At 65.1% G+C, this 456,153-nt stretch carries 450 protein-coding genes, 3 tRNA genes, 2 pseudogenes and 1 riboswitch (2 of these 456 only partly in view); of the genes and pseudogenes, 175 read left to right on the top strand and 280 right to left on the bottom strand.

Annotated elements, in window-relative coordinates; translation table 11 throughout:
• Positions 1-1,200, top strand: the 3' portion of a protein-coding gene (locus tag G6N42_RS03340; RefSeq protein ID WP_163726046.1) for an HNH endonuclease signature motif containing protein. Its footprint begins 207 nt before the window's first position; 1,200 of the gene's 1,407 nt are visible here — the last part of the coding sequence; its start codon lies beyond the left edge, outside the window; the stop codon is at positions 1,198-1,200.
• 14 nt (positions 1,201-1,214) lie between these two features.
• Here G6N42_RS03340 and G6N42_RS03335 read toward each other — a convergent pair whose 3' ends face one another.
• The 7 genes from G6N42_RS03335 to G6N42_RS31675 all read right to left on the bottom strand — a co-directional run bounded on the left by G6N42_RS03335 (position 1,215) and on the right by G6N42_RS31675 (position 7,965).
• Entirely contained in the window at positions 1,215-2,018 is an 804-nt protein-coding gene (locus G6N42_RS03335) for an acyl-CoA thioesterase (RefSeq protein ID WP_163726044.1), read from the bottom strand.
• Positions 2,015-3,214 carry a CoA transferase gene (locus tag G6N42_RS03330; protein ID WP_163726040.1) on the bottom strand — a complete coding sequence of 400 codons (1,200 nt, stop codon included), beginning with the start codon at positions 3,212-3,214 and terminating at the stop codon, positions 2,015-2,017. The genes G6N42_RS03335 and G6N42_RS03330 overlap by 4 nt, the downstream gene beginning before the upstream one ends.
• Positions 3,215-3,246: 32 nt before the next feature.
• Positions 3,247-5,424, bottom strand: a complete 2,178-nt coding sequence (locus G6N42_RS03325; RefSeq protein WP_174262003.1) for a thiamine pyrophosphate-dependent enzyme — start codon at positions 5,422-5,424, stop codon at positions 3,247-3,249.
• A 12-nt stretch (positions 5,425-5,436) separates the two neighbouring features.
• A complete protein-coding gene (locus G6N42_RS03320) occupies positions 5,437-6,354 on the bottom strand; it encodes an arginase family protein (RefSeq protein WP_163726037.1) in 918 nt (305 codons plus the stop codon).
• 107 nt (positions 6,355-6,461) lie between these two features.
• Entirely contained in the window at positions 6,462-7,235 is a 774-nt protein-coding gene (locus G6N42_RS03315; RefSeq protein WP_163726035.1) for an HAD-IIA family hydrolase, read from the bottom strand.
• A gap of 44 nt (positions 7,236-7,279) precedes the next feature.
• The gene (locus G6N42_RS03310; RefSeq protein ID WP_163686147.1) at positions 7,280-7,624 is read right to left on the bottom strand and encodes a heme-binding protein; all 345 of its coding nucleotides are present in this window, start codon (positions 7,622-7,624) and stop codon (positions 7,280-7,282) included.
• 47 nt (positions 7,625-7,671) lie between these two features.
• Positions 7,672-7,965 carry a hypothetical protein gene (locus tag G6N42_RS31675; protein WP_232076462.1) on the bottom strand — a complete coding sequence of 98 codons (294 nt, stop codon included), beginning with the start codon at positions 7,963-7,965 and terminating at the stop codon, positions 7,672-7,674.
• A gap of 327 nt (positions 7,966-8,292) precedes the next feature.
• Between G6N42_RS31675 and G6N42_RS03305 the strand changes: the two genes are divergently transcribed.
• From G6N42_RS03305 to G6N42_RS03295, 3 genes are read left to right on the top strand one after another with little or no spacing between them, the layout of a single operon-like run.
• Complete coding sequence (locus G6N42_RS03305) at positions 8,293-8,850, top strand: hypothetical protein (protein ID WP_163726033.1); 558 nt, start codon at positions 8,293-8,295, stop codon at positions 8,848-8,850.
• A 1-nt stretch (position 8,851) separates the two neighbouring features.
• Complete coding sequence (locus tag G6N42_RS03300) at positions 8,852-10,171, top strand: Dyp-type peroxidase (RefSeq protein WP_163726030.1); 1,320 nt, start codon at positions 8,852-8,854, stop codon at positions 10,169-10,171.
• 10 nt (positions 10,172-10,181) lie between these two features.
• Entirely contained in the window at positions 10,182-11,183 is a 1,002-nt protein-coding gene (locus G6N42_RS03295; RefSeq protein WP_163726026.1) for a hypothetical protein, read from the top strand.
• 27 nt (positions 11,184-11,210) lie between these two features.
• Here G6N42_RS03295 and G6N42_RS03290 read toward each other — a convergent pair whose 3' ends face one another.
• From G6N42_RS03290 to G6N42_RS03265, 6 genes are read right to left on the bottom strand one after another with little or no spacing between them, the layout of a single operon-like run.
• On the bottom strand, positions 11,211-12,104 hold the full coding sequence (locus G6N42_RS03290) for an HpcH/HpaI aldolase/citrate lyase family protein (protein ID WP_163726023.1): 894 nt from the start codon (positions 12,102-12,104) through the stop codon (positions 11,211-11,213).
• On the bottom strand, positions 12,104-13,312 hold the full coding sequence (locus tag G6N42_RS03285) for a CaiB/BaiF CoA transferase family protein (protein WP_163726020.1): 1,209 nt from the start codon (positions 13,310-13,312) through the stop codon (positions 12,104-12,106). Before G6N42_RS03285 ends, G6N42_RS03290 begins: the two co-directional genes overlap by 1 nt.
• The gene (locus tag G6N42_RS03280; RefSeq protein ID WP_163726017.1) at positions 13,309-13,644 is read right to left on the bottom strand and encodes a hypothetical protein; all 336 of its coding nucleotides are present in this window, start codon (positions 13,642-13,644) and stop codon (positions 13,309-13,311) included. Before G6N42_RS03280 ends, G6N42_RS03285 begins: the two co-directional genes overlap by 4 nt.
• Entirely contained in the window at positions 13,641-14,942 is a 1,302-nt protein-coding gene (locus tag G6N42_RS03275; RefSeq protein WP_163726014.1) for an aromatic ring-hydroxylating oxygenase subunit alpha, read from the bottom strand. The genes G6N42_RS03280 and G6N42_RS03275 overlap by 4 nt, the downstream gene beginning before the upstream one ends.
• Positions 14,939-15,826, bottom strand: coding sequence for an enoyl-CoA hydratase/isomerase family protein (locus G6N42_RS03270; RefSeq protein WP_163726011.1), 888 nt, complete (start codon positions 15,824-15,826; stop codon positions 14,939-14,941). Before G6N42_RS03270 ends, G6N42_RS03275 begins: the two co-directional genes overlap by 4 nt.
• 10 nt (positions 15,827-15,836) lie before the next feature.
• On the bottom strand, positions 15,837-16,850 hold the full coding sequence (locus G6N42_RS03265) for a TIGR03621 family F420-dependent LLM class oxidoreductase (protein WP_163726007.1): 1,014 nt from the start codon (positions 16,848-16,850) through the stop codon (positions 15,837-15,839).
• A gap of 36 nt (positions 16,851-16,886) precedes the next feature.
• On the opposite strand from G6N42_RS03265, the gene G6N42_RS03260 reads away from it, so the two are divergent.
• Positions 16,887-17,591, top strand: coding sequence for an SDR family NAD(P)-dependent oxidoreductase (locus tag G6N42_RS03260; RefSeq protein WP_163726004.1), 705 nt, complete (start codon positions 16,887-16,889; stop codon positions 17,589-17,591).
• 17 nt (positions 17,592-17,608) lie between these two features.
• Here the strand turns inward: G6N42_RS03260 and G6N42_RS03255 are convergent, their stop codons facing one another.
• From G6N42_RS03255 to G6N42_RS30895, 3 genes are read right to left on the bottom strand one after another with little or no spacing between them, the layout of a single operon-like run.
• Positions 17,609-18,232, bottom strand: a complete 624-nt coding sequence (locus G6N42_RS03255) for a TetR/AcrR family transcriptional regulator (RefSeq protein ID WP_163726001.1) — start codon at positions 18,230-18,232, stop codon at positions 17,609-17,611.
• A gap of 27 nt (positions 18,233-18,259) precedes the next feature.
• Positions 18,260-19,045 (bottom strand): spirocyclase AveC family protein, encoded by a 786-nt coding sequence (locus tag G6N42_RS03250; RefSeq protein WP_163725998.1) that lies wholly within the window; start codon positions 19,043-19,045, stop codon positions 18,260-18,262.
• Positions 19,042-19,203 (bottom strand): hypothetical protein, encoded by a 162-nt coding sequence (locus tag G6N42_RS30895; protein ID WP_174262002.1) that lies wholly within the window; start codon positions 19,201-19,203, stop codon positions 19,042-19,044. The genes G6N42_RS03250 and G6N42_RS30895 overlap by 4 nt, the downstream gene beginning before the upstream one ends.
• A 119-nt stretch (positions 19,204-19,322) precedes the next feature.
• Here G6N42_RS30895 and G6N42_RS03245 point away from each other — a divergent pair, with 119 nt between their 5' ends.
• On the top strand, positions 19,323-19,970 hold the full coding sequence (locus G6N42_RS03245; protein ID WP_163725995.1) for a TetR/AcrR family transcriptional regulator: 648 nt from the start codon (positions 19,323-19,325) through the stop codon (positions 19,968-19,970).
• A gap of 7 nt (positions 19,971-19,977) precedes the next feature.
• Here the strand turns inward: G6N42_RS03245 and G6N42_RS03240 are convergent, their stop codons facing one another.
• The 9 genes from G6N42_RS03240 to G6N42_RS03200 form a co-directional block, all read right to left on the bottom strand.
• Entirely contained in the window at positions 19,978-20,859 is an 882-nt protein-coding gene (locus G6N42_RS03240; protein ID WP_163725992.1) for a mycofactocin-coupled SDR family oxidoreductase, read from the bottom strand.
• 26 nt (positions 20,860-20,885) lie between these two features.
• Positions 20,886-22,157 carry a cytochrome P450 gene (locus tag G6N42_RS03235; protein WP_163725989.1) on the bottom strand — a complete coding sequence of 424 codons (1,272 nt, stop codon included), beginning with the start codon at positions 22,155-22,157 and terminating at the stop codon, positions 20,886-20,888.
• On the bottom strand, positions 22,154-23,395 hold the full coding sequence (locus tag G6N42_RS03230; protein WP_163725985.1) for a cytochrome P450: 1,242 nt from the start codon (positions 23,393-23,395) through the stop codon (positions 22,154-22,156). Before G6N42_RS03230 ends, G6N42_RS03235 begins: the two co-directional genes overlap by 4 nt.
• A 12-nt stretch (positions 23,396-23,407) precedes the next feature.
• Positions 23,408-24,892 (bottom strand): aldehyde dehydrogenase family protein, encoded by a 1,485-nt coding sequence (locus G6N42_RS03225; protein WP_163725983.1) that lies wholly within the window; start codon positions 24,890-24,892, stop codon positions 23,408-23,410.
• The gene (locus G6N42_RS03220) at positions 24,885-25,895 is read right to left on the bottom strand and encodes an SDR family oxidoreductase (RefSeq protein WP_163725980.1); all 1,011 of its coding nucleotides are present in this window, start codon (positions 25,893-25,895) and stop codon (positions 24,885-24,887) included. The genes G6N42_RS03225 and G6N42_RS03220 overlap by 8 nt, the downstream gene beginning before the upstream one ends.
• Positions 25,896-25,919: 24 nt before the next feature.
• Positions 25,920-27,053, bottom strand: coding sequence for a spirocyclase AveC family protein (locus G6N42_RS03215; RefSeq protein WP_163725977.1), 1,134 nt, complete (start codon positions 27,051-27,053; stop codon positions 25,920-25,922).
• A 1-nt stretch (position 27,054) separates the two neighbouring features.
• A complete protein-coding gene (locus tag G6N42_RS03210; RefSeq protein ID WP_163725974.1) occupies positions 27,055-28,170 on the bottom strand; it encodes an ABC transporter substrate-binding protein in 1,116 nt (371 codons plus the stop codon).
• A 61-nt stretch (positions 28,171-28,231) separates the two neighbouring features.
• The gene (locus tag G6N42_RS03205) at positions 28,232-29,077 is read right to left on the bottom strand and encodes a CbbQ/NirQ/NorQ/GpvN family protein (protein WP_163725972.1); all 846 of its coding nucleotides are present in this window, start codon (positions 29,075-29,077) and stop codon (positions 28,232-28,234) included.
• Between the two features lie 68 nt (positions 29,078-29,145).
• Positions 29,146-30,786 carry a nitric oxide reductase activation protein NorD gene (locus tag G6N42_RS03200; RefSeq protein ID WP_174262208.1) on the bottom strand — a complete coding sequence of 547 codons (1,641 nt, stop codon included), beginning with the start codon at positions 30,784-30,786 and terminating at the stop codon, positions 29,146-29,148.
• Positions 30,787-30,914: 128 nt separating this feature from the next.
• Here G6N42_RS03200 and G6N42_RS03195 point away from each other — a divergent pair, with 128 nt between their 5' ends.
• From G6N42_RS03195 to G6N42_RS03185, 3 genes are all read left to right on the top strand, one after another.
• Positions 30,915-31,889: an SDR family NAD(P)-dependent oxidoreductase gene (locus G6N42_RS03195; protein ID WP_163725966.1), complete on the top strand. Its 975-nt coding sequence runs from the start codon at positions 30,915-30,917 to the stop codon at positions 31,887-31,889.
• Between the two features lie 181 nt (positions 31,890-32,070).
• On the top strand, positions 32,071-32,625 hold the full coding sequence (locus G6N42_RS03190) for a nuclear transport factor 2 family protein (RefSeq protein WP_163725962.1): 555 nt from the start codon (positions 32,071-32,073) through the stop codon (positions 32,623-32,625).
• Between the two features lie 103 nt (positions 32,626-32,728).
• The gene (locus G6N42_RS03185; protein ID WP_163686171.1) at positions 32,729-34,072 is read left to right on the top strand and encodes a TetR/AcrR family transcriptional regulator; all 1,344 of its coding nucleotides are present in this window, start codon (positions 32,729-32,731) and stop codon (positions 34,070-34,072) included.
• Between the two features lie 13 nt (positions 34,073-34,085).
• Here G6N42_RS03185 and G6N42_RS03180 read toward each other — a convergent pair whose 3' ends face one another.
• From G6N42_RS03180 to G6N42_RS03165, 4 genes are read right to left on the bottom strand one after another with little or no spacing between them, the layout of a single operon-like run.
• The gene (locus G6N42_RS03180) at positions 34,086-34,991 is read right to left on the bottom strand and encodes an SDR family oxidoreductase (protein ID WP_163725960.1); all 906 of its coding nucleotides are present in this window, start codon (positions 34,989-34,991) and stop codon (positions 34,086-34,088) included.
• A 3-nt stretch (positions 34,992-34,994) separates the two neighbouring features.
• On the bottom strand, positions 34,995-36,107 hold the full coding sequence (locus G6N42_RS03175; protein ID WP_163725957.1) for an ABC transporter substrate-binding protein: 1,113 nt from the start codon (positions 36,105-36,107) through the stop codon (positions 34,995-34,997).
• A gap of 26 nt (positions 36,108-36,133) precedes the next feature.
• Positions 36,134-37,330, bottom strand: coding sequence for a cytochrome P450 (locus G6N42_RS03170; RefSeq protein ID WP_163725954.1), 1,197 nt, complete (start codon positions 37,328-37,330; stop codon positions 36,134-36,136).
• Between the two features lie 42 nt (positions 37,331-37,372).
• A complete protein-coding gene (locus tag G6N42_RS03165; protein ID WP_163725950.1) occupies positions 37,373-38,440 on the bottom strand; it encodes an NAD(P)H-dependent amine dehydrogenase family protein in 1,068 nt (355 codons plus the stop codon).
• A 289-nt stretch (positions 38,441-38,729) separates the two neighbouring features.
• On the opposite strand from G6N42_RS03165, the gene G6N42_RS03160 reads away from it, so the two are divergent.
• Entirely contained in the window at positions 38,730-39,836 is a 1,107-nt protein-coding gene (locus G6N42_RS03160) for an NAD(P)H-dependent amine dehydrogenase family protein (RefSeq protein ID WP_163725947.1), read from the top strand.
• Between the two features lie 6 nt (positions 39,837-39,842).
• On the opposite strand, the gene G6N42_RS03155 is transcribed toward G6N42_RS03160, so the two are convergent.
• The 4 genes from G6N42_RS03155 to rplS form a co-directional block, all read right to left on the bottom strand.
• Positions 39,843-40,148 (bottom strand): DUF2469 domain-containing protein, encoded by a 306-nt coding sequence (locus G6N42_RS03155; RefSeq protein ID WP_083125914.1) that lies wholly within the window; start codon positions 40,146-40,148, stop codon positions 39,843-39,845.
• 47 nt (positions 40,149-40,195) lie between these two features.
• Complete coding sequence (locus tag G6N42_RS03150) at positions 40,196-40,939, bottom strand: ribonuclease HII (RefSeq protein WP_163725943.1); 744 nt, start codon at positions 40,937-40,939, stop codon at positions 40,196-40,198.
• Positions 40,940-40,948: 9 nt separating this feature from the next.
• On the bottom strand, positions 40,949-41,800 hold the full coding sequence (gene lepB / locus G6N42_RS03145) for a signal peptidase I (RefSeq protein ID WP_163725941.1): 852 nt from the start codon (positions 41,798-41,800) through the stop codon (positions 40,949-40,951).
• Positions 41,801-41,886: 86 nt separating this feature from the next.
• Positions 41,887-42,228: a 50S ribosomal protein L19 gene (gene rplS, locus G6N42_RS03140; protein ID WP_006242158.1), complete on the bottom strand. Its 342-nt coding sequence runs from the start codon at positions 42,226-42,228 to the stop codon at positions 41,887-41,889.
• Between the two features lie 308 nt (positions 42,229-42,536).
• Here rplS and G6N42_RS03135 point away from each other — a divergent pair, with 308 nt between their 5' ends.
• On the top strand, positions 42,537-43,454 hold the full coding sequence (locus G6N42_RS03135; RefSeq protein ID WP_163725938.1) for a serine hydrolase: 918 nt from the start codon (positions 42,537-42,539) through the stop codon (positions 43,452-43,454).
• 29 nt (positions 43,455-43,483) lie between these two features.
• Here the strand turns inward: G6N42_RS03135 and trmD are convergent, their stop codons facing one another.
• Genes trmD through rpsP form a run of 4 tightly spaced genes read right to left on the bottom strand, consistent with a single transcriptional unit; the run spans position 43,484 to position 45,512 of the window.
• Positions 43,484-44,161, bottom strand: coding sequence for a tRNA (guanosine(37)-N1)-methyltransferase TrmD (gene trmD, locus G6N42_RS03130; protein ID WP_163736899.1), 678 nt, complete (start codon positions 44,159-44,161; stop codon positions 43,484-43,486).
• Between the two features lie 14 nt (positions 44,162-44,175).
• Complete coding sequence (gene rimM, locus G6N42_RS03125; RefSeq protein ID WP_163725935.1) at positions 44,176-44,691, bottom strand: ribosome maturation factor RimM; 516 nt, start codon at positions 44,689-44,691, stop codon at positions 44,176-44,178.
• Between the two features lie 43 nt (positions 44,692-44,734).
• A complete protein-coding gene (locus G6N42_RS03120; protein WP_003881089.1) occupies positions 44,735-44,977 on the bottom strand; it encodes an RNA-binding protein in 243 nt (80 codons plus the stop codon).
• A gap of 10 nt (positions 44,978-44,987) precedes the next feature.
• Positions 44,988-45,512: a 30S ribosomal protein S16 gene (rpsP, locus tag G6N42_RS03115; RefSeq protein ID WP_163725931.1), complete on the bottom strand. Its 525-nt coding sequence runs from the start codon at positions 45,510-45,512 to the stop codon at positions 44,988-44,990.
• A 211-nt stretch (positions 45,513-45,723) separates the two neighbouring features.
• Here rpsP and G6N42_RS03110 point away from each other — a divergent pair, with 211 nt between their 5' ends.
• Positions 45,724-46,206: a nuclear transport factor 2 family protein gene (locus G6N42_RS03110; protein ID WP_163725921.1), complete on the top strand. Its 483-nt coding sequence runs from the start codon at positions 45,724-45,726 to the stop codon at positions 46,204-46,206.
• A 3-nt stretch (positions 46,207-46,209) separates the two neighbouring features.
• Here the strand turns inward: G6N42_RS03110 and G6N42_RS03105 are convergent, their stop codons facing one another.
• Positions 46,210-46,629, bottom strand: a complete 420-nt coding sequence (locus tag G6N42_RS03105) for a nuclear transport factor 2 family protein (RefSeq protein ID WP_163725918.1) — start codon at positions 46,627-46,629, stop codon at positions 46,210-46,212.
• 45 nt (positions 46,630-46,674) lie between these two features.
• On the opposite strand from G6N42_RS03105, the gene G6N42_RS03100 reads away from it, so the two are divergent.
• The gene (locus G6N42_RS03100; protein ID WP_163725916.1) at positions 46,675-47,553 is read left to right on the top strand and encodes a D-alanyl-D-alanine carboxypeptidase family protein; all 879 of its coding nucleotides are present in this window, start codon (positions 46,675-46,677) and stop codon (positions 47,551-47,553) included.
• 105 nt (positions 47,554-47,658) lie between these two features.
• The gene (locus G6N42_RS03095) at positions 47,659-48,459 is read left to right on the top strand and encodes a D-alanyl-D-alanine carboxypeptidase family protein (RefSeq protein WP_163736896.1); all 801 of its coding nucleotides are present in this window, start codon (positions 47,659-47,661) and stop codon (positions 48,457-48,459) included.
• 120 nt (positions 48,460-48,579) lie between these two features.
• Here G6N42_RS03095 and G6N42_RS03090 read toward each other — a convergent pair whose 3' ends face one another.
• The 7 genes from G6N42_RS03090 to ftsY all read right to left on the bottom strand — a co-directional run bounded on the left by G6N42_RS03090 (position 48,580) and on the right by ftsY (position 57,469).
• Positions 48,580-49,674, bottom strand: a complete 1,095-nt coding sequence (locus tag G6N42_RS03090; protein WP_163725913.1) for a metal-dependent hydrolase family protein — start codon at positions 49,672-49,674, stop codon at positions 48,580-48,582.
• 2 nt (positions 49,675-49,676) lie between these two features.
• Complete coding sequence (gene ffh, locus G6N42_RS03085; RefSeq protein ID WP_163725910.1) at positions 49,677-51,227, bottom strand: signal recognition particle protein; 1,551 nt, start codon at positions 51,225-51,227, stop codon at positions 49,677-49,679.
• Positions 51,228-51,263: 36 nt separating this feature from the next.
• Positions 51,264-51,461 (bottom strand): DUF4190 domain-containing protein, encoded by a 198-nt coding sequence (locus G6N42_RS03080; protein WP_286201661.1) that lies wholly within the window; start codon positions 51,459-51,461, stop codon positions 51,264-51,266.
• Between the two features lie 203 nt (positions 51,462-51,664).
• The gene (locus G6N42_RS03075; RefSeq protein WP_163725908.1) at positions 51,665-54,142 is read right to left on the bottom strand and encodes a [protein-PII] uridylyltransferase; all 2,478 of its coding nucleotides are present in this window, start codon (positions 54,140-54,142) and stop codon (positions 51,665-51,667) included.
• An 80-nt stretch (positions 54,143-54,222) separates the two neighbouring features.
• Positions 54,223-54,561 carry a P-II family nitrogen regulator gene (locus tag G6N42_RS03070; protein ID WP_006242172.1) on the bottom strand — a complete coding sequence of 113 codons (339 nt, stop codon included), beginning with the start codon at positions 54,559-54,561 and terminating at the stop codon, positions 54,223-54,225.
• Between the two features lie 6 nt (positions 54,562-54,567).
• Positions 54,568-55,959 carry an ammonium transporter gene (locus tag G6N42_RS03065; protein WP_163725905.1) on the bottom strand — a complete coding sequence of 464 codons (1,392 nt, stop codon included), beginning with the start codon at positions 55,957-55,959 and terminating at the stop codon, positions 54,568-54,570.
• A gap of 172 nt (positions 55,960-56,131) precedes the next feature.
• Complete coding sequence (ftsY, locus tag G6N42_RS03060) at positions 56,132-57,469, bottom strand: signal recognition particle-docking protein FtsY (RefSeq protein WP_163725902.1); 1,338 nt, start codon at positions 57,467-57,469, stop codon at positions 56,132-56,134.
• 49 nt (positions 57,470-57,518) lie between these two features.
• Here ftsY and fni point away from each other — a divergent pair, with 49 nt between their 5' ends.
• Positions 57,519-58,556, top strand: coding sequence for a type 2 isopentenyl-diphosphate Delta-isomerase (fni, locus tag G6N42_RS03055; protein WP_163736890.1), 1,038 nt, complete (start codon positions 57,519-57,521; stop codon positions 58,554-58,556).
• Positions 58,557-58,570: 14 nt separating this feature from the next.
• Here the strand turns inward: fni and smc are convergent, their stop codons facing one another.
• The 14 genes from smc to G6N42_RS02985 all read right to left on the bottom strand — a co-directional run bounded on the left by smc (position 58,571) and on the right by G6N42_RS02985 (position 73,810).
• Positions 58,571-62,158, bottom strand: a complete 3,588-nt coding sequence (smc, locus tag G6N42_RS03050) for a chromosome segregation protein SMC (RefSeq protein WP_163725899.1) — start codon at positions 62,156-62,158, stop codon at positions 58,571-58,573.
• Positions 62,159-62,184: 26 nt separating this feature from the next.
• The gene (locus G6N42_RS03045) at positions 62,185-62,469 is read right to left on the bottom strand and encodes an acylphosphatase (protein WP_163725896.1); all 285 of its coding nucleotides are present in this window, start codon (positions 62,467-62,469) and stop codon (positions 62,185-62,187) included.
• Positions 62,453-62,869, bottom strand: coding sequence for an OsmC family protein (locus tag G6N42_RS03040; protein ID WP_163725893.1), 417 nt, complete (start codon positions 62,867-62,869; stop codon positions 62,453-62,455). Before G6N42_RS03040 ends, G6N42_RS03045 begins: the two co-directional genes overlap by 17 nt.
• An 82-nt stretch (positions 62,870-62,951) precedes the next feature.
• Positions 62,952-63,842, bottom strand: a complete 891-nt coding sequence (mutM, locus tag G6N42_RS03035) for a bifunctional DNA-formamidopyrimidine glycosylase/DNA-(apurinic or apyrimidinic site) lyase (protein ID WP_163725890.1) — start codon at positions 63,840-63,842, stop codon at positions 62,952-62,954.
• Positions 63,835-64,539, bottom strand: a complete 705-nt coding sequence (rnc, locus tag G6N42_RS03030) for a ribonuclease III (RefSeq protein ID WP_163725887.1) — start codon at positions 64,537-64,539, stop codon at positions 63,835-63,837. The genes mutM and rnc overlap by 8 nt, the downstream gene beginning before the upstream one ends.
• Complete coding sequence (locus G6N42_RS03025; protein WP_163725884.1) at positions 64,532-65,161, bottom strand: YceD family protein; 630 nt, start codon at positions 65,159-65,161, stop codon at positions 64,532-64,534. Before G6N42_RS03025 ends, rnc begins: the two co-directional genes overlap by 8 nt.
• Positions 65,162-65,193: 32 nt before the next feature.
• The gene (sepIVA, locus tag G6N42_RS03020) at positions 65,194-65,931 is read right to left on the bottom strand and encodes a cell division protein SepIVA (RefSeq protein WP_083125932.1); all 738 of its coding nucleotides are present in this window, start codon (positions 65,929-65,931) and stop codon (positions 65,194-65,196) included.
• Between the two features lie 206 nt (positions 65,932-66,137).
• Positions 66,138-66,704 carry a hemerythrin domain-containing protein gene (locus G6N42_RS03015; protein ID WP_163725881.1) on the bottom strand — a complete coding sequence of 189 codons (567 nt, stop codon included), beginning with the start codon at positions 66,702-66,704 and terminating at the stop codon, positions 66,138-66,140.
• An 82-nt stretch (positions 66,705-66,786) separates the two neighbouring features.
• Entirely contained in the window at positions 66,787-67,263 is a 477-nt protein-coding gene (coaD, locus tag G6N42_RS03010; protein WP_163725878.1) for a pantetheine-phosphate adenylyltransferase, read from the bottom strand.
• Positions 67,264-67,285: 22 nt separating this feature from the next.
• Positions 67,286-67,840: a 16S rRNA (guanine(966)-N(2))-methyltransferase RsmD gene (gene rsmD / locus G6N42_RS03005; protein ID WP_163736887.1), complete on the bottom strand. Its 555-nt coding sequence runs from the start codon at positions 67,838-67,840 to the stop codon at positions 67,286-67,288.
• The gene (locus tag G6N42_RS03000) at positions 67,837-71,232 is read right to left on the bottom strand and encodes a pyruvate carboxylase (protein WP_163725875.1); all 3,396 of its coding nucleotides are present in this window, start codon (positions 71,230-71,232) and stop codon (positions 67,837-67,839) included. The genes rsmD and G6N42_RS03000 overlap by 4 nt, the downstream gene beginning before the upstream one ends.
• 22 nt (positions 71,233-71,254) lie before the next feature.
• Complete coding sequence (locus G6N42_RS02995) at positions 71,255-71,887, bottom strand: vitamin K epoxide reductase family protein (RefSeq protein ID WP_163725872.1); 633 nt, start codon at positions 71,885-71,887, stop codon at positions 71,255-71,257.
• Positions 71,884-72,678 (bottom strand): thioredoxin domain-containing protein, encoded by a 795-nt coding sequence (locus G6N42_RS02990; protein WP_163725869.1) that lies wholly within the window; start codon positions 72,676-72,678, stop codon positions 71,884-71,886. The genes G6N42_RS02995 and G6N42_RS02990 overlap by 4 nt, the downstream gene beginning before the upstream one ends.
• Before the next feature lie 34 nt (positions 72,679-72,712).
• Positions 72,713-73,810 carry an alpha/beta hydrolase gene (locus tag G6N42_RS02985; RefSeq protein ID WP_163725867.1) on the bottom strand — a complete coding sequence of 366 codons (1,098 nt, stop codon included), beginning with the start codon at positions 73,808-73,810 and terminating at the stop codon, positions 72,713-72,715.
• Here G6N42_RS02985 and G6N42_RS02980 point away from each other — a divergent pair.
• Both G6N42_RS02980 and G6N42_RS02975 read left to right on the top strand, forming a co-directional pair.
• Positions 73,809-74,651, top strand: coding sequence for an aldo/keto reductase (locus G6N42_RS02980; RefSeq protein ID WP_197905518.1), 843 nt, complete (start codon positions 73,809-73,811; stop codon positions 74,649-74,651). The genes G6N42_RS02985 and G6N42_RS02980 overlap by 2 nt on opposite strands.
• A gap of 5 nt (positions 74,652-74,656) precedes the next feature.
• On the top strand, positions 74,657-75,499 hold the full coding sequence (locus G6N42_RS02975) for an aldo/keto reductase (protein ID WP_163725864.1): 843 nt from the start codon (positions 74,657-74,659) through the stop codon (positions 75,497-75,499).
• Here the strand turns inward: G6N42_RS02975 and G6N42_RS02970 are convergent.
• The 3 genes from G6N42_RS02970 to G6N42_RS02960 are packed head-to-tail and all read right to left on the bottom strand — an operon-like array spanning position 75,496 to position 80,077.
• Complete coding sequence (locus G6N42_RS02970) at positions 75,496-76,203, bottom strand: HNH endonuclease family protein (protein ID WP_163725862.1); 708 nt, start codon at positions 76,201-76,203, stop codon at positions 75,496-75,498. The genes G6N42_RS02975 and G6N42_RS02970 overlap by 4 nt on opposite strands.
• Positions 76,200-78,440 (bottom strand): ATP-dependent DNA helicase RecG, encoded by a 2,241-nt coding sequence (gene recG / locus G6N42_RS02965; RefSeq protein WP_163725857.1) that lies wholly within the window; start codon positions 78,438-78,440, stop codon positions 76,200-76,202. The genes G6N42_RS02970 and recG overlap by 4 nt, the downstream gene beginning before the upstream one ends.
• 2 nt (positions 78,441-78,442) lie before the next feature.
• Positions 78,443-80,077 (bottom strand): DAK2 domain-containing protein, encoded by a 1,635-nt coding sequence (locus tag G6N42_RS02960; protein ID WP_163725854.1) that lies wholly within the window; start codon positions 80,075-80,077, stop codon positions 78,443-78,445.
• 224 nt (positions 80,078-80,301) lie between these two features.
• Between G6N42_RS02960 and rpmB the strand changes: the two genes are divergently transcribed.
• The gene (gene rpmB / locus G6N42_RS02955; RefSeq protein WP_083125945.1) at positions 80,302-80,496 is read left to right on the top strand and encodes a 50S ribosomal protein L28; all 195 of its coding nucleotides are present in this window, start codon (positions 80,302-80,304) and stop codon (positions 80,494-80,496) included.
• Positions 80,497-80,561: 65 nt separating this feature from the next.
• Here rpmB and G6N42_RS02950 read toward each other — a convergent pair whose 3' ends face one another.
• Together G6N42_RS02950 and G6N42_RS02945 are read right to left on the bottom strand one after the other, a co-directional pair.
• Complete coding sequence (locus G6N42_RS02950) at positions 80,562-81,242, bottom strand: uracil-DNA glycosylase (protein ID WP_163725852.1); 681 nt, start codon at positions 81,240-81,242, stop codon at positions 80,562-80,564.
• 38 nt (positions 81,243-81,280) lie between these two features.
• Positions 81,281-82,234, bottom strand: a complete 954-nt coding sequence (locus tag G6N42_RS02945) for a thiamine-phosphate kinase (protein ID WP_174262207.1) — start codon at positions 82,232-82,234, stop codon at positions 81,281-81,283.
• A 77-nt stretch (positions 82,235-82,311) separates the two neighbouring features.
• Between G6N42_RS02945 and G6N42_RS02940 the strand changes: the two genes are divergently transcribed.
• Positions 82,312-82,554 carry an Lrp/AsnC family transcriptional regulator gene (locus G6N42_RS02940; protein ID WP_163725846.1) on the top strand — a complete coding sequence of 81 codons (243 nt, stop codon included), beginning with the start codon at positions 82,312-82,314 and terminating at the stop codon, positions 82,552-82,554.
• A 52-nt stretch (positions 82,555-82,606) separates the two neighbouring features.
• Positions 82,607-83,137 (top strand): DUF3515 domain-containing protein, encoded by a 531-nt coding sequence (locus tag G6N42_RS02935; RefSeq protein ID WP_163736881.1) that lies wholly within the window; start codon positions 82,607-82,609, stop codon positions 83,135-83,137.
• On the opposite strand, the gene G6N42_RS02930 is transcribed toward G6N42_RS02935, so the two are convergent.
• From G6N42_RS02930 to G6N42_RS02920, 3 genes are all read right to left on the bottom strand, one after another.
• Entirely contained in the window at positions 83,134-84,291 is a 1,158-nt protein-coding gene (locus G6N42_RS02930; protein WP_163725843.1) for a D-alanine--D-alanine ligase family protein, read from the bottom strand. The two genes, G6N42_RS02935 and G6N42_RS02930, sit on opposite strands and share 4 nt — an antisense overlap.
• Positions 84,292-84,352: 61 nt before the next feature.
• Complete coding sequence (locus G6N42_RS02925; protein WP_163725841.1) at positions 84,353-85,456, bottom strand: cystathionine gamma-lyase; 1,104 nt, start codon at positions 85,454-85,456, stop codon at positions 84,353-84,355.
• A gap of 3 nt (positions 85,457-85,459) precedes the next feature.
• Positions 85,460-86,458, bottom strand: a complete 999-nt coding sequence (locus G6N42_RS02920; RefSeq protein WP_163725838.1) for an NAD(P)H-dependent glycerol-3-phosphate dehydrogenase — start codon at positions 86,456-86,458, stop codon at positions 85,460-85,462.
• Positions 86,459-86,502: 44 nt separating this feature from the next.
• On the opposite strand from G6N42_RS02920, the gene cofC reads away from it, so the two are divergent.
• Genes cofC through mutT1 form a run of 3 tightly spaced genes read left to right on the top strand, consistent with a single transcriptional unit; the run spans position 86,503 to position 90,383 of the window.
• Positions 86,503-87,147, top strand: coding sequence for a 2-phospho-L-lactate guanylyltransferase (gene cofC, locus G6N42_RS02915; protein ID WP_163725836.1), 645 nt, complete (start codon positions 86,503-86,505; stop codon positions 87,145-87,147).
• Positions 87,148-87,200: 53 nt separating this feature from the next.
• A complete protein-coding gene (locus tag G6N42_RS02910) occupies positions 87,201-89,408 on the top strand; it encodes an RNA degradosome polyphosphate kinase (RefSeq protein ID WP_163725833.1) in 2,208 nt (735 codons plus the stop codon).
• A gap of 51 nt (positions 89,409-89,459) precedes the next feature.
• On the top strand, positions 89,460-90,383 hold the full coding sequence (mutT1, locus tag G6N42_RS02905; protein ID WP_163725830.1) for an 8-oxo-(d)GTP phosphatase MutT1: 924 nt from the start codon (positions 89,460-89,462) through the stop codon (positions 90,381-90,383).
• A gap of 105 nt (positions 90,384-90,488) precedes the next feature.
• On the opposite strand, the gene G6N42_RS02900 is transcribed toward mutT1, so the two are convergent.
• From G6N42_RS02900 to leuC, 3 genes are all read right to left on the bottom strand, one after another.
• Positions 90,489-91,121 (bottom strand): HU family DNA-binding protein, encoded by a 633-nt coding sequence (locus G6N42_RS02900; RefSeq protein ID WP_163725827.1) that lies wholly within the window; start codon positions 91,119-91,121, stop codon positions 90,489-90,491.
• Positions 91,122-91,314: 193 nt separating this feature from the next.
• Entirely contained in the window at positions 91,315-91,908 is a 594-nt protein-coding gene (gene leuD, locus G6N42_RS02895) for a 3-isopropylmalate dehydratase small subunit (protein ID WP_163725824.1), read from the bottom strand.
• A gap of 10 nt (positions 91,909-91,918) precedes the next feature.
• A complete protein-coding gene (gene leuC, locus G6N42_RS02890) occupies positions 91,919-93,355 on the bottom strand; it encodes a 3-isopropylmalate dehydratase large subunit (protein ID WP_163725821.1) in 1,437 nt (478 codons plus the stop codon).
• 38 nt (positions 93,356-93,393) lie between these two features.
• Between leuC and G6N42_RS02885 the strand changes: the two genes are divergently transcribed.
• The gene (locus G6N42_RS02885) at positions 93,394-94,095 is read left to right on the top strand and encodes an IclR family transcriptional regulator (protein WP_163725818.1); all 702 of its coding nucleotides are present in this window, start codon (positions 93,394-93,396) and stop codon (positions 94,093-94,095) included.
• A 14-nt stretch (positions 94,096-94,109) separates the two neighbouring features.
• Here G6N42_RS02885 and G6N42_RS02880 read toward each other — a convergent pair.
• The 4 genes from G6N42_RS02880 to G6N42_RS02865 all read right to left on the bottom strand — a co-directional run bounded on the left by G6N42_RS02880 (position 94,110) and on the right by G6N42_RS02865 (position 96,732).
• Positions 94,110-94,182: transfer RNA gene (locus tag G6N42_RS02880), tRNA-Glu, on the bottom strand.
• A gap of 94 nt (positions 94,183-94,276) precedes the next feature.
• Positions 94,277-94,351, bottom strand: a tRNA-Gln gene (locus tag G6N42_RS02875).
• 117 nt (positions 94,352-94,468) lie between these two features.
• Positions 94,469-95,947, bottom strand: a complete 1,479-nt coding sequence (gene gltX, locus G6N42_RS02870; RefSeq protein ID WP_163725814.1) for a glutamate--tRNA ligase — start codon at positions 95,945-95,947, stop codon at positions 94,469-94,471.
• The gene (locus tag G6N42_RS02865; protein ID WP_163725784.1) at positions 95,944-96,732 is read right to left on the bottom strand and encodes a fumarylacetoacetate hydrolase family protein; all 789 of its coding nucleotides are present in this window, start codon (positions 96,730-96,732) and stop codon (positions 95,944-95,946) included. Before G6N42_RS02865 ends, gltX begins: the two co-directional genes overlap by 4 nt.
• 114 nt (positions 96,733-96,846) lie before the next feature.
• Between G6N42_RS02865 and G6N42_RS02860 the strand changes: the two genes are divergently transcribed.
• Positions 96,847-98,031 carry an MFS transporter gene (locus G6N42_RS02860; RefSeq protein ID WP_163725781.1) on the top strand — a complete coding sequence of 395 codons (1,185 nt, stop codon included), beginning with the start codon at positions 96,847-96,849 and terminating at the stop codon, positions 98,029-98,031.
• A gap of 2 nt (positions 98,032-98,033) precedes the next feature.
• Here G6N42_RS02860 and G6N42_RS02855 read toward each other — a convergent pair whose 3' ends face one another.
• The 3 genes from G6N42_RS02855 to serA are packed head-to-tail and all read right to left on the bottom strand — an operon-like array spanning position 98,034 to position 101,216.
• Positions 98,034-98,618, bottom strand: a complete 585-nt coding sequence (locus G6N42_RS02855; protein ID WP_163725778.1) for a hypothetical protein — start codon at positions 98,616-98,618, stop codon at positions 98,034-98,036.
• 4 nt (positions 98,619-98,622) lie between these two features.
• Positions 98,623-99,633 carry a 3-isopropylmalate dehydrogenase gene (locus tag G6N42_RS02850; protein ID WP_163725775.1) on the bottom strand — a complete coding sequence of 337 codons (1,011 nt, stop codon included), beginning with the start codon at positions 99,631-99,633 and terminating at the stop codon, positions 98,623-98,625.
• The gene (serA, locus tag G6N42_RS02845) at positions 99,630-101,216 is read right to left on the bottom strand and encodes a phosphoglycerate dehydrogenase (RefSeq protein WP_163725771.1); all 1,587 of its coding nucleotides are present in this window, start codon (positions 101,214-101,216) and stop codon (positions 99,630-99,632) included. Before serA ends, G6N42_RS02850 begins: the two co-directional genes overlap by 4 nt.
• A gap of 65 nt (positions 101,217-101,281) precedes the next feature.
• Between serA and G6N42_RS02840 the strand changes: the two genes are divergently transcribed.
• Both G6N42_RS02840 and G6N42_RS02835 read left to right on the top strand, forming a co-directional pair.
• The gene (locus tag G6N42_RS02840; protein ID WP_163725767.1) at positions 101,282-102,712 is read left to right on the top strand and encodes a phytoene desaturase family protein; all 1,431 of its coding nucleotides are present in this window, start codon (positions 101,282-101,284) and stop codon (positions 102,710-102,712) included.
• Positions 102,713-102,749: 37 nt separating this feature from the next.
• On the top strand, positions 102,750-102,962 hold the full coding sequence (locus G6N42_RS02835; protein WP_163725764.1) for a hypervirulence associated TUDOR domain-containing protein: 213 nt from the start codon (positions 102,750-102,752) through the stop codon (positions 102,960-102,962).
• Positions 102,963-103,026: 64 nt separating this feature from the next.
• On the opposite strand, the gene G6N42_RS02830 is transcribed toward G6N42_RS02835, so the two are convergent.
• Positions 103,027-103,887, bottom strand: a complete 861-nt coding sequence (locus G6N42_RS02830) for a MerR family transcriptional regulator (protein WP_163725761.1) — start codon at positions 103,885-103,887, stop codon at positions 103,027-103,029.
• Positions 103,888-103,998: 111 nt separating this feature from the next.
• Between G6N42_RS02830 and G6N42_RS02825 the strand changes: the two genes are divergently transcribed.
• Both G6N42_RS02825 and G6N42_RS02820 read left to right on the top strand, forming a co-directional pair.
• Entirely contained in the window at positions 103,999-104,421 is a 423-nt protein-coding gene (locus tag G6N42_RS02825) for a hypothetical protein (RefSeq protein WP_174261999.1), read from the top strand.
• A gap of 43 nt (positions 104,422-104,464) precedes the next feature.
• Complete coding sequence (locus tag G6N42_RS02820; RefSeq protein ID WP_163725758.1) at positions 104,465-104,935, top strand: phosphoribosyltransferase; 471 nt, start codon at positions 104,465-104,467, stop codon at positions 104,933-104,935.
• 63 nt (positions 104,936-104,998) lie between these two features.
• On the opposite strand, the gene ilvC is transcribed toward G6N42_RS02820, so the two are convergent.
• The 3 genes from ilvC to G6N42_RS02805 are packed head-to-tail and all read right to left on the bottom strand — an operon-like array spanning position 104,999 to position 108,411.
• Positions 104,999-106,000, bottom strand: a complete 1,002-nt coding sequence (ilvC, locus tag G6N42_RS02815) for a ketol-acid reductoisomerase (protein WP_174262205.1) — start codon at positions 105,998-106,000, stop codon at positions 104,999-105,001.
• A gap of 51 nt (positions 106,001-106,051) precedes the next feature.
• Positions 106,052-106,558 carry an acetolactate synthase small subunit gene (gene ilvN / locus G6N42_RS02810; RefSeq protein WP_163725751.1) on the bottom strand — a complete coding sequence of 169 codons (507 nt, stop codon included), beginning with the start codon at positions 106,556-106,558 and terminating at the stop codon, positions 106,052-106,054.
• Positions 106,558-108,411: an acetolactate synthase large subunit gene (locus G6N42_RS02805; RefSeq protein ID WP_163725749.1), complete on the bottom strand. Its 1,854-nt coding sequence runs from the start codon at positions 108,409-108,411 to the stop codon at positions 106,558-106,560. The genes ilvN and G6N42_RS02805 overlap by 1 nt, the downstream gene beginning before the upstream one ends.
• Before the next feature lie 333 nt (positions 108,412-108,744).
• On the opposite strand from G6N42_RS02805, the gene G6N42_RS02800 reads away from it, so the two are divergent.
• Positions 108,745-109,086 carry a PH domain-containing protein gene (locus tag G6N42_RS02800; RefSeq protein ID WP_163690562.1) on the top strand — a complete coding sequence of 114 codons (342 nt, stop codon included), beginning with the start codon at positions 108,745-108,747 and terminating at the stop codon, positions 109,084-109,086.
• 4 nt (positions 109,087-109,090) lie between these two features.
• On the opposite strand, the gene G6N42_RS02795 is transcribed toward G6N42_RS02800, so the two are convergent.
• A complete protein-coding gene (locus tag G6N42_RS02795; RefSeq protein ID WP_163725746.1) occupies positions 109,091-109,924 on the bottom strand; it encodes a DoxX family protein in 834 nt (277 codons plus the stop codon).
• 140 nt (positions 109,925-110,064) lie between these two features.
• Between G6N42_RS02795 and G6N42_RS02790 the strand changes: the two genes are divergently transcribed.
• Positions 110,065-111,186, top strand: a complete 1,122-nt coding sequence (locus G6N42_RS02790) for a PQQ-dependent sugar dehydrogenase (RefSeq protein ID WP_163725744.1) — start codon at positions 110,065-110,067, stop codon at positions 111,184-111,186.
• A 56-nt stretch (positions 111,187-111,242) separates the two neighbouring features.
• Here the strand turns inward: G6N42_RS02790 and G6N42_RS02785 are convergent, their stop codons facing one another.
• Both G6N42_RS02785 and G6N42_RS02780 read right to left on the bottom strand, forming a co-directional pair.
• The gene (locus G6N42_RS02785) at positions 111,243-111,560 is read right to left on the bottom strand and encodes a DMT family transporter (protein ID WP_163725742.1); all 318 of its coding nucleotides are present in this window, start codon (positions 111,558-111,560) and stop codon (positions 111,243-111,245) included.
• A 2-nt stretch (positions 111,561-111,562) separates the two neighbouring features.
• Complete coding sequence (locus tag G6N42_RS02780; protein WP_163725740.1) at positions 111,563-112,297, bottom strand: 3-oxoacyl-ACP reductase family protein; 735 nt, start codon at positions 112,295-112,297, stop codon at positions 111,563-111,565.
• Positions 112,298-112,395: 98 nt separating this feature from the next.
• On the opposite strand from G6N42_RS02780, the gene G6N42_RS02775 reads away from it, so the two are divergent.
• A complete protein-coding gene (locus tag G6N42_RS02775) occupies positions 112,396-113,007 on the top strand; it encodes a TetR/AcrR family transcriptional regulator (protein WP_163725737.1) in 612 nt (203 codons plus the stop codon).
• On the opposite strand, the gene gatB is transcribed toward G6N42_RS02775, so the two are convergent.
• Genes gatB through G6N42_RS02750 form a run of 5 tightly spaced genes read right to left on the bottom strand, consistent with a single transcriptional unit; the run spans position 113,004 to position 117,754 of the window.
• Positions 113,004-114,506, bottom strand: coding sequence for an Asp-tRNA(Asn)/Glu-tRNA(Gln) amidotransferase subunit GatB (gene gatB / locus G6N42_RS02770; RefSeq protein WP_163725734.1), 1,503 nt, complete (start codon positions 114,504-114,506; stop codon positions 113,004-113,006). The two genes, G6N42_RS02775 and gatB, sit on opposite strands and share 4 nt — an antisense overlap.
• 23 nt (positions 114,507-114,529) lie before the next feature.
• The gene (locus tag G6N42_RS02765; RefSeq protein WP_163686237.1) at positions 114,530-115,561 is read right to left on the bottom strand and encodes an ATP-dependent 6-phosphofructokinase; all 1,032 of its coding nucleotides are present in this window, start codon (positions 115,559-115,561) and stop codon (positions 114,530-114,532) included.
• A 17-nt stretch (positions 115,562-115,578) separates the two neighbouring features.
• Positions 115,579-117,063, bottom strand: coding sequence for an Asp-tRNA(Asn)/Glu-tRNA(Gln) amidotransferase subunit GatA (gene gatA / locus G6N42_RS02760; RefSeq protein ID WP_163736875.1), 1,485 nt, complete (start codon positions 117,061-117,063; stop codon positions 115,579-115,581).
• A gap of 5 nt (positions 117,064-117,068) precedes the next feature.
• The gene (gatC, locus tag G6N42_RS02755) at positions 117,069-117,368 is read right to left on the bottom strand and encodes an Asp-tRNA(Asn)/Glu-tRNA(Gln) amidotransferase subunit GatC (protein WP_163725731.1); all 300 of its coding nucleotides are present in this window, start codon (positions 117,366-117,368) and stop codon (positions 117,069-117,071) included.
• Positions 117,369-117,379: 11 nt separating this feature from the next.
• Positions 117,380-117,754 carry a MerR family transcriptional regulator gene (locus G6N42_RS02750; RefSeq protein ID WP_163725728.1) on the bottom strand — a complete coding sequence of 125 codons (375 nt, stop codon included), beginning with the start codon at positions 117,752-117,754 and terminating at the stop codon, positions 117,380-117,382.
• Positions 117,755-117,824: 70 nt separating this feature from the next.
• Between G6N42_RS02750 and G6N42_RS02745 the strand changes: the two genes are divergently transcribed.
• Together G6N42_RS02745 and G6N42_RS02740 are read left to right on the top strand one after the other, a co-directional pair.
• Positions 117,825-118,295, top strand: coding sequence for an SRPBCC family protein (locus G6N42_RS02745; RefSeq protein ID WP_163725726.1), 471 nt, complete (start codon positions 117,825-117,827; stop codon positions 118,293-118,295).
• Positions 118,296-118,385: 90 nt separating this feature from the next.
• On the top strand, positions 118,386-119,042 hold the full coding sequence (locus G6N42_RS02740; RefSeq protein ID WP_163725724.1) for an ACT domain-containing protein: 657 nt from the start codon (positions 118,386-118,388) through the stop codon (positions 119,040-119,042).
• 1 nt (position 119,043) lies between these two features.
• Here the strand turns inward: G6N42_RS02740 and G6N42_RS02735 are convergent, their stop codons facing one another.
• Both G6N42_RS02735 and ligA read right to left on the bottom strand, forming a co-directional pair.
• On the bottom strand, positions 119,044-119,298 hold the full coding sequence (locus G6N42_RS02735; protein ID WP_163725721.1) for a hypothetical protein: 255 nt from the start codon (positions 119,296-119,298) through the stop codon (positions 119,044-119,046).
• A 63-nt stretch (positions 119,299-119,361) separates the two neighbouring features.
• On the bottom strand, positions 119,362-121,434 hold the full coding sequence (gene ligA / locus G6N42_RS02730) for an NAD-dependent DNA ligase LigA (RefSeq protein ID WP_163736873.1): 2,073 nt from the start codon (positions 121,432-121,434) through the stop codon (positions 119,362-119,364).
• A 104-nt stretch (positions 121,435-121,538) separates the two neighbouring features.
• Here ligA and G6N42_RS02725 point away from each other — a divergent pair, with 104 nt between their 5' ends.
• Both G6N42_RS02725 and G6N42_RS02720 read left to right on the top strand, forming a co-directional pair.
• Positions 121,539-121,946 carry an MmcQ/YjbR family DNA-binding protein gene (locus G6N42_RS02725; RefSeq protein WP_163725718.1) on the top strand — a complete coding sequence of 136 codons (408 nt, stop codon included), beginning with the start codon at positions 121,539-121,541 and terminating at the stop codon, positions 121,944-121,946.
• Positions 121,947-121,980: 34 nt separating this feature from the next.
• Positions 121,981-123,588, top strand: a complete 1,608-nt coding sequence (locus tag G6N42_RS02720) for a 4-coumarate--CoA ligase family protein (protein WP_163725715.1) — start codon at positions 121,981-121,983, stop codon at positions 123,586-123,588.
• Here G6N42_RS02720 and G6N42_RS02715 read toward each other — a convergent pair.
• The 4 genes from G6N42_RS02715 to G6N42_RS02700 all read right to left on the bottom strand — a co-directional run bounded on the left by G6N42_RS02715 (position 123,574) and on the right by G6N42_RS02700 (position 126,369).
• A complete protein-coding gene (locus G6N42_RS02715; RefSeq protein ID WP_163725712.1) occupies positions 123,574-124,344 on the bottom strand; it encodes a hypothetical protein in 771 nt (256 codons plus the stop codon). The two genes, G6N42_RS02720 and G6N42_RS02715, sit on opposite strands and share 15 nt — an antisense overlap.
• 127 nt (positions 124,345-124,471) lie before the next feature.
• On the bottom strand, positions 124,472-124,798 hold the full coding sequence (locus G6N42_RS02710) for an ArsR/SmtB family transcription factor (protein ID WP_163725710.1): 327 nt from the start codon (positions 124,796-124,798) through the stop codon (positions 124,472-124,474).
• A complete protein-coding gene (locus G6N42_RS02705) occupies positions 124,795-125,289 on the bottom strand; it encodes an SRPBCC family protein (protein WP_163725706.1) in 495 nt (164 codons plus the stop codon). The genes G6N42_RS02710 and G6N42_RS02705 overlap by 4 nt, the downstream gene beginning before the upstream one ends.
• Positions 125,290-125,358: 69 nt before the next feature.
• Positions 125,359-126,369: a uroporphyrinogen decarboxylase/cobalamine-independent methonine synthase family protein gene (locus tag G6N42_RS02700; protein WP_163725703.1), complete on the bottom strand. Its 1,011-nt coding sequence runs from the start codon at positions 126,367-126,369 to the stop codon at positions 125,359-125,361.
• A 53-nt stretch (positions 126,370-126,422) separates the two neighbouring features.
• Here G6N42_RS02700 and G6N42_RS02695 point away from each other — a divergent pair, with 53 nt between their 5' ends.
• The gene (locus tag G6N42_RS02695) at positions 126,423-127,064 is read left to right on the top strand and encodes a sensor domain-containing protein (RefSeq protein ID WP_163725700.1); all 642 of its coding nucleotides are present in this window, start codon (positions 126,423-126,425) and stop codon (positions 127,062-127,064) included.
• Positions 127,065-127,070: 6 nt separating this feature from the next.
• Here the strand turns inward: G6N42_RS02695 and mnmA are convergent, their stop codons facing one another.
• The 7 genes from mnmA to G6N42_RS02660 all read right to left on the bottom strand — a co-directional run bounded on the left by mnmA (position 127,071) and on the right by G6N42_RS02660 (position 133,819).
• The gene (mnmA, locus tag G6N42_RS02690) at positions 127,071-128,138 is read right to left on the bottom strand and encodes a tRNA 2-thiouridine(34) synthase MnmA (RefSeq protein ID WP_163725698.1); all 1,068 of its coding nucleotides are present in this window, start codon (positions 128,136-128,138) and stop codon (positions 127,071-127,073) included.
• Positions 128,138-129,358, bottom strand: coding sequence for a cysteine desulfurase family protein (locus G6N42_RS02685; protein WP_163725695.1), 1,221 nt, complete (start codon positions 129,356-129,358; stop codon positions 128,138-128,140). Before G6N42_RS02685 ends, mnmA begins: the two co-directional genes overlap by 1 nt.
• 47 nt (positions 129,359-129,405) lie before the next feature.
• Positions 129,406-130,245: a lysophospholipid acyltransferase family protein gene (locus G6N42_RS02680; protein ID WP_163725692.1), complete on the bottom strand. Its 840-nt coding sequence runs from the start codon at positions 130,243-130,245 to the stop codon at positions 129,406-129,408.
• A complete protein-coding gene (locus tag G6N42_RS02675; RefSeq protein ID WP_163725690.1) occupies positions 130,242-131,102 on the bottom strand; it encodes a GNAT family N-acetyltransferase in 861 nt (286 codons plus the stop codon). Before G6N42_RS02675 ends, G6N42_RS02680 begins: the two co-directional genes overlap by 4 nt.
• A gap of 126 nt (positions 131,103-131,228) precedes the next feature.
• Entirely contained in the window at positions 131,229-131,894 is a 666-nt protein-coding gene (locus tag G6N42_RS02670; RefSeq protein WP_286201634.1) for a nitroreductase, read from the bottom strand.
• Positions 131,895-132,012: 118 nt separating this feature from the next.
• The gene (locus tag G6N42_RS02665) at positions 132,013-132,969 is read right to left on the bottom strand and encodes an electron transfer flavoprotein subunit alpha/FixB family protein (protein ID WP_163725687.1); all 957 of its coding nucleotides are present in this window, start codon (positions 132,967-132,969) and stop codon (positions 132,013-132,015) included.
• A 55-nt stretch (positions 132,970-133,024) separates the two neighbouring features.
• Positions 133,025-133,819, bottom strand: coding sequence for an electron transfer flavoprotein subunit beta/FixA family protein (locus G6N42_RS02660; RefSeq protein WP_163725684.1), 795 nt, complete (start codon positions 133,817-133,819; stop codon positions 133,025-133,027).
• 195 nt (positions 133,820-134,014) lie between these two features.
• Here G6N42_RS02660 and G6N42_RS02655 point away from each other — a divergent pair, with 195 nt between their 5' ends.
• The 3 genes from G6N42_RS02655 (at position 134,015) to G6N42_RS02645 (ending at position 137,647) form a co-directional block, all read left to right on the top strand.
• Positions 134,015-134,791, top strand: a complete 777-nt coding sequence (locus tag G6N42_RS02655) for a class I SAM-dependent methyltransferase (RefSeq protein ID WP_163725681.1) — start codon at positions 134,015-134,017, stop codon at positions 134,789-134,791.
• Positions 134,788-136,311, top strand: coding sequence for a 1,4-alpha-glucan branching protein domain-containing protein (locus G6N42_RS02650; RefSeq protein ID WP_163725678.1), 1,524 nt, complete (start codon positions 134,788-134,790; stop codon positions 136,309-136,311). The genes G6N42_RS02655 and G6N42_RS02650 overlap by 4 nt, the downstream gene beginning before the upstream one ends.
• A 94-nt stretch (positions 136,312-136,405) precedes the next feature.
• Positions 136,406-137,647, top strand: coding sequence for a glycosyltransferase family 4 protein (locus G6N42_RS02645; protein ID WP_163725675.1), 1,242 nt, complete (start codon positions 136,406-136,408; stop codon positions 137,645-137,647).
• Positions 137,648-137,660: 13 nt separating this feature from the next.
• Here the strand turns inward: G6N42_RS02645 and G6N42_RS02640 are convergent, their stop codons facing one another.
• Both G6N42_RS02640 and G6N42_RS02635 read right to left on the bottom strand, forming a co-directional pair.
• Positions 137,661-138,896: a carboxylesterase family protein gene (locus tag G6N42_RS02640; protein WP_232076064.1), complete on the bottom strand. Its 1,236-nt coding sequence runs from the start codon at positions 138,894-138,896 to the stop codon at positions 137,661-137,663.
• Between the two features lie 89 nt (positions 138,897-138,985).
• The gene (locus G6N42_RS02635; RefSeq protein WP_163725668.1) at positions 138,986-139,723 is read right to left on the bottom strand and encodes an acyltransferase; all 738 of its coding nucleotides are present in this window, start codon (positions 139,721-139,723) and stop codon (positions 138,986-138,988) included.
• Between the two features lie 90 nt (positions 139,724-139,813).
• Here G6N42_RS02635 and G6N42_RS02630 point away from each other — a divergent pair, with 90 nt between their 5' ends.
• Positions 139,814-141,112, top strand: a complete 1,299-nt coding sequence (locus tag G6N42_RS02630; protein WP_197905517.1) for an outer membrane protein assembly factor BamB family protein — start codon at positions 139,814-139,816, stop codon at positions 141,110-141,112.
• Here G6N42_RS02630 and G6N42_RS02625 read toward each other — a convergent pair.
• The 8 genes from G6N42_RS02625 to G6N42_RS02590 form a co-directional block, all read right to left on the bottom strand.
• On the bottom strand, positions 141,109-141,807 hold the full coding sequence (locus G6N42_RS02625; protein ID WP_163725665.1) for an esterase: 699 nt from the start codon (positions 141,805-141,807) through the stop codon (positions 141,109-141,111). The two genes, G6N42_RS02630 and G6N42_RS02625, sit on opposite strands and share 4 nt — an antisense overlap.
• Before the next feature lie 93 nt (positions 141,808-141,900).
• Positions 141,901-143,103 (bottom strand): THUMP-like domain-containing protein, encoded by a 1,203-nt coding sequence (locus G6N42_RS02620; RefSeq protein WP_434059606.1) that lies wholly within the window; start codon positions 143,101-143,103, stop codon positions 141,901-141,903.
• Positions 143,061-144,035 carry a class I SAM-dependent methyltransferase gene (locus G6N42_RS02615; protein WP_163725659.1) on the bottom strand — a complete coding sequence of 325 codons (975 nt, stop codon included), beginning with the start codon at positions 144,033-144,035 and terminating at the stop codon, positions 143,061-143,063. The genes G6N42_RS02620 and G6N42_RS02615 overlap by 43 nt, the downstream gene beginning before the upstream one ends.
• Positions 144,036-144,046: 11 nt before the next feature.
• Positions 144,047-144,694, bottom strand: coding sequence for an enoyl-CoA hydratase (locus G6N42_RS02610; RefSeq protein WP_163725656.1), 648 nt, complete (start codon positions 144,692-144,694; stop codon positions 144,047-144,049).
• A complete protein-coding gene (locus tag G6N42_RS02605; protein ID WP_174262204.1) occupies positions 144,691-145,482 on the bottom strand; it encodes an NUDIX hydrolase in 792 nt (263 codons plus the stop codon). Before G6N42_RS02605 ends, G6N42_RS02610 begins: the two co-directional genes overlap by 4 nt.
• A gap of 76 nt (positions 145,483-145,558) precedes the next feature.
• Entirely contained in the window at positions 145,559-146,401 is an 843-nt protein-coding gene (locus G6N42_RS02600) for an ABC transporter ATP-binding protein (RefSeq protein ID WP_163725650.1), read from the bottom strand.
• Positions 146,359-147,090, bottom strand: coding sequence for a membrane protein YczE (yczE, locus tag G6N42_RS02595; RefSeq protein ID WP_410506616.1), 732 nt, complete (start codon positions 147,088-147,090; stop codon positions 146,359-146,361). The genes G6N42_RS02600 and yczE overlap by 43 nt, the downstream gene beginning before the upstream one ends.
• Before the next feature lie 8 nt (positions 147,091-147,098).
• A complete protein-coding gene (locus G6N42_RS02590) occupies positions 147,099-147,254 on the bottom strand; it encodes a hypothetical protein (protein WP_232076063.1) in 156 nt (51 codons plus the stop codon).
• A gap of 63 nt (positions 147,255-147,317) precedes the next feature.
• On the opposite strand from G6N42_RS02590, the gene yczR reads away from it, so the two are divergent.
• Positions 147,318-148,760 (top strand): MocR-like transcription factor YczR, encoded by a 1,443-nt coding sequence (gene yczR / locus G6N42_RS02585; RefSeq protein ID WP_163725643.1) that lies wholly within the window; start codon positions 147,318-147,320, stop codon positions 148,758-148,760.
• Positions 148,761-148,785: 25 nt separating this feature from the next.
• On the opposite strand, the gene serB is transcribed toward yczR, so the two are convergent.
• Positions 148,786-150,012, bottom strand: coding sequence for a phosphoserine phosphatase SerB (gene serB / locus G6N42_RS02580; RefSeq protein WP_163725640.1), 1,227 nt, complete (start codon positions 150,010-150,012; stop codon positions 148,786-148,788).
• 28 nt (positions 150,013-150,040) lie between these two features.
• Entirely contained in the window at positions 150,041-151,786 is a 1,746-nt protein-coding gene (gene ctaD, locus G6N42_RS02575) for an aa3-type cytochrome oxidase subunit I (RefSeq protein WP_163736864.1), read from the bottom strand.
• A gap of 160 nt (positions 151,787-151,946) precedes the next feature.
• Between ctaD and G6N42_RS02570 the strand changes: the two genes are divergently transcribed.
• The 3 genes from G6N42_RS02570 (at position 151,947) to G6N42_RS02560 (ending at position 154,516) form a co-directional block, all read left to right on the top strand.
• Positions 151,947-153,062, top strand: a complete 1,116-nt coding sequence (locus G6N42_RS02570) for an iron-siderophore ABC transporter substrate-binding protein (protein WP_163725637.1) — start codon at positions 151,947-151,949, stop codon at positions 153,060-153,062.
• Positions 153,063-153,072: 10 nt separating this feature from the next.
• Positions 153,073-153,348, top strand: coding sequence for a YciI family protein (locus G6N42_RS02565; RefSeq protein WP_163725635.1), 276 nt, complete (start codon positions 153,073-153,075; stop codon positions 153,346-153,348).
• Positions 153,349-153,466: 118 nt separating this feature from the next.
• Positions 153,467-154,516, top strand: a complete 1,050-nt coding sequence (locus G6N42_RS02560) for an NAD(P)-dependent alcohol dehydrogenase (RefSeq protein WP_163725632.1) — start codon at positions 153,467-153,469, stop codon at positions 154,514-154,516.
• A gap of 10 nt (positions 154,517-154,526) precedes the next feature.
• Here G6N42_RS02560 and G6N42_RS02555 read toward each other — a convergent pair whose 3' ends face one another.
• Positions 154,527-157,370 carry a helix-turn-helix transcriptional regulator gene (locus G6N42_RS02555; protein WP_163725630.1) on the bottom strand — a complete coding sequence of 948 codons (2,844 nt, stop codon included), beginning with the start codon at positions 157,368-157,370 and terminating at the stop codon, positions 154,527-154,529.
• Between the two features lie 129 nt (positions 157,371-157,499).
• Here G6N42_RS02555 and G6N42_RS02550 point away from each other — a divergent pair, with 129 nt between their 5' ends.
• A complete protein-coding gene (locus tag G6N42_RS02550; protein WP_163725627.1) occupies positions 157,500-158,141 on the top strand; it encodes a cutinase family protein in 642 nt (213 codons plus the stop codon).
• On the opposite strand, the gene nrdF is transcribed toward G6N42_RS02550, so the two are convergent.
• The 4 genes from nrdF to G6N42_RS02530 all read right to left on the bottom strand — a co-directional run bounded on the left by nrdF (position 158,138) and on the right by G6N42_RS02530 (position 162,443).
• Complete coding sequence (nrdF, locus tag G6N42_RS02545; protein ID WP_083126169.1) at positions 158,138-159,100, bottom strand: class 1b ribonucleoside-diphosphate reductase subunit beta; 963 nt, start codon at positions 159,098-159,100, stop codon at positions 158,138-158,140. The two genes, G6N42_RS02550 and nrdF, sit on opposite strands and share 4 nt — an antisense overlap.
• A 135-nt stretch (positions 159,101-159,235) precedes the next feature.
• The gene (locus G6N42_RS02540; protein ID WP_163725622.1) at positions 159,236-160,756 is read right to left on the bottom strand and encodes a flavin-containing monooxygenase; all 1,521 of its coding nucleotides are present in this window, start codon (positions 160,754-160,756) and stop codon (positions 159,236-159,238) included.
• 146 nt (positions 160,757-160,902) lie between these two features.
• A complete protein-coding gene (locus G6N42_RS02535) occupies positions 160,903-161,649 on the bottom strand; it encodes a hypothetical protein (RefSeq protein WP_163725619.1) in 747 nt (248 codons plus the stop codon).
• A gap of 53 nt (positions 161,650-161,702) precedes the next feature.
• Positions 161,703-162,443, bottom strand: a complete 741-nt coding sequence (locus tag G6N42_RS02530; RefSeq protein WP_163725616.1) for a TetR/AcrR family transcriptional regulator — start codon at positions 162,441-162,443, stop codon at positions 161,703-161,705.
• Between the two features lie 151 nt (positions 162,444-162,594).
• On the opposite strand from G6N42_RS02530, the gene G6N42_RS02525 reads away from it, so the two are divergent.
• Positions 162,595-163,782 (top strand): NAD(P)/FAD-dependent oxidoreductase, encoded by a 1,188-nt coding sequence (locus tag G6N42_RS02525; RefSeq protein ID WP_163725613.1) that lies wholly within the window; start codon positions 162,595-162,597, stop codon positions 163,780-163,782.
• A 66-nt stretch (positions 163,783-163,848) separates the two neighbouring features.
• Here the strand turns inward: G6N42_RS02525 and G6N42_RS02520 are convergent, their stop codons facing one another.
• Complete coding sequence (locus tag G6N42_RS02520) at positions 163,849-164,571, bottom strand: LysR family substrate-binding domain-containing protein (RefSeq protein WP_163725609.1); 723 nt, start codon at positions 164,569-164,571, stop codon at positions 163,849-163,851.
• Positions 164,572-164,599: 28 nt separating this feature from the next.
• Here G6N42_RS02520 and G6N42_RS02515 point away from each other — a divergent pair, with 28 nt between their 5' ends.
• A complete protein-coding gene (locus G6N42_RS02515) occupies positions 164,600-164,986 on the top strand; it encodes a DUF5997 family protein (RefSeq protein ID WP_163725606.1) in 387 nt (128 codons plus the stop codon).
• Positions 164,987-165,550: 564 nt separating this feature from the next.
• Here G6N42_RS02515 and G6N42_RS02510 read toward each other — a convergent pair.
• The 6 genes from G6N42_RS02510 to G6N42_RS02485 all read right to left on the bottom strand — a co-directional run bounded on the left by G6N42_RS02510 (position 165,551) and on the right by G6N42_RS02485 (position 173,066).
• Positions 165,551-167,779 (bottom strand): hypothetical protein, encoded by a 2,229-nt coding sequence (locus G6N42_RS02510; protein ID WP_163725603.1) that lies wholly within the window; start codon positions 167,777-167,779, stop codon positions 165,551-165,553.
• Positions 167,780-167,840: 61 nt separating this feature from the next.
• On the bottom strand, positions 167,841-170,015 hold the full coding sequence (gene nrdE / locus G6N42_RS02505) for a class 1b ribonucleoside-diphosphate reductase subunit alpha (RefSeq protein ID WP_163725600.1): 2,175 nt from the start codon (positions 170,013-170,015) through the stop codon (positions 167,841-167,843).
• Positions 169,982-170,425 carry a class Ib ribonucleoside-diphosphate reductase assembly flavoprotein NrdI gene (nrdI, locus tag G6N42_RS02500; RefSeq protein ID WP_163725597.1) on the bottom strand — a complete coding sequence of 148 codons (444 nt, stop codon included), beginning with the start codon at positions 170,423-170,425 and terminating at the stop codon, positions 169,982-169,984. Before nrdI ends, nrdE begins: the two co-directional genes overlap by 34 nt.
• A 31-nt stretch (positions 170,426-170,456) precedes the next feature.
• On the bottom strand, positions 170,457-170,705 hold the full coding sequence (locus G6N42_RS02495) for a redoxin NrdH (RefSeq protein WP_163725595.1): 249 nt from the start codon (positions 170,703-170,705) through the stop codon (positions 170,457-170,459).
• Positions 170,706-171,135: 430 nt separating this feature from the next.
• Entirely contained in the window at positions 171,136-172,860 is a 1,725-nt protein-coding gene (locus tag G6N42_RS02490) for a GMC oxidoreductase (RefSeq protein WP_163725592.1), read from the bottom strand.
• Entirely contained in the window at positions 172,860-173,066 is a 207-nt protein-coding gene (locus G6N42_RS02485; RefSeq protein ID WP_163725589.1) for a rubredoxin, read from the bottom strand. The genes G6N42_RS02490 and G6N42_RS02485 overlap by 1 nt, the downstream gene beginning before the upstream one ends.
• Before the next feature lie 128 nt (positions 173,067-173,194).
• On the opposite strand from G6N42_RS02485, the gene G6N42_RS02480 reads away from it, so the two are divergent.
• Positions 173,195-174,418: an alkane 1-monooxygenase gene (locus G6N42_RS02480; protein ID WP_163725586.1), complete on the top strand. Its 1,224-nt coding sequence runs from the start codon at positions 173,195-173,197 to the stop codon at positions 174,416-174,418.
• Positions 174,419-174,420: 2 nt separating this feature from the next.
• On the opposite strand, the gene G6N42_RS02475 is transcribed toward G6N42_RS02480, so the two are convergent.
• Complete coding sequence (locus tag G6N42_RS02475; RefSeq protein WP_163725583.1) at positions 174,421-174,963, bottom strand: NADPH-dependent FMN reductase; 543 nt, start codon at positions 174,961-174,963, stop codon at positions 174,421-174,423.
• A gap of 88 nt (positions 174,964-175,051) precedes the next feature.
• Here G6N42_RS02475 and G6N42_RS02470 point away from each other — a divergent pair, with 88 nt between their 5' ends.
• Genes G6N42_RS02470 through G6N42_RS02460 form a run of 3 tightly spaced genes read left to right on the top strand, consistent with a single transcriptional unit; the run spans position 175,052 to position 177,912 of the window.
• On the top strand, positions 175,052-175,648 hold the full coding sequence (locus tag G6N42_RS02470; RefSeq protein ID WP_163725580.1) for a TetR/AcrR family transcriptional regulator: 597 nt from the start codon (positions 175,052-175,054) through the stop codon (positions 175,646-175,648).
• 5 nt (positions 175,649-175,653) lie between these two features.
• Positions 175,654-176,700, top strand: a complete 1,047-nt coding sequence (locus tag G6N42_RS02465) for a DNA polymerase IV (RefSeq protein WP_163725577.1) — start codon at positions 175,654-175,656, stop codon at positions 176,698-176,700.
• Positions 176,701-176,730: 30 nt separating this feature from the next.
• Positions 176,731-177,912, top strand: coding sequence for an AAA family ATPase (locus tag G6N42_RS02460; protein ID WP_163725574.1), 1,182 nt, complete (start codon positions 176,731-176,733; stop codon positions 177,910-177,912).
• On the opposite strand, the gene G6N42_RS02455 is transcribed toward G6N42_RS02460, so the two are convergent.
• The gene (locus tag G6N42_RS02455; protein WP_163725571.1) at positions 177,909-178,778 is read right to left on the bottom strand and encodes an SDR family oxidoreductase; all 870 of its coding nucleotides are present in this window, start codon (positions 178,776-178,778) and stop codon (positions 177,909-177,911) included. The genes G6N42_RS02460 and G6N42_RS02455 overlap by 4 nt on opposite strands.
• A gap of 20 nt (positions 178,779-178,798) precedes the next feature.
• On the bottom strand, positions 178,799-179,428 hold the full coding sequence (locus G6N42_RS02450; RefSeq protein WP_163725568.1) for a TetR/AcrR family transcriptional regulator: 630 nt from the start codon (positions 179,426-179,428) through the stop codon (positions 178,799-178,801).
• 118 nt (positions 179,429-179,546) lie between these two features.
• Between G6N42_RS02450 and G6N42_RS02445 the strand changes: the two genes are divergently transcribed.
• Complete coding sequence (locus G6N42_RS02445) at positions 179,547-181,028, top strand: cytochrome P450 (RefSeq protein ID WP_163725565.1); 1,482 nt, start codon at positions 179,547-179,549, stop codon at positions 181,026-181,028.
• A 2-nt stretch (positions 181,029-181,030) separates the two neighbouring features.
• The gene (locus tag G6N42_RS02440) at positions 181,031-181,411 is read left to right on the top strand and encodes a hypothetical protein (protein ID WP_163725561.1); all 381 of its coding nucleotides are present in this window, start codon (positions 181,031-181,033) and stop codon (positions 181,409-181,411) included.
• 21 nt (positions 181,412-181,432) lie between these two features.
• On the opposite strand, the gene G6N42_RS02435 is transcribed toward G6N42_RS02440, so the two are convergent.
• Positions 181,433-181,936: a 2-isopropylmalate synthase gene (locus tag G6N42_RS02435; protein ID WP_174261998.1), complete on the bottom strand. Its 504-nt coding sequence runs from the start codon at positions 181,934-181,936 to the stop codon at positions 181,433-181,435.
• A gap of 238 nt (positions 181,937-182,174) precedes the next feature.
• Here G6N42_RS02435 and G6N42_RS02430 point away from each other — a divergent pair, with 238 nt between their 5' ends.
• Positions 182,175-182,939 carry a sulfite exporter TauE/SafE family protein gene (locus tag G6N42_RS02430; protein WP_163725559.1) on the top strand — a complete coding sequence of 255 codons (765 nt, stop codon included), beginning with the start codon at positions 182,175-182,177 and terminating at the stop codon, positions 182,937-182,939.
• Here the strand turns inward: G6N42_RS02430 and G6N42_RS02425 are convergent.
• From G6N42_RS02425 to G6N42_RS02405, 5 genes are all read right to left on the bottom strand, one after another.
• Positions 182,936-184,003 (bottom strand): phosphotransferase family protein, encoded by a 1,068-nt coding sequence (locus G6N42_RS02425; RefSeq protein WP_163725557.1) that lies wholly within the window; start codon positions 184,001-184,003, stop codon positions 182,936-182,938. The genes G6N42_RS02430 and G6N42_RS02425 overlap by 4 nt on opposite strands.
• 12 nt (positions 184,004-184,015) lie before the next feature.
• Positions 184,016-184,843 (bottom strand): class I SAM-dependent methyltransferase, encoded by an 828-nt coding sequence (locus tag G6N42_RS02420; RefSeq protein ID WP_163725554.1) that lies wholly within the window; start codon positions 184,841-184,843, stop codon positions 184,016-184,018.
• Positions 184,844-185,030: 187 nt separating this feature from the next.
• On the bottom strand, positions 185,031-186,392 hold the full coding sequence (locus tag G6N42_RS02415) for a neutral zinc metallopeptidase (protein ID WP_163725551.1): 1,362 nt from the start codon (positions 186,390-186,392) through the stop codon (positions 185,031-185,033).
• Between the two features lie 48 nt (positions 186,393-186,440).
• On the bottom strand, positions 186,441-188,177 hold the full coding sequence (gene poxB / locus G6N42_RS02410) for a ubiquinone-dependent pyruvate dehydrogenase (RefSeq protein WP_163725547.1): 1,737 nt from the start codon (positions 188,175-188,177) through the stop codon (positions 186,441-186,443).
• Between the two features lie 71 nt (positions 188,178-188,248).
• Positions 188,249-189,016: an SDR family NAD(P)-dependent oxidoreductase gene (locus G6N42_RS02405; protein ID WP_163725544.1), complete on the bottom strand. Its 768-nt coding sequence runs from the start codon at positions 189,014-189,016 to the stop codon at positions 188,249-188,251.
• Between the two features lie 98 nt (positions 189,017-189,114).
• On the opposite strand from G6N42_RS02405, the gene G6N42_RS02400 reads away from it, so the two are divergent.
• From G6N42_RS02400 to G6N42_RS02390, 3 genes are read left to right on the top strand one after another with little or no spacing between them, the layout of a single operon-like run.
• Positions 189,115-190,647, top strand: a complete 1,533-nt coding sequence (locus G6N42_RS02400; RefSeq protein ID WP_163725540.1) for a molybdopterin-dependent oxidoreductase — start codon at positions 189,115-189,117, stop codon at positions 190,645-190,647.
• 41 nt (positions 190,648-190,688) lie between these two features.
• A complete protein-coding gene (locus G6N42_RS02395; protein WP_232076061.1) occupies positions 190,689-191,057 on the top strand; it encodes a GatB/YqeY domain-containing protein in 369 nt (122 codons plus the stop codon).
• Between the two features lie 21 nt (positions 191,058-191,078).
• Positions 191,079-192,626: an ATP-dependent DNA ligase gene (locus G6N42_RS02390; protein WP_163725534.1), complete on the top strand. Its 1,548-nt coding sequence runs from the start codon at positions 191,079-191,081 to the stop codon at positions 192,624-192,626.
• A 45-nt stretch (positions 192,627-192,671) separates the two neighbouring features.
• Here G6N42_RS02390 and G6N42_RS02385 read toward each other — a convergent pair whose 3' ends face one another.
• From G6N42_RS02385 to G6N42_RS02365, 5 genes are all read right to left on the bottom strand, one after another.
• The gene (locus G6N42_RS02385; protein WP_163725531.1) at positions 192,672-193,112 is read right to left on the bottom strand and encodes a pyridoxamine 5'-phosphate oxidase family protein; all 441 of its coding nucleotides are present in this window, start codon (positions 193,110-193,112) and stop codon (positions 192,672-192,674) included.
• 5 nt (positions 193,113-193,117) lie between these two features.
• Complete coding sequence (locus G6N42_RS02380) at positions 193,118-194,527, bottom strand: WS/DGAT/MGAT family O-acyltransferase (protein WP_163725528.1); 1,410 nt, start codon at positions 194,525-194,527, stop codon at positions 193,118-193,120.
• 64 nt (positions 194,528-194,591) lie between these two features.
• Positions 194,592-195,011 (bottom strand): pyridoxamine 5'-phosphate oxidase family protein, encoded by a 420-nt coding sequence (locus tag G6N42_RS02375; RefSeq protein ID WP_174261997.1) that lies wholly within the window; start codon positions 195,009-195,011, stop codon positions 194,592-194,594.
• A 22-nt stretch (positions 195,012-195,033) separates the two neighbouring features.
• A complete protein-coding gene (locus G6N42_RS02370; RefSeq protein ID WP_163725525.1) occupies positions 195,034-195,459 on the bottom strand; it encodes a hypothetical protein in 426 nt (141 codons plus the stop codon).
• Complete coding sequence (locus G6N42_RS02365) at positions 195,456-196,130, bottom strand: helix-turn-helix transcriptional regulator (protein WP_163725521.1); 675 nt, start codon at positions 196,128-196,130, stop codon at positions 195,456-195,458. The genes G6N42_RS02370 and G6N42_RS02365 overlap by 4 nt, the downstream gene beginning before the upstream one ends.
• Before the next feature lie 46 nt (positions 196,131-196,176).
• Between G6N42_RS02365 and G6N42_RS02360 the strand changes: the two genes are divergently transcribed.
• Positions 196,177-196,590 (top strand): group III truncated hemoglobin, encoded by a 414-nt coding sequence (locus G6N42_RS02360; RefSeq protein WP_163725517.1) that lies wholly within the window; start codon positions 196,177-196,179, stop codon positions 196,588-196,590.
• 17 nt (positions 196,591-196,607) lie between these two features.
• On the opposite strand, the gene narI is transcribed toward G6N42_RS02360, so the two are convergent.
• The 7 genes from narI to G6N42_RS02325 form a co-directional block, all read right to left on the bottom strand.
• The gene (gene narI / locus G6N42_RS02355) at positions 196,608-197,336 is read right to left on the bottom strand and encodes a respiratory nitrate reductase subunit gamma (protein WP_163736856.1); all 729 of its coding nucleotides are present in this window, start codon (positions 197,334-197,336) and stop codon (positions 196,608-196,610) included.
• Positions 197,337-197,338: 2 nt separating this feature from the next.
• Positions 197,339-197,974, bottom strand: coding sequence for a nitrate reductase molybdenum cofactor assembly chaperone (gene narJ, locus G6N42_RS02350; RefSeq protein WP_197905516.1), 636 nt, complete (start codon positions 197,972-197,974; stop codon positions 197,339-197,341).
• The gene (gene narH / locus G6N42_RS02345; RefSeq protein ID WP_163725514.1) at positions 197,971-199,617 is read right to left on the bottom strand and encodes a nitrate reductase subunit beta; all 1,647 of its coding nucleotides are present in this window, start codon (positions 199,615-199,617) and stop codon (positions 197,971-197,973) included. Before narH ends, narJ begins: the two co-directional genes overlap by 4 nt.
• A complete protein-coding gene (locus G6N42_RS02340; RefSeq protein ID WP_163725511.1) occupies positions 199,614-203,309 on the bottom strand; it encodes a nitrate reductase subunit alpha in 3,696 nt (1,231 codons plus the stop codon). The genes narH and G6N42_RS02340 overlap by 4 nt, the downstream gene beginning before the upstream one ends.
• Positions 203,306-204,532, bottom strand: coding sequence for a nitrate/nitrite transporter (locus G6N42_RS02335; protein WP_163725509.1), 1,227 nt, complete (start codon positions 204,530-204,532; stop codon positions 203,306-203,308). The genes G6N42_RS02340 and G6N42_RS02335 overlap by 4 nt, the downstream gene beginning before the upstream one ends.
• Before the next feature lie 164 nt (positions 204,533-204,696).
• Positions 204,697-206,085, bottom strand: coding sequence for an MFS transporter (locus tag G6N42_RS02330; RefSeq protein WP_163725507.1), 1,389 nt, complete (start codon positions 206,083-206,085; stop codon positions 204,697-204,699).
• A gap of 101 nt (positions 206,086-206,186) precedes the next feature.
• Positions 206,187-206,777: a carboxymuconolactone decarboxylase family protein gene (locus G6N42_RS02325; protein WP_163725505.1), complete on the bottom strand. Its 591-nt coding sequence runs from the start codon at positions 206,775-206,777 to the stop codon at positions 206,187-206,189.
• Positions 206,778-206,888: 111 nt separating this feature from the next.
• Between G6N42_RS02325 and G6N42_RS02320 the strand changes: the two genes are divergently transcribed.
• Positions 206,889-208,184, top strand: a complete 1,296-nt coding sequence (locus G6N42_RS02320) for an amidohydrolase family protein (protein WP_163725503.1) — start codon at positions 206,889-206,891, stop codon at positions 208,182-208,184.
• 9 nt (positions 208,185-208,193) lie between these two features.
• Here G6N42_RS02320 and G6N42_RS02315 read toward each other — a convergent pair whose 3' ends face one another.
• Together G6N42_RS02315 and G6N42_RS02310 are read right to left on the bottom strand one after the other, a co-directional pair.
• Positions 208,194-209,414, bottom strand: coding sequence for a cytochrome P450 (locus G6N42_RS02315; RefSeq protein WP_163736851.1), 1,221 nt, complete (start codon positions 209,412-209,414; stop codon positions 208,194-208,196).
• A 25-nt stretch (positions 209,415-209,439) separates the two neighbouring features.
• Positions 209,440-210,477: an LLM class F420-dependent oxidoreductase gene (locus G6N42_RS02310; RefSeq protein WP_163725501.1), complete on the bottom strand. Its 1,038-nt coding sequence runs from the start codon at positions 210,475-210,477 to the stop codon at positions 209,440-209,442.
• 86 nt (positions 210,478-210,563) lie between these two features.
• On the opposite strand from G6N42_RS02310, the gene G6N42_RS02305 reads away from it, so the two are divergent.
• Positions 210,564-212,060, top strand: coding sequence for an acyl-CoA carboxylase subunit beta (locus G6N42_RS02305; RefSeq protein ID WP_163725499.1), 1,497 nt, complete (start codon positions 210,564-210,566; stop codon positions 212,058-212,060).
• Between the two features lie 55 nt (positions 212,061-212,115).
• Here the strand turns inward: G6N42_RS02305 and G6N42_RS02300 are convergent, their stop codons facing one another.
• Genes G6N42_RS02300 through G6N42_RS02290 form a run of 3 tightly spaced genes read right to left on the bottom strand, consistent with a single transcriptional unit; the run spans position 212,116 to position 214,582 of the window.
• Positions 212,116-213,159 carry a TIGR03857 family LLM class F420-dependent oxidoreductase gene (locus G6N42_RS02300; protein WP_163725497.1) on the bottom strand — a complete coding sequence of 348 codons (1,044 nt, stop codon included), beginning with the start codon at positions 213,157-213,159 and terminating at the stop codon, positions 212,116-212,118.
• Complete coding sequence (locus G6N42_RS02295; protein ID WP_163725495.1) at positions 213,156-213,530, bottom strand: nuclear transport factor 2 family protein; 375 nt, start codon at positions 213,528-213,530, stop codon at positions 213,156-213,158. The genes G6N42_RS02300 and G6N42_RS02295 overlap by 4 nt, the downstream gene beginning before the upstream one ends.
• On the bottom strand, positions 213,527-214,582 hold the full coding sequence (locus G6N42_RS02290) for a phosphotransferase (protein ID WP_163725492.1): 1,056 nt from the start codon (positions 214,580-214,582) through the stop codon (positions 213,527-213,529). The genes G6N42_RS02295 and G6N42_RS02290 overlap by 4 nt, the downstream gene beginning before the upstream one ends.
• Before the next feature lie 59 nt (positions 214,583-214,641).
• On the opposite strand from G6N42_RS02290, the gene G6N42_RS02285 reads away from it, so the two are divergent.
• Complete coding sequence (locus G6N42_RS02285; protein ID WP_163725489.1) at positions 214,642-215,268, top strand: TetR/AcrR family transcriptional regulator; 627 nt, start codon at positions 214,642-214,644, stop codon at positions 215,266-215,268.
• Here the strand turns inward: G6N42_RS02285 and G6N42_RS02280 are convergent.
• The 3 genes from G6N42_RS02280 to G6N42_RS02270 form a co-directional block, all read right to left on the bottom strand.
• Positions 215,240-216,361 carry an alpha/beta fold hydrolase gene (locus tag G6N42_RS02280; protein WP_163725487.1) on the bottom strand — a complete coding sequence of 374 codons (1,122 nt, stop codon included), beginning with the start codon at positions 216,359-216,361 and terminating at the stop codon, positions 215,240-215,242. The two genes, G6N42_RS02285 and G6N42_RS02280, sit on opposite strands and share 29 nt — an antisense overlap.
• A complete protein-coding gene (locus G6N42_RS02275; protein WP_163725485.1) occupies positions 216,358-217,983 on the bottom strand; it encodes a flavin-containing monooxygenase in 1,626 nt (541 codons plus the stop codon). The genes G6N42_RS02280 and G6N42_RS02275 overlap by 4 nt, the downstream gene beginning before the upstream one ends.
• A 104-nt stretch (positions 217,984-218,087) precedes the next feature.
• Positions 218,088-219,020 (bottom strand): acyl-ACP desaturase, encoded by a 933-nt coding sequence (locus G6N42_RS02270; protein WP_163725483.1) that lies wholly within the window; start codon positions 219,018-219,020, stop codon positions 218,088-218,090.
• A gap of 292 nt (positions 219,021-219,312) precedes the next feature.
• On the opposite strand from G6N42_RS02270, the gene G6N42_RS02265 reads away from it, so the two are divergent.
• The 7 genes and pseudogenes from G6N42_RS02265 to G6N42_RS02235 all read left to right on the top strand — a co-directional run bounded on the left by G6N42_RS02265 (position 219,313) and on the right by G6N42_RS02235 (position 226,540).
• Complete coding sequence (locus tag G6N42_RS02265; RefSeq protein WP_163725480.1) at positions 219,313-220,311, top strand: aromatic ring-hydroxylating oxygenase subunit alpha; 999 nt, start codon at positions 219,313-219,315, stop codon at positions 220,309-220,311.
• Entirely contained in the window at positions 220,272-220,772 is a 501-nt protein-coding gene (locus G6N42_RS02260) for an isochorismatase family protein (RefSeq protein ID WP_434059558.1), read from the top strand. Before G6N42_RS02265 ends, G6N42_RS02260 begins: the two co-directional genes overlap by 40 nt.
• The gene (locus G6N42_RS02255; protein WP_232076060.1) at positions 220,769-221,383 is read left to right on the top strand and encodes a PaaI family thioesterase; all 615 of its coding nucleotides are present in this window, start codon (positions 220,769-220,771) and stop codon (positions 221,381-221,383) included. The genes G6N42_RS02260 and G6N42_RS02255 overlap by 4 nt, the downstream gene beginning before the upstream one ends.
• Before the next feature lie 8 nt (positions 221,384-221,391).
• Positions 221,392-223,047: an acyl-CoA synthetase gene (locus tag G6N42_RS02250; RefSeq protein WP_163725473.1), complete on the top strand. Its 1,656-nt coding sequence runs from the start codon at positions 221,392-221,394 to the stop codon at positions 223,045-223,047.
• Positions 223,048-223,304: 257 nt separating this feature from the next.
• The gene (locus tag G6N42_RS02245; RefSeq protein ID WP_163725471.1) at positions 223,305-224,513 is read left to right on the top strand and encodes a cytochrome P450; all 1,209 of its coding nucleotides are present in this window, start codon (positions 223,305-223,307) and stop codon (positions 224,511-224,513) included.
• A gap of 3 nt (positions 224,514-224,516) precedes the next feature.
• Positions 224,517-225,157 (top strand): annotated as a pseudogene (locus G6N42_RS02240) (TetR/AcrR family transcriptional regulator).
• A 171-nt stretch (positions 225,158-225,328) separates the two neighbouring features.
• Positions 225,329-226,540, top strand: a complete 1,212-nt coding sequence (locus G6N42_RS02235; protein WP_163736848.1) for a CaiB/BaiF CoA transferase family protein — start codon at positions 225,329-225,331, stop codon at positions 226,538-226,540.
• A gap of 18 nt (positions 226,541-226,558) precedes the next feature.
• On the opposite strand, the gene G6N42_RS31040 is transcribed toward G6N42_RS02235, so the two are convergent.
• Together G6N42_RS31040 and G6N42_RS02225 are read right to left on the bottom strand one after the other, a co-directional pair.
• Positions 226,559-227,194, bottom strand: a complete 636-nt coding sequence (locus G6N42_RS31040) for a DUF2510 domain-containing protein (RefSeq protein WP_197905515.1) — start codon at positions 227,192-227,194, stop codon at positions 226,559-226,561.
• 119 nt (positions 227,195-227,313) lie between these two features.
• Positions 227,314-229,626: a molybdopterin-containing oxidoreductase family protein gene (locus tag G6N42_RS02225; RefSeq protein ID WP_174261996.1), complete on the bottom strand. Its 2,313-nt coding sequence runs from the start codon at positions 229,624-229,626 to the stop codon at positions 227,314-227,316.
• Between the two features lie 30 nt (positions 229,627-229,656).
• Here G6N42_RS02225 and G6N42_RS02220 point away from each other — a divergent pair, with 30 nt between their 5' ends.
• Genes G6N42_RS02220 through G6N42_RS02210 form a run of 3 tightly spaced genes read left to right on the top strand, consistent with a single transcriptional unit; the run spans position 229,657 to position 232,819 of the window.
• Positions 229,657-230,805, top strand: coding sequence for a thiolase family protein (locus tag G6N42_RS02220; RefSeq protein WP_163725467.1), 1,149 nt, complete (start codon positions 229,657-229,659; stop codon positions 230,803-230,805).
• A gap of 8 nt (positions 230,806-230,813) precedes the next feature.
• Complete coding sequence (locus tag G6N42_RS02215) at positions 230,814-231,581, top strand: SDR family oxidoreductase (RefSeq protein ID WP_163725464.1); 768 nt, start codon at positions 230,814-230,816, stop codon at positions 231,579-231,581.
• An 8-nt stretch (positions 231,582-231,589) separates the two neighbouring features.
• Positions 231,590-232,819 carry an amidohydrolase family protein gene (locus tag G6N42_RS02210; protein WP_163736842.1) on the top strand — a complete coding sequence of 410 codons (1,230 nt, stop codon included), beginning with the start codon at positions 231,590-231,592 and terminating at the stop codon, positions 232,817-232,819.
• A gap of 36 nt (positions 232,820-232,855) precedes the next feature.
• On the opposite strand, the gene G6N42_RS02205 is transcribed toward G6N42_RS02210, so the two are convergent.
• The 10 genes from G6N42_RS02205 to G6N42_RS02160 form a co-directional block, all read right to left on the bottom strand.
• On the bottom strand, positions 232,856-233,866 hold the full coding sequence (locus tag G6N42_RS02205; RefSeq protein ID WP_163725461.1) for an NAD-dependent epimerase/dehydratase family protein: 1,011 nt from the start codon (positions 233,864-233,866) through the stop codon (positions 232,856-232,858).
• A 1-nt stretch (position 233,867) separates the two neighbouring features.
• A complete protein-coding gene (locus G6N42_RS02200) occupies positions 233,868-235,061 on the bottom strand; it encodes an acyl-CoA dehydrogenase family protein (RefSeq protein ID WP_163725457.1) in 1,194 nt (397 codons plus the stop codon).
• An 8-nt stretch (positions 235,062-235,069) separates the two neighbouring features.
• Positions 235,070-236,107, bottom strand: coding sequence for an acyl-CoA dehydrogenase family protein (locus G6N42_RS02195; RefSeq protein ID WP_163725454.1), 1,038 nt, complete (start codon positions 236,105-236,107; stop codon positions 235,070-235,072).
• Between the two features lie 2 nt (positions 236,108-236,109).
• Complete coding sequence (locus G6N42_RS02190) at positions 236,110-236,946, bottom strand: amidohydrolase family protein (RefSeq protein ID WP_163725451.1); 837 nt, start codon at positions 236,944-236,946, stop codon at positions 236,110-236,112.
• On the bottom strand, positions 236,943-238,559 hold the full coding sequence (locus tag G6N42_RS02185; RefSeq protein ID WP_163725448.1) for an acyl-CoA synthetase: 1,617 nt from the start codon (positions 238,557-238,559) through the stop codon (positions 236,943-236,945). The genes G6N42_RS02190 and G6N42_RS02185 overlap by 4 nt, the downstream gene beginning before the upstream one ends.
• 2 nt (positions 238,560-238,561) lie before the next feature.
• Complete coding sequence (locus tag G6N42_RS02180; protein ID WP_083126179.1) at positions 238,562-239,755, bottom strand: amidohydrolase family protein; 1,194 nt, start codon at positions 239,753-239,755, stop codon at positions 238,562-238,564.
• Between the two features lie 14 nt (positions 239,756-239,769).
• Positions 239,770-240,627, bottom strand: coding sequence for an enoyl-CoA hydratase (locus tag G6N42_RS02175; protein WP_163725444.1), 858 nt, complete (start codon positions 240,625-240,627; stop codon positions 239,770-239,772).
• A gap of 89 nt (positions 240,628-240,716) precedes the next feature.
• Positions 240,717-241,721: a dihydrodipicolinate synthase family protein gene (locus G6N42_RS02170; RefSeq protein WP_163725440.1), complete on the bottom strand. Its 1,005-nt coding sequence runs from the start codon at positions 241,719-241,721 to the stop codon at positions 240,717-240,719.
• Between the two features lie 10 nt (positions 241,722-241,731).
• Positions 241,732-241,926 carry a hypothetical protein gene (locus tag G6N42_RS02165; RefSeq protein WP_163724375.1) on the bottom strand — a complete coding sequence of 65 codons (195 nt, stop codon included), beginning with the start codon at positions 241,924-241,926 and terminating at the stop codon, positions 241,732-241,734.
• Between the two features lie 13 nt (positions 241,927-241,939).
• Positions 241,940-242,701: a crotonase/enoyl-CoA hydratase family protein gene (locus G6N42_RS02160; protein WP_163725438.1), complete on the bottom strand. Its 762-nt coding sequence runs from the start codon at positions 242,699-242,701 to the stop codon at positions 241,940-241,942.
• Positions 242,702-242,878: 177 nt separating this feature from the next.
• On the opposite strand from G6N42_RS02160, the gene G6N42_RS02155 reads away from it, so the two are divergent.
• A complete protein-coding gene (locus tag G6N42_RS02155; protein ID WP_163725435.1) occupies positions 242,879-243,601 on the top strand; it encodes a TetR/AcrR family transcriptional regulator C-terminal domain-containing protein in 723 nt (240 codons plus the stop codon).
• A gap of 57 nt (positions 243,602-243,658) precedes the next feature.
• Here G6N42_RS02155 and G6N42_RS02150 read toward each other — a convergent pair whose 3' ends face one another.
• The 4 genes from G6N42_RS02150 to G6N42_RS02135 form a co-directional block, all read right to left on the bottom strand.
• Positions 243,659-244,834: a thiolase family protein gene (locus tag G6N42_RS02150; protein ID WP_163725433.1), complete on the bottom strand. Its 1,176-nt coding sequence runs from the start codon at positions 244,832-244,834 to the stop codon at positions 243,659-243,661.
• Positions 244,835-244,912: 78 nt separating this feature from the next.
• Complete coding sequence (locus tag G6N42_RS02145) at positions 244,913-245,779, bottom strand: enoyl-CoA hydratase/isomerase family protein (protein WP_232076059.1); 867 nt, start codon at positions 245,777-245,779, stop codon at positions 244,913-244,915.
• 10 nt (positions 245,780-245,789) lie between these two features.
• On the bottom strand, positions 245,790-246,557 hold the full coding sequence (locus G6N42_RS02140; protein WP_163725427.1) for a FadR/GntR family transcriptional regulator: 768 nt from the start codon (positions 246,555-246,557) through the stop codon (positions 245,790-245,792).
• The gene (locus G6N42_RS02135; RefSeq protein ID WP_163736838.1) at positions 246,557-247,210 is read right to left on the bottom strand and encodes a hotdog family protein; all 654 of its coding nucleotides are present in this window, start codon (positions 247,208-247,210) and stop codon (positions 246,557-246,559) included. The genes G6N42_RS02140 and G6N42_RS02135 overlap by 1 nt, the downstream gene beginning before the upstream one ends.
• Before the next feature lie 111 nt (positions 247,211-247,321).
• On the opposite strand from G6N42_RS02135, the gene G6N42_RS02130 reads away from it, so the two are divergent.
• The 6 genes from G6N42_RS02130 to G6N42_RS02105 are packed head-to-tail and all read left to right on the top strand — an operon-like array spanning position 247,322 to position 254,216.
• Complete coding sequence (locus G6N42_RS02130) at positions 247,322-248,116, top strand: enoyl-CoA hydratase/isomerase family protein (RefSeq protein ID WP_163725424.1); 795 nt, start codon at positions 247,322-247,324, stop codon at positions 248,114-248,116.
• Positions 248,117-248,150: 34 nt separating this feature from the next.
• Positions 248,151-248,963: an enoyl-CoA hydratase/isomerase family protein gene (locus G6N42_RS02125; protein ID WP_163725422.1), complete on the top strand. Its 813-nt coding sequence runs from the start codon at positions 248,151-248,153 to the stop codon at positions 248,961-248,963.
• Positions 248,954-249,751 (top strand): enoyl-CoA hydratase/isomerase family protein, encoded by a 798-nt coding sequence (locus tag G6N42_RS02120; protein WP_174261995.1) that lies wholly within the window; start codon positions 248,954-248,956, stop codon positions 249,749-249,751. Before G6N42_RS02125 ends, G6N42_RS02120 begins: the two co-directional genes overlap by 10 nt.
• Complete coding sequence (locus tag G6N42_RS02115; RefSeq protein ID WP_163725415.1) at positions 249,751-251,211, top strand: class I adenylate-forming enzyme family protein; 1,461 nt, start codon at positions 249,751-249,753, stop codon at positions 251,209-251,211. The genes G6N42_RS02120 and G6N42_RS02115 overlap by 1 nt, the downstream gene beginning before the upstream one ends.
• Positions 251,204-252,715: a class I adenylate-forming enzyme family protein gene (locus G6N42_RS02110; RefSeq protein WP_163725412.1), complete on the top strand. Its 1,512-nt coding sequence runs from the start codon at positions 251,204-251,206 to the stop codon at positions 252,713-252,715. Before G6N42_RS02115 ends, G6N42_RS02110 begins: the two co-directional genes overlap by 8 nt.
• Complete coding sequence (locus G6N42_RS02105; protein WP_163725410.1) at positions 252,708-254,216, top strand: class I adenylate-forming enzyme family protein; 1,509 nt, start codon at positions 252,708-252,710, stop codon at positions 254,214-254,216. The genes G6N42_RS02110 and G6N42_RS02105 overlap by 8 nt, the downstream gene beginning before the upstream one ends.
• Here the strand turns inward: G6N42_RS02105 and G6N42_RS02100 are convergent.
• The 4 genes from G6N42_RS02100 to fabG are packed head-to-tail and all read right to left on the bottom strand — an operon-like array spanning position 254,191 to position 258,016.
• The gene (locus G6N42_RS02100; RefSeq protein WP_163725407.1) at positions 254,191-254,868 is read right to left on the bottom strand and encodes a GntR family transcriptional regulator; all 678 of its coding nucleotides are present in this window, start codon (positions 254,866-254,868) and stop codon (positions 254,191-254,193) included. The two genes, G6N42_RS02105 and G6N42_RS02100, sit on opposite strands and share 26 nt — an antisense overlap.
• A gap of 3 nt (positions 254,869-254,871) precedes the next feature.
• On the bottom strand, positions 254,872-256,065 hold the full coding sequence (locus G6N42_RS02095; RefSeq protein ID WP_163725404.1) for an acyl-CoA dehydrogenase family protein: 1,194 nt from the start codon (positions 256,063-256,065) through the stop codon (positions 254,872-254,874).
• Positions 256,062-257,279: an acetyl-CoA C-acetyltransferase gene (locus G6N42_RS02090; RefSeq protein ID WP_163725402.1), complete on the bottom strand. Its 1,218-nt coding sequence runs from the start codon at positions 257,277-257,279 to the stop codon at positions 256,062-256,064. Before G6N42_RS02090 ends, G6N42_RS02095 begins: the two co-directional genes overlap by 4 nt.
• Complete coding sequence (gene fabG / locus G6N42_RS02085) at positions 257,276-258,016, bottom strand: 3-oxoacyl-ACP reductase FabG (RefSeq protein ID WP_163725399.1); 741 nt, start codon at positions 258,014-258,016, stop codon at positions 257,276-257,278. Before fabG ends, G6N42_RS02090 begins: the two co-directional genes overlap by 4 nt.
• Before the next feature lie 113 nt (positions 258,017-258,129).
• On the opposite strand from fabG, the gene G6N42_RS02080 reads away from it, so the two are divergent.
• A complete protein-coding gene (locus G6N42_RS02080; protein WP_163725396.1) occupies positions 258,130-259,314 on the top strand; it encodes an acyl-CoA dehydrogenase family protein in 1,185 nt (394 codons plus the stop codon).
• Positions 259,311-260,138 (top strand): mycofactocin-coupled SDR family oxidoreductase, encoded by an 828-nt coding sequence (locus G6N42_RS02075; protein ID WP_163725393.1) that lies wholly within the window; start codon positions 259,311-259,313, stop codon positions 260,136-260,138. Before G6N42_RS02080 ends, G6N42_RS02075 begins: the two co-directional genes overlap by 4 nt.
• Before the next feature lie 35 nt (positions 260,139-260,173).
• Here G6N42_RS02075 and G6N42_RS02070 read toward each other — a convergent pair whose 3' ends face one another.
• The 4 genes from G6N42_RS02070 to G6N42_RS02055 form a co-directional block, all read right to left on the bottom strand.
• Positions 260,174-260,626 carry a MaoC family dehydratase gene (locus G6N42_RS02070; protein WP_163725390.1) on the bottom strand — a complete coding sequence of 151 codons (453 nt, stop codon included), beginning with the start codon at positions 260,624-260,626 and terminating at the stop codon, positions 260,174-260,176.
• 145 nt (positions 260,627-260,771) lie between these two features.
• Positions 260,772-261,905 (bottom strand): GGDEF domain-containing protein, encoded by a 1,134-nt coding sequence (locus G6N42_RS02065; protein ID WP_163725387.1) that lies wholly within the window; start codon positions 261,903-261,905, stop codon positions 260,772-260,774.
• Between the two features lie 222 nt (positions 261,906-262,127).
• Entirely contained in the window at positions 262,128-263,633 is a 1,506-nt protein-coding gene (locus tag G6N42_RS02060; protein WP_163725384.1) for an MFS transporter, read from the bottom strand.
• A 151-nt stretch (positions 263,634-263,784) separates the two neighbouring features.
• Entirely contained in the window at positions 263,785-264,945 is a 1,161-nt protein-coding gene (locus tag G6N42_RS02055; protein WP_163725381.1) for a beta-ketoacyl synthase N-terminal-like domain-containing protein, read from the bottom strand.
• Positions 264,946-265,115: 170 nt separating this feature from the next.
• Between G6N42_RS02055 and G6N42_RS02050 the strand changes: the two genes are divergently transcribed.
• The 4 genes from G6N42_RS02050 (at position 265,116) to G6N42_RS02035 (ending at position 270,223) form a co-directional block, all read left to right on the top strand.
• Complete coding sequence (locus G6N42_RS02050) at positions 265,116-266,747, top strand: sensor domain-containing protein (protein ID WP_163725378.1); 1,632 nt, start codon at positions 265,116-265,118, stop codon at positions 266,745-266,747.
• Positions 266,748-266,823: 76 nt separating this feature from the next.
• Complete coding sequence (locus G6N42_RS02045) at positions 266,824-268,065, top strand: acyl-CoA dehydrogenase family protein (RefSeq protein ID WP_163725375.1); 1,242 nt, start codon at positions 266,824-266,826, stop codon at positions 268,063-268,065.
• 13 nt (positions 268,066-268,078) lie between these two features.
• Positions 268,079-269,203, top strand: a complete 1,125-nt coding sequence (locus G6N42_RS02040) for an acyl-CoA dehydrogenase family protein (RefSeq protein ID WP_163725372.1) — start codon at positions 268,079-268,081, stop codon at positions 269,201-269,203.
• A 123-nt stretch (positions 269,204-269,326) separates the two neighbouring features.
• Complete coding sequence (locus G6N42_RS02035) at positions 269,327-270,223, top strand: DMT family transporter (protein ID WP_163725371.1); 897 nt, start codon at positions 269,327-269,329, stop codon at positions 270,221-270,223.
• Here G6N42_RS02035 and G6N42_RS02030 read toward each other — a convergent pair.
• Positions 270,220-270,846 carry a TetR/AcrR family transcriptional regulator gene (locus G6N42_RS02030; RefSeq protein ID WP_163725368.1) on the bottom strand — a complete coding sequence of 209 codons (627 nt, stop codon included), beginning with the start codon at positions 270,844-270,846 and terminating at the stop codon, positions 270,220-270,222. The two genes, G6N42_RS02035 and G6N42_RS02030, sit on opposite strands and share 4 nt — an antisense overlap.
• 13 nt (positions 270,847-270,859) lie before the next feature.
• Positions 270,860-271,420, bottom strand: a complete 561-nt coding sequence (locus G6N42_RS02025) for a TetR/AcrR family transcriptional regulator (protein WP_163725363.1) — start codon at positions 271,418-271,420, stop codon at positions 270,860-270,862.
• Positions 271,421-271,584: 164 nt separating this feature from the next.
• Between G6N42_RS02025 and G6N42_RS02020 the strand changes: the two genes are divergently transcribed.
• A complete protein-coding gene (locus G6N42_RS02020; protein WP_163725361.1) occupies positions 271,585-272,808 on the top strand; it encodes a cytochrome P450 in 1,224 nt (407 codons plus the stop codon).
• On the opposite strand, the gene G6N42_RS02015 is transcribed toward G6N42_RS02020, so the two are convergent.
• Positions 272,798-273,886 (bottom strand): NAD(P)H-dependent amine dehydrogenase family protein, encoded by a 1,089-nt coding sequence (locus G6N42_RS02015; protein ID WP_163725356.1) that lies wholly within the window; start codon positions 273,884-273,886, stop codon positions 272,798-272,800. The two genes, G6N42_RS02020 and G6N42_RS02015, sit on opposite strands and share 11 nt — an antisense overlap.
• Positions 273,883-274,917, bottom strand: a complete 1,035-nt coding sequence (locus tag G6N42_RS02010; RefSeq protein WP_163725353.1) for a Rieske 2Fe-2S domain-containing protein — start codon at positions 274,915-274,917, stop codon at positions 273,883-273,885. Before G6N42_RS02010 ends, G6N42_RS02015 begins: the two co-directional genes overlap by 4 nt.
• A 75-nt stretch (positions 274,918-274,992) precedes the next feature.
• Between G6N42_RS02010 and G6N42_RS02005 the strand changes: the two genes are divergently transcribed.
• Positions 274,993-275,943, top strand: coding sequence for an NAD(P)H-dependent flavin oxidoreductase (locus G6N42_RS02005; RefSeq protein ID WP_163725350.1), 951 nt, complete (start codon positions 274,993-274,995; stop codon positions 275,941-275,943).
• Here the strand turns inward: G6N42_RS02005 and G6N42_RS02000 are convergent.
• Positions 275,908-277,296 carry a hypothetical protein gene (locus G6N42_RS02000; protein WP_163725347.1) on the bottom strand — a complete coding sequence of 463 codons (1,389 nt, stop codon included), beginning with the start codon at positions 277,294-277,296 and terminating at the stop codon, positions 275,908-275,910. The two genes, G6N42_RS02005 and G6N42_RS02000, sit on opposite strands and share 36 nt — an antisense overlap.
• A 488-nt stretch (positions 277,297-277,784) precedes the next feature.
• Between G6N42_RS02000 and G6N42_RS01995 the strand changes: the two genes are divergently transcribed.
• Positions 277,785-279,002 carry an NAD(P)/FAD-dependent oxidoreductase gene (locus G6N42_RS01995; protein WP_163725344.1) on the top strand — a complete coding sequence of 406 codons (1,218 nt, stop codon included), beginning with the start codon at positions 277,785-277,787 and terminating at the stop codon, positions 279,000-279,002.
• A gap of 6 nt (positions 279,003-279,008) precedes the next feature.
• Here G6N42_RS01995 and G6N42_RS01990 read toward each other — a convergent pair whose 3' ends face one another.
• Positions 279,009-279,275 (bottom strand): YdeI/OmpD-associated family protein, encoded by a 267-nt coding sequence (locus G6N42_RS01990; protein ID WP_163725341.1) that lies wholly within the window; start codon positions 279,273-279,275, stop codon positions 279,009-279,011.
• A 132-nt stretch (positions 279,276-279,407) separates the two neighbouring features.
• Here G6N42_RS01990 and G6N42_RS01985 point away from each other — a divergent pair, with 132 nt between their 5' ends.
• Genes G6N42_RS01985 through G6N42_RS01970 form a run of 4 tightly spaced genes read left to right on the top strand, consistent with a single transcriptional unit; the run spans position 279,408 to position 282,045 of the window.
• Positions 279,408-280,322, top strand: a complete 915-nt coding sequence (locus tag G6N42_RS01985) for an SPFH domain-containing protein (RefSeq protein ID WP_232076058.1) — start codon at positions 279,408-279,410, stop codon at positions 280,320-280,322.
• A 51-nt stretch (positions 280,323-280,373) separates the two neighbouring features.
• On the top strand, positions 280,374-280,562 hold the full coding sequence (locus G6N42_RS01980; RefSeq protein WP_163725337.1) for a helix-hairpin-helix domain-containing protein: 189 nt from the start codon (positions 280,374-280,376) through the stop codon (positions 280,560-280,562).
• 1 nt (position 280,563) lies between these two features.
• Positions 280,564-281,043 (top strand): ribonuclease HI, encoded by a 480-nt coding sequence (gene rnhA, locus G6N42_RS01975; RefSeq protein ID WP_410506772.1) that lies wholly within the window; start codon positions 280,564-280,566, stop codon positions 281,041-281,043.
• A 9-nt stretch (positions 281,044-281,052) separates the two neighbouring features.
• A complete protein-coding gene (locus G6N42_RS01970) occupies positions 281,053-282,045 on the top strand; it encodes a glycoside hydrolase family 6 protein (RefSeq protein ID WP_163725334.1) in 993 nt (330 codons plus the stop codon).
• 7 nt (positions 282,046-282,052) lie between these two features.
• Here G6N42_RS01970 and G6N42_RS01965 read toward each other — a convergent pair whose 3' ends face one another.
• The 3 genes from G6N42_RS01965 to G6N42_RS01955 form a co-directional block, all read right to left on the bottom strand.
• Complete coding sequence (locus G6N42_RS01965) at positions 282,053-282,232, bottom strand: hypothetical protein (RefSeq protein ID WP_163725331.1); 180 nt, start codon at positions 282,230-282,232, stop codon at positions 282,053-282,055.
• A gap of 89 nt (positions 282,233-282,321) precedes the next feature.
• The gene (locus G6N42_RS01960; protein WP_163725327.1) at positions 282,322-283,284 is read right to left on the bottom strand and encodes a hypothetical protein; all 963 of its coding nucleotides are present in this window, start codon (positions 283,282-283,284) and stop codon (positions 282,322-282,324) included.
• Positions 283,277-284,203: a hypothetical protein gene (locus G6N42_RS01955; protein WP_163736828.1), complete on the bottom strand. Its 927-nt coding sequence runs from the start codon at positions 284,201-284,203 to the stop codon at positions 283,277-283,279. The genes G6N42_RS01960 and G6N42_RS01955 overlap by 8 nt, the downstream gene beginning before the upstream one ends.
• A 233-nt stretch (positions 284,204-284,436) precedes the next feature.
• Between G6N42_RS01955 and G6N42_RS31670 the strand changes: the two are divergent.
• Positions 284,437-284,969, top strand: a pseudogene (locus G6N42_RS31670) (adenylate/guanylate cyclase domain-containing protein); the annotation flags it as partial.
• Between the two features lie 438 nt (positions 284,970-285,407).
• Positions 285,408-285,677 carry a hypothetical protein gene (locus tag G6N42_RS01945; protein WP_163725323.1) on the top strand — a complete coding sequence of 90 codons (270 nt, stop codon included), beginning with the start codon at positions 285,408-285,410 and terminating at the stop codon, positions 285,675-285,677.
• A 6-nt stretch (positions 285,678-285,683) separates the two neighbouring features.
• On the opposite strand, the gene G6N42_RS01940 is transcribed toward G6N42_RS01945, so the two are convergent.
• The 3 genes from G6N42_RS01940 to G6N42_RS01925 all read right to left on the bottom strand — a co-directional run bounded on the left by G6N42_RS01940 (position 285,684) and on the right by G6N42_RS01925 (position 288,668).
• Entirely contained in the window at positions 285,684-286,484 is an 801-nt protein-coding gene (locus tag G6N42_RS01940; RefSeq protein ID WP_163725319.1) for a mycofactocin-coupled SDR family oxidoreductase, read from the bottom strand.
• Positions 286,485-286,689: 205 nt separating this feature from the next.
• Positions 286,690-288,063 carry a hypothetical protein gene (locus G6N42_RS01930; protein ID WP_163725317.1) on the bottom strand — a complete coding sequence of 458 codons (1,374 nt, stop codon included), beginning with the start codon at positions 288,061-288,063 and terminating at the stop codon, positions 286,690-286,692.
• Entirely contained in the window at positions 288,060-288,668 is a 609-nt protein-coding gene (locus G6N42_RS01925; protein WP_163725315.1) for a hypothetical protein, read from the bottom strand. The genes G6N42_RS01930 and G6N42_RS01925 overlap by 4 nt, the downstream gene beginning before the upstream one ends.
• A gap of 414 nt (positions 288,669-289,082) precedes the next feature.
• On the opposite strand from G6N42_RS01925, the gene G6N42_RS31100 reads away from it, so the two are divergent.
• Both G6N42_RS31100 and G6N42_RS01915 read left to right on the top strand, forming a co-directional pair.
• A complete protein-coding gene (locus G6N42_RS31100; protein WP_232076057.1) occupies positions 289,083-289,409 on the top strand; it encodes a hypothetical protein in 327 nt (108 codons plus the stop codon).
• A gap of 253 nt (positions 289,410-289,662) precedes the next feature.
• Positions 289,663-289,866 (top strand): hypothetical protein, encoded by a 204-nt coding sequence (locus tag G6N42_RS01915; protein ID WP_158019746.1) that lies wholly within the window; start codon positions 289,663-289,665, stop codon positions 289,864-289,866.
• Between the two features lie 21 nt (positions 289,867-289,887).
• On the opposite strand, the gene G6N42_RS01910 is transcribed toward G6N42_RS01915, so the two are convergent.
• From G6N42_RS01910 to G6N42_RS01890, 5 genes are all read right to left on the bottom strand, one after another.
• Positions 289,888-290,169, bottom strand: coding sequence for a DUF732 domain-containing protein (locus G6N42_RS01910; RefSeq protein ID WP_014214328.1), 282 nt, complete (start codon positions 290,167-290,169; stop codon positions 289,888-289,890).
• Positions 290,166-293,252 (bottom strand): MMPL/RND family transporter, encoded by a 3,087-nt coding sequence (locus tag G6N42_RS01905; protein ID WP_173390239.1) that lies wholly within the window; start codon positions 293,250-293,252, stop codon positions 290,166-290,168. Before G6N42_RS01905 ends, G6N42_RS01910 begins: the two co-directional genes overlap by 4 nt.
• Before the next feature lie 113 nt (positions 293,253-293,365).
• A complete protein-coding gene (locus tag G6N42_RS01900) occupies positions 293,366-293,794 on the bottom strand; it encodes a DUF6188 family protein (protein ID WP_014214330.1) in 429 nt (142 codons plus the stop codon).
• A 78-nt stretch (positions 293,795-293,872) separates the two neighbouring features.
• A complete protein-coding gene (locus G6N42_RS01895; protein ID WP_014214331.1) occupies positions 293,873-294,544 on the bottom strand; it encodes a TetR/AcrR family transcriptional regulator in 672 nt (223 codons plus the stop codon).
• Complete coding sequence (locus G6N42_RS01890) at positions 294,541-295,002, bottom strand: PaaI family thioesterase (RefSeq protein ID WP_434059605.1); 462 nt, start codon at positions 295,000-295,002, stop codon at positions 294,541-294,543. The genes G6N42_RS01895 and G6N42_RS01890 overlap by 4 nt, the downstream gene beginning before the upstream one ends.
• Before the next feature lie 160 nt (positions 295,003-295,162).
• On the opposite strand from G6N42_RS01890, the gene G6N42_RS01885 reads away from it, so the two are divergent.
• Entirely contained in the window at positions 295,163-295,879 is a 717-nt protein-coding gene (locus tag G6N42_RS01885) for a TetR/AcrR family transcriptional regulator (RefSeq protein ID WP_014214333.1), read from the top strand.
• Here G6N42_RS01885 and G6N42_RS01880 read toward each other — a convergent pair.
• On the bottom strand, positions 295,860-297,059 hold the full coding sequence (locus G6N42_RS01880) for a cytochrome P450 (RefSeq protein WP_163725311.1): 1,200 nt from the start codon (positions 297,057-297,059) through the stop codon (positions 295,860-295,862). The two genes, G6N42_RS01885 and G6N42_RS01880, sit on opposite strands and share 20 nt — an antisense overlap.
• A 63-nt stretch (positions 297,060-297,122) precedes the next feature.
• Between G6N42_RS01880 and G6N42_RS01875 the strand changes: the two genes are divergently transcribed.
• A complete protein-coding gene (locus G6N42_RS01875; protein ID WP_014214335.1) occupies positions 297,123-297,704 on the top strand; it encodes a TetR/AcrR family transcriptional regulator in 582 nt (193 codons plus the stop codon).
• A gap of 71 nt (positions 297,705-297,775) precedes the next feature.
• Here G6N42_RS01875 and G6N42_RS31480 read toward each other — a convergent pair whose 3' ends face one another.
• The 6 genes from G6N42_RS31480 to G6N42_RS01845 all read right to left on the bottom strand — a co-directional run bounded on the left by G6N42_RS31480 (position 297,776) and on the right by G6N42_RS01845 (position 301,871).
• Positions 297,776-297,919: a helix-turn-helix domain-containing protein gene (locus tag G6N42_RS31480; protein WP_286201660.1), complete on the bottom strand. Its 144-nt coding sequence runs from the start codon at positions 297,917-297,919 to the stop codon at positions 297,776-297,778.
• 196 nt (positions 297,920-298,115) lie between these two features.
• On the bottom strand, positions 298,116-298,883 hold the full coding sequence (locus G6N42_RS01865) for a hypothetical protein (protein ID WP_163725309.1): 768 nt from the start codon (positions 298,881-298,883) through the stop codon (positions 298,116-298,118).
• 53 nt (positions 298,884-298,936) lie between these two features.
• Positions 298,937-299,206 (bottom strand): hypothetical protein, encoded by a 270-nt coding sequence (locus G6N42_RS01860; RefSeq protein WP_014214337.1) that lies wholly within the window; start codon positions 299,204-299,206, stop codon positions 298,937-298,939.
• A 435-nt stretch (positions 299,207-299,641) separates the two neighbouring features.
• A complete protein-coding gene (locus G6N42_RS01855) occupies positions 299,642-301,210 on the bottom strand; it encodes a hypothetical protein (protein ID WP_014214338.1) in 1,569 nt (522 codons plus the stop codon).
• Between the two features lie 114 nt (positions 301,211-301,324).
• On the bottom strand, positions 301,325-301,603 hold the full coding sequence (locus G6N42_RS01850) for a hypothetical protein (RefSeq protein ID WP_014214339.1): 279 nt from the start codon (positions 301,601-301,603) through the stop codon (positions 301,325-301,327).
• Positions 301,604-301,649: 46 nt separating this feature from the next.
• Positions 301,650-301,871: a helix-turn-helix domain-containing protein gene (locus tag G6N42_RS01845; protein ID WP_014214340.1), complete on the bottom strand. Its 222-nt coding sequence runs from the start codon at positions 301,869-301,871 to the stop codon at positions 301,650-301,652.
• 50 nt (positions 301,872-301,921) lie between these two features.
• Between G6N42_RS01845 and G6N42_RS01840 the strand changes: the two genes are divergently transcribed.
• Complete coding sequence (locus tag G6N42_RS01840) at positions 301,922-302,599, top strand: hypothetical protein (protein ID WP_014214341.1); 678 nt, start codon at positions 301,922-301,924, stop codon at positions 302,597-302,599.
• Positions 302,596-303,777, top strand: coding sequence for a tyrosine-type recombinase/integrase (locus tag G6N42_RS01835; protein WP_163725306.1), 1,182 nt, complete (start codon positions 302,596-302,598; stop codon positions 303,775-303,777). Before G6N42_RS01840 ends, G6N42_RS01835 begins: the two co-directional genes overlap by 4 nt.
• 78 nt (positions 303,778-303,855) lie before the next feature.
• Here the strand turns inward: G6N42_RS01835 and G6N42_RS01830 are convergent.
• From G6N42_RS01830 to crcB (G6N42_RS01805), 6 genes are all read right to left on the bottom strand, one after another.
• Positions 303,856-303,928, bottom strand: a tRNA-Ala gene (locus G6N42_RS01830).
• A gap of 53 nt (positions 303,929-303,981) precedes the next feature.
• On the bottom strand, positions 303,982-305,262 hold the full coding sequence (locus tag G6N42_RS01825; protein WP_163725303.1) for an MFS transporter: 1,281 nt from the start codon (positions 305,260-305,262) through the stop codon (positions 303,982-303,984).
• Entirely contained in the window at positions 305,259-306,893 is a 1,635-nt protein-coding gene (pgm, locus tag G6N42_RS01820; RefSeq protein WP_163725300.1) for a phosphoglucomutase (alpha-D-glucose-1,6-bisphosphate-dependent), read from the bottom strand. The genes G6N42_RS01825 and pgm overlap by 4 nt, the downstream gene beginning before the upstream one ends.
• Before the next feature lie 82 nt (positions 306,894-306,975).
• The gene (locus G6N42_RS01815; protein WP_163725297.1) at positions 306,976-307,464 is read right to left on the bottom strand and encodes a universal stress protein; all 489 of its coding nucleotides are present in this window, start codon (positions 307,462-307,464) and stop codon (positions 306,976-306,978) included.
• Positions 307,465-307,500: 36 nt separating this feature from the next.
• On the bottom strand, positions 307,501-307,869 hold the full coding sequence (gene crcB / locus G6N42_RS01810) for a fluoride efflux transporter CrcB (RefSeq protein ID WP_163725295.1): 369 nt from the start codon (positions 307,867-307,869) through the stop codon (positions 307,501-307,503).
• Positions 307,866-308,417 (bottom strand): fluoride efflux transporter CrcB, encoded by a 552-nt coding sequence (crcB, locus tag G6N42_RS01805; protein WP_163725292.1) that lies wholly within the window; start codon positions 308,415-308,417, stop codon positions 307,866-307,868. Before crcB (G6N42_RS01805) ends, crcB (G6N42_RS01810) begins: the two co-directional genes overlap by 4 nt.
• 24 nt (positions 308,418-308,441) lie before the next feature.
• Positions 308,442-308,514, bottom strand: a riboswitch (Fluoride riboswitch).
• 32 nt (positions 308,515-308,546) lie between these two features.
• Here crcB (G6N42_RS01805) and G6N42_RS01800 point away from each other — a divergent pair.
• The 3 genes from G6N42_RS01800 to mbtN are packed head-to-tail and all read left to right on the top strand — an operon-like array spanning position 308,547 to position 311,625.
• A complete protein-coding gene (locus G6N42_RS01800; protein ID WP_286201633.1) occupies positions 308,547-308,891 on the top strand; it encodes an acyl carrier protein in 345 nt (114 codons plus the stop codon).
• Positions 308,892-308,896: 5 nt separating this feature from the next.
• Positions 308,897-310,468 (top strand): long-chain-fatty acid--ACP ligase MbtM, encoded by a 1,572-nt coding sequence (gene mbtM / locus G6N42_RS01795; RefSeq protein ID WP_174262202.1) that lies wholly within the window; start codon positions 308,897-308,899, stop codon positions 310,466-310,468.
• Positions 310,465-311,625 carry a mycobactin biosynthesis acyl-ACP dehydrogenase MbtN gene (gene mbtN, locus G6N42_RS01790; RefSeq protein WP_163725281.1) on the top strand — a complete coding sequence of 387 codons (1,161 nt, stop codon included), beginning with the start codon at positions 310,465-310,467 and terminating at the stop codon, positions 311,623-311,625. Before mbtM ends, mbtN begins: the two co-directional genes overlap by 4 nt.
• 11 nt (positions 311,626-311,636) lie before the next feature.
• On the opposite strand, the gene G6N42_RS01785 is transcribed toward mbtN, so the two are convergent.
• From G6N42_RS01785 to G6N42_RS01775, 3 genes are all read right to left on the bottom strand, one after another.
• A complete protein-coding gene (locus tag G6N42_RS01785) occupies positions 311,637-312,335 on the bottom strand; it encodes a YceI family protein (protein ID WP_163725279.1) in 699 nt (232 codons plus the stop codon).
• Positions 312,336-312,346: 11 nt separating this feature from the next.
• Positions 312,347-312,979 (bottom strand): GNAT family N-acetyltransferase, encoded by a 633-nt coding sequence (locus G6N42_RS01780; RefSeq protein WP_163725276.1) that lies wholly within the window; start codon positions 312,977-312,979, stop codon positions 312,347-312,349.
• Positions 312,980-313,134: 155 nt separating this feature from the next.
• Complete coding sequence (locus tag G6N42_RS01775) at positions 313,135-313,830, bottom strand: Ntn hydrolase family protein (RefSeq protein WP_163725273.1); 696 nt, start codon at positions 313,828-313,830, stop codon at positions 313,135-313,137.
• A 58-nt stretch (positions 313,831-313,888) separates the two neighbouring features.
• Here G6N42_RS01775 and G6N42_RS01770 point away from each other — a divergent pair, with 58 nt between their 5' ends.
• Positions 313,889-314,086 (top strand): hypothetical protein, encoded by a 198-nt coding sequence (locus G6N42_RS01770; protein WP_163725269.1) that lies wholly within the window; start codon positions 313,889-313,891, stop codon positions 314,084-314,086.
• Positions 314,087-314,137: 51 nt separating this feature from the next.
• Here G6N42_RS01770 and G6N42_RS01765 read toward each other — a convergent pair whose 3' ends face one another.
• The 3 genes from G6N42_RS01765 to G6N42_RS01755 form a co-directional block, all read right to left on the bottom strand.
• Positions 314,138-314,476, bottom strand: a complete 339-nt coding sequence (locus G6N42_RS01765) for a hypothetical protein (RefSeq protein ID WP_163725266.1) — start codon at positions 314,474-314,476, stop codon at positions 314,138-314,140.
• Between the two features lie 96 nt (positions 314,477-314,572).
• On the bottom strand, positions 314,573-315,112 hold the full coding sequence (locus tag G6N42_RS01760) for a TetR/AcrR family transcriptional regulator (protein WP_163725263.1): 540 nt from the start codon (positions 315,110-315,112) through the stop codon (positions 314,573-314,575).
• Positions 315,096-315,542, bottom strand: a complete 447-nt coding sequence (locus G6N42_RS01755) for an SRPBCC family protein (protein ID WP_163725260.1) — start codon at positions 315,540-315,542, stop codon at positions 315,096-315,098. The genes G6N42_RS01760 and G6N42_RS01755 overlap by 17 nt, the downstream gene beginning before the upstream one ends.
• A 144-nt stretch (positions 315,543-315,686) precedes the next feature.
• Between G6N42_RS01755 and G6N42_RS01750 the strand changes: the two genes are divergently transcribed.
• The 3 genes from G6N42_RS01750 to G6N42_RS01740 are packed head-to-tail and all read left to right on the top strand — an operon-like array spanning position 315,687 to position 321,168.
• Positions 315,687-317,975 (top strand): DUF1214 domain-containing protein, encoded by a 2,289-nt coding sequence (locus G6N42_RS01750; protein WP_163725257.1) that lies wholly within the window; start codon positions 315,687-315,689, stop codon positions 317,973-317,975.
• A gap of 9 nt (positions 317,976-317,984) precedes the next feature.
• The gene (locus G6N42_RS01745; protein ID WP_163725254.1) at positions 317,985-319,670 is read left to right on the top strand and encodes a patatin-like phospholipase family protein; all 1,686 of its coding nucleotides are present in this window, start codon (positions 317,985-317,987) and stop codon (positions 319,668-319,670) included.
• Between the two features lie 16 nt (positions 319,671-319,686).
• A complete protein-coding gene (locus tag G6N42_RS01740) occupies positions 319,687-321,168 on the top strand; it encodes a flavin-containing monooxygenase (protein WP_163725251.1) in 1,482 nt (493 codons plus the stop codon).
• A 4-nt stretch (positions 321,169-321,172) separates the two neighbouring features.
• On the opposite strand, the gene G6N42_RS01735 is transcribed toward G6N42_RS01740, so the two are convergent.
• The 4 genes from G6N42_RS01735 to G6N42_RS01720 are packed head-to-tail and all read right to left on the bottom strand — an operon-like array spanning position 321,173 to position 325,049.
• Positions 321,173-322,639, bottom strand: coding sequence for an aldehyde dehydrogenase family protein (locus G6N42_RS01735; RefSeq protein WP_163725248.1), 1,467 nt, complete (start codon positions 322,637-322,639; stop codon positions 321,173-321,175).
• A gap of 1 nt (position 322,640) precedes the next feature.
• Entirely contained in the window at positions 322,641-323,792 is a 1,152-nt protein-coding gene (nagA, locus tag G6N42_RS01730) for an N-acetylglucosamine-6-phosphate deacetylase (RefSeq protein WP_163725246.1), read from the bottom strand.
• Complete coding sequence (gene nagB, locus G6N42_RS01725; protein WP_163725244.1) at positions 323,793-324,578, bottom strand: glucosamine-6-phosphate deaminase; 786 nt, start codon at positions 324,576-324,578, stop codon at positions 323,793-323,795.
• A complete protein-coding gene (locus G6N42_RS01720; RefSeq protein WP_163725241.1) occupies positions 324,579-325,049 on the bottom strand; it encodes a PTS sugar transporter subunit IIA in 471 nt (156 codons plus the stop codon).
• Positions 325,050-325,183: 134 nt separating this feature from the next.
• Between G6N42_RS01720 and G6N42_RS01715 the strand changes: the two genes are divergently transcribed.
• The gene (locus G6N42_RS01715; protein WP_163725238.1) at positions 325,184-326,758 is read left to right on the top strand and encodes a PTS transporter subunit EIIC; all 1,575 of its coding nucleotides are present in this window, start codon (positions 325,184-325,186) and stop codon (positions 326,756-326,758) included.
• On the opposite strand, the gene fadD4 is transcribed toward G6N42_RS01715, so the two are convergent.
• Genes fadD4 through G6N42_RS01695 form a run of 4 tightly spaced genes read right to left on the bottom strand, consistent with a single transcriptional unit; the run spans position 326,742 to position 330,945 of the window.
• Positions 326,742-328,250 carry a fatty-acid--CoA ligase FadD4 gene (gene fadD4, locus G6N42_RS01710; protein ID WP_163725236.1) on the bottom strand — a complete coding sequence of 503 codons (1,509 nt, stop codon included), beginning with the start codon at positions 328,248-328,250 and terminating at the stop codon, positions 326,742-326,744. The genes G6N42_RS01715 and fadD4 overlap by 17 nt on opposite strands.
• A gap of 17 nt (positions 328,251-328,267) precedes the next feature.
• The gene (locus tag G6N42_RS01705) at positions 328,268-329,200 is read right to left on the bottom strand and encodes a TIGR03619 family F420-dependent LLM class oxidoreductase (protein ID WP_163725233.1); all 933 of its coding nucleotides are present in this window, start codon (positions 329,198-329,200) and stop codon (positions 328,268-328,270) included.
• Positions 329,201-329,209: 9 nt separating this feature from the next.
• Positions 329,210-329,863 (bottom strand): nitroreductase family protein, encoded by a 654-nt coding sequence (locus G6N42_RS01700; protein WP_174261994.1) that lies wholly within the window; start codon positions 329,861-329,863, stop codon positions 329,210-329,212.
• Entirely contained in the window at positions 329,860-330,945 is a 1,086-nt protein-coding gene (locus G6N42_RS01695) for an NAD(P)H-dependent amine dehydrogenase family protein (protein ID WP_163736821.1), read from the bottom strand. Before G6N42_RS01695 ends, G6N42_RS01700 begins: the two co-directional genes overlap by 4 nt.
• Positions 330,946-331,068: 123 nt before the next feature.
• Between G6N42_RS01695 and G6N42_RS01690 the strand changes: the two genes are divergently transcribed.
• On the top strand, positions 331,069-331,977 hold the full coding sequence (locus G6N42_RS01690) for an enoyl-CoA hydratase (protein ID WP_163725229.1): 909 nt from the start codon (positions 331,069-331,071) through the stop codon (positions 331,975-331,977).
• A gap of 11 nt (positions 331,978-331,988) precedes the next feature.
• Positions 331,989-332,378 carry a PaaI family thioesterase gene (locus G6N42_RS01685; RefSeq protein ID WP_163736816.1) on the top strand — a complete coding sequence of 130 codons (390 nt, stop codon included), beginning with the start codon at positions 331,989-331,991 and terminating at the stop codon, positions 332,376-332,378.
• 4 nt (positions 332,379-332,382) lie between these two features.
• Here the strand turns inward: G6N42_RS01685 and G6N42_RS01680 are convergent, their stop codons facing one another.
• A complete protein-coding gene (locus G6N42_RS01680) occupies positions 332,383-333,393 on the bottom strand; it encodes an acyl-CoA dehydrogenase family protein (protein WP_163736818.1) in 1,011 nt (336 codons plus the stop codon).
• A gap of 104 nt (positions 333,394-333,497) precedes the next feature.
• On the opposite strand from G6N42_RS01680, the gene G6N42_RS01675 reads away from it, so the two are divergent.
• Positions 333,498-334,658 (top strand): acyl-CoA dehydrogenase family protein, encoded by a 1,161-nt coding sequence (locus tag G6N42_RS01675; RefSeq protein WP_163725226.1) that lies wholly within the window; start codon positions 333,498-333,500, stop codon positions 334,656-334,658.
• On the opposite strand, the gene G6N42_RS01670 is transcribed toward G6N42_RS01675, so the two are convergent.
• Complete coding sequence (locus G6N42_RS01670) at positions 334,647-335,435, bottom strand: TetR/AcrR family transcriptional regulator (protein WP_163725223.1); 789 nt, start codon at positions 335,433-335,435, stop codon at positions 334,647-334,649. The two genes, G6N42_RS01675 and G6N42_RS01670, sit on opposite strands and share 12 nt — an antisense overlap.
• 174 nt (positions 335,436-335,609) lie before the next feature.
• Between G6N42_RS01670 and G6N42_RS01665 the strand changes: the two genes are divergently transcribed.
• A complete protein-coding gene (locus G6N42_RS01665) occupies positions 335,610-336,797 on the top strand; it encodes an amidohydrolase family protein (protein ID WP_163725220.1) in 1,188 nt (395 codons plus the stop codon).
• A 69-nt stretch (positions 336,798-336,866) separates the two neighbouring features.
• Here G6N42_RS01665 and G6N42_RS01660 read toward each other — a convergent pair whose 3' ends face one another.
• Genes G6N42_RS01660 through G6N42_RS01645 form a run of 4 tightly spaced genes read right to left on the bottom strand, consistent with a single transcriptional unit; the run spans position 336,867 to position 340,740 of the window.
• Positions 336,867-337,691: an enoyl-CoA hydratase/isomerase family protein gene (locus tag G6N42_RS01660; protein WP_163725217.1), complete on the bottom strand. Its 825-nt coding sequence runs from the start codon at positions 337,689-337,691 to the stop codon at positions 336,867-336,869.
• Between the two features lie 4 nt (positions 337,692-337,695).
• The gene (locus G6N42_RS01655; RefSeq protein ID WP_163725213.1) at positions 337,696-338,772 is read right to left on the bottom strand and encodes a hydroxyacid dehydrogenase; all 1,077 of its coding nucleotides are present in this window, start codon (positions 338,770-338,772) and stop codon (positions 337,696-337,698) included.
• Between the two features lie 28 nt (positions 338,773-338,800).
• Positions 338,801-339,916: a TauD/TfdA family dioxygenase gene (locus G6N42_RS01650; protein WP_163725209.1), complete on the bottom strand. Its 1,116-nt coding sequence runs from the start codon at positions 339,914-339,916 to the stop codon at positions 338,801-338,803.
• 8 nt (positions 339,917-339,924) lie between these two features.
• Positions 339,925-340,740: an HpcH/HpaI aldolase family protein gene (locus tag G6N42_RS01645; protein WP_163725205.1), complete on the bottom strand. Its 816-nt coding sequence runs from the start codon at positions 340,738-340,740 to the stop codon at positions 339,925-339,927.
• Positions 340,741-340,780: 40 nt separating this feature from the next.
• On the opposite strand from G6N42_RS01645, the gene G6N42_RS01640 reads away from it, so the two are divergent.
• Genes G6N42_RS01640 through G6N42_RS01630 form a run of 3 tightly spaced genes read left to right on the top strand, consistent with a single transcriptional unit; the run spans position 340,781 to position 343,656 of the window.
• Entirely contained in the window at positions 340,781-341,926 is a 1,146-nt protein-coding gene (locus G6N42_RS01640) for an acetyl-CoA acetyltransferase (protein ID WP_163725202.1), read from the top strand.
• Positions 341,926-342,348, top strand: a complete 423-nt coding sequence (locus G6N42_RS01635) for a Zn-ribbon domain-containing OB-fold protein (RefSeq protein WP_163725199.1) — start codon at positions 341,926-341,928, stop codon at positions 342,346-342,348. The genes G6N42_RS01640 and G6N42_RS01635 overlap by 1 nt, the downstream gene beginning before the upstream one ends.
• Before the next feature lie 3 nt (positions 342,349-342,351).
• Positions 342,352-343,656: an amidohydrolase family protein gene (locus tag G6N42_RS01630; protein WP_163725196.1), complete on the top strand. Its 1,305-nt coding sequence runs from the start codon at positions 342,352-342,354 to the stop codon at positions 343,654-343,656.
• On the opposite strand, the gene G6N42_RS01625 is transcribed toward G6N42_RS01630, so the two are convergent.
• Positions 343,657-345,174 (bottom strand): class I adenylate-forming enzyme family protein, encoded by a 1,518-nt coding sequence (locus G6N42_RS01625; protein ID WP_174262201.1) that lies wholly within the window; start codon positions 345,172-345,174, stop codon positions 343,657-343,659.
• Between the two features lie 106 nt (positions 345,175-345,280).
• On the opposite strand from G6N42_RS01625, the gene G6N42_RS01620 reads away from it, so the two are divergent.
• Positions 345,281-346,168: an SDR family NAD(P)-dependent oxidoreductase gene (locus G6N42_RS01620; protein ID WP_163725189.1), complete on the top strand. Its 888-nt coding sequence runs from the start codon at positions 345,281-345,283 to the stop codon at positions 346,166-346,168.
• On the opposite strand, the gene G6N42_RS01615 is transcribed toward G6N42_RS01620, so the two are convergent.
• The gene (locus G6N42_RS01615; protein WP_163725187.1) at positions 346,165-346,995 is read right to left on the bottom strand and encodes an enoyl-CoA hydratase/isomerase family protein; all 831 of its coding nucleotides are present in this window, start codon (positions 346,993-346,995) and stop codon (positions 346,165-346,167) included. The genes G6N42_RS01620 and G6N42_RS01615 overlap by 4 nt on opposite strands.
• An 88-nt stretch (positions 346,996-347,083) precedes the next feature.
• Between G6N42_RS01615 and G6N42_RS01610 the strand changes: the two genes are divergently transcribed.
• Genes G6N42_RS01610 through G6N42_RS01570 form a run of 9 tightly spaced genes read left to right on the top strand, consistent with a single transcriptional unit; the run spans position 347,084 to position 355,929 of the window.
• A complete protein-coding gene (locus G6N42_RS01610) occupies positions 347,084-348,355 on the top strand; it encodes a hotdog family protein (protein ID WP_163725184.1) in 1,272 nt (423 codons plus the stop codon).
• Positions 348,356-348,359: 4 nt separating this feature from the next.
• Positions 348,360-349,166, top strand: coding sequence for an enoyl-CoA hydratase/isomerase family protein (locus tag G6N42_RS01605; RefSeq protein WP_163725182.1), 807 nt, complete (start codon positions 348,360-348,362; stop codon positions 349,164-349,166).
• Entirely contained in the window at positions 349,163-350,410 is a 1,248-nt protein-coding gene (locus tag G6N42_RS01600) for an acyl-CoA dehydrogenase family protein (RefSeq protein ID WP_163725178.1), read from the top strand. The genes G6N42_RS01605 and G6N42_RS01600 overlap by 4 nt, the downstream gene beginning before the upstream one ends.
• Complete coding sequence (locus G6N42_RS01595; RefSeq protein WP_163725175.1) at positions 350,407-351,210, top strand: enoyl-CoA hydratase/isomerase family protein; 804 nt, start codon at positions 350,407-350,409, stop codon at positions 351,208-351,210. The genes G6N42_RS01600 and G6N42_RS01595 overlap by 4 nt, the downstream gene beginning before the upstream one ends.
• The gene (locus tag G6N42_RS01590) at positions 351,207-352,007 is read left to right on the top strand and encodes an enoyl-CoA hydratase/isomerase family protein (RefSeq protein ID WP_163725172.1); all 801 of its coding nucleotides are present in this window, start codon (positions 351,207-351,209) and stop codon (positions 352,005-352,007) included. Before G6N42_RS01595 ends, G6N42_RS01590 begins: the two co-directional genes overlap by 4 nt.
• A complete protein-coding gene (locus G6N42_RS01585) occupies positions 352,004-353,455 on the top strand; it encodes a class I adenylate-forming enzyme family protein (protein ID WP_163725169.1) in 1,452 nt (483 codons plus the stop codon). Before G6N42_RS01590 ends, G6N42_RS01585 begins: the two co-directional genes overlap by 4 nt.
• The gene (locus G6N42_RS01580; protein WP_163725166.1) at positions 353,452-353,931 is read left to right on the top strand and encodes an SDR family oxidoreductase; all 480 of its coding nucleotides are present in this window, start codon (positions 353,452-353,454) and stop codon (positions 353,929-353,931) included. Before G6N42_RS01585 ends, G6N42_RS01580 begins: the two co-directional genes overlap by 4 nt.
• The gene (locus G6N42_RS01575) at positions 353,928-354,680 is read left to right on the top strand and encodes an SDR family NAD(P)-dependent oxidoreductase (RefSeq protein WP_163725163.1); all 753 of its coding nucleotides are present in this window, start codon (positions 353,928-353,930) and stop codon (positions 354,678-354,680) included. Before G6N42_RS01580 ends, G6N42_RS01575 begins: the two co-directional genes overlap by 4 nt.
• A gap of 55 nt (positions 354,681-354,735) precedes the next feature.
• Positions 354,736-355,929, top strand: coding sequence for an amidohydrolase family protein (locus G6N42_RS01570; protein WP_163725160.1), 1,194 nt, complete (start codon positions 354,736-354,738; stop codon positions 355,927-355,929).
• Between the two features lie 84 nt (positions 355,930-356,013).
• Here the strand turns inward: G6N42_RS01570 and G6N42_RS01565 are convergent, their stop codons facing one another.
• The 7 genes from G6N42_RS01565 to G6N42_RS01535 form a co-directional block, all read right to left on the bottom strand.
• Entirely contained in the window at positions 356,014-357,072 is a 1,059-nt protein-coding gene (locus G6N42_RS01565) for a hypothetical protein (protein WP_163725157.1), read from the bottom strand.
• Positions 357,073-357,295: 223 nt separating this feature from the next.
• A complete protein-coding gene (locus G6N42_RS01560; protein ID WP_163736812.1) occupies positions 357,296-358,222 on the bottom strand; it encodes a dihydrodipicolinate reductase in 927 nt (308 codons plus the stop codon).
• Between the two features lie 240 nt (positions 358,223-358,462).
• Positions 358,463-359,014 carry a hypothetical protein gene (locus G6N42_RS01555; protein WP_163725154.1) on the bottom strand — a complete coding sequence of 184 codons (552 nt, stop codon included), beginning with the start codon at positions 359,012-359,014 and terminating at the stop codon, positions 358,463-358,465.
• A gap of 15 nt (positions 359,015-359,029) precedes the next feature.
• Positions 359,030-359,986 (bottom strand): LLM class flavin-dependent oxidoreductase, encoded by a 957-nt coding sequence (locus G6N42_RS01550; protein WP_163736809.1) that lies wholly within the window; start codon positions 359,984-359,986, stop codon positions 359,030-359,032.
• Between the two features lie 5 nt (positions 359,987-359,991).
• Complete coding sequence (locus G6N42_RS01545) at positions 359,992-360,819, bottom strand: SDR family NAD(P)-dependent oxidoreductase (protein ID WP_163725150.1); 828 nt, start codon at positions 360,817-360,819, stop codon at positions 359,992-359,994.
• On the bottom strand, positions 360,816-361,220 hold the full coding sequence (locus G6N42_RS01540) for a nuclear transport factor 2 family protein (protein ID WP_163725147.1): 405 nt from the start codon (positions 361,218-361,220) through the stop codon (positions 360,816-360,818). The genes G6N42_RS01545 and G6N42_RS01540 overlap by 4 nt, the downstream gene beginning before the upstream one ends.
• Positions 361,217-362,260: a zinc-binding dehydrogenase gene (locus G6N42_RS01535; protein WP_163736806.1), complete on the bottom strand. Its 1,044-nt coding sequence runs from the start codon at positions 362,258-362,260 to the stop codon at positions 361,217-361,219. The genes G6N42_RS01540 and G6N42_RS01535 overlap by 4 nt, the downstream gene beginning before the upstream one ends.
• A gap of 90 nt (positions 362,261-362,350) precedes the next feature.
• On the opposite strand from G6N42_RS01535, the gene G6N42_RS01530 reads away from it, so the two are divergent.
• From G6N42_RS01530 to G6N42_RS01520, 3 genes are all read left to right on the top strand, one after another.
• A complete protein-coding gene (locus G6N42_RS01530) occupies positions 362,351-363,214 on the top strand; it encodes a helix-turn-helix domain-containing protein (RefSeq protein WP_163725144.1) in 864 nt (287 codons plus the stop codon).
• A gap of 76 nt (positions 363,215-363,290) precedes the next feature.
• Positions 363,291-364,670 carry an HNH endonuclease signature motif containing protein gene (locus G6N42_RS01525; RefSeq protein ID WP_163725140.1) on the top strand — a complete coding sequence of 460 codons (1,380 nt, stop codon included), beginning with the start codon at positions 363,291-363,293 and terminating at the stop codon, positions 364,668-364,670.
• A complete protein-coding gene (locus tag G6N42_RS01520; RefSeq protein WP_163725136.1) occupies positions 364,667-365,065 on the top strand; it encodes a DUF7715 family protein in 399 nt (132 codons plus the stop codon). The genes G6N42_RS01525 and G6N42_RS01520 overlap by 4 nt, the downstream gene beginning before the upstream one ends.
• Here G6N42_RS01520 and G6N42_RS01515 read toward each other — a convergent pair.
• The 4 genes from G6N42_RS01515 to G6N42_RS01500 are packed head-to-tail and all read right to left on the bottom strand — an operon-like array spanning position 365,062 to position 369,971.
• Positions 365,062-366,597, bottom strand: coding sequence for a class I adenylate-forming enzyme family protein (locus G6N42_RS01515; protein ID WP_163725132.1), 1,536 nt, complete (start codon positions 366,595-366,597; stop codon positions 365,062-365,064). The two genes, G6N42_RS01520 and G6N42_RS01515, sit on opposite strands and share 4 nt — an antisense overlap.
• Positions 366,597-367,796: an acyl-CoA dehydrogenase family protein gene (locus tag G6N42_RS01510; RefSeq protein ID WP_163725129.1), complete on the bottom strand. Its 1,200-nt coding sequence runs from the start codon at positions 367,794-367,796 to the stop codon at positions 366,597-366,599. Before G6N42_RS01510 ends, G6N42_RS01515 begins: the two co-directional genes overlap by 1 nt.
• Positions 367,793-368,767 carry an acyl-CoA dehydrogenase family protein gene (locus G6N42_RS01505; RefSeq protein WP_163725126.1) on the bottom strand — a complete coding sequence of 325 codons (975 nt, stop codon included), beginning with the start codon at positions 368,765-368,767 and terminating at the stop codon, positions 367,793-367,795. Before G6N42_RS01505 ends, G6N42_RS01510 begins: the two co-directional genes overlap by 4 nt.
• Before the next feature lie 7 nt (positions 368,768-368,774).
• A complete protein-coding gene (locus G6N42_RS01500; protein ID WP_163725123.1) occupies positions 368,775-369,971 on the bottom strand; it encodes an amidohydrolase family protein in 1,197 nt (398 codons plus the stop codon).
• 104 nt (positions 369,972-370,075) lie between these two features.
• Here G6N42_RS01500 and G6N42_RS01495 point away from each other — a divergent pair, with 104 nt between their 5' ends.
• Together G6N42_RS01495 and G6N42_RS01490 are read left to right on the top strand one after the other, a co-directional pair.
• Complete coding sequence (locus tag G6N42_RS01495; RefSeq protein WP_163725121.1) at positions 370,076-371,176, top strand: acyl-CoA dehydrogenase family protein; 1,101 nt, start codon at positions 370,076-370,078, stop codon at positions 371,174-371,176.
• Positions 371,177-371,186: 10 nt separating this feature from the next.
• Positions 371,187-372,086, top strand: a complete 900-nt coding sequence (locus G6N42_RS01490; RefSeq protein WP_163725118.1) for a TIGR03619 family F420-dependent LLM class oxidoreductase — start codon at positions 371,187-371,189, stop codon at positions 372,084-372,086.
• On the opposite strand, the gene G6N42_RS01485 is transcribed toward G6N42_RS01490, so the two are convergent.
• On the bottom strand, positions 372,076-372,513 hold the full coding sequence (locus G6N42_RS01485) for a nuclear transport factor 2 family protein (RefSeq protein ID WP_163725115.1): 438 nt from the start codon (positions 372,511-372,513) through the stop codon (positions 372,076-372,078). The genes G6N42_RS01490 and G6N42_RS01485 overlap by 11 nt on opposite strands.
• 49 nt (positions 372,514-372,562) lie before the next feature.
• Between G6N42_RS01485 and G6N42_RS01480 the strand changes: the two genes are divergently transcribed.
• The 3 genes from G6N42_RS01480 (at position 372,563) to G6N42_RS01470 (ending at position 374,955) form a co-directional block, all read left to right on the top strand.
• Positions 372,563-373,198 carry a cysteine hydrolase family protein gene (locus G6N42_RS01480; protein ID WP_163725111.1) on the top strand — a complete coding sequence of 212 codons (636 nt, stop codon included), beginning with the start codon at positions 372,563-372,565 and terminating at the stop codon, positions 373,196-373,198.
• A 90-nt stretch (positions 373,199-373,288) separates the two neighbouring features.
• On the top strand, positions 373,289-374,482 hold the full coding sequence (locus tag G6N42_RS01475) for an amidohydrolase family protein (protein WP_163725108.1): 1,194 nt from the start codon (positions 373,289-373,291) through the stop codon (positions 374,480-374,482).
• A complete protein-coding gene (locus tag G6N42_RS01470; protein WP_163725105.1) occupies positions 374,479-374,955 on the top strand; it encodes a MaoC family dehydratase in 477 nt (158 codons plus the stop codon). Before G6N42_RS01475 ends, G6N42_RS01470 begins: the two co-directional genes overlap by 4 nt.
• 5 nt (positions 374,956-374,960) lie before the next feature.
• On the opposite strand, the gene G6N42_RS01465 is transcribed toward G6N42_RS01470, so the two are convergent.
• Both G6N42_RS01465 and G6N42_RS01460 read right to left on the bottom strand, forming a co-directional pair.
• Entirely contained in the window at positions 374,961-377,318 is a 2,358-nt protein-coding gene (locus G6N42_RS01465) for a CaiB/BaiF CoA transferase family protein (RefSeq protein WP_163725101.1), read from the bottom strand.
• Positions 377,315-378,766 carry an aldehyde dehydrogenase family protein gene (locus G6N42_RS01460; RefSeq protein WP_163725098.1) on the bottom strand — a complete coding sequence of 484 codons (1,452 nt, stop codon included), beginning with the start codon at positions 378,764-378,766 and terminating at the stop codon, positions 377,315-377,317. The genes G6N42_RS01465 and G6N42_RS01460 overlap by 4 nt, the downstream gene beginning before the upstream one ends.
• A 280-nt stretch (positions 378,767-379,046) precedes the next feature.
• Between G6N42_RS01460 and G6N42_RS01455 the strand changes: the two genes are divergently transcribed.
• The 9 genes from G6N42_RS01455 to G6N42_RS01415 all read left to right on the top strand — a co-directional run bounded on the left by G6N42_RS01455 (position 379,047) and on the right by G6N42_RS01415 (position 386,419).
• Positions 379,047-380,216: a cytochrome P450 gene (locus G6N42_RS01455; RefSeq protein WP_163736803.1), complete on the top strand. Its 1,170-nt coding sequence runs from the start codon at positions 379,047-379,049 to the stop codon at positions 380,214-380,216.
• Positions 380,216-381,397 carry an acyl-CoA dehydrogenase family protein gene (locus G6N42_RS01450; protein WP_163725096.1) on the top strand — a complete coding sequence of 394 codons (1,182 nt, stop codon included), beginning with the start codon at positions 380,216-380,218 and terminating at the stop codon, positions 381,395-381,397. Before G6N42_RS01455 ends, G6N42_RS01450 begins: the two co-directional genes overlap by 1 nt.
• Positions 381,398-381,410: 13 nt before the next feature.
• Positions 381,411-381,986 (top strand): FAS1-like dehydratase domain-containing protein, encoded by a 576-nt coding sequence (locus tag G6N42_RS01445; protein WP_163725093.1) that lies wholly within the window; start codon positions 381,411-381,413, stop codon positions 381,984-381,986.
• A complete protein-coding gene (locus G6N42_RS01440) occupies positions 381,986-382,399 on the top strand; it encodes a Zn-ribbon domain-containing OB-fold protein (RefSeq protein ID WP_163725090.1) in 414 nt (137 codons plus the stop codon). Before G6N42_RS01445 ends, G6N42_RS01440 begins: the two co-directional genes overlap by 1 nt.
• Positions 382,400-382,418: 19 nt before the next feature.
• Entirely contained in the window at positions 382,419-383,528 is a 1,110-nt protein-coding gene (locus tag G6N42_RS01435) for an acyl-CoA dehydrogenase family protein (protein ID WP_163725087.1), read from the top strand.
• Positions 383,525-383,977 (top strand): MaoC family dehydratase, encoded by a 453-nt coding sequence (locus G6N42_RS01430; RefSeq protein ID WP_163725084.1) that lies wholly within the window; start codon positions 383,525-383,527, stop codon positions 383,975-383,977. Before G6N42_RS01435 ends, G6N42_RS01430 begins: the two co-directional genes overlap by 4 nt.
• Before the next feature lie 31 nt (positions 383,978-384,008).
• Complete coding sequence (locus G6N42_RS01425; RefSeq protein WP_163725081.1) at positions 384,009-385,181, top strand: lipid-transfer protein; 1,173 nt, start codon at positions 384,009-384,011, stop codon at positions 385,179-385,181.
• 29 nt (positions 385,182-385,210) lie between these two features.
• The gene (locus G6N42_RS01420; RefSeq protein ID WP_163736800.1) at positions 385,211-385,822 is read left to right on the top strand and encodes a TetR/AcrR family transcriptional regulator; all 612 of its coding nucleotides are present in this window, start codon (positions 385,211-385,213) and stop codon (positions 385,820-385,822) included.
• A gap of 78 nt (positions 385,823-385,900) precedes the next feature.
• Positions 385,901-386,419, top strand: a complete 519-nt coding sequence (locus tag G6N42_RS01415; RefSeq protein WP_163725079.1) for a hypothetical protein — start codon at positions 385,901-385,903, stop codon at positions 386,417-386,419.
• A 21-nt stretch (positions 386,420-386,440) separates the two neighbouring features.
• On the opposite strand, the gene G6N42_RS01410 is transcribed toward G6N42_RS01415, so the two are convergent.
• From G6N42_RS01410 to G6N42_RS01400, 3 genes are all read right to left on the bottom strand, one after another.
• On the bottom strand, positions 386,441-387,670 hold the full coding sequence (locus tag G6N42_RS01410) for a cytochrome P450 (RefSeq protein ID WP_163725077.1): 1,230 nt from the start codon (positions 387,668-387,670) through the stop codon (positions 386,441-386,443).
• On the bottom strand, positions 387,667-388,887 hold the full coding sequence (locus G6N42_RS01405) for a CaiB/BaiF CoA transferase family protein (protein WP_163736797.1): 1,221 nt from the start codon (positions 388,885-388,887) through the stop codon (positions 387,667-387,669). The genes G6N42_RS01410 and G6N42_RS01405 overlap by 4 nt, the downstream gene beginning before the upstream one ends.
• Before the next feature lie 84 nt (positions 388,888-388,971).
• Positions 388,972-389,502 (bottom strand): nuclear transport factor 2 family protein, encoded by a 531-nt coding sequence (locus G6N42_RS01400; RefSeq protein ID WP_163736794.1) that lies wholly within the window; start codon positions 389,500-389,502, stop codon positions 388,972-388,974.
• A 137-nt stretch (positions 389,503-389,639) separates the two neighbouring features.
• On the opposite strand from G6N42_RS01400, the gene G6N42_RS01395 reads away from it, so the two are divergent.
• Positions 389,640-391,250 (top strand): class I adenylate-forming enzyme family protein, encoded by a 1,611-nt coding sequence (locus tag G6N42_RS01395; RefSeq protein ID WP_163725074.1) that lies wholly within the window; start codon positions 389,640-389,642, stop codon positions 391,248-391,250.
• Positions 391,251-391,257: 7 nt separating this feature from the next.
• On the opposite strand, the gene G6N42_RS01390 is transcribed toward G6N42_RS01395, so the two are convergent.
• Positions 391,258-391,677 carry a hypothetical protein gene (locus G6N42_RS01390; protein WP_163725071.1) on the bottom strand — a complete coding sequence of 140 codons (420 nt, stop codon included), beginning with the start codon at positions 391,675-391,677 and terminating at the stop codon, positions 391,258-391,260.
• A 76-nt stretch (positions 391,678-391,753) separates the two neighbouring features.
• On the opposite strand from G6N42_RS01390, the gene G6N42_RS01385 reads away from it, so the two are divergent.
• Together G6N42_RS01385 and G6N42_RS01380 are read left to right on the top strand one after the other, a co-directional pair.
• Positions 391,754-392,542, top strand: a complete 789-nt coding sequence (locus G6N42_RS01385) for an SDR family NAD(P)-dependent oxidoreductase (RefSeq protein WP_163725068.1) — start codon at positions 391,754-391,756, stop codon at positions 392,540-392,542.
• 19 nt (positions 392,543-392,561) lie between these two features.
• Positions 392,562-393,641 carry an NAD(P)H-dependent amine dehydrogenase family protein gene (locus tag G6N42_RS01380; RefSeq protein ID WP_163725063.1) on the top strand — a complete coding sequence of 360 codons (1,080 nt, stop codon included), beginning with the start codon at positions 392,562-392,564 and terminating at the stop codon, positions 393,639-393,641.
• On the opposite strand, the gene G6N42_RS01375 is transcribed toward G6N42_RS01380, so the two are convergent.
• Positions 393,638-394,423 (bottom strand): SDR family NAD(P)-dependent oxidoreductase, encoded by a 786-nt coding sequence (locus tag G6N42_RS01375; protein ID WP_163725061.1) that lies wholly within the window; start codon positions 394,421-394,423, stop codon positions 393,638-393,640. The genes G6N42_RS01380 and G6N42_RS01375 overlap by 4 nt on opposite strands.
• 89 nt (positions 394,424-394,512) lie before the next feature.
• Here G6N42_RS01375 and G6N42_RS01370 point away from each other — a divergent pair, with 89 nt between their 5' ends.
• The gene (locus G6N42_RS01370) at positions 394,513-395,325 is read left to right on the top strand and encodes a mycofactocin-coupled SDR family oxidoreductase (RefSeq protein WP_163736789.1); all 813 of its coding nucleotides are present in this window, start codon (positions 394,513-394,515) and stop codon (positions 395,323-395,325) included.
• Positions 395,326-395,394: 69 nt separating this feature from the next.
• On the opposite strand, the gene G6N42_RS01365 is transcribed toward G6N42_RS01370, so the two are convergent.
• From G6N42_RS01365 to G6N42_RS01350, 4 genes are all read right to left on the bottom strand, one after another.
• A complete protein-coding gene (locus tag G6N42_RS01365) occupies positions 395,395-395,730 on the bottom strand; it encodes a hypothetical protein (RefSeq protein WP_163736786.1) in 336 nt (111 codons plus the stop codon).
• 110 nt (positions 395,731-395,840) lie between these two features.
• Entirely contained in the window at positions 395,841-396,524 is a 684-nt protein-coding gene (locus G6N42_RS01360) for a hypothetical protein (protein ID WP_163725058.1), read from the bottom strand.
• A gap of 520 nt (positions 396,525-397,044) precedes the next feature.
• Positions 397,045-398,118: a spirocyclase AveC family protein gene (locus G6N42_RS01355; RefSeq protein WP_232076051.1), complete on the bottom strand. Its 1,074-nt coding sequence runs from the start codon at positions 398,116-398,118 to the stop codon at positions 397,045-397,047.
• 44 nt (positions 398,119-398,162) lie between these two features.
• Entirely contained in the window at positions 398,163-398,993 is an 831-nt protein-coding gene (locus tag G6N42_RS01350; protein WP_163725055.1) for an SDR family NAD(P)-dependent oxidoreductase, read from the bottom strand.
• Positions 398,994-399,025: 32 nt separating this feature from the next.
• Between G6N42_RS01350 and G6N42_RS01345 the strand changes: the two genes are divergently transcribed.
• From G6N42_RS01345 to G6N42_RS01325, 5 genes are read left to right on the top strand one after another with little or no spacing between them, the layout of a single operon-like run.
• Positions 399,026-399,166, top strand: coding sequence for a hypothetical protein (locus G6N42_RS01345; protein WP_163725052.1), 141 nt, complete (start codon positions 399,026-399,028; stop codon positions 399,164-399,166).
• A gap of 36 nt (positions 399,167-399,202) precedes the next feature.
• The gene (locus tag G6N42_RS01340) at positions 399,203-399,685 is read left to right on the top strand and encodes a fatty-acid--CoA ligase (protein WP_163725049.1); all 483 of its coding nucleotides are present in this window, start codon (positions 399,203-399,205) and stop codon (positions 399,683-399,685) included.
• Positions 399,685-399,879: a (2Fe-2S)-binding protein gene (locus G6N42_RS01335; RefSeq protein ID WP_163725046.1), complete on the top strand. Its 195-nt coding sequence runs from the start codon at positions 399,685-399,687 to the stop codon at positions 399,877-399,879. Before G6N42_RS01340 ends, G6N42_RS01335 begins: the two co-directional genes overlap by 1 nt.
• The gene (locus G6N42_RS01330) at positions 399,876-400,637 is read left to right on the top strand and encodes an SDR family oxidoreductase (protein ID WP_163725043.1); all 762 of its coding nucleotides are present in this window, start codon (positions 399,876-399,878) and stop codon (positions 400,635-400,637) included. Before G6N42_RS01335 ends, G6N42_RS01330 begins: the two co-directional genes overlap by 4 nt.
• A 12-nt stretch (positions 400,638-400,649) precedes the next feature.
• Positions 400,650-401,453 (top strand): SDR family NAD(P)-dependent oxidoreductase, encoded by an 804-nt coding sequence (locus G6N42_RS01325; RefSeq protein WP_163725040.1) that lies wholly within the window; start codon positions 400,650-400,652, stop codon positions 401,451-401,453.
• Positions 401,454-401,460: 7 nt separating this feature from the next.
• Here G6N42_RS01325 and G6N42_RS01320 read toward each other — a convergent pair whose 3' ends face one another.
• Positions 401,461-402,303, bottom strand: coding sequence for an SDR family oxidoreductase (locus G6N42_RS01320; RefSeq protein ID WP_163725037.1), 843 nt, complete (start codon positions 402,301-402,303; stop codon positions 401,461-401,463).
• Positions 402,304-402,393: 90 nt separating this feature from the next.
• Here G6N42_RS01320 and G6N42_RS01315 point away from each other — a divergent pair, with 90 nt between their 5' ends.
• Positions 402,394-403,470, top strand: coding sequence for an NAD(P)H-dependent amine dehydrogenase family protein (locus tag G6N42_RS01315; RefSeq protein ID WP_434059557.1), 1,077 nt, complete (start codon positions 402,394-402,396; stop codon positions 403,468-403,470).
• Here G6N42_RS01315 and G6N42_RS01310 read toward each other — a convergent pair.
• From G6N42_RS01310 to G6N42_RS01300, 3 genes are read right to left on the bottom strand one after another with little or no spacing between them, the layout of a single operon-like run.
• Complete coding sequence (locus G6N42_RS01310; protein WP_410506712.1) at positions 403,449-404,654, bottom strand: alpha/beta hydrolase; 1,206 nt, start codon at positions 404,652-404,654, stop codon at positions 403,449-403,451. The genes G6N42_RS01315 and G6N42_RS01310 overlap by 22 nt on opposite strands.
• Entirely contained in the window at positions 404,636-405,685 is a 1,050-nt protein-coding gene (locus G6N42_RS01305) for an NAD(P)H-dependent amine dehydrogenase family protein (RefSeq protein WP_163725031.1), read from the bottom strand. The genes G6N42_RS01310 and G6N42_RS01305 overlap by 19 nt, the downstream gene beginning before the upstream one ends.
• A 13-nt stretch (positions 405,686-405,698) precedes the next feature.
• Positions 405,699-406,946, bottom strand: coding sequence for a cytochrome P450 (locus G6N42_RS01300; RefSeq protein WP_163725028.1), 1,248 nt, complete (start codon positions 406,944-406,946; stop codon positions 405,699-405,701).
• A gap of 123 nt (positions 406,947-407,069) precedes the next feature.
• On the opposite strand from G6N42_RS01300, the gene G6N42_RS01295 reads away from it, so the two are divergent.
• On the top strand, positions 407,070-408,158 hold the full coding sequence (locus G6N42_RS01295) for an NAD(P)H-dependent amine dehydrogenase family protein (protein ID WP_232076050.1): 1,089 nt from the start codon (positions 407,070-407,072) through the stop codon (positions 408,156-408,158).
• Here G6N42_RS01295 and G6N42_RS01290 read toward each other — a convergent pair.
• Positions 408,135-409,289 (bottom strand): ABC transporter substrate-binding protein, encoded by a 1,155-nt coding sequence (locus G6N42_RS01290; RefSeq protein WP_163725025.1) that lies wholly within the window; start codon positions 409,287-409,289, stop codon positions 408,135-408,137. The genes G6N42_RS01295 and G6N42_RS01290 overlap by 24 nt on opposite strands.
• Positions 409,290-409,388: 99 nt before the next feature.
• On the opposite strand from G6N42_RS01290, the gene G6N42_RS01285 reads away from it, so the two are divergent.
• From G6N42_RS01285 to G6N42_RS01265, 5 genes are all read left to right on the top strand, one after another.
• The gene (locus G6N42_RS01285; RefSeq protein WP_163725023.1) at positions 409,389-410,495 is read left to right on the top strand and encodes an NAD(P)H-dependent amine dehydrogenase family protein; all 1,107 of its coding nucleotides are present in this window, start codon (positions 409,389-409,391) and stop codon (positions 410,493-410,495) included.
• A gap of 41 nt (positions 410,496-410,536) precedes the next feature.
• Positions 410,537-411,169: a TetR/AcrR family transcriptional regulator gene (locus G6N42_RS01280; protein ID WP_163725020.1), complete on the top strand. Its 633-nt coding sequence runs from the start codon at positions 410,537-410,539 to the stop codon at positions 411,167-411,169.
• A gap of 118 nt (positions 411,170-411,287) precedes the next feature.
• Positions 411,288-412,076, top strand: coding sequence for an SDR family oxidoreductase (locus tag G6N42_RS01275; RefSeq protein WP_163725015.1), 789 nt, complete (start codon positions 411,288-411,290; stop codon positions 412,074-412,076).
• 31 nt (positions 412,077-412,107) lie between these two features.
• A complete protein-coding gene (locus G6N42_RS01270; RefSeq protein WP_163736773.1) occupies positions 412,108-413,559 on the top strand; it encodes an aldehyde dehydrogenase family protein in 1,452 nt (483 codons plus the stop codon).
• A 25-nt stretch (positions 413,560-413,584) separates the two neighbouring features.
• Positions 413,585-414,748, top strand: a complete 1,164-nt coding sequence (locus G6N42_RS01265; protein WP_163725012.1) for an NDMA-dependent alcohol dehydrogenase — start codon at positions 413,585-413,587, stop codon at positions 414,746-414,748.
• Positions 414,749-414,766: 18 nt separating this feature from the next.
• Here G6N42_RS01265 and G6N42_RS01260 read toward each other — a convergent pair whose 3' ends face one another.
• Complete coding sequence (locus G6N42_RS01260; RefSeq protein WP_163725009.1) at positions 414,767-415,231, bottom strand: VOC family protein; 465 nt, start codon at positions 415,229-415,231, stop codon at positions 414,767-414,769.
• Positions 415,221-416,453 (bottom strand): alkyl sulfatase dimerization domain-containing protein, encoded by a 1,233-nt coding sequence (locus tag G6N42_RS01255; RefSeq protein WP_163725007.1) that lies wholly within the window; start codon positions 416,451-416,453, stop codon positions 415,221-415,223. The genes G6N42_RS01260 and G6N42_RS01255 overlap by 11 nt, the downstream gene beginning before the upstream one ends.
• A 72-nt stretch (positions 416,454-416,525) precedes the next feature.
• Here G6N42_RS01255 and G6N42_RS01250 point away from each other — a divergent pair, with 72 nt between their 5' ends.
• Together G6N42_RS01250 and G6N42_RS01245 are read left to right on the top strand one after the other, a co-directional pair.
• Positions 416,526-417,686, top strand: coding sequence for a sulfotransferase family protein (locus G6N42_RS01250; protein WP_163725003.1), 1,161 nt, complete (start codon positions 416,526-416,528; stop codon positions 417,684-417,686).
• The gene (locus G6N42_RS01245; protein WP_163724998.1) at positions 417,683-418,666 is read left to right on the top strand and encodes a zinc-dependent alcohol dehydrogenase; all 984 of its coding nucleotides are present in this window, start codon (positions 417,683-417,685) and stop codon (positions 418,664-418,666) included. The genes G6N42_RS01250 and G6N42_RS01245 overlap by 4 nt, the downstream gene beginning before the upstream one ends.
• A 6-nt stretch (positions 418,667-418,672) precedes the next feature.
• Here the strand turns inward: G6N42_RS01245 and G6N42_RS01240 are convergent, their stop codons facing one another.
• The 4 genes from G6N42_RS01240 to G6N42_RS01225 form a co-directional block, all read right to left on the bottom strand.
• On the bottom strand, positions 418,673-419,302 hold the full coding sequence (locus G6N42_RS01240; RefSeq protein WP_163724995.1) for a TetR/AcrR family transcriptional regulator: 630 nt from the start codon (positions 419,300-419,302) through the stop codon (positions 418,673-418,675).
• Positions 419,303-419,332: 30 nt separating this feature from the next.
• Positions 419,333-420,868, bottom strand: coding sequence for an FAD-binding protein (locus tag G6N42_RS01235; protein ID WP_163724993.1), 1,536 nt, complete (start codon positions 420,866-420,868; stop codon positions 419,333-419,335).
• Positions 420,865-421,743 carry an SDR family NAD(P)-dependent oxidoreductase gene (locus tag G6N42_RS01230; protein ID WP_232076049.1) on the bottom strand — a complete coding sequence of 293 codons (879 nt, stop codon included), beginning with the start codon at positions 421,741-421,743 and terminating at the stop codon, positions 420,865-420,867. Before G6N42_RS01230 ends, G6N42_RS01235 begins: the two co-directional genes overlap by 4 nt.
• Before the next feature lie 73 nt (positions 421,744-421,816).
• Complete coding sequence (locus tag G6N42_RS01225; RefSeq protein ID WP_163724988.1) at positions 421,817-422,179, bottom strand: MerR family transcriptional regulator; 363 nt, start codon at positions 422,177-422,179, stop codon at positions 421,817-421,819.
• A 170-nt stretch (positions 422,180-422,349) separates the two neighbouring features.
• On the opposite strand from G6N42_RS01225, the gene G6N42_RS01220 reads away from it, so the two are divergent.
• Positions 422,350-423,075 (top strand): PAS and ANTAR domain-containing protein, encoded by a 726-nt coding sequence (locus G6N42_RS01220; protein ID WP_163724986.1) that lies wholly within the window; start codon positions 422,350-422,352, stop codon positions 423,073-423,075.
• 9 nt (positions 423,076-423,084) lie between these two features.
• Here G6N42_RS01220 and G6N42_RS01215 read toward each other — a convergent pair whose 3' ends face one another.
• Together G6N42_RS01215 and G6N42_RS01210 are read right to left on the bottom strand one after the other, a co-directional pair.
• Entirely contained in the window at positions 423,085-424,428 is a 1,344-nt protein-coding gene (locus G6N42_RS01215) for an APC family permease (protein ID WP_163724982.1), read from the bottom strand.
• 127 nt (positions 424,429-424,555) lie between these two features.
• Positions 424,556-425,440 (bottom strand): helix-turn-helix domain-containing protein, encoded by an 885-nt coding sequence (locus G6N42_RS01210; RefSeq protein WP_163724978.1) that lies wholly within the window; start codon positions 425,438-425,440, stop codon positions 424,556-424,558.
• Between the two features lie 56 nt (positions 425,441-425,496).
• On the opposite strand from G6N42_RS01210, the gene G6N42_RS01205 reads away from it, so the two are divergent.
• Genes G6N42_RS01205 through G6N42_RS01180 form a run of 6 tightly spaced genes read left to right on the top strand, consistent with a single transcriptional unit; the run spans position 425,497 to position 431,420 of the window.
• On the top strand, positions 425,497-426,759 hold the full coding sequence (locus G6N42_RS01205; RefSeq protein WP_163724974.1) for a sulfotransferase family protein: 1,263 nt from the start codon (positions 425,497-425,499) through the stop codon (positions 426,757-426,759).
• Positions 426,760-428,007, top strand: coding sequence for an alkyl sulfatase dimerization domain-containing protein (locus G6N42_RS01200; protein WP_163724971.1), 1,248 nt, complete (start codon positions 426,760-426,762; stop codon positions 428,005-428,007).
• The gene (locus G6N42_RS01195; RefSeq protein WP_163724969.1) at positions 428,004-428,744 is read left to right on the top strand and encodes an SDR family NAD(P)-dependent oxidoreductase; all 741 of its coding nucleotides are present in this window, start codon (positions 428,004-428,006) and stop codon (positions 428,742-428,744) included. The genes G6N42_RS01200 and G6N42_RS01195 overlap by 4 nt, the downstream gene beginning before the upstream one ends.
• 13 nt (positions 428,745-428,757) lie before the next feature.
• On the top strand, positions 428,758-429,729 hold the full coding sequence (locus G6N42_RS01190; RefSeq protein ID WP_163724966.1) for an LLM class flavin-dependent oxidoreductase: 972 nt from the start codon (positions 428,758-428,760) through the stop codon (positions 429,727-429,729).
• 28 nt (positions 429,730-429,757) lie between these two features.
• Positions 429,758-430,450 (top strand): TVP38/TMEM64 family protein, encoded by a 693-nt coding sequence (locus G6N42_RS01185; protein ID WP_163724964.1) that lies wholly within the window; start codon positions 429,758-429,760, stop codon positions 430,448-430,450.
• Between the two features lie 31 nt (positions 430,451-430,481).
• Positions 430,482-431,420: a R2-like ligand-binding oxidase gene (locus G6N42_RS01180; RefSeq protein ID WP_163724961.1), complete on the top strand. Its 939-nt coding sequence runs from the start codon at positions 430,482-430,484 to the stop codon at positions 431,418-431,420.
• Here the strand turns inward: G6N42_RS01180 and G6N42_RS01175 are convergent.
• Entirely contained in the window at positions 431,412-434,261 is a 2,850-nt protein-coding gene (locus G6N42_RS01175) for an MMPL/RND family transporter (RefSeq protein WP_163724958.1), read from the bottom strand. The two genes, G6N42_RS01180 and G6N42_RS01175, sit on opposite strands and share 9 nt — an antisense overlap.
• 359 nt (positions 434,262-434,620) lie before the next feature.
• Positions 434,621-435,019, bottom strand: a complete 399-nt coding sequence (locus G6N42_RS01170; RefSeq protein WP_410506783.1) for a Zn-ribbon domain-containing OB-fold protein — start codon at positions 435,017-435,019, stop codon at positions 434,621-434,623.
• Between the two features lie 87 nt (positions 435,020-435,106).
• Here G6N42_RS01170 and G6N42_RS01165 point away from each other — a divergent pair, with 87 nt between their 5' ends.
• A complete protein-coding gene (locus tag G6N42_RS01165) occupies positions 435,107-436,300 on the top strand; it encodes a thiolase family protein (RefSeq protein ID WP_163724952.1) in 1,194 nt (397 codons plus the stop codon).
• A gap of 132 nt (positions 436,301-436,432) precedes the next feature.
• Here the strand turns inward: G6N42_RS01165 and G6N42_RS01160 are convergent, their stop codons facing one another.
• From G6N42_RS01160 to G6N42_RS01140, 5 genes are read right to left on the bottom strand one after another with little or no spacing between them, the layout of a single operon-like run.
• Positions 436,433-437,014, bottom strand: coding sequence for a carboxymuconolactone decarboxylase family protein (locus tag G6N42_RS01160; protein ID WP_163724949.1), 582 nt, complete (start codon positions 437,012-437,014; stop codon positions 436,433-436,435).
• On the bottom strand, positions 437,011-437,877 hold the full coding sequence (locus G6N42_RS01155) for a TIGR03619 family F420-dependent LLM class oxidoreductase (RefSeq protein ID WP_163724945.1): 867 nt from the start codon (positions 437,875-437,877) through the stop codon (positions 437,011-437,013). Before G6N42_RS01155 ends, G6N42_RS01160 begins: the two co-directional genes overlap by 4 nt.
• Positions 437,874-438,704 carry a TauD/TfdA dioxygenase family protein gene (locus tag G6N42_RS01150; RefSeq protein WP_163724942.1) on the bottom strand — a complete coding sequence of 277 codons (831 nt, stop codon included), beginning with the start codon at positions 438,702-438,704 and terminating at the stop codon, positions 437,874-437,876. Before G6N42_RS01150 ends, G6N42_RS01155 begins: the two co-directional genes overlap by 4 nt.
• Positions 438,705-438,709: 5 nt before the next feature.
• Positions 438,710-439,033 carry a hypothetical protein gene (locus G6N42_RS01145; protein ID WP_163724940.1) on the bottom strand — a complete coding sequence of 108 codons (324 nt, stop codon included), beginning with the start codon at positions 439,031-439,033 and terminating at the stop codon, positions 438,710-438,712.
• Positions 439,030-440,307 (bottom strand): aromatic ring-hydroxylating oxygenase subunit alpha, encoded by a 1,278-nt coding sequence (locus G6N42_RS01140; protein WP_163724937.1) that lies wholly within the window; start codon positions 440,305-440,307, stop codon positions 439,030-439,032. The genes G6N42_RS01145 and G6N42_RS01140 overlap by 4 nt, the downstream gene beginning before the upstream one ends.
• Positions 440,308-440,399: 92 nt before the next feature.
• Here G6N42_RS01140 and G6N42_RS01135 point away from each other — a divergent pair, with 92 nt between their 5' ends.
• Entirely contained in the window at positions 440,400-441,317 is a 918-nt protein-coding gene (locus G6N42_RS01135; protein WP_163724935.1) for a LysR family transcriptional regulator, read from the top strand.
• Between the two features lie 146 nt (positions 441,318-441,463).
• On the opposite strand, the gene G6N42_RS01130 is transcribed toward G6N42_RS01135, so the two are convergent.
• Complete coding sequence (locus G6N42_RS01130) at positions 441,464-441,970, bottom strand: nitroreductase/quinone reductase family protein (RefSeq protein WP_163724932.1); 507 nt, start codon at positions 441,968-441,970, stop codon at positions 441,464-441,466.
• A gap of 70 nt (positions 441,971-442,040) precedes the next feature.
• Here G6N42_RS01130 and G6N42_RS01125 point away from each other — a divergent pair, with 70 nt between their 5' ends.
• Together G6N42_RS01125 and G6N42_RS30890 are read left to right on the top strand one after the other, a co-directional pair.
• On the top strand, positions 442,041-442,571 hold the full coding sequence (locus tag G6N42_RS01125) for a nitroreductase/quinone reductase family protein (protein WP_163724929.1): 531 nt from the start codon (positions 442,041-442,043) through the stop codon (positions 442,569-442,571).
• A 39-nt stretch (positions 442,572-442,610) separates the two neighbouring features.
• Positions 442,611-442,766, top strand: a complete 156-nt coding sequence (locus tag G6N42_RS30890; protein ID WP_174261992.1) for a hypothetical protein — start codon at positions 442,611-442,613, stop codon at positions 442,764-442,766.
• A gap of 6 nt (positions 442,767-442,772) precedes the next feature.
• Here G6N42_RS30890 and G6N42_RS01120 read toward each other — a convergent pair whose 3' ends face one another.
• A complete protein-coding gene (locus G6N42_RS01120; RefSeq protein WP_163736767.1) occupies positions 442,773-443,570 on the bottom strand; it encodes an extracellular catalytic domain type 1 short-chain-length polyhydroxyalkanoate depolymerase in 798 nt (265 codons plus the stop codon).
• A 174-nt stretch (positions 443,571-443,744) separates the two neighbouring features.
• On the bottom strand, positions 443,745-444,188 hold the full coding sequence (locus G6N42_RS01115) for a VOC family protein (RefSeq protein ID WP_163724926.1): 444 nt from the start codon (positions 444,186-444,188) through the stop codon (positions 443,745-443,747).
• Positions 444,189-444,343: 155 nt separating this feature from the next.
• Here G6N42_RS01115 and G6N42_RS01110 point away from each other — a divergent pair, with 155 nt between their 5' ends.
• Positions 444,344-445,150 carry a SigB/SigF/SigG family RNA polymerase sigma factor gene (locus tag G6N42_RS01110; protein ID WP_163724922.1) on the top strand — a complete coding sequence of 269 codons (807 nt, stop codon included), beginning with the start codon at positions 444,344-444,346 and terminating at the stop codon, positions 445,148-445,150.
• A gap of 68 nt (positions 445,151-445,218) precedes the next feature.
• Positions 445,219-448,419, top strand: a complete 3,201-nt coding sequence (locus tag G6N42_RS01105) for an MMPL family transporter (RefSeq protein WP_232076048.1) — start codon at positions 445,219-445,221, stop codon at positions 448,417-448,419.
• Positions 448,420-448,808: 389 nt separating this feature from the next.
• Here the strand turns inward: G6N42_RS01105 and G6N42_RS01100 are convergent, their stop codons facing one another.
• Entirely contained in the window at positions 448,809-450,587 is a 1,779-nt protein-coding gene (locus G6N42_RS01100; protein WP_163724920.1) for an alpha/beta hydrolase domain-containing protein, read from the bottom strand.
• Between the two features lie 84 nt (positions 450,588-450,671).
• A complete protein-coding gene (locus tag G6N42_RS01095; protein ID WP_163724915.1) occupies positions 450,672-451,592 on the bottom strand; it encodes an alpha/beta fold hydrolase in 921 nt (306 codons plus the stop codon).
• 122 nt (positions 451,593-451,714) lie between these two features.
• On the opposite strand from G6N42_RS01095, the gene G6N42_RS01090 reads away from it, so the two are divergent.
• Both G6N42_RS01090 and G6N42_RS01085 read left to right on the top strand, forming a co-directional pair.
• Entirely contained in the window at positions 451,715-452,686 is a 972-nt protein-coding gene (locus tag G6N42_RS01090; protein WP_163724913.1) for a hypothetical protein, read from the top strand.
• 72 nt (positions 452,687-452,758) lie between these two features.
• Positions 452,759-453,631 carry an alpha/beta fold hydrolase gene (locus G6N42_RS01085; protein WP_163724910.1) on the top strand — a complete coding sequence of 291 codons (873 nt, stop codon included), beginning with the start codon at positions 452,759-452,761 and terminating at the stop codon, positions 453,629-453,631.
• Between the two features lie 12 nt (positions 453,632-453,643).
• Here the strand turns inward: G6N42_RS01085 and G6N42_RS01080 are convergent, their stop codons facing one another.
• Positions 453,644-456,153: the 3' portion of an MMPL/RND family transporter gene (locus G6N42_RS01080; protein ID WP_163724907.1), read on the bottom strand. The gene runs 346 nt beyond the window's last position; 2,510 of the gene's 2,856 nt are visible here — the last part of the coding sequence; its start codon lies off the right edge, out of view; it ends in the stop codon at positions 453,644-453,646.

Below are 456,153 nucleotides of genomic sequence, written 5' to 3'. Positions count from 1 at the left end.
AAGGAGTTGGGCGCCAAGAACTGGAAAGACGTACTGCGGATCCGGTGGCGGATCTCAGCGACCGACGCCAACCGCCGCCTGGCCGAAGCCGAAGTACTCGGGCCACGGCGCGCGTTGACCGGTCAACCGTTGGCGCCGGTGCTGGCCGCGACCGCCGCCGCCCAAGCCGCCGGGCAGATCACCGGTGAACATGTGGACAAGATCCGCGACGCCATGGGACGCCTTCCCGGGTTCGTGGATGCCGCCACACGTGAGGAGATCGAACAAGACTTGGTGCGTATCGCGGTCGGTGTCGGACCCTACGAGCTGGGCAGGGCCGCCACCACCATGCTGTTCCTCTTGGATCAGGACGGCCCGGAACCCGAGGACACCGAACGACAGCGCAAACGCGGTCTCATTTGTGGCCCGCAGGGCCGTGACGGCATGGTCTCCATCAAAGGCGACCTGACGCCGGAAGCCTGGGCAGTGCTCGAACCCATCTTCGCCAAATGGGGCGCACCGGGCATGTGCAACCCCGACGACGACACCCCGTGCATCAGCGGCACCCCCTCACAGGAGCAGATCGATACCGATCACCGCACCCTGGCCCAACGCCAACACGACGCCCTGCTCGCCCTGGGCCGCAACGCGTTGGAATCCGGCGAGTTGGGTCAGCACAACGGGCTACCGACCTCGATCATCATCCGCACCACCCTCCAAGACCTCGAGTCCCGCGCCGGGGTGGGCACCACCGGCGGCGGCACCCTCATGCCGATCACAGATGTGATCCGCCTGGCCGCCCACGCCCACCACTGGCTGGCGGTGTTCGACAAATCCACCGGACAAGCCTTGGACCTGTTCCGCGCGCGACGCACCGCCTCCCCCGCGCAGCGGATCATGCTGATCGCCCGGGACGGGGGCTGCACCAAACCGTGCTGCGCGGTGCCGGCCTACGGCGCCCAGGTGCATCACGCCCTGCAGGATTGGGCCGACGGCGGCAACACCAACATCAACGAGATGACCCTGGCCTGTGGACCCGACAACCGCCTCGTCGACAAGAACAACGGCTGGACCACCACCATCAACGACCACGGCGACGCCGAATGGCACCCACCACCAGGCCTCGACACCGGCCAAACCCGCATCAACTACCACCACCGCCCCGAACTACTCCTGAAACCACCAGACAAAGACGACGGCAACAACGAACGCGGGCCATAGAGCAAGCCACGGGGTCAATCCCGTTCGGCGATAAGGCCTTCCTGGGCCAGCGTCGCCGCGATAACCCCATCGGCGCGGATCAGGCTGCCGGTCACGACGCCGCGTCCCCGCGCGGCGGCGGGCGAGCGTGTCTCCAATAGGTTCCACTCGTCGGCGCGTACCGATCGGTGGAACCAGATCGACGAGTCGGTGGTGCCGCTGCGATGCGTACGCGCTTTCATGGAATGTCCGTGCACCTGCAGTGCCGGATCGATCATGTACACGTCGGTGACGAACACGCCGACCAAGGTATGGACCGCTGGGTCGTCGGGCAGCGCGGCCGTTGTCCGCCACCAGAATCGGCGCACGAAATCTTCACCGGTGCCCTCATCGGAGATCCTGATGTCGAGTTCGTCCAACGGCATCGACGGCGCCGGCCCCGCAGGACCGCCCTGGGCGAGAGAGTCGGGGTCGTGCGGCATCGAGGACTGAGTGCCGTGTTCGGGACCGGGCAACTCGATGGCGAACGACACCGTGGCCGTCGTCAACAGCCGACCGTTCTGTCGGGCGTCGACACGACGCGCGGCTGCGGTCCGTCCGTCGAAAACCCTTGTCACGGTGTACTCGACGGGATCGCCGGCTTCGCCGCCGCGCAGGAACTGCAAATGCATGTTGGTCGGCGACCGGTCGGTGTCGACGGTTCGCCAGGCGGCGGCGAGGCTCTGTGCCATGAACTGGCCGCCGTAGGAACGCTTTCCCTCCGGACCGCTGGCCGGGCCGACCCAGGTGTCGTCGCTGTCGCCCTGCTTCAGATCGAACAACCCCAGCAGCGCGCTCACTCCACCGTCCCCGCATCCGTCAGGCGCGCGATGTCTTCCGCGCTCATTCCCAACCACTCCCCGAGCACCGCCGCGGTGTCGTCACCGAGCGCCGGGGCGACGGCCGCGGCCGGGTAGACCCCGCCGATCGCCATCGGCAACCCCGGCGCCAGGTATTCGCCGATGCGAGGCTGGTCGAGCTGGGTGAACATCGGATTCGCGGTCACCCGCTCGCCGCGCGCCGCTTCGTCGAATGTTTGGTACCGGTCCCACAACACGGACGTCGCCGACAGGGCGTCGGCGACCTCCTGCGCGCTGTGCTGGGAAAACCATTCGTTGAAGAGCCCGAATAGCGCGCCGCGGTGTTGGTACCGCTGTCCCTCGTCGCTGAAATCGGTTCCCAATGATTCTGCCAGCGCGGCAACGGCTTTCGTCGTCCCGGTCAGCTCGGTCAGATCGCGGAAGTGCCTGCCGGTCAGGGCGACGATCATGAACGACGCGCCGTCGGCGCTCGTGAAGTCCTGACCGTACTGGCCGTACACCGAATTCCCGATCCGCTGGCGCGCGGTGCCGTTGATCATGACTTCGGTGAAGAACCCCAGGTTGCCCGCCGTCGCCAGCGCGACGTTCTCCAGCGGAATGCTGATCCGCTGCCCCTGACCGGTCGCGTCACGGTGCCGCAGCGCGCTGACGACGGCTAACGCGGTGTAGATCCCGCAGGTGACGTCCCACGCCGGCAGGACGTGGTTGACCGGAGTGGCGAGGTCGGCGGGGCCGGTCACCATCGGAAATCCGATCGCGGCGTTGACGGTGTAATCGACGCCCGTGCCACCGTCCGCGCGCCCTGACACCTCGACATGGATCAGGTCAGGCCGCAGCCCCGTCAGGGTCTCATAGGAATGCCACTGCCGCCCAGCGACATTGGTGATCAGCACGCCGCTGTCCGCGATCAGCCGTTGCACCAGCTCCTGCCCGTCGGCCGAACGCATATCGGCGGCCACCGAACGCTTGCCCTTGTTGAGACCCGCCCAGTAGATGCTCTCGCCGTCGTCGGTGAGCGGCCAGCGCCGGTAGTCCGCCGCTCCCCCGATCGGATCGACGCGGATCACCTCGGCGCCCAGTTGGGCCAGCGTCATCCCAGCCAACGGCACCGCGACAAAACTGGAGATCTCGACGATGCGCACGCCGGCCAGCGGCCGGATGGGGTCCGAACTCACCCGGTCAAGCTATCAAGCGTCCAATCCATGCCTCAGGAGCGCGCGAGTTTGATCGCGGCTGCCTCGATGGTGTCCTCCGACAGCAGGACGTGCAGCGCCGCATCGCCGAGGGGGATGAAGCTGTCGTTGCTGGCGACGCGGTCGAGCCGGCCCGCGAAACCGTGCTTCCCCAACGTGGCCAGCACACCCTCGCCAACCCCTCCGGTCTCGCGGGTTTCGTCCACGATCAACACTCGCCCGGTGGCGTCGGCCTCGCGCAGCATGTCATCCACAGGCAGCGGCGCCAACCATCTCAGGTCGACGACACGCGCGTCGATACCGACCGACGCGAGCCTGCGCGCAACCCGCAGGCTCATCCGCAGTCCGTTGCCGAAGGTGAGCATCGTCAGATCCCTACCCTCGCCGTACGTCCGTGCCCGACCGACCGCCACGCCGGACTCCGGGTAACGCGCAAGCCAGCCGTCGTCGCTGTCCTCGTGGAGATCTCGCGTGTGATACAGCGCGATGGGCTCGAGGAACAGGCACACCGCGCCTGCTTGGGCCGCCGCCGCAGCACATGTGTGCAACATCGCCGCGGCGTCATCCGGACGCGCGGGCGACGCGATGACGACACCCGGGATGTCACGCATCGCGGCGATCGAGTTGTCGTTGTGAAAGTGCCCGCCGAAACCCTTCTGGTAGCCGTACGCGGCGATCCGCACAACCATCGGATTGCGGTACTGGCGATTGGAGAAGAACTGCAAAGTCGCCGCCTCCCCGCGAATCTGATCGGCGGCGTTGTGAAAGTAAGCGAGGTACTGGATTTCGGGAATCGGCAGCAGACCCGAGACGCCCGCCCCGAGCGCGAGACCAAGGATGGCCTGCTCGTCGAGCAGCGTGTCGAATACGCGGGCCGAACTGGTCGCCGCCAGCAGTCCGCGTGTGACGCCGTACACCCCGCCCTTCCGGGCGACGTCCTCGCCGAAGATCATCGCCTCCGGGTAGCGGTCCAGGATGTCGTGCAGCGCACGGTTGATCGCCGTCGCCACCGTGATCTGCGCATCTGTCTCGCCGGACTTGACCGAGGCGACCAGCGATGCGGGGACGGCGTCCCGGATGGCGTCGCTCGCGGTGCGCAGCGGCTCCATTACCGCATGCGCACTGTCGAGCTGCGCCAGCTCGCTGATCTGGTCGGCGAGTTCGATGACGTTGGCGCGCTTGGCTTCGTAACGGTCGAGCGTCTCCGCAGGTGTCAACACGCCGGTGTCGATCAACAGTTTCGCGATACACAGCACCGGGTCCCGGGCGTAGTCCGCGGTGATCTCCTCGGGACGCCGATATGCCGGCTCGTAATCGGAGCCGGCGTGACCCATCAACCGCACCGTACGCAGGTGCAGGAATGCCGGTCGCCGCCGGTTCCGTACCCACTCGGCGGCCGCGGTCGCCGCGTCGAAGGTCGCCGCGAGATCCGAGCCGTCTGCTGCGAAGTACGCCAAATCGTCACGCCCGCCGTATGTCCGCTCGATCCAGCCGGACGGTGTCTGCACGCTGATGCCGATTCCGTTGTCCTCGCAGACGAACAGCAACGGCATCGGCACACCTTGATACGCCGAGTGCAGTGCCGTGTTGATCGCCCCGACAGCGGTCGAGTGGTTCACCGACGCGTCGCCGAAGCTGCACACCGTGACCGCGTCGTCGGGCCACGCGCACGACACCCCGAGCTTCTTGGCCCGCGCGATCGAGAACGCCACGCCGACCGCGCGCGGAAGATGCGAGGCGATGGTCGACGTCTGCGGAATGATGTGCAGGTCGTAACGGCCGAACACCTTGTGCCGCCCGCCTGCGATCGGCTCATCGGTGGCCGCGACACAGCCGAGCAGCACATCGCGCAGCGCGTCACGACTTTCGACCAGAGCGGCACGAGCGAGATAGAAAGCGCCGGATCGATAGTGCAGCAGCGCAGGATCGGTTGGCCGAAGCGCGGCGGCCACCGCGCAGTTGCTCTCGTGGCCGGATGAACCGATGGTGTAGTAGCCCTTGCCCCGCGACCTCAAATAGCGCGCGGCCAAGTCGAGATGGCGGCTGCCCAGCGCGACGTCGAACAGCGCCAGGCACGCGCGCGCCGACAGCGCCGAACCGGCCCGGATGGGTTCGTCATCCGCAGGTCGCCGCTGCGCCGCGGCCATCGCCGAGATCGTCGCGGTGAAGTAGTCATCGATGGGTTCTGCCACGAATCTCCTGCGCTAGGGGCTTAATGTCGTGCGAGCCAATGCGTTTCGAACGAACTGAACAATGTTCGCCGCATCGGTTCGGTCGTGGTCCTGATCGGGGTCGTAGATTGCCAAACTGGCGCCCACGCAGTGCGCCCGCGAGCCGAACAGCGAAACAACCAGATCGGTGAGCTGATCCCAGGTAAGCCCGCCGGGTTCGTCCGCGACATCGGGTAAACCCTGCGCGGGAAACTCGAGCGGATCGAGCACGTCCAGATCGATGTGCAGCCACCACCTGTCGACGTGAGCGGCGAGTTCTGCCATCGCGGCGCGTCCCGCACCCGCCGGGTCATCGGCGACCTCCGCGAGCGGGGCAAGCCACACGCCGCTGTCCGCGAGTGTGCCGACATTGAATCGCCGCCTCCACGCATCGTCCCGGGGTCCGAGCACGATCAGTTGTTCGGGCCGCAGTGCCGGCAGTCGATCGCCAAGGCCGCCGGCGAGCAGCCGACCGGTCAGACCCAGCAGCAGGCCGATCTCGGTGTTGGCCGCCTCCCCGTCCTCCGATACGTCGAGCGGCATGGTGTCCTCATGGCCATCGACGAATACCAGTCCGACATCGCCGACATGATCACGCAGACCGGTCACGACGCCGAAGAGCGACGAACAATCGCCGCCGTATACGACAGGGAACCGACCTGCCAGGACCGCCTCGCCGACACGGATGTTCAGCGCGTCGGTCATGGCGAGCAGCGCGGTTTCGTTGATCAATCCGGTCGACGCGCCGCGTCCTCGATCCGGCTCGGGCAACACCAGGTCATGGGTCGTGACGTGGTGATGGTCGAAGGCATCGGTCAGCCCGGCGTTGTGCAGCACCTCGGCGGCCCTCGCCTGGTTCCCGGGACGGCCGTAGCCATCGAAGGGCACCCCGATCAATTCGATGTCGGCCATCGCTGTCACCCCTCGGTGATCAGCGCGCTGTCATCGCGACCGCTCAGCAGCAGGACGCCGTCACCGTCGATGATCACACCCCGAAGATACGGTGAGTTCTACGGAGATCACACCAGTTCGATGGCCTCGGCGATGGACGGCAATATGCGGCTCGGGCGGAACGGATAGCGCTCGATGTCCTCGACCGAGGTCGAGCCCGTCAGCACCAGGATGGTCTCCAGCCCGGCCTCGATACCGGCCACGACGTCGGTATCCATCCGGTCGCCGACCATCACGGTGTTCTCCGAGTGCGCCTCGATACGGTTGAGGGCGCTGCGGAACATCATCGGGTTGGGCTTGCCGACGAAGTAGGGTTCACGACCGGTGGCCTTGGTGATCATCGCCGCCACCGACCCCGTCGCAGGAAGCGGACCCTCGGCCGACGGCCCGGTCACATCAGGATTCGTCGCGATGAAGCGGGCGCCGCCGAGAATCAGGCGGACGGCCTTGGTGATCGCCTCGAACGAATACGTCCGGGTCTCGCCCAGCACGACGAAGTCGGGGTCCACGTCGGTGAGTGTGTAGCCCACGGCGTGCAGCGCCGTGGTCAGGCCGGCCTCGCCGATCGTGTACGCCGACCCGCCGGGCAACTGGTCGGCCAGGAAAGCGGCGGTGGCCAGCGCGGACGTCCAGATCGATGCCTCGGGCACTGTCAGGCCCGAGCGCAGGAGCCGGGCGGACAGATCCCGTGGCGTGAAGATCGAGTTGTTGGTCAGGACCAGGAACGGGCGCTGCTTGTCGACCAACCGCTGCAGAAACTCGGCTGCGCCGGGCAGCGCGTGTTCCTCGCGAACGAGCACGCCGTCCATGTCGGTCAGCCAGCAACGCGGTTCTGAGCGCACCGGTCCAGTGTGTCAGGCCGCGCGCCGTCCGTAGGGATTCCGGACTAGCCCATCGGCATGTCGGGCATCGGCGCGTTACAGCGGTCCCGGAAATCGGCCGCGGCCTGCCGCACGGCGCGCAGCTCGTTGCTCACCTGAGGGTTCGCGTCGAAGTACGCCTGGATGTCGGCGGTCATCTGATCGCGGGGCTTGCCCTTGAGGCTTGTGAAGAAGGCGTTCACCTCCGGGTGCGTGAACAGATAAGACGACGTGCCCGCGGACACGCCGGCCATCACGCCCGCAAGGTCGGCGGCCGTGCAGTTCGGCGGATCTGCGGCCGCCGTTGCCACGCTGCCGAAAACCATTGCACCGGCGATCATGCCGGCGCCTAGAACGCTGCGAGAGAACATATGAAGCTCCTTACTCGAATGGACAATCGGATCTTGGCGCTGCTCGGTCACCGTGGGCCTATGCCTGGGCGTCCGCCACCACCACCGCCACCGCCTCCAGGACCTCCGGGGCGATTTGGACGCCCGGGATCCCAGATGATGTCGACGCCCCAGTCATCGCTGCAATACCAGGGGTCTGCGCAGTACCCCGGATAAGCCGGACCTGCTTGGGGGGCGGTCGGGCCCCCGCCGCGCACCGTGCCCTGAGCGCACACGGTGGCGCCGCCGGCGTTTGTGCAATCTGCCAAGGCCTCGGGTGCCCCGGCGAGGGCGATGGGTACAGATGCCACAGCCAACCCCATGATCAGATATCGGTGAAACAGATTCACGGCTCCCCCTTTCCGCGAGTGAAAGGATCCGTATGCCCGCAGACTACGGTCACGAGCACGTCTCACCACGAGATTTGCAAAATTGACCCAACCGCAATGGCCAAGCTAAGAGTCGGACTCCGCTGATTTTCGCCGCCGTACGACAAAGCCGCTGGGACCAGCTAACTTTGGGCACGCCAGTACCATTCGAAACACCCCTCGGCTAGCTCGCCAGCTGTGTGCCTAGTACTGCGAAACGCGCTGCGGACCAAGCCCTGAGTGCTAGTGTCCGGCTATCCGGGTCGGGGCTTGGGGGCGGAAATGTCGCGAGATGAAGTGTGGTCGAAACCCGCCGCGATGGCGATCCCCAAAGAGGGCTACTTCGAGCTCGAGCGAGGTCGCTACGGCCCCACCTATCCCCGCACCCCGGCCTGCTACGGCTTCTCGATCATCGCGAAGGTCAAAGAGGGCCGCGAAGAGACGGTGCGGGCCTACGGAAAGACCATCGAGGAGACGATCGCGGCCAGCCCGGACGCCTTGGCGCCGCTGCGACTGCACTATCTCCGCTGGGTGCTCTTCGACGTCGGGTCCGGGCTGCACTTTCAATATCAGGGCATCTTCGACACCGATTTCGACAAGTACACCGAAGACGCGGTCGCGTTGTTCAGTGCCACCGGTATCACCACCGTGTTCACCAATCTCGAAGGCTTTCCTGAAGATTGGAAGGAGAACCCGGAAGCGTTTGTGAAGTTCGTCCGCGAGCACCAGTGCCCCAGCTTCCTGGAGTACGGCGAGTACCCCTACGTCACCGCCGACGAGATCAAGAAGGCGCTTCGGTTGAAGGCGGCCTTTTCGGACATGCTCGACCAGATGCAATGACGTGCTCGAATTCGACGACATCCAGCACATCCTGCTGACTCGAACTCCGGCCATCACCGGGCGGTACGAGTTCCTGACGTTCGACACACCCGAGGGCGGAAGGGCGTGGCTTTCGGAGCTTCTACCCACGACCCAGTCGGCCACCGATGCCGTCGCCACGATGGACGAGTCGGATCGTTGGGTCACGTTGGCCTTCACCTGGAACGGTCTTCGTGCGCTGGGGGTGTCCGAAGAATCGCTGGCGACCTTTCCCGAAGAGTTTCGCGAAGGGATGGCTGCGCGCGCCGACATTCTCGGCGACACCGGAACCGCCGCGCCCGAGCACTGGCTCGGCGGTTTGGCGGGCGACGACCTGCACGCGATCGCAATTCTGTTCTCCCGCAACGACGAGCAGTACAAGCGTTCCATCACCGAACACGACAAGTTGCTCGCCCGCACCGACGGTGTGAGGTCACTGTCGTATCTGGACCTCAATGCGACACCGCCGTTCAACTACGCGCACGATCACTTCGGTTTCCGGGACCGCTTATCCCAGCCGGTGATGAAGGGGTCCGGCGAAGAACCGACGCCAGGATCCGGTGCCGCACTCGAACCGGGCGAGTTCATTCTCGGGTATCCCGACGAGAACGGACCGGTGGCGAACCTCCCTGAGCCACAGGAGTTGTCACGTAACGGCAGCTACATGGCCTACCGCCGGCTACAGGAACACGTCGCGGAATTCCGCGACTACCTCCGCGAGAACGCCGAGACGCCAGACGAGCAGGAACTACTCGCGGCGAAGTTCATGGGCCGTTGGCGCAGTGGCGCACCACTGGTCTTGGCGCCTGACAAGGATGACCCTGAGCTCGGGGCAGATCCGATGCGCAACAACGACTTCAACTTCAAGGAGATGGATCCGTTCGGCTATGCGTGCCCGCTGGGATCTCACGCCAGGCGGTTGAATCCGCGCGACACCGCGCACAACATGAATCGTCGGCGCATGATCCGCCGCGGCGCCACGTACGGTGAGGCACTGCCGGAAAATGCGCCCGACGACGGCGTGGACCGCGGCATCGCGGCATTCATCATCTGTGCCGATCTGGTCCGGCAGTTCGAATTCGCGCAAAACGTCTGGATCAATGACAAGACGTTTCACGAGCTCGGCAACGAGCACGACCCGATCTGCGGCACCCAGGATGGCACGCTGGACTTCACCGTGCCCAAGCGTCCGATCCGCAAGGTCCACAGGGGCATTCCGGCCTTCACCACTCTTCGGGGCGGCGCGTATTTCTTTCTGCCAGGGATGAACGCGATGCGCTACCTGGCTTCGCTCGGCGACTAGGAGGATCACCATGCGTGCTCGCACCTACAACCAGAGCCACATCCCACGGCCGCACTCCGGCGGGCGCCGCATCAGCATCTATTGGACGTGGAGCTATCCCTGGGAGTCGCAACGGGATCCGGCCGTCATCGAGAACCGGTTCTCCACCATCACCGAGGTGCGCAACGTCGCATGGCCCGCCTACGAGACACCGGAGTACAGCGCGGCGAACTTCCTGCAGGGCATCGCGGGAACGCTGGAGCTGTTCCACCGTTCCACCCTGGATTTCCAGGCACTGGCCGAGGAGGCAACCGGCCATCCCGTCGCCGTGTTCCAGCGCATCGATCAGGCGGGATACAAACTGCCGATCGACGAGCGCATCCTGGACGACACCGACACGTTGATGGTTTTCGGCCTCGACCATCTGCTCTCCGAACAGGAGGCCGCCCCGGAAGAGATTGCGGCGATCTCCGAGTGGCTGCAACGAGAAGGTACGTGCCTGTTGCTGGCGCCCCACCACGACGTGGGATTCACCGACGACTACACCCAGCGGCAGGTCGAATACGAACATCACGGCGACCGCCTCGTGCCGCGACAGCAACGTTTCGGTCAGTACACCCGCTCACTGATGAAGGCGCTCGACGTCCCCGTCCACAACAGATGGGGACTGCGTCCCGCGGTGGTCGAAGGCACGAAGGAGATCGCGCCGTTGACCGGAAATCTCGATCTCGACGCGGCCCGGCTGCTCGACAACGTCACCACGTTCAATTTCCACCCGCATCTCCCGCACTACGAACTCACTGCACCCGAGGACGACAACCTGCGGGTGTTGGGGCGTCAGCGCGTCGACCCCAACCGACCACATCCGTTCACCGCGGAAGGCAACACCGAGTTCAACGCCTTGATTTGGATGCCGCCCACGGGTGAACGCGCCGGTGACATCGTGCTCATCGACTCCACGCACTTCACCACCCTGTTCGGCGGCACCGACAGCCTGCGCAACCTCTGGCACAACCTCGCGACCATGAAATAACACCCGCCGCTCAGTTGTCCTGACGCGTCATCCTCGGGGGTCGGCTCTGCGCAACACATTCTCCGCATGTCGCATCAGGGCCGCGTCGACGAGTTTCCCGTCGCGCCCGATCGCGCCGGTTCCGCCGGCTTCCGCACGCCGGTAGTCGGCCACGATGGCGCGGGCTGCGGCGAGTTCCTCGCCTGTCGGGGTGAAGATCTCGTTCGCGACGGCCACCTGCGACGGGTGGATCGCCCACTTGCCGTCGTATCCGAGCAGGCTCGCCCGCTGCGCCTCGCGCCGGTAGCCCTCCTCGTCCCGATAGCCCGGATAGGGCGCGTCGATCGCGTAGACGCCTGCCGCGCGCGCCGCCGCGAGCACCTGCACCCGTACGGCATGCCAGTAGTCGCCCGGATAGTCACCGGCCGGTCCGAAGTTGCCGTCGACGCGTGCCCGCAATGACGCCGACAGATCCCCCGCCCCGAAGATCACCGCTTCCACCCGAGGGCTGGCACGCGCGATCTCCGCAGCATTCAGTAGCCCTTCGGCCTCCTCGATGAGCACCTCCACCGCGATCGGACGCGACAGGCCGAGCTTTGCCTCCAATTGGGTGAGCAGGACGTCGACCCACCAAACGTCACGTGCAGTCAGCGCTTTCGGGATGATGATGACGTCGAGCGCGTCCCGGGCCCCGGTGACGACCTCGATGATGTCGTCGTGGCACCACTGAGTGTCGAGACCGTTGATCCGCACCGCTCGGACGGTGGTGCCCCAGTCCAGACCGGTCAGCGCCGCGACGGCCGTCGCGCGGGCCGATTCCTTCACGGACGGGGCGCACGCGTCCTCGAGGTCGAGAAACACCAGATCGGCACCGCTGCGCGCGGCCTTCTCGCACATGTGCGCATCGCTCGCCGGTGTCGCCAACTCGCTTCTGCGGGGCATCAGATCGTCCCCGCGGAGCGCAGGTCCGCAAGCCGGTCGTCGTCGAGCCCGAGTAGGTCTCGGTAGACCGCGTCGTTGTCCGCACCCAGCGCCCGGCCGAGATGGTCGATGCGGCCCGGCGTTTCGCTCAGCCTGGCGACTGGCGCCTGTACGGTCATCTCCCCCAGATCCGGATCGTCAACCGACACAAAAACTCCCCTTGCCCGTAGATGTTCGTCGGCCATTAGTTGCGCCGCATCGTAGACCGGTGCCGCCGCAACGTGTTCGGCGAGAAACACCTTCATCGCGTCGGCGAGTGTGCGTTCGCATATCCATGCGGCGACGAGGGCGTTGATCTCGTCGGCCCTGGCCTGGCGTGGGATCGGGTCGACGTACTCGGGCCGGTTCGCGAGATCGGGCCGGTCGATGGCGCGGTAGAGACGGGCGGCGATGCTGGACGACGCACTCGAAATCGCGATCCACTTGTCATCGGACGTCCGATATGCGTTACGGGGCGCGCTCGCGTCAGCGCGGTTGCCGGTGCGGCCCTGGATCTGTCCGAGCTGGTCGTAGGCCAGCGTGGCCTGTTCGACCAGTCGGGCCAACGGTTCGACGAGGCTGACGTCGACCAGTTGACCACCGCCACGGTGGACATCGCGGTGATACAGCGCCGCCAGCACGGCGTAGGTGGCCGACTGCGCGGCGACGCCGTCGGCGAGCATGAAGGGCGGCAGGGTCGGCGGACCGTCCGCCTGCCCGCAGACGTGGGCGAATCCGCTCATCGCCTCGGCGAGGGTGCCGAATCCGGGGCGGTCGCTGGCGGGCCCGCCGAGGCCGTAACCCGTCACGTGCAGGACCACCAGATTCGGGTGCCGTTCGTGCAGCGACTCGTAGTCCAGCCCCCAGCGGGCCAGAGTGCTGGGCCGGGTGTTGACGACGAAGACGTCGCTGTGCGCCAGCAGGCCATGCAGCAGGTCGCGCCCGACGTCGGTACGCAGGTCGAGCGTGACGCATTTCTTGTTGCGGCTCACGCTTTTCCAGACCAGCCCGATGTCGTCGCGCCGCACGCCCCAGGTGCGCAGCGGGTCACCGATTCCGGGCTGTTCGACCTTGATGACGTCGGCGCCGAATTCGCCGAGCGCGGTCGCTACCAGCGGGCCCGCCGCGAGTGTCGCGGCGTCGACCACCCGCAAACCCGACAGCGGCAGTGCGCTCGCCGGGGTTCTCATAGCGCCGGTTCGGCGACCATCTCGAAGAAGGCTGCACCGGAGTCGGGGATGCGGTTCTGCTTGAAGATGTTCACCGCATACGACACCAGGATCATCGAGAACAGCATGTTCATCAGGCGCTTGGCCGCAGAGTCGAGGTTGTTGACGTCGAGCCCGTCGAGGTAGGCGATGGCCCGTTCGGCATGCGGGGCAATCCCGTCGTAGAACGCCACCAGGTCGTCGTAAGGCCGGTCGAGCCGCGCGGCATAGCGTTCGGCACGGGTGGGCAGCGCCCAGTCGTCGACCCACTGTTCCACCTCGGAGAAGCCCTCCGGTAGTTGGCGTTCCGTCATGACCTCTGCTCCTCACCGAACTGGTACGCCGCTACGGTGTCGCGGATCACGGAGTGGAACTGCCGGATGAGCAGTTCCTGATCGGATAGGTGGAAGGTGTTCTGCGCCCGGGTCTTCAGCGCCGAATGCGTGGCCTCGATCGTGTTGACATCCTGCATCGCGAACTCGATGGTGCTGTCGACCACCACTTCCTGCGCCAGGCGCTCGTGGGCGTTGGCGGGCGGCACGAAATACATGTCGATCTCGTAGATGTGGGTGTCGACTGTCTCGGGCCAGTACGTGTAAGTGATGTAGTAGTTTCGCGCCCAGATCTGGATCGAGATGTTCGGGAACACCCAGAACTGGTCGTTGCCCCACGATGCGATCTCACCGCGGTTGAGGAAGCCGGGCAACGGGCCGATATCGGGCACGTCGTCGGGCCCGAAAAGCCCTGCGCGGAAAAGCTTGTACACCCATCGCTGATCCTGGCGCGGCTCGCCCGCACTTCCCGGTGCGCGCGGCGGAAGGATCGGCGGGCCTGGCACGGAAGTGAGCATGTGCGGGCGAAACAGGTCGTAATGGTACGAGTCGACCGGCGGCACCATCTTCTCGGCCTTCGACACGTCGGGGTCGATGAACCGGCCGTGCACATACGGCGGGTGGTACCACTCGCATACGGAGTCGACGGCCAGTTTCCAGTTGCCCTTGATCTGCGTGGAGAACCCGTAGTGCTGCGTCATGAGGTGGAACGGATACGTCTCCATTCCCAGCAGACCCTCGCCGAGGAACGTGCGCAGCGGCACCGGATCGTCGGCGAGGTTGATGAAGATGAAACCGGCCCACACTTCGCAATGCACGGGCGGCATGCGGAGTTTCGATTTGTCGAGGTCGAAGAACTCCTCCTCGTTGGTGATGTGGTTGACGACGCCGTTGAGCCCGTACCGCCAACCGTGATACTTGCAGGCGAAGGCGCGGCAACTGCCCGATGACTCCTCGGCCGGATGTTCCTGCCAGACCACCTTGTTGCCCCGGTGCGCGCAGACGTTGTGGAAGGCGTAGACGTTGTCGTCGAGGTCGCGGGTGATGACGATCGATGCCAGTCGGCCCGGCAGCTCGCGGGTGAAATAGGAACCCTTGCGCGGCAGGCGTTCCATGCGTCCGACGCACAACCAGCTGCGCTCGAACACAGCCTTGCGCTCGGCGGCGAAGAACTCCTCGGAAATGGAGTCCTCGTAGTTGACCGGCCCCGTGCCGAGGTCTGGGTAGTCGGTGGTGAACTTGCCGCGCCCGGTGGCGAGCTTCTGTTGAATTCCGGTCATGGGGTGACTCCTTGACTGGGCAGTTTTCCGTCGGACCAGGGCTGCTGATCCCAGGGTCGGTCGAGCGGTTCCATCTCTCCTCCGAATGGAAAAAACACCCGCTGGGCATAGGTTTCGCGGCCCAGGCCGTGGCCGAGCTCGTTGACGAACGCGCGCTTGAGCGGATTGGTGAAGAGCTGACGTGTGTACCGCAGCGTCAGCGGTGGCCGCTTGATGAGTTCCCGGGCGTGCTCCCAGGCGCGGTCGATCACCTTGTCCTTCGGGAGCACCTCGTTGACCACACCCCACTCCTTGGCCTCCTGCGCACTGAGCTTCTGCCCCGTCAGCAAGAAATAGCGTGCGCGGTTGTGGCCGGCGAGGATGCTCCAGATCACGTGCTGGCCGTCCCCGGGCACCTGGCCGCGCGGGAAGTGCGACGCATCCTGGAAGTAGGTGTCCTCGGAGGCCAGCACGATGTCGCCCATGATCGGCACTTCGGAGTGCATGTTGCAGGGGCCGTTGACGGCGCTGATCATCGGGACGTCGACGTCGAGCACATTGAAAATGAGATGCCTGGCATACCAGGCCTTCTCGTCGAGCTTGTGCGTGCCCCGGTCGCCGGGCATCGCCTGGTACACGGGCTCGTCGGGTGGTTCACCGTTGGGCAGTCGGCCCCAGTTGGCGTTGTAGTTCTCGCCGGTTCCGGTGTGGATGAGCACCTTGATCTCGCGGTCGCCGGCGATGTCGGCGAAGGCATCCGACATTTCGTCGTGGGCTTTCCAGCTCCACACCAGGCTGTCGCCGTCGGTGTGGCACTGCATGAACAGGATGCCGTCGTCGGTCAGCTCGAACTTGTAGTTGGCGTAGCTGTTTTGGTACTCGCTGAATCTCGATCTCTTCGCCATCGTGCTCCTTTCACGACCCCGCCAGCTGTGCGACGACGGGGGCGAATGACTCGGCGTGGGACTGTCGGACGGTGACGTAGTTGACGCCGTGGAATTCTCGGCGCCGCAGCAAGGTTTCGACGACGGCGTCGGCGGCGCCGATCAGAACGTTGGGATGGTCGCGCAGGACGTCGGGCGACATCTGCGACTTCTCCGCGATGTGCCGGTAGGCCTCGTCGGCGTCGCCACCAATCGAGACGAAGAAGGGTGAACTCTCGATGTCGAGGTCACCGACGCGGGGACCCGCTGCGGCACTGACGTATTCGAAGCGGCGCACGGCTTCCTCGTCAGGACTAAGTCCGTCGTCATTGCGCGCGGTGAACGCCACCGTGTTGATACTGACTATGTCGGCCTCCCGACCGGCGTAAGACAGCACCCGCTTGCCACCACCGCCGATCATGATCGGCGGGTGGGGTCGCTGAACAGGGCGCGGAGTACCCGCATATCCGGTGACGTTGACGTGTTCGCCGGTGACGTCAAGTTCTTCGCCTGCGCAATGCGCCTTGATCAGTGCGATGACCTCTTTGAGTTTCGCGATACGGTGCCCAGGGGTCCCGAATGTCAACCCCATCGCCTCGTATTCGGTTGCGCTCCAACCCGCCCCGATGCCTAGTTCGAGTCGACCGTCCGAGAGCAGGTCGAGCGTCGCGATCTCCTTCGCGAGCACCGCGGGCACGTGGTAGTCGATGCAGAAGACACGGCAGCCGACGCGCAGCGTCGTCGTGTGGGCGGCCGCGGTGGCGATCGCCGCGATCGGCGCAAGATCCTGGCGCGGCGTCCGCGCGGCACGTTGTGCCGGGCCGGGTCCAAGGTAATGGTCGGCGAGCGTCAGTGTGGAGTAGCCCAATTGCTCTACCTTGCGGACGAATTCGCGCCACTCGCGCGCATCGGCTGCATTGGTCGCCTGGACGGCGAAGCGGAATGGCTTTCCGCGCACGGGAGGAGCAGGTTGGCCTTGCGCCACGACGCTCAGAATACTCGCCATTGCGCATTAAGTATACGGTTTTGTATATTTTACTTCGTGAAGACAGCATTGGTCACGGGCGGGGCATCCGGGATCGGCCGGGCCATCGCCGACCGGCTGCGCACCGACGGCAATCAGGTCGCCACCATCGACCTGGCGCCGGGCGACACCGACTTCGGTTATGTCGCCGATGTCACGGATCGCGAACAGGTCGCGGCGGCACTCGACGCCATCCGCGCCGCACTCGGGCCGATCACAATCCTGGTGAACTCCGCGGGAATGACCTCGTTCCGGCGATTCACCAACCTCACTGCCGAGGAGTGGTCGAAGGTCATCGACGTCAACCTCAACGGGGTCTTTCATGTGACCCAGGCGGTGCTGCCGGACATGCTGGACGCCGGGTGGGGCCGAATCGTCAACATCTCCTCATCGAGCACCCACTCCGGATCGCCGTACCAGTCGGCGTATGTGGCGGCAAAGTCGGGCGTCAACGGTCTCACGAAAACCCTTGCGCTGGAATACGGCCCAAAGGGAATCACCGCCAATGTGGTGCCACCGGGGTCGATTGACACCCCGATGCTGCGCGATGCCGAGGAGAAAGGTCTGCTCGGCGGATCAGTCGAGGACATCGCCGCGCGGATCCCTGTGCGGCGAATCGGCACACCAGCGGACATCGCCGCAACCTGCGCATTTCTGGTCTCCGAGGAGGCCGGTTACATCACCGGGCAGATCGTCGGCGTGAACGGTGGACGCTGCACCTAGCTCGCACCAAGCCGCGATCAGCGGGGCATGACACCGCGCAGGAACAGCCGCACCGCGTACCGGAGATGTCGCTCCTGCTGTTCTGACGACCGGAACACGCCGAAGTCGGCCATACGCGCGGGCACGGCCTCGACCATCGCCAGAAACGTCTCGGCCGCCAGTTCCAGGTCCTCGACCTTGATGGTGCCGAGTTCCTCATGGCGGCGCAGCAATTCGGTGACGGCGCGCTGGCGGCCGGCCCACATCATCGACTCCGCAGAGACGTTGAACTCCGGGAACTGTGCGGCCTCGTTGAAGGCGATCCGCTTCAGTCGCACGTTCTCAGGATGTGTGGCGCGCGTCAGCGCTTTGCGCCCGGTCGCCAGAAGCGCGGTCTCCAAATCTTCTTCGTCGATCTCGTCGATGGAGCCGTCGTCGCTGTAGCGAGCCAGCGCCCACGGGATGACGTCAGCGAACACCGCCCGCTTGTCCGGATAGCGGGCGTACAGGGAGCGTTTCGTGATGCCTGCGGCCTTGGCGATGGCCTCCATACTGGCTCCGGCATAACCGAATTCGAGAAAGGTGGCGACCGCGGCCTCACGAACCGCGAGGTCGAGCTTTTTCGTCTCCGCCTGGGTAGGCCGTCCACGCCGAATCGCCACCAGGCGAATTGTACTGCTTCAACGGCACTATCTCGGTTGGTTGGGCACGCCGGGGAAGAGTTGCACATCTGGACCAGACGTCACCAGACCCATCTGCTTGGTCACCAGATGGGGCGCGAAAACGGCGCCGTAGAGCACGTTTCCGAGGACGACGACGGCAATGACGGATACGATCGCCGACTGGACTCGCGTCTTCGACAGCTTGTCCGACCACATCTCGATGACATTGCGCCCCTCCGCATCCCGTCGGCCGAGCAGGTACGTGAAGACCATCATCTGGATGCCCATCGCGATGGCGTCGTAGATCGGGTACTGATGCAGCGTGCCCTCGAACAGTCCGAGACCCGGAATCACATAGGCGTAGTAAAAGACTCCAAGCCGCGCGCCGAGGCCGGCGTTGAAGATCAGGGCCCAGCAGAAGCCAACGACGAGACCGACGATCAACAAGGTCTGCGGCTGCCGCCAGTTGAATCGTGCGGACAGCCGCCGCCCGATCGCCGCGCCGGTGACCGCAGGTATGCAGAAATAGCCGATGTACCCCAGCGGCACCGAGGACGGCAGCCCACCCCAGGTCATGTTCAACGGCCACCACGAGGGCATCCGGGGCAGCGCCGGCGGGAACTGCGCGTACATCGCCCAGTCATAGGGCGCTTCGATCCACGAGAACGAGATCGCCGAAATGCACAGCAGAAGCAGCGGGTGCAACCGACCCCGCCGGACACTCAGGTAGATGCCGGCGATCACGAACAGGATGCCGCTGCCCCAGCCGAACGCGTTGGACGCAATCAGCAGCGGCGTCATCTCGGTGTTCACCGGTCAGCCTCGTCTGCTGTCTGCTCTTCGCGCGAGCGCTCATCGTCTGCTGTCTGCTCTTCGCGCGGGCCGCGCGCCTCGGGGTCGAAGTAGATCACCGCACCGAATATCACGACAATCAGCCCGAACAGAGTGCCCAGCATGATGAGTTGGCCCACAAGCGCGTCCCTTCAGCGATCAAGCGATCGGTAATAGTGGACACTATTACCAGGGCTCAGGTCAAGGACAGCTATCGTGGAGTGCCACTAGCCGCGCAGCGCGGGGAGAGTGAGAAGCCGTGCCGCAGCGTGGGTCACCGGGAAAGCAGACCACCTCGACGACGCGCCGCCCGCGCGGAGAGGCACGCAGGCTGCTGCTCGACGCCGCGCGCGATCTGTTCGCACGCCAGGACTACCGCGCCACGACCACGCGTGAGATCGCCGAAGCCGCCGGGGTCACCGAGTACTTATTGTTCCGCCACTTCGGTTCGAAAGCCGGGTTGTTCCGCGAAGCACTGGTCCTGCCGTTCACGAACTTCGTCGACGACTTCGGCAAGACCTGGCAGGCCGTCGTGCCCGAAGAGACCGACGAAGAGGAATTGTCCCGGCAGTTCGTCGGGCGTCTCTACGACGTCCTCGTCGAGCACAAGGGCCTTCTGCTGACCCTCGTCGCCTCCGACGGCCTCAGCGAGGAGGAGATAGAGGGTGCCGGGATCACCGACATCCGCCGAGCGCTGACGCTGCTCGGCCAGATCAGCGGCGAGGGCATGCGCCTGCGCGGACTGCATTCGGGTCACCCCGATCTGCCCGCACATTCAACGGTCGCGATGATCGTCGGCATGGTCGCGCTACGGTCGACGTTCTTCGGAAATCGCCCGCCGTCTCGCGAGGCGATCGTCGACGAACTCGTCCAGGCGATCCTGCACGGGTTCCTGCATCGCCCGTAGGTGCTGCCTATCCCCCAGGTCCGTTGGGCCACTTGAGCAATGAGCCGGCGTCGACCCGGATCTGCTGGCCGGTGATGTAGCGGCTGTCATCGCTGGCCAGGAACACCCCCAGTTTCGCGATGTCCTCGGGTTCGATGTACGGGATCGGCATGGCCTGGAAGATGGTGAACAACGGCTCGGCGTCTTCGCGGGTGGCCTGCTTGCCCTCTTGGGTGAGGTCAGGCCGGAACATGCTGTACATGCCGTCGTTCTGCAGCAGGTGAGTGTTGCAGTTGGTCGGGTGGATGCAGTTGACGCGGATCATCCTGTCCGCGAGCGCCATCGACATCTCCTCGACGTACTCGATCAACACACGCTTGCTCCAGCCGTAGCCTCTGCCGCCGGGACCCATGTTCGGGTTGTCGGTGGTGCCACGGATCATTCCGGCGGTCGACCCGGTGATGATCACCGAGGCACCGTTGGGCAGATGCGGGACGGTGACCGCGACCGTATTCATCACACCGAGCAGGTCGACGTCGCTGGCATCGACGAACGACATCGCGTCGAAGGCTCTACCCATGGCCATCGGCAGAATGCCGGCGTTCGCGACGACGATGTCGATCTTGCCGAGGTCGGCGACCCCCGCCTCGACGGCGTCGCGCAATTCGTGACGCTCCCGGACATCGGCAATGCGGGCGACGACGCGGCGTCCGGTCTCCTTGACCGACCGCTCGGTTTCCGCGAGATCGTCGGGAGTCGCCAACGGATAGGGGTTGGACGGGATGTCGCGGCAGATGTCGACCGCGATGATGTCGGCGCCCTCCTTGGCCATCTCGATCGCGTGTGCCCGACCCTGACCGCGGGCCGCACCGGTGATGAAAGCGACCTTGCCGTCAAGCTTTCCGGTCATCTCGTACTCCTTGAATGCTGGCGAAGCTATGGGTTCGGAGTGTATTCCACATGCAGCGCCGTCAGGCCGCGCATGATGAATGTCGGTTCGTACCCATACTTTCGATCGTCGGCCGGCCCGTGCATCTCCTCGGAGATGCTGATGTCGGCCATCCGGTCGAGGATCCGATTGACCGCGATGCGCGCCTCCGCCCGCGCCAACGGCGAGCCGGGGCAGGAATGGGGACCGCGCCCAAAAGCAACATGCTCGCGCACGTTGGACCGGTCGTGCTTGAACTCATTCGGGTCCTCGAACTTGCGTGGATCGCGGTTGCTCGCGCCGGGCAGCATCATCAGGATCGTCCCGGCGGGCACGTCGTAGTCCCCGATGGTCGTCGACGTCCGGGCCAGCCGGAAGTGGCTCTTGACGGGGCTTTCCATCCGCAGGCACTCCTCGAGAAACGCCGGGATCTGCGAGCGGTCGTCGCGAAGGGACTTCTGAATGTCCTGCCGTTCGCCGAGCACCCGCATCGCCGTGCTCACCAGTTTCGTCGTCGTGTCGGTACCGGCTGCGAACAGGAACGTCGCGAGCTTGACGACCTCGTCCACCGGCGGCACCGACCCATCCGGGTACGTCGCGGCGGCGAGTTCGGTCAGCACGTCCTGTCGAGGCTCCCGACGCCGGTCGGTGATGTACTCCGTGAACTTCTCATCCAGCCACATCAGCGGGTTGTGCGCGACGGTCTCACCTTGGTTGCCGTCGACCTCGCCGAGGGGCTCGGCGCCCATCATCTGCTTGAACTCCTGATGGTCTTCCGCCGGGACGCCGAGTAGATCGGCGATCACCAACAGCGCCAACGGTTTCGCGAAGTCCTCCATGAACTCGCACGAACCGCGGTCGATGATCTTCTCGAGCTGCTGGTCGACCAGACGCCACATGAACTCTTCGTTCTCGCTGAGCCGCTTCGGCGTGATCAGCCTGCTCAGCAATCCACGTGTCTTCTGATGTTCGGCGGCATCCATGGTGACCACGTGCTCCGCCATCGGAATCGCGTCGCGGTGTTCTTCGATGAGGGCGCTGATGTCGTCCCCTTCCGGGGTGAACGGCAACGGCGGAAACGGACCTGCCACCGCGACACACGACGACATCGCCGGATCCTTGTACGCGGCGAGCGCTTCTTGGTGCCCCGTCACCGCCACTACGCCGTACGGTGTCGCCCGCTGCACAGGACACTTCGAACGCAGCTGGTCGTAATACGTGTAAGGGTCGGGGATCAGCGACATGTCGGTGAAGTAGTCGATCGACTCGAGATCGCTCATCGCGCGTGCTCACTTCCTGCCGGCTGCGGATCGAACAGCACCGGTACCGACGTTGGTGACCGGAACACCTGCCCCCTGACATGCGGGTCATCACCGTCGGGATCGAGCCGCAAATTCGGCAGCCGGTCCAGCAGAAGATTGATGGCCGTTCGCATCTCGAGGCGAGCGAGATGCATACCGAGACATACGTGGACACCGTGGCCCCACGCCAGGTTGCTCTTCTGCTGACGGAAGATGTCGAACTTGTTGGGGTCCGGGAACCGGTCCTCCTGGTGGGTCGCCGACCCGAGCATCGGCATCACCGTCGCGCCTGCGGGAATCGACACCCCACCGAGCACCGTGTCTTTGGTCGCCACACGGGTGATCGTCAGCAACGGCGGTTCCCACCGCACGCCCTCCTCGATCGCCTGCGGAAGCAACGAGCGGTCGGCGCGAATTGCCTCGAGCTGGTCCGGGTTCGACAGCAGCGCGAGGAGCAGGCTGCCCAGCGAGCGGTAGGTCGTCTCGACACCGGCCGGCAGCAGGAGCCGGAGGAACGAGAAGATCTCCTCGTCACTGAGTTTCTCCCCGTCGATCTCGGCGGCGGCGAGCGCACTGATCAGATCCTCACGTGGGTCGGCCCGGCGGGCTTCAAGGATCGGCGCGAAGTATTCACACAGCGCAGCCGAGGCTGCAAGTCCCCGTTCGGGATTCATCAGCCAGCTCAACAGCGAGATCGACCACCGTTGGAACTGGGGATAGTCTTCCTCGGGCAGTCCGAGCAGACCGGCGATGATCTGGCTCGGATAGTCGAAGGTGAACTCCTTGACCAGATCTGCTCTGCCGTTGGGCGCGAACTTGTCGATCAGGCCGTTGGCGACGCGACCGACCAGCTCGTCCTCCCACCGTGCCAACGACTTCTGCGCGAACGCTTTCGAGACGAGGCCGCGAAGCCGACCGTGGATCGGCTCATCCATGCCGAGCATCACCCCTTCGCCCAGCACCGGACCGAAGGCCGCGATGACGGCGGACGACGAGAACGTCTCGTTGTCGCGCAGCATCTGCTGGACGTCCTCGTGGCGATACACGATGAACATCGGCAGCGATTCTTCGTGCGGCAGAGCACCGGACGTTTCGAGGCGCTGCACCGGCTCTTCGCGGCGGATCCGCGCCAACTCCGTGTACGGGTCACGGACGTCGCCGGAGATGGCGTCGTCAAACGCCCCGAAGTCCTCGAGGTCGTCGAATAGATCGGACAAGTGCTGCTCCTCCTACTGGGCTGGGTAGGCCACCGATTTCACTTCGGTGTACTGGCTGAATCCGGCAATGCCGTTCTGACGGCCGACGCCGCTGTCCTTGTATCCGCCGAACGGGGTGTCCGCGCCGTATCCGGCGGTTCCGTTGAGGCCGATGAAGCCGGCGCGCAGACGGCGCGCGACGGAGAGCGATCGGTCAAGCGAACTCGACATCACGTTTCCGGCGAGTCCGTATACGCTGTCGTTGGCGATCCGGATGGCATCTTCTTCGTCCTCGTAGGGAATGACGACGAGGACGGGGCCGAAGATCTCTTCCTGGGCGATGGTCATCGAATTGTCGACATCGGTGAAAAGCGTTGGGTTGACCCAAAATCCCTTGTCGTATTGCTCTGGCGGCTCGGTGCTGCCAACCAGCATGTTCGCGCCCTCGTCGACACCCTTGCGGATGTAGCCCAGGATGCGCTGCTGCTGCTTGGCAGAAATCACCGGACCACAGATCGTGCCCGGATCCTGCGGATCACCCGCCTTGATGTTCTCGTAGATGCCACGAAGAATCGCGACCCCTTCGTCGTAGCGGGACCGCGGCAGCAGCATCCGCGTCGGGGCCGCGCAGCCCTGGCCCGCGTGCATGAGAGGACCGATGCCGATCAGGCAGGCGGTGTTGAAGTCCGCGTCCTCGAGCACGATGGTCGCCGACTTGCCACCGAGTTCGAGGAACAGACGTTTCATCGTCGCCGCGCCCTTCTCCATGATTCGCTTGCCCACCACGGTGGACCCGGTGAACGAGATCATGTCGACCTTCGGTGACAGGGTGAGTTCCTCGCCGACGAAATGATCCGAGGCGGTCACCACACTGACCACACCCGCTGGGATATCGGTCTTCTCGGCGATGAGACGACCGAGCCGGGTGGCGTTGAACGGTGTGTTCGGCGCGGGTTTGAGTACCACGGTGTTACCCGTCGCCAAGGCCTGACCGAGTTTGTTGATCGTGACCTCGAACGGGAAGTTCCACGGCACAATCGCACCGACCACGCCGACGGGCTCGTGCCACACCTTCCGCCTGGTGTTGACGCCGGTCACCGACACGACCTTGTCGCCGAGATCGGTTTCCCACTCGAAGCTGTCGATCAGCCTGGCGGGATACTTCAGGCCGTCCTCCAGCGGAGCATCCAGGTGCGGACCGTGCGTGACCGCTCGCGGTGCCCCGACCTCGAGAATGAGCTCCTCACGCAATTCCTCGAGCTCGCTTTCGATCGCCTCGTGCAGCTGCAGCAGGCAACGCTTGCGAAGCTCCCGATTGGTCGACCAGTCGGTCTCGTCGAAAGACCTTCTCGCAGCATCGATCGCGCGGTTCATATCGGCCTTCGACGCGTCCGCGACCTCGCCGAGAACGTCTTCGTTGGCTGGGTTGATGTTGGTGAAGGTACCGGCTTCACCTTCGACGAGCTTGCCGTCGATCAGCATCCTCGACTCGAATCGAACCGCAGTGGCTTCAGTCATTGCTCTCACTCCCTTGGTCGGAGACGGCGGCCGCTCGTCGCGCCGCGCGGTCAGCCAAACGCTGCATCAGTGGTTGCGGAATGATCTTGGTAGCCAGGACCATTGCCCGTTGCGTGCCCGTCAATGGCCAGGCCCCGTCGCGCATCGTGCCCTGCCGCGGGATTCCCATGACCAGGCGGGACATGTGATGCATACCCGCCGCGGGCAGAATCCTGTTGGACACCAACAGCATCGAGGCATCCGGCCCGACACCGTGGCGCCGGAACGAAGCCGTGTCGCTTAGAGCCTTGAGCAATCCGTCAGCGAACTTTTCCGGTGGCCGCGCGAGCTTCATCGCAAACCGACCGCGGGTGTTCACGGTGTTGTGGATACGCGCGTACGGTCCGCCGAAGTTCCGGTCGTCAGTCGTGCCGGCGTCAGTGATGATGTCGGTGTCGTAGGTCCCGCTGACCAGGATCGTGACACCGAGCCCGAACGGTGCGATCTCCCCGGCCATCGACTCACCCCATCGCTCGAGCGCGCCCTTGGCCGCTGAGTACGGGGCGATTCCCGGCTGACCCCTGACGCCACCGGCACTGGATACCAGCACGATTCGACCTGTGCCCGCGGCGCGCATGGCGGGCAGGAGCGCCTTGGTCAGCTCGACCGGGCCCAACACATGCGTGGACAACATGTTCTGCCACAGCTCCATGTCGGCCTCTTCGACCATGCCCGCAGCCGAGATGCCGGCGTTGTGCACCACCGCATAGGGCGCGCCGACCGTTTCCAATATCGACTTGGCGGCCGCCGCGACCGACGCGCTGTCGGTCACGTCGAGCTGCACGCCGATCAACCGGTCGTCGTCGGCGCCAGCACCGGTCGCCGCACGCAGCAGCGGCATTCCGCGATCAGGCGTCCGCATTGCCGCGACCACGCGCCACCCCTCGCGATAGAGGCGCACGGTCGATGCGAAGCCGAGACCACGTGACGCTCCGGTGATGACGACGCTGCGAGGCTCAGTCATCGGCTGTTCTTCGCGCAAGCGCCATCACCCGTCGGCCGTTTCGGTCGCGCATCTCATACTCTTCGATCCCAGCTCCACGTCGGTGTTGCGGGACGGCCCCTGCTGCCAGGTGGACCACTTGCCGACCGAGTACGGCCCTTCGGCTCCGTTCGCCCGGTAATACCCTTGCGGGTCGTACACCTTTGCCTCCGGATACGGCCACGGACACGCGACGGAGGTGGCAAGCCCGCTGGCCTTGATCGCCCAGAACCAGCCGCCGTAGGCGAAGTACGACACGTTGATGATCACGAACATCACCAGGAACGTGCCGAGCACCGGCTTTTTCGGGAAGAGCCTGGCCTTCGCCGCGAGCTTCTCCGCCACCGACTTTCCCGTGTCGTCGCGGTACACCAGGATGGCTGCCGGGATCATCACGAACGTCACCGACAGTGACTCCCAGAGCAAGGGGAACTGAAAGGTGCTTCCCGGGAACAATGTTCCGAACGGGATCGCCTGCGAATAGATGTACAGCCCCGTGCGCACCAGGCTGATCTCCAGCATCGCGTCGAAGATGAAACCGATCACCAGCACCAGCCCGCCCAGGCTGAGCAGCGGGTGCCGGCTCACGAACGATTCCGGTCCGCGCTTGGCCTGCATCTTGCGAAGAATCCAGATCGCCGGGAAGTAGGGCCCGAAGTAGAACGTGACGTATCCGAACACGATGAACGGCTCGACGGTCGGCGACATCATGATCAGATACCAGTTCTCCGGCCAGTGCATCAGCGCCGGGTTGTACACCGCGTACGGTGACCAGTTCATGATCGGGTCCTGCCACACGATCAACGTCGTGACCAGGACCATCAGCAACACCGGACTGCCCGGATTTCTGCGCCAGCCGATGATGAAGACGATGGTCAGCACCACGACCATGATCAATGCGCCGACCTGCGGGATGATCTGCCAGTGATCGAATCCTGTCAGGAACTCGACCGGCCGGGGCCGTCCCTCGACGTTCGGGTTCGCCACCCGCGGGTCGACTGCAGTACGCCCGACTACGAGGAACAAACCGAGGAAGCCGAGCCATGCGAACAGGGCGATGACGCGCCCCCAATTAGGGCCCGTGCGAGCCGAATCCGGCGATTTCGGCTCGGTTTCAAGCGGTTTCGATTCAGTGGTCATGTCATTCCTCCCCGAATCGGTCGACCAGATGCGAATTGACGCCGTCGGCGTCTAGAGTCCGGGCGACGAGGTACCCCGAGCCCATCCATGCCCGGCGGGTCCACTTGCCAAGGGACACCCGGGTTCCCGGTGCTCCGGAGGCGGCGGGCATCATCTTGACCCGCTCTAGCGCCTCTTTCACACCGCGCGGGCTCAGCGGGTGGGCATCGGTGAAGGCGCGCACCAGCGTCGCGGCGACGTCGCGGTTCACCACCGTCACACAGAATTCGGGACGACTACCGTTGTATTTCTCGGCGTAGCGGTCCAAAAAGTCTTGACCGATGGGGTTTTCCTCGTCGTATTGGTCGACCCCGACCCAGCCCATGAACGCGTTCCACATGATCGGGTTCACCCATGCGTTTTGGAACGCGGTGGTGGTGAACCTCGGCGGATCCCAGCCCACCGCCTCGAGCGCCGGATTGACGAAGACGATGCCGAATCCGAAGCCGAGGTGCACGATCGCTTCGGCTTTTGCCTCGTGCAGGGTGCGCACCGCGTCGTTGATGTCCTGCGCAGTCTGGGCAATCGTCGCCTCGGCGACAATCCGAATGCCCTTGCGACGACAAGCACTCCGCAGGTTCTTCAGATAGCTCTCTCCGATGAGGCTCTGCTCGACCAGGACGCCGATCTCGTTGAGGCCGCGTTTGGCGACGAGGTCCGCGATGAAGATCGGTTCGTCGGTCATCGACCCCTGGGGGAAGGCGAACGTCCACTCGCCGAGCCAGTCGTCGGTGCCGGTGACGCTGATGGCGGGAACCTTGAAGCGCTCTTCGATCGCCTCACGCATCGGCACGCAGTTGTCGGTGATGTTGGGGCCGAAAACGACGAGGCAGCCCTCGTCGACGAGCTCGGAGTAGGCGTCGATGACCGCCTTCACCGAACCCTTTGGCAGACCCTCGACCTCGCGGTAGATCATCTGCACCGGCCGATCCATCAGGCCCTGTTCAACGGCTTCCTCGAAGATCAGGTCGAAGCACTGCGTGAACGAGGCCAGCAGGTCCTCCGGAAAGCCCGGCGGCAACGTGAAATCCATCAGGTAGCCGACCTTGATCGGCTCAGCCGTGCTCTCGTAGGACATCTGACCTCCCTCGGGGTCGACCTAATATTTGTTCAGACCCTAGCTGGGGCGCACAGAGCCGTCAATCAACGGCAGGAGCGCCCAGGTAGACGTCGATCATTTCGTTGAGACCGCGGCTGACCGACGCGTCGTCGGTCAGGGGTCCCGCGATCGCAGCCCTGGCCGCATCACGCATGGTCAGACCTTCGACGATGAGCCGCCCCGCGGCAATGAGCACCCTCGTCGACGCGACCTCGCGCAGCCCACCGGTCTCGAGCCGCCGAATCGCCTGCCCGAATTTCACGAGCTCGACGGCGGTCGCATGATCCACACCCGATTCGTGCGCGACGATGCCCTCTTCGACGTCCGGCTCAGGAAACCCGAACTCGATGGCGACCATCCGCTGCCGCGTAGAGTCCTTGAGGTCCTTCAGGACGCTCTGGTAGCCGGGGTTGTACGACACGACCAGGCCGAACCCCGGCGCTGCGTCGAGGGTGATGCCCAGGCGCTCGATCGGCAGTTGTCGCCGGTAGTCCGCGAGTGGGTGCAGGACCACAGTGGTGTCCTGACGGGCTTCGACGACCTCGTCGAGGTAACAGATCGCTCCCTCCCGCACCGCGTGGGTCAGCGGCCCGTCAACCCAGACCGTCTCATCGCCGCGAAGCAGGTATCTGCCGACCAGATCGGCGGTGGTGAGGTCGTCGTGGCAGGCCACGGTGATCAACGGTCGACCGAGGTCGTGCGCCATCGCTTCGACGAAGCGGGTCTTGCCGCACCCGGTGGGCCCCTTGAGGACCAGCGAAAGTCCCTGGCGATACGCCGCTTTGAACACGGCCTCCTCGTTACCCACCTGCCGGTAGTAGGGGCGCGACTCGTCGGCCGGTTGCATGGCGCCATTCTGGTACGCAATCCCGGGCTCGGTGCCCATAGCGCCCCTTTCGTCACCCGCGTCCTTGCGGTGGATCAGAGAGTAGCCGGAACAGATGTTTGTTTCAATCACGAGACCCGGCGCCGCACCTCTGCGGAACGGACGGCCGACCTGAAGAGCGGGCCGACGATGCCCGTCAGTTGCTCTGGTCGGGCGATCGTGGCGTGCGCGGTGCTTCCGAAGACCTTCTTCAACACTCCGACATCGGTACCTGCGCCCACGGTCAGGCATACGCAACCGGTCCCCCGTCGGCGAGCTTCCGTCAACGCGCGTCGTGCATCTGCCGCACCGTAGGCACGCTCGTAACCATGGTCGTAAGCCAGACCATCGGAAACCACGACCAGCAGCCGTCGTGATGTCCCGCCCCGCGTCTCGAGAACGGCCGAACCGTGCCGGATGGCCGCGCCGAGGCGTGAATACGCTCCCGGCTCGAGGCTGTTCAATCGTCGAATCACCCCCGCATCGAGATGGTCGTCGAATCTCTTGACGGGCAACATGTTCACCGCACCACGCCCCTGCGAGTTGTAGGCGTACAGCGCGACACGATCGCCCAGGTCGTGCAGGGCGACTGTGAGATCGGTGATCACCGCCCGCTGCTGCTGATGGACCGTTCGCCCCACGGTTCCCGGTTCCGCAGTCGATCCGGAGACGTCGAGTAGCAGTAGCACGGACAGGTCACGCTGGCGCCGCAGGCTGTCGAGGTAGACGTTCTCGTCGGGAACCGACCCGGCTCTCACTTCGACGCGCATCTCGACTGCTGCGTCGATATCGATGTCGTCGCCTTGGGGCTGCCGATGGCGACGATGCAGGCCCATGCCGAGGCGAGCCAGCGGACGCCGCACACCGATGGCACCGTCGATCGCATCGGCCGCCGATGACTTGATCCGTGGCTCGATCTCGCGCACGGTGCACCATTCCGGCCGATAGCTCTTGCGGTCGGCGTCCCACTCCGGGTACTTGTACCCGCTTGCCGCGATGTCGGCGACGTCCTCCCCTGCAGCAGTCGCCGTCGACGACACTGCGAGGGCCCCGCGATTGGCCGAGTCGGTGCGGTGGGTCGGCGAGTCGGCACCTGGCGGACCGCCGCCGCTGCCTCCGGTCTTGCGTGCCGACGACAACATCTTCTTCAGCCACTTGCCGATGAACCCGCCCCCGCCGACGGGATTGCTGAACAGGTCGGGATCGTCGCTGTCGTCGACCTCGCCGTCATCGAGTTCTTCGAGCGCCTCCTTGCTGTCGCGCCGTGGAACATGTGCTGCGTGGTCCACCTGTTCGGCGGCCCGATTGCCGGCCGCCAACAACCTCTTGGCACGCACAACCCCCCACCGCGCCGGCGGTTCATCGAGCGGATCTTTACCCGACGCTAGGGCCAGCGACGATTCGGGCGAGTCGCTACGGCTCGCGGTTTCGGGATCGGCCAACGCGCACAGCACGCCGGGGAGCACGTCCCGGTTGGCAGCCAGTGCACGATGCCCCTCGACGGTCAGGTAACGCTTGGCCACTCTGGGATGCCGGACCAGTGCACCCATGATGTCGGGGGCCAGGCTGTCGGCCGCGATCAGTGACGCGTGCACCGCCACCGATTCCAGATTCTCGCGGGGACGTGCAGAAGGATCGACGAAAACAGTCTGTCCGTCGGTCCACGAAGGCTCATCCGGATCGACAGCCGCCACCGCGAGGGGCCGCCCGGCGAGCGCGGAGGCCAACATGCCCAGCGCCTGCAGTCGGTCACCATCGGCGTCGTTCACCCGGACACCTCCCGCCGCCTCCCGTTGACCAAATATCTGTTCCACCGTAAAGTCCGGTCCTGCTGCAGTCAAACAGCAAGGAGTACAGCGTGATCGACTTCGAGGGCCAAGTCACCGTCGTAACCGGCGCCGGCCGTGGTCTGGGCAGGCTGTACGCGCTCGATCTGGCGCGACGGGGCGCGGCGGTGGTGGTGAATGACGTCGGCGGCACGATGCGGGGCGACGGCGCGGACGCGAGCGTTGCGGATCAGGTGGTCGACGAGATCACGAAAGCGGGCGGACGGGCAGTCGCGTCGCATCAGTCCGTCGACAGCCCCGAGGGTGGCCAGGCCATCGTCGACACCGCTCTCGACACCTTCGGGCGGTTGGACGCCGTCATCAGCAATGCCGGCATCTTCAACAGCATCCCGTTCGAGGCGCTCTCCCCCGACGACTGGCGGCAGATGTTGGCTGTGCACCTCGACGGCGCCTTCTACCTGAGCCAGCCCGCATACAAGGTGATGGCGAAACAGAAGTACGGTCGATTCGTCTTCATTTCGTCGTCAGCGGGCAACTTCGGCCAGCCGATGGAAGCGCATTACGCGGCAGCCAAGACCGGCCTCGTCGGACTGTCCAACGTGATCGCAATCGAGGGAGCTGCGCACGGAGTTCTCTCGAATACCGTGCTGCCCACCGGCTTTTCGCGAATGGTCACCGAGACGGTCGGCGACGAGAAGTTCCTCAGGGAGTCGGGCTTCATGCGAGCCATCCGCGCCGAGCTGGTCGTGCCACTCGTGTCGTTCCTGGCCAGCCGCGCATGCGATTTCACCCACCGCAACTACTCGGCATGCGCGGGGCGCTACGCACGCGTATTCACCGGGCTCGGTGAGGGCTGGCTGGCCAACACCGAAACCGAGCCGACCGCCGAGGACATCCTGGCGCACCTCGACCAGGTGTCGGCCACCGACAGATTCATCGTTCCCGACTCGATCGTCGACGAAGTGCTCGAAGTGTGTGACCGCCTCGGCATCAGCGCGATGCCTGACAACGCCGAAGTCGCTTTTCCCGAGCCCACGAAATCGTAGGACCGGCCGTGCAAATCGAGGATCTGCTCACCACGACACGATCGCGGACCTGTACCGCGCGGCCTACGTGGAGAACGTGGGAGGACAGTTGATCGCCGGCCTCATGCAGCGATTTCAGGTTCACCGCCGCCCCCCGCCGAGCCGTCGACGAGGTCGTCGGCATCAATGGATGGGAAGGTAGATGACCGGCGATTCAGAACTACACGAAAGGCTTGCCCGCCTTGAGGATCGCGAGCAGATCCGCGATTGCATGATGCGCTACGCGCGAGGCATGGACCGGCGCGATCGCGCCCTACTGCGGTCCGCCTACCACGATGGGGCCGTCGACGACCACGTCGGATTCATCGGCGAGGTCGACGACTTCATCGATTGGGCCTTCGCCTACCACTCCACGCAGACCCGCTACCAGCACTACCTGCTCAACCACACTGTGGAACTCAACGGCGAGGAAGCGCACGCCGAAACCTACTACCTCTTCGTCGGGACCGACCGCGAACCCGTGAACCACATGACTCTGTCGGGCGGGCGCTACGTCGATCGCCTGGAACGACGCGGCGGACGCTGGGCGATCGTCGACCGGGTATGCGTCGTCGAGTGGAACGCGGAGTCGACGTCGTTCATCACCGACGAGGTGATCGCGATGATGGCGGGCTCCATGAAGGTGGCCACGCACGACACGGCGGATCCCTCCTATGACCGCCCGTTGATCGCATCGCGAGCGGACGCACCCTCGTGAACGGAACGCCCGATTGCGGCGTCCCGGCAGTTCGAACGCCGATCGGTAGGATCTGCTTGCAGTTGTCGAAGCCGACGACGCCAGGAAGGGTACGCAAGTAGCGATGGCCGATGCCGACGCCGTGAGGCGGAGTTCGAGAAGCAGCCGGCCTGCGGGCAAGAAGGGTCAGCGCGCCGCGAAACTCAGCGCCGTCACCGATGAAACGGCAGTCGATGCGACGCGGCGCACGGAGATCCTGAAGACGGCGAACTCCGTCATCGCCGCGTCGGGGCTGCGTACCTCGTTGCAGCAGATCGCCGATGCGGCGGGCATCCTCGCGGGCAGCCTCTACCACCACTTCGACTCCAAGGAAGCGATACTGGTCGAGCTGATCAGGCGCTATCACGCAGACCTGGACCGTGTCGGCGAGTTGGCGCTGAAGCGCCTCGACGAACCGGATCCACGTCCGGTGGCCGAGCAGATCACCGAGCTCGGCTGTGAGATCGCCCGCTGCGCGGTAGAGCACCGGGCCGCCCTGCAGATGTCGTTCTACGAAGGCCCGAGCTCAGACCCCGAGCTGATGGAACTCACGCAGCGCCCCCCGTCGACCATCCAAGCCGCGATGTTGCAGACACTTCGAGCCGGCCGCTGGGGCGGATACATCCGATCCGACCTGGACCTGCCCACCCTGGCCGACCGCGTGTGTCAGAGCATGCTGCACGTCGGTCTCGACGTGATCAGGCACAAGGCGTCGACCGACGAACTGGCCACGCTGAAAAGCCATATCGCGCTTGAAGGTCTCGCAGTCGACCTTCCCGCAGATGCGGATCTGGACAAGTCGAAAGCATTCGCGGCCGCTGAAGACGTGATCCAGAGTTGGGTCGACACCGAGGACGACAGCGACCTCAAGGCGGCTCACGTCCGGGCGGTGGCCCGCGCCGAATTCGGCCGCCGCGGATACGAGATGACCACCATCCGCGACATCGCGTCCGCCGCCGGACTGGGGACCGGCACGGTCTACCGCGTCATCGGTTCGAAAGACGAGCTGTTGATGTCGATCATGCTGGAGTTCGGACACAAGGTCGGCGGCGCGTGGACGGACATCGTGCACACAGAGGCCACGACGATCGAAAAGCTTGACGCCTTGAGTTGGCTGAACATCAATGCACTCGACCAGTTCCCCGACGAGTTCCGAATCCAACTGGCCTGGCTGCGTCATACCCCGCCGGATACATCCAATCCCGCGTGGTCGTTCACGACTCGGATTCGCCAGATGAAAGCCCTGCTCTCCGAGGGCATCCGCGCCGGCGAGATACGTAAAGAGAGTCCCGCTGCGGATCTGCTGGCCCGATGCATCATCGGTGAGCAGTGGATTCCCGAGAACATTCTCCAACAGATCGGCACGCGAAACGCGTTGATCCTGGCCCGAGACACCACGTTGCGGGGCATCAGTGTTCGCGAGGCATGATCTGCGCGCCGAGCTACGACGGCGGCTGTCCATCTGAGAAGGTGCGGTTGTCCCGCAAGGCGCCGAAGCGTGGGATGCCCATCATCACCCGAATCATGTGATGCATCGCCACCGTCGGCATGATCTTGTTGCCCACCATCAACATTCGTGCATCGGGACCGACCGGCCGATGGACGAAGGGCGCGCGACTGTCGAGCGCCTTGGCCAGACCGACGGCGAACTTCTCGGGTGCACGGGCCGCCACCTTCATCGCGTAGCGGCCTCGCTTGTCCATCGTCTTGTGGTGAGGTGCGTAGGGACCGGCGAAGTCACGGGAGTCGGTGGTGCCCTCATCGGTGATGATCGCGGTGTCGTAGGTGCCCGCCACCAGGATCGTCACGCCGATGCCGAAGGGCGACACCTCGCCGGCCATGGACTCACCCCATCGCTCCAGCGCTCCCTTGACCGCCGAATAGGGTGCGGTGGCAGGCATGCCGCGTACCCCGCTTTCGCTCGACACCAGCACAATCCGGCCGCGACCCGCTGCCCGCATCGACGGCAGCAACGCCCGCGTCAGCGCCACCGGTCCGAAAATGTTGGTGGCGAACATTCTCTGCCACAGGTCGATTGGCGTCTCCTCGACCATGCCTGCTGCCGATATCCCGGCGTTGTGCACCAGCCCGTACGGCGCCCCCACGGCGGCCAGAATTTCGGCCGCGGCGTCCTCGACCGACGCCGGGTCCATCAGGTCCAGGCGGACACCGATGAGGCGGTCGTCGTCGTGGGCAGCGCCGGTCGCGCGGCGAAGGTTGCCCAGACCCTCGTCCACCGATCGCATGGCGGCCACCACCGTCCAGCCCTGGCGATAGAGGTGCGACGCAGACGCCAAACCGAGTCCGCGTGATGCGCCGGTGATGACAACGCTCCGCGGTTCAGCCATCGGTCACGCCTCGCCGAACCGGGCCACGAGACGGGAGTTGACACCGTCGGGTTCCAACTCCCGAGCGACCAGGTAGCCAGAGCCCATCCAACCGCGACGGGTCCAGTTCCCGAACGAAATCCTGGTACCTGGTGCGCCGGAGGCGGCCGGCACGGATTTGACCCGCTCGAGCGCCTCCTTGACGCCGCGCGGGCTCAGTGGGTGCGCGTCGGCGACCGCGAGCAGAATCGCCACGGCGACATCGCGATTCACCACCGGCACGCACCATTCCGGGCGTCTACCGGTTCTATTCTTGAATTCGTCGAGGAAGCGCTGACCCACCTGGTTGCCCTCGTCGTACTGGTCGAGACCGGTCCAGCCCATGAACGCATTCCACATCACCGGGTTGATCCAGGCATTCTCGAACGCGGTTCCCGCGAAGCGCGGCGGGTCCCAGTCCAGTTCTGCCAGTGCGGGATTGACGAACACGATTCCGAAGCCGAAGCCGGCGTGCACGATCGCCTGCGCCTTTGCGTCGTACAGCGTGCGCACGGCCTTGGTCACATCCTGGGCGGTCTGAGCGATCGTGACCTCGGCGACGATCCTGATGCCGCGCTGCTGACAGGCTTTTCGGAAGTTCGCGATGTACGCCTCCCCCACCAGCGACTGCTCCATGAGCACCCCCACGTCGGTGTGACCGCCTTTGACCAGCAGATCGGTCCAGAAGATCGGCTCGTCGAAGTGGGATCCCATCGGAAAGGCGAAGAACCACTCTCCCAACGCCTCATCCGATCCCGTCACGCTGATCGCGGGAACCCGGAATTGCTCGTTCAACGCATCCTTGATCGCGACCGCGTTGTCACCGATATGCGGACCGAAGATCACGAGGCAGCCCTCGTCGACCAGCTCCCGATAGGCGTCGATGACCGCTTTCACGCTGCCCTTGGGCAGCCCCTCGACCTCGCGATAGACGATCTCGACGGGCCGGTCGATGACGCCCTTGGCCATCGCGTCCTCGAAGACCATGTCGAAGGGGATGGTGAGGTCGTCACGGTAGTGCTGCGGAAAGTCGTCCGACAACTTGAAGTCCATCAGGTAGCCGATCTTGATCGGCTCAGCTGTGCTCTCGTAAGACATGACGCCCCTGTCCTCGATTCAGAATGCTAAGCCGTGATGATGGGCAATCGACCCCACCCACGGACGCTTGTGGTGTGCGCCATCGCCGCATTGTCCAGGTCGACGTCCCACTCGGGCCACCGTTTCAGCATCTCTTCAAGTGCCACCCGCGCCTGCATTCGCGCCAACGACGAACCCAGGCAGAAGTGCAGGCCCTGGCCGAACGACAGATGGGATCCTGTGCGGTGGATGTCGAAACTCTCGCCGTTCGGAAACTGTCGCTCGTCCCGGTTGGCTGAGCCGTTGAGCAGCAGCATGATCGAGCCCTCGCCGACTGTCTGACCGTGTACCTCGGTGTCCCTTGCGACGTAACGTGCCTGTACCGGTGACGGCGCCTCGAAACGCAGCACTTCCTCGATCGCCCGCGGGATGAGCGAGAAGTCCTCGACGAGCTCGCGCCGCTGGTCGGGATGCTGGGCCAGGAGTTGGCCGATGAAGCCGATCAGCCGGGTGGTTGTTTCGTTGCCCGCCCCGGCGATCATGCTCGTATAGGTCAGCACCTCGATGCGCGTCAGCGGCCTCAGCTCGCCATTCTCTTCGACCTCCGCGTTGAGCAGCTGCGTCATCAAGTCGTCGGAGGGGTGTTCGGCTCGCCATTCGATGTACTCGGCGAAGAGCTGATATGCATTCTCGAAGGCCTCGGCCGAGACTGACCGAAAGTTGCCGTCTTTCAGTCCGATTGACGCGTCGGTGTTGTCCCGGATCTCCTGCTGACCCTGTTCTGGAATGCCGAGCAGATAGCCGATGGTCCGCATGGGAATCAGCGCCCCGAAATCCGTGATCAAGTCGAACGTCGAGGCGCCAGCCAAGGCGTCGAGCGCGCGGACACAATACTGGCGAACCAGATCTTCGATGGCCTCCATCCGCCGCGGCGTGAACACCTTTGACAACACTCGCCGATGGATGTCGTGAATCGGCGGGTCCTCGAAAAGGATCACCCCGGGGGGCACCTCGACGCCGCTCATGATGATGTCGATCGTCGAACCCTTGCCTGACCGGTAGGTATCCCAGTTGTGGAGTTCCCGCGCGACGTCCTCGTAGCGGCTGAGTGCGTAGAAGTTGTACTTCTCGTTGCGATAGAGCGGTGCCTCATCCCGCAGCCGTCTCCAGATCGGATACGGATTGTCATCGATGTCGAAATCGAACGGGTCGTAGTACAGATCGGTGGTGTTCACTTCGGTCATGGGCTGCTCCTCTTGTTGATCATCAGATCTGTTTCCCCTAAATCAGTCGAATACGTTATGTGGCAACGTGTTCGGCAGATCGAGCGAGCTCAGTAGGCCTGCGGGTGCGCGGACGACATAGGGAATCGCATTGACCACCCGCATCGCCGTGGCGGCCATCGCCGCGTGGCCCGCGGCGTGACCCTCAGCGGCGCCGACGTTCATCGCGCAGTGAATGTCGGGATCGCCCTCGATGTCGACGCGATACGTCGCGTCGAACTCCGAGGCGAGCCAATCGGGTGCCACATCGCGCGCCATCCGGATGATGTGTTCGACGACGATCGCTTCCCGGCCGTTGACCACGCCGGCGGCCCTCGTGCTCACCGCGCCGCACGTGCCCGCCTTGATGGTGCCGAACGCCACCTCGATGTCTCTGTCGGTCAGACGGCGGTCGAGCGTCCCGCGCACCTCCTCGACTTCGACGCCCAGGCCGGCAGCTATCAGATATATCGGTGCTCGCCAGGCCATTTCGATGAAGCCAGGTGTCTTCAGAAGGGGTTCGAAGTCCAGCGGATGGCCGAAACCCATGCCATTCATCATCACGTCGGCTACCGGATAGTGGTCGTTGAGTGCGACCTCGGTCACCTTGAGACAGCGGATCTTCTTCGATTGCGTGGCCAGCATCAGGGCCAGCTGATCTGAGCCGAATCCGGGAAAGATGCCGGATGCGTAGAACGACGCGTTTCCCGCCTTGGCCGCGGTTTCCATCTGCTCGCGCCATTCCGGCGAGTAATAGGCGGGTGGATACACCATGCTGGTTGAGGACGTCGAGACGACGTTGATTCCCGAGTCGAGCAGCTTGACGTAGTCGGGCACCGCCCCCGCGTCGCGGTCCGGTCCGCTGGCGGCATACACCACGCAGTCAGGCCGCAGCGCGATGAGCGCGTCGGCGTCGTTGGTCGCAGCGATACCGATCGGGTCGATGCCGGCGAGCACTCCGGCGTCCTGGCCGACCTTGTCCGACGAATGCACCCACACGCCGACGAGATCGAGATCCGGTCTGCCCTGAATCGCGTCTATCGCAATCGATCCGACGCCTCCAGTCGACCAGACCACGGTCCTCAATGTCATGGTTGTCCCTTTCGATCGCGACGTTCGGACGCCATGACGGCGCGTTGCAGGTCGGGCCGTGATGTACCCGGCGGCCTCGCAATCGCGGCCGTCAGGATGTGCGGGGCCGGATGATGACCGGCATCGGAGGCGGGCGCGCACATGTCGAGCCGAAGGGTGAACATTCAGCGCCGGATCGGGGACGGGGTGGTCACGCCGACCGACTATAACCTAAGATTTGTTCTGTTCCGCTGTAATAGTGGTTACTATTCTAAAACGGGTCCGGGCGCTCTCCATGAGGAGGAAAAGAATGACAGCAGGCAAGCACCGCGTCGTCGTCTGGTCGACGGGTGGCATTGGATCGATCGCGATCCGCGCCATCAACGAACGTCCGAACCTCGATCTCGTCGGGGTGTGGGTCCACTCCCCTGAAAAGGACGGAATGGATGCGGGCGAACTCGCCAACGGCGAACCGATCGGGTTGGCGGTCACCACCGACGCGGACGCGCTCATCGCGCTCAAGCCCGACTGCGTCATCTACGCCGCGAGTGGGCCCGAACGCGATGCGCTGGCGATCCCCGACTACGTGAAACTGCTCAGCGCCGGAATCAACGTCGTGACGACGAGCACCACGAGGCTGGTCAACCCACATGCCTACGAGCCGGCCGAGTGGCGTGATCAGCTCGCCAGCGCCGCGAAGGCGGGTCAGGTGTCGTTGTATGCCTCGGGTATCGAACCCGGCTTCGCCGCCGATTACCTTTCGCTGGTACTGAGTACGCAGTCGTCCCAAATCGAGAAGATCCATGCCTACGAGATCGGTCTCTACGACGACTACGGCGTACCCGACATCATGAGTGACGCAATGGGATTCGGCCGTCCACTCGACTACGAGCCATGGATCGCCATGCCAGGCGCCATCGAAGGCGAATGGCAAGGGCAGATTCGGATGGTCGCCGATGCACTTGGCGTGGAGGTCCAGGAGATGCGCTCGACATTCGACCGCGCGGTGACGGAACGGACGCTCGACGTCGCGATGGGCACGGTCGAGGCGGGCACGTGCGGCGCATTGCGGATGCAGGCCATCGGTGTCGTCGATGGACGCGAGGCCATCGTCATCGAACACGTCACCCGGCTGGCTCCTGACGTCGCGCCGGACTGGCCGACATTGCCGAACGCCCTCGGCTATCGCGTGGTCATCACCGGCACACCGGACATCGACTGCACGTTCGACGTGACACTTCGCGATCGCAAGAAAGCCGGGATCGAAAGCATGACGTCCGGAGCGGGTGCGATGGTGGCCACGGCGATGCGGGTGGTCAACGCCGTGCCGTACGTGGTCGATGCACCGCCGGGCCTGGTGAGCTCCGTCGGCCTGCCTCTCACCATTCCCAAGGGAGCGTTCAGGACCCAGGGCTGAGGGCGCTCACTCCGGCAACCGCAGCTCGGGCTTTTCCACCTCTTCGATGTTGACGTCCTTGAAGGTGATGACCCGAACCTGTTTGACGAAGCGCGCCGGACGGTACATGTCCCACACCCAGGCGTCGCCGAGCCGCAGCTCGAAGTACACCTCGCCCTCCGTGTTGCGGGGCACCAGTTCGACGCTGTTGGCGAGGTAGAAGCGCCGCTCGGTCTCCACGACATAGCTGAACTGCCCGACGATGTCCTTGTATTCGCGGTAGAGCGAGAGCTCCATCTCGGTTTCGTACTTTTCGAGATCCTCGGCACTCATCGGCTCAGTTCCTTCACATACGCGTTCATCGCGACTCCAATCCTCCCCTACCCGAATCGGCTCTGCTGTTCGGGTTCGGCGTCGAATTCTGTGTCGAGCCCGATGTCGGGTACCAACACCGGGCCCATCTCACTCTCGACCGTCACCAGCCGTCGCACGTTGATGAAGGAATACCGATGCTCGCGGCACGGGCCCAGCTCGGCAAGCGCTGCGCTGTGCGCCGGGGTGCTGTAACCCTTGTGCTCGGCCAAGCCATAGCCCGGATGCTCGGCCTCCATCTTGACCATCAGCCTGTCACGACTCACCTTCGCCAGCACACTGGCCGCCGCGATACACGCCGCGGCCGCGTCACCGCCGACCACGGGCAGCGACGGGACCGACAGACCCGGCACCCGGAAGCCGTCGGACAGCACGTACCCCGGGCGCACCGACAGGCCCGCCACGGCACGTCGCATGCCCTCGATGTTCGCCACGTGGACCCCGCGACGATCGACCTCGGCCGTCGGGATGAAGACCACGTGGTAGGCCAACGCGTACCTGCGGATCAGCGGAAACAGCCGCTCACGCTCCCTGGCGTTGAGCTTCTTCGAGTCATCGAGCGCCGCAAGGCTGTCGAGCCGGTTCGGCCCGAGCACACATGCCGCCACCACAAGCGGGCCCGCGCAGGCGCCGCGGCCCACCTCGTCGACACCCGCCACCGGTCCCAGCCCACTCCGGTACAGCGCGGACTCCAACGTACGCAGGCCAGCGGATTTCCGGATCACCGTCCGCGGAGGCCATGTCGCCGGCAACTGAAACTCCTATTGGGTCTGCGGGTTCACACTTCCCACGCCGCCCCATCGCGACGGCGGCCAGGCGATGAACTGTGCCTTTCCGATCACATTCTCGATCGGCACGGTGCCCGCCTCCGGGTCACCCGTACACAACAGGCCGCGTTGCGCGTCCCCCGGGGTGTTGGTGCAGTGCGCGCGCGAATCGGCGGAATGCGTGCGGTTGTCGCCCATCACCCAGACCTTGTCCTCGGGAACCGTGACCGGTCCGAACTCATTGCCAAGGCACGCGGCGTAGGGGTTGGAGGGCGCGACATTCATCGTGGTGTAGTCGAGATACGGCTCGTCGAGGCGCTTGCCATCGACCGTCAGCCCCGTGTTCGTTCGGCACTCGACGGTCTGCCCTCCCACCGCGATCACACGCTTCACCAGGTCGTTCTCGTCGGGTGGGACGAAGCCGATGAAGGACAACGCATTCTGTACCCAGCGCACCGCGGTGTTGTCGGAGCGAATCGACTTGTAGCCGATGTTCCAGTTCGGTGGACCTTTGAAGACGATGACGTCACCCGGTTCCGGTGAGGAGAACCGATATGTCAGCTTGTCGACCAATATGCGGTCACCTGTGCAGCCGGCGCAGCCGTGCAGGGTGGGCTCCATCGACTCCGACGGAATCAGGTACGGGCGCGCGACGAACGTCAGCATGACGTAGTACAGGACAAGCGCGATCGTGATCAGTATCGCGAATTCGCGCAGCGCGCCGTGCTTCTTCTTGGGCTCGTCGGCTTCGTCTTCCGGAGCCGCCCCGGCGGCGACATCGGAAACCGAATCGGAGTCCTCGGACGCGAGGTCGATGGGCTCATCGGGGTCGGTGGATCCACTCACCGCATCAGGGTAGCCACCGCGGCGCTCGTCACCGCGATCATCGGCTGCCACGCGTCAGTACCGGGCGTGTCGGCCGAGTGCGCCGGTCAGCGCTTCTCCTTGATCTTCGCCTTCTTGCCACGCAGTTCGCGCAGGTAGTACAGCTTGGCGCGGCGCACATCGCCACGTGTGACCACGTCGATGTGGTCGATGTTGGGCGAATGCACCGGGAAGGTCCGCTCGACACCCACGCCGTAGCTTTCCTTGCGCACGGTGAAGGTCTCGCGGATGCCGCCACCCTGCCGGCGCAGGACGACGCCCTTGAAGACCTGGATACGTTCCTTGGAGCCCTCGATGACCTTGACGTGCACGTTCACGGTGTCACCGGGGCTGAAGTCCGGGATGTCGTCGCGCAGCGACGCCTGATCGACGAAGTCCAGCGTGTTCATCGGTGACACATCCTTGCTGTCGGCGGCCGCGGGCGTGGTCGCGAAATCAATCGCGTCGCCGAGCCGATCTTTCGGGTTTCGGGGTGTATCTCGCAGCGGACGGAGAGGCTCAAGGTCCCCGACCGGCACAGACAACTGCTCAATTGTGCCAGATGGGCCCCCGTCCGGAGAAATCCGGTGATGAACCGCTCCCGAACGCGCCCGCGGTCTGACCAAGCGTCGGCTACCAGAGACGGTTAGGCTGGATAACAGGCTACGGCGGAGTAGTTAGCCCGACACCCAAATCCAGGACAGCGTCAAGGAGGGTCATGCGACGCGGGCCGTCGAAACTGGTCACGTCACTCGCCATCGCAGGCGTAGCGGTGCTGTCCGCGAGCGGGTGCGAAGCCCGGGTGTACGGAACTCCCCCGGAATCCGCGCTGACGGTCGTCGTACCGCAGGGCAGGATGGCGCCGCTGCCCGAAGCCCCACCCGACGAACCCGCCGCCACCTTCGGCGGACTGCGTGACCGCACCCGCCAAGCCATCGCCAACGCCGCCAAGACCGGCGCCCAGATCTCCGTCGTGATGCTGGATCGCAACACCGGCGAAGTGGTATCGGGCGGGGACGATGCGTCGTTCCCCATCGCATCCGTGGTGAAGCTGTTCATCGCCGACGACCTGTTACTGCAGGAATCCAAAGGTGAGACGGAGCTATCAGCCGCCGATCGCAGGTCGCTCGACGTGATGCTCAGATCGTCGGACGACAGTGCGGCCGAGAACTTCTGGAACCGCAGCGGCGGAAGCGACATCGTCAACCGCGTCGCGGCACGGTACGGGCTGGCGAACACGAAGCAGCCGTACAACGGCAAATGGGACCTCACCACGAGCACCGCGGGCGACCTGGTCCGGTACTACGACAAATTGCTGAGCGGTAGCGGCGGGCTACCGCCGGAGCAGGCCAACGTCATCATGGCCAATCTCGCGCAGTCGACGCCGACGGGGATCGACGGTTACCCGCAGAGGTTCGGCATTCCCGAGGGGTTCGATGCCGAGCCCGTCGCCGTCAAACAGGGGTGGTTCTGCTGTTGGAGCGGCGCCAACCAATTGCATGTGTCGACGGGTGTCATCGGCCCCGAGCGTCGCTACGTCATGGCCATCGGATCGCTGGATCCCAGCGGCGAAGCGGCCGCGCGCGATCACGTCACCCAACTCGTCAAGACGATGTTCCCCGGCGGCCGTATCTAGCTCTGGCCGAGTCGGTCTCCTGACGGCGCTCAGTCCAGCAACTCGGGGCGGCGCTCACGGGTGCGTTGCAGGCCCTGCTCGCGTCGCCACGCTGCAATCTTGGCGTGGTCGCCGGACAGCAGGACCTCGGGCACGTCGAGTCCGCGCCAGCTCGGCGGCCGAGTGTAGCTCGGTCCTTCCAAGATCCCGGCAGAATGCGAATCATCTTGGTGCGAAGCGGGATTGCCAAGCACGTCCGGCAGCAGACGCGCGACCGCTTCGATCATGACCAACGTCGCGGACTCACCGCCCGGCAGCACGTAGTCGCCGATCGACACTTCTTCGACGCGCATCCGGCGGGCCGCATCGTCGGCGACCCGCTGGTCGATGCCTTCGTACCGTCCGCAGGCGAACACCAGGTGCTTTTCGTTGCTCCACCGCTGGGCGTCGGCTTGGGTGAACAGCCTGCCCGCGGGCGTCGGGACCACCAAAAGGGTTTCGTCGGAACATAATTCGTCGAGCGCCTCACCCCATACCGGAGCCTTCATGACCATCCCCGGCCCACCACCGTAGGGCGAGTCGTCGACCGAGCGGTGCACATCGTGGGTCCAGCGGCGCAGATCGTGCACCGCCACCGAGAAGATTCCAGCCTCGATCGCCCTGCCCGGCAACGACTGTCGCAGCGGATCGAGATATGCCGGAAACACGGTCACCACATCGATTTTCAGACCGCTGCTCATCGTCATTCCAGTTCCAGCAGACCCTCGGGCGGGTCGATCTCGATCACCTGATCCGCCAGTGACACCGACGTCACGATCGCGCCGACGAACGGGACGAGTACCTCACGATCGCCGGTTCGTACCGAAAGCAACTCGCCGGCCGGGGTGTGCAACACCTCCGCGACCGCGCCGACGTCGGCTCCGGCGGTGGTTCGGACCCGCAGCCCCTCCAGCTGATGGTCGTAGAACTCGTCGGGATCGTCGATCGGCGGCAGGTCCGCGGAATCGACGAGGAACAGCGTGCCGCGCAACGCGTCAGCGCCGTTGCGGTCGGCAACCCCGTCGAGCCGGACCAGCAGCCGCCCACCGTGCGGACGCGAAGCGTCGACGGTAAAGCGCTGTTCGGTTCCGCCTTTGATACGAGCGCGCAGACTCGTTCCGGGCGCGAAACGGGTTTCCGGGTCGTCGGTGCGGACGTCGACGACGACCTCGCCGGTGATCCCGTGCGCTCTGACGACCCGCCCGACAACCAGGTCCATAACTGCCCCGATCCCCGAGTCGCTTCGCTCCAGCCCGCCGTACCTATTGGTCGGTGTCCACCACGTCGACGCGAATCCCACGGCCCCCGATGCCGGCCACCAACGTGCGCAGGGCGGTCGCGGTGCGTCCGCCGCGGCCGATGACCTTGCCGAGGTCGTCGGGATGGACGTGCACCTCGACGGTGCGCCCGCGGCGACTCGTGACCATGTCGACCCGGACATCGTCGGGGTTGTCCACGATTCCGCGAACCAGGTGCTCGACGGCGTCGACGACGACTGAGCTCACAGCAGGGCCCTCAGCTCTCAGTTGACGAGGACTCGTCCGAGGAGCCAGCTGCCGACGACTCGGGTGCAGCCTCGGCAGGCGCGGCCTCGGCATCCTCGGCGGGCGCCGCGTCAGCCGTCTCGGCCTTCTCTGCGGCCTTCTTGGCAGGCGCCTTCTTTTTCTTGGGCTGTGTCGCCTCGCCCGACGGTGCGCCGTCGGCTTCGGCCAGCGCCGCGTTGAAGAGGTCCAGCTTGCTGGGCTTGGGTTCCTTGACCTTCAGCGTGCCCTCGGCACCGGGCAGACCCTTGAACTTCTGCCAGTCGCCGGTGATCTTCAGCAGCTGCAGCACGGGCTCGGTGGGCTGGGCGCCGACGCCGAGCCAGTACTGTGCCCGCTCCGAGTCGATCTCGATCAGGCTCGGATCTTCCTTCGGGTGGTACCGGCCGATGACCTCGATCGACCGACCATCACGGCGGGTGCGCGCGTCAGCGACGGCGATGCGGTATTGGGGATTGCGGATCTTGCCAAGCCGAGTCAGCTTGATCTTGACAGCCATGTTGAACGACTTCTCCTGTGATTGCCACGCTGCAATTCAGCGATGCCCGCGGATTGCGCGCACCCGGTTTTGCCTTACGTGTGTGACCGCCACACAAGCGCCCAGCGGGAAGCCGGAGGCGGATCGCTCAGAGCGGGTCGCGTGGCAGACAGCCGCCCATTCTGCCAGAACAGCCCCTACCGGTGGAAATCCGGTCGTTACCCTCTCGAATGTGGACGCCGCCGACACCCTGCTCGAGATCGAAGCCATCAAGCAATTGAAGGCACGCTACTGCCGCTTCCTGGACACCAAGGACTGGCAGGGCTGGCGCGGCGTCTTCGCCGACGACTTCCACAGCGACACCTCACCATCAGGCGGCAAGGTGATCGACGGTGCCGACGAGTTCGTCGCGTTTGTGCGCAAGACCCTGGAGAAGCAGCCGACGGTGCATCAAGTGCACGCCCCGGAGATCGAGTTGACCTCGGCCACCACCGCGCGAGGGGTGTGGGCCCTCAACGATGTCGTCCGGCTGGCGCCGGGGCTGAATCTCGATGGCTACGGCCACTACCACGAGACCTACGAGAAGATCGACGGCCAGTGGCTCATCACGAGTTCGACGTTGACCCGCCTTCGCACCGACTTCTTCAATCCGCTGTTCTCTGTGCGCATTTCGGACCGGCTCACCCGGGCGGCGGCCAAGCTGGCACGCCGCTAACCGCTACAACAGCTTGTCGAAGCACTTCTCCTCGACGCGCTTGCTCATTCGCCAGCCCTCTGCGGTGCGGACGAACTCGTCGACGTACCAGATGCCGACGAACAGGATCTGCTTCTCTTCGGCGTTGAACACCATCGGGTTGAAGCAGATGGTTTTCGATGATGCGGAGTCGCCGTCTATGCGGACGTCGAAATTGCCCAGCATGTGGTAGTAGGCCGGGAAGTTCGGAAGCACTTCCTTGAGCCACGCCTTGACGTCCGGAAAACGCCCGTCGATCCCACCGGTGACGCGGTAGTCGATGTAAGCGTCCGGGGTGAAGACGCGATCAAGGTTGTCGAATTGCTTCTGATCGATCGCGTTCGAGTAGTCGATCATCAGCTGCTGTATCTCGAATCGATCCGATATCTCTTCCAAGCTCAACATGAGTCGATTGAACACGATCACTCTGCGGGGATAGGCTCACCCGTCATGCGGAAGATTCTCGTCTGCATTGCGACCGCGCTGTGCCTGGTCGCCGGGGGGACCGCCGTCGCGTCGGCGGTGCCCGCCGGCGTCATCCAGCCATCGGGTTCGGTGCCCATCCCCGAAGGCCCCGCTCAGGCGTGGATCGTCGCCGACATGGACAGCGGCGCGGTGCTGGCGGCCCGCGACGAGTACGGCCAGTTCGCACCGGCGAGCACCATCAAGGTGCTGCTTGCGCTGACGGTGCTCGACGAACTCCCGCTCGACGCGACAATCGTGGCCAGCGAGGCAGACACCAAGGTCGAATGCAACTGCGCAGGCGTGGCTCCGGGCATGGTCTACACCACACGCCAGCTGCTCGAGGCGCTGCTGCTGGTTTCGGGCAACGACGCCGCCAACACCTTGGCGAGCATGCTCGGCGGTCAAGACGTCGCCGTGATGAAGATGAACGGTAAGGCGGCGCTGCTCGGCGCGTACGGCACCAATGCCGGCTCACCGTCGGGTCTCGATGGTCCAGGTATCGACATGTGGTCCTCGCCGCATGACCTCGCAGTGATTTTCCGCGCCGCCATGGGCAACCCGGTGTTCGCGCAGATCACCGCACAGCCGACGGCCGTCTTCCCCACCAAGACCGGCGACAAGGTGCTGGTCAACCAGGACGAACTGCTCAAGCGCTATCCCGGCACCCTCGGCGGCAAAACCGGCTTCACCGACATTGCGCAGAAGACGTTCGTCGGTGCAGCGGGCCGCAACGGCAGACGCCTGGTCATCGCGATGATGTTCGGTATGGACAAGCCCGGGCAGCCGACCTACTGGGACCAGGCCGCCAGCCTGCTGGACTGGGGCTTTGCACTCGATCGGAATGCGACGATCGGCAGTCTTTAGCCGACGCAAAGTTGCTGAATCGCAACACGTTCGAGACCGCGACGGGGAACGCGCCGGTTACGCTCGGCGTTCGTGCGAAAGTTGTTGGCCGCGTTGGTGATCACAATGTTCTCTCTGTGTTCGACCTACGCGGTGGCGACGCCTGCCGCGGCCCAGCCCGGCATAGAGCCGTCGGGGGCTGTCGCGTTGCCGGAAGGACCGGCGCAGGCGTGGCTGCTTGCCGATCTGGACACCGGCGCAATTCTGGCCTCCCGCAACCCAAATGAGTCACACGCGCCCGCGAGCACCATCAAACCGCTGCTGGCGATGGTGGTGCTCGACCACCTGCGGCCGGACAACTTCGCCCGCGCCAACTCGTCACATACCGAGGTCGAGTGCTCGTGCGTGGGATTGAAACCCGGGCAGCCCTATACGGTCCTCCAGCTGCTGTCGGCGCTGTTGATGGTGTCGGGCAACGACGCCGCCAACATGCTGGCCGACATGCTCGGCGGGCAAGGTGTCGCGATCCCGGCGATGAATCGCAAGGCGGCCGGCCTTGGTGCCCGTTCCACCAGGGCCTCGTCGCCGTCGGGGCTGGACGGCCCCGGATGGGAATCCACCACCACGCCATTCGACCTGGCGTTGATCTATCGCGCGGCCCTGAAATATCCGCTCATCGCGCAGATCATGCAGTCGCAATCGGCACAATTCCCCGGCAAGACGCTGAGCAACCAGAACGAGCTCCTGACCCGCTACCCCGGCACGTTCGCGGGCAAGACCGGGTTCACCAACCTCGCCCGCGAGACCTTTGTGGCCGCCGCACAACGGGGCAACCGTCGTCTCGTGGTGGTGGAGATGTACGGCACCGGCGATCTGTACGGCCAGGCGATACGCCTGTTCGACTGGGGATTCGGCCAACCGCGCTGACGCGTATTCGGCGCGCGAACCGACCCTCAGGGTTGGTAAGCGCGCCGAATTCACCAGGAATGCGGCGCACCAGTACGTCAACGACCTCATCAAATCGCATCGGTATCTGCGCGACGTCTACTAGCGGTAGACCCTGCCCCGCAGGATCACCACATCGGGCGCACTGACGACGGCAGCGCCCTGGCGGGGATCGTCCCGGTAGCAGACGAGATCGGCCGAGGCCCCGTGCTCGATGCCGGGGCGGCCCAGCCATTCGCGGGCGGTCCAACAGGCCGCGCCCAGCGCCTCGGTCGGGCTCATCCCGATGCCCTTGAGCGCGTCGATCTCATCCGCGATGCGGCCGTGAACCACCATGCTGCCCGCGTCGGTGCCCGCGAAGATCGGCACGCCCGCCTCCCGCGCGGCAGCGATGCGCGACGGGCACTTCTCGTAAAGATCTCGCATGTGTCGGGCATAGGCCGGGAATTTCGTTGCGTTGTCGGCGATTCCGGGAAAGTTCTCGATATTGATCAGCGTCGGCACCAGCGCAGTGCCGTGTTCGACCATCAGCTCGATGGTGTCATCGGTCAGGCCGGTACCGTGCTCGATGCAATCGATGCCTGCCCTGATGAGCCCGGGCAACGCGTCCTCGCTGAACACGTGCGCCGTGACGCGGGCGCCGTTGTCGTGGGCCGCCTCTATCGCCGCCTTCAGCACATCGTCGGACCACAGCGGCGCCAGATCGCCGACTTCGCGGTCGATCCAGTCGCCGACGAGCTTCACCCACCCGTCGCCGAACCGCGCCTGTTCGGCGACGGCGTCGGGCAGTTGGGACTCGTCCGCCATTTCGATCGCGAAGCCGCGCTGATAACGCTTGGGCCTGGCGAGGTGGCGGCCCGCGCGGATGATCCGCGGCAGGTCGTCGTGATCGTCGAGGCTGCGGGTGTCGATGGGTGAGCCCGCATCGCGCAGCAGCAGGGCGCCCACGCCGCGTTCCGTCTCAGCCTGGCTGATGCACTCGTCGATGGTGTCGACAGGGCCGTGCTCCCCGAGGCCGACGTGGCAGTGCGCATCGACGAGCCCGGGCAGGATCCAGCCGTCCGCTCCGTCAGCACCGAAGACGGTCTGGGCGTCCTGCACCGGTTCGGCACTGAGCATGCCGTCGACGATCCACCACTCGACAGGTTGTTCATCGGGCAGCCCGCGACCGCGTACGTGCAGTGGTGGCTGAGGCATGCCTAGTTCTGGCCCGGGAACTTGAACTTCGAAAGGTCGATGTTGGCGAGACCGGGGGGAAGTTCATCCAGTCCCTTGGGCATATCGGAAAGGTCTGGGAATCCGGCAGGCATTCCCTGACCCAGCGGATTGCGCACCTTGGGTGGCGTCGGCCCGCGACCGCCCTTCTTGCCCTTCTTCTTGTTCTTCGCCGCCTTACGAGACGATCCCTTGCGGCCGAAGGGCATACCCATCTGACCGGCCATCGACGACATCATCTTGCGCGCCTCGAAGAACCGGTCGACAAGCTGGTTGACCTCACCGACCGTGACCCCGGATCCGTTGGCGATACGCAGGCGACGCGAACCGTTGATGATCTTGGGGTCCGCACGCTCGGCGGGCGTCATGCCACGGATGATCGCCTGCAACCGGTCGAGCGACTTGTCGTCGACGGCTGCCAGCGCGTCCTTCATCTGGCCCGCACCGGGCAGCATGCCCAGCAGATTGCCGATCGGGCCCATTTTGCGGATCGCCAGCATCTGCTCGAGGAAGTCCTCCAGCGTGAGTTCGCCGCTGCCGATCTTCGCGGCGGCTTCCTCGGCCTGTTGCGCGTCGAAGACCTGTTCGGCCTGCTCGATGAGCGTGAGCACGTCGCCCATACCCAGGATCCGGCTGGCCATCCGGTCGGGATGAAAGACATCGAAATCCTCGAGCTTCTCGCCAGCGGACGCGAAGAGGATCGGCACACCGGTGATCTCGCGCACCGACAGCGCGGCACCGCCGCGCGCGTCGCCATCGAGCTTGGTCAGCACCACGCCCGTGAAGCCGACCCCTTCGCGGAACGCCTCGGCGGTGTTGACGGCGTCCTGACCGATCATCGCGTCGAGCACGAAGATCACTTCGTCGGGGTTGACGGCGTCGCGAATGGCGCCGGCCTGCCGCATGAGCTCCTCGTCGATGCCGAGGCGGCCCGCGGTGTCGACGATGACGACGTCGTGGTGCCTGGCCTTGGCCTCGGCGATACCTGCCGACGCCACCGCGACCGGATCGCCGGGCGCCGAATCGTCGGATCCCTCGGCGGTGCCGGGGTGGGGCGCGAAGACGTCGACACCGGCTCGCTGGCCGACGATCTGAAGCTGGTTGACGGCACCGGGCCGCTGCAGGTCACACGCCACGAGAAGCGGCGTATTCCCTTGTTCTTTAAGCCATTTGGCAAGTTTGCCGGCGAGCGTGGTCTTACCGGAACCCTGCAGACCCGCCAGCATGATCACCGTCGGCGGGGTCTTCGCGAACGCCAGCCGGCGCGTCTCCCCGCCGAGAATGGCGATGAGTTCCTCGTTGACGATCTTGACGACCTGCTGCGCGGGGTTCAGCGCGCCCGATACCTCGGCCCCCTTCGCGCGCTCCTTGATGCGTGCGACGAAGTCGCGCACCACCGGCAGCGACACGTCCGCTTCGAGCAGGGCCAACCGAATCTCGCGGGTCGTCGCGTCGATGTCGGCGTCGGACAACCGCCCCTTGCCACGCAGCCCCTGGAGGGCGCCGGTCAACCGGTCGGAAAGCGATTCAAACACGCGGTCCAGCCTAACTTCTTCCAGGCGGCACCCGGGTCAGCCGGGTCTTCTCAGCGCATTCGACACGTCGACGATCGACGCCACGGCGAGGATTGGGAACAGCGCCAGCAGCACCGTCCCGACGTAGCCGATCGCCAGGCCGACAACGGCCATTCCCCGGCCGTCCTGACCGATTCTCTCGATCTGCCTCAGCGCCACGTGCCCGAAGACGATGCCTAGCGGCGCAAGTACCAGCGCCGGGACCAGGCCGTTTCGGCGTGTTGCGGCGCGCTACGCCCCAGGCCGCGACCAACAGAACGAGAGTGTCGACCATCAGCACCGGTCGATCCACAGAACCGGGTTCGAATACGAGGAGAACGAGAGCATTGCCGCGGCGCCGACATCGGTGACCGTCGCTGCAGGGGCGACCCTGCACCAATCCCCCGTGGTCAGTACAACTAGCTGGCTTCCGAAACCGGTTTCGCGGGCGCGGGGGTCGGCAGGATCGCGTACAGGTCGCGCTCGAGCTCGGCCCGAACGGCATCGCCGTCTCCGACGGCGGTGATTCCGAACAGGTCGACCACCGACGAACCCAGTGTCGTGACCTTCGCCCAGGCGATGTCGACGCCGTCGCGCTCGAACACCGCCGTCAGCCTCGCCAACAGGCCGGTGCGGTCGGTGCTGCGGATCTGTACCACCAGCTCGCCCGGGGCCGCACCTTCGGACCACAGGATCCGTGGCGGGGCGACCACATGGTTGATCGGCACCGCGTCCGGCACTTCGCCCGCTCGCGCCGTTCCGTATTGCGCGGCGTCGCGATCACGCTTGTCCAGTGAGGCAAGCGCGTCGAGGTCGCCGTCGAGGGCCAAGATCCACTGCTGCCGCAACAGTTCGGCCGCCGGTGGAGCACCGAAATGCGGCGACACGACGAAGGTGTTGATCGCCGAACCCGCGTGTCCGTTGACCGAGGCCGAATGCACCCGCAGCGAGTTGAGCGCCAGCACCCCCGCGGCCTTGGACAACAGTCCCCGGCGGTCCGGCGCGATCATCGTGATGTTGTAGATGTGGGGGCTGTCGGCAGGCGTGATCTCGACGTGTATACCGACCTCGGCGGCCAGCGAAAGATACCGGGGATCAATGGGATCGGGCTGCGGCAGTGGGTCACCGGCCATCACCAACCGGCAGCGGTGCACGAGATCGCCGATGAGCGAGGCTTTCCAATCGCCCCACACCCCGGGTCCGGTGGCCAGTGAGTCCGCCTCGGCAAGCGCGTGCAGTAGTTCGAGCACGACGTGGTCGCCGTCGAGTGCGTTGACCACCGACGCAATGGTGTTGGGGTCCTGCAGATCGCGCCTCGTGGCGGTGTGCGGCAACAGCAGGTGGTGGCGCACCACCTTGGACAGGATCTCCACATCCGACGGCCACAGGCCGAGTCGGGTGCCGATTTGAACCGCGAGCTCGGCACCGATGATGCTGTGGTCGCCGCCGCGGCCCTTCCCGATGTCATGGCAGAGCGCACCGAGAACCAGCAGATCCGGCCGCGACACCCTGGTGGTGAATGCGCTGGCTCGCGAGACGGTCTCGACGAGATGACGGTCAACTGTCCAGATGTGAACGACGTCGCGCGGCGGGAGGTCGCGCACGGCGCCCCATTCCGGAAAAAGCCTGCCCCACAGACCCGTTCGATCAAGTGCCTCGATAGTGGCCACGGCCGCGGGACCCGCGCCCAGCATGACGAGCAGGTCTTTGAGCGCCTGGCGAGGCCACGGGGTACGCAGCTCGGGTGCGGTTTCGGCGAGGCGGGCCAGCGTGGACCCCGCCATCGGCAGGCCGGTGTTGGCCGAGGCGGCCGCCACGCGCAGGATCAAACCCGGATCACGTTCGGGACGGGCGTCGCGGGCAAGGATGACTTCGCCGCCGAACTCGATCACGCCTTCGTCCAGGGGTCGGCGCGCGGGCCTGCGGAACGCCGAGAGTCCGCGTCTGGGAAGTGCGTTGCCTGCGGTGCGAATTCCGGCGTCGACGTAGAAGCTGATGGTGCGGGCGGCGTCGGAGAGCATGCGCGCCAACTCGAACCGGTCGCCGATCTGCAGCGCGGCGCCGATCTCGTCGGCATGCTGGGCGAGCAACAACTCCCGGCCGCGCCCAGCCACCCGATGCAATTCGGTGCGTACGTTCAGCAGCGTCATGTGCGCCTCACCGAGAGTTTCGGTGGGCGACGCCAGGGATCGGCTGGGATAGACATCGGCGAGCTGGGCGATCGCCAACGCGTTGAGCAGTTGAACGTCGCGCAGGCCACCGCGTCCGCATTTGAGGTCGGGCTCGGCGCGGTGGGCGATCTCGCCGCTGCGCTGCCACCGCGCCCGGGTGTGCTCGACGAGTTCGTCGAAACGCGAAGCGACGCCGGTACGCCACTGCCGCCGCGCTCCCCCGATCAACAGGGTCGACAGATCCGCATCGCCCGCGATGTGCCGCGCTTCGAGCATGGCCAGCCCCGCGGAGATGTCTTCGCTGGCGACGGTCAACGCCTCGGGTACCGTGCGCACACTGTGGTCGATGCGAATGTTGGCGTCCCACAACGGGTACCACAGCAACTCGGCGACCTGGCCCACGACATCATGCGGCATGTTGTCGTGCAGCAGTGTCAGGTCCAGATCCGAATAGGGCACCAGCTCGCCGCGGCCCAACCCACCGGTCGCGACGATGGCGAAGCCGCTGGTGGGCGTGATGCCGATCTCGGTGGCCTTTGTGGTGAGCCAGAATTCGTGCAAATCGAGCAGCGCGTCGCGTAACGCAGCCGAATCCAGTTGCCGGGGACCGTTGGTCAGTAGCTGTTCGGCGGCGGCGGAAAGGTCGGTCGCGGGTCGTAACGAACCCGCCGCCGGGGGTTCCCATCGAGGGGCCCCGGCGGCGGAATCTGGTTTCTGCTCAGTCATTTCGTGTCCTCCCCCGGCCCTTACCTTCAAACATTCACGGTGCAACGGCCGGGCGACGACGTCTTATTTCGTCAGGCTGGTCAAAGGGCGTCCGTTCCACGTTCACCGGTGCGCACCCGCACGACCGTGTCAACGGGACTGACCCACACCTTGCCGTCGCCGATCTTTCCGGTGCGTGCGGCCTGGACGATCACGTCCACGACCTTGTCCACGGCGGAATCATCGACCACGACCTCGACCCGAACCTTCGGAACGAAGTCGACGGAGTACTCGGCGCCGCGATACACCTCGGTGTGGCCCTTTTGGCGACCGTAGCCCTGAACCTCGCTGACGGTCATTCCGAGAATTCCGGTCTGCTCGAGTCCGGTCTTGACGTCTTCGAGCGTGAACGGCTTGATGATCGCAGTAATCAGCTTCATATCCCCTTATTCCTCTCCGCCGTGACGTCCGAGGACCGAACCGCCACCGACAGCTGCAAAGTCGTAACCGCTTTCCGCGTGTTCGCTCTCGTCGGCACCAGCAGCCTCTTTTTCTTCGCTGAGTCGCAGCCCAATCGTGAATTTCACGATGTAGGCCAAGATAGCTGTCCCGATCGCACTGTAGAGCAGAACCGCCCCGGCGCCGACTGCCTGACGCCATAGTTGGTCGACTCCGCCGCCGTAGAACAGACCGGCCACTCCCGCACCGGCCTCTGGGGCCGCCACAAATCCGATCAACAACGTGCCGACGATGCCGCCCACCAGGTGAACACCGACCACGTCGAGCGAGTCGTCATAGCCCAGTTTGTATTTCAGGCCGACCGCCAGAGCGCACAACGAACCTGCGACCACACCGATGACGAGTGCACCCAGGACATTGACCGCTGAACACGACGGAGTGATGGCGACCAGACCGGCCACCACACCCGAGGCCGCACCCAGCGATGTCGCCTTACCGTCGCGAATGCGCTCCGTGAGCAACCACGCCAGCATCGCCGCCGCCGTGGCCACCGTCGTGGTGACGAAGGTCGAACCGGCGAGGCCGCCGGAGGCGCCGGCCGAGCCCGCGTTGAAGCCGTACCAGCCGAACCACAGCAGACCGGCGCCGAGCATGACGAACGGCAGATTGTGCGGGCGCATAGGGGTGTTCGGCCATCCCTTGCGCTTTCCGAGGATCAGTACGAGAACCAGTGCGGCGGTGCCTGCGTTGATATGGACCGCTGTGCCGCCTGCGAAGTCGACCGCCGCCAGTTTGTTGGCGATCCAGCCACCGGTCTCCGCGGTGCCACCGTCGAACGAGAACACCCAGTGCGCGACCGGGAAGTACACGAAGGTGACCCAGAGGCCTGCGAAGAGCAGCCATGCGCCGAACTTGATGCGGTCGGCCACCGCGCCCGAGATGAGGGCGACGGTGATGATCGCGAACATCAACTGAAACGCGACGAACACCGAGGCCGGCATCGTGAAGACCAGCGGAATGAGGGTCTCCGGCACCGCCTCGACAGCCTCCACGCCCGGGGCCGCGGCGATCGCCTCGACCGCGGGGGCGGCGTTACCGCCGATGAGGCCCTTCAGTCCGAAGAACTGCGTCGGGTCGCCGACCACATTGGAGACGTCGTTGCCGAACGCCATCGAGTAGCCGTACAGCACCCACAGCACCGTCACCAAACCCATGGCGCTGAAGCTCATCATGATCATGTTGAGCACGCCCTTGGCCCGAACCATGCCTCCGTAAAAGAAGGCCAGGCCCGGCGTCATCAACAAGACAAGCGCTGCGCTTGCCAGCATCCACGCGGTATCACCGGTGTCCGGTATACCGAGGGTCGGGAATCCATCCACTCGCAGTTTCCTCCTTCGACATGCCACGGCCGCAACGCTTTACGACCGTTGACCTGGTCCAAGACTTTGCTGAGTGGTTGTTTCGTCGAAGACGCCACGGTGTTTCACTCGTGTGAACGGATGGACGCTGGACGTTTCGTCGGTGTTACATCACGTGTTTTGCGGCCGCTGACTAACCGAGCAACGCGTCGACGAACGCCGCCGGCTCGAACGGAGCGAGGTCGTCCGGTCCCTCGCCCAGACCGACGAGTTTGACGGGCACACCCAACTCCTGTTGCACGCGGAACACGATCCCGCCTTTCGCGGTGCCGTCGAGTTTGGTGAGCACCACGCCGGTGATGTCGACGACTTCGGCAAACACGCGGGCCTGTGGCAGACCGTTCTGGCCGATCGTCGCGTCGAGCACCAGCAGCACCTCGTCGACCTCGGCGCGACGGCTCACCACGCGCTTGACCTTGCCCAGTTCGTCCATCAGGCCGGTCTTGGTGTGCAGGCGCCCTGCGGTATCGATGACGACCACGTCGGCACCGGTTTCGACGCCGACGTCGACGGCGTCGAACGCCACCGAGGCGGGGTCGGCGCCCTCGGCTCCGCGTACGACCTGCGCGCCGACGCGAGACGCCCAGCTCTGCAACTGGTCTGCTGCGGCCGCGCGGAAGGTGTCGGCCGCACCCAGGACGACACGGCGTCCGTCGGCCACCAGCACCCGAGCCAGCTTGCCGACGGTCGTCGTCTTGCCCGTGCCGTTGACGCCGACGACGAGCAGTACGGACGGTTTGTCGGCGTGCGGAAGCGCCCTGATGGACCGATCCAGGTCGGGCTGCAACTGGTCGATCAAGACCTGGCGCAGTACCCCGCGGGCGTCCGCCTCGTTACGCACCTGGCTGCTGGCCATCCGCGCACGCAACGCCGCGACGACCGAATCCGTCGCCGCAGGACCCAGGTCGGCGATCAGGAGGGTGTCCTCGACGTCCTGCCAGGAGTCTTCGTCGAGGTCGCCGCCGCCGAGCAGGCCGAGCATGCTGCGGCCCAGCGTGCTCTGCGACTTGGCGAGGCGACCCCGCAGCCTCTCCAGCCGGCCCTCCGCCGGGGCGATCTCGTCGAGTGCAGGCGCTGCAGGCTCGGCGGGCGCTTCAGGCGCGGCAGGGGCTTCAGGCTCCGCGGGGGCCGCCGGTTCGGCGGGGGCTGCTGGCGGTTGTTGGACGACCGGCGGCTCCGGCAGCTGGACGTCGGCGATCACCCGCTTCGGGGCGTCCCGGGGAATGGTGGCATCATCGCCGACGGCGGGTAGTCCGTCGGTATCGATCCGTTCGACCGGCTCAGCGGGCGCTGCTTGCGAGAACGTGATGGTGGACGAGGCGGTGTAGCCGCCCGAGCGGTCGAGAGGAGTGGCGGTGTCCTTGGACGACAAACTCACCCGTCGGCGCCGGTACCGCACCAGGCCCACGACTAGCGCGGTCACGAGGAGAACGGCGATGACCGCGAACGCGATCCACAACTCGACAGTCACCACGTCATTGTCTCAGGAGGGGTAGCCGGTGACGCTCGGCCCCGGTGGCATGGAAACCCGCAAACGACGTCACATCGACGTGTGCCTCGGCGATGCGGTCGAATTCCAGACGGTGACGACGGGGTTCGAGCGCTATCGGTTGCCGTACAACGCGCTCACCCAGACCGACCTCGGGTCCATCGAATTGGCGACCGAGTTCCTAGGCGTCCACTTGCGCGCGCCCGTGCTCATCGGCGCGATGACCGGTGGCGCGGAGTTGTCCGGCACCATCAATCGCAACCTCGCCGATGCGGCCCAGCAGCTCGGTGTCGGGATGATGCTGGGCTCGCAGCGCATCATGCTCGACAACGGTCCGGCGTCCGCGACGTTCCGGGTCCGTGACATCGCGCCGGATGTACTGCTGATCGGCAACATCGGACTGAGCCAACTGACCGCGCAGACGGTGCAGGCACTGGTCGAGGCGTTGGATCGGATCGACGCCAACGCCCTTGCGGTGCATACCAATCCGTTACAGGAAGCCATGCAGCACAAGGGTGACACCGACTTCTCGGGTTCGATAGGACGCCTTCGCGACATCGCGGCAGCCATCGGATACCCGGTGATGGTCAAGGAAGTCGGCCACGGCATCGGGGCCAAGGCCGCGGCCGAACTCTCGGACTGCCCCATCGCGGCGGTCGACGTAGCAGGCGCGGGCGGTACCTCGTGGGCGCGCGTAGAGCAGTTCGTCCGCTACGGCGAGATCCGGTACCCGGCGCTGGCCGAGTGGGGCATTCCGACCGCACAGGCACTTGTGGAAGTGCGGCGCACACTGCCCGGAGTTCCGCTGGTCGCCTCCGGCGGCATTCGCACCGGGATGGACGCGGCCAAGGCGATCGCATTGGGTGCCGACGTGGTGGCAGTGGCGCGACCGTTGCTGGCGCCTGCGATCGAATCGTCTGCCGCCGTTGTGGATTGGCTGCAGCGCTTCATCGACGAACTGATGATCTGTTTGCACGGCAGCGGCGCGGCCAACCTTGCCGAACTCCGCGAGGGCGGCGTCACCCCCTGTGATTTCGGTGTCGACAGTCGCGGTGAGCGCGACCAATGACACCGAAATCGCTATCAGTTGGCGGCGCCGACGAGTTCCTGGCCGCGCATGCGCTGACTGATCACCGCGGTGATGCCGTCGTCGCGCATCGTCACGCCGTAGAGCGCGTCGGCGATCTCCATCGTCGGCTTCTGGTGCGTGATGATGAGCAGCTGCGACTGGCTGCGCAATTGCTCGAAAAGCCCCAGCAGGCGGCGCAGGTTCACGTCGTCGAGTGCGGCCTCCACCTCGTCCATCACGTAGAACGGCGACGGCCGCGCCCGGAAGATGGCCACCAGCATTGCGACGGCGGTCAGCGACTTCTCACCACCCGACAGCAGTGACAGGCGCTTGATCTTCTTGCCCGGCGGGCGGGCCTCCACCTCGATGCCGGTGGTGAGCATGTCGTCGGGGTTCGTCAGCAGCAGCCTGCCCTCGCCGCCGGGGAACAACGCCGAGAACACCTGCTGGAACTCACGTTCCACATCGACGTATGCCTCGGAGAACACCTGCAGGATGCGGGCGTCGACATCGTCGATGACGTCGAGCAGATCCTTGCGGGCCGCCTTGACGTCCTCCAGTTGGGTGGACAGGAAGTTGTAGCGCTCCTCCAGTGCGGCAAACTCCTCCAACGCCAGCGGATTCACCCGGCCCAGCTCGTTGAGTTCGCGCTCGGCCTTCTTGGCGCGACGTTCTTGGGTGGGCCTGTCGAACGGCATGGGCGCTGGCGCCATCACCTGCTCGCCGCGCTCGCGCGCCTGCTCGTACTCAGCCATCTCGAGCTCCGACGGAGGGAGCCCGACATCGGGGCCGTACTCGGCGACCAGATCGGCCGCCGCCATTCCGAACGTCTCGAGGACATGCTCCTCGAGCTGTTCGATACGAAGTGCGGCTTGCGCTTTGGCGATCTCGTCGCGGTGCAGGGCGTCCGTGAGAGCATTGATCTTGGCGCCCAGCTCGTTGACCTCCTCGCGCGCCTTGGCCAATGCGGTTGCCCGGTGCTGACGTTCGGCCGCGACGTCGTCACGCGCCCGCGACGCGACCGCCACCGCCGCACTGAGCCGCTGCGCGACCAGGCGTCCAGACTCCGCCACGGCGGCCGCGACTGCGGCGGCGTGCACGCGCGCCTCCCTGGCACGCTGTGCACGCAAGCGGGCATCACGTTCGGCGGTAGCCGCCCTGCGCATCGAATCGGCCCGGCCGCGAACGGCGTTCGCTCGCTCTTCGGCCGTCCGCACGGCCAGCCGGGCCTCCACCTCGGCAGCGCGGGCAGCCTCGGCGGCCGCCATCGACTCCTGGCGATCGACCGGTTCGGATTCGAAGGTCGGCTCCTCTTGCGCGTTGTGCAGTCGCTGCTCCAGCTCGGCGAGCTCCTGGACCGTCCGATTGCGGCCGGCCTCGAGTTCGTCGCGCTGCCGGATCAGCCGCTGCCATTCGTCATCGGTCGCGCGGGCATCCTGGCCGAGCCGCCCGAGCTGTTCGTAGACCGCCGAGATCGCCGCGTCGGACTCGTTGAGCGCGGCCAGCGCCTGCTCGGCGGCGTCCTGGCGGGTGGCCTGCTCGGCCAGTGCACCGGCCAGCGCGGCCGACAGTTCGCCGGTCTGTTTCTCGGCGGCCCCCAGTTCAGTCCGGGCCTTCTCGACCTCCGACGCGATCTCCAGCGTGCTGGGCTTACGGTCGGACCCGCCGGTCACCCAGCCCGCGCCGACCAGATCACCGTCGGCGGTCACCGCCTTCAGCTGCGGACGCGCTGCGACCACGTCGAGCGCGGCGGAAAGGTCACTGACCACCGCCACACCCGACAGCAACGCGGTGATCGCCCCTTGCAGTCGGTCGGGGGCGTCGATGAGATCCAACGCCCACTGCGCGCCCTCGGGCGGCAGGCCCGCGTTCGGCACCGAGGGGTGCGGCCAGTCGCCGAGCACGATGGCCGCGCGGCCGCCGTCAGACTGCTTCAACGCGATGACAGCCGACTGCGCCGCACCCGAGTTCTCGGCGGCGACCGCATCCGCAGCAGCCCCCAGGACGGCGGCGATCGCCACCTCGTAACCCGGGCGCACCTTGACCAGATTGGCGATCGATCCGAAAAGCCCTGCGCCACCGTGGTGTTTCTGCAGCCACGCGGCGCCGTCCTTGCGGTCCAAGCCGACGGACAGCGCCTCGATGCGAGCACGCAACGAGGCCACCTGACGTTCGGCGCCACGCTCGGCTGCCTGCAGTTCGGCGACCCGCTCGTCGGCGAGACGCAATGCGGTGACGGTGCGGTCGTGGTGCTCGTCGAGGCCGACCTCGCCGGCATCGAGTTGGCCGACTCGACTCTGCACGGTCTCGAACTCCGCCTGCGTTTGCTGGGCTTTGGCTGCGGCCTCGTCGATCCCGACGGTCAGCCGTGCGACGGTCTCGTCGATCGACTCGACGCGGGTGCGCATCGTGTCCACCTGGCCGGCCAGCCGGGCCAGACCTTCACGGCGGTCGGCCTCGGCGCGGACGGCGGCCAGATGGGCGCGTTCGGCTTCTGCGGCGACACCTTCGCGCTCACTGAGTTCGGCGCGGGCGGCTGCCAGGCGCGTCCGCGATTCGTCCAGCTCCTGAAGCAGTCGGCGCTCCTGGGCGGCGACCTCTTCGGCCTTGGCCTCCAGCTCGTCGGGATCGGGGCCAGTCGACGCTTCGGGCTCGGTGTCCAGGTGCTGGGCCCGCTCGCTGGCGATGCGCACCGTGGCGCTGACCCGTTCGGCTAACGCCGACAGCGAAAACCAGGTCTGCTGAGCCGATTCCGCGCGCTCGCTGAGGCTGCTGACCGCCGACTCGTGCGCGTTCAGCTCGACGGTACGCGCCTCGAGCCGCGCCGCCAGATCGTCATGTTCGCGACGCAGCGTCGTCTCGGTCTGGTTGGTGTTCTCGAACTCCGCCTTGCGGACGACGAGGTCGTCGGCCGCCAGCCGCAGCCGGGCGTCGCGCAGGTCGGCCTGGATGGTCTGGGCGCGGCGAGCCATCTCCGCCTGTCTGCCCAGCGGTTTGAGCTGACGGCGCAACTCGGTCGTCAGGTCCGTCAGCCGCGCCAGGTTGGCCGACATCGAGTCGAGCTTGCGGACGGCCTTTTCTTTGCGCTTGCGGTGCTTGAGGACACCCGCGGCCTCTTCGATGAATGCGCGCCTGTCCTCGGGGCGGGATTCGAGGATCTCGGAGAGCTTGCCCTGTCCGACGATCACGTGCATCTCGCGGCCGATGCCGGAGTCGGACAGCAGTTCCTGCACGTCCATCAAACGGCAACTGGCGCCGTTGATCTCGTACTCGCTGCCGCCGTCACGGAACATCCGGCGAGTGATCGACACTTCGGAGTACTCGATCGGCAGCGAGTTGTCGGAGTTGTCGATCGTGACCGTCACCTCGGCGCGGCCCAGCGGCGGGCGCGACGACGTGCCTGCAAAGATGACGTCTTCCATCTTGCCGCCGCGCAGAGTCTTCGCACCCTGTTCGCCCATCACCCACGTGAGCGCGTCGACCACGTTCGACTTGCCGGACCCATTCGGGCCGACGACACACGTGATGCCTGGCTCGAAGCGCAGAGTCGTCGGCGAAGCAAACGACTTGAAGCCCTTCAGGGTCAGACTCTTGAGGTGCACGACGTGCCACACTACCGTCGCGCAGGCTAACGCTCGGTGAACCCCGATAGCGTTTCGCCGACTTCTGACCAATCCGCGATCACTTTGTCGACATGTCCCGGCGTATGTCCGCCTTGCAGCAGGTCAAGTAACTTTTCGCAGGCCGCTCGCGGGCCCTGGGCGACCACTTGAACGCGGCCGTCGGGCCTGTTCGAGGCGTATCCGGTCAACCCGAGTTCCAGCGCGCGCGACCGTGTCCACCACCGGAAGCCGACTCCCTGAACGTGGCCGTGCACCCACGCCGTGAGTCGTACCTCAGCTAACTCCTGCATCATTAACCTCAAACGTCACTTTGGTACCGGACTTGAGTGTGCGGCCCACCGTGCAGACCTGATCGATCGCCCGCTCCACGACGGTGAGTACCCGCGCCCGCTCCGGTTCCGACAGCGCCGACAGGTCGAGTTCCATGCGCTCCTCGAGCAGCGGGTAGCGCTCCTGCTCGCGATCGGCGGGACCCGACACCCGGATCGTGGTCGAGTAATCCGAGCCGAGACGACGCTGCAACGGGGCGTCGCTGGCCATCCCGCTGCAGGCCGCCAGCGCGATCTTCATCAGCTCGCCGGGCGTGAACACGCCCTCGACATCCTCGCTGCCGACGAGTACCTCGGCACCGCGCGCGCTGCGTCCGGTGTAGCGGCGGGCGCCGGTGCGCTCAACCCACAGTTCTGTCATGGTTCCCTTCTTCCCCGTGAGCGACCGCAAAATGCCAGCCCTGCACGGCGTGTCGACGTACAAACACGGTCGTTCGCGAACCTTATTCCCGCCGGACTCGCGGGCGCGGTTGGCATTTCGGGCAGTAGAACGACGAGCGGTTCATGAACTTCTCCCGCCGCATCACCGCGCCGCAGCGCCGGCACGGCTCACCCTCGCGGCCGTAGGCGTCCAGCGAACGTTCGAAATAGCCGGACTCGCCGTTGACATTCACATACAGCGAGTCGAAGGACGTGCCTCCCTGGCCGAGCGCCTCGGTCATCACCTCGGCGGCGGTGTCGAGCACCTCAGCCAGCTTCGACCGGGTCAGCGACGACGCCAGTCGCGCACCGTTGACGCGTGCCCGCCACAGCGCCTCGTCGGCGTAGATGTTGCCGATCCCCGATACCACCGTCTGATCGAGCAGCTGCCGCTTGATCTCGGAGTGCTTGCGCCGCAACACCGTAACGACACCATCGCGGTTGAAATCCGGGTCCAGCGGATCGCGCGCCACGTGCGCGACGGGAAAGGGAACATCGGTGCCATCGACGGTGACGAGGTCGGCCAACATCCATCCGCCGAACGTGCGCTGGTCCACAAAACTCAGCGCGGTGCCATCGTCGAGAAGTGCCGCGATGCGCAGATGGTTGTTGCGCGGCTCCGGCTGTTGGCTCTTCGCGCTAGCGCTCATCGCAGGCCCGAGCAGCATTTGTCCGCTCATCCCGAGATGGACGACGAGCGCTGAGCCGTCATCGAGCGTCAGCCATAGGTACTTCCCGCGTCGCCCCGTTCCGACGATCCGCGAATCGAGCAGGCGCGCAGTCAGATCGGCGGGTCCAGCCTCGTGTCGACGCACAGCGCGTGGATGATGAACCCGCACAGCGGTGATGGTCTTGTCGACGACGTGTGCGGCCAAGCCCCGGCGAACGACCTCGACTTCGGGAAGTTCAGGCATCTTCGTCTGCGGCGGACGTCAGCGCGTTCCACGCCGCAGCGGCCGCCTTGAGTTCGGCCTCTTTCTTCGTGCGGCCGACCCCCTTGCCGTACTCATCGTCGGCGATGATCACCATCGCGGTGAATTCCTTGTCGTGGTCTGGCCCTGTTGATGTCACCGTGTACGACGGCGCGCCCATGCCGCGGGATGCGGTGAGCTCCTGCAGACTGCTCTTCCAGTCCAGCCCCGCACCCAACGTCGGCGCGGTGTCGAGCAGCGAAGCGAACAGACGCAAGATCACCTCCCGCGCCGTGACGATGCCATGCTCCAAATAGATTGCACCGAGCAGGGATTCGACACCGTCGGCGAGAATACTCGCCTTGCCGGCGCCGCCGGAGTTTTCCTCGCCCTTGCCCAGCAGCAGGTAGGCGCCAAGCCCGTCGTCCGACAGTTCACGTCCGACGTCGGCAAGCGCATGGGTGTTGACGATGCTGGCCCGCAGCTTGGCCAGATCACCCTCGGTGCGATCGGGGTGGCGGTGATAGAGCTCCTCGGTGATGGTCAGCCCGAGTACAGCGTCGCCGAGGAATTCCAACCGCTCATTGGTGGGCAACCCGCCGTTCTCGTATGAGTAACTGCGATGGGTGAGTGAAATGGTCAGCAGTTCTTCCGGGAGGTCAACGCCCAGCGCCTTGAGGAGTGGCGTGCGGTCAGTCACGGGTGTCCTCAGTGGGATTGTCGGCTCCGCCGACAGTAGCGGGATCGTCGGCTCCGCCGACAGCGTCGAACATGCCCGAGAGCTTGGCCCATCGCGGATCGATCTTTTCGTGCTGGTGCCCCGGTTCAGCTGTCGCCAGGGGCACACCACAGTCGGGGCACAGCCCGATGCAGTCGGGTCCGCACACCGGGGCGAACGGCAACGCCAGGCCGACGGCGTCGATGATCGGCTGCTCCAGGTCGACGGTGTCGTCCACCACGCGGCCGAGCTCGTCGGCCTCGGTGGTCTCATCGGTGGCGCTGTCGGGATAAGCGAACAGTTCGGTGATGTCGATGTCGACGTGCCCGGTGATCGGCGTCAGACAGCGCGCACACTCACCGACCGTGGGGGCGGACATCGTGCCTGTGACCAGAACCCCCTCCGAGACGGATTCGATCCGCAGATCCAGATCCAGCGGGGCGCCCTCGTCGATCGCGATCAGGTCCAGTCCGATACGCATAGGGCTGGGCACGGTCTCGGCGACGGTGATCATCGACCCCGGCCTGCGGCCGAGCCTGGAGATGTTCAACACGAGCGGCGATCGCGAGGCCCGCCGCGCCGCCGACTTCGCATGCGTCGCCATAGGGATCGATCTTACGGCGACCGTCCCAGGGCCTAGCGAGCTGCGTAGTCGTGCGTCCCCGCCGCAGTCCGCAGCTGATGGCGACCGCGGCCTACCGACCGCAGCGTGCCGTTGAGGAAGTCCTCGAATTCGGCCAGTTTGCTGTCGACGTAGATGTCGCATTCGCCGCGCAGTCGGTCGGCCTCGGCGTGTGCCGAGTCGATGAGGCGGGTGGCTTCCAGCGTGGCGGTCTGGACGATCTCGGTCTGGGCGACCAGCCGCTGCTGTTCCTTGATGCCTTCCTGCACGGCCTTCTCGTAGGCGAGGTTGCCGTTCTCGATGAGCCGGTCGGCCTCGTTCTTGGCACGTCCCGTGCTCGCCTCGTACTCCCGCTTGGCGGTTGCCGCCAGACGCGAGGCCTCTTCGCGCGCCTCTGCGACCATGCGCTCGCTGTGCTGGCGGGCCTCGCCGACCATGCGATCTGCCTGCGACTTCGCGTCGGCGAGCAGCCGGTCGGCCTCGGCGCGGGCGTGGTTGACCAGGGAATCCGCCTCGGCTGTGGCCGACGACACCATGGATCCGGAGTGCTCCTTGGCCTCGCGCAACAACGAGTCGCGAGCGTCCAGCACATCCTGGGCGTCGTCGAGTTCGCCGGGGATCGCGTCCTTGATGTCGTCGATCAACTCCAGGACATCGCCGCGGGGCACGACGCAGCCTGCCGTCATGGGCACGCCGCGCGCTTCTTCCACAATCGCGCCCAACTCGTCAAGCGCTTCAAATACTCGGTACACGGCAACACCCTCCAGGCGTAGTTGACAGATACCAGTGTGCCTGGTGTTACGTCTGTGACTCAGCTACCGACCCCGGTGTGTCGCGTCTCGACCGGTTTCAGTGCGTCACCGCTCCCCAGGCCGCAGGCCCGTCTGCTCTGCTTCGAGCAACATTATGTCAACACGCAGAGTGGGCGCGCGCCCCGAGCCGTCAGCAGCGGCGTGGGCTAGCGAAGGGCAGCGGAGATCGCGTCGCGCGCCCGGTCGAGCATGGAGGCGAACGGGCCCACGGCGAAGTTGGCCTTCGCCGACTCGACGCCGGCGTGCGGACGAGTGGGCGCGATGGCCTCTGCCGCCAATACGGCCTTCGCCATGCGACCGAGGTCGTCAGCGTCGAGTTCACGCTCCAAGCGGTTGAACTCCTCGAGTTCTTCGCGCTCGGCATGGTCGAGTACCGAGCCGCGGAACAGCGTCAACTCGTCGAGAAACTCCTGCGAACCGATGTCCATCGTCTCGAGTGCCGCGAGCACTTCCTTGGAATCGTGTTCCTCTACGAGACGAGCGTCGACGATGATGTCGCCGCCCTCGACCTCGTGGCGCACTCGCGGATGGACCACCATCTCCTCGGCGGTCTCGTGCACCGCCAGGAGTTGCCGCAATTCGGTGAAGGCCTTGCGGCGGGCGTCATCGGACGACGCCGAGAACACTTCTTCGAACATGTCCTTGATCAAATTGTGCTGGTCTTTGAGGAATCTGACGACATCATCGGTCGACTGGACGAATGTTTCGACCATGGGGGTAACCACACTTTCTTGAAATCGGGTTGGGGCGCTATGGGCTGTGCGCCACCTCGTCGGTTACCCGTGTGAGTCCAGATCAACCCTTGAGCTTGGCCTGCAGTCGGACGTTGACGGCCTCAGGCAACAATGCGGAGACATCGCCGCCGAGCGACGCGACCTCCTTGGCCAGCGAGGACGATACGAACGAATACGTCGGCGTCGTGGCGACGAAGAAGGTGTCGACGCCGGCAATGTGCTTGTTCATCTGCGCCATCTGCAGCTCGTATTCGAAATCCGTCCCGGTGCGCAGACCCTTGACGATCGCGGTCAGCCCGCGGTTCTTGACGAAGTCGACCACCAGACCCTCACCGGACTCCGCCCGCAGGTTCGGCAGATGCGTCGTCGATTCCTCGATCATCGCGAGGCGCTCTTCGAGGCTGAACATCCCCTTCTTGTTCGGGTTGACCAATACGGCCACCACGACCTCGTCGAACTGGGCCGCTGCGCGCTCGAAGATGTCGACATGGCCGAGGGTGATCGGGTCGAAGGACCCCGGGCATACGGCGCCGCTCATGGGCAACGACGGTACAGGGCGGTCAAGTCCGCTCTGCGAGTTCCAGCCGGGTGTCGCCGTACGTGCGCGACGGCCACACCTCCCATCCGCCGGGCCACATCAGTGCAGGACCTGACGCCGGGCGTTCGACGACGACCACCGTCCCTGCCGTCGTCCAGCCGCCGTGCGTCAGCGCGGAGAGCACTCTTTCGAGATCACCCGCGTCCACCGTGTAGGGCGGATCGGCGAGCACCAGGTCGGCAGGCTGCGCGGCGCCCGAAGCCAGCACCGTTGCCACCGCGCCGCGACGCACCGTCGCACGGGTCACACCAAGAGCGGCGATGTTCTTGTCGATGATGTTCGCGGCTCGCTGGTCTGATTCGACAAATATGGCCGAGGCGGCTCCGCGGGACAGCGCCTCGAGTCCGAGCGCTCCCGAGCCGGCGTACAGATCGAGAACGGAGCGACCGGAAAGCTCCAGCCGAGCGGTCAGCAGATTGAACAGCGATTCCCTGACCCGGTCGGTGGTAGGCCGGGTTCCAGTGCGCGGCACCGTGATTCGCCGTCCACCCAGGGTGCCGGCGATGATGCGGGTCAGCTGACCACCACGAGCAGATCGCCACCTTCGACTTGTGCGGTGGCCGATACGGCGATGCGGTCGACCTGGCCGGACTTGGGCGCGGTGATCGCCGCTTCCATCTTCATGGCCTCGATCGTCGCGATGGTCTGTCCGGCGTCGACCTTGTCTCCCGCGGACACGCTGACCGTGACGACGCCGGCGAAGGGCGCTGCGACGTGGTCGGCGTTGGACCGGTCGGCCTTCTCGGCGGCGGGTACCTCCGTGGCGATGCTGTTGTCGCGCACCACGACCGGACGCAGCTGACCGTTGAAGATGCACATCACGGTGCGCATCCCGCGTTCGTCGGGATCAGAGATCGCTTCCAGCCCGATCAACAGCTCGACGCCGCGCTCGAGCCGTACCCGATGCTCATCACCGTGACGCAGCCCGTAGAAGAACTGATTCGCCGACAGGCCAGAGGTGTCTCCGTACAGCTCCCGATGCGCCTCGAATTCCTTTGTCGGGCCGGGGAACAGCAGCCGATTCAAGGTGGCTTGTCGAGTTGTGCCGGGTTGCGCCAGCGCCGACTCGTCCTCGTCGGAGAGCTCCTCGGTGGGCCGTGCCGGCGACCGTCCGGCAAGCGCCTTGGTGCGCAACGGTTCGGGCCAGCCGCCGGGCGGGTCGCCGAGTTCGCCGCGCAGGAATCCGATCACCGAGTCCGGGATGTCGAACCGCGCTGGGTCCGCGGCGAATTCGTCGGCGCTGATCCCGGCCCCGACCAGTGCCAGCGCCAGATCTCCGACCACCTTGGACGACGGCGTCACCTTCACCAGTCGGCCCAGGATGCGGTCGGCCGCCGCGTAATTCTCTTCGATCTCCTCGAAACGATCCGCGAAGCCCAACGCGATGGCCTGTTGGCGCAGGTTTGACAGCTGACCACCCGGAATCTCGTGGTGATACACCCGCCCCGTCGGGGATGGAGGGCCTGACGCCGCGACATCGAAGGGCGCGTAGACCTTTCGCAACGCCTCGAAGTACGGCTCGAGATCGCACACCGCCGGCAATGACAACCCGGTGTCGTATTCGGTGTGCGCCGCTGCCGCGACGATCGAGGACAACGCGGGCTGACTTGTCGTTCCCGCCAACGGCGCCGAGGCGCCGTCGACGGCGTTGGCACCCGCCTGCCACGCCGCCACATACGTGGCCAGCTGCCCGCCGGGAGTGTCATGGGTGTGCACATGCACCGGCAGGTCGAACCTCGAACGCAGCGCCGACACCAACACGGTGGCTGCCTGCGGGCGTAGCAACCCCGCCATGTCCTTGATCGCCAGCACATGCGCGCCGGCGTCGACGATCTGCTCGGCCAACTTGAGGTAGTAGTCCAGGGTGTACAGGTTCTCCCCCGGATCGGAAAGATCGCCGGTGTAACTCATCGCGACCTCGGCGATCGACGTGCCGGTCTCTCGGACCGCGTCGATGGCCGGGCGCATCGACTCGACATTGTTGAGCGCGTCGAAGATGCGATAGATGTCAATCCCGGTGCCCGTCGCTTCGGCCACGAACGCCTTGGTGACCGATTCCGGATACGGCGTATACCCCACGGTGTTGCGGCCGCGGAGCAGCATCTGCAGGCAGATGTTCGGCATCGCCTCACGCAACGCGGCCAGGCGCTCCCACGGGTCTTCCTTCAAGAACCGAAGCGCCACATCGTAAGTCGCGCCACCCCAGCACTCCACCGACAACAACTGCGGCGTCATCCGTGCGATGGAGGGCGCCACCATGAGCAGACCGGTCGTCCTCAGCCTGGTCGCCAGCAGGGACTGGTGGGCGTCGCGGAACGTGGTATCGGTTACACCGACCGCCTTCGATTCGCGCATCCAGCGGGCGAACCCATCGGGCCCCAGTTCGGTCAGCAGCTGTTTGGACCCTGACGGCGGCGGCGACGCCAGATCGACGTCGGGCAGCTTGTCGTGCGGGTACACCGTCGACGGTCGCGGACCGTGCGGCTGGTTGACCGTGACGTCCGCCAGGTAGTTGAGGATCTTGGTACCGCGGTCGGCCGGGGTGTGTGCGGTCAGCAAGTACGGCCGCTCGTCGATGAATGACGTGGTGATGCGCCCCGCGCGGAAATCCGGATCGTTGACGACGGCCAGCAGGAACGGGATGTTCGTCGACACCCCACGCACCCGGAACTCGGCCAGCGCACGCCGGGACCGAGCAAGCGCCGCCGCGTAGTCGCGACCGCGACAGGTCAGCTTGACCAGCAGCGAGTCGAAATGCGCCCCGATCTCCGCGCCCAAATGTGTTGCGCCGTCGAGGCGGATCCCCGCACCACCCGGCGACCGGTAGCTCGTGATGCGCCCGGTGTCGGGGCGGAATCCGTTGGCGGGATCCTCGGTGGTGATCCGGCACTGCATCGCAAAGCCCCGTGGCGCCGCCAATCCGTCCTGGCTCAGCCCGAGGTCCTCGAGGGTCTCGCCGTCGGCGATACGCAACTGGCTCGCCACCAGATCGACGTCGGTGATCTCCTCGGTCACCGTGTGCTCGACCTGGATGCGCGGGTTCATCTCGATGAACACGTAATGCCCGCGCTCGTCGAGCAGGAACTCCACCGTGCCGGCGTACGTGTAGTCGATCGAACGAGCGAAGGCGACCGCGTCAGCGCACATGCGGTCGCGAAGCTCGGCCGAAAGGTTTGGCGCAGGAGCCAATTCGATGACCTTCTGATGGCGTCGCTGCATGCTGCAGTCACGCTCGAACAGATGCATCACGGCACCGTGCTTGTCGGCCAGGATCTGTACCTCGATATGGCGCGGGTTGAGCACCGCCTGCTCGAGGTAGACCATCGGATCGCCGAACGCCGACTCGGCCTCACGGCTGGCCGCCTCGATCGCGTCGCGCAGCGCCGAAGGCTCGGTGACGCGCCGCATCCCGCGTCCGCCGCCGCCGGACACCGCCTTGACGAACAGCGGGAACTCCATGGTCTCCGACGCCGCTATCAGTTCGTCCACCGACGACGACGGCGCCGACGAGTTCAGCACCGGCAGACCGGCATCGCGTGCCGCGGCGATCGCGCGGGCCTTGTTCCCCGTCAACTCGAGGATTTCCGCGCCCGGACCGATGAACGTGATCCCGGCATCCGCGCACGCCGCGGCCAATTGCGGGTTCTCCGAGAGGAAACCGTACCCGGGATAGACGGCATCGGCGCCCGCCTGCTGCGCGACGCGGATGATCTCGTCGACCGACAGGTATGCGCGTACCGGATGGCCGACATCACCGATCTGATACGACTCGTCGGCCTTCAGCCGGTGCTGGGAGTTGCGGTCCTCGTGCGCGTACACCGCGATGGTGGTGATGCCCATCTCGTAGGCCGCCCGGAAGGCACGAATCGCGATCTCGCCGCGATTGGCCACCAGAACTTTGGATATCACGCGCGGAGCCCCCGTCGGGTGTCTAGAGAAGGGTGGACCAGTAGTCCCAGAAGCGCACCAGGATCAGTAGGAGTATTCCGGTGAACCACAGCGCCACCAGGGACCAGCGCCACGTATGGAGCACGCGCACAACACCGTTGGATGCCGCAGCACGGGATGCGATCGACGTCGCGACCACGAACAACGGAATCGTCACGGCCCACACCACCATGCAGTACGGGCACAGTGCCCCGATGCTGTACAGGCTCTCCCACGCCAGCCAGTGCACGAATACGACACCGAGGAAGGAGCCGATCGCCAGGCCGGTCCAATACCAGCGCGGCAGATCGACCTTCGCGAGCGCCAGCACACCGGTCACCAGTACGACGGTGAACCCGACGATGCCGATGAGCGAATTGGGGAACCCGAAGACCGACGCCTGCGGGGTGATCATCACCGAACCGCACGACAGCACCGGATTGATGCTGCAGGACGGCACGTAGTCGGGGTTGATCAAGATCTCGATCTTCTCGACTGTGAGGGTCGCCGCGGCGGCCAATCCGAGCACACCGGCGATCAGCACCCAGATTGCGCTGGGTCTGCCGACTGCGACACCCGTCGACTGCGCCGACGCGGGTTCGCTCGGCTCGACAGTGCTGGGTGTGGCGACGGTCATGGTGCAGGCGCGGGTGCGGGAGGTGGAGGTGCCAGCGGTGTGGGTTCGGCGGCCGGTGGCGGTACTCCGGCGTCGAAGGCCGGGAGCTTGCCGACAGTCTCCTCGATCTTGGCGACCAACGCCTCTGGGGTGGTCGGACGGTAGTCCTCACCGTTGATGCGGATCGTCGGTGTCGAATTCACGTCGGTGGCCGCGGCGAGTCCCGACACCATGTCGGCGTTCGTCTCTTTGTTGATGCACTCGGGAACTTCGCCCGCAGCGCCGGCCTGACGCGCGATTTCGGCAAGGCGGGCGTTGTCGGGGAACGGTCCAACACCCTCCTGGGGCTGCTGGGCGTACAGCGCGGCGTGGAACCGACGGAATGCCTCGATCGAATCACCGGCGACGCAGTACGCGGCGTTGGCCGCCCGCGTCGAGTACCCGTCGCCCTGGCGATCCAGGATCGAAACCATGTAGTAGTCGGCGGCCACCGCTCCCGAATCGATCAGCTTGTTCACGGTGGGTCCGAACTCCTGCTCGAAGTTGCGGCAGGCCGGGCACAGGAAGTCCTCGTAGAGCCCCAGCACGACCTTGGGCTCGTCAGTGCCGTCCTTCTTGATCAACTGAGCCGACGTCGACGTGACCCGGATCGGATCCGCCTCGCCCGCGGTCGGCTTTTCGTCGGCCGACAGCACGATGTACATCACGAGCGCCACGGCGAAGATCACCACGATCGCGGTCAGGCCGATCTGGACCGCCAGGTTGCGCTTGCGGTCGGAGGCCTTCAGGTCGTATTTCGGTTTCGAAGCCACGCGCTAAGAGTACCGGCGGCCTTTCCCAGGTTTCTCACATGCGGGCCAGATGGGCCCGCAGCGCGGAGATCGATTCGGCGACGGCGGCCTCGCTGTCGCCGCCAACCGGGAAGAAGTTGACGAAACCGTGGATCAGCGACCCGAACTCCCGGTAGTCGACCGGCACGCCCGCTGCGCGCAGGGCTTCGGCATATTGCCTGCCTTCGTCGCGAAGGGGGTCGAAGCCGGCTGTCAGCACCAGCGCAGGCGGTAGTCCAGACAGGTCGTCGGCCAGCAAAGGCGATACCCGAGGGTCATCCGCGTCGACATCCGCGCCACCGAGGTACTTCTCGACGCCGAACTTCAGATCGCCCCCGGTCAGGAAGAAGCCTTCGCCGAACAACGTTCGCGACCGTGTCTGCGCGTTCCACGCCGTGACCGGGTAGAACAGCAATTGCACCGCCGGCAGCTGAACATCCTGGTCACGGGCCCGTAGGGAGACGAGTGCGGCCAGATTGGCGCCTGCGCTGTCGCCTCCCAACGCCACTCGACGGGAGTCGGCGCCCAACTCTGCAGCGTGATCGAGCGCCCAGGTGAACGCGACGAACGCGTCGTCGACACTTGCCGGCGCCTTGTGCTCCGGCGCCAACCGATAGTCGACCGACAACACATGCACGCCGCCATCGCGGCAGATTCGTCGGCATACGTCGTCATGCGTCTCGAGATCGCCGACCACCATCGCGCCGCCGTGAAAGAAGACCAGTAGCGGCGCGTCGTCACCGTCGACCGGTCGGTAGTGCCGCGCACGGATCGCACCTGCCGGACCGGGTATGACGAGGTTCGTCACCGATGCGACCGGGAGGTCCTGCCTGAAGGCGTCTGTCAGCTTCCTCAACAGCGCCCGAGCCGTCGGGACGTCGTGATCCAGGATCAGACTTCCGAGGCCCATCGCGTTCTGGCCGAAGAGCATGAACTGAAGCGTGGTGTCCAGCGTGTTGCCGTCGATGACGACCGAACGACCGCCGAGCAGAAGCCGTTTGACCGAGTGCGGGATATGAGGAAGCGCGCGCAACGTGGTGCCGCCGATCTTCGCCAAGCGGGCTTTACGACCGCTCGGCGTTCGCACAGCCTGGACTGGCAGACTCGAAGTCATGGCCTCTCCTTCGATCACGCTGAATGACGGTAATCCAATCCCTCAGGTCGGACTCGGAGTTTTCCAGACACCCCCCGATGACACCGAACGCGCGGTGACCACGGCCTTCGAGGCAGGTTACCGGCACGTCGACACGGCAGCGGCGTACCAGAACGAACGTGGTGTCGGGCAGGCGATCGCGAAGTCGGGTCTGCCCCGCGAGGACGTCTACATCACGACCAAGCTGTGGAACTCAGACCAGGGCTACGACTCCACGCTCAAGGCATTCGACCGCAGCATGGACAAATTGGGCTTCAATCAAACGGACGCCTACCTCGATCTGTATTTGATCCATTGGCCGTTGCCCGCCAGGAACACGTTCGTCGACACGTTCAAGGCGTTCTCCCGGTTGCGCGACGAGGGCCGCATCAAATCGATCGGCGTCAGCAATTTCGAGCCGGAGCATCTGCGAATCCTGGTCGACGCCACCGGCATCGTCCCCGCCGTCAACCAGGTGGAATTGCACCCGCTGTTTCCGCAGGAGGAGTTGCGACAGGTGCACGCCCAACTGGGCATCGCCACCGAGGCGTGGGCCCCGTTGGGCCAGGGCGCACTGCTCGACAATCCGAAGGTGACCGAGGTTGCTGAACGGCACGGGAAAACGCCGGCGCAGGTACTGATTAGGTGGCATATCCAACTCGGCAATATAGTCATCCCGAAATCGGTGACCCCCGAGCGAATAGTGAGTAATTTCGACGTGTTCGATCTTGAACTGAGCGAGGAGGACATGGCGTCCATTTCCTCGCTGGGCGATGGAACACGGTTGGGTCCCGATCCAAGGACCTTCGACTTCACAGGTTAGGTGACATGACACCCTCGGCCGCTGCGATCCCCACCGTCACGCTCAACGACGGGAACACCCTTCCGGTGATCGGTCTCGGCGTCGGCGAGCTGTCGGAAGCGGAGACCGAGCAGTCGGTGACCGCCGCGCTCGAGGCGGGCTACCGGCTGATCGACACCGCGTCGGCCTACGGGAACGAAGCCGCGGTGGGTCGCGCGATCGCTTCGTCGGGAATTCCGCGCGAAGAGGTGTTCGTCACCACCAAGCTGGCGACCAAGGATCAGGGCTTCCAGGCCTCGCAGGACGCGATCAAGGTCAGCCTCGAACGGCTCGGCCTCGAATACGTCGACCTGTACCTGATCCACTGGCCGGCCGGTAACCCCGGCAAGTACGTCGACAGCTGGGGCGGCCTGATGAAGCGGAAGGAAGAGGGCGACACCAAGTCGATCGGTGTGGCGAACTTCCACGCCGAAGACCTGTCCAACGTCATCGACCTGTCGTTCTTCCCGCCTGCGATCAACCAGATCGAGCTGCATCCGCTGCTGAACCAGGCCGAGTTGCGCGCGACCAACGCCGAACACGGCATCATCACCGAGGCCTACGGTCCCTTGGGCGTCGGCAACCTGTTGGACAACGCGACCATCAAATCTGTGGCGGAGGCGAACGGCAAGACGCCGGCGCAAGTGCTCATCAGGTGGAGCATCCAACTCGGCAACATCGTCATCCCGCGCTCATCATCACCGGAGCGGATCAAGTCGAACATCGAGGTCTTCGACTTCGAGCTCAGCGACGACGACATGGCCACCCTCAACGGGCTGAACGACGGTACGCGTTTCCGTCCGGACCCCGAAACCTATACAGGCGCCTAACCCGTCGGGCAGGTCGCAGCAGCATCACGCAACGCCGCGGCCGACGGCGCGTCGATCGGCAGCGCGTAACCGCGGATCACGGCGATGAACTGCATGGCGTACTGGCAACGGAACGCGGTGTTCGGTGGCATCCAGGTCGCCGGCTCCTGGTCGCCTTTGTCCTGATTCACCCCTCCGGCGACGGCGATGAGATTGGCCGGATCGTTGGCGAACCGCAACCGCTGGTCGTTGGTCCAGAACCGGGCGCCGAGATCCCACGCCAACGCCAGCGGCACGATGTGGTCGATCTGCACTGCGGCGCCGGTCTTTTCACCGCGGGTGAAGGCGATCTCCGCGTTGGTGTAGGGATCGTGCAGGAGTCCGGTCGCCACGGCGGTGGGACAACGCTTGATCGACACGTAGGTCTTGTCGACGAGGTCCCGGTCGAGGATGTCGTTACGGGTGTCGCAGCCGTTGTAGCCGCCAGGGGCTGGGTTCTCGTCGGTCCAGCTGTCGCCGAACGCATCCCGCCGATAGTCCTGCCCGCGGATGCGCACCGGTATTTGGGCGATGCCCGCGAGGACGTCGACCCCGGGCGCCACTGTCGGGGTGTCGGCGCCGGCGATGAACTCTGCCCGGTTGATCGATGAGTTGGTGACCTGAACGGCTACGAACACCGCGATGGAGACGATCGCAAGAAGCCACAGCAGGTGCTTTCGGTTCACGCCTTTTCCAGATACTCGATGCGGTCGGTGTCGGAGAAGGGCGCGGCCAGGACCGCCATCCCGGGGTCGCCCGGATTCCTCTGGTAGTGCGCATCGCAGAATTCGCGCGCGGCCAGAATCAGATCGAGATGCTCGAAGAGCGACAGGAAGCGCAGCGTGATCGGGCGCCCGGATTGGCTGTAGCCCAACACATCTCCCTCGCGCCGCTCCGCGAGATCGAGATCGGCGAGCTTGAAACCGTCAAGCGTCGAGGCGACCGCCCGCAGGCGCTCCCCCGCCTTCGAGCTCTCCGGCAATTTGGTGACGAGCAGACACAGGCTTGGATGTTGGCCGCGACCGATGCGGCCGCGCAGTTGGTGCAGCTGACTGATACCGAACCGGTCGCCATCCATCACCAACATCACCGTGGCGTTGGGGACATCGACACCGACCTCGATAACGGTCGTACAGATCAGGACGTCGATCTCTCCTGCACGGAACGCGCCCATCACCGCGTCCTTTTCGTCGGCTGACAACCGACCGTGCATGAGTCCCAACCGCAGGCCCGAAAGAGGACCGCTACGCAGCCGCTCGAACAGTTCCACGACCGTCGTCGCGGGTGGACCCGCGTCCTTGACCCGGTCGCGTCCCTTGCCTTTTCCTTTCGCCTGGGTCTTGTCGTCTTCGTCGATGCGCGACGCGACGACGTACGCCTGCCTGCCGGCCCCGACCTCCTCGATGATCCGTTGCCAGGCACGGTTGAGCCAGGCTGGATGCTCCTTGAGGAAGATCGTGTTGGTGGTGATCGGTTGACGACCACGCGGCAGTTCACGAAGTGTCGACGTCTCGAGGTCGCCGTAGTGGGTCAGTGCGACGGTGCGCGGTATCGGCGTCGCGGTCATCACAAGCAGGTGAGGTGTGACCCCCTGGGGCGCCTTGGCGCGCAGCCGGTCTCGCTGTTCGACTCCGAACCGGTGCTGCTCGTCGACGACGACCATGCCGAGACGGCGGAACTCGACGGTGTCCTGCAGCAGGGCGTGCGTTCCGATCACGATGCCCGCTTCGCCGGAGGCGACTTCGTCGCGCACCTGCTTTTTCTGCTGCGGCGACATCGATCCCGTCAGCAGCGCAATGCGCGTCGCCTTCTCGGCGCCACCGAGCTGGCCGGCCATCGCCAGCGGCCCGAGCACGTCGCGTATCGAACGCGCATGCTGGGCGGCAAGGACTTCCGTCGGAGCCAACAGCGCGCACTGATATCCCGCGTCGACCATCTGCAGCATGGCGAGCACCGACACGATGGTCTTGCCAGAGCCGACCTCGCCCTGCAACATGCGGTTCATCGGGCGGCTCGCCGCCAACTCGGTGGTCAGCACCGCGAGGACATCCTTCTGGCCTTCGGTCAGTTGGAACGGCATCTGGTTACGCATCGCCGCGACCAGGCCGTCGTCCGCCGGAGCCGCGACGGGTCCGGCCTCGCTCAGCTCGCCGAACCTTCGCTGTGCCAACGCCCATTGCAGCCCGATGGCCTCGTCATAGGTCAGACGCTCGATCGCGGCATCGCGTTCCACGACTTTTTCCGCCGTGTGGATCGCGCGCAGTGCCTCGTCCTCACCGATCAGATTGTGTTCACGCAGAAACGATTCCGGAAGCGGCTCGTCGATCGGGTCCAGGACGTCGAGCACCTGGCGCACGCACGCGTAGATGTCCCAGCTCTGCACCTTGCTGCTCGCGGGGTAGATCGGGAAGAAGTCACGATCGAAGACGGAGAGCAACTTGTTTTCGTCGGACGTCCCTTCTGCTCGGGCAATCGCGGTGAGCGATCTGGTTCCGGCGACTCTGCCGTCCCCATGAATCACGAGGAAGGCCGGATGCGTCAGCTGCATCGTGCCTTTGAAATAGCCCACCTCACCCGAAAGCATCACCCGTTGGCCCTCTTTGAGGGTTTTCTTGATGATCTTCACGTTGAAGAAGGTCGCGGTGACCTTCGGCTTGCGGTTGCCGATCGTGACGACCATGTATTCACGCTGCGGCGGACGATTCGTCAGCCGAAGCTCCGCCTTGGTGATGTGGTCGACGAACGTGACGTGTTCGCCTTCTTCCAGTTCCTCGCCGTCGCCGGCGGTGATCATCTCGTCGCTGTACTTGCGCGGATAGTGCCGCAGCAGGTCGTTGACGGTGACGATGCCGAAGTGCTCCTCCAGCAGATCGGCGGACTTCTTACCGATGACGAAGTCGAGCCGGTCGGTCAGCGTGGCCACGGTTACTCGACGCCGATCAGCAGCGCGTCGCCGCGATGACCCGTGTGGTACGTGACGATCTCGGCGGCCAGGTGTTCGCGGTGGACGTACTCCGCCAAGGCCTCTCCGACCGCTGCGTCGACGCCCGCACCGGTGAGCACGGTGACGAGTTCACCACCGGCGGCGAGCAGCAGGTCGATCAGTCCGGCGCCTGCCGTCGCGACGTCCTTGCCCACGATCAGCACCTCGTCGGCCGCAATGCCCAGGCCGTCGCCGGGCTCGCAGGCGCCTGCCCACGTGAGCGCCTCCTCGGTGGCGACACGTACCGATCCGTGCCGGGCGCTCGCGGCGGCCCGCGCCATCGTGTAGCCGTCGTCGACGGCTTGCCGATCGGCGTCGTGCATGGCCAGGGCGGCGAGCCCCTGCACCATCGACGCCGTCGGCACCGGCACCACGTCGATACCCCACCCGCTGGCTGCGGTGCAGCCTGCCACCAGTTCCTCGGCGGCGACGTATCCGTTCGGCAACACCATGATCTGCGCCGCACCCGTGTTGACCAGGGCATGGAGGAGGTGTTTGGCGCTGACGGGTCCGCCGGCCTCGAGTTGCAATACGTGCGCGCCCTCGCCCGCGAACAGTTCCTCGGCGCCGGCACCGTCGACTACCGCGAGCACGGCCCGTTCCCTGGCCCATCCGCCGGACGGCCGCGCCCCCACCGCACCGGTGAGCGACGTGATCTGGATGCGGCTCAGCGTGCCCAGCGACAGCCCCGCTTCAACGGCGGCACCGGCATCATCGGCGTGCACATGCACCGAGTACTGGTCCGCGTCGGCCGTCGTCGCGATCGCCACCGATTCCCCGAGTCGGTCGAGGCTGCAGCGCAGGGTCTCCACCCCGGCCGGGTCGCATCCGCTGAGCAGGTACATCACCTCGAATTGGGGCGACGCGACCGTCGCGGCAGCGGGGACGGGCGCCTGCGGCGGGGCCGGCACGTACTCCTTGCGATGCCGGACATGCCCGGTCAGGGTGGCGCTCATCGCATCCAGCAGTACCAGCAGGCCCCGCCCGCCGGCGTCCACCACGCCGGCCTCCGCCAGCACGTCGAGTTGCCCCGTGGTCTTGTCCAGTGCGATCGATGCGGCATCGGCCGCCGCCGCGACCACCGCGGCGATACCGGAATTGGCGGCACCCGCATCTTCGGCGGCACCCGCCGCATCCTGGAGCACCGAGACGATCGTGCCGGGAACCGCTTCACCCATCGAGCTGACGACCAGGGCTACCGAATGCCGCAGTGCCGCCCCGAACAGCGCCCCGCCGACGTCGGCGAGCACGCCGCCGCGGTCGGCGGCCGCAGAGGCGGTGACATCGGCGAGCCCGCGCAAGATCTGGGACAGGATGACGCCGGAGTTACCGCGTGCGCCCTGCAGTGCGCCACGCGCCAGCGCGGCGGCGATATCCACCACGTTGTCGGACGCCGCCAGCGCGTCGGCCTGCGCCCACGCGCCACGCATGGTGAACAGCATGTTCGTGCCGGTATCGGCGTCGGCGACGGGGAACACGTTGAGCCGGTTGATCTCGTCGGTGTGGGTGATGAGGTCGCCGACGGCGGTGTACGCCCAATCCCTCAATGCGGAGGCGTCCAGCCGCCGATCCGACATGCCCACCTCCCGCCGCTATGGCGATACGCCACTGACTCGAGGCGCCGCCGTCGGCGCAAGCCTAGCCATTCGGCCCGACAGCGCCTTGGTGAACGTCCGCGCCTGTGGAGACCATTTTGGTGATCCTCGGCGTGGCCGGTATCCTGGTCAGGTTGTCGGGTCGACCCGCCGCCGCTAGCGACGGATACCCAGGCCCCCAAGTACTGATTCGAGGAGTTCTACATATGGCTGCCGTGTGCGATATCTGCGGGAAGGGCCCCGGCTTCGGCAAGTCGGTGTCGCACTCCCATCGCCGGACCAGCCGTCGGTGGGATCCGAATATTCAGACCGTGCGCGCCGTGACCCACCCCGGTGGCAACAAGAAGCGCGTCAACGTGTGCACGTCGTGCATCAAGGCGGGGAAGGTCTCGCGCGGCTGACGGTTTGATCGTCGCGCGCGGGTAGCCGTCGCCGCACGGCCTCATGCGGCCTGCGGGTAAGACGACTATGGAAGGCGCCAGTCAATCGGGTCGGCGCCCATCTTTTCGAGTAGTTCATTCGCGCGGCTGAACGGTCGCGAGCCGAAGAAACCCCGCGACGCCGACAGCGGCGACGGGTGCGGCGACTCGATGGCCACGCAATCGGCGCCCAGCATCGGCTTCAACGTGGATGCGTCGCGGCCCCACAACACCGCGACCAAGGGCTGCCGCCGTGCGACCAGGGCCCGGATCGCGCACTCGGTCACCGCCTCCCAGCCCTTGCCCCGATGCGACGCAGGTGTCCCCGGCCGGACGGTGAGCACCCTGTTCAGCAGCATCACGCCACGCTCAGCCCATGGCGTCAGATCACCCGTCGTGGGTGCCGGGTAGCCCAGATCGTCGACGTACTCGGTGAAGATGTTCGCCAGGCTGCGCGGCAACGGCCGCACCTCAGGTGCCACCGAGAAACTCAGTCCGACGGCGTGTCCCGGCGTCGGATACGGATCCTGGCCGACGATCAGAATCCGCACTTGCTCGAATGGGAATGTGAAGGCACGCAACACATTCTGACCAGCAGGAAGATATCGTTGGCCCGCTGCGATCTCCGCGCGCAGGAACTCCCCCATCTGGGCGACTTGTGCCCGCGCGGGTTCGAGCGCACTCGCCCATCCTTCTTCGACGATTTCATTCAGCGGTCGTGCGGTCACGAAGGGTCAACTTAGCGTGCCCGGACGATCGGAGTCGATCAGTACGACTGCCAGCCCGCTTCGCCGTGCCACGGCTGACCGTTGAGCAGGACCCTCGCCGGACCATCGAGCACCCGCCCGATCACCCGCCAGCCGGGCGGTGGTGGTCCCGGGAATGTCGCGACCAGCGCATGGTCCTCGCCTCCGCCGAGCACCCAGCCCGACGGATCGACGCCCAGCGCGGTGCCCGCAGCGGCGAGCGGATCGCATTCCGCGCTCAGCGAATCCGACGACAGATCGATGCCGACGTCGGATGCGCGCGCGATGTGTCCGAGATCGGCCATCAGGCCGTCTGATACGTCGGTCATCGACGTCGCACCGGCTTCCGCCGCGACGCGACCCTGGCCGTACGGCGGCTCCGGTACCAAGTGGCGGCGGCGCAACGCTTCGAAACCGTCAATACCATTGAGCCACAACGCATATCCGGCAGCAGACCACCCGACGTCGCCGACGACCGCGACGGTGTCACCTGCTCGTGCACCGTCGAGCCGAACCGCGTCGCGGCCGCCCAGATCGCCGAGTGCCGTCACCGAGATCACCCATTGCGGGGCCGTCACCAGATCGCCACCCACGATGCCGGCGCCGAGCAGCCGCGCCTCGTACCACAGGCCGTCGGCCAGCTCCACCGCTTGTGCTGCGGCTGTTCGGCCCGGCGCCCCGAACGCGACGACGAACGCGGTGGCCGTCGCACCCATCGCCTCGATATCGGCCGCGTTCTGCGCGATCGCCTTGCGCCCGACATCGCGCGGCGTCGACCAGTCCAGCCGAAAATGGCTCCCCTCGACGAGCATGTCCGTCGACACGACCGTCGCCCCGTCGCGGGCCCACACAACCGCCGCGTCGTCACCGGGCCCCAGCGCCACCGAGTCCGGTTGCTCGCGGCCCGCGACAAGCCGGTCGATGACGGCGAACTCGCCCACCCCGGCCAGCGTTTCAGGGGGCTCGTCGCTCATCATGTCGCCTCCCCTGAGCTGCGGTACGTTTGGTCCCTGCGGCGTGGAGTCTATGCAGCAAGAGGGAGGACAGCCCGGTGGTCGAGGCGTTCATGCTGATTCAGACCGAGGTGGGCCGCGCTGAAGTCGTCGCCAAACAGCTCTCAGCCCTGCCCGGTGTGGTGTCGGCCGAATACGTCACCGGTCCGTACGACGTCGTGGTCCGCATCGGCGCGCAAAGTCACGACGAACTACAGGCCAGCGTCGTTCCCAGCGTTCAGCAGGTGCCCGGCATCACCCGCACCCTGACCTGCCCGATCGCCGACGGGGCGCGCCCATAGAGTTTGGGCCGTGGACGACACCGAAACCCGCGATGGCCCGCCCAGGGGCCTGATGATCGCGGCGATCGCCGTGGCTGTCGCCGCCATCGGCTCGATCCTGGTCTTCGCGGCGCTTCGACAGACCCCTACGACGGAAAAGCCCGTCGCGATCGTCGCGGTGCCGGCACCGTACGCCGACAGTGCGGACTGTCGAGCGTTGGTCGACGCACTGCCCGAACGCCTCGGCGACTATCGGCGCGCCGCAGCCGCCGACCCGGCGCCACCGGCCGCCGCAGCGTGGCGTGCGGCTCCCGACGGCGAGGCCGTGATCCTGCGATGTGGTGTGGACCGGCCCGCGGAGTTCGTCCTCGGCAGCCCGCTACAGGTGGTCGACAAGGTGTCGTGGTTCCGCGTGGGCGAGGCGGGGGCGGGTGAAGACCCAGACGCCGACCAAGGGCGCAGCACATGGTTCGTCGTGGATCGTCCGGTGTACGTCGCCTTGACGCTGCCCGCAGGCTCGGGTCCCACGCCGATCCAGGAGATCTCGCGGGTCATCGCGAAGTCGTTGCCCGCCAAGGCGGTCGACCCTGCACCAGTGGGCTAGCGCAGACCCGTGCCGCGCGTGCGTGCTGTCTCGACCATGGTGGCCAACAGCGTCGGATAGTCGACACCGCTGGCCGCCCACATCCTCGGAAACATCGAGATGGTGGTGAATCCCGGCATCGTGTTGATCTCGTTGATGATCGGGCCGTCGTCGGTCAGGAAGAAGTCGACACGGGCCAGACCCTGGCAGTCGATGGCCTGGAACGCGCGAATCGCCAACTGTCGCACCTCATCTGCAATGCTGTCGTCGACCTTGGCGGGTACGTCGAGCTCCGCGGCGTCTTCGAGATACTTCGTCGCGAAGTCGTAGAACGAGTCTTCGCGACCGCGGACACCCGCCACCCGGATCTCACCCACAGTGCTGGCTTCTACACGGCCGTCGGGGAATTCGAGTACACCGCATTCCAATTCACGTCCGACGACTGCCGCCTCGACGATCACTTTGGGGTCGTGGCGCCGGGCCAGCTCGATCGCCGCGGGCAGTTGATCCCACGCCGTCACCCGGCTCACGCCGATCGACGATCCGCCGCGCGCGGGCTTGACGAACACGGGCAGTCCGAGCCGTTCGCGTTGCTCTAGGTCCAGCGTCTCCTGCCGTGACCGGAGCACGACCTGATCGCCGATCGGCAGGCCCTCCGCAGCCAACAGCTTCTTGGTGAACTCCTTGTCCATCCCCGACGCGCTGGCGAGCACGCCCGCACCGACGTAGGGCACTCCGGCCAGCTCGAGCAGCCCCTGGATCGTGCCGTCCTCGCCGTACGGGCCGTGCAGCACTGGGAAGACCACGTCGACGGCCTCCAACACCTCGGGAGCACCGCGGCCGACCGACAGCAGCTCACCACGTCGTCCCGGATCGGCGGCGAGGGCCAGCTCCCTACCCGATTCGCCGGTGACCTGCGGCAACCGCCCGTCGGCGATGGCCAGGGCGTCGGGGTCCGCGTCGGTGAGCATCCACGCGCCCTCCGGGGTGATGCCGACGGCGACCACTTCGTAGCGTTTCGGATCGAGGTTGCGCAGGATGCTACCTGCGGAAACGCAGGAGATCGCGTGCTCAGAGCTGCGGCCGCCATAGACGACGGCGACCCGAACACGCCGGGCCGCGCTCGAGCCCGATGTCGCCGCCGGCGCGGCTCCGTGCTCTTGGCTGGCAGTCACAACCTAGAGAGGCTACCGTCCAGCCCCACCGCGGGTCGCTTCAATACCCTGACCTGCGGTTTCAGGACAACGCCTGTTCGAAATCGCTGATCAGGTCGTCGGTGTCCTCGATGCCCAGCGAGATCCGGGCGAATCCGTCGGCGACTGGATCGCTCCAGCGAGCGCGGCGGTCCAGCGAGGTGTGGATCCCGCCGAAGCTCGTCGAGGAGACGACCAGCGCGCTGCGTTCCACCAGGGAGTGCACTGCCTGCGCGCTGTCCAGTTCGATTGCGACGAGCCCGCCGAACCGCTTCATCTGCAGGGCCGCGATCTGGTGTGACGGATCGTCGGGCAACCCGGGATAGCGGACCGAGCGCACCGCCGGATGACTGCGCAACATCACCGCGAGTGCTTGCGCGTTGTGGCACTGCCGTTCGAACCGCAGGCCCGCAGTGCCCAGACTGCGCAGCACCAGCCACGCCTCGAACGGGCCGAGGATCGGTCCGGCAAGCAGACGCTCCTGCTCCACCGTGGCCATCAACTCCGGATGGCTGCCCGCGACATATCCCGCGATCAGATCGCTGTGTCCCGAAAGCGATTTCGTCGCGCTGGCGACGACGAGGTCGGCGCCAAGGGACAGCGGCTGCTGGCCCAGTGGCGTCGCGGTGGTGTTGTCGACCACGAGGGTCGCCCCCCGGCGCCGGCAGTCCATCGCCAACCGGTGCAGGTCGACGACATCGAGCCCGGGATTGGCCGGTGTCTCCGCAAGCACCACATCCGCGTCAGCGGCCGCGGCACACATCGCGGCGCATGCCACCTCCACCACCGTGACTCCAAGTGGCACAAGGTATTCCCTGGCATAGCTGCGAACCTGGTTGTAGCCGTCGGCAGGCACCACGAGCTTGGTGCCGGGCTTGGCCAGCACCCGCAACACCGCGGTGATGGCGGCCATTCCCGAACCGAACGTCAGCGCGGCGGCGGCTCCTTCGAGTTCGGCGAGCGCCGACTCCAGTTGCCGCCACGTGGGATTGGAATACCGCCCGTACTTGTCAAAGGGCTCCGCGTCGTCCGGGGAGAGATGAAACGTCGACGCGAGCACGGGGGGCGATACCACGGGACTGCCCGAAACCGGTTCTGAGCCGACTGCTTTGACGCTGCGAGTCGAATCACCGTATAGACCGTCCACGCCCTACTCCGGTTTCGTACTGCGCCCGAGCAGCAGTGCCACCGCCTCATACACCGATGCGCCTTTGTGGCAGACCCGATTCACGGCATCGGTGAGCGGCATCTCGACGTCGTAGCTGGCCGCAAGCGCGAGTATCGACTGGCACGACGTCACACCCTCGGCGACGTGCCCATCCGCGGCGCGCGTCGCAGACTCCATGGTGCCGCCTTTGCCCAGCCGTTCCCCGAACGAGCGGTTGCGGGAGCGCCGTGACGTGCAGGTGGCGACGAGATCGCCGACGCCCGCCAGGCCGGCCAGCGTTGCCGGCTTGGCGCCCAACGCGATTCCGAGTCGCATGATCTCGGCGAGCCCGCGAGTGATGATCGCTGCTGCCGTGTTCTCCCCCAGCCCGACTCCAGCAGCCATGCCGGACGCCAGCGCGATGACGTTCTTGCACGCGCCGCCGACCTCGGCGCCAATGACATCGGCGTTGGTGTACGGACGGAAGTATCCGGTCGAGAATGCACGCTGCAGCGTCACGGCCCGTCCGGAGTCGCTGCACGCGATGACGGTGGCCGCCGGTTGCTCATCGGCGATTTCGCTGGCGAGGTTCGGCCCGGAGATCACCGCGACGCGCGACGGGTCCGCCCCGGTGACCTGAACGATCACCTGGCTCATCCGCATCAACGTGTCGAGCTCGATGCCCTTGGCCAGGCTTACCAACGTGGTGTCGTCACCGATGAGAGGAGCCCACTGCACGAGGTTGGTCCGTAACGACTGAGCGGGCACGGCAAGCAACACGGTGCACGCTCCGGTGAGCGCTTCAGCGGGATCGCTGGTCGCGCGGATCGTCTCCGGCAGCTCCGCGTCATCGAGATAGAACGGGTTGCGATGGGTGCTGTTGATCTCGTCGGCCAACTCGGGCCGACGGGCCCACAACCGCACCTCATTGCCGGCGTCCGCCAGGACCTTGGCGAGTGCCGTCCCCCAAGCTCCGGCCCCCAGCACTGCCGCGTCGACCACGCCTTCACCCTAGCGCGGTGTGGTCTGCTGGCAGGATGGCGCTCATGGGCGGGTCATCGGAAGCCGATATCGGGCTGGTGATCGCGGTCAAACGCCTGGCCGCCGCCAAGACGCGGCTGGCGCCGATTTTCTCCGCGACCACCCGCGAAGCCGTCGTGCTGGCGATGCTGATCGACACCATCACAGCTGCCGCGGCTGTATCGGAGGTGCAGTCGATCACCGTGGTGACACCCGACGACGTCGCCGGCGACGCTGCCAGGCAGCTCGGCGCACGAGTGCTCCCCGATCCGACGCCGCAGGGCCATCAAAATCCGCTCAACAACGCCATCGCCGCAGCGGAGGAAACGGTGCGGCCCGAGACGTCGAACATCGTTGTGCTGCAGGGAGATCTGCCCGCATTGCAACCTCAGGAGCTGGGCGAGGCGATCGCGGCGGCCCGCGCCCACCCCCGCAGCTTCGTCGGCGACCGGCACGGTACGGGCACCTCGGCGTTGTTCGCCCTCGGCGTCGCGCTGGATCCGCGATTCGGCCAGGATTCAGCCGAGCGCCATCGCCATTCGGGCGCCATCGAGCTGACCGGCGCCTGGCCCGGGCTGCGCTGTGACATCGACACACCCGATGACCTGTTGGTGGCGCGTCGCCTCGGTGTCGGCGCGACAACCGCGCAGGCCATCGCTGGTGTCAGGTAACAGTTCTTCACCGCGGTGGCCGCGCGACTACTTAATAGGGAATCATTTGAGGGATGACGGAAGCCGATACCGAGATCCTCGAGACCGACACCGGGTCGACGACCGGAACCGCGCAGCCGGCGACGTCAGCTCGTCCCGGGACACCGCAGTCGGGAGATGCGGCGCCTGAAGCCCCACCGGCTGCGACATCGCGAGCGGTCGACAACGCGCTGCCCGAAGACCGCTACCTCAACCGCGAACTGAGCTGGCTCGACTTCAACGCCCGTGTGCTTGCGCTCGCCGCCGACCCGTCGCTGCCGCTGCTCGAGCGGGCGAAGTTCCTCGCGATCTTCGCGTCCAATCTCGACGAGTTCTACATGGTTCGAGTGGCGGGACTGAAACGACGCGACGAGATGGGGTTGTCCGTGCGGTCGGCCGATGGCCTCTCGCCGCGCGAGCAACTACGCCGGATCAACGAGCGCACTCAGCAGATCTCCAACCGGCACGCCCATGTGTTCCTCGACGCGGTGCGGCCCGCGCTCGCCGACGAGGGCATCGTCATCGTCACGTGGGCCGAAGTGGATGAGGGCGAGCGCTCCCGGCTGTCGACGTACTTCCATGAACAGGTGTTCCCGGTGCTGACGCCGCTGGCCGTCGATCCGGCACATCCGTTCCCCTTTGTGAGCGGGCTGAGCCTGAACCTTGCCGTCACCGTCCGGCAACCCGAGGACGGCGGGCAGCACTTCGCCCGAATCAAGGTGCCCGACAACGTGGATCGCTTCGTCGAATTGGCGCGCCGCGAAGGTTCCTCGGATGTCGTGCGGTTCCTCCCGATGGAGGAACTGATCGCCGCGTTCCTGCCGGTGCTGTTCCCCGGCCTGGAGATCGTCGAGCATCATGCTTTCCGCATCACCCGCAACGCGGACTTCGAGGTCGAAGAGGACCGTGACGAAGATCTGCTGCAGGCGCTGGAGCGAGAATTGGCGCGGCGGCGCTTCGGTTCCCCGGTGCGCCTCGAAGTGTCCGACGACATGACCGAGAGCATGCTCGAGCTGCTCTTGCGCGAACTCGACGTCGACACCGGTGATGTCATCGAGGTACCCGGGCTTCTCGACCTGTCGTCGCTGTGGCAGATCTATGACCAGGACCGCCCCGCGCTGAAAGACCGTCCGTTCGTGCCGGCGACGCCGCCCGCATTCGGTGAGCGGGAAACACCGAAGAGCATCTTCTCGACGCTGCGTGACGGCGACGTGCTGGTGCACCATCCCTACGATTCGTTTTCCACGTCGGTTCAACGGTTCATCGAGCAGGCCGCCGCCGATCCGAACGTGCTGGCCATCAAGCAGACGCTGTACCGGACATCGGGTGATTCACCCATCGTCAACGCGCTGATCGACGCCGCGGCCGCAGGCAAACAGGTTGTGGCGCTGGTTGAGATCAAGGCGCGCTTCGATGAACAGGCCAACATCAAATGGGCCCGCGCCCTTGAACGTGCGGGCGTGCATGTGGTTTACGGACTGGTCGGGTTGAAGACTCACTGCAAGACTTGCCTCGTCGTGCGCCGAGAAGGATCCACGATCCGGCGCTACTGCCATATCGGTACCGGCAACTACAACAGCAAGACCGCACGCCTGTATGAAGACGTCGGCCTGTTGACGGCCGCGCCGGACATCGGCGCCGACCTCACAGATCTGTTCAACTCGTTGACCGGATACTCACGCAAAGAGTCGTACCGCAATCTGTTGGTCGCGCCCTACGGTGTCCGCAAGGGGATCATCGAGCGGATCGAACGGGAGATCGCCGCCAAGCAGTCGGGAGCCGATGCGGGTATTCGGCTGAAGGCCAACGCGCTGGTCGACGAGCAGGTGATCGATTCGCTCTATCGGGCATCGCAGGCAGGGGTCCGCGTCGAGGTGGTGGTGCGCGGCATCTGTGCACTGCGTCCCGGCGTGGCCGGATTCTCCGAAAACATCACGGTGCGCTCGATTCTGGGCCGGTTCCTCGAACACTCGCGAATTATTCATTTCCGCGCCACCGACGAGTTCTGGATCGGAAGCGCCGACATGATGCATCGTAATCTCGACCGACGAGTCGAGGTGATGGCTCAAGTGAAGGATCCGAGGCTGACTTCACAGCTGAACGACGTCTTCGATTCCGCCCTTGATCCGTCAACCCGGTGCTGGGAGTTGGACATGGATGGTAAGTGGACAGCGTCGCCGCGAGAGGGCGAGACGGTCCGCGACCATCAGGTGTCGTTGATGGAACGCCACCGGCACCCTTGAGATCCGTCGGCTGTGAGCTCTCGGGGCCCCGAATGACCAGCAGGAGTTGACGTGCCGAGGGACGACCCACCCCGCGCCGTTCCGGTGAGCAAGGCCGTTTTTGCCGCGGGTGCGGTGCTGTGGCGACCGGGTGACGATGCACCCGAGGTCGCGGTCATTCACCGTCCCCGGTACGACGACTGGTCACTTCCCAAAGGCAAAGTCGACCCCGGCGAGACGGAACCCGTGACCGCCGTCCGCGAGGTCGCCGAGGAAACCGGCTACGCGGCACATCTCGGCCGGCGGTTGGCCGCGGTGACCTATCCCGTCGACCAAAGCACCAAGAAGGTGCGGTACTGGACTGCCCGCGCCATCGGCGGGGAGTTCAGCCCGAACTCGGAAGTCGACGAACTCAAATGGCTTCCCATATCCGAAGCCATCAAGGCGGTCGGCTACCCGCACGACCGAAAGGTCCTTCGCCGCTTCAAGAAGCTGCCGGCCGATACGAAGACGGTGTTGATCGTCCGGCACGGCACCGCGGGCAGCAAGTCGCGATACAAAGGTGACGACCGCAACCGTCCTTTGGACAAGCATGGCCGCGCGCAGGCCGAGTCTCTCGTCGGACAGTTGTTGTCCTTCGGCGCCGAAAGGCTGTACGCAGCGGACCGGACTCGGTGCCATCAGACGATCGCGCCGCTGGCCGAGGAACTCGGTGTCGACATCAGTAGCGAGCCATTGCTGACCGAAGAGGCGTATGCGGAGAATCGCAAAGCCTCGCGTAACCGATTCGTCGAGATCGCCACCGCCGAAGGCACGCCGGTGATCTGCACTCAGGGCAAGGTGATTCCGGATCTCATCTCATGGTGGTGCGAGCGTGACGGAGTCCGCCCGGACAAATCGCGCAACCGCAAAGGCAGCACCTGGGTCCTGTCGCTATACGACGGACGCCTGATCGCCGCCGATCACATCGGCAGTCCGCTCGCCCTCAAGAAATGAACGCTGCGGCCGGCTGAAGTTCGTCAGACACAAACACGCCGTGGGTCGCATTCGCTTGAATTGCCGGCTCAGCCGGCGCGACCCACGGCGTGTTCGATGTTGAACTTACCTGCGGCCCTTCTTGGCCGGGGCGCGCTTCACAGCCTTCTTGGCCGGGGAACGCTTCACAGCCTTCTTGGCGGCGGTGCGCTTCACAGCCTTCTTAGCTGCGGCCTTCTTGACAGTCTTCTTGGCCGCGGTGCGCTTCGCGGCCTTCTTGACTGCGGCCTTCTTGACAGTCTTCTTGGCTGCCGTGCGCTTCACAGCCTTCTTGACTGCGGCCTTCTTCACAGCCTTCTTGACTGCCGTGCGCTTCACCGCTTTCTTGGCCGCCTTCTTAACTGCGGCCTTCTTCACGGCCTTGCGGGCGCCGCCCGCCGTCACGCCACGCTTCACTGCTGGTCCTTCCGACGGGAGGCGCTGTGCCCCAGAAACAACCGCTTTGAACTGTGCGCCGGGCCGGAATGCCGGCACGGATGTGGGCTTAACTTTCACGGTCTCGCCGGTGCGCGGGTTACGCGCAACACGAGCAGCACGACGACGCTGTTCGAAAACGCCGAAGCCGGTAATTGTGACACTGTCACCCTTGTGAACCGCGCGCACGATTGTGTCGACGACATTCTCGACCGCAGCGGTTGCTGACCGACGATCCGAGCCCATTTTCTCCGTGAGTACGTCGATGAGCTCTGCTTTGTTCATGCAAAACCTCCGAAAACCAGTAGCCCACTTTGGGCCGACTAGAGGACACGGTAAACCCAATGGCCACTGATTTCCAAGAGCCACGCGCAATTTCAGCAGAATCTAGCGAACTTTCTTGCCCCCCTTGAGCTCCTGCCGGGGGTCCCGATAACCGGGTTCAGGGGTGAAGATTTCGGCTCAGAAAGCCAATCCGTCACGCCGGCAAGGTACGCGGTTTCCAGCTGGGACGGCGTGCTTCATACGAATCGATTTCATCGCATTTCCGCAGCGTAAGACCTATATCGTCGAGTCCTTCGGAGAGTCGCCAGGCGGTGTAATCGTCAATGTTGAACGGCACCATGACCGTTCCCGCGACGACGTTCCGATCTTGAAGATTCACAGTAATTTCCATGCCGGGATGCTCCTCGATGAGCTTCCATAAAAGTTCGACATCATCTTGGGCGACTTCGGCCGCCAAGAGGCCCGCCTTGCCCGCGTTGCCGCGAAAAATGTCGGCGAAGCGAGATGAGATGACGACTCTGAATCCGTAGTCCATGAGCGCCCACACGGCGTGCTCTCGCGACGAACCAGTGCCGAAATCGGGACCCGCGACCAACACCGATCCTTTGTCGAACGGCGACATGTTCAGGATGAAAGACGGGTCGGACCGCCATGCCGCGAACAAGCCATCCTCGAAACCTGTTCGGGTTACCCGCTTCAAATACACGGCGGGGATTATTTGGTCGGTGTCGACATTGGACCGGCGAAGCGGAACGCCGATGCCGGTATGAGTGCGGAATGGTTCCATCACAGAGCTCCTATGCGTGAGTCAGATCGGCGGGAGAAGACAACGTGCCGCGCACAGCGGTGGCCGCGGCGACGGCAGGCGACACCAAATGGGTGCGCCCTCCTTTGCCCTGCCGTCCCTCGAAATTTCGGTTCGACGTCGATGCGCAGCGCTGCCCCGGGGACAGTTGATCTGGATTCATTCCAAGACACATCGAGCATCCGGCCTGGCGCCACTCCGCGCCGGCGGCGGCGAAGATCTCACCGAGGCCCTCTGATTCGGCCTGCGCTCGCACCCGCATCGAACCGGGCACAATGAGCATCCGCACGCCATCGGCGACCTTGCGACCCTTGAGCACGTCGGCGACCACCCGCAGATCCTCGATGCGCCCGTTCGTGCACGAGCCGACGAAGACGGTGTCCACGGTGATGTCACGCATCGACGTTCCAGCCCGAAGATCCATATACGCCAACGCTTTTTCGGCCGCCTGGCGCTCACCGTCGTCAAAGATCAGCTCGGGGTCCGGTACCGACGCCGACAGCGGAACTCCTTGCCCGGGATTGGTCCCCCACGTGACGAATGGGCTCAGCGTCGCGGCATCGATGTAGACCTCGGTGTCGAATTCCGCGCCTTCGTCGGTGCGCAACTGACTCCACGCCGCTACTGCGGCATCCCAGTCCGCCCCCTTCGGAGCGTGCGGGCGACCATGCAAGAACTCGAACGTTGTCTCGTCGGGTGCGACCATTCCGGCGCGCGCCCCGGCCTCGATGCTCATGTTGCAGACCGTCATGCGCCCTTCCATCGACAGCGATTCGATGGCGCTGCCGCGGTATTCGATGACGTATCCCTGTCCCCCGCCGGTGCCGATCTTCGCGATCACCGCGAGGATGATGTCCTTTGCGCTCACGCCCGCAGGCAGTTGCCCGTCGACATTGACCGCCATCGTCTTGAAAGGCCGCAGCGGAAGCGTCTGCGTCGCGAGGACATGCTCGACCTCGGATGTGCCGATGCCCATCGCGAGCGCACCGAACGCACCGTGGGTGGAGGTATGGCTGTCGCCACACACCACCGTCATCCCCGGCTGAGTCAAGCCCAACTGCGGCCCGATGATGTGAACGATGCCTTGTTCGACGTCACCCATCGGGTGCAACCGGATGCCGAACTCTTCACAGTTGCGGCGCAGCGTCTCGACCTGAATGCGGGAGACCGGATCGGCGATCGGCTTGTCGATGTCGATCGTCGGCACGTTGTGGTCTTCGGTGGCGATCGTCAGATCGGGTCTGCGGACCGGCCGACCGTTGAGGCGGAGGCCGTCGAACGCCTGCGGGCTGGTGACCTCGTGCACAAGGTGCAGGTCGATGTAGATGAGGTCGGGTTCGCGGGCCGCGCCGTCACCCGATCCCTTCGCGACGACGTGGTCGTCCCACACCTTTTCGGCGAGTGTGCGTGGCTTGTCCTGGGCTGCCATCTTGACTTTCTCACATTCTGGGAAGCTAGTATCTCCCTGTGAGACAGGATAGCGGCATCGGGGTGCTGGACAAAGCCATGGGGGTGCTGCACGCGATCGCGGATTCGCCGTGCGGATTGGCAGAGCTGTGCGAGCGCACCGGACTGCCACGTGCGACCGCGCACCGCTTGGCCGCGGGTCTGGAAGTGCATCGGCTGTTGATCCGCAACGGAGACGGCCAATGGCGGCTCGGGCCTGCGCTCACCGAGTTGGCGGGACAGGTCAACGACCCCTTGCTGGCCGCCGGCGCCGTGGTGTTGCCGCGCCTGCGTGAGATCACCGGCGAGAGCGTGCAGATATATCGCCGCGAAGGCACCGCGCGTACATGTATCGCCGCCTTGGAACCACCTGCCGGGCTTCGGGATACCGTCCCGGTCGGCGCGCGATTGCCGATGACGGCCGGCTCAGGCGCCAAGGTGCTGCTGGCCTACGCCGACGCCGCCACGCAACAGGCGGTGTTGCCCAGCGCGAAGTTCACCGACCGGACCCTCGCCGAGGTCCGCAAACGTGGCTGGGCCCAGAGCGCCGCGGAACGCGAGCCGGGGGTCGCGAGTGTGTCGGCGCCGGTGCGCGATGCCACCGGTGCGGTGATCGCCGCCGTATCGGTGTCCGGGCCGATCGACCGAATGGGACGTCGCCCTGGAGCACGGTGGGCCGCCGACCTATTGGCCGCCGCCGATGCACTCACCCGCAGGCTGTAAAACGTACTGCTTTGTACCCCCGATGGGATTCGAACCCACGCTACCGCCGTGAGAGGGCGGCGTCCTAGGCCGCTAGACGACGGGGGCCAGAACTATTTCCGGACAGCCAGCATAGCCCAGCGGGATATGCGGACCTAATCAGCTAGAGGCCCGTGCTCTTCGCACGAGCGCTCATCGCGAATGGCTGGGGTACCAGGACTCGAACCTAGAATGGCTGAACCAGAATCAGCTGTGTTGCCAATTACACCATACCCCATTGGCTACCTGTAACCGCAGGTCACAGGGCCTTTTCGGCCCGACCAAGCAATCGGCGGCGCCGCCGCGCGTTGTATCGGGCCGACGTGCAGACTACCAAAGATTTGCAGCCACCTTCTCACGCCTGGTCTGCGACGGTGGCAGCACGATCGCGTCCCGCGCGTAGCCGATGCAGGCTGCGGTCCCGACCCAGGAGCTCGAGTGATTCGAACAGCGGCGGGCTGACCGACGCACCTGTGGCCGCAACACGCAGCGGGCCGAACGCCTTGCGCGGCTTGAGCTCCAGATTCTCCAACAATGACACCTTCAGAGCGTTTTCGATCTCCCCCGTACTCCACTCGCCGACTGTTTCGAGCGCGGCGAGCGCGGCGTCCAGCACCGCGACGGCTTCGGGCTTGAGTTCCTTGGCCGCCGACTTCTCGTCGAGCGTGAACTCGGCGTCGTTGAGGAACTTCAACAGGTCCCATGCGTCGCCGAGCACGACGATTCGGGTCTGCACGAGTCGCGCAGCCTCCGCGAATTGGGCTTCGTCGAGGCCGGTGTCGTGCCCGTGGGCAGCGAAATACGCCGCCAGCCGCGCGGTGAAATCGTCCTCACCCAACATGCGGATGTGTTCGGCGTTGAGAGCGTCCGCCTTCTTCTGATCGAACCGGGCGGGGTTGGAGTTGACGTTGACGACGTCGAAGGCAGCCACCATCTCGTCGAGGCTGAATACGTCGTGGTCTTCAGCGATACCCCAGCCCAGCAGCGCCAGGTAGTTCAGCAGCCCCTCCGGAATGAAGCCCCGTTCGCGGTGAACGAACAGGTTCGACTGCGGATCGCGCTTGGACAGCTTCTTGTTGCCGTCTCCCAGAACGCTTGGCAAATGAGCGAACTCGGGCACCCGGTCGGCGACGCCGATACGAATCAGTGCCTGGTACAGCGCGATCTGGCGCGGTGTGGACGGGAGCAGGTCCTCGCCACGCAGGACGTGCGTGATCTTCATCAGCGCGTCGTCGACCGGATTGACCAAGGTGTACAACGGATCACCGCTGGCGCGGGTCAGCGCGAAATCGGGAACGACGCCCGCCGCGAATGTTGTTTCCCCGCGGACGAGGTCATTCCAGGTGATGTCTTCAGCAGGCATCCGCAGCCGGAGCACCGGCCTGCGGCCCTCCTCGAGGAACGCGGTGCGCTGGGCTTCGGTGAGTTCGCGGTCGTAGTTGTCGTAGCCGAGTTTGGGGTTTCGGCCCGCGGCGACGTGGCGGGCTTCGACTTCCTCGGCCGTCGAAAACGCTTCATAGGCGTCACCGGATTCCTGTAACCGTGTCAGCACGTCCCGGTATATCTCGCCGCGTTCTGACTGCCGGTACGGGGCGTACGGTCCACCGATGTCGGGACCTTCGTCGTAGTTCAGTCCGAGCCAGCTCAGGGCGTCCAACAGCGCCAGATAGCTTTCCTCGCTGTCTCGTTCGGCGTCGGTGTCCTCCAGGCGGAACACGAAGTCCCCGCCGCAATGTCGCGCGTAGGCCCAATTGAACAGCGCGGTACGGATCAGGCCGACGTGTGGTGTGCCGGTTGGCGACGGGCAGAACCGCACCCGCATATCAGCTGTCATGACTTTCCCTTGCGCACAACCGGATTGGAAAGGCTCCCGATACCTTCGATGGTGACGGTGACGGTGTCGCCGCCTTCAATGGGGCCGACCCCGTCCGGCGTCCCGGTCAGGATGACATCGCCGGGCAGCAGTGTCATCACCGCTGAGATCCACTCCACGATCGCCCCGACATCGTGAATCATCAGCGATGTCCGGCTGTCCTGTTTGGTCTCGCCGTTGACCTCGGTGCGCAACGCGAGATCGGACGGATCCAGATCGGTGACGATCCACGGCCCGATCGGACAGAACGTGTCGTGGCCTTTCGCCCGAGTCCACTGGCCGTCCTTCTGCTGCTGATCACGCGCCGACACGTCGTTGGCGATCGTGTAGCCCAGGATGTTCTCCGCGGCGCGGGCGGCGGAAACGTCCTTGCAGACTCGGCCGATGACGACGGCGAGTTCACCCTCGAAGTGCACCGGGCTGGCGTCGGCCGGCAGCTGAATCGGCACGTTCGGACCGATGATCGCGGTGTTGGGCTTCATGAACATCACCGGATCGGGGAAATCTCCCCCGCCCATTTCCGCGACGTGCGCCGCATAGTTCTTTCCGATGCATACGACCTTGCTGGCCAGAATCGGCGAGAGTATCCGCACGTCGGCCAGGGGCCACTCCCGTCCGGTGAAGGTCGGAGTGCCGAAGGGATGCTCGGCAATCTCTTTGGCGACTGCCCGGGCCGAGTCGTCGAGAGGGCCCTCGATGCTGACGAAGCAGACGCTGTCTGGGCTGGCGATACGTCCAAGGCGCATGTCGTCAGCCTAGTGGCCGCGAAAGTTGGTGCTGCGGCCGCTCCCGCGCCAGCGACGTCTCATATATTGAGATAATAGTTCAGACATATGAGATAGCCATGCGACCATGGAGCCATGTCCGCGGACACGATAAGCACCGCGCGACGCTGGTCGCTGCTTGTCATTGCGCTCGCTGCGACGACAAGCGCCAACGTATTCATCAACGGTGTGGCCTTTCTCATTCCTAGCTTGCAGCGCGAGCGCGGACTCGATCTCGGGGCTGCGGGCCTGCTATCAGCGCTGCCGGGCTTCGGCTTGGTACTCACGCTCATCGCGTGGGGCTACCTTGTCGACCGGTTCGGCGAGCGCATCGTGTTGAGCCTCGGTTCGGTGCTCATCGCCGCCGCGGCGTTCGCGGCCGCTTCCGTCGACTCGCTGTTCGCCATGGGTGCGTTCCTGACGCTCGGCGGGATGGCCGCCGCCAGTAGCAATTCGGCCAGCGGCCGACTGGTGGTCGGCTGGTTCCCACCGGATCGACGCGGCTTGGTCATGGGCATCCGCCAAACCGCAACGCCGCTCGGTGTCGGCCTGGGCGCCTTGGTGATTCCGCGAGTGGCCGATGCGTACAGCATCTCTGCGGCACTGTGTTTTCCGGCGATCGTGTGCGCGCTTTCCGCGGTCGTATGCGCGGTCTTCGTGATCGATCCGCCACGTCCACCACGCTCGGAGGCCCCACCCGAGCACCTGGCGAATCCCTATCGCGCATCGTCGGTCTTGACCCGGATACACGCTGTCTCCGTACTACTGGTGGTGCCTCAAGCGGTGCTGTGGACGTTCGCGTTGGTGTGGTTGATGACCGACCGAGGATGGTCGGCAGCGTCGGCAGGCGCTCTCGTCACGGTGGCGCAGGTGTTGGGTGCGGGTGGTCGAATCGCCGCCGGCCGTTGGTCGGACGTGACGGGTTCGCGACTGAGGCCGATCCGCACGATTGCCCTGGCGGCCGCCGCCGCGATGGGTCTGCTGGCGGTGACCGACTGGCTCAGTTCGCCGATCAGCGTGGCGATCATGGTGATCGCGTCGGTGATCACCGTCTCGGACAACGGGCTGGCATTCACCGCCATCGCCGAGATCGCCGGACCGTTCTGGAGCGGACGGGCATTGGGCACGCAGAACACCAGTCAACTCTTCGCCTCCGCCGCGTCTGCGCCCGTGTTCGGCGCCTTGATCGGCGCCCTCGGCTACCCCGTGGCGTTCGCGGTCTCCGCCCTGCTGCCGCTACTGGCCATACCCGTGGTCCCGGCCGAACCTAAGACGGACTGAACTCACTCACGCTGCGCGCGGCGCGGAAGCATGACCAATGCGGCGACCAGAAAGCACAGGGCGCCGATGAATGTGCCCAGGTTCGCCATCCAGGCATCCACGGTGACACCGGATTCGCTGACGAAGGCGCCGAGCGCGGACACCGCGAAAGCGACACAGCCGATCATGTTGATCCACTCCCCCTGCCAGTCGCGGGATTTCAGCTCGATGATGCCGACGACCGCCGTCACCGCGATCACGCCGAGGACACCGCTGATCAGAAACGCCAGCGACCCCAGGGCGTCCGGCGCCCACACGAGTCGGCGCTCCGGTTTGACCGCATGTGCCCACAGGGCAGAGGCGGTACTTATGTTGAAAAGGATCGTCCCGACGAACTGGGTTGCCGCGGAAAGCCATCCGATGCGCTGCGCGGGAGGGGCCAGCACCAGTTGCATCCAGCCCGCGGTCGTGAAGAACCAGGATCCGATGAAGCACAGCAGGTTGGCGATCCCGGCGCCTGCCACGGCGGACAACCCGGGGATCGTGGCGATCGCGAACAGTGACGAACCGATCGCGAAGAGCCAGCACTGCCGACTCAGTGTCGCCACGCGACTAGAGATTTGACGCGATCCGATCGCCGATCTCGGTGGTGGACCGCGTCTCGTCACCGCGCGTGGCCAGATGCCGTTCCACGGCCTTGTCGACGCGAGCGGCCGCGTCGAGTTCGCCCGCGTGAGCAAGCAACAGCGCCACCGACATGATCGCCGCGGTGGGATCGGCGATCCCCTGTCCCGCGATGTCGGGTGCGCTGCCGTGCACCGGCTCGAACATCGACGGGTTGGTTCGGGTCGCGTCGATGTTGCCGCTGGCCGCCAGACCGATGCCCCCGCACACCGCGGCCGCGAGGTCGGTGACGATGTCGCCGAACAAGTTGTCGGTGACGATGACGTCGAACCGGCCGGGGTCGGTGACGAGGTGGATGGTGGCGGAGTCGACGTGTTGATAGGCGATCTCGACGTCGGGGTACTCGGCGCTGACCTCCTGCACGGTGCGCCACCACAGTGCACCCGCATATGTCAGGACGTTGTTCTTGTGCACCAGGGTCAGGTGTTTGCGCCGTTTCGCCGCGCGGCCGAACGCGTCGTGCACGACCCGTCGCACGCCGAACGCGGTGTTGACGCTGACCTCGGTGGCGATTTCATGAGGTGTGCCGACGCGGATTGCTCCACCGGTCCCGGTGTAGGGACCCTCGGTGCCCTCACGGACTACGACGAAGTCGATGTCCGGGTTTCCGGCCAACGGACTGCTCACCCCCGGATAGAGCCGGGCGGGACGCAGGTTGATGTGGTGGTCGAGTGCGAACCGGATTCGCAGCAGCAGACCGCGTTCCAGCAGACCGCTGGGGACCGACGGGTCGCCGATGGCGCCGAGCAGGATCGCATCGTGCGCGCGGAGCTCGTCGAGCACCGATTCCGGCAGTACGTCTCCGGTGGCGTGGTACCGCCGCGCCCCGAGGTCGTAGCTGGTCTTGTCGACACCCGGCACGACGGCATCGAGTACCTTGACCGCTTCGTCGATGACCTCCGGGCCGATGCCGTCGCCCGCGATGACCGCCAGTTTCACGTCAGGTCCACCACTTCCAACAGCTTGGCGCCGACGGCCGCGGTGATCGCCGCCCGGACATCTTCGGGTACGTCTCGGTCGATGCGCAGCAGGATAGTCGCGCCCGGCCCCTCCGCGTCCTCGCTGAGCTGGGCGGCGTGAATGTTGATGTCGGCGGTGCCGAGGAGGGTGCCGATCTTGCCCAACGTGCCCGGCTGGTCGATGTAGTTGACGATCAGGTAGACGCCTTCGGCGCGCAGATCGAAGTTGCGGCCGTTGATCTGGACGATCTTCTCGACCAGTTGCGGACCCGACAGCGTGCCGGAAACGTTGGCGACCGAACCGTCGGCGTACACCGCCCGCACGTCGACCACACTGCGGTGGTTCGGGCTCTCGGTTGCGGTGCTGATGTCGGCCTCGACACCGCGCTCGGCCGCCAGCGCCGGCGCGTTGACGAAGGTGACCGGGTCCTCGATGACAGCGCTGAACAACCCGCGCAGCGCTGAAAGGCGCAGTACGTCAACCTCTTCGGACGCCAACTCGCCGCGGACCTGAATCGACAGCGACACCGGAAGTTCACTGCACAGCACGCCGACCAACAGGCCCAGTTTGCGGACCAGATCCAGCCACGGCGCGACTTCCTCGCCGACGACGCCGCCGCCGACGTTCACCGCGTCGGGTACGAACTCACCTGCCAGCGCAAGCTTCACGCTCTCGGCGACGTCGGTGCCCGCCCGGTCCTGCGCCTCTGCGGTCGACGCGCCGAGGTGTGGCGTCACAACGACCTGGGGTAGTTCGAAGAGCGGGCTGTCCGTGCACGGTTCGGTGGCGAACACGTCGAGGCCGGCGCCGCGCACGTGACCGCTGGTGATCGCGTCCGAGAGCGCCGCTTCGTCGATCAGGCCACCGCGTGCCGCGTTGACGATGATGACGCCGGGCTTGGTCTTGGCCAGCGCCTCCTTGCCGATCAGGCCGGCTGTCTCCTTGGTCTTGGGCAGGTGCACCGAGATGAAGTCGGCGCGGCCCAACAGCTCGTCGAGAGTGAGCAGCTCGATGCCCAATTGGGCGGCGCGAGCGGCCGACACGTACGGGTCGTACGCCACGACGTGCGTGCCGAAGGCGGCCAGTCGCTGGGCGACCAACTGTCCGATGCGCCCGAGGCCGACGACGCCGACGGTCTTGCCGAAGATCTCGGTGCCGGAGAACGACGAGCGCTTCCACGTGTGCTCACGCAGCGTCGCGTCGGCGGCGGGGATCTGCCGAGCGGCCGACAGCATGAGCGCCAGCGCGTGCTCGGCCGCGCTGTGGATGTTGGAGGTCGGCGCGTTGACCACGAGGACGCCGCGCGCCGTGGCCGCGTCTACGTCGACGTTGTCCAGGCCGACGCCGGCGCGGGCGACGATCTTGAGTTTCGTGGCGGCGGCGAGCACCTCGGCATCAACCGTGGTTGCCGAGCGCACCAGCAGTGCGTCGGCCTCGGGCACCGCGGCCAGTAGCTTTTCTCGGTCCGGACCATCGACCCAGCGCACTTCCACCTGGTCACCCAGCGCGGCGACGGTCGATTCGGCCAGCTTGTCTGCGATCAATACAACGGGCAGGCTCACGCGGTCAGCCTAATGGGATGTAATTGGGCTTCGGCGGGCAGGAGCGGAGCGACAGGGGAGTAGGTATGGACGTCACCGTGGTCGGCAGCGGACCCAACGGCTTGGCCGCCGCCGTCATCTGCGCGCGCGCCGGTCTGTCAGTGCAGGTGTTCGAGGCACAGCCATCACTGGGTGGCGGCGCACGGACCCTCGCTGACCCCGAGTTCGGCGAGGTCTCCCACGATGTCTGCTCGGCCGTGCACCCGCTCGCGTTGGCCTCACCGTTCCTGGCGGAATTCGATCTGCCCGCCCGCGGGGTGGACTTGAAGGTGCCCGCCGTCTCGTACGCCAATCCGCTTCCCGGTCAACCCACGGCGGTCGGTTATCACGATCTGGACCGCACCTGCGCGGAGCTGCTGCACGGCGACTCGTGGCGGCGGCTGCTCGGCCCACTCACCAAGCGCGACGAGGGCGTCGTCGACTTCCTCCTCGGGGACAAGCGCTCGATCCCGCGCGATCTGATCGCCGCGGCGTACCTTGCGCGAAACATGCTCGAGCAGGGCACGCCGCTGTGGGGCAGGCTCGCCGGTGCCGACGCCCGCGCGTTGTTCACGGGCGTTGCCGCACATGCCATCAACCGGATGCCGTCGTTCGTCACCACCGGCGCCGGACTGATGCTGGCCACACTCGCGCACACCGTGGGCTGGCCCATCCCCGTAGGCGGCAGCCAGGCCATTCCCGACGCCCTCATCGCCGACCTGCGCGCACATGGCGGTGTCATCACGGTGGGCGAAGAGGTCACCGAACCACCAGGCGGTGTGGTGCTTTTCGACACCGCGCCGACGGCGCTGCTGTCCATCTACCGGAACACGGTCCCCGCGCGATACGCAAAAGCTTTGCAGCACTATCGGTTCGGCCCGGGCGTAGCCAAGGTGGATTTCGTGTTGTCCGACGAGATTCCGTGGGCGGACCCTCGTGCGGCCGACGCTCCGACACTGCACATGGGTGGCAGCCGTGAGCAGATGGCGCATGCCGAAAAGGAGATCGCGGCGGGCAGGCATCCCGAATGGCCGATGGTGCTCGCCTCGCTGCCGCACCTGGCCGACCCGAACCGCATCGATGCGCAGGGGCGGCGGCCCCTGTGGACCTATGCGCACGTGCCCCACGGCTCACCTGTCGACCAAGCCGAGACGATCACCCAGATCTTCGAGCGTTTCGCACCCGGCTTCCGTGACGTCGTCGTCGCGGTGCGGTCGGTACCGGCCTCCCGGTTGGCCGAGCACAACGCCAACCTCGTCGGTGGTGACATCGGCGTCGGCGGCAACACGCTCCTGCACGCGCTCGCGGGGCCGACACCGCGGCTCAACCCATGGGCCACTCCGATTCCGAAGGTCTATCTCTGCTCGTCGGCGACTCCCCCCGGCGGTGGTGTGCACGGTATGGCGGGCTTCTACGCAGCACGCACCATGCTGCGCCGCGAATTCGGAATCAGGACGCTTCCCAGCCTCTCGCCGTAACCGGTTTTGCCGAACTTCACCCGGGTATCCCCGCGATATGAGTTCGGAGTTTCACAAGGGCGACAAGGTCCAATGGAGTAGCCACGGAACGACCGTCACCGGGACTGTCGAGGAGAAGATCACCAGCGACCGCGAGACGGCGGGACGGACGGTGCGTGCGTCACCGGACGAACCGCAGTACCGGGTGCGCAGCGACAAGAGCGGACGCGACGCCGTGCACAAACCGGACGCTTTGCAGCGGTCGAAGTAGTGCAACGTCAAAAAGTGGCTCGACACAGCGGAATACAAGGTGGTGCCGACCAAACGAAACGGTTCTAGTTCGCAGCGGCGAAGTGGTCGACGGCTTCACCAAGGCTGTTCAGCCGCGACGCGTGAATCCGGTCGATCACCGCCTCCCAGCCCGGACCGCCGACACTGACCGAGGCGTGCTCGGCAAGGTCGTTGACCGTTTGAAAGTCAGCGGTGTCCTCGGTCTGCGACCACAACAATGCCGTCACCGGTCTTCCTTTGCGCTGGACCGCATCGAGAAGCGCAGCCCGCGGGACGTCCGCGCCGAGCATCAACACGCCGCGTCCATGTTCTGCAAGGGCCGCGCGCAGCGCTTCCAGTGCGAGAAAGTGCGTTTCGCGCGGCGTGCAGGCGAGAATGATGGACGCCGATTCTTCAGGCGCAGCAATAGGGTAACGCTGCAACGACCGTGTCACGGTCCACGACAGCGCATGCTCGACGTCGATGCAGCCCTCCCCTTGGGCCTGCCGTTGGGCGATGTCGTCGAACGCCGGACGTATCAGTTGATTCCACGTGTCGAGCACACCGAAATGGCGCAGATGACGATCGAGCAGCAGACCTGCGGTGAACACATCGAAATCGAAGGCGGAGTCGAGCAGCGCCGCGGAATCTCCTCGGGCCGGTCGTACCGAGTCGATCGCGGTTCGCGCCGCGCTGCGCGGGCTCGCACCCTCGACGATGAGTTCGTACATCCGCCGTGCAACCGCAATGTCGGTCTCGCTGTAGAGGCGGTGCCGACCCGGGCTGTGTTCGGACGGACCCACGCCGTAACGCTGATTCCAGCTGCGCAGTGTCGCGGTGGGCACGCCAAGACGCTCAGCGACGACGCGGACGGTGTACAGGGGCTCGTCCGCGGTGACGTTCTTGTGCTTACTCGACGTGGTCAACCCCGCCAGAATAGAGCTTCGATCTGGACATATATCGCTATTCAATGCACAAACGATGCAAATTTTGTGCGGAACCGTGTCTGACTCGCCATATCGGGTATCCGTTTCGCCGTGACACAGCCCGAGAATCCCCGGCGCCCGGCCGGCCTGGACGACGCGACGGTCGAGGCCGTCGGCACGGTATCCGAGGCGCTCGAATTCGTGGAGCGCGCCCGCGGCCACTTGTATTCGTTCCATCAGCTGATGGGCCATGCCGATCTTCTGCTTGGCAAAGCGTGCGACCAACTGCGTGAGGCCGGGCATGACGCAGTGGCCGACCGACTCGAGGACGAAGTCGTCGGCCGTAATGTCCTGTACGGACGCTGGACCTTCCAGATCGTCGAGGAGTTCGACGACAACTACTGGTCTTTGTTCCGTGACCATGAACAACGCGTGCGTGCGGAGTTGCAACAGGGCGCGCGCCACGTGTTCGAGGCGGACATGAAGGAGCGGCGCCGCACGCACGGCAAGCCCGGCCACGAACGCCGTCCGTAGCGGCGTTCCCGCGGAATTGCCGGCAAGCGATTACGGTTTGCCAATGACCGACCGGGAAGAACTGTCGTGGGACCAGTTCGGCGCCGCGACACGGCAACTCGCCTCCGCCGTCGTCGACGACGGTTTCGCACCCGATCTCATACTCGCTGTGGCGCGCGGTGGGTTGTTCGTCGCAGGCGCGCTCGGCTACGCGCTGGAGGTCAAAAAGGTGCACATGATGAACGTCGAGTACTACACCGGCGTGGACCAGCGCCTGGATGCGCCGGTACTGCTGCCTCCCCTGCCCGATGTCGCAGATCTGGGTGGTGCACGCATGCTGATCGCCGACGACGTCGCGGACACCGGGGCGACACTGCGTTTCGTCCGCGACTTCTGCGCCGAACACGTCGCCGAGGTCCGCTGCGCCGTCGTCTACCAGAAGCCGCAATCGGAAATCGATTGCGAATACGTCTGGCGCCGGACCGATCTGTGGATCGAATTTCCGTGGACCGGTCTGCAGCCGGCGCAGTCGTGAACCGTCGCGATTTCGGTGTAGCCAGTCGCGGTAGGCGCGACCAGCGACACCGAAATCACACGGTCAGGCGGTTTCGGTGATGGGGCGGTCGACCCAGCTCATCAAGTCGCGCAGCTTCTTGCCGGTCACCTCGATGGGATGCTCGGCGTTCTCCTTGCGCAGTCGCTCGAGTTCCTTGTTGCCGCCCTCGACGTTGGCGACCAGACGCTTCACGAAAGTGCCGTCCTGGATTTCGGCCAGAATCTGCTTCATGCGCTGCTTGGTGTCGGCGTCGATCACTCGCGGCCCGGACAGGTAGCCACCGAACTCCGCGGTGTCGGAGACCGAGTAGTTCATCCGCGCGATGCCGCCCTCGTACATGAGGTCGACGATGAGCTTGAGTTCGTGGAGCACCTCGAAGTAGGCCAACTCGGGCTCGTAGCCCGCCTCGACCATGACGTCGAAGCCGGTCTTGACGAGTTCCTCGGTGCCACCGCACAACACGGCCTGCTCACCGAAGAGGTCGGTCTCGGTCTCGTCCTTGAACGTCGTCTTGATGACGCCCGCGCGGGTGCCACCGATCCCCTTGGCGTACGAGAGTGCGAGCGCCTGGCCCTCGCCCTTGGGATCCTGGTCGACCGCGATCAGACACGGCACACCCTTACCGTCGACGAACTGACGGCGCACCAGGTGGCCGGGGCCCTTCGGGGCAACCATGCCGATGGTGACGTTGGCCGGCGGCTTGATCAGGTCGAAGTGGATGTTCAGGCCGTGACCGAAGAACAGCGCGTTGCCGTCCTCCAGATTGGGCTCGATGTCGTTCTTGAAGATGTCGGCCTGGGCGGTGTCGGGCGCCAGCAACATGATCACGTCGGCCCACTTGGCCACCTCGGCGGGCGTATCCACGTCCAGCCCCTGCTCGGTGACCTTGTCGCGGGACTTCGATCCCTCCTTCAGGCCGACCTTCACCTGCACGCCGGAGTCGCGCAGAGACAGCGAGTGTGCGTGGCCCTGGCTGCCGTAGCCGATGACGCCGACCTTGCGTCCCTGAATGATCGACAGGTCCGCGTCGTCGTCGTAGAACATCTCAACTGGCATTCGTGACTTTCCTTCTCTTTGCTCTTCTACTGATTGGGATTATTTGACGGTGCCGATGCCGCGCGGACCGCGCGACAGGGACACCACACCGGACTGCACGAGCTCGCGGATTCCATACGGCTCCAACACCCTCAGCAGTGCCTCGAGCTTCTCCGGGGTGCCGGTCGCCTCGACGGTCAGCGACTCTGTAGAAACATCAACGACCTTGGCGCGGAATAGATTCACTGCCTCGATGACCTGGCTGCGCGTGGTTGCGTCGGTGCGCACCTTGATGAGCGCCAGCTCTCGAGCGACCGCGTTGTCCTCGTCCTGTTCGACGATCTTGATCACGTTGACCAGCTTGTTGAGCTGCTTGGTGATCTGCTCGAGCGGTGAGTCCTCGACACTCACCACGATCGTCATCCTGGACATGTCCTTCTGCTCGGTCGCACCGACCGCGAGTGACTGAATGTTGAAGCCACGCCGTGAGAACAGCGACGCTACGCGCGCCAGCACGCCGGGCTTGTCCTCGACGAGCACCGAAAGGGTGTGGGTGTTGACGGCCATCAGGCGTGCCCCTCTTCGTTGTCGAACAGCGGGCGGATACCGCGCGCGGCCTGGATCTCGTCATTGCTGGTACCTGCGGCCACCATTGGCCACACCTGCGCGTCCGCGCCGACGATGAAGTCGATGACGACGGGACGGTCGTTGATCTCCCGTGCCTGCTGGATGACGGACTCGACGTCTTCGGCACGCTCACAACGCAATCCGACACAGCCGAGGGCCTCGGCCAGCTTGACGAAGTCCGGGATGCGGTGTGAATGCGTGGCGAGATCGGTTTGGCTGTAGCGCTCCTCGTAGAAGAGCGTCTGCCATTGCCGCACCATGCCCAGATTGCCGTTGTTGATGATCGCGACCTTGATGGGCGCGCCCTCGACGGCACACGTCGCCAGTTCCTGATTGGTCATCTGGAAGCAGCCGTCGCCGTCGATGGCCCACACCTCGGCTTCCGGACGGCCGAACTTGGCCCCCATTGCCGCCGGCACCGCGAAGCCCATGGTGCCGAGGCCGCCTGAGTTCAACCAGGTCTTGGGATTCTCGTACTTGATGAACTGCGCGGCCCACATCTGGTGCTGCCCAACGCCTGCGACGTACACCGCGTCCGGGCCCGCGATCTTGCCCAGGGTCTCGATGACGTACTCGGGCGAGAGGCTGCCGTCGCTCTGCGCGCCGTAGCTCAACGGGTAGGTCGACTGCACGCCGCGCAGATACTCCCACCATTTGTCGGTCTTGATCGATCCGATGCTGCCGTCGCGCCGTAGCACCTCGATCAGGTCGGTGATCACAGCTTTGACGTCGCCGACGATCGGCACGTCGGCGTGGCGGTTCTTACCGATCTCGGCCGGGTCGATGTCGGCGTGGATCACCTTGGCTTCCGGCGCAAAGGAATCCAGCTTGCCGGTCACCCGGTCGTCGAAGCGCGTACCCAACGCGATCAGCAGATCGCTGCGCTGCAGAGCGGCCACCGCGGCCACCGTGCCGTGCATCCCGGGCATGCCCATGTTCTGCGGATGGCTGTCCGGGAACGCGCCGCGGGCCATCAGGGTGGTGACGACCGGGATCCCGGTCAGCTCGGCCAGATTCAGCAGTTCGTCGGTGGCCTCGCCGCGGATCACGCCGCCGCCCACGTACAGGACCGGCCTGCGGGCCGACGCGATCAGTTTGGCGGCCTCACGAACCTGGCGGTTGTGCGGCTTGGTGTTCGGCTTGTAGCCAGGCAGATCGATCTGCGGCGGCCAGCTGAACGTGCACTGCCCCTGCAGCACGTCCTTCGGGATGTCGACGAGCACCGGGCCCGGGCGGCCCGACCGCGCGAGGTGGAACGCCTCGGCCATCACGCGCGCGATGTCGTCGCCGTCGCGGACCAGGAAGTTGTGCTTGGTGATGGGCATCGTGATGCCGGAGATGTCGGCTTCCTGGAACGCGTCCGTGCCGATCAGCGCGCGCCCGACCTGCCCGGTGACCGCGACGACGGGGATCGAGTCCATGTAGGCGTCAGCCAGCGGAGTGACCAGGTTGGTCGCACCCGGACCCGACGTCGCCATGCACACACCGACCTTGCCGGTGGCGTGTGCATAGCCACTCGCGGCGTGGCCGGCCCCCTGCTCGTGACGCACCAGGACATGGCGCAACTTCTGCGAGTCGAAAAGCGGGTCATAGACCGGCAACACGGCACCGCCGGGGATGCCGAAGATGGTGTCGACGTCGAGTTCCTCCAGCGACCGGATTACTGCCTGCGCTCCTGTGAGCTGGTGCGGCGCAATGCGTTTGGACGGCGCCGAGCTGGGCTTGGGTGCGGCATGTGTCCCGTTCGGCGCGGTGTCCGACTGCTCGGGCGGTCGCGTGGTGGGTGCGCTCACGATCTTCTCTCTCTGTTCCTGGTTGTTTCTAGGATCTCAAATCGGTGGTGGGGCAAGAAAAAACCCCCGTCAGCTGGGCTGCTGTACGAGGGTCGCGCGTCGATGCTGTTGGCTATGCCCGGGCGAGGGCTAGCGCGGCATCAACGCGCTTCCCAATTACTACGAGCACTCCCGGGGCCTGCATAACACTTGACGGTAGCCTCCGCACAGGTCAGCGGTCAAATTCCCGGCACCGCCGGGGCGGCCAAATTCCCGGCATCTCGCCCACAGTGCCAAACTGGCCATGTGAGCGCCGACACCGATCCGCAGCCCGTCGTCATCCGGATTTCCCCGATGGCACATTTTGCGGTCGGATTCTTCACGCTGGGCCTGCTGGCGGTGATTCTCGCCGGTCCGCACTGGGTTGCGCTCCTGCTCGTCATCCCGATCCTGCTGTCGATCGCGGTGGTCAGGTACCGCACGATCGCCGACGCCACAACGGTGACCGCTCGGACCCTGCTGGACAGCCAGACCGTCGGCTGGGATGACATCGACGGCCTGCGGTTCGGCAGGTCGTCCTGGGCGACCGCGCAGCTCAAAGACGGCGGCGAACTCCGACTCCCCGCGGTGACCTTCGCGACGTTGCCGCAGCTCACCGAGGTGAGCGCGGGCCGGGTGCCCAACCCCTACGCGTAACGCGCTAACCCAGCGGATTGCCGCCGTTGAGCAGCACCCAGGCCGCCACACCGACGCCGACCGCAAGCAGCAACGCGATGAACGAGCCGACAAAGGGGCGTCGGGCCCAGCCGCGTCCGGCGTCGAGACCGTACCGGCCGGGACCGGTCAGGATGAGCGCCGCCACTGCGCCCGCCAGGAACACCTTGTATTCGTGGCCATCGGTGAGGAACAACGCGAGCCTGGCCTCTTCGTGGGCTGCCATCGCCTCGGCGAGCAGGCCGGTCACCAGGTATGCCAGCGCGCCGGCCGCCGCCACCGGGGTGAACAGACCGAGCATCAACAGCAGGCCCGCGGCGATCTGACCAAAGGTCGTGACGTAGGTCAGGATGTCGGCGTATTTGAAGCCCATCGTGCTCAACGAATCGCCCCAGCCGTCCAGGCCGGGGCCGTCGAACAAACCGAAGGCCTTCTGCAGTCCGTGCGCGATCAGGATCGCGCCGATTCCGAGGCGCAAGAAGAGAAGACCGAGATCCTGGGTGCCGCGGCGGTCATCGCCCCGGGTGTGAGCGTCGATATCCGGCCCGTACTCGGCCGGTTCTGCGCCATACAAGGAATGCCGACCGCCCGGCTGGACGTACGGCAGCGGTTCGGGCTCGTTGAGCAGCCCGAAGCCGCCGGCGGTTTCGGAAGAAGACCGGCCGGAGTCGTACGGCGGGATCGCCGTCGTTTCGAAGTCGCCGGCGTAATTCGCGGACGGAAGATCGTCCTCGGGGTCGACCAGGCTCGCCGTCATGGGGCGCCCGGCCGCGTCGTCGGGCCGCTGCCACGCGCTTGGGTCGTGGGGTTGACTGGTCACGGCCCCCAGCGTAAGGGCTATTCACCTGTGATCCGAGGATTGGCGCGGCGCTTTCGGGCGACCATTTCGCGGGCCCTTTCCGCGTACGGCGCAAGCATGTGCGTGGCGCGCACCACCGAACGATCCGTAATCTGGCTCGCATGAGACTGCGCCGGCCGATGCGGGCTGTGTTCGCCGTGGTGTGTGCGGCGTTGCTGGTGGCGTCGGGCTGCGCGCGATTCGACGATGCGCAGTCGCAACCGTTCACGACCGAGCCGGAACTGAAGCCCGGGCCGTCGTCGAAGCCGCCGCCACCTCCGCCGCTGCCGCCCAAGCCGTTCCCCAAGGAATGCCCGGCGCCCGGCGTCATGCAGGGCTGCCTGGAAAGCACGAGCGGCCTCATCATGCTGCCCGACAGCCAGTCCGCGCTGGTGGGCGAACGCACGACCGGCGCGGTCAAAGAGGTGTCGGTGCGCGCCGAACCGAAGGTCAAAGTCGTCCTGCCCGTCGACGGGTCCGGTGACGGCGGGCTCATGGACATCGTCTTGTCACCGACGTACGCCCAGGACCGGCTGATGTACGCCTACGTCAGCACCCCGACCGACAACCGGGTCATCCGCATCGCCGACGGCGACATTCCCAAGCCGATCCTGACCGGCATCCCCAAAGGCGCGACCGGTAACACCGGGTCGCTGATCTTCACCAGCCCGACCACCCTGCTGGTACAGACGGGCGACGCCGGTGACCCCGCTCAGGCCGGTGATCCTCGCTCACTGGCCGGCAAGTTGTTGCGGATCGAGCAGCCGACGACGGTCGACCAGGCGCCGACGACGACGGCGCTGTCCGGTATGGGCGCCGGCGGCGGGGTGTGCATCGACCCGTCGGACGAGTCGCTGTACGTCACCGATCGCACACCGACCGGTGATCGCCTACAGAAGATCGCCAAGGACTCCAAGGTGTCGACCGTATGGACGTGGCCCGACCGCCCGGGCGTCGCCGGGTGTGCGGCACTGGACGGCACCGTGCTGGTGAACCTCGTCAACACCAAACAGTCCGTCGCCGTTCGCATGGCACCGGACACGGGCGCGGTCACCGGCGATCCCGAGGTGGTGCGTCAGGACCAGCACGGCCATGCGTGGGCGATGGCTGTTTCGCCCGACGGCAACGTCTGGGGCGCGACCATCAACAAGACGGCCGGTGATGCCGAGAAGCTCGACGACGTCGTCTTCCCGCTGTTCCCGCAGGGCGGCGGCTTCCCGCGCAAGAACGAGGACGCTACGTAAACATCGCTGGGGCACTTCGGTTTTCGCTGCAGCGCCGAACAGCGAGCCGTTGCGCTTCAGGCCTCGACAAGGCGTAGTCCAACGATGCCGACGACGATGATCGACAGGAACAACACCCGCGCCACACTGACGGTCTCACAGAACAGGACCATGCCTGCCACCGCAACACCGACCGCGCCGATCCCGACCCACACGGCGTAGCCGGTACCCGCAGGCAACTGCCGAAGCGCCACCGCGAGCAGAGTGAAGCTGAGCACAGCTCCGCCGACACCGATGACACTCGGCCACAGTCGGCTGAGGCCGTCGGATTGTTTGAGCGCGGTGGCCCAGACGATTTCGAGCAGGCCCGCGCAGACGAGAATCACCCATGCCATGGTCAGGCGTTCGTGCCGCCGTCGACGGTGAGCACTGCTCCGGTGATGTATGACGCGGCGGGACTTGCCAAAAACGCGACAGAGTCGGCGATCTCGCGCGCATCGGCGTACCGGCCGAGGGCGGCCGCCGCACGCTGCTCATCGGCCGTGTGTCCGTCGACGGGATTCATGTCGGTATCGGTCGAGCCAGGTTGGACGACATTCACTGTGATCCCCCGCTCGCCGACATCACGGGCGAGTCCCTTGGTGAAGCCGATGAGAGCGGACTTGCTCATCGCGTACAGCGCGATGCCCGGATACGGCACGCGCTGCGCGAGATTGCTTCCGATGCTGATGATCCGGCCGCCGGCCGACATGTGTCGCACCGCGGCCTGGCTCGCCAGATACACCGCGCGGACGTGAATGGCGAGGGTGCGGTCGACGTCCTCGGCCGGCACGTCGTCGATGACTCCGAACGGGTAGATGCCCGCATTGTTGACGAGGATGTCCAGCCCACCCAGCTCGTCGGCGGTCTGCTGGACCGCGGTCACCACCTCGTCGGCGGCGGCGCTGTCGGCCTTGACGGCGAACCCTCGGCGGCCGTGGGCGCGGATGCGGTCAACAACCTCGTCGGCCCGCTCCTTGGACTGGGCATAGGTGATGGCCACGTCTGAGCCCTGCTCGGCCAGTCGCTCGGCGATGGCCGCCCCAATCCCCCTGCTGCCGCCGGTCACCAACGCAACGCTCGATTCAGACATCCAATCCTCCTTTTTGTGTCGTTCGATACAAAATTAAATGCGGAGGCTACACTTGTCAACGGATTCTTTGTCGTTCGATACATAAAGGGAGGTGGCGCATGGCGACGCGTGGGAGACCCCGCGCCTTCGACCGCGACGAGGCCCTGCGGCGCGCCATGGAGGTGTTCTGGGAGCACGGCTACGAAGCCACCTCGATGAGCCACCTCACGGCGGCGATGGGCATCAGTTCCCCCAGCCTCTATGCGGCGTTCGGCTCCAAGGAGGAGCTTTTCCGCGAGGCGGTCGCCTATTACAACGACACCTTGGGCGCGACGGCCGCCGCCGAGCTTCGGGAGCGACCGACTGCGCGGGAGGCGATCTCGGCGGTGCTGCGCCACCACGCGGTCGTCTTCTGCGACCCCGACAATCCCCGAGGATGCATGATCGTGCTCGCGGCGACCACGTCCGGCGACGACACCCGGTCAGTCCACGAGTATCTCGCGCAGTGGCGAATGGCCCTCGAGACCGACTTTCGCGAACGCGTCGAACGCGGGATCGCCGAGGGTGACGTACCGGCCGGCGCCGACGCCGCCGCGATAGCCGCGTTCTACAACACGGTGAACCACGGGATGGCGATTCAGGCTCGCGACGGCGCCGATGTAAAGAAGTTGTCGTCGATAGCCGAGGGCGCGATCGCGGCGTGGGACGGACTGGTCGGGCAGGTGGCCTAACTGCAGGCGGCGAGCACCAATTCGCGTACGCGGGCCGCGTCGGCTTGGCCCTTGGTCGCCTTCATCACCGCGCCGACGATGGCGCCGGCGGCCTGCACCTTGCCGCCGCGAATCTTTTCCGCGACATCGGGATTGGCAGCCAGGGCCTCGTCGACGGCAGCCTGGATCAGCGAGTCGTCGCGCACGACGGCGAGTCCCCGATCGGTCATCACCTGTTCGGGCTCACCTTCGCCGGCCAAGACGCCCTCGACGACCTGGCGCGCCAGCTTGTTCGACAGCTTGCCCTCGTCGACGAGCTTCACCACCGCGGCGACCTGCGCCGGGGTGATCGGGAGCGCCTCGAGTTCCACTCCCGCTTCATTGGCCTTCTGCACCAGGAAGTTTCCCCACCAAGCGCGCGCGGTATCACTGGTAGCGCCGTGTTCGACGGTTGCGGCAATCAGGTCGAGAGCTCCGATGTTCACCAGATCGCGCATCACCTCGTCGGAGATGCCCCAGTCCTGCTGAATCCGATTGCGGGTCAACCACGGTAGCTCGGGAATGGTGCCCCGCAGCCGTTCGACGAGTTCTGCGCTCGGTGCGACCGGTTCGAGGTCGGGCTCGGGGAAATACCGGTAGTCCTGTGCGGTCTCCTTACTGCGACCGGCGGTCGTGTAACCGTCTTCGTGGAAGTGGCGAGTCTCCTGAGTGATCTTGCCGCCCGCCTCGAGAATTGCTGCCTGACGACGCATCTCGTACCGGACGGCGACCTCCACGCTCTTGAGCGAGTTCACGTTCTTGGTTTCGGTGCGTGTGCCGAACTCGGTGGCACCCTTGGGCTTCAGCGACAGGTTGGAGTCGCAACGCATCGAGCCCTGGTCCATCCGTACGTCGGAAACTCCCAAGGCGCGCAACAGATCTCGCAGCGCGGTTACATACGCCTTGGCGATCTCCGGCGCGCGTTCGCCGGTGCCCTCGATTGGCTTGGTGACGATCTCGATCAGCGGCACACCGGCGCGGTTATAGTCGAGCAGCGACGTGGTCGCACCCTCGATGCGGCCGGTGTCGCTGCCGAGGTGTGTCAGCTTGCCGGTGTCTTCCTCCATGTGCGCGCGTTCGATCTCCACGCGCCAGGTGGTCTCGTCCTCGAGCGGCACGTCGAGGTAGCCGTTGACGGCGATCGGCTCGTCGTACTGGCTGATCTGGTAGTTCTTCGGCTGGTCCGGGTAGAAGTAGTTCTTCCTGGCGAAGCGGCCCCAGGGGGCGATATCGCAGTTCAGTGCCAGTCCGATCCGGATGGCCGACTCGACCGCGGACTGGTTGAGCACCGGCAATGAACCGGGCAGGCCCAGGCACACGGGGCACACCTGCGTGTTGGGTTCGCCGCCGAATTCGTTGGTGCACCCGCAGAACATCTTGGTGGCGGTGGAGAGTTCGACGTGGACTTCCATGCCCATCACGGGGTCGTAGCGGGCAATGACCTCGTCGTAGTCGAGAAGCTCAGCGGCGGCGACAGTCATGACTCCGATCTTAGTGAGAGGACTCAGCCGAAGAACTCGGCGGCGTCGTCGTAGCGGCTCTGCGGCACCAGCTTGAGCTGACGCACCGCGTCGGCGAGCGGCACCCGACCGATCTCCTGACCGCGCAGCGACACCATCATCCCGTACTCGCCCGCGTGCGCGGCGTCGGCGGCGTTGACCCCAAAACGGGTCGCCAAGATTCGGTCGTACGGGGTCGGGGTGCCGCCGCGCTGGACGTGGCCGAGCACGGTGACCCGCACTTCCTTGTTGATCCGCTTCTCGACCTCGACGGCGAGCTGCTGCGCGATACCGGTGAACTTCTCGTGGCCGAACTCGTCGATTCCGCCCTCGCGCAACCGCATTGTGCCCTCAGCCGGCTTGGCCCCTTCGGCCACCACACAGATGAAGTGGGCGTCGCCGCGGACAAACCGCTGCTTGATCAGCCGGCACACCTCATCGACGTCGAAAGGCTGCTCGGGGATCAGCGTCATGTGCGCCCCGGACGCCAGACCCGCGTTCAACGCAATCCAGCCGGCGTGGCGGCCCATCACCTCGACAAGCATCACCCGCTGATGCGATTCCGCCGTGCTGTGCAGCCTGTCGATGGCCTCACTGGCCACACCGAGTGCGGTGTCGTGACCGAACGTCACATCGGTGCAATCGATGTCGTTGTCGATGGTCTTGGGCACCCCGACCACGGGGACGTTCTCCTCCGACAGCCAGTGCGCGGCGGTCAGCGTGCCCTCGCCGCCGATGGGGATGAGCACGTCGATCCCGTTGTCGTCGAGCGTCTGCTTGATCTGATCGAGCCCGGCGCGCAGCTTGTCGGGATGCACCCGGGCGGTGCCCAGCATGGTGCCGCCTTTGGCCAGCAGCCGGTCATTGCGATCGTCGTTGGCCAGCTGAATGCGGCGGTCCTCGAGGAGGCCGCGCCAGCCGTCCAGAAAGCCGACGACCTTGGAGCCGTAGCGCACGTCGCAGGTGCGGACCACGGCGCGGATCACCGCGTTCAGGCCGGGACAGTCTCCTCCGCCAGTGAGTACTCCGATGCGCATCTGTCCATCCTGCCCCGTCAGAGCGCCGTTGGCAGCGGACCTCGCGCAACTTCATAGGCCGCTCCGACCCGATACAACCTGTCATCACCCAGCGCGGGCGCCATGATCTGCAGCCCGACCGGCAGGTTGTCGTCGGCCGACAGGCCAGAAGGCACCGACATACCGCAGTGACCCGCCAGGTTCAGCGGCAGCGTGCACAGGTCGAACAGGTACATCGCCAGCGGATCGTCGACCTTCTCCCCGATGCGAAACGCCGTGGAAGGAGTGGCCGGGGTCACCAGCACGTCGACCTTCTGGTAGGCCTCGTCGAGGTCACGCGCGATCAGCGTGCGCACCTTCTGCGCCTGGTTGTAATAGGCGTCGTAATAGCCCGCCGACAGTGCGTAGGTGCCAATCATGATGCGGCGCTTAACTTCTGGACCGAACCCGGCGGCCCGCGTCATCGCCATCACTTCCTCGGCGCTGCGCGTACCGTCGTCGCCGATGCGTAGTCCGTACCGCATTGCATCGAACCGCGCCAGATTCGACGACACCTCCGACGGCAGGATCAGGTAGTAGGCAGGCAGTGAATAGTCGAAGTGCGGGCAGTCGACCTCGCTGATCTCGGCGCCCAGCGCGGTCAGTTGTTCGACGGCGGCGTCGAATGATGCCAGCACGCCCTCCTGATACCCGTCGCCGCGCAACTGCTTCACCACACCGATCCGGAGGCCCTTGAGGTCGCCAGCCGCACCGGCCCTTGCCGCCGCAACGACATCGGGCACCGCGGCGTCCACCGACGTCGAGTCCTTCGGGTCGTGTCCGGCGATCACCTCGTGCAGCAGCGCGGTGTCCAGCACCGTCCGGGCGCACGGCCCACCCTGGTCCAGCGACGATGCGCAGGCGATGAGTCCGTAGCGCGAGACCGTGCCGTAGGTCGGTTTCACCCCGACCGTCGCGGTCAGCGCCGCAGGCTGACGGATCGATCCGCCGGTGTCGGACCCGATGGCCAGCGGCGCCTGGAACGCCGCCAACGCCGCGGCGCTGCCGCCGCCCGAACCGCCGGGCACCCGGTCGGTGTTCCAGGGGTTGCGGGTCGGACCGTAGGCGGAGTTCTCGGTCGAACTGCCCATCGCGAACTCGTCCATGTTGGTCTTGCCCAGGATCGGGATGCCTGCCGCCCGCAGCCGCGCGGTGACCGTCGCGTCGTACGGCGATGTCCAGCCTTCGAGGATCTTCGACCCGCAGGTCGTCGGCATATCGGTGGTGGTGAAGACGTCCTTGAGCGCCAGCGGCACACCGGCCAGAGGTGACGGCAGCGTCTCGCCCGCCGCGACCAGGTCGTCGATCCGCGATGCCTCGGCCAGCACCTTCTCCTCGGCCACATGCAGGAAGGCGTGGTAGTCGCCGTCGGTCGCGGCGATCTGATCCAGGCAGGCGCGCGTCGCCTCGGTGGACGACACCTCCTTGGCCGCGATCTTGGCGCCCAGCGTGGCGGCGTCGAGCCGAACGATGTCCGAACTCATGCCGGTCATTCCGATTCCCCCAGGATTCGCGGGACGGCGAACCGGCCGTCGACCGCATTGGGCGCCTCGGCCAGCGCTTCGTCCTGGGTCAGGCACGGTTCGACGTGGTCGGGACGGAACACGTTGACGTCTTTGAGCGGATTGCCGGTCGGGTCGACGCCGGCGACATCGACGGCCTGAATCTGGCTGACGTGGCTGAGGATGGCGTCCAGCTGTCCGGCGAAACTGTCCAACTCGTCCTCGGCCAGCGCGAGGCGGGCCAGGCGCGCCAGGTGGGCTACCTCGTCTCGAGAGATCTGCGACACGACTCCGAAGCCTAGTCAGCCAGGCGTCCGTGCTGCCGAGCACTGTCCTCCAACCGCAACTGCTCCGCACGCAGCAGGCGACTGACGTTGCGGAGGTCGCGGATCTGTTGTTCCACGCGTGCGCGTTTGTCGGCGACGAGCCGGGCGCCGTCAGCGCAGTCGATGCCGCGGGCGCGCAGGCTTTCGAGCACCTCACGAATCTCGGCAAGGCTGAAGCCGAGCGACTGCATGCCGCGAAGCAACTTGACCTGCTTGGTCAGCGACTGCGGGTAGTCCCGGTAGTTGTTGTGCCCTCGCGGAATCTCGCCGAGCAACCCCTCGCGTTCGTAGTAGCGCAACGCGTGCCGCCCCACACCTGTTGCGGCCTCTAAATCGCTGATACGCATCACAACTCGCTTGACTGTAGACCTAACTCGACACTTTAACATCCGACCACCGACGACGAAGGAGCGTGAGATGCATCTACTGGCCGATGCGGCTGTCGACATCGCGTGCACGGACGCGCAAGCATTCGACTACGCCTGCGACCTCGAGAATTTCGCGGAGTGGTTTCCCGGTGTCATCGAGATCGTCGCACACAACGACGTGGCGTTCGCCGAGCGTGGACGCGAGTATCGCGAGACAGTCGATGTGCCGCTGCGCGGCCGTCGATCGGTGGTGATTCGAGTCGTCGAGGCCGAGGCGCCGAATCGGCTCGTCACCGATGGTGACCTTTCGATCGTGATGCCTCGGATGGAAATGCACATCAACCAGTCATCGCCCCAGGTGTGCACGGTGCGATGGCGCATGCTCAGCCGCAACCGCAACGCCCTCGCCCGTCTGCTGGTGCTGCCGATTGCGCGCATCGTGATGACCAAGCGCGCCGTCACGGGCCTGCACCGGCTCAAGGGACGCCTCGAAGGCGCTCGCTGCGACGATCATCGGTAAGCCGCTGAGCTGGCCAGACGCCGGTAAACAGCCGCAACGGGGCCAGATACCGGAATGCTGACCGGCAGGCGCTGTGCAACAGTGTTGCGCGTGCCTTCGTATCTGCTGCGGGTCCAGCTCGAGGACCGACCGGGCAGCCTCGGCTCGTTAGCCGTCGCGCTCGGCTCCGTGGGCGCCGACATCCTGTCGCTCGACGTCGTCGAACGCGGCACCGGCTACGCCGTCGACGATCTGGTGGTCGATCTGCCCCCCGGCGCGATGCCCGACATGCTGATCACCGCCGCCGAGCAGATCAAGGGCGTCTACGTCGACGCCATTCGGCCGCACACTGGCCTGCTGGAAGCGCATCGCGAACTCGAACTCATCGACCACGTCGCCGCCGCACCCGCGAAGGACAGGCTGCAGGTGCTCGCGGATGAAGCGCCGCACGTTCTGCGGGTCGGTTGGTGCACCGTGGTCGAACTGACCGAGTCCGGCCCGAAGCGTATCGTCGGCAGCCACGGGGCTCCCGAGACACAGGCCGCCGAAACCCCTTGGCTGCCAATCGAACGCGCCGAATCGCTGGACGGCGGCGCCCAGTGGGTGCCCCAGATCTGGCGTGACATGGACACGACGCTGGCGGCAGCACCGCTCGGCAACTCCACCACCGCCGTCGTGCTCGGCCGGCCCGGCGGTCCGCAGTTCCGCCCGTCTGAGGTGGCGCGGCTGGGCTACCTCGCCGGGATCGTCGCGACGATTCTTCGCTGAGTCAGGCTCCCGCGGGCACCGGGTAACGGTCGTTGACGTCAGCGTTGCTGTCCTTGCGCGCACAGTGGGCGCAGCAGAAGATCGCGTCGGGTGTCTCGATGCCGTGGCCCAGAATTCGGCACCCGCAGTGCGCGCACTCCGGCGCCAATTGCGCCGCAGCACACTCGATACTGTCGAAAGTCGCGCTCTTATCGTCGCCCCAGGTCACGGTGAACGCTTTGTCGTAGTCATTGCCACAGGTGTCGCAGATCGCCATCACTAACTCCTTCGCAGTCACCGGTCGGGTGCCCGGTGCCGCGCGGCAACAAACGCGTACGTCCTAGACGCCGTCGGGTCCGTTCTCCAGCAGCCGGGTGAAGCCGTCTTCGTCGAGAACCGGGACGCCGAGTTCGACGGCCTTGTCGAATTTCGAGCCGGGTGAATCGCCGGCGACGACGTACGCGGTCTTCTTCGACACCGAGCTGGCGGCCTTTCCGCCGCGCGCGACGATGGCCTCCTTCGCGTCGTCACGGGAGTATCCCGTCAGCGAGCCGGTGACGACGATCGACAGCCCCTCGAGCGTGCGTTTGATGCTGGTATCGCGTTCGTCGGCCATTCGAACACCGGCCGCGCGCCATTTGTCGACTATCGCGCGGTGCCAGTCGAGGGTGAACCATTCTGTGACCGCGGCGGCGATCGTCGGGCCCACGCCCTCGACGACCGACAGCTCATCCTCCGACGCGGCCATGATCGCGTCCAGGGTGCCGTATTCGGTGGCCAGCGCCCGGGCGGCGGTCGGACCGACGTGCCGAATCGACAGCGCAACCAGCACCCGCCACAGCGGTTTCGCTTTCGCCTCATGCAGATTCACCAGTAACCGCTTGCCGTTGGCCGACAGATTGCCGTCCTTGGTCTTGAACAGGTCCGTACGCAACAGATCCGAGCTGTCGATGGTGAACAGGTCACCTTCGTCCGTGATGACGCCGGCCTGCAAGAGCGCGACGGCCGCCTCGTAGCCCAGACCCTCGATGTCGAACGCGCCACGACCCGCGACGTGAAACACGCGTTCCCGCAGCTGCGCAGGACACGATCGCGTGTTGGGGCAACGGATGTCGGCGTCGCCTTCTTTGGCGGGCGCGAGGGTGGTGCCGCATTCGGGACACTCAGTTGGCATGACGAATTCGCGCTCGGAGCCGTCACGCAGATCGACGACGGGTCCCAGCACTTCCGGAATCACGTCGCCCGCCTTGCGGATCACCACGGTGTCGCCGATCAGCACACCCTTGCGGACAACCTCCGACGCATTGTGCAACGTGGCTTGGCTGACGGTGGAACCCGCAACCTTGACGGGCTCCATGAACGCGAACGGCGTGACGCGGCCGGTGCGCCCCACGTTGACCTTGATGTCGAGCAGCTTGGTGGTCGCCTCTTCGGGTGGGTACTTGTAGGCAATCGCCCACCGCGGGGCGCGGGAGGTGGAACCGAGCCGCCGCTGCAGCGCGATATCGTCGACTTTGACCACCACACCGTCGATTTCGTGCTCGACGTCGTGCCGGCGCTCGCCCCAGTACGCGATGTGCTCGGTGACGGCGTCGATGCCCGTGACCTTCGCGGTGTGGGTGGACACCGGTAGCCCCCAATCCCCCAGCGCGCGATAGGCGTCGTGCAAAGTCTTGGGTCTGAAGCCCTCGGCGTGGCCGAGGCCGTGGCAGATCATCCGCAGCCTGCGGCGCGCGGTAACCGCCGGGTTCTTTTGGCGCAGCGAACCGGCGGCGCTGTTTCGGGGATTGGCGAACGGCGGCTTGCCCTCGGCGACGAGCCCGGCGTTGAGGTCTTCGAAGTCGGCGACGCGGAAGAACACCTCACCGCGGACCTCGAGAACCTTCGGCACCGGGAATTCCTTGGTGCCGGTGAGCTTTTCGGGGATGTCGTCGATGGTCCGCGCATTCAGAGTGACGTCTTCGCCGGTGCGGCCGTCGCCGCGGGTGGCCGCGCGATCCAAGCGCCCGTCGCGATACACCAGCGCCAGGGCGACGCCGTCGATCTTGAGCTCGCAGAGGTAATGCGCGTCGTCACCGATTTCCCCCTTGGTGCGGGCTGCCCACGCCGCAAGCTCGTCAGGGGTGAACACGTTGTCCAGAGACAGCATCCGCTCGAGGTGATCGGCGGAGGTGAAGTCGGTGGCGAAGCCGGCGCCACCGACCAGTTGGGTCGGCGAGTCAGGGGTTCGCAGCTCGGGATGCTCGTCCTCGAGCGTCTGCAGTTCACGTAGCAGCTCGTCGAACTCAGCGTCGGAGATGACCGGGGCGTCGCGGACGTAATAGCGGAACTGATGACCCCGCACCTCGTCGGCCAGCTCCTGCCAGCGGCGGCGCAGGTCGGCCTCGGGGGCATCTTCTGACTGTTCGGCCAGGGTGATCTTCGGGTCAGGGGTCGCCTTCGGGCTCACTCTCGCAGGCTAGCCGAGCGCTCAGACATCGCCCCGGACACGTCGTCGGGGGCAGATACCCTGACCGCATGCCACATCCGGTGATGTTCCGCGACGACGACCCGGCGCTGGCCAAGGTGCGCACGATCGCGCTCGAATTCCCCGAGGCGTACGAAAAGGTGTCGCACGGCCGGCCGTCGTTCTTCGTCACGAAGATGTTCTTGATGTACGGCGGCAGCGTCAAACCGGCGACGAAGGGTGCCGGCTATGTCCAGTACCCGCAGTCGATCTTGGTCAAGGTCGACGAGAGCGACCGTCGCGCGCTCGAGGCCGATCATCGGTTCTTCTTCCCCGCTTACCTGGGCCCGGCAGGCTGGCTGGGCCTGAATCTCGCGGCGACGAAGAAACCCGATTGGCGGGAGGTCACCGAGCTGATCGACGCGTCGTATCGGTTGACCGCACCCAAGAAGCTCGTCGCTCGACTCGACGAAGCTTGACCCGCGACCGGCCGGTCATGGTTCGATCAGGGCCATGAGCTTCGCGAGCCCATTCCCCGAAGTCGATATCCCATCCTCCAGCGTCTACGAATTCCTGTTCGACCGCATCGCCGAGGAAGACCTCGACCAGATCGCCCTCGTCGATGCGAAGTCGGGTCGGGAAACCACCTACCGCGAAATGATCGCGCGTGTCGACGCGTTCGCCGGTGCGCTGACCGGGCGCGGTATCGGCGTCGGGGATGTCGTCGGGCTGCTGTCTCCGAACAGTTCAGGATTCGCCGTCGCGTTCCACGGCATCCTGCGCTCGGGTGCCACCGCCACGACCATCAACGCGCTGTTCACCGCCAAGGACATCGCCAAGCAGCTGACCGATTCGAACGCCAAGATGCTGGTGACGGTCACACCGCTGCTGGCCCAGGCGAAGGAAGCGGCCGCGGCGGTCGGGTTGGCCGACAGCGATCTCGTCGTGCTGGACGGTGAGGGCCATGAGATCGCCGGCCATCCCAACGCCGCCGATCTGATGAAGCCGGGTCTGCCGGCACCTGACGTCAGCTTCGCCCCGTCCTCCCATCTTGCGGTGCTGCCGTACAGCTCGGGCACGACCGGAAACCCCAAGGGCGTGATGCTGACTCACCGCAACCTGGTGGCCAACGTCGCGCAGATCCGACCGCTGCACGGCATGGTCGCCGACGATGTGGTGATCGCCGTGCTGCCCTTCTTCCACATCTACGGAATGACGGTGTTGCTCAACGCCGCCCTGCACGCCCGCGCACGCCTGGTCATCATGCCGAGTTTCGATCTGACCGAATTCCTGGCGAACATCGCGAACCACAAGTGCACGATCGCGTTCATCGCGCCGCCGGTCGCCGTCGCGCTGGCCAAGCATCCGCTGATCGACGATTACGACCTCGGCTCGCTGAAAGTCGTCATGTCGGGCGCCGCCCCGCTGGACGCCGATCTCGGCCAGTCGGTCGCCGACCGATTGGGATGTCGCGTCGTTCAGGGCTACGGGATGAGCGAGCTGAGCCCCGTCAGCCACATCACCCCGTTCGACGCGGGCGCGCATGACGTGAAGGGCGCCGCGCCGTTGAGCTCGGTGGGGTGGACGGTGTCCAACGCCGCGTCCAGAATCATCAACCCCGAGACGGGCGATGAAATCGAGGTCCCCACAGAGGGTCTCAGTGAGACGGGCGAACTCTGGTTCAAGGGGCCGAACGTGATGGCGGGCTACCTGAACAACGACTCGGCCACCAAGGAGACGATCGATGACAACGGCTGGCTGCACACCGGCGACCTCGCCCAGGTCGATGCCAACGGCTGCGTGTACATCGTCGACCGGCTCAAGGAACTGATCAAGTACAAGGGCTACCAGGTGCCCCCCGCCGAACTCGAAGCTGTGCTGCTCAGCCATCCCGGGATCGCCGACGCGGCGGTCATCGGAGTTGTCGACGCCGAAGGCGAAGAGGTGCCAAAGGCTTTCGTGGTCAAGCAGGCCGAGCAGGAGCTGAGCGCGGACGAGGTGATGGAGTTCGTCGCCGGTCAGGTGGCGCCGTACAAGAAGGTCCGCCAGGTGGAGTTCATCGAGACGATACCGAAATCCGCGTCAGGCAAGATCCTGCGTAAGGATCTACGAAGGACGTAGTCTCTCCGCCGCGTGCGCGGCGCGTGCCTGCCGGTAGCCGAGGACAGCACCTGCGGCCGGGATGAGCAGGAGCCCGGCGACCCCCCACAGCGGGTCCGACCAGTCGGCCGGTCGGGGTTCACCCATTTGTTGTGTCAGCACGGGCGCAGCCGGAATCCGGCCCACCCATGACGGCGCGGGCGCCGGCGCGGGGGCCGGGGGCGGAGGTGGCGGCGGCGCCGCAGGCGCCGGTTCGGCCACCGGGGCCCGCCATGGCGGTTCGGAATCACGCTGCTGCGTGCCGGGTGTGCGGCCATTGCCGAAGGTCACGCGGGGAGGATCGAACCGCGCGCTCGGTACACCGGCGCGATCCATTCCGGACCCACCGGGTGTGCGCCCCGCGCCGACACCGCCGAACACGCTTGCGCCGCCTTCGGCCGAACGCGATGCTGCGCCGTCGTTGCCCGAGCCCGCGGCCAGACTCGGCGCCAACTCGGCGACGTCGGCACCGTCGATACGGCCTGAGCCGAACCGGGCCTCCGGCCTCTCGACACCACCCTGGTCGCCGTCACCGTCGCCCTTGCCGACGCGGTCTCCATCGCCGCGGTCTGACCCACCGCGTCCGTTGCCGTCGCCGTTGCTACGGTCGACACTGTTGTCGCGATCGGATTGCGGGCCGCCCGGGTCCGCGACAGCCACCGTGGCGGTCCCGCCTAGCAGGAGAAACGCCGCGATCACCCCGGCACATGCGGTGAGACGCGGGCTGAGTCGGGCCACAATTTCTCCTGCGAGTGGCAAATATGAATCGACTATGAATCGACGTTGTCGTCGGTGCATTGTTGCACGCGGCGGGCGTGCGTTGCGGATCTGGTCGGCGATCGTGCGAAGAACGTGACGCAGGCCGCTATTTATCGTCGACGAAAGTTCGCAATCGGTCAATTGCTTTGTCCCATCGTTGCGACAACGCATTCAGATATTCGCTGGCATCGGCAAGGGGCTTCGGTTCCATCTGCCAGATTCGTTCCCTACCGTGACGCCGACTGCTCACCAAGCCCACCGTCTCCAGGAGCAACAGATGCTTGGTCGCCGCCTGTCGGCTAACAGATACCACCGTGGTGACTTCGGTCGTCGAGCACGGCCCGCCGTCGCACAGACGGGTGATGATGCGCAGGCGGTTCGGGTCGCCCAAGGCGTCGAACAACGGCGCCCTGGCGACGACCGACGTACTCATACCTTCTCGCTGAGGGCCAGGTACTTGCGGACCAATTCGGTCTGCGCCGACCAGCCTTCGCTGTTGCCCTCGAACGCCGACTGCCTGCGCTCAGCGGGGATGGCGTCGAAACCGGATTCGACGATGCGCAGCAGCACTCCGTCGACGGTGTCTTCGAGGGTGAACTCGACCAGAGTCGTCGGCTCGTCCGCGTAGTCGGCGCCGTCCTCGACCCCGAACGGATGCCAACGGAATGCGAGCCGTCGTTGCGGTTCTACCGCGACGATGTGCCAGGGGTCCGCCTTTCCGGCGTGTGGCTGCTGCGCCTTGGCGACATCCTCGTCGACCGTCGTCGGGGTGATCGTCCCCATCACCGAGGTGCCCGGCTCGAACGGTCCGTCGAAGCGCACACCGAACCACCTGCCGAACTCGTCGGCGTCGCTGATTGCGCGCCAGACTCGGTCCAGCGGGGCTTTCAACAGAACTTCCTTCTCGATCCGATCTGGATTCATGTGCAACCTCCTGGTTGCTTGTCACGGTAGCGACGACCGCGTCGACATGCAACCTTTGAGTTGCTTGTCTTAGATCGCGTCCGGATCCTCGGCGAACGCATCGGCCGCCTTCTGCGCGAGTTCGATGGCGATCCGGGCCCATTCCGGGGTGGCCCCCGCCAGCCCGCACGCGGGCGTCACGCCGATCCGCTCACGCAGCACCGACCGTGGGAAACCGAGTCGGTCGGTGACGGTGACCGCTGCCCTGGCGATTTCTTCGATCGTCGGGCGTGTGGCGGGCGCGGTCGACGGCACAGCCCCGAGCAGAACGGTGCGTCCGCTTTCGACGAACTCGCCGATGCCGTCGAGGTCGCCAGCGGAGAGTGTGGACGCATCGACCGAGACCGCATGGACAGCGCTGCGCTGCAACAGCTTCCACGGCAGATCGGCAGCGCAACTGTGCAACACCACCTCGGCGCCCGTGGTCGCGATGCAGTCGTCGATCAGCCCGATCGCGATGGGTTCATCGACCGGATGCACGGGCGACAGACTGGTCACCCCGGTGAGACGGCCGAGCAGCGCTGCGGGCAACAGCGGCTCGTCGAACTGCACCACCACCGTGGTGTCCAACCGTCTGGCGACCTCGGCCCGATGCTGCGCCACGCCCTCCCCTAGCGAGGCGGCCAGGTCGCGCACCGCGCCCGCGTCGGTGATGGCGCGATGTCCACCGGAAAGCTCAAGCTGCGCCGCCAATGTGATGGGGCCCGGGGCTTGAATTTTGACGATGCGGTTGCCGCCCCGCAGACCGGCGTTCTCCCACGCCTCCTCCAGCGCGTCGAGGTCCTCGTTGAGCAGGCTGACGGCGCGGCGTACCACCGAGCTACGGCCAGGGGCGATCCGGTAACCGCGCGGCACGGTGTCGATCCCGATATCGACCAGCAGTGCACCGGCCCGACCGATGATGTCTGCACCAACGCCGCGGTCGGGCAGCTCTACGAGATGCGGCAGGGTGTGCAATTCGCCGACGACGATTTCTGCGGCCTGGCGGGGCGATGTGCCCGGCCATGATCCGATGCCGGTGGCGGCGGCGAAAACACTCACTCGGTGAACAGTATTCGATGGGGCTAGTCTCGATCAGGAAGGGGAGGTTGGTCATGCCCAAAGCGACCAGGTCGTTTCTGGTCTCGGGTGTGGCGGCCCTTCTGGTTGCGGGGTGCACGCAGTCGATCACCGGATCCGCGGTGCGGGCGGTCCCCGGTCTCGACGACGATTCGCTGTCTCCGGTCGACGTCGAGACGGTGGTTCTCGACCAAGCGCAGATGCGCGCGATCACCGGGGCGGGCGAGGACCTTTCGATCATCCCGAGCATGGACGGCAAAATTCCTGTCGACGTCGAACCGTTCGTCAAAGGCGCTCCCCCGCAATGTGAATGGCTATTCGCCGACTCGCAGACGTTCGGCCCCGACGTGGAGGAGTTCCACAAGACCACGTTCCAAAATCCCCCCGACGGCGCCCTCATCTCAGAAGGCGTGGCGGCCTATCGCGACGCCGAGAGCGCCCGGGCCGCCTTCGATAGCCTCGTCGGCCGAGTCGACACTTGCGGCTCAACCGCTTTGGGGTCGGCGCTGGTCGGTGAATGGACAAGCGGCAGAGACACCCTGACGATGCGGTCGGGGGCCTGCGGACGGGACTACCGCGTCAAATCGGTGGTGATGGTGGAGGTCACCTTCTGTCACTTCCCCGGCTCGGTGCCCGACATCGTGATGACGAACATCCTCGGGAATGTGCCGGAGTGATCGCCGTCAACGCGTGATGGTCGCGCTACCCAGCACTTCGTCGCCGTCGGGATCGGGGCGGTAGAGGACCATCGTCTGCCCCGCTGCAACGCCTCGAATCGGGGCGCGCAGCTCGACGGCCAGGCGGCCGTCGCGCAGTTCGGCGACGCCGTCACCGACCCCACCGTGCGCGCGCACCTGCACCTGGCATTCCATCGGGCCGGTCGGGGCGTCGCCCGATGTGAACACCGGCCGTTCACCGGTCAGCGACCACACGTCGAGATCCGCGGCGTTGCCGACATGCACCGTGCCGGTTTCGGCGTCGATACCGGTGACATATCGCGGCTTTCCGTCGGCCCCGGGTCCGGCGATGCCGAGGCCCTTGCGCTGGCCGACGGTGAACCCGTGCACGCCGTCGTGCTCGGCGAGCACCGTTCCGCCGGAGTCGACGACTGTGCCGCGACGGACCCCGATTCGGGCGCCGAGAAATGCGCGCGTGTCTCCGGAGGGAATGAAGCAGATGTCGTGGCTGTCCGGCTTTTCGGCAACGGCGAGTCCCCGGCTCGCAGCCTCCCGACGAATCTGCGGCTTGGGGGTGTCACCAACGGGAAACACTGCGTGGCGCAACTGCTCGGCGGTCAATACCGCCAAGACGTAGGACTGGTCTTTGTCGGCATCGACGGCGCGACGCAGCCGTCCGCCCGACAGCCGCGCGTAATGACCCGTTGCCACGGCGTCGAACCCCAGCGCGAGCGCACGAGCCGCCAACGCGGAGAACTTGATTCGCTCATTGCACCGCACGCACGGATTCGGCGTCTCACCACGCGCGTAGGACGACACAAAGTCGTCGACCACGTCTTCCTTGAATCGATCTGCGAAATCCCAGACGTAGAACGGGATATCGAGCACATCGGCGACCCGTCGGGCGTCGCCGGCATCCTCCTTGGAGCAGCAGCCCCGCGATCCGGTGCGCAACGTGCCGGGAGCCGACGACAGCGCAAGGTGCACGCCCACCACGTCGTGTCCGGCGTCGACCATCCTCGCGGCTGCGACCGAGGAGTCCACGCCGCCGCTCATCGCTACGAGCACCCGCACTAGTCGGCCGCTCCCAAACTGGCCAGCGCCGCCTGTCGCGCCCGCTCGACCGCGGCGGGCAGGACTGCCAGAGCGGCCTCGACATCGGATTCAGTGCTGGTGTGGCCCAACGACAGTCGCAGTGAACCGCGAGCGCTGGCGGGGTCGGCGCCCATCGCAATCAGTACGTGGGAGGGTTGGGCGACTCCGGCGGTGCACGCCGAACCTGTCGAGCACTCAACCCCTTTGGCATCCAACAGCATCAGCAGCGAGTCGCCTTCGCAGCCGCGGAATGTGAAGTGGGTGTTGCCGGGCAGGCGGTCGCTGCCCGTCGCACCATTGAGGTGCACATCGTCAATGCTCGACAGCACGCCGTCGATCAGGCGGTCGCGCAGTTCGGTGACGCGTACGCTGTTGGCTTCCAGGCCTTCTACCGCGATCCGCGCTGCGGCGGCCATGGCGACGGCTCCGGCGACATCCGGTGTACCCGAACGCACATCGCGTTCTTGTCCCCCGCCGTGCAACAACGGCACACAGGTCGTGTCGCGGCGCAACAGCAAGGCCCCCACGCCGGTGGGCCCGCCGAATTTGTGCCCGGCGATGCTCATCGCCGACAGTCCGCTAGCAGCAAAGTCGACCGGTATCTGACCCACCGCCTGAACGGCGTCGCTGTGCATCGGGATGTCGAATTCGGCAGCGATCGCAGCCAGTTTCGCGATCGGCATGATTGTGCCGACTTCGTTGTTTGCCCACATGACCGTCACCAGCGCCACGTCGTCGTGGTCCCGCAACGCATCCCGCAGCGCCGACGGTGATATCGATCCATCGGCCTCGACGGGCAGCCAGGTCACGTCGGCGCCTTCGTGTTCGACGAGCCACTCGACGGCGTCGAGCACGGCGTGGTGCTCAACCGGAGTGGTGATGATGCGCCGGCGGCGCGGGTCGCTGTCTCGCCGCGCCCAGTAGATGCCCTTGACCGCCAGGTTGTCACTCTCGGTTCCACCGGCGGTGAAGATCACCTCGGACGGCCGAGCGCCCAGTAGCTTGGCGAGCGTCTCGCGGGCCTCCTCCATGCGGCGGCGGGCGGTCCGCCCGGTGCCGTGCAGTGACGACGCGTTACCGACGGTCGCCAGGACTGACGTCATCGCCTCGATGGCCCCGGGGTGCATCGGGGTGGTAGCGGCGTGATCCAGATAGACCGGCAGCGCGCCGCTGGGGCGAGGATCATCTGGCGAGGTCATAGCCGTTCCATGGTAGCGGCCTCTGACTGGCCGACCAGATCCCGTGGTCAGGCCACCAAGGCGTGACCGTGTCCGCGGCGCGCCGCCCGCGTTGCGTCCCCACGCACGGCCGATTCGCAGCGGCTGGCCAGGTCCCGGCGGTCGGTGCCCGGCAACTGCAGGGATTCGACGTGCACCCGCACGATGGTGCGCTGTGCGGTGATGAGCCGTTTGATGGACGCGAGCAGCGTGTCTTCACCGACGTAGGCGGCGATCGTCGACGGCTGGCCGTCGCGACCGTGGTAGCTCAGCCGCAGCGGTTGAACCGGCCTGCCCGCATCGACGGCGGCCTGGAACATCGCAGGCCGGAACTGGCCGTACGCCACGCCGCACCAGGTCGTGCCCTCGGGAAAGGCGACGACCGTCTGTCCGGCCTGCAACCGGACGGCGATCATGGAAACGACGTCGGGCAGGCGCCGCAGGTTATCCCGGTCGATCGGGATCACCTTCATCAGCCGCGCCAGGAACCCGAGCCCGGGCCAGTTGATCATCTCGGACTTGGCGACGAACCGACCCGGCAGCACGGAGCCGATCGCGAAGATGTCGACCCACGACACATGGCCGCTGACCACCAGCACGCCCTGCAGGTTTCGAATCGGCCCGCCGGACACCGTGATTCGCACGCCCAAACAGCGCAGCATCAGACGGCAATAGCTTCGCTGCACATGGGAGCGACCCGGCACCGGAATGGCGAGCAGCGGAACGGCGGTCAGAAGCAGGAACGCGAACGTGGCACGTATCGCGACGCGCCACGCGACGATCACACGCTGGCTTGCAGGCGCCTCTGTCGCAGCTACGCAGCTGGCGTCGCACGTGGCGCGCGGCAGCCAGGGGCTGTCGGCGCTCATGACGTCATCCCGTCTGCCATCGCGCTCGCCGCACCCACCGATCTCAGGCGTCTGAGATACCGGATATCTGCCCGGCGTTTGTCCAGCAAGGCCGGGAAGTCGCCGACGCCGAAGTCCGGGTCGTGGGCCGGATCGCCGCAAACCTGCGCGCCGAGCCGCAGATAGCCGCGCATCAGCGCCGGTATGGACACCCGCGCGGGCGCATCGATGTCGTCCAGGCCCTTACCGTCGACCGTCACCGGCCGGTACGGATACACCGTGTATTCGGCGGGAGCGGCGTGGCGGCGGCGGACGAAATCGCGCACGCCGCGGATCTGGCTGCCCGGCGCGGTGTACTCAGCACCCGCGACCGGTACCGATACGCAGCCGGCCACGTAGTCGTAGCCACAGCGGTCCAGGTAGGCCAGGATGCCTGCCCACATCAGCAGCACGACGCCGCCGTTGCGGTGATCCTCGCGAACCACGGCGCGGCCCATCTCGACCAGTGAGGGCCGCAGCGCATCGAGGCCCCGGACGTCGAATTCGGTTGCGGTGTAAAGGCCTCCGGCGGCGATGGCGCCGGGCGGCGGGAGCATGCGGTAACAGCCGACGATTTCGCCGGAGTTGTCCTCGCGAACCAGCAGATGGTCGCAGTGCTCGTCGAAGCCATCGGTGTCCAGGCCTGCCTGAAATTCCGGGCTGTCTCCGATGAGCGCAAATCCGGGCTCGGAGGTGAACACGGCGTGACGGAGGCGCTGCGCGGATTCGATGAGCGCGGGGTCGGTGGACAGCAACAAGGTGTAGCGCGGCGTTTCGGAGGCGGATGCCGCGCGGGTGTCGGTGTCGTCGGGGGCGATGAGTACAGACGCTCTGCTCATGGCTGAACGGTCGCGTGGTTGCATCTCCGGACGGCATCGGGCGCGTGACGCGTCCATGAGCGCTAGGTGACGAGTTGGGAGCATCTGTGTGCAAGAACACACTTTTACGAGGCAACCCGAAATAGCTCAGCTGTCCAGAAACACGACGCTCTCCCCGACGGGGTTGCGCGGCGTCCGCAACCGGTTGGCGGGAAACGCCGGGTCGGCGTAACCCACCGCGAGGCCGCACAGGATCTGCAGATCGTTCGGGATGTCCAGTTGCTCGCGCAGTACGTCGGGAAAATGGGCAACCGACACCTGCAGGCACGTTCCAACGCCGCGTTCAGTGAGGGCGAGCACCAGTGTCTGCAGGAACATCCCGACGGCGAGGCTGTCGGCGTGCCCCAGATCACGGTGCATGCAAACCACGCCCGCCACCGGGGCGCGAAAGAACTCCCAGTTGCGCAGCTGCGCAATGCGGCGACCCTCGCCGTCGTTTCGCTCGATGCCCATGGATCCGTACACCAGGGCACCGATCTCCCGGCGCAGGCGAGCGAAGCTCTCCGGCAGGCCCACCGTCGCGGGATATCCGGTCGCCGCCTGGGCCAGCAGAGCTTCGACGAGGTGGTCTCGGCGCGCGCCCGTCGCCAGGAAGAGCCGCCAGGGCTGAATGTTGGAGTTCGAGGGCGCCCGCGTCGCCAGCGCGAGCGCCTCGTCGAGCAGCTCGCGCGGGACCGGCCTGTCGCGCAGGAACATTCGGATCGAAAGACGTTCCTGCACGATTTTGGCCAACTCGCTGGCGGATTCGGTCACACGACCAGCTTGGCACCGCCCGCTTTCGGCCGAACCCTTGAAATTCCGTAGTCGAACGCGAACGCAAAAACCCCCGAACGCGCAAAGCACGTCGGGGGTTTCGCGGAGCGCTACGGAATCAGCCCTTGCGAGCCTTGACCTTCTCGGTCAGCTGCGGCGCGACCTTGAACAGGTCGCCGACGATGCCGAGGTCTGCGATCTCGAAGATCGGCGCCTCTTCGTCCTTGTTCACCGCGATGATCGTCTTGGACGTCTGCATACCCGCGCGGTGCTGGATCGCTCCCGAGATGCCCAATGCGATATACAGCTGCGGGGACACGGTCTTGCCGGTCTGGCCCACCTGGAACTGGCCCGGGTAGTAGCCGGAGTCGACCGCGGCGCGCGAGGCGCCGACCGCGGCGCCGAGCGAGTCGGCCAACTCCTCGACCACGTTGAAGTTCTCGGCGCTGCCGACACCACGGCCGCCCGACACCACGACGGTGGCCTCGGTGAGCTCCGGGCGGTCGCCGGCCACGGCCGGTTCGCGCTTGGTGATCTTGGTCGCGTTCTCGGCCTGCGCCGGGACCTCGACGCTGACGACCTCGCCCGCGCCGTCGGCGGGTTCAGCCTCAATGGCACCGGGGCGCACGGTGATGACGGCCAGTTCGCCGGTGGACTCGGCCTCGACGGTGTACGCGCCACCGAAGATGGAGTGGATGGCCTTGCCGCCCTCCTGGACCTCCACGACGTCGGTCAGCACACCCGCGCCGATGCGCGCGGCCAGCCGGCCCCCGATCTCCTTGCCGTCCGCGGACGCGGCCAGCACCACACCGGCCGGGCTGGCGGACTCGACGAGCGAGGCCAGCACATCCACGTACGGGGTGATGAGGTAGTTGTCGGCGTCATCGGATTCGGCGACATAGATCTTGGCCGCACCGGCGGCCTTGAGAGCGTCGGTCAGTCCTTCGGCCGTGCCCGGCTTGCCGACCACAACAGCGGCGGGCTCGCCCAATTTACGTGCGGCGGTGATCAGTTCGGCGGTGACCTTCTTCGGGGCACCTTCAGCGTGCTCGACGAGCACAAGTACTTCAGCCATTGGTCTTCGATGTCTTTCTGGGTTCTATTCGGCGAGGAAATTCGGAATGTTCTGCTCAGATGATCTTTTGAGCGACGAGGTACTCGGCAACCTTCGCGCCACCTTCGCCTTCGTCAGTGACCTTCTCGCCCGCGGTCTTCGGCGGCTTCGGGGTCGACGAGTTCACCTTCGTACCGGCGTTGGCGACGCCCACCTCATCGGCCTCGACACCGATCTCAGCCAGCGTCAGCGTCGTGACTTCCTTCTTCTTCGCGGCCATGATGCCCTTGAAGGACGGGAAGCGCGGCTCGTTGATCTTCTCGTTCACGCTGACCACAGCGGGCAGCGACGCCTCGACGGTGAAGACACCGTCGTCGGTTTCGCGCTCGCCGGTGACCTTGCCGCCCTCGACGGCCACCTTGCGCAGGTGGGTGAGCTGCGGCAGGCCCAGGTACTCGGCCACGATCGCGGGCACCGCGCCGCCGACGCCGTCGGTGGCCTCATTACCGGCGATGACCAGTTCCGTGCCTTCGATCGTGCCCAGCGCGCGGGCGAGGGCCCACCCGGTCTGGACCATGTCGGATCCGTGCATGCCCTCGTCGACGAGGTGCACCGCCTTGTCGGCGCCCATTGACAGCGCCTTGCGAATCGCTTCGGTCGCCCGCTCCGGTCCGGCTGTGAGCACCGTCACAGTTCCGCCCGCGTCACCTTCTCGCTCCTTGATCAGCAGCGCCTCCTCGACGGCGCGCTCGTTGATCTCGTCGAGCACGGCGTCGGCCGCTTCACGGTCGAGGGTGAAATCGCCGTCGGACAGCTTGCGCTCCGACCAGGTGTCAGGGACCTGCTTGATCAGGACCACGATGTTCGTCATGAGTCTGGTTCGTCCTCCTCGAAGGGGCCGATGACCGGCCCGCAATACCACGTTTCAAGCAATCACCATCATGTTACTCGCGGGTAACTTTTGGTGGTTCGCAGGAACACCATAGCTGGTCGAAGTTTGTGTTCTAGCAGCACGTAGGCGGTGAACAGTTCGCCAGTGAGCCGTTTCACGTTAGCCTGCCTTCCAATGAGCGCATTCGTCACCGATGGTCCGGACCTGCCTTTGACCGGCGAACGCACGGTTCCGGGCCTCGCGGAGGAGAACTACTGGTTCCGCCGCCATGAGGTCGTCTATGAACGGCTGGCCAGTCTTTGCGCGGATCGCGACGTTCTCGAAGCCGGCTGCGGCGAGGGCTACGGCGCCGATCTGATCGCCGATGTCGCGAACACTGTCATCGGCCTGGACTACGACGACTCGGCTGTCGCGCACGTCCGCGCCCGCTATCCGCGGGTCGACATCCGCCAGGGAAACCTGGCTGAGCTCCCGCTTGCCGACGCAGCGGTGGATGTGGTGGTCAACTTTCAGGTGATCGAACATCTCTGGGATCAAGGGCAATTCGTTGCGGAATGCCGGCGTGTGCTGCGCCCCGGCGGCGTGCTGTTGATGTCGACACCGAACCGGATCACCTTCTCTCCCGGCCGCGACACCCCGATAAACCCGTTCCACACTCGGGAACTCAATGCCAGCGAGTTGTCCGAACTGATCTCCGGCGAGGGCTTTTCGGTGGAGTCGATGCTGGGCGTGTTCCACGGGCCGAGGCTGCTCGAGCTCGACGGCCGCCACGGTGGATCGATCATCGACGCCCAGATCGCGCGTGCGCTCGCGGATGCGCCGTGGTCCGCCGATCTGCTCGATGACGTCAGCTCGGTGACGACGGCGGACTTCGACCTCGTCGACGCCGAGGACGGCGACCGCAATATCGACGACAGCCTCGACCTGGTTGCGATCGCGGTGCGGCCATGACCAGCTCGGAGCTGGTGCCCGGGCAGTTCACGCTCGTCCTCCACACCCACCTGCCCTGGCTCGCCCATCACGGACGCTGGCCCGTCGGCGAGGAGTGGCTCTATCAATCGTGGGCGGCGGCCTACATCCCGCTGATGCGTGTCCTGCGCAGGCTCGCCGCCGAGGACCGTCGCCACCTGGTGACCCTGGGCATGACGCCGGTCGTCACCGCACAACTCGACGACCCCTACTGCCTGACCGGGATGAACCACTGGCTGGCGAACTGGGGCTTGCGCGCCCTCGAGGCGACGACGCTCGGTGATCCGCTGCGGCAGTTCGGTGTTCGCGAGCGGGCCGAGGCCGAACGCGCACTCGACGACTTCTCGACACTGTGGGCGCACGGCGGCAGCCCGCTGTTGCGCGAGCTCATCGATTGCGAGGCCATCGAACTGCTCGGCGGACCGCTCTCGCATCCGTTCCAGCCGCTGTTGAATCCGCGACTGCGCGAGTTCGCCCTGAGGGAGGGCCTCGCCGACGCCCAGCAGCGGTTCGCCCATACGCCCGACGGGATTTGGGCGCCGGAATGCGCCTACGCGCCAGGGATGGAAATCGACTACGCCGCAGCAGGTATCGGCCATTTCATGGTCGACGGGCCGTCGCTGCACGGGGACACCGCGTTGGGCCGGCCGGTCGCCTCGTCGAATGTGGTGGCGTTCGGCCGTGACCTGCAGGTCAGCTATCGGGTGTGGTCACCGAAGTCCGGCTATCCGGGCCACGCCGCGTACCGCGACTTCCACACCTACGACCACACGACGGGCCTGAAACCGGCACGCGTCACAGGCCGCAACGTCGACTCCGACGCGAAGGCGCCGTACGACCCAGACCGTGCGGACAGCGCAGTCGACGGTCATGTAGCCGACTTCGTCTCGCATGTGCGCCAGCGCCTCATCAACGAGAGCGAGCGGATCGGCAGGCCCGCACACGTGATCGCGGCTTTCGACACCGAGTTGTTCGGGCATTGGTGGTACGAGGGGCCCGTCTGGCTGGAGCGGGTGTTGCGGGCGCTGCCCGAGGCCGGGGTTCGGGTCGGCACCCTGTCCGACGCCATCGCGGACGGTTTCGTAGGTTCCCCTGTCGAATTGCCGCCAAGCTCTTGGGGTTCCGGCAAGGACTGGCAGGTGTGGGCCGGCGAGCAGGTGGCTGACCTCGTCCAGTTGAACAGCGAAGTCGTCGACACCGCACTGACGACAGTGGACAAGGCGCTCGGTGACACCGACACCCCGCCGAGCCGTAACTTCGTCGCCGACCAGATCCTGCGCGAAACGCTGCTGACGGTCTCCAGCGACTGGCCGTTCATGGTCAGCAAGGACTCGGCCGCGGATTATGCGCGGTATCGCGCACACCTGCACGCCCACGCCACCCGCGAGATCGCCCTCGCGATGGCGTCCGGCCGCGAGGAGCACGCACAACGACTCGCCAACGGATGGAACCGGGCTGACGGACTGTTCGGTGCGCTCGACGCGAGGCGTCTGCCGCGATGAATCCTCACTTCCCCACCGCGAGCGACCGTGTCTGTACACCGACACGCCGTGTTAGGTGTGCTTTTTGGGGTCTCTCGCGCAGGAGTGAGCGACCGTGAAAATCCTGATGGTGTCGTGGGAATACCCGCCGGTGGTCATCGGCGGACTAGGACGCCACGTGCATCACCTCGCGACGGCGCTCGCCGAGGCCGGCCACGAGGTCGTGGTACTCAGCCGCCGTCAGTCCGGTACGGACCCCAGCACGCACCCGTCGACCGACGAGATCGCCGAGGGCGTAAGGGTTGTCGCCGCGGCGCAGGATCCGCACGAGTTCGACTTCGGCACCGACATGATGGCCTGGACGCTGGCGATGGGCCATGCGATGGTCCGGACCGGATTGGCGATCAAGGGTCCCCGCGCCAAGCCATGGCGACCCGACGTGGTGCACGCCCATGACTGGCTCGTCGCGCATCCCGCGATCGCGCTGGCCGAATACTTCGACGTCCCCCTCGTATCCACCATCCACGCGACCGAGGCGGGCAGGCATTCGGGGTGGGTGTCGGGAGCGATCAGCCGACAGGTGCACGCCGTCGAGTCGTGGCTGGTTCACGAATCCGACTCGCTGATCACGTGTTCGGTATCGATGAGCGACGAGATCACCGAGCTGTTCGGACCGGGTCTCGCCGAGACCCGGGTCATCCGCAACGGAATCGATGCCGCGCGCTGGCCGTTCGCAAAACGGCGTCCGCGTACCGGGCCGCCTCACCTGGTGTTCGTGGGTCGCCTCGAATACGAGAAGGGCATCCACGACCTGATCGCGGCGATGCCCCGCATCCGGCGCCACCATCCCGGTACGACGTTGACGGTGGCGGGCACCGGCACGCAGCAGACGTGGCTCGTCCAGCAGGCGCGAAAGCACAAGGTGCTCAAGGCCACAACGTTCGTCGGCCATCTCGATCACGAGCAGCTCGTGCGACTGTTGCACACCGCCGACGCCGCCGTGCTGCCCAGCCACTACGAACCGTTCGGCATCGTTGCTCTCGAGGCGGCCGCGACGGGTATTCCATTGGTGACGTCTGACGTCGGCGGCCTGGGCGAGGCGGTGATCGACGGTCAGACCGGAACGTCGTTCGCCCCGCGCGATATCGCCGGCCTGGCCGCGGCGGTACGCACCGTGCTCGATCACCCCGATCGGGCACAACGCATGGCGGTCGCCGCACGGGAACGCCTTAATGCGGCCTTCACCTGGCACACCGTTGCAGACGAGACCGCCCAGGTCTACGTGGCCGCCAAACGTGGTGAGCGCCAACCTCATCGGCGCCGCCCCATCGTCGAACACGCCCTGCCCGATCGCTAGGTCATCGTATCCGTCAGACCCCTAGCCGCAGCCGCTCGGCGCCCAGGCCGTCGACACCGTGGTAGGCGAAGCGACTCCACAGCCCGCGCATCCGCACGGCAAGTTCGTGATCCACCGGATTTGGGTGGGGGCCCAACATCGGCGCGCCCGCCCACGCGGACCCCGTACCCAGCAGCAACGGCAGATCCATGCAGTGGCAGGCGCCCAACGGCGCGTCTCGAGGCGACCAGTCGAGCCGGTACACCGATGCGCGACCCCCCTCGCTTCGCCACCGATCGGCGAACCGGCGTGCAGGCCCGTCGAAGATTTGACGAGTCATCGTTGCCGAGGCCACGCGCGCGGCGGGCTTCGCGAACGGTCCCAGTGCGCGCAACCGCGACGCTCGTGGACTGATTTCGACGAACGGGGCGGCGTCGAGCCTGGTGCAGCCGACGAGCAGGTCGACCGTTCGCGCCACGCGCGCGATCCGGGCGGATACTTCACCTGCCGCCGGAAGCGGATCGACACCCAGCAACGGCCCAAAGGCCATTCCGCTGACGAGGCCGAACCGCTGCGCCGCCACCACGGCCGCAACCTGCGCGCGATGCAGTTCGTCCACGCCCGCCGCGAAAGGGTCAGTGTCGCCCAGCGATTCCGCGGCGGCCGCCCGCATCGCCGCCGTCATTTCGTCTCGGCCCTCACGCATACCCAGCGGCGCGCTCTGGATGATCGCGCGCGAGTACAGGCCGTCGGCGGCCTCCGACAGCATCAGCGAGTACACCGAGTCGCCGCCTGCGGACTGCCCGAACAACGTGATGCGCGCCGGGTCACCACCGAATGCGGCGATGTTGTCGTGCACCCACCGCAGCGCCAGTAGCTGATCGCGCAGACCGAGATTGTCTTCGGCCACGCCACGAGGGGTGCAGTAGCCGAAGATGCCGAGCCGGTAGCTGACGGTGACCACCACGACGCGGCCCTCGCCGACGAGGTCGTCGGGATCGTAGTTCGGGGACTCACCGCTTCCGGAGACATAGGCGCCGCCGTGGAACCAAACCATCACCGGCAGCCCGTCGGCATCGCTGGGAGCGGTGACGCTGAGAACCTGGCAGTCCTCGCTGTGGTGCAGACCCTCGATGACCGGACCTGTCACGAACACCAGCCGTGACGGCAGTTGCGGACACACGGGCCCGCGCACGGTGAGCTCGCGGGGTCCGTCCCAGCGGGCGGGCGACATCGGCGAGACGAACCGGCTCGCGCTGGCGTAAGGCACACCACGCGCTCGTACAAGCACACCATCGTCTTCGATCAAGGCAGGGCCCGTCGACAGATCGACGCGCCGCAACGACGACTGCGAGTTCGTTAGCGCGCGGCTTTCTTGCGTTCGATGTCGGCTAGAGCGGCGGCGAGCTCGGCGCGCTGGGCTGCCGACGTCTCCCACGACAGCTTGCGGTTCTTGACGATCTTCGCCGGCGCGCCGACGGCGATCGAGAAGTCCGGAATCTCGCCTTTGACCACGGCGTGTGACCCCAGCACGCAACCACGTCCGATCATCGTGTTACGCAGGATCGTCACCTTGGTCGCGACCCAGGTGTCGGGTCCGATCCGTACCGGCCCTTTGACGATGCCCTGGTCCTTGATCGGCAGCTCGATGCTGTCCATCCGATGGTCGAAGTCGCAGACATACACCCAGTCCGCCATCAGCACGGAGTCACCGAGTTCGATGTCGAGATAGGTGTTGATCACGTTGTCTCTGCCCAGGACGACCTTGTCGCCGAAACGCAGCGAGCCTTCGTGGCAGCGGATCGTGTTCTTGTCGCCGATGTGCACCCAGCGACCGATCTCCATCGTCGACAACTCCGGCGTCGCCTGGATCTCCACGCCCTTGCCGAGGAACACCATGCCGCGGGTGATGATGTGCGGATTGGCAAGCTTGAACTTCAGCAGCCGCCAGTAACGCACGAGGTACCACGGCGTGTAGGCCCGATTGGCGATGACCCATTTCAGCGAGGCCATGGTGAGGAACTTGGCCTGGCGCGGGTCGCGCAGCCGCGAACCCCGCCACCGCTTGTGTAGCGGCGCGCCCCACATCGTCGTCATGGCCGGAAAGCCTACGCGAGCCGTTCGGCGCCGAACGGTTACCCTCACTGGGACTTCCAAGGCCTTCTTGAACGAAACCGAAAGGGCGCAGTGTTCCGGCGATCGATCGTGCTGGCGTCAACAGTGCTGATCATGGCCGCATTGGCGGGATGCGGGAACACCGACAGTTGGGTCGAGTCCCATCCCGCGTCGGGCTGGCCCGCCCAGTACGGCGACGCCCGCAACAGCAGCTACGAATCGACCGCGGGCGCCGACGGGTTGCGGCTGGAGTGGACGCGCTCGGTCAAGGGCGAACTCGCCGCCTCGGTAGCGCTGGGATCCGGCAGCTACCTGGCCGTGAACGCGCAAACCCCGGCGGGCTGCTCGCTGATGGTGTGGGAGACCGACAATCGTGCCCGGCAGCGCTGGTGCACCCGCTTGGCGCAGGGGCCGGGTACCGAGGGCCCGCTCTCCGGTCCTCTTTTCGATGGTTTCGACAACCTCTACGTCGGTCAGCCCGGTGCCATGCTCTCGTTCCCGCCGACGCAGTGGATCCGGTGGCGTCAACCCGTCATCGGGATGCCGACCACGCCGCGGATCTTGGCTCCGGGCCACCTGCTGGTGGTCACGCACCTGGGCCAGGTGCTGGTGTTCGACGCCCAGAAGGGTGTGGTCGACGGATCTCCCCTGGATCTCGTCGCCGGTGTCGACCCCAAGGATCCCGAGCGCGGACTCGCCGACTGCCGCCCTGCCCGTCCGCGCTGCCCGGTGGCGGCCGCACCGGCCTTCGCGGAGCAGACCGGAAGCGTCGTGCTCAGCCTGTGGGAGCCGGACACCGACGCTCCCGTTCTTGTCGGGTTGCGCTACCGCCCAGGACAGAACCCGATGATCACGCGCGAGTGGACCAGCGACGCCGTCGGCGGCGGTCCGCTCGCCAGCCCGGTGCTGTCCGCGGACGGATCGACCGTGTACGTCAACGGACGCGACGAACACCTGTGGGCGATCAACACCGACAATGGTGAGCCGAAATGGTCGGTCCCACTGGACTATCTGGCGCAGACGCCCCCGTCGGTGTCACCTGACGGGCTGATCGTGGCCGGCGGTGGACCCGGCGCGAAGCTGATGGGCATCAAGGATTCCGGTGACCGGGGCGAGGTGGAGTGGACCCGCGACGACGTCGCACCGCTGACGACATCGAGTCAGTCCGGCGCACACACGGCTTACGCAGTCGCACGCGACGGGGAAACCGGTCAGGCGTTGCTCGTGTTCGACCCGGCCGACGGCCGCACCCTCAACCGCTATCCACTGCCCAACGCGGGCGGCTGGCCCGTCGGTGTCTCCATCGGACATGACCGCCGCGTCGTCACCGCGACAAGCGAAGGCCGCGTATACGGATTCGCGCCGGCTTAGAGCGCCAGCATCGGCGCGAGAGCCGCGCGCGGCACCGATGCCTGGACCGGTCCCGCCGATTCCGCGAGCATCTGGCCCTGGCTGAAGAAGAACAGCACCTTGTCATCGGTCAGCGCGAAGGTCTGGTAATTGGCCGGATCGAGTCCCACGCTCTGCGGTATCGCGTTCAGCACCCCCTGCGTTCTGAACAGGTCGTCGTTCACCGCGGGGTAGATCACGTCGAGCGGTTTGGTGCCCGGTTTGAACAGCGAGTCGAACGTGATGGGCGCCTTGGTGGCGAGGTTCCAGTTGAACGACTCGTAGTAGGTCTGCGGACGCGCGCCGCCGACGTTCTGGTACACCTCGAACACCAGACTCTCGGTGCCGACCAGGGGCAACCCCGAACGGTAGCCGGTGCCCTTGGCGTCGAGCACATAAGGCAGGCCGCGTGAGCCGGGCATCTCCGAGACGTTGACGAAGCCGACGCGCGCCTGCGTCAGGTAGTCGGCCACCGCTTGCTGATCCGGGTACTGCGCCGGGAAGGTGAAGTCGAGGAGGTACGTGTCGTTTTCGGCGTGCACCGCACAGGTTTGGTCCGGGCCCACGGTACCGCCCAACTCGGCGCATGCCGACTGAGCCATCGCTGTCGGAGTGCCGATGGTGCCGGTCACGGCACACGCCGCCATGACGGCGGCCGCCACCTTGAGAATGCGCATCGTTGGACGTCCTCGCAGCCGGCTCCGGCTCGACCGCCGGTGCATCACTGTCAGGGTACGTGGACTTTGCGCGGACGGCCGAACGGCAGAAATTCAGCGAGAAGGACGGCAGATGAATGCCGTTGCCCTACTTGCGGCCCCAGCACCGAGGCGGGTGATCACCACCGAGACCGCCTGCGCGCCGCGCAGTCTGAGCCGCCTTCGCAGCGCGTCGGGATCGACATCGACACCGCGGACCAGGATTTCGACTGCGCCCACGTCGCGGCCCGAAAGCGCCTGACGCAGGCGGCGTTCGCTGTAGCCGAGTTCCTCGAGCACCTCGAAACCACGGACCCCGGTCGGCAACCGATCACCGGACAGGTAGGCGATATCAGCGTCGAGTTGCCACAACCCATGTCTGGCGCCGTAGTGGCGCACCAGGCCCGCGCGGACCACCGCGCCGTCGGGATCGACAATCCATCGACCGGCCGGCGCGATTGTGCAGTCGTCGGGGTCGGCGTCGGTGATCTCCTCCCCCGTGTCGAGCATGCTGGCTCGGCGGGTCACGCCGGGCGCCGCCAGTCCCGTCGACCACAGGCACGCTTCGCGCACACCGCCGCCGACCGACGTCACCTCGATTTCGCCGGAGAAACCCAGCTGCTTGATCCCGTCGAAATCGATTCCCGGCGCGCACTTTACGGCGAAATCCCGGCCGCGGTACACGTCGAGCAGCACATCGAGTCCCGGGGTGTAGTCCCGCGGATCGAACCGGCGCCGTCCGCCGCTGCGGCGTGCCGGGTCGAGCAGGACGACGGCCGACGTGGTGATCGGCCGCAGCGCGTCGGCCCGGCACACATCCACGCCGACCACGTTGTTCCGTGCCATCGCCAACCGGACCGGGTCGAGATCGCTGCCGACGAGAGCGGTTGCGCAGTTTCGCAGCGCGGCAAGTTCGGTGCCGACGGAACACGTCGCGTCGTGCACCACCGCGCCCGACAAGCGTCGGGCGCGGTGAGCGGCGACGCGCTGCGCCGTCGCCTGCTGCAGCGCCTCGTCGGTGAACAGCCAGTCTCCGGGATCGTCGAACTTCGCCGCGGCCCTGCGCCGCAACAGCGTCGTTTCCACCAGAACAGCGGACCATTCACCGAAACGCTTACGCGCCGTGGCGATATCGGCGACCAATGTGGTATCGGTGAGCCGCAGGTCAGCGACTTCGCGCAGCGCCTGCTTGCCGACGGCGCTGCACAGGTACTCGACGTCGTCGAGCCGAAAATCTACGACGGCTTGACCCCGGTGACCATCACGTTGTAGAACCAGCCCTTGGGGACGACCTGCCGCCACAGGTTGTTGTCAACCCAACTCAACGCGATCCAGCTGTTGAAGGCGAATTTCGCGTAGCCCCAACCCAGCCGGCCGGGCGGCACTGCGGCCTCGAGCGTGCGCAACGGCCAGCCGAGCATCGCAGCGGTGAATTCCGTTGTGGCAGTCGATACCTCGACGGCCCCCGCGCTGTGTGCCATACGCTCCAAGTCGCCGGGAGAAAAAGTGTGCAAGTCGACGATCGCTTCCAACGCGGCCGCTCGTGAGGACTCATCGAGCTCCTCCTGCGGGCGGCGCCAACTCGACAGCCCCGGCAGTTTCGTCAGGTTCGTCACCGCGCGCCACGTCAACGTCGACAACGGCCGCGCGTAGTTCTCACCGGCGTTGCTCGGCTCGCCCGCGAAGATGAACCGGCCGCCGGGCTTGAGCACCCGCACGACCTCACGCAGCGACAACTCGACGTCCGGGATGTGATGCAACACCGCGTGGCCGACGACAAGGTCGAAGGTGTCATCGTCGTACGGAATGCCTTCTGCGTCGGCAACCCGACCGTCGATTTCGAGGCCGAGGTTCTCGCCGTTGCGCAGGGCCACCTTCACCATGCCCGGCGACAAGTCGGTGACCGAGCCGCGGCGCGCCACCCCCGCCTGGATCAGGTTGAGGAGGAAAAAACCGCTACCGCAGCCGAGCTCGAGCGCACGGTCGTAGGGCAAGTTGCGCAGCTCGTCCTCGGGCACCGTCGCGTCGAACAGATCGCGGGCATAATCAACGCAGCGCTTGTCGTAGGAGATCGACCACTTGTCGTCGTACGACTCGGCCTCCCAATCGTGGTACAGCACCTGGGCGAGCTTGGAGTCGTGGCGCGCCGCCTCGACCTGCTCCGCGGTGGCGTGCGGGTTGGGAACCGGAGCGGCGTCAGAACTCGTCATAACAGGGCAGCCTAAAGGTCGAAGGCGGCCTTGGCGGCAGCCAGTACCTGAGCTGGGTGTTCGACGAACCGCTGCGCCCACGCCAGGGCCGCGTCGTACACGCCGTCGGGCGCGACCATCTCGTCGATCAGGCCCAGTGCCAGCGCCTCCTTGGCGTCCATGAACCGCCCGCTGAACACCATGTCCTTGGCCTTGGACAGGCCGACCGTGCTGACCAGCCGCGACGTGCCACCCGCGGGCGCCAGTCCGGCGAGAATCTCGGTCACCCCGAACCTGACGTTGTCGCCGGCGACCCGCCAGTCCGCGGCCAGCGACAGGTTCAGTCCGCCGCCCAGCGCGTACCCCGTGATCGCGGCGACCGTCGGCCTGGGGATCGCGGCGAGCGCGTCGACCGCGCCCCGGCACACCCGGGCCGCCTCTGCGGATTCGGCGCCGTTGAGCAGCGACCGCTCGGGTACGTCGTCGCCGGCGGAGAAGATCTCGTGACCACCGAAGATGATGACGGCGCGGACGTCCTCGCGACCGCCGATATCCGCCGCGGCCGCTTCGAGCTCGCGGTACACCTGCCGGGTGAGCGCGTTGGTCGGCGGACGGGACAGCAGCAGCGTCGCGATACCCGGGTGCTGCTCGCTGGTGTGGACGGATACGAACTCGCTCATGCCGACGGTGCGTCCCGGCTGTAGCCGTCGGGCGCGCGACGGTTGCGTGCGGCGTTGTACCGGTCGCTGTTGAAGAACTCGATCTCCCAGTTGCCGGTGTCCGTATCGGCCGCCAGATGCGGCTCGACCGGCACGATCTTGCGCTCCACGGCAAGCACTTCGGCGACTGTGCGCCCGTTGAGTGAATCGAGCTGGGTCCACGTGGGCGGGAGCAGAAACGACTTGCCCTCGGCGAACTCGTCGAGACCGGCCTGCGGCGTGCTCCAGAACGCCTTATCGGTTTCGGTGTTCTCACCGTCGGCCCGCTGGCCTTCCGGTAGCGCACCCACGAAGAAGTAGGTGTCGTAGCGGCGGGTGCGCTCCTCCTTGGGCGTCACCCAATTCGCCCACGGCCGAAGCAGATCCGCGCGCAGCACCAGCTTCTCGCTACGCAGGAAATCGGCGAAGGACAGCGAGTGATTCGCCAGCGCCGTACGGGCATCGCCGTAGATCGACGCGTCACTGACGATGCCGTCGGGATCGTCGGCGGGCCCGGCGAACAACACACCGGACTCTTCGAAGGTCTCCCGCGCCGCGGCGCACACCAGCGCTTCAGCCAGATCGGGCGCGACGGCGAATCGTTCCGCCCACCAGGTGGGTTCGGGCCCGTACCAGGCGATGTCGGCGTTGCGGTCGCGGTCGTCGACGCCGCCGCCCGGGAACACCATCACGCCGGCGACGAAGTCCATCGCCGAGTGCCGCCGCATCAGAAAAACCTTGATCCCGGCCGCGGTGTCGCGGACCAGCATGACCGTCGCGGCCGGTCTCGGGACCAGTGGATCTTGCGTTTGATCCCCAGTCACTTCGTTCCTACCCTCCGAAAAGTCATGCTCGCCTCCTGTGCGCCGCGCGGCTTCTTGCCCGACGCGCGAAGTAGCGTCCGTCGGCCTTTTCGAGAAGGATCGACTGGCCGAACGCCGTGGACAGATTCTCGGCGGTCAGGACGTCGGGAAGCAGGCCGGAGTCGACGACTTTGCCCTCCGACAGGATCAGACCGTGGGAGAAACCGCGCGGGATCTCCTCGACGTGGTGGGTGACGAGCACCAGCGCCGGAGAGTCCGGGTCGAGAGCCAGGTCCTCCAATCGCGCAAGCAGGTCTTCGCGACCGCCGAGATCGAGGCCCGCCGCGGGCTCGTCGAGCAGAAGCAATTCGGGATCGGTCATCATCGACCGCGCGATCAGCACGCGCTTGCGCTCCCCCTCGGACAGCGTGCCGTAGGCGCGCTCGGCGAGATGCTCGGCGCCGACGCTCTCCAGCATGTCGATCGCCTGCTCGTAGTCGATGTCGTCGTAGCGCTCCCGCCACCGGCCCATCACCGAGTAACCGGCCGACACGACCAGGTCTCGGACCACCTCATCGTCGGGCACCCGCTGCGAAAGCGCGGAACTGCTCAACCCGACGCGGGACCGCAACTCCGCCATGTCGGTCCTGCCGAGGCGCTCACCGAGGACCAGCGCGGTACCCGAGGACGGATGCTCCATCGCGGCGGCGATTCGTAGGAGTGACGTCTTGCCCGCGCCGTTGGGGCCGATGACCACCCAGCGTTCGTCGAGTTCGACCGACCACGTGATGGGCCCCACCAGAACCTGGCCGCCGCGGCGCAGAGACACCTTGGCGAAGTCGATCAGCAGGTCGGGGTCGGCTGTATCTCCTTCGACGACTGGCACCTGCCCATCGTAGTGTGGCGAATTCGGCGCGCTGACGCACCGCTGCGGACTGTATGCGCGCCCAATTCGCTCGCCTGTGCGACGTTGGCCCACCCGCTCACGGCAAGAATCGGCTTCGGCGTGATGCGCACGAAGAATTGGACAAGCGGACCGATGCCGAACGCGTAGAGCACGGTGCCGACACCGACCGTGCCGCCGAGCAGCCATCCGATCGCGAGCACGGACGCCTCGATCGACGTGCGAACCAATCGCACGGACAGACCAGTTCGCACGACCAGTCCAGTCATCAGGCCATCGCGGGGACCCGGACCGAGCCCGGCCCCGACATAGAGCACCGTGCTGAACGCGTTGAGCACGACAGCGCCGACCATCATCGCGATACGCGCCGGCATCGACGTCGGCGCCTGCATCAGCAGCAGACCGAGGTCGACCGTGATCGCTATGACGATGACGTTGGCGATGGTGCCGATGCCGGGCCGGTTCCGCAGCGGTATCCACGCCAGCAGCACGACAACGCCGACCACCGCCGACGCGATGCCGATCGTCATGCCCGTGTGCAGGGCCAACCCTTGGTGGAACACATCCCAGGGGTCGAGTCCGAGCCCGGAGCGCACCATCATCGCCATGGAGAAGCCGTAACCGGCGAGGCCGACCAGCAGCGCCGTACCGCGAAGCGACCCTCGCGTCAGCAAGCCCGTCACGAGTGATGCGGGAAGCGCATGCGGATGAGCTCCACTTCGCGCGCCATGCGCTCGGCATCGCGGTCCAGGAAGTCAACGCATCCGGCCGGCGCCTGCCAGCTGAACATCCTCGCCAGTTCGCGGCCCAGTTTTGATATCCAATTCGTTCTCACACTTCGATAATCCGGTCGACTGGCTTGCTCATCAATAGCCAGTTAGCGCATACTGGCTTGCAAATGACCGTAGAAATGGCCGCCAGAGCGCTCGATGTGGACCTCTTGGCCCGCGAATTGGGGAATTGGCGTACGTCCAGTCAAAGTGGACCTGCCTACCAGGGACTGGCCGACGCTATCCGGTTGCTGATCATCGACGGTCGGGTACCGGTCGGCGCACGACTGCCCAGCGAGCGCACGCTCGCCGATGTGCTGCGGGTCTCGCGCACGACGGTCACCGCCGCCTTCACGCAACTTCGCGAGGACGGCTATCTCAACGCTCGGCGAGGGGCCAGGAGCACGACGGCACTGCCGGTCGCGCCCTCGGTCAGGAACGAAGGCATGCCGACCGCGCTGAGTCTTGCCGCGGCCGCGCTGTCCGCCCCCGCCGCCGCCGTCATGGAGGCGTTCGTCGACGCCACCCGCGACGTCACGCCGTACCTGCACGAACCGGGACATGAACTCGTCGGAGTGAGCGCGCTGCGTCAGGCGATCGCTGAAAGATATTGCGAGCGTGGCCTTCCCACCGATCCCGAAGAGGTGCTGGTGACGACGGGGGCGCTGCACGCGATCTCGTTGATCCTGACGACGTACGTGCAGCCGGGCGACCGCGTGCTGGTCGAGCAGCCCACCTATCACGGCGCACTGTCCGCCATCACGACCGCAGGGGCGCGACCGGTCCCGGTTGCGATGACCGAGTCCGGCTGGGAGCTCGACGCCGTGCAGGCGGCGGTCCACCAGCTCGCCCCGAATCTGGCGTACTTCATCCCGGACAACCAGAACCCCACTGGGCTCACCATGCCCGTGGAGGACCGGAAACGCTTGGCCCGCATCATCGCCGAGACACGCACCCGCACGGTCATCGACGAGACGATCCTCGACATGTGGCTGGACGAGCCGATGCCGACTCCCATGGCGGCATTCATGACGACGCGACGCGACCTGGTCATGACCGTCGGCTCGATGTCGAAGTCGTTCTGGGGAGGATTGCGCGTCGGCTGGATCCGCGCCGAGCGCGCCACCATCGCGACGATCGCTGCGTTGCGGCCGTCGATCGACATGGGTACTCCGGTGCTCGAACAGTTCGCCGCGGCAAGGCTTCTCGGCTCCCGCGACGAGATCCTGCCTGAGCGCCGCGAGATCCTGCGGACCCGTCGCGCCCTGCTGCAGTCGCTGCTGAGTCGTCACCTGCCCGACTGGGAGCCCGGCACAGGCGTCGGCGGTATGTCGCTGTGGGTGCGTCTGCCCGCGCCGATGAGCACCGCGCTTTCGGCGGCCGCCTCGCGGCTGGGCCTCGACCTGCCCGCGGGGCCGCGCTTCGGGGTCGACGGGACGCTGGAACGATTCGTGCGCATCCCATACGCGCTGCCCGAGGAGCAGCTCGCCGAAGCCATCGAACTGCTGGCCCGTGCGTGGCACAGCATCACGGGGTCGGCAACACCGGAGCCGACGACCGTCGTCGTCTAGATCTCCGCGCGTGGGGCCCCGTGAGTCAGTCGGGGATGTCGACGCGTCGGATGAGGCCGTCGCGTGCGTCGGCGGCCTCGATCTCCCCGCGGGTGATGCCCAGGATGAACAGCACGGTGTCCAGGTATGGGTGGCTGATCGACGCGTCGGCGACTTCGCGCAGCGCCGGTTTCGCGTTGAACGCCACCCCCAGGCCGGCGGCGGTGAGCATGTCGATGTCATTGGCCCCGTCACCGACCGCCACCGTCTGCTCCATCGGCACCCCGGCCTGGTGGGCGAAGTCGCGCAGCGCCTTGGCTTTTCCTGGCCGGTCGATGATCTGCCCCACGACCCGACCGGTCAGCTTCCCGTCGACGATCTCGAGCTCGTTGGCCGCGACGAAATCCATCTCGAGCTCGTGCGCCAGCGGTTCGATGACCTGACGGAAACCACCGGACACGATTCCGCAGTGAAAGCCCAAGCGCCGCAACGTCCGCAGCGTCGTCCGCGCACCCGGCGTCAGCTCGATCTGCTCGCCGACCTCCTCCAGCACGTTGGCGGGTAGGCCGGCCAACGTGGCGACTCGACGGTTCAACGACTCGGTGAAGTCCAACTCGCCTCGCATGGCCGCCTCGGTGATTTCGGCGACCGCCGCGTGCGCGCCGACCCGGTCGGCCAGCATCTCGATGACCTCACCCTGGATCAACGTCGAGTCGACATCAAAGACGATTAGCCGCTTGGCCCGTCGCGAAAGGCTGTAGTCCTCGAGCGCGATGTCGACACCCTCGTTGACCGCGACCCGCGCCATCGCGGCCTGCAATTGCTCGTACGCGCTGCCCGCCGGCACCGACACCCGCAACTCCAAACCGGTCACCGGGTAGTCGGAGACGCCGCGGATGAAGTCGATGTTGACGCCCAACGCCGCGACTTCACGGGCGACGACGCCGAAGGCCTCGGCGCTGATCGGACGACCGAGCACGACGATGGTGTGGGTGGATGGTTCCCGCAGCACGGGTAGGCCATCGCTGCGCTCGATCGTGACATCCAACCCGAAGCCCTGGACCGCTGAGCGCACCTCGTCGTGCAGCGCGGCGCCACCGGCGACTTCGTCAGGACCCGCCACCAGCACGCCCAGCGTCAGTCGAGAGCGAATGACGACCTGTTCGACGTTGAGAAGCTCGACCTTGTGCCGCGACAGCACCTCGAAAAGCGCCGAAGTCACGCCTGGTTGATCGGGTCCGGTGATGGTGATCAACACCGAGACCTTCGGCATGCTCACCCTCGATAGCCCTGCAATACCGTCAGGTGCGAACGTTTTCGTGATCCAGCCGCGTCACGTCGCCGTCGTCCGGCCCGTGAGCGCGACCCACGTGCGCCTCGGCGCGCATCCTATCCACCATGTGGGGGTAGTGCAGCTCGAAAGCGGGCCGCTCCGAACGGATCCGGGGAAGCTCGGTGAAGTTATGGCGCGGCGGCGGGCAGCTGGTGGCCCACTCCAGCGAGTTTCCGTAACCCCACGGATCATCGACCGTGACCGGCTCGCCGTAGCGCCAGCTCTTGAACACGTTCCACACGAACGGAATCGTCGAGATGCCGAGGATGAACGAACCGATCGTGGAGACGATGTTGAGCGTGGTGAAGCCGTCCGACGGTAGGTAGTCGGCGTAGCGGCGCGGCATGCCCTCGTCACCCACCCAGTGCTGGACCAGGAACGTCACGTGGAACCCGATGAAGGTCAGCCAGAAGTGCAGCTTGCCCAACCGCTCATCGAGCAGTCGGCCCGTCATCTTCGGGAACCAGAAGTAGATGCCCGCGTAGGTCGCGAACACGATCGTGCCGAAGAGCACGTAGTGGAAGTGCGCGACGACGAAGTAGGAGTCGGTGACGTGGAAGTCCAGCGGCGGGCTGGCCAGCAGCACGCCCGACAGACCACCCAGGAGGAAGGTGACGAGGAAGCCCACCGAGAACAGCATCGGTGTTTCGAATGTCAACTGGCCTTTCCACATCGTGCCTATCCAGTTGAAGAACTTGATACCGGTCGGCACGGCGATGAGGAACGTCATGAAGCTGAAGAACGGAAGAAGTACGGCACCCGTCGCGTACATGTGGTGCGCCCACACCGCCACGGACAGCGCCGCGATCGACAACGTCGCGTAGATCAGGGTGGTGTAACCGAACACCGGTTTGCGGCTGAAGACCGGGAAGATCTCGGTCACGATGCCGAAGAACGGTAGCGCGATGATGTACACCTCGGGATGCCCGAAGAACCAGAACAGGTGCTGCCACAACAACACTCCGCCATTGGCCGGGTCGTAGACGTGGGCACCGAGATGGCGGTCGGCGGCGAGACCGAACAGCGCGGCGGTCAGGATCGGGAACGCGATCAGCACGAGGATCGACGTCACCAGGATGTTCCAGGTGAAGATCGGCATCCGGAACATGGTCATGCCCGGCGCGCGCATGCAGACCACGGTGGTGATCATGTTGACGCCACCGAGGATGGTTCCGAGACCACCGACGGCCAGGCCCATGATCCACAGGTCCCCGCCCGCGCCTGGCGAGTGGATCGCGTCGGTCAGCGGCGAGTAGGCGGTCCAACCGAAATCGGCGGCACCACCCGGGGTGATGAAGCCGGCGATCGCGATCAGCGCGCCGAACAGGAACAGCCAGAACGAGAAAGCGTTCAGACGCGGGAACGCCACGTCGGGTGCGCCGATCTGCAGCGGCAGCACCAGGTTCGCGAACCCGAACACGATCGGGGTGGCGTAGAACAGCAGCATCACCGTGCCGTGCATGGTGAACAACTGGTTGTACTGCTCGTTGGACAGGAACTGCAGCCCGGGCATCGCCAGCTCGGTGCGCATGAACAGCGCCATCAGCCCGCCGATGAAGAAGAAGATGAAGCAGGCGACGCAGTACATGATGCCGATCAGCTTGTGATCGGTGGTGGTGATCAGCTTGTAGACCAGGTTGCCCTTGGGGCCCATCCGAGCCGGGAACGGACGACGAGCCTCGAGTTCTCCTATTGGGGGCGCTTCGGCTACCAACAGATCCTCCAAACATCCAGTCGGGAAATCCCGGCGGTCTTCACTGATGAATCCTAGCTCCCGGTGTACCCGGAAGTCGTGGTGGTCCTACAAACTGTCGTAAATGACTCACGACACGGGCTGACCTGCCACGAGCTGCTCGGATGTTACCGTCGGCGGCGTGCTGATCAGCAGACCCCGCGCCGGCCTCGTGGCTGCTCGATCGTTGGGGTCGGCGGCGATCGCGGCCGCGTTCACGATCACCCTTGCCAGCGGTTGCGGATCGCTGGGCGGAGACGCCGCCCCCACCCCCGGCCAGCAGTCCGTCGTCACGAGCACCACGAAGATCGCCAGCGCGGGTGTACTCGGCAATCAGCGCAGGCCAGACGAATCTTGCGCACCCGAGCCCACCCCCGTCGACCCTGGGCCCCCGGACCGCCGGGTCCGCCATGCGGCGGGTGAAACCGAGGTGCGGGCGGATCCGCAGCGCATCGTGGTGCTCTCCGGCGACCAGCTCGACACGTTGTGCGCGCTGGGTCTGCAGACGCGCATCGTGGCAGCCGCGTTTCCCGACGGCTCCAACAGCCAACCGTCGTATCTGGGCCGAGTCATCCACGACGTGCCCGGGGCGGGCACTCGCAGCGCGCCCGATATCGATGCGATCAAGGCCGCAAACCCCGACCTGATCCTCGGCTCGCAGGCGCTGACGCCCGACGATTTCGGTGAGCTGTCGGCGATCGCCCCCACGGTGTTCAGCGGTCCGCCCGGCGGTGCGTGGCAGGACAACATGCGGACGGTCGGCGAAGCGACCGGTCGCCTCGACGCGGTCAACGGGATGATCGACGGCTTCGAGCGGGCAGCCGACAAGACCGGCACCGAGAACGACGCCACCCATTTCCAGGCGTCGGTCGTCCAGTTCACCGAGACGACGGCGCGGGTGTACGGCACGGACAACTTCCCGGGCAGTGTGCTGGGCGCCGTCGGCGTCGATCGTCCTGCGGCACAACGGTTCAAAGACAAACCGTTCATCGAGATCGGCATCACCGACACCGATCTGGACAACTCGCCCGACTTCTCGGCTGCCGACGGCGATATCGTCTACCTTTCGTTCGACTCCCCCGCCGCCAAAGACCGCGCACCCCGCGTGATGGAGAGCGATGCGTGGCGCGAGCTATCGGCCAATCGCGACAACCGGATCTTCGCGGTCAACAACGAGGTTTGGCAGACCGGCGAAGGCATTGTCGCCGCGCGCGGAATCCTCGCGGACCTTCCGTGGATCAACGCCCCGATCAATTAGCGTGGCGCAGATGTTCCACATCTTGAGGTCCACCTATCTGCAATCGCCCGACGTCGTCAACGAGACCAGGCCGGCCCATCTTGAGTGGCTGAAGGGCGAGGTCGCCGCCGGCCGCATAGTGCTGGCGGGGCGCCTGGAGGACGAGTCCGGGGCAATCCTGATCACGGGGGACCTCAGCGCCGAGGAGGCGCAGTCCATCGTCGACCACGATCCCTACACGGCCGCCGAGGTGGCTCGGTATGAGCAACTGGCGTTCAACGGGGCCTTCCGCGCGCCAGGTCTTTAGGAACTAACTCACAGTTTCGGCGGGAAGATCGAGGTCGATTCGGTCGTTTGCCTGAGGGTAGGCCGCACTGTCGCGGCGAATTTCTCTTGTGATTACCCCAAGGTGGAAGGCCGTTTTCATGACCACTGTTTCCGCATACGCCGCCACGTCGGCCACCGCGCCGCTGACCGAGACCACCATCACGCGCCGCGATGTCGGGCCGCACGACGTGGCATTCGACATCCATTTCGCCGGCATCTGTCACTCCGACATCCACACCGTGAAAGCCGAGTGGGGCGAGCCGAACTATCCGGTGGTACCCGGCCATGAGATCGCCGGGGTCGTGACCGAGGTCGGTCCGGAAGTGACCAAGTTCAAGGTGGGCGATCGGGTCGGCGTCGGCTGCTTCGTCGACAGCTGCCGGGAGTGCGCCCAGTGCCAGGCCGGCCAGGAGCAGTACTGCACCAACCCCGGGATGATCGGCACCTACAACGCCATCGGCCGTGACGGTGAGCCGACGCAGGGCGGGTACAGCGGCGCGATCGTCGTCGACGAGAACTACGCGCTGCACATCCCCGACAGCTTGCCGCTGGACGCTGCCGCGCCCCTGCTGTGCGCGGGCATCACGCTGTATTCGCCGCTGCGCCACTGGAATGCGGGCCCCGGCAAGAGCGTGGCCGTGATCGGCCTCGGCGGCCTGGGCCACATGGGTGTCAAGCTCGCGCATGCGATGGGCGCGAAGGTGACGGTGCTGAGCCAGTCGCTGAAGAAGATGGAGGACGGACTGCGTCTAGGTGCCGACGAGTACTACGCCACCTCCGATCCGGCGACGTTCGAGACGCTTGCCGGCTCGTTCGACCTCATCTTGAACACTGTCTCGGCGAACCTGGATCTCGACGCGTATCTGGAGTTGCTGAGGCTCGACGGCACGCTGGTCGAGCTCGGGATGCCCGAACGTCCCATGAGCGTGACCGCTCCGTCGCTGGTCTTCGGTCGGCGCAGCCTGGCCGGATCGCTGATCGGCGGTATCGCCGAGACGCAGGAGATGCTGAATTTCTGCGCCGAGCATGACGTGCGACCCGAAATCGAGGTCATCACACCGGATTACATCAACGAGGCGTACCAGCGGGTGCTGGCCAGCGATGTGCGCTACCGGTTCGTGATCGATACGGAGTCGCTGCGAGGCTAGGACCTCGCCGTCACGCGCCTCGCGAATCGGGGTCTTCACCGATATTGAGGTCAGTCAGGCGCAGATGGAGCTGGGCCCGGGATCGGATTCCGAGCTTGCGATAGATGTTGCTGAGGTTCATTTCGACGGTCTTGGGAGACAGGAATAGTTGTGCCGCGATTTCGCGGTTCGTCATACCTTCGGCGGCACGGAGGGCAACGCGTTCCTCGGCCGGCGTGAGGCCGATCCCTCCCGACCGTTTGCCCCTGAGTCGGGATAGTTCGGCGCGTGCGCGTTGCGCCCAGAGTGGTGCACCGATCTGTTCGAACGTGCACAGCGCGGCTTCCACGGTGGCCTGTGCCGCCTGCTTGCGACGTCGGCGTCGCTGCATCTGGCCGAGTATCAGCTGAGTGCGGGCCTGTTCGAACGGCATCGGCAGCTCTCGGTGATGGTCCAGCGCGGTTCGGGCGGACGATTCCGCCGCGTCCAGATCGCCGCTTGCCGCTTGCAACTGGCTGCGTCCACGCGCGGCGGTGAAGAGCATCCACGGCCGACTGAGCCGACGACCATTTTCTTCGAGCGCGTCGATCAAAGGCCGCGCTTCATCCAGGCGGCCCATCCCGGCGAGCGCTTCGATGGCATCGGGAAGGTAGGCGCCGCCCACCATTTCGGTGCCGTGTTCGCGATCGAATGTGGCCAGTAGCGGTTGCAGACTGTCCAGTGCCGAGGCGTAGTCGCCGGTCGAAACGTGGAGGAAGCCGAGAGTGACCGTGGGCGGTCCGGCCAGAAAATGTCCGCCGGTTTCGTGTGCCAGGGCGATCGCTCTGGTTGCCGCTAGACGCGCGTCATCGACGTGTCCCGTGTGGGCGGCGACCGCAGCACGACACGTCAACGCGAACAGTTGTGCGCTGTGACCGCCGATTTGCTCGGCGCGCTGGGCGACGTCGTCGGCAGTCATGGCCGCGTCCTGATAGTCGCCCAGCCAGATGCTGATGGTCGTCGCGTGAGTGTCTATCCATAGTGCGTCGATCTCGTTGCCGCGGTCGGCCGCTTGCTGTTTGAGAGCCCGCATATGACGCCGCGCCGAGTCGAGACGCCCGAGTCCTGCGTCTGTCAGGGCTTTGATCGCGTCCGCCCTCGTGTGAACATGGGCGGGATGGGAGTCACCCTGCAGCTCGATGGCTTCGGACAGCGCACGATCGTCCAGGCCCTGCCCGTACAGGAACAGCAGATTGACCCACATCGCGCGCGCTTGACTTCGCAGTGCGGGGTCGGACAGTTGATCGGCGAGTTCAACAGCTTCGCGCGCGTACGACAGTGATTCTTCGCACTTTCCGGCGACGCCGATGGCCGGTGCGAGCAGCGTCAACGCCTGCAGTCGCAGCGGCGGACTGTCGACGGCCTCGCCCAGACCTTCGGTCAGCGCGTCGACCGCCGCGGTGAACGAACCGTCGTAGCCGTCGATGGCGCCGCGCAGCATGACCGCCGCTCCGCGCATGACGCCGGCCGGCAAGCTTTCGGGAACTCCTTCTAGGTGACGGCGCGCCACCGCAATGGAACCGGCTTCAAAATGATTGCGCGCAGCCATGATTCGACGTATCGGGTTGTCACCGCCGAGAGCGATGGCCAGTTCGATCAGTTCCGCCGCCGCGGTCGGGGCACCCTGGTCGCGCGTCGTGGCGGCCGCGGCATCGAGGGCTTCCAGAGTCGCCGGGTCACCGCTGACCGACGCCGATGCCAGGTGGCGCGCTTTGAGTTCCGGCGGCTCCACGATGTCGGCCAGACGACGATGCATCTCGCGGCGTTCGCCCGGCTCCGCGCCGGTGTACACGCCGCTGGCCAGAAGCGGATGCGAGAAGTGGATGCTGTTGCCGACGATCGAGACAATGCGCGCCACGGCAGGGCTTTCCAGCACCTCGACCACGCGATGTTCGTCGACGTCCGTGGCCTCGGATACCAGCGCGACGGTTGGCTTAGGCGAGCAGGCGGCGGCCAGTAGGAGCATCGCGGCTTCCTGATCCAGACCCTTCAGGTGCGTCTCAACCATCGCGGCCAACGTCTCCGGCAATTGAGCATCGAGTCCTCGTCCGTCATCAAGAGCTCGCGCGAGTTCAAGCGCGTAAAACGGGTTACCTCCGGATATCTCGTAGATGCGTACCAACTGGGCGCGCGTAAAGGCACGTCCCTGGCGCCGCGCCATCAAGGCATCGACGCCGCTGCGGGGCAGCGGCGCCATCCGCATCCGGCGGACGGCATCCGGACGTCGCATCTGTAGCCACGAAGACGAATCGGGACATTCGGAGTCTCCTGTGCGCGCGGTGGCAAGGATGCCGATCGACCCCTTCAGCCGCCGCGCGACGAAGCGGATGGCGACGCTGCTCGGCGTGTCCAGCCACTGCACGTCGTCGACGGCGATCAACACCGGCGCACGCTCCTCGAGCCGCTGCACCACCGAATATAGAGCCGCCGCTGCCGCCCGTTCGTCGGGGACGACGGGAGCAGCGCTGCCGCGCAGCAAGATTCGATCCAACGCCGCATGTTGCACGGGGGGCAGGTCGGCGAACACATCGGCATCGACATCGGCCAGCAGGTCCGCTAACGCCGCAAACGCGAAGTTCACCTCGCCCGGTGAGCCATGTGCCGCAAGCACGTGGAATCCCTGCGCGTGGGCAAGTTCGATCGCGTCGCGGTACAGGGTCGTCTTGCCGATACCGGCTTCGCCTTCCACGAAGAGTCCACTCGGAGCAGCGGCCAGATCGGCCACCAATGCCACGACAGACGTCCACTCCGTTTTGCGAATAGCCGAGCTCACGAGGTTGCCCTCGCGCGAATCCTCACCCCGAAACACAGCGTCGGCGACCTCCCCGCACCGCATGTCGGCACAACGCCAACGGCCGTACCCGATGTGAGGTAACCATAAGTCACTCGCGCTTGGAGTTGCCTGGAACGACTGTCGGTTATAGCGCCGACGTAACGTACGGCGCCTGCGACCCGAAAAACATTCATGAAGTCCAGGCCTCTTGCGATTAGTCCATGCGTTTTTCACCTGGCGGCCGCCTCATTGCTCGCCGCGCTCCTCGTCATTACCCCAGCAGCATTTCCCTCAACGACGTCGCCGCTGATCCCGGTGGCGGCCGCGCAGTGCCCCGATGTCGAGGTGGTCTTCGCTCGCGGCCGCCAGGAACCACCCGGCGTCGGCGCGGTCGGTGACGTTTTCGTGAATGCGTTGCGCTCCAAGACGCCTTTGTCGGTCGGGGTGTACGGAGTCAACTACGTCGCCGACACAGACGCCGCGGCCGGCGCCACAGATATCCGCATGCGCGTTCAATCGATGGCGAAAACCTGTCCGAATACCCGCATGGTGCTTGGCGGCTACTCGCTCGGTGCGACGGCGGCCGACCTCATGACGAGGGCGAACCGACTGTCGTCGAGTGAAAGACAGCACGTCGCAGCGGTCGTGATGTTCGGCAATGGCGGCAAGCGGCTCGGTCCGGCCCCCGCCTATGCCGACAGGACGATAGACCAGTGCGCGGACGGCGACCCCATCTGCGGGCGCGGTTTCAATTGGGATTCGCACCTACAGCCGTCATACATCGGTTCCGGGCTGATTGATCAAGCCGCGTCCTACGTCGCGGGCAGGCTTTAGAAGTCCCAGTCCTCGTCTTCGGTGTTGACGGCCTTGCCGATGACGTAGCTGGAGCCCGACCCGGAGAAGAAGTCGTGGTTCTCGTCGGCGTTCGGTGACAGCGCGGACAGAATCGCCGGGTTCACGTCGGTTTCATCGCGCGGGAACAGCGCTTCGTAGCCGAGGTTCATCAGCGCCTTGTTCGCGTTGTACCGCAGGAACTTCTTGACGTCTTCGGTCAGCCCGACCTCGTCGTAGAGATCTTGGGTGTACTCGACCTCGTTGTCGTAGAGCTCGAAGAGCAGCTCGTACGTGTAGTCCTTGAGTTCGGCCTGCGTGGCGGCGTCGGTATTGGCCAGCCCGCGCTGGTACTTGTAGCCGATGTAGTAGCCGTGCACGGCCTCGTCGCGAATGATCAGCCGGATCATGTCGGCGGTGTTGGTCAGCTTGGCCCGGCTCGACCAGTACATGGGCAGGTAGAAGCCCGAGTAGAACAGGAAGCTCTCCAGCAGCGTGGAGGCCACCTTGCGCTTCAGCGGCTCGTCGCCCTTGTAGTACTGCATGACGATCTCGGCCTTGCGCTGCAGGTTGGGGTTCTCCTCCGACCAGCGGAACGCGTCGTCGATCTCGGAGGTAGAGCACAACGTCGAGAAGATGTTGGAGTAGCTGCGCGCGTGCACCGACTCCATGAACGCGATATTGGTGTAGACCGCTTCCTCGTGCGGGGTCAGCGCATCGGGGATCAGGCTTACGGCGCCGACCGTGCCCTGGATGGTGTCCAGCAACGTCAGCCCGGTGAATACGCGCATCGTGAGCTGCTTCTCGTGGTCGTTCAGCGTTCCCCAAGAGGGGATGTCGTTGGACACCGGCACCTTCTCCGGCAACCAGAAGTTTCCGGTCAGCCGGTCCCAGACCTCGGCGTCTTTCTCGTCTTGCACGCGGTTCCAGTTGATGGCCGAGACACGGTCAATCAGTTTCACGCCATCGCTCACAAGAACCCCGTTTCACCTGGTCTTCTAGGACTTGGCTATAGAGCTGCTATAGCACCCTCAACACTACAGCTGGGGTCTGACTTTCGACCGCAACACAACATCTTGTTTTGGCGTGTCGCGCAGCTACACGGATACGCGGCTGTTCGCGTCCAGGAATTCGTACTCCGACGCGTCGAAACGACGGGTGGCCAGCCAGTACTGCCACGTCATCCCACTCCACAGCGTGCGGTTCACGCCGTGCTCGTCCATGTACCAGCTGCGGCACCCGCCGGTGTTCCAGACCGTGCCCGCCAGATCGTGCTGCAACTCGTCGTTGTAGGCGTCTTGAGCGGCCCGGGTCGGTGCCAGCGCCTGGGCGCCCTTCTTGTCGAGGGCGGCGATCGCGTGCGCGGCGTAGCGGATCTGCGACTCGATCATGAACACCACCGAGTTGTGCCCGAGCGCCGTGTTCGGACCGAGCAGGAAGAACAGGTTCGGCATGTCGGCGATCGTGATGCCGCGCAGCGCGGCGATGCCCTCGCGATTCCACCGGTCGACGAGGTCCTCGCCGCGGGGGCCCTTGATGTCGACATAGGTGTAGGAGTCGGTGACGTGAAAACCGGTGGCGCTCACCACGATATCGACCTCACGTTCGGTGCCGTCGCCGGCGACGATGCCGGTCTTCGTGAACCGTGCGATGCCATCGGTGATGACTTCCGTCTTCGGGTTCGCAATGCCTTGGTAGTAGGTGTCGGAGTTCAGGATGCGCTTGCAGCCGGCCCGGTAGTTCGGGGTCAGCTTCTTGCGCAGCGCGGGGTCCTTGATCGAGCGACGAATGTTGGCCTTGCCCATCAGCTCACCGAGCTTGAGCAGCCGCGGCTGCTTGGTCATCGCGAAGCCGACGCCCTCATGGATCCAGTAGATGCCCGCGCGCATCGCCGCACGCGTGCCCGGCACGTACGTGAACATGGTTCGCACCCACGGGGGGATCGGATTATTGGGCCGCGGCATCACCCACGCCGGGGTACGTTGATAAAGCTGAAGTTCCGCAACGTCTTTCACGATCTCCGGCACGATCTGAATGGCGCTCGCCCCGGTGCCGATCACCGCGACGCGCTTGTTGGTCAGGTCGACGCTGTGATCCCACTCCGCCGAATGGAAGACCACACCCTCGAACTCGTCGAGTCCCTCGAACTCCGGGATCAGCGGGATGTGCAGTCCCCCGGCGCCGGAGATGAGGAACTGCGCGACGAACTCGCGGCCGTCCTTCGTGAAGGCGTGCCAACGCATTTCCTCGTCGTCCCAGTGCGCTCGATTGACGTGCGAGTTGAACTGGATGTAGCGCCGCAACCCGTACTTGTTCGTCACACCCTGCAGGTAGTCCTGGATTTCCGGCTGAAACGACCACATGTGCGACCAGTCGGGCTTGGGCTCAAACGAGAACGAGTACATGTGCGACGGGATGTCACATGCGCAGCCGGGATAGGTGTTGTCACGCCACGTGCCGCCGATGTCGTCGGCCTTCTCCAGGATCACGAAGTCCACGTTCTGCTGCTGCAGCGCAATAGCCATCCCCAGGCCGGAGAACCCCGAGCCGATGATGAGAGCGCGGGTGTGCACCGGTTTGGCCACCGTCGCCTCGGATGTGTCCTGGGCCATCGTCATGTTGAAACTTCCCCTGATCCCCGGCTGACGCGTGGGCCCATCGTCGTGGGCCCATTCCTGGGAACGCCGGTACCGGATACTTTAGCTAGTGTCCGCATTGCGGCCCAGGGTGTCAACGCACGACGAAGGCGAGAAGTTGCACAGCGTCAGGCGTAGGCCGCCTCCCGTTCGGCGCTGCGGTGCCGGTGCGGATCAAAAGTCTCGAAGTGTCCCGATCCGACCATGCCGATGCCGCGCTGCGGCATCCGGAAGTCGCCGAGGCGGGCCTGGCGGAGCAGGGGGCCGCTGGGCCCCAGGTCGCGGCCCATCAACACTGCGTGCGAGTCGGCGACGAGCCAGACCTGTTTCGGTGCCATCGAGTAACACTGGCCGTTGGGCGCGCGGCCGGTCAGCCGCACATCGCCGACGTCAAGGGTTCGCCTCGCCACCCGGCCGAGCCGGTGGAGCAACACCGGGTTGGTCCACGCCGCATCCGACACCCGGCCGCTGATCTTGCCCATCAATCGAGTGGCCCGGGTGGGGTGCAGGGCGAGAGTCCAGCGCAGGACGTCGGGAACGTCGACCTGCACCGATTGCGGGCCCGTCCAGGTGACGTCGATATCGCACTGCACGGCGTCATTTGGCGTTGCCGAGCTGAAATACCGCGCGCAGCTTTGCTGTCCGGGTGTGGTGGCGTAGAACGTCCATTTGCAGGACGGATCACGGTGCCATACCGACACATACGGCGGTGCGAACGTCGTCGCCGGGATCTGTCGCATGGCCAGGTAGTGCCCATTGGCGAAGGGCAGGCCCATGATCCCGAATCCGACGAAGCGCTCGTCGTCTCCAGGGGGCAAGACCGGGTCGGCCAGCACGGCCGCCACGGCATCTCGGGGTGTCAGTTGTTTCGTCATGCGCCAATGATGTTCGGCGACATGGCCTCACGACATGAGGCGTCTGCCTCAAATCAGGCGACGGGTTGCTGTCGACGGACGGCGGTGCGAATCGGCTGGTCGGCGTCGATCTCGATGCCGAGTAGCTCGGCAGTGCCGTTGATGGCGCCGACCATGATCGTGGTCATGTGCGCGATGAACTTGTCGGTCGGCATCCGCCGCGGCTTGTCGTCGTCCACGCCAAGCCACCAGTCGGTCGCCGACGCTGCGGTACCGAAGATCGCGAACGCCGCCAGCTCGAACGCCTCCGGTTCGGGCGCAAGGTCCTCGAGCTGGGTGCTGATCATGCCGGCGATGGCCAGGGTGATTTCGCTGCCCTTGTTGACGGTCGTCATCGCCGTAGCCGACTGGTCGGCGAACCGTCCCTGCAGCAGGAACCGCACCACGTTCGGATGCTGATCGACCAGTTCTACATAGTGCTCGACGCCACGACCGACGATCTGGCGGGCTGAGTCGGTCTGCACGTTGACCGACGGGATGATCGCCGCCCACAACATGTCGCGCATCCGCTGACCGATCTCGGAGAACATGTCGGCTTTGTCCGCGAAGTGGCGGTAGATCTTGGGCTTTGCGGTGCCCGCCTCTTCGGCGATTTCGCGCACGCTGACGTTCGGTCCGAGGCGGTCGATCGCGCGGAACGCGGCGTCGACTATTTCCGCCCGCACCTTCTTCCGGTGCTCGCGCCAACGCTCGCTACGGGCGTCCACTTTGACACCCGGCTCAGCGCTGGAATGTGATCTGGACCCTCGTCGCACCCAGTCACTGTACCGCCCGGACAGCGCTGACCTGCTCAGACCATCCCGCCGCCACGATAATTACCGATGTATTAGGTCATATCTGTCAATGAGATGCATGGCGTCAGCTTGGGTACTATCTCTGCGACAGCCGATCGACGAGACGAGATTCATGACGCAGCGATACGACCTGGTCATCGCAGGTGGTGGGCCTTCTGGCTCAGCAGCCGCATGGCAGGCCGCGCAGACCGGCGCCAAGGTGGTGGTCCTGGACAAGGCCGAATTCCCGCGCGCCAAGCCCTGCGGTGACGGGCTCACCGCCCGCGCCGTGAGCTACCTGCAAAAGATGGGTCTGGCCGACGAGGTTGCCACCTACCACCGGGTCAACCGCGTGACTGTGTTCAGCCCGAGCGAGTGGGAGCTGTCATTCCCCAAGCGTCCCGGCATGCCCGACCACGGGCACACCGTCAGCCGTGAACACCTCGACACCACCCTGCTCAAGCACGCCGAGTCCGCCGGCGCCGAGGTCCGCCAGGGCGCCGAGGTGGCCGGCCCTGAACTCGATCCCAGCGGCCGCGTGGTGGGTGTGATCCTCAAGAGCGGCGAGAAGGTGTACGGCGACGCAGTCATTGCGGCCGATGGCGCCTACTCCCCCATCAAGCGCGCCCTCAAGATCGACTCGGAGTACAACGGCTACCAGGCCATCGCCATCCGGTCGGAGATGCACGCCAATCGGCCCGACTCCGACAGCCTGGACATCTATTTGAAGCTGGCGTTCCAGGGCGACCAGCTACCCGGCTACGGCTGGGTGTTCCCGATGGGCAACGGCGTGTTCAACATCGGCCTCGGTTACGTCAACAGCTACAAGAACTGGCAGTCGATCAACGCCACCCAGTTCCTCGGTGAGTTCCTGCGCACGCTGCCCGCCGATTGGGACCTGCCGCCGATCGAGGAGCTGAAGAAGAACAAGAGTGTGCGGGCGTGGCGACTGCCGATGGGCTTCACCGCGTGGCCGCCGTGGCGCCCGGGTGTGCTGTTCACCGGCGACTCGCTGGGTGCGGGCAAACCGGCGTCCGGCGCGGGCATCTCCAAGGCGCTCGAATCCGGGCTCGCCGCAGGCGAATGCGCGATCGCAGCGTTGCAGAACGGCGGCCCCGACGATTTCACCAACTACGCGCAGCGCATGGAAGCCGCGTGGGGTCGCGAGTACCGGCGTGGCCGTTACTTCCACAAGCTGCTGGGCCAACCGCGGCTTGCCAATGCCGGCGTGAAGCTCATCGACAACGCCGCATTCCGTGACCGCATGCTCAAGGCGCTGTACAAGAAGGCCCAAGGGCCACAGCACACCATCAAGAAGTAGTCGGCGAGCGCACGCTTGTTCGTGGCGGTTCTCGACGTTCGCGTACACGAAGCGTGCACTCGGCGCCTAGCGTCGACCGCGCTTTGCCTGGCCCGGCCTACGCGCGACCTTGCCCGCAGCGGCGCGGGCCGTCTGCTTCGCCAGCGTCTTCTCCCGCGCCGTGCGTTTCGGCGCCGACTCTGCCTGCGCGCGCGACGAACCAGGTTTGCGCCCTCGCACGATCCCGATGAAGTCCTCGATCAGCGCGGATTGCGGCCCTTCCGGGACGGCCAGCGCCACCGGGCACGTGGGCGCGTCGGCGATCGGCCGATACGTGAGGTCCTTTCGGTGATACAGCCGCGCCAGCGACTGCGGCACGATGAGCACGCCCGTCCCCGCGGCAACGAGTTCTATTGCACCCTCGGTCGTTTCAGGCCGATGCTCGACCGGGACACCAGGAATGTCCACCCATTCGACGACGTGGTCGAGTGGCATCAGTACCGGCTCGCCCTCGAGGTCCGCGGCGGCGAGCTCGTCGGCGGCACTGAGGATGTGATCGGCTGGCACCACGGCGACCGTGGTCTCTTGGTACAGCGGGATGACCGCTAGACCCGCGGTGTCTGCCGGCAGCCGCAGCACCACGACGTCGATGGTGCCGTCCCGCACTTCGGCGGCGGCGTTCGCCGCGGCGACCGTTCGCAGCCGCAGCGGTACGTCGGGGTGCCGCTGCGCCCAGATCCGAGCCCACTTCGCGGGCGTCCCACCGGGAACGTATCCGAAGGTGAGCGAGGGCAGCGAGGGCGAAGCCACGGCATCAGGCTACCGATAGGCTTGCGCCATGAGCAGGCCGAACGCGCAGTCCATGAAGCCCGCGACGGCGGCGAAGAAGCTGGACGTGTACCTGCCCGCAACGCCCGCGGCGTTCCAGGACAACCCGATCACCCGCGCCGAGCTCGCCGCCCTGCAGGCGGATCCGCCGCAGTGGCTTCAGGATCTTCGAAAGAACGGGCCGCACCCGAAGAACCTCGTCGCGGCCAAGCTCAGCGTGTCGATCGCCGGTCTCGCACGGGGCGGCGTCGTGGATGCGCTGACCACTGAGCAGATCAATGCGCTGATCGAAGAGAATCCGCCGTGGCTGATCGCCGAACGCGAAAACTACCAAGCGGTGTTGACCGAGCAGCGACGCCTGAAAGAGCAACGAGCAGCGCAGCTCCGCGAGAAGTGAGCTGCCCCGGCCTGCCTCGATGGCTCGGCCGTCGAGTGGCCACCTGTACGACGACTTCGGGCTCCGGGCGTCCCATGACTGGACACTCGGCGAGCAGAAGGAAGTGAGCTACTTCTTCTTGTTCTTGTCGTGGTCGCCCACTTTTGGGCCGGGGGCAGGCTGAGCCTTGGTGGTCGGCTCGAACTTGCCGCCCTTCTTGGGGTCATAGCTCCGCTTTTGATCAGCCATGAATCGAGCCTATGCCTGTGCTAGGCCCCAGTCGATGGCTTGAACAATTGGATCAACCCGCGCTACAGCATGCAGCTAACGCAGCCGGATGTAGTACAGCGTCCTGATTCCCTTGCGCCAGGCGTAGATCTGCGCCTACGCCGGGTCAGGCATTAGCTCGACGATTTCGCGATTGACCGTAACACCACCCCGATATGGATTTCTCCACGCGCAGAGGGTAGTTCGCTTTGTAACGAGTCAGCCGTGCTGCCGCCGCTGGCGGCAGACCTAGGCGCCAGTCACGCGCGTCGTCGCGCATCCGGAATGCCTCAGATCGAGCGCTGCCGATTCGATCCGCTAAGCCACGCCTGCCCGTTTCGCCGCTGCCCGGTCAACTGCGTTCCCGTTTGGCACCGCAGCGAACTGTCGGAACATATCACCCTTTAGTTTGTCCGCGATCTTCGCGATTTTTGCCGTGCGTCTCGGATGATCCATGTCCATCGCCTCATCGACCTGCTTCATTACTTCATGGAACGAGTCGCGATCGATTCTCCTTGATAAGGAGACGCCCAGCAGGCTCGGGAACACATTTCGCATCGTCCGACGAACATCAGCTGCCCGCGGAGCCAACGTGAGGAAATTGAGGAGGAAGTCCGGGCGCATCATGTACCGGGTGCCGCCGTTTCGTTCGACGAGCTGTTTCGTGTGCCTCACGATCGACGCTTCGCTCGTCAGCCACCACGTATTAAGTCCGAACTCAGAGGAACGGGCATTCTCGCGCCGCGAAGTACGCCGTCCATACACCGCCACTGCCATCGTCGCATCATTGTGTGCAAGGACGTCATTCTTCTTCTCATCGGCGAGAGCTGCTGCAACGCAGGCGGCCTCTTCGTGGTCAACGTAACGAGCGAGGTCTGTCGAGCTTCGAAATTGAAGATTAAATGCTGCACATAGATACGCTCTGAGATCCGTGTACGCCGCCGCCCGCTGCAAGTCCTCGGGATCGCAGAACCGTTTGACGAACGACTGCCAACTGCGAGGTCGACGAGCACCCAATTCTTGGTTGTCGAACGCGTAAAGATAGGCCCGCAACATGATATGCGGAACCTCCCGCATCAGTTCGTAGCTCATGTGGTGTTCGCGACCTGCGATGTGATTCCGGTATTCGTGATCACAAGCGCGCAGGTGATGCACCACCTCTTCAAGCACAGGCTCGGCGAGAACCAAGGTCGCCCCATGCCGAGCTGCCGCAAGCAGCGTGTTCCTCATCATCTGATCGGGTTCGGGCAGCAGGTGTTCGCTGAGGGCCCTGACGATCACATCGCTTCCGACGTACAGGTAAAAGTCGCCCACCAAGTCTTGAAAAAACTCGATGAGCCGGGGCTCGGCTTGCAGTGTGAAGAGAAGGGCGTAGGTGCGGGAAAGCTTACGGAGGTATTCTCGCTCCACTTCAAGCGAGTCATAAAACACCCCCCTCAGTGCGCAGAATGCGGTCTCAACGACGAGCGCCGCTCGTCGACCGCCAATCCCCATGTCGGCCACCGCGTCTGTGAGTGCGCCGAGAATCGTCGGAAAGTTTGCGGCAGTGGACTGAGAGTGAAGGTACCGGGCGAATTCCAAACCCTCATGCTCGAAGACGGATTGGATTGCACTTACAGCTGCGTCAACAGCCAGTGCCGCCGTCTCGTCCCCAAGCCCGACACGTTCTTGAACCTCGACACGCTCTTCAATGCTTCGCCGGAAGTCGACGCGAAGCGCCTCGTCGGCGAAATTGTCCGCTTCGACGCGCTGCCGTGTTTCGAATGGGAGGCAGTACGTGCCCTCCTTTCGGTGTGAGCGAATCGCCCGACCGCCGGGATAGTCCTTCGAAGCCATTGCATCAAGTCGCTTATCAAGGCGTGGTGCGACCAATAATTCCACCGCAGGAAGGTCAGCCACGATCCGCTGAAGGATATCGGCGGCGGACACCAAGATGCCAGCGTCCGGATCCGTCCCTTCGAGCGCCCAGATGATCAGGGCGTCCGTCATAGCATCCACAAGACGGTAGTCGCCATCGCGCCTGTTTAGTTCCTGCGCCAGGAACACATACACCGCGGGCGACTTGACATGTGATGACGGTGTCAAGAGATTCGAGGTACCGATGCCTTTGAGAAAATCCGTTGCCGAGCGCAGATGCTGATCGAACGCAGCGATCGTGCCGGCACCATCGTTGACGTGCGAAGCGATGTAGCCGCCGTCGCGGATCGTGATTGTGACGTTCAGCTCCGTCGATAACGCTGCCTCGACCTTGTCGGTATAGCGGACCGTCTGCGAGGTGAAATGCACAAGCCGGCAAGGTTGGCGACCAAACTCGCGAAGCCGCGCAACGGTTTTGCGGATCTTCGACTCAACGTCTTTCTCGATGCTCGACTGATAAAACACGTCCGCGTTGCGACGGGACTCGTAAACCGCCTCGTCATAGCCATCCGCGCCACCATCCTTAAGTCCCCCTAAAGGACTGAAGGATTCGCCACCGATACTGGCGTAAAAATCATTGACGAAGTGCTCGAACGACCACCCATCGGCCTTATCCAATGCGACGCGCACAAGGTCTGTATTTATGGATTGTAATGCCACAATACCCTCACATCGTCCCTTTGCACCCGAGCTACAGCATGCAGCTGACGCAGCCCTCGACCTCGGTGCCCTCCAGCGCCATCTGACGCAGCCGGATGTAGTACAGCGTCTTGATTCCCTTGCGCCAGGCGTAGATCTGCGCCTTGTTGACGTCACGGGTGGTCGCGGTGTCCTTGAAGAACAGCGTTAGGCTCAGCCCCTGGTCGACATGCTGCGTCGCCGCGGCATACGTGTCGATGATCTTCTCGTAGCCGATCTCGTACGCGTCCTGGTAGTACTCGAGGTTGTCGTTCGTCAGGTACGGCGCCGGGTAGTAGACGCGGCCGATCTTGCCTTCCTTGCGAATCTCGATCTTGCTCGCCACCGGGTGGATCGAGCTGGTCGAGTTGTTGATGTAGCTGATCGAACCTGTCGGGGGAACGGCCTGCAGGTTCTGGTTGTAGATGCCGTCCTTCTGCACCGACTCCTTGAGCCGCGTCCAGTCCTCCTGCGTCGGGATTCGAATGCCGGCCTTCTCGAACAGCTGCTTCACCCGATCGGTCTTCGGCTCCCACACCTGCTCGGTGTACTTGTCGAAGAACTCACCCGACGCGTACTTCGACTTCTCGAAACCCTTGAAGTGCGAGCCGCGTTCGATCGCGATGCGGTTTGACGCCCGCAGCGCGTGGTACAGCACCGTGTAGAAGTAGATGTTGGTGAAGTCCACACCCTCTTCGGAGCCGTAGTGAATCCGCTCCCGCGCCAGGTACCCGTGGAGGTTCATCTGCCCCAGGCCGATCGCGTGAGAGTCGTTGTTGCCCTGCTCGATCGACGGCACCGACCAGATGTGTGTCTGGTCGGAGACCGCGGTCAACGCCCGGATGGCCACCTCGATGCTCTGCGCAAAGTCCGGCGAGTCCATGGTCTTGGCGATGTTCATCGAGCCGAGGTTGCACGAAATGTCCTTGCCCACTTGGGCGTAGGACAGATCGTCGTTGAACACCGAGGGCGTCGACACCTGCAGGATCTCCGAGCACAGGTTGCTGTGGGTGATCTTGCCGTCGATCGGGTTGGCTCGGTTCACCGTGTCCTCGTACATGATGTACGGGTAGCCCGACTCGAACTGCAGCTCGGCCAGCGTCTGGAAGAACTCACGCGCCTTGATCTTCGTCTTGCGGATCCGTGCGTCGTCGACCATCTCGTAGTACTTCTCGGTGACCGAGATGTCGGCGAACGGCAGCCCGTACACGCGCTCGACGTCGTACGGCGAGAACAGGTACATGTCCTCGTTCTTCTTCGCGAGCTCGAACGTGATGTCCGGGATCACCACACCCAACGAAAGCGTCTTGATGCGGATCTTCTCGTCGGCGTTCTCACGCTTGGTGTCGAGGAAACGGTAGATGTCGGGATGGTGCGCATGCAGGTACACCGCGCCCGCGCCCTGACGCGCACCCAGCTGGTTGGCGTAGGAGAACGAGTCCTCCAGCAGCTTCATGATGGGGATGACACCCGAGCTCTGGTTCTCGATGTTCTTGATGGGTGCGCCGTGCTCACGAATGTTGGTCAGCAGCAACGCGACACCGCCACCGCGCTTCGACAGCTGCAACGCAGAGTTGATGGACCGCCCGATGGACTCCATGTTGTCCTCGATGCGCAGCAGGAAGCAGCTCACCGGCTCGCCGCGTTGCTTCTTGCCGGAGTTCAGGAATGTCGGCGTGGCCGGCTGGAATCGGCCGTCGATGATCTCGTCGACGAGTTTCTCGGCAAGGATGGTGTCACCCGAGGCGAGCGTCAGCGCCACCATGACGACACGGTCCTCGAAGCGCTCCAGATAGCGCTTGCCGTCAAACGTTTTCAGCGTGTAGCTGGTGTAGTACTTGAATGCGCCGAGGAACGTCGGGAACCGGAACTTCTTCGCATAGGCGCGACTGATCAGTGACTTGACGAAGTTGCGCGAGTACTGGTCGAGCACCTCACGCTCGTAGTAGTTCTCCTTGATCAGGTAGTCGAGCTTCTCGTCCTGATCGTGGAAGAACACGGTGTTCTGGTTGACGTGCTCCAGGAAATACTGGTGCGCTGCCTCGCGGTCCTTCTCGAACTGGATCTTGCCGTCTGCGTCGTACAGATTCAGCATCGCGTTGAGCGCGTGGTAATCCGTCTCGCCGGCGCCGCCGACGGCGGCCGGGGTGGCGGTTACAGGCTCTGCAGCTGTGACGGTTGGTGGCACGTCTGTTCCTTCCAGAAGTCAGCAAGACCCACGCGGACGGCTTCAACGTCGTCGGGGGTTCCCATCAATTCGAAGCGGTAGAGGTAAGGCACGCGGCACTTGGCGGACACCACGTTGCCGGCGTAGGCGAATTCTTCACCGAAGTTGTTGTTGCCCGCGGCGATGACCCCGCGGATCAACGACCGGTTGTGCTCGTTGTTCAAAAAGGCGATGACCTGTTTGGGGACGTAGCCCCCACTGCTGATATCGGGTGTTGCCTTGCCGCCACCGTAGGTGGGCAGAACGAGCACGTAAGGCTCGTCGACCTCGATACGGCCGTGCAACGGGATCCGGGTAGCGGGCAAACCCAGCTTCTGGACGAAGCGGTGGGTGTTCTCCGAGACGCTCGAGAAGTAAACGAGGTTGCTCATTCGTTTTCTCCTCTCTGCTGTCTGGTTACTCCTAGGCCGTGACGGCGACCGCGCCGAGCGCCTTGATGCGATCGGGACGGAAGCCCGACCAGTGATCGTTGCCGGCAACCACGACCGGGGCCTGCAGGTAGCCGAGCGCCATGACGTAGTCACGCGCCTCGCTGTCGAGGCTGATGTCGACCGTCTCGTAGGCGATGCCTTGCTTGTCCAGCGCCTTGTACGTGGCGTTGCACTGCACGCATGCGGGCTTGGTGTACACGGTGATCGATGAGTGCGACATTCGGTACGGCTCCTCTACAACAGACACTGTGCTGGGACTGGCTACTACTTCAGGTACTACATCCCACTGAATTCCAGCGGCCCGGAGGCCCTCAAAATTCCTGCGGTCAGAGGCCGCGGTCCGTGGGGTCTGAGAGCCGACACCGGCGGATTTCTGGCCTCCGGCCGACCCGTGGAGATTTGGAAACTGTGGGGGTCTGTCGGTGTTCGAAACACTACACCTAGTGTCCGACAATCCGAAGAGATACCAGATGTTCTGAATAACATTTTTGAAATTCCCTGGTCGTAAGCACTCGGCGGCGATCTTCTCCGGCGTGTCGCACATCACATCTTGGGTGTGTCGCGCCTGCGCCCTAGATCTACCACCGACCACCGACAGGTCAGCCGCCGTCAACTGTCACAGTGACGTAACAGCAAATGCGCCTGAACGGTCACGGAAGGCGTCCGGCATCGTCGGCGTAACGACGGCCGCGAAGGATTCCCTCGATGTTGCGCTCGGCGAGCGCGGTGATCGACATGAACGGATTGCAACCGATGTAGCCCGGGATCAGCGACGCATCGTTCACATAGAGGTTGTCGTAGCCCCTGACGCGCCCGAAGGCGTCGGTGGCCCGACCCCGCACCACCCCGCCGAGCGGATGCACCGTGTGGGGTGCGAAGACCTTCCCGTCGAAGATGTCATCGCGGTACTCGACGCCGTTGGCAGCGACGATCCGGTCGAACGCGGTCCGGGCCCTGGCCACCTGATGCTCGGTGTGCCCTTCCAGCCAGTCGATGGTGATCGAATCGGTGGCGTTGTCGTACATGATGTCCGCACGGTCGTCGGTCTTGACCATCGCGTAGTAGCCGAGCGCGTGAGTCTCGACCGGAAGCGGGATCGAGAACACGCTGGCATACACCGGGTTGTCCGGGTCGTTGCGGCCGTCGATGTTGATCATTCCCATCAGCGACTGCTCGGTGCCCGTCGGATCGCTGGTCATGTGCGACACCATGACGTCCCCATTGTTGCCGTAGCCACGGCCGATCTCGTCGCTGAGATCCGGAAGCGCTCCGGTGTCCCGTGCCCGCAGCAGAATATGCGACGTACCGAGCACACCGGCACTCAAAAACAGCCGATCGCAACCTAATTCGTCGCGGGCGACCTCGGTCCCCCACCGGTCGATCTCGCGGATGGATACCACGTACTCGCCGGAGGGTTCGCGGCGGATGCCGGTGACTTCGGTCAGGGCGCGTAGTTTCACGTAGCCGGTCGCCAGGGCCGCGGCGATGTATGTTTGGTCAACGCTGCCGAACCGCCCGAAGTTGTTGCCGTACTGCTGTTCGAAGTCGAGTGCGGAGCGCGGAACCTGCCCCGCCTCTTCCTGTTTCATGTACTCGAATGAATACGCGCTGGCGTTGTAGTCGACGTCGTAGCCCGCGGCCTGCGCGTACTGACGGCCCACCCGGGCGTATTGAAAGTAGGGCGTCCGTTCGAACCAATCCATGTCGCGGCGGTTGATGCGAAGCATCTCCGCGGCGCGCCCGACATAGGTGCCGAGGAACTCGTCGGCGGTGATGTCGGGGAAGGCGGCACGGACCTGATCCGCGGTGGGGACGGCGGCGATCGCCGCGTTGATCATCGATCCTCCACCGACCGCGACGCCGCGAAACACGCTGTGCGCGCCGTGCACTGACTTGTCACAGATGCCGGCTTGGACGGGCTGCGCCGACGGGTTGTTCTTGGCCACGTCCTCGACTGAGACACCCATGTACGACGGCACCAGGCTCGGCGGAACGTCGGAGAACCACGCCGCGCGCGTGTCGGCGGGCAGCATGCGGGTGAAGCGTCTGCCGTCTTCGTCCGGCGTGTCCCATTGTCTGCCCTTCTCCAAAATCAAAGTCTGGATCCCGGCCTGCCCAAGCCGCAGCGCGGACACCCCGCCGCCGTAACCACTGCCGACCACGATCGCGGGGTAATGACTTCGCGAGCTCTTCGCTGCCGGCGGGCTCCGAAATTCGAGGAAGCCGGCACCGAGGGCGGCACCCGCGACGATCCCGGCCGAGGCTCCGAGAAAGCGCCTGCGTGAGACCGTCGGCTCAGCGCGCCGATGCTGCGCACCGGACGCGCGCTGGACCGGCAACTTGTCAGTCGTCTGCAGTTCTAGCGAATTTTTCACTATTTTCTGCAGACGTCAATTTCGGCTGCGATGCCCGCGCTGTCGGTAAGGATCACGAAGTCGACTTTGTCGCGAACACAGCAGTCCGGGCAGTTCCAGTCGTCCGGAACTGCATCCCATGGAGTGCCCGGCGGAAAGCCTTCACGCGGATTAGCTGTGCTTTCGTGGTATCGATAGCCACATTCGGGGCATTGCGCCGTTATCACGAGCGCTCTCCTTCATCCCTGAGTCCGTTGACTCTTGATGCCGCGTCCGCACGGATTTCCGTTACGAGTTGAATATATTAGCTTTATTTTATAGTTTGCGAACGCAGACCTAGCAATGAAAAGGAGTCATGGACTCGACATCGAGAGCTAAGGATCGCGGGCGTACTGAGCCCGGACACGAAGTCGCCACGAATAAGGGTTGGCGGGACCGCAAGCGTTACCTCTGGCTACTAGCGCCGATCGTGCCGTCGCTTGTCGCCGAATCATGGTTTCTGGTGCAGGTGACGGGGGTGGATCTGTTCTGGTGGTTCGGCCCGATCCTCACGTTCTTCGTCGTGCCGGCGCTCGACCATCTGGTCGGCGCCGATGCCGAGAACCCGCCCGACAGCGCGTTGGCCTGGCTGGAGAACGACCGCTTCTATCGATGGGTCACCATGCTCTTCCTTCCCGGGCAATATCTTTCGCTACTGTTCGCATGCTGGATATGGGCCGGCGGCGGCTGGGTCCACATGTCACCGGTGGACAAGCTCGGACTGATGTTCACCGTGGGCATTGTCGGCGGGATCGCGATCAGTACCGCACACGAACTCGGCCACCGGCGGGCGGGACTGGAACGCAGGCTGAGCAAGCTCGCACTCGCCCAGTCCGGCTACGGGCATTTCTTCGTCGAGCACAACCGCGGTCACCACGCGAGGGTCGCCACGCCCGAGGATCCCGCAAGCTCACGACTCGGCGAATCGCTGTACGCGTTCATCGGCCGGTCGCTGACCGGCGGCGTGCGATCCGCATGGCGACTCGAGCGAGCACGATTCGCGCGAATCGGGACGACTCACTGGAGCTTGCGCAACGACGTGCTCAACGCCTGGCTGCTCACTCTGGCGTTGTTCGTGATTCTGGTCGTCTGGTTCGGAGTCGTTGTGCTGCCATGGCTTATCGGCCAGGCCATCGTCGGCTTCTGCATGCTCGAGACCGTCAACTATCTCGAGCACTATGGGCTGAGGCGACAAAAGCTCGCCGACGGGCGCTACGAACGCGTACGGGCGTGGCACAGCTGGAACAGCAACACGATCGTCGCCAACGTGTGCCTGTTCCACCTGCAGCGGCACTCCGACCATCACGCCCATCCGGTGCGCCGCTATCAGACGTTGCGCCACGCCGAGGAGGCGCCGCAGCTCCCGTCGGGCTACGCCACGATGATGCTGATCGCGATGATCCCGCCGTTATGGCGGCGCATCATGGACTGGCGCGTCATCCAGCACTACGGCGGCAATCTCCATCTTGCAGCGTTGAGCCCGCGCTACGCGGAACAAGGCAGACGCGCGGCCTACCGCGACGCGAGCCCACCGCTGTGATGTCAGCCGACTTCGGCGGCCAGCTTGCCCACGATGTCGCGCAATTGTTCGGCAACCTCGGTGTTCTCACGGGGATGCTTGCCGTCGAATGCCGTGGATCGCACTGACAGAGTCAGGTCCTCGATGACGCGCGGTCCCGCAATGCCGAACGACTTGCGCGTTTCGTCGTGGGCCCACACCCCGCCGTACTGGCCGAGGGAGGCACCCACGACCGCCAGCGGCTTGCCTTTGAGCGCGCTGTCACCGAACGGCCGCGACAGCCAGTCGATCGCGTTCTTCAGCACGCCCGGAATGCTGCCGTTGTACTCGGGTGTGACGACCAGGGCGGCGTCAGCGTCGGCGGCGGCCTGCCGTAACGCGACTACCGGTTCGGCGACATCGGCGTTGTCGATGTCCTCGTTGTAGAAGGGCAACTCCCCCAGCCGGTCGAAAGTCTCCAGCCGCACACCGTCTGGAGCCGATTCGATGGCGAGTTCGGCGAGCTGCCGATTGACAGACGCCGCACGCAGGCTGCCGACCAGTACGAGCACCTTGATGTCCGACATGTTCAAACCCTTTCGATCGCGGTATGGATCCTCGCATCCTGAAACCGGACCTTGGTCCGAATTCATCCCTCTGAATTAAAGTGGTGACATGCCCCCGCACGCGTTGCCGATCTCCGACGAGGCGCCGCAGGAGCGGGGCGACGCCGCTCGTAATCGCACGTTATTGCTGGACGCCGCGCGCCGGCTCATCTCCGAACGCGGTGCCGACGCGGTCACCACCGACGACATCGCCACCGCCGCAGGTGTGGGCAAGGGCACACTGTTCCGCCGCTTTGGCAGCCGCGCGGGTCTGATGATCGTCCTGCTCGACGAGGACGAGAAGGTCCAGCAGCAGGCCTTTCTGTTCGGGCCGCCTCCACTTGGCCCCGGTGCGCCGCCGCTGGAACGGCTGATCGCGTTCGGGCGCGCCAGGCTGAAGTTCGTCAAAGCCCATCAGGCGCTGCTGTCGGACGCCAACAGGGACCCGCAGATGCGCTTCAGCGCCCCGGCCACGCTCCATCAACGGCACATCACGGTGCTGCTTGAAGAGGCGGACACCACCGGGGACCTCGACGCTCAGGCCACTGCCCTGCTCGCGCTGCTGGACGCCGACTACGTGCACCACCAGCTCACCGAGGGTGGTCAGACACTGAGGCGTCTTGGTGACGCGTGGGAGACCTTGGCGCGCAAGGTCTGCGGCACCTGACCCCGATGAGTCCCCGCTGGGTTCTGCACGTCGACCTCGATCAGTTCCAGGCCGCGGTCGAGGTCCGACGGAACCCTGAGCTCGCCGGACTGCCGGTCATCGTCGGCGGCAACGGTGATCCGAACGAGCCCAGGAAGGTCGTCACCTGCGCGTCGTATCCGGCGCGGGCGTTCGGCGTGCACGCCGGGATGCCGCTTCGCACCGCGGCGCGCAAGTGCCCCGACGCGACGTTCCTGCCGCTGGACACCGACGCCTATGACGAGGCCTCCGAAGAGGTGATGGGCCTGCTGCGCGACTTCGGCCATCCTGTCGAGGTGTGGGGTTGGGACGAGGCGTACGTCGGGGCCGATGAGTCCACCGATCCGTTCCAACTCGCCGAGCAGATTCGTGAGGTCGTGGCCGCGGGCACCGGGTTGTCGTGTTCGGTCGGCATCAGCGACAACAAGCAGCGCGCCAAGGTCGCAACCGGTATCGGCAAGCCGGCGGGAATCTTCTCGCTGACGGAGGACAACTGGATGGCGGTGATGGGCGACCGAGAGGTCGACGCGCTCTGGGGGGTCGGTCCCAAGACGGCGAAAAAGCTTGCGGGTATGGGTATCACCACAGTTGCAGACCTGGCCGCCACCGACGCGCAACTGTTGACGTCGACCTTCGGTCCGACGACCGGGCTTTGGATTCTGTTGCTGGCCAAGGGTGGCGGCGACACCGAGGTGAGTGCGCAACCATGGGTTCCGCGCTCACGCAGCCATGTGATCACCTTCCCCGAGGACCTGACCGACCCCGCTGAGATCGATGCGGCGGTGGTGAAACTCGCGAGGACGACACTCGCCGAAATCATCGACCAGGACCGGGTCGTCACACGGGTTTCGGTGACGGTGCGCACCAAGACGTTCTTCACCCGCACCAAGATTCGCAAGCTGCCGTCGGCGGGTAACGACGAACAGACGATTGTCACCACCGCGCTGGAACTGCTGCACCAGTTCGAACTGGACCGCCCGATACGACTGCTCGGTGTGCGACTGGAACTCGCGGCGCCCGCCGGCGGGTACTGACCCGTCACACCCCGGCAATACGCTGCACCCATGCTGAAAACGATCGCGATCCGCGGGTACCGGTCGTTGCGTGATGTGGTGCTGCCGCTGGCCGGGCTGACGGTCGTCACCGGCGCCAACGGTACGGGCAAATCGTCTCTGTATCGGTCGCTTCGACTGCTCGCGGACTGCGGCCGCGGCGAGGTGATCGGCTCATTGGCGGCAGAGGGTGGCCTGGAGTCGGTGTTGTGGGCGGGTCCGGAACAACTCGGCGGCGCCAAGCGCACCGGACGGGTCGAGGGCACGGCGCGAACCCGACCCGTCTCGCTCGAGCTGGGATTCGCGTCCGATGACTTCGGCTATCTGGTCGACCTCGGGCTGCCTCAGATGGCGGGTCATCGGTCGTTGTTCGCCCGCGACCCCGAGATCAAGCGCGAGGCAGTGTTCGTCGGACCCGTGATGCGGTCCGGTTCGACGCTGGTGCGCCGCACCCGCGAATACGCCGAGGCGAGTTCGGAATCGGGCCGCGGCTTCGACAAACTCACCCAAGCGCTTCCGGCATACCGCAGCGTCCTCGCCGAGTACGCCCATCCCGGCGCACATCCGGAGCTCGCCGCGGTACGCGACCGGCTGCGCAATTGGCGGTTCTACGACGGCTTCCGGGTGGATGCGACGGCGCCGTCGCGGCTACGCCAGGTGGGTACCAGGACACCGGTGCTCGCCGATGACGGCAGCGATCTGGCGGCCGCTATCCAGACGATCATCGAAGCGGGCTTCGACGATCTGCATCGCGCCGTCGCCGAAGCGTTCGACGGCGCCGCCGTGTCCGTCGCCGTGCACGACGGGCTGTTTGACCTTCAACTGCAGCAGCAGGGCATGCTGCGTCCACTGCGCGCCGCTGAATTATCCGACGGCACACTGCGTTTCCTGCTGTGGGCCGCCGCGCTGCTGAGCCCCCAACCACCGTCACTCATGGTCCTCAACGAGCCGGAGACGTCCCTGCACCCCGACCTGGTCCGCCCGCTCGCGTCGCTGATCCGCGCAGCGGCCGACGCGACGCAGGTCATCGTCGTCACGCATTCGACGGCGCTGCTGGATCACCTAGGCGCAGTTGGGAATGCCGACTCCGGCGGCGACGCGATCCAGCTCGAGTTGCGCAAGGATCTCGGCGAGACATGTGTCGAGGGCCTGACCATGCTCACGGCCCCGGCGTGGGAGTGGGGTAAGCGCTAACGGGATTTCGCGGGCCGCAGCGCACGGGTGAAGAGCACGTTGACCTGACGCATGGCGACGCTGTACGGCCACCACATGGTGCGCTTGAACATGTAGAGGGCCCGGATGTCCGGAGACGTGTAGATGAGGAACCGGTTGCGCCGAACGCCGCGCAGGATTCGGTCCGCGACATGTTCCGGTGACACCGCGTGGCCACTGAAGCGCTCGGTCCACCGTTGGACGCTGGGATCCTCGCGGTCCACGCCCGCGATGTGAATCGTCTGCACCAGTGGCGTTTTCACCGCGCCCGGTACCACGACCGATACGCCGATGCGGTGCCGGGCCAGGTCGAATCGCAACACCTCGGAGAGGCCACGCAGGCCGTACTTGCTCGCGCTGTAGGCGGCGTGCCACGGCAACGCGACCAGACCAGCGGCCGACGACACGTTCACCAGATGGCCACCCCGGCCCGCGGCGACCATCGGAGGCACGAACGACTCGATGATGTGGATCGGACCCATCAGGTTGATGTCGATCATCGACTTCCAGTGCTGGTGTGAAAGCGTGGAGACGGTGCCCCACGCCGACACACCCGCGATGTTCATCACTACATCCATCGCCAGATGCTCTGAGTGGACGTCGGCGGCGAATTTGTCGACGGCGTCGTAGTCGGAGATGTCAAAAGCTCGGTAGGCGCCGACGATGCCACCCAGCGCACGGGCGTCGGCCACGGTCTGCTCCAGACCTTCGGCGTCGCGGTCGGTGAGATAGAGGTGGGCGCCTTCGGCGGCCAGCTTAAGCGCCGTCGCGCGGCCGATGCCGCTGGCGGCTCCGGTGAGCAGACAACGCTTACCGGCGAAATCGCTCCCCCGAGACACCGCAGTCATGGCCGTGACCTTACCGGTGCCTAGTCGGGCTGACCGCTGCCCCAGAACGCGGACACCCACAGCCGCTCAACGATCTCGACGGCGCGGGCGACATCCTCACCGCGGCCCACGAATGCGGTGTCATGCGTCAACGTAAAGGACGTCACTGCAGCCAGCGTCCGCACGAGAGCGGGCAGGTCATCGGAGATCGGTCGCGCATCGGGGTCATTCTCGAGCAGGGTGATCAACTTGGCCACGACGCTGTCGTAGAAGTCGTCCATGATCTCGCGGATCTCCGCGTCGGTGTTGCGGGCGACTGCGCATGCCGACATCACGGGATCGTCGTTCGCGTACACGGTGACTGCGCTACCGACCATCCGCTTCGCAAAGTCCGCGGGCGCCTCGCCGGGCTCACGCGGCGCGAAATGGTGAGTCAGGTCGTCGAGCAGCTCGGCCGCGTCCTTGACGATGGTCGCCAGCACCGCGTACTTCGAATCGAAGTAGAAGTAGAAACCCGACCTGGCGACGCCGGCGCGTTCGCTGATGGTGCTGACCGACAGATCGGCGAACGACCGTTCTTGCAGAAGCTCACGAACCGCGGTCACGATCGCGTCGCGCTGCCGATCACCCCTGCTGCGACGGACCTCGGACGATGCGGACTCGGCAGTCATGGGTTTAGACCTTCGCACCACGACACGTCGGATCCAAACTTGACATGCGTCAAGTCTGCCATTCAGGATGAAGATAGGAGTGACAACGGCCACAGTCATTTGGCGTGAGGGAGCGTAGATGCCCACCATCAGCACCAAGGATTACCTGCTCGACAAGGCGAAGCGGCGGTTGACTCCGTCGATCACCAACTTCCCGGGGCTGGGCATGGTCGAGAAGCAGCTGCTCAAGACCGACTTTCCACAGAAGGAGATGACGTCGCCGCCCCCGGGAAGCGGCCTCAAATCGGTGGCGGGCGATGCCGGCCTGCCGATCGTCGGCCACATGATCGAGATGTTCCGCGGCGGCCCCGACTACCTGCTGCACATCTACCGCAAATACGGCCCTCTCTACTACGCCGACTCGCCCGTCCTGCCCGCCGTCACGGCGCTCGGCCCCGATGCCGCGCAGGCCATCTACTCCAACCGAAACAAGGACTTCAATCAGCAGGGCTGGGTCCCGGTGATCGGTCCCTTCTTCCACCGCGGCCTGATGCTTCTCGACTTCGAGGAGCACATGTTCCACCGGCGGATCATGCAGGAGGCGTTCGTCCGGAGCCGGTTGGTCGGCTACCAGGAGCAGGTCGACAAGGTGGTCTCACAAGTCATCGCGAATGACTGGGTGACCAACGACTCGCGCTTCCTGATGTATCCGGCGATGAAGGAGCTCACGCTCGACATCGCCTCGATGGTGTTCATGGGTCACGAGCCAGGCACCGACCACGAACTCGTCACCAAGGTCAACAACGCGTTCACCACGACCACCCGTGCCGGCAACGCGATCATCCGCACCGGTGTGCCGCCGTTCACCTGGTGGCGCGGCCTGCAGGCACGCAAGCTTCTCGAGGACTACTTCCAGGAGCGGGTCCGGGAACGTCGCGGCAAGGACGGATCGGATCTGCTGACCGTGCTGTGTCAGACCGAGGACGAGGACGGCAACAAGTTCTCCGACGACGACATCGTCAACCACATGATCTTCCTGATGATGGCCGCACACGACACGTCGACATCGACGGCCACGACGATGATCTACCACTTGGCGAAACACCCTGAGTGGCAAGACCGTTGCCGCGACGAGTCCGACCGTCTCGGCGACGGACCACTCGACATCGACTCGCTCGAGAAGCTGGAATCCCTCGATCTGGTGATGAATGAGTCCATCCGCCTGGTGACCCCGGTGCAGTGGGCGATGCGTCAAACGGTGCGCGACACCGAACTGCTGGGCTACTACCTGCCCAAGGGCACGAACGTCATCGCCTATCCGGGGATGAACCACCGACTCGAGGAGTTCTACCCCGAGCCGATGAAGTTCGACCCGCTGCGCTTCACCGAACCCCGCAACGAGCACAAGTCGCACCGGTACGCATTCAGCCCCTTCGGCGGCGGCGCGCACAAGTGCATCGGCATGACGTTCGGCCAGTTCGAGGTGAAGACGATCCTGCACCGGCTGCTGCGCAAGTACCGGCTGGAGCTCCCGCACAAGGGCTACACGACCGAATGGGATTACGGCGGCATGCCGGTGCCCAAGGACGGTATGCACATCGTGCTGCGTCCGCTGCACTGACCATGGCGGACAACCCTTTGGTCGATCGCACGGTCGCCGCGTTGGCGGCTGGACGCATTGTGGCGGGGATGCTGGCGTGGATCAGTCCCCGAGTCACCGCGCGGGCGTTCGGGATGGAGGCCGACGGCGGCCAATCGCACTACGCCTGGCGGCTATTCGGCATCCGCGACATCGTCATCGGCGTCGGCACGCTGGTGTCGTCGGGTGCGCAGCGGCGGGCCTTCGTGACCGCCGGTCTGGCCTGCGATGTGGGTGACGGCGCCGCCGGTGTTGTCGCGATGAAGCGCGGCAACTTCACGCGATCGACGGCGGGTGCACCGGTCACCGTCCCTGTGCTCGCGGTCGCCCTCGGCGCGTGGGCGCTGCGCGGACTCCAGCGCTAGGGGATCGCCGCGAGCGACGAATCAGGCGGAGGCCAGGAGCCGGTTTGCGCATGCGATCATGGCCCGCAACGCCGACTGCGTCGGGTCGTCGGCAAGGCCCATCGCCCACTCGGAGTGCCCACCGTCGGAACCGCAGATGAACGTCGCGGTGTTGTCGCCGGCCGGCAGTTGGTGGAAGGCCGTCATCTCGACGGCGATGCCACGCTCGTACAGCATCTCCGTCAGCGCGGCAAGTGGTCCGGACGCCTTCGCCGACGACGTGCTGATGCGGTCGCCGACGGCCAGCGTGGCCTGATAGTTGCGCGCCTGGGGACCCAAGCGCGTCGCGGGACGCTCACCGTCGGTGCAGGACCACTGGCCCAGCCGCAGCGGTCCCGTGCTGGGTGCGTACTGATCGAGGAACGTTTCGAACGACATTGCATCGGCCTCCTGGCGAAGACCGCGGGGCAGAGGTCCGTCCACGTGAGTGGCGAACGGGGCTGCGCCCGGTAAGGGCCCTGTGTTGATTGCGGGTTCGGATGACATGTGCCGGTCTTCTCAGTTCAGAGGAAGTGACCGACGAGGTAGCGACGACCCACAGCGAGGGGTCGGTCAGGATCAGACCCCGCTGCGGGTTGCTACTACGAGTCGCCTCGGCACGTTGGCGACTCTAGACGCCCCCGAAGGCAGGTGCAAACACATTTCAGGCGGCAAGGCGGGTCGGGCGCGAATCCCCGCCCCAGCGGGCAGCTCGGAACGGTCCGAGAAGTAACGTGAGCCCGCAATGACGTGGTGGGATGCGGCCTTTCTCGCCGCAGCAGGAGTGCTCGGCGGCCTCACCGGCAGCATCGCGGGTTTGGCCTCGGTCGCCACGTATCCCGCACTGTTGCTCGTTGGTCTGCCACCGGTGACGGCCAACGTGACCAACACGGTGGCCGTGGTGTTCAACGGCATCGGGTCGGTGTGGGGCTCGCGTCCTGAACTCGAGGGGCAGGGACCGTGGCTCAAACGCATCGCCCCGGTCGCGGCGCTGGGCGGACTAATCGGCGCCGTTCTGCTGTTGTCGCTCCCAGCCGAAGGTTTCGAGAAGGTGGTTCCCCTTCTCCTCGCATTCGCCTCGGTCGCCATCCTCATCCCGGCCCGGCAGCGCAAGGATGCGACGGTGGCAAGTCATCGAAGACACACGGTGACGTTGGTACTCGAATCAGCTGCGATCTTCGTAATTTGTATCTATGGCGGCTATTTCGGTGCGGCCGCGGGTGTTCTCCTGCTCGCGATACTGCTCCGGGCGGGCGGGGCGACGCTCGCGCACGCCAATGCGGGCAAGAACGTCATCCTCGGCATCGCCAACGTCGTCGCGGCGGTCATCTTCGTCTTCGTCGCACCGGTGCAGTGGTCGGCGGTCGTTCCACTCGGGCTGGGCTGCCTCGTGGGATCACGGCTGGGTCCCGTCGTCGTGCGTCACGCACCTGCCAAGCCGATACGGCTGGCGATCGGTGCGGCGGGACTGGCGCTGGCCGTCAAACTCGGGTTCGACGCCTTCGGCTAGTTCAGGTCAAACGGGTTGTCGCCCTTGACGACCCGGGTACCGATATCGATCAGGTTCTGGGCATTGGCATGCAGTGCCTCGCCTGCGTCGCGACTCGCCTTGCCCATCAGGTAGCGCGACCAGGTGCCCTCGATGACCACGCCGAGCTTGAAACACGCCATCGCCATGTACCAATCGAGTCTCGGCGTCTCACGTCCGCCGGCGTTCCAATAGGCCTCGAGAAGTTCGCGCCGGGTGGCCAGCCCCCCGAGTGCGCCAAGAGCACCGCCCGCGGTGATCGTGCTGGTGTCCAGCGGCCAGGTGATCACCATCCAGCCGAGATCGAGCAGCGGGTCACCGACGGTGCACATCTCCCAGTCCACGAACGCTGCCAGCTCCGGTTTATCGCGCCGCAGCAGGACGTTGCTCATATGCGGGTCGCCGTGCATGATTCCCGGCTCGCTCTCCGGCGGGACGTTGGCAAGAAGCCAGTCGGCAAGGTCGGTGACTGCAAGCGATTCGGGCTCGTAGCGCTCGTGTCGATAGCTTTCCAACAGCCGCAAAAACTGCGGAACCTGGCGCTCCACAAAGGACCCCGGACGTTTCAGCTCGGCGAGCGGCTTACCCTCCCAGGCGGCATTCCCCAGCCGTGCCAAGCTCGCCGCGTAGGAGAGGCCGACGTCGTGTCGGAACGACTGGTCGCGGACGTACGCCTCGGCCACCTCGCTGCCGGGGTTGAAGCCGTCGATCTCCTCCATCAGGTAGAAGACGACCCCGAGCACGTCGAGGTCTTCGCAGCCGGCGATGAACGACGGATGGGGGACGTCGGTTCCGGCGAGCGTGCGCAGCGCCGCGATCTCGCGCAGCATCGTCTTGTCGCTCGTGGGCCGAGGATGAAGGGGCGGGCGGCGCAGCACCATGGGGCGTCCGTCGATGTGCACCCGCACCACGATGTTCTGCGTGCCGCCGGTGAGCGGCTGCACATCGCTCACCGTCGAGCCGAGGCCCTGCTGTTGCGCCCAGCGCTGCAGCGCAGCCTGGTCGTCGTCGCTCAGTGTCGGCAGCTGCTGCGCGTCATCGGGCATGAAGACATGTTGTCAGGTCTTACGCGCCGTCAGCAGCAGGTACTCCCATTCCATCGTCGACGAGCCGGTCAGAACGCTGTCGCCGACATCCGCGATCGCCGCGTCGAGTTCGGCGACGCGAGCCGCATCGCCCTCGATGTTGCGGTACACCGCGATGGTCGGCCCGTAGAGATTCTTGAAGTAGTCGCGGAACTCGGCACCGTCGGCGAATGTGTCGACCGTCAGCATCCGTCGCTCCATGACGACATCGGTCACCCCGTCGCCCAGCAGCGCGCGGACGTGGTCCTCATCTCCCCACAGCGGTGGCGGTTGAGCACCGGTCGGTGGGGGTGGAGCGTAGGGCTTCATCGTGGCCCACAGCTGCCCGATATGGCCTTCAGGTGTCCAACTGATCAGCCCGATCCGGCCACCGGGCTTGCACACGCGGACCAGCTCCCGCGCGGCGAGCTGATGAAACGGCGCGAACATCACGCCGATACACGACATCACCACATCGAATTCGTCGTCCCCGAAAGGCAATTCATGGGCGTTGGCCTCACGCCATTCCAGCTCGACGCCTCGCTGGGCGGCCTGTCGACTGCCGTGCTCCAAGAGATCCGGGACCAGGTCGCTGGCCACGACCGTCGCGCCCGTTTCGGCGGCCGGTATTGACGCGTTCCCCGTACCGGCGGCCACGTCCAATACTCGATCCCCCGGGCCGATGCCGGTAGCTTCCACCAAAACGGGGCCGAGCGGAGCGACGAGTTCGACGGCAAGTTTGGGATAGTCGCCGGACGCCCACATCGCGCGATGTTTGGCAGCGACCTGTTGTACGTCGAGGGTGGCTGTGGGATCTGTCATGACGCGGTCCTCCTTGTCGAGTAAAACATCGACCCGGTGCCGAAATTGACGATCTGGTAACAGATCTGACCGACGCCGGTTCGATACTGCACCACTAACTCAACGCCCTGAGGAGCGCGAATATCCGCTAATGGACAAGAATGTTGCGCGTTTGTCCGCTATAGGGCGGATTCTGTGAAGCTGTTTGCTAGGCCTGATAGGTCAGGCACGATTCGGCGCCGTCGATCACGCCCTTACGGAACGCCTCCACCCTGGCCCAGCCAGCACCCTGGCGTTCGACATCACCGTCACCCCGAAACACCAGCAGCGCCTTGATGCCTTCGTCGAGGTCACCGGGTGAGATGCGGTACGTACTGGTCTCGGGACGGTTGTAGAGGATCACGCTCGCCGTATAGCCACCTGCCAGACAGTCCCCGCGCAACGTCGACGTCTTCTCGTCGGACTCGTCACCGAGCCTGGTCAACGCCGCCAGACCCCACTGGGTGGCGAGCAGCGTGACCACCGCATAGTCGCCGCCCTGCCGATAGACCTCCGGCATCGCATCGACGTTGTCCCAGCCGACGTAATCCTGTGGTACGCAATAGAACAGCGCGTATCCCTCGGCCGACTGGTCGCCGCACATCGGCGGGTTGGCGGGGTCGAACGGCTCGATGCCCGCCAGCGGACGCCACTGCTGACCGTTGGCGATCTCCGGATAAAGCTGCGTGAAGTAATCCTCGATGTCGTACGGCACCCCGTTGACGATCGAGTCGTACGGAGAGTCGCCGCCGCGCGACGCGTCCTCTTCGTCGTTGAACGGCAGTGCGAGCACCATCGGTTCGTCGTCGCGGTAGTCCTTGCACCTGTCCAGCCCGTTGTCGTAGCCGTCCTGGAAAGCGCTGACCCGATCGAACCCGCTGCCGTGCGCGTTGGGATCGATCTTCGACGTGCCAGGTGTGTCTCGCAGGTCGAGAACACCGGCAAGGGCGCTGTCCAGATCGGCGGCGTTGACCTCGAACACCTTGTCTTCCTGCGCGTGTCGTGACCAAGCACCCGCGAAGCAGTCGGCCTGCAACTCCTGTGTGACGGTGCGGCCCGTGAAGTTCGACCGCGTCTGAACCGCATGACCCCATTCGTGTGCCATCACGACCGCGATGGTGAAAGGCCCGAACTTGTCCTGCAATTCAGGGAGCAGCTGTTGGGCGTCCCACGCCACGACGTCCTCGGTCGAGCAGTAGAAGGCGTTGCCCGCAACCTCCTCGGGTGACGTCGTACAAGGCGGAGCGGGGCTGTCCGCGGTGACGGCGTAGTAGCCGCCGGAGATCTGCTCGAACTCCTTGTCGTAGAGCTTCGGGAACTGCTCGGCCCAGTACTGCTCCAGATCCGCGATTGCCTGCATGGCGATCTTGTTCGCCGGAGCCGAGGCGTCACCTTCGATCTTGACGTTACTGATGTCGGGCGCACCCTCCGCGACCTTCTGAGTCTGCGACGGCGGCGCCGAATTGCCGCCTCCGCCGCAGCCGGCCACGAGCAAGACGACAGCCGCCAACGCGGCCACACCAATGCGCATGGGCAAACATTAGCGGTCAAGATCAAAATTTGGGCGGCAAGCGGGTGTTCAGTCGAGAATACGTCGCGCCACATTGGTCGTCGCCAAGTCGAGCAACTCGTCGGCCCGCCCGGCGAGAATCGTCCGGATCGCGTAAAGCGAGAAGCCTTTTGCCTGCTCAACTGTGATCGCAGGTGGAATAGACAGCTCCTGCCGCGCAGTCACCACATCGATGATGGCGGGTCCGTCGAATTCAAATGCCTCGACCAAGGCCGCCTCCAGATCGGACGGCTCTTCGACGCGCCTGCCGAAGATTCCCATCGCCTGAGCAATGGCGGCAAAGTCAGGGTTCACCAGATCGGTTCCGAAGTTGACGATGCCCGCGGCCTTCATCTCCAGTTCGACGAAATTCAACGACGAGTTGTTGAACACGATCACCTTGACCGGCAGCCGATTCTGGATCAGCGTGAGCAACTCACCGAACATCATCGCCAGCCCGCCGTCGCCGGCCAACGCCACGACTTGCCGGTCGCGGTAAGCGGTTTGTGCACCGATTGCCAGTGGCAGCGCGCACGCCATGGTGCCGTGGTTGAACGAGCCGATGAGCCGGCGACGGCCGTTCATCGTGAGGTAACGAGCAGCCCACACCACCGGCGACCCCACGTCGGCGGTGAACACGACGTCGTCGGCTGCCAGCCGATTGGCAAGTCCGGCAACGTATTCAGGTCGAATGGGGGTGCGATCGCGATCGTTGACCGCAAGGTCGTCCATCCGCTTACGGGTCTTGGCGTAATGGCGCAGCGAACGGTCCAGGTGCTCGCGCTGAGTCTTCTGTCTGAGCATCGGTTGCAACGCGGCGAGGGTGTCTTTGACCGACCCCACCAGCCCAAGCTCGATCGGGGTGCGACGGCCGAGGTTGCGGCCGCGGATGTCGACCTGGACGACCTTCGCGTTGTCGGGATAGAACTGCTGATACGGGAAGTCGGTGCCCAGCATCAGCAGCGCGTCGCATTCCTTGATCGCCTTGTAGCCCGACGCGAAGCCGAGCAGTCCCGTCATGCCGACGTCGTACGGGTTGTCGTATTCGATGAACTCCTTGCCGCGCAGCGCATGCACGATCGGCGCGTTCAGCGTCGCCGCCGCGGCGATCAGGGCGTCGTGTGAACCGGCCACGCCGGCGCCGCCCAGAATCGTCACCGCCTCGGCGTCGTTGAGGATGGTGGCCGCCCGCTGCAGCGTCTCGTCGTCGGGGCGCACCACCGACCGTGTCGCAACGACCGGCCGTGCATTCCACTCGGAGGAGTCAGCGCGCTGCAGGAAGATCTCACCCGGGACGACGACGACGGCGACCCCGTTCTCCTCGACGGCCGCGCGCATCGCCATCTCGAGGATGCGCGGCGCCATCTCGGGGGTGCTCACGAGTTCGCAGTAGACGCTGCACTCGCGGAACAGCTCCTGCGGGTGCGTCTCCTGGAAGTATTCCGATCCGATTTCGGTGCGTGGGATGTGCGCAGCGATCGCGAGCACGGGAACGCGGCTGCGGTGCGCGTCGAACAAACCGTTGATCAGATGCAGGTTGCCGGGGCCGCAGCTGCCCGCGCACACGGCCAGGCCGCCGGTGAGCGCAGCGTCCGCCGCGGCCGCGAATCCCGCGGTCTCCTCGTGCCGCACGTGCTCCCAACTGATCTCGCCTGAGCGGCGGATCGCGTCGGTGAAGCCGTTGAGGCTGTCGCCGGGCAGGCCGTAGACGCGGCGTACGCCGCTGATCCGCAGGGCCTCGATGACGTGATCAGCAACAGTCGCCACCCACGCCACACTATGCGATTTCGGCGCGCCAACAGTCGCTCAGTGGCTGTGGGCGCGCCGAAATCGCCGTCCTACTTGGGGGCGAAACGCTGTCCAGCGTCCAGGCGCAGGCACTGCCCGTTGAGCATCGGGTTCTCGACGATTGCGGCCACCAGCTTCGCGTACTCCTCGGGCCGGCCAAGCCGCTTCGGGAACGCCGCGTCCTTGGTGAGCGCCTTGGCGAATTCGTCGGGAATGCCCTCGGTGAGGCCGGTGGCGAACAGGCTCGGGGCGATCGCGAGGGCGCGGATGCCCAGGCTGCCCATGTCGCGGGCCATGGTGAGGCACATTCCGGCGATAGCGGCCTTGGACGCGGTGTAGGCGACCTGGCCGATCTGGCCCTCGAAGGCGGCGATCGAGGCGGTGTTGATGATGACGCCGCGCTCCTCCTGCTCATCGTCGACGAGGTCCTGCTTGCTCATCTGCCAGCCGGCCAGCCGGCTGATGTTGAAGGTGCCGATGAGGTTGAGGTCGACACACTTGCGGAAGGACTCGAGGCTGTGCGGCCCGTCCTTCTTCACGGTGCGTTCGGCGGCGCCACCGCCGGCGGTCGTGACGATGATGTGCAGGCCGCCCAACTGGTCGATGGCCTGCTGCAGGACCTTCTCGGTGCCCTCGAAGTCGGTGACGTCGACCTCATAGAAGGTGCCGCCGATCTCGTCAGCGACTTCCTTGCCCTTCGATTGCGGGCGGTCCAGCACTGCCACGCTCGCGCCGCGCTTGGCCAGCAATTCAGCGGTGGCCTTACCGAAGCCTGAAGCCCCGCCGACGATGATGGCCTTCTTGCCCGAGATCTCCATTTAGTTCCCTTTCCAAAATGAGGTCAGACTGTAAAGCAACTTAGCTGACGTCACTTTTCGTTAAGGCTTTCGGGTCGGTGCGTGGGTAGCTTGGCCTCATGACGGAGCGCGGCGCCAAGGCGATGGCGGGGGTGGCGGCGGCGGCGGTCGCCCTCGGCCTGACCCAACTGCTCGTCGTGTTCTTCGGGCCTGGAGCCGACGCACGCAATGCCGTCGGATCGGCCGTCATCGATCTCACGCCGGGCCCGGTCAAGGAATGGGCCATCCAGACGTTCGGCACGGCCGACAAACTGTTCCTGTCGATCGCGGTGGTCGCCGTCATCGCGGCGATCGCGGCGGTGACGGCGCAGTACGAGACGCGCCGCGTACCCGTAGGCAGCGCCGCGATCGTCGCCGCCGGGGCCGCGGGTTGTGCGGCCGTGCTGTCGCGTGCGGGCGCGGGCTGGGCCGACGTCGTCCCGACGATCATCGGCACCCTCTGCGGTGTCGCCGTGCTTCGGCTGCTGACGTCGGGCCGGTTCGTCGACGAACCGGAAGGCGATCCCGCGACGGACTCCCCCGATCGCGGCCGACGGCTGTCACTCGTCACACTCGGATTCCTCGGTGCGGGAGCGCTCACCGGGGTCGGGGGTGCGGTGTTGTCGCGGCTGACGACGTCGGTCGCGGGCGACCGCAACGCCTTCGCACTGCCCAAGATCGACCTCGCCGCACCGGCGGTCCCGCCGACAGTCCAACCGGAAGGTGTCGCGCTGCCCTCCTTCGTCACCGCCAACGAGGACTTCTACCGGATCGATACCGCGCTGTCGGTGCCGCAGCTGAGTCGGGCCGACTGGCAGTTGAGGATCCATGGCATGGTCGACCGCGAAATCACCTACCGCTTCGAGGATCTCGAACGGTTCGAGGTCGTCGAGAAGCTGGTGACGCTGACGTGCGTGTCCAACCCCGTCGGAGGCGATCTCATCGGGAACGCGGCATGGACCGGCTATCGATTGCGGGACCTGTTGGCGGAGGCCGGTATTCACTCCGACGCGGACATGGTGCTGTCGATGTCGATCGACGGGTTCACCGCGGGCAGCCCCGTGGAAGCGCTTACCGACGACCGCGATTCGCTGCTTGCCGTCGGCATGAACGGTCAACCGCTGCCCACCGAACACGGCTATCCCGCGCGCCTCGTCGTACCCGGCCTCTACGGCTATGTGTCGGCCACCAAGTGGGTCGTCGACCTCGAAGTCACCCGGTTCGATCGCGCACAGGGGTACTGGACGCCGCTGGGCTGGTCCGCGCGCGGACCGATCAAAACGCAGTCACGCATCGACGTGCCGCGCAGCGGCCAGGACGTGGCACAGGGGGCGGTGAGGTTCGGCGGCGTCGCGTGGGCTCAGGACCGCGGTGTGCGCGCCGTCGAGGTGCGCATCGATGAGGGCGACTGGAATCAGGCCGAGCTCGGCGCGAGCTACGCCGACGACACATGGCGGCTGTGGAGCTTTCCGTGGCAGGCCACAGCGCCGGGCATGCACACGATCTCCGTGCGCGCCACCGACAACACCGGTGCTGTCCAGACGGCCGACCTGGCCGACCCGATTCCCGACGGCGCCACCGGCTGGCACACCGTCTCCTTCGCAGTCAAATAATGAGCTGCGGTCGCGGCCTCGGCCGCCTAGTTTGGCGTGCCGTGACCGCTGCACAGCTTTGGAGAGAAACCCTGCGCGATGCGCTACTCGCCGCCCGCAAAGAGCGCGACGCCCCCCGGGTGTCCGCGCTGCGCTCGGCCCTGAGTGCCATCGACAACGCCGAAACCCCCGACGCGGTGGACATCGACGCGCCGGGGAGTGAGGCCATCGCCGGCGGGGTGGTGGGGCTCGGTGCTGCCGAGGTGGCGCGCCGGGAGTTGTCCGACGACGAGATTCGCGACCTGGTGCGGGCCGAGGTCGACGAGCGGCTGGCCGCGGCCGAGCAGGTGAGCAGCGGAGGGCACACCGAACGCGCCGCCAGCCTCCGCGCGGAAGCCGCGGTGCTCACCGGCCTACTCGGAGATGTCTGACACCCGTGCCAGGCTGGGGTCGTGCAGCTTCGTGACGTCGTCACCGCCTCCGCCGAGGTCGGCGCCTCTTCGGCCCGTTTGAAAAAGATCGCCAGGATCGCCGACCTGCTGCGCCGCGCTGGTGACGAGGGCGATGCCGCGCTGGTCGCGGTGGTCGTGTCGTGGCTGTCCGGCGAGCTGCCGCAGCGCCAGATCGGCGTCGGCTGGGCGGCGCTTCGATCGTTGCCGCCCGCGGCGGCCGAGGCGTCGCTGACCGTCCTTGCTGTCGATGCCCGGTTCAGCGAGATCGGGACGGTCGCAGGCAAGGGCTCCCAGGCTCGGCGTGCCGAGTTGGTCGCGGGACTGTTCGGTCAGGCCACCGATGCCGAACAGACATTCCTGCGACGCCTGCTCGGCGGCGAACTCCGCCAGGGGGCCCTGGTGGGAGTGATGGCCGACGCGGTCGCGAAGGCCGCCGATGTTCCCGTCGCCGCGGTGCGCCGCGCGGCCATGCTCGGCGGCGATCTTCCCGCCGTCGCGGCCGCCGCGCTGACGGGGGGCGAGGTTGCGCTGCAGGAGTTCAGGCTCGAGGTCGGCCAGCCCGTCGGTCCGATGCTCGCCCAAACCGCCACCGGGGTCGCCGAGGCACTTGAACGTATCGGTGGCGCAGCGGTTTTCGAGGCGAAGCTGGACGGCGCGCGGGTGCAGATTCACCGCACGCGCGACGAGGTCCGGATCTACACCCGCAGCCTCGACGATGTCACCGCACGGCTGCCCGAGGTGGTGGATGCGACATTGGCGCTGTCGGTCACCGATCTGATCGCCGATGCCGAAGCGATTGCGCTGCGTCCCGACGGTCGTCCCCATCGGTTTCAGGTGACCGCGTCACGGTTCGGGCGCTCGGTCGACATCGCGGCGGCCCGCACGGCGCAACCCCTGTCGGTGTTCGTTTTCGATCTGCTGCACCTCGACGGCACCGACCTCCTGGACCTGCCGACCAGTGAACGCATCGCGGCGCTGGACGCAATCGTGCCGAAGGCCCAGCGCGTCGACCGGTTGATCACCGACGACGCCGAGCAGGCGCAGAATTTCCTCGAGGTCACGCTGGCCGCCGGCCACGAAGGCGTCATGGCGAAATCGCTGTCGACGCCGTACGAGGCCGGCCGTCGCGGCGCCGGGTGGCTGAAGGTCAAGCCGGTTCACACGCTGGATCTGGTGGTCCTCGGAGTCGAATGGGGGTCGGGCCGGCGAACCGGCAAGCTGTCGAACATCCATCTCGGGGCGCGAGACGCCCAGACTGGCGAATTCGTCATGCTCGGAAAGACTTTCAAGGGGATGACGGACGCGATGCTGGCATGGCAGACCGCCCGCTTCCTCGAACTCGCCGACGGCCCGACCGACGGTTATGTCGTCAAGGTGCGCCCCGAACAGGTCGTCGAAATCGCGCTGGACGGCGTGCAGACGTCATCGCGCTATCCCGGCGGAATGGCACTGCGTTTCGCGCGGGTCCTGCGCTACCGCGACGACAAGAGCCCCGCGGAGGCCGACACCATCGACACCGTTCGCGACCTTTACCAGCGCGCCGACTGATCCGTCCAAGGTCCCACCATGCCGGATCCGTTCGACAGGGGCGAGCTAGCCGCTCGCGGCAGCGTGATACTGCGGTAAACCCCGTTCGCGGAAGCGGCGTCCGGTGATCTTCTCGGTCCGGATGCGGATGAAGTGGTCGCGTCGACCCTGGACCCACGGCTGCACGAAGGTGCCCGCGATCTCGACCAGATCCTCGACGCCCGTGATCGGCTGCGCGTGCCCGACGACGGTCACGCTCCATCCGCTGCGCAGGTCAGGGTCCAACTCGTCGGCCTCGAAGGCGACGACGAGGTTGTCGCTCGCGGCGGCCAGCTTGGCCCCGCCGGCGACCCGAATCACTACGTCGTCGCGCCACATTCGGAAGTTGACCGGCTGAACCGCCGGCAGCGCGTCTTCAGTGAAGATGAGGCGCCCCACCCGAACGTCCTGAAGGAGGTCCAGGCACTGCCTGCGGTTGAGGACGTCGAGTTCTCCGGTGTTCGGCATCGTGTTCAGCCCCCTTGTACGAGTGAGAGCGTCCCCACGGGTGTGGAACGCCAGTAGCCGGCACTGACGGACATCAAACGTTCGACCGCACGCTCGATGCCGATCGCCAGTTCCTCGACATCAGGCGCGGCGTCGTAGTCGCCGATGATGCCGAACGCAAGGTGGTCCGCGTAGCTCATGATCGCGATGCCCGTGCGCAGATTCAGCGCCAGCGGCGGAATCGGCAGCAGCCGGATGACCTCTCGGCCCATGACCCGCAAGCGCTTTCGCGGTCCAGGCACATTCGTCGCCAGCGTCACGATGCCGCGCTGAGGCAGCCGGGTCAACGTCCGAACCGTCCACGCCGTGAGCGCGAAAGGAATTGCCTTCGCGGCGGAGAAGAAGATGTTCCCGGCTTGGCGCTGGCCACTGGCCTTGGCCCGCGTGAGTCGTTTGTGCACCGTTTGCAGCTGCGCGACGGGATCGGCCTCCTCGACGGGCAGGCACGGCAGCATGACCGAGACACGGTTGTCCGTCTCGTCGGCTGCATCGGCAGAGCGCATCGACACCGGAACGAGGGTTCGGAGCGAGTCGGGCAGGGGCCGCTCGCCACGACGGAGGAGCATCGTGCGGTAACTGTCCGTAATCGCCGCCAGCGCAACGTCGTTGATGGTCACGTCGAACCGATTGCAGATCTTCGTCACGTGTTCCATCGAGACCTCGACCGAAGCGTAGCGCCGCATGCTGGTCAGCGGGCCGGTCAGTGACGACGTCGCCGCGGGCCGCAGCAGACCGGCCGCGATCTCGGCCGCCCCGTACAGGACCTGCGCCACGGCACTCGTCACGCCGACCGAGGTACGCCACGCCCCGGCGACCCAGTCGACCGGGTTAAGGGTGAGCACGGGCAGCCGCAGACCGTCTGTCGACTCGTGCGCGGCGCGGATTTCGGTCGCGAAGGTGTCACCGGCGCCGTCGTCGCAGATTCGGGAAAGCATGTGCGTGGCGGCGATTCCGTCGGCGATGCAGTGGTGAACCTTGATCAGGATCGCCCACCGGTTGTGCGCCAGGCCGTCGACAATCCAGCATTCCCACAGCGGCCGCTCACGGTCGAGGCGCCGCTCCATGACCTCGGCCACCCAGCGGGACAGGGCCGCGTCGTCTCCGGGCCGGGGCAGCGCCGCCAGCCGGATGTGATGGGAGATGTCGAGCTCGGTGTCCTCGACCCAGTGCGGAGCCCCGAGGTCCAGGGGCTGGGTGTGCAGCACTTGGGTGAAGCGGGGAACCGACCGAACGCGCTCACCGATGGTCGCGGTCAAGGAATCGAAGCTGGGCATCGGTCCGGCCAGCACGGCCACGGCACCGATCGCCAGGCTGACGTGGCGGTCGGAGTCCTCGGCGTGGAGAAATCCCGCGTCGAGCGTGCTCAATTGCTCCATGAGTCCACTGTCGGCGGTTCCGGTCCGCAGCCCTAGGGGCCAAAGGCCCCTAGTTGAAGGGCAGTCAGTCGGTGACGGCCGCAGATCCGAATCGGAAGCGGCGACCGCTGATTTCGGTCGGCTCCACCCGCACGTATCGAGGCTTCATCCCGGCCGTCCACGGCAGCAGTTGCGCGCGCTCCGCTTCTTCGATCTCGTCGCTGGTATTGAGCACCTGCGCGATGCCCTTGACAATCACGCTCCAGCCCTCCGACACGGTGTGGTCGTCGGCCTCGAAAACCACGTGGGCATTCATCACGACGGTGAAAAGTTTGGTGGCGAATTCCGCGGTGCGGAACAGGACGGTTCTGCGCTGGACGACGAAGTTGACGGGAAAGACCTCTGGGTAGCCGTCCACACATGTGACCAGACGGCCCAACGTCCGGCTCGACAACAGGTTCCAGCTCTCGTCTGCCGAGAGGACCTCCATCGGTTCACCGTCCATGAATGCAGTGTAGGGACCCGCTTCAGCTGGCCAGCAGCAGAATTCCGCACACGATCAGCGCGATGACCTTCACCGCCTCCAATGCCACGTAGACATAGTGGGCATGAGAGCGTGGGGCATTCTCACCAGCAAGCACCGCGTCGGAGCGGCGTGTCAATCGCGGTCGCACACCGGCAAGTTGGGCAATCAGCGCGCCGAAGGCGATGGCGAACGCCACGACGATGCCGGTACGCGGGTGGTTCAGCGCCAGCGCGACAGTGATACCGACGGCGATCAGCACTTCGGCACTGTTGAGCGCACGGAAGACCAACCGGCCGATGCCGAGCCCGATCTGCAGCGTCACGCCGGGAGCCCGGAACTTCAGCGGTGCCTCGAGAAAGGAGATGGCCAGGACCATGCCGAGCCAAACGAACGTCAATGCGGTCGCGACTGCCGGACCCGCGCTCATGACGCCTCCTCATCGAGGGTGAGGTGAGCCAGACACAGGCCCGGCTCGACGAAGGGTTCCAGGCGGTCGACGGCGACGGGCGCGCGCCACGTCGCCATCGCACCCTGCATGAGGCCGAGGTGAATCGGGCAGATCACCCCACGAGCTTCGTCGGCCAGTTCGAGAAACGGGCAATGACGGAGTCCGACTTGGACTTCGCCGTCGCTCTCCCGCCGCTGCGGGGCAAACCCGAGGTCGTCGAGCAGGCCGACCAGCCGATTGACCGACGCCCGGACACCAAGCTTGGTGCGGGGCGGATGGCTCAGCCTGCCAGCCCACGCGCGGCCCGCCTCGAGTGCCTTGGCGCTGGCGTTGGGGTCGCCCGCCAGCGCCGAGGTGAGGATCTCGGCCAGCATTCGGTAGCGCCGTGTCCCGCCGGGATCCATCCCTGCGACCGCACGGTATAACTGCGGCGGCCGGCCTTGGCCCTTGCGACCCGGTTCGACCCGCTCGGCCCTGCCGTCGGCGACCAGGGCGTCGAGGTGGAAGCGCACGGTATTCGGATGCACCTCAAGCTGTTCCGCTAGGTTCGCAATGCTCATCGCATCGGTTGCATCCCTCAGAGCCGCCAGGACGCCTTCGCGACGGCCGGACGGCTGTGACACGGAGCTCAGTGTCGGCGCGCTCGACATGGGTTAGAGTTTATACAAATGCTCTTGTAGAAACAAAGGGGGCAGCATGGGCGACTTGGCCAACCGCGATGACGTCGAGGTGCTGTTGCGGCGCTTCTACGGCCAGGTCTTTGCCGACGATGTCCTCGCCGAGCCGTTCAGCGAGCTGCGCGCGCAAGGACTCGAATCACACCTTCCGGTGATGTGCGACTTCTGGGAAACCGTGCTGTTTCGCGCCGGACTCTATCGCGGTAACGCCCTGGTGGTTCACCGCCAACTTGACCGTCGGCATCCCTTGCACGCCAAGCACTTCGCGCGCTGGCTCGGGCTATGGGAAACGACGGTCGACGAGATGTACGACGGCCCGGCGGCTGATCGCGCGAAGACACAAGCAGGCAGAATCGCGAGGGCGATGCACCGCAGGCTCAGAGGCGCCGACGCGCGCGAGCTCGACGCACCGACAGCCGGCATCAGGGCGTGACATCGGACCCGGCTGAGTCACCAACCTCGGCGCCGCGGATGCGAACCCACCAGCTGGTTACCACCCGACAGCTCACGGCTGCGGTACACGATGTAGGGCCGAAACAGGTAGCCGATGGGCGCGCTGAACACATGCACCAGCCGGGTGAACGGCCAGATGCAGAACAGCACGAGCGCGATCAGCACGTGGATGTGGAAATACAACGGCGCCTGCACCATCAGATCGCCGCGCGGCTGCAGCACCCAGATCGAGCGGAACCACGGTGACACCGTCTCCCGGTAGTCGTGCTCTGCACCTTGCGGTGTAACACTCATCAGGGTGCAGCTGAGCCCGGCGACGATGGCCAGCACCAACACCAGGTACATCACCTTGTCGTTGACGGTGGTCGCCATGAACACCGGCCCGTTGGTCCGGCGCCGGTACACGAGTAGCGCGATACCCGCCAAGGTGGCGACACCGGCGATTCCGCCGAGGATCCCCGCCTGCAGGTGGTACATGTGGTCGCTCATGATCAGCCTGGTCCAGGACTCTGGGATCAGCAATCCGATGATGTGCCCGATGATGACGACCAGCATGCCGAAGTGGAACAGCGGACTGCCGATCCGCAGCAGCCGCGACTCATAGAGCTGCGACGAGCGGGTGGTCCAACCGAACTTGTCGTAGCGGTAACGCCACCAGGTGCCAACGATGACGATCGCGAGCGTCACATACGGCACCACATCCCAGAAGATCTCCCAACCCGACACTGTCACCGGGCTCCTTCCGCCCGCCGTGGCGGCACCGTCAGTTGAAAGGGCTGCAAGCCAACCGCTTCGGCCGGCGGCCCGGAGTGCAGTAACCGATGGGCATCCTGTTCCTCGGCGGCCGGTAATGTCGCAGCCACAGCAGTGACGGCCGGTGCGTACGGCGACTCGGCATCGACCAGGGCCTGCCGCAACACGTCGATCGGGACGCGGTGATCGGCGAGCAGGCGTCGCCCCGCCACCGGATCGACGGTGGCGGCGAATTCCAGGACGACCGGAAGATGATCTGGGGCCTCATCTTTCGGCGGCTGGACACCGGCGTCGCGGTAGGACTGCGCAAAGACCAGCATCTGTGTACCGCGGTTGCGGGTGTCCCCGGCGGTCCAGTAGGTCAGTAGCATCGTCGAGCGGCGCTGCAGGTCGAAGGTTTCGACGTACTCTGCCGCCGCCCGCATCGGTTCCCGCGCGCGCAACGCCGCAACGGTTCGTCCCAGCAGCACGGGCGCGGGCCCGGTGATGCACTCCAGCAGTCGGTCGACAGTGTCCAGCCGGTCGCGCTGATGCTCATCGGGGTAGGCCAGCAGCAGTGACGCCGCCTGCCACACCAGGCGGTCCTGCAGCTGCTGGGTTCGAAGCCTCACGACTTGCCGCCCGGGAACATGTCAGGCGGCACTCCCCTACCGTCCCAGTTGAGCAGATTCACCCGCGACGGACGCTCGGCATTGGCGGCCATCCCCTCGTAGGTCTGGCGCTGTTGCAGCGCGTGGAAGGATTCCACGGCGACCGGCACCGGCCCGCCGCTCGCCTCTCCGAATGGGCCCGATTCGTACATTCCCGGCCCGCCGTCAAAGGACAGTGAGCAGCCGGCCTCCTCGAGTTGCGGACCCTCGGCGACGTAAGCGGTCGGAATCACATAGCGGTCTTCGTATTTCGCCAGCGCAAGCAACCGGTACATCTCATAGATCTGCTCTTCGGTCATTCCGACAGCCTCCGGAATGTGGGGCTTGGTTTCGCGGCCCAGGTTGATGTCACGCATGTAGGACCGCATCGCCGCCAACCGCTGCAGCACCGCCTCCACGACGGACGTGTCCCCAGCGGTGAACAGTCCGGCGAGGTATTCCATCGGGATGCGCAGCGCGTCCAGCGCACCGAACAGGTTGCCGACGTCTTCACCGTCGTGCCCGTCGCGGCTGACCGCGTCGACGATCGGCGACAGCGGCGGGATGTACCACACCATCGGCACCGTCCGGAACTCCGGATGCAGCGGCAGCGCAACCTGATACGTGTTGATCAGCGCATAGACCGGCGACCGTTGCGCGGCCTCGATCCACTCGTCGGAGATCCCCTCGGCCCGGGCGCCCGCGATCACTTCAGGATCGGCGGGATCCAACAGGATCCGCCGATGCGCCTCGTACAGATCCTTCTCGTCCTCGACTGATGCGGCCTCCAATACTCGGTCGACGTCGTAAAGAACCAGACCCAGGTAGCGCAGCCGGCCCACGCAGGTTTCTGAGCACACGGTGGGCAGGCCCACTTCGATACGCGGATAGCACAGCGTGCACTTCTCAGCCTTGCCGGTCTTGTGGTTGAAGTACACCTTCTTGTACGGGCAGCCCGATACACACATCCGCCAGCCACGACAACGGTCCTGGTCGACGAGCACGATGCCGTCCTCGCTGCGCTTGTACATCGCACCCGACGGGCACGACGCCACGCAGGACGGGTTCAGGCAGTGCTCACATATCCGCGGCAGGTAGAACATGAACGTCTGTTCCAGCTGCAGCTTCACCTCCTCGCTCACCTTCGCGAGAATCGGGTCTCCCGGGACGATTTCGGGTGACCCGGCGAGGTCGTCGTCCCAATTGGCCGACCATGAAACCTTCATCGGCTTACCACTGATCAGGCTGCGCGGCGGAGCAACCGGCATCTGGTCACCGAGTGGTGCAGAGATCAGATTCTCGTAGTCGTAGGTCCAGGGCTCGTAATAGTCGTTGATGGTCGGCAGCTTCGGATTCGCGAAGATCCGGGCCAGCTTGGCCAGCCGGCCGCCGTCGCGCAGCCGTAACCGCCCCCGGCGATCACGGCGCCAACCCCCGCGCCAGCGCTCCTGATCTTCGTAGGTGCGTGGATAGCCTTGGCCAGGGCGGGTTTCGACGTTGTTGAACCACACGTACTCGGTGCCGGATCGGTTCGTCCAGGCCTGTTTGCAGGTCACCGAGCAGGTGTGGCAGCCGATGCATTTGTCGAGGTTCATCACCATCGCCATCTGCGCCATCACTTTCACTGGTAGCTCACCTCCTGGGAGCGACGGCGCACCACCGTCACCTCGTCTCGCTGGTTTCCGGTCGGGCCGAGGTAGTTGAACGCGAACGAATGCTGCGCATAGCCACCGGCTAGGTGGCTTGGCTTGATCAGCAACCGGGTCAGCGAATTGTGGATCCCGCCGCGGGTTCCGGTGGTCTCGGTGAGCGGCACGTCAATGGTGCGCTCCATCGCGTGATATACGAACACCACGCCGTCGGGCATTCGGTGGCTGACGGCGGCGCGGCACACCACGACGCCGTTGCGATTGACCGCCTCGACCCAATCATTGTCGCGGACTTGGATTTTCGCCGCATCGGCCGGGCTCATCCACATCACCGGCCCACCCCGGGACAGTGACAACATGAACAGGTTGTCCTGGTATTCGGAGTGAATCGACCATTTCGAGTGCGGGGTCAGATACCGCACCGTCAGGGCAGCACCGTCGCCGGTGCCCACCGCGGGCTCACCGCACAATCTCGACATGTCCAGCGGCGGACGGTAGATCGGCAGTTGTTCGCCCAACTCCTCAAGCCAGTCGTGGTCGACGTAGAAGTGCATCCGGCCGGTCAGGGTATGGAACGGTTTGAGCTCTTCGATGTTCACCGTGAACGGTGCGTAGCGGCGGCCACCGGTCTCGCTACCCGACCACTCCGGGCTGGTGATGACGGGCACCGGCCGGGCCTGGGTGTCGGCGTAGGTGATGCGGCGTTCCTCGCTGCCCTCGGCCAGATGCACCATTTTGCGGCCGGTCCGGCGCTCCAGCTGTCGGAATCCCTCCACCGCGAGCCTGCCGTTGGATGTACCGGACAAAGCCAGGATCGCGTCGGCCATACGCTCCGCCGAGGTCATGGCCGGACGGCCCTGGGCCGCACCGGAATCCATCACACCGAATTTGGCCGACAACTCGGTGACTTCGGTCATCGGGTGGGTGGTGATGCCCTTTGTCGTGACGCCGAGAGTGTCGACGAGCGGACCCAGCGTGACCCACTTTTCGCCGATCGCCGCGTAATCGCGTTCCACCACCGCGATAGGGCCCATGGTCTTGCCGGGGATAGGCGTCTCGCCGGTAACCCGCCAGTCACGTTCCGTACCACCCGGATAGGCCATTGCCCCGGGCGTGTCGTGCTGCAACGTGCCGAGCACCACGTCGGTGCGCGTGCCGAGGTGTTGCGAAGCCAGCACGCTGAACGTCCTGGCGATCGCACCGAACGCCTCGTAGTCCGAACGCGTTTCCCACGGCGGGTCGATGGCCGGGCTGAAAGCGTGGATGAACGGGTGCATGTCGGTGCTGGACAGGTCCGCCTTCTCGTACCAGGTCGCGGCGGGCAGCACCACATCGGACAACAGAGTCGTCGACGTCATCCGGAAGTCGATTGACATCAGCAGGTCGAGCTTGCCCTCCGGAATCTCGTCGGTGTAGACGATGTCGCGTGCGCGCAGATCGGCGGGCTGGCCCTGCACGTTGGAGGTGGTGCCGAGCAGGTGGCGCAGAAAGTACTCGTTGCCCTTGCTCGACGAACCGAGCAGATTGGCCCGCCAGACGTTCAGCACCCGTGGCCAGTTCGCCGGATTGTCCGGATCGGTGACGGCCAGTTTCAGTGCGCCGCTTGCCAGTTGTTCGGCGACGTAATTCGGGATGTCCGAGGTTTCGCGTCCGGCCGCCAGCGCTTCGTCGGCGACATCCAGGCTGGACCGGTCGAACTGCGGGAAGAACGGGGACCACCCCATAGCGGTGGCCGAGGCCAGCACATCCATCGTGTGCTTGCCTGCGAACCGGCCCCGGCCGAGCGGGCTCACCAGCGCATCGGCGCGGTATCCGTCGTAGCGCCATTGATCGGTGTGGGCATACCAGTACGACGTGCCGGGCATCTGCCGCGGCGGACGCGACCAGTCGGTGCCCATCGCCAATGTCGCCCACCCAGTGATCGGCCGGCATTTCTCCTGCCCGACGTAATGCGCCCAGCCGCCGCCGTTTCGACCCATCGACCCGGTGAGCAGCAGCAGGGCCAGCACGGCGCGGTAGGTGGCGTCGCCGTGAAACCACTGGCAGATGCCGGCGCCCATGATGATCATCGACCGGCCGTTGGTATCCTCGGCGTTCCGGGCAAACTCCTTGGCCACCCGGATGGCTTGGGCGGCAGCGACTCCGGTGATCGACTCCTGCCAGGCCGGCGTGTACGGATGCTCCGCGTCGTCATAGCCGGTGGGCCAGTCCCCCGGCAGACCGGGCCGCGCCACGCCGTACTGTGCGAGCATCAAGTCGAACACCGTGCACACGAGGTGATCCCCCACGCGGCGCACCGGAACACCGCGCTCCAACGTCGCGCCCCGGCCGTCGACGGTGTCGAAACACGGCAGCCGGATGGCGGCGACCTCACCGTCCTCGGTCGCCACTGTCAGCGCAGGCACCAGGGCCTCCAGATCGAGGTTCCACTGGCCGACACCCCCGTCCCCAAAGCGGAACCCCAAAGACCCTTGTGGCACCGCGACGGTTCCGGTCGCCCCGTCGAGCAGGGCCGGTTTGAACGCTGAGTTCTCCTGTTCCGCGAACCCTCGGCCGAGATCGGCGGCGGTGAGGTTCTTTCCGGGCACCAGCGTCCCGTTTCGTTGCTCCAGCTTGATCAGGAACGGCAGGTCAGTGAACTTGCGCACATAATCGACGAAGAACGGAACCCGATGGTGCACAAAGCATTCAGAAAGGATCACGTGGCCCATCGCCATCGCGAGCGCGCCGTCGGTGCCGGCCGCACACGGCATCCACTCGTCGGCGAACTTGGTGTTATCGGCGTAGTCCGGGCTGACGGAGACGACCTTGGTGCCGCGGTAGCGCACCTCGGCCATCCAGTGTGCGTCCGGTGTTCGGGTGACGGGAACGTTGGAGCCCCACATCATCAAATAGGCGGCGTCCCACCAATCTCCGGACTCCGGTACGTCGGTCTGGTCGCCGAACACCTGCGGTGAGGCCACCGGCAGATCGGCGTACCAGTCGTAAAACGAGGTCATCGCTCCGCCGATCAGCTCGACGAACCGGGAACCCGCGGCGTGGCTGACCATCGACATGGCCGGTATGGGCGAGAAACCCGCGACCCGGTCGGGGCCGTAGGTCTTGATCGTGTAGACGTGCGCGGCGGCGATCATCTCCGTCGCCTCGGTCCACGTCACCCGCACCAGCCCGCCCTTGCCGCGCGCCTGCTGATATCGGCGGCGGCGTTCCGGGTCGGCCTGGATGTCCGCCCACGCGAGCACCGGGTCACCCAGTCGCGCTTTGGCTTCGCGGTACATCTCGACGAGGACGCCGCGGGCATAGGGGTAGCGAACCCGCGTTGGCGAATAGGTATACCAGGAGAAGGCCGCACCGCGCGGGCAGCCGCGGGGCTCGTACTCGGGGCGGTCGGACCCCACCGAGGGGTAGTCCGTTTCCTGGGTCTCCCAGGTGATGATGCCGTCCTTGACGTAGATCTTCCACGAACAGGATCCGGTGCAGTTCACGCCGTGCGTGGAGCGCACGACCTTGTCATGGCTCCAGCGATCGCGGTAGAAGACGTCGCCGTCGCGTCCGCCGCGACGCGTGACGGTGCGCAAATCGTCGGAGAACTCGCCGGGAGTGAAGAAGCGGCCGCTGCGCTCGAGCAGTTCCTCGATCGGGCCGCCGGTGTGCGGTGTAGTCGTCATGTCCCGCCCTTGCTGGGTTGAGCCTCCGGTTCGTGCGCGTGTAGTCGCAGCGCGGTGTAGCCGAGGGCGACCAGTGCGGCGGCCACCAAGAGCAGCAAGCCGACGGTGTAGTCGTTGTCGGTCGCGTCGTAGGTCGCTCCCATCACCAGCGGCGGGAAGTAGCCGCCGAGGCCGCCTGCCGCGGCGACGATTCCCGTGACCGCACCCACTGACTGTGCGGGTGCCCGCCGTGCCACCCACGCGAACACGCCGCCGGTGCCGATCCCGAGGAAGATGGCCAGCGAGATGAACGTCGCCGCGGACCACACGTCCGCCGGCGGCTGAAATACGGCGACGAACGCCATCGCCGCCGTGCCAGCGAATGACGTCAGCACCACGTACTTGGGTGCGATCCGGTCAGCCAGCGCTCCACCGACCGGTCGGGCCAGCACGGCGGCCAGCGCGAAACCTGCCGTGCGTGCGCCCGCGTCTACCGCTGTGAACGCGTAGATCGTCTTGATGTAGGTGGGCAAATAGTTGCTGAATGCGACAAAGCCGCCGAACGCCACCGCATAGAGGAACGACATCTCCCATGTGACGGGTAACTTCGCCGCGGCGACCAGCTTCGGCACCACCGGCCCGGTGTTGGGGGTGAAGTTCGGTGAGTTCCGCATCAGCAGGACGCAGACTGCCGCGGTCAGCGCGAGCGCAACCGCGACGATCACGTGGGTGGTGAGGAGACCAAACCACCGTACGAGTCGCGGTGTGAAGAACGCCGAAAGCGCCGTACCGACCATTCCCATCCCGAAAACGCCGGTGGCGAAGCCGCGTCGCGAGGCCTCGAACCAACTGTTCGCGAACGGGATGCCGACGGCGAAGATTGTTCCGGCAATGCCGAGGAAGAAGCCACAGACGAGCAACAACGGGTAGGACCCCGCTGACCCAGCGGCACCCACGGCGAGCACCGGCACGATAGATGCGACGGACACGGCGATGAACATCGTGCGGCCGCCGAACCTGTCGGTGAGCGATCCGACGACGATGCGGCCCAGCGAGCCAACCAGAATCGGTGTCGCGACGAGCATCGACGCCTCGGTACTGCTCAACGCCAGGTCGCCCGCGTAGGTGGTGGAAAGGGGCCCGATCATGTTCCAGGCCCAGAAGTTGATTGCCGACACCCAGGTGGCCAGCACCAGATTGACAGTTCTGCCGGTGCCGGTGTCCGGCGTGGCCGCCGTGCTCACGTCCTCAGACAACCACCCGACTGCGAATACAGTGTGGCTTTCGCGGAAACTATTGCGGTAAAAGCGGAGTCATGGCCGCCGCGCGCGCGAGGCGGCTTCGTGCGTTCACCACGCCGAGTTAGGTGACCCTGACCATTTGCTGAAATGTGGCACCGTTGACGGTATTAGGGGGTGATGACCGTTCCGGGATCTGGCTGGGCCACCGAATCCAGCGAGGTGTCCTTGGTCTCATGCATGACGAAGATCGCGATGAAGCTCAGACACGCCGCGACGAACAGATACAGGCCCACCCAGCCGACGCCGTAGGACGTCGCCAGCCAGGTGGCGATGAACGGCGCCACCGCGGCGCCGAGGATACTGGCGACGTTGTACGAGATCCCCGAACCCGTATAACGCACATTCGTCGGGAACAACTCGGGCAGAACCGCGCTCATCGGCCCGAAAGTAAAGCCCATCAACGTCATTCCGATGATCAAGAAGAGCAGCATCGTGCCCTCGGAGGTGTTACCCGACCCGAGCATCGGGGCGAACAGCGCGCCGTACGCCATGATGCCGATCGTGACGACCAGCAGCGAGCGCCTGCGGCCGAAGCGGTCGGAGACCAGACCCGAAAGGGGTAGCGTCGCCGCGAAAAACAGCACCGCGATCAGTTGCAGTTGCAGGAAGTCGACGTAGGCGAACCCGAGTCCCTTACCGTCGGGCGGTCGCTTGCCGGTGCCGAAGCTCAGCGCCCATGTCGTCACGATGTAGAAGATGGTGTACGTCGCCAACATCACGAATGTGCCGATGATCAGCTGACGCCAGCTGGTCCGAAACACTTCGGTCAGCGGCGTTTTCACTTTTTCACCGCGCGCGACGGCGCGGGTGAACACCGGCGTCTCGATAAGCCGCAACCGCACGTACAGACCGATGGCCACCATCACCGCGCTCAGCAGGAATGGAACTCGCCAGCCCCAGGTGAGGAATGCCCCGTCGGGATCTGGGTTCAGATTGCTGTGCCCGAGCCACAGCAGCAGCCCTACGAAAAGCCCGTTGGCCAAAAGGAATCCGAACGGGGCTCCGAGCTGTGGCCACATCGCCGCCCATCCCCGCCGCCCGGGTTCTGCGGTCTCGGTGGCGAGTAGCGCCGCGCCGCTCCATTCACCGCCGAGGGCCAAACCCTGCGAGAAGCGCATGACTGCCAGCAGTGCCGGAGCGATGACGCCCACCTGCGAGTACGTCGGCAGCAACCCGATGACAAAGGTCGCTATCCCCATCACCAGCAGGGAGGCGACTAGGGTGGCCTTGCGGCCCACGCGGTCGCCGAAATGGCCGAACAGCACCGAGCCCACCGGGCGTGCCACGAACGCGAGACCGAATGTGGCCAGCGAGGCCAGCAGTGCCGTCGTCGGATCACCCTTGGGAAAGAACAGGTGCGGGAACACCGAAACCGCGGCGGTGGCATAGATATAGAAGTCGTAGAACTCGATGGTGGTACCGACCATCGAGGCGATCACGATGCGGCGACGCGGAACTCCGCCGACCAGATCAGCGTCTGCCGTCTCTGAGTTCATCTCGCGCCTCTCTGCCGTAGCAAAGGCACATCATGCCAGCGGCAATCCTACTTTGCGGGCCGTACGCCTAGATAGGTTCGCAAGGCGCTGACCTGCGGCAACTAGCCGGATGCGACGACGCCTTCGGAATCCCACGGCGCCAGAGGCGCATCCGATGTCGCACGGAAAGCGTCGGGCACATCATCGGTGACGCTCCATGTCGCCGCCAGCCGGCCCATTCCGACCATATAGGCGCAGTGCACGCCGAGTTCGACGAGTTCATCTTCGGTGAAGTGCCTGCGCAGATCGTCGTAGACAGTCTCGTCGATCGCCAGATGGTTGGTGGCGAACAGGTCTGCGTAGCGCAGCGCGCTGCGCTCGGCGTCGGTGAGGTCGTCGGCGTCGGCCGGCTGTTCGAGCGAGCACACCAGGTCCTCGGTGAGACCGTCGTCGATCGCGCTCTGATAGCGCACCGACATACAGCTGCGGCACTGGTTGTGGAACGCGATCCGCAACCGCACCAATTCGACGAGCCGCGGGGGCAGCGTCCCGGTCGAGGTAAGCGCCGCCTTCAGCGATCCGAGCGCACCCGCCACCTCCGGCCGATGCCCGAGGATCGACGCGACTCCGATGTTGATCCGGTCGCCCTGACCGAGGTCGTCCACCGGGATCGCAGCGAACGCCGCGGAAGGGGTAATTCGGGACTTTGACACTCTGAATCACCTCACATCTGCCGTAGGTTAGCGCTGGGAGACACCGTATCGCGTCAACTGCGACAGCTAAACTGTCGGTCATACGGTAAGCAACTACAAAGGAGCGCCGCCGTGAACAAGGACGACATGATTTTGATCAGCGTTGACGATCACATCGTCGAACCCCCGGACATGTTCAAAAATCATCTGGCCAAGAAATACCTCGACGAGGCGCCACGGCTGGTGCACAACCCCGATGGGTCAGACACCTGGCAGTTTCGCGATGTGGTCATCCCAAACGTCGCGCTCAACGCGGTGGCCGGCCGGCCGAAGGAGGAGTACGGACTGGAGCCGCAGGGTCTCGACGAGATCCGGCCCGGCTGCTGGCAGGTCGACGAGCGGGTCAAGGACATGAACGCCGGCGGCATCCTCGGTTCCATCTGCTTCCCCACCTTCTGTGGTTTCGCCGGCCGATTGTTCGCCACCGAGGATCCCGAGTTCAGCGTGGCGCTGGTACAGGCCTACAACGACTGGCACGTCGAAGAGTGGTGCGGCGCCTATCCAGCCCGGTTCATCCCAATGACTTTGCCGGTCATCTGGGACGCCGAAGCCTGCGCCAAAGAGATCCGCCGCAACGCCGAACGCGGCGTCCACGCACTCACATTCAGTGAAAACCCCGCCGCGATGGGTTATCCGTCGTTCCACGACGACTACTGGACGCCGATGTGGGAGGCCCTCGTCGACACCGACACCGTGATGAACGTGCACATCGGTTCCTCGGGGAAGCTTGCCATCACCGCAGCTGACGCCCCGATGGACGTGATGATCACGCTGCAGCCCATGAACATCGTGCAGGCCGCCGCGGACCTCTTGTGGTCCAAGCCGATCAAGAAATATCCCGGCCTCAAGATCGCCCTGAGCGAGGGCGGCACCGGGTGGATCCCCTACTTCCTGGACCGCGCCGATCGCACCTATGAGATGCACTCCACCTGGACGGGCCAGGACTTCGGCAAGCAGAAACCTTCCGAGGTGTTCCGCGACCATTTCTTGACCTGCTTCATCTCCGATCCGGTCGGCGTGGCACTGCGCAACCAGATCGGTATCGACAACATCTGCTGGGAAGCCGACTACCCGCACAGCGACTCGATGTGGCCCGGCGCCCCGGAGCAACTCGACGAGGTCCTCAAGGAGCATCACGCCACCGACGTCGAGATCAACAAGATGACCTACGAGAACGCCATGCGCTGGTACAACTTCGACCCATTCAGTCACATTTCCAAGGAGCAGGCGACGGTCGGCGCCCTGCGCAAGGCGGCGGAAGGCCACGATGTCTCCATCCAGGCACTGTCGCACCACAAGAAGGACTCGAGCCTGGGCGCGACCACGTTGCAGGACCAGCTGAACCGGGCGACCGCGCCGCAGAAGTGAGCGCTCAGATCATTTGAGCGAGTAGCGGATCGGCAGGTGTTTGGGACCGCCGACGAAGACCGTTGCGGTATACGCAGGATCGCCGGTCAGTTCTATCGAGTCCAGCCGGGGTACCAGCTCGGAGAAGAAACTGTTGACCTCCATCCGGGCCAGCGCCGCGCCCAGACAGAAGTGCACGCCGTAGCCGAATGCGTTGTGCTTGTTCGGCTCACGTCCCACGTCGAATGCGAACGGTTCGTCGAAAACGTCTTCATCGCGATTCGACGAGACATACGACAGCAGTACCGACTCCCCTGCCGCGATAGGGACACCGCGCACCTCGGTGTCTTGCTGCGCGGTGCGCATGAACTCCTTGACCGGCGTGACCCAGCGAATCATTTCCTCGGTGGCCAACGGCATGAGATCCATGTTGTCGCGTAGGCGCTGCAACTGATCTGGATGGTCGATCAGCGCGTGAAGTCCGCCTGAGATCACGGCGCTGGTGGTGTCGTGACCGGCGGTCGCGATGATCAGGTAGTAGGACACGGTATCGATGTCGGACAGCGGTTCACCGTCGATCGTGGCGTTCGCGATCGCTGAGGCCAGATCCTCGGTAGGCGTCGCGCGACGCGCCGCGGTCAATTCGTTGAAGTAGGCGAACATCTCGAGCAGCACACCCATGGATTCCTCGATGGACGAACTACGCTGCATCTCCTCGTCGTCGGTTCCGAACAGCTCCTGTGTGTACTTCAACATCTGCGGAAAGTCGGATTCGGGAATGCCGAGCATCGACATGATCACGTAGAGCGGATAATTCACCGCGACTTCTTGGACGAAGTCGCATTCCGGTCCCGCCGCAACCATCTGGTCGACGTAGCGCTTGGCGAGCTCGTCGATACGCACCTTCAGCGCACGCATGGCTTTCGGCCGGAACCAGTCGGCTCCGATGGCCCGGATGGCGCGGTGCTCCGGATCATCTTGATGAATCAGGGTTTTGACCCCGATTGCAGCCTGCTGATCATCGCCGGCAGCGGTGGTCAGCACGGGACGCGGCGAGTTGGTGAACAACGTGTTCGCCCGTTCGATCGCCATGATGTCGGCGTGCTTGGTGATCGCCCAGAACGGCCGGTAGTCCGGTACGTCTACCCATGACACAGGAGCGTTCGCGCGCAGATGCGTCAGTGCGGCGTGCAGCTTGGTCTCGTCGGTGTACGCCCGCGGGGTCGCGAACACCTTCGCGGCTTCATCCATGATCCGGGTGGCCATAGCCGGTTCCTCACTGTGCAGTCGGCGCGCGCAGCTCTGTCAATACCGCCGAGATTGTTGATTCCGAAGTCGTACGGGGAAAGCCCACCATGACGCGGTCGATCAGACCGTCGCAACGGTCGCGAATCTTGACCGCCAGCTTGTCGATTGGCGCAACGACCGCGAAGGCTTCGAGAATCTCGTCGTCGATCAGGGCACCCATACCGTCCCAGTCGCCCTTCAGCGAAAGGCCGTGCAACTCGTCGTGCAACGCTCCCCAGCCGTGCAGATCGAGCACCTTCTTGTACGCGGGTGTCGAACCGTAGAAAGCTATCTGCTTGCGGGTGCCCAGGGCGGCGGCGCCCAACTCGGACTCGTCGGAACCGGTGACGACGAACAGCGGAGCCGACACCTGGAAGTCGTCGCGCACCCGGCCCGACTTGGCCATCCCCCGCATCAGCGCCGGAATGGTCACCTCCTCGAAATACCGCTTGGTCGTAAAGGCGTGCGCGAGAACCCCGTCGGCGACTTCGCCCGTCATCTCCGTCATCGCCTCACCGACTGCGGCGATGAACACCTTCGGGACGCCGTACTGGTGCGGCTCCGGCACGAACATCGGCGTCATGATCTTGTGTGTGTAGAAGTCGCCCTCGAACCGCAACTTCGAGCCGTTGTGCCAGCACGCCCAGATTTCGTGTAACGCCAGCACGAACTCCCGCATCCGCGGCACCGGCCGGCTCCACGGCATGGAAAAGCGCTTCTCGATGTGCGGCTGGATCTGCGAGCCGAGACCGAGGTTCAGCCGACCCGCGGAGTACTCCTGCAGATCCCAGCCGACGTTGGCGACGGTCATCGGGTTCCGGGCGAACGCGACAGCGATGCTGGTGCCCAGTTCGATCGTCTCGGTGTGCTCGGCGGCGAGCGTCAGCGGCAGGAACGGGTCATGGTTGACCTCGGCGGTCCAGCAGCCGTCATAGCCCCGCCGTTCCAGGGTCACCGCCGCGTCGACCACGGCATGGAGCTGGCTGAACACACCGCCGTCGACCTTGAGGCCGGCGCCGCTACCCATGCCCGCAGACGCTACAGTAAGCAATTCAGTATGGTCAACGTGAACATGCCGGTGCGACGATCGCCTTTCAACGACAGGAAGAGCGCATGACGAACGAGCAGGGTTGGAAGGAGACGCTCGAAGACCTCGATCTTCGGCGTGAGCGGTCGCGCGCGATGGGTGGCCCGGAGCGGCTGGCCAAGCATCACGGCAAGGGCAAGCTGGATGCCCGTGCGCGGCTGGACCACCTCCTCGACAAGGGCAGCTTCCGGGAGTTCGGCACGCTGGTGGGCGGTGAGATCGCAGCTGACGGGATTGTGGCCGGTTCGGGCCTCGTCAACGGCTCGCCTGTGATGGTCGGCGCGGAGGACTTCACCACGCTGGCGGGCAGCATCGGCCCCGGCGGTAACGCGAAGCGCTATCGGCTTGCGGAGTTGGCGCTGCGGGACCGGATCCCGTTGGTGATGCTTCTGGAGGGCGCGGGCTTCCGGCCCAGCGGCGAGCACTATGGCCGCACCCCAACCGATTTGCTCGCTCAGGCGCAATGTTCCGGCAAGGTGCCGATGGTCGGAGGGCTGCTCGGCCCGTCGGCGGGCCATGGTGCACTGGTGGCGCCGGTGTGCGACTGGACCATCATGAGCAACCAGGGCGCGATCTTCACCGCCGGCCCGCCGGTCGTGAAAGAGTCGACGGGCGAGGACATTTCGAAAGAAGATCTGGGAGGCCCGTCGGTGGCACTCGCCAGCGGGGTGATCCACAACCTCGCTGAGGACGATCAGGCGGTCCTCGACGACATCCGTCGCTATCTGTCGTACTTCCCGTCGAGCGCGTGGTCGTATCCGGCGTCACTGCCCGAGGACGAGGTGAGCGAACCGCGCTCGACGCCGGAACTGCTCGACATCGTCCCGCGTGGCAACCGGCGCGTCTACGACATGCGTGCCGTGCTCGACGTGGTGTTCGACGACCGCGGTTGGTTCGAGGTGCAGCCGAAATTCGGGCAGGCGATGATCTGTGCGCTGGCCCATCTCGGCGGTCATCCCGTCGCCGTCATCGCCAATCAGCCGAAGGTGATCGCCGGATCGATCGACGCCGACGCCGCCGACAAGGCAGCGCATTTCATCAATGTCGCCGACTCTTTCCACCTGCCCATCGTGTTCCTCGCGGACAACCCGGGAATGTTGCCGGGCAGCCGATCCGAGAAGAGCGGCGTGCTGCGCAGCGGTGCCCGGATGTTCGCCGCCCAGACCGCGGCCACCACGCTGAAGCTGCATGTAACCCTGCGCAAGGCCTACGGATTCGGGTCGATGGTGATGTCGCTGCTTGGCTTCGACAACCAGAGCGCCACGTTCGCCTACCCGGGTGCGACGATGGGCGCGATGAGCGCGGCCGCCCTTAGCAAGGCCTCCCACGCCGCCGAGGATATGGAAGCCAAGCTGCGCAAGGCAGAAGTCGAGGCGTCCTTCCGCTCGGCCCGCCACCTCGGGTTCGACGACCTCATCAGCCCGGAGGAGACGCGCAATGCGTTGCTCTCGGCGCTGCAGCGTGGGCTCTACAGCAGGCAGGCCGCGGCAGAACCGGTGAGCCGCACCGTCATCACGCCCTAGCTCTTTGCGATTTCGGTGTAGCTGGTTGCGCTCACCGCGACCAGCTACACCGAAATCACACGGTTGCACGGTATTCGGCGACGATCGGTTCGAGTTCGTCGGGAGTGGCGCCGTGCATGATCACCGCATCGGCGCCGTAGTCGAATTCCTTGCGGATCCGCTCGACACACTGCTGCGCCGATCCCGTCGCAGAGGGCTCGAGCCACTCATCGGGGATGAGCGTGGCGATGTGTTCGATCTGCTCGGCAGTCGCCTTGTGGTCGATGCCGCCGCCAATGGACTGCACCACCTCGTCGCCCCTGAAGCGTTGCAGCACTGAAAGATCCCAACCGTTGGTGTTGATGAGCAGTTCGCCGTATCCCTGCAGATAGGTGGCCAGCCTCGCCACCGTCTTCTTCAGTCGGAGCTCTTCGGGCAGATGGTCACCGACCGTCGCAAAGCACGACCACACCCTCACGTCGTCGGGGTTGCGGCCCGCCTGCTCCGCAGCGTCTTTGACGGTCTTCACCGCGCGCTGCAGGGTGTCGGGCGTGAAGTAGGTGTGCAGAATGACGTCGTCGAACTCGCGCCCGCCCAGCGCCAACGTCTTGGGGCCGAACGCCACGATCGCCAGCCGGATGTCCTCGTTGAAGTCCGGATCCAGGAACAACAACTGATACTTCCCGATTGGTCCGTCGTGGTTGAAGATGAGCTCACCGTGCCAGAGCCTCCGCATGACCTGAGCGAAGTCCTCCATCTGCGCGGTCGTGACAGCCGGCACCCCGAAGGCGCCGTACATCGCTGCGATACCGCGGCCAATCCCCAGGGTGAAGCGGCCTTTCGACAGTCGGTGCATGGTGGTCGCGTAGGAGCCGGTGATCAGCGGGTGCCGGGTGTTGTGATTCGTCGCGGCAGTGGCGATCTGCATCCGGTTGGTGACGGCCAACGCGGCGCCGGTCAATGAGCAGGCTTCCTTGACGTTCCACCGCTCGGAGATGAACCCAGTGCCGAAACCCAGTTCCTCACCCCGCCGCGCCTCGTCCATCAGGCCTGCCGGACCCTCACCTCCAGCGCCGGCCAGCAGGTAGTAGCCGAGCTCATCCAAGACGCGTTCAGTCACTGCCAAACTCCTTGCTTGTAGCCGCAATTCCACACTTCGACGATCCGACCGTCGACTACCCGGAAGATCTCCATACTGCCGACATCGGTCCTGGTGCCGTCCTTCAGTTCCATCGGCGACTGGTAGACGATGGCGACGTGCTCGCCGTCGTCGCCCGCCACCACCAGGTTGAGGTCGAAACGAATCGTCTCGAACATGGCCCAGTGGTCCACGATGCGCGCAACCGCCTGCTCGTGAGTCAGCGTCGTCGATTCGCCGACATTATGACGAATCACGCTGTCCCCCATGAGTTCCTCAGCAAGGTCGAACCTGCGTTCGTTCCAGACGACGAGGTTGTACAGCTCCACCACTTCGCGCGCCGTACGAGTCACTTGAACACCTCCAGTGCGTCGATCTCGTCGATGGCGGCGACCGCACGATCGGTGAGTGTGAGGCAGAGCCGGCGCGACCGTTCCGGCACGATATCCCAGGTCAGTAGCGCGACGACGGGCATCAATGTCAGGTACACCGCAGCGGTCCGGTAGTCGCGCCACGCGGCGTCGAATCCGTAATCGACTCCGCTGTCGGCCAGATGGCCTAAATGCTCACGGAGCAGGACCTCGTCCTGACCGGTACGCTCCTCGATCGGCAATCCCTGGGTGAGCAGGTAGGCCACGTCGGCGACACCGGACCCGCGGGCCGCGAATTGGAAGTCCACCACTTTGAGTGCGTCACCGTCGAAGAACAGATTGTCGGCCCGGATGTCACCATGTATCAGCATGTCGTGTTGGGTCAACGCGGAAAGCGCTGCCGGAGCGCGATCCGAAAAGTGCTCGAAGAACTCGGCGAGCTCTGACGGCAGAGCTGTATCGCTCTTCTCGAGGTACGACTGCCATCCGTAGCCAAAGGCCGGCACCATGGCTTCGCGGATCATCGGATTGTCCATACTCGGAAACTGCTGCAGCACATGTCTATTGGCCCGGTGCGAGGACCACGCGTGCAATCCCGCCAATGACTCGAGACACGTTCGCGCTCGGTCCATAGACAGGCCTGCCAAATGGTCCGCGTTGTCCCAGCTGGCGAGATCCTCGAGCAACAGCACGAAGTCGACACCATTGTCGGCGATCCGGGCGACGTGCACGTCCGGGGTTTTCATCGGCGCCCGACCGGCGATGTCTCGGTAGAAGGCGACCTCCCTGCGGTAACCACCCATCAGATCCATCGCACCACGGGCTTCGGAGAGCGCGGGGAGTTTCGCGATCAACGTCGGCGGGACGCTGTCTCCGGTCAGGGTCAGGCGGTAAAGCAGCGACGAGAAGCCGCTGTCCATCGCGATCTGTTCGGCACGGACACCCGTCACGTCGGAACCGAGCACATCGGTCAACCACTGCGGTGTCACGGCGTCGATCCCCAACGGAACGTCGGTCGCACCCGCACTCTTCATCGAGTTCCTCTGCCACTTACTTGACGAGACGCAACTAACATAGTTGTCGATCGTCTAATATGCAATGCGTGCCGTCACCCACTCGTGGCCTGACACAGCCGGAACGGGTCGAGATCTCCAGTCGCCGGCTGGTCGAGGCAGCCGCCGAGTTGATCGTCGAAAAGGGCTGGGAGGCAACGACAGCCGCGGAGATTGGCCGCCGGGCGGGTTACAGCAGGGCCATGGTCCACGCTAGGTACGGCAGTAAGGACGCGATTCTCGACGCCTTCTTTCTGCACGACTACGTCAAGCAGCTCAGTCCGGACGCCGATCCCAATGCCACGGGCCTGCAGGAGGCGGTCGGCCACTTCGACCGGGTTCGACGACTGTTCTCCGAAGACCAGGCCTTCTTGCGCGCAATGTTTGTTGCCACGTTCGAGGGCGTCAAGAGTACTTCGCCGTTGCGCGAACGCGTTCAGCGTTGGCTCCAGCGCGGAGTCGACAAAGTCGAGGCCGGTTTGCGACGCGGAGTTGACGACGGATCGGTTCGTGATGACGTCGACATCGACCGTGCGACAAGCGACCTCAGCGCGGCGATCTTCGGCGCCGCGTACCTGTGGACTCTGATTGGCGATGGTTACGATCTCGATCGCGAGTTGGCCTACGTCCGCGACCGGTTCATTCGCGAGTATGGCTCGACTCGCTGACTCCGCGGAGAAATCGCTCCGAGGCCTGCTGAGCCCCACCTGCGAACAGATGCCCGACGTGGCTTCCCGGGTGCCAGTACAACTCGCCACCCCACCGCGCGTGCAACCGCTGAGCGGGTTCGCGCATCGCCATCCGGTCGTGCCAGGCGCCCACGATGAGCCTGCGCGACGGGGGCGGAGTCGGCTCGACATCCAAGTGATCGACGACGGAGGCCACCGCGGCCACGTTGTCGGACTGCAGTAGCTCGATCGTGTCGCGCACCGACGGTCCCCACCGGCCGAGGTGCTGAGCGATCATCCCGTTGAGCCCGGAGATCGGCGTGTAAACCGCTACCCCGTCGACTTTCTCGAGATGTGCGACCAGCGCCGCCACTGGACTCCCCATGGACACACCGGACACCGCGATCGCATTGGATTGGGGGCCCAACCACCGGACCAGCGCGCGGACCTCGGACACCACCCGCATCATGCCCGCGACATTGTTCAGCGGATCCATGTCGGGATAGGTCGGCCACGCGTCACGGCGGGCACCGTGGCCGGGCTGCACCGGCAGCGCGATGTTGAAACCCAACTTCTCCTGGAGTCGACGCGCCCGCGAGAACAACATGTCGATCGGCTGCCCCTGACCCGCACCATGCACCCAGACGAGCCAGGGACGCTTGTCGTCTCCGGTCCGACAAAGATGAACGACAGCGGTCGCGGGACCTCCGAACCCCTCTGACACCAGCGCCTGCGCAAGCCGCGGATCGTGATCGAACGTCATCTGTTCGTAGATCAGTCGCCCGATTCGGCGTCGTCGAATGGACTTGATCTGCAACGGTTCCGGATCCGCGTTGGCCTCCGCCACGGTGCGGCCGGACAGCGCCTGCGCCGCGGCGGCACAGGCGTCGATCGTGCGTTCCAGTTTGGGCGGCGGCGCGGTCAAGGTCATTCCGGACAGCGCGAGTTCGTCCAGCACCACCTCGCCGAGTTGACGGGCTCCGCGCTGCGACAACGGCTTCCAGTCCGCCGAGGTCGACACCGCGGCGTGTGCCCTGGGCACCACGCCGGCGAAATCGCGGCCGATGAGCCGGGCCCGCTCGGACGCCCTCATGCGAGCTTGAAACCCGAGTAGCCGGCGTCCGCGATCTCGTCGCACCGCTTGCGGTACTCCGGGATGCCCGCCGTGTAGCCCATGTACATCCGCTTCTTCCCGGGGACGTTGCCGCCGTTGTACCAGGAGTTGCACGACGGATCGACCAGGACCGTCGGCGCCACGAGCGCTGTGGTGTGCTCGATCCATTCACGCTGCGCATCCGGCAACGCCTCGATGGTGCGGTAGCCGTTGTCGCGCAGATATCCGATGCAGTCGCCGATCCACTCGACGTGCTGCTCGAGTGCTGCGACGAAATTAGTTGCCGCCGAGGGGCTTCCGGGCGCCTGCACGATGAACAGGTTCGGGAAACCCGCGACGGCGATCCCGAGATAGGTGTACGGCCCCTCAGACGTCCAGAAGTCCGCCAACGACAACCTGTCGCGGCCCCGGACATTGATCCGGGTGAGCGCTCCCGTCATCGCGTCGAACCCGGTGGCGTAGACGATGACATCGAGGTCGTGGTGCCCCTGCTCGGTACGGATACCCGTCGGCGTGATCTCGACGATCGGCCCCTTGCGCAGGTCGACCAGCGTCACGTTGTCGCGGTTGAACGTCTCGTAGTAGCCCTGGTCGATGATCGGTCGCTTGCAGCCGAAGGGGTGGCTCGGCGTCAGCGAGGCCGCGGTCTCGGGATCCTTGACGATGCGGGCGACCGCCTCGCCGTAGAGCTTCGCGGCCATTCGGTTGGCTTCGATGTCGAAGAAGACGTCGCCCCAACTGAGCGCGCCCATCACGCCGCCCTCCTCGATGGCACGCAGCTGGTCCTGCCGCGAGGCCGACTTCAACGGCGGCTTGGCCATCATGTCGAACAACACCGAGAAGGCGCTCAACCGAGCTGCCCCGACCGCGTGTTCCCTTTGTGCGGCGCGGATTTCGGCGTAGTTGGCCTTCAGCTCGTCGAGCTCCCCGTCGTCGAACGGACGCACTTCCCACGGCAGCGTGTAGGCCGGTGAGCGCTGAAACACCGTGAGGTGTTCGGCCTGCTTGGCGACCACGGGGATCAACTGAACGCCCGTCGAGCCGGTGCCGATGACACCGACCCGCTTACCTGAGACGTCGAAGCCGTCCTTCGGCCAGTGACCGGTGAACAACGACGCCCCGGTGAACGCGTCCATTCCGGGAAAGTCGGGGTCCAGCGGCACCGACAGGATGCCCGATGCGGCGACCACGAACGAGGCGACCAACGACTCACCGGCCTCGGTTTCGACCAGCCATTCGCCCGCGGCCTCGTCGAAGGTCATCGCAACGACCTTGGTGTTGAAGCGGATATCGCGGCGCAGATCGAGTTTGTCGGCCACGAAGTGGAGGTAGGCCTCGATTTCCGGCTGGGCCGGCATGGTCTCGGACCACACCCACTCCTGCTGGATCGCGTCGGAGAAGCTGTAGGAATACTCGATGCTCTCGATGTCACATCGAGCACCGGGATACCGGTTGAACAGCCACGTCCCGCCGACGTCCTCGGCAGCCTCGAGCACGCGCGTCCGCACGCCGAGTTGACGCAACCGGTGCAGTGCGTACAAGCCGGAGAATCCGGCGCCGATGACGATCGCATCGAATCGGGAAGGGCTGGGCTTGGTCACGTGTCGGCACCTCGTGTTCGCTCCGACGGGAGATACTGTAACGATTACAGTATCAGGCGTGAGCAGCGTCGGTGACCCAGATTGCTGCCGACTGGCGCAGGAGGTCAGCCGCCGGCAGGCGCTCCTGCGCCCGCGAGTCGCTCCTGGCGTCGCCGCTCGTAGTGACTCGCCTTGTCCTCGACGAGGTCAAGGAAGGCCGCCATCTCGTCGCGCGCACGCGCCCCTTCGCCGTCGACATCGTCGCGTTCGAACACGCGCCAGAACCGCAAGACGGGCCGGACGACGTCGTCCAGATGTGAACGCAGGTCATAGATGCCCGCCTTGGCGATCACCAAAGCGTTGTCCGCGAATCCGGGCATGGTGCTGCCGGGCATCTGGAAGTGGATGACCTCGTGCGCGATCGCCTTCATCGTCTCGTTGGGCGCGATGTCGAAGGCAGCGTCGACCAGGTTTCGGTAGAAGACCATGTGCAGGTTCTCGTCGGTGGCCACTCGTGTCAGGAGTTGTTCTGCCAGAGGGCACCCCGACGCCTTGCCAGTGTTGCGATGGCTGATCCGCGTCGCGAGTTCCTGGAACGACACGTAGGCCAAGGCCTCCAGCATCGACTTGTCACCCGAGTCGTAACCGGCCTTCATGTGGATCATGCGGCCTTCCTCGAGCGCCACCGGATCGACGCCGCGGGTGACGATGAGGTAGTCGCGGATAGCGATGCTGTGCCGCGCCTCCTCGGCGGTCCACTGGCCTACCCACTGGCCCCACGGCCCGTCGGGCCCGAAGCGCACCGCGATCTCGCGGTGATAGGACGGCAGGTTGTCCTCGGTGAGCAGATTGACGACCATGGCCGCCTTGGCGACGTCGTCGAGAGGCGAATCCTCCGGGACCCAGTCCTCTCCACCCAGAAATGCGAAGTCACGACCGCGGCTCCACGGCACGTAGTCGTGTGGATTCCATGGCTTCGCCAAGGACAGGTGGCGGTTCAGGTTGCTCTCCACCACTGGTTCCAGCTCGGTGAGAAGTGCACTCTGGGTTGTCGTCATCAAGGCTCTCCAATACCTACGGCTGCGTAACCTACGCTACCGTAGGTCGACGGAAATGCAAGTGCGGGCATCGGCTAGAACTCCTGATGCCCAGCCAACGCGGTATGGGTTCAAAGCCCCTAGCCGACAGCTTGTTTCGCGCCGCGTGTAACCACGCGGCGCGACCAGGACCGAAATCTCGCCATGCCGTTACACACGGCGTACGACCCCCGCGCACTTCCACGCCGCGAACTGTCGAAACCTCTACTGTAATATCTTCCGTTGGCTACGCTTTGCCGGCAGAGGAGGCGCCGTGAAGGTCCCGTTCACCTGGAAGGTCACCGGCTGGTTCATGGTGGGCTGGTCGGCCGAATTTCCGCGGGGCGAGGTCCGTCCCCTCCGATACTTCGGCGAGGATCTCGTCGCATATCGCGACGACTCCGGCGAACTCCATGTGATGCAGGCGCACTGCAGGCACCTCGGCGCGCACATCGGACACGGCGGCAAGGTGGTCGGCGACTGCGTGGAGTGCCCGTTTCATGGCTGGCGATGGGGTCCCGACGGGACCAACCGCTATATCCCGTACCAACCCGACCGACCCAACCGCGCACTCAAGCTTCGCGTGTACCCCGTCAACGAGCAGCACGGCTGCGTCTTCGTCTGGCATCAGCCTCAGGGCAAGGAGCCGCAGTGGGAGATGCCCGACATCTTCACCTCGTTCCCGCAGTTCGAGACCGACCCGTCGGCGTATTACCGCCCGTACCCGGAGTTTTCACGCCGTGCCGAGAACGAGCCGGTGCACCCGCAGATCGTGGCCGAGAACGGTCCGGACAGCTCGCACTTCCATTACGTGCACGGCGCGACGGTGACACCGGTGAACCTGGAGTGGAAGATCGTCGACGAGCAGTGGCAGTTCCTCACCGGCTGGCCGGATGCCCGCAGCGACGACCCGAACAAGATGGCGCTGCACATCCACAGCCATATGTTCGGGCTCGGAGGCGCGATCAGCGTGTTCGAGGGACAGTCGAATCATCGTCTGATCTTCGCGGTGACCCCCGTGGAGGACGGGCTGTCGACGATGTTCTACTCGGTCTGGTGGCCCAAGCTGAACGGTGAGACCTCCGACATCCCGCCCGACGAGGTGCGCGAGCGCGTCGAGAAGCAGTTCCTCGGCACGGTCTGGGAGGACCTCGACATCTGGCGATACCAGGAGTACATCGAGAACCCGCCGCTGGCGAAAATCGACGCCAAACCCTATATGGCGCTGAGGAAGTGGGCGCAGCAGTTTTACGAGGTTCCCGCATCTGTATGAGAATTGGTCTGGCCGCCGTTGCAGACGAAGCCCGTCGTGAGGCCCTGCCGAACATCGAACGTATGATGCCGGCCGCGCGGGACGCCGGTGTCAAGGTCATGCACTGTCTCGTGCAACGCCGACCCGACGGTCTCGGCGGCAATCACAACGCGAAGATCTTCGCGATCGGCGACGGCTCGGGCGGCGAAATCGCCATCACCCCGGGCGCGCCGGGTGCCGAGCTGTTGCCCGAACTCGGCCCGGCATCAACCGATCTCGTGTTGCGCCGGTGGCGCGGTATCGGTCCGATGGGCGGCACCAACCTCGACGCGGTGAACAAGGCCTATCGCGTCGTCCTGCCACGCAACGCAGTCGCCGGTATCCCCACCGACTACGCGAACACGGTCATCGACAACATGCTGTCCCTGCTCGCGACCATCACCACCACCGACAAACTCATCGAGGTATGGAAGCAGCCGTGACAGACACCGACCACCAGAGCACGGCCTTCCCCGAGATCGAACCCGTCGACACCGGCCCCGAGTTGGGCCGTTTCATGACCGCCATGCGGAGACTGCAGGACATCGTCGTGTCGACCGATCCGGACCAGGAACTGTGGGCCGACGCCGCCGGCCAGATCGAAGAACTGTGCACGCGCCTGGAAGTCCACCGCGCACCGCAGGGTGTCGCCCCTGCCGGGCGCGGACCTCACTTGCCGGGTCTCGGGCATCCCCTAATGCCGCCATGGACGATGACGGAGTTCGGGCCCGACGGTGTGGTGATGACGGGCCACTTCAGCCGCTTCCATGTCGGCGGCAACAACGCCGTGCACGGTGGCGTGATACCGCTGTTCTACGACTGGCATTTCGGGATGATCGTTTCCGCGGCCAGCCGCGCCAACAGTCGCACCGCGTATTTGCACGTCGACTACCGCAAGATCACGCCGATAGACCAACCACTCGTTTCTCACGGTCGGATAGATTCGATCGATGGGCGGAAGGCCTTCGTCACCGCGACGATGACAGACTCTGACGGCAATGTCCTCAGCGAAGCCAACGGCCTGATGCTCCGCCTGCTCCCCCACCAGCCATGAGAGGCATGATGTCCGACACGCCGCAGTTCACCGTCCCGGCCACCGCCGACGCCGTCGCCGCGGTGATCGGTGACCGCGAATTCGTCGTCCACGGCAACCGCCGGTATACATACGCCCAGATCCTGGAACGGTCCAACCGGCTTGCCAGGTATTTGCACTCCCGCGGACTGGGAGCCAAGACCGAACGGTCCGAGCTCGCCGGGCACGAGGTGGGCCAGGACCTCCTGGGCATCTACGCCTACAACGGACCCGAGTACGTCGAGGCGATGCTCGGTTCATGGCGGGCCAGGGTCGCGCCGTTCAATGTGAACTATCGCTACGTGAAGACCGAGCTTCAGTACCTGCTCCAAGATTCCGGTGCGACCGCGCTGATCTACCACGCGACGTTCGCGCCACGCGTCGCTGACGTCAAGCGTGCGCTGCCGCGCTTGCGCGTCCTCATCCAGATCGCCGACGACTCGGGCAACGACCTGGTCCACGGCGCGGTCGATTACGAGTCGATCGTCAGGTCGGGCTCGTCGGAGCCGCCGCCGGTCGAGCCCTCCCCGGACGATCTCTACGTCCTGTACACCGGCGGTACGACCGGAATGCCCAAGGGCGTGCTGTGGCGTCAGCACGACATCTTCATGACGTCGTTCGGCGGTCGCAACATGGCGACCGGCGAGCTGACCCAGTCCTACGACGAGATCGCCAAACGCGTCCAGGAGAACCCGGGCACAAAGATCTTCACGCTCCCGCCGCTGATGCACGGCGCCGCGCAGTGGAGTGTGATGACCGCGCTCACCACCGGGCAAACGGTCGTGTTCTCGGACAACCCGAGCCGGTTCGACGCCGATGAGGTCGTGCAGACCGTCGAGAAGGAAGAGGTGTTGGCGGTGCAGGTGGTCGGCGACGCGATGGCACGGCCACTCGCCGACGCCATCGAACGTTCGTCGGCTGATTTGTCGTCGATGGCCGTGGTCGCGAACGGCGGTGCGCTGCTGACGCCGACCGCCAAACAGCGGCTGATCGACGTCAAGCCGGGCCTGATCGTCATGGACGGTGTCGGATCCTCGGAGACCGGCATCCAGATGAGTCATATGTCCACTCCCGGTGCGGTGTCGACGGGCAAGTTCAACGCGGGGCCGGACACCTTCGTCGCATCCGAGGAACTCGACTCGATTCTGGAACCGGGCCATGACGGCATGGGCTGGCTGGCCCAGCGCGGGTTTGTGCCGCTGGGTTACAAGGGCGATGAGGCCAAGACCGCCAAGACATTCCCCGTCATCGACGGCGTCCGGTTCTCGATTCCCGGTGATCGCGCACGCCATCTCGCCGACGGTGGGATCGAACTACTGGGCCGCGAGTCCCAGACCGTCAACTCCGGTGGCGAGAAGATCTTCGTCGAAGAGGTCGAGACCGCGCTGCTATCGCACCCCGCGGTGGCCGACGTCGTGGTCTCAGGCCGGCCGAGCGAGCGGTGGGGCCAGGAGGTCGTCGCGATCGTGGCTCTGCTGGACGGCGCCAGCGCTGACGCCCAGGAACTGATCGACCATGCCTCGAATTCCATTGCGCGCTACAAGCTGCCGAAGGCGGTGGTGTTCCGGCCCGTCATCGAGCGCAGTCCAGCAGGCAAGGCCGACTACCGGTGGGCCCGCGAGCAGGCAATCAGCGGGAGCGCATGAGCGACGCTTGCCAGCGAATCATCGGCACCGTAGTCGACGGCTCGTACGGTTGCGCGCGATCCGCAAGGCGAGGCGTGAACCTGCCCGCATCGATGCGCTGAACGGCGGGGCTGCCCGGCAGGCCAGGACATTCACGTCGACGGCGGGTTCGTCACTTCGGTGACAGCCGGGCCTCCTGTCCAGCTGATATAGTCTACTGTAAGATTTACAGTACTGTTCGCAGGACCAAGCCCGAACCCGGAGATGCTGGAGCATTCGTGGAGAGCTCAGTGCACAACGTCACGGTCGAGGAGGCGGCTGACCTCGTCCGTGACCCGTATCCCCTGTTCGCGCGGCGGCGGCAGGAGTTCGGTGTCTTCAAGGGCAGCGTCATGGATTGGTCCAAGACGCCGGAGTCGATGCTCCCCGAAAACATCTATGCCGCAGTGTCTTTCGATGCGGTCAACCGGGTGTTCCGGGACAGCAAGGTCTTCAATTCGCACATCTACGACAGCACCATCGGCCTGTTCATCGGGCCGACGATCCTCGCGATGGAAGGCAAGAAGCACTGGGAGCACCGGAATCTGGTCTCGGCAGCCTTCAAGACGAGATCGCTGTCGCGGTGGGAACCCGAGATCGTCCGCCCGGTCGTCGAGGGGTTGATCGACGAGTTCATCGATGTCGGACACGCCGACCTGGTCAAGCAATTCACCCTCGAGTTCCCCACCCGGGTGATCTCGAAGCTGTTGGGGCTTCCCGAAGAAGACTTGCCCTGGTTCCGCAAGCGCGCTGTCGAACTGATCAGCTACACCGTCAAGTGGAAGCGGGCCTTCGAAGCGTCGACAGCGCTGAAAGACTATTTCCTGCAACAGATCGAGTTGCGCAGGCGCAAGCCGACGCCGGACATCATCGGCGACCTGGTGACCGCCGAGATCGACGGCGAAAAGCTCACCGACGAAGCCATCTATTCCTTCCTGCGTCTGCTACTGCCCGCCGGGCTCGAGACCACCTACCGGTCGTCGGGCAACCTGCTGTTCCTCCTGCTGACCCATCCCGAGCAGTTCCGCGCGGTGCAGGCCGACCGCGATCTCATCGGGCCCGCGATCGAGGAGGGGTTGCGCTACGAGACGCCGCTCACCACGGTGCAGCGCTACGCCACCGAGGAGACCGAGCTCGAGGGCGTCACCATTCCACACGGCGCGGTGATCGACGTGTGCATCGGATCGGCGAACCGCGACGAGCACCGCTGGGAACGGTCGGAGGAGTTCGACATTCACCGCAAACGCGTGCCGCACATATCGTTTGCGGCCGGCGAACACACCTGCATGGGTCTGCATCTGGCCCGCATGGAGACCCGCGTCGCCGTCGAATGCCTACTCGATCGACTGACCGACATTCACCTGGTCACCGACGACAACCCCACCATTCACGGGCAGCCCTTCCGCTCCCCGACCGCCCTCCCCGTCACGTTCAACTCCGCTGGTTGAGTTGTGGGCGCGAATGCGAAGGCAGACACTCGCAAGCGACGGGACCGCGGCTCGATCAGTGCCGACGAGATCCTGCAGGGAGCCTTTGACGTAGCCGCGCTGGTGTCGATCGACAACCTCAGCATGCCGATGCTGGCCAAGCATCTGGACGTCGGGGTCACGAGCATCTACTGGTACTTCCGGCGCAAGGACGATCTACTCGACGCGATGACAGATTGCGCGCTGGAGCGGTTCGAGTTCACCGTGCCGACCATCGACGCCTCCAACTGGCGTGCGTCGCTTCGCGACCACGCACATACGATGCGCAAGCACTTCCGCGACAATCCGATCCTGTGCGACCTGGTGCTCATTCGCAGCCAGTTCGGTGGCAGCGCCGTACGTGGAGCACTGCAGAAGATCGAGCAGCCCGTCGGAGCGCTGATCGAGGCGGGACTCGACGCGAGCCAGGCCATCGCCGTTTACGGCGCGATCTCCGTCCACACTCGCGGGTCGGCGGTGCTGGAGCGCATCCAGGACAAGACCGAGGGCTTCCCCGCTCCGCGCTCGAACGGCAAGCGCTACATCGGCTTCGCCGACGACATCGACTCGACTACATCCTCGAGAGCATTCTCGACCACGCGCAAACGCTGATCGACGCCTCCTGATCAGCGATTGCTCGGCGTCGGCGCGGGTGGGAAACGTCAGGGTCTACCGCATCGTCGGTGGTGTCCACCCTGCCGCCTCGCACCATCAGAACACGCCGGACGCTCAACTGTAACCACTACAGTAGGTAAATACGACGACGTGTGGGCAGAGAGGTCGACTTGATCAAGGTAATGGAGGGCGTTCGCGTTCTCGAGGTTGCGCAGTTCACGTTCGTTCCCGCCGCCGGGGCGATCCTCGCCGACTGGGGCGCGGACGTGATCAAAGTCGAGCACCCGGTGCGCGGTGACACCCAGCGCGGCTTCATCAACATGGGCGGGTTCCAGCTCGACCCCAACCGCCATCCCCTGATCGAGCATCCCAACCGCGGCAAGCGCAGCGTCGGCATCGACGTCTCCACTCCCGGCGGTCAGGAAGTCCTGTACGAGATCGCCAAGACCGCGGACGTCTTCCTCACCAATTACATGCCCGCCCAACGGCAGAAGAACAAGTTCGACATCGAGCACATCCGCGCCGCCAACCCGAACATCATCTACGCGCGCGGCAGCGCGTACGGAGACAAGGGAGTCGAACGCGATACCGGCGGTTTCGACGGAACCGCGTTCTGGACACGTAGCGGTGTGGGCCATGCCCTGACACCCGAGGAGATCGGCGGCGCACTGCCACAGGGCATTCCGGCGTTCGGCGATTCCATCGGCGGAATGAACATCGCGGGCGGCATCTCCGCGGCGCTGTTCCATCGGGAGCGCACAGGCGAAGCCGTCGAACTCGACGTGTCGTTGCTGAGCACCGCGTGGTGGGCCGCCGGCGCCAGCGTCACCCAGGGTATGGAAACCGGCGAGACGATGCGCTCGCTGATGCCGGGAACCACAGCGTCGGTCAACCCCTTCATGGCGAACTACCTGACGTCTGACGGCGGCACGATCAACCTATGCATCGTCAGCCCAACCGGATACATCCGGGATGCGTTCGAGCATCTCGGACTGCCCGAGCTGGCGGACGATCCACGCTTCTGCGACGTCATGCCACTGATCCAAAACGCCGAAGCGGGTGTACAACTCATCGCCGAGGCGATCCGCAGCAAGCCCTTCGCATACTGGCGTGAGCATCTCAAGACCATGAAGGGCCAGTGGGCGCCGTTCCAGAGCCTCATCGACCTCGCCTCCGATGAGCAGGCGATCGCCAACGACATGATCGTCGAGGTGGAAGCCAGCGACGGCGGCGCTCCGTTCAAGGTCGTGCGCGGTCCCGTGCAGTTCAACCACGAGCCGCTGGAGACGACGCGCGCCCCGCAGGCCTCGGAGCACACCGAGATCGTGTTGATGGAACTTGGGCTGGACTGGGACCGCATCGAGGCGCTCAAGGACTCCGGCGCCATCGCCTGAATCGTCGGAGGGCTTCGACTATTGGCTGACGGGGTCCTGCGCGCTGACCCCGTTCGTAGAGACATGAGGGGTCCAGCGGGCGCCGTCCCAGTACCGCAGCTGGTGACGCCCATACGGATCTGGGTACCAGTTCGGGGCGGGCCCGCCTTGGGACGCTTGCGATGAGGCTGCCGGCTGCAGCCAAGGTGCCGGCTGGTGACGACCCGACTTCAATTCCGTCAGCCACTCTGCGGTCGATCCACCGCACGCGATGGTCGTACCCTCCAGCTTCGGCCACCCAATAGATATTCGCTTCTTTTCGATGTTCATGGTCGGGTATTCGACGGCCTGCAAATCCTGAACGGTTCCGTCCTCATACCGGCTGAACCAGACCCGGCGGTTGGTTGCGGCAAGCAGGCGCACCTTGGCTTTGGTCCCTCTGAATCCCACAGTGGAGTAACCGGATGCGTGCTTCACGTCGACGAGCGCCTCGTCGGTGGCGACATGGTGCGCGATGGCGCCCATCAACTCACGGCTGGCCTGGTACACCGCGGGAGCGGCTGCTTCTCGCGCCATTCGGTCGTCTACGTCGCGACTGGCCTTGTTGGGCGGTTTCAGGTGCGCGTCAGTCACCCGACGCGCAACCAGTTCGATTTGTTCAGATGTGATCGCCATAGCGACGCCCCCTCGCCCCTGCTGTTCAACCCCCAGGGGTTCAAGTTACGACGCCATCGACCGTGATATGCCGGTTTCACGACAACGTTGAGTCCGCGTCAGCGCCGCCGAGCACGTCCTCACTCGCTTTGCTTAGCCGTGGACGCAGCGTCAATGCGCTCGATGCGCACGGGTATGCCTGTCAGCCAGGCCATTCCGGACATCGACTCGACGTCTTCGGGCTCACTCGAAGTCAACCGGTTCACGTTCGCCCCGCCGGCGCGGTTGGCCAGCTGCCAGCCGCCGGTGCCCTTGTGACCCCAGCCGTGCGGAATGGCGACGACGCCGGCCATGAGGTCCTTCGTCGCGGTGACCGGCACGGTGATCTGGCCGTAGGGCGAGCTGATCTGCACGACATCGCCGTCCGCGATCTGCAGCTCCGCCGCGTCGTCGACATGGATCAGCGCATGATGGCGACGCTCGCCGCGCATCAACAACGGCGAGTTGTGCATCCACGAGTTCTCCGAGCGTGGCTCTCGCATGCCGATCATTCGCAGCGGGTAGCCCGGCGGATGCTCGCTGCGCGTCAGCTTGGCGACCTCGTCGGCGATATCGGAATGGACCAACCGGACGCGTCTGGACAGATAGCCGACCGCGTCGCGCAACACTCCGGTGCGGATGTGCGGGGCCACCACCACGCCGTGCGGGTGCCGTTCGGTCAACCTGCGCAACGTCAGCCCACCACGGCGCAGGCCGAAGCGGTCACCACCCTCCGACATTCGCACAAGCGCATCCATCATGAGTCGCGGCGTGAGGTCGGTCCCTAAGGCACTCAACGCCTTCCGCGCAACTCCGAAGGCCGCGAATGCCGGTACCTGTCTCCCCAGTCGACGTGCGAGGTCGTCGACGATGTCCCATTCCGGGCGCGACTCACCCGCGGGTGCGACCACGGCCTCGGTGGCCTGGCGGAACGGCGTGGCCTGAAAGGCCTGGAAGGTGTAGGGGAAGTCGTCACGCTCGTACATGGTGGTGACGGGAAGGATGTAGTCGCATCGCGCAGTGGTCTCGGTGATATAGAAATCCAGCGCCACCGACAGTTCCAGTGTTTCGAACGCGGCCTCGAGTTCATCGCCGTTCGGCACCGACAGCACAGGGTTGCCCGCCGACACGAACATCGCCTTGATCTGGCGGTCGCCCGGCGTCATGATCTCCTTGGCCATCAGCGCGGCCGGCTCGGAACCAATCGCACTGCGAATCCCGCTGACGGGCGAGCGTTTCCGGCGTCGGGACCGTCGCATCACGGCGCCCATCAACGTGTTCTGCCACCTCTGGCCCACCGTCTGCATCGAGCTGAACACCGACCCGCCCGGCGCGTCGAGATTTCCCGCGACCAGGTTGACCGCATCGATCAGGTAGGTGGTGAGCGTGCCGTAACGGCCCACGCAGGTACCGAGTCTTCCGTAGATCGCGGCGCGCGGCGTCCGCACGAGGTCGCGGGCGAGCGCCTTGACGCTCGCAGCATCGATACCGGTGTGGGCGGCCGTCGCCTCCGGCGTGAACGGTGCGCTCAGCGATCGCAGCCAGTCGACGCCGTCGGCGTCCCGACTCACCCTGGCCACGTCGACGAGGTGCTCGGAGAACATCACCTGCAGCAACGACAGCAGCAGAAAGGAGTCCGAGTCGGGAACGATGCCGAGCCATTCGAAGGCGACGGCGGTCTCGGTACGGCGCGGGTCGACGACCACGACCCGGCCGCCGCGCTTGACGATGTCGTGCATGCGGTCTTTGATCCTGGGCGCGGTCAGGAAACTACCGTGGGAGACAACCGGATTGGCGCCCATCATCACCAAGAGTTCGGTACGTGTCAGATCGGGGATCGGGACCGACGTCGGCACGCCGTAGAGCAACTGGCTCGCGATCAATCTGCTGTTGGTGTCCTGCGACGACGCGGTGAAGTAGTGACCGTGCCGTCCGAGACCCTTGATGAACAACAGTGCCGCGAAGGTATGCGCGTAGCTGAACGCGCCGGGATTGCCCATGTACCAACCGACGCCGCCGGAACCGTGCCGCCGCAGAACCGCCGACAACCGCGCCGCGATATCGGACATCGCCTCGTCCCAAGAGACCGGTTCGAATCCGTTCGGGCTTCCGTCATCCCCGGGTCGTCCCCACGCAAGCGGGGGGCCCACCGCTCCAGCCCGCCGGCGCCGCAGCGGTGTCGTGACACGGTCGGGGTCGTTCTGGACCTCGGTGAAGGCGATGCCCTTCTGGCACGCGAACCCCGCCGACAGCGGATGTTCCTTGTCGGGCCGCAGCGCGACGAGACGGCCGTCCTCAACGGTCGCGACCATGCCGCAGAGCGGCTCGCATATCCGGCAGAACGTGGGCTTGTGTTCGATCACCGGCGGCACGCCGACTACGATACTGTAAGAGTTACAGTTGGGATAGGCCATTGGCCCGACTCGGGAGGAAAGGTCTCGCACATGACCAACGGCGTCGCCATCATCGGTGTCGGGATCCACCCGTTCGGCCGCTTCGAGGGCAAGTCGGCCATCAAGATGGGCGTCGACGCGATCTTCGCCGCCGTCGCCGATGCCGGCGTCGACTGGAAAGACATCCAGGCCGCCACCGGTGGCAGCTGGACCGTCGCCAACCCCGACGCCATCGTCGGCATGGTCGGACTGTCCGGCATTCCGTTCACCAACGTGTTCAATGCGTGCGCCACGGCCGCGAGCGCGGCGAAGGCCTGTGCCGACGGAATCCGGCTCGGCGACTACGACATCGGCATCGCGATCGGTCTGGACAAACATCCCAGGGGCGCATTCACCGAAGATCCGACACTGGTGGGGATGCCGAGCTGGTACGCCGAAAACGGCCAGTACCTCACCACGCAGTTCTTCGGGATGAAGGCCAACAAGTATCTGCACGACCACGGCATCTCGCACGAAACGCTGGCCAAGGTCGCCGCCAAGAACTTCCGCAACGGCGCGCTGAACCCGAATGCGTTCCGGCGCAAGCCCATCGCCGAGGAGGACATCCTCAACTCGACGATGCTGAACTATCCCCTCACGCAGTACATGTTCTGCGCACCCGACGAGGGAGCAGCGGCCGTGGTGATGTGCCGCGCCGACATCGCGCACAAGTACAGCGAGAAACCCGTGTACCTGAAGGCGGTCGAGGTGCGGACTCGCCGGTACGGCGCCTATGAGGTCAACACGACGTTCGCTCCGGTCGCCGAGGACGTATCACCCACCGTCTACGCCGCCAGATCCGCATTCGAAAAGGCCGGTGTGGCACCGGAGGACGTCGACGTGATCCAGCTGCAGGACACCGATGCCGGAGCCGAGATCATCCATATGGCCGAGTGCGGATTCTGCGCCGACGGCGATCAGGAGAAGCTGCTGGCCGACGGCGCCACCGAGATCGGCGGCGCGCTACCCATCAACACCGACGGCGGGCTGATCGCCAACGGCGAACCAATCGGCGCGTCGGGCCTGCGCCAGATCCACGAATTGGTACGACAGCTGCGTGGCGAGGCGGGTGACAGGCAGGTACCCGGCGAGCCCAAGGTCGGCTTCGCCCAGCTCTACGGGGCACCCGGCACCGCAGCGGCGACAATCCTCACGAGGTGACGCAAGAGATGTCCAAAACCGTCGTAATAGGGGCGTCGAGCGGCCTCGGTCGTTGCATCGGGGTGGGCCTGGCCCAGAAGGGTGGGCGGGTAGCGCTGCTCGCGAGGCGCGTCAAGCGTCTCGAAGCCGCGGCCGAGGAATCCGGGTCCGACGCCGTCGCCCTAGAGTGCGACATCACCGACGAATCGTCGGTCCGGGGTGCCATCGATGCCGCCGCGGAAGCACTCGGCGGGATCGACAACCTCGTATACACCCCCGCCGTCGGGCCTCTGGTGCGCCTCGTTGACACCGACGCCGAGACGTGGCGACGCATCTTTGACACCAACGTGATCGGTGCGGCGCTGGCCACCGCCGCTGCGGTGCCACACCTCGCGGAGTCCAAGGGCAAGGTGGTCTATCTATCCTCAGACGCGGGCACGTACGGGCCGCCGTGGCCGGGCCTCGGCGCCTACGGCGTGAGCAAGTCGGCGCTCGAGCGACTCGCCGAATCGTGGCGGGCCGAGCATCCGAACATCGGGTTCACCTGTCTCGTCGTCGGCGAGTGCTCCGGCGGCGAAGGTGACGGCCAGACGGGCATGACCGACGGCTGGGACAAGGAACTCGCGACAATGGCGTTTCCGCTGTGGGTGTCGCGTGGCTGCATGCCCGGCAAGTTGATGCCCGTCGAGGACCTCGTCGACGTGGTGCACACGATCCTGAGCACCGATTCGTCAACGTCGATGCCGATGGTGATCGCGCGGGGCGCGCCAACCGGCACCACGACCCTGCCCAAGTGAAAGTGACCATGACCCAGTTCACCGGAGCGCCGATCTTCGACGCGGACCAGCACATGTACGAGACGCCTGAGTCGCTGACGAAGTTCCTGCCCGACAAGTACTCGCGCGCTGTGCAATTCGCACAGTTCGGTCGACACACTCGGATCGTGATCAACAACAGGGTCAACGACTTCATCCCCAACCCCACGTTCGAGCGTGTCGCTGCGCCGGGTGCCCACGAGAAGTTCTTCGCGGGCGAGAACACCGAAGGTCTCACGCTGCGCGAAATGCAGGGGCCGGCGATCAACGCGCCCGCCGCGACCCGCAACCCTGTCGACCGCGTTGACGAACTGGACCGTCAGGGTGTCGTCGAGGCGTTGAACTACCCGACGCTGGCCAGCCTCATCGAGCACGCGACCGCCGATGACCCCGAGCTGTCGCTGGCCGTCATTCACGCACTCAACCAGTGGATGCTCGAGCAGTGGACGTTCAACTACCAGAACCGCGTGTTCTCGACGCCCATCATCAACCTCTCCGAGGTCGACGGCGCCCAGCGCGAGCTGGAGTACCTGCTCGCCAACGACGTCAAGGTCGTGCTGATCAAACCCGGCCCCGTCAACGGCATCCGCGGCTGGCGTTCACCGGCGCTACCCGAGTTCGACCCGTTCTGGCGCGATGTCGAGGCCGCTGGCCTGCCAGTCGTCCTGCACGCCAGCTATCCCCCACTCGACGACTACGTCGCCAAATGGGAGCCGCCCTACACGCAGAACTTCATGGCGCAAAGCGCATTCCGCTGGATGGTGCTGGGGCACCGGGAGATCTCCGACATGATCGCCGCCCTCATCTGTCACGGAACGCTGACCCGGTTCCCGAAGTTGCGCATCGCCAGTGTCGAGAACGGCAGCTCGTGGATCTTCCCGTTGTTCAACGACTTCGAGGACCTCTACAAGAAGATGCCGCAGAACTTTCCCGAGCATCCACACGACGTGTTCCGCCGCAACATCTGGGTGAGCCCGTTCTGGGAGGGGTGTGTGTCGGACGTCGTGACAACCGTCGGCTGGGACAAGGTGCTGTTCGGTTCCGACTATCCGCACCCCGAAGGACTGGCGGAGCCGAAGGGGTTCTGGAAGTACGCCGAGGGCATGGACGAGCGGCGTACGTACGACTTCATGGGCGACAACGCGCGGCGGTTCATGGGACTGCCGATCGCGAACCCGGATCCAGCGGCGCTCGAGCCGCCCGTGCTGTCCAACGCATAGCCGGCTATCTCGCCGGTTCGCGGCATGCCGACCGGCTCAGCCGCGGCGGGCTACATCCTTGGCATGGTCGATGTGGAACCTTGCCGCCTTGCGAATCGATTCCGCGGCAGGGCGCGGCTTCCAGCCGAGTTCGCGCGTCGCCTTGCCGTGGTCCGCAGGCGATGTGGTGTGTAGCAGACGCACGCCCGTCACATCGATGACGGGATCACGTCGCAGCAGTCGGGACACCGCGCCGTTGAGGAAGCCCGCGGCGTACATCACCGCGAGCGGGATGCCGAAGCGCGGCGGTCGCGCACCGACCTCGTCCGCAGCGGTCGTCAGCAGTTCCCGCATCGGCATGTATGTTTCGGAGACGATGTAGCGCTCTCCCACCCTTCCGTGGTCGGCGGCGAGCAGGAACGCGTCGGCGACATCTTCGATCCCGACGACCTCGGTGGACACGCCTTTGACGAAAACCGGAAGCTTGCCTTGGGCAGCCAGTTTCACCATCAATCCTTGATTCGGCTGCCAGTCCAGCGGCCCATACGGGTTGGACACATTCAACGCGATTGCAGGCAATCCCCGTTCGCGGGCATAGCGCAGCACCATATCTTCCGCCTTACGGCGCGACTCGATATAGGGTCCGCCCACCCCTGGCCAATTGAACGCATCGTCTTCGGTCGCCGGGCGGCCTTCGCCGAGGGCGATCGTGCCGATGGTGCTACAGAACACGAACCGATACAGATCGGCCTCGGTGGCGATATCGAGCACCCGTTGCAGGCAGTTGACGTTCGTTTCGAAAAGCGGTGCTGGGTCGCGCAGGTGGAATCGCGTGTCGACCACGCAGTAGTAGACGACGTCGCGGTCGGCCATCGCAGCCCGCAAGGCCGCTTCGTCGTACAGGTCGCCGTAGCACCGTGCGACGTCGAGGTCGTCGATCCCCAGCGTCTTGCTGGACTTGCGGAGGTACACCCGCACGTCGTCGCCGCGCTCGACGAGCTTGCGAGTGACATGGGAGCCGACGAACCCGCTCGCCCCCATGACGAGAGCCCGACGCGGCGTCGGCATACTACGACGCCTTCTTGGTGACCGGTGCGTATGCCGGTTTACCGAGGCCAAGCACATACTGCGCGATCATGTTTCGGAACACCTCGAGAGTGCCACCGTAGATGCCGACCAGCGGGGCGAACCGGAAGACATACTCGGCGGCCCCGTCGTCGGCCGCCCCGTCGGCGCCGATCGGCAGTGACGCTGCCGTGCCAAGGATGTCCATCAGATCCGGTGAGATGTCGCGCATCGTCTGGGCGAGCGCGACGCGTCCGAAGATGCTCGGCGCGCTCAGGGCCGCCTCCATTCGAGCGACGCTTCGCCCCAGTCGGTATGCGACCGAACCGTCGTCGATCAGGCGGCGGCCGTCGGGGCCTGTCTCGTCGACCTTGGCGGCCGCCTTGTCGACTGCGGCAGCCATGAACCCGGCCTGGTGCATCATGATCGACACATCCTGCAGACCGTCCTTCGCGGCTTCCACCGCACCGTGTTCGACGTTGAGCGGTTCACGCACCACCGTCCAGCCGCCGTTGACCTCTCCCAGCCGGTACTTGTCGTCGACGCGCACATCGCTGTAGTAGACGATGTTCGTGCGGTCACCGTCGACGGTACGTACGCCCTGGATCTCGATGCCGGGCGAATCGAGCGGGACGAGAAACATGGTCAGGCTCTTGTGCTTCGGCGCCGTCGGATCGGTGTTGGTGATGAGGAAGACGTACTGGCAGTTGTGTGCGCCGGTAGTGAACATCTTCGATCCGTTGATCACCCACCCGTTGCCGTCACGCACCGCACGGGTCTTGCACGTCGCGACGTCGGACCCGCCCTCGGGTTCGGTGTATCCAAGACAGAGTCGGGCGTGGCCGCTGTAAACCTGCGGCATCACTTCGGCTTTGAGCTCGGGGGAACCGAACTTCTCGACCGAGCGCGCGATCATGGCGGTGGTGCCCGAGGTGACCCACGGCACGTGGGCGCGGCGCTTCTCCAGAGCCCAGATTCGGGCCCGGAGGCGATCGAAACCGCCCTCCGATTCCGGCTTCCATTCCTTCTCGAGGTAGCCCGCTTTGCCCAGGGCGAGGTGCACACCCTCGTCGAAGTTGTCGCCGGTCTCGCGATCGCGGCGGATCACCTCATCGGTGACGTGGGTGCGCAGGAAGCCACGCACCTCGTCGAGGAAGGCCTGATCGTCGTCGGAGAGTTCGACCCGTGAAAAATCCATGGCGGTACCTATCTGCTTTCCCGGGCCACGACGATTTCGGCGACGTACTTGGCGGTGACGCCCGGATCGCCGCCGGCCAGTGACCATCCACGGGCCCGCACCAGATAGGCGGTGGCGGCGGCTTCGGCCGAAACACCAAGACCGCCTTGAACGTGAACCGCCATCGTCGCCGCCTTCGAGGCTTCTTCGGCCATGAACACGAACGCCGACGGTGCCAATTCCGGACGTTCGTCGGGCTCGTTGTCGAGGAACCACGCGGCCCGCCGCGCCAGGTTGCGTCCGCCCTGCACCGTGATGGCGATGTTGGCGAGCGGATGCGAGATGCCCTGCAGCGTCGAGATCGGGACGCCGAGTGTGTAGCGGGACTTGGCGAACTCGGCGGCGATGGTCATCGTCTCCTCGACGAGTCCGACAAGCGCTGCAGCGGTGAGCACCCGCCATTCGTCGAGTGCACGTTGATATTCGGTCAACGCCTCCGGACCACTGCCCAGGACGGTACGGTCATCGGCCGCGTTGGGATCGACCCATGCCATTGGCATCTTGCCGATGTTGTCGACCTTCGCCGGTCGGGTTCCGAACGTCAGGCACACCACGTCGTCCCCGTCGCGGACGATGATGCGATCCGCGATCGAGCCGGTCGGGATCAGCCGGACACCCGACACGTTGTCGTGTCGAGGATCGAGCGCAACGAGCTGCTTACCGTTGACCACGTCGGGTTCTACCGTGCCGAGCCGTGCTTGCAGGCGCGCTGCACAGATGTGATCGATCCACGGAACCGGAGCCAGCGCCCGGCCGAGTTCCTCGGCCACCAGGGTCAGGTCGACGAGTGTGGCGCCGTCTCCTCCGCTGGATTCGGCCAGCGCCATGCTGGTTGCCCCCATGGCGCACAGGCGTTCCCACAGACTCTTGTCGAAGCCGGATTCCTCGGCGGCGCGGACGGTTTCGATCGGGCAGTGAGTCTTGAAGAATTCCCGATACGCGGACTGTATCGCCTCGTGGTCGTCCGACAGGCTGTAGTCCAGCCTTCGCAGTTCGTAACGGTCCATCGTCACTGCTCCTCTCGGGGCCCGAAAAAGAAATCCTGTGCGTTGTTGTAGAGGTAGTTGTCCAGCACCTCGGCTGGCAGGTCCAGCGCCAGCGCCTCGGGCACCACCCGATGCATTCTCAGCACCGGCCAGTCCGAAGCGAAGATCACCTTGTCGGGTCCGCGGGTGCGCATGTAGTGCAGCAGGCTGTCCGGCAGTCGCTTCGGCGACCACGCCGACGTCATCAGTCGCAGGTTCTTGTACTTGATCATCAGTCGGATCGCGACATCCCACCACGGGTCGGCCCCGTGAATCATGCAGAGTTTCAACTCGGGGAATCGCACGCAGACCCGGTCGAGGTGAATCGGGTTCTGCGCCTCCCCCGGGATCGGCGGCCCCGGCAGCCCGGTGTTCACGCACAGCGGCAGCCCGAGCTCAGCGCATTTGGTGTAGAGCGGGTAATACACTGCGTCGCTCGGCGGGTATTGGCCGTCGCCCCAAAAGCTGGGCCCCACTGCGGTATACGCCACCGGCATATCCCGCACGACGGCGGTGAGTTCTCGCAGCGACGGCATGGGGCGCAGCAGGTTCACCCCGCCCATGGCGAGGGCGAATTTGTCGGGCCGCTGATCGACGAACTTGCGGGCCGTCACCGACGGCTTAGTCAGGTTGTCCATCAGGATGGCCTTCTCCACGCCGCGCTCGTCCATCTCCTCGAGTAGCTGCGCGAGCTCGACCTGGTCATAGAGGGACTGGGGTCCCTTGAAGTAGTCGTCACGCACCTTGAGCATGAACTCGGGCTGCTTCTCGGTCTCGCCGAAGTGGACGTTGACCAGACAATCAATCGCTCTCGTGCTCACGTCAGCGACGCCTCTTGCACGGCAGCGGCTTTCGCCCAGCGGTAGTCCGGCTTACCGTTTCCGAGCCGACGGACCTGATCCACGATGATGAACTCCTTCGGCGCCTTGAACCGCGCGAGATGCGACGTGCACTGACGATGAAGCTGTTCCGGGGTGACATCGACGGCCTCCTTCAGGGCCACGAGGGCGACGAGTTCTTCACCCCAGCGGTCGCTCGGACGCCCGACCACCAACGCGTCGGCCACGCCCGAACAGGCGCGCAGCACTTCCTCGACTTCTTCGACGAAGACCTTCTCGCCTCCGGTGTTGACGACAAGGGAATCTCGGCCGAACAACTGCAGCGAGCCATCGGCAGCCAGCGAGCCACGGTCCCCGGAGATCACCACCCGCCGCCCCTCGACGACGGGGAACGTCTTGCGGGTGGCGGCCTCGTCGTCGAAGTACCCCAGCGGGATACGCCCCGCACGCGCGACGAAGCCGACTTCCTGCTCCCCCGGTTGCAGGAAGCGGCTGTAGTTCTCAGACAGGACCAGCGCGCCCTCCCTGAGTACGAACGTGTCCTTCTGGTCTCCGTGCTGGCTGCGCCCGAAGCCCACGTTCCCGGTCTCCGACGAGCCGTATCCGTTGATCAGGGTGATCTGCGGCAGCAATTCCAGAAGAGCCTCTTGGTGTTTCGGATTGGTCGCCGCTCCGCCGGTGCCGATCGCATACATCGACGACAGATCGTAGGAACCGGCGCGCAGTTCCTCCACCAGCGGGGCCGCGTAGGCGTCACCGACCATCGTCATCATCCCGACCTTCTCACGCTCGGCGGTCTCCAGTACCGCACGCGGGTCGAAGCGTGTCTTGTCGTAGAGGACGATCGGCAACCCGTTGAGGAGTCCCGCAAATGCCGTCCACATACCCGCCGCATGCATCAGCGGGGACACCGCGAACCACGGCTGGCCTTCGAATCCGAGCTTGGCGTGAATCTCGTCGACGGTCTCGTGGTCGGCACCGTTCATGGACACCACGTAGGTGTCGCTCTGCCGCCACATCACACCCTTCGGGCGGCCGGTCGTCCCGCCGGTGCACACCATCATCACGTCGTCCGGTGAAGGCGCGAGATCGTGGTCCGTATCGCCCTGCGCCAGAGCATCGTCGAAGCTGATGGCGCCGGGCAGGAGCGGGACGGTGCTGTCGTCGTCCACCGCGATCATCACGTCCGCCGCGGCAGGCGGGAGCACGTCAGCGAACGTGGGCCCGAACGAGCGGTGATAGATCACCGCCCGCGGTTGCAGGTACTCCAGCAGTTCGGCAACCTCGCGCGGGGCGTAGTTGTAGTTGATGTTGACCGGCACGGTTCGCGCCTTCAACGAGCCGATGACCGCGTCGGGGTAGAGATCGTTGTGCATGACCAGTGCGACGCGATCCTGTCCGCACTCCCAGTTCTGCAGCTCGTCCCGTTCCCGGTGTGCGCCCAAGCCCTGGGCGGCCAGAAAATTGGCCAGTCGACGGGTCCGTTCCGCCGATTCGCCGAACGTGCTGCGGCGTGTTCCACAGACGGTCATCAGCCGGTCGGGTACGGCCTCGGCGATCGCGTCGAGCACCGCCCCGATGGTCCATTCGCCCATGGCTAGGCGGAAGCCGTCACGTTCGCACCAAGCAGTTCGAGTGCGTTGTCGCGCATCACCTTCCGGGTGTCCTCGTAGCTGAACTCGGGGAACTGCGGGATGTCGGCGGTGAAGTTCATCGGATCGGCCAGACCCTCACCGTGGGGCCAGTCCGAGCCGAACAGGATCTTGTCGACACCGATCGTTGCGGCGAGCTCCTTGACGTCGTCCTCGTAGTACGGCGCGATCCAGACGTTGTTCTTCAGCTGTTCGACCGGATCTTCTTTGAAGTGGTACGGCGCGGTGTTGGCAGCCTTCTTGAGCCGTTTGATCAACCGGTAGACGAAATACGAGCCGTTCTCGATGCTCGCGACCTTGAGTTTCGGGTGCCGGGTGAAGACCTGATGCACGATCATCGAGGCCATCGCGTCGTGGATGGCGCGGTCGTCGAGCAGCACCTGGTCCAACGGATCCTTCTTGCCGAATCCCTCGAACGTGGCCTTGCCGCCCCACAATGCCGCGATCGCGAGATAGCCGCTGTCGGACAGGTGGAAGATCACCGGAACGCCGGCCTCGGCCAGCCGGGCCCACACCGGATCGTGCAACGGGTCGCCCAGAGAGCGTGGCTTGACCCGGCCCGGGACCGGCGCGGGCCGCACACAGACGTTCTTGGCGCCGCGGGACAGGACGAACTCGACCTCTTCCACAGCCTTGTCCGGATCGGCCAGCGAGATGATCGGCGCCGACAGAAACCGGTGATCGGGGCGATCGAAGCCCCAGTCCTCGTCCAGCCAAAGATTGAACGCGTGCACCGTGGCCATGGTCGCGTCGATGTCGTGCTTGAGGGCTTCCTCCACGCCGCACGCGAAAGTTGGCAGCATGAATACGGTTTCGAGGTTCTGCTTGTCGAGAATCTTCACCCTGGCGTCGCGATTCTGATACTCGGGATGATCGGGCAACCGGTCGACCTTCATCAGTGATGCCGGATCGACGCCTTCGGGGATTTCGCCGCGGAACAACAGATCCAGGCAGCCCGGTTCGATGATCGGATCAAATGTCGGATTCGGGATGAAGTGATTGACCACGCCACCCATGACGGCGAACGTGCGCTTGCCCTCGGTCAGCATCTGCACGCCGCGGCGCTTGAACTCCTTGGGCAGGTGGCGTGTGCACGAGTCGATCGTCTCGTAATAGTGGTTGTCGACGTCGATGGCCATGTAGTCCAGGGCTTTCACGATTCCTGTCCTTTCAAAGGCGGGAAATTGGGCTGACGCTTTTCGAAGAAGCTCGTGATGCCTTCGATGAAATCGGGACGCTGCATGGATTCGTGCATCAGCTTCTCGGCATCGTCGCTGGCATCCAATACTTCGCGCATGGTGTCTGCGTACACCTGTTGCTTGATCACCGCCAGCGAGCTGGGCGCGCAATTGGCGGCGATGTCCTCGGCATAGGCGATCGCCCGCGGCAGCAACTCGTCTGGTGCGACGACCTCTTTGACCAGGCCGAGGTGCGCCGCCTCGTCGGCCAGGAAGACGCGACCGGACAGCAGCAGGTCCAGTGCAACACCCTGACCGACGATGCGCGGCAGGATCCAGGAGATCCCGTACTCCGCGATCAGACCCCGTCGGGCGAAGGACGTGGTGAATTTCGCACCGTCTGCAGCGAACCGCACATCGCACATCAATGCCATCGTCATACCCATGCCTGCGCACGCGCCGTTGATTGCCGCGACGACCGGCTTGCGCATCGTGGTCGTGAAGTGAGGATGACGCGCACCGACCAACTTGCCGACGTCGGTGTCCGCTGCGGCGTCGACGGTGGCGGCGCTGATCGAGCTGAGATCACCCATGTCCGCGCCTGCGCAGAAGGCGCGGCCCCGGCCGGTGACGACGATGGCACGAACATCGGGATCGGCCTCGGCGTCGTCGAGACGCAGGTAGAACGTCGTGGCCAGACCGCCACCCCAACCATTCATGCGTTCGGGCCGGTTGAGCGTCAGGACCGCGACGCCGGTATCGCGCACCTCGTAGAGCACCGGTTCGGCCTCGCGGGCGGCAACGGGGTCGGCGACGCGGTCTTCAACGCTCACCCGTCAGCCCTCCTCAGGCGCTTCGAACTGGATGTATGTGCATACTGTACACCTATCGGTAGCACCTTCCGCAACCGTCTGGTGACTCATCAGCCGACCAATCCGAATCGCCTATACGCTGCGTCGATCCGGCTTTTCGCCTCCTGCGAAAGCTCGGCCTGCGGCGGCCGCGAGTGGGGGTATGAACCGATGGGGAGTCCGAGCACCGATGCCGCGTACTTGAACGCCCCGCCCCAGTGGGTGAAATAGTCCGGCCGCCCCGGATAGCACGTGAAGCACCCTCCGATGTCGACGGTGAACTGGTCGATACCCGACCTCTCGGCGTAGTCGATCGCGTCGGACAATTTGTCGCTCCACACGAGCTCCCAGTATTCGGAGAACACTCGATGCTGCGGGGTTTCGTAGAGATAGCCCGACGTGCCCAGTTGCGCGGGTCCGACGATCCCCGCGCGCAGCCACCCGGCTCGGTAGACGGTCGTCTCGCATTCCCAGATCGTCAGGTCTGGAGCGAGGCCGTGAAGCTGCCGGCTGGCCGTGGGCCGGAAGGCGCCTTCCTTGGTCGCGCACACCGCGGGTATCTCGTCGTAGATCCGCGCGCCCTCGGCAGGCGTCAAGACGTAACCCGATGATGGCGAATTGAACATGCCCAACGCGATATCGCTGCGGTCGGCGATGTATTGGAAGAACCGTAGAACTCCGGCTCCGCCGTGCGCCTCCATCATCGGCGTCTGGATGTAGACGATGTCGGCACCGGCCTGCTGCGCGTGCAACGTCAGTTCCAGGCAGTCCTTCGCCGACATCGCGGCGGTGCATGCTTGCACGACGACACCGGGGTCGGCGGCCCGCCCCTCTTCGATAGCGACCTCCAGCAGCCGCTTTCGTTCCTCAATCGTCAGTGACCAGAACTCCGCGATGCCGCTGGTGCACCAGAGCATGGGGTGGCGCAACTCGCCTACGCAGTAGCGCACCAATGTTCGGTAGGCGTCCCAGTCGATGTCGTCGCCGTCGTCACCGCTGAACGGCGTGTAGAGGGAATTGCCGATCCCGCGCAGATTGCCGCGGGCCCACTCGCGGGCCTCTTTGGCTGTGGCCACTGCTGCCTCCTCAGGTGAAGTCTCGGGTGAAGTCGCTGCCGCCGTCGAGGTTGACGTTGGCACCGGTCAGGTACAAATTTCGCGACACGAGAAACGGCGCCTTCCGCAGCAGCGGTAGCGCGGAACGGACGCAGCGCACCATTCCCGTCACGCCGTCGTGCTCGACCAAATCCGTTGCGGCCGAATTGGCCAACCCGAGATCCATGTCGTGCGCGCGGTCAGGTGCCGGTCCAGTTGGGTGCGCGCTTCTCCGCAAACGCGATCGCGCCTTCTTTCGCGTCGTTCGACGAGAAGATCGGAACGATGTACTCGCGTTGCTTCTTCCACATCTCGTCCTCGCTCCAGCCGACAGACTTGACGAAGATCTCCTTGGTGGTGGCGACCGCCAGCGGACCGTTGGCCGTGATTTGTTCGGCCAATTCGATTGCGCCGGCTAGCGCGTCGCCCGGTTCGGTCAGCACGTTGACGAACCCCCACGCTTCTGCCTGCTCGGCGGTGAAGCTCTCACCGGTGAGCGCCAACTGAAGTGCCTTCTGGTACGGGATCCGCCTGTGCAGACGTAGCAGTCCGCCGCCGGCAGCCACGAGGCCGCGCTTCACCTCGGGGATGCCGAACTTCGCCGTCCTCGATGCGACCACCAGATCGGTGGCGAGCACGACTTCGGTGCCGCCGGCCAGCGCGTAACCTTCGACTGCCGAGATCAGCGGTTTGCGTGGCGGCCGCTCGGTGAAGCCGATGCCGCGACCCGGAATCGCGACCATCTCCCCTGCGGCGAAGGCCTTCAGATCCATGCCCGAACAGAAGTTGCCGCCCGCGCCGGTCAACACGGCGACCGATAGATCCTTGTCCGCGTCGAGTTCATCGACCGCGTCGGCCAGGCCCTGACTGACGGCGAGGTTGACCGCATTTCGCGCTTCCCGTCGATTGATCGTGATGACGAGGACGCGTCCCCGGCGCTCCGTCAGGATTTCGTCCGACACCCTTCGCCTTTCGCTGCCACGCTAGAAACACTTACTATAGGGCTTACAGTAAAGAAGCGAAACGGTGCAACGGTACGTTTGACGGCAAGGGCGGAGGGCCGACACACCTGCGTAGACGCAGATCAGAGGGCAATTGCCGGTACATTCAGTCCACCAGTCGAAATGGAGGTGCCGTTCGTGGCAAGGCAGGCGATGGCCGAGAAGCGTCCACGGCGCGAGCGCGGGTCGATCAATCCGGACGACATCATCAAGGGTGCGTTCGAACTCGCCGAGGAAGTGGGCATCGACAACCTGTCCATGCCGCTGCTCGGTAAGCACCTCGGGGTCGGCGTGACCAGCATCTACTGGTATTTCCGCAAGAAGGACGACCTACTCAACGCGATGACCGACCGGGCGCTACGCCAATACGTCTTCGCGACGCCGTACGTCGAGGCGAAGGACTGGCGCGAAACACTGCGCAATCACGCCCGCTCGATGCGAAAGACGTTCCTGGGCAACCCAATTCTCAGCGATCTGATCCTCATCCGATCCGCCCTGAGCCCCCGTACTGCGCGGCTCGGCGTGCAAGAGGTCGAGAAGGCGATCGCCAGTCTGACAGAGGCGGGCCTGTCGGCCGATGACGCCTTCGATACGTATTCCGCGGTGTCGGTGCACGTCCGCGGTTCGGTGGTGCTGCAACGCCTGCGCGAGAAGAACCGCGCGGCGGATGACGGTCCCGCCGATCTCGACGAGGCCATGGCGATCGACAGCGAATCCACACCGCTGCTTGCGTTGGTCACCGAAAAGGGCCACCACCTCGGCGCGGCCGACGAAAAGAACTTCGAGTTCGGTCTCGAGTGCATCCTCGATCATGCCGGCCGGCTGATCGACGAGGCCAAGAAGCCAGCGCGCAAACGCTAGCGATTTCGGTGTAGTTGGTCGCGCTCACCGCGACCAACTACACCGAAATCGCAAGGTTCAGACCTCGATGATGACTGCGCCGCCCTGGCCGCCGCCTGCGCACATCGCGGCCATACCGATGCCACCGCCACGCCGCTGCAGTTCATAGACAAGCGTCGTCACCATCCGCGCACCGGAGGCGGCGATGGGATGGCCGAGGCTGCAACCGCTTCCGGAGAAGTTGACCAGTTCCTCGTCGATGCCGTACTCGCGGCATGCGGCGATCGGCACCGATGCGAAGGCCTCGTTGATCTCCCACAGCGTGATGTCCGACGGCTTCAAGCCGGCGCGGTCGAGCACCTTGCCGATCACTTTCACCGCACCGAGCCCGCAGTCGCGAGGGGGGACACCCGCTGCGCCCCAAGCCCTCACGGTGGCCATCACCGACAAGTTGTTGGCCTCGGCGTAGCCGCGCTCGACCAGCGCGACGCCGGCAGCCGCATCGTTGGTGCCGCTGCTGTTGCCCGCGGTGATCGAGAAGCCCTCGATCTCCGGGTGCAGCACCTTGAGCCCGGCGAGCTTCTCGACGGTGGTGTCGCGGCGGGGATGCTCGTCGACGCTGAAGTCGACCACCGATCCGTCGAACTGCTGGATCTTCATCGGGATGATCTCGTCACCGAACTTGCCCGCATCCTGCGCGGCGACGGCCCGTTCGTGTGACCGGGCCGCCCAGGCGTCCATCTCCTCGCGGGTGATGCCGACCGACTGCGCGGTGTTCCAACCCACCGTGATCGACATGTCCTTGGCCGGCGCATCGGGTGTCTCGACGTGCGTGGGCGGCATCCACCGCTCCTCGAACTTCAGCTCGGGTCCCGGGATCCGCCAGTTGGTCAGCGGGGTCATCGACAGCGACTGCACGCCGCCTGCGATCAGCACACGCTCCATGCCCGAGCCGATCTGCGCGGCTGCGTTACCGATCGCGGTGAGGCTACCTGCGCAGTGTCGGTTCACCGATTGGCCCGGAACGTGTTGTAGCCCCATCGCGTCAGCGGCGTAGCGCGCCAAATCGCCGCCCCCGTAATGCGACTCGGCAAAGATGATGTCGTCGATATCCGCGGGATCCACACCCGACCGACGGACCACCTCGGGCAGCACGGTGGTGATCAGAGTCTCGGGCGGGGTGTTGACCAGCGTCCCCTTGAAGGATCGGCCGATTGCCGTCCTGGCTGCACCGACGATGACGGGTGTGGACATGTTTTCAACCTCGGGTTTCGGCGTAGGTAACTTTACAAAAGTAGCAGAGAGTGTTGCTTTCCCAGTAGGTGAGGGTGCTCACTCCGGCTCAGGTACGTGGAAGTGCTCGTCGCGCAGCCGGAACGCCTCCTTGGTGCCGTGCTGCGCACGGGTCTTGACGAAGTTGAACTCACCGGGCGCGAACTGCAGGTTTGTCCCGTAGGCGTGGAACAGATAGCTGGCCACCTCCTCGCCCTGATAGGCCTGGCTCTGCTCGACGAGGCGGAACGCCTCCTTGGCGATGACAACTCCGTCGGCAGGCATCTTCGCCGCCTTCTCGGCCCAGTACCGCGCCCTCGCGGTGACCGACGCCGGATCGCAGGTCTCGGTGAAAACGCCGAGGTGTTCGACGGCGGCGGCCTCGATGATGTCGCCGGTGAGCAGGAGTCGCCGCGCCAGCACGGGGCCGAGGCGGTGAAAGAACATGTGCAGGCTGCCCAGCGCGGGACCGAGGAACCGGGTGGCGGGCATGCCGATTTTTGTGGTGCGGCCGATCACGGAAATATCGGTCATCAACGCCATCTCGAAGCCGCCGCCGAGGGCGTAGCCGCTGATCTCCCCCACCGTGACCTTCGGGAAACCCATCAGGTTGTGATAAAAGCCGAACGACTTGCGGTCGACGGTCAGGCGACGCCGCTGGCTCGGACGGCGCTTGGCTTCGGGTGCGTCCGCATCGCCGTACCAGCCGTATGCGTTGTTCATGTCCGCGCCGGTGCTGAACACCCCCTCGGCGCCACGTAACACCACGACGGTCAGGTCGTCGTCCTCGGCCACCCGGTCGAGATATCTTCCGACCGTCTCGCGCATCGTCGCATCGTAGGAGTTGCGCTGGCTCGGGTTGTTGAACGTAATCGTCGCGATGCGCTTGTCGCGGTCGACGTCGAAAAGCACCCGGTCGTCGGTCATCGGAAGTCCTTCACTCGGCATTCGAAATCAATTTGGCCTCAATGGTTTTGTCCGCACCAACCGCGAGCGTGTTGCGCCGGGCGGCGAACAGATGGTCCTGCGCGAGCTTCACTGCGCGCGCCTCGTTTCCGTCGCGGATCGCATCCAGCAGCCGCTGGTGATCGCGAAGAGCAGCCCGCATGGTCTTGTGCTGCATCGGGTCACCCTCGTCGCTCCACACCGATGACTCGTGGGCCGACCAGATCAGCTCCAACGAGCCGATCAACAGGATCATCGGCTCGTTGCCACACCGCGACACCAGCGCCTCGTGGAATCGGCGCGCGTTGGGGACGTAGCGGGACAGGTTGTCGAATTGCTCTGTCTGCGTTTTGATCTCCGCCTCCAGATACGGGACGACCTCCGTCATGCGATCTTCACGGGCAGCACACAAGCCCGCGCAGATCGGCTCGATATGCATCAATGCGCCGCTCACGTCGGCGGGTGTGGCCGACCGTGTCTGCAACACCATGCTGATCATGTGCGCCGTGCGCTCGGCCGAAGGCGGATGAACGACAGCGCCGCCCATGTTCCCGCGTCGCACGGAGATCAACCCGTCGGTCTCCAGTATGTGAATCGCCTCGCGCAGCGCAGGCGGGCTGACACCGAATTCCGCGAGCAGAGTGTCCTGCGACGGGAGTACGTCGCCTTCTTTGATTCGCCCGGACAGGATCTCGTCACGCAATCGCGATGCGACGATCTCGGCGACCCGTGGCTGACGAATCCGCTGCACGCTGGTCATCAGTCCGTCGCCCGCCGGTGACCGAAGTCGAAGACGCTCAGTTTGTCGGGTGACGAAGCAGCCGTGCTGAATTCGCCGGTGCACAACACCTCGTCGCCGTACCGCAGGCGAGCCGTGCTGATGACCCGGCCGTCAGCTTCCGCGCGAACGACGTCGAACCCGAGCTCGACGAGGACCGGGGTCGGCCGGCGGAACGTCACCGTCAGCGAGCGTGTCTTGCCGGTGCGCCCCGACGCGCAACTCTGATGTTGGGTGATGCAGTCGAAGAACACCGCCAGGAACCCCCCGTTGACCAAACCCGGCGGCCCTTCGTAGACCACAGGGAAGGTGACGCGCCCGGACGCGGTATCGGCGTCCAGGTGATCGAAACAGTATTCGGGGAAGCACGGGTTGTACGCACCGACGTCGAATGCGTGGTCGAGGTACACGCGTTGCTGTTCGGTACTTTGCGGACCGATGCGCGGAGTGGGATCCCGCGGTGTGGCGGGCGCGAGCTCGCGTTCCCATTCGGCGATCTGGGCAACCATGGCATCGACGATCGGGTGCTCGTGTTCCAACGACAACAGCAGCCCGGTCAACCGGCGCAGCGCCCCGGCGGCAGCCACCGTCTGAGGCAGCGGTTGCTCACCGAAACGGGGGGTGCCCTTGGCCATGAATCGCCTTTCGCCTGCCGCCTGTTCCGTCAGCACGCTTTCCTTGCTAACTTGTACAAGATAGCAATACTGTATGCCTAACCGTATAACGAGGGAAGGGCGGAGGCAACGGTGACCGACGACGGGGCGGTGACAACTTCCCGCGTGGACGACGTCCTTCACGTCACGCTCGACCGCCCGTCACGGCGCAACTCGTTGAGCCCGCCGATGGTGAACGCGTTCGTCGACGCACTGACCGAGGCCGCCACCGACGACTCTCTTCGCGCCGTCCACATTCGCGGCGGCGGAACCGATTTCTGCGCGGGCGTCGACTGGATTTCGGCCAACAGCGGCGAGCGTCCCCGCACCGGTGACCTCGTGCGCCGCGTCCCACACGGTGCGCACCGCGTGATCGAACTGGTCCACTCAATCCAGCTGCCCGTCGTGTGCAGCGTGCGCGGCTGGGCCGCCGGCCTGGGCTGCAACCTCGCACTGGCCGCCGATTTCACCGTCGCCAGCACCGACGCCGTGTTCTGGGAGCCGTTCCTGGACCGCGGCTTCAGCCCGGATTCGGGGTCGACGTGGCTGCTCCCCCGGTTGGTCGGGTTGGCGCGCGCGAAGAGCATGCTGCTGCTCGGTGAGAGGGTCAACGGAGCAGACGCCGTGGCATGGGGGCTCATCCACCGTTGCGCCGACGATACCGAACTCGACGACGTCGCCGCAGAGCTGTTGACCCGATTGGCCTCCGGACCGACCGTCGCGATCGGGCTCGCCAAGCAGGCGATTCACTACGGGCTGGACTCGACGCTCCCGCAAACGATGAACCAGGAGCTCTTCAACCTGGAACTGTCGTGTCGGACCAAGGATTTCAAGGAAGGCCTCGCGGCGTTCCGCGAGAAGCGCACACCGGAGTTCGGTGGCCGGTGACCAAAGGGAAAAGGACCCGATAATGTCAAAAGCCATGTCATCCTCCGGTTTCGAGGACATCACCTACGAGGTCGACGGGCACAAAGCCACGATCACGCTGAACCGCCCACAGGCGCTCAACGCACTGAGCCCGCACATGATCACTGAACTGCGCTCCGCGTACGACGAGGCCGAATCAGACGACAACATCTGGATACTCATCGTGACCGGTACCGGCCGCGCATTCTGCACCGGGGCCGACGCGAAACAGATCCCGGAGGACGGCAAGGTCATCAACGAGAGGGCTTACCTGTCGACCTACGACCAGTGGGAGGCACCCCAAGAGGGCACACCGCCCTTTCGCCGCATGGCCAAACCCGTGCTGGCCGCGATCAACGGCATCTGCTGCGGCGCAGGCCTGGACTGGGTCACGACGGGCGACATTGTCATCGCCTCGGACACGGCGACATTCTTCGACCCGCACGTCAGCATCGGCCTGGTAGCAGGGCGTGAAATGGTGCGGCTTGCCCGCGTGCTGCCCCGCAACATCGCGCTGCGCATGGCGCTGACAGGTAAGCACGAACGGATGGATGCGCAGCGCGCGTACGACCTCGGGATGATCTCCGAGATCGTCGACCACGACCGTCTTCTGGAACGCGCACACGAGATCGCCGACATGGTGAACTCGAACGCCCCTTTGGCTGTCCGGGGCACTCGGTTGGCCATTCACAAGACATTGGACCTGCCGCTCAACGAGGCCGAGATCCTCGCAGAAGCCTTTCGCGAGCGCAATCTGCACACAGCGGATTCGCTGGAGGGACCCAGGGCGTTCATGGAGAAACGCGCGCCGATCTGGCAATGCCGATGACCTCGAACAGCTTCGAGACCATCCTGCTCGATGTGGACGCCACCGCGCACGTTGCGACGATCACGCTGAACCGGCCGGACTCGCTCAACGCGTTCAACAGGGCGATGTGTCAGGAAATGGCCCAGGCGTGGCGGATCGTCAAGCTCGACGACACGGTCCATGCCGTGGTCGTACGTGCGGCGGGCGATCGGGCATTCTCCGCCGGTCTAGACATCAAATCCCCGTATGGTCAGCCGGAGAACGTCTGGAATCACGAAGATCCGGGCGAGTACCTCAGCCCCAAGTGGCAGAAGATGTGGAAGCCCGTCGTATGCGCGGTGCAAGGCATGTGCACCGCGGGCGCGTTCTATTTCGTCAACGAATCCGACGTCGTCATCTGCAGTGACGACGCGACCTTTTTCGACTCGCATGTCAGCGCGGGTCTGGTGTGCGCTCTGGAACCGATCGGCCTGATGCGCCGCGTCGGCTTGGGCGAAACACTGCGAATCGCGCTGATGGGCAACGACGAACGCGTGAGCGCCGGCACCGCGCTGCGGATCGGCCTGGTGTCCGAGGTCGTCTCCACCGACCAGCTGTGGGCCCGCGCCCACCAGATCGCGTCCGCGATCGCGGCCAAACCTCCGACAGCAACCCAGGGCACTGTGAAAGCCATCTGGGAATCTCTGGACAAGCCCTACCGCGCGGCCATGGAGCAGAACCTGATTTACACGAGATTGGGAAACCCCCTCGGGCAGGCTGAACTCGCCGACCGCGCTCCCGACGACACATTCACACCGAGGCTGCGCTGATGGCCGCACATCCGCTCAGCCGGCGCATCAGCGATGTACTGGATCTGCGACCCAAGGCTCCCGCGATCGAGTACGACGCCGAATGGCGGACGTGGGGTGAGATCGCCACGTTGGCGCGTCGCATCGAGGCGCTCGATGACGCAGGGCGTCAGGTCGGAATCCTGTTGCGTAACAAACCGTCTCACGTCGCCACATTCCTCGGTGTGCTGCTGGCCGGCGGGACCGTCGTCGTCATCAACCCCTCGCGCGGCGACGATCGGATCCGAGCTGACATCGAATCACTGCGCCTCCCATTGATCATCGGTACGGACAAAGATCTGTCGACGCTGGTCGCACCGGCGGCGCACACCGCGGCCGTGGCAATCGCTGGGCTCACGGACGCGCCCGCCGTGACCGCGGCAGACGAGCCGACCGGTGATGCCGGCCGCGCCGGCGTCGCGGTACGGATGCTGACCAGTGGTACGACGGGTCCGCCCAAGCGCATCGATCTCACCTACGACATGCTGGCCCGCAGCGTGATCGGCACCGACTTCGACACCGCACCGTCACCGACCGAACGACGGCGTGGCGTGGCTATCGTCAATGCCCCGCTGGTGCACATCGGCGGCGTGTTCCGAGTACTCCAATGCGTCTGCGAAGCAAGGTCATTCGCACTGCTGGATCGCTTCGAGCTCGACCGGTGGGCCGATGCGGTCCGTCGACACCGCCCGCAGGCGGTATCGCTGGTTCCCGCGGCCCTGCGCACCGTGCTTCATTCCGACTTGACCCGCGACGACCTGCACAGCATCCGCGCGGTGACCTCGGGTACCGCGCCGTTGTCCGCGGAGGATGCCGACGCGTTCACCGACAAGTTCGGTATTCCGGTCCTGACGTCCTACGCCGCAACGGAGTTCGGCGGAGGGGTGGCCGGCTGGTCACTGCGTGACTACCAGAAGTACTGGGCTACCAAGCGTGGCAGCGTCGGCAGGGCCACGCTCGGAGCGCAGTTGCGTGTCGTCGACGACAGCGGCACGCCTGTCGCCGACAATCAGCCAGGGCTGCTCGAGGTGCGGCCGGGGCAGCTCGGGCCGACCGGGGACTGGATGCGGACCACCGATATGGCCCGCATCGACGCGGACGGATTTCTCTGGATTCTCGGCCGCGCCGATCAGGCGATCATCCGGGGTGGCTTCAAGGTGATGCCCGACGATGTGCGCGGCGCGTTGGAGAGCCATCCGGCGGTCCAGGGTGCGGCGGTGGTCGGCCGACCCGATCAGCGGCTCGGCGAGACACCGGTGGCGATGGTCGAACTGCGAGCGACCGTCGAGGCGGACGCACTGCTCGACCACTTGCGAATGCGATTGGCAAGCTATGAGATTCCCACCGATATCGCGATCGTCGACCAAATTCCCAGAACACCGTCGGGCAAGGCCGACCTGACCGCCGTCCGCGGACACTTCGACACCGTCGACCATGCCTGACAACACCGTCGCCGCAGTGCTGCGAGAACAAGTGCGCCGCCGGGGCGAACATCCGCTGCTGATATGCGACAGCGGCCGCCTCAGCTACGCCGAGGCCCACCAACGCTCGACGAAGTTGGCATGCGGGCTGATCACGCTCGGCGCGGGTAAGGGCACTCACGTCGGAGTGCTGTACCCGAACGGGCCGGACTTCATCGTGGCAATGCTGGCCGCTGCCCGCATCGGCGCCGTCGTGATCCCCTTCTCGACCTTCGCCACCGCTCCCGAGATGGCGACGCAGCTCGCCCACGCCGACGTCGAGATCCTGCTCGCCACCGCTTCCTACCGCGGCCACGACTACCGCGAGAGATTGGCCCAGATCGACCGGGCCGGAATCCCGCTGCTACGGCACACCTTCTTCGATTCCGCGCCGCCGGTCGCCGTCGACTCGGAACTGCTGGAGGCGATGGAAGACGACGTCGACGCCTCGGACACGCTGGCGATCGTGTACACGTCGGGGTCGACGAGCGCACCGAAGGGTGTTGTCCATACACATGCGTCGCTACTCGACCATCAACTGGTGCTCAACGAGATCCGAGGGCTGGGCCCGACAGACAGATTGTTCTGCAACTCACCGTTCTTCTGGATAGGTGGTATCGCCTTCTCGATTCTGGCCGTGATGCTCGCCGGCGCCACGCTCGTGTGCTCCAACGCGGTCGACCCGGGCGAGACCCTTGACCTACTGGAAGCCGAAAAGCCCACCATGACGAATGGTTTCGTAGGCGGAATCACCTCGCTGGCCAGTCATCCCAGCCTCCCGACACGAGATCTGTCCTCGATGCGCCGCGGTAACCTCTACCCGATCATGGCTCCTGATGTGCGGCCGGCGGACCCCGAGCTGCGGCACACGATGCTCGGGATGACCGAGACCGGAAGCGTCATCACGATCAGCGAGGACGAATCCGACCAGCCCGAACATCGGCGTGGGTCGTTCGGCCGGCCGGCACCGGGATTCGACACCAAGGTCGTCGACGACACCGGCGAACGTGTCGGTGCCGGGGAGTTGGGTGAACTGTGTGTCCGCGGGCCATTTCTGATGCAACGCTATTACAAGCGCAGCCGTGAAGAGTGCTTCGACGCCGACGGATGGTTTCACACAGGCGATCTCGTCCGCACCGACGCCGACGGCTTCGTGTACTTCATCGGGCGACGCGGCGCAATGATCAAGACCGCGGGCGCCAACGTCGCGCCCGCCGAGGTGGAGAAGGCGATCGCCAAGGTTGCCGGATTCGCAGCGCACGTCGTCGGAATACCCGATCCCGAGCGCGGACAAATTGTGGCCGCGGTTGTTGCGCTGGACGAAGGTGCCGAATTCGACGAGGACGCGCTGCGTGAAAGCCTGAAGAGCGAGCTGTCGTCATACAAGATTCCGAGGCGCTTCGCCGCGGTGCCCGTCGCAGAGATTCCGGTGATGTCCAGCGGAAAAGTCGACATGCCCCGTCTCACAAAGGTCTTCGATGCCTGACACGATCGACCAGCTGGTGCGACTTCGAGCGGCCAACGAGGCGGGCAAGCCGATGGTCATCGACCCCGACGCCCGGCTCACGTACGCCGAACTCGACGCCACAAGCCGCGACCTGGCCGCCGCGTTCATCGCCACCGGTGTCGCCAAGGGCACGCGGGTGGGGCTGATCATGCCGAACTGTGCGCAGTGGGTACAGATCGCTGTGGCGCTCACCCGCATCGGCGCGGTGCTGGTGCCACTGAGCACGCTGCTGCAGCCGCCCGAGCTCGCCGCCGCGCTGCGCGCGGCTTCCGTCCAGTGCCTGATCACCGTGGCGGAATTCCGCGGCCACCGTTACCTCGACGACCTCGAGCCGTATCGGGTGGATCTCCCCGCACTTCGCAAAGTATGGACGGCCGACCGGCTTCCACGCCCCACCGACAATGCGCCCGTCGATGCGGTCGCCGAAACCGTCACGCCCAGCGACACACTCGCAATCATGTTCACATCGGGCAGCAGTGGCCCGCCCAAAGGTGTCATCCACTCGCACGGCAACGCGCTGGGCGCGGTGCGATCAGGCCTGGCGGCCCGCTGCATCGATGCCGACACCAGGCTGTATCTCCCGATGCCCTTCTTCTGGGTCGGCGGATTCGGCAGTGGTGTGCTGTCGGCACTGCTCGCCGGCGCCACGCTGGTCACCGAGCAGATCCCCCGCCCCGAGACGACGTTGCGACTGCTCGAGCGCGAACGCGTCACCCTGTTCCGCGGGTGGCCGGACCAGGCGGCGGCGCTGGCACGCCAAACTGATGCAGTGGCAGCCGATCTGTCATCGCTGCGTCCTGGCAGCCTCGAGGCGTTGTTACCCGCCGACCAGCGAGCCGAACCCGGCGCCAGGGCGAAGCTATTCGGGATGACCGAATCGTTCGGCCCATACTGCGGCTATCCGGCCGATACCGACATGCCGCGGTCGGCGTGGGGCAGCTGCGGAAAACCGTTCGACGGCATGGAGGTTCGGATCGTCGACCCCGACGATGGCACGCCCGTCCCCCGCGGCACTGTCGGGATGATCCAGCTCCGCGGACCCCACATGATGCGGGGCATCTGTCGCCGCAGTCACCATGAGCTGTTCACCGCCGACGGCTTCTACCCCACCGGCGACCTCGGCCACCTCGACGACGACGGTTTCATGTTCTACCACGGTCGCTCCGACGACATGTTCAAGGTCAGCGGCGCGACCGTGTACCCCAGCGAGGTCGAGGATGCGCTGCGCACGATCGAGGGGGTGGGCGGAGCCTTCGTCACGGAGGTGGACGGCGCCGTCGGCGCGGTCGTGATCTCCCGACTGGCTGCCGAAGAAATCCGGGATGCAGCACGCCAACGGTTGAGCGCCTTCAAGGTTCCCTCGGTGTGGCTGGCCGTCGACTCCGACGACGCGGTTCCCCGCAAGGCGACGGGCAAGGTCGATGTGCCCCAACTGCGCGAGCTACTGCGCGAGGCTACTGGACCACACCGCGCGACGTGAGGTGCTCGATCAGCGGCTTGGCCCCGGCCGCCAGATGCTCGGACATCGCTGTGCGAGCGAGGTTCTCGTCGCGCTTTTCCAACGCGAGCAGCAACCGGCGATGGTGCTTGTTCGACTTCTCCGGCCAGCCCGCGATGATCGGGAACACCGATTCGGGCGCGTAGCGGGTGATCTGCGACATCAGCTGCGCGAGTTTCGGCGAATCCGAGGCGACGTTGATCGCACGATGGAACTCGTGGTTGAGCCGCACCGCGCGTTCGTCGTCATCGGCGGCGTACGCGTCTTCCAGATCGGACTGGATCTGCTGAAGTGCACGTAGTTGATCGTCGGTGATGTTGGTTGCTGCGCGCGCGGCGAGTTCACCCCCGATATAGGCCTGCACGTCGGACACGTCGGTGAGGTCGCGACCGGTCACCGGCAGCACCACGAAGCCGCGATGCGGCTGTTGTGCGAGCAGGCCCTCGGCCTTCAATTCGAACAACGCCTCGCGCACCGGGGTGACACTGACGCCGAGATCCGCCGCGAGTTGGTCCAGCCGCACGTAGGTCCCTGCGGCGTAGGAGCCGTCGAAGATCCGCTTACGCACGATGCGCGCGACGTCTTCGGCCAGTTGCGTCCTGGCCAGCGCGTGGGGAAGCTCGGGAACGGACACGGGTCAGATCCGATAGTCGGCGAGCAGGCGCTTGCTGATGATGTTCTTCTGGATTTCGCTGGTCCCCTCGCCGATCAGCAGGAATGGCGCGTCACGCATCAGGCGCTCGATCTCGTATTCCTTGGAGTAGCCGTAGCCGCCGTGAATCCGGAAGCTCTGCTGGGTCACCTCCGAGCAGAACTCGCTGGCAAGGTATTTCGCCATTCCCGCCGCGACGTCGTTACGTTCGCCGGAATCCTTCAGCCGCGCGGCGTTGACCATCATCAGATGTGCCGCCTCGACCTTGGTCGCCATCTCGGCCAACTGGAACGCGATGGCCTGGTGTTCGGCGATCGGCTTGCCGAACGTCTGCCGCTGCTGTGCGTATTTCACGGCGAGCTCGAACGCGCGGATTCCGACCCCGCACGCCCTCGCCGACACGTTGACACGACCGACCTCGATACCGTCCATCATCTGGAAGAAACCCTGACCGGGGGCTTCCCCGAGAATGTCGTCGGCCTGCGCAACGTACCCGTCGAAGATCAGCTCGGTGGTGTCGATGCCCTTGTAGCCCAGCTTGTCGATCTTCCCGGGAATGGTCAGTCCCGGAGCGACTTCACCGAAGCCCGTTGGCTTTTCGATCAGGAAGGCGGTCAGGTTGCGGTGCGGCTTGTCCGCGCCCTCGTCGGTGCGCACCAGCGCCGCGACCAGGGTCGAGCTACCGCCGTTGGTCAGCCACATCTTCTGGCCGTCGATCGTGTACGTGCCGTCGTCGTTGTGCTTGCCTCGGGTGCGGATCGCTGCGACGTCGGACCCGAGCTCGGGTTCGGACATCGAGAACGCGCCGCGGGTTTCGCCGGTGGCCATCCGCGGCAGGTAATGCTGCTTCTGCGCATCGGTGCCGTGCTGGCGGATCATGTACGCCACGATGAAGTGGGTGTTGATCACGCCGGAGACACTCATCCAGCCGCGGGCAAGCTCCTCGACGCACAACGCGTAGGTCAGCAGCGACTCGCCGAGGCCGCCGTACTCCTCGGGGATCATCAACCCGAACAGACCCATCTCCCGCATCTGGTCCACGATGGCCTGCGGGTAGGTGTCTGCGTGTTCGAGTTCCTGCGCGGCGGGAATGATCTCCTTGTCAACGAATTGCCGTACGTTGGCGACGATCTCGGTCTGGAACTCGGTCAAACCGAGCGTCTGGGCGATCCTGCTCATGCGCTCACCCTTTCGAAGATCGCGGCCAGGCCCTGCCCGCCGCCGATGCACATGGTCTCCAACCCGTACCGGGCACCGCGGCGGTTCAACTCGCGTGCGAGTGTCGCCAGCATTCGTCCGCCGGTCGCACCGACCGGGTGGCCCAGCGAGATACCCGAACCGTGCACGTTCGTCCGGTCGTGATCGGCGGCGGTGAATTCCCACGCCCGCATCACCGCCAGCGCCTGTGCGGCGAACGCCTCGTTGAGTTCGATCAGGTCGATATCGCTGAGCGACAGTCCCGCCTTGGCGAGTGCCGCTTCGGTCGCGGGTACGGGCCCGATGCCCATGATGTTGGGGGCCACGCCTGCCGATCCCCACGACACCAGCCGGACCAGCGGCGTGAGGCCGAGTTCGGCGGCCTTCTCCGGCGTGGTCACGATGCACATGGATGCCGCGTCGTTCTGCCCGCTGGCATTGCCCGCCGTGACGGTCGCGTCGGGATCACTCTTCAGCAGAACAGGTTTCAGCATCGCCAGCGACTCCACAGTGGTGTCGGCGCGGGGGTGTTCGTCGGTGTCGATCAGTTCCTCACCCTGACGGGTCGAGACGGTGACGGGGATGATCTCCTCGGCGAGGATCCCGTCCTTCTGCGCGGCGACCGCCCGCTGGTGCGACGTCACCGCGAGCTCGTCCTGCTCCTGCCTGGAGATCGAGTACTGCTTGCGGAGGTTCTCCGCGGTCTCCAGCATGCCTCCGGGGACCGGATAGTGCTTACCGCCGGCGGTGGTGCGTCCGCGTGCGAGCGCGTCGTGCACCTGGACACCGGATCGGGCTCCGCCCCAACGCATGTCGGTGGAATAGAAGGGGACATTGCTCATGCTCTCGGCACCGCCCGCGACGACGAGGTCGTTGTCCCCGTTGGCAACCTGCAGGCACGCCTGGATCACCGCCTGCAAACCCGAGCCGCATCGGCGGTCGACCTGCATACCCGGCACCGTCACCGGCAGACCGGCGTCGAGCGCGACGACCCGGCCGATCGCGGGTGCCTCACTGCTCGGATAGCAGTGCCCGAGGATGACGTCTTGCACCGCCGCGGGATCGATCCCGGTGCGTTCGAGCAACCCGGTGAGCGCCGTGACGCCGAGGTCCACCGCGGTCAACGATTTGAACATCCCGCCGTAGCGGCCGATCGGCGTCCGCACCGGTTCGCAGATGACGGCTTCGCGACTCATACGTGCCTCCCACCTGTCACCTCGAGGACCGTGCCGGTCATGTAGGACGACAGATCGCTGGCGAGAAACAGCGCGACCTTGGCCACTTCAGCCGGTTCGCCGGCGCGGCCCATCGGTACCTCCGCCAGCTTCTGGTCCCAAATATGTTGGGGCATGGCCTCGGTCATCGCGGATCGGATGAGCCCCGGCTGGATCGCGTTGACCCGCACGCCGAGATGAGCGAGTTCCTTGGCCGCGGCCTTCGTCATGCCGACGATGCCCGCCTTGGCCGCCGAGTAGTTCGTCTGGCCGATCAAACCGACCTTGCCCGAGATCGACGACATGTTGACGATCGCGCCGCGCTTGTTCTCGCGCATGATCGCCGCCGCCGCCTTGGTGCCGTTCCACGTGCCCTTCAGGTGGACGGCGATCACCTGGTCGAACTGCTCCTCGGTCATCTTGCGAAGCGTCGCATCGCGGGTGATCCCGGCGTTGTTGACCATGATGTCCAGGCCACCGAACCGTTCGGTCGCGGCGGCGACCAGCGCATCCACCTCATCGGCCTTCGTCACATCGCAGCGGACGGCGAGCGCATGTTGCTCTCCCCCGAGTTGTTTCGCCGCGGCCTCGGTGGCGCCGAGGTCCAGATCACCGAGCACGACGCGCGCGCCCTCGGCGATGAACCGCTCCGCGATCGCGTACCCGAGGCCCTGCGCGCCTCCGGTGACGACCGCGGTCTGACCTGTCAGCAACGACACCTGATCACCCCTCTTTACTGGTCGGGCCCTGAACGGGGCCCCGTCAGACCGACATCATATTTCATATATGATTTTCCCGGCCGACGACCCTCCCGCACCGAAGAGGAGCATCGATGACGACGACCGAAGTCAGCGACGAGGACTTTCAAGAGATCCTGGCGCAGACACGCACCTTCGTGCGCACCGCCGTCGTCCCGCGCGAACAGGAGATCCTCGCCGACGACCGCGTGCCCGACGATCTGCGCGACCAAGCCAAGAAGATGGGCTTGTTCGGCTACGCGATCCCCCAGGAGTGGGGCGGGCTCGGCCTGAACCTGGCGCAGGACGTCGAACTGGCGATGGAGCTGGGCTACACGTCGCTGGCGCTGCGGTCGATGTTCGGCACCAACAACGGCATCGCCGGGCAGGTTCTCGTCGGGTTCGGCACCGACGAGCAGAAGGCGCAGTGGCTCGAGCCGATGGCCACTGGCGACGTCGTCGCCTCCTTCGCATTGACCGAACCGGGCGCCGGGTCGAATCCGTCCGGCCTCCGGACAAAGGCGGTCCGCGATGGCTCGGGAGACAACCCAGACTGGATCATCAACGGCCAGAAGCGTTTCATCACCAACGCACCGACCGCGAACCTGTTCATCGTGTTTGCGCGCACCCGCCCGGCCGACGACGACGGCGCGGGCATCGCGGTCTTTCTCGTGCCCGCCGACGCGCCCGGCGTGGTCGTCGGCGCCAAGGACGCCAAGATGGGCCAGGAAGGCGCGTGGACGTCGGACGTCAGCTTCGACGACGTTCGCGTGTCCGCCTCCGCGCTCATCGGCGGCAGTGAGGACATCGGATACCGCGCCGCCATGATCTCGCTGGCCCGTGGCCGCGTTCACATCGCCGCGCTGTCCGTGGGCACCGCGCAGCGCGCGCTCGACGAGTCCGTCGCCTACGCGGCGACGGCCACCCAGGGCGGCACACCAATCGGCAACTTCCAGCTCGTGCAGGCCATGATCGCCGATCAACAAACCGGCGTGCTGGCCGGCCGAGCCCTGGTGCGGGAGACCGCACGGGCGTGGGTCAGCGGAGAAGATCGTCGGATCGCGCCGTCCGCGGCAAAGCTGTTCTGCACCGAAATGGTCGGCCAGGTAGCCGATCTCGCGGTCCAGATCCACGGCGGAAGCGGCTACATGCGCGAAGTGCCCGTGGAACGCATCTACCGCGACGTGCGCTTGCTGCGACTCTACGAGGGCACCAGCGAAATCCAGCGGCTCATCATTGGGGCGAACCTCGTCAAGACAGCACAACAGGACAGCAGATGAGCGGGCGCTTAAGCGGCAGGGTGGCATTCATCACCGGAGCAGCGCGTGGCCAGGGCCGCGCACATGCGGTCCGGATGGCGAAGGAAGGCGCCGATGTCATCGCCGTCGACGTCGCCGGCCCGCTGCCCGCTTGTGTGCCGTACCCGTCGGCGACGCCGGAGGACCTCAAGGAGACGGTGCGGCTGGCCGAGGCCGCCGGGGGCCGCGTCCTATCGGCCGCGGTCGACACTCGCGACCATGATGGGCTGCGCAAGGTCGTCGACGACGGCGTCGCCGAGTTCGGCAGGCTCGACATCATCGTCGCCAACGCCGGCGTCACCGCGCCGCACGCCTGGAATGCCATCACTCCCGAGGAGTGGCGAGACGTCATCGACATCAACCTCACCGGCACCTGGAACACCGTGATGGCCGGCGCGCAGCACATCGTGGACGGTGGCCGCGGCGGGTCGATCGTCCTGATCAGCTCTGCTGCCGGAGTCAAGTTCCAGCCGTTCATGATTCACTACACCGCCAGCAAGCACGCTGTCACCGGGATGGCCCGAGCATTTGCCGCCGAACTCGGCACGCACTCGATCCGCGTCAACAGCGTGCACCCGGGCCCCGTCGTCACGGAGATGGGTTCCCCTGAGATGGTCGAGGCGATCGCCAAGGCGGCGGAAGTCGTCGGCAACCACGCGCTGTTGAACGTGCTGACGCCGTTCTTGCCGACCTGGGTAGCTCAGCCCGAAGACATTGCCGACGCCGTCTGCTGGTTGGCCAGCGATGAGTCGAAAATGGTGACAGCCCAGGCGATATCGGTCGACCAGGGTTCGACGCAGTTCTGACGCTTGGCGATCTGGGGCCGACGCGAAGCCCAGGACTACGCCAAAAAGCGGACGATCGATTCCGCCACGGCGGCGGGCTTCTCCGAGCCCTCGATCTCCACGGTCGTCGTCATCGTCGCCTGCGCACCGCCGTCGAGCTGATCGACCTTCGTGAGCTCTGCGCGCGCTCGGATCTTGGCGCCCACCTTGACCGGCGTGATGAAGCGAACCTTGTTGTAGCCGTAGTTGATTGCCATCGTGATGTTCTCGACCGTGTACAGCTGATGGGAGAAGTGCGGAATCAGTGACAGCGTCAGCAATCCATGTGCGATCGTTCCGCCGAACGGGCCGTTGGCCGCGCGTTCGGGGTTGACATGGATCCACTGATGATCATCGGTGGCGTCCGCGAATGTGTTGACGCGGTCCTGCGTGACCTCGAGCCACTCCGTCGGACCGAGCTGGCTGCCTTGCGCCGCGATCAACTCATCGAGCCCACTGAACGTTTTCACTGCCGCTCCTTTTGAAAAAGCCATTGTCTGGTTGCCGTGCGGATGATCCGGTCCTCACAGTGCCACAACACCGGCAGCGACAAACGAAGCGTTCCACATTTCGAACCGAGCTCGAGAACCTGCGGTGGGCGACGGAAACAGCCTGTCAGGCCGATTCTTCGGATTCCCAGGCGCCGCCGGAGGGGCGATCCAGGACGGCCAGCGCGGGCGAAAGGACCTGTTGTACCCGATTTCCGCCTTCGCGGCGGGCTTGACGCATCGCCGTGGTGGCGATCGCGAGGAGTTCGTCGAGGACGTCGTACGGAGGGTGCCCTGCCAGCGGGCTCAGCGGAGTGCTCACCACGCCGATACTGGCGGTCAGTCGGCTGGGCGACGTGGCGATCGTCCCCCGCACCCGCTCCAACAAGGGGGATGGATCATCGCTGGTGAGGATGTCGGCGATGAAGAACTCCGCATCGGCTACGTGGGCGAGCACAGCGACGCGGCGGACCGTTTCGCGCAACTGCTGGCCGATGGCGACTCGCGCCCGGTTGGCCGCCACGACGCCGGCCATGTCCTGTAGGAGCGAGAAGCTGTCGAGATTCACCACGGCCACCGCGAGGTACCGGTCATCGCCGCGGGCTCGCGAACTCATGAGCGTTGCGACCTTCTCGGCGAAGGCATCCCGGGTCAGCAGGCTGGTCAGTGGCTCGACGTCGTCGAACATCGACTCGCTGTTGATCGACCGCAGCAGCGTCCGACAAGCGAACACCACAAAGGCATTCACGAGTGCGACAAGAAGTGCGCCGCAGACCGCCAACGCCGGATTGGTCTCGGCTATCCGAACCGCAAGAACCACGATTGTTGCGCCGCCGACCAACCACATGAACATGAGCAACCGCATCGAGTGGAACAGCGCGACGAAGCCGCCCACGATTGCGAACGCTGTCGATCCCAGAAGCCCGACAACAGGATCGCCCTGAATCAGGGTGGCAACCGCTGTGTAGAGGGACCCGACGACGACACACACTTCCGACGCGATCCGACTGGGCCAGCGACTCCGCAGCCAGGATGCGGCCATCGCGAAAGCGGCCACCCCGCCCACCACCGCCACCCATCGGTCCCACGTGCCGGACGGGCTGGGGGAGCCAAAGGCCAACGCCAACGGAATGACTCCGCAGAAAGCTATGAACGCTGCGATTGCCCGACACGTCGTCGTTTGCGCTCCGCGCGCCGCGAGAAACGCTGTCAGCCAATAGTAATGATCGCGGCTGGGTTCTTTGCGCCCGCCAGCGGTCATCACCGGTCACCCCTTATGGATGGCACGCGGACCTCGGCATTGATCAATGTTAACGCCTGGAAAATGGTCGCGGGGGTAGTAGCTGACGAAGTTAACGGGCCTGTCACCTTCATCAGCCAGAGTTGGCACACTTTCATCTCGTCGCTTGATTGTATGGGCACCGTGAAAACGCCAGTCCACCGACCGAGAGGGGACACGACCTGGCGGTTGCCGGAAGGGCGGTCAGATATGAATCGGGTCATTGTTGATCAATCGTCCGCTCCGCAAGATGATCCCCGTCAGAATCGCGCCGACGAGGAACAGCCCGCTCGCGATGTGAAAGGCCACGGTGTACCCGTGGATGGCCCCGGTTGCCGCGACAGCGGGGGTAGGCGGTCGGTGGTTGTGGATATAGCGATCCAGCACGGTGGTGAAGATCGTCGACAGGGCGGCGGTACCGACCGTTCCGCCGATCTGCTGACTGGTGTTGACCATCGCCGAGGCGACGCCGGCGTCCTCGGTGGCGACACCGCTCGTCGCGGTAGCCACCGCCGGTGAGAACGCCATCCCCATGCCGAGACCGAGCAAGATGCTCGGGCCGAGGATGTCGCGGATGTACGTCGCATCGACCGTGAGCCCGCCAAGCCAGGCCATCCCTGCCGCTGCCACGACCATGCCCGTCGGGATGATCGGACGCGGCCCGACGCGGCGCATCAACACCGTGTTCGCCAATGCGGCGGCGAGCCCGATACCCGCGGCCATCGGCAGGAAGGCGACACCTGTGGCGAGTGGGCTGTACAACAGGTCGCGCTGCATGAAATAGGTGAGGAACAGGAACGCCGCGAACATCGCGCAAAACGTGACGGCGATCGTCAGGTAGGCGCCACCTCGGTTGCGATCCGCGACGATCTGAAGAGGTAGCAGCGGCGCTTGCACCCGCGTTTCGATGACGACGAAGGCCATGATCAGCACCGCCGACGCGGTGAGCAGAACGACGGTGATCGGTGCGGTCCAGCCGTCCGACTCCGCCGTTGACAAGCCGTACACCAGACAGAAGAGGCCGCCGCTCGCGGATACCGCACCCGGCCAGTCGAGCCCGGCCCGGCGCTGTCGCGGGGCGGCTCGCACGATGAAGAACGCGCCGACCGCGGCGGGCAACGCCAACGCCAGGTTGATGTAGAGGCACCACCGCCACGACAGCCACTCCGTCACCGCGCCGCCGACAAGCAGTCCAACGACAGCGCCGCTGGCCGCGATCGCGGAGAAGACGGCGAACGCTCTCGCGCGGTCTTCGGGTTCGGTGAACGTGATGTTGAGGGTGGACAGGGCCGCCGGGGCAAGGATGGCAGCGAAAACTCCCTGGCCCGCGCGCGCCGCGATCAGCATCGCGAACCCGTCGGCGGCGCCGCCGAAAGCAGACGCCGCCGCGAATCCGAGCAGTCCGATGATCAGCGTGCGGCGGACACCCACCCGGTCGGACAACCGGCCCCCGAGCAACAGCAGACTGCCGAAGGCCAACGAGTAAGCCGTGATCACCCACTGCCGGCTCGCGACGTCGAATCCGAGTTCGTCTTGAGCCGACGGCAGAGCGATGTTCACGATGGTGATGTCGAGGACGACCATCAGCTGCGCAGCCCCGATGACGCCCAACACCGACCACCGCCGAGTCGGAACCGACGCGGCCGTCGGATCAGCCGCGCGCCGAGGCGGGCGCCATTCATCGCGACGGCCAGAAACTCGATGACTCATCTTCTCCCTGTCGGCTGGCGGCGCAGGTACCCAGACATCAACGCCCTTCGGGCGAGTGGACTCGCCTCCCCCGGATCGCCCGTACACCGAAGCCGGGCAGGCCGCAGCCTACGGGCAATCAGGGGGTCCGCATTGTTGATTCGGAAACTAATCAGGCGGCCGGTGCGAGTACCACCGCCGAGTTGTGTCCACCCATCCCCAGCGACGTTTTCAGCGTCAGCGCACCGGGTTTCATACGCGTGGGCCCATCCAGCAGTCGCGGGTGACCGGGAGCCACGGTCGGCGGCGCAGGAACGGTTCCATGCTCATAGCCCAGTGCGGCCGCGGCGAGCTCGACGGCCGCCGCGGCGCCCTGGCAGTGGCCGACCATCTGCTTGATGGAGTAGATGCCCGGCGTGCCGTGCAGCACCTCGTCGACGATTCCGGCCTCTGCGGCGTCGCATTGCTGGGTGCCCGGTCCGTGAGCGTTGAGATAGGAGATCTCGTCGGTCGACGTGTTCGCCGCGCTCAGCGCGTTGCGGACACACTGGTCGATGTACGTACGGGCGGGGTCGACTGACGTCAGGTGGTGAGCGTCGTGGGACATGTCGCCTCCGAGCATTTGTGCATAGGGCCGCTCGGCGCCTTTGGACAGGACGAAGGAGACCGCGGCTTCGCCCGCCGGAAAGCCTCGGCTGCCCTCCTGGAACGGGCGGCACGCGTCGAGCGGTTCGACGTCGACGACGCCGACGCCGAGGCGTACGAAATGTTCCACGTTCTCCGGCGTCAGCGACAGGTCCGTGGATACGAACACCACGTCGTCGACGAAGCCGCTGTCCAGCCACATCTTCGCGGTGATCAACCCGGCGTTGCCCGACGAGCACATCGCCGAGACATTCATCGCGGGCCCGTGGAAGTCGTACTCCTGCATCAGCATCGACACCGGCGTGGACGGCATCAGGGTGAGGTAGTCGCGAATTCTGCGATGGGCCGCGTCCTTGAGGTAGAAGTCGCGCCACCCCTCGACCTCGGAGATCACCACGGCGTGCAGCAGCCCAACCCTGCGGCCGGGCACCCAGCCCCGCTCGAGTGCGTCGGTCACGGCTTCGCGGGCGGCCCCACGCATGGCGCGGGAAAACCTGGTGAGCCCGTCGAGCGGATTGCCCTCGTCGGCGATCTGCGCCACCCACGCATCCTCATCACCGCTCGAACCGAACCCACCGACCAATTTTGCGGCAGGCTTGCCGCTGAGCAAGCCGGTCCACAGCGGCTCCGCGCCCCAGCCATACCCCGTTACTGCACCGATCCCGGTAATGGTCATCGGTCCTACCATGATTTATCGCCTCTCTGTTTGGCCATTGCTGAGAAAGTTCCCATTCAATTAACGCCTATTCCGCCGGAGTTGACCAGGCAAAATGTCACGCATGGGACAGTGGGAGCAGTGACGACGCACACGGTTAAGCTGCGTGAACCACCAGCTAACTTGGGATCGAGGAGCCGTCGATGACGGCCGGTCATGACGACGCGGGCAGAAGCGACGCGTCGTCCCTACCCCTCGATCCGGTCGAAGAGCGCTTCCGACGGCTGTTGGAGCACAGCCCCGACCCCATGTGTGTCCACGCCGAAGGCCGTGTGGTCTACGTGAATCCCGCCGGCCTCAGGGGGATCGCCGCCAAGAGCGCAGATGATCTCGTGGGGCGGATGATCACGGATTTCGTCCATCCCGACTCCATCGCACCGATGCTCGGCCGCATCGCCTCACTGCACCGGGAGGGTGACAGCACGCCGGCCGCCGAGGCGGTGATGCTGCGCCTGGACGGCAGCCCGGTGGACGCCGAGGTGGTGTCGGTGCTGACGAGCTGGGACGGCAAACCTGCCTACCAAGTGATCTTCCGCGACCTGACGATCGAGAAAGCCGCCGAGGCCACCCTTCGATATCAGGCCGCACTCGTAACTCACGCCACAGACGCAATCATCGCGACGACGTTAGCTGGGGCGATCACCACCTGGAATCCGGCGGCCGAAGCCATTTACGGCAGATCAGCGGCGGACGCCCTGGACCTCCCGATCGCCGAGGCGGTCGGCGCCGCCGTCGATCCCGCCGCGATCGTCGCCGACGGGGGCGTCGAGCACGCGATTCACTATTCCGCGGACGGCACGGCGCTCATCGTCCGGGTCGCCGCCGCGGCGATGGACGACGGTTACGTCCTCGTCTGCTCTGACCAGACGGCCCTGCGACGGGCCGAGCGCAGATTTCAGACCGTCGTGGACTCACTCGTCGAAGGGGTGGTGGTGCTCGACGCGGACGGTCAACCGGAGTGGATCAACCCTGCCGCGCGCCGCATCCTCGGCCTGCCGTTCGGCGGCAAGCTGCCCCACTACGCGGACCTCTCGGAGGCATTCCCCCTGTATGACGCAGACGGCCACAAGCTCGAAGATTGGCATCCGTTCTTCGTGAGGTCGCTGACCACCGGTGTCGTGCCTCGGCACGTCGTCGTCGGCTTCGACCGCCCGGACGGCGCGCGTCGTTGGCTTTCCGTCAGCTCCCGCCTGCTTGACCCGGCCGAGACCGGGCAGCAGGCGCTACTGGCGTCGTTCACCGATGTCACCGACCAGCGCGATGCGCAACTTCAGCTCAAACACCAAGCTCATCACGACTCACTCACCGGGCTCCCGAACCGCGCATACGCCGAGGCGCAGGCGACCCAGGCGCTGCAGGCCGACCCTCCCACGCTGGCGGCGGTGATGTTCATCGATCTCGACAACATCAAAACCGTCAACGATGCGTTCGGCCATTACGCGGGCGACGCCGTGATCAAGACCGCAGCGCAGCGGTTGCGAGCCACCCTGCGCTCCGAGGACCTGATCGCCCGCCACGGCGGAGACGAGTTCGTCGCACTGCTTTTCGGCAACCCCGACTACTCCGCGCTGGAACGCCTTGCCGAGCGGCTGCATGCCGCCCTCGCCGCACCGTTGGATGTCGCCGGCATCGCGTGCAGCCTCACCGCCAGTATCGGCGTCACCCAAGTGGCTCCAGAGGATTCGCGTGACGCGGCAGAGATCCTGCGCGACGCCGATGCCGCGATGTACAAGGCCAAGGTCTACCGCGCCACCACGCACTTCATGTCGCCCTGAAGGTGCCACCGCCTGTACCCCACTTAACTAACTAGGTTTACTCTGTCCGTAGCGTTCTGCAGACAGGGGATCAACCATGGACCTCACGTGGTCGTCGGCCGATGTGGCCTTTCGCGACGAAGTACGAGAATTTCTGGACGACAAGCTGACACCGGAATTGCGCCGCGCCGGTCGCCTCATGACGAGCGTCTACGCCGATCACGACGCGAGCATGGAGTGGCAGCGCATCCTCCACGAACGCGGTTGGGCCGCACCCGCGTGGCCCGTCGAGCATGGCGGCTGCGACTGGACCCTGACCCAGCACTACATCTTCAGCAGAGAATCACAGCTCGCCGGAGCGCCCTCGCTGTCTCCGATGGGGATCCGCATGGTCGCGCACGCGCTGGTGAAGTTCGGCACGGACAAGCAGAAGGACTTCTTTTTGCCCCGGATCCTGACCGGCGAGGTGTTCTTCTGCCAGGGCTATTCCGAACCCGAAGCCGGCTCCGATCTGGCGGCACTGTCGATGGCGGCCAGGGAGGACCCAGCCGACGGTGACCATCTCATCTGCACGGGAAGCAAGATCTGGACAACGCACGCCCGCGAGGCGAACTGGATGTTCGCGTTGGTGCGGACCTCGAAGGCGCAGAAGAAGCAACAGGGCATCACCTTTGTCCTCATCGACATGACAACGCCGGGCATCGAGATCCGCCCCCTGGTCATGACCTCCGGCGAGGAGGTGCAGAACCAGGTCTTCTTCGATGAGGTCCGGGTGCCCAAGGCGAATGTGCTCGGCAAGATCGACGACGGCTGGACCGTCGCCAAGTACCTGTTGGAGTTCGAGCGCGGCGGCGGCGCGTCATCGCCGGCGCTGCAGGTGATGGCCGACGAGATCGCCTCCGTCGCCGCCGATCAGCCTGGTCCCGCCGGCGGGCAACTGCTTGACGACTCCGCCTTCGCGCGCAAGCTCGCCGACGCCAGGATCCGCACCGAGGTGCTGGAAATTCTCGAATACCGAGTGCTCGCGGCGGTCGCCGAGGGCAAGAATCCGGGCGTGGCGTCGTCGATGCTCAAGGTGATCGCCACCGAGTTGAGTCAGTCACTGACCGAGCTCGCGATGGAAGCGGCAGGCCCCCGCGGACGCGTGTACCAACCACACGCGACCTGCCCCGGCGGCCCGGTCACCGAATACGAGCCGCCCGCCGACGACTACATCAGTGGCGACGAGTGGCAGGCGGTCGCGCCGCTGCGCTATCTCAACGATCGCGCCGGCTCGATCTACGCGGGCAGCAACGAGATTCAGCGCAACATCCTGGCCAAAGCGGCTCTCGGACTTTGATAGGCGGCATCACATGGACTTCAACCTGAGCAAGGAACAGGAACTGCTGCGGGACGGGCTCGGCAAGTTCCTGTCGACCCGATACGACCTCGAGAAGAGCCGCGCCGCGGCGAAGACGGGTCCTGGCTGGCAGCCCGACATCTGGAGTGGGTTCGCCAATGAACTCGGCATCCTCGGCGCCGCACTGCCCGAGGATGTCGGCGGCATCGGCGGCGGCCCGGTCGAGATCATGGTGATCGCTGAGGCGCTCGGGCACGCGTTGGTGGTGGAGCCCTACGTGGACACCGTCGTGGTCGCGGGCGGACTGCTGCACCGTGCGGGCGGTCCCGTCGCGACGTCGCTGCTCGAAAAGGTCGTGGAAGGCAACGCGGTCGTCGCACTGGCAGCGGCCGAAGCATCGTCGGGCGAGAACTGGCAGGACGTGTCCACGATCGCAGAACGCGACGGCGACGGGTGGGTTCTTCGGGGGTCGAAGATCGTCGCGATGAGCGCGCCGTTGGCGACACACCTGCTCGTGACCGCCCGCACCGACGACGGCATCTCGCTGTTCGTCGTCGACCTGGACGGGGCGACCACCGGTATCGAGACGCACCCCTATCGCACCGTCGACGACCGACGCGCCGCCGACATCGTCTTCGAGGGGCTGGCGCTGCCTGGCGACGCACTGCTCGGCGAGGAAGGTCAGGCTTGGCCGTCGATCGCCACAGCGCGCGACGAAGGCGCCGTGGCCGTCTGCTCCGAAGCGGTCGGCTGCATGCGAAAGGTGTTGGCCGATACCGTCGAATACGCCAAGCAGCGCCATCAGTTCGGACAGCCGATCGGCAGCTTTCAGGCGCTGCAGCATCGGATGGTCGACATGTACATGGAACTCGAGCAGGCCGTCGCGGCCGTATACCTCGCGGTCCTCAAGCTCGATGCCGAACCCGACGTCCGCGCCCGAGCGGTGTCGGCGGCCAAGGCCACGATCGGGCGCGCCGCTCGCTTCATCGGTCAACAGGCGGTGCAGCTCCACGGCGGTATGGGTATGACAGAGGAACTGGCGATCGGTCATTACTTCAAACGGCTGACCGCGGTCCAGTTCGAGTTCGGTTCGACGGACTATCACGTGACCCGCTACGCGGAGCTGACCCGTTCCTGATCATCGGTATCCACGTTTTGCAGGAAAAGTTCGAGTAATCGTCTGCATTTCGTCGATTTCGATGTGACGGAAAGCCCGGAAAACCTTTCGACGGCCGTCGGTACCGACTCGTAGGGTGACTGCGTGAGCTCGCGCGGATGGATCCTGTTCCTCGCGATGAGCATCATCTGGGGTATCCCCTACCTGCTGATCAAGATCGCGGTCGATGGCGTTTCGGTTCCGGTGCTGGTGTTCACCCGCGTCGCCGTCGGCGCCGCGGTCCTGCTTCCGCTGGTCCTGTCGCGGCGGACGGTGACCATCGTGCGCGACCACTGGAAGGCGCTGCTGGGATTCGCCTTCTTCGAAATCATCGCCGCGTGGTGGCTGCTGTCGGACGCCGAACGCCACCTCACCAGTTCGATGACCGGTCTTCTCATCGCCGCGGCTCCGATCATCGCCGCGCTGCTGGACCGCCTCACCGGCGGCGAGCGACTCGGCGCCAAACGGATCCTCGGTCTTGCCGTCGGCATTGCGGGTGTCGCGGTTCTCGCAGGCCCGCACATCGGCGGCAGCACGTGGCCGATCATCGAGGTTCTGTTGGTGGCGACGTGTTACGCGATCGCACCGCTGATCGCCGCGCGCCACCTAGCCGAGGTGCCGGCACTGCCGATGACTGCAGTGTGTCTCGGCTTCGCGGCACTGGTGTATGCGGTGCCGGCGGCAGTCACCTGGCCATCTGAAATGCCGTCCACTCAAGTACTTTTGGCACTCGCCGGGCTCGCCGTGATCTGCACGGCGTTGGCGTTCATGGTGTTCTTCGCCCTGATCCGCGAGGTCGGGGCGGCTCGCGCGCTGGTATTCACCTACATCAATCCGGCGGTGGCCTTGGCGGCCGGCGTCATCGTGCTGAACGAGCCGCTCACGCCGTGGAACGTCGCTGCCCTGGTGCTCATCCTCGTCGGTTGCGTGCTCGCCACCCACCGCCGCGCGGCGGCGCCGGCCGGTGCCGCGACCGAGCCGACACCGGCCGCACCGCGCTAACCTCTGCGCGCCTCGTCGACGTACGCCGTGATCGCATCGGTCAACGCACGTAGTTCGCGGCTGACGTCGACGGGGTCCGGCACCGCCATGGTGGCCACCATGGTGCCCATCAACGTGGTCCACACGAGATTGCCGACCGCGTCTGCGCGCTCGGGCTCGAGTCCCTCGGCGACATAACGACCGAGGCCGGTGAGCGTCGCGAACAGATCCAGCAGATGACGTTGATCGACGTCCGCACGGCTGGCCCTCGTCGCGATCAGAATCTCCAGTGCCGCAATCGATGTCGGACTCAAAAAGGCGTCCGCGACGGTGTTGACCAGAAGTTCGGTTCTCGCGCGTCCGATGTGCGAGCCCAGTTTCGGCTCGACCTCTCGCAGTTTCGCCAGCAACTCGCTGAAGCCACTGTCGACGACGGCCATCAGCAGACCGTCGCGGTCACCGAAGTGGTACTGAATCACTCCCCACGTCACACCGGCGCGCTCGGTGATGTGTTTGGCACTCGCGGCGCCGAATCCCTCCTCGAGGACGCAGTGCACGGTCTCGTCGATGACCATCGCCCGCGTGCGGTCCGCGCGGACCTGCTTGCCCTTGGCGGGACGGCGCGGCGTGACGTTGGAGGTCATATGCGGTCCAATGCTACTGCTCAGCGCTATCGGCGAAGGCGGGCAAGACGAAACGCTCGACGACACGGCGCTCGGCGTCGACATCGTCGACAGGCCAGCAGAGCATCGACAACACGACCCGCAGGATCCACTGCGCAGCGTCCCGGTCGTCTTCAGTAAGTCCATTCAGGTCGGTCGCGAACCCGGCCACGACAGGAGATTCGGCCAGCCATGTCATCCCCCGTCCACTTCGAAGCGAATCGACCATCGACTCACGAAGCGGATGGGAACGAATCTGTTTGAGCGCCACCGCGATTGCCCTAGCGATCCGGTCAGCCCCGGACAGCCCGTCGACCGCCTTCCCCACCGTCTCGACGACGCTTGCCGCAGAACGCAGCAGCACTGCTTCGCGTATTTCCCCCTTTCCGCCCGCATGGCGATAGATCGTTGCCCGGGAACAGTGCACGCGCGCGGCCAAGACGTCGACATCGAAAGCGTCCAGCCCGTCACGCGCTATGAGCTCGGTCGCCGCGTCGTAAATGCGTTCGGCGGCCGCCGATCGCCGATCACCGACCAGCCAGTCGTTGCGAGGCATGCCCCAGATATTCTCACATTGAGACGAAAACGCGAAGTAATCTCACCATCGTTCCTGGTCCGAACCGCGACGTGAGACAGCGCTGCCGATGCGGTCCTACCTGCAGTTATCAACTTCACGCTCGCCGCTTGACGCGGCGCGCGGTCCCAATTCAGCCTTGACGAATGACTGTGCCCGACGGCCGACTCGGTCTCGCGTTGTTCGATGACGAGTTCATCCAGGATCCCTATCCGCTGTACGCCCGCATGCACGCCGCCGGGCCGGTCCACCGCATCGGGGACTCCGCGTTCCACGCGGTGTGCACCTGGGATGCGATCAACGAGGCCATCGGCCGACCCGAGGACTTCTCCTCGAACCTCACCGCAACCATGACATACGAGAACGGCAAGGTCGGCCAATTCGCGTTCAGCGAGCTCGGCAGCGAGTTGCAGGCATTGGCGACAGCGGATGACCCCGCGCATGCTGCGCATCGCAAGTTGCTGCTGCCACAGCTCGCCGCACGGCGAATCAAAGCAGTCGAAGAGTATGTCCGCGAGATCGAAGCCCGACTGTGGCAGGAGCATGTCCGCGACGGACGCGTCGAGTGGATGTCGGCGATGGCGAACCGTCTGCCGATGATGATCGTGACGCGTCTCATCGGTGTACCCGACGTGGACAGCGAACAGCTGATGCGTTGGGGCTACGCAGGCACGAAGACGGTGGAAGGCCTTGTGAGCCAAGATGAGCTCGCCGAAGCCGGAATGGCAGTCATGGAGCTCGCCGTCTATATCAACGAACATTTTCTGGCCGCTGCCGACGATCCTGAGGACAACCTGCTCGGCGATCTCGCAACCGCCCGTGCCGCAGGGGATTTGACGGACGCCACTGCACTGAACATCATGGCCACGCTATTCAGTGCAGGCGGTGAATCGACGGCATCGCTGATCGGATCTGCCGCGCATGTGCTGGCTTCTCGGCCCGACGTGCAGCGCGAGGTTCGCGAAAATCCAAATGCACTGTCGGCGTTCTTGGAAGAAGTGCTTCGGTTCGAGCCGCCATTCCGGGGGCACTACCGCCATGTCGTCAAAGACACCAGCTTGTGTGGGGTCGATCTGCCCGCCGGCTCCCGCCTCGTGCTGCTGTGGGGCGCGGCCAACCGCGACCCCTCACATTTCCCCGACGCCAATGACTTCCGGCTCGACCGCCCCAGCGGGAAGGGACATATCACCTTCGGTAAGGGAGCCCATTTCTGCGTCGGGGCGGCACTCGCGAGGCTGGAAGCCAGGATTGTCATCAGCCAACTCCTCGACCGCACGACGTGGATCGAGGCGGCGGACACTGGCCGATGGCTGCCGAGCCTGCTGGTGCGGCGGCTCGAGCGACTCGAGTTGGCTGTCGCTATAGCTTGAAGCGACCCGCGAACCCACGCAACGGGAGATCGGCGCTCGTCAGCAGCCCGGGCGGCGCATCGACCACCGACGTGATCGCACTCAAAGCGGGCATTCCGGTCACCGTCATACCGATCGACGCGAAGTTCGTCGGATCGGACAGGTCGACTCCGGGCTTCGGAAAGATCATGTGCTTGTTGTACACACACGGATCGCCCTTGATCTGTGTGATGTAGCAGCCCTTGATATCCCAGCTCGGGTCCGTATGCGGAGTCATCTGCCACTCCAGATGCGTCTCGACTCTGGGCACGCCGTCGACGATGCCCTGATACTTGATGTAGTTGCCGCCGAGCGAACCCTTCGGCAGCACGTACCAGCCTAGATCGACATCCTTGGTGCACGCCCCGAGCTCGAAGCTGAACTTGACCTCGTCGAGTGTCAGATCAAAGCAGTCGGCCATCATCAGCACACTGTCCGCGAAAACGCGGGTGTACTTCTCCAACTTGCCAGGAATGCTCGGATCGCCCACGGGCAGGCCGTATCCGACCTCGATCCAGGTGTCCTTCGAGTGGTGACACGACACGTCGACCGACTCGATCGTGGTGACGTTCTCGATCTCGGCGACGTCGGCGGAGCACACGACTCCCAGGATCTGGTTCAGGCCCGGATTCATCCCGGTGCCGTAAAAGGTGGAGCCGCCCTTCTCACATGCCTCCCGAAGCAGTTGCGAGACAGGCTTACCCGACGGATGCGGATGGTTGGTGTCGCGATGCCAGCCGGTGATCCAGTCCGCGGTGGTGACGATGTTGATGCCGGCCTCGAGGATCTTGACGTAGAGGTCCTCGTCGGGGAAGACGCCGTGGAAGGTCAGGACATCGGGCTTGGCGGCGATGATCTCCTCGATCGACCCGGTCGCGATCACCCCGTTGGGCGCCAGCCCGGCGAGCTCGCCGGCGTCCTTTCCGACCTTTTCCGGCGAGTAGCAGTGCACACCGATCAGTTCGAGGTCGGGCCGGTCGGCGATCCGCTTGATCATCTCGCTGCCGACGTTGCCCGTCGCGACCTGGAACACGCGGACCGGCTTACGATTTGCACTCAATTCTTCTGCCCTCTCTCGGAAGCGGATTGCAGGTCGGCGGCGCTACCGCCGAGGCCGTCGGGATAAAACTTCAAGGCCCACTGGCGGATTGCGGTGAACCCATCCTGCTCGGCATTCGCCAACGCGGGCGGATCCGAGTATCGCTGGTGCTGCCAGATGTGGATGTCCTGAGTGAACTGCCGGATGACCTCGTCACCGAACTGGCGGGCCTTCATCTCGGCCCGCTCATCGTCACGGCCCGGCGTGCGGCCGATGTAGACCATGAAACGAACGTCGGACGTGCGATCATCGACCGGGGTGACCGCAGAGATCGTCCGATTGTCAATCATCCCATAGCTTTTCGTCACTGCGATGCCGAGACCACCGTTGATCGCCTCTACCCTGCTTTCCACGTCTTCGATGTTCTGCTGATCGTCACCTTCGAAGGTGATCGTGAAATCGACGTATGACACGTCGTCGTCGAAGTCATGGCGGGTGAACACCGGCACGATCGGCGTCTGGTGCACGAACTTGAAGTGGGCGAAATCGACGCCGTTCTCCAAGACGTACTGGGGATGTAGCTCCAACGTTTCGCGGTAGAGCCGCTGCTGTGGGTAGTAGTCGGCCGCGCTGCTGCCGTCGCCGAAACTCGCGAAGACATCCGGTGCGTCGAAATACGGTTCGCGGCGCTCGATGTCGTGCCAGATGTATACGGACTCGTTGCGGTCGACAGTCGGGTAGGTGCGAATACGCCTCCCCCGGTTGGGCCGATCCTGATACGGAATGCACACGTTGCGGCCCTCGTGGTTCCACTGCCAGCCGTGGAACGGACATTGGATGACCTCGCCCTCGACGTGACCACCGTGACCGAGGTGCGCGCCGAGGTGCTCGCAGTATGCGTCCATCACGGTGAGCTGGCCGGACTCGGCTCGCCACGCGACCATCTCGGTGCCGAAGTACGTCATCCGGTGCACGTCGCCGATCTTGATCTCGTCAGACCACGCGACTTGGAACCAGCCGGTCGGCTTCATCGACAGCGGTGGCTTGGCCATGCGAAAAATCATAAAGCACTCAATGTAAAAAGGCGACAGCCGGCTGCCTGCCCGCTCAGCGCGGTTTAATGATCCGTGCCCAATCGAGTGCAGACCCTTCTCGGCGTCGACTATCCCGTCGTTCAGGCCCCCATGACGTACATCGCGCGCGCAGAATTGGCCGCAGCGGTCTCAGAGGCCGGCGGGCTCGGGATGATCGAGACCTTGACCCCAGAGGGCCGTGCGGACCTCATGAGGGTGCGCACGCTGACAGACCGACCCGTCGCGGCGAACCTGATGATACAGGGCTGGAAGGGCGATCCCTCGATCGTCGAAACGCTGAGCGCGGCGGGTGTGCGGCACGTTTTCACCTCCGCGGGTGATCCCGCGTTGTTCACCGCGAGACTGCACGACGCCGGCATGGCGGTGGTGCATGTCGTCGGATCGTTGCGAGCGGCACGCAAGGCGGTCGACGCCGGAGTCGACGCCTTGGTCGTCGAGGGTGTCGAGGGCGGCGGGTTCAAATCCGCGCTGGGAGCCTCGACGATGGTGCTGCTCCCCCTGGTCGCGGCCCACGTCGATTTGCCGATCATCGCCGCGGGCGGGATGTGCGACTCGCAGTCAGCCGCGGCGTCATTGGTCCTGGGCGCGGAGGGCGTTCAGATGGGCACGCGGATGCTGGCGAGCCGGGAGTCGTTGGTGCACATGAACTTCAAGGATGCGATCGTGGCCGCCAACGACGCGGGCACCGTGTTGCTCGACATTCCGGGCAACCCGACCATGCGTGTCCTGCGCACGGGCCTGGCCGCACGCGTGGCCGAGCATGATCCGAACGCGAAACTGCTCGGCAAGGTGACCGAGCTCTACTTCGGCGGCGATATGGAAGCCAGCGTCGCGAACACCGGTCAGGTGTCTTCGCGCATCGCCGATCTTCTTCCGGTGGCCGACATAGTCCGCCAGACGTGGGTCGAGATCGAACAGGTGTTAGACGCGGCGCGATCCCGCGTCGGGCTAGGCGACGCTCTCGAGGAGGCGCGGTCCGGTTGACGCCTTCGCGTGGACAGCCGGTGTCGGATCAGCCGCGCCAGGCCGCGCGGTCCGCGTGTGAAGCGCGATCAGCGAGCCCGACCGCACGATTCCCATCGGACCCGGGCCTGCGAACCGTGCGATTCCCGACGCCCGCAACGCGAGACCGGCCTTCGCCTGCCGATAGCCGACGCGGATACCCGCCGCGCACACGATCAGCAGACCACCGATCCCCGGCACGGCGATGGCGGCGAGCGCCGTCAACGACGCGGGCACCAAGACCGAGCTGACCACGTGATCGAGGAACGATTTAGTCGCGGGGCTGACGCCCGACGGGGCCGGCGCCAGACCGGACAGCGTCAGGTCGCTCTTCAGGCCGGCCGCAGGAGCGCTTCCCAGGTTGGCCGCACGAATCGCGGGGCCGAAGAGCGGTGCTCCCACGGTTGCGACCGGGAGCTGCGCCTGCGAAACGGGCCCGAGGAGCGGGACGTCGACGGGTGTATGCACGGTGGGGACGACAGCGCCGCTCGCACCGATCAGCGGCGGCTGGACATCGCCAGGCTCAACCCCAAGCAACGTGACCAGGTTTCCGGGCACCTTCGCGACCTCGACGACAGCTCCGACCACGCCGCCGACCATCAGCGAAACCCCCTCGATGAGGTCGGCGAGCGGTGTCTCGGACGTCGGCAATTGTGCGAGCGTGAAAATGCCCTGCCCAAGTCCTCGCGCAAGGGTGACAGCCGCGTTCGTAAAGGGCACGACGACGGCATTGGAGATCGGATCCAGCTCTCGGTCCGTCAGCCCGAACGCGAAGGTCTTCTCCTCCTCCGCGCCAGTGGTTGCGGCCGCGTACTCATTGCCTTCGGTCATCTTCGCCGACTCAGCAGCCGGGTCCGATCCCGACGATGGGCGGTGCTCAACACCGGAAGGTGTAAGCGCTTGCGTCAGAGGCGTTTGCAAGATTACGCCCGGCGTGATGCCGACCTCGTCGAGAACGCGCACAGCGAGGGTGACGAGGTCCGGATCCTCTTCAGTCTTGGTGGATGTGTTCGTCTGCGCTTGGATCGTCGAGGTTGGTCCGTTCCCGATGGTCACGCTCGTGGTCGTCGTTTCCGTGCCGACAGTTGTGACCTTGGCCTCGACCGCATCGGTGTCGGTGGGCTGACTGCCGACAGTGCTGGTTGGACCGGTGGAGGTGGCTGTGGTCGTGCCGTCACCCGTGGTGCCACCGGGGGTGCCAGCGGCAGCACCACCCGCGTCAGTCTGATCGGCGAAGGCGATTGCCCCTCCGCTACTGCAGACGAGGAGGCCGATCGAAAGCGCGCAGGCACCCGCTGCATTGCGCAGATGAGTGGTGACGATGATGACCTCCATTCAGCAAAACCGCATGCTGATTCCGCAGGACATTGTCGCACAGAGATGCCTACGTGAACTAGAAATCTGACGCCCCGAAAGTGGCCCCATCTCGGCGCATCGCGCCTGCGTACGGGCGCTGTAACACCGCCCGGCGTCGCGGTCGTCGAGCCTCGCCGTGCAATCCGAAATGACAGCTCACGCAACCCGGCCCCGCAACCAGCGGTTTTTCCGTTTGACCAGGCAATCGACAGCCGTCGAGATCACAGGTCGGTTCTTCGCCAGACGACGTACGAAAACGCTCGAATGCCAACGGCGTTGCGGACGAAATTTCGCAAATCGGCCACCTGCGGTTTCGGCAGGCAGCTGTCCATACGCCGAGGTGCGGCCGGCGATTCAAGATCGCTCGTGATTGCGATTGTGTCGGCGCCTTTCACGGGCCACGAATCGCGGCCGGCGAGCAAACTCCTGCACTTGTCAGGTCGTCGCTTGGGCTAGACGATTGTGCGGTGCCGCGAACTTCACGCGTTCTCGTTCTCGGGTCAGGGTTCGCCGGGCTGTGGGCCGCCCTCGGAGCGGCGCGACGACTCGACAAGCTCGGCGCTTCGCAGGGAGCGGTCGACATCACGGTCGTCACGTCGCAGCCATTTCACGACATCCGGGTCCGCAACTACGAGGCCGATCTCAGCGCATGCCGAATCCCGTTGCAGGACTTGCTCGATCCGGTCGGCATCGGTTACATCACCGCCGAGGTGACCGGAATCGACCCGGCCGAGGCGACCGTGAGTACCGCAGATGGCACGACGTTGAGCTATGACCGCCTCGTGTTCGCGCTTGGCAGCAGAGTCGCCAAGCCCGGTCTGCCCGGCCTGGTCGAGTTCGGCTACGACGTCGACACCTATGACGGCGCGATGAGGCTGCAGGCGCACATCCGTGGTCTCACCGACCGCGCGCCGGACCCTGCGAGCGCCACCGCGGTTGTCGTCGGGGCCGGACTCACAGGTATCGAGACCGCCAGTGAGTTGCCCCGGATGCTCTCGCATGCGCTGGGTCCCGAGGCCACACCCCGGGTGATCCTCGTCGATCACAACCCGCATGTCGGGTCGGATATGGGAGAGTCGGCTCGCCCGGTGATCGAGGACGCGTTGGCCGCCAACCACGTCGACACCTTGACGCGGGTCGGCGTCACCGCCGTGGACGAGCGGAGTGTCACCCTGTCGTCCGGGGAGGTGGTCCCCGCGGCGACGGTCGTGTGGTGCGCGGGCATGCGCGCCAATCCGTTGACGGCGCAATTCGGGGTGGAATGCGATCGGCTGGGGCGGCTTCCGGTCGACGACTACCTGAGGGTTAGGGGTGTCGAGGGGGTGTTCGCGGCAGGCGACGTGGCCGCGGCGCGCATGGACGACGACCACATGTCGGTGATGTCGTGTCAGCACGGACGGCCGATGGGACGATACGCAGGTTACAACGTGATCGGAGATCTGCTCGGTGCGCCGATGCTGTCGCTTCGAATCCCTTGGTACGTAACCGTTCTCGATCTCGGACCGGCGGGCGCGGTGTACACCGAAGGCTGGGATCGCAAAGTTGTCAGCACCGGCGCGGAAGCCAAGGCGACCAAGCAGGAGATCAACGGTGAACGCATCTACCCCCCGCTCACCGGCGACCGCACCGCACTCCTCGCCGCGGCCGCGCCGGCGTTGCAAGCGGCTCCCACCTACGGCGATTGACGTCCGCTACTTGCCGTTGCGTTCGCGATGCTTGCACCCCGGCCAGCAGCACGGTCTGCGCTGCCCCTCTTCGAGTTCCTCCTGGGTGCGACGAATGCGGCGGTCCCGGGTCTTCTCCTGCTTCGCGTCCTCGACCCAGCAGATGAACTCGTTGCGCGCCAACGGCGTGATGTCCTTCCAAGCCGCCAGCGCCGTGTCGTTGGCGATAAGCGCCTGGCGCAGATCGGAGGGCAGCTTGTGCACCACCCCGCCGGGCACCCGCTGGCTACTCATGTCGCCACGATATCGAAGATCACGCTGAGACAGTGTGATCGCGCCAGTACAGTTCTGACGAGTCTTGTCAGGCAGCAGTGCCAGCGCGCGTACCGGCGCGGCACCTACGGCCGTGAACGAAAGGAGAACACCGTGAAGAAATCTGCTGTGGCCCTTGGGATTTCCATGGCTCTGCTGTCCGGCTGCTCGTACGCCAGCGTCGGAGCCGGCGAGCAGGCCGTCGTCGTCGACGGTTACTGGATGATCCCCACCGACCCGGTGGTGAAGGGGTGCATCGAACCAGAGAACTCACAGAACGAGATCACGAACCACGTCTACCGGTATCCGGCTCGGCAAATCTCCTGGGATGCCACGGGCGATCCCGGTTCTGAGCGCGGCCCCTATGTCGTCGTGTCCAACGCCAAGGCGCCCGCGGACATGAATGTTCCTGTGGTGGTGACGTTCGATCTGACGACGGATTGCGAGAAGCTCAAGCAGTTCCATCGCGACTTCGGAACCAAGTACAACGGCTGGCTCAACGACGACGGCACGGTCAGCGACGGCTGGGTCGAACTGTTGAACTACGTGATCGGACAACCGTTGCAGGACACGCTCAACGGTGTGGCGCAGAAGTACACGTGGCAGCAGATCTGGAACGACGAGCAGGCGCGCACCGAGTTCCGCAATGCGCTGCTGCAGTCGCTGCCCAACGCCAGTAAGGCCCGCACCAACGGGGTCGACTTTTTCACCAACTTTCAGGTGACGGTGCTCAAGCCGACGCCCGTCAACCCCGAATTGAAGGCGGCGATCGAACGCGAGCAGGCCGCGATCCAGAATGCGCAGGCGACGCAGGCGCAGGGTGTGGCCGAGGCCAACGCGAAGAAGGCCAAGGCGGAAGCTGACCTGGCCGCCGCCGTGGCCGAGACGAAGGTGGCCGAGCAGGAGGCGCTGAAGCGCGCTGCAGAGGTCAAGGGATACCCGTCGGTCGAGGACTACCTGCGGGCCGAGGCCATCAAGCAGGGCCTCAACCCCTACCAGCCGACCTACGTCGTTCCCCAGGCAGGCTGACGCCGCGCGTCGCGGAGCGAAATCGCCTCACCGAGTGCCTATCCTCGGCGCATGGTCGACGCAGTGGATCGCGGACCGGTGTTCGACGGTCTGAACCTCGGCCGGCCTGCGACCGGCGCCCTGATGGACGCGGGTTACCGCACGGTGGCGGATCTGCCTGCGGATCTCGACGGCCTCCTGGCCCTCCACGGCGTCGGACCGAAGGCTGTGCGTCTGCTCCGCCAGGCACGGGCGAGCTGAAATGGGCGACTCGAACGAAATCATCAAGGACGTCGTGGTGATCCACACCGATGGTGGGTGCCGGCCCAACCCGGGCCCCGGCGGCTGGGGGGCGGTGCTGCGCCACCGTCAGCACGTCCGGGAGATGTGTGGCGGTGAGCCCGGCGTCACGAGCAACAACCGGATGGAACTGACCGCGCCGATCATGGCGCTGGAGGCACTCACCCGACCCGTGGTGGTGCACCTCTACACCGACAGCACCTACGTCCGAAACGGCATCACCAAATGGGTCCTCGGCTGGGAGCGGAACGGCTGGATGACCGCGGCGAAGCAGCCGGTGAAGAACGTCGATCTCTGGCAACGGCTGCAGACAGCGTGCGCGCGGCACCGCGTCGAGTGGTTCTGGGTGAAGGGGCATGCCGGTATCGCCGACAACGAACTGGCCGACCAGCTGGCCGCTCGGGGGATGCACGAGGCGATGACCCGGAGCGTGGTCTGCTAATTTCCTCGCGTGATGTCCTCAGCTGCCAACGCAGCCGCGCGGTTCTTCGTCCTGGTGGTTGCCACCGTGGCCGGCATCGGTCTTCTCGCTGATCCGGTCAGTCAGACCCCGTCGGTGCGGCTGGCCAGCGACGCGAACCCATTGGTCGGGGCGCCGTTCTACGTGAACCCGAACTCGGCGGCGATGCGCGCGGCGAACGCGGCCGAACCCCCGAACCCACAGCTGAGAGCCGTCGCCGACACGCCACAGGCGTACTGGCTCGTTCCGGGCTCGTCGGCATCGACGGTCGCGAAGTACACCGGTGACGCGGCGGCTGCCGGCGCCATCCCGGTGTTCGCGATTTACGGAATCCCGCACCGCGACTGCGGCAGCTTCGCTGCCGGCGGCATGGCGTCGGGCGATGCGTACCGCGGGTGGATCGACGGGATCGCAGCCCAGATCGGCGGGGCGCGGGCGGCGATCGTCCTCGAACCCGATGCGCTCGCGATGGCCGACTGCCTGTCGGACGATCAGCGCCAGGAACGCTACGACTTGATTCGGTATGCGGTCGACTCACTGACGCGCAATCCGGCCGCGGCCGTGTACGTCGACGCGGGCCACTTACGTTGGCACAGCCCGGAAGAGATGGCGTCGCGGCTCGGCCAAGCCGGTGTCGAACGCGCCCGTGGCTTCAGCCTGAACGTCGCGAACTTCTTCACCACCGAGGAGGAAATCGGTTACGGCGAAGCCATTTCAGCCCTCACCGGAGGCAAGAATTACGTCATCGACACGTCGCGCAACGGAAACGGAGCGGCTCCGGACTCGCCGCTGCACTGGTGCAACCCCAGCGGCCGGGCTCTCGGTGTGCCGCCCACCACGGCTACTGCCGGTCCGCACGCCGACGCCTACCTGTGGATCAAGCGTCCCGGGGAATCCGACGGCAGCTGCGACAAGGGCGATCCGCCTGCGGGCACCTTCGTGAACTCGTACGTCATCGAGCTCGCCAGTAACGCAGGTCGTTAGGTCGGGGTCACGCGCGGGCGTTGCGCTGGCCCGCGGCCTCTTGCCACGCGCGATGAATCGGGCAGTCGTCGAACCAACATGACGGTCCGCGACGTGACTCCGCGCCGGACCCGACGGTGACCACCCGGAAGTACGTCGGGTGCCCGCGGTCGCATTGGTCGCCTGTGTAGTCGTTCCGCCTCGCCACGTCCACCTCCTCAGCACTGCGCCAGCTTGTTTCGGGCTGCGCAGTCACACGCAATACCCGGCGCGGGGGCGGACAAACATTCGTCGCGATCACTGCGACGCGGGTGTCGTTTCGGCTGCGGTGTCGGGCGTACTGGAGACGAGTAACCATACGAGAGTGGCCAAGCCGGTGAAGATGGCCTGCACCGCGAACAGGAAGGCCACGTACTCGTGCCAGGTGGACAGCACGTCATCGCACCCTTGGCCGTCCCAGGGCAGCGTCGACAGCGACCCGACGAGGCCGACGGCCAACACCGTCACCGTGGCCGCGGTCGCCGCGCGCGGGCCGGCCTCGGTCAGCGTCCGGCGGAAGTAGTTGAACTCGATACCGAGGGTCAGTAAGAGCACCGGCAGGACACCGACGATCTGCTGGAAGAACACCGGACTGATCGCGCCCTCGCACAGCTGAGACAGCACCGCCATCTGTTGCGAGACATCCATTTCGGCGACGAGTTCTTCGGTCGCGGCATCGAGTGTTCGCATGGTGTCGACGTTGAAATAGTCGACGTACGCGCTCGCGGCGAGGTAGCAGAGGTAGGTACCCAGCACCAACGGGACGATCGCGCGGACCCGCTGCCAATCCGTGGGCATGGCCACCCGACGTGCCGTGCTGAACAGCGTGAGCGGATCGGAGTTCAGAGAGGCCACCGTCGTCCAGCCCATGGCAACGGCGTACAGGGTCGCTGTCACCACGTCCACCTGGATCGAATGCAACGGGAAAAGGCGAAACACGTCGACGCCCAGGAGCACGACGACGCCGGTCCACCACCAGCCCCAGAGCCGCGACCCGTCGCCGTCGCCTCTGGCGATGACGCGCTTCATCAGGCCCACCGAACCCAACACCGCGGCATCGACGGCGATCACCGCGACCCGCCACCCCGTCTGCCCACCACCGCCGACGACGGGAAACAGCCCCGACACGACCTGCTCGCTGTAGGAGAACGCGAACAACATGAGGAAGACGACCCCGAACACCGCGCGGTCGCCCCGCTGGCGCATGGCGAGCTCAGACACGATTGGCCTCCGACGGGATGCGTTGATCGGGAGCGCTGACCACGAGGAGCCACAGCAGCGTCGCCAATCCCGTAGCGATGCCCTGAACCGCGATGACAAAAGTCAGATACTCGTGCCAGTACCCGAGCACGCCGCCACAGCCACTGCCCGCCCACGGCAGCGTCGACACAGCCAACAGCAGCCCAATCGCCATCACGGCCACCGTCGCCGCCGCGGCTGCGCGCTGGGCGGGCTCGTCGAGTGCGCGCCGGAAGAAGTTGAACTCCACGCCAATGGTGAGCAATAGCAGCGGGATGACGGCGACGACCTGCTGGAAGAACGCGGGACTGACGGCGCCCTCACACAGAGTGGCGAACGCTCCAAGCTGCTCGGCCAACGGCATGGCGGCGACTTCGGCCTGCATCTCCGCGTCCAGGACACGCACCGTGTCCAGGTCGAAGAAGTCGTCGAATGCCGTGGCGGCGACATAGCCGGCGATGGTGCCGAGGACGAGCGGAACGACGGCGCGTACGCGCGCCCAATCCGTCGGTGCCGCGGCACGTCTCGTCGCGCTGAACAGTGTGAGTGGATCTCCGTTGAGCGCCACCATCATGAGCAGTCCCATGAGGATCGCCAACACCACCGAAGACGCCAGGTCGATCCACAGCGGGTGTTCCTCGGGCACCAGAACCAATAACACGTCGATACACACGACGGCGGAAACCCCGATCCACCACCACCGCCACAAACGCGGCGAGTCGCCTTCCGCCCGCGCGATGGAACCCTTCAACACACCGACGAGGCTCAGCACCGCCACATCGAATCCGACCAATCCCACCAGCCATGCCACGGCCTCGTCGCGGCCGGCCGCCTCCAGAATCGCGAAGACGTAGTCCTCGCTGTAGGAGAAGCCGAACAACAGCAGAAAGACGACCGCCATCACCGCGCGATCGCGTCGATGCCGCGTCAGGACGTCGAAGTGTTCGTCGCCGGGTTCAGCGTCCGGTTCGGCGTCCAACCGCACCACCCACCAATCGCCTTCGGGGAGGGCGGAGACGACCTCCGGTCCAACTCACGCTAGTCCCATCAGTACGCTCTCCCTTGGCTTTAGACGTAATGGCAGACATCGCTGACCAAGCGGTGACTCGATTGGTGATGTGGACGCCAGCCCGGATGGCAGCGGTGGACCGACCGCATGAAGGCGATCTGCGGTTCCTGTGCGCGCATTCCACGGGCAAGTTCTGCACGGAGTGCGGAACGCGACTGCTGCCCGTTACCGCGTCGGCCGAGTACAAGCAGGTCACCGTGCTCTTCGCTGATGTGGTGCGTTCGATGGGCCTCGCGTCCGCGTTGGACATAGATCGTCTGTGTGAGGTCATGACTGCACTGCTGGAACGTTCGGCGGACGTGGCACGCCGGTACGGCGGCGACATCGTAGAGTACGCGGCGACGGCTTGGGGGTCATCTTCGGCGCGCCGGTTGCGCTGGAAGACCGCGCCTTTCGTGCGTGTCTTGCCGCCCTGGCGATCCAGGAAGAAGCCAGCGAGCTTGCCGCAGAGGTTCAGCGCCGCGACGGCGTGACGTTGCAGCTGCGCGTCGGCCTGAACTCAGTTGGGGTGATTGCGGGCGAAATCGGTTCGGGAACAACAAGATACGCCGCGACAGGTGAGACCGTGGGGTTCGCGCGCAGGATGGAGTCGGCGGCGCGCAGGCGCATCTACTTCCTCATCCCGGCCACCGACATCTGGGCTGCCCGGGAAATGGCCTGGCATAACCCGGGATGCCGCTACTGCGGCGATGCGCCAAGCTGTCGACCAGATGCGCCAGGGGTACCTCTTCTATCGCGTATGGGGCACCGGTGTTCTCGCGGAGACCCTGCTGGAGCGTGGAGCCAAGTGATCTGGCCGAAGCGCGCCAGTTGATCGACTGGTTGGCGAACCTGGCGGCCGACGGCGGTTCGGTGATGCTGGACCTCATGATGCTTCGGCGACGCGCGCTGATGGCCCGCTCAGACGGCGCATGTCGCGTGGGCTGCGGCGTTAAGGGACGTGTCCTAAATCACGGTCACGAACTCGCTGCGGGTGGTGTCTTAACTGGTAGAGGCCGTCGGCGATGATGCCCCGGCCCCAACCGGAGGTTCACCCATGGAAGCCAACAATGACCGCGGCATGCCGCCGACAGCGACGGGGATCCGCGTAATCGTGTTGCTGCTCGTATCGATTTGCCTCAGCACCGCAATCGGATTGGCGATGCTGATCACGGCGCTCGCACCTGCATCGGTGGCCGCCCCGCCGCTCAATCAGTTCGCACCGTGCGGTATCGCCGCTGTTTCGCCCCAGAGTCTCACGTCCGGTGCCGACTGCCCAGTCGCGATCTCGTCATCGACGTGCTGCATACGGTGGCCCATCGGATAACGGACGTCAGTGAATTCGAGCGCTGCCGCCGAGGCCGATTTCGAGGACGCTACCGGTCACGACACCCGGATCCGTGACCAGATAGAGCAACGCACGGCTCACGTCCTCCGGTTCAATCCAGGGCTGCGGTATCGGATTCGCCCTCATCATCCGTTGGACCAATTCGTCGGGCACACCATCGACACCGACGGGCTGCACCATCGGCGTGTGAACCGTGGTGGGGCACATCACGTTCACGGTGATGCCCTCCTTGGCGACTTCTAACGCCAGAGACTTCGCGAGACCGATGATTCCCCATTTGGTGGCGTTGTACGGCGCCAATTCGGGGATGCCCATTCGACCACCCATCGACGAGGTCACCACGATCCGCCCGAAATGCTGCCGCCGCATCACCGGAACGGCGGCCCGCAGGGTGTGAAACACGCCCGTCAGATTGGTGTCCACGAGCTGCTGCCAGATCTCGTCGGTCACGTCTTCCAGCGGTCCGGTGCTCACGACGCCGGCATTGGCCACGACAATGTCGAGACTTCCCAAGCTGCTGACGGTTTCCTCGATGGCGGCGCTCACTGCGACGGGATCGCGCACGTCCATGGCGATCGGAAGACACACGGACTCGAGCTCCTCGACCAGTTCGGCCGTCTCGCGAAGGTCGTCTTCGGTGGCGAGTGGGTAGGTCAGGTTCATCGGACGGGGCGCGTCGGCGACGACGATTTTCGCCCCTTCGGCGGCCAGCGCCAACGCATGCGCGCGCCCCTGCCCACGCGCGCCGCCGGTGATGAATGCGACCCGGCCGTCCAACACACCCATACCGTCAGCTCGCCGTCTCGTTGACCCGGTCGGTGAAAACCGGTTGCTCCCCAGACATCCCGTCCATCACGGCGGCGAGATGATTGGGCTTTCCAATGAATCCACGACCTCTGTTTTCGCTCACACGTCGCAACTTACCCGGCGTCGCACTGGCGACTGTTCGGCGATGACACCGATCCGCGTCGCGCGTCGGGCAGATGTCGCTCTAGTGAAGACCTTGTGCTCGAAGGTCAGCGAGCATGGCCGTAATCGTCGCGAGGATCTCGGCATCTGGGCTGTGGAAGCGCCTTCCCAGCCGCTGGACACCAGCGTCTATGCGCTGGAGAAGCGAACGATAGGCGTCACCGGCGGCCTCGGCGTAGCCGGCGGCGGCCTCGGCCTGAGATTGATCGGAGTACCGCGTGGCTAGCGTGGCCAATTCGTGGGTTAGATCCTTGGCCTGCTCTTGCACCTTCCCCGTCAGATTGCGCGTGAAGTCGAGATCGGGCACGAACGGCGACTCGACGTCCTCAACCAGTACCACCTCCAGCACATGACAAATCTGGTAGAGCATGTCGATCGTGGTTTCGACGAACCAGATCTGGGCACGTAGCTCCGGCGGCGGAACGGGAATCGTCAACAGGTGAGTCGACACTTCCCCTCGCGCCCATCGCTCCATATTCAGGGCGTGGGCCTCCCAGCGAGCGATTTCCGCATCTGCGGCTTCTCGCGCGGCGGCGATCTCGGCCTCGGCGGCCTCCCGCGCCGCGGCCACATCGCCACTCGCCTGCCCACGCGCCGCCGCCACCTCAGCGGCAGTGTCTGAGCGCAACTTTTCCAACTCGCAGCGCACCCGCTGCACGGCTTCCTCGCCGGTCGCCCGCTCGGTCGTCCGCTCGGTGCTCCGCTCGACGGCACGCGCCTCCGCGGCCCGAACCCTCTCTTCGGCCGCCGCCACCTCAGCCGCCGCACCAGCTTTCACCCGTTCGATCTCGGCCTGAAGTTGCTGTACCGCCTGCTCCCCGGCTGCGCGCTCGGTCGTCCGCTCGGTGCTCCGCTCAAGGGCACGCGCCTCCGCGGCCCGAACCCTCTCTTCGGCCGCCGCCACCTCAGCCGCCGCACCAGCTTTCACCCGCTCGATCTCGGCCCGCAGTTGCTGCACCGCCTCTTGATCGGCCGCCCGTTCGGCCCTTCTTTCCGTGTCCCTGCGCTCGGCCTCGGCCTCCACCGCGCGGACCCGCTCAGCAGCCGCCGTGGCAACGCGTGCCGATTCTTCGGCTTCGGCGCGCGCCAGCGAGGCCGCCGCCTCAGCGTCGAGCCGACCCTGATGCGCCACGCGCGCCTGCTCCTCGGCCGCCCGGCGCAGATGGTCGGCCTCGAGGACTTGCATCGCCAGTGACCGGCGTGGCACCGGTGGCCCATTGCGTTCGCGGTGTTGGGCGAGTTCGCGCTCACTCATCCCCGCCAATGCGACGGATTCAGCCCGTGGTTGTAACCCCAACCGCTGTGCGGCGGCGACCGACTCCGCCGCCGCGCGTCGTGTCAGCGTCGCCCATCTGTCGACGTCGAGGTCCTCGATGTGTTGACGAGTCGTCGTCATCGGCGACGCCGCCCTCCGCTGCTCTCCGCCACCGGGGCGGAAGGTGTTGCGGTGGAAGACTTTTCAGCCGCGACCATCGGTGTCGACGTGCTCGGTTCGCGGTGCGGCGATACAGGTGTGGCGCGGCGTGTCTCATCGGACGGGCGCGTGGTCGTTGCCCCCGCGATGTTGGAAACCGGACCGGCCTGTTGTGCCAGAACCAACAAGAGCTGCTCGTGGTACACCGCCACAGCCCTGGCGAGCGTCTCATCGCCGAGTCGCTCGGCATCACGAAGCAACCCACTCAACAACTCCAGGGTCACCGCGGGCCCAAGCCCCAGAGTGGCCCCCTCGCTCGCGGCAGGCTCGATCCCGGCGGTGTCGACCACCCACTGCCAGCGCTCCCACGCCAGTGCGTTCTCCGCATCGTGACGGGCCTGTTCCTGACGGCTCTCGTCTCGATCACGCTGCTGCTCGAACCGCTGACGGGCGCGTCTCGACGCGTAAAGCACCGCGCACGCCGCGATCACCGCGGCCAACAGTGCCGCTAGGCCGGCAAAGCCAGGCGACACGACGAAATCCCGCGCGGGAAGGTCTCCGATGCCTACCAGGGGTACATGCTCCACCCAGTCAGTCTCGCACTACGGCAACCCCGGCAACGACGGAAATTCGGAGCTCCGGTCGCTGCGCTGCTCGAGGGAGGCTTTGCTGATCGCGTTTAGTCGCCGCAGGAAGGGGCATGGCTTCACCACCAGCCACGGCCGATCCCCACGCCAGGCGATGGCCGACTGAACAACACTTGAAGAAACGAATATTGTGCTTGCAGGCACGCCACCATGCAGGCCGAGAACCGGAGCCACGAGTTGAACATCCGAAGACTTCTGCTTCTTGCAGCCACTTGTCTCACCGCGACACTCGTATTCGCACCGAGTGCACCAGCTGAGCCACGGCCGACCATCCGTGGAGCCGACGCCGCAATCGCCAAGGCCGAAAGCCTCCTCGGGACAGACCAATTCGGTATCTACGGATGTGAAGCTCTGGTGGCCTACGCATTCGGCGTGCCGCAGGAGCAATACGGTTGGGACGGCGCCGCCGAGACCATGTACCAAACACTGCTCGAGCAGGGAAAGATTCACACCGACAAGAACCCCCCGCGTGGGGCACTTGTTTTCAGCCGAGGATTCGTCGGTGCGCATATCGACATCTCCCGCGGGGATGGCACCTACGTATCCGGCGGTGTGCAGGGCCTATCCCCGGGATACGGCGACGGGAGCAACATCCAAATCCTGCCCAGTCCGAGCGTCGGGGACGAGAACTACACCTACCGCGGCTGGAGTCTGGGCTTTCCGGAGTCCGAGCCGCAATAGCGCGACTCATCACAGAAGTGGAGCTAAGGGGATTCGAACCCCTGACCCCCACACTGCCAGTGTGAAACTGGATGTGCTGGCTGGTATCTCAGGGTCCACGCCGTGGGGATCAGTCCACGTCGCCGCGCTGGGTCGGTGGAGATCTGTTTAGTGCGTGTTTGCCCGTAGTCGCACGTCTTAGGACACGGCTAGGACACACCGAACGAGTGTTCGTCCGCCGCAGGTGTCACTGGCGCACGCGACAATCAGAAACATGGCCCCGACCAACGCAGCCGCCCAGACGCCTCTGGTGATCCCCTCGGACGGTCCGCACTCGAAGTTCGTCCGCTACGCGCGCGCCGTCGCCAAGGAGCATCCGCAGCTGTTCCCGATCACGCCCGCGACACGGCCTCTGGTCGTCGGGCTCGACCTACGCACGCTCGGCCCGCAGCCAGCGGTGAGTTCTCTGCAGGGCTGAAGCTGGCCGCCACGATCCATTTCAGCAGCCGAGTTCGACCACGGCCGCGATGATGAGGTCGACGGCTGAGGGCACTGACATGTTCAGGTCTTCGACGACCATGGGGATGGCATCGGATGAGGAGTGTCCGCTGCGAATGAGCTGGCAGACTTTTTGACCTTCGGTCAGTATCTGGGTGCGGGTCAGGAACGCCATCTTTGGCTCGATCCGCTTCAGGTAGCTGTCCTGATCTGCGTCGGCTGTCGGAGCGGTCGTGATCGCGGCGCCGATCAGTAAGGCGAGAGTGGCAAAGACCCTTGTCATGGGTGTGCTTCCGCTGGATTCGAAGGGAGGACTGGTTGTTGTCGTGTGGGTCGCTGGGGCCACCAGCTGGCTTCGCGTAGGAGTGTGGCGATGGCGGGGACGGTGAGTGTGCGTACGAGGAAGGTGTCGAGTAGTAGTCCGGCGCCGATGATGAGGCCGGCTTGGATCATGATGGCGACGGAGCCGACCATGAGGCCGAACATGCTGGCGGCGAAGATCAGACCTGCTGAGGTGATGACGGCGCCGGTGCTTGCGACGGTGCGCAGGACGCCGACACGGATGTTGCGGCCGGATTCTTCGCGCAGGCGTGAGACGAGCAGCATGTTGTAGTCGGCGCCAACGGCGACGAGGATGATGAACGCCAATAGTGGTACAGGCCAGGCGATTTCCTGGCCGAATCCCCATTGGAAGACCAGGACGCCAATGCCGAGGGAGGCCAGGTAGTTGAGCAGGACTGTGCCTAGCAGGTAGATCGGTGCCAGGAGTGCGCGCAGCAGCAGGACCAGGATGAGTCCGACGATGAGGGTGGTGGCGATGGCCAGTTGTGCGAAGTCTGCCCAGAGGAGTCGTTGGATGTCGGAGTTGACGGCGGGGAAGCCGGCCACGGAGACAGTGGCTTGAGCCAGTGAGGTGTTGGGTCGTGCGGTGTTGGCGGTGTGGGTGATTTGGTTGGCGAGGTCCATGGCTTCGACGCTGTAGGGGTCGTAGCTGGTTTCGATCATGAAGCGCGCGGTCTTGCCGTCGGGTGAGAGGAATTGTTTGGCGACGTCGGTGAACTGCCTGTTCTCGAAGGTGTTGGTGGGCAGGTAGAACCCGCTCGATGAGTCGGAGTCGGTGGCGGCGCGTGCGGAGTTTTGCAGTTGGGTGGCGATTTGGCTCATGCCGGAGAGCATTTCGATGTTGCTGTCGGCCAGGGTGCGCACGCCGGTGGCGAGGGCTTGGGCGCCGGAGGCGAGTTGGCCGATTCCGTCTTGGAGGCGGCCGAGGTTTGCGGCTAGGTCGTCGGGGTTGCCGAGGGCGCCGAACGCCTTGTCCAGGGTGGCGACCGCGTTTTGGACGTTAATGAGGGTGCCGGTGATGGTGGCGTTGGTGGCGGGGTTGTAGCGGTCGCCGAGGGTGGCGATCTGGTCGAAGAATCCGCCGTTACGCAGGGTGGTCAGGATCTGTACTTGGTCGCGGATCTGGGCGCATTGTGGTGTGGTCGCGCACCATGGCGAGGTGTTGAGGGCGCCGACGAGCGGGTCGATCATGGTGATCGCGTTCGCTGCTTGCTCGGCCAGAGGTCGCAGGCCGGGGCCGGCTTGGACGGCTTGATCGGCAGCAGGGGCGGTGGCCGAAAGTTGTTGCAATAGTGGACGGAACTGGTTGACCTGGGTGCCGGCGGATTGGGCTTGGGTGAGAATTCCGGCGAGGGGGGTCAAGGCGGTGCGCACGGTGGTGTCGAGTTGGGCCAGCCCGCCGGCGAGTTGATCGGCGCCGTCGGTGAGTTTGGCGAGGTCGCCTTTGCGGGCGTTGCCCTCTGCGACTGCGCCGGCCATTTTGTCTCCGATCTGGCCGTTCTGCCAGGCCAGTTCCGCTTGGTCGAGGCGCTCCCCGGTTGGGCGGGTGACTCCGGAAACCTTGGTGACACCGCTCACTTGGGAGACGCGGGAGGCCATTTCGTCGAGGTCGGCGAGCCCTTTGCCGGTGCGCATGTCGGTGGCGTTTTCGACGACGAGGAATTGGGTGATGACGACGTCTTTGCGGAAGTGTCGGTCCAGCAGCTGGTAGCCCTGGTTGCTTGCGGTGGTGGCTGGTTGTCCTTTGCGGTCGTCGTAGCTGATTTTGATGGTTGCAGCGACCGCGGACAGTGCGAGCAGGATGACGAGGCTGACGATCAGCAGCGGCACGGGGCGACGAACCACGGCAACGGCGACGCTGTTCCAGTAACGCCGGGTGCGATCGGATTTGGGTTCCCCGATGCCGCGTTTGGCGGCGATCGCCAGCACTGGCGGGAGCAGGGTGACGGTGGCCAGGAAGCCGAAGAGGACTGCGATGGCGCACGCCGGGCCGAGGGCGGCGAAGACGCTCAGTCGGGCAAAGACCATGGCCAGGAAGGCGAAAGCAACGGTGGCGGCGGAGGCGAGGATGACGCGTCCGATGCTGGCGGTGGCGTGGATGATGGCCTGTTCGGCGGGTACCTGCGCGCGACGCTGTTCGTGGTAGCGGCTGATTAAGAAGACGGTGTAGTCGGTGCCAGCGCCGAGCAGGATCGCGGTCATGAATGCGACGGTGAATTGGGAGACGGGCATACCCATCTCCCCTAGCACGGAGAGCACCCCGCGTCCGACGGCCAGGCTCAGCCCGATCACCAGCAGCGGAAGCAGTGCGGTGAACACCGACCGGTAGACGATCAGCAGGATCAGGGCGATGATGCCGACGGTAGCGATCGAGATCAGCAACAGATCGTGCTCGGCGGAGGCGATCATATCGCTGAACGTCGCTGGCGGTCCGGTCACCTGCGCGGTGACCGTTGACCCGGCGAATACTTCTGCGGCGATGCTGCGAACCGCCTTCACCGACTCGGCGGCTGTGGGGTCTCCCAGAGTGCCGGTCACCCCGACCGGCAGGTACCAGGCGTTGCGGTCGGGACTGAGGGCCTGCGCTTCGGTGACCGGATCGGCCAGCAGGTCTTGGACCAGTAGAACGTGGTCACTTTCGGCCTGCAACCGGGCGACGAGTTCGTCGTAGCGATGCCGCGCCGCCGGAGTCAGACCGTTGGGGTCTTCCATGGCCACGAACAGCAGCGTTTTCGACCCTTCTTCACCAAACGCGGTGCTCATGCGCTCCACCGTCTGCAGTGACGGCGCATCGCGGGGAATGAGATCCACCGACTGCTGTCGCACCACGGTTTCCAATTGCGGAAACAGCAACGCCAACACCACGGCTGTGCCCAGCCAGGCCCCGATGACCAGGGCTTTGTGCCGGAGGGTGAACCGAGCTAGCGCTGCCAGCCGGGCGCTGTACTCGCGATTGTCCGCCGGGTCACACGAGTCAGCACCGCGGCGCTGAGTTTGCGAGGCCGGGCCGGGGGAATCAGTCATGCCATCGGTCACCGAACCTCCATGAATCAACGATACTATCGGTATCGCTACGCTACATCATGTAGCACAAAGGTCGGCAATTGGTTGCATCGACGCCGGCCTGCCCGCAAGGCCTACTGCGGGTTGACGATGTTGGCGTTGTCGTCCTCGGGCACGTCGTGGCGCACCACGCGCACCCGACCGCGGGGGAGGCACGCCATGTAACCGTGACGTTTGCCGTACAGCTCCCACGCGGTCTCCTCGATGTCGGGATCGACGTCGATGCGGTGTCCACGTGAAAAGCTCAGGTGTAGTCCGCCCTCGTCGTCGGACCAGGCCCGGGTGCACACCGCGCCAGCCAAATTCAGCAAGGGACGTTCGTACACAGAGATTCGCAAGGGGTCGATGAGGACGGCCTCGACGGGAAATCGGTCGACAGCGGGCAGGGTCAGCATCAGGGGGCGCGAGATGACGATTTCGTTGTAGTCATCGAGGTCCAGAACGAGACCGTCACGTACAGAGACGCGTTGTACGACACAGTCTTCGATCCATTGGGTGTACATGGCGATCTCCTTCGACGCATCGGTGAGCCGTACCTGAATAGTACTACCGATGGTATCGCTGCGATACCAATAGTATCGTTACGATGCGGTGCCGTCCGCATTCGCGTGGTGGACGACTCGTCGAGTGGCCCGATCGATGCGGCCGCGGGTTTCGGCCGCTGACAAGCGGTCGCCGATGAAGGCCACCAGGTTGGCCAGCCAAATGTCGGCGATGATTCCGGCGACGCGCAGATCGGCTGGGGCGGGCTCACCGCCTGTAAGGGTGCGGGCCAGCAGGGTTTCGATCGCCGCGGCCGCGCGGTCGAGTTCTGCGGCTGCGCGGGTGTCCGCCATGACGAAGGCCCGTGTCATGGCGTCGGTCAACAGCGGGTCACGCTGCCAGCGGCCGTGCAGGTGCTCGGTGAGCCGGTCCAGTCGCTCCTGCGGCGTGGAGGCACCAGTGGCCCAGTCACCGGCTGTATCGAGGCGCTGAAACTCTCGGATCAGCGCCGCCACCAGCAGGTGGGTTTTGGCCGGAAAATAGCGGTAGAGCGTGCCCACGGCGATACCGGCCCGCTCTGCAACTGTCCGCATATGGACCGCGTCGTAGCCGCCGGAGGCAGCAACAGTGAGCGCGGCATCCATAATCGCTTCGCGGCGACGTGCTGAGGCGCGTGAACGCAGCCCGCCAGCTGTGTGGGCCTGGCCGGTAGCCGAACCCCCTTGAGCATGTTCAGGTTTGGCGCCAACCCGCGCACTGGCGACAGTCATGATGCTTGGTCGTCGTCGAGGCCGCCGCCGCGGCGAGAGAACTGCTCGAGACGCTCACCGAATCCACTGATATCGCCGTGAGCGGCAAAATGCGCGGTGTCGACCACGACGAACACCGCATTCGCGGTGAACCGAGTGACGCCTTCCTGGACCCCTGCCGCCGCGACATGCAGCGCCCGCCCCTCACGGGCCGTGATATGCGCGGTGATGCGGTGGGGCTGGTGCAGTGGCACCGGCTGCAGATACTCCACCGTCAGAGCGCGCGTCACCGCCGGTGTGCGGGCGATCCACAGCGTGAAGCCCAGCACGTCATCGCACGCCGCGGCCACCGCTCCACCATGGGCCAAGCCCGGCGCCCCGATGTGGCGCTCATCAAACGTCACATCCGCATACACCGAGTCGACGCTGCGATACACCTCCAACCCCAGCCCGTGCGGATTGTCCGGGCCGCACCCCATGCACGTCGGGGTGTGAGAAGGCAGCCGTTCCGGCGGCGCCGCGCTTTCTGACACTAGACCGCTCCCAGTACTATTGGTTTCGCTGCGATACTCTTAGTACCACAACTGCTAGACTGTCGTGCACGACATCGCCCGAAATTTCAATCGCCGAGGTGAACCTGTGAGCGACAGCAGCCAATCAGCGCTACCCCCCGATGACGACATCGACCCGAGAAGGATCCGGTCTCGTAACCGGCTATTGGATTCTGCCGCAACACTTCTCAGCACAGGAGGGGTCGAAGCTGTCACCATCGATGCGGTCACCAAAGCATCCAAGGTGGCCCGTACCACGCTGTATCGCCATTTCAAAAGCTCATCGCATCTGCTGGCTGCCACATTCGAGCGGCTACTGCCGCAGGTCACTGCCCCGCCGCCGACCAGTGGCTCGTTGCGTAAGCAGCTGATCGAGTTGCTCAGCCGCCAGGCCACCCTCTTTGACGACGCGCCACTACACGTCACCACGCTGGCCTGGCTCGCGCTGGGACCCACGGGAACCAACAGCGACACCGATGATCGGCACGCATCCGGCGCGCTGCGCACCCGTGTCATCGACCAGTACCGACAACCGTTCGATGCGCTACTGCAGAGTGCGCAGGCTCGAGCCGAACTCGACGACTTCGACGTCGAACTGGCGCTTTGCCAGCTTGTCGGGCCGCTGGCGTTCGCCCGAATGACCGGGCTGCGCAACATGACTCACGACGACTGCACACAGATCGTTGACGACTTCCTCGCCGCCCACCGCACCAGGGGCAGTGACCCTGCTACGGGGTCAAAGCCTGCGACGACACGACCCAAGACGGCGCCGAGTCGCAAAGTGGCTAGCTCGCCGGCCACATGATGGGCAGCGACAGGTATCCGCGAATCGGTCCCGAACGAAGACGCACGGCTGAGTCGACATCGACTGCCCAGTCCGGCAATCGTGACAGCAATGCGCCCAACGCAATTCGAGCCTCTAAACGGGCGAGCGCAGCTCCCAGACAGAAGTGGATACCCCGGCCGAAGGCCACCTGGTGTTCGGGCTTGCGGTCGATGTCGAACACGTCCGGGCGGGCGAACACCCGCTCGTCGCGATTGGCTGACCCGAACAGCAACAGCACCGAATCGCCCTGCGACATCGTGGCCCCGTGCAGTGTCACATCTGTGGTCAACACCCGCGAAAGTCCCTGCACCGGTGAGGCATAACGCAACAGCTCCTCGACCGCTTGCCCGATCAGTGTCGGGTCGGCGGCCAACCGGTGACGGCTCCGGGGGTGCCCGGCCAACACCACCGCGGCGTTGGCCAGCAGGTTGGTCGTCGTCTCATGACCAGCTATCAGCAGTAGCAAGCAGAACCCAAGCAACTCGTCGTCGCTGAGGCGCTGACCGTCGATCTCGGCAGCCACCAACGCCGACATCAAATCATCGCGCGGCGCCTTGCGCCGATCGGCAAGGAAATCCGCGAAATACGCATACACCGCGGCCGCGGCCGCCAACCCTTCGGCCACCTCGCCGCGAGCGGGATTGGACTGAATCAGCGTGCTCGACCACTGCCGAAACTGCTGACGATCCTCCCGCGGTATACCCAACAGGTCGGCGATCACCACGGCCGGCAGTATTCCGGCCAAGTCGGCAACGAAGTCCGAACGGCCTTCGCTGCCGCTGCTGGTGAGCCGCTCTACCAACGACGCCGCCAACTCATCGATGCCGGTTTCCAATGCCACTATCCGCCGAGGGGTGAATGCCTTGCTTACCAAGCCCCGCAGCTGATCGTGCCGCGGCGGGTCCATCGTGATCATCATCGGCAGGAACGACTCCAGGAACGGCGCGTCCGGCGGCGTCGGAAACACACCGTTGACCGACGAATATGTGTCGTGATCGAGCAGGGCAGGAATAACGTCCTCGTGGCGGCTGAGCACCCAGGTATTCGCAGTCTCGGCCCGGAACACCGGCGCATCGTCGCGTAATTGCTGATAGACGGGGTAGGGGTCGTCCTGGATGTTGGCATCGAACGGGTCGTAGTGAAGCTGCGCAGTCGTCATTCTCGCTCCCGCTGCCATGTAGAACGATGGTTTAGACTGCTAGTCTAATTGACAGGAGTGTCAATGCGTAAGGTTCCGCGGCAAATCGCCGACCGCCTGCCAGCGGCCGCGGCGCTGTTCGCCGAGCGCGGTCTTAACGACACCAAAATCGAAGACGTCGCCGCGATGACGGGTGTACCCAAGGCGACGCTGTACTACTACTTCGCCGGCAAGGAAGACATCCTGGCGTTCCTCCTCGAAGACCTCCTGCACGAGATTGCCAGCGAGGTCACCACTGCCGTGGAGGGCGGCGGTAGCGGTGCTGACCGGCTGCACCGTGTCATCGCGGCCCAGCTACGTGTGATGGCTCAGCGACCTGCCTCCTGTCGCGCGTTGATCGGCGAGCTTGGCCGGGCGGCACGGATGCCGGTCATCGCAGACAAAATCGGCACCGCCTATCTGGAACCCGTGGAAATGCTGCTGCTCGCCGGCGCTGCCGACTATTCGTTGGCCGCGGTGACCGACGCCAGGGCCGCAGCCACAGCCCTTTTCGGCGCCGTCACCATCACTGCTCTGACTTACCTCGTCACCGGCGAACCACTCGTCGAGGATCTGCTGACGCGCACCATCCATGACGTCGTGTTCAGCGGACTGCGCCCACGCTAATTGCCATCGCCGCCACATCCTCGGCCGAGGGTTGCTATCCGGTCCTCCCAGCGGGCCTGTCAACCAGTGTGCTAGACGGTCGGCGCCAAGTAGCGGTAGACGGTGGCGCGAGAGAGGCCCAAGATCTTCGCAATGTCGGTCGCGGTTATCCCCTTGTCAGGCAGGCGCTGCGCCTTGTCGCGCCCAGGTGGTGGATAAGTGTTGGGATCGGCGATTCGTGAACCGCGGGTCGGTCAATGGCATTGGTTGCCGTAAATCACCCCGCTAGTGTGGTGACAATCTACCGACGCAGAGCTTGCTGTCCGACGCTGCCGACACCGCTGCCATTGCCTACGCTGACAAACAGCTTAGCCAACAGTCGAGCGCAACCGCCGCGGTGTCCTAGCTTTGTCCTACTGTCGCCGAGTTGGCCTACCGACGCCATCCCGCGAGCGGGTCATAGCGGTAGGTGACGCGGCGCGCCCACGGGTCCACTCGGGGCGACGGTGGCGACGGCAGAGGGGTCACGTCGGGCTCGGCCACCTGCTCGACTTCGGCGACCGGCGGCGGCTCGATCTCGACGACGGTCAGCGGTTCGGGCTCGGCGTCCGATTCCGGCTCGGCGGCCAGCGGCTCGGGGTCCGGCCCGCCGATGTTCGACCATGACTCAGCGTCATCGTCGGCCACGGCCACCGCCTCGGTCAGCGCCGCCGGTTCGCGAGCGGCGATCACCGCGTGCCCCGCGCCGTCGGGCAGCGACAGCAACAGGTCATCAGTGCCGCCCATCGAGGCAATCGACTCGATCAGGCGCGCGGCCTCGTTCGCGAATCCGACGGTATCGGTGAGCGACGCGCCCACGGCAACCCGCGTCGGCGCATCGAGGCCGTACAGCTTGGCAAGGCTGTCCAGCGTGCGCAGGACGATTCGCGCCGCGTCGGTGTCCCCCGACGTCGCGGCGGGCCAGAACGCCGACAGCACGCCCTCTAGCCGCGCCAAGTGCACCGCCCGCAGTTCGTCTATTCCCTCGGCCTCGCGGCGAGCGAGCAAGCGGGACACCGCGTGTCGAGCGCCGCTCTCGTCGCTGTAGCCGAGCGCGTGAGCGATCTGGGCATAGGCCTGCCCCTGCACCCGTAGCTCGACGGCGCTCAGTGCCCGCTGCCGCTCGTGGGCGTCTGGCTTGTTCTGCGTCGGATCACTCACGGTTTGGGTTCCTCTCGTTGGGTCGGACAGGCTTGAGCGGACGGGCGGGTTAGTCACAGCACATGCGGGACGCGGGCACGGTTCGCCGCCGCCAGGCGCTCGTCGTCGGCGTCGCCGAGGGCGACGTAGTTACGGCCACGGACCTTGCACAACCACACCCGGCCCGTCAGCCACAGCGCGATCAACCGCTCGCCCTTGCGGTCGTGCGAACCGGTCAGGCGCGGCAAGATCGCGGCCCACGGCTGCAATTCCTCGCCGCGTTCGGCGAGCGCCGCAAACAGCGCGGCATCGATCTGGTCGTCGGTGGTCTCGGTGTTGGTCATCTCGGTTCCCCTCGGGTCGTCGGTGGAGGGCCGCAGCGGTATGCGCTACGGGTCGTGCTCGGGTGTCGCCGCCGCTCTCACGCCGAGGCTCGCGAGAAGGTGGGCCGGGGACGGTTAGGTCATCGCGGCCACCGCCCGAGGGGTTGGCACCCTTGGCACCGGGGGGTTGGCACCCGAAAGCCCTGGTCAAGTGGGGCTTGGCACCCTTGGCACCCTTGGCAGCCCACCGGGCGCCCGAGCACCTTCAGAACTAGCGACGAATAGTTAGCTAGTGAGGTCAATCGCGCGACTTCGTATAGATACATACGAGACCGTGAGATTGCGCGCCAGGGGTGCCAAGGGTGCCAAGGGTGCCAAGCCCCCGCTGACCTGCGAAAAGGGCAGCCGGCCAGGGTGCCAACCCCCGTGCCAAGGGTGCCAAGCTCCCGACCCCCGTCACGCCGCCCTCATTCGGTACTGAGCGACCTTTTGACCAGCCCGTTCGACCTCTCGGCGCTCGATGCTGCCGCCGTCGAGTAGCGCCAGCAGCGCGTCGGGCAGGTCACGGCGCAACTTACCGGTCACCGAGCGAGTGACCGCACCCCGCGACACCCAATCTGTTTGCTCGCTGAGGTACCGCGTGAGTCGACTCATCACCGTTTGCAGCGCGGCGGTCTGGCGGGTGTCGTCGGCGGCGGCGAGGCGGTGACCGTCAAGTTGGCCCTGTCGCACAGCGTCGTGCTCGGCTGCGGCGTCGGAGTAAGCGGCGACGACTCGGGCCACGGCTGCGGATACGGCCATCAGGCACTCGGCGCGCTGCCAGTCCTGAGGACCGACGTTGGGCGTGTTGTGCAGCACCGCCAGGGCGGCAGCGAGCTTGAGTCGCGCCAACAGGCGGTGACCGGCCAGCGGATCAACACTGCGCCCGAACGGGTCGAGGTCTTTGGCGGTGTCGGCGTCGATGATCTGCTGAGCGATGCTTGAACCGACGCCGATGGGCACCAAGGTCTGAGCGGCGGGATCGTAGAGGCTCGCGTCGGCGTCGTCGTCCTCGTCGACGTCAAACCGCATCGGGTCGATACCGAAGTCGGGCACCTCGACGGTCAGCGGGTCAACGGCCTTGGCGTCGGCGCTGCGGCGCGGTCGGGCGACGCCAGGCCGGACGGGCGACCACAGGAACCGCTGCGGCACGCCGTCGCGCTGCGACTGCTCGTTGAGCAGCACTGCGCCGTTGTCGGGTTGCACGCCCGCAGACAGACACAGCCGATAGGTGTGCATCGGCAGGATGACGCGACGGTCTTTGTCCGCGTTGGCGAATCCGAGTTCCTCGCCCATGTACGCCTTGAGCAATTCGGGCACCAGCGTCGAACCCTGGCGCGCTGTCAGCGCGTCAAGCGTGGCGATGTCGCGGCAGGCGAACAGCGCCCGGTCGGTGTGCCAGCGCAGCCCCACCTGGCCGCTGCCGAGCTTGTCGCGCTCGGCGTGCGCGTAGGTCCGGTTGATTCCCTCACCCGTGCCGATGGGCAGCATCGGCAGCACCGGCACCGACCGGCGACCCCCGAGCGACACGCGAACGGCTGCGGCCGCGGTCTTGTCGGTGGTGCCCTTGCCACCGCCGCTACTGCCGACGACAGCCAGTAGCAGGTTGAGCGACACCTCGCCGCCGATGGTTGGCGGTAGAACCACCTGCGGCGGCACGGCCAGCACGGCGCGCATGGCGACACCGAACAGCACCCCGTACCGCTCAGCGCCGCGCGCCTCGGCGAACCGGGCGACGTGGGCCAGCACGCCGCTCGACGTCAGCACGTCGGCGTTGTCGGCCATCACCTTTCGCAGGTCGGCCAGTGCGTCAGCCGCCGCCGTCGCGCCGTCCGACGTACTCGCGTCGGCGCGCGCCCGGTAATGGTCGGCTGCCAGCTGTTCACTGTTGTCGCGGGCTTGGTCGGCCTTCGCGCGCTTGATCGAGGCGGGTTCGTTCGCGTAGGGACTGTCGTTGTGCGCGGTAGTCTGAGACCTGGCGGTCACTGGCTGGGCTGCCTTTCATCTCGGTAAGTCGCCCCGTCGGACTGGTGAATCTGGCGGGGCGCTCGCATGTCTGGGCGTCGGGCGTCAATCCCGTGCGCGACAGCCTCATTGGCTCTACCGGCCCGACGGCCAGCCGGTGGCCCGCTCGGGCCGCTCGGGCAACTGCAGTCCCGTGACCTCGATCAGGTCGTCCACCGCGTCGGCGGTCTCGTACATCAGGGTCGTGATTGCCTGCGCCCCGGCCTCCAATCGCGCAACGATCGTCGGGTCGAGGACGTGATGCTTCGCCGCCCAATCGAGGAGGCTTAACAGCGGCGTCTCGCCTACATCATTGATCCGCATGAGGATCTCTTCGGCGTCCGAGACCGCATTATCTCTGTCGGTGATAGTCATGGCGTTTCCTCCTTAGTTCTGCTGCCGGGCGTCTCCGCGCGCCCGATCAGTCCTCGCCGCCGAGCATCTTGAGCAGCGCCAGGGCGGGCACCCGGACCCGGCGAGCCCCGAGCTTGATCGTGGGCAGCCGACCCTCACGAGCCATCGCGTAGCCGTAGGCCCGGCTCACGCCGAGGTAGCGCGCGGCCTGCTCGATGCTGAGAGTCGGTGGACCACTGCGCAATTCGTTCAATGTGGTCAGATTCGGGGCGGTTGTGACTGTCTCCATGCCCTTGAGTATATTGAACCTTAGTCAGGATTCGTCTACGGTGGTTAATTATGGGCACCAAACCGAATTACTCACCGCGTCGAGCGGGCGAGGTTGTCGGCGTCGAGGTGGACGCCGACGCCGAGCGGCCAGTGACGATTGCGTGCCACGATCACGCGCACACCTATGAGGTCGCGTGGCGCGAAACTGCCGACGGCCCCATGATTACCGATCTGCGGGTGACCTCGCCCGAGGGCGTGCCGATTACCTCGGACAGCCTCAAGCGAATCAATACCGACCGGCTCGCGCGGACGGCGGCGATGCACGGCACCGCTCAGTCCGCAGACGCCGCAAAGAAATTGCGTCAAACGCTCGACGCCGCCACCGGCACGACCGAGGGCCACGATTGGATCGAGCGGTTTCGGTTCACCGAGGGCGTCATCGACGCGATGGCCGAGCACGCGCCACCGGGGGCGGCGTCGTCCAAACCGCGCCGAGCGGGTCGGCCCGCGCTGCCGCGCCAATTCCTCGCGAAGGTCGCGACATGGGCGCGCGAGGAAAGCGTGCATGGCGGCGGCATATATCGCCGCGTCGCCGACCGCGCCGCAGCCACGCTTGAGCACGACGTGTCCGACGAGACGGTCAAGGGGTGGATCAGGCGGTGCAAGGACGCCGACCCGCCCCTACTCGGACGCGACGAATTACGCAGACCCCGCAAGCCCCGTACCGACCAGGAGACCAACCGATGAACTCTGACGACACGCAGGCCCGCCAGCGGGGTGAGCGCACCGACAACTCGATCAAGCGCCTGCCCGGCGGCAAGGGGTGGCGCGCCCGCCCGACGCTGGGCACCGACCCCGTGACCGGCAAGCAAGTCCGCCCTACCAAGGTCTTTCGCACCAAGGGCGAGGCCGCACAGTGGGTCAACGAGCAGCGCCAGCAGTGGGGCGCGGCGACGTGGGCACCCAAGTCGAACCAGACGTTCGATGAGGTCGCCGACCACTGGCTCAAGCTGCGCGAGGCTGACCCGTCCATCGGGCCGAATACCGTTCGGGCCGACCGCGAGTCACTGGCCTACGCCCGCCACGCGTTCGGCGCGATCCCGGTCCAGAGGCTCACGCCCGCCGCGCTCGCGGACTGGTCGGCCACGCTGACCGGCAAGGGCGCGAAGGCGCTGGCACCGGCCACCAAGCGCCGCGCGATTGTCCGGCTCAAATCGGTCATGGCGCACGCGCGCAAAATGCGCTGGCTGACCTATGACCCATCGGCTGACCTCACCTCGCCCGAGCAGAAGGCCGTCACGGCGACCGCCGCCGACGACATTTGGACGCCTGAGCAGATGGGCAAGTTCCTCGATCACGTCGCCGCCCACCGCCTCGCGGGGTGCTACGCGCTCACGCTGCTCGGGCTGCGACGCGAGGAAGTCGGCGGGCTGCGCTGGTCGGACCTCGACCTTGAGACCGGCGCCCTGCGCATCCGACAAGCCCGCGTGGACGTCAACGGTCGCGACATGATCGTGCCCACCAAGACCGACCGCAGCGCTCGCGATCTGCCAGTGCCCCAGCGCGAACTGGCAATGATCAAGGCCATGCGCTCGGTGCACCTGCGCGAGCGCCTGGCCGTGGGACGACCACTGGCCGAGGCCGACCTGTTGCTCTCGCGGCCCGACGGGACGCCACTGCCGGTGCGCGACTACAGCCGTGAGTTCGCCGCCCAGCGCAAGGCGGCGGGCCTCAAGGCGATCACACTCGGAAAGCTGCGGCACTCGAACATCTCTCGGATGCGCGCGGCGGGCGTCGCCGCCGACGTCGTGGCGGCGTGGCACGGCCACACCGAGCGGATGACTCAGGCCGTCTACGGGCGCGTGACCGACGATCGGCTGACAGCCGCGTCGGCGGTGTTCTCGGCAGCCGTAGGACAGAGTTAGGACACTCGGGCGGGATAGGACACCGCCCCGCAAACAAGAAATCCGCCCCGGCCAATGGTCGGAGCGGATTTCTATTTGTGGAGCTAAGGGGATTCGAACCCCTGACCCCCACACTGCCAGTGTGGTGCGCTACCAACTGCGCCATAGCCCCTTGTTGTGCTCATCGAAGTTACACCACCTGCGGTAGGCCTTCAAAATCGCAGGTCAGGGCACTTCGCCGCCGGCCTCCGGCCCGAGCGGGCGCGCCGGCGTGTGCCCAGCCGGCGGTAGACCGCGCGTCTCCGGAGCGAACATCCAACCGATTGCCGCGATAAAGAGGACCGAGCCACTGACGACGAAGGCCCAGCCGAACGACAGATGTTGGGCGATCAAGCCGACGATCAGCGATCCGCCGATCGATCCGACGTCGACCATCATCTGGAATACCGCGACCGGCGTCCCTCCGCGGGACTTGTTTCCGACGATGTCGGCGACAGCGGCCTGTTGCGGGGAGATGAAGATGCCCGTCGCCGCTCCGCACACGTACGCGGTCACCAGGAAGATCACCAGCGACGTCGTCACCCCGAGCAGGCTCGTCGTGACGGCCGAGGCCAGCAGTCCGACAATGAGCAACTTGCGCCGCCCGATCCGGTCGGACAGGTAACCGCTGGGAATCACCACTGAGACGTTGCCGATGGCGAACGTCGCGAGCGCCAGGCCTGCGATGCCGGTCCCGCGGCCCAGTCCCTCCACGATGAACAGCGGCACCAATGCGATACGCAGCCCGAACGCCGCCCATCCGGTCGCGAAGTTGGACAGCAGCGCGGCGAGGTAGGCACGGTGCCGCAACACCTCTCGCAGCGTGACAGCGGGCCCGTCGGATTCCTCGGGTGCGGCCAGCGTGCTCCCCCGCAGGCTGAAGAACACCACCCCGGCCGCGACGAGCAGCGCAGCCCCGTAGATCGCGAACGGTGCCGCCAGACCCAGCCCGGCCGTGAGGCTGCCGAGCACCGGTCCTCCGACCGATCCGATGAGGAACCCTGACGAGAACAGGCCCGCGACGCGACCGCGTGCATCCTGGGGCGAGATCCGGATCATCAGGGCCAGCGACGACACCGAGAACATGGCAGACCCGAGTCCGCCGAGCGACCGGAACAGCAGCAACTGCCAGTACGTCTGCGCGAACGCGCACACCGCGGTCGACACGGCGACGATCAGCAGGCCGTTGATGTAGACCCGACGCTCCCCCAGCCGCTGGACCAGCCAGCCGGCCGGCGGAGCGGCCACCAACCGCATCAACGCGAACGCCGTGATGACGAAGGTCGCCGCGCTGATGCTCACACCGAAGTGGCGGGCATACTGCGGAAGAACCGGCGCGACCACTCCGTAGCCGAGCGCGACCACGACGTTCGCCGAAACCAACAGCCAGACCTCACGCGGGAGCTTCGGCTTGCCACCCTGGCCGGAACTGTCTTTCGAACAGTCGGCCTCCGCGTCAGAACTCACGCAATGACTTTATTCACCACTTCCTTGGCCGCTTCCTGCACCTCGGCAAGATGGTCCGGCCCGCGGAACGACTCGGCGTAGATCTTGTACACGTCTTCGGTACCCGACGGGCGCGCAGCGAACCACGCGTTCTCCGTCGTCACCTTCAGACCGCCCAGCGGCGCGCCGTTGCCCGGCGCCGTCGTCAGCTTCGCGGTGATCGCCTCGCCCGCCAGCTCGGTGGCGATGACCTGCTCGGCCGACAACTTGGCAAGCCGCGCCTTCTGCTCACGGTTGGCGGGCGCGTCGATGCGGGCGTACGTTGGCGCACCGTACTTTTCGGCGAGCGCGTCGTATCGCTGGGACGGCGTCGAACCTGTCTTCGCCAGGATCTCCGACGCTAGCAACGCCAGGATGATGCCGTCTTTATCCGTGGTCCACACCGACCCGTTGCGCCGCAGGAACGACGCCCCGGCGCTCTCCTCGCCGCCGAAACCGATAGTGCCGCTGAGTAATCCGTCGACGAACCACTTGAAGCCCACCGGAACCTCGACCAATTTGCGGCCCAGCCCGGCGACGACCCGGTCGATGATCGACGAACTCACCGCAGTCTTGCCGACGGCCGTGGACGCCGGCCACTCGGGCCTGTTGGCGTACAGGTAGTCGATCGCCACAGCCAGGAAGTGGTTCGGATTGAGCAGCCCACCATCGGGTGTGACGATGCCGTGCCGGTCGGAGTCCGCGTCGTTGCCCGTCGCGATCTGGTAGCTGTCGCGGTTGGCGATCAATGACGCCATGGCGTTGGGCGAACTGCAGTCCATCCGAATCTTGCCGTCGGTGTCGAGGGTCATGAACCGCCACGTCGCATCGACAAGCGGGTTGACCACGGTGAGCTTCAGGTTGTGTCGCTCGGCGATGGCGCCCCAGTAGTCGACGCTGGCGCCGCCCAGCGGGTCGGCGCCGATGCGGATACCCTCGGCGCTGATCGCATGCAGATCCACGACGTTGGGCAGATCGGCGATGTAAGCGTCGAGGTAGTCGTGACGCTCCGCGGTCTTCAGGGCGCTGGCCAGCGGTATCCGTTTCACATCCTTCAGGCCGTCGCGCAGGATCTCGTTGGCCCGCTTGGCAATTGCACCGGTGGCATCCGTGTCGGCAGGTCCGCCGTTGGGCGGGTTGTACTTGAAGCCGCCGTCACGTGGCGGATTGTGCGACGGCGTGACCACGATCCCGTCGGCCAGATCGCCGTCACGTCCGTCGTTGAAGGTCAGGATGGCATGGCTGACGGCGGGCGTCGGGGTGAAGCGGTCCGCTGAATCGATCATCGCGACGACGTCGTTGGCGGCGAGCACCTCCAGTGCCGAGGCCCACGCGGGTTCGGAGAGCGCGTGCGTGTCACGTCCGATGAACAGCGGGCCGGACGTGCCCTGCGCGTGCCGGTACTCGACGATGGCCTGGGTCGTCGCGACGATGTGTGCCTCGTTGAACGCCGCATCCAGGCTGGAGCCGCGATGGCCCGACGTGCCGAACATCACCTGCTGGTCGACGTTGTCGGGGTCAGGTTCGACGGTGTAGTAGGCCGTGACTACCTGAGCCACATCGATGAGGTCTTCGGGCTGCGCCGGTTGACCGGCGCGGGGGTTGGCCGCCATGGGTCCAGTCTGCTCTGTTTCCGCGCCGCGCACGGCCATGGCGCGGAGAATTCAGGCCGACGGCGACAGTTCGTCGCACTCTCTACGCGAGGAGCGACGTCTGCTCCGACGACGAGTCGGGTACCAGCAGCACCGCTCGGGCGTGTTTGCGAGTCAACTGGTGGGCGACCGACTGGCCGGCGAAGGTGTCGATGAACGAGTGCACGCCGCCCCGCGGTGCGCCGAGGACGATCATCACGGCGTCGACCTGCTCGGCAAGCTCGGCGAGCACATCCGGTGGACGGCCGTGCATAGCGTGGTAAGTCCAGTTCGCGCCGAGTTCGTCCAGCAGCTTTCGTGCGGCGACGGCGTGGGCTTCGACGCTGGCGTGGAACTGCTGTTCGTAATCCCACGCGTCCGGATCGACGGGTAGGTCGGCGACGTCGGCGATGTGCACCACATGCAGGTGCGCCTCCAGATGCCGTGCCAGTTTCACCGCGTAACGCAACGCCGCGGCGCTCGCGGGTTCGCGATCCCAGCCGACCACCAACTCCGCAGAGGTCCGCGTCGTGGATTCGCCAAAGTCTGCCATTGCGGCCGCCCTCCATCGGTCGAGATTCTCAGCGGGTCAGAGCGCCCACACCACAGCCAGTCCGAGCGCGCATGCCGCGACAGATAGCACCAGGGAAACGAGCGCGTTGAGCAACGCAAGCCCTCGCCGGCGTTGCTGGATCAGTCGCACGGTCTCGAAGCTGGCGGTGCTGAAAGTCGTGTAGCCGCCGCAGAATCCGGTGCCCAGCACGGTCTGCCAGGTGCTTGGTTGGTCGTGGAACAGCACCATTCCGGCGAGCATGCCGAGGAACAGCGATCCCGTGATGTTGATGACCACAGTCGCCAAGGGAAAAGGGGATTGCCAGCGCTGTTTCGTCCATGCGTCGAGCAGGAACCGCGTGACGGCGCCCGAGGCTCCTGCGAGGAAGGTGAGGATCGCAATCATGCGGGCGACCTCCTACGGTGCACCGCTGCCATGATCACGATGCCAAGCCAGGCGGTGAACACACCGCCCACGACGCTGAGCAGGCCGTAACTGATGGCGGTTCCGAAGTCGCCGTGTCGGCCCAACAGCACGATCTCCAGTGCGAAGGTGCTGTAGGTGGTGAACGCCCCGCAGAACCCGGTGCCGGCGCAGAGGCGGGCGCGGCGGCGCCAACCCGAGTCCTCGCCGAGACGCGCGAGTCCCTCGAGCAAGCCGCCCAAGGCGAAGGCGCCGCACAGGTTGATCAAGAAGGTCGCCCACGGCCACGATGCGCCATCGTGCGGCAGAGCCTTCTCCACGTAGTAACGCAGCGCTGTTCCGGCGATAGCGCCGAGGAATACCAAGGCCATCGCCGATGGCCGTAGGTGCAGCGGTCGTAGCGGTTTGGCCGGCGCGTCGGGATCCGTCAGCAACTCGGCGTGAGAGTCGGCGGCCGTTGGCAACGTCCCCTCGTCAGGTACGCCCCCGTCGTCGTTCGGGTGCTTCACGCCGGGCGGTTCTGAGCTCATGTGTTAGGTGCCTGATCCATCGCGATGACGGCAGGAACTATCAGCCAATTGGCGGTTCGAGCGACTAGCTCGGGCGAGATCCATCACCACTTCGAAGGACTGTACCGCTCTAGCTGCGGGTATCGCGATATGAGTGGCGGCGCTCCCTCGACCACGCGAGGTAAGGCTACCCTCACCTCGGATTCGGGTGTACCGTCCCACGCCGTGACTTCGTCCAATCCAGAAGCCGTGAGCGCTGCTCTCACCGAGATCCTGCGCGAAGACATGAATGTAGATACCCGCAGGGTCACCAGGGAATCCAGACTGATCGACGACGTCGGGCTCGACTCGGTGGCATTCGCAATTGGAATGGTGGCCATCGAGGACAAACTCGGGGTGGCGCTGTCCGAAGAGGACCTGCTCAGCTGTGGCACCGTGGGCGATCTCGAAGCGGCCATCCTCGCGAAGGTGCCCGCGGCCCACTTGAACTCGTGACCGTGCTGGCCGCGGCACTGTCGGCCGCGATGCGCGGAGCCAGGACCCAGTTATCGGTGCTCGATACCGGCAGCGACAAGTGGATTCACCATCCCTGGCAGGAGGTCCACGCGCGATCGGAGAACGTCGCCGACTGCATCGTCGACGACGGATCCACCTCGGTCGGCCTCGTCGGTGAGCCGACCATCGAGTATCTCGCCGCGATACCGGGCGCTTTCTTCGCGGGCGCGGGACTGTCGATCCTGCCGGGTCCCATTCGGCGCGCCGATCCCCTGCAATGGGCGCGGACGACTTGGGACCGGTGGCGCAGCATCGGAGTGACGACGGTGTTCAGCCACGGCGTCGAGTTGGAACTGCTGCGCGAGCAGACCGACGGAATAGTCCTTCACGATCTCGTCGACGTGGCCCACGCCCGCAGATCCACCCCTTTCCAAGGACCCCAGACAGCAGACGTCGCCATCCTGCAGGGCACCGCCGGTTCCACCGGAACTCCACGCACAGCGCAGATTTCGCCCGCCGCCGCCCTGGCCAACCTTCGCGGATTGACCACACGAATCAATATCGACGGCGACTCCCGACTGCAGAGCTGGCTACCCATCTACCACGATATGGGTCTTGCGGTCATGCTCGTATCCACGCTCGGGCAGGCAGATCTTTGGCAGGCGCCCACGAAGGCGTTCTCCAGCAATCCATTTGGTTGGCTGGACTGGCTTCACGAGAGCAAGGCCACGATGACCGCGGCGCCCAATATGGCGTTCAACATCATCGGCAAGTACGGCAGCGGCCTCTCCGGTCTCAATCTGAGCAATCTCGGCTACACGCTCAACGGCGGCGAACCCGTCGACTGTGACGGATACACACGTTTCTCCGCAGAGATGGCCCGCTTCGGCTTCAACCCGAATTCACTTGCCCCGTCCTATGGGCTTGCCGAATCTACCTGTGCAGTAACCATTCCCGAGCCGTTCTCAGGTCTTCGTATCGACGAGGTCACCGTGACGACCGATGCGGGCGAATCCACCAGGCGCTTTGCTGTTCTCGGCCACCCGATCGACGGTATGGAGATTCGGGTGAACGCCGAGCAGCCTCACGGCACCGAGGTGGCCGATCGTGAGGTCGGAGAGATCGAGATCCGCGGCACGTCACTAATGAACGGGTATGTCGGCGTGGCGCCGGTCGATTTTCGCGACTGGCTGCCCACCGGGGATCTCGGATACCTGACCGACGAGGGGCTCGTCGTCTGTGGCCGCGCGAAGGAACTCATCACGGTGGCGGGACGCAACGTGTTCCCCAACGAGATCGAACGCATTGCCGGCCAAATCGAGGGCGTGCGTGACGGTTGCGTGATCGCGATCGGCACCGGTGAGGCGACCGCACGACCGCGACTGATCATCACCGCGGAGTTCAAAGGCGAGGACGAACCCGCAGCGCGCAGTGCCGTAATTGCCCGCGTCGCATCCGAATGCGGTGTGGTGCCCGCTGATGTGGTGTTCGTCAAACCCGGTGCGCTGCCACGCACGTCCTCGGGCAAGCTGCGCCGGTTGGAGGTCAAGCGCAGCCTCGAAGGAGCCAGCCGATGACCGTCGACCTCCCTGTGGACGAGGACTACTGCGAGCTGCTCGAGCGCGTCTTCGACGACCGGGTGACGAAGTGGACGGCCGAGGCCGAAGAGACCGAGCGCTTTCCCCGCCAGCTCATCGAATACCTTGGTGAATCAGGTGTTTTCGCCGCCAAGTGGCCGGAGGGCCAGCAGCAGTCAGACGTCGCGAAGGTGATCGCGCTGGCGCGCAAGCTCGGAACCCTGGGGTCGGCAGGCATCGGCGTCGGCGTGGGACTGCACGACTCGGCGATCGCGATCCTGCGGCGGTTCGGCAAGTCGGATTACCTGCGCAACATCGCCGAGCAGGCGATCTGCGGCGAGGCCGTGCTGTGCATCGGTGCCTCCGAACAGTCCGGTGGATCCGACCTGCAGATCGTCGGCACCGAGGTCCGGTCGATCCGGGACGGATTCGAAGTCAAGGGCATCAAGAAGTTCGTGTCGCTATCCCCGGTCGCCGACCACGTCATGGCGGTGGCCCGCAATGTCGACCATGATCCGAACAGCAAGCACGGCAGCGTGGTCGTCGTCGCCGTCCCGTTGGCGCAGTGCGAAATTCAGCCGCAGTACCGCAAGGTCGGTGCCGGTCCGCTGGACACCGCCGCCGTGCACATCGACACGTGGGTGCCCACCGACGCATTGGTCGCACGTGCGGGCATCGGCCTGGCCGCGATCTCCTGGGGACTGGCGCAGGAGCGGATGTCGGTGGCGGGACTGGTGTCGACGTCGGCTCAGCGCGTCATTGGAATCACGCTGGCGCGCATGATGACTCGCCGACAGTTCGGCCATACCTTGTATGAGCATCAGGCACTGCGGCTGCGCATGGCCGACCTGCAGGCACGCGTCGACATGCTGCGTTTTGCGCTGGACGGAATCGCGGCGACGGGCAAGCTGGATCTCCGCGCCGCTGCGGCCATGAAGGTCAACGCGGCCCGCCTGGGCGAAGAGGTGCTCAACGAATGTATGCACATCTTCGGCGGCTCGGGCTATCTGGTGGACGAGACACCGCTGGGCCGATGGTGGCGCGATATGAAGCTGGCGCGCGTCGGCGGCGGCACCGACGAAGTGCTGTGGGAGTTGGTCGCCGCGGCGATGAAGCCCGACTACGACGGCTACGCCGAGTTCAACCAGCTGCCCTAGGCCTTGCTGGCCTAGGCCTTGGCGAGGTTGACGAGGAACTCGATGGTTCCTGTCGGTTCAACGGTCACGAACCCGGCGAAATCCGGTGGCGTGACGTTGAAGTCGGTCCAGGTCACCGGGACAGAGCCGGCGGCGACAATGGTCGCACCTCTCCGCTGCACGTCGACCTTCGCTGTGATGTCGCGTGACACACCCTTGACCGTGAGACTGACCGGGACGTCGAGGGTCACCGGTGCCCCGGTCTCGGGTACTGCGGCGACGTCGACAGGCTGCGTGACGCGCAATTCGGCGGTCGGGAACTTGGCGGTATCGAGGATGTCCTCACCACGAAATTGATTGTCGCGCGAGCTTTCCGGTGAAGTGATCGACGCCACGTCAACGGTGAACGTCGCCGACTCCAGCTTCTCCGCGGTCACTACGGCATCGCCGGTGACCTTCGGAGTCCGACCGTTTACGGTCAGCGGGGAGCCGCGCAGTATTTCGTCCACGCGATAGCCCGCCTGTGTCCGCGTGGCGTCGTCATCCGGCCCCGGCACCACCGTCCACATCCCGTTGACGTCGGTGGTCGCCGCCTCGCTCTGGCCGGGCAGCGCCAACTCGGCATCGGCTTCACCGGCGATGAATTCGCGATAGGCCCACGGACCGGCAGTGAAGCCGACGACGGCAAGAACGATCAGGATGCCGAGCGCCCATAGCGCAGCCTTCTTCATGGCAGGGAACGCTAGCCGATCTCAGGGGCATCCGACGGCGAACGCGGCAGCGCGTAAAGCGCCATTCGCCGATTCGACATGTCGTGCTCGCCGAGGAATACACCGCCCGCGTACTCGCACACCGCGCGCGCTGCTGCGTTGCGATGATCTGGGTCGAACATGATGCGACGGCAACAGGGTTCGAGTTCGAAGATGTTGGCGACCAAGCGCGGCAACATGATCGGCGCGATCCCGCGGTTGACGAATCGCATCTCCGCGATCGCCGCGTGCACGCCGATGTCGTGCGGATCCGCGTCATACCGAGGAGCGATCGAATCCTTAGCCGCTCGATACAGCTCGACGTAGACGAAGTCCTGGCCGCGGAAACTACCGATGAACGGCCGCGAGTAGTCACCGTCGAGTTGCGCTTGCAGGTAACGCCGCCAGCGCTGCGGCGGCCAGTCGTACTCCCACGCCTCCACCAGGTGCGGGCGGTTCATCCACGCCGAGATCATCTCGGCGTCTGCGGTGGCGTCGGCCAGCCTGACGCGGTACGGCTCGCCCAGAGCAGGCGTCGGCGGTGCACCTACGGCGCGGACCTCGTCGGAAATCGACGTCAGCTCGCGCGGCAAGACGGGTGACGGGGCCTCGTCAATGTCGGTCATCGCCCGCCGAGCCTACCGGAGCCACTGAGGGTAGGTTTACCTACCTTCTCGCCGCGGATGATGCAGGGCAGAAGTCCAGCGTGTCGACATCGTCGAAACCCATCCCGCGGCGACTGCCGCGTCTTCGGGCGGCCCTTGAGCACGCCGGGCGCGAATCACCCGAACAGTTCGTCGATCGCCTTCTGCTCCAACTCAATCCATTTGGCGACATGCTCACGGACCTGCGCGACTTCTTCCTCGTCGAAGTGCCGGGCCCCATCAGGTGTCATCCGGCAGATATCCATCGGACCGCCGATGCTCGGCGAGGAGGTGTCCAGAGTGTCAAGTACCCGCAGGGCTGCCACGACGCCGTAGTCGACACTGCGCTTGGACATCTGAAAATGGGCGAGCAGCGCGTAGGCCTGCTGGGCCATCGGCGAGCCACTGCCGACTGCCTGAAAGCCGGTCTCTTCGTGATGTCCGATCAAGCCGTGCGGATCGATGTCGACGATGAACGGCTTGCCGTCGGAGTAGCCCGCGGCCAACATGTACGTCGCTGGTGTCGCACCGGGTTTCCCACCGGGAACCTCTGGGATGAACGAGCTGTAGTGCTGCTCCAGCACAGGCACGACGCGCTGCTGGAGGGCGTGCCCGACATCTGGCGCTTCGACGATCGCGTCCGCCTCGGCAACGAAGATCTGCTCGAGGTCGAACAGCACGGCCCGAGATCCGCTCCCACCCCACGCCGCGTGCTTGCCGAGTGCGTGCAGTTTCTGGGCTGGATAACTCACTGCACGCACGGGATCGGTGATCTGCGAGTCCGACGCCATCACCAGCCCATCGGCACACCGCAATGCGAGAACGACCGTCACACCTCACCTCTTACCCAGATGGCGTTCGTCTCACTCTGCACCGTGGAATCGTGAAGGGATGGATGTCGACCGCGTGGCCGAACTTCAGCGCTGGCAGGACTCCGGAGCTTTGTGGGAGGTGCTCGCCCGAGTGAGCGGCTCTGTCACCGTGGCATTGTTGCGGTGCGACGGCGGTGAGGAAATGGAACGGTTCACCTCCGACGATCCTCGTCTCCTGGAGTTCATCGGCGACCGGCGCAGCAGCGACGAGCAATGAAAGCCACGAAAGCCCCGCCCAAAAAAGGACGGGGCTTCCGCTGACGTGACATCAGAACGGCGCGGTTCTGAAACCACCTTCCCACTGAACGCCCCAGGCGTTCAGCTCACTGTTCCACTCCACCGGGAGCCACGGCGCCCAGTACGGCGGCGGCGGAGCAGGTGGCGCCCACATCGGCACGAAGCCACGATGCCCCGGCGGCGGAAGGCCGCGCTGCCCGGGCGGCAGGGGATTACCCGGCCCGCCGACATTCACCCCCGGACCTGGACCGGGCCACGGCGGACCCGGCCACTTCGGATCGGCGTTGCCGACACCCGCGCCAATCCCCAGTGCACCGCCTGCCACAGCACCGGCACATATGGCCGCTAGGACGGCTTTCTTGACACTCATCAGGTCGACTCCTTCGATCTGCACGCCCGCGACTTGCGGAAATGCTGGTCAGTTTCGACCCCCGACGTCACCAGGCTACCCACGGGCAGCTACGGCCTAAACGCCTGCTCGACGCAGCAGATCCACAAATGCTGCCAGCGCCGCATCGACCCCATTGCGATCGTCCGTGGCGACCAGATCGAGCAACAGACCCCGCGCGACGGCCAGACCCAGACGCATCATCGCGGGATCGACTGCCCGGGCGGCGTCGTCGGTCAGCCAGTCGTTCACAGCGCCGGGCAGCATTCCGGAGAAGGGCGCCTCGCCCTGTGCGCCGCGCGCGTAGCACTCGAAGAACAGGCGCTCGAAGGGGCGCAGTTCAGGCCTTCGCAGGTCGGCCCACATCGCCCCGATGGCGTCGGCTGGTTCGGTGGGCAGGTCACTCATCATCGACATCTGGCGACGTTCAACCTCCCCGACAATCGCGAGCAGCAGTTCGTTCCGTGAGCCGAAGTGGTGCAACAGCATCCGATGGCTCGTCCCGACCGCCGCCGCAACGTCGCGCAATGACCTGTCACCGATCCCGCGCGCAGCGAATTCCGTGACCACTGCGTCAAGCAGTTCTTGGCGGCGCTCGAGGTCAGGAGGCCGGGCCATTGAGGTGGTATGACTGCTCGCTTCGCGCTTTCAGGCCTGCGGCCTCCAACTCGAGGTATCTCCGCGTCAGTCGACGCATGAGCAGCCCGACCAAAGCCCCAACCGGTCCGCCCTGGTCGATCTGCTGACGTACTCGGGTACGGCCGTCGGCGAGCGCCTCGATGTCATGGCTCGCCTTGGTCAGCCCACCGGGCGAACGCTGGACCCACGTCCATGACCTGCCCGGTTCGACATCCGTGACCTCCCAGACGAGCTTCGGCATGCGCGGTTGCTTGATCTCGAACCGTTTGCCCACGGAGATGCCGGGTCCGTCGAGCGCGACCAGGCGGGTGACGGAGGCCGTCCATTCGGGCCAACGTTCGACGTCGCTGAAGACATCCCAGACGACTGTGGCCGGTGCGTCGATCTCGACGCCATCGTCGGTAATCATGTACCAAAAGGTACATGAACTATCGCCGGCACGGAAGTATCCGGCTGCCCGCAAACAACGAAAGTGCATGCGGAAACGGCTGGACCGCCATTACCGTCGAGCAGACAGCTGAATCTCGATCAGTTGATGCACGAAAGGCCTTCCATGGCTACGAACTCCTTGGCAACGACGTCAACCGGCTATGGACGTTTCATCGGCAGGGTCGGCGCGCTGGCGGTCGCGCTCGGGATCGGAGTCGCCGTCGCCAACAGCCCAGCTGTGGCATTTGCACAGGACGGCCCGTCCGGTGCCTCCGACTCGTCATCCGGCGGCACGGGGACGTCGGACACCGGGCCCGCGAGCGGAGGGGGCTCGGGCTATACGGGTGCATCGGGCGCGACGGGTGCGACGGGTGCGACGGGTGCGACGACCGGTATATCGGGCGCAGTGACCGGCGTGAACACCGGCGGCATCACCACGAACGATGACAACACGAACGATGATGACGTTAGCGACGAACAAGCCGGCGCAGACGACGAAGACGATCACGACGACAACAGCGACGCGTTTGCCGGGTCGAAGAAGAACAGGGGCGAAGACTCGAATCGCGTGACCCGCCAGCCGAACACGCGTAGCAGAAGCATCTCGCTGGCCGACCAAGTGGACACCGCCCGTCAGGCATTTGCGGACTCGCGGCAACAACCCCCCACATCAACAGTCACCAACCAACCAGAAGCGCGAGACACATCGAGCACCTTCGCGGTCGCCGATCCACCGCCTGCCACGGTCGAGAAAGTGTTCGCCGCGATCGTCCCGCCGTCGCCGAAGGACTTGCCGCGGGTGCCCGCCCCTGCAGCGACAGTGTCTACCGACATCGGCGGCGTGGTCGGAACGGTGTTGTCCGCTTTAGGTTTCAGCTCGCAGGCGGCCACCGGACCGGTGGCACCACCGCAGCCTCCGATGGCGTGGGCCATGCTGGGGTGGGTGCGCCGGGAACTCGGCAATCTTGATTCGCGCGCGGTTTCCACCGCCAGTGTGCCGGTCCCGGCGTTGGTGACCGAAAATGTGGCCGCCGCAGCCACCAGCCCGCTGGCCACACCTCAGCAATTCAGCGCCGAGGAGATCGCCGAACAAACTGCGCAGTCGTTCCCCGTCACGGCGATGAAAGTAGTGCTGCGCCAGCAGTTCCTGGCCGCAGCCAATCGGCTGTACCCCGAAGGCATCGACGCGGAGAACATGGCGCAGCTCGACCGGGCGGTCGACGAATACGCCAGGGCCGCCTCGTTCCAGCAGCTGCTACTCGACTCGATGAACCCGACGGTGGTCGCCCAGGTCGCCCCGCCGCACTTCTGGGACGACCGGTACGTGGCCGGGACCCGAATCCTCTACGACAACCCTGACACCGTCTACCGCTTCATAGGTGTCAACGGTGCGTCGACGTACGTCATCAAAGGCCAGTTTCACGACTGGGACAACGTCGAAGCACGGCCGACCAACGTCACCTTCAGTGTGCTGTCGGGCGCTTCAGGAACGACGACCACGGTCATGACCATCACCCCGGAGATGGTCAACGAGGACGGAAGCTTCGAGATCACCGTCGATCGAGAGCCCGCAGACGGACGGCCGAATCACCTGCAGCTGACCAACGGATCGACGATCGTTGCGGTGCGCGACACCTTGGGTGATTGGAACGAAGAAAATCCGATGAGCCTCACCGTCGAGCGCGTCGCGGGCCCGCCGCCCAGCATGTTCGCTCAGTTCGGCGGCTTCGCGTTCCTCGGAGAAAGCATCGTGGGCAATCCCCTGCTCGTCGCCCTGGCATCGGCTATTCCGCCAGTGCCGTACATGCCTCCGGCTCTGCGGGGCGGGTTCGCCGCGACGATTCTGATCGTGCGTGGCGCAGCGGAACAGGAAAAGTACATGGCGCTGGCGACCACCGACCCGGAAACCGGGGAACCTCGCCCTGTCAACAGCGTCAGCCAGCCGTCCAGCAATGCGGAGTTCCTCGCCAACCAGCTGCAAAGCAACGGTCACTTTCAACTCGACGACAACGAGGCTCTCGTGCTCACCATCGATCCCGGCGACGCCGGATACTTCGTCGTGCCGACCTACAACGTGTGGACCATCACGAACGACTACCGGAACGAGCCCGCGAGCCTGAACATGGAACAGGCGAAGAGAAACCCGGACGGCACCTATACCGTGGTGATCTCGCCGACGGATCCGCTTGCGGCGAATTGGATTTCGACGGATGACTTGAATCAGGGCACCCTGGCGATCCGGTTCCAGGACATCGACTCCGACTCGCCGAATCAACCCCGCATCGTGGATCAGCGCGTCATGACGCACGACGAGCTCCGCGAGTTCCTGCCCGCAGAGGACTTCATCACCGAACAGGACCGTCTGGATCAGATCGAATTGCGCAAGGCCGGCTTCGACAGACGCTGGACGTAATCACACCGCATGGAAAACTCTTCCGCCGACGCCGTATTCAATAGGCTCAGTCGCCGTGAGGTCGCACTCGATCTCGTCGAGGCAGTCGAGGACGAGGTCGTCGACTCCGTCGGTACTGTCCCTTTGCCGACCGCCGAGCCGGCGCTCCTCCTGCAGAAGATGGAGAACAAGCTCGTCCGGCATCATCTGGCGAAACCGGATGTGTTGAGCGACGAGGAATTACGCAGGCTGCGTTACATCCTCAACTTCGCCCGGCTCGCCGATTTCGAGCCCGGGGCTGCGGGGCCCGGCGGCAGACGCGGACGTGGCGACGTCTCGGTGGGCGGTGAAGTGGCGCCGTGGCGCGCCAGGGTGGCCGATTCGCTGTACGGCCCGCTGCGTGAGGAACGTGACCCGGCAAAGTCATTGGCGAAGGCACGCGATGTCCTTGCGAAACTGACCGACGACCAGGACGAGCAACGTCGTCAGCTGATCGACAATCACGGGAACGACTTCTCTCCCGCCGAACTCGATGCCGAGGTCGGATACAAGAAACTCGTCACCGTGCTCGGCGGCGGTGGCGGTGCGGGGTTTGTCTATATCGGCGGCATGCAACGACTGCTCGAGGCCGGTCAGGTCCCGGACTACATGATCGGCTCGTCGTTCGGATCGATCATGGGCAGCGTCGTGGCCCGCGCTCTGCCGGTGCCCATCGAGGAATACGTCGCGTGGGCCAAGACCGTGTCGTACGGCGCGATCCTGGGCCCCGAGCGCCTTCGCCGCAGACACGGGCTGGCCGGTGTGTTTTCGTTACGCTTCGACCAGTTCGCCGATGCGCTGTTCAGACGCGCCGACGGCGAGCGAATACGGATGTCGGACTTGGCGATTCCGTTCGACGTCGTGGTCGCCGGGGTGCGCAGGCAGCCGTATGCGGCTCTGCCGTCGCGGTTTCGCCGCCCGGAACTGGCGGCGTTGCAGATGCGGACACTGCCCTTCCTCCCCATCGGTATCGGGCCTCAGGTAGCGGCGCGGTTGTGGCAGGTGTCTGCATTCATCGACCTGCGGGTCGTCAAGCCGGTCGTCATCGGCGACAACGACCAGACTCGCCAGTTCGACGTCGTCGACGCGGCATCCTTTTCGTCGGCCATTCCCGGTGTGCTGCACCATGAAACGAGCGATCCGCGGATGGTCCCGATGCTCGACGCGCTGTGTGAGGACAAGGAGGTCGCCGCTTTGGTCGACGGTGGCGCCGCGAGCAACGTGCCTGTCGAGCTGGCGTGGAAGCGGGTCCGCGACGGCAGGCTCGGCACCCGCAATGCCTGCTATCTCGCATTCGACTGCTTTCACCCGCAATGGGATCCCCGCCACCTGTGGCTCGTCCCGATCGCCCAGGCGGTTCAGTTGCAGATGGTGCGCAACGCTCCGTATGCCGACCACCTGGTGCGCTTCACGCCGACGCTGTCGCCCGCGAATCTCGCACCGTCGGCGGCGTCCATCGACCGCGCCTGCGCGTGGGGGCGTAAGAGCGTTGACAAGGCCATCCCCGTGACGACGGCGCTACTTCAGCCGACGTGGTGGGAAGGTGACCGGTTTGCGGCCCCTGACGCCGAGCCCGCCCACCCGGCATCGGTGGCGTCGCCGATGAGCGCGGTGATGGCGGCGACCCACGAGCCCGCGAACCGCTTGGCGCGGTGGCGAAATCGACGCCTGACGTGATTCGGGTCGCCGTCAGATGACCGAAACCGTTGCGGTGATCGGCGCCGGGCCCGGGGGGCTCGTCACGGCACGGTGGCTGTGCTCGCAGGGGTTCGAGCCGACGATCTTCGAGCAGCAACCTCAGCTGGGCGGGCAGTGGACCGGTCTGCCGGGTTTCAGCGGTGTGTGGCCGGCCATGTACACCAACACCAGTCGCGTGTTGACGGCCTTCAGCGACCTGGAGCACGACGGCGACCAGACGTTCCTGTCCAACCGCGACGTCCTCGCCTACCTGAACCGGTACGCCGACATGTTCGGTCTCAGGGCACGGATCCGGTTTGGACGGCAGGTGAACCACGTCAGCCGTATCGACACCCGTTGGCGCGTAACACATGACGGAGGCGAAGAGCCGTTCGACCGGGTGGTGTTGGCATCCGGCAGGTTTCGGTCCCCCGCAATCCCCGACGTTCCTGGCGTCGAGACGTTCACCGGCTCCGCAGGCGCGATGTCGACGTTCGACTATCGGGGAGCGAATCCCTACGTGGGTAAGCGCGTTCTGGTGGCGGGCTGCGCGGTCAGCGCCCTGGACATCGCCACGGAACTCGCACGACTCGGCGCCACGCGCGTCGTCGTCACCCAGCGAAAGCAACGCTATGTCCTTCCGAAATTCGCCGCAGGCGTCCCGTCCGACCACCGGATCTTCACGCGATACGGCGCCTTGGCGAATGAGACCCTTCGACCGGCCGAGGTCGAGCGCCAACTCAAGGAGATCGTGGTCGAAGCCAACGGAAGCCCCGAGCAGTACGGTGCGCCGGCACCGAACTCTTCACTGTTCGCCGCCGGTGTCACCCTCAACCAGGGGTATCTCCCATTGGTCGCCGAAGGCCGAATTTCCGTGCGGCCGTGGATGACGAAGATCGACGGGACGAACGTGAGCTTCGAAGACGGACACGTCGAGGAATTCGACGGGCTTCTGTTCGGGACGGGGTTCGCACTGGATCTGCCGTTTCTCAGCGACGACATCCGCACCATTTTCGACGTCGACGCGGTGCACCTGGACTCCGACCGTTTCACCTTCCATCCTGACCTTCCGGGCCTGGCGATGGTGGGCATGTGGGATCAGTCCGGTGGATACTTCGTGCCGCTGGAACTTCAGGCCCGCTGGGTCGCCTACACGTGGGGCGGTACCGCGCCGCCATTCGACGAGAGAGCGCAGCGTGCGGCGATCGCCGGCTACCGCGCGAGACGCGGACTGTCCCAGAAGACCCGGATGAACCTGGTGGCAGTGGCCTTTGCGCGCGCAGCCGGTGTGGAGCCGCAACTGGAGGACTGGCCGAATCTGCGCAGAGCATTGCTGTTCGGTCCGCTCGCGCCGAGCTGTTTCCGGCTCGAAGGCCCCGACGCACTCCCCGAAGCGTCTGCGCGGTTCGCGCGCGACGCCGCTGCGTTTGGCGCCATCACGTCCAACGAGATGACCGAACGGGAGAGTCGCTATTGGTCGCAGGTGGCCACGCGCTAAGCGTTCAGCGCGTGGGAAGGCCGATGGCCTTTTGCTCCATGTAGGCGTGCAGCCCGCGGAGTCCGCCGCCTTCCCGGCCCAATCCGCTCTGTTTGAATCCGCCGAACGGGGCATCGCCGGGGCCACAACCGTTCACGGCAATCTGCCCGGTGCGAACGCGGCCGGCCACGGCGAACGCGCGGTCGATGTCGCTTCCCCAGACCGCGCCCGAGAGTCCGTACTGCGAGTTGTTGGCGATCGCGACCGCATCGTCGTCGTCGGTGTAGCGCAGCACCGATAGCACTGGCCCGAACACTTCTTCCTGGGCGATCACCGAGTCCGGAGTGACGCCGGTCAAGATCGTCGGCTCGAAGTAAAAGCCCTTGCCCCGGCCCGGCGGGCGTCGGCCGCCCGCCACCACGGTGGCACCTTCGTCGATTGCCGCGGAGACGTGAGCCGCAACTCTCTCCAATTGAGCCCGACTGATGAGCGGGCCCATCTGCGTCTCGGGATCCGTTGGATCACCGACTTTTACGCGTCCGACCAGTTCGACGAGCCCGTCGACGACCTCATCGTGTAGCGGTGCGGGCAGCAGCAGTCGGCTCTGCAGGATGCACGCCTGGCCTGCATGCAACGAGCAGGCCTCGAACAGCAGGCGTTCCAGCAGTTCGTCGGTCACCTCGACATCGTCGAGGAGAACGACCGCCGACTTGCCGCCGCACTCGAGAAGGATGCGCTTCATGGTCGTGCTTGCGGCGGCCATGATCTCCCTGCCGACGGCCGAACTGCCGGTGAAGCCCACCATGTCGATCCGCGGGTCGGTCGTCAACACCTTGCTTGCCTCAATGCCGCTCGGCGTCACGACATTGACGGTCCCTGGCGGAATATCGGTGTGCTCATCGATGATTCGAGCCAGCGCCAAGCCGGCGATCGGGGTCAGCGGCGACGGCTTGAGCACCACGGTGTTGCCGGCGGCCAGCGCCCGGCAGACCTTCATCACGTTGAGGCTGTGCGGAAAATTCCATGGGGTCAGGATCGAGACGACTCCCTGCGGCTCGTACCGAAGCAGCGTGGTGCTGGCCGCTCCGTCCGCGCTGACGGTCTCGTCGGTGAGCTGCGTGGCGAGTTCACCGGAACGGTTCGCGGTCAACGCCGGTGCGTCGATCTGGATCGCCCGCTCGTTAGCCAGACAACCCCACTCGGACTGCGACAGCGCGAAAAGCTCGTCGGCGTGCTCGGTGAGCGCGGCGCCCAACTGCGTCAGGCATCGTGCCCGGTTCTCTGCCGACGCGTGTGCCCATGGCCCCGAGTCGAATGCGCGCCGCGCAGCGGAGATCGCGGCGTCGACGTCCGCCAGGCCTGCGTCCGGAGCCCGGGCGATCACTTCTTCGGTGGCCGGCGAGATGTCGTCATATCGGCCCGCCTGCGGCTCCACCCACTGGCCGTCGAGGTACAGCGGGTATGAGTCGATCAGCGGACGCGCGTTGACCACGTCAATTGCCCCTCTCTGCTTCGAACACCCACGATCCTCGACGCAGCACGCCGACCACCATGAGGTCGGCGTCGAGCACCACCAGATCAGCGGAGGCACGGGCGACAAGGCCCGAGTCAGGAAGGCCAAGTGCGCGCGTCGGGTTGATCGACGCTTGACGCACCGCGGCCATCAACGCCTCGTCACGACCAAGCCCGCTGTGCTGCACGGCGAAGCGGAACTGATGGTCCATGGTCGCAGTGCTGCCCGCGATGGTCGGCGTTCCGGACACGCGCGCCACTCCGTCCACGACGTCGACTTCCAGCGGACCGAGCTGATAGGCACCGTCGCTCATTCCTGCCGCCGAGATCGCGTCGGTGATCAGTGACACCCGATCGGGCCCCGCGCTGTGCGAAACATGTCGGTAGAGCGCGGGGTCGACGTGCACACCGTCGGTGATCAGTTCGACGGTCACACGGGGGTCTTCCAGAAGCGCGATGACCGGGCCGGCTTCGCGGGTGTTGATCGGACGCATCGCGTTGAACAGGTGCGTGGCCACCGTCGCACCCGCCTCGATCGCCGCGCGGGTCTGGTCGTAGGTCGCGTCTGTATGTCCCACCGCGGCCACTACTCCCGCGTCGACGATCCGCTCGATCGCCGCACGTGCCCCTTCACGTTCGGGCGCGATCGTGATCATGCGTATGGTCCCCGCGGCGGCCTTCAGTACGCGGTCGATCTCCTCAGGGTCGGGGTCGCGCATCAGGGCGGGCTGGTGGGCACCGCACCGCACCGTCGAGAGCCACGGACCCTCGAGGTGAATCCCGTCGAGCAGGCCGTCACGGACATCAGCTGCCAATCCGGTTACCTGACGAAGTAGGTCATCGGGGCCGGCCGTGACCAACGACGCGACCAGCGTGGTGGTGCCGTGCCTACGATGAAAGTCGACAGCCGTGGCCGTATCGGTGCGCAGGGCCGCCGAGAAGTTCGTCCCTCCCCCGCCGTGGACATGCGTGTCGACGAAACCCGGCACCACCGTGACAGCGCCGAGATCTCGGTCCGCCGGACGTGGCGGTGTACCCGCCCCGACGGCGCCGACGCGTGCATCGGATACGTCAATCCATCCCGGCCGCAACAGTTCTCGGCCCGTAAGTAGCGTGTCGGCGGTAAGCAGCACTCAGATGTCCTGCCATACCGGCTTGGATCGGTAGGTCTCGCGGTAGTAGTCGACGAGCTGGAGTCGTTGGGCCGCCGCGCCGTCCAACAGCACCGTGACATGCGGGTGTAGCTGCAAGATCGTCGCGGGCCACATCGCGCTGACCGGGCCTTCGACGAGCTGATGCACGGCTTCTGCCTTCTGCCGGCCCGTCGCCACCAGAATCAGGTGACTCGCCTCCAATATGGCCGCCAGCCCCTGCGTAAGGCAATGGGTCGGCACCGCGTCGACATCACCGCCGAAAAAGCGGGCATTGTCAATCCGGGTCTGTCTTGTCAGGGTCTTGATGCGAGTGCGCGACCCCAACGAGGAACCGGGCTCATTGAACGCGATGTGGCCATCCGTGCCGATACCGAGGATCTGCAGATCGACACCGCCGGCGTCACGGATGGCAGCCTCGTACTCCGCGCACGCGGCGGTGATGTCGGCGGCGAGCCCATCGGGTCCATGTACGGCGCCGGGGGCGAAGTCGACTTTGGAGACGAAGACCTCGTCGATGACATTGCGATAGCGCTGCGGATGATCGGCGGGCAGGCCGACGTACTCGTCGAGCGTGAAACCGCGTGCCTCACGGAAGGAGACCGTGCCGCTGTCGCAGCGACGCGCGAGTTCGTCGTAGATCGCCAGCGGCGATGATCCGGTGGCCAGACCCAGTACTGCATCCGGTTTTCGATCGAGCAGCGCGACCACCGCGTCGGACCCGACGGCGCCGATCTCGGCGGCATCCTGCAGGATGATGACTTCCATCTATTTGTTCGCGATGAAAAGTTTTGTCCCGGAGGGAATCTGCGCACCCTCGAGGACCGCTTCGGCAGGGACCACATTGTCCGGTTCGCGTTCGTCCATCACGACGACGGGGACGATCGGATTGAGGCCTTTCGCCACGACCGACGCGACGTCATAGGTGATGACCACCTGGCCGGCGGTGACACTGTCACCTTGGCTCAGATGGGCGGTGAAGCCGTCGCCCTTCAGTTGAACGGTGTCCAGGCCGAGGTGGACCAGCACGCCGACGTTGTCCGGCGTCATGACGATGTAGGCGTGCGGCATGAGTTTCAGCAGTTTCCCGCTGACCGGCGCGACCGCCTCGATCATCTCGTGCGGAGGGTCGACAGCCGCACCGTGGCCCACCATGCCTGCCGAGAACACCGGATCGGGCACTTCGGTGAGCGGAACTGCCCGGCCGCCGACCGGCGCGAAGATCTGAGTCGTACCCACGTCGAGACTCCTTCTGCTCGTGCGCACCAACAATACGAGCGTGCCGGAAAGAGAGGCTGGGCTTCGGCGTTTCCTCTAAGCTTCCGCTGAGCTTTGACGGCTTGCGCGATCGGGGCAGAGGAGGTCTGGACGAGATGAGCGGCCCATCGAAACCCGCCGGTACACAGGCGAAGTCGGGTCTTCGCTTCCCAGGATTTGCGCAGCTGCAGCGCCTGGGCAAGAGCCTGATGCTGCCGATCGCGGTCCTTCCCGCGGCAGGCATCCTGCTTCGGCTCGGTCAGCCCGACCTGCTGGGCCGAATCGAAACCCCCGTCATCGGCGACTTCTTCAAGGCCATGAGCGCGGCGGGCGATGCCCTCTTCAGCAACCTGCCGCTGCTGTTCGCCGTGGGTGTGGCGATCGGTTTCGCCAAGAAAGCCGACGGTTCCACAGCACTGTCGGCCGTCGTCGGCTACCTGGTGATGGAGGCGGTCTTCAAGACCATGTCACCGATCGTCCTGGCCGGTGAGCTGGACAAGGCGGGCGAGCAGGCCCAGATCAACTACAGCGTGTTCGCCGGCATCGTGATCGGCCTGGTGACGGCATGGCTCTTCGACCGCTATCACACCATCCAGCTGCCGTCCTACCTCGGCTTCTTCGGCGGCAGGCGGTTCGTTCCGATCGTGGTGTCGCTGGCGAGCCTGTTCATCGCCTTCGCGATGAGCTACTTCTATCCGATCTTCGACGCAGGGCTGACCAGCCTCGGCGAGTTCATCGGTGGCGCGGGCGCCTTCGGTGCCTTTGTGTATGGGTTCGCCAACCGCATGCTCATCCCGTTCGGTCTACACCACATCCCGAACTCCTACATCTGGTTCCTCTACGGCGACTACCAGCCGCCCGGCGGCGAAGCCGTCACCGGCGAACTGACCCGATTCGCCGCGGGCGATCCGACTGCCGGCATCCTCACCTCGGGCTTCTACCCCATCCTGATGTTCGGGCTGCCCGCCGCAGCGCTCGCGATGATCCACGTCGCGAACAAGAAGCAACGTAAGGTCGCGGTCGGCATCCTGGCTGCCGCGGCACTGACGGCGTTCCTGACCGGCGTGACCGAACCGCTCGAGTTCGCGTTCATGTTCGTGGCGTTCCCGCTCTACATCATTCACGCGGTGCTCACCGGGCTGTCGCTGGCCGTCGCCTACCTGCTCGACATTCACCTCGGTTTCTCGTTCTCGGCCGGTCTCATCGATCTGCTGCTGTACGGCACCGCTCCCGCGGCGAAGAACATTCCCCTGCTGATCGGCATGGGGTTGGTCTTCTTCGTCGTCTACTACGTGTTGTTCCGGTTCGCAATCACGAAGTGGAACCTGCGGACGCCGGGACGTGAACCGGAAAGCGAGTTCGAGGCGGAGGAACAAGCCAACCTCGGCGAGGGCGCCGATTCTTCGACTGCGGTGTCGGCGAGCGGCGCCACCGCCACGTTGACCGCGCCCGCCAGGACGGACAGCAAGGCCGAGCAGGTCATCGCGGCGTTCGGCGGACGGGACAACCTCGTCAACGTCGACGCCTGCATCACCCGCCTGCGCGTGGAGGTTTCCGACAAGGACAAAGTGGACCAAGCCCGCCTGAAGAGACTCGGCGCTGCGGGTGTCGTCGAGGTCGGCAACAGTGTTCAGGCGGTGTTCGGCACTGATGCCGAGGCGTTGAAGAACGACATCAACGAGATCCTGTAGCCGCGTACTTGTCGATCAGCTGCTGCTTGTACAACTTTCCAGCATCCGTGCGGGGAAGGTTCGGCTCGAACGAGATGGACCGGGGACACTTGTAGTGGGCCAGCCGGTCTTGCAGCCAGGCGATCAGGTCGTCGGCAAGAGCGTCGTCCGCGCGGGCGGGATCGTTCAGTTGGACCACGGCTTTGACGGATTGACCCATGACGTCGTCTGGAATTCCGAAAACCGCCGCATCGACCACGAGCGGATGGCTGATCAACATGTTCTCCGTCTCCTGCGGATAGATGTTGACGCCGCCGGAGATGATCATGTGGTTGCGGCGGTCGGTGAGATAAAGATAGCCGTCATCGTCGACGTATCCGACGTCGCCGACCGTGACCCAACCCTCGGCACTGCGCGAATCCGCTGTCTTAACTTGATCATTGAGGTATTCGAACGGATAGCCGCCCTCGTAATAGACTTCGCCGACCTGGCCCGTCGGCAGCTCGGCACCACCTTCGTCGAGAATGTGCGGCACCCCGAGCATCGGCTTGCCGACCGACCCGGGCCGCTCGAGCCATTCCTCGGCGCGGATGAACGAGATGCCCGCACCTTCCGATGATCCGTAGTATTCGTCAACAATCGGACCCCACCAGTCGATCATCTGGCGCTTGATCGCCAGCGGACATGGTGCCGCGGCGTGGACGACGCGCCGCAGGCTCGACAAGTCGTAGGTCCGCCGCGTTTCCTCGGGCAGGCGCAACATCCGGACGAACATCGACGGTACGAACTGAGCGTGCGTGACGCCGTACCGCTCAATACTTTCCAGCGCCTGTTCGGCATCGAAGCGTTCCATGACCACCGTCGTCGCGCCGACAGCCTGCGCGGCCATCGTCCACATCGCGGGCGCCGTGTGATAAGTCGGTGCGGGGCTCAGGTACACCGAATCCTCGCTCACGCCGAGGGCTTCGAACACCGGTGTCGACAGGGTTGCGCGCGCAGAGCTCAGCGGACGCCGAATTCCCTTGGGGCGCCCCGTGCTGCCCGCCGAGTACTGCAGCAACAGCCCGTCGCACTCATCGACGATCGGTGTCGAGGCCTCGGTGGCTACACACTCCGGGTAGCGCTGCCAACCGTCGAGTTCGTCATCGACGATCACCGCAACGGCGAGCGATTCGATCGGCAGCTCCTCGCAGACTTGCCGCATCGCCGATGACGAAATGACAGCCTTGGCGCCGCTGTCGCTCACGATGTAGGCGATCTCAGACGCGAAGAGATGCGTGTTGACCAACGTGTAGTAGAGCCCGCTGCGCCTCGCCGCCCACATCGCGGCGTGTATGTGTTCGTTGTTCTCCATCAGGATGGCGACGGTGTCGCCGGCCCTCAGTCCGGCGCGGCGGAGAAAATGAGCGAGCCGGTTCGCCCGCGCCTCCAATTCGGTGAATGTCACGACCACTCCGGAAGGGTGAAGCACGACAGCGGGTTTCGTCGATCCGACATGATCGCGAAGCTGCATGGGTTTCGCCTGGCCGATCAGCGCGTGGCGTCGCGGAACGCCTCGACGAGAGACGACATGACCTCGAGCGCCCGATCGGGGTCGGCGGTCAGCGATGCCGGGAACCGGACGTCGGTGACACCTGCCTCGACCAGGGCGGGAACAGCGGCGGCGGAAGCCGCATAGTCGATCGATCCGTCGTCACCCTTCACGACGCGCGCGACTCCCTGCACCTGCAGATCGGTGGGGTCGCCACCGAACTCGACGATCTTGTCCTTCATCGCAGCGATCGCGCCCGGGATGTCCGCATAGGCCGAACCCCACGGGATCCACCCGCTTCCGAAGCGTGCGATCCGGCGTGCCACGGCGTTGTTGACGGTTCCGCTGATCCACAGCGGAACACCGCCTGGTTGCACCGGTTTGGGCATCTGGTGGATGCCATCGAAGCTGAGCTCAGCTGAATCGTAGGACGCCCGCTGTTGCGTCCAGAGGGCCTGGCAGACCTCGAGCGTGTGGTCGAGTAGACGTCCGCGATCCTTGAACGACAAACCCGCTGCTTCGTACTCCTCGCGCTGCCAACCGACTCCGACGCCCAGATCCACTCGACCACCGGAAATCGCGTCCAGGGTGGCGAGTTGCTTGGCCAGGACCGCCGGCCGCCGCAGCGCCGCCAGCAGGATTGCGGTGCCGAGCCTGATGCGGGTCGTCACGGCCGCGATCGCGGTCAACACGATCAGCGGTTCCAGCCATGCGCCGTCGGGTCCGGTCGGCTGCTTACCGCCCGCCTGGCCGCCGAGGGATGGATCTGCATACGCGTCCAGGTTCTCCCCGAAAACGAGGTGGTCGGACACCACGAGCCGGTCGACGCCGGCGGCATCCATCGCCTGCGCCAGTTGCAGCGTCTCGCGCCAGTCGTGCTGGGGAGCGTCGGAGTATGTCGTCAAGTACAAGGAGAGTTCGGGTGTGCGCACTGTTACGCCTCATTCATGGGACCAAGGGGTTTCCCACGTGTCTATCACCGCTGCCGTTGCCAACGGTCTACGGGACACCACGTGGTGCCCTCCGGCCGGCCAGCCGATCGTCAACAACGTCGCGATCTTCCAGTCATCCGGGATGCCGATGGATGCGCGCAGTTCCGCTTCGCAGTGACCGTGCCACAAGGTGATGGCCGCCCCGAGACCCTGGGCACGCGCGGCGAGCAAGAAGTTCTGGACGGCGGGAAATATCGACCCGGCCTGCTGCATTTCGGTGGTCCCTCGCTGGGGCTGGACGCAGAACAACACGAGTTCCGGGGCGCCACCGCCGACCTCCATGTGTTCGGCCATGGCTCGAAGGACACGCGACTTCGGGTCGTCAGCATCCTCTGCGACCGGGGGCAGCCGATAGAACTCCTTCATCACCTCCCATGTCCGCCGAGCGGCAGCGGTGATCACCTCACGAAGTTCCGGACTACGGATGACGACGAATCGCCACGGCTGACCGTTCCCACCCGACGGCGCCCACGACGCCGCCAGCAGGCACTTCTCCAGCACGTCATCGGGTACGGGTTCGGTGCGATACCTCCGGACGGCGGTCGCCGAATTCATCACCGTCCACAGGTCATCGGAGACCCGCGGCACCTCTTGACGGCTCATGCGTTCCCCGTCCGCGGTAGCACACCTCGCCACGTACCACCGCGCACCGGACCCGTGACCAGCGGCAGGTCGAGTGTCGACAACAGGCCCGGCGGTGCGGCCATGACTGCCGGAATGGCGTTCAGCTCGCGCATGACGGTGGCATAGGTCAGGCCGCGCATATTGTTTCCGCGGCCATGCATCTCGATGTCCACGGTGTAGGTCGGCAGCCCGTCGACGATCACGCGGTAGCCACCGTGCGGCGACGGATGCCGTGGCCAGTCCGGGGCCGAGCCCTCGCCCATGCGTGTGACGTGTTCCAGCACAACGCGCTCTTCACCGTCGACCATCCCCGCGAGCTTGAATCGCATGCCACCCATGGTGCCCGGCTCGACCCAGCCCGACGCGACCTCGTAACGTTCTGTGGCCAACCACTTTTCGATCGTCGTCTCGACGCGGTCCAACGGCAGACCGACACCGTCGGCGACCAGGTGCACGGTCGGCGCCCACAGGGCGGCAAGACGTTCGGTGTCGAACAGCGGTGCGGGATGATCCGGTGGGTGCGCAAAGCCCATGAAGTCGAACATGATCTCGGGCTGGTTGATCGGGCCGTAGTCGAGGATCTCGAGCATGGTGATGGTGTCGACGCGGCTGGAGAAACCCGTCATCGTCAACGCGATGACATCGTTCGCCCAGCCGGGATCGACACCACTGTTGAAGAAACTGCTGCCCCCCTCCTCGCACGCCGTCCGGATGAGGTCGACGGTCTCCCGGTCGGCGGCCGGTGGGTAGCACATCGGCACCAGCGAGGTGCAGACGACGTTCCTGCCTGCCCGAAGACAGCGGGCGATGTCCTCGGCCGCCTCGCGATAGCGGTAATCACCCGACGCGAAGTACGCGACCACATCGGCGTCGGTCGACAGCGCGGCGTCGATGTCGCGGGTCGCGATGACTCCGGTCGCAGGCATTCCGCATAGGTCACCGGCGTCCTTGCCGTCCTTGGCCTCGGCGTATACGACGACCCCGACGAGGTCCAGACCGGGGTGTGCAATGAGTGCCCGTAGAGCACCGACCCCGACTTGTCCGGGTCCCCACAGGATCACCCGCGGCCTGGGCTGACGTACGGTCATGTGCACCCTTCCCGACTGTGCTTTCCGAACTGTGAGAACATATCTTCTCATATTTCGGTAACACCATTACCGTACTGCAGAACCTGGAGGAGCCCCGTGAGCGACTACAAATTCCTGAAGTGGGAGACCTTCGACGACGGCATGATCGTGCGCATCTCGTTGAACCGGCCCGAACAGCGGAACGCCCAGAACCGCGGCATGCTCGTCGAGCTCGACGAGGCGTTCGGACGCGCCGAGGCCGACGACACTGTGCGGGTGGTGATCCTCGCCGGCGAGGGAAAGATGTTCTCGTCCGGCCACGACATCGGCTCGAAGCAGGCCAGCGCAGAGTTTCGCCCGGGCCCCGATCAGCATCCGACCGCGGCGATCAACGGCGGCACCCGGGAGGGCTCCGAGAAGATCATGCTGCAGGAGTGGCACTACTTCTTCCAGAACACACTGCGGTGGCGCAACCTGCGCAAGATCACCATCGCGCAGGTGCACGGCGACGTGTTCTCGGCGGGCCTGATGCTGATGTGGGCGTGCGACCTCATCGTCGGCAGCGAAGAGGTGCGTTTCGCCGATGTCGTCGGCACCCGGCTTGGCATGTGCGGCATGGAGTACTTCGGCCACCCGTGGGAGTTCGGTCCACGAAAGGCCAAGGAGCTCATGCTCACCGGTGATGCCATCGACATCCACGAGGCACATCGGCTCGGCATGGTGAGCAAGGTGTTCAGGCGTGACGAATTGGCCGACCGCACGCTGGATATGGCCCGTCGCATCGGTGAAGTGCCAACCATGGCCGCGCTCTTGATCAAGGAATCGGTCAACCAGACCGTCGACAACATGGGCTTCTACAACTCGCTGCAATCGTGCTTCACGCTGCACCAGCTCAACCACTCGCATTGGGTCGGCGTCCGCGATGACAGGCGTGCCGTAGCTGGACCGGAGAACGGTGTACCCGACTGGCGAACCGCGCCCCCGATCGTCCTGTCGGTCAAGGACCAAGTCAGAGTGGAGTCATGACACCACGCCCGATGCAGGTGACCATCCCCGACCACCTGTTCGCACAGCTGCCGTTCTTCGACGTCGTCGATTCCGATGACACCGTGGTCGTCGACCTGGAGAACCGGGCGGATCTGGTGAACATTCGCGGTGCGCTCCAGGGCGGATTGGTCGCCACACTCATCGACGTGGCCGGGGGCAGGCTCGCGATCAAGTACACGGGCGAGGGAGCGGGCGCGAGCACCGCGGACATGACCATCCACTTCCTGGCTCCGATCGTCGAAGGGCCTGCGCGCGCCACCGCCACCTTGGTACGGGCGGGTCGACGCACGATCGTTGTCGCGGTCGATGTGACAGACGTCGGCGAAGACCGGTTGGCCGCACGGGCGACGTTGAGCTTCGCTGTCCTGACTCCCAGATAGCGAGTCAGCCCGCGACGGCTCCGTAGCGCGCGTCCGCAACGCGGTCCAGCGCGACCGACGGCTCGCCGTACACCATCGCCCACCCCCGTGTTCTCCGGTAGTACAGCTGGATGTCGCCTTCCATACCAAATCCGTATCCGCCGTGAATGTGCAGACTGCGATTCGTTGCGTCGCGGGCGGTCTCATACGCGAAAGCGAATGCCATCGCGGCCAGCTCACTGACACGGTCGGGCTCGTCGGCGAACGCGCACGCCGCCTTGAGCGCCAGCAGCCGCGCGCCGTCGGCCGCCGTGGCGCTGTCGGCCAGCGGATGGGAGACGGCTTGGAATGATCCGATCGCGCTGCCGAATGCGTGGCGCTGCTTGGCGTACTCGACACCCATTTCGACGGCCTTCTTGGCCGCACCGGCGAGCGCGGCAGCGGTCAACGTAAGCCACAGGTCCACCGCAGCCGTGAACAACCGTCCCGCGTCTGGTCCCTCGGCGAGAATCTTCACGTCATCAAAGGTGATATCCGCAAGGGGTAGCGAGCCGAGATTTTGAACGGGTTGGCAGTTGCCGGAGACCGCAACAACGCGCTCGTCGACGAACGCTAGGACTGCATCCGCGACGGCTCCGGCGGGCACCAGCCTCAGCGAATCGCCTGCACCCGCGCGCGGCGCAAAGGTGACGAGCTTGTCACCTCGCATTGCCTGTCCGAGGAGTTCGGAACCCACGTCTCCGCATGCCGCGAGCAGTCGGGCGGCCACCTGACTCTCGATGACGGGGGCCGATGCGACGGCCCGCCCGAACGGTTCGGCGATCAGCGCCAGGTCGATCTCTGCTGCGCCCCAACCTCCTGCGGCTTCAGCGACAGCCATCTCCACCACACCGGTCTCCAGCAGTGCCCTCCACAACTTCGGATCGAAACCCGAGGGCTCCGCGGCGCGCACGCGCTCGGATGTCGACTCGCGCGCGTATATGGCGGCGAACGAATCGACAAGCTGTCGTTGTTCGTCCGCGAGGTTCAGGTCCAACCTACTCAGTTCCCTCACATGCGGATACGGTTACTCTCACAATTGAGAGTAGCATTACCGCCGGCATCGTTTTCGGCATGTGCGACGACAGATTGGTTCATACGATGGACTTTCGACTGGCCCCCGATGCCGAGGCGTTTCGTGACGCCCTCCGCGCCCACCTGCAGGACGTGTTGACCCCGGAGGTCGAGGAGCGCATCTACCGCAGCGGGGTCGCACACGATGACGACTTCGCCAAAGGGCTTGTCGAAAAAGGGCTTTTCGCACCGGGCTGGCCTTCTGAGTACGGCGGCCGCAGCAGCGGCGCCTGGGAGGACCAAGTCCTCAAAGAGGAACTCATGCGCGCCGATGCGCCGGTGTACTTATCGGAGACCACCCGTATGGTGGCGTCGATAATCCGTGAGGTCGGCACACCCGTGATGCGCGACCGCATCCTCGCCGGCGCGATGAACGGCGACATCACGATCGCCCTCGGGTTCACCGAACCGGAGTGCGGCTCCGACGTCGCCGCAGCGACCACCAAAGCCGTGCGCGACGGTGACGATTGGGTCATCAACGGCTCGAAGATGTTCACCACCAACGGGCACATTGCCGACTACGTGTTCTTGTTAGCGCGCACCAGCCCCGAAAAGCCGAAGCACCAAGGGCTCACCATGTTTCTCGTGCCCCTCGATGTCGATGGGTTCGAGGCCCAGGCGGTCTGGACGCTTTCTGGTGAGCGCACCAACATCACCTTTTACAGCGATGTTCGCATCAGCGACGAGTGGCGTATCGGTGACGTCGACGCTGGCTGGCAGGTCTTGGGATTGTCACTGCAGGACGAGCACGCTTCCGGATGGGGCCCGCATATCGCACGATTGCTCCACCATGCCGAGCAGTGGGCCCAGACCACCCGTGCACCAGACGGTTCGCCTCCCATCAATAAGGACGACGTGCGGAGGCGTCTCGCGCGTGTCGCGATGGAGAACGAGGTTTCGATGCTGCTGCAGCATCGCTGTGTCTGGATGACGGAGGAAGGACAGATCCCGGTGGCGGAAGGACCGATGTCCAAAGTCTTCAGCACAGAGTCACTGGCCCGCGCCGCCCAGGACATCGTCGAGATGGTCGGCCCCGACGCGGTGCGTAGCTACTTCGAGCCAACCGCACCAGAGCAGGGTCGCTTCGAGCACCTCATGCGGTTCTCGTTGGGGACCACCATCTACGCCGGCACGAGCGAGGTGCAACGGACGATCATCGCCCAGCGCGGGCTCGGCCTACCCCGTTAGTTTGCGCGGCTTCCGTGCGGCGGCCTTCTTGGGCGCCGCCTTCGTGCTCGCAGACCTCGGCTTCGCGCCCGCCGGCGGCGTGAGCGCCTGTAGGCACCACGCCCACAACTGATCCTCGGTGAGCTCGGCCCCCTTGACGCCGAGGTGGAATACACCGATCTGAGCGAGTGCGATCAACGTCGAATTGAGTAGCGTCGTCAACTGCGCTGGCGTCAGGTCCTTGCGAACCAACCCGGCACGCGAACAGGAGGTGAGAATCTTGGTCAGCAGCTTCTGGTGCGGCTCCCAGATCTTCGCAAAGTCCGCCGGCCGTTCGATTTCCAGACTCAGGTTGTAGATCGTCATGACCCGACCACCGATGGCCTCGGACGACTCGGCGCGGGACAGGAAGCCACGGCAGAACGCCTCGAGCTGCTCCATCGGACCGTTCGCGGCGGCGACCTCATGCCGTATCGCTTCGATGAACTGGCTCGTGGCGTTCTCGTACAGCGCCAACAACAATTCTTCCTTGCCCGCGAAGTGCTGATAGAACGCGCGCAGGCTCAGGTTTGACCGGTCGATCAGCGTCTGGATCGTGAAGTCGGCTTTCCCCGACTCCTCGACCAACTCCAGGGCCGCGGCCAGAAAGCGTGAGCTCCGCGCCAACGCGCGGGCCCGCGCCTGGCTGAGCCGGCGCTCGATCGTCCGCTCCTGCCAGCTGCCCGACAGCTCGATGTCATTGTCTACGAGTTCCAGTCCGGCGTCTGGGTCCCGGCCGGCACGCTTCTTAGCAGTCATGATGCACACGAGAATACTCGTTCCCCGCTCAGGGTGTGGGATCTACCTACACGTGTAGGTAGACCAGGCGCATGGCGGCGGTCCCATGCGCTACTCTGGAAATGACCATTCTCGCTAGCGGGAATCAAAGTTCTGCAAGCTGAAGCCGCAGTTCATCCTCGAAGGAGTGCAGCCTTGACCGCAGATATCCTCATCGTCTCTCCCGACGACCACCTCGTGGAGCCGGCCGATCTGTGGACCAGCCGACTGCCGGAACGCTATCGGGAGGTCGGGCCGAGGATCGTTCGGCACCGCGGGCGCATGGATCCCAGTGTCACGTCGGATGTTGCGTTCGTCGACGACGAGAATGGTCGGGACGCCGACATCTGGCACTACGAGGATGCGATCATCCCGATCCCGCTCATCAGTGCGGCGGCCGGCTACGAAATCGACGAACTCACCACCGACCCGATCACCTACGACGAGATGCGTCCCGGTTGCTATCGGCCCGCGGACCGGCTCGCCGACATGGACATCGCCGGCATCGAAGCCTCGGCGTGTTTCCCCAACACCCTGGTTCGCTTCTGCGGCCAACGATTTCTGTACGGCAAGGACAAAGAGCTCGCATTGCTCTGCGTCCAGGCCTACAACGATTTTCAGATAGACGAGTGGGGCGCCGGGTCCGACGGTCGGCTGATTCCGCTTGGCATCATTCCGCTGTGGGATGTCGACCTGGCCGCAAAAGAAGTTGAACGAGTCGCCGCCAAGGGAATGCGCGCCGTGTGCTTCTCGGAGTTACCCGCACGCCTCGACCTGCCGTCCATCCACAGCGGCTACTGGGACCCGTTCTTCGCGGCGTGCGAACGCAACCAGGTCGGCATAATGCTGCACATCGGGTCGAGCTCCTCGCTGACGAAGTCGTCCCCGGACGCTCCGCATGTCGTGACAAGCGCGCTGATGGCGGTGAACTGCACCATCGCCCTGGTCGATTGGCTGTTCTCTGCCAAACTCAAGCAGTTCCCCAAACTCAAGATTGCGTTCGCCGAGGCCCAGGCCGGCTGGATTCCCTATTACCTGCAACGCGTCGACGAGGTCTGGGAAGACCGGCGGGCCTGGGGTGGCGTCCATCCGCTGCTGACTGAGCCGCCGAGCAGCCAGGTGCCCGGACGCGTGTGGTTCTCCACATTCGGCGACCCCGTGGCGTTCCGCATCCTCGACCTAGTCGGCGAGGATCAGCTCATGTTCGAGACCGACTATCCGCACAACGACACCAACTGGCCGAACAGCACGGACGTCGCCAACAAGGCGACGGAGGGTCTGGACGAGGAGACCAAGCGGAAAGTGCTGTCCACCAACGCAAAGAACTTCTTCGGGATGACCTAGCCTTCGCGATTGTGCGGATTCATCCGCGACACGCTGCGTGAGCGTCGCAAACTGCGCACTCGCCGCGGACTACAGCGCTTTCCAGTCTGGCTTGCGCTTCTCGAGGAAGGCTCGCGGTCCCTCGACGGCGTCCTTCGTCAGCGCCACCTTCATGCGATAGTTCTCGGCGAGTAGTTCGGCCTCGTAAATCGGCAGGTTCATTCCCTTTCGGACCGCCATGCGCGAACCACGCACCGCGAGAGGTGCATTCGAATTCACCACTTCCGCGATCTCCCACGCTCGATCCATCAGCGATTCGTGGGAGACCACCTCGGTGAAGACGCCGAGATCGTAGGCGCGCTGAGCGTCGAGCCGCTCGTGCTTACCCATGAGAATCAAACGCATGGCAACCGGCAGCGGCAGAATGCGCGCCAACCGTACCCCCTCGCGTCCCGAGGTGACGCCGATACTCACATGCGGGTCCATCAGCATCGCGTGCTCCGACGCGATCGTGATGTCTGCTGTCGTGACGAGATCCATTCCCGCACCACACGCAATGCCGTTGACCGCGCAGATGATCGGCTTGGTCATCTGCATCCACGGGGGTGTCGCCTCCTGCGGCGCGTCCCACTGCCGCATCGAGCTCAGTATCGGCTCGCCCTGATTGTCGATTCCCGCCGCGTTCTCCATGTCGTGGTCGGCGGCCTTGTTCACGTCGGCGCCGACACAGAGCGCACGGCCGGCACCGGTGATGATCATCGTCCAGATGTCCTGCGACTTTTCAATCTCCGCGTACGCCACCGCGAGTTCGGCGATCATCTCGTCGTTGATCGCGTTGAGCACTTCAGGCCGGTTCAGCGTCACGCACGCGGTGTGACCCCGTACCTCCACCTCGATCGTGTCGTAGTTGCTCACCGGATCAGCCTCTTCTCTCCAAAACTGCTGTCGCGCTGGGTCGCAAACCGAGAATCTCGTGGAACCGCTCGCAGTACCGCGGCCACACATCGGGATTCAGGAGCCGGGGCGGCATGCCACCGGTAAAGATCGTCTGCCACTGCGTAGCGGTGGCGACCGCGATATCGCGCGCAGCTTCAACGGTGATCCCGGCGGTGTGCGGGGTGGCGATGACGTTGTCGAGTTGCAGCAGCGGGTTGTCCCGCCGCGGCGGCTCCTCGTGGAACACGTCCAGGCCGGCCCCGGCGATGCCTCCGCCCACAAGCGCGTCGTACAGCGCCGTCTCGTCGTGGACGGGTCCACGCGCCGTTGTGATGAAGAATGCGGTCGGCTTCATCGCCGAGAACTGCGCCTTGCCGATCAAACCCTGCGTTTCCGTCGTCAGTGGACACGTCACCTGAACGAAGTCCGACCGCTCGACCAACTCGGCGAGTCGCACCAACTGCACTCCACGCTCAGACGCCGTCGTCTCGTCGACATACGGGTCGAAAACGATGACTTCCATTCCAAACGGAGCGCACAACTCCACCAGCCGACTCCCGATAGCGCCCAGCCCGACGACACCGAGCGTCTTGCCGAGCAGCTGACTTCCTATCAGGGCCAGTCGGTCTCCGAGCGCCCCGCTGCGCAGTGCGCGGTCGGCGACGGTGATCTTCTTGGCGAGGTCGAGCATGAAGCCGAGCGCGTGTTCGGCGACTGCCTCCGCGCCGGGGCCCGAGTTGTTGCACACCGCGATTCCCGCCCGCGTGCACGCCTCGACGTCGATGACGTCATACCCCGCCCCTGCCGAGCACACCGCCAGCAGCTGCGGACAGCGTCGTACCAGTGCCGGCCCGGCCAGCCACTGCGCGCCGTCGTTCACCGATGCGACATCGGTGCGGGTGGCGACCTGGTAGCCGTGCGCTGTTTCCAATGCGGCCCAACCCTGTTCAGGAGGCGCGGTCAGATCCAGATTGACCAGTTCGATGTCGGCGACCTCGAGGATGTCCCCGGCGGCGGGATCGGTCCATCGTTCGTAGACCAGTCGCGGCCGTACGCTCATTGCCGTCTGTTCTTCGCGCAAGCGCTCATCACTGTTTGGCTTTGGGCTTCGCCTGAGCAGCCTTGAACATGTCCGCCAGAGCGGGATCGACGTTCTTGTAGTCGTTGCGCGCGATCGTGCCGTCGCGGCCCTCGACAATGTCGTAGCCCAACCGGAGGTCCTTATTCTCCATGTGGAAGTACTCCCGGCCGATCGGCAGTCGTCGATCCTCTCGCGGCACCTCCATCCACGCGCGCAGGAAGCATCGGGCCTTCTTCGGATCATTGCTGCTGACGAAGTCCGACCGCGAGTGGCACATCGCGAAATTGTTGGCCACCGCCGCTTCACCGGATTCGAGCCGGAACTCGACCTGCTGCTCGACCAGTATGGTGCGGAGCAACTCGATGGCTTCCTCCTGCTCCGGCGTGAACTCGCGGCCGAGGGTCTTCATCGCGGGCAGGATGCTGCTGTACGTGAAGTTGATACAGATGCGGCCGTCGATCTGCGAGAACACCGGTACGTCATACGGTGTGACGTCGGGCTGGTCGTCGGGTTGTTCGCTGCGGCGATGGTGCGGAAACCCCTGGTACAGCACGTCGAGCAGATCCGGCCGTTCGGCGAGGATCCGGTTGTGCGCGGCTGGGCCACTTGCGAACTGGCTTTCACCACCCTCGGCCGCCGGATAGACGCACAGCAGGGCGAGTATGTCGGCGGCATCGTTGTGCATCGCCAACTCCGCTCGTGACTTGGTACCGCGGGCGGGTTGAACGCCGTTGGGCAGGATCTCCTCCTGCACCCGCACCATGCGGTGGCCGAACGAATTGTTGGATACCAGATAGCCCAGATGCGTGCAGAAAGCCCAGTAGATGCGTTCGAGGTCCTCGATCGAGTGCTGCTCCACGGGAAAGCCGCGGACACATGCAAGTCCCTTGCCGAACATCAGATCCCGATACAGTCGCGCAAGGTCATCGTCGAGGTCGGGGTGCCGCGCGTCATCGGGGGTGATGTCGTCTCGATCCTTGTGAGAGGTCTTGACCAGAATCGATTCCAGCGCAGCGATATTGCGTGCCGACAGGTCGAAAGCGAAGTCTTCCTTACTGGTGAAATCGGCCCCGGTCCATGCCATCGAGTCGGTCACCTGGTCGGTGTAGATCGCGGTGGGCATCCGTCCTCCTATTCGGGTTCGAGCTCCCGCAAGACTTGTGCGCGGGCCGTAGCAGCCTCGGTCATCATTCCGACGTCCGTACCCGCCGAGATGAATCGCAATCCCAGTCCGATAAACTGTTTCAGCAGGTCAACGGACTTGATTCCGGCAACTCCGAGCGCCACGCCGTGCTTACGGCAAGCCGCTGCGACAGAGTCTACTGCATCGCGGAAATGCTCATTCTCATAGTCGCCGTGGATGCCCATCTCCGCGGTCAGATCGCTAGGTCCGAGCAGGATCATGTCAACACCGTTTACCGCCGCGATGGCACCGCTCGCCTCGACCGCGGCGGGAGATTCGATCATCACCGCGACCACTGTGCGGTGTTCCAGCACAGCGGTCAGCTCCGGTGCCGGCAGCGCGCCGTATCCGCTCACGGGATTGGGTCCCGATATCGATCGATGACCGTTCGGCGGGAAGCGGGCGGCATCGACGATCGTCTCGGCTTCCTCCCTTGAATCGACATGCGGGACAATGACTCCCACGGCACCGTTGTCGAGTACCCGAGCGATCACACTTGGGTCGTGCGACGGTACCCGCACCAACCCCGATATACCCGCCCCTAGCGCGCTCGCGCAGAGCATGGCAGCGGTCTCGAGGGACGTGGAGGTGTGCTCGAGATCGACATAGACCGCGTCGTATCCGCATGCCGCGGCGATGGCAGGAACATCGGGCGTACGTGCATTCATCAGGGCAAGGCACAACACCAGGTCGTCGCCGCGCAGTGCGTCGCGTAATGATCTCGGCACCAACTCACGGTAGCCGACTGAGAACGAGGATTCCATCAAGTCGTTAACGCCATTATCGATGTGGTAACCATTAGATATGCCAGCGAACCAGGTCGCGATCGTTGGCGCCGCGCTGTCTGATTGCGGACGAGTGCCCGACAAGACCGCCATGGCACTGATGGCCCAGTCCTCCATGCGCGCGATCGCCGACGCGGGTCTGACGAAGGACGATATCGACGGATTCGGCGCGCACGGGACGCTCCTTCCGCCAGTCGAAGTCAGCGAGTATCTGGGATTGCGACCCGCATGGGTCGATGCCACCAACGTCGGCGGATCTTCGTGGGAAGTCATGGCCCGCCACGCCGCCGCTGCCATCGCGGCCGGCGAGATCGACGTCGCACTCTTGACGTATGGCTCCACCGCCCGATCGGACGTCAAACGCCGCCTCCGCACCTCGGCGGCCGCTATGGGCACCGGCGGCGCCATGCAGTACGAGGCACCGTACGGCGCCACACTGATCGCCAAGTATGCGATGGCCGCCAGACGCCACATGATCGAGTACGGCACGACGGTGGAGCAGTTGGCCGAGGTCGCTGTCGCCGCCCACGAGTGGGCGGCCATGAACGACAACGCATTCGAGCGTGATCGCATCACGGTAGCCGATGTCGCCGCTGCGCCGATGCTGGCCGATCCGTTCACGTCCAAGCATGTGTGCCTTCGCACCGACGGCGGCGGTGCCATAGTGCTGGCCAGCGAACACATCGCGAAGGACTGCGCCAAGGAACCGGTGTGGATCCTCGGTGCCGCCGACGCGACGTCGCATGTGAGCATGAGTGAGTGGCGCGACTTCACCACCTCCGCGGCAGCAGTGTCAGGCCCGCAAGCGTTCGCGCGGGCCGGCGTCTCGCCCGCGGACATCGACGTCTGCCAGCTCTACGACTCGTTTACTTCCACCGTGCTGTTGACGGTCGAAGATCTCGGTTTCTGTCCAAAAGGTGAGGGCGGCCCGTTCATAGCCTCGGGTGCGCTGCGTCCGGGCGGCGCGTTGCCGACAAACACCGACGGTGGCGGGCTGGCGTCGTGCCACCCGGGCATGCGAGGGATGTTCTTGCTGGTAGAGGCGGTGCGACAGCTCCGCGGTGGGTGTGGCGCCAGCCAGGTCGGCAATGCACGCCTGGCGTGCGTGCATGCCATGGGGGGCTTCTTCTCCCACAGCGCCACGATGATTCTGGGGACGCGCTGATGGACATTCCCGTTGGGCCGAACCGCCCGACCGTCGACTCCGACAGCGAAAAGTGGTGGCAGGCGATTCAGGACCGACGGGTGCTGATCAACGCCTGCGCCGCATGCGGACGGAACTCGTTGTACATGCGCTCCTTCTGTCCACACTGCTGGAGTACCGATGTCCGGCCCACACAGGCGTCGGGCCGCGCCACGCTGTACACGTGGAGCGTCGTCCACCAGAACGCAGCTCCATTCGACGCCCGCACCCCGTACGTGGTGGCAATGGTCGACCTTGCCGAGGGTCCGCGGTTGATGACGATCATCGAAGACTGCCCGGTCGAAAGCCTAACTAGGGAAATGGAACTCGTGATCGCTTTCCGCGATGACGACGGCTTCATAGTGCCGGTCTTCCGACCGGCCACGGATATGGGAAAGGAATAGACAATGAACAAAGAAGACATGATTCTGATCAGCGTTGATGATCACATCGTCGAGCCGCCGGATATGTTCAGGAATCATCTGCAGAAGAAGTATCTGGATGAGGCGCCGCGGTTGGTGCATAACCCCGATGGTTCTGATACCTGGCAGTTCCGCGACATCGTGATCCCCAACGTGGCGCTCAACGCGGTCGCGGGCCGCCCGAAGGAGGAGTACGGCCTCGAACCCCAAGGACTGGATGAGATCCGGCCGGGCTGTTACAAGGTCGACGAGCGGGTCAAGGACATGAACGCCGGGGGCATCCTGGGCTCGATGTGTTTCCCGTCGTTTCCCGGGTTCGCCGGCCGGTTGTTCGCCACCGAGGATCACGAGTTCTCCCTGGCGCTGGTGCAGGCCTACAACGACTGGCATGTCGAGGAGTGGTGCGGGGCCTACCCGGCCCGGTTCATCCCGATGACGCTGCCGGTGATCTGGGACGCCGAAGCGTGCGCCGCCGAGATTCGGCGCAACGCCAAGCGTGGGGTGCACTCGTTGACGTTCACCGAGAACCCCTCGGCGATGGGATACCCCAGCTTTCATGACTTCGATTACTGGAAGCCGATGTGGGATGCACTCGTCGACACCGACACCGTGCTCAACGTGCACATCGGATCCTCGGGGCGGCTGGCCATCACCGCCCCCGACGCCCCGATGGATGTGATGATCACCCTGCAGCCGATGAACATCGTGCAGGCCGCCGCGGATCTGTTGTGGAGCCGCCCGATCAAGGAATACCCCGACCTCAAGATCGCCTTGAGTGAGGGCGGCACCGGCTGGATTCCGTACTTCCTGGAGCGTGCCGATCGCACCTATGAGATGCATTCGACGTGGACCGGTCAGGACTTCGGCACCCAGAAACCCTCGGAGGTGTTCCGCGATCACTTCCTGACCTGTTTCATCTCCGATCACGTCGGGGTGCAGCTACGCAACGACGTCGGCATCGACAACATCTGCTGGGAAGCCGACTACCCACACAGCGATTCGATGTGGCCCGGGGCCCCCGAGCAACTCGACGAGGTCCTCAAAGAGCACCACGTGCCCGATGTCGAGATCAACAAGATGACCTACGAGAACGCCATGCGCTGGTATCACTGGGACCCGTTCACCCACATCACCAAGGAACAAGCCACCGTCGGCGCACTACGCAAAGCCGCCGAAGGCCACGACGTCACCATCCAAGCGCTCTCGAAGCATGATCACGGCGGCGGCGGTGCATCGGACTGGCAGTCCCAGATGAGCAAGGTCGCCCAAAACAGCGCAGACAAGGACTGATCAAGACTGGGCGGCGAGGCGGTCGGCAAGCACCCGCGGCCGCCCCGCCGAACGCGCGTCGAGCTTGTTGCGCTCGACTTTGCCGTTGGCGTTGAGAGGCAGCGGTTCGTCCCAGAAGACGAGCTCCTCGGGCAGTTTGTATTTGGGCAGACCTGCCGCTACGAGCGCCTCGGCGACCGCCCCAAGTGACATCTCGACCGAATGGTCCAGGACGACTGCCAGAGCGAGCCTTTCACCGGTGGTGCTGTCTGCGACGGAATAGGCCGCGCATTCACGGACTCCCGCGATCTTCGCGACCGCTTCCTCGACTTCGGCTGCGGGGATTTTGAGGCCGTTTCGGATGATGATGTCTTTCAACCGGCCGACGATGCGAATCCGCCCGTTGTCGAGTTCCGCGACATCACCGGTGCGAAACCAATCGCCGTCGAATGCGTCCCCATCGTCGTCCGCATCGGTGTATCCGAGAAAGGTATGCGGTCCGCAGATGCAGCACTCCGTGGGATCGCCGCTGGAGCCGATCCGTACCTGCACATGGGCCAGTGCGGTCCCGTCGTCGGCATGGCGCACGTCCCGAGGTTCCCTACGCAGGCCTGATGTGCTCACCGGCACCTCAGACGATCCGTACGCGCGCATGACGATGATGCCGAATTCGTCCTCGACGCGTTCCACGATGCGTCGGTCCAGCATCGTCCCACCGAGGTACACCGCTCGCAGCGGAATGCTCGCGTTCCGTGCCACCGCCTCGTCGAGTACCCGGTCCAGTAGCCGATCGGGACCGCCGTACCAGGTCGCTCCCGACGAGACGAGCAGCTCGCATGTCGCCGATGGATCCCAGCGATCCTCCAGTATCACCGGGGCGGCGAGCATCGGCCCGATGAACAGGCCCTGCAGCACGCCGGTGACAGACGCCAGAGGACTGATGAGGAAGATCCGATCGTCGTCGGTAAGTCCGGCCGCCGCAATGTAGTTGGCCGAGGCCTTGAGCAGCGTGCTCAGCGAATGAATTACGCCCTTCGGCTTCGACGTGGTCCCCGAGGTGTAGAGCACGAGGCACGGCTCGTCGGCCGCGCGCTCGGATCGGTATTCCGCGTCCGGTGTGCCGTCGACGTCAGAGGCGATCCACGTCACCCTGCCCGACAGCTCCGGTCCCTCGGCCGCAGGCCAATTCGGCGCGACGCCGAACTCGGCACCGGTGCGCGCGATGATGTCCGCGACCTGCGTCGCGCCTGCGCTGCGGGGCACCAACAGGATCACGGCATCGAGGCGCAGCGCCGCGTGGACGGCGACGACCGAATCCACGTCATTGCCGACAACGACGAGGACCGGCGTCGATGCCTTGACACCGATCGCAGCCAAACTGCTGCACGCCCCATCGATGCGCGCGTCGAGTTCGGCATAAGTGAGCCCTAGTCCCCTAGCTATCAGCGCGACCCGCTCGGGATGTCGTTCTGCGGCGGCGCGGACGACGTCGACAGGCTGAGCCGACCAGTGGCCTTCCTGACGGTATTTGTCCCGCAGTGCCGTGGCGCGCCGCTGCGCGTAGGCCAGCAGCGCAGTCGGGCGGCTCATGTCGTCCTCCTATGCAAATGGTGGTTCTCACTAAAGGTAAATGTAACCTCTCATCATGCCGTCAACCGAACGCTCTTCGCGCAAGCGCTCATCGATCACATTCGACAACCAGGTAGCCATCGTCACCGGTGCGGGAGGTGGTCTCGGACGCTGCCACGCCCTTGAACTCGCCCGCCGCGGCGCCAGGGTCGTGGTAAACGACCTCGGGAGTGCGGTCGACGGCAGCGGCGCGTCCATATCGGCCGCTCAGGCAGTTGTCGACGAGATCACCGCGGCCGGAGGTACGGCGATCGCCAACGGTGACTCGGTCGCGACCGAAGAGGGTGGTGCCGCGATCGTCGCCGCGGCCGTGGATGCCTTCGGCCAGGTCGACATCCTGGTGAACAACGCAGGCATTCTGCGCGATGCTGCATTCAAGAACATGACTGCCGAACAGTTCGACGCCGTCATCGCGGTGCATCTTGCGGGAACATTCAATGTCACCCGCGCCGTCTGGCCCGTCATGCGGGAGCGCAACTACGGCCGGATCGTCCAAACAAGCTCCGGTACCGGTCTTTTCGGAAACTTCGGCCAGGCCAACTATGGCGCGGCGAAGATGGGCCTGGTCGGCATGATGCATGTACTTGCCATCGAGGGAGCTCGCAACGGCATCGCCGTCAACGCGATCGCGCCGATCGCCCGCACCCGGATGACCGAGGACATCATGGGTGAGGCAGGTAAGGCGCTGGACCCTGAGCTCGTCACCCCGGTGGTGGTCTACCTGTCGCATCGCAGCTGTGACCGGACGGCACACATTTATTCGGTGGGTGGCGGCAAGGTATCGCGGGTGTTCATCGGTCAGACCAAAGGCATCGAGGATGCGGGCCTCAGCGCGGAGTCTGTCGCCGAGGCCATCGACCGGATCGATGACAGTTCGTCGTTCACCATTCGCGGCGGGCCTTAGAAGCCCTGGAAGCGGGGCTCGCGACGTTCCGCGAATGACAACAGTCCTTCCTGCAGGTCCGCCGTGTGTGACACGACTTCGGCGGCCCAGGCCTCCTGCTCGAACGCCCGGGCGCGACCGGACTCCGAGGACACCGCCAACAGCCGTTTCGTGAGGCTCAACATCACTGTCGGGCCCGAGGCGAGTCGTCCGACGATGTCCTCTGCGACGGCGTCGGTGTCCTCCGGTTCGGCCACGCGGTTGACCAGTCCCAGCCGCTCACATGTCGCCGCGTCGATGCGTTCGCCGAGCATGAGCAGTTCGGTGGCTTTTCGCAGGCCGACGATTCGCGTCAGCAGGTGGATGGCGCCGGAGTCCGGGAATATCCCGCGATGCACAAACGCCTCGACAAGCGTTGCCTCCGTGGACATGACGACGAGGTCGGAGGCCAGCACGAGACTCGATCCCGCACCCACAGCAGTTCCCTTCACGGCGGTCACGACGGGCTTGTCGCAGTCCATGATCGATGCGACCAACCTCTGCCAGCCCTGCTGAAGCATTCGCGCGATGTCCCCGGGGCGCTTTTCACTGATCTGTTGCGTCTTAGCCCCCTCGCCACGAGGCCCGAGACCGGCACCCGCACAGAAGTGCCGCTGGCCGGCGGCACCCAGTAGCACCGCACGCACACTCGGATCGTCATTGGCCTGTTGGAATGCCTCGGTCAGCGCATCACGAGCCAAGGGAGACAACGAATTTCCGACATCGGTCCGGTTGATGGTGATGCGTTGCACGCCGTCATCACCGACTGCAACATCGATCCCAGAAGCTTGGTCACTCATCGCTGCCATCCCTGCGTTAACGGCGTTTCCGCTTTTCGGGTATCTTAATTTCCACTTCGATCCGACAACAGTGTGGGCCACGAGGAGGAGGTGCCAGATGACTGATCCCTCCCCTGTCTCGTCGCCAACCGGCCGCATCACCGACGAGGGTCTGGCCAGGTTGCGCGCCACCATCGGCATCGCCGTACCGCACACCCAGCCGCCGCACTACTTCCGCCCCAACGAGGACGCCTTTCGGCACATCGCTGAAAGTTACGGCGATGCCAACCCGTTGTGGGCGGATCCCGACTACGCCGCCAAATCGGTGTGGGGTGAGCCGATCGCGCCGCCGGCCCTGGTCGGTGGCGACACACTGATCGGGGAGGACGAGGTGTCGACGCTGTCCGACGAGGATCGCGCACTGACCAAGGGTGATCCCCTGCGCGGGGTGCACGCGTTCTACGCCTCGTCGTCGCGGGAATGGTGGGCGCCGCTTCGTGCGAACCACCGCGTGTTCCGACGCAACGCGTTGGTTGCGGCACTCGACAAAAGCAGTGAATTCGCCGGCCGCGCCGTTCACGAATGGTCCGCCCAGGTGTTCCGCGACGACGAGGGTGTCATCCTCGGCGGCCAATACCGGAACATGATCCGCACCGAACGCACCAAGGCGCGCGACCGCAAGAAGTACGACGCCGTCGAATTGAAGACCTGGACCGCGGACGAGATCGCCGAGATCGACGAAAGGTACGCGCGCGAAGTCGCACGCGGCCCAGAGCCCCGCTGGTGGGAGGACGTCAACGAGGGCGACGATGTCGGCCCGTTGACCAAAGGTCCGCTGACGGTGACGGACATGGTGTGCTGGCACGTCGGCATGGGGACCGGGATGTACGGGGTGCGACCCCTGCGGTTGGCGTGGCGCAACCGGCAGCGCATCCCCCGTTTCTACACGCCCAACGAACACGGCGTGCCCGATGTTCAGCAGCGCGTGCACTGGGAGCCCGACGCCGCCCGCAATGCCGGCAATCCCACCACCTTCGACTACGGCCGCATGCGGGAAACCTGGTTGATCCACCTGTGTACCGACTGGATGGGCGACGACGCCTGGTTGTGGAAGTTGGATTGCGAGTTCCGCCTCTTCAACTATGTGGGCGACCTTCATACGATGACGGGCAAGGTGGTGCGCAAATATCTCGCCGACGGGGACCGGCCGACGGTCGATCTCGAGCTGACGGCGGTCAACCACCGCGGGGAGGTCACCGCCCCGGGACACGCCACCATCCTGCTGCCCAGTCGCGAACGGGGACCCGTCCGCCTGCCGGACCCGCCGGGCGGCGCGACAAATCTCGCCGAACTGCTCACGGCGGTCTCGGCGCAGTTCTGCGAGCGGTGACGTAATGGGTTACGACAGCGTGCCCGGCCTACGCGCCGAACAGAGGGGTCCGGTACTGCGGCTGACCCTCGCCCGTGCCGACAAGCGCAATGCAGTCGACGACACGATCCTCGACGCGTTGATCGGACACCTCGTCTCGGCGGGCATCGACGAGGCCGTGCGGGTCATCCGCATCGACGCCGAAGGTCCGGATTTCTGCGCCGGCTCCGACCTCGTCGCCAACAACGTGCGCTCCGAACGTAAACCGCGCGTCGGAAGTACGCAGCGGCGGCTGCCGAACAAGGCCAACAGGTTGATTCCGTTGATGCTCGAGACGCAAGTGCCCATCGTCGCGGTCGTTCGCGGCTGGGCGGCCGGCCTCGGGTTCCACATCGCATTGGCATCCGACTTCTGTGTCGCGGCCGAGGACGCCCGGTTCTGGGAACCGTTCGTGGCTCGCGGGTTCACCCCGGACAGCGGCGCGGCGTGGTTGCTCCCCCGCCTCATCGGCATGGTGCGGACGCGACAGCTGCTGATGCTGGGCGAGGAGATCTCCGGAACCACCGCCGCCGAGTGGGGCATCATCCACGGCACCCACGCTGACGTTGAGTTGGATTCGGCTGCAGAGAAACTGGTGGCGAAACTCGGCGAAGCGCCAACGGTGGCGCTCGGACTCACCAAGTGGCTACTGCAGAGCGGCAACGGACTGGACCTGGACCGTCACCTGCAGAACGAGGCCATGGCACTGGAATTATCCAGCCGCAGTGACGACTTCAAGGAAGGATTGGCCGCCTTCCGCGACCGCCGAGATGCGAAGTTCCAGGGTCGATGACGAAGCTGCCGATCACCGACGCCACATCCGCCGACGACGCAGTCGCCGAAGTCCGGCGATGGGTCGACATCGAGGTGCCTGCGCAGTGGCGATCGGCGGCCGCCCAGGGTTCGGACGCCCTGCGGGCCACTCGCAGCAAGGAGGACTACCGAAAGTGGTATCCGACTTTCGCCCGGTCTGGTCTCGTCGTGCCGACCTGGGCGCCCGAGCACGGTGGTCTCGGCGTGAGCAACGAGGTGGCACGGGCAATCGATAAGGTCTTGAGACCGCTGCGACTTACCCGGCTGAATCCATTGGGGCTCAACAACACTGCCGCAGCCCTGTTCAGCCACGGCACCGAGGATCAGCGGTTGCGATTCCTGCCGCCCATTGTGCGCAACGAAGAGAAGTGGTGCCAGCTGTTCAGTGAGCCGGGCGCGGGCTCCGATCTCGCCTCACTTGCGACACGAGCCGTGCGTGACGGCGACGACTGGGTGATCACCGGGCAGAAGGTGTGGACGACTTGGGCCGATGAGGCCGACTTCGCGATCTTGCTCGCTCGCACTGACCCCGAAGCGCCGAAACACAAGGGCATCACCTACTTCCTCCTCGAAATGCACCAACCGGGCGTCGAAGTGCGGCCCCTGCGGCAAATCACCGGCGAGGCGGAGTTCAACGAGGTCTTCATCGACAACGCACGGATCCCTGATGCACACCGGGTGGGTGAAATCAACGACGGCTGGCGAGTCAGCGCGTCGACGCTGTCCAGTGAACGCCAGATGGTGTCCGGGTCTGGCTCCGGCGGCATGGGACGCCTCGGTGGTTCCAGCGCGGCGCGGCTGATCACCCTCGCCAAGGAAACGGGCAAGTGGGCTGACCCCGTCGTGCGCAACAAGGTCATGCGGTTGTGGGCTCAGGAACAGATACGAGGGTGGACGAACGCACGTGTGCGAGCAGCGCTGTCGGCCGGCCAGTCCCCCGGCGCCGCATCGTCGATCGGAAAGATCCACCAGGCCACGCTCAATCAACAGATCCAGGACCTCATGGTCGACTTGCTCGGCACCGATGCGATCGCCTGGCCGGCAACCGATGACCCTGACGCGCTTCCCCGTGACGTCCAAGGCATGATGCGCAGCCTCGCCAACGGGACCGAGGGTGGCACCACCGACATCAACAAAAACATTCTCGGTGAACGCGTCCTCGGACTACCCAAGGAGCCGGATCCGTGGAAGGGCAAGCCCTGGAAGGAGATTCCGCGTTCGTGAGCACGTACGAGCGCCTTGTGGTCGAGAGATCCGATGGCATCGGCTGGCTGATCCTGAACCGGCCGGACGCCGGAAATGCTTTCGATGCCTTGATGCTGGACGAGCTGGAAGCTGCGTGGGCGGACCTCGATGCCGACCCCGATGTACGCGTGATCGTGAACACGGCAAACGGCAGGGCTTTCTGCACCGGTATGGACGTGGTGCAGGTCGCGCGCGACAAGGCGGCCATGCGCAAGCACTCCCGCCGGACGCGCGATGCCGAACTGAGAATCTCGTCATGGCACTGCGGTGTCTGGAAGCCGGTGATCGCGGCTGTCAACGGCGTATGCGCGGGCGGTGGTCTGCACCTGGTGGCCGACGCGGACATCGTGATCGCCGCCGAGGGGGCAACGTTCGTCGACCCCCACGTGTCGGTGGGCCAGGCAGTGGCATACGAGGCGATCACGCTGTTGCGCAAATCCCCGATGGAGGCCATCACCCGAATGACACTCTGCGGCAAGGGTGAGCGGATTTCCGCCCTGCGCGCATACGAGCTCGGGATCGTGTCGGAAGTCGTTGCACCGGAAGAACTCACCGCTGCAGCCGGTCGGTTAGCCGCCGCCGTGGCCGCCAATTCACCGACCGCGATGCGCTCCACCAAGAAGGCCTTGTGGCGTTCGCTCGAAGTCGGCCTCTCCGCGGCCAAGCACGAGGCCAGCGAAGAAATCTGGCGGTTGCGCAACCACCCCGACCACGCTGAGGGTGTGCGGGCCTGGCGTGAAAAGCGTGCCGCGCACTGGCAGCCGCTGGAGGTGTCATGACGTACGAAAGGCTCATCGTCGAGCGCCGAGGACCGGTGGGGTGGATCATCAACAACCGCCCCGATCGCCTCAACGCCTACGACGTCGTGATGCGCGAGGAGTTCCCCAAGGCGTGGGCGGAATTAGATGCCGACCCCGAGGTGCGCGTCATCGTGCACACCGGAAACGGCCGGGCATTCCAGGTCGGTGCCGACGTGGAAGAACTCGACGGCGAGGCCGTATTGCAGTTCCAGGAGACCATGCGCACGCTGGACCTGAAGCTCACCGGCTGGCACTGCAACGTCGGCAAGCCGGTCATCACCGCGGTCAACGGTGTGTGTGCGGGCGGCGGGCTGCACTGGGTCGCCGACGCCGACGTCGTCATCGCGTCGTCTGACGCGACCTTCGTCGATCCTCACGTCTCGATCGGTCAGGTCAGCGCGCTGGAGACCATCGCCCTGATGCGCAAGATGCCCGCCGAGGCGGTGCTGCGGATGGCGCTCGTCGGAAGCCATGAACGACTCACGGCCCAGCGTGCCTACGAGCTAGGCATGATCAGCCAGGTCGTCGACCCGCCCGAGCAGCTGCGTGAGGTTGCGCAGGAACTGGCCGAGAAGATCGCCAGGAACTCTCCCGCCGCCATGCGTGCCACCAAACGCGCGCTTTGGGGGGCGTTGGAGTACGGGCTGACCGACGCGTGCCACGAAGGCGCCAAACACCTGACGTCGATGTGGGGTCACCCAGACCAAAACGAAGGTCCTCTCGCGTTCGCCGACAAACGGATGCCCGATTGGCAACCGCTGGAGCCTGATTCATGAGCCTCGCAGATCTGCTCGACGGCCTGCCCGACATCGCCGTACACACGATCGACACCGACGTATCGCGAGCCGACCTCACAGCAAGTGCACAACAGCTTGGCGCAGTGCTCGCGGACAGCGGGCTGGCGACCGGCGAGGTCGTCGTGGCGATGCTTCCCAACGATGCCGCGACCATAGCCGCTTTGTTCGGAACCTGGCGAGCCGGTGGTGTCTACACACCGCTGAACCCGAGGGCTGCGGATGCCGAACTCGCCACCCAACTGCAGACGCTTCGACCGGTGGCAATCGTCACGACACCGGCTCTTGCACAGCGCTTTTCCGCATTCGAACTGCCGATCGCCACAAGCACCGATCTGACGTGGACGCTGCAGCTGTCATCCAAGAGACCGGAAGACCCGAGGCAGTACGACCCCGACGTGGCGCTGTTGCAGTTCACCTCGGGCACGACCGGCCCGCCGAAACCTGTGCCTCTCCGACACACCACGGTGCTCGACCTGATCGACCGACTGCTGGCGAAGCTGCGCGGCACCAAACAGGCGTCTGCCAGGGCGAACCGGCCCCCGATGGCGAACCTGGTCCCGCTGTCACTGTCGTTGTGGGCAGGCATCTACCAAGTGCTGTTTGCGTTCCGGGCGGGCTCGGGTGTCGTGCTGATGGACCGCTTCTCCCCAGCGGATTTCGCCGCCCTCGTCAAGCAGCATCAATTGCGCTCGACAGTGCTGCCGCCTGCAGCACTGACGATGGTGCTGCACGACGACTCAGTGACGGACCTGTCCCCCCTGAAGATCGTCCGTTCGATCACGGCGCCGCTATCCCCGGTGCAGGCCGGGCGGTTTCGGGACAAGTTCGGCGTGATCGTCCTCAATTCCTACGGCCAGACCGAACTCGGCGGCGAGGTTGTCGGGTGGTCCGCCGCCGACGCACGTCAGTGGGGCGAGACCAAGCTCGGCTCGGTCGGTCGGCCCCTGCCCGGGATCGACGTGACCATCGCCGACGACGAGGTCATGGTCCGCACGCCGACGACGGCCGCCCGCAATATCGATGCGGCGTTCCTGGACAGACTGACCGATGACGGCTGGTTCCACACCGGCGATTTGGGCTGGTTCGACGACGATGGCTTCCTGTGGCTGGACGGCAGGGTCTCGGACATGATCAATCGCGGCGGACTCAAGGTGTTTCCCGGAACGGTCGAGGACGTCCTGGTGGCAGCGGACGGTGTGCGGGAAGCCGCGGTGGTGGGCGTACCCGATGAGCGCCTCGGCGAGGTCCCGTGGGCCTTCGTTGTCCGCGCCGACGAGTCGGTATCCGAGGATGGACTGGTGGCGTGGTGCCGGGAACGGCTGACGCCCTACCGCGTGCCCGTGCGGATCATGTTCGTCGAGCAGTTGCCGCGCAATGACGTCGGCAAGGTGGTCAAACGCGAACTCGCCGCGATGGCTGACGCGTGACCACCATCGTCGTCGGTCCGACCGAAGCGCTGTCGCACGCCCTCGCCGAGGCGTCCGACGATGTGGTGACCATTGAAGACAATGCCGAGGACGCCCTGTGGGAGACGCTGGTGGCGCTCCAGACAGCGCACGAGGCAGCGCCTGGGCGAATCGTGCTGGTTCTGCCGACGACCGGCATCGCGGGTGCGGCGGGTGCGGTCGACTACACGACAGTGATCGAGGGCGCCCGCGCGATGGCGAAATCTGCTGCGCGTCAATGGGCATCCGAGGGGATCGGCGTGAACATCGTCCTCGCGCCTTCCCATCTCTTCGTGCGGGACGTCGATACATCCCACCTGTCCACCGCCGCCGTGCCGGACGACGGTGCGCTGATTCACTCGGTCGCGGAGACTGCCAAGTTCTTGCTGCGCGACGACCTGCGTCACCTGACCGGCGCCACCATCGTCGTCGATGGGGGTTCGGTGATGCTGCCATGAGTCTGGACGGCCGCACGGCGATCGTGACAGGCGCAGGGGCAGGGGTGGGTCGCGGTATCGCGATGGCCCTGGCGGCCGCAGGCGCACACGTCATCGTGGCATCCCGCTCCGATACCGGTGTCGCAGCCGAGATCACGAGCCTGGGACACCGTGCGACCTGGACACGCTGCGACGTGACCGCGCCCGACGACCTCGTCGCTGCTGTCGACGAGGCTCTGGCGTCGTGCGGGCGACTCGACGCAGTGGTGCACAACGCCACGAGCACTAGCTCGAGCCAGCCGCACCGACTGGTCGACGTGGACAGGCAGCTGTTCGACGACCACTACTCCGTATCCGTCGGCGGGGCGCGCAACTGCGCGGCCGCGGCGTTCGACGCGCTGAAGGTGCATGGCGGCACATTTCTGGTGTTCACGTCCCCGGCAGGGATCGAGGGCAGCGCGACGCTACCGCTCTACGCCACGATGAAGGGCGCGCTGCGTGGCTTCGCCAAGAGCCTGGCCCGCGAGTGGGCAGCCCATGCGATCACCGTCAACGTGGTCTCGCCGCTTGCATATTCACCGGCGATGGCCGCGGCGATCGAGGCAGATCCCGCGATGGAGCAACGTCTGTCGCGCAGGGTCCCGCTGGGCCGGATCGGTGATCCAGAGCGCGATATCGGGTCGGCCATCGCCTTCCTCGTAGGACCCTCGGCGCGATACATCACCGGTCAGACCCTTGGTGCCGACGGTGGACACTTCATGAATCTCTGACCCCGTAGGCAACGGATACCACCGTTTGCTATGTTGAGAATCAACATTCTCAAGCATGTTGGAGGCGCTGGTGACCGATGGAAGAGCATTCGAGGTCTGGGATGCCGACAACCACATGTACGAGACCATCGACGCCTACACGCGGTATCTGCCCGAGAAGTACTCCGAGGCGCTGAAGTTCATCGACGTCAAGGGGCGGAAGAAGCTTCAGATCCTCGGCACAGTCACCGAGACGATCCCCAACCCGACGTACGAGGTGATCCCCACCCCGGGGGCATGGTCAGACTACTTCCGGGGCATAAATCCCGAAGGCAAGACACTGCGTGAGCTGGCCGAGCCCATCCGCTGCCCGGACGAGTTTCGGCGTCCCGACCTGCGCCTGGCTTTGATGGACCGTCAGGGCGTGCACGGTGCCGTGATGTTCCCGACGACGGCCGGCATGCTCGAGGAGCGGATCAAGTCCGACACCGAACTCACCCACGCGGTCACCCATGCGTTCAACCGTTGGCTGCTCGACGACTGGACGTTCAACTACCAGAACCGAATCTTTCCGGTTCCCGCGATCTCGCTGAACGATCCCGCACTGGGCGTGCAGGAACTCGAATGGTGTCTGGAGAACGGAGCCAGGACGGTCCTGATCCGGCCGGCACCCGTTCCCCGTGAGGACGGCACGTCTCGTTCGGCAGCGCTGCCGGAATTTGACGACTTCTGGCGGCTGGTCGAGTCGTCGGGCATCTCGGTGCAGATGCACAATTCGGACTCCGGTTATGAGCGCTACATCGACGACTGGGAGGACGCCGCGGAGTTCAACGGATTCGCTTTGAGCAAGCTGCGCGGTTTCATCTACGAGGAGAGCCGAAACATCTTCGACACCCTCGCGGCGTTCATCGCGCACGGAGTGTTCGAGCGTTTTCCGGGGGTGCGCATCGGGGTGGTCGAGAACGGCGGCTCGTGGGCGCACCGCCTGTTGGACGTCTTCGACCGCGTCTACCGCAAAAGGCCGTATGACTTCAGCGAGCATCCCAGTGAGGTTTTCCGCAGGCACGTCTGGATCAATCCGTTCCACGAGGAGGACATGTCGCAGCTTGTCGAGCTTCTCGGTGCGGATCGTGTGATGTTCGGTTCGGACTACCCGCACCCCGAAGGCCTCGCCGAGCCCGTCGATTTCGTCAAGGAGTTGAGTGGCCTACCGGCGGATACCACCGCACGGGTGATGGGCGGCAACCTCAAGGAACTCATCGGCATCTGACAAGGGGCGAACGGTAATTCGCCGAGCGTCTCGACGTTTGCGTGCAGCAAGCGTGCGCTCCCGGCACGTCACGGAGTCGGATCTTCAGTCCCCGGTGCGCGTCATAGTGCCCGTGGACACCGTCCCGTTGCACGTTGCGTAGTAATAGTCGAGTTCCTGCACAAAACCGTCAGCCACAACCGTTGGCGTGAATGTGACGGAATCCCCTGCGCATGTAGGCCCTTCCGTTATGTGCTCCCAGACACTGCCGTTCCAGTGGAAGACAGTGGCACCGCCGGATCCGCTGAGCGTCACGTCGCAATGCGGGCAATCCGAGACGGCAGTCCCGACGTTGTTTTTGGTGGTAGTACCTGCGGAAGAGGTAACCGTCACTTGCGAGCTATAGGTGCCACGGAACAGGGCCTCGCTCGAGGCGGCAATGCCGGGGGTGGCGCCGTCCGACGGGGTGGCCGCCGTGCCAAGTGATTGCTCGTCGGCCGTCTGTCGCGGCGGATCCGGTCGCAGGACGAGGAAGGCGGCTATGGCGGCGACGATGACGGCGACGATCACTGCTACCGATACGAGTACGCCCTTGATCGACAGCCGAGCGCCCGGCGGGGCAAAGCTCGGCGGTGCATAGCCTGGCGGGGCAACACTTGGTGGTGCATAGCCTGGCGGGGCAACACTTGGTGGTGCATAGCCTGGCGGGGCATAGCCTGGCGGCGTAAAGCCCTGCGGTGCATAGCCCGGCGGGGTGCCGCTTGGCGGCACATAGCCGGGCGGCCCGTTGCCCGGCGGCGCGATGCTTGGGTTGCCCAAGCCCTTGGCACCACCCGGACCCACACTCGGGTCACCCAAGCCCTTCGCACCACCGGGGTCACCCAAGCCCTTCGCACCACCGGGGTCACCCAAGCCCTTCGCACCACCGGGGTCACCCAAGCCCTTCGCACCACCGGGGTCACCCAAGCCCTTCGCACCACCGGGGTCACCCAAACCCTTCGCACCACCGGGGTCACCCAAACCCTTAGCAGCAGCCGGGTCACCCAAACCCTTAGCACCTGCATGGCCGGAGTCGGCGCCAGCCGCACGGCCCGCTTCTCCAGCCGCACCCGGAAAGATGGCGCCTGCGGGTCGCCTATCGTCGTCGTCTTCGCGATCAGGCATAGCCTCAGCGTAAGACTTATCGAGCCGAGATTGAAGAACGATCTTGTTGCTTGTATAGGCAAATATTCACGTTAATCGGCAATTGATGTTTGCTGACGTCGGGCCGCAACCTGTGGTCATCGATCTTGTGCAGTCGGCGCGGGCTGACCAGCGGCTCGGACGCCATCAACTTCCTGCGCCAAGGCGGCGTCGGAAACTGAACCAGTGGCAACGCCTGCTCCGCCTACTGACGTCTAGTCCGCGATTGCCTGCTCACAATTGAGGGACCTGCCAATGGATTGGCGAGCACGCCAGGGGCCGCGTCGACGACTTCCGGTATCGAGTTGACGGCAGCCAGCGCTGTCACCGCCACGCCCGGGTTGACCCGATCTGAGGCCGACTGCTCCATATACAGCTCCAGGGACATGCTCGGCCGCCCCTCGACTCGGAACACCATGCCGCCCTGGTCCGCCCTTGACGGCCGAGGCCAGCGTTGCGGCCAAGGTGTAGAAGTCACCGTTGCGAAATACTGGACCGCGACCGCCTTCCGCCCATCGACGACGCCGGCGAGCTGCCACCGGTGCGCGCAAACCGTCCCCTTCGGGATCACGCCGAGCGCGGTCTCCAGATCCGTTGGCGCGGGGAGTGTTTCCCAGTCCAGTTCGACACCGTCGAGTTCTAACCCCAGGATGTCGGCGATGTAGCGCACCACGGTCTCCCAGTCGTGGTTGACCTTGCCCGAAGCGATTCGGGCGGGTACGTGCCCTTCGGGTTTTCCGAACCCCATCGATTCGTGCAGGACATCCCAGATCGGATAGGACTTGTCCAAATCGATCGCGTATTCATCCATCCGATAGGACTCAACGGTGCCAGCGCCCGCGAGTAGGGCCGTGGGGATGTTCAGACTGATGAAACCCGGCTCGGCGCCGGTCGCGTAGAACGTCGAATTACCCTTGGCCGTTGCGGCTTCCACGGCAGCACGCCACTCCGGTGGCGCAGCGGGCGGATAGACCATCGGGATCGTCGAGATCGTCACGACGTTGATCCCCGCCTCGAGATAGGTCACGATGTCGGCGATCGCTTCAGCCTCCCGCCGAACGGCAGTGGCACAGTAGAGAACACAGTCCGGCGCGAGCGCCAGCACCGCGTCGAGGTCGTCGGTTGCCGAAATACCAACGTCCGGACTGCCGCATAGACGGCCGGCATCCTCCCCCGTCTTGTCCGGGGTCGACACCTTGACTCCGACAAGTTCCAATGCAGGGTCATCGATGACCGCCCGAAGTGCCTCCCGCCCAGTAAAACCAGTCCCCACGTGAACAACCCGATACATTCGAAACCCTCCGTCGGTCAGCGACATTCGTTGTCATCTGCGTATTGCCCGCACACCACGCACATGCTGCAGGCTGGGATATCAGCTCTCGACGCCGCCCTCACGTAGGAAGTTGACGGTGTACTCCTGGCTTGTCAATCCACTCGGATCGAGCCCGATCAGTCCGATCATCCGATCCCACGGTTCAGGGTCGACGAACCAGTCCCAGCGAGTGACATGTCCGTCCTCGTTCGTCCATATGTAGTCCCATTCGCGCAGTTGCAGCACCGTTCCGTCGGCGAGCGTGCCCGCGTAGGTATCGCATGACGAGAAACCCCACTCCCCAGCGACACACTCGAACGGACTGACGAGGTGGTAGTCCGGCATGTGCTTCCACCAAATGCGCCACTCCGGAGTGAGCACGTCGCCGTCCGGCGCGTACTTGGCCGCAGCATCAGCTACCTCACCCGAGAACATGTCGGTTATCGACTGCGGGACACCGTCGTTGAACTGGGGACTCATCATCACGAAATCCGGTGCCATGATGTACTTGTCACCGAAGTTCACATGGCGGCCGCGGTCAATGGATTTCGCATAGCCCTCCCACTTTTCGAAGGCAATACTCTCGTGTAGGGCCACACGATCCCGGGCCATGCCGTTCCCTTTCTACTAGTCCAGTTCGGCGAATCTCTTCAGGTACTTCCATGCGATCTCGGGCGGTATTCCGCCACACAGCGGATTGATGTTGAACACCTCACCTGCGGCGAGCCGACTTCGTGCATCGTCGACCGGCAGTATCACGTGGGACGTCGATTCGTGCCGCAGTTCATCGACAGTCTTGGCGGTGGTGATATTGGCCGAGACGGTGTTGTCGGGATTCCACTCGGAGTACGCGAGCGCGTCGTGCAAGAGGTACTTGCCGATCTCATCCCACGCCGCGTCGACATCGTCTGCGACGAAGACATTGGTTGCGGTATCTCGTTCGGGCAGCATCATGAACCCGGGGTCGTAACCGGCGTCGCGACTGGCGTTCTCGTACGCTTCTCTCATCCCCGGCACCACACCGTTGGCCAATAGACCGAGACCGTTGCGTCCCGCACGACGGGCCGCGGCGAGGCTCGCCCCGCCCCAACTCATCATCGGACCCTCTGGTGTGCGCGGACGTGGCGTCACCTTCATTCGCCGCCCGCCATGAAGAACCTCCTCGCCGGCGAGTAGCCGACGCAACAACCCGAGCTTCTCATCGGCGAGGCGACCGCGATCAGAGAGGGATAGGCCGAAGTGGGCGTATTCCTCTGCCCGGTAGCCGATTCCGAAGACGTATGTCGCCCGTCCCGCACTGATGTGGTCCAACACCGCCATGTCCTCGGCCAACCGGGCGGGGTCGTAGAACGGCAGGAGGATCACCAGGTTCAGCATCAGTTGCTTGGTGCGCGCGGCAATCGCCGCACCGAGCAACAGCGGCGAAGGAAGATAGCCGTCATCAGCGCAGTGATGTTCGCACAACACCGCGGCGATACACCCGCGAGTCTCGGCCCACGCCGACATTTCACTTGCCGCCGCGTACAACTCGGTCGGCGGTGCACCGAAGGACGGCGCCCTCATGTCGAAGCGGAGTGTGAACAACGGCACTAGCGGTCTCCGTCCGATCCCATGGCTTGCGCGCCGGCCTGAATGACCATCTTGACGGCATCATTGCGACTGAGCGTTTTGAACACCTCTTCGGCCATCCGCATCATGTCGCCCACCATGAGCGTGGGACCGTTGGTGAGATTGTCGAAAGCTTCGTCGATGACATCCTCGGCCGGAATGGCGCCGGGCGGAACGTCGTCGAGTGAGGCAATTTGTCCGCGGCTGTGTTCGAGCTGACGCAGCGCCGGAGTGTCGGTCTTGCCGAGCAACAGGCACAGCACGTCGACACCCTTGTCGTGAAGCTCGGCCCACAGGCCTTCGGTGAACACCATGTCGAAGGCCTTGGTACCGCCGTACGCGACCATATTCGGTCCACCGGCCAACGCCGCACCCGAGCTGAAGTTGACGATGCCGCCGCGGCCGCGTTCCACCATTCTGCCCGCGTAGTGGTGACACAACTGCATCAATACCAGGCAGTTGCGGTGTAGCAATGCCTCTGCTGCCGACACCGGATTGGCAAGGAAGGGCTGATAGTTCGGATCACCGCCTGCGCAGTAGACCAACATGCCGATGTCGAGATCTTCGGTCGCGTCGACGATCTTCTGCGCCCCGTCTGGATCGGTGAGGTCGACGGCGAGCGTCCTGGTCGCCGCACCGGTACGTTCGCCGATGCCCGCGGCCACCTCTTGCAGTAGTTGCTCGCGGCGCGCGACGAGCACTACGTCTACACCCTCACGCGCCAGCCTCTCGGCGAACAGCGCACCGCAACCATCGGACGCGCCAACAACTAGCGCCCACGGTCCGTACTTGTCGGATACCTCGCTCATGAGAGCGCCGCCACCGTGCCGAGTCGAACGGGTGAGAACGTCCGCTTGCTGATTCGCCAGCCGTCGGGGGTGCGGACCGCTGCGTCGTCGTAGAAGCCGATCGCGTTCACGCCCGAACCGTCGGCGGCAAGAATCAACGCGTCGACGTACGTTCGAACCGTCGCGGCGTCATTGTCGATTTCGATCACCTGATTGCTCATGCGGTGCAAGGTGTTCGCCGCCCCCGCGTGGGCAAGATCCATGAACTCGATGATGTCGGCTGCGCTTTTCCACTGACCGACCTCGCCATAGTTTAGGTCCGCATCTTCGGTGAAGACCGTTGAGAGCAGCTCATATTGACGACTGTCGATGGCGGTGGCGTAGCGCACCGTCAGGTCGAATACCTCGTCGCGGTCGGTCATTTCACGTCTCCGTTCGGGTGGACGACGATCCGCGGCGGCCCGTCGGACCGCCGGGCCGCCTCGATCGCTTCGGGCACCTCGTCGAGGCCGATGACCTTCCCGATGCTCGGCAACGGGTCCAGCCGCCCCTCGATCACCGCGTCCAGCACCCCGTACCAATCTTGGGGCATGGGGCCACCGCCGAACTGGAACGTGAGGCCCTGCTGCGTTGCCTGGGTGATGTTCAGTGTGTCGCCGGTGTACCAGCCGCCGGCACAATAGATGCGCGTGTAGAACTCCGCTTCCGCTGCGATGCGATCGATCAGACCCGGCGCGCCGACGCATTCGAAAACCACGGCCGAGCCGCCCAGGTGACGTTGTGCCCGCTCACGCCGAAACACATCGAACACCGACTCTTCGACCGCGTCGACGAGCACGTCGGCCCCGAAGTGCGACTTCGCGAGCTCGCGGCGCTCGGCCTTGTAGTCCGACACGATGATTGGCTCGATGCCACGACTGGACAGCGCGGCAACCGCAGAAAGGCCGATGGCGCCCGCACCGATGACGATCGGTATCTCGCCCGGTTGGATCGCCGCCGCGCGTACGTAGAACTCACCGACGGCGAATGCATCGACGACGGCGATGGCATCACTGGACACCGAGCCCTCAACGACTCGCGCGGTGGCCTCCGGCACTACGAGTAGCTCGCCGAAGCTCCCTTGGGCCTCGGGATGCTGACCGATGATGCGAAGCCCGCCCGCGCCGCCGTCGACGAGTCTGATCGGCATGGACGTCACGCGCGAGCCGACGGGGAACGCGTCGCTGCACCCGGGCCCGTGGCCGATCACCTCACCCACGAACTCGTGCCCCATCACGATGTCGCGGTCTGCGTCGTACAGCGATCGCCCGGTCGGGTCGTCGATCGCGAGTTCCGGATGGTCCATGAAGTGGACGTCGGACGCACAGATCGCCGTGCTGAGCGTCTTGAGGAGCAGATCAGTCGGACCTGGAACGGGGTCGGCGGTGTCGCGGACCTCCAGTCGGCCACCTCTTAACACCACTGCGCGCAAGGCGAACTCTTCTCTATTATTCGAGATATAGTTCTCGGAATACTGAAACGACCGTAGAAGGCACGGTACGAGGAGTCAAGGTTGCGCGGAGCGAACTCGGCACCCACCGAACGGGTTCTCGATGTCATCGAGTTGCTCAGCCACCCCGAGAACAGAACGATGCGGTTCTCCGACGTGGTACGTGATCTCGACCTCTCGCAGGCGACTGCGCACGCGATCCTGAAAACCCTGTCCGACCGCGGATGGGTCCAGCGGGATCCCGTCACCAAGACGTTCAGCCTCGGCCCAGCGCTGTCACTCATCGCATCCCGCCTAGACAGCGCCCGTCCCCTCGCGAACCTGGCACACGATGCGGCGCGCCGCCTCGCCACCGCAGTCGACGTGCCCGCCTCGGTCATCGAGCGCGCCGGCGACGACCTGGTCATCACGGCATTCGAACAACCGAAGGGCGGGGCGATCTCGGCGTCGCCGAACGAGCGGATTCCATACACAGCGCCGTTCGGCGTCGCGTTCGCCGCGTGGGACACGCCGGAGGCACAGCGGGCGTGGATCCAGCGGGCGGCGGCCGACGACGCGGCACTCACTCGGCAGCTGACCGATGTTCTCACGCAGACCCGGGAACGCGGCTACGACATCGATTGGATGACTCCGGCGCTTGCGCAGGCGGCACACGCGATCGGTTCACTGTCCGATCACGCACTGCCGGTCAACATGCGTTCCATCATCGATCAGTTGCGGGTCGAATTCACCTCAGCGGCACTGACTTCTGATGATGACCCCCGCGCGCCTCGCCCTGTTGCCACCATTTCCGCGCCGGTCCTGGACAAGGGTGGCCGCATTCAGCTGGTCCTCGGCGTCCATCCGGTACGCCCAATGACAGCTCGCGACGTACAGCGGACGGCGAAGCCACTACTCGACGAAGTCGCTCGACTCAGTACTACGTAGCTCAGCCGTTCCAGGATTCTGGCGTCACGCGGATCATCACCGACATTTGTCGGTGGTTCGAACTAGTGTTCGAAGCATGAGGTCGGGATCGGATCGGGATGCGATTGTCGCCGCGTACGACAGACTTGACGCGGCGTACGACGAAGTGGCGACTTTGAGCTACACCGCTGTGACCGTGCCCGAACGGCTGACACTGCTCCACCGCTTGGAAGCCATGCGTCGTCGCCAGCCAACCATTGAGCACACCCTGATTCAGGGGTTGCTTAGCGAGATTGCCCCAGGAGAGCTATGTGCCAAGAACTGGAGCGAGGTGCTGCAACAACGACTGCGGATCAGTGCCCACGATGCGCTTCGGCGCTTGAACGAGGCGAAGGATCTGGGTCCGCGGACAACGCTCACCGGCGAAACACTGGAGCCGATGTTGCCTAACGTGGCCAAGCGCCAGGCAGCGGGCGAACTCGGCGGCGAGCACGTCCGGATCATCCGCAAGTTCTTGCATAACCTGCCGGCTGCGGTCGACTATGAAACGCGCGAAGGCTGCGAGGAGACCTTGGCGCAGGTCGCCGCCGACCAAACGCCCGACATATTGCGTAAGGCAGCCGACCGTTTGGCCGCACTGGTCAATCCGGACGGGGAATTCGATGACGTTGATCGCGCAAGACGCCGTCACGTCACCATTTACAACCAGGGCATCGATGGGATGAGCAAGATTTCTGGATTGCTTGATCCTGAACTACGCGCCACACTCGATGCCGTTTTCGCCAAGTTGGCCGCCCCCGGGATGTGCAATCCCGACGATGACACTCCGTGTGTCGATAGCGACCCGTCCACCGAGGCAAAGAGCGCGGACACCCGCAACCAAAGTCAGCGCAATCACGATGCGCTGAAGGCCATGGGCCGCTTGGTGCTGGCCTCCGGTGAACTGGGTCAGCACAACGGATTACCAGTGACCATCATCGTGTCGACCACACTGCAGGAGTTGGAGTCGGAGAGCGGCCATGCGATAACCGGCGGAGGCACCCTCCTGCCGATGCGTGACGTGATTCGGCTGGCGAGCCATGCCCACCACTATCTTTCGGTGTTCGACAAACACACCCGAGAGCCGCTGTATCTGGGACGTACCAAGCGGCTGGCGTCGTCGGGACAGCGGATTGTGTTGCACGCAATAGACCGCGGCTGCACAAAGCCCGGATGTACCGCACCCGGATATCGGTGCCAAGTGCACCATGCCGAACTCGACTGGGCGGAGGGCGGCTTGACCAACATCACCGACGAGACTCTGGCGTGCGGTCCGCACAATCGCTTGGTCATGGAGGGCGGTTGGCGCACCCGAAAGCGACGAGACGGCACCACCGAATGGATTCCACCACCGCACTTGGACAGTGGCCAAAGCCGTGTCAACAACTATCACCACCCCGAGCGGTATTTAACTGCGGCAGAGAAGGGGTCGGAATGAAGATCCTCGTTGCCACGCGCCTGACACAGGGGACGGCGCCGACGGACTATCACCACTGCGTCGAAGGCGAATTGGTGTGGATGCAGGAACCCTGCGACCGAGACTTGAGGAACCCCTCTATGCCATGCGGATGTGGCCGCGGCTTCACAGGCGCCGCATCACATCGTGCGACCACGACCGCAATGGTCGTCGACACCGAGATGACACGCGAAGAAGTCGTGCTCGCGTTCAATACCAGCCTCGTCGATGGCGGATGGCCAAGCGAGTGGGCAGAAGCAGTTGCCGACGACAACCTCGAGATCGCTGCTCAGCTTCCCGCGGGAACCATAATCATTCGAGAATTGGAGAAGTACTTTCTCCGAGGGGCGCTTTTCCAAGGTCCGGGTGCTGACTAACGAAACCGTGCACGCAGCTCATTCTTCAGAACCTTGCCGGTGAGGTTGCGCGGCAGCGCCTCCAGCACTTCGAGCCGCTCCGGGCTCTTGTGTCGGCTCATGCCCGCTTTCGCACAATGCTCGGCGAGTGAGGCCAGCGTGACTGCGTGTCCGGGCCGCGGCACGACGACGGCACACACCCGTTCGCCGGTTCGTTCGTCTGGCACTCCAATGACTGCGTTGTCGGCGACTGCCGGATGAGTGGCCAGCACTCCTTCAATCTCTAGTGCCGAGATGTTCTCCGCGTTGCGGATGATCGCATCCTTGATGCGCCCGGTGACGACGACGTTGCCGTCGGCATCGATACGTCCGCGGTCGCCGCTGCGGAACCAGCCGTCAGTGTCGAACGCATCAGCATTCAGCGACGTGTCAACGTAGCCGAGGAAGCACTGCGGCCCCTTCAGTCGAAGCTCCCCCTCCTCCCCCGGCGCAGCTTCACGCTCGGAGTCGTCGACGACGCGAACGGTCACCCCTGGCACTGGGCGGCCGACCGTGTGATCGAGCACCTCGGGTGATCCGTCTGGCGGTGGCGAGGTCACGACCGGGAACTCGGTGAGGCCCCAGGCGTTCGCCACTCCGGCAACCGAAAGCGTCTGGCGTACTTGGCGCCCCAGCTCGGCGGTGATCGGCGCCCCACCTCCCACGCAACCGCGCAGATCGGGAAATAACGGCTCTACACCGTGTTCGCGCTGCGCGGCCATATAGGCGACAAAGAAGGGCGTCGCCGAACCGAGCATCGTCGGCCGGTGCGCAGCGACCGCCTTCGGCGTGAGCACCGGGTCGAACGCGTCGAACAGCACCAAGCGCATGCCGGTCAGCAGGCTGGCCGCCAACATCGCGGCGCCACCGATGTGCGACACCGGAAAAGCGATCGGATTGACGTCGTTGCTGGAGGCTCCGAACATGCCGACCACGCCTGCCGACCCGGCGATCACCGAACGGTCGCAATGCCGCACGCCCTTCGGAGCCGCAGTGGTGCCCGACGAGTAGTAGACCCACCGGGGCAGAGTCGGCTCCGTAGGAGGGGCGGGTAGCGATGCGGGATCACCCGCGGGAAGCCGGAGGCCATCCGTGATCGGGGCGCCGTGATCCACGACGACAATCGTCATCGGCTGATCGCGGGCGAGCTCGTCGGCGAGCGCGACGTGATCGAAACCGCGCCACACACCGGGGACGATGATCACCTCGGTGCCGAGTTGCGCTGTCACGAAACGGACTTCGCTCTCCCGCCAGATGGGCAGGATCGGATTCTGCACGGCTCCGAGGCGCGTCAGCGCCACCATGACCACCATCGTCTCGAGTGTGGTCGGCAGCTGCCAGGACACTACCGACCCGTCGACGACTCCGCGTTCCGCGAGAGCCGCTGCGGTACTCGCGGCCGCATCGTGTAGCTGCGCATTCGTCAAACTGCGACCGAAGTCGTCGGCGAGGACCACGCGATCGGGATGTGTTGCGGCCGCTTCCTCGACCAGACTCCAGTACGTTCCGCTCATCAGCGGCTCGGCAGCAGCAGCCGCCGTTTGGCCAGGATGTTGCGCATCATTTCATTGCTTCCTCCGGACACCGTATATGCACGCGACCACAACCAGCATTCTCGCAGGCGCTGTTTCGCCTGCTCGACACTCGGATCGGCAGCCACGGTGCACACCATCGGCGCCAGTTCGGCGCCGTATGCCGAAACCCGGTGGTATGTCTCGGCGAAACTCAGCTTGGCGATGGAGCCGTCGCCGGGTCGTTCGGAGCCAGCCACCAGGCGTTCGACGTGGTCGTCGATGAACGCCTTCGCCACCTCCACTTCGACGGCCAACTCGGCCACCTTTTGGCGGATATCCTCATGTTCGAACGCCGGTTTGGCGTCGAGCGTGGCGTGCCGCGCCACCGTGACCAGATCATCGATCAGCAGCTCCAGCAGGATCACATTGCCGCCGATCCCGAAACGCTCGAAGTCCAAGCCCGCCATGATGATCGACCAACCTTGGCCGATCTCACCGATCAAGCTGTGTGCGGGCACCGTGACACCGTCGAGAAAGACTTCGTTCACCTCGATCGCCTCGTTGATCGTCCGGATCGGACGGACCTCGACACCGGCCGTCGACAACGGGACGACAAAGACCGACAGTCCGTGGTGGCGTGACGACGATGGATCGGTGCGAACGAGGGCCAGGCCCATATCCGCCCAGTGCCCGTCGGTGATCCACGTCTTCTGCCCGTCGATGACCCACGACCCGTCGGCCTGCTGCGCTCCTCTGGTCCGGACGTTGGCGATGTCGCTGCCGGCGTCGGGCTCGCTGAGCAACTGGCACCACACATGTTCGCTGCGCCGGATCGGCGGAAGCAGTTCGGCCTTCTGTTCCGCCGACCCGAAGTGCAGCAGCACGTGAGCTGCGAGGTTGACCTGATCCACAGGCCGCGGAGCACGGGCGCGCAGGATCTCCTCGCTGAGGATCCGGTCGTGCAGAGGATGGTGGTCGGCCGACCCGCCGTGCTCGACGGGCCAGTCGGCGCCGACGAATCCCGCGTCGAACAGTGTGGCGAACCACCTGCGTAGTTGTGCTTCCTGTTCAGGGTTCTCGGGGGCCCGGCGCCCCTCCCGCGCGTCGAACGGCGGTGCGTGTTCGGCGATGTGCGCCCTGACCCGGTCCCTGAACTCGGCCAACTCCGCGTCGCTTGGCCGGGCCCCCGGAGTGCTCACCAGCCGGCCTTGTCGGCGAATAGCGCGCGGCTCGCGCGAGCCGTCCCGAGCAGATAGGCGTTGGTGAACACCCGACGCAGTTCGTGGTGCAAGGGGTACTCCCAGGTGAATCCAATGCCGCCCGACAGTTGCATGCACTCATCGACGGCGGCGGGCGCCTTGGCGCTGACGAAGGCATGGGCTGCGGCGGACAACGCGATCGCATCCTTCGTGGCGTCCTCAGAGGTCAATGCTCGGGCGGCTTTCATGATGACCGCACGCGCCTTCGCCTCGAACACCAACAGATCGACCAGTCGGTGTTGCACCGCTTGGAAACTGGCGATCGGCACTCCGAACGCGATGCGCTCTTTGAGGTAGGACACCAGTCGCTCGAAGGTGGCCGAGAACGCTCCCAGCGAATCCGCGCTCAGCAGTAGCCTGGCCATCGCAAGCAGATGGTCCGCTCGTTCGGGCCCTCCGATCAGTACGCTGTCCGCCGCGGAGACGTCGATGCGCCATGCCGCGCGGCTGACGTCCAATAGCTCGTCGTCGGGACTTCGCGTCATCGCAGCGGATAGTTCGACCAGATGAATGCCGTTGTGGCCCAGGGTAATCAAGATGTCGATCACATCGCCAGAGGCGACCCGGACGGTGTCGCCGGACAATGCACACCCCGCTGTCGCGGTCCCGTCCAGCATGGCGGGCAACCACCGGTCCCGCACATCGGCGGGCGCTGAAGCCAACGCCGCAGCAGACAGCGCACAACCGAACCATGTCGACGAGTTCTGTACGCGGCCCAGTTCCTCGGCGATGATCGTCGACTCCACGGGGCGCCATCCGCTGCCGCCGAGTTTCTCCTCGACGAGCAGCCCGGTCCAATCCATGGCCGCGAGTTCTTTGAGAGAGTCCTGTGCGACTCGTCCGGTCAGGAAATCGCGTGCCGCTTCGCGCAACAGATCGAGGTCGATATCGTCCTCGTCCGCATCCCCCATTCGAGATCTAGCTCCGGGCGAGCAGGTTATCGGCGTTGTCCCGCATGATCCGCTTTTTAGCGGCATCGTCTAGCGGGTCGAGCAGTTTGACGAAGTCTGCAGGCTCTGCGAGGCCTTCGGCATGCGGATAATCCGAGCCCATCACAAGGCAGTCGTCATAACCCAGGCTCGTGACGATTTCGGGAACATCGTCCTCGGGGTACGGCACCACTCGGACGTGTCGCCGAAAGATCGCGGAGGGTTTCTCGGTCAGTTTCCCGCCGATCCACGGCCCGTTTCGGCCCATGCCCCGGCTCTTGTCCATGTGCTTTGTGAAGAAGGGCACCCACTCGGCCCCGTGTTCGGCGACGAGAACGTTGAGCCCGGGAAATCGGCCGAACAGATTGTCGAAGATGAGCGCGGAAAGTGTGTCTTCGATCGGACGTTGGCCGTAGATGTTCATCCATTGCCACGCTGACATATGCCATGAGGCGGGATCTGCATTTTGTCCCCAAGCCGGTGAGATCGCGTCGAAGTACCAGAAGGGCATGATGTGGAAGACGAGGACGCAACCAGCCTCCTGGAGGCGGGCATAGACCGGATCGAAGTAGGGGTCGCCCGGGGATCTACCGTAGGCCGGACCTGTCGGCAGCAGAACAAATTTCGCACCCTGCGCGATCAGGGCTTCGGTCTCGGCAACCGCCGAGTCGAGGTCGCGAAGCGAAAGGAGTCCGGTCGCGTACAGACGATCTTCGTAGTTGAAGCCCCATTCCTCGTCGAACCATCGATTGAACGACCGGAGATTCGCGTACAACGCTGCCGTGTCATCGACGTAGTGCTCGGCGGCTAGAGCCATTCCGCTCGGATAGATGACCATCCGCTCGACGTTCTGTTTCTCCATCACCGCGAGTCGCGCCGACCGCTGGATGTACTCCGGCTGCATCGGCTGCGGCTCGTAAGACTCCTCGGGATTGCCCGATCCCATCTGCCTCAGCATCTCCTTCAGCGAACCGGGGCGGTATGCGACGTCCAGGCCCAGCCCCCCTTCGCTGTTGAAGGTTGCGACTCGGTGCCCGGCGAGAATCACCTCCACTCCGTCCGCACCGCGCACCGTGGTGATCGCCCGGTCGTGAAATTCCTTGGGAAGGTAGCGGGTAAACGCATCTCGCGTCTCATAGCAGTGCGTGTCGCAATCGAAGATCCCGTAGTCGAGTCTCGTCGTCATCGCGCTCCTCCTTCGTGCGAGAATGCATATTCTCTGATTTAGGAAAAGATACTATCCTCGTCCGGGAATGCCCATCCCGGGGTCGGAACGGCAGGAGGTTGCGAGTGGCGGCAAGTGAGGCCGACGACCTCCGAGTGGCGGTGCGGGAGTTTCTGCATGCCAACTCGTCCAGCAGCCGGGTACGCGAGCTCATGGCCACCGAAGAGGGCTATGACGAGGTCGTATGGCACAAAATGGCCGAGCAACTCGGACTGCACGGCATCGCAGTACCCGAGCAGTACGGGGGTGCCGGTGCAGGGCTCCGCGAGCTGGCGGTCGTGTTCGAGGAGATGGGCGCGGCACTGCTGTGCTCTCCGTTCTTCTCCACTGTCGCGATGGCCATCCCGGCCATCATCGCCAGCGGCGATGAGCAGGCAATGACCGATTACCTTCCGTCGCTCGTCGACGGGACGCGCACCGCGACGCTCGTCCTCAACGGAGCACTCGACACATGGAATTCAGCGGCTGTGACCCTGACCGCGCAACGTGACGGCGACGGTTTCCGCGTGACCGGTGACGCCGCTCTGGTGCTGGATGGCCATACCGCAGACCTCGTGCTGGTCGCGGCCACCAGCGGTACCGGCATCTCGTTGTTCGCGATAACCGCCGATGCCGACGGAATGACTCGCGAACCGCTCGCGACTCTGGATCGCACGCGAAAGCTCGCCAGGATCCGCTTCGAGGGCGTCAACGCCCGCCTCATCGGAGACGACGGGGCTGCCGCGGGTGCATTGGCGAGGACCTACGACCTCGCTGTCGTCGCGCTGGCCGCCGAGCAGGTCGGCGCGGCGCAGCGGTGCCTTGACATGGCGGTTGACTACGCCAAGGAACGCATCCAGTTCGGTCGCGCCATCGGCAGCTTCCAAGCCGTCAAACACCGGTGCGCGGACATGCTTGTCCTCGTCGAAGGTGCACGCTCGGCCGCCGCGCACGCGGCCGAAGTCGCCGACGAGAGCGAACTGGCGATCGCCGCGTCGGTGGCGAAAATGGCTTGCTCCGAAGCCTTCCTGCAGGTCGCCCTCGACAACATGCGTATACACGGCGGAATCGGTTTCACCTGGGAACACAATGCCCATCTCTATGTCCGGCGGGCGAAAGCCACACAGTTGATTCTCGGCACCCCCGACTTCCACGCCCAGCGACTCGCGGACCTCGTGACCATCTGAAAGGACGCCCATGACCATCTCGTTCTCCCTGGAACTACCCACGCAGCGAGTGGACGCGGTATCGGAGTTCGTCACCGCCGAAGCAATCTCTGAGATCGCCAGTGTCGCCGAGGCCAGCGGCTTCCGTGCGGTACACGTCACCGATCACCCTGCTCCCGATGGGAAATGGCTCGACCACGGGGGGCATCACGCTCTCGATCCATTCGTCGCGCTGTCATTCGCGGCCGCAGCCACCACGGACGTGAATCTGCTGACCAACGTCTACATCGCGGCATATCGCAACCCTTTCCTCGGTGCGAAGTCGATCCAGAGTCTTGCCGTTCTCTCCGGCGGGAGGCTGATCCTCGGCACAGCGGCCGGCTACCTCAAGCCCGAATTCAAGGCTCTGGGAATTGATTTCGACAGCCGGGGTGCCCTACTAGACGAGGCTCTCGACGTACTCGGCAAGGTACTCACCGGCGATGATGTGGCCTATCAGGGCACGTCATTCGCCGCGCGCGGAGTGCGACTCTACCCCGTACCTGCGACTGCCCCGCCCATTTGGGTGGGCGGCAACAGCAAGCCCGCCGTCCGCCGCGCGGTCACGAGGGCACAGGGGTGGGCGCCCTTCAATACCTTCGGTTATGCGGCGGCGTCGCGCACAGCGGAGATCTCGACGCTGGACGACTTGCAGTCGGCGATCGCGTGGGCCATGAAGTACGCAGCGGAGGTCGGGCGGACGGAGCCGCTGGACATCTGCTTCTCAGCCGGCAACCTGCTCGACGAGAGCAAGAGCACCGATGAACGGCACGCCACCATCGCGACGCTGGAGAGTATGGGGGTGACGTGGCTGACCGTCGCGCCTCAGGGGGCCACTCGGGCTGAGGTCGTCGACCACGCGCACGCGTTCGCCGAAGAGTTCATCGCATGAGGCTGGCGGCCGAGAACGCGTCCACCTTGATTCGGCGATGGGCGAACAGCCATCGTCCGCCGGAGGGAACCAGAATGTCCCGATACCGACCCCAGTGGTCGAGTCCGACGTCGGTGTGAACGGCGAAATAGCTGCTGACTTCCACCCTGTCGCGGGTAACCGATTCAAACCGGATACTCGAAACGTGGTGGCGCACATGCGTCGGCGTCTGCTTGTTCGGATCTGACTCCCGGACCATCGCCGAGCCCAAGCCCGCCTCGATCGCCGCAGGGCCTTTCAGCGGTTCAACGCCGCCGGTGAACTCGAGGACACCGTCAGGCGCGAAACAGCCCGCCAGTGCGTGCAGGTCGAACCGGTCGGTCGCAGCGGTGTAGTCCGACAGCGTATGCCGCACCTCTTCGCGGATGTCGATCTCCCAACTGCGCATCTACCCTCCTCTGGAAAAGGCGCTGCGCCACACGATAACGTCTGTTCTCATGCCGCAACCCAAACTGCTCGACCTCGTCAGGCCGGAGACGACCGCCATCGTCACCCAGGAATGCCAGGGCGGTGTGATCGGTGCGCAGGCCGGCCTTCCCATGCTGGCCGAGGAGGCGCAGCGGGAGGCGATCCCGAACATCGCCAGACTGCTCGAAGCGGCGCGTCCCGCGGGGGTGACCGTCGTCCATTGCCTGATCCACCGGCGCCCTGACGGTCGCGGTTCCAACACCAACGCTCGGCTGTTCATGGCGGGTAAGTCCTTCGCCGCCGATTTGACACCCGGCAGTCCCGGAGGGTCCGTGATTCCGGAACTCAATCAGCAGCCGACCGATATCGAGCTCACGCGCTACCACGGCGTCGGGCCCATGACCGGTACCGATCTCGACTCTGTTCTGCGCAATCTCGGCATCAAGACCATTGTGGGGGTTGGCGTTTCGCTCAACATTGCGATTCAGAACTTCGTCATGGACGCGGTCAACCGCAGCTATCAGTTCGTGCTGCCGCGCGACGCGGTGGCAGGGTTCCCCCGGGAGTACGCAGAGTCGGTCATCGACAACACCTTGGCCCTGCTCACGACGGTGACCACCACAGACGCCGTCGTCCAAGCATGGAATGAGCTTGCCGGACCCTGACCCGATCTGGATGTTGGCAGGCGTTGGTGATAACGTCAGTTCTCATTAGGCGTAAACGCTGATATTCGCTGCTCTGAGGAGGGTTCCCTCATGTCTCCGCGGTCCTTGCCGTATCCCATCTTCGACATCGACAACCACATGTACGAGACCCGCGATGCGCTGCTGAAGTATCTGCCCAAAGAGCACAAGGGCAAGGTCGGCTATGTCGAGGTGAACGGACGGCCGAAGCTGGTCGTCAAAGACCACATCAGCCATATGATCCCCAACCCGACCTTCGAGCGCGTCGCGCGGCCGGGCAGCGCCGAGGATTACTTTCTGGGCAACAATCCCGACGGTCTGAACTTCCGCGAGTTCATCGGCGAGGCAATGGACGTCATCCCGGCCTACCAGGAGCCCGCGCCACGCTTGGAACTGATGGACGAACTGGGCATCGACCAGTGCGTGATGTACCCGACCCTCGCGAGCCTCATCGAAGAGCGCACCACCGATGACGTCGTGCTGACACATGCGATCATCCACGCACTCAACGAGTGGATGCACGAGCATTGGACGTTCAACTACCGGGACCGCATCTTCGCGACGCCCGTGATCTGCCTGCCACTGGTCGACGAGGCCATCAAGGAGTTCCACTGGTGCCTGGAGCGCGGGATGAAGACCTTCCTCATCCGCCCTGCTCCGGTACCCAGCCGCTTCGGCGGTTCGCGATCCATGGGGCTCCCGGAGTTCGACCCGTTCTGGCAGGAGGTAGTCGACTCAGGCTTGCCCGTCACCATGCATGCCTCGGACTCCGGCTATCAGAAGCACCTCATGGAATGGGAGGGTGGTGGCGAGTATCTCTCCTTCAAGACGAGCACTCTGCGCGAGGTCGTGATGGGCTTCCGCGCCATCGAGGACACGTTGGCAGCCCTCATCTGCCACGGCGCTCTGTCGCGATTCCCTGACCTGAAGATCCTCGTCGTCGAGAATGGAAGCGGCTGGGTGCCGAACCTCCTACGCCTTCTGGAGAAGGCGTACAAGACGATGCCCAAAGAGTTCGACGAACATCCGATCGAGGTGTTCAAGCGCAACATCTACATCCACCCGTTCCTCGAGGACGACGTCAAGGGAATCGTGGACATCATGGGCGAGGACCACGTGATGTTCGGTTCCGACTTCCCACACCCCGAGGGCATCGGCGATCCGCTCAGTTTCGTGGACCGCCTGGAAGGCCTTTCTGACACCGCGAAGGCGAAGATCATGGGCGGCAACGCAATCAAGCAGTTGGGGCTCCAGGTCTCGGTATGACGCAGGCGCTCTCCTCCCCCAGGATTTACGAGGGTATCGCCGGGTTCGAAGCGCATGTCGGCGAGCATCTCGGCTACAGCGGGTGGCGCCAGGTCACGCAGACCGAGATCGACCTCTTCGCCGAGGCGACCGGAGATCACCAATGGATCCACGTCGATGCGGAGAAAGCCGCACAGGGTCCGTACGGTAAGACGATCGCGCACGGATATCTGACGCTGTCGTTGGTTCCCGTTCTCGTGCAACAGATCTATCGGGTGACCGGCTTGTCGATGCAGGTGAACTATGGAGTCGACAAGCTTCGCTTTCCCGCTCCGGTTCCCGTCGACTCGCGCATCCGCGCTGGTGCGGAGTTGGTGAAGGTGGAGCGCAACGAGAAAGGTGGCCGGGCCACCGTTCGGGTCACGGTCGAGGTGGAGGGCTCAGACCGTCCGGCATGCGTCGTAGACACGATCGCCGCGATGGTGGACGCCTGAGCCGGCTAGGAGTTGAGTAGCCGGTCACCGATGACCTTCTGCTCGCGTAGCGTTGTGACTTCCTCTTCGGACAGGCCCAACCCGGCCAATACTTCGGCATTGTGCTGACCGAGTGTCGGCGACGGCGTGTGGTGATGTCGCGACGGTCCGGGCGTGATCCGAAAAGGCCAGCCCGGGTATCTTTGTCGGCCCGAGAGCGGGTGCTCGAGCTCTTCGTAGAAGCCTCGCGCGTCGAGCTGGTCGACGTCGTACATTCGGTCGCCGGTCAGTAATCGCTCCGCAGGCACACCGCGGCGCCGCAGTGCGTCGGCGGCCTCATCCGGATTCTGCGTGGCCGTCCACTCGCGTAAGACCTCGTCGAACGCATCGTGGTTGGTTAAGCGCGCCTCCGCGGTGCCGAACCGCGGATCGTCAGCGAGCTCAGGCCTGCCGATCACGTCGAGCGTCGCGACCCAGTCGGCATCGTCACGCACCGAGATGGCCACCCATTCGTCCTCACCGGCGGCACGGTAGACACCCTGTGCGTAGCTGCGGTGCCGGTTTCCCTCTCGCTCGGGCACTCGACCGGTCAACGAGTATTCGATGACCGGTTCAGCCGTCACCACGGCCCCGACTTCGATCTGAGCGACCTCGATGAGTTGACCCTCACCGGTTTTGCGCTTGTGTTCGAGTGCGGCCAGGAGCGCGGCGGTGGCGTGCGTACCGACGACCGGATCCGCGGGTCCCTGCAGGTTGCATGGTGGGCCGTCGGGATAGCCGGTAGCCGCCGACATTCCCGATAGCTGCTCGAAGTTCAGCGCCCACCCGACGTAGTCGCGCCAAGGACCCTCGAGCCCCAGGCCGGGCATGCGCACCATGATCACGTCTGGATTGACCTCCACCAACGAGTCGTAATCCAGTCCGAACTGCTCCACCACGCGTGGCGAGAAGTTCTCGACCACCACGTCGGCCTCAGCGGCAAGCCGCAGTGCAAGTTCACGGCCGGCCTCCGACGTCAAGTCCAAGGTGATGTCGCGCTTGTTGAGATTGGTGGCCTGCCACATCGGCCCGACTTCGTACCAGTCATCGCTGTTGCGAAGCAGCGAACCCGAATACCGATGTCCGTCGGGACGTTGGATCGATTCCACCTTGACGACGTCTGCGCCGAACGCACCCAGGTACATGGTGAGATAGGCGCCGGACCAGAAGGTGCTCAGGTCAAATACCTTCAGGCCGGCGAATGGCGAATCGACGCGCTCCTGGACAGCGGGTGACGGAGCGTCAGCACGAGCACCCCAGTCCGCGGCGTGGTCCCCCAGCCGTGGCGCAGGCGTCGGGGCGCCCACCGGCGTCCTAGAGAATCGGAACGGAGCTCCCGGTCGCGAAAACCGCGCGCCCGCAACGTCACTCTCGATGAAGAACCCACGATCTCGGTATTGAGGTGAGTCCAGAATCGTTGCGCCGTCGTTGATGGGTGCCGCGGGTATCCGCATCGCCTGGCTCAGCTCCACGAGGTCGGCCACGGTCATCGAGTCGAGAAACGGCTGTGCCTTGGCGAAGAATTCGTCGCGCTCAGGCCCACCCAGCATGATGGCGATCTGCTTCTCACCGAATTCGGGAAGTCCGACCATCGCGCACACGTCGAGCCAGTGCTGGCCGGTGAGACAGTTGATCCCGATCCACCCGTCCGCGGCACGCACGATACCCAGCATCGGTCCGGCCTTTGAATTAGGCGGTAAGCCCATGCTTTTCAAGCGTGCTGCCATCAGCATCGGGTAGGGCAGGGTCGACAACAGCGCCTCGAACGTCGACACGTCGACCTCGACCACCCGGTCGGTGCCGGCGGCGATCCGCAATGCCGTCAACGCACCGAGCGCGGCATAGCCACCGGCGATGTACTCGGGGATACGCGCACCGGACTGCACGGGCGGCCGGTCAGGCTCACGAGTGCTCACCCATCCGGATGCAGCCTGGACCGTCAATGGCGTCGATTGGCGGTCACATCGTGGCCCGTCCTGTCCATAGTCAGAAATCCGAACGACGACAAGGTTCGGATTGATCTGTCGCAGGCTGTCGTCGTCGATACCCCAGTCCCAGCGAAGCGACGAACCCGGTGCGAGATTCTCGACCAATAGATCGGCTTGTGCTATCAGATCGCGGACCTCTTCACCGGCAGAATCGAGATCGACTGTCAATCCCCGCTTTCCGGCATTCAGATATTCGAACAGGCCACCGGACGCGCCCCAGCTTCGCAGCGGATCGCCGGACTGCGACTCGATCTTGACGACGTCAGCACCGAGGTCGACGAGAAGTTTCGTGCAATACGGTGCGGTGATGTCGGTTCCGAGTTCGACGACCCGCAGCCCGGCCAGCGCTCCGGTCACGCAGGCACTCCGATCGCCTTCGGCTCCATGTACGCCCGCAAACCCATGACGCCGCCTTCACGTCCGATACCGCTCTGCTTGAACCCGCCGAACGGCGCGTCTCCAGGAATTGTGCCGTTGATCGAGACCTGACCCGTTCTGATCCGTCGCGCAATGCCGAGTCCGCGCTCGATGTCGCCACCCCACACCGCGCCACCGAGCCCGTAGGCCGAATTATTGGCAATCGCAACCGCTTCGTCGTCGTCGCGATAACGCATCACGGTCAGCACCGGACCGAACACCTCCTCCTGCGCGATGTACGACTCGGCGGCGGCATCGGTCAAAACGGTGGGCTCGAAGTAGAAGCCGCGGTCGACATCCTTGGGGCGCCGTCCACCGGCGACGATCTTCGCGCCGTCGGCCTCGGCCCGTCTCACGAAACCCTCGACCCTCTCCAGGTGTCCACGGCTGATCAGCGGTCCCATTCCGACCGCCGAATCGGTGGGATCCCCCACAATCACGTTGCGCGCCAACGCGGCCAAGCGGTCGACGACGTCGTCGTGCAGCGCGTCGGGAACCAACAGGCGGCTGTTGAGAATGCATGCCTGTCCCGCGTGCAGCGTGCAGCCCTCGAAAAGCAACCGTTCGAGCATGTCATCGGTCAGCTCGACGTCGTCGAGCAGAATGCTCGCCGATTTGCCGCCGCACTCGAGCAGAATTCGCTTCATCGTTGTTGCAGCGCCTGCCATCACATCCCGGCCGACCGCGGAGCTGCCCGTGAAACTCACCATGTCCACCCGCGGGTCGAGGGTCAAGATCCGGCTGGCCTCGACGCTGCTTGGAGTGACGACGTTGACGACGCCCGGCGGAATATCGGTCTCGTCGTGGATGAGTCGCGCGAGTGCCAGACCGGCCAACGGGGTCAGCGGAGACGGCTTGAGCACCAGCGTGTTGCCGGCGGCGAGCGCGGCACCCAGCTTCATCACGTTGAGGGTGTGCGGGAAGTTCCATGGCGTCATCGCTGCCACCACGCCGAGCGGCTCGTAGCGCAACAGGGTGGTGCCGGCCGCACCCCAAGCATCCATCGGCGTCTCGGCCGGCTCCATCGCCAGCTCCGCAGCGTGTCCGACCATGAACGCCGGCCCGTCGACGTGGATCAGGCGTTCATTTGCTGTGCAGCCCCACTCGGCCTGAGCGAGCGCATTGATCTCGTCGCCACGCGCAAGCAGCGCGTCGCTGAGCTGCTGCAGGCAGCGCGACCGTTCCGCGGCTTCGGCGGCGGCCCACGACTCGAAGGCGTTTCGCGCCGCGCCGATGGCCTGCTGGACCTGCTCGGCGCCGGCATCCGGCGCTGTGGCGATCACCTGCTCGGTCGCCGGGTTGAGGACGTCGTACCGCCCGCTGTCCGCCTCGACCCAACTGCCGTCGATATAGAGGTCATAGCTGTCGACGAAGCTCGATTCGGCCATCAGTTCACGAGACCTTCCTTGGTGTCCGCTGAAATGCATGGTCGTCCGCCGAGACGTGCGCGACGTCCGACATATTGCTCCCCTGTGTACACCCATGACCGTGATGACGTCAACGTTATCCCGGGTTTAGCTGGGTGAATGATGATTGACATGGTCGATGCCAGTGCGGTAGACACATACCTGCCGGACACTGTCGCGAGATCTGTCCGATCAAACCATGTGTTGAGGAAGGCCCGCAGTGCCCACTGACTCCACCTCCAAACCAACGTCCACGCTCCCCCTGCACTCACCGGACTTCTATGCAGGCGACCCGTACCCGGCGTACCGCGAACTGCGCACCAGCACGCCCATCGTCTGGAACGACGCCACGAACTTCTGGGCGCTGACGAAGTACGAGGACATCCGCTACGTATCCGGTCATCCGCTCACGTTCACGTCGACGAAGGGCATCACCATCCCGGACCCGAGCCAGCCAGAACCGGTCCAGGAAGGCAATCTCATCTTCACGGACCCACCGCGGCACCGGCAGCTACGCAAGCTCATCAATTCGGGATTCACCCGACGTCAGGTGACGTTGCTGGAGCCGAAGGTGCGCGAGATCGTCAAGGGCATCCTCGATGACGTCGATCCGTCCCGGGAGTACGAGTTCGCCGAGGAGATCGCCGCCCCCCTGCCCACCCGGCTGATCGCCGAGATGCTCGGTGCACCTCCCGAGGACTGGGAGCAGTTCCGGGCGTGGTCCGATGCAGCCGTGGGCACGGCCGATCCTGACATCGAGCTCGACAACGTGGTCGCCCTCGGCCAGCTCTACGAGTACTTCACCAAACTGATCGATGCCCGCCGTTCCGGTGACGTCGTCGGCAACGACCTCCTGAGCATTCTGGCCGCCGCCGAGGTCGACGGTGAGCGACTCACCGACGCCGACCTCCTGAACTTCTCCTTCTTGCTCCTGGTCGCGGGCAACGAGACCACCCGCAATCTCATCGCATTGGGAACGCAAGCGCTGCTGGATCACCCCGACCAGTTCTCGTTGCTGCGCTCCAATCCGGAGTTGTTGCCGCTGGCCGTCGAGGAAATGTTGCGGTTCACCAGCCCTGTGACCCATATGGCACGCGAGGCCACCGAGGACGTCGAGATCCGCGGCCAGCAGATCAAAGCAGGCGAGAAGATCGTGATGCTGTACGGCGCGGCCAATCGCGATGCGGAGATCTTCGGACCCACCAGCGAAGAGTTCGACATCACCCGCAATCCGAACCCGCACATAGCATTCGGTGCAGGTGAACATGCCTGCCTCGGCGCACAGCTGGCACGACTCGAGGCTCGAATCATGTTCGAAGTGCTGCTGGGCACCTACCCGACGATCGAACTGACCGGCGACGTGACCCGACTCCGGGCCACGATGGTGCCGGGCGTGAAGAAGATGCCCGTACGTCTGAAAGCGAGTGTCTGATGGATTTCGACTACACACCGGAGCAAGAACAGCTCCGCAAGGACTACCGCGAACGCCTCGAGGCCGTGATGACCCCCGAGCGACGGAAGTCCGTCGCCAAGCTCGCGGAGGGCGGCGACGCGATGAGCGAGTGCAGGCGCGCGCTCGGTGCGGCCGGGTTGCTGGGCGTCGCCTGGCCGGTCGAATACGGCGGCAGTGGGCTGACCGCACTCGAGCAGTACATCTTCGGTGAAGAAGCGCGCCGGGTGAATGCACCGCTGCCGATGATCACGCTGAACACCGTCGGTCCCACGCTGATTCAGTACGGCACCGAGGAGCAGAAACAGGAGTTCCTGCCCGCGATCCTCAGGGGCGAGGTCGACTTCGCCATCGGATACTCCGAACCCGGCGCCGGCAGCGACCTGGCGTCACTGCGAACCACGGCAGTGCGCGACGGCGACCACTTCGTGATCAACGGATCGAAGATGTTCACCAGTGGTGCCGAGTTCGCCGACTACATCTGGCTGGCTGCCCGCACCGATCCAGAGGCCAAGAAACACAAGGGCATAACGGTGTTCATGGTGCCCACCGACTCCCCCGGATTCTCCTGGAAGCCGCTGAACACCATGCCCGGCGTGCAGACGTACTACACGTTCTACGACGACGTGCGTGTTCACGAGAGTGCGATCGTCCTCGGTGAGAACGAGGGGTGGAAGCTGATCACCAATCAGCTGAACCTCGAACGCGCCGCGTTGGGAAATCTCGGCGCACTCGAGCCGCTCTTCAGCAAGACACTGGAATGGGCCCAAACCACAGCGCTCGACGACGGTTTGGTGATCGACCAGCCGTGGGTGCAGCAAGCGCTGGCGCGGGTGGAAGCTCAGGTCGCCGCGTATCGACTGTTGAACCTGCGAGTGAACTCCAACATGAGCTCCGGAGCGCTCGGCATGGGCGAAGCCTCAGCCGCGAAGGTTTTCGGCACCGAACTCACCCAGCAGGTGGCCCGTGAGCTTCTCGACGTGGTCGGCCAGGCGGGCCTGCGCAAGCAAGAATCGGCCCCGCTGAAGGGCGAACTGGAAAGCGCGTACCGACTGGCCGTCATCAACACTTTCGGTGGCGGCGCCAATGAACTGCAACGCGACATCATCGCCATGGCGGGACTTTTGATGCCGCGGGCCCCCCGTGACATGCGAGCCTCCTGAAAGGAACAGTTACGTGACCGAACTCGCCAAAGACGAGCTACGCGAGCGCCTCGATGCACTGATCGGCACACCGACCGACGGGGTCGGCAAGCCGTCCCGCGCCCCCGACCCGGTGAATGCCGCGATGATCCGGCACTGGGCATATGCGCTGGACGACATGAACCCGGCGTACTTGGATCCGGAGTTCGCCGAGAACTCCCGCTACGGCGGACTGGTGTCACCACCGGTGATGCTGCAGAGCTGGACGATGCCTCCACCCAAACTCGCGGGCATTCACGAGCGCGGCGGTGTGCCGATCGAGATCAAAACCAATCCGCTGCAGTTCCTCTCCGATGCGGGTTACACCGGCATCATCGCGACCAACTCCGAGTTCGAAATCGAACGTTATCCCCGGGTCGGAGACCAGATCACCGCAGAGACGGTTTTCGATTCGATCTCCGATGAGAAGAAGACCGCGATGGGCAACGGCTTCTTCGTCACGTGGGTGACCACCTATCGCGATCAGAACGACGAAGTCATCGGACGGCAGTGGTTCCGGACCCTGCGTTTCAAGACGGGTGGCGCCCCCGCCGGAACGGCTGGGGACTGATGGCCACCAGACTCGCCCCCTCGATCAGTCCCGACACAGAGTTCTTCTGGTCGGGGTTGAAGGAGCATGAGCTTCGCATCCAGCGCTGCACGGACTGCAATACGCTGCGGGTACCGCCGCGGCCGATGTGCGGCAAGTGTCAGTCGCTGAATTGGGATTACGTCGTGTCGAACGGTCGCGGCACGGTGTACAGCTTCGTGATGCCGCAATATCCACCACTTCCTTTTCTCCAGTACCCCTACGTCGTTGCGCTCATCGAGCTCGACGAGGGCGTTCGCATCGTTTCGAACCTCTGCGGGATCGAACCTGCCGACATCGAGGTTGGAATGCCCGTCGAGGTGTTCTACGAGACTTTTGAGGCGCTTCCAAGTGGTGACGAGTTGACGCTGCACCAGTTCCGGCCCGCCGGCTGACCGAAGGCGAGAATTCACAATGGATTTCACATTCACCGAAGAACAAGAGACGGTCGGCAAGGTCGCCCGACAGCTGTTCGAGGCTCGCGCGACTCCAGAACATCTGACCGAACTCGAGTCCACCGATGTGCGTCACGACACCGCGTTGTGGAGCGAATTGGCGACCTCCGACCTGCTCGGTATCGCACTCCCAGAATCGGTGGGCGGCACCGGCGGCAGTTACCTTGAGCTCGCCGTTCTGCTCAGCGAGGTCGGGTTCAGCGTCGCGCCGGTGCCGGTATACGCGACGCTCGCGCTGGGTGCGGACACCATTGCGCGGCACGGAGACTCCGCATTGCAGCAACGGTACCTGCCTGGCGTCGTCGATGGCAGCACGATCCTCACCGCGGCGCTCGCCGAGCCGGGGAACTCCAACCCAGCCGCGCCGCGCACGACGGCTCGTGCCGACGGAGATTCGTGGCGACTCGACGGGAACAAGGACCTGGTGCCTGCGGCGCAGCTGGCCACGGCCATCGTCGTATCCGCACAAGCCGACGACGGGCCCGGCCTCTTCGTCATCGAAACGGCCTCAGACGGTGTCACAGTCACTCCGGTCGTCACGACGAATGGTGAACCACACGCTGATGTCGAACTGTCCGGCGTGGTCGGCCAGCGGCTGACCGAGCACGTCGGTGCCGACATCGTCAGCTCGCTGTATACCCGTGCCCTGGTGGCTCTCTGCGCGATCCAAATCGGCGTCGTGGAAAGGGCTTTGAAGCTTGCCGCCTCCTACACCAGTGAGCGTGAGCAGTTTGGCCGCCCCATCGGATCGTTCCAGGCCGTCCAACAGAGGCTGGCCGATGCCTTCATCGACGTTGAAGCCATCCGCTGGACCACCTGGTACGCCGCCTGGCTGATCGCCGAAGGGAGGCCGTGTGAGCGCGATGCCGCCATCGCCAAGTTCTGGGCCGCGGAGGCGGGCGCGCGGGTCACGGCCTCGGCTCAGCAAGTGCACGGGGGCATGGGCATTGACGTGACCTATCCGCTGTCACGCTATTTCCTGTGGGCCAAGCAGATCGAACTCGCTCTCGGGTCGGCGTCACAACAACTGGCCCGCCTCGGCCATACGTACTCGGAAGGAACGAAATGACCTCCACCATCGGGCGCACCACCACCCTCGCGTTCAACGCCATCAACGTCGGCGACGAAGTCACGCCGATGGATGTTCCCGTCACCACCACCCTGATCGTGGCGGGAGCCATCGCATCCCGTGACTACATGCCGGTGCACCACGACCGCGACTTCGCCAACTCGCAGGGGTCGAAAGACATCTTCCTCAACATTCTGACCACAAACGGGCTCTGCGTTAAATTCCTGCACGACTGGGCGGGTCCCGAGGCGATGGTCAAGAAGCTGTCGATTCGCCTTGGTGTCCCCGCATATCCGAATGACCCGATGCGCTTCGAGGGCAGCGTCACCGACAAATCGGTTTCGGACGGCGAGGGCCTCGTCGAGATCGCCTTCAAGGGCACCAACAGCCTCGGCGATCACGTGAAAGGCACCGCTGTGCTCAGCCTGCTCGACGGAGTGGATGCGTGACGCGAAGACGAGCAGCGGAGGCGGATCGCGCATGAGCAGGGACGGAATAGGCGGCAAGGCAGCGCTTGCCGGCATCGGACAGACCGAATTCTCGAAGGAGTCGGGTCGAACCGAGATGCAATTGGCCTGCGAGGCAGTCAAAGCGGCCATCGACGATGCCGGGCTACGTCCCAGCGACATCGACGGCATGGTGACCTTCTCCGTCGATGAGAACGAGGAGATCGAAGTCGCGCGCAACGTCGGCATCGAGAACCTCACGTTCTTCACGAGGGTGCCACACGGCGGCGGAGCCGCCGCCGGCACGGTGATGCAGGCTGTCATGGCGGTCGCGACCGGTGCCGCCGAAGCGGTCGTCTGCTATCGGGCGTTCAACGAACGCTCCGGATTCCGCTTCGGCGGCGCTGGACGTCAACCCGGCGTGACCCCGCTGTGGATGGCACCATACGCACCGTTCGGTTTCATGACACCCGCGGCCTGGGTCGCACTGCACGCTCAGCGCTACATGTCGACCTACGGCGTCACCAACGCCGACTTCGGCAAGATCTCCGTCATCGACCGCAAGCACGCGGCCAAGAACCCGGATGCCTGGTTCTACGAGAAGCCGATCACCCTTGAGCAGCACCAGGAGTCACGCTGGATCATCGAGCCGGTACTGCGCCTGCTCGACTGCTGCCAGGAGAGCGACGGCGGCGTGGCGATGGTGGTGACGAGTCTGGAGCGCGCCCGCGATCTCGCCAAGCCGCCGGCAGTCATCACTGCTGCCGCGCAGGGCGCGGCGTTCGACGGCGAAGTCATGACCAGCTACTACCGTGAAGACATCACGGGCCTGCCCGAGATGGGCGTGGTCGGCAACAAACTCTGGCGTGACTCCGGGCTCAAACCCGACGACATCTCGACGGCGTTTCTCTACGACCACTTCACCCCGTTCGTCTTCACACAGCTCGAGGAGCTCGGCTTCTGCGGGCGCGGCGAGGCCAAGGACTTCGTTTCCGTTGAGGAGTTGTCACTCGGCGGGCGACTGCCGATCAACACGAACGGTGGGCTGTTGGGCGAGGCCTACATCCACGGCATGAACGGCATCACCGAAGGGGTGCGCCAGGTTCGGGGCACGTCGTACAACCAGGTCGACAACGTCGAACATGTGCTCGTCACCTCGGGCACCGGCGTCCCCACCAGCGGACTCATCCTGGCCCCGGACCGCTGACCAGCTAATGTCGAGCGGTGAGTTCTGAGATGACGCAGGCCCAGGCCGCGCAGGCGACCGACACCCGGGATGCCATCATCTCGGCCGCGTTCGCCTGCTTCCGCACCCAGGGCCTCCGCAAGACGACCATCGTCGACATCGCGAAGGCAGCCGAAGTCTCCCGCAGCACCTTCTATGAGTACTTCCGGGACAAGGAGACCATCGTCGAGGCCTGCGCGGAGGCCGCCTCCCAGCGCTTCTACCGCAATATGGCCACAGCAATCGACCGCCACGGCGGCAGCACTCTGGAGGGCCGGCTGGTGCGAGCGGCGATTTTCGTCACCCAGGCACGCAGAGTCGTCGAGCCCGAGGCGTATTTCGACGAAGAGGAAGTCAACCTCATGATGACGAAGAACGCAGCCACGCTCCTCAAGGAATGTGCCGAGTTCCTCGCCCCCTATGTGGTTGCGGCCAGGCTTACCGGCGAGGTGCGCAGCGACCTCGACATCGCCTCGGCGACCGAGTGGTTCGCGCGCATGCTGTTCTCGCTGTTCACCACGCCCTCACCGAATATCGATATGCGCGACGACGACGGCGTGGCGGCCTTCGTGCGGCCTTATGTTGTCAACGGTTTCGTCGAGGACCGGTCCCGCAGGCGCTGAATCCGCTATCACGTCGCCTGGATCGTCCATGGCCCAATGGATATAGTCATTCTCATAAATGGAATCGAGGATTGTCACGTGAGTTCCGTAGTTCATGCGAACACCCCCGCGCACTCACACACGAAGTCGTCGAGTCGCGGTCGGGCCACACCCAGCAAGCTGGTGGTATTCGCCGCCAATACGGCCGACGCAGTGGCGGCTGCAGGTGGGCTCATATATGACTCGGTCCGTGCCGGCTGGCACGTAGACATATACGTCGAAAGCGCCGGTGATGAGCGCGCATTGCAGATTCTCGGTGTCTGCGGCCGTGTCATTCCCGACGCATTCGACGTCGAGCCGCTGTGGCCTGATGCCGTCTACTTGGACGCAGAGGTATACGAACGGCACCGCCAGGTGCGTCGCATGGTGGCGGAATCCGTGCGGCGACAGCACGCCGATATCGCCGTATGGCAGCACGACCCGCAAGCGAAACCCGCTGCGGGCCCAGGCGTCGAGCACCGGCTCAGCGCCGCTGCGCGGGCGTTCAAGTTTCACGCGATGAAGGCCGCTGGATTGACGCCCCAGCTCGCGGTCGTCGAGCCGTTTCGAGCTCGCTAGCGACATCCGCCCAGCGACGAATCAGCCGACCTTTCGCACCGGAACGTTGGAATAGCCACAGACATTCGTCATCGCCACGCGTCGCAGCCCGCCACGGTCGACTTCGTACTCCGGAACCAGATCCAGGAGAGCCTCGAAAGCGATGCGGCTCTCCATCCGAGCCAGCGCCGCACCCAGGCAGCTGTGCACGCCGTAGCCGAACGCCAAATTGAAGCCCATCTTTCGCTCACGGTCTATATCGAGTCGGTCGGGATCCTCGAACATGCGCTCGTCTCGGGTCGCTGAGCCGGTCACGAGCAGCACGGCGGCGCCTTCGGGGATCGTCGTTCCGTAATAGGTCACATCACGCGTCGCGGTGCGGATCTGGTACTGCGATGGAGCTTCGTAACGCAGAAGTTCTTCGACCGCCGCGGGAATCTTGCTGCGGTCTTCTCTCAGCAATCGCCACTGGTCGGGGAAGTCAGCGAACGCGACCATTGCGTTTCCGACGAGTTTGGTCACCGTCTCCGCGCCGGCACCACCCAGCATGGTCGCGAAGCCTGAGATATCCACGTCTGTCAGCTTTTCCACCACGCCGTCGCGCTCGATCTCGGTCTCGATCAGACGGCTGATCATGTCATCCTGAGGCTTCGCACGCCTCTGTTGAATGAGGTTGTAGTAGTAGATGCCGGTGTTCATCGAGGCTTCGTAACCCTGCTTGCTGGTCGCAATCTCCCCTGGCTGACGCTCGAGCAGTAGATCCAGCCAGAGCCTGATCTGATTGCGGTCCTCCTTGGGCACGCCGAGCATGGTGGTGATGACCTCGTTGGGGAACAACGCCGAAAAGTCCGCGACGACGTCGAACTCCGACGGGTCAAGTGCGTCAACGCATTCATAGACCTTCTCGCGGACCATGTCCTCCAGCCCGGCGATGGCGCGGGGGGTGAAGACCTTACTCACGAGCTTGCGCATCTTCTCGTGCTCAGGCGGGTCCATCGAGATGATCACCTTGGGCACCGGAATCGCGTCGTCGTGCGCCTTGACCATGTCGAGGGTCGCACCCTTCGCCGACGAGTAGGTTTCATGGTCCTTGGTCCCTGGCGCCACATCGTCGTACCGCGTCAATGCCCAGAAGTCCCACTTCTTGTTGTAGTACACCGGGGCCTCGTTGCGGAGCCTGCGGTATGTGTCGTATGCCCCGTCGAAGAAGTCCTGCGTGAACGGGTCGAATTCGATCGGACCGCCGGAAACCTCGGACGTCGTCGCATTCACAGAATCGCTCCCGATTCCTTGTGCCTCATGATCGTGTCCCAATCGATCCCCGCATCCATCAACACCTCTTCGGTGTGCTGACCGTGTTCCGGCGCACCCGGGGGAACGACGGATTGTTCATCGAATTGAACGGGGTTGGTGGGGAGAGAGAATGGTACGCCGCCGACCGTTTCGGTGCGGGCGATATAGCCGTTGGACGTGACGGCTGGATCGTCGCACAATTCCCCCGGCGTCTGCACGATGCCCCACGCGCCGGACAGTCCGGCGAGATTCTCCCGCCATTCTGCCAATGTCTGCTTTGCGAAGGCTTCGTCGAGCAAGGCGATCAGGCTGACTCGGTTCGCATATCTCGATGCCGGGTCGGCGAATCGCGGATCATCAACGAGCTCCGGAAGGCCGATCACATTCATCGCCTCGGCGTAGAACTTGTCGAGCTGCAACATCATCAGCTGTACGAAGCGATTGTCTTTCGTGCGATACGTCCCCACCAACGGGTTCGGTGCATCGGCATGCCCGAACTTCGGAATGGCGCTGCCGCCGTGTATCTGGCTCACCGCGACATCCGGGCTCAAGTTCCACGCCGCGAGCCCGAGCAGCGATACGTCGACGATCGAACCTCGGCCGGTCGTGGCCTTCTTGTAGAGCGCAGCCGCAATACCGCCGGCGATCGTCATGCCACCGAGCAGGTCACCGAACGCGGGCCGCGACCGAACAAGTTCGTCGCGCTCTTCGGTGAGGACCGTCGCAATCCCTCCGCGGGCCCAATAGGACACACCGTCATAGCCGGGCTTGTCCGAATCGGGCCCCTTGGGCCCGTGACCCGAGCCGCGCACGTACACGATGCTCGGGTTCACCGCGCGGATGGCCTCGACATCGATACCCAACTTCTTGCGCCGTTCCGGGAGATAGCTCGTCAGGAATACATCGCAACTCTTGGCCAGCTCGTGGACCACTTCCTTGCCACCGGGCGTATTCAAGTCCACGCCGATCGATTTCTTCCCCCGGTTGGGTATCTCGATCATGTAGTTGACCGCACCCCCGCCGGCGTCGACGATGCCCATGGTGACCAGCCCGCGTTGGGGGTCGCCGCCGTCTCGCGGCTCGACCTTGATGACCTCAGCACCCCATTCCGCGAGGACCGCCCCGGCCGAGGGAACGAACGTCCATGCGGCCACCTCCAGCACCCGGACTCCACTGAGTACTTTGTCGTCGGAAATGACGTGCCTCCCTACCTGCGATAACTATCATTTTCAATAACGAGAATGTCATTTGCGGACCACTTTGTAAACCGCGGCACCAGGTCATGGCCGTCGCGATAGCTGTGACGGCAACCGGGGATCTCCGGCCTCCCAGAACGCTTTCCACGTTGGCATACGGTGCGGCATGGCTGGCCGAAGCTCGACGTCGGCCGGCCACCGCACAAAGTCCGGTCCCGGCCGCTCGGTCACGTCGACGGAGTACCACGGATGCTCGCGCCTCTGCACAAAGCACCATTCGCCGTCGCTGCGTGCGTAGACATCGTCGTATCGCATGGTGATGACATACCAGCCGTCGCCATCCTCGTGCTCCGCGCGGCAGTAGACCGACCCGGTCGCATTGTCGGCGTCGACGAAGTCGAAGGTGTGCCCGCAAATGAGGTGAATACTCCGATAAAACCGCCGCAGGACGCGTCCGTACCAGCGCTTCAACGCGTCCCTACCAATCCCTTCGGAGCCGGCGTCGACGTCCGCGACGAATACCGCCACCAAAGAATCGAGATCGCGGGCGTCGAGTGCCATCGCGTACCGGCTGGGCAGCTGGCTGATCGCAAGACTGGACTCGATCCGATCCAGTCACCCCGTCACGGCCTCGTCCATGACTGCAGCATAGTTCGCACCGGAGCAGCTATGAGAACCGGTGTTCTCGAAAGTCGGAAGACAACTATCCTGTTGAGGCCCAATGATCGTCCGAGGCGAGGATTGCCGACGCCATGCCCTTTCCGAGCATCACACCCACTATTCCCGCGCTCCTGAGGTCATGTGCGGCACGTTTTGGCGACAAGGAGTTTCTGATTGCCGACGGGCAGACGGTGACCTACGTCGACCTGGACCTCCGTTCCGCGGCGTTGTCACGAGCGCTGCTCGCATCGGGCATCGGCAAGGGCGACCACGTAGGAATTCTGATGCCCAACAGCGTCGAGTGGGCGATTGCATGGTTCGCCACGACGCGCATCGGTGCCGTCGCGGTCCCGATGAACACGTTCTACAAAGCCTCGGAGCTTGCCTGGACCGCGCGTCATGCCGATCTGCGAGCGATCTTGGCTTGGTCATCGTTTCGCAACCACGATTTCATCGAACGCCTCGAAGAGGCGTTGCCCGGATTGGCTGACCAGGGCGAGCCTGGCCGCTTGTTCCTGCGCAAGACCCCGTACCTCCGCATGATCGCAGTGTGGGGACCGTGTGAGCGAGCCTGGGCGTCCGAACACGGCAGTGACAGTACGACCGATGTCGACGACGACTACCTCATCGCAGTCGAATCCTGCGTGACACCGGCAGACGATGCCATGATCATCTACACCTCGGGAAGCACCGGTGACCCGAAGGCGCCCGTGCACACTCAGGGCACACTCGTTCGCCATACCTACAACCTCACGTTCGACTACGGCGTCGCGCACGACACGGTGATGTTCACCTCCATGCCGTTCTTTTGGGTCGGCGGTTTGATCACGGGTATACACGCGGTGGTTCACCACGGTGCCACCCTCGTCACCCAGCCCGCGTTCGACGCCGCGGATGCACTGGAGCTCATTGAAAGACATCGCGCGACAATCACACTGGGCTGGCCGCAACAGGGAAAGACGCTCGCCGAGCATCCGGACTTCACTCGAAGGGACCTCAGTTCGGTTCAGCGCACCAGCATGCCCGCAATGGTGCCGCCCGAGCGCCGCCCGAAGGGACCCAATGCGCTGGGGATGACCGAACTGTGTGGCAACCACATCGGTGTCGACCCCTATCCCCCGCAGCCTCCTGAGCGTGCGGAAACGGGCGGGCGGTCCATCGAGGGGCTGTCGCACCTCCTCGTCGACCCGGACTCGGGCCGACCCGCACCCGTGGGAACGGAGGGCGAAATCTGGGTGCGCGGTTACTCGTTGATGCAACGCCTGTACAAGCGTGAGCGAGAAGATGTCTTCACGCCCGACGGCTACTACCGCACCGGTGACTGCGGCGTTGCATACGACGACGGCTGGATCAAGTTCACCGGCCGTCTCGGAGACTTGATCAAGACCGGCGGGGGCACCAACGTCACGCCCAGCGAGGTCGAGACCGCCCTGACAGATTGTGATGGCGTGCTCGAGGCATATGTCGTGGGCGCCAAGGATGCCGGCAACGGGACTGTCGTCGCTGCGGCAGTGGTCCCTCGCGGGAATTCGGTCCTCGACGGTGACGATCTGCGCGCGCAGGTGCGCGATCGGCTCTCAGCCTACAAGGTGCCGAAATTCATCTGGGTCACTTCCAAGAGCGAACTCCCCTTCACCGCCACCGGCAAGGTGAAGAAATCAGATCTGGCCGTGCAGCTGAGCAGGCTGCTGGTCAACCGGTAGCGGAGCGTCAGGGCAGGTTGGTCTTCAGTAAGGTCAGCGGAATACCGTACAGCGGTTCCAATTTCACTTCGACGACCTCGAACCCGTCACCCTCGACGTGCTGACGGAAGTCGGCGTTGGCGCCGTGGCCGTGTGCGATGTGCTCAGCCGCGTCACAATCCGCGGTTCGTATGACGACCGAGAACAATCCGTCACCATTGCGGGCAAGGAAGTCGGCCGCGGTTCCCGCCTCGGTCGGCGCATCCTCCAGCGGCGATATCAGTTCGAACCCGCGTTCCCAGTCGAGCCTGATGGACAGTCGCAACTCCTCGTGGTCGAAGGCCTGGAATTGAAACCCCAGAGCTGCGAGATACTCTGCCGCGCCGTCCAGCCGCTCCAGTGCGATGGCGAAGACGACGTGGTGCAGCAGCGGCAGCGGCCGGTTCATGATGAAAGCCTAACCAGGAGAGAGCAGGGTTTCCATTTATCGGAAACTACAATTCTCACTAATGTAGATTCGCAGCGTGGCGCTTGAACAATTCCAGCTCGGTGGTCAGGTTGCGATCGTTACGGGCGCCGGGCGGGGTGTCGGCGAGGGTATCGCCAAAGTGCTCGCGGAGGCCGGTGCCACGGTCGTCGGGACGGCACGCACGTCATCGGAAGTCGAGTCCACGATCAAGGACATCAAGACCGCGGGCGGCAACGGCCTCGCATTGACGGCGGACGCCCTGAAACGCGAGGACAGCCAGCGGGTCGTGCAGACCGTGGTCGATGAATTCGGCCGCATCGACATCCTGGTGAACAACGTAGGTTTCGCCACCTACGGCCCGTTCTTGAGTCTCACGTCGGACAACCTTCGCAGCACGTTCGACTATTGCGTGACGTCAGCGTTCGACATGAGCCAGCTCGTCGTACCGCACATGCTCGAGCTCGGGCGTGGCTCGATCGTCAACATCTCCTCCGGCGCGGGGCGGTTCGGCATTCGCGGGCTGTTGCCGTACTCGGTGGCCAAGGGCGGCCTCGAAGCATTGACGCGCGCCATGGCCCAAGAGCTCGCTCCCAAGATCCGGGTCAACGCGATCGCTCTCGGCGCGTTCCTGACCACCGGCCTGCAGTCGAGCTTCGACCTGATGCCGGGCTCCGAGGAGAAGCTGAAGGAGCGGACGCCGTTGCACCGCATCGGCGACGTCGCCGATCTTGGTCGGCTGACCCTGTACCTGTGCACAAAAGACTGCTACGCCACCAACTCGACGTTCGTCGTCGACGGCGGTCTGCAGGGACCGAATTCCGAACTGCCTATCCCCGATCTGTGAACCACGAGGAGCAGAGTTCATGAGCAGCGAGCCGTTGAAGGTCGCCGTCATCTCCACAGGCTGGATCAGCAGCCTCGCGATCCGTGCGATCGTCAAGCGCCCTCACCTGGAACTCGTCGGAGTCTGGGTACACAGCCCCGAAAAGACGGGACGCGATGCCGGAGAGGTCGTCGGAATCGACCCGATCGGAGTCACCACGACAAACGATCTCGACGACATCATCACGCTGAAGCCCGACTGCGTCGTCTACGGCGCAGCAAGCGCCGAGATGGACGCCGCCGCAGTGCGTGACTACGTACGGTTACTCAACGGTGGACTCAACGTGGTCACCACCAATACGCCGGGAATGATGTTCCCCGACAGATGGATTCCCGACCTCGCAAGCCAGGTGCGCGAGGCCGCACTGGCAGGCGGGGTCACGATCTACACGTCGGGCATCGAACCCGGGTTCGCCGGTGACCAGTTTGCAATACTCCTGACAACACTCTCCAACAGGATCCGGTCCATCCGCGCCCAGGAGATCTTCGACTACTCGGCATACCCCAACCGGGACCTCATGGTCACCGCGATGGGTTTCGGCGAACCCCTGGACTTCACGCCCCTGCTCGAACTCGACGGCGCGCAGCAGTTCGCGTGGGGACCGCCGATCGGGCTAGTCGCGAAGGCGCTCGGCGTCGAGCTGGACGAAGTCACCGAATCGTATGAACGCGTGATCACCCCCCGCGACCTCCACGTCGCCTGCGGCACCATTCCCGCCGGGACGGTCGGCGCCGTCCGTGCTGTCACCAGCGGGGTCGTCAATGGGCACCCGGTGATCACCATCGAACACATCAACCGGATGGCGCCCGACCTGGGACCTGACTGGGCGACGGCGCCCAACGGCACCTACCGCCTCATCATCGAGGGTAAGCCGCACATGCAGTGTGATCTGCGGCTCGGGACCGAGGACACCGCGGAGTCGGCCAACGCCAATGCGATGGAGGCGACAGCCATGCGCGTCGTGAACGCCATTCCCTACGTCGTTGATGCGGCACCGGGCATCGCGACGTCGCTGGACCTCCCGATCACCGCACCACGCAACGCCATCGACACCGATTAGACCGTGAACATGGGCCCGCGCGGCGCGCCGCGGACCTCATTGCCTCCGTCGATGGCGAAGCTCTGCCCGGTCATCCAACTTGATTCCGGGCCGGCCAGGTAGCGCACGCCGGGGGCGATGTCATTGGATACACCGAGTCTGCCGAGTGGAACCCGTTCCAAGAAGCTGCTCGTCAACTCCTCCAGGTGAATGTAGCCCTGCGTTGTGGCTGCCTCGGTCAGGCCGGGACGCACCGCGTTGACACGGATACCACGCGGTCCCAGCTCCGAAGCGGCCACGCGAATGAGCATCTCGAGCGCGGCCTTGCCCGCCGAGTAGTGCCCGAGGCCCTCCATCGGAATCTTCGACGACGTGGATGAGATGAACACGATCGAACCGCCGTCTGTCATCAGCGGCGCCGCATAGCGCAAAGCAAGGAAATTGGACCGTAGATTACCCATGACGAAGTCGGTGAAGGTGGCCAGATCTTGCTCGATGAGTGGACCGGTACCCCCACTGGCGACCGTGCCGACGACGATATCGAGCCGATTGTGAACGTCGTACGCCGCCTGCGCCGCCGCTTTGACGGTGGCCTCGTCCTCCGGATCACCTTTGTGCAGCGCGATTTCAGCGCCAGGGACAGCCTCGAGGACGCCGTCTCGCGTCGCTTCCAGCCGCGCGGTGGACCTGCCAAGGAGAAACAGTGCCGCGCCGTCGGCCGCGAGGAGTTTCGCACTAGCCTGCGCAATTCCTGCCGATGCCCCCAAGATGAACGCGGTCTGGCCGTCAAGCACACCACCCATGGAAAGCGACGCTACCCCGACGCCAAGACTGATTCTCGCTTTTCAGAAATGCTGATTCTCTCCTGCGGTAGCGTACGAACGTGCCAGACATGACCGACAAGGTCGCACTCATCACAGGAGCAGCCCGTGGCCAGGGCCGCGCCCATGCCGAACGGCTCAGTGCCCACGGGGCCGACGTCATCCTGGTCGACATCGCCGGCCCGTTGCCGCCAAGCGTGCCCTACGACTCGGCTACGCCAGAGGACCTGGCGGAGACGGCAGAACTCGTCACCGCGCACGGTCGGCGTGCCATCACCACGATCGTGGACACTCGCGACCATGACGGGATGTGCGCCGCCGTGCAGCGTGGCGTCGACGAGCTGGGTCGCCTCGATGTGATCGTCGCGAACGCAGGAATATGTGTTCCGTCGACGTGGGATCGGGTGTCCGCTAGCGACTTCCAGGACACCATCGACATCAATCTCGTCGGCACATGGAATACGGTGATGGCAGGAGCCAAGCACATCATCGCCGGGGGGCGCGGCGGGTCCATCATTCTCATCGGCTCCGCAGCCGGCGTGACGATGGAACCGTTCATGATCGCTTACACCGCAAGCAAGCACGCGATCACAGGATTGGCTCGCGCCTTCGCCGCTGAACTCGGTAAGCACAACATCCGCGTCAACAGCCTTCATCCCGGTTCGGTCGCCACGCCGATGGGAAGTGGAGGGATGATCGAGGCGATGGCGGCCGCCGCGACGTCGAACCCTGTTCTGCGGCCTGGCTACAGCAAGCAGTTGCTGCCCGATGCAGTGACGATGCCGGAGGACATCGCCAACGCGGTGGCGTGGCTGGCATCCGACGAGGCGCGCTATGTCACGGGTGCCGCCATCCCAGTCGACGTAGGCGTGACCGGCAGCTAGCGCGAGCAGACGCAAAGCTGCCTCGATCTGCCGCGAAATGGGTGGGTTTGCGTCTGCTCGACGAAGAGATCAGCCTGCCGCTTCGCGCTCATCATGGATGCGGACCAATTCCCTGAATCCGACACTCGGATAACCAGGGACGGGTTGAATGCCCCAGTCGTCTCTCGCCGTCTGCTGTCCCGCGGCCTCGGGCGCACCACCGAAGGGCGGACCACCCAGCGGGTAGGGCTGCTGACAGTCCAGCGAATCGTCGGAATACCGGACCTTCATCAACTCACTGCAGATCTCGGTGAGCGACAGGCTCGGCCACCCGTACCACAAGGCCAGCGCAGGGACCGTCATCGCGCCTTCGATTACCAGGCCGAACAGGCAGACGTAGAGTCCACGCTTCAGCCACTTGTGCATGCGGGCGAACGGTGCGGTGGTGCCGAGGGGAAGTCGGGCTTCTGAGTCGTCCTGTGCGGCAGTGGTATCACTCACGATGTCGGCTTTCTATGGCTGGCGAATACGGTCTGTCAGTCAGAGAAGATTTCTCTGTTCACCGTGTGCAGGTACGGGATCGCGAGGAATGGGGTGATGTAGAAGATGTTGTAAAGCCACCAACCGATCACCGGGAACGCGACTCCGGCGTAACGTACGTCGGCGTACATCGTCATGTTGAGGATGTAGCCCAGCCAGGTGATGAGTCCGAACCAGCAGGTGACGATCATCCACTGCTGTCCCCACCGCTTCATCTGCAGGAAGCCGATCGCTGCGGCGATACGCATCGGGAAGACCACCACGATGCAGATGATGATCCACGCCTTCTCGCCTGGCGCGCCCGCTCCGCCGATCCAGAGTTCGTTGTAGTGCCAGAAGTAGCCACCGTCCATGAGGTTGCCCCATGCCGTGAAGATCGTCCGCGTGATCAACGCATGGTTGGCGAACACATCGAGTCCCCAACCGATGCTGTTGATCGCGGCGTCGATGATGATCACGTAGCCGATCAGCGTCACCATCATCGGCCGCACGGACAAGCCCGAGCGTTCGGCCCGCCGGAAGAGCACGACGCCACGGCAGAATATGGGCAATCCGATCGGCCCGAGCACCAGCGTTCCCATCAGGATTGAGCCGACGATGAGCCACCGATCTGCCCGACGTTGGGCCAGGCGGCTTTCGTCATAGTGCTCGTCGTAGGTGGTCGTTGATGTCCGCGTCACGATGCGCCCTACCAGTCCTTGACCATCAACATCTGCAGCTGAATCAGGAACATGGCGATCATGGCCCCGTACACGACGATCTGGAACACGATGAGTGCGCGGCGTCGTCGCCTGTCTTGCTCATTCACGACGGCTCAGAAGGTTCCGATATTGGCGAGCAGCCAGTACCAGAACACGATGATGCCGATCATCGCTCCCCACGCAAACGCGAGGCGCACAAGTTCCTGAAACATCGTCAATCCCCTCATGCCGGCCGCCGTGGAAACCGGCCCACCACCTAAGCTTTCAGAGCCGCGGAGCACCTCAGGCGCTACACGCCATCAGTGAGAACGTGCATTTCCGTTTCTGGAATATTGTTGATCTCATCCTGTTTGTCAAGTTCGGTCAATTCAAGGTGGCGGATTGACGGAATCGGTGAAACCTGTCGAAGGTCAGCGCAGGCTCACGCTCGGTCACTCCGATATTCGAAAAGCCTTGTTGCCCTGCTCTTCCCGCGTGGGCTCAGACCGTCGACGGTCTCCTACCTGAAGAAGGGCCCCGGCTTGCCTGCTTCTTCGAGATGACCGTAGGGGTCGTATACCTTCACGTTCGGATACGGGTTCTGGTCGTAGGCGGGGCGCGACAGGCCGGCTTCACGCAGGCCGGCCAACACCGCAAGTGGCGTCGCGAACGACACCAGACCCACGGCGACCGATATGAGCAGCTGGCGGGTCAGCGTCACCTTCGGCCGGCCGGCCCGCGCGGGAAGCCACCGGGCAATCCGGTTGATGAGCACCAGATCACCGTTCTCGTCTCGGACGCACATCACGGCGACCATCCCGAAGATGATGGAGTCGTAGACCGCCATGATCACCGGAAAATGGATGTGACCGATCTGCAGAACCGGACCGACGGCCTCGGTGTAGAAAAATATGCCCGCCCGCATCCACGCGAACTGGATGAGGCCGTTGATCGGGATCGCGACGATGGTCGCACCGATGAAGACCGCGACCAGCCGGTGACGGACGAACCAACTCGAGCGCCGCAAAAGTGGGTCGACGAGGCGGTCGTGCAATTGCAGAAAGCCCAGCCCGTTGAGAAGGTAATAGGCGGCATATCCCCCGAGGAACGCCAGCGCAGGCTCGAGGTTCGGCGAAATGTTGACGTATGGCCACGAGAGGGGGAAGTGCAGCATGCGCGGATCGAAGATCGCGAAAGTCGCCCAGTTAGCGAGCGGGTCCAGCGCGCCCGTGATGAGCCCGGCGAAAGCGATGATGACCGCCCAGTGGATTTTGCGCTGACGCCAGGACAGCCAGCTCAGTGCTGCGATCAGCCCGATTGCCATGGGTATCGAGCTGATGGCGACCGCGATAGGCCAGTTGTCGAAGCCGAGGAACGGCGGATATGGCGCTGGCCCCGGGTTGGGGTTGGTCCGCTCGGGGTCGCCGTGCAGACCGGACTGGATGGTCGCGACCGTCACCACAGCGAAGGCAAGGTAAGCGACGCCGAACAGTCCCCACCCGATCCGCGCCGGCCACGGTGAGTGGGTGTCCTTCACCAGGGGCCCTGGATCTGCGCTGGAGTCGGACGGATCAACCTTCACCCTGTATGTCACTACCTGAGAATAGGCGTTGCCGGTGTCGGCACAGGGACTTTTCCTTACTCAGCGGCCCGCAAGCTGTTGCCCTTGATGACCGGCATGTTGGTCCACGTCCCCCGGTCGTCGCGATACCAGCCCGCAGCCGCCAGGGCGCCGCCGTCGGCATGCACAACGGTTCCCGAGACCCACGCGGCCAGCGGGCTGGCCAGGAACAGCACGCAGCCCGCAATGTCTTCTGGAGTGCCGAAGCGGCCCAGCGGAATCCATCGGGGAATGTGATGGCGTTGTGACGGGTGGATCATGCGGTCCAGCGGAACCTGGGCGCTGTCGGTGGTTTCCGGCGCCACCGCGTTGACGCGTATCCCTTCCGGGCCCAGCTCGAGCGCGAGACTCATGGTGAACCCCGTGACCGCCGCCTTGAACGCGCCGTACACCGCGAACTGCGGTATGCCGCGGAAACCCTCGATCGACGAGATGTTCGTGATGCTCGCTCCGCCACCGGCGACCCGAAGCAGCGGCAGCATGGCCCGCGTGACAGAGAAGATGTGTTTGAGGTTCACCCGGTAGATGTCGTCGATCTGGTCGTCGGTCAATTGGTCGAACGGAGTCGGACGCGTCACAAAATGCCCGACGTTGTTCACGAGTACGTCGAGTCGGCCGAACCGTTCATCGATCGTCGTCGCCAGCGACCACACATCGACGGCATCGGTCGCATCGCCGTGTATCACCTGAACGTTGGCGCCAGCCGTCCGCAGCTCCTCGGCGCGACCCTCGTCGATCTCGAGCGCGACAACCGTGGCGCCCTGTTCTGCGAACATCGACACGGTCGCTCGCCCGATTCCCGCGCCGCCACCGGTGACCAGAACAACCTTGTCGGTGAAGTCGATCATGTCCACCTCCACTAGAGAACCAATATTCTCACATGCGAGAATCGTCGGTCATGGGCGACACCGCACTGCGCAGCTTCGTCTTTGCGGTTGAGTTCGCGGTCGGCGATCCCGCACGCGTGTGGCCGGTTCTGACGCAACACGAAGGGAGCCTGCGAGAGCTCGGCGCGCACTAAACTTTCATTTACGAATCGATCGTCGAGCCGGCACGGGTGCTCGTCGTCATCGGCGTCCGCACCGAGCAGCCGCTGCTGAATCTGCTTCGGTCACCGCAACTCTTCGAGTGGTTCGATGCCGTTGGTCTCGATGACCTTCCAGCGGTATTCGCGGGCGAGACCGTGGAACGCTTCGACATCGGTGAGCCGCCGGCACCGGGCACCGAGATCGTGGTCGCCGCCGTCACCCCGGTCGACGACGTCGAAAGTTTCATGGCCCGGGTGCGCGCGTCGCTACGCCATTTCGCCCGCGCCGGCATCCGCAGGACCCTGGTCTACCGAGCCTTCGACACCGCGCACGAGGTGATGTTCCTGCAACAGCTGGCGAGCGCGGAGAAGGCACTCGTTTGGTTGGACCGCTCAGAGGTTGCGGCGTCCTGGCTCACCGCCGCCGGCGTGGGCGCATATCCGCCGGTCTTCGTAGGACGGTTCGTCAATGCGATGCGCCTGGCCGACGCCAGCGAGACGGACCTGCACTGATGTACGTCTGCTTGTGTCAGGGTGTCACGAACGACACGGTTTCTGCCGCCATCGTCGCGGGAGCAAGGACCACCAAACAGGTGGCCGCGGCGTCCGGGGCAGGATCAGAGTGCGGCAGGTGTTGCCGCACCATCAGGTCGATCATCGATTCCTTCTCGACAACAACGGAATCAGGCAGGGGAAGCAGGGTATGACAGATCCGCACTCCGACATCGCGGGAATACGGATGCTCATCGTCGGCGCATCGTCCGGGATCGGACAAGCCCTGGCGCTGGCCGCCCATGCTCGGGGGGTGAAAGTCGCCCTTGCGGCGCGGCGGGTGAACATCCTGACCACGCTGGCCGAACAGCTCGACGGCTCAGCACACGAGCTCGACGTGTCCGATCCGCAGGCCATCGAACGCGTCGTCGGCGAGGTCGCGGCGCGCCTCGGCGGTCTCGACGCGGTCGTGTTCACCAGCGCCTCTGCGCCATTCGCGTTGATCGAGGACACCGACGTCACCACCTGGATGCACACCTATGCCGTCAACGCTGTGGGCGCCTCCCACCTGTTGCGCGCAGCCGTGCCACACCTCGCAGACAACGCAGTCGCGCTCATCGCATCGAGCCACGACGTCGGCCGGCCGCGCGCCGGCGTCGCCGCCTATCACGCGAGCAAGGCCGCTCTCGACGAGATCCTGAGGTCATGGCGTGCCGAGCATCCGGAACTGCCAGTAATTCGGGTGAGCGTCGGCCCGACAGAGGGTACCGAGATCCTGCGCGGTGCTGACCGCGATCTGCTGGCGGACCTGTACCGGACATGGGCGCACGAGGGTCAGATCCCAGCCGAGATGTCCGCGGTCGACGATGTCGCGAATGCCCTGCTGTCCTTCATTGCCGTCGCGCGGGCCAATCCGACCGTCGTGAGCGATATCGTGCACCTCGCGCCGCGGGCCCGTACAAAGAAGACCTGAGGAGGAAACACAATGGATCTGGGCTTCGCGGGTGCCACCGCTGTCGTCACCGGAGGCAGCAAGGGCATGGGTCTTGCGATCGCAGAAACCCTTGGTGCCGAGGGCGCCTCGGTGGCGATCATGGCGCGTGGACGAAAAGCGCTCGAAGCAGCGGCCGATCGCGTTCGAAGCGCGGGGGCTCCCGAGGTACTGCCGATCACCGTCGACATGGCGGATGCCGAATCGATCGTGGCGGGGTACGCGGCGGTGAGCGACGCCTGGGGCAGGCTCAACGTGCTTGTGCACACCGTCGGCCCCAGCGCGGGCGCGTTCGAAGAACTCGACGACGACGACTGGCACGCCGCGTTCGATCTGGGCACGATGTCCGCAGTCCGTTCTGTGCGTGCAGCGCTGCCCATGCTCCGCGCCGCCGAATGGGCCCGCATCGTCACACTTTCCGCGCACTCGATCCAGCGTCAAAGCGCACGCCTGGTGGCCTACACCGCATCGAAGGCCGCACTGTCGAGCTTCACCAAGAATCTGTCCAAAAGCCTTGGACCCGAGGGAATCCTTGTCAACTGCGTGTGCCCAGGGACGATAGTTACGGCCAGCTTCACCGAGGTCCTCAAGGACATTCTGGCTGAGGACGGCCTTGACTCCTCCGATCCTCACGACGTGATGAAGTGGGTAGAGCAGACTTACGGGCATCCCTGCGACATCGGCCGTGCCGGCCTGCCCGAGGAGATCGCCTCCGCAACGGCATATCTCGCGTCGCGACGTAACGGCTACGTCACCGGCGCCACCATGAACGTCGACGGGGGGTCGGACTTCATCTGAGAACGGCTCAGCCGTTCTTCGACATCTCCCCTGCCGCGGTATCCGCCCACTGGGCTTCGTGGCGGCCCATGGTCATCGCACCGTTCCAGCCGCCGTCGGTCCACAGGACCTCACCGCCGACATAGCTGAACCGCGGGCTGCCCAGACAGACCAGTGGCCAAGCCTGCTCCTCCGCAGTGGAGTAGCGACCGACCGGCCCGATCGCCTGATCCACCGTCTCCTTGCCCATCAGATCCTGGAACGCCGGCATCATCGCCGTGTCGGTGGGACCCGGGTTGATGCAGTTGATCCGGATGCCTCTGGGGCCTAGCTCTGGATACCACCAACCGACCCACGCATCGATGACGTATTTGGAGTACGCGTAGCCACTCCAGGACCACCTCTTCTCGTTGGCCGTGAGCCATTCGACCGCGGCATCGAAGCCGTCTGTCTCCAGAAGTCCCGTGATCACCTTGATGTGATCCTGCCAGCCGAGCGCCGCCGAGGACGAGATCACGCTGATCGACGATCCGTTGACCATCTTCGGCACCAGTTGCTCGGCCAGATGCCGTGCGCCGACGAAGTTCACCAGAATGGTGTCCCACTCGCTGAACGGCGGACCAGGAAGGCCTGCGCAGCTGAACAAGCCGTCGATCGGCCCGTCGATCGACGCGGCGACCGCTTCGATGTTCGCGCGATCGCGTAGGTCGATCGTCAATGCACGGTCCACCGCAACCGTGGTCGGCTTGATGTCGAGCGCGGTCACGGTGGCACCGAGATCGACGAGGATCTGTGCGGTCGCCTGGCCCATTCCTGATGCGGCGCCAGTGACAACGACCGACTTGCCTTCGTACCCCAGCACATCTTCCATTTCGAGAACCTCACTTAACGAATAGTGAGAACAAACATTATCACCATCGATACTGTGGAAGTCTGCGCCACTGTCGAAGGGAGCTGTCCGTTGACAAGCACGCGACCGATACGAGTCATCCAGTGGGCCACCGGCGGGGTGGGCACCGAGATGGTGACGGCAATCCTCGACCACCGGCCCGACATCGAGCTGGTCGGTGCGCGCGTCTACTCCGATACAAAGAACGGGGTCGACATTGGCACGATCGTCGGCCGCGATCCGATCGGTGTCACCGCGACGACCGACACTGCGGACATCCTCGCGCTCGACGCCGATCTCGTTCTCTACGCGCCGTCGTTCACCGACCTCGACGACGTCTGCGCACTCCTCGCGAGCGGAAAGAATGTGGCGACGCCGTCGTTTCTGTTCCACCCACGGCGCATTCCCGAGGGGGATCGGCAACGCCTGCAGGAGGCGTGTGACAAGGGCAACGCCACCATCCACGGCAGCGGCCTCAACCCCGGTAACCTCTCCGGCGTGCTGCCCCTGGCACTCTCGGGGATGAGCCGCACCATCAATCAGATCACCTTGCAAGAGCGCGCCGACTGGACGCTGTGGGAGAGCACCGAGATCACCTTCGACGGAATGTGGTTCGGTCGTCCGCCGGAAGACGTCACACCGACGGCCAACGATTACCTCGGCTTTCTGACGAAGCTCTTCGTCGAGCAGACCTGGTTCATCTCCGACACCTTGAACGCGGGCATCGACGACGTTTCGGTGAGTCTCGAAGCGGTGTCTGCGACCAAGGACTTCGAGATGTTCGGTCAGGTGGTCAAGGCGGGCACCACCGCCGGGCAGCGGTGGAACTTCCGTGGCCATCGCGACGGCGAGACGCTGATCGAATTCGAAACACTATGGACGGTCGGCGGCGAGTATCCCGAGCACTGGCCCAAACCGCTTGACGGTTGGACGTTGACCATCGAGGGCGATCCGTCGATGCGCACACATTTCTTCCCGCTGGCCAGCTTCTCGCGTGAGGCCTCGATCGAAGAGCACGTGAAGGCAGGCCTGATCACCGTCGCCATGCAAGTCGTCAACGCGATACCGGCCGTGTGCGATGCGCCGGCGGGCTTCGCGACCATGGCCGATTTGCCCTTGATCCGCAGCTACACCGGTTTCGGTAACTGACGCGGCCGCCGACGACCGACCCGTGCCGCGGCATGATCGCGGTGGATCTGGGTGAGGAAGCGGCCAATCGCGGCGATTACGGGCGCAGTGTGGGTCGCGTCAATCAAGTCGAAACCGTGTCCGAGGCCTGGAAGCTCGATGTAACCGACTTTTGCACGCGATACCGCTCGCAGTCGCGCGACGAAAGAACGTGCCTCCGCCACGGGAATGAGCGCGTCCGCGCTGCCATGGACCACCAGGAACGGCGGTGCCAATGCATGAGTCTGGTCGATCGGAGAGGCCGCGAGAAAGACCTCGGGGTGTCGGGCCTGCGACCGCTTGACCACGATCCGCTCGAGGAACCGCATGAAGTGATCGCGTTCCCTGGTGGACCTGTCCTGCCAGTCGTAGAGGCCATAGATGCTGACCACGGCGTCGACGGAAGTCTCGGCGTCGGAAGCCAATCCCACCAGGCTCGCCAAGTGACCACCGGCCGAAGTCCCTGCTACCGCAAGGAAGTCGGGATCACCGCCGAACTGGTCGGCATTCGCCCTTGCCCATGCGACAGCTGCAGTCACATCTTGCATCTGGCGCGGCCAACGGTGGTGTGGACTCGTCCGGTACTCGACGGATAAACACACCCACCCACGCCGCGCCATATGAGCCATCAACGCATGGCCCTGCAACTCGCGACGTCCGAAAACCCAAGCGCCACCGGGAATGAAGATCAAGACGGGGGCGGGCTCTCGCGGTAAATCATCGAGTCGCCATACGTCGAGCAGCTGGCGCGGGTGGTCGCCGTAGCAGACCGACGACCTGTGCACGTACCGTCGTTGCCCCCGCGCCTTCCAGAGAGGCGCGACATTCGGGTGCGATGGCCATGGTTGATCCAGATCCGCTGGATCAACGATGCCGTACAACGCTTCGCTCAAGACGCTCGGTGTCGACGCACGCTGCTCCCGACGCCGTTTCGCGGCGCGGGGACTCAGACGCGGCTGCGCGATCCCGGTCAAAATGCCCGGCAGGTAGTGTCGGCCGCCGACGCCGAGCGCCGCGAATCCACCGATCAGTTCGAGATGCCTTCCGATGACGGGCACGGATGCCGTGGCGGCGCTGAGCGCCACGAGGTAGTCGCCCGGCTTGGCCCTTCTCGGCCGACGCCCGCGGGAGTCTCCGGTCTGGCTAGTCATGCGCGGTTGGTCCAGTGCGCCACGAAAGGCGCAATCGTCGAGAGGTCGTAGAGCCCTGGCTGCGCAGCGATCACCGACGGTATCGCGTTGATCGCATGCATCGCGGTGGCCAGGCAGCCCTGCTCTGCGTGATCCTCGTCGTGCGAACCGATCACGAGGTGCAGCCGCATGTTGGGCTCCCCCTCGAACGTGACCTCGTAACCGATCTCGATGGGCCAGTCGGGAGCCAGGTCGTCCGCCATGCGGGTGAGATGTTCAACGGACATCCTCGTCTCACCACAATCGACGGTCACGCCGAATCGCATGGCGCCGACGGTCCCCGCGGGAATCTCACCCGCTGCGACCGTCAACGTCCGCGGGGTCGTCGCGACCTCGCGGAACCCCTCGACAGACAGGATCTGCAGCCCCAACGACTGCGCGAGAACCGTGGCGCTGCCGATCCACGCGCTGGCCGCGTAATCGGTATTGCTGAGCAACGGAGTCGTGTCCTCCGGCAGGTGGCCGAAACCCATCGCATTGAAGATCAGATCATGACTGCCATACGTGGAGTAGTTGAGCACCTCACGCACGCCGATGTGCGTTGTCCGCTGAGTGAGGCGGGATAGCAATGGGCCGAGCGATTCTCCGAAAAAGCCGGGATACAAGCCGAGCCCCAAGAATGAGGAACCACCTATGCGACAGGCACTCTCGATCCCGTCTGCGAGTGACTCGTGCAACGAGCGCGGATGAATGAAGCGGCTGCCGGTCGCCACCACGTTCTTGCCCGACGCCAACAGGTCGCATACGTCGGCGAAGCACCCTTCGGTGTCGGTCTCCACTTTGCCCATGTACAGGACGATGTCGGCATCGGCTGCGATGATGGCGTCTCGGTCATCGGACGTGAGGACCCCGGCCTCATCGAGACCGCACAGCGTGCCGGCGTCGACCCCTGCCTTGGCGGGGTCGTAGACACGCACCGCGACGAGATCGAGGTCCGGCCTGCCGATCACGTGGCGCAGCGACATCATCCCGGTGATACCCGTCGCCCACTGGATCACCCGCGTCATGGGCAATCCCCCTTCAGTCCCACACCACGTCGAGGCGCGGCGGGGAGCGGAACATCGTCCCGGTGATGTACGGCGGCGGTGCGTCAGGGTCGAGACGCAATCCAGGCAGTTCGTCCAACAGCGCGTTGAAGATCTTCGAGGTTTCCAGCCGTGCCAGGTGCATCCCCAGGCACACGTGAGCACCGTGGGCAAAACCGATGTGCGGCTTACGTTCCCGGAAGATGTCGAACCTCTCCGGATCGTCCCAGCGGGTCTCGTCGTGGTTGGCACTGCCCAGGCTGAGCATCATCGTCGCACCCCTGGGGATCTGCACTCCGCCCACCTCGGTGTCACAGGTGACCTCACGCATGAAATTCAGCAGCGGAGTCTCCCATCGGATACCTTCCTCGATCGCCTGCGGTAACAGGCTGCGGTCCGCGCGTACCGCGTCGAGCTGGTCAGGGTGGGTCAGCAGCCCCATGGCCAAACTGGCCGTCGAACGCGACGTCGTCTCTGCACCCGCGGGTAACAGGTTGCGCATGAAGCCGTAGATCTGCTCGTCCGTCATCTTCACCCCGTTGACTTCGGAGGCGGCCAGGATCGACACCATGTCGTCCTGGGGTTCCCTGCGTCGATCGGCGAGGATCCCGACGAAGTACTCCTTCATCTCCGCCGACGCACGCATCGCGCAGTCCATGTCCCCACGAAAGCCCAGCAAGTCGATGGCAAGCCGATGGAACTGAAGCACGTCGGAGTCCGGAAGCCCCAGCAGAGCGGCGATCACCCGCACCGGAATCGGCATGAACACCGCATCGACGAGGTCGGCGCGCTTGGCGTCCTTGAACTTTGCGATGGTCCGGTCCACCAACGGTCCGACGAGTTCTGCGTCCCATCGCTTCATAGAAGACCGGGCGAACGCGAACTCGTGCAACTTGCGATAGATCGCGTGTTCGGGTTCCTGCATCTCCAGGATTGTCGGCCCCTGGAGCGGCCGCACGATGTCCTCATAACAGCGAGTACTGAACGTGATGTTGTCGGTGAAGATCGCCTTGACGGTGTCGAAGGTGTACGCCGTGAACGTCTGCGGGCCATCACCCGGGTTGCCGACCATTCCCATCTCGGGCCAGCCGGCGTGCACCGGGCTTTGCGCGCGTAGCTCCTTGAGCATCGGATAAGGCGACGCGTCGCCGTCGGCGCCCATGCCCTCATTGAATTTGTTCTGCGCGTCGCGGATGCTTTGTTCGAGTTCTTCCTGGCTTGTCCTGGTCGCCGGCTCGGCCATGCGCGGCTCCTCCCAGATATATCCGCCCAGACAACATACAACCTGATGGTTGAAACCTACATCATGTAGGTTGATCAAACATGCAACCGTGGCAATCGCGAAACTGCAACCAGGAGCGTTCCATTGGCAACTCGAGTGGCTCAGTGGGCGACAGGCGCCGTCGGACGCGCCGCGCTGGCCGAACTGATTGAGAATCCTGATTATCAGCTGGTGGGAGTCCTGGTGTATGACCCATCCAAGGCCGGGCAGGATGCCGGGGCCTTGTGCGGTCTGCCGCCTACCACCGGCGTGCTGGCCACCTCGGACAAGGAGGACATCTTCGCGCTGCGACCCGACGTGGTCATCCACGCGGCGAGTAAGGCGCACGCCGTCGAGACCAACGCCGAGGACATCTGCCGGCTTCTTCGGGCAGGCATCAGCGTCATCACCACCACCTCGTACAACCACCTGCCCACCTACGGCGCCGAAACCGAGACCGCCTTCGTCGAAGCGTGCCGCGCAGGCGGCTCACGCTTCCATGCGGCGGGCGAGAATCCCGGCTTCATGTTCGAACGCCTGGTGGCAACGGTGACGGCGCTGAGCAAGACGATCGACCGCATCGACCTCTACGAGGCCACCGATGTGTCGGCGGTCGACAGCAGGCCCATGCTCGTCGACCTCATGGGAATGGGCCGCCCACCCGAAGACGTCTCCGCCGACTCCCCGATCATCAAAAAGCTCGACCTCGCCTACCGGCAGGCGCTCAATGCCACTGCGGATGTTCTGGGTATCACGCTGTCACACGTCGACGTGTCCGTGGACGCCACGACGCTTCCCCGCGACATCGAGGTGCGGGCGGGCACGATCGAGGCGGGAACGGTGGTCGGACAACGGTTCTCATGGGTCGGCCACTGGTCGGGTCGGCCACTGCTCGCGATCCACGAGGAATGGGTGCTGACGCGTGACCTCCCGCAGTGGGGGCTGAAACCCCTGGCGCCGGGCCAGAAAGCGCCGCTGATCCGCGCCGTCATCAAAGGCGAGCCGAGTTTCGAACTACAGCTCGACGTCGGGTTCGACGACAAGCCGGCAGATGGCACGCATGCCCAGCCCGGCCATCTCATGATCGCGATGGGCGCGTTGCGAGCGATTCCCGACGTACTCGCGTCACCGCCGGGTGTCGTGACGGCGCCGGTGTTCGGTGCGATCCAGCTAGGCGGAACCAAAAACGGGTAGGCCCACCGCGCGTGCGATGTGGTCGCTGGGTGCCGAGTGGAACACGTGTGCGCTGCCGTCCGGCAGGATCCGTCGTGCGATCAGGTAGTCAGACCCGAGCCAACCCTGCCGGATGAAGCGGCCGAAGCGCAGGAAGGTGCCGGGTGCGCCACTGGCCGACGGCACGAGCTTCACCTGTTCGATACCGCCTTTGACCCCTTCGCCGGTCAACGGTCGCGCCGCCGCCAGCCCGCGCACAATGACCGTCCCCACGTCGTAGCAGAGACCCGGCATCGACTGCCCCGGTCGACGGCCGTAACGGGCTTCAAATCGATCGAGGAACGCCTGCCCGACCTCGTTGCGCTCGTCGTAGCTGTCGAGTCCGATCCACCCGCGCAGATGGTGCATCCACTCCGCGTTGATGTGCGCCATCTCGAACGCGGTGGTCGTGTAGCGAGGCGGATCCCAGTCGGCCGCCAGAAGCGCATCCGAGAATCCCCACAGTCCATGGCCGAACCCGACGTGCACGAGAGCGTCCGGCTCCGCGGCGCGCAACTCTTTGACCGCCTCGGCCTTATCGGCCTCGACCTGCGGGATCGCGACCGTGGTGACGACCTTCAAACCCGCTGCCGAGTATGCCTTTTCAGCGAAGGCGAGGTACTCCTTGCCGATGAGCGACGCTTCGTACGCGATCGCGATTCGGGATCGGCCGTCGCCGAGCATCACTGCGGCGAGCATCACGGGCTCCTCGGGCATCGACCCGTTGTTCAGGGCGAATGTCCATTCGCTCAAGGCGCCCTCCGAGCCCGACAGGATGATGTTGGGGACCTTGGCAACGCGGTTGGCGTGGGCGGCAAGCGGAACGGCGTTGTCGGAGACATACGGCCCGAAGATGGCGAGGCAGCCCTCGGCGACCAGCTCGTCGTAGCCGTCCTCAACGGCCTGGTAGGTGCCGTTGGGTAGACCGATCACGTTGCGTTCGATCAGCTCGATCGGCCGATCGACGAGACCGGCGGCGACGGCCTCGTCGAAGACGAGCCGCAGGCTGTCGAGGGTGTCGTTGTCGATTCCGGCCCTGGTCGGATAGTCGTTGAGCAGGCCGACTTTCAGCGGTGCCACCGATCCGTATGCCCGAGCCTCTTGGTCACCCATACCGGCAACATACAACATGCAGGTTGTCGAATGGGAGCCGGAAATCAGCGTTTACGAATTCGCATATGCCGATTGCCAGCCGTTGGTAGCCTCGCGGCCATGGCTGCCGACACGACCACCACCGCCACGAGGTACCGCGTCATCCAGTGGGGTATGGGCAATGTGGGCACGCTCGCACTGCGCCATATGGCTAATAATCCGACCTTCGAGATCGTCGGCGTGCTCTGCAATCGACCGGAGAAGGTCGGCAAGGACGCGGGTGAACTGGTCGGTGTCGGGCCCATCGGCGTGCTCGCGACAACGGACAAGGACGCGCTCGAGGCGCTCGACGCCGATTGCGTCTTCTACGCACCGCTGTGGTCGGACGTCGACGAGGTCTGCCGGCTGCTGCGCGGCGGCAAAAGCGTCGTCGCATCCGGCGGCGCCTGGTGGCACAGAACCGAAACCAACGGCGCGGACATCGACAAGATCGAAGCCGCGTGCCAGGCGGGCGGGACGTCTTTCCACGGCGGCGGCATCCATCCCGGCTACGCCGCGGACCTGCTGGTGCTCACGCTGGCCCGCATCGTCGGCAAGACCGACCACATCCACATCTACGAAGCGGTGAATTTCAGCAAGGACACCTTGAAATACCTCGACGAGATGGGATTCGGTAAGACACCAGACGAGTTCGCCAAGGGCAATCTGTTCGCGGATGCATGGTCGCTGTTCGCGCAGTCGCTGACCATGGTCGTCGAAGGTCTCGGCAAGACCGTCGAGAAGTTCACGACGGACGTCGAACTCGGCCTCGCCATCCGTGACATCCCGTACGAGGGCTCGGCCGACATGGACATGCCCGGCCTGAAGGGTGTGATCAGGACGGGGACCGTCGCGTCCCAGCATCACCTCTGGACGGCTTGGGTAGACGGCAGGCCGTTCATCACCCTGCACGAGCTGTACGCGTTCACCGACCACGACGCGATCGAGCCCAAGCCTGACTGGGAGCCCTATTACCACTACCGGATAGTGGTCGAGGGTGACCCCGGCACCGAATTGATCCTGCGCGGCAACCAGCATGCTCGCGACACCGCCAAGCCGGGGGCCGTCGGGTACGCGTGGACGGCAATGGAGCCGGTGAACGCGATTCCCTCCATCTGCGACGCGCCGCCCGGGTTCAAGTCCCACAATGAACTCGGCCTCATGCCGGTGATCGGGATCGTGCGCTGACGACCTGCAACATTCATCCTGAATGTTGCTACGATGCCGGAATGGCCAAGCGTGGTGGCACCGATATCGAGCGCCGTGCTCGCGGAGACCAAACCCGGCGCGATCTCGTCGACGCCGGCCGTGCGCTGTTCGTCGAGAAGGGATACTTCGACACGAGCATCGGCGACCTTGTCACCCGGTCGGGGGTTGGCACCCGAGGCGCGTTCTACCACCACTTCAAGGACAAGGCAGAACTGTTCCGCGCGGTGTTCGAGGAGGTCGAGCGCGATCTGACACTGCGCTCGCTGGCTTCACCCCCGCAGGGCGCCGACGCATGGGAAGTCCTATCAAGCGGAATGCGCGGATTCCTCGAGTCCGCGCTGGAACCCGAGGTGCAGCGCGTGATGCTGATCGACGGTCCCGTGGTGCTGGGCTGGCAGACGCTGCGCGCCATCGAGGAAGGCAACAGCATCGCCCTGATCAACGAGATGGTGGCCAAGGCCATCGCCGAGGGCATCATCGACGACCACCCCGTCGGCGAACTGACCCACCTCCTGGTGGCGGCCGTCGAGGAGGCCGCCCTCCTCGTCGCGCACGCCGACAAGCCCACCAAGGCGCGGGAGAGGGCCGCCAGGGTCCTCGACCGTTTACTGCTCAGCTTCGCGGTAGAGCCGCGAAAAGTCCTGCGACGATAGTGTTCTGCGTCAGCCACCGCGCACGCGGACGGGTGTGTAAATCTAGGTTTCCACTAACTGAATATGATGCTTCTACCTGACTGATAATCTTGCTCTCGCCCTCGCTCAAGGAGATCCGATGTCTGACGCACCACCGCTGAGAGTTGCCGTCGTCGGTGCATCTGCGGGGTTGGGCCGGTGCATCGGCATCGGCCTCGCCGGCAAGGGCGTACGCGTCGCCTTCCTGGCCCGCCGACGTGACCGGCTGGAGAACGCAGCGAAAGAAGCGGGCGACGGCGCGCTCGCTGTGGCATGCGACGTCACCGACGCTGCCGCCTGCCGGAATGCGATCGCCGAGGTCGTCGAGACCTTCGGAGGCCTCGACGCGCTGGTGTACACGACCGGCGTCGGCCTGCTCTCACCGCTGGCGAATGTCAACGAGGAGCAGTGGGCGAACTTGTTCGCCACCAACGTGACCGGCGCATCCCTCATCACCTCCGCCGCCGCACCTCACCTGGCAGCTGCCGCGGGGTCGGCGGTGTACCTGTCCTCATTGAGCGCCTCCTACTCGTCGCCATGGCCGTTGCTCGGCGCCTACGCCGTGTCAAAGGCAGCGCTGGACAAGCTCGTCGAGGCGTGGCGCGTCGAACATCCCAACATCGGCTTCACCCGCTTGGCGGTCGGCGATTGCTTCGGTGGTGAAGGCGACTCGCAGACCGAGTTCAACAAGACCTGGGATCCGAAGGCGATGGAAGACGCGATCCACTACTGGATGGACAACGGGTACATGCAAGGTGGGCTCGTCGATGCCGACCACCTCGTCGGCGTCGTGCACTCCGTACTTCGTTGCGGCAACAGCAGCTTCATCCCGTATCTGACCCTGGCTCCCCGGCCGTCCGGTGCCGTGGCCGAACTTCGACAATGGTGAAAGGCAACTGACAGTGCCACACGAATCCCGCATGCTCATCGACGGCAAGCTCGTCGAATCCGAAACCGGTCGCCAGTTCGACAACATCAACCCGGCGACCGAGGAAGTGCTCGGCGGTGCAGCGGACGGCACTCGCGCGGACATGGAACGTGCGGTGGTTGCTGCGCGGCACGCCTTCGACAACTCCGGCTGGTCACGCGACGGAGAGGCCAGGGCGGTCGGCCTTCGCCAGCTGCAGGCGGCCCTCGAGGCCGAGAAGGAGGAGCTTCGCGGTGAACTGATCGCCGAGGTCGGCTGTCCGCTGCTGAGCACGTTCGGTCCGCAGCTCGACGTGCCGCTCAAGGAGGCGCTGGGCTGGCCGGCCGAGATGATCGGTCAGTTCCCTTGGAAGCGTTCGCTACCCGACAAGGACGCCTTCGGCATGGGTATGCCCGCCGCACGTGAGGTGTGGAAAGAACCCATCGGTGTGGTCGGCGTCATCGCACCATGGAATTTTCCGTTCGAGATCATCCTGAACAAGATCGGGCCGATCCTGGCCATGGGCAACACGATGGTGCTCAAACCGGCGCCGGATACCCCATGGAACGCCACGCGAATCGGCCGCATCATTGCCGAGCAGACGGACATTCCGCCCGGCGTCATCAACATCGTGACGTCGTCGGATCACCTTGTCGGCGAGGTGCTCTCGACCTCACCGCTCGTCGACATGGTCGCGTTCACCGGATCGACGGAGACCGGACGCCGCGTCATGCAGGCAGCGTCTGCCACGGTGAAGCCAACGTTCCTGGAACTCGGCGGCAAGTCGGTCTACCTGGTGCTCGACGACGAGGGCGACATCAGTGCGTCCATCGGTGGCAGCGCGTTCATCTCGATGCACGCGGGACAAGGTTGTGCCATGCCGACCCGGCTGCTCGTGCCGAACTCGCGGTATGACGAGGCCGTCGAAATCGTGAAGGTCGCGATGGAGAAGAACAAGTACGGCGATCCGACGGATCCCTCGGTGCTCCAGGGCCCGCAAGTGTCCAAGCGCCAGCAGGACCGCGTGATGGGCTATATCGAGAGGGGAAAGGCCGAAGGAGCCCGTTTGGTCACCGGCGGCAACATCCCCAAACACCTGAGCAAGGGGTTCTTCGTCGAGCCGACGGTGTTCGCGAACGTCGACAACCGTATGACCATCGCCCAGGAGGAGATCTTCGGGCCCGTTCTGTCGGTCATCGGTTTCGACGGCGACGACGAAGCGGTGCGCATCGCCAACGATTCCATCTACGGGTTGTCCGGGGTCGTCTTCGCCAGCGATCTCGAACGGGCCAAGTCTGTCGCGAGCCGGATCAGGACCGGCACGCTCGGGATCAACGGCGGACTCTGGTACGGCGCCGACGCCCCGTTCGGCGGCTACAAGCAGTCGGGCATCGGCAGACAGTGCGGCATCGAGGGCCTCGAAATCTTCACCGAGACCAAGACTGTCGGCTGGCCGGCTTCCTGACCGCCGCCGAAGAAGGAGCACGCACATGAAATCCAAAGCAGCGGTCCTGCGCGGAGTCGGCGTGGACTGGGAAGTGACCGAGGTGGAGCTCGACCCGCCCAAGGCCGGTGAGGTACTCGTCAAGATGGCCTACGCGGGCGTCTGCCATTCCGACGAGCACTTCTACACCGGCGACAGCGTGCCGAGTGCCGAGATGGAAGAGATGATGCGGGCCGCCGGCGTGAACGTGCCGGAATGGTTCCCTATGCTCGGTGGCCACGAAGGATCCGGCGTCGTCGCCGACGTCGGTCCGGGGGTGAAGACGCTCAAGCCCGGTGACCACGTGGCGATCTCGTTCTTCCCCGCGTGCGGCAGCTGTCGATTCTGTGTGACGGGACAGACCTACCTGTGCGACGTCGGCGCCGACATCTACGACAAGGCCATGACCACCGACGGTACCCGGCGGCGACATCTCGGCGACGAGGACCTGATGGCGATGATGCAGGTCGGCACGTTCTCCGAGTACGTCGTCGCCTCCGAGCGCTCCTTGGTGAGGATCAACGACTGGATTCCGTTAGAGGCGGCTTCGCTCGTATCCTGCGGTGTGACAACGGGTTTCGGGTCGGGATCGGTGGCCGCAGGCACGCAGGTCGGTGATACCGTCGTGGTCATCGGTGTCGGCGGCATCGGGATGAATGCGGTGCAGGGCGCCAAGGCCGCGGGTGCGAAGCACATCGTCGCGGTCGATCCGAACGAGTTCAAACGTGAGATCGCCCCGATTTTCGGCGCGACCCATACGGCGGCAGACGCCGGGGCCGCAGTGGAATTGGTGAAGGAGATGACGTGGGGCGTCATGGCGGACCGGGTGGTGCTGACCCCCGGCGTGGTGCCGCCGGACATGGTGATGGTCGCGATGATGATGCTGCGCAAGGGCGGAACCTGTGTGCTGACGGGCATGGCGAAGATCACCGACATGATGGTCCCGCTCATCCTGCCCGACATGGTCTCGTCCTGTAAGACGCTGAAGGGCGTGCTGTATGGCGAGATGAATCCGCGCGAAGCGATGCCCAGGCTGCTGTCGATGTACGAAGCGGGCACCCTGAAACTCGACGAATTGGTCACCCAGAAGTACAAGCTCGACGACATCAACGAGGCGATGCGGGATCTGCGTGCCGGCAAGAACATCCGCGGCGTCATCGCCTTCGAGTGAGGCGGGTTCGGTCCGGCGTCACGGCTCAGAGGCTGACGCGCTGGCCCACCAGTAGGCGATGAACGGTTCCATACTGCGACTGACCAGTTCTATCCGCGGCCCGGAGGCCCCCTTCACGTATGCCCACAGCAGCGTGCCCGATCCATCCGGGTTGTAGGACTTCACCTCGAATGTCATACCGCTGGATTCCAGTGCCGCCAAATCGGATTCGACGTCGTCTGACCAGTACCCGATGTGATGCACACCGGAGTCCGACGGCGTCCACACGGTGTCAGGCACGGTCTGCAGGAGTTCGAGCCGAGGCTCGGCACCCGAGTAGACCATTTTCATCGGGATGGTGACCTCGCCGGCCGGGGTTACCGCGTCCTGGTCGACGGTGACGACATCGGTCCAGGTGTAGCCGGCGATCTGGGTGAGCCACTCCATCGTCGCGTCGAGATCGTCGACGACGATTCCGGTGTGATAGAGGTTTTCAGCCTTCATCGGTCTCCTTGAGGGTAGCGGTGTTGATCTCCTGCTCAAGCCATTGCACTTCGCTGTGGTTCTCGCGGCCGCTCGCCGCCAGAACCTGTTCGAGCGCATCGCGTTTGACACCGAGGGCATCTGGGTCCGTCGGCGCATGCGCAAGCACGATGTCGGTCAGGTGTAGCGCCTCGAGGGGACGCCCGGCCTTGGCGTGGGCGTCGGCCCGCTCGGTCAACGCGGCGGTTCCTCCGACCAGGTCGACGACATCCGACCAGACGGACGAGGCGGGGACGTCGTACAGCTCGGTCGTCGATTCGTAGCGAAACCAGCCGACATGTTCCTCCCAGATCGCGCGCACGATCCAGGCGACCTTGCCGTGCACCTGCGGCAGCGCCAACTCGGTCGGGAGCGTCACATCACGCATCAACGTCCACAGATCCGCGCCGGAGTTCATCCCGTCGATCGTGCGGTCGCGAAGGTACGCGGTGGCGTCGCGAACCTTCGTCATCGTGGCGCGGATCTCGTCCCCTCCGCGGAACACCTCGTGGCCGTTGATCAGTGTCTGCGGTTCGAGATCGATGACCCTGTCGACGGAATGCAGAAACGCCATCGCACTGCGGAGCTTGTCCCCGCGCAACGTATAGAGATTCGGCACGTGACCGAAGAACGGACCCATCAGGTTGCCGATGAACACCGTGCGTTCCTCAGGAAGCCACACCACGAGGGCGTCGGTGGTCTCCCCGCCTGGGGTGGAGTAGAGCCCGATTCGGCGACCGCCGAGCACGAGAGCGTGACTGTCGATGAACGACTCGGTGAGGACAGGTTCGGGCGGAAGGTTGGCGGCAGCGCTTTCGACGTCCATGAAGGCGCCCCAGAGCTTCATGATCCGCCCGACGTAGAACGGGTGCAGATTTCGCCAGTACTCGCGCACGTCGCGATGGTTGGCCTGGGCGATCGTCCGCGCACCGTCCTGCGCGAACTGGCTCCAACCGCCGACGTGGTCGGGGTGGCCCTGCGTGAAGGTGATCAGTTGTGGCGGGTCGCTGGCCACCTCCGAAAAGCGGGCCTTGATCGCAGGCGCCTCGAAGTCGGTGCCGGTGTTGATCAGTAGATTGCCGCCGGACGTCGTCACCAGATAGCTGTTGGCGATGTTTCTCGACATGAAGATGCCGTCCCCGATGTCGACGGCACTCTGATCACCCTCACCTTGTTTGACCAACTCGTCCAACGACGGCGTCATGTGCGCACCCTTCGAGTGTGGATTCCGAACAACCTAACATTTGTTCTCTATGACCGTATAGTCTCTGACGGCATGGCAACCGTGGACGAACTCGTCACCCGCGCCGCCGAACGCGCCGGCCTCGACGACTTCGGCGGCGACTCGTGGCGTGAAGGCCTGAGCCTGCTGGTCGGCACCTGCGAGTCCGCGCCCGGGGTCAATCCCGGTGGGCGTGACTTCGTGTACGGCCAGTTCGTCGACGCCTTGTGGAATCGGTTGCGCGTCGTCGACTACGTCAAAAACCACCCCGAGATCGGTGAGCAGCGCATCGAGCGGCCTGTCGTGGTGCTTGGTCTCCCCCGCACCGGTACCTCGCTGGCCAGTTATCTGCTCGATCAAGACCCGGCGCGACGGTCGCTGCTTACGTGGGAGGCCGCGGATTCGGTTCCGCCGTCCGCACCCGACACACTGCGGACGGATCCTCGGTGTCTGAAGAAGAAGGCCGAACTCGACGTCCTCGCCGAGGGACTGAAGGCGGCCGACATTCCGATGGTGCACTGGGATGAGGCCGACGGTCCGACAGAGTGCCTGTTCGTGCAGAACCAGGATTTCAAGGCCTATCTGTGGGAGGCGTTCATGCCCACTCCCGAGTACGCCGAGTGGCTGCTGAGCGCCGACATGTCCAGCGCGTACCAATACGAGCGGACGGTCCTGCAGATGCTGCAGTCGCGCGCACCGGGAACATGGTCGCTGAAGATGCCGTCGCATGCGGTGCACATCGAGACCCTGCTCGCGACCTACCCGGACGTGCGGATCGTGTGGGCCCACCGCGACCCGTACAAGTCGGCGGCATCGTTCCTGCGGCTGAACTATCTGTCGCGCGCGGTACTGGGAGCCGACGTCGACGTCGACACGATCGTGCCGAATGTGTTGCACCAGTTGAAGGAACACGTCGACCGTCCCCTGACGACGAGACGAAGGATCGGCGACGCACAGTTCTTTGATCTCCACTACGCCGATCTGATGCGCGATCCGGTGGCGGTGATGCGGTCGCTGTACGACTGGGCGGGTGACGACCTGACCACGTCGACCGAGGATGCGATGCTCGACTGGCTGGCCGAGCATCCGCAGGACCGCTTCGGTGTCGCACCGTATTCCCTGGACGGGTCGGGAGTGACCCGCGCGGATCTGGAGCCGATCTTCGCCGAGTACCTGAACGCGTTCGACATCGAGTTGGAGGGGGACGCACGATGAAAGCCGCCGTCACCACAGACGACCACGGGTTCGAGGTCACCGAACTCCCCGATCCCACTCCCGAACCCGGCCAATTGGTCATCCGGGTCAATGCCTGCGGCGTCTGCGGATCCGATATCAAGGCACAGCCCTACGCACCGGCAGGCATGGTGATGGGCCACGAACTGGGAGGCGAAGTCGTAGCCGTCGGATCGCAGGTCGAAGACTGGCGTGAAGGCACCAATATTGCTGTGCTGCCCGTGGTCTCGTGTGGCGCGTGCCGGTACTGCCAGGCCGGGACCGCGTCGCACTGCGCTGCGGCGAGCTTTATCGGCATGGGACCTGCGGGCGGGTTTGCCGAGTTCGTCGCCGTTCCCGCGCGACATTCGTTCGCGGTTCCCGCCGACTTGCCAGACCGCTACTCCGCACTGGTGGAGCCGTTTGCGGTCGGTCTGCACGGAGTGAATCGCGCCGAGATCACGACCGGCGACGACGTACTCATCGTCGGTGCGGGCGGCGTCGGCCTCACCACCCTGATCTGGGCCCTGCACCGCGGCAGCGCACGCGTCACCGTCGCCGACCCGGACCCTCAACGGCGGGACTACGCCGCCGCCGTCGGTGCCACGGACGTGCTGGCGTCGGTGTCGGAAGCGGAGCTCGGGGCCTATGACGCGGTCGTCGAGTGCGTGGGACGAGCAGAGCTACTGCAGGTCTGCCAGCCGGTCCTCCGTCCACAGGGACGCGTGATCATCTCGGGTGCATGCGCGGAAGCCACCCCCATCGAGCCCATCACCGCGCTGCTGAAGGAGCTCACAGTCCGCTACGCGGTGGCCTACTCGGTCGACGAGTTCCGGGAAGTCATCGCGGCGTTCGGCGACGGCAGCGTGGATCCGGGCAGCACCGTCGGACCCTCCTTCGAGCTCGCGCAGATCGGCGAAGCGTTCGATGCTGTTCGTGAGTCGCGGGTGCAGGGCCGGGTGTCGGTGATCCCGCACGGGTAACGCCGTCTACTTCTTCTTCGCTTCGACATGATCGGCCTCCACGCCGGCGATCACTGAATGAAGATAACGCTCAAGGCTTTTCGCGCTGTCGAGCTCGGCAAGCCCATACGCGAGCCGGAACAGGAACCCGCCGAGGAAGGTGACGACGGCGAATGCCTGCTCCTTGATCAGTTCGTCGTCGCGCGGCTTACCGACCGGCTGAACCTGCGCCACCGCAGCTTCGCTGATCGACTCGAATTGACCCATGAGCCCGGTGAACACGTCACCGAGCTCGGGGTCTCGCGATGCGATCATCATCAGCTCGAATCGCGCGCGCGCCCGGGACCGCTCGGGCTCGACGCCGGTGCGCATGGCCTGCTCGGCCAGCGTCGCCAGCAGCGAATCGACCTCGCCGTGTCCGGTCGCATCCATCGCCGCGGTGAAATCCGCGATGTCCAGCTCGATCACCCGGGCGATCGCCCCGCGCAGGAGTGCAGCCCTGGTCTGGTAATAGAACGACGTCGTGCCGTCTGGGAAGCCCGCCTGCCGGTCGACACGAAGATGGGTCACTCCCCGGGCGCCTTCGGCGGCCAGCAGGTGGATCGCCGCATCACACAGGTCGCGGCGTCGTTGTTCAACGTTGGGTTTTCGTCTCATTGAGGTGCACCAGCTTATCCGCCCCGGTCATCATGACCGCGCCATGTGCAATGCCGCACGGTGACTGAACAACAGCGACGCCCCGATGGGGTTGCCGCCGCCCGGGTAGGTCTCACCGGACACCGCGGCCATCGTGTTCCCCGCCGCATAAAGCCCAGGAATGGGCCGGTCTTCGGCGTCCAGCACGCGCGCATCGACGTCGGTGCGCAGCCCGCCCTTGGTGCCGAGGTCAGACGTGCCGAATGCCGCAGCCCGGAACGGCGGCGTGTCGATCGGCACCAGCGGCGACGCCCCGCCGGTGAATGCGCGGTCGAACGATTCCCGGCCGCGGCCGAAGTCCTCGTCGTCACCACGCTGCGCGAGTTCGTTGAAACGACGCACGGTTTCGACGAGATTTCCTTCCGGCACACCGATCTTGTCGGCCAGCTCCTCCAGGGTGTCGGCCTGCACCCACAGCCCGGCCGCCTCGTACTCACTCGTCGGCGAGAAGGAAACGTTGGTCGCCATCACCGGCGGCTGTTCACCTGCGCGGCTGTCATAGACCATCCAGTACGGCGTGTCGACGGTGCCGTCGCGCATCGCGGCCAAGATCTCACGGCCCAGCCGGTCGTAGGCGGCAGATTCGTTCACGAACCGGCGGCCCGCCTTGTCGACGAAGATGCCGCCGGTGAAGCAGAGCGCGAATGCCGCGCGGCCGTCGGGATGGATGAGCCCGGGCGACCACCAGGCCTGATCCATCAAATCGGTGCTCGCGCCGGCCGCGATCGCGGCCTTGTGCGCCAGACCGGTGTTGCCTGGCGCGCCCATCGTGCCCGATGCCGCTCCGGGAACACCGTATTGAGCTCGCATCGCGGCGTTCTGCTCGAATCCGCCGGCCGCCAAGAGAACGCCGCGTCGCGCCCTGATCGTCCGCCGCTCGCCCTCGCATTCCACGACCCCGCCTACGACGCGGCCGTCCTCGACGACCAACTCGACGAGGCTAGTATTCAGATACGCGGCCACCTCCGGGTTGTCGGCCATGGCCCAAAGAAAACGACCGATTACCGCGCGCCCACCCGTGAGAAAGTCGGGCAGCGGGCCGCCAAGGCGTTCGTGGTCCAACGGTCCGCGGACCTGCCCCTGGAAACGTCCGAGGCGATCGTCGGGGACCCCCTTGCAGACGGTGTGCCGCATGCCGTCGTTGCGCGCCCCGGGGACCGAGCTGTAGTAGTCCGGCCACGGCAGGATCTTGAACGCGAAATGGTCGTCCTGCTCGAGGTATTCGATCAGTGCCGCGCCGCCGCGTACATACGTCTCCTGAAGTTCGGCCGGCGTCCGGTCGCCAACAACGGTGCGGTAGTAGCGCAGGGCTTCGTCGATGGTGTCGTCGCTTCCCGCCCGGACCAATACCGGATTGCACGGATACCACATCCCGCCGCCACCGGAGTAGGCGAACGTACCTCCGAACTGATCGGTGGCCTCGACGATGGCTACCGAAAGTCCCTCACGGGCAGCGGTATACGCACCCGCAAGAGCACCGGCGCTGCCGGCCACCAGAACGTCGACAGTTTCATCGGCAATGCTCACAGGTTCCTCGATCTGTTGACGAAGCGGCCCTCCCGTGGCGAGAAGAGCCATCCGCCACCGGCTTTGGTGCCGCCGTCGACGGGAATGTTGTGGCCGGTGACGAACGCCGACTGATCTGATGCCAGGAATAGCGCGACCCGGGCCTGGTCCTCCGGCCATCCGACCCGGCCCACCGGCGCCCACGACGCCCACAGCTCGCCGACGTCCTCATAGCCGGTCAAATAGTCGACCTGGGGCGTCTGAGAGAGGTCGGTTCCGATGCCGTTGACACGGATGCCGTGCCGCCCGAGATCCACGGCCAGACAGGTGGTGAAGTGCGCCGCCGCAGCTTTCATCGCCCCGTACACCGGGTCTTTGGGGTAGCCCCGCATGCCCTCCACCGAATGCACGGTGACGATGCTGCCGCGGTGGGCGTCGATCATCGACGGGACGAAAGCCCTTGTGACGGCGAAGACATGACGCAGGTTCATGTCGTACTGCTGTTGCCACGACTCCGGCGTCGAATGGTGAAACGGCACCAGCGGCCGGTAGTCCCCCACGTTGTTGACAAGGACGTCGACCCGACCATGTTCGGAGAGCACGGCCTCGGCGAGCTTGGCGACATCGTCGTCGTTGGTGACATCGACGACATGGCAGCGGATCGATCCGCCGGCGCTGGACACGTCGTCGTAGATGTAGTCCGCGCGTTCAGCATCGACCTCGGCGACTTCGACGAGGGCTCCGTGTTGGGCGAACAGTCGGGCGATGCCCGCGCCGATTCCGTCACCACCGCCGGTGACGACTACGACCCGCCCGTCGAGCAGCCGGTTCCAGTCGTCGATCCGCGGGACACCGTCCGGCGAGCCGGACAGACCTACACTGTCGTCACCGGTCATGGCGACGGACTCTAGCGGCTCTCTTCGATGTGGCGGGCGACATCGCGTACCGCAGTCCCGACTTCGCGGCGATCTATGACTGCTTCGGCGTTCTGCGACGCTTGTTCTCAGCGCGCAGAGCGTGGATGTCACCTTTCAGCGTGACGTTGCGGTCGCTGAGAACGTCGTTCTGGTCTTCCAGCGAGAGGATGCGGGCGATGCCTGCGAGATTGATTCCCGCGGCGACGAGTTCGCTCACGCGCTGCAGGCGAACCAGGTCGTCCGCGCTGTAGCGCCGGGTGCCCCCAGGGCTGCGGACCGGCGTCACAAGCCCGTGGCTTTCATACAGACGCAGCGACTGCTTGCTGACGCCGGACAGCTCGGCGGCCACGGAGATGCCGTACACCCCGCGGTCCGTCGCGGGCGGGCCGGGCTTGGTGGTCTCGTCCTCGGTCATCGGTAGCGCAAACCTTCAGTGGTGCCGATGGGAAATGTGTGACTTCTCCCAGCCAATATATGTGCTGTTTGTTGCGCAAGTCCAGCGCTAGTGCTATATAAAATCTATTGCTAGTGCCATAGATTATCTGGTCTACGTAAACAGGGAATCTACGGAACGGGAGTGACGTCATGCCTCACAGCGGGTACGGGCGAGATGACGTCCCGGTCGGCGCGGGGTCTCCCGAACTCGATGCCACGGGGATATACGCCGATGGCGCGATACACCGATACAACGCCGATCCGCGGGTTGGCAGTTTCCGCTTCTGGTTTGAAGGTCAGCGCTGGGAATGGTCTGACGAGATGTATCGGATCCACGGATATGCGCCTGGATCCGTCGAGCCGACATCCGCTCTGGTGTTGTCGCACCAGCACCCCGACGAACGAGATAGCGTGGAAGACCTTCTCGACCAGGCCCGGTATTCGGGCGGGTCGTTCTCCAGTCGGCACCGCCTCTGCGACACTGCCGGCCGGGAGCGAAACCTGATTGTGGTCGCGGAGCGGATGCTCGATGCGACCGATGCAGTAGTTGGCGCGAGCGGCCACTACATCGATCTCACCGATGTGCTGGAACAAGGCCATCGAGACAATCTCGACAAGACCCTGCCGAAGCTCTTTGAAGCACGTGCGGTGATCGAGCAGGCCAAGGGAGCGCTGAGGCTCGTCTACGGCATGAACGAAGAGCAAGCCTTCAAGCTTCTGCAGTGGCGATCGCAGGAGAACAACACGAAACTGCGCGCACTGGCCAACCGACTGGTTGCCGAGCTCGACTCCCTCACCGAGGTGACGTCAGCGCTTCGTACCGAATTCGATCACCTCATCATGACCGTCCACGAGCGCGTCAACCACCGTAGCTAGCGATGGACCTCATGTGCGATTCGCACGCCGAGTTGCCACTCGCGCCGAAAGGTAAAGCACCACACCCACAACCAAGAGGATGGCCGCGAAGAGCCAGACTTTGGCGGTCTGCTGGGTGAGCAGCAGTACGCAGGACGCCACGCCGAGAACGGGGACCGCGGTCCATACCCGGAAGTGAGAGTGCTCGACTGTGTCGCAGCGCAGGACCAGCACGGCGACGTTGGTCGAGATGAAGACGATCAACAGCAGCAGGACGACAGTCTCCGCGAGCGTCGACAGATCTCCGACCAGGGTGAGCAACATGGCCACCACCGTCGTCGCCACGATGGCCACCCAGGGCGTTCGTCGCTGCGGCAGCACGCGGCTCAGCGCGCCGGGAAGCAGCCCGTGCTCGGCCATGCCATAGGCAAGCCGGCTCGACATGATCATGGTCAGCAGCGCGCCGTTGGCGACGGCGACGAGCGCGATCGCACTGAACAACCAGTCCGGAATGCCAACGCCGGACGCCGCTACAACCGCCAGCAGGGGTCCGGACGATCCCGACAGTTCACTCGACGGCAGGGCGATGGCGCTCGCGATTCCGACCAGGGCGTAGAGGACACCCGCGGTGATGAGCGCGCCGAAAAGCGCTGCGGGATAGACCTTGCCCGGATTGCGGATCTCCTCGGCGACGTTGGCCGAGGTCTCGAACCCGACGAAGGAGTAATACGCGACGATCGCACCGGCCAAGATCGCGACGGCAGGCGTCGCGCTCTCGGGAAGCTGGACTGAGCGGTTGATGTCGCCGCGTCCGCCGCCAACCATTACCGACACCGCGACGACGACGACGAGCAGACCCGTCAGCTCGATGACCGTCATCACGACGTTGCTCTTGACCGATTCGCTGATTCCTCTGGCGTTCAGGCAGGCGACGAGAGCCAGAAACCCGATGGCGGCGGGGATCGCCGGAACGTCGACGAAGGTGGCGAGATAGTCGCCGGCGAATGCCAGCGCGAGTCCGGCGGCGCTGGTCACCCCCGCGGCGAGCATGCAGAAGCCGACCAGAAACGACACCATGGGCTGTCGGTATGCGCGCTCGGCGAAGACCGCGGCGCCACCGGCCTTGGGGTACTTGGTGACCAGTTCGGCGTAAGAGCCCGCCGTCAGCAGGGCAAGCAGCAGGGCAACGAGCAGCGGCGCCCACAACATCCCGCCGACGTCTTCGGACAACACACCCATCAACGCGTAAATGCCGGCCCCCAGCACGTCGCCGAGGATGAACATGAACAACAACGGTCCGGTGATCTTGCGTTTGAGTTTGTCCGCGGCGTCGGCGGCGTCTTCGCCGGTATCTGCTCTAGCTGTCGACGTCATGTACCCCTCCTGGCGCATCGGAAGCGACGCCCATGCGACTTACCCACCGATCGACCGGCGAAACGGCATAGCACTCCGCCCGCTGCTCACCGCACATGCGTTGACCCAGAAAGACCACTCCGAGCGTTTAGCGGCTCTCTTCGATCCGTCGGGCGGCATCGCATACCGCGGCCCCGATCTTGCGGATCTCGCTGGCGTTCAGCCCGCGGAACGGCGCCGCGGTGATCGACATCGACACCAGCCCGTCGGAGTCCTTGACCGGCACCGAAATGGTCGCCACCTGATGGTCGGAGCTACCGTCGAGTTCGGCGGGCAGATAATCGACCAGCGCCAGATCGGCGAATGCCCCGGCCAACCGGGCCGTGATCTCGTCGGGCTCGCCGTCGGCGGCCAGCGCACGCAGGGCCATATAGACACGGACATATTCACGACTGAGCCGTTCGATCACATAGCCACGCTCGCGCACCTGGGCGAGCACAGCGGTCAGCCGCCTGCGCAGTCTGGTCGACGGTTCACCTATCCCAGCGAGCCACGCCTTGATGGCCGGCTCCCCCGCCCACGCCACATAATCGCGCCCGAACGGCGCCACCAGCGGCATGCGCAAACCCGCCGTGACGCGCGGAGCGGTGAGCGAATCCCCCACCGAGTCGGTGACCACCAGCGACGCATTCTCGCGCCGGGCCAAGAAGACCTGCGCGCCAACGGTTTCGGACAGATTCTCCAGCAGGGGGCGGAATTCTCGGTCGTTCGTCGGTCGGGCCAGTGCGCCGATGGCCGGACCCCACGAGTAGCTCGCCGAGGATTCGTGCCGCACGACCCAGCGGTGGTGAGCGAGCGTGGCCAGGATGGCGTGGCCGGTGGCGCGGCTGATGCCGAGACTGCGGCAGATGTCCGCGAGCGAGAAGTTGCGCTCCGGGTGGGCGGCCAGCAGGTGCATCACCGCCACGACGCGTTCGGTAGGCGGGGAGGGCACTTGACGGCGTCCGCTTCCGGCGTCTACGTTCAGCGTCACAATATCGAACAGTATGTCGAATATTCGAATCACGCAATCACATCCGAGGACCGGCGATGGGCAGCACGGCTGAGCTCAGCTTCGACGACCTGACCGCACCGCAGCTGACCGATGTCCAGCGGCAGATTCTCGAACACACCGAAAGCCGCCATGTCGACCTGGACATCGATCGGATGGTCGCCGAGGCCGTCGCCGAGGCGGGGGCCGACGACTTCGCCGCGGACGACGGTTTCTGGGACCGGGTTGCCGCCTACGTCGGGGCGATCGACGACGACGGCGGCCTGACACAGTTGATCCGCGGAACGCTGCGTCAACGCATTGTGAGGCTGCTGCGCAACCGGCTGTCGTTGACCGAATTGCTCAAGCGCCACCCGGAGATCGAGTCGATTCCGATCGAGAAGCCGTTCATCGTGGTGGGGATGCCGCGCTCGGGAACGACGCATCTGGTCAACCTGCTGGCCGCCGATCCACGTCGCCGCGCGCTGCCCTACTGGGAAAGCCAAGAGCCGCTGCCGATCCCGGGCCAGGGTCCCGATGTCAACGGCGTCGACCCGCGGTACACCCGCGCGAAGAACGAGCACGAGGCGATGATGATCAGCGCTCCCGCCACCGCCGCCATGCATGACCGCTTCCCCGAGGCGATCGAAGAGGAAGTCGAGATTCTCGACCTGGACTTCGCCGGGTATGTCCTTGAATGGCACGCCCGCGTCCCCGACTGGCGAGACCTCTATCTCAGCCTCGACCAAACCCGGCACTACGGATACCTGAAAAAAGTCCTGCAGGCATTGACGTTCCTGCGCGGTCCCCGTACCTGGGTGCTGAAGTCGCCACAGCACTGCGAGCAACTCGGCCCGCTGATGTCGACGTTCCCCGATGCCACCGTCGCTTTCACCCATCGCGATCCCGTCGCGGTGATCCAGTCCGCCATCACGATGATGGCCTACTCCGACCGGCTCCGTCGCCGCAGCATCGAACCGCAGTGGCTGCTCGACTATTGGTCGGACCGGGTCGAGCGGCTGTTGCGCGGCTGCGTGCGGGACCGGGGGCTGGTGCCAGCCGAGCGCAGCGTCGATATCGGCTTTCACCACCTCAACGGCCACGAGATCGATCTGCTCGACGACCTGTACGCACGCGCGGGCGTCGAGCTCACCTCCAAGGTCCGCAGGGCGTTCCAGGCGTATCTGGACAGCAACCCGCGCGGCAAGCACGGGTCGGTGCGCTATGAGCTGCAAAGGCACTTCGGGGTGTCGCCCGACGAACTACGCTCGCAATTCGCCTTCTACTTCGAACGATTCGATGTGCGACCCGAAGGACACTAGTTGAGCGAAGAACCGATCTACCGCAGTCGTCCTGGCGCCGATGCTCTCGCCCCGGCAGCGGCCGAACACGCCGAGGAAGTGGTACCCGGCGTCTGGTGCTCGCCTGGACTGTCGAACACCTATCTGCTGACCACCACCGACGGCCGCGTCGTCGTCAACACCGGGATGGGATTCGAAAGCCAGGTCCACCGAGCGAATTTCGACGCCGTCGATTCGTCCCCCATCCGCTACATCATCGTCACGCAGGGCCACTACGACCACGTCGGCGGACTCGATACGATGCGCGACCCGCAGACGCAGGTGGTGGCGCAGGCCAACTGGCGTCACTGGCGCGACGACAACGAGCGTCTGCTGGCCTACCGCGCCAACAACAGCGCCTTCGCGTTCTCCGACAAGCTCGCCAAGGGCATCGCCGCGATCCAGCAGCGGTTCGGGAAGCGGCTCCCGGCCCAGGCCGCACACTCCGCCGACATAGACGTGGACGACTCGCTGGTACTGACCGTCGGCGGCCGCACCATCGAACTGCTGGCAACACCGGGCGGGGAGACCACCGACTCGATGGTCGTCTGGCTTCCTGAACAACGGGTATGTCTGTGCGGCAACACCTTCGGACCGGTCTTCGGACATATCCCGAATTTCGTCACGATGCGCGGCGACCGGTACCGCGACCCACTGACGGCCATCGCCTCGATCGAAAGGGTGCGCGAGCTTCGGCCGGAAGTCCTGATCACCGGACACTTCGAGCCGATCCGCGGCGCCGATCTCATCCACGCCGAGCTGACCCGCCTACGCGACGCGATCGCTTACCTCCACGACCGGACGGTGGAGGGCATGAATACGGGTAAGGACGTCTACACCCTGATGCGGGAGATCACGCTGCCCGCCGAACTAGAGGTCGGCCAGGGCTACGGAAAGGTGGCCTGGGACGTGCGGGCTATCTGGGAGAACTACTCCGGGTGGTTCCATCACCGTTCGACCACAGAGCTTTACGACATCGGACCTGACGAGCTCAGCGTCGACCTTGTCGACCTCGCCGGCGCCGAGCGGGTCGTGGCGCGGGCCGAAGAGCGGCTCGCGGCGGGCCATCCGGTGCATGCGATCCATCTCGCCGAGGCCGTCGTTCATGCCGACCCGCCACACACGCGCGCACGCGCCGTGCTCAAGGCCGCACATGAGGACCTGCTCGCCGCCAGCACCAACTTCTGGGAATCCGCTTGGCTGACCAAGAAAATCGGAGACTACTCTTGACCGCGCGCGCTACGTTCGACTTCACCGGGACGAAGGCACTGATCACCGGCGGCACGAGCGGGATCGGCCACGCCACGGCGACGCTGTTCCGCGACGCAGGCGCCACGGTGACCATCACCGGCACCAAGGCCGGGCCCGGCGACTACGACACCGACCTCACCGGCATGACCTACCGGCAGCTCATCCTCACCGACACGGACTCGATCGACCAGTTGGTTTCGGCGACAAGCACACTCGATGTGCTCGTCAACAACGCCGGAGCCAACTTTCCCGGCGGACTCAATGAGGCCGAACCCGACGGCTTCGAGGCGTCCGTGGCGCTCAACCTCACCGCGCCCTACCGCCTGACCGTCGGGCTGCGCAAAGCGCTGGCCGCGTCTGGCGGTGCGAGCGTCGTGTTCCTGTCGTCGTTGTCGGCGCTGCGGGCGGTGACCATGGTGCCCGGCTACGGTGCCGCCAAGGCCGGCATCGCGAGCCTCACGCACAACCTCGCCGTGAAGTGGGCGCCGCGCGGCATCCGGGTCAACGCGGTGGTGCCCGGCGTGATCGACACCCCGATGACCGAGCTCGCCCAGACGGTGCCGGAGATCATCGACGCCGAGCTCGCCCGAATCCCGCTGGGCCGCTTGGGTACACCAGCCGAGATCGCCGGGACGATTGCCTTTCTGTGCACGGAGCAGAGTTCCTACACCAGCGGGGCGCTGTTCATCGTCGACGGTGCGTCCACCAGCCAGTGAACGAGGCGTTCCAATGACGATGGCGATCCTGCGGTTCAATTTCGCCGCGCCACAGGACGACCCGGCCGCACGCCGCGACCGCATACAGGCCGCGATGGAACTCAGTTCCTGGTCGGAAACACGCGGTGTGAGCGCCGTCAGCTTCGACGAACACCATCAGAGCGGGCACGGCTGGAGCTGCAATCCCGTCATGACCGCCGCAATCCTGCTATCGCGCACCGAACGCGTCGTCGCCAGCGTCGACTGCACGCTGGGACCCCTGTGGCACCCGGTACGGCTCGCCGAAGACATCGCCATGGCCGACACGATCGGTGGCGGACGGTTGATCGTCACAATCGGAATGGGATACCGGCCCGTCGAATACGAGTTGTTCGGAACGCCATTCGACAAACGCGGCCGCCTGATGGACGACCTGCTCGACACGCTGATGTCACTGTGGTCGTCACCGGACTTCACCCCCGGCCCGCTGACACGCCCCCATCCGACGGTGTTCGTCGGCGGCAGTGTGCGCGCGACCGCCCGGCGGGCGGCCAGACACGGTCTGCCGCTCAACCTGCCCAGCCACCTCCCCGAACTCGCCGACTACTACCGCGAACTGTGCGCCGAGGCAGGACACACGCCGATCGTCGTCATGCCGCCGCCCCGCAGCCGCGGGATGGTCTTCCTGCACGAGGACCCGGACCGAGCGTGGGCCGAACTCGGCGAGCACTACCTATGGGAGGCGGGCGTCTACTCGGGCTGGGGTGGCGGTGAGGTGCATTCGTTCATGCATGGCACGGAGAAGATCGAGACCCTTGACGACGTCAAAGCCGCCGGACGGTATCGCTTCATGTCGCCCGAGCAGTTGGTCGCCGACGTGAAAGAGAATCCGCACGATCATGTGGTGCTGCACCCGCTCGTCGGCGCCATGCCGATCGAGGAGGCATGGAAGTCGGTCCAACTTCTGACCGACGAGGTGCTGCCCGCCCTCAAAGGGCGTCGATAGGACATCAGCGGGCACAATCGCAGTCAACATGTCCGATATCGAGGAACCACCGCCCGCCTCGCGGCGGCGCCACATCGTGCGCCTTGCCGTTGTGGTGGCGTTCCTACTCGGGTTGTTCTATCTCGTGGCGATCGTCAGGGTGATCGACGTCGAAGCGGTTCGCAACGTCGTCGCCGCCACGGGTCCAGCCGCCCCCGTCGCCTACGTCGTGGCGTCCGCTCTGCTTGGAGCCGTGTTCGTACCGGGGCCGATCCTGGCGGCGGGCAGCGGCGTGTTGTTCGGGCCCGTAGTCGGCCTGGCCGTGACGCTGGGGGCGACCGTAGGGACGGCGATCATCGCGAGCCTGATCGGCCGTCGCGCCGGCCGCGCCAGCGCACGCGAACTGCTCGGCACCGCACGGGCCGATCGGCTGGACAGTCTGATCGAGCGGCGCGGATTGTGGGCGGTCGTGGGGCAGCGCTTTGTCCCGGGGGTGTCCGACGCACTCGCGTCCTACGCGTTCGGCGCATTCGGAGTGCCGCTGTGGCAGATGGCCGTTGGCGCCTTCATCGGGTCGGTGCCGCGGGCGTTCGTGTACACGGCGCTGGGCGCCTCGATCGGCGATCTGAATTCACCGTTGGCGTACGTCGCGGTCGCGATCTGGTGCCTAACGGCCGTCGTCGGCGCGTTCGCCACCCACCACGGCTACCGCAGATGGCGGGCACGCTCCACCTCCCATTGACTGTGACAGCAGTCACACTAGAGTCGGGGTCATGGACAGGAACCACTCTGATTCACTCGCCGCGGGCGGCCTCAACTGGGACAGCCTTCCCTTGAAGCTCTTCGCCGGCGGTAACGCCAAATTCTGGGATCCGGCCGCTATCGATTTCTCCCGCGACCGGGCCGACTGGGAAGCCATGTCGGAGCTCGAACGGGACTGGGCGACCCGACTGTGCGCGCAGTTCATCGCCGGCGAGGAGGCGGTGACCCAGGACATTCAGCCATTCATGGCCGCCATGCGCGCCGAAGGGCGCCTCGGCGACGAGATGTACTTGACCCAGTTCGCGTTCGAAGAGGCGAAACACACCCAGGTCTTTCGGATGTGGCTCGACGCGGTCGGCCTGACCGATGACCTGCAGCATTATCTGGACGATCTGCCGTCCTACCGCCAGATGTTCTACGAGGAGCTGCCGAAGTCACTCAACGCACTGGCAACTGATCCTTCGCCTGCCGCTCAGGTCAGGGCATCGGCGACGTACAACCACGTCATCGAGGGAATGATGGCGCTCACGGGGTACTACGCGTGGCACCGCATCTGCGTGGACAACGGCATTCTGCCCGGCATGCAGGAATTGGTGAGGCGCATCGGGGACGACGAGCGTCGTCACATGGCGTGGGGCACCTTCACATGCCGGCGCCACGTCGCTGCCGACGATGCCAATTGGGATGTCTTCGAGAAACAGATGGCAGAGCTCATTCCATTGGCCCTGCGCAACACCGACGATGCGTTTGCCCTCTACGACGAGATCCCGTTCAACTTCACCATGGACGAGTTCACGGCGTACGCCACCGACAAGGGGATGCGGCGGCTCGGAACCATCGGCAGTGCCCGCGGCCGACCACTGGCCGAAATCGACGTCGACTACTCGCCGGTTCAACTGGAGGACGCATTCGCCGACGAGGACAAGAAAGCGCTCGCGGCCTCAGCGTGACGCACCGATCCCCTTGGCATTCAGTCGCCGCTGGGATGCCTCCGTCCGGATGACCTGAGGCCACCAGAACCATCGGCCCAGCAGTGCGGCGATCGATGGAGTCATGAACGACCGGACCACCAGCGTGTCGAACAACAATCCGAGCGCGATGGCGGTGCCGGTCTGGCCCATGACAATCATCGGACTGACCGCAAAGGTCGCCATCGTGAAGGCGAACACCAGTCCCGCCGAGGTCACCACAGACCCGGTTCCTGCCATCGCGCGGATGATGCCGGTGTTCAGCCCGTGATGAAGCTCCTCCTTGAATCGGGAGACCAGCAGGAGGTTGTAATCCGACCCGACCGCGAGCAGGATGATGACCGACATCGCCAACACCATCCAATGCAGTTCGATGCCGAGGATGTACTGCCAAAGCAGAACTGAGAGCCCGAACGAGGCACCCAGCGAAATCAACACCGTACCGACGATGACCGCGGATGCAACCGCGCTGCGCGTGATCATCAGCATGATGGCGAAAATCAATGCCACCGCTGCGATCCCGGCGATCAGCAGGTCGTAGGTGTTGCCGTCCTTCATGTCCTTGAACGTTGCAGCGCTGCCGGACAGATAGATCGTCGAGCCCTCAAGTGGGGTTCCCTTGATGGCTTCTTTCACGGCGGTTCGCAGCGGATCGATGCGCGCGATTCCCTCATTGGTTGCCGGATCGCCCTCATGCTCGATGATGAAGCGCACCGACTTGCCGTCCGGCGAGATGAAGTTCTCCATCCCCTTCTTGAAGTCGGCGTTGTCGAACACTTCCGGTGGCAGGTAGAACGAGTCGTCGTTCATCGATTGATCGAACGCTTCGCCCATCGCGCCCGAGTTGTCCTGCATCGCCGACATTTGATCCTGCATGCCCTTCTGCGTGGCATACATGGTCAGCATCATGGACCGCATGGTCTTCATCGTCTGGATCATCGGCGGCATCAGGGTCACCATCTGCGGCATCAGCTGATCGAGGCGCTCCATGTCCGGCAGCAGTTGCTGGATGTCGTCGGTCATCGTGTCGACGCCGTCGAGGGTGTCGAAGATCGACCTCAAGGCCCAGCAGACCGGGATGTTGAAGCACTTCGGTTCCCAGTAGAAGTAGTTGCGCAACGGTCGGAAGAAATCGTCGAAATTGGCGATATTGTCCCGCAATTCGGCGATATCGACCGTCATGTCCTTGATCTTGCCCACCATCGAATGGGTAGTCGCCGCCATCTCCGCGGTCAGCGACGACATCTTCTCCATCGTTGCGATGGTCGTGTTCATCTCGTCGGCCTGCACCAGCATGTCGGCCATCCGGTCCTGCAGATATTTCTCGTTCATCTGCTGGGTGGTGCCCTGCATGCCGATCAGAAACGGAATCGACGTGTGCTCGATCGGCTTGCCGTCGGGTCGCGTGATCGCCTGGACACGCGCGATCCCGGGGACGCGGAAGATCGCCTTGGCGATCTTGTCGATGACCAGGAAATCGGCCGAGTTGCGCAGATCGTGATCGCTTTCCACCATCAGCAGTTCCGGGTTCATCCGCGCGACGCCGAAATGGCGCTCCGCCGCGGAATAGCCGACGTTCGCGGGAATATCGGCGGGCAGATACACGCGGTCGTTATAGCTCGACTTGTAACCGGGCAGCGTCAGCAGACCCACCAGAGCCAGCGCCAATGTCGCGACGAGGACGGGGCCTGGCCACCGCACCACGACGGTGCCGAGACGGCGCCACCCGCGGGACTTGATGCTGCGTTTGGGTTCAAAGAGTCCGAAACGGCTACCGATCGCAACCACCGCAGGACCCAAGGTGAGGGCGGCAGCAACGGCGACGAGCGTGCCCACCGCGCACGGCACTCCCAAGGTCTGGAAGTACGGCAGCTTGGTGAAGCTCAGGCACAGCATCGCACCAGCGATCGTCAGACCGGACCCGAGCACGACATGGGCCGTCCCGTGAAACATCGTGTAGTAGGCGGACTCCCGGTCCTCACCGGCGCCGCGCGCTTCCTGGTAACGGCCGATCAGGAAGATCGCGTAGTCGGTGGCCGCCGCAATCACCAGTAGGGTCAGCAGCTGCACAGCGAAGGTCGACAGCCCGATGATCTCGTGATAACCGAGAAAGGCCACGGCGCCGCGGGAAACCCCGAGCACGACGAAGACCATCAGTATCACCATGATGACCGTGCGGATCGATCGATACACCAGCAGCAACATGACGATGATCACGACGAAGGTGATCATCGTGACCATCAGGATGCTGTTGTCGCCCGCGTGTTGCTGGTCAGCCCACAGCGCGGCGCTTCCCGTGACGTAGACATTCAGCCCCGGCGGAGGCGGCGCCGAGTCCACGATCCCGCGGACGGCTTCGAGGGACTCGTTGGCGAGGCTTTCGCCCTGATCACCACGGAGATAGATCTGCACGAATGCGGACTTGCCGTCATTGCTCTGCGCTCCGGCCGCCGTCAGCGGGTCACCCCAGAAGTCCTCGACGTGTTCGACGTGAGCGTCGTCGGCCTGCACTCTGTCGATCAGGCGGTCGTAGTAGCGGTGCGCTTCGGCGCCGAGCGGAAGGTCGCTCTCCAGAACGATCATTGCGCTGCTGTCGGATTCAAACTCCTCGAAGTTCTGGCCGATGCGTTTCATCGAGATATAGGACGGTGCAGCAGTCGGATTCATCGAGACCGTTTGATCCGCACCGACCTTCTCCAATGACGGCAGGAGCGTGTTCGTGGCAACGGTCAGCACCAGCCAGCCGAGCAGGATCGGCACCGACATCACACGAATGAAGCGGGCGATCCTCGATCTTTCCGTCGAGGTCTCACTCAGCCGCATGCACCGCTCCTCCGGGACGCGACGAGAATCGCCACGCTAGTAGTGAAATTAGACGTAACTGACTGTTGACTGTCAATTACCTGTGATCCCCGCAGGCCAGGAGGTGTAGACATCCGTGATGAAGGTCGGCGCCCAGATACATCCGCAGGACAGCCGAGCACCTGATTCTCGGACTGCGGGCGCCCTACGATCTGCGCGAGGTGGAACGTTTGGTGGCAGCCCGCTAATCGGCCGGAGAGGTGGTTCGCCCTGCCGAACCATAGTGCGGTGTTGCCACGCTACGAGCGACACTGTCGCTCATCTCTACCCGACCGCGAAGGTGCGCGACAACGTCGCTCAGACCTCGGCAACGCGACTAATCAACCCCGCGGAGCGAAAACCGGCATGTAGACAGTTTCGTCGCCGACGACCTGGTGTTCGAAGCGCACCTCGACTGCAAGGCCTACGTGGACCGAGTCCGTTTGACAGTCAACGATATTCGTCGCGATTCGCAGATCCTCCTGCTCCTCGAGCTGGACGATCGCGATCACATACGGCACGGGCACACCCGGGTTGAAGGGCTGGTAGTTGACGGTGTATGTGAACACCGTCCCCCGACCGGACACCGGGCGATGCTCCAGCACGCCGTCGCAATCCGGGCATTCGGCGGCCAGCGGAGTCACCCACCTGTCGCAGGCGGTGCAGAAGGGGATTCTGAGCGCTCCCTCGGCTCCCCCGGTCCAGAACGCCCGGTTGTGGTCATCGAGCGCGGGCAGCATCCGCGCTGAGGGCGGGGCGTGGTCGGACATAGCAAGCAAAGTACATTCCTATGGGCTGTCATTACAAAAATAGATGGATGGGTGCCGATGACCTACTTCGAGAAGGACACGATTGTCAGTGGCCTCGGGATTTCGCGCATCGGCCGCAAGACAGGCATCCCCGGGCTGGAACTGACCATGGAAGCGGTGCGGGATGCGATCGCCGACGCCGGCCTGACGCCCGAGGACATCGACGGTATCGCGACCTTCGGCGACACGCTGCCGTCTGAAGTCGTTGACAGCCTTGGCAATGACGCCGCCGACGTCGGCGTCGGATTCGGCACCGGCGGGGTGCTGACTCCGTTCATGTCGGCACTGGTCGCGGTGTCGGAGAAACGGGCGCGACATGTGCTGGTCTATCGGACGGTGCAGATGCTCGGCGGGGCGATGACCGGTTCGACAGCCTCACCGCTCCTCGCTCCCCTCGCCGACCCACCCCTCGAGCCTCGGCAACCCGGGACACGCAGGAAGCTCAAACCGTTCGAGGACATCAACGTGCTGCTGGCTGCGCATGCGTACTCGGCAGCCAACTGGGTCGCCATGCACTGCCGGCGTCATATGGAGATGTACGGAACAACACGGGAGCAGCTGGGCTGGCTCGCGATCAACAGCAGGCGCAACGCCGGCCTCAACCCTCGCGCGGCGTTCCGAGACCCGATGAGCATGGACGACTACCTGACCTCACGCCCTATCTCGACACCGTTGGGCCTCTTCGATTGCGATGTTCCGATCGACGGCGCGATTGCGCTGGTGGTGTCCCATTCCGACTATGCGGCGGACTGCCCGAACCCCGCGGTGAAGGTCGAGGCGGTCGGTGGTGCCTACGGCTCGGACGGCTGGTTCCATCGCGACGACTTTCCGAAGATGGCGTCCAGTGAGGCCGCGACGGAGATGTGGTCGCGCACCGACCTGACCCCTTCAGATGTGGACGTGGCCGAAATCTACGACGGCTTCACGTATCTCACGTTCGCGTGGCTGGAGGCACTGGGCTTCTGTGGCGACGGCGAGGCCGGGCCATTCGTCGAGGGGGCGACGCGGATAGCGCTCGACGGCGAGCTGCCGTTGAACACCTACGGGGGGCAACTGTCCGCCGGACGCATGCACGGCTACTGGCTGTTGCACGAAGCCTGCCTCCAGTTGCGCGGCCAGGCGGGCGACCGGCAAGTTGCGCGACGGCCCGAGGTGGCGGTCGCTGCGGCCGGGGGTGGCCCGATCGCCGGCTGCATGGTGCTGACCCGCTGACGACCGAACAGCCGCGAAACTGTATTCCAGCAGGAGAATTGCGAGTACCGGCCTGCTGGAATTCAGTTTCGGCGAAATAACGGCGGCCCACCGCACTGGCCGCAGAGGTGACGGCGGCCTAGGTCGACTTCTCTAGTCGGGAAGACGGGCACTGCCCGGCGGTGGCACGAGCGCCCACGTATCGCACGCCATCGCCAGCATCGCGTACGTGCCGACGACGAAGATGAGCTCCATCGCCTGGTGGGTGTCGAGCTCGTCGACCAGCCGCTGCCATGTCCGCGGTGCTGCACGACCGTTGGCCAGCAGTTCGTCGGTGGCCTCGAGAACCAACCGGTCGACGCCCTCGAATCCGTCGTTGCCCGCCGCGAGACGCGCGATGTCGGATTCCGGCAGCCCCCCGGCAGTGGCGACTCTGACGTGCTCCCCCCAGAAGAACACCGAACGTCGCGTATGCGCCAGGCGAAGGATCGCCAGCTCGCGCAGCCGCAGCGGCAGCTCACCGCGCAGCAGCAGAAAAGCGTTGTAGCTCATGAACTCCCGGGTCATCGCCGGATGACGCGCCAGCACACCGAGGATGTCGAAGTTCATGGGGTCCCGCGGGTCCCCCGAACCTGCGCGTGGCACGTCGTCACCCGGTATTCCGAACAGCGCACCCACCGCGGCGTACTCGTCGTCGCCCCACTCATCCTGCATCAGCGGGGGTAGCAGCGTCATCCCGGCGCTCCGTTCAGATCGTGCAGCTCAGCCAACGCATGCAGCTGTTCGAGGTAGTGATCGAAGGATTCGTGCCTGAAATAGGCGAACACCGTCGTCGTGCCAGCCGCGGCCATCTTCTCGAGCGTCTGTTTGGTCTCCTCCGGATTTCCCACCGGATCCAGCGGCTTCTCCGCGGGCAGCACGACCTCGAAGCCGTCGGGAACGTCGCGGGTGCTCAACCATTCGGCAGCGGTGTCGATCGACACGGCGAACGGGCACCAGCCGTCGGCAAGCGTGAGCGCCCGCCGCAGCGAGCGTTTCGTGCGACCGCCGACCCAGATCGGCATATGCGACTGCAAGGCACAAGGGTCGACGGTGAGGCCACCGAAGGAGTAGAACTCGCCTTCGTACGCGGGTTCATTGGTCGGCAGCGCTACCCGCAGGGCCCGCAACGCATCGTCGCCACGCGCCCCTCGGTCGTCGAACGGTGCGCCGAGAAGATCGAACTCCGGCTTCAGCGAGCCCACTCCGACACCCAGGATCACCCGTCCCTTGCTGACATGGTCTAGTGTCCCGTAACGCTTCACGATCTCCAGCGGATGGTGATACCCAAGCACGAGGGTCATGGTGGCGAGCCGGATCCGCTCGGTGCGGGCGGCGACGTAGCCCAAGGTGGCCAGTGGATCCCAGTACCGTGCACCACGCCGTGGCGCCTCGGACGCAGGTATGCCGATGTGCTCACTGCACGTCAGAAAGTGATAACCGAGCCGGTCTGCCGTCTCGGCGACTCGGCCGATGTCCTCGATCGTCGCATCGCGTTCCCACCCGAGCGCCGCGCCGCCGACGTTGGTGACCACCGGCGTCGCGATGCCGACCCTCACTGCAGAGGCTCTTCGCCCGCGAGGATCGTTCGATGCATGAGACGGCCACTGTCAACGGGATATTCGAGCACCCGGTGCATCGTACCGGTGTTGTCCCACATCAAGAGGTCACCCGGCTCCCACTGGTGACGGTAGACGTACTGCGGCTGGGTGGCCCAGTCACGCAGGCGGGCAAGAAGCGCCCGGCTCTCCTCGACCGGCATGCCGATCACGTAATCGGCTGTCGCACCGAGCAGCAACGACTTTCGGCCGGACTGATGTGTCCACACGATGGGGCACGCCTTCGTCGGCGACTTCTGCCAGAACGTGATCTCCTCGAAGCTCATCTCGGGGCGGACGTAATACTGCGAGCGTTCCGCGCTGTGGACCACTCGAAGATCTGCGATGAGTTCCTTGTCGGACCGCGGCAGGTCGTCGTAGGCCGCGTAGGTGTTGCAGAACTCGGTCTCACCTCCGGTTTCTGACAGCGTGACGGCCCGAAGCAAGGTCGCGAGGTTCGGATAGGGCTGCAAGGATCCGTCGAAATGCCAGAACATCGAGCCTTTCAGATACTCGGCTCGCTGGTTCACGTTCTTGTCGAGCGAGATCTTGTAGATGCCGCTCTCACCCTCGTTCGCGGGGATGACGCCGAGGGTCCTGGCGATCGCGACCTGCTGTTCGTCGGTGATGTCGAGTCCGCGGAAGTAAACGACGCCGCGCTGCTCGAGAATTGCGCGGATCTGCTGGGCTTCGGAGCCGCGTAGCAGCGTGCCCAGGTCGGTTCTGATCTCGCTACCGATCCGCGGCGTGAGGTCGACGACGTCGAGCTGTGCTGACGTGAGTCCCATAGCGATCAGCTCACTCTCGTGAGAATGGTGTTGGCCGAATGCTTCACACGCGGCTGCTTCCACAGTTCGACCGCCAGCGACACGGTGATCAGTGAGTAGAGCAGGTTGCGTAGGTTCGCGACATCGTCGGGCAACGGTTCGGAATAGTCGAACTTGTCGACGTAAGCGACGGCTTCTTCGGCATAGGGGAACACCTGGTCATAGAACGCCTGGATCTCCTCCATCGAGGAATTCACCCGCTTGACGTAGCGCTGATGTCCGTCCTCGATGGCCCACTCATCGACCAGGTGTTGGAGTGGGGAGAACTCCGGCGGCAGAAGCGCGCTCATCGGGCCGCCGCCTCGCCCGCCGCCACGTAGTCACCGACCACCTTGTGCAGGTGACGCAACAGGATCTCCTCGTCGTTCATCGTGAAATGCGTGAGGGCACCGCTCTTCAGCATCGCCTGCAGGCCTTCGGACGGGCTGGCGTCCTCCAGGATGATGTCGTTCAGGAACGTCATCGTCAGTTCCTGGCCCAACCGTTCCCGATGGGTGGTGGGCGGCTGGTAGTACGCCTCGGTTTCGAAGATGTGTGAATGCGGACCCGTCGGCCAGTGGGTGTGGACCGTGAAACCCGATGCGCCGAAGATCAACACGAAATTCGGGAAGAACTGGAAGGAATCGAATCCGTACTTCTCGGCGCGCGTCGGATTGATACCCGGCGGCATCGGCCCGCGATTGGGTTTCTTGTTCCACGGACCCGCCGCGCTGGCCTCCATCACGCATTCGATCGGCTTCGAGTAGGGCGTCTTCTGAGACGGTTCGCCGGCGAAGGAAAACATCCGGTGCGGTCCCTTCAGCTGGTAGCCCAACGCATCGGTGAACGGATTGGGTTGATCGAACGCTTCTCTGGCCTCTGCGGTGAGCGCGCCGAAGGACGAAGCGTGCAGATAGGGGCCGTGGTAGCTTTCCGCGAATCCATCGACGAAAATCTTCCAGTTGCACTGCAATTCGGCCTTGAACTGATACACCTGATGCGGCCCGTCGAAGGGATAGCCCTCCAGACCGTGTGCCAGTTCCCCGAGATACGACCGCAACGACTCGGTGTTGTGCGGATTGAGATTGATGAAGATGAACCCTTCCCACACCTCGCACTGAATGGCGGGAACCCGGCAACTGGCGGCGTCGAAGTCGAGCAGCAGATCCTGACGTGTCGCCGAATGCAGCGAGCCATCCAGCTTGTAGCGCCAACCGTGGAATCGGCAGTACAGCAGCGGCGCGCGGCCCTGGACCTCCCGGAAGGGATCGTCCTCCCAGAGCATCTTGTTGCCGCGGTGCGGGCAGATGTTGTGCATAGCGCGGATCACGCCGTCCTTGCCGCGGACGACGATGACCGACGTGTTGAGAAACCTCAGCTCGCGGGTGAAGTAACTGCCCGACTTCGGCACCCGCTCCACCCGGCCCACATAGAGCCACGTCTTTCTGAAGACATGTTCGCGTTCCTTCTCGTAGAAATCCTCGGAGACGCAGTCTTCGAGTGACACCGGGCCGCGGCCGAGTTCGGGATACGCGTCGGTCCAGTGTCCGCTTTCGGGTTTGGTCACCAGGCTGTCGTGACTCATGAGGCTCCACCTCCTCGCCGAAAACTACAGCTGCGGAAATGGTCAAAACAGATGCAGAAGCGCAACACCCTGTTGCATATTTGGAACAGCCGATGGAACAGAACCTGCCGTTCGACCTCGACGCCCTGCTGGTATTCGGCAAGGTCGTCGAGTGCCGCAGCCTGTCGAAAGCGGCCGCGCTGCTCGGCATGCCCAAGTCCACCGTCAGCCGCAAGCTGACCAAGCTGGAAGCCGACCTCGGCATCAAGCTGCTGCGGAAGAACACGCACCAGCTCACGGTCACGGACCTCGGCGAGCAGGTTTACAGCCACGCCGTGAACATCCTGACCGAGGCCAACGGCGTGCGCGCCCTCGTCGAGGGCAGCAGACAAGAACCGCAGGGCGAGCTGAAGGTTGCGATCCCGATCTTCCTCGGTATCGACTACGCGTCACGCGTCGGTGCCGCGTTCTTGCAGCACTATCCCCAGTCGCGGTTGGACATCCGGCTGGTGGACAATCTCGTCGACCCGATCAAGGACGGGTTCGACGTCGTGTTCGGCACTGGGCCACTTCAGGATTCGACGTTGATCGCCCGAAAGGTATTCAGCCTCGAGCTCTTTCTCTGCGCGACGCCCGACTTCGTAGCGCAGTTGCCCGAGCCGATCACCGACCCGACACAGCTGGACGCCCTGCCATTCATCGACTTCGGCTTCGGCGGACCGCGAAAATTCACCGTCACCAAACAGAAGCGCCGTTACGAGCTGTCACCGAAGGTGCGGGCGCGCGCCAACAACTTTCAAGTGTGCAAGCAGTACATCTTGCAAGGACTCGGCATCGGACCCATGCCCACCCAGATCATCTGCACGGCCGAATTGCGCGAGGGCAGCATCGTCCCCGTCATGCCGGAGTGGCAGCTCGAGGCGATGGACGTGCACATGATCTATCCATTCGAGCTCTCGTTCTCGACCCTCATCAGCGCGTTCTACGAAACCGCCTGCGAGATCATCGTCGAGAACGAGGCACGGAGTTAGGTGGGGTGAATGTCGAGCGAGCGTGCTTCTTTCGCAAGCGCTCGCGCCCCGCCGTGGACGAGTTCATCGCTTTCGACGTTGTGCAGCGAAAGTGCGAGTGAACCTCTGCATTTCGTTGAAAGCGATGAGGCCGCCGCCGAGTTGGTCTACGAGGACTGGAGATCGGACTCCTCGAACACGTCGATGGACGTCAGAGGAGTCATCATGATCACCGGGATGTGCCGCGTCGTCGCCCTTTGATAGCTCAGATACGGCGGATACACATGGGATATGAAGTCCCAGATCCTGTGCCGCTCTTCACCTTCGGGTTCACGCCACGAGGCTCGGAACGCCTGGGTGGCGATCTGCAAGTCGACTTCGTCACCGGCCCGCAGGTTGTGATACCAGTCCGGGTTCTCGTCGGCTCCACCCTTGGACGCCACAATCACGACCTCGCCTCCGATGTCGCCGTAGATCAGCGGAACGATCTGCGTCCTACCCGACTTGCGGCCTTTCACCCTGATCAGGCAGTTGGTCGTGAACGCATGTCCGCCGACCTCGCTGAGGTCCATGATGTGGCCCTCCGCGCCGCCCGAACGCAGGTACGCGTCGCGGTGACTCGCCATCCAGTCGCGGCGTTCCTGCCTGATGGCCGCCGCCGACTCGTTGCTCATGACTTCTCCCTGATTCGCTCGAACAAGAACTGGACAAGACCGCGTCACAAAAATGCATACCATGGCGATCATGACCGATCTGCTGAATGGGATCCCGCGGGTCGACCCCACGGCCGATCCGCCGTGGACACTGCGGATCGTCGCCCGCGTCCTCTCGACGGAGCTCGGTTCCGTTGTCCATCGTCGGATCATGGCGCCGCTCGACGGGCCGCTCGGGCGCCTGACCCGCGGCCGTCTGCATTTCGGCAAGGGCACGATTCCGCTCGTCGTATTGCGATCCACGGGAGCCAGATCCGGAATCCAGCGCGATGTGCCGCTGGGATACTTCACCGACGGTGACGACGTCATCCTCATCGCCTCGAACTACGGCCGGGCCCACCACCCGAGCTGGTACCACAACCTACTGAAAAACCCGCAGTGCCAGCTGTTCCCGGAGGGCCGCACCGACCGCGGTGGTCATTTCGTGGCCCGCCTGACCGAGGGTGCAGACCGTGACCGTCTGTTCGACCTCGCGGCGGGCTATGCCGCCAACTTCGCGTCGTATGCGGTGAAGACCGACGGCGTCCGCACCATCAACGTGTTTCGCCTGTCCCCGGCGTAACCGCGTTTAGTAAACGCGATGCCGGGAGAACCTCTGCGCATGCCGCAGACCAACGATCCCTCGTCGACGCCGAAGGACGCCACCAAAGCGACCGACGACCAACGGGAGATCCAGGACAAACTCGACCACCAGCACGACGACCCTGATGCCCCCGGCAGGCATCAGACCAAGGATCAGGTCGCCGACGAAACCTAAATCAGATCATCTGCCGTGGGTGGCGAAGAACTGGCCACTCGCGAAAGACGCGTCCAGCCAGGTGTGACCTCCGCCGTCGATCTGGATGAACGACACTTCGGTGCCGTCGGCGCAACCGGCCGCGGTGAACCGGTGCACCGAGGGCGACGGGGAGTCCTCGACGGGCGCCGGGCACCCATCCAGTTCACGCCAACGCTGCGCCATCGCCGGCGCGGACACGATGTCGCTCGCTCCGCCGCGCCCCACCATCGGACCGCCGTTGAACGGCACGACGTTGTCTGCGGTTCCGTGAATGCTCAGGACGGACACCGGTCGCGATGGATTGCATGGGGACGCCGAGCCGAGTGTGCCTGCGACGGGCGCGACCGCGGAGACGACGTCCGCGCGCGAGCAGGCCAGCCGGTTGGCCATGAAGGCGCCTGCCGACATTCCGGTGGCGAACACGTGGCCTGGGTCGATACCGAAATCCTGCGTCAGCCGGTCGGCGAGCGCGACGAGAAAGCCCACGTCGTCGACGCCCTGACGGTCGGGAACCGACGCGCCCCGTCCATCGGCCCAGCTGAGGTCCACGCCCTCGGGATAGACGACGACGAACCCGTGCTGATCGGCGACGGCGTTGTAGTTCGTCATCGCAGCTTGAGCACCGGCGGTCATTCCGGCCCCGTGCAGGTTGATCACCAGCCCCGTCGGCTGCTCTATACCCGGCGGCACATGGACCAGATAGTTGCGCTGCAGCCCGCCGAAGTTCAGGCCGTCGGGAAAGTCCCCGGCCGGAACCGCGGAGGCGTGAGCACCACTGAACATGACAAGAGCCAGAAGGACGGCGGCCAGCGGTGCCGTCGTACGCCCGATCAACCGCAATTCAGCTCTCCCTGTCGCAACATGCCACCCGACAGTAGGGACCCTCATTGCGACTTCGCAAATAACGGAAATCCACGTGACGGTGAAACTCCCTGCTCAAAGGCGCGCCAGCCGCGGTCAACCGACAGCAAACAGCTCGAGCTGGATGTTGTCGGGGTCGCGGAACACCACCGTCGAAAATGGGAACGGCTGGTCCCCGGATCTGATACCCGAGTGTTCGATGCCGAGTTCGTCCAGCCGCGCCGTCCAGGATTCGAGTTCGTCGCGCGATGCAACGTTGAGCGCGACGTGGTCCAGCCCGGTGCGGGCCTCGTCAAAAGCCTGGCCGTCATTGCCGGTGTTGGTGTGCAGACCGATCACGACGCCCGAGCGCGGTTCGACGAGGAGTTCGCCGTAGCCGGTGTCCTCGCATCCATAGTGTGGGAACTTCATCGGTACCCGCTCAGCTCCGAGCAGGCGCTGGTACCAGGCCAGGCTCGCCTCGAGGTCGGTGACGGTGATGGAGAAGTGGTGGATCCCGGTCACGCCGGGCACGGGTCGTTCGCTCACGTCGGGCTCCATGCGGATGGTCTATCAGAATGTCCCGTCATAGCTTGGCCGATGCAGAAATTGGCATCGGGCGGTTTCGGCAGTCCAGCAATTGGGTACAGCTAACGCACGAGAGGTTCAGATCCGAGCCGCATCATCACAAGGCCACCGGATAGGGGCAACTTCGCGTGTCTGATCACACTTCTTCCGAGTACGCCGATCTCACCGACATGTTTCGCCGCTTGGCGACTCTCGATGAAGGTTCGGCAGCATACCGCCGTCAGCGCGACGAGATCATCGCGCGTGGACTGCCGATCGCCAATCACATCGCACGTCGCTTCCGCAATCGTGGCGAGCCGAACGACGACCTCGTACAGGCCGCCCGGGTGGGGCTGGTGAACGCCGTCAACCGATTCGATCCCGAAAACGGCGCGGACTTCCTGGCCTTCGCCGTGCCGACGATGATGGGCGAGGTCCGCCGCCACTTCCGCGACTACGGATGGGCCGTCAAGGTTCCCCGCCGCCTCAAAGACCTCCAGAGCCAAATCGTCAAGGCTCGTGGCGCGCTGTCCCAGGACCTCAATCGGGCGCCGACCGCCACGGAGATCGCGAGGTACCTGGACATCGACCGTGAATCGGTGGTCGAAGCGACGATCGCGAGCAGCAACTACTCCACGCTGTCGACTGACGTGCAGGCCGGTCCGGACACTGACTTCCGGCCCATCGGGGACACGATCGGCGAGGTGGATCCCAACATCGACAAGGTCCTCGCCCTCGCGACCGTACGTCCCTTGATCGCGGCCCTGCCCGAACGCGAACAACGGGTGCTGAGCCTTCGGTTCTTCGACAACATGACCCAGACGCAGATCGCCGAACGCATGGGCTATTCACAAATGCACGTATCGCGGCTCATCTCCAAGGCCCTCGCCACGTTGCGTGACCAGGTTCGCGAACCGGCCGAGGTCATCACCAGCAGGGCGGCCGTACCCGCCTGAGCAGTACACATACCCGCCCGCGGCCCGCCCTTTAGAAAGTGCCAAGGCCGAAGCCGGACCCTGTCGTCATGAACGAGGTCGGGTTTCGTCCGCTGGTCGCAAAGGTGATGCAGAGTAGTTCGGCGAACGGCGGCGCGTTGACGCGGTTGGCCGCCTTCACCGTGCGCTCCCCCAAGCTGGTTCTCGCAGTCCTGGCGCTTCTGCTCGGTGTCAGCATCGTGATCGGCGGCGGCGTGTCCGACAAGCTCGCCGTGGGCGGCTACAACGCCCCATCATCGGAGTCGACTCACGCCGCCGAGGTCATGGATCAGAACTTCGGCACCACCGCGAACCTGGTGATCCAGGTGCTTCCGCGGGAAGGCACAGTCGACAGCCCCGAGGTCGCGGATGTGGCCGACCAGGTCTACGACCTCATCAAAGCCGAGCCCGAAGCGAAAGTCCTCCGATCGTTCACCGACCCCGCGGCCACCGATCTGCGCAGCCACGACAATCGCTCCGGCCTCATGCTGGTGCATGTCAGCGGAACCGCGGATGAGGCAGCCGACATCGCCAAGCAACTGGTCGCCGACCTGCCCTCCAACCCGGACGTCGCGGTACGCGCCGGCGGCACTCTTGGCGTCCAGCAGGAGATCCGAGCCAAAGTCAAGAAGGACCTCTTGGTCAGCGAAAGTATCGCGCTGCCGGTCTCGATGGCCGTGCTCGTCATCGTGTTCGGCGGGCTCATCGCCGCGTTCCTGCCCATCGTCGTCGGCATCACGTCGATCGTCACGACGCTGCTCGTGCTCGTGCTCATGACGCGGGTCACCGAAGTGTCGACGCATGCGCTCACCGTCGCGACGGCATTCGGTCTCGGGTTGTCCATCGACTTCGGCCTGTTGATGGTGTCGAGATTCCGCGAAGAACGCGACAGCGGTAAGGAACACCAGGCGGCGATCGTCGCGACGGTGGCCACCGCGGGCCGCACCATCATCTTCAGCGCGGCGACGGTCACCCTGGCGATGCTGTCGCTGCTGGTGTTCCCCACGTATTTCCTGCGCTCGGTCGGCATCGCCGCGAGCGCTACCGTCATGCTGTCGGCGTTGAGCGCAATCATCGTGCTGCCCGCGATGCTGTCGCTGCTGGGAAAGCGCATCGACTCGCTGGCCATCATCCGGCGGAAGACGCCCCCGTCCGCGGACTCCGCGTTCTGGCGGCGGTTCGCCGCGGCGGTGATCCGCCGCCCGCTCATCTACGCCTTGCCCGTCGTCGTGGTGCTGATCGGTCTCGGGGTTCCTTTCCTGAAAGTGCAGTTCACCAATCCCGATGAGCGCGCGCTACCCACCGACTCGAACGCACGGCTGGTGGCCGAGTCGTTACAGCGGGACTATCCGCTGGATCCCTCCCAGGCGATCACCTTGGTGACGCAGAACAACGCCGACGCCCTGGAGACGCTTGCCGCCGATGTCTCCCAGATGCCCGACGTGGTACTCGTCAACGGATCCGTCGGCAAGTTCGAGCGCGGCGCGCGCGCCGGCGAGGCCCCGCCCAGCGAGAGTGATGGCGCGGCCTACGTGTTGGCATATCTTGCGGTGGACTCGGATTCACAGGCAGCAGAACAGCTTGTGCACGACATCCGCGCGAAGATCACGGACAAGCAGGGCGAGGTGGGCGGACCGACGGCCACGCTGATCGACAGCCGGTCCGCGATCGCACAGCGGCTGCCGTGGGCGATCGGATTGATCGCGGTATTCACCTTCATCCTGCTGTTCCTGTTCACCGGCAGCGTCGTCGTCCCGGTGAAGGCGCTGCTACTGAACCTGTTGGTGCTGTCCGGAGTCCTCGGCGTCATGACGTGGATCTTCCAGGACGGGCATCTGTCGTCGCTGCTCGGATTCACGCCTGCTCCACTGAATTTGTCGATGGTGGTTCTGCTCTGCGCCATCGCGTTCAGCCTCTCGGTCGACTACGAGATCTTCCTGCTGAGCCGCATCAAGGAGGCCCGGGACTCGGGCATGTCGAACGACGAGGCAATCGTCGTCGGACTTGGCCGGGTTGGCCGGATCGTCACCAGCGCAGCACTTTTGCTGACCATAACTCTGGTCTCGTTCGCCAACGGAATGTCGTTCATGAAGATGTTCGGTATCGGCACGGCGCTGGCTGTCGTGATCGACGCGACGATCATTCGTGGCGTCGTCGTACCGGCGTTCCTGCGTCTGGCAGGCGAACTCAACTGGTGGGCGCCGAAACCGTTGCGGTGGCTGCACTCCCGTATCGGTATCAGCGAGGCGCTGTCCTTCGCCGTGGAAGAGGCGACGCTGGAGGTGCCCAGGCCCGCTGTTCTGTCGCTGAACTCGATGCATGCGGCGCCTCCGGTCCGCACGCCGGCCGAACTCGCCCGCCGGGTCCAGGTCATCTCCGGTCAGCACCTCGTTGCGAACGTGAACGGCATCGTGATCGTGGTGGCCAACCGCAAGTCGCTGGCGCAACAGGCGATGGCCGCCCAGCAGATGTCGCATCTTGTCGAGATCGTCCGGCGGAGCGAACCCGCGATGTTGTCGTATGCATTCTCTCAGCTCGCCCAGAGCGGCACGTGGAGCCGCGATCTCGCGGAGGTCGGCATCGTCGTGCCCACCGAAACGGGAATGGAGATCTTCTTGTGTGGCGGCGTCACGGTGGCGCTCGACGACGGCACAGGGGTCACCCTGATCGAGGGCCGCAACCGCTGCCTGCACCAAACGGTGCGGACACCCGGCGTCGCCGCGATCGTCACGGTCGACGAACTGGGTAAGCGGCCTGCCCTTCCCACGCCAGACCAAAACGCTGTCTACTCGATGTCCGACGGCGTTGTTCCGGGGCGCGGCGCGGTGGTGTGGTCGAAGGAGGCCGCGGCGACGACACGACCCGCGCGATGCGTGGTCCTCGACGACGATTCCCGGATCGAGGTCGACCGTGACTGCGTCGTCGGTCGATATCCGCACGACTCAGATGCGGCACGGCAGGGTCTTCGCCCGGTGTCTGTCTACGACCGGTCGGGCCTGATGTCCCGGGCGCACCTGGAGTTTCGGATCGTCGACGGCGAGCTGTTTGTCGTGGACCGGAACTCGACGAACGGCGTATTCATCCGTGAACCGGGACAGGACGGCTGGATGCGGCTCGACCCATGGCGGCCCATGGCCTTCCGGGACGGCGCCTCGGTGCGCGTCGGCGGTCGGACATTTCGGGTCCAGCAGCCGCAGGCCAGGCAGCAAGAGCGGCGCGAGCAGGATCGCGTGCCGGCGATGTCGGTCTAGAACGCGACGCCTGCCCCAACCCCGCACTCGGCCCCCTCGAGTGCGGGGTTGATGCACGCAATACCGCGCTCGGCGCGGACTCTGCACTCCCACCCGCCGACTGTGGACTCAACGCACGCCAAAACCGCCCCAGGCGTGCCACAACCCCACACTCGAACACCCCACCACAAGCATCCAGTCGCGCGCCATCACAACGACCCACCCACCCGCCGAGTGTGGACTCAACGCACGCCAAAACCGCCCCAGGCGTGCCACAACCCCACACTCGACGCCGCCGTACCTCGCCACGAGGGTGCCGAGTCCTCGACTGTCCACGCACACCAAAGCGCACAGCGGCCGGGGGCTGAGCCGCCCGGCCGCTGTGCAGAGTGAAGCGTTTATGAAGCCCGTCAGTAGTCGGCTGCGGCCTTCTGGACGATGGCCTCGACCTCGTCGGCGAGCAGGAACCGCTCGGCGACAAGCGATTCCGCAGCAGTGCGGGCCGCGACGATGTAGTCCTCGCGTGACGGATACCGTTCGGTGACCGACGGCCGGCCCGGAGGGAACGCCAACTTGCTGCCCACCCGCTCGTAGAGCACATCGGGCAACTCGTCGATGTGACGACGGGGATTCCAGCCCGTGTATGAGGCGAGCGGTGCGGCGACGGCCGGCAGGCGGATACCCGCGACCTCGTTGCCGTCCGCGTCGACCGCCGACACCAGGTCGACGTACGGTTCGCCCAGCTTGACCGGCCAGCGACCGATCCCGCGATCGGCATCAGGACCGAGGTCGATGTACCGCGCGTGCGGTAGCGCCGACGGGTCCGGGCCGGTGGTGTGGCTGAAGACCGACAGGACCTCCTTGCGCGCGACCGCAGTGCCGTCGCTGGTCCGCGGCACCTTGCTGCGCGGAGGCTCGACACCCTCGCAGACCCAGTCCTCAAGCGCGACGAGCAGCGCCCGGTTGACCGGCGTGACATCCAGGCGATGCACCGGATTGGCGACCGGCAGCGCCTCTTTGAGCTTGCTGCTGCCGAAATGGTCGGTGCTGGCCAGCAGGTACGTGCGGACATCGGGATCCTCGGGCAGATCCACGCCGGTGACCGGGTCGACGTGCAACAAGGCGCCCCCGCTGGTCCAGTACTCGGTTGCACTGTTGGTGAAGATCGTCTTCGGCACTCCGCCCAATTCGCGCTGACGCGCCAGCAAATCGGTAGCCCCGAACGGTGCCATGTTCCCGAAGCCGTTGACCTGAGCCACAGACGGCTGCGCGTACCGGTGGTTGAACTCTCCCGTTGCCGCACTCGCGGACTCGCTGAATACGCCGTCGAAGACGATCATGCCCGCCTCGTCGACGTTCAGACCGTCCGAAATGAACTGACGAAGGAGCCGGCCGGCCTGCGATACACCGTATGCGAACGCGTGCTCGATGCCGGCCGTCAAGTCGTCGCCCCGCAGGTGCGACACGATGTCGCGGATGGCCAGCAGGCCAGCGCCGGCCACCGGCGCCCGCGACGTCCGGTAGACCAACTCGTACCAGTGGAACGACTTGAAACCACCATCAAGAGTCAGATGCGTCTCATCGGTGAATCGCCAACTCTCCCTTGGGATGATGGTCGGCTCGGCATCCGGTGAGGTGCGAACACTCAGAACGGCGTCGGGGTCGTCGACATCGGCCGTCGGATAGTCGGTGAACGTGAACATTGCCTCGGCGCCAGCGGGCAGCGCGTCGATCTCGGGCACGGTGAAGCTGAGCGGATGATCCCCGCTCGCACTGTCGGATCGCCATTCCAGGCGCATGAATCCGGGCGGCACGTCAGCCTGCGGAGCGGATATTCCGAGGATGCCGGACCCGCGCTGGGTGTCCCACTGCCAGCCGCACGACGCGATGGTGTAGCCGCGATCCAGCAGGAAGCCGTTCTTCAGCCACGGCGCAAGCGTGGGTACGCCGCGGTTGGGTACGACGAAAAGAAGCTTGCCATTGCCACCTTCGACTGGGCGCAGAAGCTTCAGGTCGGCGTCGAAGCGCACCAGCCCATCGGCGTCGCGAGGAGCGAGGTCGAGGTCGACGATGCGCTCGTTCGCCAACAACTCAGGGTCGACGGCGAAGTCGACGGTCGCCTCCACCCACTCGTAGCGGGTGTCGGAATGGGGGTAAACCGCGTTTACGTGCACTGACTCGACGGCCATTTCCACTCCTTCGGATCGTTGGGCTGCGGGCTGTTAGATAGCAATGTGCCGGTGGGGGCTTGGAGAGTTCTTAAAGGCTTTGTGTCAGGCCGGGACTGCGTGCAGGGTGCGTCGCACTGCGCGCACGGAGGCCGGCGCCGACCTCGTCCGGTTGGCGAAGTCCCCGACAAGGCGCGCGACGACGTCGGGGCACTGCACCTGAGGCTGATGGCCTACACCGGGAATGACGTGCAGCTCGCTGCCCGGAATCGCCTCATGTACTGAATGTGCATGCGCGACAGGGATGCAACGATCCTCGTCACCGAAGATGATCAGAGTCGGCAGGTCTGCCCGAAGCCGATCCAATGCGCAGACCGCCTGGCCGCGATGATCGACGACCGAGCGCAGCGTGCGGACAAACGCCGCGCGGCTATGTCGGTCCGACAGCGCGGCCTGACCCTTCAACGTCTCGCTGTACCTGGTGACATCGCGGCCTGACGCCAGCGCGCGCTTGCGGAGCGCCTTGCCGACCTCGACCGCCGGCCGCGACGCGAGCAGCTGCAACGCGATCTCGGCGCCGGGCAGAGACAACATGCGCAACAGCCGGCCCAGGTCGGGGCCCAGACCGCCACTGCTGATCAACACCAGTTGGCGGCAATACTCCTTGTGCTGATGAGCGAACTGCAGGGCCACGCCACCGCCGAACGAATGGCCCACGACGGTGACCTCACGGATGTGCAGAGCATCGAGGAAGTCACGCAGCCACACCGCGAAGGCGCCCAGCGAGTAGTCCCCCCGCGGCTTGTCGGACTGACCGTGACCGAGGAGATCGACGGCGATGACGCGATGCCGCTCGGCGAGCTTGTGCACGACGTTGCGCCAGCAGTCCGAACTGCCGCCGATGCCGTGGATGAGCAACAGCACGTCGCCCGCGCCTTCATCCAGGTAGGCCACGCGGTTTCCATGCAAGGTCAGCATGCGCAGGCCCGTGGTGTCGGTCGGGGCCATTTCCCGGATTGCAGTCATCGTCTTCCTCCTCACTTTGTTGGGAGGACTCTGTGGCGATCGCCTTGGAGGTTTCTTAACAGGGCCGTCAGACCTTCAGAAACTCCATCGCCCGCTGATCGCAGGTGTGCGACGCTGCGACGATGACCGGGTCTCGGGTGCGTCGACGCAGGGCCGTTGCCGCCGTCATGGCTGCCACCACCCTGGTTTCGCTGTGGTCGGCCTCCCCCGCGGCAGGCCAGGACTGTGGCGACCGAACCGCCGCATTCTCCGCCGCATTTGACGGCCTGCCGAACGACTTGAGCGTCGTCCCCATCTGCCCCGCCGAGGTCGGTCCCGGCTTCTCCGACCCGAAACCCACCGCCCAGTTCTCCACGCTCACCGCCGGCCAGGTCACCGATACCAGCATGGCGCCGGACCTGCTCGTGCTCGACGTTCTCGTCGCCACCGAAGAAAACGGCGGTGGCGAAGCGTATGTCGACGACTTGTTCTCACGGCTGGGGCCCGAGGCCGACGGCGGTACCGTCACCCTCGACGAAAAGGTGGTGCGGTACATCAACCTGCCCAGCGGGCCCCCGGGCTACGCCTACGGCGCTGGCCCGACCGTTGTCATCGGTTACGTCAAAGCGCCTCCGGGGCCGCCGTCGAGCAACTACGGAGCGCTGGCCGCGCGGCAGGCCTTCACCCACGTGCTCGCCATTGCGACCGGCGCACCGTTGGCTGACATCCCCTCACCGGTCGACGGACTCGACCAGTGGCCGCTGGCCCGGGGGAGGTTCACGACGCCTACCGATCCGGGTTGGCTCTACTTCCGGACCCCGACGGAAAAGGAGGGTGTCTACTCCTACTCCTGCGGCATCGCGCCTGGCGGCACCCTGGCGGGTTGCGATTTCGTTCCGGACAATGCGCCGGAAGGAACCAACCAGACCATCGTCGACTCAACCGGCGCCCGCTACGTCCACTCGGACACAACGACGTTCACCCGCGACGTCGATGCCCTGCCTGCCGGTGAACGGCTCGAGAACGGCCCTGCCGAATGCGGAGCGACCTATCAGGGTGCTGTCACCTGCCGGATCGGCGACCACAAGTTCGGCACCAATGGCTACCTCGAGTGATTCGCGCCGCATAACGGCACTGAATTCCTCGATGTCGTCGCGGACCGGACGCATCCGCGTTATGAAAACAAGATGACCACCGCACCCGAGGCGTTCACCACGGCCGGCGACGGCGGCGTTCGCATCGTCGGCGATCGCATCGGCGATCCGCTGGCCCCAGCGGTGGTGTTCCTGCACGGTGGCGGGCAGACCCGCCGGTCCTGGGGCCGCGCCGCAGCCGCGGTAGCCGGGCGTGGATGGCAGGCGATCACTCTCGACTTCCGCGGCCATGGCGAGTCCGACTGGTCCAGCGACGGGGACTATCGCGTCGCCTCCTTCGCGCGCGACGTGCTCGAAGTGCTGCGCGATCTGCCGCCGAAGCCGGTGTTGGTGGGCGCGTCGCTCGGGGGCTTCACCTCGATGCTTCTCGAGGGTGAACTCGCACCGGGGACGGCACGCGCGGTCGTGCTCGTCGACATCGTGCCCGATATGGACCAGTCGGGCGCATCGCGGATCCACAACTTCATGTTCGATCGCATGCAGTCTGGATTCGATTCACTGGACGAAGTCGCCGACATGATCCAGGAGTACAACCCGCACCGTCCGCGGCCGACAGACCTGGACGGGCTGCGGGCGAACCTGCGCCACCGCGACGGCCGTTGGTACTGGCACTGGGATCCGAAATTCATCGACGGCACCTCGGCGCTGCCACCCACCGAGGTGACCGAGGTCGATCGGATGCACGCCGCCGTTCAAACGATCGTCAACGCGGGTGTGCCCATGCTGCTGGTGCGAGGTCAGATGAGCGACCTCGTCACCCAGGAACGGGCCGATGCGTTCATCGCCAGGTTTCCCGAGGTCGATTTCGTCGACGTCGGCGGCGCCGGCCATATGGTCGCGGGCGATCGCAACGACCTTTTCGCCGATGCTGTCGTGGACTTTCTCAGCCGCCACGCCGCGCGGTAGGAATTTGCGGCGTCAGGACCGCACGGCGGCGTCGCGGTCGCCGAAGATCTTCTGCATCCGACGCTTCGACGCGGGCGTCTGCGGTACCTGGGGCCACCAGAACCACCGCCCCATCAGCGCGGCTATCGACGGCGTCATGAACGACCGCACGATCAAGGTGTCGAAAAGTAGACCCAGCGCAATGGTGCTGCCGACCTGCGCGATGGACAGTAGGTCGCCGAATACGAACGACGCCATGGTCGCGGCGAACACCAGCCCGGCCGACGTCACCACCGAACCCGATCCCGCCATGGCCCGGATGATCGCCGTCTTCAGTCCGTGGTGCAGTTCTTCCTTGAACCGGGAGACGAGCAACAGGTTGTAGTCGGAACCGACTGCGAGCAAGAGGATCACCGACATGACCAGAACGATCCAGTGCAATCGGATGCCGAGGAGGTACTGCCATACCAGCACTGAAAGCCCGAAGGACGTCCCCAGCGAAAGCAATACGGTGCCCACGATCACCGCGGACGCCACCACGCTACGCGTGATGAGCAGCATGATGATGAAAATCAGTGCTGCAGCGGACAGCCCGGCGATCAGCAGGTCGTAGTTGGACCCGTCGCGCATGTCCTTGTAGGTCGCCGCAGTGCCGCCGAGGAAGATCGTCGAGCCTTCCAGCGGCGTGCCCTTGATGGCTTCCTTGGCCGCCTGCTTGAGCGCGTCGATGCGCTCAATGCCCTCGGGGGTGGCCGGATCGCCGTCGTGCTCGATGATGAAGCGCACCGACTTGCCGTCGGGTGAGATGAAGTTCTTGATGCCGCGTTTGAAGTCCTCGTTCTCGAACACCTCCGGCGGGAGGTAGAACGAATCGTCGTTCATCGAGTCGTCGAATGCGTCACCCATCGCTGACGAATTCTCTTGCTGCGCAGCCATCTGATCCTGCATGCCCTTCTGGGTGGCATACATGGTCAGCATCATCGACTTCATCGTCTTCATCGTCTGGATCTGCGCGGGCATCAGCGCGACCAGCTGCGGCATCAGCGTGTCGAGATGTTCCAGATCGGGCAACAACTGCTGGATGTCGGCCGTCATGATGTCGACGCCGTCGAGGGTGTCGAACACGGACCGGATCGACCAGCAGACCGGGATGTTGTAGCAGTGCGGTTCCCAGTAGAGGTAGTTTCGCATCGGCCGGAAGAAATCGTCGAAATTGGCGATGTTGTCTCGTAATTCGGCGATGTCGACGGTCATGTCCCTGGTCTTGGCGACCATGCTGTGGGTGACGGCGGCCATTTGCTCGGTGAGTGCCGACATCTTTGTGAGCGTGTCGATGGTCGTCTGCATCTCATCGGCCTGAACCAGCATGTCGGCCATACGGTCCTGGTTGTACTTCTGGTTCAGCTGGTTTGTCGTGCCCTGCATGCCGAGCAGGAACGGAATCGTGGTGTGCTCGATCGGTTTCCCGTCAGGACGGGTGATGGTCTGCACCCGCGCGATTCCCGGCACCCGAAAGAGCGCCTTGGCGATCTTGTCGATCACCAGGAAGTCCGCCGAGTTCCGTAGGTCGTGATCGCTTTCCACCATCATCAGCTCGGGGTTCATCCGGGCGCTGTCGAAATGCCGGTCAGCGACCGCATATCCGATGTTGGCCGGCGTGTCCTCGGGCATGAAGTGGCGGCCGTCGTAGTCGGTCTTGTAGCCCGGCAGGGCGAGCAGACCGATCAGCGCAAGCGCACACGTCGCCACCAGAATCGGGCCGGGCCACCGGACGACGACCACACCGATTCGGCGCCACCCGCGCGAGTTGATTGCGCGTTTGGGCTCGAAAAGCCCGAACCGGCCTCCGATCGCGATCACCGCGGGGCCCAGGGTCAGCGCCGCGAGAACGGCGACGAGGATGCCGACCGCACAGGGCACCGCCATCGTCTGGAACCAGGGCAGACGGGTGAATTTGAGACACAGGAGCGCGCCGGCGATGGTGAGCCCCGAGCCGAGCACCACGTGCGCGGTCCCGTGAAACATCGTGTAGTACGCGGCTTCCCGATCTTCGCCATCTCCGCGCGCCTCTTGGTAACGGCCAATGAGGAAGATCGCGTAGTCGGTGCCTGCGGCAATCGCGATGAGCGTCAGCAGGCTGGTCGCGAAGGTCGACAACCCCATGACGCCCGCGTTGCCGAGAAACGCGACGATTCCGCGGGAGGCGCCGAGCTCGATGAAGACCATGAGCAGGATCAGGATCGTGGTGGCGATCGAGCGGTAGACGACCAGCAGCATGACGAAGATGACGACGAGGGTCACGAGCGTGGCCTTGGCGGCACCCTTGTCCCCGGCGACGCGCTGGTCGGCATTCATCGCCGCCCCACCGGTGACGTAGGACTTCACACCTGGCGGAGTGGGCGTCTGCTCGATGATCTCGCGCACGGCGGCGATGGACTCGTTGGCCCGCGTCTCGCCCATGTTTCCGCGCAGATAGAGCTGAACGTAGGCCGACTTGCCGTCGCTGCTCTGTGCGCCCGCGGCCGTCAGCGGATCGCTCCAGA

The sequence above is a fragment of the Mycobacterium gallinarum genome, assembly GCF_010726765.1.
Taxonomy (GTDB): domain Bacteria; phylum Actinomycetota; class Actinomycetes; order Mycobacteriales; family Mycobacteriaceae; genus Mycobacterium; species Mycobacterium gallinarum.
The sequence above is the reverse complement of the archived record's forward strand: the minus strand, read 5'-3'. Positions and strand labels throughout refer to the sequence as shown.

Bases quoted from the DNA above. Each gene is read 5' to 3' on its own strand.
- G6N42_RS02075 (WP_163725393.1), top strand. From the start codon at position 259,311: ATGAGCGGGCGCTTAAGCGGCAGGGTGGCATTCATCACCGGAGCAGCG.
- G6N42_RS02455 (WP_163725571.1), bottom strand. From the start codon at position 178,778: ATGACTGCGGTGTCTCGGGGGAGCGATTTCGCCGGTAAGCGTTGTCTG.
- rnhA (WP_410506772.1), top strand. From the start codon at position 280,564: ATGGGCGACTCGAACGAAATCATCAAGGACGTCGTGGTGATCCACACC.
- G6N42_RS02495 (WP_163725595.1), bottom strand. From the start codon at position 170,705: ATGTCGCACTCATCGATCACCGTGTACACCAAGCCCGCATGCGTGCAG.
- G6N42_RS02225 (WP_174261996.1), bottom strand. From the start codon at position 229,626: ATGGCCTATCCCAACTGTAACTCTTACAGTATCGTAGTCGGCGTGCCG.
- G6N42_RS01480 (WP_163725111.1), top strand. From the start codon at position 372,563: ATGCCGCAACCCAAACTGCTCGACCTCGTCAGGCCGGAGACGACCGCC.
- G6N42_RS01150 (WP_163724942.1), bottom strand. From the start codon at position 438,704: ATGGGACTCACGTCAGCACAGCTCGACGTCGTCGACCTCACGCCGCGG.
- G6N42_RS03215 (WP_163725977.1), bottom strand. From the start codon at position 27,053: ATGACCACTGAATCGAAACCGCTTGAAACCGAGCCGAAATCGCCGGAT.
- G6N42_RS01900 (WP_014214330.1), bottom strand. From the start codon at position 293,794: ATGTACACCCAATGGATCGAAGACTGTGTCGTACAACGCGTCTCTGTA.
- G6N42_RS02020 (WP_163725361.1), top strand. From the start codon at position 271,585: ATGACTGTGCCCGACGGCCGACTCGGTCTCGCGTTGTTCGATGACGAG.
- G6N42_RS01500 (WP_163725123.1), bottom strand. From the start codon at position 369,971: ATGACGACGAGACTCGACTACGGGATCTTCGATTGCGACACGCACTGC.
- G6N42_RS01170 (WP_410506783.1), bottom strand. From the start codon at position 435,019: ATGCTGCCCGCGCTCGATGACCACAACCGGGCGTTCTGGACCGGGGGA.
- G6N42_RS03210 (WP_163725974.1), bottom strand. From the start codon at position 28,170: ATGTCCTACGAGAGCACGGCTGAGCCGATCAAGGTCGGCTACCTGATG.
- G6N42_RS01285 (WP_163725023.1), top strand. From the start codon at position 409,389: ATGGCTGCCGACACGACCACCACCGCCACGAGGTACCGCGTCATCCAG.
- G6N42_RS01350 (WP_163725055.1), bottom strand. From the start codon at position 398,993: ATGATCGACTTCACCGACAAGGTTGTTCTGGTCACCGGTGGCGGCGCG.
- G6N42_RS01850 (WP_014214339.1), bottom strand. From the start codon at position 301,603: ATGACTATCACCGACAGAGATAATGCGGTCTCGGACGCCGAAGAGATC.
- G6N42_RS03205 (WP_163725972.1), bottom strand. From the start codon at position 29,077: ATGGGCACCGAGCCCGGGATTGCGTACCAGAATGGCGCCATGCAACCG.
- G6N42_RS01990 (WP_163725341.1), bottom strand. From the start codon at position 279,275: ATGAGTAGCCAGCGGGTGCCCGGCGGGGTGGTGCACAAGCTGCCCTCC.
- G6N42_RS03220 (WP_163725980.1), bottom strand. From the start codon at position 25,895: ATGACTGAGCCTCGCAGCGTCGTCATCACCGGAGCGTCACGTGGTCTC.
- G6N42_RS02025 (WP_163725363.1), bottom strand. From the start codon at position 271,420: ATGCCTCGCAACGACTGGCTGGTCGGTGATCGGCGATCGGCGGCCGCC.
- G6N42_RS02290 (WP_163725492.1), bottom strand. From the start codon at position 214,582: ATGAAGAGTGCGGGTGCGACCGACGTTCCGTTGGGGATCGACGCCGTG.
- G6N42_RS02900 (WP_163725827.1), bottom strand. From the start codon at position 91,121: ATGAACAAAGCAGAGCTCATCGACGTACTCACGGAGAAAATGGGCTCG.
- G6N42_RS01305 (WP_163725031.1), bottom strand. From the start codon at position 405,685: ATGACGCGGGTGATCCAGTGGGCGACGGGTATCACCGGGATGATGTCG.
- G6N42_RS01280 (WP_163725020.1), top strand. From the start codon at position 410,537: ATGGCCAAGCGTGGTGGCACCGATATCGAGCGCCGTGCTCGCGGAGAC.
- G6N42_RS01475 (WP_163725108.1), top strand. From the start codon at position 373,289: ATGTCTCCGCGGTCCTTGCCGTATCCCATCTTCGACATCGACAACCAC.
- G6N42_RS01700 (WP_174261994.1), bottom strand. From the start codon at position 329,863: ATGAGCCGTCAAGAGGTGCCGCGGGTCTCCGATGACCTGTGGACGGTG.
- G6N42_RS01220 (WP_163724986.1), top strand. From the start codon at position 422,350: ATGCCTCACAGCGGGTACGGGCGAGATGACGTCCCGGTCGGCGCGGGG.
- G6N42_RS01240 (WP_163724995.1), bottom strand. From the start codon at position 419,302: ATGAGACGAAAACCCAACGTTGAACAACGACGCCGCGACCTGTGTGAT.
- G6N42_RS02535 (WP_163725619.1), bottom strand. From the start codon at position 161,649: ATGACGAAACAACTGACACCCCGAGATGCCGTGGCGGCCGTGCTGGCC.
- G6N42_RS01095 (WP_163724915.1), bottom strand. From the start codon at position 451,592: ATGACTGCAATCCGGGAAATGGCCCCGACCGACACCACGGGCCTGCGC.
- G6N42_RS02710 (WP_163725710.1), bottom strand. From the start codon at position 124,798: ATGAGTACGTCGGTCGTCGCCAGGGCGCCGTTGTTCGACGCCTTGGGC.
- G6N42_RS02140 (WP_163725427.1), bottom strand. From the start codon at position 246,557: ATGACCAGCGTGCAGCGGATTCGTCAGCCACGGGTCGCCGAGATCGTC.
- G6N42_RS02790 (WP_163725744.1), top strand. From the start codon at position 110,065: ATGAGACTGCGCCGGCCGATGCGGGCTGTGTTCGCCGTGGTGTGTGCG.
- G6N42_RS02625 (WP_163725665.1), bottom strand. From the start codon at position 141,807: ATGCGCATTCTCAAGGTGGCGGCCGCCGTCATGGCGGCGTGTGCCGTG.
- G6N42_RS03180 (WP_163725960.1), bottom strand. From the start codon at position 34,991: ATGGCTGAACCGCGGAGCGTTGTCATCACCGGCGCATCACGCGGACTC.
- G6N42_RS01640 (WP_163725202.1), top strand. From the start codon at position 340,781: ATGCCAGCGAACCAGGTCGCGATCGTTGGCGCCGCGCTGTCTGATTGC.
- G6N42_RS02400 (WP_163725540.1), top strand. From the start codon at position 189,115: ATGACGGAGCGCGGCGCCAAGGCGATGGCGGGGGTGGCGGCGGCGGCG.
- rimM (WP_163725935.1), bottom strand. From the start codon at position 44,691: ATGGACCTGGTTGTCGGGCGGGTCGTCAGAGCGCACGGGATCACCGGC.
- G6N42_RS02910 (WP_163725833.1), top strand. From the start codon at position 87,201: ATGACGGAAGCCGATACCGAGATCCTCGAGACCGACACCGGGTCGACG.
- G6N42_RS01955 (WP_163736828.1), bottom strand. From the start codon at position 284,203: ATGGCGGTCGTCTTTCTGCTGTTGTTCGGCTTCTCCTACAGCGAGGAC.
- G6N42_RS01620 (WP_163725189.1), top strand. From the start codon at position 345,281: ATGCCGTCAACCGAACGCTCTTCGCGCAAGCGCTCATCGATCACATTC.
- G6N42_RS02435 (WP_174261998.1), bottom strand. From the start codon at position 181,936: ATGTCATCCGAACCCGCAATCAACACAGGGCCCTTACCGGGCGCAGCC.
- G6N42_RS02270 (WP_163725483.1), bottom strand. From the start codon at position 219,020: ATGACGACAACCCAGAGTGCACTTCTCACCGAGCTGGAACCAGTGGTG.
- G6N42_RS02235 (WP_163736848.1), top strand. From the start codon at position 225,329: ATGGAGGGCGTTCGCGTTCTCGAGGTTGCGCAGTTCACGTTCGTTCCC.
- G6N42_RS02045 (WP_163725375.1), top strand. From the start codon at position 266,824: ATGGACCTCACGTGGTCGTCGGCCGATGTGGCCTTTCGCGACGAAGTA.
- G6N42_RS03310 (WP_163686147.1), bottom strand. From the start codon at position 7,624: ATGTTCTCTCGCAGCGTTCTAGGCGCCGGCATGATCGCCGGTGCAATG.
- G6N42_RS31675 (WP_232076462.1), bottom strand. From the start codon at position 7,965: ATGGGGTTGGCTGTGGCATCTGTACCCATCGCCCTCGCCGGGGCACCC.
- G6N42_RS02745 (WP_163725726.1), top strand. From the start codon at position 117,825: ATGCATCTACTGGCCGATGCGGCTGTCGACATCGCGTGCACGGACGCG.
- G6N42_RS01675 (WP_163725226.1), top strand. From the start codon at position 333,498: ATGGACTTTCGACTGGCCCCCGATGCCGAGGCGTTTCGTGACGCCCTC.
- G6N42_RS03235 (WP_163725989.1), bottom strand. From the start codon at position 22,157: ATGAGCGATCTCGAGTCGATCGACTACTTCACCGACATGTCGCTGATC.
- G6N42_RS01585 (WP_163725169.1), top strand. From the start codon at position 352,004: ATGAGCCTCGCAGATCTGCTCGACGGCCTGCCCGACATCGCCGTACAC.
- G6N42_RS02450 (WP_163725568.1), bottom strand. From the start codon at position 179,428: ATGACTGCCGAGTCCGCATCGTCCGAGGTCCGTCGCAGCAGGGGTGAT.
- G6N42_RS01450 (WP_163725096.1), top strand. From the start codon at position 380,216: ATGGATTTCGACTACACACCGGAGCAAGAACAGCTCCGCAAGGACTAC.
- G6N42_RS02725 (WP_163725718.1), top strand. From the start codon at position 121,539: ATGCCACATCCGGTGATGTTCCGCGACGACGACCCGGCGCTGGCCAAG.
- G6N42_RS02210 (WP_163736842.1), top strand. From the start codon at position 231,590: ATGACCCAGTTCACCGGAGCGCCGATCTTCGACGCGGACCAGCACATG.
- G6N42_RS01545 (WP_163725150.1), bottom strand. From the start codon at position 360,819: ATGAGCGAGGTATCCGACAAGTACGGACCGTGGGCGCTAGTTGTTGGC.
- G6N42_RS02470 (WP_163725580.1), top strand. From the start codon at position 175,052: ATGCCCCCGCACGCGTTGCCGATCTCCGACGAGGCGCCGCAGGAGCGG.
- G6N42_RS01125 (WP_163724929.1), top strand. From the start codon at position 442,041: ATGACCGATCTGCTGAATGGGATCCCGCGGGTCGACCCCACGGCCGAT.
- G6N42_RS01815 (WP_163725297.1), bottom strand. From the start codon at position 307,464: ATGGCAGACTTTGGCGAATCCACGACGCGGACCTCTGCGGAGTTGGTG.
- G6N42_RS02010 (WP_163725353.1), bottom strand. From the start codon at position 274,917: ATGGCCAAGCCACCGCTGTCGATGAAGCCGACCGGCTGGTTCCAAGTC.
- G6N42_RS01765 (WP_163725266.1), bottom strand. From the start codon at position 314,476: ATGAGTGTCAAGAAAGCCGTCCTAGCGGCCATATGTGCCGGTGCTGTG.
- G6N42_RS01555 (WP_163725154.1), bottom strand. From the start codon at position 359,014: ATGGCCCGGGATCGTGTGGCCCTACACGAGAGTATTGCCTTCGAAAAG.
- G6N42_RS03280 (WP_163726017.1), bottom strand. From the start codon at position 13,644: ATGACGGAACGCCAACTACCGGAGGGCTTCTCCGAGGTGGAACAGTGG.
- G6N42_RS02780 (WP_163725740.1), bottom strand. From the start codon at position 112,297: ATGTCTGAATCGAGCGTTGCGTTGGTGACCGGCGGCAGCAGGGGGATT.
- G6N42_RS02765 (WP_163686237.1), bottom strand. From the start codon at position 115,561: ATGCGCATCGGAGTACTCACTGGCGGAGGAGACTGTCCCGGCCTGAAC.
- G6N42_RS02365 (WP_163725521.1), bottom strand. From the start codon at position 196,130: ATGTCGAGCGCGCCGACACTGAGCTCCGTGTCACAGCCGTCCGGCCGT.
- pgm (WP_163725300.1), bottom strand. From the start codon at position 306,893: ATGGCGGCCAACCCCCGCGCCGGTCAACCGGCGCAGCCCGAAGACCTC.
- G6N42_RS01760 (WP_163725263.1), bottom strand. From the start codon at position 315,112: ATGGCCCGGCCTCCTGACCTCGAGCGCCGCCAAGAACTGCTTGACGCA.
- G6N42_RS02935 (WP_163736881.1), top strand. From the start codon at position 82,607: ATGATCGCGGCGATCGCCGTGGCTGTCGCCGCCATCGGCTCGATCCTG.
- G6N42_RS01540 (WP_163725147.1), bottom strand. From the start codon at position 361,220: ATGACCGACCGCGACGAGGTATTCGACCTGACGGTGCGCTACGCCACC.
- G6N42_RS03275 (WP_163726014.1), bottom strand. From the start codon at position 14,942: ATGACCGGAATTCAACAGAAGCTCGCCACCGGGCGCGGCAAGTTCACC.
- G6N42_RS01890 (WP_434059605.1), bottom strand. From the start codon at position 295,002: ATGGGGTGCGGCCCGGACAATCCGCACGGGCTGGGGTTGGAGGTGTAT.
- G6N42_RS01860 (WP_014214337.1), bottom strand. From the start codon at position 299,206: ATGACCAACACCGAGACCACCGACGACCAGATCGATGCCGCGCTGTTT.
- G6N42_RS02960 (WP_163725854.1), bottom strand. From the start codon at position 80,077: ATGTCGGATCGGCGGCTGGACGCCTCCGCATTGAGGGATTGGGCGTAC.
- G6N42_RS01175 (WP_163724958.1), bottom strand. From the start codon at position 434,261: ATGCGGCTGAGTGAGACCTCGACGGAAAGATCGAGGATCGCCCGCTTC.
- nagB (WP_163725244.1), bottom strand. From the start codon at position 324,578: ATGGAAGTCATCATCCTGCAGGATGCCGCCGAGATCGGCGCCGTCGGG.
- G6N42_RS31040 (WP_197905515.1), bottom strand. From the start codon at position 227,194: ATGGCGATCACATCTGAACAAATCGAACTGGTTGCGCGTCGGGTGACT.
- G6N42_RS01635 (WP_163725199.1), top strand. From the start codon at position 341,926: ATGGACATTCCCGTTGGGCCGAACCGCCCGACCGTCGACTCCGACAGC.
- G6N42_RS01105 (WP_232076048.1), top strand. From the start codon at position 445,219: ATGAACGAGGTCGGGTTTCGTCCGCTGGTCGCAAAGGTGATGCAGAGT.
- G6N42_RS01650 (WP_163725209.1), bottom strand. From the start codon at position 339,916: ATGCCCACCGCGATCTACACCGACCAGGTGACCGACTCGATGGCATGG.
- G6N42_RS02650 (WP_163725678.1), top strand. From the start codon at position 134,788: ATGACCAGCTCGGAGCTGGTGCCCGGGCAGTTCACGCTCGTCCTCCAC.
- G6N42_RS01395 (WP_163725074.1), top strand. From the start codon at position 389,640: ATGCCCTTTCCGAGCATCACACCCACTATTCCCGCGCTCCTGAGGTCA.
- G6N42_RS03265 (WP_163726007.1), bottom strand. From the start codon at position 16,850: ATGGCGAGTATTCTGAGCGTCGTGGCGCAAGGCCAACCTGCTCCTCCC.
- G6N42_RS01565 (WP_163725157.1), bottom strand. From the start codon at position 357,072: ATGCCTGATCGCGAAGACGACGACGATAGGCGACCCGCAGGCGCCATC.
- G6N42_RS02375 (WP_174261997.1), bottom strand. From the start codon at position 195,011: ATGGACGGTGAACCGATGGAGGTCCTCTCGGCAGACGAGAGCTGGAAC.
- G6N42_RS03165 (WP_163725950.1), bottom strand. From the start codon at position 38,440: ATGACATTGAGGACCGTGGTCTGGTCGACTGGAGGCGTCGGATCGATT.
- G6N42_RS01940 (WP_163725319.1), bottom strand. From the start codon at position 286,484: ATGGGTGTGTTGGACGGCCGGGTCGCATTCATCACCGGCGGCGCGCGT.
- G6N42_RS01575 (WP_163725163.1), top strand. From the start codon at position 353,928: ATGAGTCTGGACGGCCGCACGGCGATCGTGACAGGCGCAGGGGCAGGG.
- G6N42_RS01115 (WP_163724926.1), bottom strand. From the start codon at position 444,188: ATGGAGCCCGACGTGAGCGAACGACCCGTGCCCGGCGTGACCGGGATC.
- G6N42_RS01485 (WP_163725115.1), bottom strand. From the start codon at position 372,513: ATGCGCAGTTGGGAGATCGACATCCGCGAAGAGGTGCGGCATACGCTG.
- G6N42_RS01520 (WP_163725136.1), top strand. From the start codon at position 364,667: ATGAAGATCCTCGTTGCCACGCGCCTGACACAGGGGACGGCGCCGACG.
- G6N42_RS02615 (WP_163725659.1), bottom strand. From the start codon at position 144,035: ATGACGAGTTCTGACGCCGCTCCGGTTCCCAACCCGCACGCCACCGCG.
- G6N42_RS02430 (WP_163725559.1), top strand. From the start codon at position 182,175: ATGACGTGGTGGGATGCGGCCTTTCTCGCCGCAGCAGGAGTGCTCGGC.
- G6N42_RS01375 (WP_163725061.1), bottom strand. From the start codon at position 394,423: ATGGGTGGTGTGCTTGACGGCCAGACCGCGTTCATCTTGGGGGCATCG.
- G6N42_RS30890 (WP_174261992.1), top strand. From the start codon at position 442,611: ATGCCGCAGACCAACGATCCCTCGTCGACGCCGAAGGACGCCACCAAA.
- G6N42_RS01780 (WP_163725276.1), bottom strand. From the start codon at position 312,979: ATGACCGACATTGACGAGGCCCCGTCACCCGTCTTGCCGCGCGAGCTG.
- G6N42_RS01590 (WP_163725172.1), top strand. From the start codon at position 351,207: ATGACGTACGAAAGGCTCATCGTCGAGCGCCGAGGACCGGTGGGGTGG.
- G6N42_RS02750 (WP_163725728.1), bottom strand. From the start codon at position 117,754: ATGCGTATCAGCGATTTAGAGGCCGCAACAGGTGTGGGGCGGCACGCG.
- G6N42_RS02720 (WP_163725715.1), top strand. From the start codon at position 121,981: ATGAGCTTCGCGAGCCCATTCCCCGAAGTCGATATCCCATCCTCCAGC.
- G6N42_RS03135 (WP_163725938.1), top strand. From the start codon at position 42,537: ATGCGACGCGGGCCGTCGAAACTGGTCACGTCACTCGCCATCGCAGGC.
- G6N42_RS01880 (WP_163725311.1), bottom strand. From the start codon at position 297,059: ATGACGACTGCGCAGCTTCACTACGACCCGTTCGATGCCAACATCCAG.
- G6N42_RS01515 (WP_163725132.1), bottom strand. From the start codon at position 366,597: ATGAGCGGAACGTACTGGAGTCTGGTCGAGGAAGCGGCCGCAACACAT.
- G6N42_RS01300 (WP_163725028.1), bottom strand. From the start codon at position 406,946: ATGGCCGAGCCGGCGACCAGGACAAGCCAGGAAGAACTCGAACAAAGC.
- G6N42_RS02050 (WP_163725378.1), top strand. From the start codon at position 265,116: ATGACGGCCGGTCATGACGACGCGGGCAGAAGCGACGCGTCGTCCCTA.
- gltX (WP_163725814.1), bottom strand. From the start codon at position 95,947: ATGACAGCTGATATGCGGGTGCGGTTCTGCCCGTCGCCAACCGGCACA.
- G6N42_RS01605 (WP_163725182.1), top strand. From the start codon at position 348,360: ATGGGTTACGACAGCGTGCCCGGCCTACGCGCCGAACAGAGGGGTCCG.
- G6N42_RS02945 (WP_174262207.1), bottom strand. From the start codon at position 82,234: ATGAGCGACGAGCCCCCTGAAACGCTGGCCGGGGTGGGCGAGTTCGCC.
- G6N42_RS02635 (WP_163725668.1), bottom strand. From the start codon at position 139,723: ATGACGACGATGTGGGGCGCGCCGCTACACAAGCGGTGGCGGGGTTCG.
- G6N42_RS02775 (WP_163725737.1), top strand. From the start codon at position 112,396: ATGGCGACGCGTGGGAGACCCCGCGCCTTCGACCGCGACGAGGCCCTG.
- G6N42_RS01525 (WP_163725140.1), top strand. From the start codon at position 363,291: ATGAGGTCGGGATCGGATCGGGATGCGATTGTCGCCGCGTACGACAGA.
- G6N42_RS02980 (WP_197905518.1), top strand. From the start codon at position 73,809: ATGGCCTCTCCTTCGATCACGCTGAATGACGGTAATCCAATCCCTCAG.
- G6N42_RS01930 (WP_163725317.1), bottom strand. From the start codon at position 288,063: ATGACGACGACTCGTCAACACATCGAGGACCTCGACGTCGACAGATGG.
- G6N42_RS01225 (WP_163724988.1), bottom strand. From the start codon at position 422,179: ATGACCGAGGACGAGACCACCAAGCCCGGCCCGCCCGCGACGGACCGC.
- G6N42_RS01100 (WP_163724920.1), bottom strand. From the start codon at position 450,587: ATGGCCGTCGAGTCAGTGCACGTAAACGCGGTTTACCCCCATTCCGAC.
- G6N42_RS03105 (WP_163725918.1), bottom strand. From the start codon at position 46,629: ATGTTGAGCTTGGAAGAGATATCGGATCGATTCGAGATACAGCAGCTG.
- G6N42_RS03320 (WP_163726037.1), bottom strand. From the start codon at position 6,354: ATGGCCGACATCGAATTGATCGGGGTGCCCTTCGATGGCTACGGCCGT.
- fni (WP_163736890.1), top strand. From the start codon at position 57,519: ATGGAAACCCGCAAACGACGTCACATCGACGTGTGCCTCGGCGATGCG.
- G6N42_RS03290 (WP_163726023.1), bottom strand. From the start codon at position 12,104: ATGCCCCGCAGAAGCGAGTTGGCGACACCGGCGAGCGATGCGCACATG.
- G6N42_RS02800 (WP_163690562.1), top strand. From the start codon at position 108,745: ATGGCACATTTTGCGGTCGGATTCTTCACGCTGGGCCTGCTGGCGGTG.
- G6N42_RS02420 (WP_163725554.1), bottom strand. From the start codon at position 184,843: ATGACAGATCCCACAGCCACCCTCGACGTACAACAGGTCGCTGCCAAA.
- G6N42_RS01715 (WP_163725238.1), top strand. From the start codon at position 325,184: ATGAGCGGCCCATCGAAACCCGCCGGTACACAGGCGAAGTCGGGTCTT.
- G6N42_RS03295 (WP_163726026.1), top strand. From the start codon at position 10,182: ATGCGTGCTCGCACCTACAACCAGAGCCACATCCCACGGCCGCACTCC.
- G6N42_RS01610 (WP_163725184.1), top strand. From the start codon at position 347,084: ATGACTGATCCCTCCCCTGTCTCGTCGCCAACCGGCCGCATCACCGAC.
- G6N42_RS01190 (WP_163724966.1), top strand. From the start codon at position 428,758: ATGACGATGGCGATCCTGCGGTTCAATTTCGCCGCGCCACAGGACGAC.
- G6N42_RS02685 (WP_163725695.1), bottom strand. From the start codon at position 129,358: ATGACCTCGCCAGATGATCCTCGCCCCAGCGGCGCGCTGCCGGTCTAT.
- G6N42_RS02995 (WP_163725872.1), bottom strand. From the start codon at position 71,887: ATGACCGTCGCCACACCCAGCACTGTCGAGCCGAGCGAACCCGCGTCG.
- G6N42_RS01980 (WP_163725337.1), top strand. From the start codon at position 280,374: ATGGTCGACGCAGTGGATCGCGGACCGGTGTTCGACGGTCTGAACCTC.
- G6N42_RS01655 (WP_163725213.1), bottom strand. From the start codon at position 338,772: ATGAGCGTACGGCCGCGACTGGTCTACGAACGATGGACCGATCCCGCC.
- G6N42_RS01330 (WP_163725043.1), top strand. From the start codon at position 399,876: ATGACAGATCCGCACTCCGACATCGCGGGAATACGGATGCTCATCGTC.
- G6N42_RS02660 (WP_163725684.1), bottom strand. From the start codon at position 133,819: ATGACGAACATCGTGGTCCTGATCAAGCAGGTCCCTGACACCTGGTCG.
- G6N42_RS02055 (WP_163725381.1), bottom strand. From the start codon at position 264,945: ATGGTAGGACCGATGACCATTACCGGGATCGGTGCAGTAACGGGGTAT.
- G6N42_RS02695 (WP_163725700.1), top strand. From the start codon at position 126,423: ATGCCCAAAGCGACCAGGTCGTTTCTGGTCTCGGGTGTGGCGGCCCTT.
- G6N42_RS02460 (WP_163725574.1), top strand. From the start codon at position 176,731: ATGCTGAAAACGATCGCGATCCGCGGGTACCGGTCGTTGCGTGATGTG.
- G6N42_RS01135 (WP_163724935.1), top strand. From the start codon at position 440,400: ATGGAACAGAACCTGCCGTTCGACCTCGACGCCCTGCTGGTATTCGGC.
- G6N42_RS02525 (WP_163725613.1), top strand. From the start codon at position 162,595: ATGACGCAGCGATACGACCTGGTCATCGCAGGTGGTGGGCCTTCTGGC.
- rpsP (WP_163725931.1), bottom strand. From the start codon at position 45,512: ATGGCTGTCAAGATCAAGCTGACTCGGCTTGGCAAGATCCGCAATCCC.
- G6N42_RS03045 (WP_163725896.1), bottom strand. From the start codon at position 62,469: ATGCAGGAGTTAGCTGAGGTACGACTCACGGCGTGGGTGCACGGCCAC.
- G6N42_RS02515 (WP_163725606.1), top strand. From the start codon at position 164,600: ATGAGCAGGCCGAACGCGCAGTCCATGAAGCCCGCGACGGCGGCGAAG.
- G6N42_RS02195 (WP_163725454.1), bottom strand. From the start codon at position 236,107: ATGGACCGTTACGAACTGCGAAGGCTGGACTACAGCCTGTCGGACGAC.
- G6N42_RS02185 (WP_163725448.1), bottom strand. From the start codon at position 238,559: ATGGGCGAATGGACCATCGGGGCGGTGCTCGACGCGATCGCCGAGGCC.
- G6N42_RS01645 (WP_163725205.1), bottom strand. From the start codon at position 340,740: ATGGAATCCTCGTTCTCAGTCGGCTACCGTGAGTTGGTGCCGAGATCA.
- G6N42_RS01460 (WP_163725098.1), bottom strand. From the start codon at position 378,766: ATGGCCGAATCGAGCTTCGTCGACAGCTATGACCTCTATATCGACGGC.
- G6N42_RS03025 (WP_163725884.1), bottom strand. From the start codon at position 65,161: ATGGCGACGCATGCGAAGTCGGCGGCGCGGCGGGCCTCGCGATCGCCG.
- fadD4 (WP_163725236.1), bottom strand. From the start codon at position 328,250: ATGCAGCTTCGCGATCATGTCGGATCGACGAAACCCGCTGTCGTGCTT.
- G6N42_RS03240 (WP_163725992.1), bottom strand. From the start codon at position 20,859: ATGACCGGAAAGCTTGACGGCAAGGTCGCTTTCATCACCGGTGCGGCC.
- G6N42_RS02680 (WP_163725692.1), bottom strand. From the start codon at position 130,245: ATGAGCGCCGACAGCCCCTGGCTGCCGCGCGCCACGTGCGACGCCAGC.
- G6N42_RS01265 (WP_163725012.1), top strand. From the start codon at position 413,585: ATGAAATCCAAAGCAGCGGTCCTGCGCGGAGTCGGCGTGGACTGGGAA.
- G6N42_RS02065 (WP_163725387.1), bottom strand. From the start codon at position 261,905: ATGACCGCTGGCGGGCGCAAAGAACCCAGCCGCGATCATTACTATTGG.
- G6N42_RS01165 (WP_163724952.1), top strand. From the start codon at position 435,107: ATGACCTACTTCGAGAAGGACACGATTGTCAGTGGCCTCGGGATTTCG.
- G6N42_RS03175 (WP_163725957.1), bottom strand. From the start codon at position 36,107: ATGTCTTACGAGAGCACAGCTGAGCCGATCAAGATCGGCTACCTGATG.
- G6N42_RS03075 (WP_163725908.1), bottom strand. From the start codon at position 54,142: ATGACTGAGCAGAAACCAGATTCCGCCGCCGGGGCCCCTCGATGGGAA.
- G6N42_RS01905 (WP_173390239.1), bottom strand. From the start codon at position 293,252: ATGACTGATTCCCCCGGCCCGGCCTCGCAAACTCAGCGCCGCGGTGCT.
- G6N42_RS01250 (WP_163725003.1), top strand. From the start codon at position 416,526: ATGGCAACCGTGGACGAACTCGTCACCCGCGCCGCCGAACGCGCCGGC.
- G6N42_RS02115 (WP_163725415.1), top strand. From the start codon at position 249,751: ATGGCCGCACATCCGCTCAGCCGGCGCATCAGCGATGTACTGGATCTG.
- G6N42_RS01430 (WP_163725084.1), top strand. From the start codon at position 383,525: ATGACCTCCACCATCGGGCGCACCACCACCCTCGCGTTCAACGCCATC.
- coaD (WP_163725878.1), bottom strand. From the start codon at position 67,263: ATGAGCGGCGCCGTATGCCCGGGGTCCTTCGACCCGATCACCCTCGGC.
- G6N42_RS02565 (WP_163725635.1), top strand. From the start codon at position 153,073: ATGTTCCACATCTTGAGGTCCACCTATCTGCAATCGCCCGACGTCGTC.
- G6N42_RS01755 (WP_163725260.1), bottom strand. From the start codon at position 315,542: ATGATTACCGACGATGGCGTCGAGATCGACGCACCGGCCACAGTCGTC.
- G6N42_RS02060 (WP_163725384.1), bottom strand. From the start codon at position 263,633: ATGAGTCATCGAGTTTCTGGCCGTCGCGATGAATGGCGCCCGCCTCGG.
- G6N42_RS03160 (WP_163725947.1), top strand. From the start codon at position 38,730: ATGACAGCAGGCAAGCACCGCGTCGTCGTCTGGTCGACGGGTGGCATT.
- cofC (WP_163725836.1), top strand. From the start codon at position 86,503: ATGGGCGGGTCATCGGAAGCCGATATCGGGCTGGTGATCGCGGTCAAA.
- yczR (WP_163725643.1), top strand. From the start codon at position 147,318: ATGACCGTAGAAATGGCCGCCAGAGCGCTCGATGTGGACCTCTTGGCC.
- G6N42_RS03285 (WP_163726020.1), bottom strand. From the start codon at position 13,312: ATGAGAACCCCGGCGAGCGCACTGCCGCTGTCGGGTTTGCGGGTGGTC.
- G6N42_RS01320 (WP_163725037.1), bottom strand. From the start codon at position 402,303: ATGGAAGATGTGCTGGGGTACGAAGGCAAGTCGGTCGTTGTCACTGGC.
- G6N42_RS02110 (WP_163725412.1), top strand. From the start codon at position 251,204: ATGCCTGACAACACCGTCGCCGCAGTGCTGCGAGAACAAGTGCGCCGC.
- G6N42_RS02610 (WP_163725656.1), bottom strand. From the start codon at position 144,694: ATGAGCGAGTTCGTATCCGTCCACACCAGCGAGCAGCACCCGGGTATC.
- G6N42_RS02205 (WP_163725461.1), bottom strand. From the start codon at position 233,866: ATGCCGACGCCGCGTCGGGCTCTCGTCATGGGGGCGAGCGGGTTCGTC.
- G6N42_RS01335 (WP_163725046.1), top strand. From the start codon at position 399,685: ATGTACGTCTGCTTGTGTCAGGGTGTCACGAACGACACGGTTTCTGCC.
- G6N42_RS01490 (WP_163725118.1), top strand. From the start codon at position 371,187: ATGACCATCTCGTTCTCCCTGGAACTACCCACGCAGCGAGTGGACGCG.
- G6N42_RS01840 (WP_014214341.1), top strand. From the start codon at position 301,922: ATGGGCACCAAACCGAATTACTCACCGCGTCGAGCGGGCGAGGTTGTC.
- G6N42_RS03100 (WP_163725916.1), top strand. From the start codon at position 46,675: ATGCGGAAGATTCTCGTCTGCATTGCGACCGCGCTGTGCCTGGTCGCC.
- serB (WP_163725640.1), bottom strand. From the start codon at position 150,012: ATGCCGAAGGTCTCGGTGTTGATCACCATCACCGGACCCGATCAACCA.
- G6N42_RS02540 (WP_163725622.1), bottom strand. From the start codon at position 160,756: ATGACGATGGCCCAGGACACATCCGAGGCGACGGTGGCCAAACCGGTG.
- G6N42_RS03090 (WP_163725913.1), bottom strand. From the start codon at position 49,674: ATGCCTCAGCCACCACTGCACGTACGCGGTCGCGGGCTGCCCGATGAA.
- rpmB (WP_083125945.1), top strand. From the start codon at position 80,302: ATGGCTGCCGTGTGCGATATCTGCGGGAAGGGCCCCGGCTTCGGCAAG.
- G6N42_RS01390 (WP_163725071.1), bottom strand. From the start codon at position 391,677: ATGAACCGGCCGCTGCCGCTGCTGCACCACGTCGTCTTCGCCATCGCA.
- G6N42_RS02250 (WP_163725473.1), top strand. From the start codon at position 221,392: ATGTCCGACACGCCGCAGTTCACCGTCCCGGCCACCGCCGACGCCGTC.
- crcB (WP_163725292.1), bottom strand. From the start codon at position 308,417: ATGAGCTCAGAACCGCCCGGCGTGAAGCACCCGAACGACGACGGGGGC.
- G6N42_RS03070 (WP_006242172.1), bottom strand. From the start codon at position 54,561: ATGAAGCTGATTACTGCGATCATCAAGCCGTTCACGCTCGAAGACGTC.
- G6N42_RS03200 (WP_174262208.1), bottom strand. From the start codon at position 30,786: ATGTTGGCCTCCGCGCTCGCCGGGCGGCCCCTCGCGGTGGCGGCTGTC.
- G6N42_RS01875 (WP_014214335.1), top strand. From the start codon at position 297,123: ATGCGTAAGGTTCCGCGGCAAATCGCCGACCGCCTGCCAGCGGCCGCG.
- G6N42_RS01470 (WP_163725105.1), top strand. From the start codon at position 374,479: ATGACGCAGGCGCTCTCCTCCCCCAGGATTTACGAGGGTATCGCCGGG.
- leuD (WP_163725824.1), bottom strand. From the start codon at position 91,908: ATGGAACCATTCCGCACTCATACCGGCATCGGCGTTCCGCTTCGCCGG.
- G6N42_RS02560 (WP_163725632.1), top strand. From the start codon at position 153,467: ATGACCACTGTTTCCGCATACGCCGCCACGTCGGCCACCGCGCCGCTG.
- G6N42_RS01345 (WP_163725052.1), top strand. From the start codon at position 399,026: ATGCGAGAATCGTCGGTCATGGGCGACACCGCACTGCGCAGCTTCGTC.
- G6N42_RS01230 (WP_232076049.1), bottom strand. From the start codon at position 421,743: ATGACCGGTGACGACAGTGTAGGTCTGTCCGGCTCGCCGGACGGTGTC.
- G6N42_RS03155 (WP_083125914.1), bottom strand. From the start codon at position 40,148: ATGAGTGCCGAGGATCTCGAAAAGTACGAAACCGAGATGGAGCTCTCG.
- G6N42_RS01120 (WP_163736767.1), bottom strand. From the start codon at position 443,570: ATGTTCAGTGGTGCTCACGCCTCCGCGGTTCCGGCCGGGGACTTTCCC.
- G6N42_RS02675 (WP_163725690.1), bottom strand. From the start codon at position 131,102: ATGAGCAGAGCGTCTGTACTCATCGCCCCCGACGACACCGACACCCGC.
- G6N42_RS01140 (WP_163724937.1), bottom strand. From the start codon at position 440,307: ATGAGTCACGACAGCCTGGTGACCAAACCCGAAAGCGGACACTGGACC.
- G6N42_RS02315 (WP_163736851.1), bottom strand. From the start codon at position 209,414: ATGGATGAAGCCGCGAAGGTGTTCGCGACCCCGCGGGCGTACACCGAC.
- G6N42_RS01090 (WP_163724913.1), top strand. From the start codon at position 451,715: ATGACCGGGTCTCGGGTGCGTCGACGCAGGGCCGTTGCCGCCGTCATG.
- G6N42_RS02200 (WP_163725457.1), bottom strand. From the start codon at position 235,061: ATGGATTTTTCACGGGTCGAACTCTCCGACGACGATCAGGCCTTCCTC.
- G6N42_RS01130 (WP_163724932.1), bottom strand. From the start codon at position 441,970: ATGAGCAACGAGTCGGCGGCGGCCATCAGGCAGGAACGCCGCGACTGG.
- gatA (WP_163736875.1), bottom strand. From the start codon at position 117,063: ATGAGTTCGGACATCGTTCGGCTCGACGCCGCCACGCTGGGCGCCAAG.
- ilvN (WP_163725751.1), bottom strand. From the start codon at position 106,558: ATGGCCGTCAACACCCACACCCTTTCGGTGCTCGTCGAGGACAAGCCC.
- G6N42_RS01615 (WP_163725187.1), bottom strand. From the start codon at position 346,995: ATGGCAGCGATGAGTGACCAAGCTTCTGGGATCGATGTTGCAGTCGGT.
- G6N42_RS02215 (WP_163725464.1), top strand. From the start codon at position 230,814: ATGTCCAAAACCGTCGTAATAGGGGCGTCGAGCGGCCTCGGTCGTTGC.
- G6N42_RS02415 (WP_163725551.1), bottom strand. From the start codon at position 186,392: ATGCGCATTGGTGTGGCCGCGTTGGCGGCTGTCGTCTTGCTCGTGGCC.
- G6N42_RS02040 (WP_163725372.1), top strand. From the start codon at position 268,079: ATGGACTTCAACCTGAGCAAGGAACAGGAACTGCTGCGGGACGGGCTC.
- G6N42_RS02095 (WP_163725404.1), bottom strand. From the start codon at position 256,065: ATGAGCAGGATCGCCCAGACGCTCGGTTTGACCGAGTTCCAGACCGAG.
- G6N42_RS02120 (WP_174261995.1), top strand. From the start codon at position 248,954: ATGCCGATGACCTCGAACAGCTTCGAGACCATCCTGCTCGATGTGGAC.
- G6N42_RS01215 (WP_163724982.1), bottom strand. From the start codon at position 424,428: ATGACGTCGACAGCTAGAGCAGATACCGGCGAAGACGCCGCCGACGCC.
- G6N42_RS02285 (WP_163725489.1), top strand. From the start codon at position 214,642: ATGCAATGCGTGCCGTCACCCACTCGTGGCCTGACACAGCCGGAACGG.
- rplS (WP_006242158.1), bottom strand. From the start codon at position 42,228: ATGAACACGCTGGACTTCGTCGATCAGGCGTCGCTGCGCGACGACATC.
- G6N42_RS03170 (WP_163725954.1), bottom strand. From the start codon at position 37,330: ATGACCGAAGTGAACACCACCGATCTGTACTACGACCCGTTCGATTTC.
- G6N42_RS02330 (WP_163725507.1), bottom strand. From the start codon at position 206,085: ATGAACTCAGAGACGGCAGACGCTGATCTGGTCGGCGGAGTTCCGCGT.
- G6N42_RS03270 (WP_163726011.1), bottom strand. From the start codon at position 15,826: ATGGCGAAGAGATCGAGATTCAGCGAGTACCAAAACAGCTACGCCAAC.
- ilvC (WP_174262205.1), bottom strand. From the start codon at position 106,000: ATGTTCTACGACGACGACGCGGACCTGTCGATCATTCAGGGACGCAAG.
- G6N42_RS01505 (WP_163725126.1), bottom strand. From the start codon at position 368,767: ATGGGGGATGCGGACGAGGACGATATCGACCTCGATCTGTTGCGCGAA.
- G6N42_RS02310 (WP_163725501.1), bottom strand. From the start codon at position 210,477: ATGGGTAGCGGCGCCGGCCTCAAGGTCGACGGCGGTGTGTTCAGCCAG.
- G6N42_RS01245 (WP_163724998.1), top strand. From the start codon at position 417,683: ATGAAAGCCGCCGTCACCACAGACGACCACGGGTTCGAGGTCACCGAA.
- G6N42_RS01180 (WP_163724961.1), top strand. From the start codon at position 430,482: ATGGACAGGAACCACTCTGATTCACTCGCCGCGGGCGGCCTCAACTGG.
- G6N42_RS02000 (WP_163725347.1), bottom strand. From the start codon at position 277,296: ATGGAGGTCATCATCGTCACCACTCATCTGCGCAATGCAGCGGGTGCC.
- G6N42_RS02340 (WP_163725511.1), bottom strand. From the start codon at position 203,309: ATGACGACTACACCGCACACCGGCGGCCCGATCGAGGAACTGCTCGAG.
- mbtN (WP_163725281.1), top strand. From the start codon at position 310,465: ATGACCGTCGACCTCCCTGTGGACGAGGACTACTGCGAGCTGCTCGAG.
- G6N42_RS03040 (WP_163725893.1), bottom strand. From the start codon at position 62,869: ATGACAGAACTGTGGGTTGAGCGCACCGGCGCCCGCCGCTACACCGGA.
- G6N42_RS01750 (WP_163725257.1), top strand. From the start codon at position 315,687: ATGGCTACGAACTCCTTGGCAACGACGTCAACCGGCTATGGACGTTTC.
- crcB (WP_163725295.1), bottom strand. From the start codon at position 307,869: ATGATTGCGATCCTCACCTTCCTCGCAGGAGCCTCGGGCGCCGTCACG.
- G6N42_RS02370 (WP_163725525.1), bottom strand. From the start codon at position 195,459: ATGAGCGCGGGTCCGGCAGTCGCGACCGCATTGACGTTCGTTTGGCTC.
- G6N42_RS01370 (WP_163736789.1), top strand. From the start codon at position 394,513: ATGACCGACAAGGTCGCACTCATCACAGGAGCAGCCCGTGGCCAGGGC.
- G6N42_RS01185 (WP_163724964.1), top strand. From the start codon at position 429,758: ATGTCCGATATCGAGGAACCACCGCCCGCCTCGCGGCGGCGCCACATC.
- G6N42_RS01740 (WP_163725251.1), top strand. From the start codon at position 319,687: ATGACCGAAACCGTTGCGGTGATCGGCGCCGGGCCCGGGGGGCTCGTC.
- G6N42_RS02865 (WP_163725784.1), bottom strand. From the start codon at position 96,732: ATGCGCCTTGGACGTATCGCCAGCCCAGACAGCGTCTGCTTCGTCAGC.
- G6N42_RS02605 (WP_174262204.1), bottom strand. From the start codon at position 145,482: ATGCTGGTCCGCGACACCGCGGCCGGGATCAAGGTTTTTCTGATGCGG.
- G6N42_RS01800 (WP_286201633.1), top strand. From the start codon at position 308,547: ATGAGTGGCGGCGCTCCCTCGACCACGCGAGGTAAGGCTACCCTCACC.
- G6N42_RS02480 (WP_163725586.1), top strand. From the start codon at position 173,195: ATGGACTCGACATCGAGAGCTAAGGATCGCGGGCGTACTGAGCCCGGA.
- G6N42_RS01835 (WP_163725306.1), top strand. From the start codon at position 302,596: ATGAACTCTGACGACACGCAGGCCCGCCAGCGGGGTGAGCGCACCGAC.
- G6N42_RS03185 (WP_163686171.1), top strand. From the start codon at position 32,729: ATGGCCGATGCCGACGCCGTGAGGCGGAGTTCGAGAAGCAGCCGGCCT.
- G6N42_RS02860 (WP_163725781.1), top strand. From the start codon at position 96,847: ATGTCCGCGGACACGATAAGCACCGCGCGACGCTGGTCGCTGCTTGTC.
- G6N42_RS01290 (WP_163725025.1), bottom strand. From the start codon at position 409,289: ATGGGTGACCAAGAGGCTCGGGCATACGGATCGGTGGCACCGCTGAAA.
- G6N42_RS01895 (WP_014214331.1), bottom strand. From the start codon at position 294,544: ATGACTGTCGCCAGTGCGCGGGTTGGCGCCAAACCTGAACATGCTCAA.
- G6N42_RS02440 (WP_163725561.1), top strand. From the start codon at position 181,031: ATGGCGGACAACCCTTTGGTCGATCGCACGGTCGCCGCGTTGGCGGCT.
- G6N42_RS01085 (WP_163724910.1), top strand. From the start codon at position 452,759: ATGACCACCGCACCCGAGGCGTTCACCACGGCCGGCGACGGCGGCGTT.
- G6N42_RS02425 (WP_163725557.1), bottom strand. From the start codon at position 184,003: ATGCCCGATGACGCGCAGCAGCTGCCGACACTGAGCGACGACGACCAG.
- G6N42_RS02145 (WP_232076059.1), bottom strand. From the start codon at position 245,779: ATGACCGACGACCGGGTGCTTTTCGACGTCGACCGCGACAAGCGCATC.
- G6N42_RS01275 (WP_163725015.1), top strand. From the start codon at position 411,288: ATGTCTGACGCACCACCGCTGAGAGTTGCCGTCGTCGGTGCATCTGCG.
- G6N42_RS02150 (WP_163725433.1), bottom strand. From the start codon at position 244,834: ATGTCCACACCCGTCATCGTCGGTGCAGCCAGGACGGCAATCGGCCGA.
- G6N42_RS02555 (WP_163725630.1), bottom strand. From the start codon at position 157,370: ATGCGGTGCGGGGAGGTCGCCGACGCTGTGTTTCGGGGTGAGGATTCG.
- G6N42_RS03015 (WP_163725881.1), bottom strand. From the start codon at position 66,704: ATGGTCGAAACATTCGTCCAGTCGACCGATGATGTCGTCAGATTCCTC.
- G6N42_RS01205 (WP_163724974.1), top strand. From the start codon at position 425,497: ATGGGCAGCACGGCTGAGCTCAGCTTCGACGACCTGACCGCACCGCAG.
- G6N42_RS01630 (WP_163725196.1), top strand. From the start codon at position 342,352: ATGAACAAAGAAGACATGATTCTGATCAGCGTTGATGATCACATCGTC.
- G6N42_RS02165 (WP_163724375.1), bottom strand. From the start codon at position 241,926: ATGGATCTCGGGTTGGCCAATTCGGCCGCAACGGATTTGGTCGAGCAC.
- G6N42_RS02280 (WP_163725487.1), bottom strand. From the start codon at position 216,361: ATGAGGGCGTCCGAGCGGGCCCGGCTCATCGGCCGCGATTTCGCCGGC.
- mutM (WP_163725890.1), bottom strand. From the start codon at position 63,842: ATGCCTGAACTTCCCGAAGTCGAGGTCGTTCGCCGGGGCTTGGCCGCA.
- G6N42_RS02665 (WP_163725687.1), bottom strand. From the start codon at position 132,969: ATGGCTGAAGTACTTGTGCTCGTCGAGCACGCTGAAGGTGCCCCGAAG.
- G6N42_RS02090 (WP_163725402.1), bottom strand. From the start codon at position 257,279: ATGAGTCGCGAAGCCGTCATCTGCGAACCGGTGCGGACGCCGATCGGC.
- G6N42_RS01670 (WP_163725223.1), bottom strand. From the start codon at position 335,435: ATGACTGCTAAGAAGCGTGCCGGCCGGGACCCAGACGCCGGACTGGAA.
- G6N42_RS01270 (WP_163736773.1), top strand. From the start codon at position 412,108: ATGCTCATCGACGGCAAGCTCGTCGAATCCGAAACCGGTCGCCAGTTC.
- G6N42_RS02985 (WP_163725867.1), bottom strand. From the start codon at position 73,810: ATGACTTCGAGTCTGCCAGTCCAGGCTGTGCGAACGCCGAGCGGTCGT.
- G6N42_RS01945 (WP_163725323.1), top strand. From the start codon at position 285,408: ATGGAAGCCAACAATGACCGCGGCATGCCGCCGACAGCGACGGGGATC.
- G6N42_RS01420 (WP_163736800.1), top strand. From the start codon at position 385,211: ATGACGCAGGCCCAGGCCGCGCAGGCGACCGACACCCGGGATGCCATC.
- G6N42_RS02305 (WP_163725499.1), top strand. From the start codon at position 210,564: ATGACGAACGAGCAGGGTTGGAAGGAGACGCTCGAAGACCTCGATCTT.
- G6N42_RS03190 (WP_163725962.1), top strand. From the start codon at position 32,071: ATGACCGGCGATTCAGAACTACACGAAAGGCTTGCCCGCCTTGAGGAT.
- G6N42_RS02975 (WP_163725864.1), top strand. From the start codon at position 74,657: ATGACACCCTCGGCCGCTGCGATCCCCACCGTCACGCTCAACGACGGG.
- G6N42_RS01440 (WP_163725090.1), top strand. From the start codon at position 381,986: ATGGCCACCAGACTCGCCCCCTCGATCAGTCCCGACACAGAGTTCTTC.
- G6N42_RS01365 (WP_163736786.1), bottom strand. From the start codon at position 395,730: ATGCACAAGTGGCTGAAGCGTGGACTCTACGTCTGCCTGTTCGGCCTG.
- G6N42_RS02445 (WP_163725565.1), top strand. From the start codon at position 179,547: ATGCCCACCATCAGCACCAAGGATTACCTGCTCGACAAGGCGAAGCGG.
- G6N42_RS02735 (WP_163725721.1), bottom strand. From the start codon at position 119,298: ATGGCGATCTGCGACACCTGTGGCAATGACTACGACAAAGCGTTCACC.
- G6N42_RS02360 (WP_163725517.1), top strand. From the start codon at position 196,177: ATGGGCGACTTGGCCAACCGCGATGACGTCGAGGTGCTGTTGCGGCGC.
- G6N42_RS01145 (WP_163724940.1), bottom strand. From the start codon at position 439,033: ATGAGCGCGCTTCTGCCGCCGGAGTTCTCCCCACTCCAACACCTGGTC.
- G6N42_RS01380 (WP_163725063.1), top strand. From the start codon at position 392,562: ATGAGCAGCGAGCCGTTGAAGGTCGCCGTCATCTCCACAGGCTGGATC.
- G6N42_RS01600 (WP_163725178.1), top strand. From the start codon at position 349,163: ATGACGAAGCTGCCGATCACCGACGCCACATCCGCCGACGACGCAGTC.
- G6N42_RS01160 (WP_163724949.1), bottom strand. From the start codon at position 437,014: ATGACGCTGCTACCCCCGCTGATGCAGGATGAGTGGGGCGACGACGAG.
- G6N42_RS02820 (WP_163725758.1), top strand. From the start codon at position 104,465: ATGACCGACCGGGAAGAACTGTCGTGGGACCAGTTCGGCGCCGCGACA.
- G6N42_RS01260 (WP_163725009.1), bottom strand. From the start codon at position 415,231: ATGAAGGCTGAAAACCTCTATCACACCGGAATCGTCGTCGACGATCTC.
- G6N42_RS02385 (WP_163725531.1), bottom strand. From the start codon at position 193,112: ATGCCGAACACCGGAGAACTCGACGTCCTCAACCGCAGGCAGTGCCTG.
- nrdI (WP_163725597.1), bottom strand. From the start codon at position 170,425: ATGAGCAACCTCGTTTACTTCTCGAGCGTCTCGGAGAACACCCACCGC.
- G6N42_RS01425 (WP_163725081.1), top strand. From the start codon at position 384,009: ATGAGCAGGGACGGAATAGGCGGCAAGGCAGCGCTTGCCGGCATCGGA.
- G6N42_RS02125 (WP_163725422.1), top strand. From the start codon at position 248,151: ATGTCATCCTCCGGTTTCGAGGACATCACCTACGAGGTCGACGGGCAC.
- G6N42_RS03095 (WP_163736896.1), top strand. From the start codon at position 47,659: ATGTTCTCTCTGTGTTCGACCTACGCGGTGGCGACGCCTGCCGCGGCC.
- G6N42_RS02835 (WP_163725764.1), top strand. From the start codon at position 102,750: ATGAGTTCGGAGTTTCACAAGGGCGACAAGGTCCAATGGAGTAGCCAC.
- G6N42_RS02550 (WP_163725627.1), top strand. From the start codon at position 157,500: ATGAAGTCCAGGCCTCTTGCGATTAGTCCATGCGTTTTTCACCTGGCG.
- G6N42_RS01685 (WP_163736816.1), top strand. From the start codon at position 331,989: ATGCAGGTGACCATCCCCGACCACCTGTTCGCACAGCTGCCGTTCTTC.
- G6N42_RS01770 (WP_163725269.1), top strand. From the start codon at position 313,889: ATGGATGTCGACCGCGTGGCCGAACTTCAGCGCTGGCAGGACTCCGGA.
- leuC (WP_163725821.1), bottom strand. From the start codon at position 93,355: ATGGCAGCCCAGGACAAGCCACGCACACTCGCCGAAAAGGTGTGGGAC.
- G6N42_RS01325 (WP_163725040.1), top strand. From the start codon at position 400,650: ATGGATCTGGGCTTCGCGGGTGCCACCGCTGTCGTCACCGGAGGCAGC.
- G6N42_RS02180 (WP_083126179.1), bottom strand. From the start codon at position 239,755: ATGGCCATCGACGTCGACAACCACTATTACGAGACGATCGACTCGTGC.
- G6N42_RS02105 (WP_163725410.1), top strand. From the start codon at position 252,708: ATGCCTGACACGATCGACCAGCTGGTGCGACTTCGAGCGGCCAACGAG.
- G6N42_RS01570 (WP_163725160.1), top strand. From the start codon at position 354,736: ATGTTGGAGGCGCTGGTGACCGATGGAAGAGCATTCGAGGTCTGGGAT.
- G6N42_RS01915 (WP_158019746.1), top strand. From the start codon at position 289,663: ATGGCCCCGACCAACGCAGCCGCCCAGACGCCTCTGGTGATCCCCTCG.
- G6N42_RS02135 (WP_163736838.1), bottom strand. From the start codon at position 247,210: ATGGCCAAGGGCACCCCCCGTTTCGGTGAGCAACCGCTGCCTCAGACG.
- G6N42_RS02655 (WP_163725681.1), top strand. From the start codon at position 134,015: ATGAGCGCATTCGTCACCGATGGTCCGGACCTGCCTTTGACCGGCGAA.
- G6N42_RS02465 (WP_163725577.1), top strand. From the start codon at position 175,654: ATGAGTCCCCGCTGGGTTCTGCACGTCGACCTCGATCAGTTCCAGGCC.
- G6N42_RS02705 (WP_163725706.1), bottom strand. From the start codon at position 125,289: ATGAATCCAGATCGGATCGAGAAGGAAGTTCTGTTGAAAGCCCCGCTG.
- G6N42_RS03225 (WP_163725983.1), bottom strand. From the start codon at position 24,892: ATGACTGAAGCCACTGCGGTTCGATTCGAGTCGAGGATGCTGATCGAC.
- G6N42_RS02785 (WP_163725742.1), bottom strand. From the start codon at position 111,560: ATGGCATGGGTGATTCTCGTCTGCGCGGGCCTGCTCGAAATCGTCTGG.
- G6N42_RS01845 (WP_014214340.1), bottom strand. From the start codon at position 301,871: ATGGAGACAGTCACAACCGCCCCGAATCTGACCACATTGAACGAATTG.
- G6N42_RS01435 (WP_163725087.1), top strand. From the start codon at position 382,419: ATGGATTTCACATTCACCGAAGAACAAGAGACGGTCGGCAAGGTCGCC.
- G6N42_RS02030 (WP_163725368.1), bottom strand. From the start codon at position 270,846: ATGACCTCCAACGTCACGCCGCGCCGTCCCGCCAAGGGCAAGCAGGTC.
- G6N42_RS02080 (WP_163725396.1), top strand. From the start codon at position 258,130: ATGACGACGACCGAAGTCAGCGACGAGGACTTTCAAGAGATCCTGGCG.
- gatB (WP_163725734.1), bottom strand. From the start codon at position 114,506: ATGACTGTCGCCGCCGCTGAGCTTCTCGACTACGACGAGGTCATTGCC.
- G6N42_RS01785 (WP_163725279.1), bottom strand. From the start codon at position 312,335: ATGAAGAAGGCTGCGCTATGGGCGCTCGGCATCCTGATCGTTCTTGCC.
- G6N42_RS01255 (WP_163725007.1), bottom strand. From the start codon at position 416,453: ATGACGCCGTCGTTGGACGAGTTGGTCAAACAAGGTGAGGGTGATCAG.
- G6N42_RS01910 (WP_014214328.1), bottom strand. From the start codon at position 290,169: ATGACAAGGGTCTTTGCCACTCTCGCCTTACTGATCGGCGCCGCGATC.
- G6N42_RS01745 (WP_163725254.1), top strand. From the start codon at position 317,985: ATGGAAAACTCTTCCGCCGACGCCGTATTCAATAGGCTCAGTCGCCGT.
- G6N42_RS02475 (WP_163725583.1), bottom strand. From the start codon at position 174,963: ATGTCGGACATCAAGGTGCTCGTACTGGTCGGCAGCCTGCGTGCGGCG.
- G6N42_RS02405 (WP_163725544.1), bottom strand. From the start codon at position 189,016: ATGGAGATCTCGGGCAAGAAGGCCATCATCGTCGGCGGGGCTTCAGGC.
- G6N42_RS02840 (WP_163725767.1), top strand. From the start codon at position 101,282: ATGGACGTCACCGTGGTCGGCAGCGGACCCAACGGCTTGGCCGCCGCC.
- G6N42_RS02380 (WP_163725528.1), bottom strand. From the start codon at position 194,527: ATGGAGCAATTGAGCACGCTCGACGCGGGATTTCTCCACGCCGAGGAC.
- G6N42_RS03305 (WP_163726033.1), top strand. From the start codon at position 8,293: ATGTCGCGAGATGAAGTGTGGTCGAAACCCGCCGCGATGGCGATCCCC.
- G6N42_RS02220 (WP_163725467.1), top strand. From the start codon at position 229,657: ATGACCAACGGCGTCGCCATCATCGGTGTCGGGATCCACCCGTTCGGC.